The organism is Robbsia sp. KACC 23696 (genome assembly GCF_039852015.1).
Classification (GTDB): domain Bacteria; phylum Pseudomonadota; class Gammaproteobacteria; order Burkholderiales; family Burkholderiaceae; genus Robbsia.
This window is the reverse complement of sequence record NZ_CP156626.1, coordinates 1,498,426-1,959,798: the sequence shown is the minus strand read 5'-3', so window position 1 is coordinate 1,959,798 and position 461,373 is coordinate 1,498,426. Positions and strand designations below refer to the sequence as shown.

Sequence of the window (461,373 nt, the reverse complement as noted above, 5' to 3'; positions counted from 1 at the left end):
TTTGACGAGGTCGTCGGTACGATGACGGCGATCAGCACGTCGTCGGAGCAGATGCGACATTTCGTCGGGATGATCGAAGGGATTTCGTTCCAGACCAATATTCTCGCGCTGAATGCAGCGGTGGAAGCCGCCCGTGCCGGCGACTCCGGCCGCGGCTTTGCCGTGGTTGCTTCGGAAGTGCGCACGTTGGCACAGCGCTCCGCTTCTGCGTCGAAAGAAATTCGCGAGCTGATCGAAACATCGGGCGCACGCGTCGGTGACGCTAACAAGCGCGTTGCCTCGGCGGGAACCACGATGAACCAATTGAGTGCTGCCATTGCGCGCGTCAATCAAATCGTTGCGGACATCAGCTTCGCCTCTGATGAGCAGGCAAAGGGCCTTGCGCAAGTCAACGTCGCCATTGCACAAATGGATGAGGTCACGCAACAGAATGCGGCTTTGGTCGAGCAAGCGGCCGCTGCCGCCGCTTCCCTCTCGGCGCAGACCGACGATCTCCAGGCGGTCACCACCCCCTTCCGATTCTGATGTCACACGGGATGCACGTCATCCAGGGCGGTGCCGGAACGCTCGGGTAACAGCAGCGCCGCGGCGATCGCCGCGGCAAAAGCGACTAAAACCGTCAAGCCCATTGCATGGCCCAACGGCATGACGGTCGATAGCGTGCCGACCGCGGCGGGAAAGATGGCACCGATACCCCGGCCGCCTGTCACGCAGAACCCGGAGCCGTTTGCCCGCACGCGCGTTTCGAACAATTCGGCAAAGGTCGGAGACAGACCGGCGGCGAACCCACTCTGAAGCGTTCCGTGCAGGAAGATCAAAAGCAGTGTCGCCGACGCGTCGAGCCGCGCGAACAACAGCAAGCTGATGACGGCGGCCTCGCACAGGGCTATACCGATAAAAGTTGCCCGACGCCCGATCCGATCACTGGCAAAGCCACTGAGGAAGGGGCCTAACAAGGATCCCACGATCCCTGCCGCAAGATAGCCGGCCATCGACGCCGCGCTCAAATGAAGTTCCAGACGCAGATAGGCCGGCAGCCAGGCACTCATGCCGAAACCGGCGCCAAGCACTCCCGTTGCCAACAGCAGGCCCAGCGCGGTCGAGCGTCGGTAGCCGCTTTGAAAGATGCGCCAGACGGGTAGCGCGGCCGGTGCCGCGTGTTCGCGTTTCGTCGACGTCTCGAAAAGCCCGCTTTCCGGAACGCTCCGACGGATTAGCAAGACCAGGACGGCGGGCACGACCCCGATGACGAACATCACACGCCATCCCGAGGTCTGCGGAAAAAACTGGAAAACGATCGGCATCAGCGCTGTCGACATCGCATAGCCGACCGCAAAGCCGGATTGAACGGAGGCGGCCACGCGGCCGCGTAACGCGGGCCGCACCGCCTCGCTGATCAACACGCCGCCTACGGCGGCCTCGCCGCCATAACCGAGGCCTTGCAGGCCGCGTACCACCAGTAATTCGTGGAATCCGGAGGTCGCCGCAGCCAGAAGGCTGAAAGCCGCGACCCATAGGATCGTGCTTTTCAGCACGGTGATCCGTCCGATTCGGTCGGCCATGATACCGGCCGCCCACCCGCCGATCGCATTACCGATCAGGCCCGACGTTGCCAGGAGGCCGATCTGCGGTTTCGATAGGCCAAGCACTGCGATCAATACCGGCACCAGCAAGGCATACATCGTCGAGTCGAGCGAATCGAGCGTATAGCCGCCGAAGCAGGCCCAATAGGTCCGTCGTTCGATTGGTGTCAGTTCCGAATACCACCCTATCTTCATCAACCGCTCCTTCATTACGCGACTGCCGCTATGATTCAAAAGCTATGGTCGATTCCCACGGTGACGCCGATCTGACGTTGCGCATGATGTGGATTCAATGTCGCGTCCGTCACGTACGAACCGCGGTAGCGGGAGAAATCGGTTTCCGCATACAGCTTGGTCCGCTTGGAAAGCGAATGGATCACGCTGACGATACCCAGGTCGTGCGCGCCCCCGGTATTCGGCAGCCGCGTTTCATACGCCGCGCCGCCGATGCGTGTCGCCGCACTTATCGCGTACGTGATGCCGAACCAATAGTTTTCCGTTCTGACCGCCTGAGTTGTGAGGAGGCCGCTCTGGTTCTGATTCATGAAGCCACCCGCGAATCGCAATCCGCCCAGCACCGCTTGCGCGCCTAAAGCATAGTAGTCGTCGCTGAGATAGTTCGTGCCCACAAGCACGGTTCGGTGCGTGTAGACGGTGCCCAACTCGACGTTCGGCGTCTTGTAGCGGAGACCGACACTGCGCGCCGCGCCGCTATTGAAATCGCCGGCGACATTACCGAAGGCGTTTTCCATGCTGAACAGGAAGGGCCCTACGTCGACTTTATACTTCGCGTCATTGCTGTAATGGATGCCGTCGAGCGCCTGAGTCAGCGGCACGATGGTCGGATATTGCAGGTAGAAAGGATCGAGATCGAAGACGACGTCATGTGCCAGCGCCCATTGCCGGCCCAGTGTCAATGCGCCGTAAGGACCGCTTAATCCGATATAGGCCATCCGATTGAACAAGACCCCAGTGGTATTGTCCAACGCCCCGCTGGCGACACTGAATCCTTCTTCCAATTGGAAATTCGCCTTCCATCCGGCACCAAGATCTTCATGGCCCAAAAAGCCCACACGGCTGGATGATAACCAGCCATTGCTCTCCATGGTCGTCAATGCGCCGTGTCCGTCATTGCTATAGCGAATGCCACTGTCGGCAATCCCGTAAAGTGTCACGGACGACTGCGCCTGCGCGGCGCTGGCGATCAGTACGAGCCCCGCAATGCATGCCGCGCGCATCAATTTTTCGGTTCGAGCGCGTGGAAACTCATCGCCAACGATACCGACGTGAAATAGCCGATAGTGACGAGGAGTTCGGCAATGACGGCGCGACCCAGCGTGGCCTCGTAGCGCGCGAAGCGCGCGTCGTCGACCATTGCGCCGCCGAGGATATCGGCGACCGCATCGCATACGGCACCAAAGCGGTCGGCGCCGGCCGTCGGTCGTCGCTTTTCCAGGATCGCGTCCACCACCGGTTCCGGCACGCCCGCTTTCAAAGCGTGGCGACGGTGATTGGCAATGACGTACGGCGCGTTCCAGAAAACCGCCGTCGAAAGGATGGCCACTTCCGTTTCCGCTTCGCTTAGAACGGGCGAGTGATCGACGTGCGTGCCGATGATCTCCATGCCTGCGGCAAGATTCGGATTGTGTAGCCAGATATTGAATGGCGTCGGGATCCGTCCACGCCCTGCTCCCAAGCGGTCGATAACCGTCTTTTGTGCCGCGTCCGCGGACGCCGGGTCGATACGCGCGAGTCGCTTGTCCATTGTGCTCTCTCCTTTCAATGCCATGGAAGCCATTGGCCAAGGACGCTGCTCGGCCAGGGAATATGAATGATGCGATCGAAGATCCCATAAATGAAGGCGGTCACGCAGAACGCCAGGGTCAAGCTGACGCGCCACTTTTCGCCCCCCTCGATCCGCATATACGCGACGATCAGCAGCGGTATCGTCGGCACCAGACCGATCAATCCCATGCACGCAAGGAAAGCGAGAAACCAGCCGAAGAAACGGGCAGCGCGTGCGACGATGGTTTTGTTCGTCAACGTTTCGTCATGCACGCCGACGTCCATATGCACACCGCCCGCGCCTGCCATGCCCGCACTCCCGGCCGACAGGAAAACCTTGTTCAGCAAGCTGAGCGACGCGGCGAAGACCAGTACCGTTGCCACCACCGTCGGACCGATTCGTGCCATGAACAACCAGTCCTGCGAACTGACGAGCATGTAGGCGCCGATGCAGATGAAGAAGACATACGCCAGATCTTCCCGTTTCACCACGACCTTGCCGCTAGGACGCAGGCGTGCCATGCCGCCGGCACGCATCATCCGGAACAGCGGATTCAAGAAAATGACGGCGGCGAGGACCAGCAGCACGATGACGATCGGGCGCATCAACCAAGCGCTGTCGTAACGCATGAAGGAAATCGTCATATAGCGTTCCATCAGCGTGCCGAGCACCAGTCCCAGAATCAACGGCGGTCGTGCCCACTTCAAGCGCTTCATGCCCCAACCGACCAGGCCCGCGATCAACAGCACGAACAGATCGCCCCAGCTGCGCGATCCTTGGAACGCACCGACATAGATGATCGGCATGATGACGGGAAGGATCAGCGTGTAGCGCAAGGTGGAGACCTTGGCAAACTGACCGCTGAGCAAGAAGCACAGACCTGCACCGAAGATATTGGCGAGCGCGATCGACCAGACCATCGAATAGGTCACGTCGAGATGCTTCGTCAACATATCCGGGCCCGGGATGAAGCCATGCACCATCAGCGCGCCGAGCAGAATCGCCTGCGCCGCGCCGCCGGGCACGCCGAATGCCATCATCGGCACGAGGCTACCGCCCTCCCGTGCATTGTTGGCCGCCTCCGGTGCGATCACGCCGCGGACATCGCCGGTGGTGAAGGTGTCCTTCGCGCCCTTCGACGTCTGCATGGCATGCCCGTAGGCAATCCAGTCCGTCACGGCGCCCGTGATACCCGGGATCGCGCCGAGGAAGGCGCCCAATGCGCCGCAGCGCAATACCAAAAACCAGTTCCGCAATCCATCGATCACGCCTTGACGCATGCCCTGGCGCGAGGTGAACTGCACATTGTCGGCGATCGCGGTACGTTGAATCGACAGCTCGCATAACTCGGGCAAGGCAAAGATGCCGAGGATGATCGGCACGATCGGAATGTGATCTTGCAAGTACAGCAGATTGCCGGTCCAGCGCATCTGCCCGGTTTCGACATTGGTGCCCACCATGCCGATCAGGATGCCGAAGCAGGCGGCGACGATGCCACGCAACGGTGCATTACCGGAAAGCGATGCGACCATCGATATCCCGAAAATCGTCAGGCCGAGCATTTCGGGGGTGCCGATCGACAGCACGAACGGCCGTACCAGCGGCAAGGCGACTGCCAGGATGATCGCGCCGATCAGGCCGCCAAGCAGTGACGACGTATAGCAGGCGCTAAGGGCGCGCGACGCTTCACCCCGCTTCGTCATCGGCAGTCCGTCGAGAACGGTCGCCTGGGACGCCGCGTGACCCGGCACGCCGAATAGCACCGCCGGAATCACATCCGACGTCGTGATGACCGATGCCATCCCGAGCAGCATGGCGAAGGCGGCATAGGGATCCATCGTATAAGTGAACGGCACTAGCAGCGCGAAGCCGGTCAGACCGCCGATCCCCGGCAATAATCCGATCGCCAGCCCGATCACCACGCCGAATATCAGAAATCCCAGGCGATTGAGCGTAAGGATTATCGACAGTGCATGGCCAGCCGCATGCAGCGTCGCGTCGTTGAAGAGATGCATTGAGTCATCCTGATGAGCAAACAGGGGCCGCAGGCAGGCGATGCCCGGCGCCTGCGGTGCCGCGCGCTTAGGCCGGGTCGGCGAGCGCGGGATACAGTTTTTGCGCGGTCCTGCCCCACACCCAGGCGCGTTCTTCGTCGCTCAACCGCGCGAAGCAGGCATGCCCCTGCTCGATCAGCTTTTTCAACGGCCCTGCCGACGCCGGATAGTTCGAGCCGAACGCGAGATGATCGGCGCCGAACACGTTGACGAGGAATGGAAAGAACGCTTCGGCGCCACCCGGCGCGGTTTGCGCCAGATCGAATGTGCGAGGCGTGATTTTCAGATAGATATTCGAGAAGCGCGCGAGGTCGAACAAGGCGGACGACTGCGTGTAAGGCGGGCCGCCGTCGAGCACCGGGCGCGCGCAATGATCCACCGCGATCTTGACCGTTGGGAAGCGCTGCGCAAGCTCGACGACCATCGACAATCCGTCAAGCGTAGTCTGGACGACCATCGTCATGCCGAGTTCGGCGCAGCGCTCCCAGATCGGGAATGTCGCGGGGTCTACCAGCCAACGTCCATCGCTCTGATGCGTGGCGCCGCCGGTAAAGAGCCGGATGCCCCCCATCCCGCGAGCCAGCCAATGATCGAACGTCGATAGCGCGTCCGGCGCAAGCAGATCGAAGGAGTAGACGCCGGTGAAACGCGTTGGCTGTGCGGCGACGCAATCGGCAACGTAAGCGTTATTGTGACCATACGTGGTCGACGAATGGACTATCGCGGCCTTGGAGACGCCCGACTCGTCCATCTCCGCGATCAGTTGCTCGAACGTGACCGGTCGCGTGGCCGACCAATTGGAGCGATGGCCGTGCTGCGGCGCAATCGGATAACGGGTGCTGTCCGTCGAAATGATATGCGGATGGATATCGATGATTTCGGGTTTCATAGCGCAAGGATCTCCTGAAGAGCGTGAATCATGTCGGGTTGTAGATGAGCTTTCGCACGCTATCGAGTTGCGGCTTCGGCGTCGCATACAAGGTGCTGACGATTCCCTGCACCGCAGTTCCGTCGATAGGGTCGATCGGATAACCTTGATCCTTCATCGCCTCCTTGAATTCAGGGTCGGCAATGGTTTTTGCGAACGCCGTGCGAAGCGCGTTCATCCGGTCTTGCGGCACGCCGGCCGGGACGGCGATCGGACGTCCTGCATCGAAGGGAAGCAAAAAGAGATCGAATAGCGCCTTGATTGCAGGGTCTTTCACATAGGTGCCGAGGTTCGGCACGCCAGGGAATCCCGCCATGTCTTTCCATCCCAGATGCAACAGCACCTTCATCTTGCCGTCGGCCAGCATGCGGACCGGCTCGCCTTGCTGGAGGCCATCCGCGGTGGAGGCCCAGCCATCGATCTCGCCGCGCTGCATTGCCAGGTAGACTTCGCCGCGTCCGGTGTAGCCCGGCACCACGCGCATTTTCGTTCCGACGTATTGATTCAGCAGTGCCGGCAGCGTGCGATCTTCATTCGAGAATCCCGTCGCACCGATATACAGACGTTTCTTGAAAAGATCGTCGGCGTTGGTGATGCCCGTTCGCGTCATGGCGACCAGACAATAGTCGACCTTGTTGAGGCTGCCGAGCCATTGCACCTTGCGCGGATCGAATCGGTTCTGCCGCGGATCGATCAGCGGAATGTATAGATTGTTGCGCTGGAGAAAGCCGATCACGCTGCCGTCGTCCGGCTGCGAATTTTCAAGCGATGCCGCGGCGACCATGCCCCCTGCGCCGATGATATTCATCACGATCGCCTGCGGATGGCCCGGCATATACTTGACGAAGAAACGCGCGAACTGACGTGCGACGATATCGGTGGGGGTGCCGGCATCGGCGCTGACGACCACCGTGATCGTTTTACCGTGATAGAACTGTTCGACCGACTGGCTGTGGGCGGGTCTGGCGATGGCTGTCGTCGCGAGCGCGAGCAGCATCGCGCAGGCGCTGAACGCGCTGCGATAAGTCATGTCCTTCCTTGTCTCCACCTTCTTGTTTTTCGTCACCCATTGCACGCCCGAGGTGATGTCTTTGCCTGCGGACTGGGAGCGATGTCGTCGCCCATCGCATCGTCGCGTATCGCGCAACGATAAATGGAACGCAAGGATATTTTGACAGCGAGCAGCGACGGGTCAATTGAGAAAATCGACGCTCGTGTTGAGGGAAAGGTTAAGAAAGGAGGGATAACGGTAAAACGATGGCGACGCACATGCGCCCCACCCCGCATGCTAGCGTGTGGGTAGACGCATGTTCGGCGCTTAGCGTGTCTTGTCGGCCGGCTTGTCGGAACGCCCGAGCGTGACCGCCAATTCTCGCGCGGTTTCCTCGAGGCACGTCATCATCAACTGCGCGCTTGGCGTGAGGCGGCGATTGCGATTCCATAACACGCCTGCGGGACGCAGCAAGCGCGGAAGGCTCAACGGCAAGGTATGCAACGGTTGCATCGTGTCGTTCGCCGGCGTGCCCGCCATGACCGCGATAAAGTCGGAGACCTGCAGTTGGGCGCGGGAGACATGGCTCGACAACGTCTCGATATAGTTGTTCGTCAGCGGGACATCGTGCGCTTGCAGCGCACGTTCCAGTGGATCGCGCAGAATCGAGCCCGGCGGCGGCAGGATCCATGGGTAGGGCCGCAGATCGGACCACTGCAATGTTTTCTTGCGCGCCAACGGGTGATGGCGACCGGTCACGAGAACCAAGGGGTCCTCCAGCAACTCCTTTTCGTCGAAGCTGCCGAGCGTATCGGGTGGTGGCAACCGCCCGACCACGAGGTCGAGGCGACCCTGCCAGAGATCGGGCAGTAGCGTGGCCGTCGTCCCTTCCATCACGGAGACATTGGTGCCGGGCGAGCGTTGTTTCAGCAAGCTTAGCGCTTGGGGTAACAATACCGATGCCGACGCCGGCAACATGCCGATATGCACCTTGCCCTCGGTGCCCGAACTTAGGGCTTTCAGTTCGTCGCGCGCTTGATGCAGGATTGTCAGCATCGAACGTGCATGGCGAATCAGGCAGTCGCCATAGGGCGTGGGCACCAATCCCTGCGCGGTACGGGCAAACAGCGTCAGGCCCAGGCCCTTCTCGAGTTCCGCCAGAGACTTCGATACGGCCGGCACCGTGACATGGGTGACGTCCGCCACTTGGGTCAGATTGCGATATGTATCGATCGTCACCAGAAGTCGCAGATGCCGCGCCTTCAGATTGATTTGCAGGTACCAGTCGAGTTCCGACACAGGGTTTTCCTTTTACGGAGGGCCATTGACCATCTCGTTAAGTCCGAGCCGATTTTACTCCATCGACTGCGGCATGGCGCGCGGGCAACATACCCGCTCTTACACTGAGGGGATCCGTCGATGACACGACAGAACGCCATACCCGTTCACGCTGCCGCGCCTTCGACGGCGCGCCGTCGCTTTATCCGACAAGGCGGCTTGCTCGCCTTCGGGTTGAGCACGGGCACCTTGTCCTTTCCATCGATCATCCGGGCGGACGCGCCGCTACGCGTGGTCAGCAACCCGGGCTTGGAAAACGCCACATTGACGGCCCTGATGCGCGAGCAAGGTTTTCTGCAGCGCTTCGGAGTCGACGCGGTGATGGTCGATGTCGATGGCGTTGCGGGTCCGTTCGACGCCATCGCACAGGGGGCCGCCGATGTCTGCATGGTCTCCGGATACAACATGGTATTGCCGCGAATCGCGCAGGGGGCAAAGGTCAAAGTCATCGGCGCCGGGATGCGAAAGATTGCGCTGACGGTGTTTGCCAATCGCGACACGGTCGGCACGCTCGATGATCTGGAGGGAAAGACGGTGGCTGTCGGGCCGCCGGAGGGACTATTGCACACATTGATGTTGCAGCTGCTGAAAGTAAAAGGTATCGACGCTGGACGGATCCATTTCGTCGACAAGGGGAGCAACGACCATTGCTATGCAGCGGTCGCGCGCGGAGAGGCCGATGCGTGTTGCGCGAGCATTTCGCATCTGAACCGAGCGGACGGTCCGATAGCGATCGACGCGGCGGCGATGTGGCAGGCCCTGCCCGACTGCATCTTCCAAACCGCGTATGCGGCCAATGCCATCATCGAACAGCAGCAGTCACGTCTGATACCGCTCATGGCGGCCTACGGCGCGCTATACGACTATGTGATGCACGACGCTTTCTTTGCCGCGCGAAAGCGGGCGCAGCATCGGTTCGATAGCCGATCCGCGCAGGCGATCTGGCATTTCTATCAAACCGCCCGCCCTTACGACAAGGACCTGACACTCACGCAGGAAAATATCGCCTACCTGCAGCGCATGTTCATCGATCAGAGACATATGGCGACCATGCTGCCCTTCGCCGATACCGCGGATATGTCGGCCGCGCAGGCCGCGGCGCGCCAGCTAGGCTGAGCGACATCTCGAAACGGACGGCGACGCCCGTCTCGAAATTATAGTGGGACGGGCCGTTTCATCTAGTGAGGTTTTCCCTCGAACGCCCCGATGCATCGCGTTGCCGCATCCGCGATGCGCTCGCCGTTAGAAGCGGTGTCGAACGCCGGCGATCACCGACAGTTGCGCGCCTCCCGCCGACGGCGTGACGACGGGCATCAAGGTCGTGGCAGCGAGGGCAAGTTGTCCGGCGTTATTGATATGGTCGGCGGTGATGTACACGATAGTGCGTTTCGAGAACGCATAGGTGCCGCGCAGGACGACGACCGTCGCTTTGTTCGGCGAGTGATCGTAGCGCAGCTGTGCCAGCATGCTGTCGAACGAGACACTTGGCGTGATCGGGACCGTCGCGGTCACCCACATCAAATTGCTCTTGGGCGTCGCGATACCTTGATCGTCGCGGCGAATCCAGCCGACCCCCACTTTCGCTTTCGAGATGCGGACATAGCCGCCGAGAATGATGCGGCTATCGGTCAGGTTCGGGTTCGTCAGGCCGCCCCATGTCGCGGCGGTGCCCCCGTATTGACGTTCGTACGCGGTTGCCAGCCCCCATGACCGACGATCGTACTTCAGCATGCCCGACCACTCGCGGCATTCCTTCGACCATCCGCCGTTGCCCGGACAGTTCGTCGCCGGCGCACTGTTGCCATTGACGGCGTCTCGACCAAAACTCCAATTGACGCCGCCTTCGAGGTCGCCGAGGTTGAAGCGATAGCTGATCGAATTATCGGCCCGTGCATTGGCGATGCCGTTATCGAGTGTGGTCAAACCTTGCGCGCCGGTACCGAAGGGGTTCACCATCTGCGTGGCAAAGAAACGCATCGTATATTGACGACCGATGGTGACGCGGCCGAAGTGGCCTGATAGGCCGACATAGGACTGCCGACCGAACAAGCGTCCGCCTTGGCTGGACGTTCCGGCGTTCGGCGAAAAGCCCCCTTCCAGATTCCATATCGTCGACAATCCGCCGCCAAGATCTTCCACGCCGCGAAAACCGAAATACGAGGTTGCGGTACCGGATCCGATGCGCAAGCCGCTGGTGCTTGTCTTGCCCACCTGTTGCCGGTTCAGAAACTCGATGCCCTGATCGATCGAGCCATATAACGTGACCGAACTGGTGCCGGACTCCTGCCCCCATGCGGGCGCGATACTGATCGTCGACGCTACCACGTAGGTTGCGCACGTCGCGGACAGCGCGCGCATCGCGGACCGGTATTTCACCTTCGTGCTTGTCTCCATATATCCTTCACGATCGACATCATGAAGCGCCAATGCGGCGCGCCATGATGTCGATCGTTTCGTCTCCTGTTTTTGTAATGTTCCGAAATATTGCCAGGGCATGGGTGTACGTTGATTGAGAAAAACAGCGAGCATCTTGACGGAGTGGTTAAATCGGTCTGCGTTTATACGGCTATACGTGAATGGACAGCGACGCGATAATCGTTTCGAATGTGGACGATTTATCGCTGGGTCCGTAAGGCCATGCGCGGACGCTTTACCATTTGGTTAACACGCGTGCGAGATTAGTCAATCGACGCCTGCTGCCCGCGCTGGCAACATCGAAATGCGGCGTTCCGCCCATTTCGATCGACAGCGATTCAAGCAAACAAAAAAAGGAGACGTCCATGGCGCTGACTCTGCGCACCAATCTGGCCGACTATGCGGTGACCAAGGCGATGAAGGATGGACGCGTGACCTCGGACATCGTCACGCTCGATTATTGTGGTCCGGTCCCTGCGCATAATGGTTTCAAGGCCATGGTGCGCGAAAACAAGTTCGATGCCGGCGAACTGGCCATCGTGACCTATTTGCAAGCCAAGGCTTACGGCAAGCCCTATGTGTTGCTCCCGGCGCCAATCTCCGGGCGGTTCCAACACCACTGTGCGGGATTCAATATCGACTTCGGACATTTGGATCCGAAGGATATCGAAGGCAAGAAAGTGGGCGTGCGGACGTATGCGCAAACCACCGGTCTTTGGATTCGTGGCGTACTGCGCCATGAATACGGCGTCGATCTGGATAAGGTCACCTGGATGACGCTGGGCGATGGTCACTTGGCCGAATATGAGGATCCGTCGAACTGCGTGCGCCTGCCGAGCGGATCCAACATTCCGCAGATGCTGCTGGACGGCCAGATCGATGCGGCGCTACTCGGCGAAGATATGCCGAAGGACCCGCGAGTCCACACCTTGGTGCCCGATGCGCAAAACGCGGCAAAGGCGTGGTATGAACGTTCGGGTTTCGTGCCGATCAACCATATGTTCGTCGTCCACCAGGACGTCTCGAAAAACAATCCGGAAGCCGTTCGGGAAATCTATCGGATGATTGCCGAAAGCCGCGCCTTGACCGAGGGCGGCACGCCGAAGGTCTATCCGCCGCTGGGTTTGGAGGCCAATCGCAAGGGGCTGCAAACGGCGATCGATTGGGCGCTCGATCAAAAGATCATTCCGCGGCGCCTGTCGGTGGATGAATTGTTCGACGACGTGACAGCCAACCTCGGCTGACGTCTGTTCTTCGACGCGCCCTCCTCTGGGCGCGTCGTCTCTGCAAGATCGGGCGTCAATCGACGCCGCGAGCGGCTGGCGCTACCGCTTCAGACAAGGCGCCAAGGAAGCCGCCGCTGGCATAGATTGCCAGCCGTCTTACTGCAAGGTTTCACGTCGTGCGAGCGGCTTGAACAGGCGGCTCCACGTCACGGCGATCAGGACGGTGGCGCAGCCGCCGGCGACGACCGATCCCACCACACCGAATGCCGTTGCGGTCAGTCCGGATTCGAATTCGCCGAGCTGGTTGCTCGCCCCGATAAACAGGGTATTCACCGCTGCCACGCGCCCGCGCATCGCATTCGGCGTTTCGAGTTGAATCAAGGTTTGGCGGACGATCACGCTGATGGTGTCCGCGCCGCCGGCGATCGCCAGCAGAATCAAGGAGACCGGGAACCACCGCGAGAGTCCGAACGCGATGATGCACAGTCCATAGACCGCCACCGCGATCAGCAGCTTTTTTCCGACGCCACGACTGATCGCGCGCCGCGAGAGAAGAAAGCCGACGCACAACGCCCCCACGGCCGGCGCGGAGCGTAGCAGGCCAAGTCCTTGCGGACCGACGTGCAGAATTTCTTTCGCGTACACGGGCAGCAGCGCGGTCGCGCCGCCAAACAAAACCGCGAACAAGTCGAGCGATATGCCGCCGAGCAACAGCGGATGCGTCCCGACGAAATGCAGGCCGGCCAGCAAGGTCTTCGCTGTCACCGGCTCGCGTGCGGGCGGCACATAGTCGTAGCGCACCGTCGCGTAAAGGACCGCGCTCACGCTGAACGAAACGATACAGGTCAGGTACACGGCGTTGACGCCGATGGCGAACAACAGGCCGCCCAAGGCAGGGCCGGCGATGACGGAGACCTGCTGCACCATCGTGCTCAATGCCATCGACCGTGCCAGTAAGGCAGGAGGCACCAACATCGGCAGCAAGGACTGCTGTCCCGACATCTGGAAGGGCCGAATCGCACCGAGCATCAGCGAGAGCAATAACAAGCTGTCGCGCGACACCATATGCATGGCCGTTGTCGTCGCCAGCAGCGTCGCGGTCAGTGCCTGCGCCACGAGGCAGATTGCTACCAGGCGGCCGCGATGCATGCGATCGGCGCAGTGACCGGCAAGCAAGGTCGTCGCGAGCCCGGGAAGAAACTGGCAGAGACCGACCAGGCCCAAATCCCAGGTACTCGACGTCAGGTCGTACATATGCCAACTGATGGCGAGCAGCAGCATCTGTTGGGCAACGATCGAGCCGACGCGCCCTATCAGGAAGCGCGTCAACGACGCATGACGCCATAGTGGACGGGTATCCGCGCCGAGGGGCGGCGGCGACGGCGCAGGCGTCGCCGGCGTATCGGTGGGATGCGTCATGAAATAGCCGTTGGCGTGATGATCAGGTCAAACGGCCGGACTCGTGCACCGTTACCGGCGCGTCCAGCGTTTCGGGCAAGGCATCGTTGATCTTCGGCGCCCACTTCCTTTGCAGCAGCACGACGGTGCTGGTGGCGCCCAGAACGAGGAACACGACGATCGCCAGCATCGGCAAGGTGTAGCTATGGCCGATATGGAGCAACCAGCCGGACAAGCTTGCGGAAACACCGCCGGCCAGGCTGGTTGCCACTTGTTGCAGTCCGGTATTCAAACCGACCGCCTGTTTCGGAATCAAGGTCAACTTGACGAGCGCGAGGTTATTGGCCGTGACCAAGCCCAATAACGAGAGGGAAACGACGTTCCACATCAGCGCCATCTGCGCGGTCGGCGCGTAGGCGCCGAGCAGAACGGTCGTGCCGCCGATAAAGCCGGTGGCGATGAAGCATTTGCGCACCTTGACGGCATCGTACCCGCGCGCGATCAAGCGATCGGCCGCCCATCCCGCAAGCGCCGCGACGATCGCGATACCGACAAAACTGAAGAAGGTGTAGAGCCCGGAATCCTTTAACGACAAGCCCCGCTGTTCGACGAGATAAGCCGGCATCCAAGTCATGCAATAGAACGCGAAATAGCTATAGCAGAAATTGGTGATCAGACCGCCCCACACGACGGGGCTTGCAAGCAGGTTACTCAACGGCACGGACGCGGCGCGACGTTTGGCCTGCGCCAGTTCGGTTGCTGTCGGGTAGTCGTTGTTCAGCATGCGCAGCCAGGGCAGCAGCCATACCAGGCCGGCCAGACCGGTCACGATGAACATCCATTTCCAGGAGTACGATCCGATCAACCAGGCAGCGATCGGGGCGCCCAGCGCGGGGCCCATCTTGCCGCCGATCGAATAGATCCCGAGGGCGGTGCCCTTCTGTGTTTCGTCGAAATTATTTGCAAGATAGCGATAGGTCGCGGGAACGACGACCGCTTCGGCGGCGCCGATCATCAATCGCACGAGAATCAGCGAGGACAGCGTATCGACAAGGCCCGTCGATGCCGCCGCGAGGCACCACAACGCGAAGCAGATCGCATAGGGCCATTTCACGCCGTACCGGTCGACGAGCCATCCCATCGGCAATTGCAGCAGACCATATGACCAGAACACCGCGGATCCGAGCCAACCGCGCTCGATATGGCTGAGGCCGAACAGTCCGACGAAATGGTGATCCGCCAAGGCGGCAGACATGCTGGTGCGGTCGACGAACGAGATCATCAGGCCGAGCGCAAGCAATATCAGAATACCCCACCGCATTTCCGGGCGAGGTCGTTTCAGCAACGACGTCTCCATCGTTTTGTCTCCGATCGTTTTTATAACTGCTAGCGGTCGTTTATCGATCCGTCTTATGGACTATCAGATGAATTGTGGGAAGCCTCGCCAAATGGGTCACTTGGGGCAACGCCGATCCCGGTGGCCAGCGTTGCCCGGTGCGCAGCTTACAAACGGACTTCAATCAAGCAAGGGCCAGGCTCGCGAACGGAGTTCACCATTGCTTTATGGAAGTCTTCCGCCGTCTCCACGGCGACCGCCGGCACGCCCATGCTTTTTGCCATGGACAGCCAATCGATGCGTGGCTTGTCGATATCGATCATCGACAAGGCCCGTTCGCCCGGTGTCCCCGCGCCCATGTTCGCGTACTCCGCTTTCAGGATGGCGTAGGTGTTGTTGGCGAAAATGATCGTCGTGATGTTCAAGCCTTCACGTGCCTGCGTCCACAGCGATTGAATCGTGTACATCGCACTGCCGTCGCCGACCATGCAGAAGACGCGGCGATCCGGACAGGCGAGCGCAACGCCGGTGGCAACCGGTGTCGCATAACCGATCGATCCGCCCAGATTGTTGATCAGATCGTGCGGCAAGGCACCCATCGTCAGCCCCATCGATTCGCGACCGGTGGTCAGCGATTCGTCGACGACGATGCAGTTCTCCGGTAACGCGGCGGCCAGCGCATGCGCGACGCTGGTCGGGTTCAATGCGCCTGTGGGTACCGGCGTTTCGATGCGCGACTGGAGCACGGGCGCGGTCTTGGATGCGCCCAGGGCCTGCAGCAGCATTTCGAACGCGACGTCGCTGTCCTCGTCGGCATCGACCAGCGTATGCACGGCCGTGCCTTCCGCTTTCAACAAACTGGGCTTATCGGGATAGGCGAAGAAGGCGACTGGCTCCCGCGTCTCGACCGTGACGATATGCTTGAATTCTTTCAAGAACGCCGTTGCCTGCGGCACCGCGTACGGAATACGCGAGATCGGCACCCGCCCTGCACCGCGCTCGATACGCGCGGTGAAGAATTGCGACCCCAATTTCGCGCCGGTCGCGGCCGCCACCTGGCCGGCCTTCTCAAGTGCCGAACCCCGCGTGGCGCGGTTGGCGAGGATGATGAGCGTCGGTTCCCCGGAGCGTAATACCTTTGCCACCTGCTCGATGCGCTCGGCACTGGGCGCTTTGCGGCGCGCTGCCACTGTGCGCGGGAGTAACGGCGCGCCAGCGACCTGCTGCCACGACGTATCGCCCGGGAGAATCAAGGCGGCAACCTGACCCGGATGCTCGCTCGCTTTCGCGACTGCTTGCGCGGTATCCCAGGCGATCGTGTCGGCCGACTCCGCGCGTCGCACCCAATGACATAGCGGACGCGCCAGCCCTTCGATGTCGGAGGTCAGTGGCGGATCGTATTTGAGATGCGATAAGGAATGCTCGCCGACGATATTCACCATGCCGGACGACGCGCGCTTGGCATTGTGAATATTCGCCAAGCCATTGGCCAGACCCGGTCCGAGATGCAATAGCGTGGACGCGGGCTTTTCGCGCATCCGATACCAGCCGTCGGCCGCACCGGTGGCGACGCCTTCGAAAAGGCATAGCACGCTGCGCATCTTTTCATTGCCGCCCAAGGCCGCCAGAAAGTGCATTTCCGACGTGCCCGGATTGGCGAAGCAGATATCGACGCCCTGATCGACCAGCGTCGAGACGAGACTTTCCGCGCCGTTCATTAGTAACCCGCCATTTCACGCGCTTGGCCCACCACGCCGTAGGTACGCTGCGGCGCCGATACGAGAACGCGATAGCCCTCGTCGACCAGGCGTTGGTGGTTCTTCTGCGTGACGTGCGGATTACCGACGATCACCTTGTGCTTGTGGCAGATATCGGCGATGCGGCGCATCGCGTCCACCACTTCCGGATGTTCGTACTGTCGCGCAAAGCCCAGTTCCTGGCTCAGATCACCCTCGCCGATCAGGATAAAGCCGATACCCGGCACGTTGGCGAGGATGTCATCCAGGTTTTCGATCGCTTGCGTGCTTTCGCACATCAGGCCGACCAGGATCTCGCCCTGCGGTGCCAACGGCCAGACATCGGCCTTTTCGTAGTAATCGGCCATCGACAGGCCCCAGTAGCGCGCCGCGTTCGCCGGCCCATCGCCGCGCACGCCCTTCGGCTCGTACAGCGGCGCATGCTTCGGCCGCGCGTAGCGGCAGGCGCCCACCGCGTTGTAGGCCTGCTCCACCGTGGCGATATGCGGCCAGATCACGCCGTACGCACCGCGATCGAGCACCTGCTTGGCGAAGCTCTGGTTCATCTCGATGCCGTTCGCCGGGATACGCGCGATCGGTGTCACCTTGGGCGCCACCGAGCCGGATTCGGCAATCTGCTTGCGATTCAGCATGTATTGCAAGGCATCGCCGAGGGCCGTTACATCGTACGGGTTGTGCTCCATCTCATAAATGATGCCGTCATACGGCGATTCACTCATTTCGATGGCCGTCTGACGGTCCAGCTTGGAGAAGGCGAGATGCGCGGCCTTGCCCGATTCAAGGGCTCGGATGAGGTTGTTGAGACGTACATTCGACATGGGAATCTCTCGTTCGCGATACGCGTATCAGCGCAAGGCCGGGTAAAGGTGCTGTGCCGTTTTTCCGAAGACCCAGGCGCGGTCTTCTGCGTTCAAACTGGCCAAGCCCTTTTCCGCGGTGGACAGGATCTCTTTCATCGTACCTGGCGACGTCGGAAAATTCGAGCCCCACGCGAGCCGCTGGGCACCGAACGCGTCGACCACGCGCGGGAAGAAGGTCTCGGCACTGGCCTTTTCCTTCTTGACGTCGCCAAAAATGCGCGGCGTCAGCTTCAGATAGATATTCGGCAGGTCGGCCAAGGCGAAGAGGCTTGCGGCATTCGCGTAGGGCGGCCCGTCGAGTACGTCCGGACGGCCCAGATGATCGAGAATGATATTCACGTTCGGATACTTTTCGGCCAGCATCCGGACCTGCGGCAAACCGATAGGACCCGTTTGGATGCACATCGGCAGATGCAGGTCGGCAAGAATGTCCCAGGCCCGGAACGACTTCGGATTTTCGAGATCGCTCGGATCGAAGTCCTTCGTCGAGCCGCCGGTGAAGATGCGCAGACCAGCCAACCCTTGATCGGACCAGCCTTTGATGACCGAGGTAACGTCGTCGGCCAGCATATCGACCGATCCCACCGCGACGAGGCGGTCCGGGTATCGTGCGCAGCTTTCAACAACATAACGGTTGTCGAAACCATAGGTCGTCGACGAATGAACGACCGCGGCTTTCGCCACGCCGGCTTCGTCCATTGCCTGGATCAATGCCTCGACGGTGTTGGGACGCTCCTGCGACCAGTCCGAGCGCTTGCCGAACAGCGGCGCCGGCGGGTATCGCGTCTCGTCGTCCGAGATGATGTGCGGATGAATGTCGATGATAGTCATGATGTCCTTCGCGCGCAGGCGCCGTGGTTCGGCGCCGCGTCCTTACAGGCCCCGGGCCTTCAGCTGTTGATCGAGTCGCGGATAAACGCGCCGTGCGTTGCCTTCGAAGATCGCGTGTCGATCGGCATCGCTCAACGCGGTGCAGGCATCGACGTAGCGCTTGGTATCGTCGAAGTATTCGCCGGTGGACGGGTCGCGTCCCCGTACGGCACCGATCATTTCCGAGCCGAACATCACATTGCGCGTCGGGACGACCTTGGTCAGCAACTCGACGCCCGGGTGGTGATAGACGCAGGTGTCGAAGAAGATATTGTCCAGCAGCCCTTCCAGCGGCCGATTGGCGAGTTCCAGGGACATGCCCCGGTAGCGGCCCCAGTGATACGGCACCGCGCCGCCGCCGTGCGGAATAACGAGACGCAGCGTCGGGAAATCCTTGAAGACATCGCCTTGCAGCAACTGCATGAACACCGACGTATCCGCGTTCAAATAATGCGCGCCGGTGCCATGGAAGTTGGGATTGCAAGATGCCGCGACGTGAATCATCGCCGGTACATCCAGATCGCACAGCGCCTCATAGACCGGATACCACTCGCGGTCCGTCAGCGGTTTGCCGGTCCAATAGCCGCCGGTGGGATCCGGATTCAGGTTACAGCCGACGAAGCCCATTTCCTCGACGCAACGGCGCAGTTCCGGAACGACGTTCTTCGGCGGTGCCAGCGGCGATTGCGGCAGTTGACAGACCGGCACGAAGTTTTCGGGATACAGCTCGCAGGCGCGCTTGACGAGGTTGTTCGACACTTCGGCCCATTCGAGGCTGGTCCGCTCATTGCCGAGGTGGTGGCTCATCAAACCGGCGATCGGCGAGAACAGCGTCACATCGCCACCGCGTTCTTGTTGCAGGCGAAGTTGGCCACCGCCCACGCCTTCGCGAATGGCATCGTCGCTGACATGCGCGCCCGACAGCGGCGGCGCATTGGCCGGGTCGTTGGCCGCGGCGACCTGTTTCATCCGCCAGTCGCGGAAGGATGCGGGAACGGTCGTGAAGTGACCGTGACAGTCGATGATCATAGTGTAGTTCCGGCGGATTTCAGGCGCGAGGATCGACGAACAGCTCGCTCATGGACATGCGGCGCGGCGTCAGTCCTTGCTCGAATGCGGTGTTTTCCAACGCTTCGATCGTCTTGCGATTCTCTTCGATGCCGTAGGGCAGCGGATCATGACCGACGATCTTACGCAATTCGAGATACTTCTTGTCTTTCGGACTGCCCTCGCCCGCATCCAGCCGGGCCAGCCATTGCTGCTTTGCCTTGTCGAAGGCGTCGTAGATCGACTTGGCGATCCACGGATGTTCCGCCAGGACTGAATCCTTCACGACGATCGTGCCGTGCATCGGGTATACGCCGGTACGGGCGTAATACTCGGCTTCGATCTCGGCGGCGTTCGGGAACAGATCCGGGTAATCGGCTTCCACTTCCTTCCAGCCGCCGGTGGGATTGCCCGTCCGACCGATACCCGCGTTGGCGCCGAATCCCGCCGACAGCTCGCCCGATGCCATCATGTCTGCCAGCGACGTGCCCTCGGGGGCATGAATGACGTTCGGCGGCAGTTTCAATTGCGTCACGTGTTCCTCGTCGTCGACGACCCACGTCACCTTCGACGAATCCAAACCGAATTCATCCATCAGCACTTGACGGGTCCAGACGCCGGTCGTCACGGAATACGCACGCACGCCGACCTTCTTGCCCTCCAGGTCCTTCGGCGTCTTGATCCCAGCGTCCGGGCGCACCAGCAAGCCGGCGTGATGGAAGCGACGCACCACGAAGATCGGCAGCGCCACGAAAGGAGCGCCATAGGCGCGGGCAATAATGTAGGTCGTGGGAGCGATTTCGCAGACATCGAATTCGACGTCGCGCACCATCCGGCGGAATGCGCCGATCTGGGGATGAACGGTAATGAATTCGGGGTCGACGCCTTCGATGGGGATCGAGCCATCGCGAATGGCCGAGGTGTGCGGATGCTCAGCGATCGCGATCTTGAGCGGGACTTTCTTGGTCAACGCAGTCTCCTTTTTCGATTGTCGGCGTGATCGACCTGTGTCTTTTTTTGTCGATACGTCGTCTAGACGATCCGCACGACACAGACGTTCAGGTGATCTCGTTGACGCTATGATCGTTCGCGACTCCCAGCCGGTCTATTGAATTTAGAGGCAATAGCCTTAACCGAATGGTTAAGGCAAGGGGCCACTTCGTGCCCTTTTCCATCTCGAAAAGCGGCTGACCGGTCGATCGTGGGGGTTAACGCGGAAGCCTGAACGGTTGCGGGAGCGGTCGCGTCGAGCCAGAAAATCCTGCCGAGTGCGATGCCGCTTACGCGGGATCGCGCCATGCGCTGATCCGTTCCGTATCGATATCGAAGAGGTCGAGCGCGCGGCTGACCGAGTGATCGAGGAGATCGTCGATCGATTCCGGCTTGGCATAAAACGCCGGTACCGGCGGGAACACCACGGCACCGGCCTCCGTCACCGTCGTCATATTGCGAAGGTGAATCAAGCTCAGTGGCGTTTCGCGCGCCATCAACACCAGCCGTTGCCGCTCTTTCAGCACCACATCGGCTGCGCGGGTCAGCAAGGTGCTGCTCGCGCCAGAGGCGATTTCCGCCAAGGTCCGCATCGAGCATGGCACCACCAACATGCCCAGCGTCCGAAACGACCCCGATGCGATGCAGGCGCCAACATCGGCGATCGGATGCACGACGTCGGCGAGCGCATGCAGTTCCTCGCGGCGCAATGACGACTCGTACTCCCGAGTCAACTCGGCAGCTTTCGAGACGATCAGATGCGTCTCGACGTCGCATTCCCGTAGCAGGCGGAGCGCTCTTTCCGCGTAAATGATACCGCTGGCGCCGGTGACGCCGACGATGAGGCGCTTGCGTCCGTTCAGCGCGCGCTTAGGCATGGTCGTGCTCCGTCGAGGAGGACGGCTCCCCGTCTTGCGCGTCGAACAGATGTGGCGCATACGGACGCGGATCGATGTCCTTGAATTGCGCGCGTTCGAATTCCGCCTTCATATGGAATGGCGCGGTGCAATCGAACACGGTCTTGCAGGTCGTGCCTTTTGCCGGAAGCGCCGGGTTGAATTCGGGCGTTTGCGACGGGTCGAGCACATGGCCATTGAGTTTCGGCAAGAAGACCGTGGAGATATCGCCTTGAAAGCGCGTGGTCATCGCCCACATGACGTCGTCGGTGTCGAACGGATCCACGTCGGCATCGACGAGGATGACGTGCTTCAACTCCGAATAGACGCCGAACGCCACCACGGCAGCTTGCCGTGCGCGGCCGTCGTCGGTCGCATTCTTTTTGTTCACCTGTATCACCGCAAGCAACTTCCCGCCACCCGATGTATGGGCGTAGACCTTGCAGACGAAGCCCGGCATGGCGGCATCGAGCGCATTGTAGATACTTGCTTCGGTTGGAATGCCGGCGAGATTGGTGTGCTCCTCGCCTGGCCCCACCAAGGTCTGCATGATCGCCCCGCGCCGCATCGTCACGGCCTTGACCTTGATGACCGGCAAGGCAGGATTGGCCGGGCCGTTGTAGCCGGGAAATTCCGGCATGGCGTGGCCGGTGTCGGTATTCTGATCTTCCCGCGCACGCACATTCGGCAAGATCTCGCCTTCGATGACGATCTCGGCGCGGGCGATGGACTTCTGCTTCACGCTGACGCAATTCACCAGTTCGACCGGCTTGCCGCGCAACCCTCCTGCAATCGATAACTCATCGAATCCGAACGGCGTCGTCGGTGCTTCGAAGCAGGCACCGATATGAATGGCCGGGTCGAGACCCATATTGATCGACACCGGCAGCGCTTCGCCGCGCGCTTCCGCTTTTTGACGGAAAGCGTCGATATGGCGGCCCGGCGCGAAAAAGATCGAGAGTTCGTCGCGGTTCTGTACGCAGAGGCGATGGATGGTCACGTCGGTATGGCCCTCGTCGGGGTCCGTCCCCAGGACGAGGCCGAGGCAGAGAAAGGGGCCGGCATCGCTTTCGGTATTCGTCGGGGCCGGAATCAGCTTGCGCAGATCGAAGTGGGGATCGCTCGCCAGATGCACGACTTCCTGGCAAGGGGCCGTGTCGGCCGCGACGGTCACCGGCGCGATCGCGTCCTTGACGGCTTGCCCCATCCGTTGTGTCAGCTGCTCGGGCGCGCAGTCCAGCAGCAGCCCGACACGTTTGCGACTCGCCATCAGGCCGACAAGCACCCGGCTCTTTGGAAAGCCTTTTATCTTGTTGAAGATCATCGCGGGGCCGAGCCGTGTCGGACGTTGCACCGTTCCGCCGGCGCCGATGCGTTTATACACCCCGGCGAGATCGGCATGGGGGTTCACTTCAACATCGGTTTCGTGCAACTGCCCGGAATGCTGCGCCAAGCGCTGCAAGGCGGAGCGCAAATCGGTGACGGCCTGTGTTTGCGAATCCGCGGAGTGTGTCGACTCCGTGGAATCGTTCGATGTCGTCGAGCGTGATTGCTGCGTGCGGTCCATTCTTTCCTCCGTCATAGACAAATGCGATATCGTCATTTGAAGCCACTTGACGGTGCCGATCAAGACAGGGAAAGGGCGTCTTTTGATAAGATTGTCTTATCGATCGCGGAGCGCTGCATGGACTATCGCCAATTCAAGACCTTTATCATTGCCGCCGAAGAACTGCATTTCGGCCGTGCCGCCGAGCGGCTCGATATCGCGCAGCCGGCAGTCACGCAGCAGATCAAAGCGCTGGAGCAACAGCTGGGGTTTCGTCTGTTCCAGCGGGTCGGCCGTGGGGTTGGGCTTACCGAGGCGGGCCGCACGTTTCTGGAACACGCGAAGCTCTCCCTCGCCACGATGGACGCCGCCGTGCTCGCGGGCAGACGTGCCAGTCGCGGCGAACTCGGACGGCTTTCCATTGCCTACGTGCAGTCGGCCATGTTGGAGCCCGAGCTGCCGGCGCTGTTGCAGCGCTTCTCCCAAGCGAGCCCCGATGTCGAGATCGCGTTGCACGATATCTCGGTGCAACAGCAGGTCGATGCACTGTCCGATGAAAGCATCGATCTGGCGTTCCTGCGTGCGCCGTGCGGCACCTTACCGAATACGATCAATCTGACGCCGTTTTCCAAGACGCCGTTGGATGCCGTATTGCCGGATGGTCATGCGCTGGTGCGCAGACCGCGCTTCACGCTTCGCCATCTGTCCGAGGAGCGATTCATCATCGTCAACGATCCGCCCGGGATCGGACTCGGCCATCGCGCGCTCGCCTTATGCCTGGAGGCCGGCGTGACGCCGAAGCACGTGATGCGGGTGTCCGACGCGCTAACGGTAGTACGCCTGGTTGCCGCCGGATTGGGCGTCGGCATCGCGCCCCGCTCCTTGAAGCAATACGGGACCGAGGGCTGTGTCTTCCGCCCCTTGCCGATGGCAAACCAGTATTCCGAGATCGTCATTGCCACACGGGCCTTCGATCGTTCGGCGATGGTCAAGCAGATGCTGAAGCTGGCGTCGGCCTGAAACCGCGGTGCCGCGCATGCAGCACACGCAGGGACTTACGCATGGCGTGTCGGGGGGCGCGGAAGGCCTAGATGCTCGCGCAAGGTACGGCCTTCATACTCCTTGCGAAACAGGCCCCTGCGCTGCAATTCGGGCACCACCTTGTAAGCAAAGTCCTCCAGGCCGTCGGGCAGATAGGGGAACATCACATTGAAGCCGTCGGCGCCCTCCTCGTGCAACCATTGCGCCATGTGGTCGGCGATATCGGCGGGCGTGCCGACGAATTGCAGGCCGGAGAATCCACCCAGGCGCTGCGCGAGCTGGCGTACGGTCAGCTGCTCTCTTCGAGCCAGGTCGATGACGTTCTGGCGCGATGTCTTGCTCGCATTGCTTTCGGGGACATCGGGCAGCAGACCGTCGGGATCGAAGCCGGAGGCGTCGTGCCCGAGCGCGATCGACAACGACGCGATGCCGCTGTCGTAGTGCACGAAGGTGTCGAGTTTTTCGCGCTTCTCACGCGCTTCCTCCCGAGAATCGCCCACCACGACGAAGGCGCCCGGGAGTATTTTGAGATGATCCGGCGAGCGCCGCAACGGCACGAGCCGCGCCTTGACGTCGGCATAGAAGCGCTTGCCGGCTTCCAGAGTCGGCTGCGAGGTGAAGATGGCTTCCGCCGTCTCGGCGGCCAGTTGCCTGCCGGCTTCGGAAGAGCCCGCCTGTACCACGACGGGCCAGCCTTGTATCGGCCGCGCGATATTCAGCGGCCCCTTGACCGAAAAATGCGGACCTTTGTGGCCCAGGACATGGAGTTTTTCGGGATCGAAATACTCGCCCCGCGCGACGTCGCGGACGAAGGCATCGTCCTCCCAACTATCCCATAAACCCGTGACCACGTCGTAGAACTCGCGTGCGCGTTGATATCGCTGATTATGCGGGAGATGCGTTTCGAGCCCGAAGTTCAAGGCCGAATCGGGATTGGACGTCGTCACCAGATTCCAGCCGGCGCGCCCCTCGCTCAGATGATCGAGCGAGGCGAACCGACGTGCAACATGGAACGGTTCGTCGAACGTCGTGGACGCGGTTGCTACCAGCCCGATTCGCTCGGTCACCATCGCCAACGCCGATAGCAGCGTCAGCGGCTCGAACGACGTGACTGTGTGACTGCGTTTCAGCGATCGAATCGGCATATTCAACACGCCGAGGTGATCGGCCATGAAGAAGGCATCGAATTTCGCCGACTCCAACACCTTGATGCAATGCGTGAGATGGCGCAGGTTGAAATTCGCATCGGGCCAGGCGTCGGGGTAACGCCATGCGCCGGTATGCAAGCTGACCGGGCGCATGAACGCGCCTAAATGCAATTGCTTGTCACGCGACATGGTCGTGCTCCTGAGTTCTTAGCGATGATACAAGAAGCCGATAAATGGCAGGACATCGGTCTGCGTTGCTTTACGACCCACGCCCCACGCCCGACGCCCCCGCCGTCACGCGCGTCCGAACCCGTCCGGTGTCAGGGCCGTTGCAAGCCGAGATGCTCGCGCAGCGTCTTGCCGCGGTATTCCTCGCGCACCAGGCCCCGTCGGCGTAATTCCGGCATCACGAGATCGACGAAGTCGCGCAGTCCCGTCGGCAACAGCGGCGGCATGACGTTGAAGCCATCGGCGCCGTATGCCTCGAAGCGTGCCTGCATTTCGTCCGCGATCTGCGTGGGGGTGCCGACGACTTGCCAATGGCCGCGTGCCCCCGCCACGCGCAGATACAGCTGACGAATCGTCAGGTTCTCGCGTCGCGCCAGATCGAGCGTCAGATTCTGGCGGCTTTTGCTGGTATTCGTTTCGGGCAGCGGCGGAATCGGTCCGTCGAGCGGATATTCGGAAAGGTCGAAGCCACCGGTCAAGCCTTGGATCAGCGTCAGGCCGACCTTGGGATCGATCAATGCCTGCAGCGCGTGGAACTTGTCCTCCGCCTCGGCGGTGGTGCGGCCGACCACGGGGAAGATTCCGGGCATCACCTTCAGCGAATCGGGGGCGCGGCCGAAGCGTGCCAGACGGCCTTTCAGATCGGCATAGAACTGCACCGCATCTTCCAGCGTCTGCTGCGCCGTGAAAACAACCTCCGCCGTCTGCGCGGCCAACGTTTTGCCATCCTCGGACGAACCGGCCTGCACCAGCACCGGGCGACCTTGCGGCGCTCGGGCGACGCTCAGCGGGCCTTTCACCTTGAAGTACGTGCCGTCGTGATTCAAGGCGTGACGCTTGCTCGGATCGAAGAAGCGCCCGCTTTCCTTGTCGCGAATAAACGCGTCGTCTTCCCAACTGTCCCACAGCCGCGTGACCACGTCCGCGTATTCGCGCGCGCGTGCATAGCGCTCCGCGTGCGGCGTCTGCGTCGACTGGTTGAAGTTCAGACCTTCATACGGGTTCGACGACGTGACCAGATTCCATCCGGCACGGCCGCCGCTGATGTGATCGAGCGACGCGAATTTCCGCGCGACGTTGTAAGGCTCGTTGAAACTGGTCGAGACCGTCGCCACGAGCCCGATATGCGTCGTCAACGCGGCCAGCGCGGACAGCAAGGTGATCGGTTCGAACTGGGCGTTGTAACTATGCGCGGTGCGGCTCAAGAAGTCGACATCGTCGCCCCGGGTCCCGGCACCATCGGCAAAAAACAAAAGGTCGAACTTGGCCGCCTCGGCCAGCTTGACCATCTCGACATAGTGATCGAAACGCACGCCGGCGTCGGCCAATGCGTCGGGATGACGCCATGCGGCGATGTGATGCCCTGTCGGGTAGAGAAATGCACCGAGATGAATCTGATCTTTTCGCTTGGTCATGACGTGCCTTATGGACAGCGCGTGAGGTTCATTGCCTGGCCGCACATTCTGAGCAGCAAGCCGCACCGACGTCAAAGTACGATTCGATATATCGACCGAAGAAAAAAAGCTAGCGGCGCGCGCCCGGCGTCATCCCGAAAAGCAGGTCGCATCCGACTTGCGCGCCGGCAGCGGCGGCCAATCGGGCCGCGCGACGCGCATCCCGGTATACTCGCGGCGTCGACTCACGTAGCGCGGATCCGCCGCCCCAAGGAAGGATGACCAAGACCGAGCAGTCATTTGTTAGCCGCATTCGTGCTCATCTGCAGGCGCTACCGAGCGCGGAGCGACGACTCGCCGAGTTTGTGCTGGACTTTCCAGGCGACCTCGCCAGCTATACCGGCGCCGAATTGTCGGCGCTCGCCGACGTCTCGCCCGCCACCGTCAGCCGTTTCGTGCGCCGTCTGGGTTACGAAACCTACGAGGAGGCCCGGCGCCATGTGCGCGACGAGAAGAACAGCGGCTCGCCCCTCTTTCTGACTGCCGGCGACCGGCATGGCGACGATTCCCCGCTGGAAGCGCATGCGCTGCAAGGTGCGCAGAACCTGACATCGACCTTCGCGCGCCTGTCGCCGACGATGATCGACGAGGTAGCGCGGGCGATCGTCGATGCGCGGCGCGTTCTCGTGGTGGGATATCGCAGCAGTCAGGCCTTCGCCAGTTATTTCCGCTGGCAGATTCATCAAGTGGTCGAACAGGCCATCGCGCTGCCGGGACCGGGGGAAACGGTTGGCGAGTATCTGGCCTCGCTCGAGGCGCGCGACATCGTCGTCCTGTTCGGATTACGCCGACGCGTGCCCCAGACCGATAGCCTGCTCGACCACCTCGCCGTGCTCGGCGTCAAAACGCTCTACATCACCGATCAATACGCACCGGCCCATCGCGGCGCGACTTGGACGATTCACTGCGATACCGCCGCGCCCGGCCCACTCGATAACCACGCCGCCGTGATCGGCCTATGCGGCCTGCTGGCGACGCGAATCTTCGCGGAAGCGGGAAATCAGGGGCGCCGCCGGCTGAGCGCGATCGAAAGCGCACACGACGCGATGGGCGAAATGTAAGGTGAAATCCGAATTTCTTTTAAATGAAATTTAGATTTCTTGTTGGGTTATTTTTGAAATCATAGTATCTCCCCATCCCTGTTGCGGCGATCCTCGCTGCGTGGGCATTCGGAGAAACCACATGAGCGGTCCCGTTCAAGGCAATTCGTCCGCCGTACCCGCGCAGCTCGACCGGGCGCTGGACGACATCGGCGTCACGTCGGCGCATAAAACCATTCTCGGCCTGGTCTTGATCGGCTGCCTGTTCGACAGTTTCGAACAAAACGCGATCGGCCTGATCGCGCCGATGCTGCGCCAGCAATGGGGGCTGACGGCGGGCGATATCGGCCTGCTCAACACGGTCACTTTCGGCGCGGCCGCGATCGGTCGCCTGACCTCGGGACTGATTGCCGACCGCTGGGGCCGACGTTTGATGTTGACCGTCGACCTGCTGCTTTTCACGCTGGGAGCGATCCTCTGTGCCTCGGCATCGTCGCTGACGATGTTGTCGATCGGCCGGGCCATCGTGGGCTTCGGGCTCGGTGGCGAACTGGCGGTTGCCGTTACGATGCTGGCCGAATTCTGCTCGCAGCGTTTTCGCGGCACGGCGGTGGGATTGATTAATGTGGGCGCCGGCGGCCTTGGCAACTTCCTCGCACCGGCATTCGGTCTGCTGATTTTCTCGCTATTCCCCGGTGACAATGCCTGGCGCTTCCTGTTTCTCTGCCTCGTCGTTCCGGCGGTCCTCGCGGCCTTCTATCGTCGCTTGATTCCGGAGACGCCGCGTTTTCTGCTTGCGCAGGGCCGCGTGCAGGAAACCAACCGGGTGTTGTCGAAGCTCGCCAGCGGCAAGCTTTCCGGTGAACCGCCGTTGCGTCGATTCATCACCGATGCCGATCTGGCCGGCGACGTGTCCGGCGCCGCGGCGCGCACCCGGCGCGCGACACCGTCGAACCCGCTCGAGATTTTCAAGATGCCTCTGCTGCGTCGAACCGCATCGGTCGGCGTCGCCATCTGGATGACGTACGGCGCCCAGATTTCCGTGCTCACGCTGATGCCGACGATGCTCGTGGCGCAAGGCTATACGATCACGCGCAGCTTGGTATTCACGTTGATCATGCAGGCCGGTAGTCTCTGCGGCGCGGCGGCGGCGTCCCTGCTCGGTTATCACCTGCCGCGAAAACGCGTGTTGACGATTGGCGCGGTGCTAGCCTGCCTCGCGGCCCTCGCTTTTGGATTTCTCGCCAAGAGCATCGTCCTGATTCTTGCCTGTGGTGCCATGTTCCAATTCTTCGTGCTACTGCTTAATACGACGATCTGGATGTATGCACCGGAACTGTTCCCTACCCGTGTCCGCGCTTTCGGTACGTCCTTTATCCTCGCCACCGGTACCGCGGCGGGTGCGGCCATGCCCCTGGTCGCCGGAAAGGTATTCGATGCGCAAGGGTTGGCAGGCGTCTTCGGCATGATCGCTGCGATGTATGCGATCTTCACGGTCAGTATTCAGCTGGCGCCGGAAACGTATGGTCGGCGGCTCGACGACACCGAGAGCACGGCCGAGATCGCCGCGCCCGCCACAGCGCATCATGCGTGATGCCAGGACGCCAGACCATGCACGACATCCTGCTGATCAACCCGAATACCTCGACCGACACCACCGCAATGATGGTCGAGATTGCCCGAGCCGAAGCGCCCACCGGCGTCTGCGTCCGGGGCGCGACGGCCGCGCGTGGCGTCTCGATGATCCTCTCTCCCGCTCAGCTGCATGCGGCGGGATCGGAGGTCATGGCGAGCGCGCAGCGTTTCGGCGCGCATGCAGACGGCATGATCGTCGGCGCCTTCGGCGATCCGGGCATCGCGGCGTTGCGCGCCAGTACGCATAAACCGGTCGTGGGTATCTGTGAAGCGGCCGTGCTCGAAGCCGCACGCGACGGGCGACGTTTCGGCATCGCCACCGTGACCCCCGCGCTCGCCGGATTGATCGAAGCGAAGATCGCCGATGCCGGCGTGGCCGCGTATCACACCGGTATCCGTTTGACGCCTGGCGACCCCCTCGCAATCGCTGCGGATCCCGAAGCACTGCACGATGCCTTGGCACTCGCCGTCGCGGAATGCATCGAGCGCGACGGCGCCGAAGCCGTGGTCATTGGCGGCGGTCCGCTGGGCCAGGCCGCAAGAACGCTGGCACCGTATTTCGGGATACCGATCATCGCGCCGATTCCGGCTGCGATGCGGCTTTTGCTGCAACGACTGGGCGCCGCGATCGATGCGTGACACCGCGCGGCGACGCAAGGCAGACACGAGGCACGATGTCTACAGTGTTGCTGCGTAACGACGCCGCGCGACGATAAATGCAGCGCAGATAGCACTATTCATGATAAAAATCTCGACCCTTCTGTCGCGCCGGGTCGAAGTTCTGCGCTTACAGGAGCGTTACAAGCACTTAATCAGATTATATAAAATGAAGAAGACAACAGCGATCGGCACCTTGGCGATTGCCGCAGCGGCATCGGTATCCACCTCCTCCTTTGCGCAGAGCAGCGTGACGCTATACGGGCTGATCGACGTCGGCCTGAGCTACACCAGCAATACGCAAACCGGCAGCAGCAACGGCAAACTACACGGTGCATCGCAGTATTCTTTTCAAGATGCGGCAACTTCCGGCGTGACCGGTTCGCGTTGGGGCATTCGCGGTAGCGAAGACCTGGGCGGCGGGAATGCGGCGATCTTCACGTTGGAAAACGGCTTTGGCGGCGGCACCGGCGCGATTGCATTGGGCGGCGCGGAATTCGCCCGTCAAGCGTTCGTCGGTTTGAAATCGAATACATACGGTACGATCACCTTGGGTCGTCAATACGATGCCGTCGATATGTTCGTGCAGCCGCTGGACGCGATCGCGACCTGGGGCGGTTACATGATCGCGCACGCCGGCGACGTGGACAATCTGGCCAACACGCGCCGCAGCAATAATTCGATTCGGTATTTGAGCCCTTCCTACAACGGCTTGACGTTCGGCGGCGTGTATAGCGTCGGCGGCGTGTCGGGCAGCGCGACGCAGAAGCAGATCTACTCGCTCGGCGTGGGCTATACGCACGGACCGTTCGCGGTTGCGGCGGCCTACCTGAATGCCCGCGACCCGAATTTCTCCTTCTACGGCAGCCAGGCCAATGCTGGCACGACCGCGGCCAGCAACAACCTGGGTGGCGTAGGCTCCGCCACGACCGCGCAATCGATCCCGACGTTTGCCGGCTATGCGTCCGCCAAGACCTTGCAGATCATTGCAACGGGCGCGTCGTACAAGCTGGGCGCGGCGACCTTCAACGTCGTCTACACCAACACGCAGTTCCAGCATCTGGGCAATCTTTCGGATGGTCCGAATCCGTTCAACTACTCGGGTAGCGCGACGTTCAACAGCGCCGAAGCCAGCGTCTCCTATCGTTTCACGCCCGCCTGGACGGCAGGCGCGTCGTACGATTACACGCATAACTCCGGCGCCAGCAATCGCGGCAGCGCGACCTACCATCTGCTCGCGGCAGGCGCGGACTACACGCTGTCCAAGCGTACCGATATCTACGGCGTGATCGTCTACGAACATGCCGCCGGTACGGACTCGCTGGGCCAGCCCGCCGTGGCGGCACTGACGGGGCAGACGCCGTCGGCCGATAATCATCAGCTCGGCTTACACCTGGCCTTGCGCCACCGCTTCTGATCGGTTCACGCAATCCCACGCAAAACGCCCTCGATCTCACGGTCGAGGGCGTTTTGCCTTGTGCGGCGCGCTGGCAAGAAAGGCCATCGATCACCGTGAACGCTTGCGCGGCACGGTGCGCTGCCTGCGCGAATCAGGCCGGCACGGTCGTGCTGCCGCGTGCCATCAACTGCCAACCGCTCTTTGTCATGGTCCAGCAGAGCAGGACCTTGATATGACTCGTGCTGGTCTTGGCATCGTTGTTCACGACATCATAGGTATGGCGCACGATACCGGTCGGCCCGGAGATATACACCGTTTGCTCCGATGTCGCGATCGATAGATAACGCTTCTTGCCAGCAATATTCTCGAGCAAGACCGGCTTGGTCCAGACGCGGCCATCCGAATGCGAGTACGTCATTTTTTCATTCAGAATCTTTTTCAAGACATCGCCGTCGCCATTCACCAGGGCGCTGCGCAAGGCCTCTGTCGCGGCTTCCAATGACGCGGTGTCGTCACGATGCGATGCGGCAAAGGCTTGCGGCGACAATCCCGCCGCGACGATCCCCGCACCCAGCCCGACCAGTGCACTACGACGCCCTGCTTGCTTCTCTTCACGCATACCGGCTCTCCTCCTGAATCGTTCTTCGTATCGACGCCGCGCGGTGCGCGCTGCGTCGAATATGACTGAATCGATCATTCACGATTGATCGATCCGAGCATTTTATAGAATTACCGCACAAAATGACTGGATGAAAACCCTAGGAAGCGCGCGAAAAGGTCATATTGCGAAGCGCCTGACCCGTGGCTGTCATCCGGCTTTCATACCATCGTCGTTTTATCTCCAGAGAAAACCACGGTCATGAACGATCAGCATGCAGTGTCGGAATGCGATCTCAGTCGTCGTCGGCTCCTGGCGGCAGCCGGCGTCGGCGCGGGGGCCTTGCTGGCATCGACGCAAGGGCGCGCCGCACCCCGACCGAGCGACGCGGCACTGTCGAAAACGTCGGAGATGCAGGCCGGTACGGATCCAGTCAACACGCCGCCCGTGGCAGGCCTGCATTTGCAATTCGGCGCCGATGCGGCATCGGAAGTCGTGGTGTCCTGGCATACCCTGCAAGCGGTGACGCAAGCACGCGTACTGCTTGGTCGCTTGGACGGCGCGCTCGAAAAAACCGCGCTTGCGGTGCCGGTTAGCTATACCGATGGCAAGTCCGGGCAAGTGGTCCATGCCTATCACGCGCGCTTTGACCATCTGGAGCCGGATACGCCTTATCTCTACGCGGCATTGCATGACGGCGCGACGCCGCAATTCGGCACCTTCCGCACGGCACCGCGCGGCCGCTATCCGTTTTCCTTCACCAGCTTCGGTGATCAGGGCACGCCGACACTCGGCCGCCAGATCTCCATCCCCAAGGCGGGCGGCGGCGAGCAGTCCGTCTACGTCAACGACAATCTCGGCGCGCCGGCAGCGGGCGACACGACGCTTGGCGTGGAGCGCCTGCGCCCGCTGTTTCACTTATTCAACGGCGATCTCTGCTACGCGAATCTGTCGCATGATCGCGTGCGCACCTGGTGGGATTTCTGGAACAACAACACGCGCAGCGCACGCAATCGCCCGTGGATGCCCTCGCCCGGCAACCACGAGAACGAGGCCGGCAACGGTCCGATCGGCTATCAGGCCTATCAAACCTATTTCTCGCTGCCGCCTGCGCCCGGCCAGACCGATGTGACACGCGGGCTGTGGTACGCATTCACGGTGGGGTCGATGCGGGTGGTGGCGATCGCCAACGACGACGTCGCCTATCAGGATGCAGGCGATTCCTATGTCCGCGGGTATTCGCAAGGCGCGCAGAAGATCTGGCTGCGCAACACGCTCGCGGCAGCACGGGCGGACACGTCGATCGATTGGCTGGTCGTGTGCATGCATCAAGTGGCGATATCCACCGCCGACCAATTCAACGGCGCCGATCTGGGCGTCCGTCAGGAGTGGCTGCCGCTGTTCGACGAATTCGGCGTCGATCTGGTCCTATGCGGTCACGAGCATCATTACGAACGCTCGCATCCGATCCGCGGTCAACAGAACAATGCCACGCTGACGCCAATTCCGCGCGCGCATGACACCAATGTGATCGACACGACCCAAGGCACCGTGCATATGGTGATCGGCGGAGGCGGCACATCGGCGCCGTCGAATCGCTTGTTTTTCACGCCACCGTGCTGCCGCGTGATCACCGGTGTGGGCGATCGCAATCCCGAGACCGGAAAGCGCACGCCGATCTATGTCAAAGAAGACGCCCCATGGTTCGCGGTGCGCAATGCGGCACACGCCTATGGCTTCGCCGGCTTCGATGTGGATCCCGGAAAGCATCCGGGCGACATGACGACCATCACCGTCAAGTATTACGACGTTGTCGGGCCTGATGGCGAGATCGCGCCTTTCGAGCAGTTCACGCTGCGTCGCCCCCGACGCGACACACGCTAGTATCCGCACCGCGCACGGGATTCTCTTGCGCGGATTATTTAATGACGTCTAGACATCCAGATTTCATGTTCATCGCATAAAGTGGCGCATCCCTGTGTACAAGGAGCCAGAAATGCCTGTTTCAGACCCTGCACGCCCGAAGATTGCGCGAACGGTGATCAGTCCGACCGCCCACCTCCGAGAGGTGGTCATCGGCGAGCATTGCGAGATACTGCACGACACGGCGCTCGAATATGCCAGCTTGGGCGACTATTCCTATATCGGTGAACGCTGCCTCATCGCCGACGTGGACATCGGGCGATTCTGCGCCATCGCCGCGCATGTCCGTATCGGTGCGCCGAATCATCCGATGGATCGTGCTTCGCAGCATCGATTCACCTACTGTCCGGAGTATTACTTCGACACGGCGTCGCGCGACACGGCGTTTTTTGCGGCACGGCGTGCGGCGCGCACGGTGATCGGCAACGATGTCTGGATCGGACATGGGGTCGTCGTGCTGCCGGGCGTACGCGTGGGCGACGGCGCGGTGCTGGCCGCCGGCGCCGTCATCAACCGCGACGTGGCCCCTTATACGATCGTGGGCGGCGTGCCCGCGCGTGTATTGCGCGATCGCTTCGCACCGGATATCGCGCGACGGTTGCAGGACATCGCGTGGTGGAACTGGTCGGAAGAGATGCTTAATGCACGGCTCGATGACTTCCAGCATGGGGACATCGCGGCCTTCTGCGCGAAGTGGGGCTAGCGTGTGGCGCGGCAGGGCCAGCCCTCTCGGGTCAGGCTTTGCGGCACCAGATCACGGTCAAGGAGCGTACGCCCTGTGCGCCACGGATCATCACGCCCTCGATATCGGCGGTGGCGGACGGTCCGGTGACCAAGACGCAGTACTTCGCCGTCTTGAAATCGTCGCGCTGATAGGCGTGCTGTACGCCCTCTTCCAAACTGTCCGGATCCAGCAGCACGACGAGATGCTGCGCTAGGTAGCCGATGGCATTGACGATATATTCCGCCTCGCTCAGCCAGACGGAACCCGTCTCGCATATCCCGAAACGGGCACGCACGACGCCGACGTCCAAGTTTGCAAACTGCGCCGGTGGGATCGTCGCGTCGAGGGCCGCATTGCCTTGTACTTCCGCGGCTGCCGATGCAATCCGCGCATCGGCACCGAAACGTTCCGTCAGCCAGTTCGGCAAGCCGGCCACGCCGCCTATCGCATCGAGCACGACCGCGTTGCCGCCCATCGTATTGAGCGCTTGTTCGAAGCGTTCCTGCCGACTGCGCGTATCGAGGACCGGAAATACCGGGACGGACGGGAGCGGCTTGCCTGCAGGCTGCGCGCGTCGCACTTTTTCCAGCATCCGCGCCCGCGCCGCTGCCCCGCTCGACGCTTGCAACACACCGTCCGCGCCGCGCGCCTCAGTCGTCATCGCCCTTACCTCGCGTTCGTCGATACCAGTCATGAAACGTTTCCTTCGGCACCTCGGGGAGATCGCGCTGACGGCCCCAGATATTGAGCGGGTTGTACAAAACGAAATGCGGTAGACGTCGCATCGTCCCCTGCATTGCCCGCAGCGTGCCGCGATAGACGGTCGGACTCGCCAACAGTCGGCCGGCCATCTTCTGCACTTCGGTCTTCACCAGCGGGACCTCGCCTTCACGCGACAACACCTGACGCCAGCGATAGATCTGCTCGTGAATATTGATCTTCACCGGACACACGGCTGTACAACTGCCGTTCAGCGTCGAGGCAAAAGGCAAGGCGCTGAACTTGCGCAGATCATGCGCCGGATTGATGATCGCGCCGATCGGACCCGAATAGGTACTGCCGTACGACAGGCCGCCGCTGCGACGATACACGGGACAAGTATTCATGCAGGCACCGCAGCGGATGCATTTCAAGGAAGGCCAGAAATCCGGCATCGCCAGGCGTTCGCTGCGGCCGTTATCGACCAGGATATAGTGCATCTCCGTGCCATCGCGCGGCCGCTGGAAATGGGATGTGTATTGCGTGATCGGCGAGCCCAAGGCGCTGCGCGACAGCATACGGATAAAGACGCCGAGGTCCGACATGCGCGGAATCAGCTTCTCGATCCCGATCGAGGCAATATGCAGACCGGGAATATTCGCGGACAGATCGGCATTGCCCTCGTTCGTGCACACCACCACGCTGCCGGTTTCGGCTATCGCAAAATTACAGCCGGTCATCCCCGCCGCATCCTCGCGCAAGAAAGAGGGACGCGTGTTGTTGCGCTGGCTTTCCGCGAGGTAATGGATGTCGTCGTTCTGCGCGTCGGTGCCGATCTCGCGCGCGAATAGCGCCGCGACATCGCCGCGCAATTTATGCACGGCCGGCACCACCATATGGCTGGGATCCTGATGATCGAGCTGCTGAATGCGTTCGCCCAGATCCGTTTCCATCACCTCGATACCGACACCCGCGAGATGGTCGCGCATCGCGCATTCGTCGGTCAGCATCGATTTGCTTTTCACCAGCACCTTCAAGCCGCGCTCCTGCATCAGGCGCGTGACGATCGCATTGTGTTCGTCGGCGTCGGCGGCCCAGTGCACGGTGACGCCGTTCGCCTCGGCGCGATCGGCGAACTGTGCCAGATAATCGGCGAGATGCGATAAGGTGTGTTCCTTGATACCGGAAGCCGTCTCGCGCAAGGTCTCCCACTCGGGCAAGGCATGCGCCTGCGCGTCCCGCTTGCTGCGGAGATCCCAGAGGCGTTTGTCATGAAACGCAAGATGGGCTTCCTTTGCGATGAACTGCTTGGCCGCCGACGCGTGGTCGACGCGCTTTGCGCCGCGGGCACTCATTGGCGCGGACTCCGCAGCACGACGCGCTGCTGTACGGCGCCACCGGTGACGGCCTCCGGCACGTCAGGTGTACGGACCACCGCCCGTTCCGGCGTCGCGTACTGTCCGACGCTTCCCGCATCGCCGTTCAAAATCTGCGCGATATGCATAAAACGCGCCGCGATCTGTTGCCGTTGCGCACAGCCCTGTTGATGCATCAGGCAGGACATGTCGCCGGAGACGATATAGTCCGCGCCCGCTTCGAGATGGCGCGCCACTTTTTCCTGGCCCATCCGCACCGATACCGCTTCTTCGCCGACGGCAAACGTCCCGCCAAAGCCGCAGCACTCGTCGGCGCGTTGCGGTTCGACAAAGCGAATGTCGGCCACGCCTTCCAACAAGGCGCGTGCTTTGGAAAACGTCGGACCACCGATTTCACTGCTGCTCGCACCGCCCAGGTGACGCTGCGCGCTGCAACTGTTATGCAGCCCGACGCGATGCGGGAACCGTGCCCAGGGGAAATCCCTCACCTTCAACACGTCATGCAGAAATTCCGTCAGTTCATACGCGTTACGGCGGACGCGTAGCACATCGTCTTCCTGCGGGATCGCGTCGAGGTGCGCGCGGATGTGATGGATGCAACTGGCGGAAGGCCCGACGATATAGTCATAGCCGCGGAAGTTATCGACAAAGACGCGTTCGGCGCCGGCCGCTTCTTGTTGCGCGCCGCTATTCGCCATCGGTTGGCCGCAACAGGTCTGGCGCGCGGGGTAGTCGACGTCGACGCCAAGCCGCTCGAGCAGCTCCAGCGTCGCGATGCCGACGTCCGGGTAGAACGCATCAATGAAGCAGGGTATGAACAAAGCCACTTTCATCGTAGATTCCGGGAACCCCGTATCAGGTTTGCAGATAAACGACCTGCGTATGCGTGTATTCGAGCACGCCATGCTTGCCGTCCGCCCCGCCGATGCCGCTTTTCCGTACGCCGGCGTGAAAGCCCTGCATCGCCTCGAAGTTTTCGCGATTGATATACGTCTCGCCGAAGTCCAAGCCCTGGACCGCATGCATCGCCTTCGAGATGTTTTCAGTGTACACCGAGGAGGTCAAACCGTAGTCCGAGTCATTCGCCAGCGCAATGGCGTGATCGAGGTCGTCGACGATCTGGATCGGCAGTACCGGACCGAAGATTTCCTCACGCATGATCGCCATATCTTCGCGACAATCGACGATCACCGTCGGCTCGAAGTGGAAACCCTGCCCCAGGTCGGCCACCTTGCCGCCAAGCACGATCTTGCCGCCCTGCTCGCGCGCGCCGCTGACTTTGGCGAGCACCTTATCGAGCCCGGCCTGATTGATCAGCGGACCCATCTCGACGTTGCCGTCGCTGCCCGGATCGCCATAGCGCGTCGCCTTCATCGCCGCGGTGATTTTCGAGATGAAAGCATCGGCCACGCCGCGTTCGACATAGACGCGCTCGGCGCAATTGCAGACCTGTCCCGTATTGATGATGCGCGAGCTGCGAATGGCGTTGACGGCAAGGTCGAGATTGGCGTCGGCGAGGACGATCGCCGGTGCCTTTCCGCCTAATTCGAGATTCAATTTCGTCAGGTTTTTCGCCGATGCGGCCATGATGCGCTGGCCAGTGCCAACGCTGCCGGTAAAGCTGATCATATCGACGCCGGCGTGGGCGCTCAGTTGACCGCCCACCTCGCCTTTGCCGCCCACTACGTTGAAGACGCCCGCCGGGAGATCGGTCCGTGCGACGATCTTCGCGAATTCGAAACAATTGTTGGGCGTTTCCTCACTCGGCTTGATCACGATGGTGTTGCCCATGATCAGGGCCGGCGCCATCTTGCGTGCAATGAGAAAGAACGGGAAGTTCCAGGGCAGGATGCCTGCGACCACGCCCATCGGCTTGCGAAACAGGAACATCGTTTCATTCGCGCGATCGCTGGGGATGATCTCGCCTTCGATACGCCGCGCCCACTCGGCCATGTAATCGATATAGTCGGCCGTGAAATTGACCTCGACCTCGGCCAAGCCGCGTATCTTGCCTTGCTCGCGCACGATCACATCGGCTAGGCGCGCGACGTCTTCCCGCAATGCCGCTGCGATTCGCCGCAGATGCCCGGCGCGCTCGATGGGGGTTTTCTTTGCCCAGCCGCGTTGCGCTTTTCGCGCTGCACCGATCGCCCGATCGACGTGCTCGGCACTGGCGATCGGCGCGCGCGAAAGCAGCGCACCGGTTGCGGGATTCGTCACATCGAAATGCGCCGGCGATTCGACGAATGCGCCATCGATATAGTGTTGATAGGTACTGATGGAATCGGGCATGCCTGTCTCCTGATGAATGTTTTCAATAGGTGCCGCGGGATCGAACGGCCGGCGTTGTCGCATTGCCGCCGGCTTCCGGCGTCTTGTAGCGCGCCAGCGTCTGGGTCAGGCCAAGCCGCAATTGCGGGATATCGATGGCCACGGCGACGAAGCTCGCGCCCCACTCGCGATAGCGAATCGCGTCGTCATAGGCCGGCGCCAGAATGCCGGCGGCCTTCCCCGCCCCACGGGCGGCATCGATGATGCGCTTGATTGCGGTCTGCACTTCCGCATGACTCGCGTCGCCCGGATGACCGAGTGCGGCCGATAGATCGGCGGGCCCGACAAAGAGACCGTGCACGCCTTCGGTTTTCGCGATCGCGTCGACATGATCGAGACCGGCGAGCGATTCGATCTGGACGGTGAGACAAAGCGATGCATCGGCGCGCGCGAGGTAATCGGGGATGCCGTCCCATCGCGTCGCCCGTGTCAGCCCGCCACCGATGCCACGGAAACCATGGGGCGGATAACGCATCGCCCGGACCAGTGCGCTTGCCTGCTCCGCCGTTTCGACCATCGGCACCATCAAACTGGTGGCGCCGATATCGAGCAACTGCTTGATCAACGACGGGTCGTGGTTCACCGTCCGGACGACCGGATGCGTCGCGTAGGGGGCGACCGCTTGCAATTGCGAGAGAATCGTCTGAACCGAATTCGGTGCGTGTTCGCCGTCGATCAACATCCAGTCATAACCGCATTGCGCAATGATTTCGGTTGCGTAATTGCTGGCGAAGCTGTTCCAGGTGCCGTATTGCGGCGTATGGGCTGCGAGCGCCTGCTTGAAAGCATTCAGCAAGGGGTCCATCGCGTTTCTCCTTTCAGGTTTGCGTATGCGGACGGGCGATCGGCCGCGGTGCCGCGTCGGATTCTCGTGGCTGATCGCGTGGCTCGGCCGTCAGGAAGAGATAGGCGAGCGCCCCGCCGATCGCGACCACCGCGCTGATGACCAGCGCCGCCGTAAAGGAGCCGGTCTTCTGCACGACCATGCCGGTGATCAGCGGTGCAAAGGCGCCGCCGAAATAGCCGCCGAAATTCTGCAGGCTTGCAAGCGACGCGACCATCCGCGACGGGACCGCCACGCTGACCATCGACCAGGCGCCGGCAATGCTGACATTCAGCGCGAACATCGCCACGCACAGCATGCCGATCGCGCTGGCCGTACCGCTGACGTAAGCCGTTGCCACGGTGGCCAGCGCGGCGAACAGCAGGCCGCAGGCAATCGGCCAGCGGCGGCTGGCCCACGGATTTCGACTGCGCCGCGCCAAGCCATCGACGATGGCGCCGCCACTCAGTACGCCGAGCGTCCCGAATAAAAAGGGAATGCTGGAGACCCAACCGGCATTGGCCAAGCTGATGCCATGCACGCGTTGGAAATACGCGGGAAGCCAGGTCAGAAACAGCGTGGTCATATAGATCACGCCGACATAGCCGAGGATCAGGCCCCAGGTGACCTGGAGCTTGAACAAGCCGCGCCAGTCCGCCATCGTTACTTGCTGCGGCGTCTCGGTGGGCATCGCCGTGGCATTGCGCGCGGCGTGATGTGCATCGAGGCGGCCGTCAATGCCAGCCGGGTCGACGGTAGGCGCCGGACTGACTTCGGTACCGGCCAAATAGCGATATTCATCGCTGTGCAGCGCTACGGTGCGACGGTCGCGATATACCAGATACCAGACGAACGCCACGCCGACGCCGAGCGCGCCCATCGTCATAAAGGTCGCGCGCCAGCCGATCGCCAATAGAAACGCGGACAGGATCGGCTGACTGATCGCCGGCCCCAGCGACGACGACATATTGAAAATACCGGATGGCACGCCGCGCTCTTTCGGATGAAACCATTCGCTGACCACTTTGGCGCCCGCTGGAAATTGCGGTGCTTCGCCGAGCCCGAGGAGGACGCGTGCGGCAAGCAGATGCGAAAGCTGCGTCATGACGCCGATCGCGGCTTGTGCGATCGACCAGACGCACATGCCGATGGCCAAGGTGACGCGTGCCCCGAAGCGGTCGAGCAAGCCACCGATCGGTAACTGCGCGACCGCGTACGCCCAGGAAAACACCGCGAGCAGCAGCCCCATTTGCGTGGGGCTGAACGACAGTTCGTGCGACATCGTCGAATTCGCCACCGCCAGGGTGCTACGGTCGAGATAATTGACGAAGCCGGCGATGACCAGCAGCGTCAACGCAAGCACCTGCGTGCGCCGCAGGCGCGGCGTTTTTGCGTATTGCATCTCTGTCTCCTCCACTACGGCTGCTGTGCAGCTCTACGGGAATCGGGTGAAGCCCCGAGCATTCGACCGGCACTGCCTGACGGCGATGCACGCCTCACGGCATGCCGACCGAGGGCTGAGACGTCTCGTCGTCAATGATCATAGGGACGGTGTAATTTGCATTCGGGGTTCAAGCGCACGCCGAATCCCGGCTTGTCCAGCGCCGACGCCCGCATCCGTCCGTTTTCCGGCACCGGTTCGTCGAGCAATTGCGGATGGAACATCGGCACCACCTGATCGGCCTTGGGCGCCATCATCAAAAACTCGGCGAAGGGACTGTTGTGTCGCGTAATGACGAAGTGATAGCTATAGACCGACGAACCATGCGGCACGACCATGGCCCCATGCGCATCGGCCAGTGCCGAAATCTTGATCAGCTCGGTCACGCCGCCACACCAGCCGACGTCTGGCTGGATGACGTCGCAGCAGCCCATCTCCAGCAGCATGCGAAAACCCCAGCGCGTGGCTTCATGTTCGCCGGTATTGACCAGCATGCCGGGCGGAACCTGTTTGCGCAATGCGGCATAGCCCCAGTAATCATCGGGCGGCAGCGCTTCTTCGATCCATTTCAGGCCGTAGCGTCGGGCTTCATGCGCAAGGCGGATCGCATAGTTGAGGTCGAGCGACATCCAGCAATCCCACATCAGCCAAAAATCCGGGCCGCACCGCTCACGCATCTCGGCCAGTTCCGCGAGGTTCTTTTGCAAGCCTTCCTCTCCTTCGGCAGGACCGTGATGCAGCGCCATTTTGCCGCCGATGAATCCCATCTTTTTTGCAAGATCGGGCCGCGCACCGGTGGCGTAGAACTGCAGCTCGTCGCGCACGGCGCCGCCGAGCAATTGATGCACCGGCTCGCCGCGAATCTTGCCGAGCAAATCCCATAAAGCCAGATCGATGCCCGAAATCGTGTTGACGACAAGCCCCTTGCGACCGTAATACAGCGAGCCGAAATACATCTGATCCCAGATTTTTTCGATATCGGTGACCTTCGCGCCTTCGACAAAGCGCGACAGATGCTTTTCGACGATGTAGGCGGCCGGCTCGCCACCGGTCGTCACGGCAAAGCCGACAGTGCCGTCGCTGGCCTCCACTTCGACGACCAGGGTACCCAGCACATTGATACCGAAGCTCTTGCGACTCTGGCGATATTCGGGATAGCGACTCATCGGCGTGGCGATATGGTCGTCGATCCAGTGCCCTTCACCCTGGTCATGGTAATCGGCACCGCCGCCCCGTAAGGTATAGGCGCGGATATGCTTGATGGTCGGGGTCGAGGCATTCATGAGGTGCTCCGGAAAACGATAAGGACGAGTGAGATAGGGACGGATCGCAGGCGCGGTTTGCCGAAGGTGCCGATGTCATCGGTAACGCCTTTGCCAGCAAAATCGCACCCTCTCCTGCTGTGCAGTCATGCGCGATAAGGCGGCGCTGACGGGGCGTTTTGTGTCGTACGGCCGCCCATGAAGGCGATCATCACGCCGGCCAGAACGGTCGTGGCGGCTAGCGTGTACAGCCCTGCTGCCGGCGAATGAAAGGCGACCTCGGCAGCATGTTTCAGGTTCGGCGCAATAAAGCCGCCGACGGCGCCGAATGAATTGATCAGACCGAAGCTGGCGGCCGCCGCCGCGCCGCTGACGAAGGCGGCTGGGAAGTGCCAGAAGACGGGTTGTACCGAAATAAACCCGGCCGCGGCGAAACACAGTGCGATCAAGGCGACGATCGGTTGACTAACGGCCACCGAGGCGGCGATGCCCGCCGCGCTGATAAACAGCGTCACGGCAGCCACCATGCGATGCCGGCGATGGCGGTCCGCATAGCCCGGCACGACATAGGCGGCCAAGGCGGAGCAGAGCCAGGGGATCGCCGCCACCAGACCGACCGTGAAGCCGATCTTGCGGCCCATCAAGCCCGCCACCTGCGTGGGAAGATAGAACACCACGCCGTAGACGCTGGCCTGGATCAACAGATAGATCGCGCAAAGATAGAGCACGCGACCATTGAACAGTGCTTGCAGCACCGTGCCGGGGCTGTGCGCACGCTTAGCCTGATCTTCGGCCTCCAGTGCGGCGACCAAGGCGTCCCGTTGCGGCGCCGTCAACCACTTGGCGTCGCGCGGACGGTCGACCAGATAGATCAAGGCGGCGACGCCGACAACGGTGGCGAGCAAGCCCTCGACGAGGAACATCCACTGCCATCCCACCAGACCATTCACGCCATGCAGTTCGAGCAACAGCCCGGATAAAGGACTTCCGACGATAAAGGCGATAGGCGCCCCGAAATAAAACAGCCCAAGGGCCTTGCCGCGCGTTTGCTGGGGAAACCAATAGGTCAGGTAAAGAATGACGCCGGGAAAGAAACCGGCTTCGGCCACGCCGAGCAGGAATCGCAGTGCGTAGAAAGACGTTTCCCCTTTTACAAAGGCCATGGCCGCTGAAATAAGGCCCCACGTCACCATGATCCGGCACATCCAGATACGGGCGCCCACCTTCTGCATGATCAGATTGCTCGGCACTTCGACCAGCGCATAGCCGATGAAGAACACGCCGGCGCCAAACGCATAGGCGGCGTCCGAGATGCCGACGTCCGCCTGGAATTGCGCCTTCGCAAACCCGATATTGGCGCGATCGAGAAAGGCCATGACATACATCAGCAACAAGAAAGGCAATAGCCTTCGGGTCGCCTGCCGGATGGCGGCACGTAAGTCGGGATGGCTTCCCACCGCATGCTGGTTCATGACCTGTCTCCACACGCTTGTTATCGGACTGATTTTTTGTTAGCTGCACTTTACCCAGTACCACCAATAAGCGACTAATCACAAAACCGCTAGAACTGATACGATTCTCTGATCGCCAAGAGGTCCCGACATGAACGCTCCGGTCACGCACGTCCTTCTGAACCGCCTTAGATTCAAGCACTTGCAGATGTTGGTGGCCCTTGGCGTCACGAACAATCTGCACCGCACGGCCGAAGCCTTGCATGTATCGCAGCCAGGGATAACCCGAATGCTGCAGGAGGTCGAGGAGATGCTCGGATGCGCCTTGTTCGAGCGCCGCTCACGCGGCATGCAGCCGAACGAGTTGGGCGAACAAGTATTGCGTTTCGCCCGCAATACCTTGGCGACGCTCGAACGTTTCTCCGCCGACTTCACCGAATTCCGCGAAGGCGGATACGGGCATCTGGCGGTGGGGGCGGTGATGGGCGCGGCGCCGGATCTGGTCGTCAATGCGCTGGTCGAGATCAAAACGTTTCATCCGCGTTTGCGCATCCGCATCATGGGCGATACGACCGATCAGCTGATCGATTTATTGGAGCGTGGCCAGATCGATGTCGCCATCGCGCGGGACGTGACGGCCGACCGACACGATAGTTTCAGCTTCGAGGCGATCGGCAATGAAAGGCTATGCCTCGCGGTGCGGCGCGGTCATCCGCTGTTGCAGCCGGGCAAGCACGATCTCTCGGTGAAAGCCTTGTGTAGAAAATGGCCGTGGTTATTGCAATCGGCGACGACGCCGACGCGCATGGCCTTCGACCTGGCGCTTGCGAACGCACATATCGCGTTTCCGAAAGACATTGTCGAATGCAGTTCCGTCTTCGCGATGTTGCAGATGGTGCAATTGACCGATGCCATCATGCTGCTGTCGGAAACCGTCGTCCGCGACCATGTGAAGTCCGGCGTCCTGGGGCTGCTGCCTGCCGATACCGGCGCGGCCTTGCCGCCCTTCGGCGTGGTGTTGCGGCGCAACGAGACGCCCAGTCCGCAACTGCGAACCTTCCTGCAACTGTTGCGGCAAATGGCCGACGGCGCCGAGTCGACCGGTCCGACAGAGGCGGTGCGCGAGGCAGTCGATCGCATGTGATGCGCTGCCGTATCATTGAACGCAGTCAAAGCGAGGAATGCATGTTGAAGGGATGCTTGCGCCACATCACGGACCCGCGTCGAGGCATGATGCGACGCGGTTTGATTGCGCTATGGGCGGCCTGCTGTTTTCCGCTCGCGGCGCATGCCCAGAGTAGCAATGCCGGACCGAGCGCGACCCCGTCCGGCACATTGCAATTCGAACAGCGCGGTCGCGAGGTCATCGTCACGCTACAAGGCGCGACCTTGGATCACTTTCCGGCGAACAGGTTGCGTCACTTCGATGAAACCGTCGATGCAGGCGACATCGTCCGACGGATGGTCGTCGAAACCGATGCGGGGCTGATGCTGTACGACTTCCGCCGTCATCCGCCGGTGGTTCAGACGATCGGCCTGCGCATGTCGGTGAGACGCGTGTTCTGGCAAGGCGAGGAAGTCGTCATGCAGGGTTCGAAAGGGTGGTTTCGTTTCGAACACGGTGACTTGACGAAGCTGCAATACTCGAAAACGACGTTCCACTGACGCCTGCGTTGGCGTCACGCGAAGCCGAAAAAGCTCGTCGGGTTATCGACGAGCATCTGCGTGCGCCGAGCCGGATCGGGCACGATGCGCGCGATCAGATCGGTCAGATCGCCGTCGTCCGGCATCGCGCTGCTCAAATTGACATGCGGCCAGTCGCTCCCCCACAGCATCCGCTCCGGTGCATGCGCGGCCAATGCGGAAGCGATCGGCACCGTATCGTCGAACGGGGTGCCCTGCTTCGACAGGCGATCGGCGCCCGACAACTTCAGCCAGACCTTCCCCGTATCGAGCAAGCGCCGCAGCGCCCCCATTGCGTCGCCTTCGACGCCGTCGGTAATATCGAGACGCGCGATATGATCGATCACGACCGGTACCCGCAATGTCTCGATAAAAGCCGCCTGCTCGACGATATCGCGGCCGGCCAGATGAATGGCCAGGTGCCAGCCGTGCGGCGCGATACGCGAGCACAAGGTGCGAATGGCCTCCAGATCCGGACGACCGCCAAGATGCGCCAGAAAATGCACGCGCGCGCCACGGACGCCCGCCGCGGCATATTGGGCGATCGTCGCGTCGGTGTCGGACGGGCGAATCAAGGCCACACCGCGGTAGCGCCCCGCGCCGGTCTGCAAGGCGTCGAGCAAGGGACGGTGGTCGTAACCATGCCCCTGACTCTGTACCAACACCGCGCGCGCGAAACCGAGTCGGTCGTGCAAGCGGCGTAACGCGGTTTCCGGCGCGAGCGCCGGGTTGAAACTGCGGTCGTCCGGCAAGGGATAGCGATCGAAGGGGCCGAAGATATGGCAGTGCGCATCGCAGCTGTTCGGCGGCAACACGATCGACGGAACGCGCGATTCTGCCAGCGGCGGTGCCGATGTTTTCAAGGCGCTCATGCGGTAGCGCTCAATTCGTCAGGCGTACCCGCCGGTGGCCGCACGCCGAACACATTGATCGTCATCGAAATCAGCGTGTAATACCCCGCTAGTCCCACCAGATCGACCACCCCTGCCTCGCCGATTCGGCGCACCGTTTCCGCATAGACCGCATCCGATACCTGACGCGTGCGATGGAGTTCGACTAGAAAAGCGTGAATGGCCGAAGCGTCGGCATCCGTCTCCTTAAAGGGAGGTGACTGATGCGTGCGAATGGCTTCCACGATGTCCGGCGCGACCCCGGCTTCCAATGCGATGTGCTTGTGCGCATACCATTCGTATTCGGATGCCCACACGCGTGCCAACGTCAGAATCGCAAGTTCGGACAGGCGCGGCGGCAAGGACGTATCGTAGCGACAATATCGGCCTAGCGCCTGTGCGTGCCGTGCAAGCTCCGGGCGATGCAACCAGACGGCCAGAGGACCTCGCACCCCCTTGCGCGGACCGCTGGCGATCGCGTCATAGACGTCGCGTTGTTCCGGCGACATGTGATCCGGGTCGAGATCTGCTATGCGTTTCATTGAAGCTTTCCTTTATCGCGATGTCATGATGAAGAGGGATGCGAGCGCGACCTCAGCGCGCCGATTCCCGATGCGTCAATCCAACCGGGCCGGCGGCGAGCGGCCGCGGGTGCTCGTTCGTGCGATTGGCTTCCGGCTCGGCCGGCGGGACCGGGGCGTGCTGATAGGCGCGGAACTGCACGACATCGAATCCTTGTTCCCAGCGTGCCAGGGCAATTACGGCGACGACATTGCCGATCATGTTCGTCAAGGCGGTGGCGGTCGCCATCAAACGATCGATCCCGAAAAGCAGTCCCAAGCCGCCCAGCGGCAATGCCTTGACCGACTGCATCGTGGCCGCCAGTTTGATAAAGGCGCCCCCTGCCACCGTGGTGCCGCCACGCGACGTCAACGTCAGCACGGCGAGCAATCCCAACTGCTGCGTCAGCGTGAACGGCGTGTCGGTTGCTTGTGCCAAAAACCCGACCGACATCGCCATATAGATGCTGGTGCCGTCGAGGTTGAAGCTATAGCCGGCGGGAAGCACGAAGCCGACGACCACTTCGTCACAGCCGGCCTTTCCCAATTTTTGCACCAGCCGCGGGAACGCCACTTCCCCGGACGCGGTGCCCAGCACCAGCAGCAGTTCTTCACGGATGAAGCGGAGCACCGAAAAGATCGATATCCCACAGCGCGCCGTCACGATACCCAGCACGGCCAGGATAAACACGAGCGACGTCGCCCAATACAGCAGCACCAGTTTCAACAGATAAAGCAAGGTCACTCCGCCATAGCTGCCGACGGCGGCGGCCATCGCGCCGAACGCGCCCAGCGGCGCCAGACGCATAATGAATCCCAGAATCATGAACAGCACGCGCTGCCCTTCCCCCACGCCGCGCGCGAGGACCGAGTCCGGCCCGACGCTCAGATTCAAGGCGATACCGGCGAGCATCGCGATCAACAGCACCTGCAGGATATTGCCGTCGGCAAAGGCGCCCACCAGCGTGTGCGGCACGAGGCCCATGACGAATCCCATCACCGTCATCTGCGAAGCGGACTGCGCGACGTGGGCCACGGCAACGCTCGTGTCGAGATGCACGGCATGCAGTCCATCGCCTGGACGAAACACATTGATGGCAAGAAAGCCCAGTGCCATACCGATGGTGCTCAGCACTTCGAAATACACCAGCGTCTTGACCCCCAGACGCCCTATCCGGCGCATATCCGCTGTATGCGTCAAGCCGTGCACGACGGTGCAGAAAACGATTGGGGCCAGCAGCATCCGCAGCAGGCCGATGAAGAGATCGCCGAGCGGTTTCATCGCGATGGCGATATTGGGCGCGACAACGCCCAATATCGCCGCGGCGATCAACGCGATGAGAACCTGAACATGCAATTTGCCCAGCAGCTTCATCGTTGTCTCCTATTTTTTATGGTCGCTGTTTCTATATGCCTGCGATGTCACGACGGCGGCTAAGGGCCGCGGTGATAAGCGCTGTACACGTTCAATGTGGTGGCGCCGCGTCCGGCCAGACGGCCCGTCAAGGCGCCAAGGTCGGCACGACTCACCGGTGTGGCGAAGGCTGCGAGCAACCAGGCGGTTCCCTGCGCGGCCTGCGTATCGGATTCGCTGTCGGGCGATATCTCGAAAAATCCGCGCAATTGCAGCAGCGCATCTCGCGCCGTCGAGGACGCCAACGCATCGGTCGCCGCGGCATGGACCCGCGCCGCTTCCTCGCGCGTGTTCACCGGGATACCGGCCAAAACCAGACGCGCCGTTTTCGCGCTCGCGCATTGCACCGCGAGGGGCGCGGCCTGTCCGGGCACGGCCTCGGCGACGACGCGCCGCCGCCCGATCGTCCGCGGCAGCAAGCGGCGGCTCCATGGCGTCGAACGCTCCCCGGCGTTTGCGCGATAGACATCGCTGTCCAATGCCGTCTTGTCTTGTAAATCGTAGAGCGCCATCCATCGCGGCCAGCCATCGAGGCAGATCCAGCGCGAGGCCGATAGAAAACCCGGCATGGCCCGACGCTGCGGAAAATGCTCGGTGTCGTACCAATCGTTGAATTCTTCCTCCAGCGCGGCGGGAGGCTCCATCGAAACCATCAGAATGGCGCGCGCATTAGCGCTTTCCCTTTCCACGGCCTGTCTCCTGCTTTCGTTTTTTTTCAGTTACGACACTGTGCCGTGTCACGCCGGAATTGACAAAAACCTTTTATCGATGGAAAGCTATGTCGGAAATGAATAGCTCTCCGACGCCCGATGAATAAGGGTTTACGTGAGATGCACCCCGGAGACAGTCATCGAAATCAGAGAGCTTCGCTCATTTGTGCATATCGCGCGCGTGGGCAGTTTTAGTCGCGCCTCGGCCGAGTTGTATATCGCACAGCCTGCGCTAAGCCGGCAGATCGCCAAATTGGAAGAGGAACTCGGGACGCCCCTGTTCGTCCGTTATGGACGCGGCGTGCGGCTGACCAGCGCGGGCGCACGTCTGCTGGAGCGCGCCGAGATGATCATCAGCTATGTGGCACAGGCCAGCGAGCATGTGCGTGCATCGCCGGACCGGCTGACCGGGCGCATCGCGATCGGCATGCCGCCCGCCGTCGGCGCGCGCGTTTCCGCGCCGATCGTCGGCACGTTTCGGGAACGCTGGCCCGAAGTGGCCCTGCATGTTCGCGAGGGGCTCAGCAGTTCGCTGCAGGAGTGGCTATTGGATCGTCGCGTCGATCTGGCCATCGTCTACAATCAGCCGCCGTTAGAGGCCTTCGACGTCGTCCCCCTTTGTAGCGAGCCGATGGTGGTCGTCGGGCCGCCTCGTGGCCAGGATCCGGGCCTCTATGCTGAGGTCGACGACGACACGACGCTGCGTATCCGGGATCTGGCCGAGCTGCCCTTGATCGTGCCAGGCTTTCCCCATGCAAACCGTCGGGTGCTCGAACAAGCCGCCGTGCAACACGGCATCCATTTGCGGGTCGAGATGGAAGTCGACAGTGTCGGTCTGACCAAGGCGCTGGTGCGAAGCGGGCTGGGCTATTCGATCCTGACCTTTACGGCCATCGCGGACGAGGTCGCGCGCGGCGAGCTGCGTGCGCTGGCGATCGAACGCCCGGCAATACGCTCGACGATCGCCCTCGCCACGCTGCGGGAACAGCGCGCGTCCAAGCTGGTGCAGACGATGGCCGACGTCGTGACCGAGAATATGCATACGCTGGTCGTGGACGGCGTCTGGCGCGACCGCGCGACCTGGATAGCGCAACGCTGACGGCAATGCCGCCATCCCCTTTTGCGATGCCGGCAGGGCATGGCTTGCTATCGCGCAAAGGTTTTTGCCAAGGTGCGGCGATCCCGTCAGAGTAAGGTTTTCGTCGATGTCGGCCGATTCCCATGCATGATCGCATTCATTACTGGACCACCGCGCCGGCCTCGCCGTCGCTGCACTACACCGTCAGCAGCGTGACATCGATGCTGGAACACGCGCGCCCCACCCTCGTCTTGCTGCATGAGTTGGGCGGCAGCGTCGACAGCTGGAACGCGGTTGTGCAATCCCTGGCGCGCCGCTTTACCGTGCTATGCGCCGACCAGCGCGGGCATGGCCTCTCCGAGAAAACGCGCTCGCCTTATACCATCGAGAATCTTGCCGAGGACCTGCATGCGGTTTTATCGGATGCCGCGGCGCGCGGTGTGATTGGCGATATCGATCGCAACCCGATATGGCTGCTCGGCTTGGCGGCCGGTGCCGCGACGGCGGCGGTGTATGCCGCACACCATCATGGCGTTGCGGGCGTGATTCTGTGTTGCCCGGCATTGGAAGTCGATGCCGAGCGCCGCGATTATCTCGAAACGCGCGCGCAACGGGCCGTCGAGGAAGGCATGTCGGCCATCGTGGAGGCATCGTTGGCGCGATCCTATCCGCCGCTCTTGCGCGAGCGGCTCGGCATGCCGGCGTTCGAGGATTATCGCGCGCGATTCCTGGCGAACGATCCGGTCGCGTATGCGAACGCGAATCGCGCGCTCGGCGGCGGTCAGGCACGCAATGCGCTGGCAGCGTTACGCCTGCCCTGCCTGATGCTGGCCGGTAAGCATGATCTTCTGCGGCCGTCGGCGCAAGTCCGCGCGTTGACGATGGACCATCCCAGGATCGTTTTCTCGGAAATCGATGCGGGACATCTGGCGGCGGTGCAGGCACCGCAGGCGCTGGCGGCATCGGTGGAACGATTTATCGATGCCGATGGCCTATCGACCACCGAACACGGCATGTCGCGCGGCACGGCGGCAGCCGCATCCGCTCCTTTGCCGCACCGCGTAAATGCCTGAAACGATCGGTGCGATCGCCCGCTTAGCGCAAGGCGTTGCAGGCGACGACCAGACGACGACATCCTTCCCGAATCGCCGCATCCGACGTGGCAAACGACAAGCGCAGATACGGACCGACGCCATAAACGCTGCCTTCCAGCGTCGCCACGCCCGCGCATTCGGTGAAGTACTGCACGATGTCGCCATCCGTTTCCAGCAGACGCCCTTCCGGCGTGCGCTTGCCGATCAAGTCGCGCACGCAGGGGAAATGATAGAAAGCGCCCTTCGGCCGTCCAATGGCGATGCCTTGCGCCTCGGCAAGCAGATCCGCCATGAGCCGCGCCCGGCCCTCATATAAGGCGGCAGCCTGCCGCGGCGCCTCCTGACTGCCGCCGAACGCGGCCACCGCCGCGGCCTGGGCCACCGCATTCGGGCAGGTGGTGGTTTGCGAGATGAGCTTGGTGATGGCCTGGATCAAGGCGATCGGACCGGCGCCATAGCCGATACGCCAGCCGGTCATCGCATACCCTTTCGAGGCGCCGTTGATGATCAGGCTACGGCCCTTCAATGACGGCATCGCCGCGATGGGCGAGACATGGCGCTGACCGTCGAAGACGAAATGCTCGTAGATTTCATCGGACATCACCCAGACGTGCGGATGCCGCGCCAGCACGGCACCCAGTGCGCGCAGTTCGTCCTCCGAATACACGGTACCCGTCGGGTTATTCGGGGTGTTCAGGATCAACCATTTGGTACGGGCAGTGATCGCCGCTTCCAACTGCGCGGGAAGCAGCTTGAATGCGTCCTCCTCGCTCCCGGTGACGATGACGGGAACACCTTCGTTGACCTTGACCATATCGGGATAGGACAGCCAGTACGGGGCATGGATGATGACCTCGTCGCCGGGATTCAAGGTCACCGCGAGCGCGTCGAAAATAATATGCTTGCCGCCGTTGCCGACGACGATTTCATTGGCGTCATACGTCAATCCGTTGTCCCGGCGCAATTTCGTGACAATCGCATTGCGCAACGCCGGTGTCCCGCTCGCGCCGGTGTATTTCGTCTCGCCGGCACGCATTGCCGCGATCGCTGCGTCGACGATCGGCTGCGGCGTGGGCAGATCCGGTTCGCCGATCGTGAAGTCGATGATGTCGCGGCCTTCTGCGCGCAATTGGTCGACCAACGCTTTGGCCGCCATGCTCGGCGACGATTTGATCGCGGTGATGCGATGCGAGAGAAACGCCGATGCGGCGGGGATGGATTGCAGGGACATGTCAGATAAGGCCCTTCGCTGTCAGGATCTTGGTGATCCACGCCTGATCGGGCACACCGCTGGCAATCTCCTGCTGAATCGCGTCTTCCTTGCGGCGATGCGCGTCCGCGAGGGTCAACAAGTGCTCGGCGGACGCTTGCGGAAAACAGACGACACCGTCTTCGTCTCCCACCACGATATCGCCCGGCATCACCACCTGTCCGCCAATCGATACCGGCACATTGATTTCACCGGGACCATCCTTGTAAGGACCTTTGTGATTCACCCCTCGCGCGTAGCAGGGAAAATCGGTAAAGCACGCCACATCGCGAATGGCGCCGTCGATCACGAAGCCGACGCAACCGCGCTGCAACGCATATAGCTTGATCAATTCTCCGACCAAAGCATTATCGAGATGCCCGGCGCCATCGACGACGAGCACGTGGCCGGCCGACATCATCGTCAGCGCCTTGTAGATCATCAGATTGTCGCCAGGACGGCATTTGACGGTGAAAGCGGTACCGACCAGCTTGCCTGTCCTGTTATAGCGAGTCAGGCCGCCGATGCCGACGCTGCGGGCCAGATTGTCGCTGAGGTGCGGCACGACGACGTCACGCAAGCCGGTGACGATGGCGTCGGGTGCACACGCCGGTGCGGGATGGATGCGGTTGCCGGGGATAGACATGCAATGCTCCTGAAAGGGATCGAGAACGGGGATTCAGGCAGACAGTAAGCGTTCTTAATTGCATCAAAAAGCGATTTTTTTCTATCTTGTACAATACTTTTATTTCATGTTTTCGAGCGGGCAATGCTGAACTACAAGCAGATGGAAGCGTTGTACTGGATCGTGAAGCTGGGATCCTTCGAAGCGTCGGCGCGCAAGTTGAATACCAGTCAGTCAGCGATTTCGAAACGCATCCGGGAGCTGGAAAGCACCTTCGACGTACGCGTATTCGACCGCAGTCATCGCACGGCGCTGCTAACGGAAAAGGGCGAGGAGCTTTTTACGTATGCAAAGGAAATCCTCGAACACCGCGACCAGATCGTCGAGGCGATCAGTGCAAAGGAAGTACTCGTCAGTCGCCTGCGTATCGGCGTGACCGAATTGACCGCGTTGACCTGGCTACCCGCGTGGGTCGCCGCGATCAAGCGGCATTATCCGAAGGTGATCGTCGAGGCGGAAGTGGAATTGAGCGCGACGCTGCATGATCGACTGGCGGCGGACACGGTCGATATCATCGTCGCGCCCGCAGTCCCGATCGATGACGCGCTGATGTCGACGCCGCTTGCCGAGGTGGAAAACGCCTGGATGTGCGCACCCGACGGCGTGCCGCGCGAGGCTAGCATTCCGCTCGCGGCGATCGATCGTTTTCCGCTGCTGCTGCAGGGCAATCTCTCGGGCACCGGCTCGACCTATGCCCGTTTCCTCCAGCAAAACGGCGTGACGCTGCCCAAAGCCTCGTCGAGCAATAATCTGGTGGCACAGATCGGCCTGACCTTGTCCGGAGTCGGCGTCAGTTATCTGCCGCGCCAATGCTTGCAATATCTGGTCGATGGCGGCGCGCTCGGTATTATCAAGACGGTGCCGCCCTTGCCCGCCATCTCCTATGTGGCGATGTACCGTGCAAGCCATGCACGGGCGCTGACCGTCGAAGTCGCGACGCTGGCACGGGAGTGCTGTGACTTCAACGTGTTGCTGCTGGCGCCGCGCTCGCCGTTGCAGGCGCATCGGACATAGGGGCGGTCCGATCCGGCGATAGCGCCGTCGTCGTTGGCGACGGCTCGCGACGTATCGTCAGGCGCGTCTCGCCAAAGGTCGCATCGAATTCGCCGATGTCGTGCTGCGTCAGCATTTCGACCAAGGACACGATGTCCGCTATTTCCACGTTTGCCTCCAAAGGGCGTTGTCGATGGCCGCCAGATAGTCATCGTGTCGTTGCGTGGCGCGCCCCGCTTCCGCGACGGAAACCGATTCGAATGTGAACCGCGAACCCAGCGATGCTTGCGCCAGCTTGCGCAGATCGGCCGGAATGACCGTCGCAATTTTGGGATAGCCGCCGGACGTCTGACAATCTCGCATCAGCACGATCGGCTTGCCCTGCGGCGGCACTTGCACGACGCCCGGCACGATGCCATGGGAGCGCATCTCCAGCGGTTCACGCAAGACCATCGGCGTGCCGTCCAGGCGCAAGCCGATGCGATTGCTGTCGGCGGTGATGGTCCAGGCTTCCCGCCAAAACGACGCCTGCGACACAGCATCGAAATACCCGTATTCGGGTCCTTCGACGACGCGTATCGTCAGCGGTGCGACGTCTGTCGGCGCGGCACCAAGGGACGTTTCGGGTGGCCGCACCGCGAACGCACGACGCGCGATGCGCGACTTGACCGGCGCGAAGGGGACGACGTCGCCGCGCTTCAGGCAGCGTCCCTTGAAACCGCCGAAGCCGCCTTTGATATCGGTGCTGCGCGAGCCCAATACGAGCGGCACTGCCAAGCCGCCATCGGGGACATTGTCGGCCGCGTCCGCAGCCGCGTCCGTATCGCGCGCGTCCATCACTTCGTCGCCACGAATTGCGAGATACGTGCGCACGCCGGCACGCGGCGCATCGAGCCGCAACGTTTGCCCCGCCGCCGCGTCGAAGGTCGACCAAGGCAATCGGGAGTGTTCGTCGAGGCGGATCCCCGTCAAGGCGCCGGTCAGTGCGACGCGGCAATCCGCGAGAAAGCGCGCGACGAAAGGATAGACGGTCACTTCAATGGCCGCCGCCCCTATTGCCGCGCCGTGCGAATGGGGGGCGGCGACGGTATTGCCGACCAATAGATTAGCAGCGCGATACGCGAGCGCATCCATTGCGCCGGCCGTGCCGACGCCGAATCGGCGAAATCCGTGGCGCCCTTCGTCTTGAATAGAAGACAGTGCACCGCTTGCGAGAATCTCGATCATGCCACTACCCGATTGATGCGAAAGCGCACCGTGTCGCCTGGCGAAAGCAGCGTCGGCGGCGTGCGATGCGGATCGAAGAAATCCAAGGTCGCACGGCCGATCAGTTGCCAGCCACTCGGGCCCTCCGCCGCGATGATGCCCGTTTGCATACCGCCGATGGCGACGCTGCCTGCCGGCACGTTGAATCGCGGCTTGTCGAGCCGCGGTGTATGAATCCGCGCATCGAGTCCGCCGAGATAGCCAAAGCCCGGATGGGCGCCGAGGCAGTACACGGTGTAGTCGCGTGACGCATGAATCTCCGCTACCTCGTGGACGCTCAGCCCGGCATGCCGCGCGACGGCGTGCAGGTCCGGTCCCCCCTCGCCGCCGTAGTCCACCGGCACCTCGACGACCGCGCCACACACGGTGGCCGGCAATACTGCCGGCCACGCCTGCGCAAGCTGTGCCGCGACGCCTTCCGGGCTGCTGCAGGATGGCCGCAGGACGACCATCAGGTTATTCATGCCCGGCACGACCTCGGCAACGTGATCCCACGCGGCGACGGATTCGGCAAACGCCCAGAAACGCGCCTGCAAGGCAAGGTCGAGCGCGCCGATATGCTCGCAAAGCAGCGCCTCGCTGCCAAGGTGTTGGATCAGCAAGGCGTCCGAGCGGATCGTCTTGTCGTGTACGTGAACTGTCATACGCCTGCTTTCTACCGAGTTTTTAAGAAATGTGCCAAGCCGCTATCGCTTATTCGGCGATGGCCTCAAGCGGCTTGGACTTCGTCTCCACCCCGATGGTCAGGACGATCGTGCCGAACACAAAAAGCGATATGCCGACGCAGGCGACAATCGCGTTGACGCCGCCCCATACGAACAATGCCGGAATCACGAATTGAATCGATGCGGCGACGAGTCGCGAAATCGTGCTGCACAAGCCGTTACCGCGCATCCGGATACGGGTGGGGAACAGCTCCGACATATAGACCGCTTGGCCCACGACGATGATGATGTAAAACGACGTCAGCAACAGAAAGCCGAACAACATCAGCAGCCAATCCACGCGCAGTTGCACATAGACGATCGAGATCACGATACCCAGCAAAGCGGCGCCGATGAGAATCGGCTTTCGCCCCAGACGGTCGGCGAGCCACAAGCCCAATAAACCGCCGACCGGGCCGCCGAACGACATGATCGTCGACCATTGCAGCGACTTCACCATATTGAAGCCTTGCTGGACGAAAAAGGTCGGCAACCACGTCACCATGCCGTACACGCAGATCTGAATCACGCACATCGTCGCGATACCGATCACCGTCCGGCGCAGCATGCCGCCCTTGAAAAGTTCGCCGATGCCCACATGCACGGCGACGCCGTCGCCTTGCGGGTTCGCAGCGGAAGCCGTCGCGCGCGCCTTGGCCGCGTCGAATGTCGGCGACGCCACGCCGGACGCCTGTTCCATGACCCGTACGATCGTATCGGCTTCTGCAAATCGCCCCTTGCTTTCAAGCCAACGCGGCGATTCGGGCATGAACTTGCGCATCATCCACACCGCGGCGGCGCAGATGCCGGCGATCAAGAACATATAGCGCCATCCCAAATGCGGGATGACCCACATTGCCACCAGCGACGAGAAGAACACGCCGCATTGCGCAATAAAGGAAAGCGTCGCGACGAGGCGACCGCGCTTGGCCGGCGGCACGAATTCGGCGAGCGTGGCGAAGCCCAGCACCAATTCGGCGCCCAGTCCGATACCCATGACGAAGCGCAAGGCGATCAAAATCTCGATATTCGGCGCGAACACGGCCAGCAGCGACGCGCCGCCGAAGATGGCGAGATTCAACTGATAACTGATCCGGCGCCCATAACGGTCACCGATGACGCCGGCACCCCAACACCCGAGCATGAAGCCGAGAAAGGTCGCAGTAACAAAATAGCCGTTGTATTTGAGATTGCTCCAGCCGTCGTGCACCAGCTGTCCCAGAATACCGCTCGCCATCGCCAGTTCGAAACCGTCGAGAAACAGCCCCGCGCCGATGATCGCGATCATCTTGTAGTGAAACGCGCCCACCGGCAATCGGTCCAATCGCGCGGAAATCGATGTCGCGTTCCCGGAAACATCCACGCCTTCGGCCGCCGAAGCGGCCATCTGTACTGAGCTCATCGCTTACCTTGAACGGTGTGAAGACCAACGAGCCGGCACCGCGGGGGGTCGCGCAGGGCCGCTCCTCTGCCGACCCGGCTTGGGAGGCGCCCTCGTTCCGAGGATCCTGCCCAAGCCGGGGATGTCGGCTCGGGATGATTATTCGCAAAAAATAAATATCTTAAAAAGGAGATTTTTCTATATTGATCGATACTTTTTATTCATGTCTCGCCATTGCAGGCCGTTTTATATTTCGCGTTATGATCACGACCTTTGCCTTCGTGCGCGGCATCGGTCATGAAATCAGTGGAGTGGAAGGTATTTTTGTACACCAGCATCGGCGTCTTGCTGGTGTTCAGCAATATGACGACGATGGATGTGGCGCTTCCCACCATCGTGCGATATTTCAGCGCGTCGCCGTCGCAGGCGAATTGGATCCTGCTCAGCTATATGCTGGTCAACACGGTGATGATTCTGGCCTTCGGTCGTCTGGCGGATATCTTCGGCCGTCGCGCGCTCTATCTGTTCGGCATGGCGATGTTCACGCTGGGATGTCTGGGCTGCGGGCTTGCCTGGTCGGCCAACGCCCTGATCGTCTTTCGCGTCGTGCAGGCGATCGGCGCCGCGTCGATCGCCACCAATACCACCGCCTTGCTGGTCGACGCCTATCCCGCGCACCAGATGTCGCTGATACTCGGGCTGAATGTCTCCGTGGCCGCCGCGTCGTCGATTCTCGGTCCGCTGATCGGCGGCGCCGCGGTGTCCCTGTTAGGCTGGCGCGCCCTCTTCCTCGCCGGCGTGCCGCTGGCATTGGCATCGACCGTCTGCGGCTTTCGCATCCTGAAATTAAAAACGACGCGTTCGCACGAGCGCTTCGACACGCTCGGCGCGGCGCTGTCCTTCGTCACATTGGGGAGCTTGATCGTCGCCTTGTCCGAAGGCGGCGCGCTGGGCTGGCAGAGTCCGCGTATCGCCGGTTGCTTCCTGCTTAGCGCCATTGGCGCCGTCTTGTTCGTGCGCGTGCAGTTGCGCGCCACCCATCCGCTCGTCGACCTGTCCATCTTGAAAAATGGCGATCTGGTGTTGGCCTATTATTCCAACTTGATGATCGCGATCACGCAGATCGCCACGCTGTTGCTGATCTCGCTGTTCCTGCAAGCCTTTATGGGGATGGACGCCCTGGCGGCCGGCGTCCATATCACCCCGCTCGCGGCGGGCCTGATGATCGGCACCCTCCTCTCCGCGCGCTTGATCGGCAAGATCGAACCGCGTCGCGTGGCGGCCTCAGGCATGGGATTGGTAGCCATCGGCGCCGTCTCGATCGCGTGGCAATTCGCCGGCACCCTGGGTACGCATGTGGAAGGCGTATTGATGGCGATGCTCGCCGTGATCGGCTTCGGCACCGGGCTGTTCATGACGCCGAACACGACGTCGATCATGTCGAGCGTGCCGCCTGAGCGCCGTGGCATCGCCAATGGCGTGCGCTCGATGATGCAGAACTTGGGCTTCGTCGTCGGCACGGCGCTAGGCCTGGCGATCATCACGTCGCCATTGAGCGAACTTGCCAGACAGGCCGTCTACGCCGGTCAAAGTCATCTGCTCGCGCCCGATCAGCGCATCTTGCTGCTGACGCGCTATCTGCTGATGTTCGCGATCATGGCGGCGCTTGCCTGCTCCGCCGTGGTGGCGTGCCTGATGCGTCGCTCGCCGCGCAACGCGACGGCCGACGCGCGCATCGGTTAACCTGAATGCAGCGCGGGTGTCGCTCGGCCCGCATCCGCTACATCAGGGCGGCTCCGCTGCTGCCCGTGTCTCTGGAGTGTTGTGCTCATGAATCAAGACGCGCGTCACGTCGCTTTCCGCAACGGCCAGACCGTCGCGGCGGTGGGTATGGGCAGTTGGCATCTGGGGCAAGGTCGGCGGCCGGCCAAAGAGGAGGAATCCGCGTTACGGCTCGGCGTCGACCTCGGCATGCGTCTGATCGACACGGCCGAAATGTATGGCGACGGTCAGGCCGAAAGCCTGATCGGCCGCGCGATCAAAGGCCGCCGCGACGACGTCTTCCTGGTATCCAAGGTCTATCCTTGGAACGCGACGCGGCAGAAAATGCAGGCGGCGTGCAACGCCTCGCTCGACCGGCTCGATACCGAGGCGCTCGATCTCTATCTCTTGCATTGGCAGACAGGCACGCCGCTGGCCGAGGTCGTGGCGTCTTTCGAACATCTGCGGCAACAGGGCAAGATTCGCGCATGGGGCGTCTCGAATCTCGACACCGCCGCGATGCGCGAACTCGCCGCCGTCCCGAACGGCACCGCGTGTCTGACCGATCAAGTCCTGTATCACGCGGCGAGCCGCGGGATCGAATTCGACCTGTTGCCGTGGTGCAAGCAACAGGCGATGCCGGTAATGGCCTATGCCCCACTCGGCAGCGGCGGCGATTTGCTGCATCGGCCCGTCTTGGCCGACATCGCGCGCAAGCACGGCGTGACGCCGGCGACCGTGGCGCTTGCCTGGTCGATTCGCGACGGTCAGATCATCGCCATTCCCGAATCAGGCGATGTCGCGCATATTCGCGAAAATGCCGCCGCACTGACATTGGCATTGGATGAAGACGACTGCGATGCGATCGATGCCGCCTTGCCGGCCCCGACGCGGAAAACCACGTTGGACATTCTCTGAAAGGCACGCTCATGCAAATCAATCTGCCCGATGTGCTCGCTGAAGTGCGCGCGCTATGTACGCAATACGAAACGGCGCTTGTCGAAAACGACGTTGCCGTGCTGGACGCCTTGTTCTGGGATGCGGCGACGACGATCCGCTACGGCGTCTCGGAAAATCTCTACGGCTATGACGCGATCAAGGCATTTCGGGCGGGGCGGCCGAGCGCCGGCTTGGATCGGACCGTGATCCGCCACGAGATCGTGACGTATGGCCGCGATACCGCCACCAGCTGTCTCGAATTCGCGCGCGACGGGGCCACGACGACCGGACGGCAGACGCAGACCTGGGTGCGAACCGATGCCGGCTGGCGTGTGGTCGCGGCACACGTCAGCCAGATGCGTTAGACGCGTCGCGCGTCAGAAAGCGTGCTGCACGGTGCGGGCGGATCCGGTGATATCTTCACCTACGCCGGCAATCGTATTGCAGCCGCTCAGTGAGAGCAATGTGCCGGTCAGTATCAGCAAGGCCATCACACGCTTGGTCATTCCCACCTCTTTTCCTTGAATGGTTAATCGCTCACCGCCGCGGAACACCGCGCGGTCTCGTCACTGTACCGGAAAAAAGGCGAAGCGCTGCAAGGGAAAGCCCCTTCCTTACATTACTGTCGCTTGCTGCCAGCACTATTTCTGCACAGGGGCAGCCAAGGCCGCTCGCAAATCGCGCGGCGAATCGGTCATAACCGCATCCAGGCCGAGCGCCTGCGCCCTTGCATAATCGGCGGGATTTTCGATGCCGAACGCCATCAGATGCACATCGCCGTGCGATTTGAAGCATTGCACCGCGGCCGGCGTCCACCAATGGGCGTCCACCTTCGTCACCCCTTTGCCCAAGGTGTAGCGCTCGATGACCTCGATATTTCGGTGAAATTCGATGCCGGACCACGTACCGTGCGGCGGCGCGTCGCATTCACTGTTGAACGCCATCTGCACGAGCCGGGCACGGGTGGCGTCGCGCGCTTCGAATAATTGCGCCTGCGGGTAACGGGCCATGGCACGTGTCGCATCGGCGTCCGTCGAATACAGGCGCACGCGGCGCCACGCATTCTCCCGCGTCAAGACCGTGCCAACCGCATCGACCAAAGGCTGAACCGGCGTTTGCTTCATATCCAGCATGATCGGCACGTTCGCGGGAACGGCCGCCAACGCTTCGCGCAAGGTCGGAATGCGCACGGGGTGCGCGCGATAGGGGAAATCGCCAGCGCGAAGGCCCTTGAAGGTATAGCCGGCATTCAGCTCGGCGAGCTGCGCGTATGTGGCATTCGCCACGGGGCCCTTGCCGTCGGTCAAGGCCGAGAGATCGGCCGGGCGATACATGATCGGCACCCCATCGCGGGTCACTTGCACCGTCATCCAGACGGCATCGGCGCCGTGCTGCAACGCGCTCTGAAACGCCTCTATCGTATTCTCCGGCATATCCCCGGTGCCGCCGCGGTGTGCGACGATCATCGGCGGTGGCGGGTTTTCACGCCCCAGCGAGGGTGACGAAGGAAGCGTGCCGCAGGCCGTCAGCGTCAGCCATGCCGACGCGAACATCAGGGTGCGGGCGCCGGAGGCGATACGATCGAGGCAAATAGGCGGCATCGGCTGAGAAGTCGGAAGCAATCGGTGGATTCGGCGTAAGCAGCACACTATGGCATGGTTGTTACAGCCGAATTACACACTGAAGGCAAGGATCGCGGGCGAATTCGCTTCAGCGTACTTGCGCGTCCGATCTGTCGTCGATGCGCGACCGCGGCTCCGATTTGACCACGGGTACATCGGTCGAACGGAAAGCGTGCGATAAATGATCGTGCATCCGCTGCGAAGCGGCGGCCATATCGTTGTCGAGTACGGCATCGATGATATCGAGATGCTCGCCGCACCATTCGCGGATGCGTCGACGATTCTCGTAACCGCGAAACTCCAGCAGGCGCCGGAGCCGGTTCTGCTGCTGCATCGCCTGATGCATGAAGACATTGCCGCTGAATTCGGCGAACATCTCGTGAAACGTCGCGTCCGTCTCGAAAAGCTGCTTCGGCGTGGCGCCGCTCAATCCCAGATGCGATGTCAGGAAGATGTGCTCTCGCCGGCAGCGCTCCAGCACGGAGCGGTCGGGCGCGAACGTCGGCAACAGCAGCGCGGCCGGTTCCATCGTCAAACGGAAATCATAGCTGCTGCGCAGCGTGCTTTCTGAATCGAGCGACGGTTGGAAGCGCCATCCGTGTCCGGTATTGCGTGCGATCAAGCCATCTTCGGACAGCCGCGCCAAGGCGCGTGTCATCGTGACGCGATCGACGTTATAGCGCTGCGCGATGTCCGTTTGCGTCAGGGACACCGGAATGACACCCTCCAGACGATCCCGCACCAACTGGTTATACAGCGCTTCATCGCCGGCTTCCGGCAGATCCAGCTCGACCCGATGCAGACCCTCGGCCGGCTGAGCCAAAAAGAAACCCTGGTTCTTGCGCGCCTCGATGACACCGAGCGTTTCAAGCAGATTCATCGCCGCGCGAACCGGCGTGCGCGACACGCTCAGCGTGTCGGCAAGCTGCTGTTCGCGCAGATGATGACCCACTTCGAAGCGCGCCTCCTGAATCAGATCGAGGATCTGTTTCGCCAAGAAATGCGCACCCTTACCCGCCCGTTTCGTCATTGTACTTTTTCCTTTTATGAGCAAGATAAATTATATCAAAAAGTACAATTAAGGCGAAAATCTTCTTTCGTGCCGAGCTAGGAGGCGTTGTTTCCGACGCCGCTCGCGCAGTGTTGCGTTATGCCATTTATGCAGTGTAAAGCATTGATTTCTCGCAATTGGTTTTTTTTCGAGACGTTACCCATGAAGGATCGCCGGCAAATTTTCACTTGACGCGCGTTTTTCGTATTTGTATAAATTGACACATTCAAGACAAACGGATGTGCAATGCATGTCCGGCAATCGGTGGAGCCGCGTATGTCCTTTTCCCTCCTGCTCGAATACATGACCTCGGGCGTATTTGCGCGCGGCGCACTGGTTACGTTGTGGCTGACCGTCGTATCCCTCATTTTTGGGATGGGACTCGGGCTGGTGCTCGCCCTGCTGCAAAACATGCGGAGCCGAATCGCGCGCACGGTCGTGTTCGCTTATCTCTGGCTGTTCCGCGGCACGCCCGTGCTGTTCCAGATCATTTTTATATACAACGTCCTGCCCTCTTTCGGCATTCGTTTCAGTGCCTTCGTCTGCGCGGTGTTGGCGCTGTCGTTGAACGAAGCCGCCTTCATGGCCGAGATCTTCCGTTCGGGCCTGCATGCGGTGAAGCGCGGACAACGTACCGCCGGCTTTGCGCTGGGCATGACGCGCGCCAAGGTGTTCCGGCACATCGTTCTGCCGCAGGCGTTGCGGGTGGTGTTGCCGCCCATTGGCAATCAGATGATCGGCATGTTGAAGCTGAGCGCGTTGGTGTCGGTCATTGCCGTGCAGGAGTTGCTGTTGGTGGCCGACCAGACGGCCAGCGCGAATTTCCGCTACCTGGAAGCGCTGTCCGCCGCCGGCATCTATTACTTGGCGCTGACCACGCTGTTCATGCTCGTGCAGAGCTGGCTGGAACGTGCGCTCGATCCCAAGCGACGCGCGCAGATCAAGCGCCTTTCGATGACCGAGCGTCTGCTCGGCGTGTCCCAACCTGTCGTTCGCTGAGGAGCATACGATGTCAACGATCCCAAGCGACGGTGCGCAACCGTTGTTGCGCATAAAGCAGGTCGACAAATCTTATGGCGACACGCCTGTTCTGAAGCGATGTTCGATCGATGTCAGCAAGGGCGAAACGGTCGTGATCGTCGGGCCGTCCGGCTCCGGCAAATCGACGCTGCTGCGCTGTATCAATCTGCTCGAAACCATCGATGCCGGCCATATCCTTTTTGAAGGAAAAGACCTGACGCGGGAGCGCGCCCGGGAGCATCTGGTACGCCAGCAGATCGGCATGGTGTTTCAGAACTTCGAGCTGTTTTCGCATATGAACGCGGTCGAGAACATCATGCTCGCGCCGATGACCGTCTCCGGTGTGTCGCGCCACGATGCGCACGACATCGCCCTGCAGCTGCTCGACAAGGTTCATCTGCGTGCCCGCGCCGAAGCCTTCCCCGATGAATTGTCCGGCGGTCAGCAGCAGCGCGTCGCCATCGCGCGCGCGCTGGCGATGAAACCGAAGCTGATGCTGTTCGACGAGCCGACATCGGCGCTCGATCCCGAAATGATCAGCGAAGTGCTGGACGTGATGACGGCCTTGAGCGGCGAAGGTCTGACCAGCGTGGTCGTCACGCACGAAATGGGCTTTGCAAAGCGTGCGGCGGACAAGATCGTCTTCATGGAAGCCGGCGAGGTCGTCGTCACCGCTTCCAGCGAACAGTTCTTCAGCGGCACCGCGCATGAGCGCGCGCGGCGCTTCCTCGACCAGATTTTGCATTGAGCCTCGTCTACCGAACCGGAGTCATCCCGCATGTCCTCGTCGTCCCCTTCCGCACACCATCCCGACCTCGCGCGCATGAAGCGCGACCTCGCGGCGCTTGTCGGCATCAATACGGAAAACCCGCCCGGCCGTGAGTTGGAAGCCGCGCAACATGTCGATCGCCTGTTGCGCGCCGAAGGGTTCGACCTGTCGATGTCGGAGTACAAGCCCGGTCGCGCCAATGTGATGGCCCGGCTGGAAAACGGCCCGGGCCCGGTGTTCGCCTTCAATACTCACCTCGACGTCGTGCCTGCCGGCGACGGCTGGACCTCGGATCCCTTTATCCTGCGCGAGGATGCCGGACGTTTGTATGCGCGCGGCGCCTGCGATGCGAAGGGTCCGCTCACCGCCATGATCGAAGCGATGCGCATGCTCGCCGCCGATCGGGCGTCCTGGTCGGGGACATTGTTGGGCGTGTTCACGGCCGACGAGGAAGTGGCCAGCGAAGGCGCCAAATTTTACGCGGCCACCACACCCAAGCCGAAGGTCGATTTCTGCGTCGTCGGCGAACCGACGTCCAACACCACGTTCTCGGCGCACAAGGGCAGCTTGCGTCCGGTCGTGCGTGTACATGGCGTCACCGCCCATTCCGGTACCCCGCATCTGGGCGACAACGCGATCTATCGCGCCGCCAAGTTGCTGAGCCTGGTCGAGACGCATCATGAAAATGTCGTCCGTTGCCGCTGTCACCCGCTGGTCGGCAATGCCAGCCTGACGGTGACGCGCGCCAACGGCGGCCATGCCGACAACGTCGTGCCCGGTGCCTGCGACCTGCTGCTGGATCGCCGCATGGTGCCCGGCGAACGCGAGGAAGACGTCAAGCAGGAGTTCGCCGATCTGCTGGCCTTGGCCTACGAGAAGTTCGGTGTCCGCGCCGAGATTCTCGAATACCGTCCGACCACCGGCGCCGCGACGGAAACGCCGCTCGACGCCCGCATCGTTCAAACCAGTCTGGCCGCGTGCCGCAAGCATGGCGTGGCCAACCCCGGCCCCTTCGGTTTCCAGGGCGGCGCGGATCTGGTGCACTTCAACGGTCTTGGCGCGGCGGGCGTCATCATCGGACCGGGGACGCTGGAAGTAGCGCACAAGCCGGACGAATTCGTGCCGATCGACGAGTTCCTGGCCTCGGCCTCGATCTATCGCGACATCGCGCTGGACATGCTGGGCACCCCGCGATGACCACCGCCGCCCTTTCGTCGCTCGGAAAGCCGCATGACGCGCCTGTCGCGGCAACGCTGCTGCGCGCGGACCTGCATTACGGCGGCGATCTGGTGCTGCATACGGCCTCCTCCGGCAGCATCGACCATCTGGACGCGCTGTATCTGATGTTGCGCGATGGCGCTGGCCGGGTCGGCATCGGCGAGACGCGCTTGAACATCCGCTATCTGAACGGTCTCGATGCCGCCGTCGTACTGGCCGATGCGCAGCGTCTGCTCGCCGAGGCGGTCGATCTCGCCAATGGCGGGCAGCGCGCCGCGGATCTGTTGCGGACCATGCTGGAATGGGCGTCGGGCTATCTCGCGCCGGTGCGCATGATGCTCGATATCGCCCTGCACGACCTGGAGGCGAAACAACGCGGCTTGACCGTCGCGGCCGCGCTGGCGCAACGCATCGGCACAACGGCGGCCAACGCCAACGCCAACGCGACGGCGCCGCGATTCCGTTCGAACCAGACGCTGTTCTGGTCCGACGATGCCGCGATGCTCGCGCGCGCCGAGACCTATGTCGCGCGCGGCTATCTCGATTTGAAATTGCGCATCGGCATCGGTAGTTTCGATGACGACCTGCGGCGTCTGGATGCATTGCGGGCGCGATTCGGCGACACGATCGGGCTATCCGCCGATGTCAACGGTCAGTGGACCGAAGCGGAATGCGCGACGCGTCTTCCGGCCTTGGCTGCACGCGGCCTCGCCTATATCGAGCAACCGATCGCGCCCGGCGATTGGGACGCATTGGCGCGCGTCGCGGGCGCCAGCCCGATCACGGTGATGCTCGACGAAAGCCTGCAGTCGCCGCAGGACATGCAACGTCTGTGCGACCTCGCGCAATCCCTGCGTGACGGCGACACCGCGTCCGTTGCCGACGGCACGCCCGCGATCCAACACGCGAAGCTCGCCGCGCACGTCAAGCTCGTGAAACTGGGCGGTATCGCCCCTGCCGTTGCGGCCGTGCGGCAATTGCAGGCGGCCGGCGTGCCCTTGATGATCGGTCAGATGAACGAAGGCGCGGTGTCCACGGCGGCGGCCTTGCATGCCTGCGTGGCGCTGGCCCCTGAATGGGCGGAGCTGTATGGCGCCGATGGCTTGGCCGACGATCCGGCGCAGGGCTTGCGCTACGAAGACGGCACGGTGTGCAGCCTCTCGCAGCCGGGCCTGGGCATCACGTTCGACGCCACCCGCGCCCACACGATTTTCCCTTTGTGATCCTTAGGAATCTACCATGCTAGCAAGCGAAAGCACTCCCCGCACGGGGCCCGCGCAAGGCAGCGAGTCGGCGTTTACGGCGCCGGAATACGCGCAGCGCGTGGCCCGCACGCGCGCCGCACTGGCCGCCGCGCAGATCGATGCGATGATCGTCACCGGCCCGGAAAACATCTTCTACCTGACGGGTCAGCAAACCCCGGGGTATTACACGTTTCAAGCATTGGTGCTGCCGGTGGACGGCGATCCGGTCTTCGTGATCCGGCAGCTGGAGTATTTCAACTTTATCGCCAACACCTTCATCCCCGATGCGCGCGTCTATAGCGACGGCGAAAACCCGATCGACGTCCTCGTGGGCGTGGTCGAAAAGAGCGGCCTGAACGGCAAGCGCATCGCGATCGACAAGCGCGGCTGGTTCCTGCCGATCGCCGTGTATGAAACGCTGAGCGCGAAACTGGGCACGATCGCCGATGCGGCCGGCATCGTCGAAAAACTGCGCGCCGTCAAATCCGCGGCCGAAGTCGAAAAGATCGCGATCGCGGCAGGCTATGTCGATGCCGGGATGCGCGCGGGCATGAATGCGGTACACGTCGGCGCTACTGAAAACACCTTGGTGGCGGCGATGATGTCGTCGGCGATTGCAGCCGGTTCCGAATACGTCGGCATGGAACCGCTGGTCTCCGCCGGTCCCCGCACCGGCGTGCCGCACGGCACGTGGCGGCGACGCGCGCTGGAAATGAACGCGCCGGCGTTTCTCGAAATGGCTGCCTGCCACGATCGTTATCATGCGGCGCTGATGCGCTCCGCATGGATCGGCGAAGCGCGCCCGGAAGCATTGGATATGGAAAAGGTCTGCCAGGAAGCGTTGCAGGCCTCCCTCGATGCGATCAAGCCCGGCGAACCCTGCGAAGCGCCGCACCTCGCTTGCCAACGCGTGATCGATCGCGCCGGCTATACCGAGAATTTCAAGAAGCGCACCGGCTATTCGATCGGCATCTCGTTTGCACCGGACTGGGGCGAAGGCTCGATTCTGAGTCTCTACACCGGCGTCACCACGCCGTTGGAGCCGGGCATGACCTTCCACATTCCGCCGGCGTTGCGCATCTACGGTGAATTCACCGTCGGCGTCAGCGAGACCGTGGTGGTCACCGAGACCGGTTATCGCGTACTGGGAACGATCGACCGTCCCTTGCTGCGCGTCGCATCGTAATAGAAGAGGCTTTTATGTCACACCCCCTGCTTGCCGCGCGGATGACGCGCGTGCGGCCCTCGCCCACCGCGGTGATCTCGGATAAAGTCCGCGCGCTATTGGCGCAAGGCAAGCCCGTGATCAATCTGGGCGAAGGCGAGTTGAGCTTCGATACGCCGGACCATATCAAGGCAGCGGGTATCGCGGCGATCCAACGCGGCGATACGAAATACACCGCTGTCGCCGGTACCGCGGCGTTACTACACGCCATCGCAGCCAAATTCGAACGCGACAATGGCCTGCGCTATGCGTCGAACGAATTGATCGCCGGCACCGGCGCGAAGCAATTGATCTTCAACGCCTTGATGGCCACCATCGACGCCGGCGATGAAGTGCTTCTTTGCGCGCCGTATTGGGTCTCCTATCCGGATATGGTGGGCCTGGCCGGCGGGACCGCGCGGATCCTGTCGAGTACCGCCGAAGCGGGCTGGAAGCTGCAGCCGGAAACGCTGCGCGCGGCGATCACGCCGAAGACGCGCTGGCTGATCCTGAATTCGCCGAACAATCCGAGCGGCGCGATCTACTCCCGCGCGGAGCTGCAGGCATTGACCGACGTACTGCTCGAGCATGAGCACGTGTTGTTGATGGCCGACGACATCTACGAACTGGTGCGCTATGGCACGCCGTTCTTCACGCCGGCACAAGTCGAGCCGCGATTGAAGGAACGGACGCTGACCGTCAACGGCGTCTCGAAAAGCTATTCGATGACCGGCTGGCGCCTCGGATACGCGGGCGGCCCCGCCTGGCTGATCGGCGCCATGCAGACGTTGCAATCGCAAAGCACGTCCAATGCGAGCACGATTTCGCAGGCGGCGGCGATCGCGGCGCTGGAGGGCGATACGTCGTTCTTCGACGTCTGGCGCGACACGCTGGCCGATAATCGGCAATGCGTGCTCGACACGGTCGCGCGTTGCGCGGGCCTGCATTGCGAGGTGTCCGAAGGCGCCTTCTATGCCTTCGTCAGCTGCGCGGGATTGATCGGTGCGCAGACGCCGGACGGTCAAATCTTGGACAGCGATCTCGCCGTCGCCGATTATCTGTTGGCATCGGCCTATGTCGGCGTCGTGCATGGCGCGGCGTTCGGTACGCCGGGCTATCTGCGCCTCGCTTATGCGGTCGAGCCGGCGCAACTCCAGGACGCCTGCGAACGCATCGCCGATGCCTGCGCCATGCTGACGCTTCCCGTCGCCCACCCTGCCTGAGCCGCATCGATGCCACATACCCTCGCGACGCCCACGCTACATCTGGTCATCGATGACGACGCACGGCCGGCGCGATACGGCGTGATGGCGTCGATACTCGCTGCGGAACGCGCTGCGTGCCTCGACGCTGCGACCGAAATCGGCATCGACGCTCGCAACAAGGCGCCGTTGCGCGACATCGGCTTCGGGCACCTCTCCTACACCTTCGATACCGCGCACTACGCCGACGCCGTGCAGCACGTCGCCCTGACTGGCGATCTGCTGCCAAGCGGCCTTGTCTGGTATGAACGGTTGAATGGCCGGCCGGCGCCGCAACCGCGTGCGCTGACGCAATGGCTTGACGCGTGGTTCGACAACGACGCTGCGCCATCGGAAGAAACGCGCATCGATCGCGTCAATTGCGTCGGCCGTGACAATTGCGTCGACGAAGGCGTGATCCCGATTCATCCGTCGCTGACGGATGCGGCCGACGACCTGCACGGGCTGGTTACCGCCGCACAAGCGGCGATGCGGCGCATCGAGGGCACGTTACGCTGCTATCGGGTTGTCGCGCGCCGCCTGGGTGAAGCGCCCGGCTGGGCGCTGGTCGAGATCGATCTCGCGGACCCGACGCTCACGACGACGGTCGCGGCGTCTGCCTGGGTGGCGCAACAGGATCGCTACGGCCGCTGGCAATGCGTGTATCCGGGCGAGGCGTCGACGCAGGCCAGGTCGGTCGATTCGCGGCCCGCGCTGACCGTCGCCCTCATCGGCACCGAAGTGGAGCAGTTCGACGGTTATCCCGGAACGCTGGCCGCATTGGGCGACGCAGCCGATGCGATCGGCGTGACGCTGGACATGCATTTCGTCTCGCCGCACGACGCGTCCGCGCTGCTTGCCGAGTTGCAGCACTTCACGCACGACAGCGCACCGGGCGCTCCCGTCGCGTTGCCGAGGGACCCGTCGGGCTCGACGACTACCGGCACACATCGTCCTCCGTTGCACGGCATCGTCCTTCCCGGGGGCGCCGACATGGGCCGGGTGGCCGGACAGATTGCCGCCGCGGCACAGGGTTGGCGTCATCGCATCCCCACGCTCGGCTTGTGTCTCGGCATGCAAACGATGACAACCGCCGCGTTGCAACGCGCGACAGGCCGCAGCGATATCACGCTGCTCGAATTGGCCCCCGATACGACCTTGCCCTCTTTCGTGCGCAATGCCGATGGCGGACATCGGCTCGGATTGCAGCCGGTCCTGGCCGCATCGCACGGCCCGATCGGTTCGGCGATCCGGTGCAACCATCGCTTCAGGCTGAACCCCGCGCTCTTTGCCGCCCTGGCGCAGGCCGACATCGATATCGCGGCATGGGATGCCAGCCGGACGATCGTCGATGGCATCGCTGCCGCCCCACGTGCGAGGCATCCTTTCTACGCCGGCGCGCAGGGCCATCCCGAATTGATGTCGACGCCGGCGCGACCGCACCCCTTGATCCTGTCCTGGCTGCGCGCCGTCTGTGCGGCAGCCAGGCCGGCCTGACATCACGCCGAGGCGGACGACGCCTCACCGAGAATGGCCGTGGCGAACAATTGCGGGTCGACATTGCCGCCCGATGCGACGACGAGAATCGTCTTGCCTTTCAGCCTATCGGCATCGGCCGAGCGCGCCTGGGCGATCACGCCGGCCAGCCCGACGGCACCGCCCGGCTCGACGACGACGCGGCATTCGTCGAAAAGGAAACGCATCGTCTCCATCACGGTGGCATCGTCGGCGGTCAACACACCGGACAGGCGCTCCCCATTGATCGAAAACGGCAGTTCCGCCGGCACCGGGGCGAGCAAGGCATCGCAGATCGACACGCGCCCGGCCGGGTTCGTTTCGCGCTGCCCCGACGCGAGCGAGCGACGCGTATCGTCGAAGTCCGCCGGCTCACTGGCCCAGACCTGGGCCTTCGCCCCCGCGGCTTCGACCGCGAGGATCGTGCCGGCGGACAATCCGCCCCCGCCGCATGGCACGACGATCATATCGACCGCATCGCGGCCCAACCGCGCGCTCAGGCTCTGCAACGCTTCATAGGCAACCGTTCCCTGCCCGGCAATCACGTGGTGATGGTCGCCCGGCGGTACGACCGCATACTGGCCTTCTTTCGCCAGCTCGGCGGCAACCGCTTCCCGGCTTTGCCGTTCGCGGTCGTAGAGGACGATACGCGCGCCGTTTTCCCGCGCCTTCTTGATCTTGTTCGCGGGCGCGTTCGACGGCATCACGACAGTCGTCGGAATGCCCAACATGCGGCCGACCGTCGAAATCGCCTGACCGTGGTTGCCGGTCGAATAGGCGACCACGCCGTCCGGACAGGTGGTGCGATCGAGCCGTGATAGACAGTTGTAGGCACCCCGAAACTTGAAGGCGCCGGTGCGTTGCAGATTTTCCAGCTTGATAAAAACCCGCGCGCCCGTCATCGCGTCGAGCCGATCGGACCGCACGATCGGCGTGTCCACGGCCACGTCCTTCAGCCGCGCCATCGCGTCGATGACATCCTGTGCCACCGGTTGAGTGAATCCCGTCATACGCCTGCCTCTTTCCTTCCTTTACGAAACCTGTCTGCGACGGCGATATAAAACCGTCGCATCGCCGATGCTTACTGCTTGAAGATCGAGACCGTTTCCGGCAGCTTCCACTTCGCAATCAGTTTGTCGTACGTGCCGTCGGCGACCACCTGGGTCAATGCGGCGCGCAGTGCATCGGCGAAAGCGGCATTGCCCTTCGGCACGGCAAAGCCGATATTCGTCTTCTGCTCGAATTCGGCACCCACCGCTGCGTACACACCCGGCACGTCGTCGAGCAACTTCACGGTGCCCGGCGTCGAGTTATAGATCGCGTCGGCGCGTCCCTGGCGCAGGCTCAACGCGGCGTCTTGTGCGGTTGGCAGCGTCATGACGTTCGGTGCCGGCTTGTTGGCGGCCTGGCAGCGCGTCACATCGGCGCGTGCATACGTTTCCTCGATACCGCCCAAGGTCACCGCGATATTCTTGCCGCACACCGAATCGTCCCGGCCGGTGATCTTCGCCGGATTGGCCGCTTGCACGATGATGCGATCGCCAACCTTCAGGTAGGGCACGAAATCGACCTGCGCCGAGCGTGCAGGCGTGATGTACATCGCCGAATTGATCATATCGATCCGGCCGCCCTGCAGCGCCGGAATCAGGCCGCTGAACTGCATGCTCTGCGCATTCGCCGCCAACTTCATCTTCGCGGAGATCGCGTTGACGATGTCGATATCGAAGCCGGTCAATGTGCCGTCCTTCGTGAACTCGAACGGTGCGAACGTGGCGGCCACCCCATAGGTCAGCTTGCCGGCTTCAACGGTTTTGACATCGGCCGCACGGGCCAAACCGATAGTCGACAGCATCGAAGCGCCGAGAACCACCGGCAGGGCCAATTTCGCAAAACGGAGAGTGAACGGAGCGCGCATGGTCATTCTTGTCCTGATGAAGGGGATCGTCGAAAAGGAATTTTGCTTCATTTGTACAAATTTATACAAACGCAAAAAACAACCGTCAAGCCAAAATTAAGATAAACCCGTCGATTATCGAAACGAAAACGTTCGCGCGGTACGATGCCGTTTTGCAAAAATTGTATTTATTGCTACGATTGCACCTTGCCTTTCTTCCGAGATTCGATCGATGTCGTCGTCCCTGTCCGCCTCTGCTTCCCGTCCGCCGCTGCCGTTTCTCTGCAGCCCGCATTACGCGTTCGCGCAACAATGGATCGAGACGCTGCAGGCGGCGATGCCGAACGAGCGCGTGGTGCCGTTCTCCGCGCTGAGCGATGCCGAAAAGGCCGCGTGCCCGGTGGCGATCGTCGCCAATCCGAATCCGGACGACGTACGCGCGCTGACGGGGCTGCAGTGGGTGCACAGTGTCTGGGCCGGCGTCGAGCGTCTGGTCGCCGATCTGGATGCCGCTCCGGCTGCCGGGGGCACGTCTTTGCAGATCGTTCGACTGGTCGATCCAGCCTTGGCCGATACGATGGCCGAAGCGGTGCTCGCCTGGACCTTGTATCTGCATCGTGACATGCCGGCCTATGCGAAACAGCAACAAGCCGCGCAATGGCTGCAGCATGACTACACACGACCGGCCGCGAAAACGGTCGGCTTATTGGGTTTGGGCGCCTTGGGCGAAGCGGCCGCGCACCGTCTGCGCGCGGCGGGTTTTCAGGTCAGCGGATGGAGTCGTCGACGCAAGACGATTGCCGGCGTCCAATGCCACGCCGGAGAGGCGGAACTGCATGCGATGTTGGCGCAAAGCGATATCGTCGTCTGCCTGCTGCCGCTGACGGCCGATACCCGGCATCTGGTCGACACCGCCGCGCTCGCGGCGATGAAGCCGTCGGCCGGCTTCATCAATTTCGCACGCGGCCCGATCGTCGACGACGTGGCATTGCGTGCGGCGCTCGATAACGCACAGCTGAAGCATGCGGTACTCGATGTCTTCGATCAGGAGCCGTTGCCCGCCGACAGCTGGCACTGGCGGCACGCCGACGTCACGGTGCTCCCGCACATCTCCGCGCCAACGGATCGCGTCAGCGCCTCGGAGATCGTGGCAAGCAATATTGCCGCTTATCGTGCGAACGGCACGATTCCCGCTGCCGTCGATCGCCAACAGGGTTACTGAAGCGCGCGGCGCCTGCCGTCGATGTCGATGTCGGACCCGACGGCGGCGCCGAGCATTTCCACGGCGAACATGCCCGCCGCGCTGACTGCATCGAAGATCCCGCTCTCTTGCTCCGGAATACAGCGTGTAAAGGAAGCGATGCCATATTGCGCGCGCAACATGCGGCCATGCTCGCCGAGGATGCGGTCGTCTTCCGTGGTCAAGACGCGAATGATGCCAAGCGACATGATGAAGTCCTTCGATCCCTGTCGAAGTCGATGCGTGCGGTCAGTACGCGCTGACGGCGCCCGCGGCGATCGATACCGGGTCCTGGTTCGGCAAAAAGCGGCAGGCATCGAACGGACCGTGCAAGCTCACGTCGGTACCGCGCACGCGCAGCCAATCGCCTTCGGGCAAGCCGAGCACCCAGGTATGCGGATTCGCCACGAGGAATTCGGCAATGCGCTGATTACGCGTCTCGCCGCGATGCCCTTCCGGCAAGGCATTCGTGTAATGCGGGTTGATCTGGAAGTTGATCAGCCCCAATGCGGAGAAGCCTTGCGGATCGACGATCGGCATATCGTTGGTGGTCGAGATCGACGGACAGGCGAGATTCGCGCCGGCGCTCCAACCGAGATAGGGCAGCCCCGCACGCACCGTTTCGGCGATCACGTCCAGCAAGCCGCGCGCGCGACAGGTCCCCAGCAACTGAAAGGTATTGCCACCGCCGACGATAATCACATCGGCGGCGCGTACCGCCGCTTGCTGCGCGGCGATATCCCCTACCGTATCGATATCGATGATATCGAGGCCGGCCGGCGCCAACGCCGCGGCGACCGTTTCCGTGTAGGACGGCCAGGTCATCGTCACGCCGGCAAACGGGATGAAGACGGCGCGTTTGCGCGCCGACTCGGTGCCTGCCGGGACACCGTTCGTGCCGACCAGCTCGCGAACCGCATCCAGTGCATGCGCCAGATACGCGCCATCGGGCCCACGTGAATTACTCAACAACAACAGATTCATTACAACAACTCCGCAGTCAGACGTGCAATCAAGGCATTCGACAAAATCACCGGCAGGCCGGAGGCGGCTTTTGCGACTTCACGATGGCGCTCGACGAATCCCATGCAATCCATGATCAGCAGTTCGGCACCCTGATCGCGCAATTGGCGCGCCGCTGCTTCCAGCTCCCGCGTATCGTTCGGATCCGCATAGGGCGACGCCGTCGCGCAGATCGGCCGCTTGCGCAGGCCTTGCCATTTTTGGTATTCGCTCTCGATCTGGCCGACGAGGGGCACCAGAATGCCGACTTGCCGATCGCCGGCAATCGCCGCAGCGGCCGGCGGCACGATCTGGTCGGGCTCGACCAGCCAGGCGGTGCGCCCGACCAAACCGTGAAACTCACCGGTGCAGAGGATCAGCACGACATCGCAGCCTTGATCGACGAGCGCATCGATCTTGCTTTGCAATACCGCACGCACGGCCAGCTTGTCCAGCACCACCGCCGTGCCGTCGAGCAGTTTGGAGATCAGCGTGCCATTGCCCGGCTGCGGCGTGAACTGCGCTTCGATATCGGCATGCGTCATGCCATCCAGCACGCCCAGATGCACACGGGGCAAGCTGGCCGGCAGATGCTGATCGAGGATCGGCGTGATATCGGCGCGCGGTGCCTGGCCGATCGTCAAGGTCCCTAATTTTCGTGAAGTCATCGCTTGGATCCGCAGAAGCGTTATAGGTTCGGGTGCCGTACTTTCAAATGCGCCAGCGAGCCATACAATTCGAGCAGCCGCGCATAATCCTTGTCATCATAGAACGCGCAACTGCCGCGTCCAAATTCCTTCGCGACTTCGACGGCGAATTTCACCGCCGAGGCGATATCGGTTTCCTGGCTCGCGCCCGTGCCGCAACCCGGCACGACGCTCTGCGTCGTGATCGCGACGCCAACCACCGGCGCGCTGGTCGCGATCGACGGTTGCATGATGCTGTTCAGATGATGCACGCCATTACCGTACGGCGTGATGTCCTGCGTGGTCACCGGGAACGTGACGGCGTGACGGCCGCTCGTCATTTCCATGATGCGAATCAGGTCTTCCGAGACACGCAGGATATACCCGTCTTTCACCGTCGGCGAAATCGCATAACCGCTGTGATTGATGATGCGATTGCCCTTGGTCGTATCGATCGACAATACCGCATCCATCTCATCCCACACCTCGTGCGCATTGACGTCTTCGGTATCGATCGGCGAATCCATGAAGTCCACCGGATCGTGCGGCCGGGTCGGTGCGGTCGGGCAGATATGGGTGGTCAGAAACACATCGCCCGGCAGCGGGTCGCCGTTACGCCGCATCTGCGCCAGCTTCAAGGCGGCCGCCACGGCGGTGATCGCGCCATCGGCATCGGACACGAGACCGATCCGCGACGGCCGTGCGCCGATACCGCCAAGGCGCCCCACGATGCCGAGGCTCTTCGCGGTGCCCCCGCTCCGCTTGCCCGCTTCCCCGGGGATCGCGATCTTGACGAAGTCGGTCGTGCCCTTCGGGCCGCCGATTTCGAGGACTTCCACCGTCACACCGACATCGGCAAACGGCGCCAACAGATCGACGACGGTCTGTCCCGACGCATAACGGCTGTCGAACGCTTCGAAGACCTGGAGAGTTTGTGCAAGGCTCATCGGTTATATCTCAAAAATGTAAAGACAGCCCGCGGTGCAGGTGCGGGCCGCATCGTCCTCAATGGGAGCGTGTCCGGATCAAGGAGCTGAAGAAGCTGAATAAGGCATCACCGGCAATGACCCCGGCGGCGAAGACTTCCATCGCGCTGCGAGCCGATTCCCCGCGTCGCTCGATCACCACGCGCATCACGATACCGACCAGCACGGCCCAGCCCGCCAAGGGGCTGGCGATCAACAGACCGGTGGCGAACAACACGCCGAGCTGACGCTTGGGGCCGCCCAGAAATTGCAGAACGGCGCCCACGACGGCCCAGATCAGCAGGGCTTGCATGATGCCCGGCGCGACGCCGGCCTGAATCGTCGACACATAGACCTTCGCCACCGGCGGAATCATATTGTTCGCGAAGAAGGCGCTGTGGGCGAAATAGACGACCGGGATAGCGAGAAGAAAGGCGATCATCGCGGCGATCAACTGCTGACGGCGCCCTTCCAGCTCGAATGCCGGATCGGCACCCTGTCCGCGCAGAATAAAGCCGGCTTTCAGGTCATAGCCCATATCGGCGAAGGCCGGGCCGGTCGCCGCGGAAAAGCCGCAGAGGATCACCAGCGACACAGTCGGGAAACCGAGCAGCATCCCGATCAGTAACGTGATCAAGGCGACGGCGAAGGCGGGAAACCATCCCGAATGCATGGCGGCGATGCCGACGATCAATTCGTGGACGAAGGCCGCGAAAGCGGCATACAGAATGAAGCCGATCAACATACCGGTCGACATTTGCCCGTACAGCCCGCTCGCGCCCGCGACAATGGCGGCAATAACGATATAGCCCAGACCGCCGAACCGCAGCGACTTCCCGATCCCCGGCGCGCGGATCGCTGCCGCGGCGCGCGGCGTGTCGATCGCCGTTTTCGAGACCGCGCCATGACGGTCGCGCCAGACCATCGTGGCCACTTGCAGCAGCGCGACCAGGCCTGCACCGATCATCATGCCGTGCGGGATATAGGCTTTGTCGATGGCGAAGTGAAACAGCGGGACGGAATAACCGCGAATCAGGAAACCGAGCCCGAGCATGCCGAGCGCCCAGATATTGCCGATGAAGGCCGTGCCGAACGCCGACATCGGAATGCCCAGCCAACTGCCGAGCGCACCGACGCCGAGCCCCAGGCCCAACAAGCGCGCTTGTTTGCCCCCTTCGTCCCCCGCCTTGATCGCCTCGGCGGCCGCAACGCCTTGCGGCCAGGTACCGCTCGCCGGAAACACATTCGTGCCGAACATCCGATACAACATATACGCATCGAGCAGCATGCCCAATGCCACGCCGCAGAACATTGGCATGACCAGATCCGGGCGACCGAACAGGAAGGGAATCGCGATCGGCAACAGCAGGCTGTTGGCGGCGCCGAAGGTTGCCGCCGAGATCGCGCTTTGCGCCAGATTTTGCGTATGCACCGAGCGATATTGGCGGAAGAAGCGCAACGGCACGCGCGCGCAGATCATGGCCGCCAATGCGCCGATGATCGACGTATTCGGCGTCACGCCCAATTTCACTAGTAACTCGATGCCGATGATGGCGCCGACGATGCTCAATACCGCGAGCAGCACCAGATTAGCCGGCGACAGCGCGGAAGGATGACGTTGCCCGGCCTGATCGCCTGGCGGGAGAGGAGCCGGCGCGCCGGAAGACGAGCCTGGAGCGGAAGACGCTTGCATCGTGTCACTCGAAAAAGAGAAAGGACGGAAAAAACTACGATAAAAGCGCGGTCGTCCAGAACGGGTCGCCCAATGCACGCCCGATCTGCGCCGCCTGCGCACGCACGTCACGGCCGAGCGCCGTGATCGAATCTGGTTCTAATGTCCCGGCGGGAAAGCTCAGGCAAAAAGCCAGGCGTTCACCGCTCGCAGCGTCGGCCACGCTGCAACCAATCGAACACACGCCAGACATCGCCTCGTTCTGCGCGAGCGCATAGCCACGCGTGCGCGTCAGCGCCAACTCCGCCAAAAGCGCGTCGACCGATGCGGGCCCGCGATGTTCCGACGCATCCAGCGCCGGCAGCCCCGCGCGAAAGCGCTCTCGGACCGCATCGTCGGTTTCGCGCGCCAATAGCGCGCGGCCCGTCGATGTCGCCCACGACGCCGAACGATGGCCAGGATTCGTCATTGCGCGCAAGGCCTGACTGCCCGGGCGCACCTTCAACACCACGACATCCTGCCCTTCGAGCAAGGAAACATAGCCGGTGTGGCCGTGGCGCCCGCACAAGGTCTCGAGGGCCGCCCCGCACATATCGATCAAGGGCGTCGCGGCACGCACCAAATGCCCTAGTTCCAGCACCAGCATCGATGGGCGATAGGCAAGCGATACCGGATCGCGCGCCAGCAAACCGGTTTCGGTCATCTGCTTGAGCACGCGCGATGCCGTGCTTTTGGGCATACCCAATTGGTCGACGAGGTCCGTCATCGTCAGATCGGTTTGACGGCGCGCCATCAGGCGCAGCACGTCGGAAGCGGTATCGAGAATGCTCATCTAGCCAAAATTCCCGGAAGCTTGGGTTCCATTTTACGGAACCTAGTTCCAATATATGGTGCCATCTTACCTAAATCAGATTCGGCGGAAAACGGTGTCAAAAATACAGTGCGAAAAAAAAGGCGTTTGCGCACGATGTGCTCCGTGCGCAAACGCCCTCGTTCAGCCGTCGTCAGCGGTTAGGGTTGTTTGGCTGCCATGATCGCCTTGTCGTACGTGCCGCCGTCGCTGAAGTGAACGGCCTGCGCCTTGTCCCAACTGCCGAAAACCTGATCGATCGTGAACGTCTTGATCGGATGGAAGGTACTGGCGTATTCCGCCAGCACCTTCGGATCGCGCGGACGGAGGTGTTGCTTCGCGATGATTTCCTGCCCATCACGCGACCAGAGGAAATTCAGGAAAGCGGTGGCTTCGCGCCGCGTCTTATGGCGGTCCACGTTTTTGTCCACCACGGCAACGGGCGGCTCCGCCAGCAAGCTCTCGGACGGATAGACCGCCTCGAACTTGTCGGCACCGAATTCCTGCTGGATCAGTGCCACCTCGTTTTCGAAGGTCACCAGGACATCGCCGAGCCCGCGTTGCGCGAAGCTGGTCGTGGCTCCCCGCCCGCCGGTATCCAGGACCGGAATATTATGCAGAATGGATTGCACGAATTGCTGCGCCTGCGCGTCGGTCGCACCGTGCTGCACCTTCCATCCCCACGCGGCGAGATAGCTGTATCGGCCGTTTCCCGAGGTCTTCGGATTTGGCAGAATCACTTGCACGCCGGGCTTCCCCAAATCGTCCCAGTCCTTGATGTGCTTGGGATTGCCCTTGCGTACGAGGAAGACCATCGTCGTCGTATAAGGGCTGGCATTGTTCGGAAACGCCTTGCGCCAGTCCTTGTCGACGAGGCCGCCCTTCTGCACCAGCACATCGATATCGCTGGATTGGTTCATCGTCACGACATCGGCCTGCAGGCCTTGCAATACCGACATCGCTTGCGGGCTCGAGCCGCCATGCGATTGCTTCACGCTGACCGTCTCGCCGGTCGTGTTTTTCCAATAGGCAATGAAGGCCGGGTCGATTTGCTGATACAGCTCGCGGGTCACGTCGTACGACACGTTCAGCAAAGTGGTGTCCGCATAAGCGGCCGTGCTCATGCCGGTCATGGTGAGCGCGAGCGCGGCGGCCGTCGTGCGCATTGCGCGCTGCATCCGCGTCTTCGTGGCGGTCGGCATCGATGCCTCGTTTGATTGCTTATTGTCCTGCATGAGGTCAGTCTCCTTGGGATAGGTCGCGCGCGGATCGTACGGCATAGCATTACGTCGCAATGGGGGTCTCTGGCAGCGTCAGGGAAAGCGCTGCAATTTTGCGATGACGTACCGGTTCGCGACCGAACTCGATTGTCTGAAGGATTCCGATCCGGGTCAACTGCAATGCTAGGACGCATCTGTTTTCGAGGCGATGCTCTGATCGATTGGCGTGGGTATCGCCGTTTTCCGTGCGGATCGGATGCGAACGGCATATAGACAATGTGAGCGTGTGCATAATCGCCAACGAGAGAGCTGCTGCATTGTTAGCAAAGAAAAGTTGGCGGAACAACAAAAGCCTGTTAGTTGCGTTTTATAGAAAATCTACTCCACTCTGCAGTTGGCGGAAACGCGGATCTGGCGTGCCAGGCGAAACGCCTGAGCAGGCGACGCGATTATTTGGCCGAAAATGAGTCCCGTCGTCCGTGGCGCGCTGCGCTGGCCATGGAATAATCCCTTTCCGCCTAGCCCCGGTCCTAGATGCCAATAGGAAGCACGTCACACAGTCGCTTCCCGGTTTCGTCTTACTGAACAGGATGGGACGATATTTTGGCATCCTATTTATTCCGTCTCATTGTTTGCACGATGGTGCTTGTCGCCATCGGCGGCTACGACATCGGAGTCAATGCTGCCCCGGCATCGGACGCGCATCCGACCACGCACGAAAAAAACAGGCATCGAGGACCCGGTCCACACAGAACGGGCGCTTTCGCCGGCCCGGCATCGCAGCCTGCGGCCCATCCCCCGCACGCCACGCGCCAATGGCTGCGTCTAGGCGCACCGTCCGATGCCGTCATGATGGCGCGCGGTGCCTTGGCGCCGATCAATGTGCAACGCTGCCGTAAAGTCAGCGTCGGCGTATTGCGCGGCAATCAACCGGTGGTCATCGTCGATCCGACCCAGCAGATCCTCACAGGCATCGTCGCCGATCAGTTGCTGGTACTAGGACATCAACTTGGTCTGAACTGGCAGGTCGAGGCGTTCGAGTCGCGACACGCACTGGAAAAGGCCATGGAAGAAGGCCGCATCGAAGTGGCGGCTGGCGTCACCGCGGGCGGCCGGACCGACACCGAGCCGCTCTTGCTGGACCCAACGAAAACGGCCTCTTCGCGTAGCGCCCTGCCCCTCAAGAAAAAAGACGCGGCCACCCATGCGCCGACGCCCCTCGCGATGAGTCTGCCCTATCACGAGTCTCGCGCCGCGTGGATCTCGCGCCGCTTGCTGCCCGGCGCACGACCGATGCCGGCCGCCAGTGCCATGCTGCGTGCCTTCATTCCGAACCAGATTGCCGACGATCTCTACAAGGCGAGACTGCCGGCGGCCGTCACTACCGGACGCTGGCTCGCGGTCGAGACGCAATATGCCGGTCTGCGCGACGTGGCATTGGGCCATGTGGAAGCCTTTCTCGGCGATCCGAATGCGCTGCAGGCCTATGGAAAAGCGCCGTTGTTCAGCGAGTTGCAAGCGCACCCCCTGATGCCGCGTGTGCCGATTCATTACCGCTTTGCCGTGCGCGAATCGGACGCTGGCGCGCGCAACCTGCTCGCTAATATCGACGCCGCATTGCGCGAGCAGACACCCAGGATGCGCAGCGATATCGCGCGCCATTGGAATCATCCGGTGCCCCATGCCGGATCGATGCGAATGCGCCTGGATACGACGGCCCGCGCCTGGATCGCCGGCAATGCCGAGGTCCGCGTCGCCGTGCCGCGCAACAATATCCCGATCGCCTTCCAGAACGAACGCGGGCAACTCAGCGGGCTGACCGCGTCCATCCTCGAAATGATCAGCGCGCGCACCGGCCTGACGTTTTCCCCGGTCTATGCCGACGCCCCGGATACCGCACGTGAAATCGTCGCACGCGGCGATGCCGACCTCTTTCTGACGACGCGCAGCGATGCCCCGGTCGATCTCAGACGCTATCCACACGACATGCCGCCCACCGGCTTTCGTACCTCCGGCACCGAGCGCACCACTCGTCCCTTTCTCTATGTCACCGGCGCCATCGTCTCTGCCTGCGAGACGGTTCCGATGTCGGACTTGAGCGCGCTGCACGGCAAGCGGGTCGCCTTGACACGGGGCCGGGCCATTTCGGACTTCCTCGCCGCGCGGCAATTGCACGGCGAGCGCCTGCTGTTTGCCGACGACGAACGGCAAACGTTGGAACTCGTCAGGCGTGGGGACGTCGATGCCGCTATCGTCTACCTGGACAGCGCCAGCTATCTCCTGTCGTCGCGCGATCGAGCGGGTTTGTGCCTCAGCGGCACCACCGGTCCGAGTACCATTCCCATCCAGTTCGGCACCCGGCAGGCCGACACGCAACTGGCGCGCATCATCGACGAAGCACTCGGCACCATTCCGTCGGACACATTGCATGCGTTTCGTTTCCATTGGTACGACGAAATGGCACCGCTTGGCAGCCGGTGGCTCGACTCGCGCGTGCTGTCCTGGATACTAGGGATTGGCCTGACGCTGGGCAGCGCCAGTCTGATCTGGAACTACAAGCTGCGCCAACGCATTCGTCGGCGGCATCACCATGAGGCGAAGTTGACGCGCCGGATCGCTTTCCTGCGGCGACTGATCGATGCCAATCCGATCCCGAGCTATGTACGCGACGCGGCCGGCGTCATGATCGACTGCAACCGCGCGATGCAGCAGGCCACGGGAAAATCGTTACTGGAAATGCGCGGCAAGCGCGTCCACGAAGCCGATGAGCTCGATCCGGATAGCCGCCTGAAAGTGCAACGCGGCTACGATGCCATTGCCGCGGGAGCCGAAACGTACTCCGAGAACTTGTCGCTATGCATCAATGGCCAGCAGTTCGAGGGATGCCACTGGCTGGTCGCGCTAGGGGAAGTCGGTGGAGAATTCGGGATGGCGGGCGATGCGATCCATGGCGGCGCGATGCTGGGTGGCTGGATCGACATGACCGAGCGCAAACGGATGGAGCGTGCCTTGCGTCTGGCCAAGGACGAGGCCGAAGCGGCAAATCGCGCCAAAGTGATGTTCATGGCGGCCATGAGCCATGAAATCCGCACGCCGATGAATGTCATCGTCGGCGTCCTGGAACTGATGGCGACCGACGCCCGCGCGCCGGTGCCATTGAAACGCCAGGCGGATCTGGCGCAGCGTTGCGCCACGTCGTTGATGACGTTGCTAAACGACCTGCTGGAGTTTGCCCGCACCGAAGTGGACGCGTTGCGGCTCGATTGCCACGCCGCCTCGCTACATGCGCAGATTGATGAGATCGCTGAGTTTTATCGACAGAATGCGCGGCAAAAAGGCTTGGATCTGGTCTTGGAACGCGACCCATCGATCCCGGACCCGCTCGTCTTCGATACCTCGCGACTGCGACAGGTCCTGGCCAATCTGCTGAGCAATGCGATCAAATTTACCGCCGAGGGGCGGATTACGCTATGCGTGCGCCGCGCGGTGCCGCCCCAGGAACTGCTGCATCGGACCCCCAGAATGGTCGTCGGCGACGCGGACAACGACGACGCGGCGCGGCGCACCGTGTGGCTCGCGATCAGCGTTAGCGACACCGGCCCCGGCATTCCGGAAGATCTCCGCCCGCTGCTGTTCCAGCCGTTTCAACAGCTTTCGCACGACACCTTCCGGCGCTATGGGGGCACCGGCATGGGCTTGGCAATCTCCAAAAGGATCATCGATGCGATGCAGGGAACGATCGATGTCGAGAGCCAGGAAGGCAGCGGCAGCACCTTTTCGCTGACCTTGCCGTTCCACGTGGTCGAGGCACGCAGGCCGGGCACCCCGGGCGGTCCACCGGCCGCGGTGCCGAGTGGCGCGAGCCCGCCGTCGTTTCAGGTCCCCCTTGCGGCGGGCGCCCGTGTGCTGATCGTCGACGACCACGAGGCCAACCTGCTGCTGTTGAGCACACAGCTCTCACAGATCGGACTGCGGCCGGTCACGACCGGGACCGTAACGGAAGCGTTGCTGCATCTGGAGGAAAGCCAGGAACCGGGAGGCGATGCCTTCGATGCGGTGGTGACCGATTGCAATATGCCGATCATGGACGGCTATGCCTTGGCGCGGCATTGCGCGCAACGCTGGCCCGCCCTGCCCGTGATCGGCTATAGCGCGGACGGCACCGAAACCTGTCTGGCGCATTGCCTGGAAAGTGGCATGCGCGGGCGGCTCGTCAAACCGGTGACGCTCGGCATGCTGCGCGCCCACCTGCCGATCGACGACGTGGCCGGCGCCCTGCCTGTACCGACGTCATCGCTACCTATCGCGTCGGCGCCAAGCGATGCATCCGAGCAGGACAGCAACCCAAGATCGAAGACCGTGCGGGTGTACCGCGCCGGCGATGCGGCGCAGGCGGAAAAACAGGTCGCCGCCTTGTTGGCACTCTCCCACCAAGACGGCGACTTCGCGCGCAAATTGATCGATCTGTTCGAGGAAGGGCTGAGCACATCGCTGCCGGAATTCGCCGCGGCGATAGCGGATCAGGACGCATCGCGGCTCCGTGACATCGCGCATCACAACAAGGGGCCGGCGGCGATGTTGGGCTTACAGCCTTTTGTCGACGACTGCAGCCTGATCATCCAGCAATCGGGCGACGCCTCAGGCGGCGACTGGCTGCGCCTGCAGATCCGCTACATCGACGCTTGTACCGCGGTGCGCCACGCGCTGCGGGATGTCCGCGCGGCGCTGGCGCGAACCCATCCGCCGTCGGTCAAGCAAGATTGAAGCAGGCCTGCATGGCACTGCGTTCGGACAGGCCGACGGCCAGCGCCAGCATCAGGCGGATCCGCGCCTTGTACGGGTTCAAGGTGCCGCTCGCGACAAAGCCTTCGCCGTCGTCATCCACCGCGGCGTTCGCGCTCACATGCACGTCGGCGGCGCGACTCGACCGGATGACGATGACACCGGCCGCTACCGCACGCTGCATCGCCGCCATCAGCGCCGCATTGACGGTACCGTTTCCGGTGCCGGCCACCACGATCCCTCGCACGCCGTGGGTGAGCAGGGCGTCGATCAAATGCGGCGAGGCCCCGCCATACTGGACGACCACCTCGACGTCGGGCAGATCGGACGGCTGCAATCGCCGGACATGCAAGCGCGCTTCCAGGCGATCGCCGGACGCACCGCTCGGGACTTCACCGAACAGCGTCTGCCGCAGTGGCGACGATGGCGTCGAACCCGTTTCATCGCGCGCGGTAAGCGACGCGAGGTGTCGTCGGCGCAGCCAGCCGACCCGCCCGTCCTGCACCCACCCCAACGGTCCCCCCGCAGGTGACGCGAAGGCATCCAACGCGTGACTGCTGACCTTGACGATATCGCGCGCGGCATGAATGCGGTTCTGCAAGGTCACCAGAACGCCGAGATCGCGCGCCGACGTATCGCCGGCAAGCGTCACCGCATCGAATAAATTGGCCGGCCCGTCCGCCGACAATGCCGTCGCGGGTCGCATTGCCGCCGTCAGCACGACCGGCTTGCCCGCTGCCAACATGAGATCGAGCCAATAGGCGCTCTCTTCCAGCGTATCGGTGCCGTGCGTGATGACGATGCCATCGATATCGTCGCGCGCACGCGTGGCGCGCACCGTTTCCGTCAATGCACACCAGAACGCCGGATCGGCATCCTTGCTGTCGATCGCGGCCACCGCGATGGTCTCGATCTGCGCGATTCGCGCCAGCGCCGGGACGGCTCGCAGCAGCGCGTCGCCGCCGAGCGCGCCCGCTGCGTAGCGCAGCGAGTCGCTTTCCGAGGCAGCGGCGCCGGCGATCGTGCCACCGGTCGTCAGCAAAGCGATCCTCGGCAAGGACCGTACGGCGGCCGGCACGCCGATATCCATCGAAGAAGAAGGGGCGGTCATCTGCGGGGTTCCTTTATTCACGAAACAATCACACCTGAAACGAAAGCGGAAAACAGGCCGGGAGTGTGCCAGACAACGCCGCGGCTGTCGCCTTGTTGCCACCGTCCGGTATGACGCGAAGCCCGATGATGCGCGTGACCCTCCGCCGTTCGGCGGCGGTCGCGCCCCGTCACGTCACCACAACGAAAACAGTTGCACCAAAAAAAATACTGTATAGAATCACAGTATCGCATACAGGAATCGAGACATGCTTAAGCTTACCGCGCGCCAACAGCAGGTATTCGATCTGGTCGTTCAAGCAATCGAACGCAGTGGTTTCCCACCGACGCGCGCTGAAATCGCCGCGGCGCTGGGATTCAGTTCTGCGAACGCCGCCGAGGAACATTTACGGGCACTGGCGCGCAAGGGCGTGATCGTACTGTCACCGGGCGCCTCCCGCGGCATTCGCGTGGTGCATGCAACGGACGACAGTCGTCGCGATGGTGAAGGCGTGGACGGCAGTGGTGCGGGCGGTGCGGGATTGCCAAGTCAAGCGGCGTTCGCCGGCATGCTGTCGCGTGCCGGGTCGCTGTCACTGCCCTTGATCGGACGCGTTGCGGCGGGGAGCCCGATTCTGGCTCAGGAACACGTCTTGCATCAGTACCACTGCGATCCGGCCTTATTCACCAGTCAGCCGGACTATCTATTGCAGGTGCGGGGCTTAAGTATGCGTGACGCTGGCATTCTGGATGGTGACTTACTCGCGGTACAGCGTCAAAACGAAGCGCGTGATGGCCAAGTCGTCGTGGCCCGTTTAGGCGACGAAGTGACTGTCAAACGATTGAAGCGCGTACCGGAAGGTCTCGCGTTGCTTGCTGAAAATCCTGATTACCCAACGATCGTCGTTGACCGGGAACGGTCCGACTTCGCACTCGAAGGGATTGCTGTTGGACTTATCCGTCCGACGCCCCTCTGAAGGAGTTACATCATGTCGAGACTCGTTCGCCTGTTTTCCGCCGAGAGCGCAATCCATCCTTTTGGCCGCCTGCGTGCCGCGCGGGGACGCTTGTCGTGCCGCGATAAAGCCAATCTTGCGGCACGCGCCACCGCCCCCGTCGCCGTGCAACGCGATACGGTGCAGGTCTCGCCGCAACAAGCGCCACTTGTTGCCACCACCGTGCCACGGACCGCGGCCTTGCGGCCCACGGCGCAACCCCTGGTATCCACGAACGCGCGTGGCAGTGTGCGCGTGTATCGTCGAAACAGCGGGATGACCATGGTTGGCAATATTGAAGCGATTTGTAAGATGATCGATCGCTGCATTGCCGACGAACGCGCAGCAGCAATGGCAGGTTCACGTAGCGTGCTTCCCACGGCAACGGCTGCTTAAGCTTGTTTTTTCAAGCAGATACATCAACATCGAGCCATTCGGACTCCTGATCTTTGTGATCTCCGATGTGGTCGCGGTCGGGGCGCAATAGACGCGCGCGGATGTCCGCAGCGACATTAATGGCGGCGCGCTAACGCCGACAATTGCACCCGATGTGTTCGATGCTGAAGGTCATACTTGCCCTCAGGCACGTTGCTTGCGTCCTTGTCTAGATAGTGTGGATAGGAAAAAAACGGCCGCAACCGCCGGCGCCAAGCACCGTCGGACCCCGGCGATTCGCCTCGCGTCCTGCAACGCTGCAACGCCGTCATGGTGACGGTACGCCACCTACTCCGTCCAGAACAAGCGCATCTCCGCGCTTGACTGTCTTGAAACAGGAGGAAAGCATGAGCGACGACAAGAAGTCTCTGCAGAAGCCGGAACCGGCAGCCCATAGTGACCATAAGGAGAGCGCATTGCCGGAGCGAGACGACGACAATCGACAGATGGCGCCGAACGATCCGCCGAGCAAGAAAACGGACGAGGCGCCTGTAGGCTAAGGGGTGGGCGCTGCATATCGGGCGCCCAACGCCCGCTTTCCGACACGGCCCGCGCTGATCGATAACTTTATCGGCGCGGGTCGTTTTCGCTTGTCTGGCCGCCGTCTTTACCGCTGGTAGGCGGCGGTGCAAATCCCTCCTCTAATGCGGCACCTTTGTCGAAGAGCACGCCTCCGACCGCCACCATCATGGTGCGATCGCTCGCGGGAATGCGCTCCCAGTTACCTGCAAGCCAAGCGGCCCATTGTACGGTCAGCGCCTTGGCCGAATCACTGGACAGTGCGCCTGCTCGGTCGAATGCGTCAATCAGTGCTTCTGGCTTCATCCCATCACTCCTTCAAGCGCACGGCGAGCCTATAAGGCGTTTGGACTGTTGGACGGTCGGACGGTTTGCGGCCATCGACAACGCCAATGGATCGCATCGCCGGAATTCCCCTTCTCTCTACCTAGCGCTCGGGAATCCTCTCTTTTTCCTGACACCTGCCCTGATCATGAAAGGGAATGCCCCCTCTCGGACAGCGCATTGCGCGAACACATGTCGTCTTGAATCGATGTTACGGATTTTTACGCGCTTGCCAAGCATTAGTCGAGGGCACGGCCCCTTTTGCACGGCGATCGAAAGGTCATTGAAGGTTAGACCCTCTGCGTATTCATTGTGCATGGAATGACGACACATGGCCCAACGCGCGCTCGCTGGATGCAGGCGTCGGCATCCAGCGATGCGCATCCTGAAAAAGAGTTGGAAGCTAGGCAGCGACAGGTCCAAATGCCCCCCGGGTTATCCCCGACCCCGCGCAGCGGCTCATGTCATAATCGATTGACCTTTTTCCCTTGCAACCACTGAATCGACCATTGTCGATAGGACGTGGCGTGGCCAGCGCAGCGCGGCTGAATATGCCATCCGTTCCCGGATCGGACCTTAAAAAAGACCTATGCTGACAAAAGCGAAATCACGGGTACCCCATCTTCGATCGATCGACAGGCGCGATCGCGGCGCCGCTTCGCGCAACCACGCTGAAGCGAGCGACGGCGTCTCCGTCGTTCGGCGCGGAAAGACGGCCGCGGCCGCCCTCGGTGCGGCGATGCTCATGAGTGCCTGCATCAATGTGCCGGTGGGATCTCAGCAAGCCGCCATGCAAGCACAACCCGGTAACGGGCTGGCCCAAAAGGCCGTGCTAGTGGTGCCGTCCGACCTGCGCCAGTCCCGAACGACGTTTCGGGGCACGGACAGCTGTTCCTATTACTGGTTTTCATCGCGATCGGGCCGATCGATCGTCAACTCGCTGCGTGACACGCTGATGGGTGCCTACCCGGAAGTCGTGGTCGACGACGGTGTCAGCGATGTCAATCCGGCCGGCCCGGCAGACCGCTACGTGCTCACCGGAGCGACGTTCTCCCCGAATCTACGGATCGGAGCGGATTTTCTGGGAACGACGCATGTGGCGCTGAACTTGGAAGTGACACCCGAAGGTCATAGCGCGCCTACTGTACGCGAAACGCTAACCGGCAGTGGGAGTGATTCGGAGAATGGCGCATGCCATGCGGCTGCACTGGCGCTATCGCGCGCGAGCCAGGATGCCTTGCATCAAGCGATGGTGAAGTTTGCGTACAGCGTGATCAACCCGCAGGCCGACGCACGCGTCATTCAGACAGGCCTTCGCTAGGCGCGATGCCTGTGCGCTTGCCTGGCCCCGAGCAAAAGCCGGGGTCCGCCTACCGTGGCAGGCGGTACTTCTCGGACGCGCAAATGCCGCAATCGATGCTCCAGAGCGGCGTTTAGCGGCTTAGCAACTGATCACTGACCGCCGAGGACGCCGTCGGCGACGTCAGCGTAATGGTCGCCGGCTTGGCCGGCGCCTTTTTGGGCTGCTTCGGTGCTTCATCGGCGCCTTCGATCGCGTTTTGCCGCAGCACGAACAAGAAGACGCGCCACACCGCGCCGACCGTGACATTCACCGCACCCATGGCGGCCCAGCTCAGCAATTTACCCACCGTGATTCTTCCCGTAGCACTTGGTAGAAAGGCACAATCTTTCGTATTTGGAATATGTGTGCCCGACTCTTTATGTCCCACCGCTTAATGGAGAAAATCCTACTCTCGCCATCGCCGAACTGCAATCGGCATTAGCGCGAATTCAAGATATTTGAGCAATCGCTCTCTTCGCGCTTTTACGAATACTACTGCGACAAGTGCAATCCGGCTTGTGAAATCTGTTTAATGCCACTACCAGTCGTTGCTTGATCGCCACGCTGTATTTCGCCCGCGTATCGCCCGGCCGGTACGCCTATTAGGGAATGACCTAGGAATGCAGCACCATGTGGCAATAAATGCCGAAATGCATGCTCGTCGCGGGCGCGTCTCGGGTTTCGGTAGACGCCAAGGACCCGCCGTGCATCGAACGCGCGATGGCAGCAAGATAAGTATAAATTACCGTTCCGTCTGCTCGCCAGCGATCTTAAGTGCGTCGACAACAAGCATAGGGCCAGTTATTGATTTCGATCTTGATAAACACGACCCCTCAAACGTTAAAAAAAGGATTCGCGTAAAATAAAATGAAAATTTAAATATGAAACACGTCTCCAAAAATATTGCTGAAAATATTTCCATGAAAAAAGCAAAATATAAATAAACCCTCAAACGCTTACCCAACACCTCATCAAAAAAAATAAAATTCTGCATTATCACGGAGCGATCTTGCAAGAAAATAATAACAGTTGTCGATTTTCACGCATCATTTCACTAGCGATATATATCGGTAATTTTCTGCGTAAATTTCGCCACACTTATTTAACGCATTTTGTCCACGCGACCCCACCAGAAAATCACGTACATGCCTCCTGCAACTGCCCTGCCTCAAGCACCGCAGCGCGCCAAGGTCCGCCGCACGGCACTTTCCACAGAAAATAGCTGGCGAGGGCAAACGTCACTCAGGGAACAATCAAACATGGGACAGGCTTCGATCGAATATTGCTACGATTAATCTGAAGCGGTTCGCCATTACATCGCCCTAGGCATCCCGCCTCACACCATTTAACGCCGCGACGTCCAACCGACGCGCATTTGCCACCGGAGAAAGAAGACAAAAACATAAAAACGATCGTTTGAAAGTGTTTCAAATTGTATAGATTTGTATAGAAATTTCGACGTGTCGTTTTGCGCCAGGCGACGATCGCCGTGCGAGAATTCGGGGTTTCAACACAGCGATCATTTCGAGAAAAGCATGGATAACGAGATTAAGGAACTTCGACTGGCCCAAACCGCGCAGGCATTGGTGTTGCAAATCCTGCTGAACGGTCACATCAATATGCATGAGGACCCCGACACCTATCGCGAACAGTTGTTCGAGGCTGTCACCGGCGTCGGAAAGCAGATGCTGGAGACGGTCGGTCAGGCAAGCGACGTCGAATCGTTCAACCAGACGATCGGGCTGCTGTTCTCCCGCTGAGTGACATCGAAGGGCCAGCGCCCTAGTCGAATCCATTGCACGTGGTACGGCGTCGACGGTTGGAGCGATTCCGAGGCACGCGATCGACGCAATTTGAAAGCCCGCGTCGCCGATCCCGTATACTTCGCTGTTACAGCGCGCGTGGGGACGCCATCGCAGAAGATGCGCTCCGCCCCCGTCTCTCTTGAATGCGCGTCAGCACCTTTGCGCATGCCACCACCCGCCTCCCCTTACTCTTTAGAATTGATGGACACGCTTCCGAACGCCAGCCCCCGCCGCTTTTGCGTGGCGCCGATGATCGATTGGACTGACAGACATTGCCGGACATTCCATCGGATGTTCACCCGGCAGGCCTGGCTGTACACCGAAATGATCACGACTGGCGCGCTATTGCATGGCGACGTGCATCGGCATCTCGATTTCGGTGAAACCGAACATCCCGTTGCATTGCAACTGGGGGGAAGCGAGCCGGACGATCTTGCCCGTGCGGCAAAACTCGGCGAGCAATGGGGGTATGACGAAATCAACCTGAATTGCGGCTGCCCCTCCGAGCGGGTTCAGCGCGGGGCGTTCGGCGCTTGCCTGATGCTCGAACCGACCACCGTCGCCGACTGTGTCAAGGCGATGCGCGATGCCGTCTCGCTGCCAGTGACGGTCAAGCACCGAATCGGCATCGACTACGAGACCTCTTATAGCTTTGTACGCGACTTTATCGGCACGGTGGCCGAAGCGGGCAGCAAGACCTTTATCGTTCATGCGCGCAATGCCGTGCTGAAAGGACTCAGCCCGAAACAGAATCGCGAAGTCCCACCCTTGCGTTACGAGGTCGTTCTGCAACTGAAGAAGGATTTTCCGTCGCTGGAAATCGTCCTGAACGGGGGCGTTCAGACGCTGGAGCAAGCGCAGACGTTATTGCAGGATCTCGACGGCGTGATGATCGGCCGCGAGGCTTATCAAAACCCGGGCATGTTGCGCAGCGTGGATCGCGTCATCTATGGCGCGGACACGATCGACATCGACGATGCCACGGTCGAGGCAGCGCTGTTCGACTACATCGAGAGCTCGCACCGCCAGGGCACCCCGCTAAACGCGATCGTGCGCCATATCCTGGGTTGGCACCGTGGCGTACCCGGCGCCCGTGCCTGGCGACGCGTGTTGTCCGACAGCCCGCGCCTCGCGCGCGGTGATTTCTCTATCTTTGAGGAAGCGAACGCCCATTTGCGGCGCGAAACGGCAGACGCCTGACCCGTCGAATTCCCTGCGATCGGGCGGCCAAATCAGCGTCGATCAACTATTTGAGAAATTACTTGAAGTAGTACTTGCCAAGACCGCGAATGCTTCCTATAATTGCGGTCTTTCAGTGATGCACGAAACGTTGCTGAAACGGACAACGCGGCACTGAATTGTTCGTTAGATAGTGGTGGCTGTAGCTCAGTTGGTAGAGTCCTGGATTGTGATTCCAGTTGCCGTGGGTTCGAGTCCCATCAGCCACCCCACCGTATTTTTCAAAAAGCCCACCGTTCGCGGTGGGCTTTTTGCATTGGCAGTGCGTCTGCGTAACTGGTCGCGCAATGCCGCCACTTCTTGCCGCGTTCCCCGCCCACAATCGGTGGCTAGCCCCATCAAATGCCCCGCTCCCCCAATCGAAGCAGGGAATCGAAACGACTACCCCGGTTTCAGTTATCGCGCTGCCAATGCTGCTGCCCTGCCGCCGGCGGTGTATCGTCGTCGCTCCCCAGCATGGCGAGCGCCATCGAACCGAATGCGACAATGGCGACGAACGCCTTCACCAGAAAGCGGAACGAAACGCGCCGACGCGCTTCCGGCGTCTTAGCCGGGCTCGGCAAGTCATTTGTAATCATGCTGTTCTTTATCGGGTCTTATCGTTATTGAGCGCAGCCGCGCTCTACAATAACAGAGGCCTTTTATTTTGTGTCCAATTTGAAAACGATCTTTTTGCGGCTTGCCACGCTCCGGCACTCGCCGAACGCGCAGACTCACATAGCCGCACCGTGTGAAACCGTTCGACGCGGCGTCGCGATATCGATCACGACGGCTACCATGGCGCTCTGCGCCAACGCAAACGCGGCTAGCGAAAGTATCAGCGTGCCGGCCTCGGCAGCGTCGGTTGCAACAAGCGGCGCAGACGCGACACGGACCACCACCAACGACACGACCCCCGCGCCCGCTTCCAGTCCGTCGCCGCAGCCGTCCGACTCCTGCACAGAGATGGGCGCCGCCGCGCGCGCGGTAGCCGCCTGGCGTGACGAGGGTGGCGCGGCGTGGATGGCGAAAGCCAAACTGGATCAGCAGATCGACGAGCCGACAGTCAGGCAAGCGGCGCAACAGTTGGTCGATACCCTCTATACCGGGACGATGCGCAAGCTCGGCCCCGACGAAACGGCATTGGTCGTCACGCAAAGCTGCATGGATGCGACGCGACAGGACAGCGATAAGGCCGCCGCGCCGCAACCGTGAGGCGGCCCTGAGGCCCACTTGAGGCTCATTTGAGGCTCAGCTTGAGCCTGGCGTACGGCACACACTGTCCTTGTTCGCCCCACCGCTTTCCATTGCAGCGGTGCGGTGCAGCAAAATCTGCCATGCAAGTGGAAAAAAGTACGCTACGAAAGCGTTGTACAGCACTGTATTTTTGACCGAAATGTGACGCTAAGCGCCAGAATTCCCTTACATTTTTATGTTTGACAAGGTAATCAATCTCTCATAAGGTGCAAGAGGGTAAACCACTGATCAAGGAGGCAATATGCGCTCTCGTATGTTACTGGCAGCCAGCGTGTCCGCCTTGCTGCTGGCCCCGCTTGCCGTATCCGCACAAACGGTCGCACCGCAAGGCGGCTTCGGCGGCGGCGCTGGCGCGATGCTGGCCGCGCGCGGTTCGGCTGGTGGCCAAGGCGGCTTTAATGCAGGTGTAGGCGCGGGCGGTTTCGCTGGCGCCACCGCTGCTGCCAATCCGGGACGTGCAGCAGCTGCGGGCGCTCTCGGCGGCGGCGGTACCGGGACGACCGGCACCACCGGCACGACGGGTACCACTGGCACGACCGGCACCACTGGCACGCACTGATCGCACACTGGTGTGTATGAACAATAATATCTGACGTCCGCGCGGGATCACACGCTCCCGCCCGCGCAACGAAACGGCCCCGACCTCCGCTCCGCGGTTCCGGGGCCTTGTTTTTTGTGCAAATGCACAATAACGCTTGCGTTACCTACAGACTCTTGTTATAGTTACTTCTCTGACGCGGGGTGGAGCAGTCTGGCAGCTCGTCGGGCTCATAACCCGAAGGTCGCAGGTTCAAATCCTGCCCCCGCAACCAGATTCCGACAGGGCGCCGTGTGGCAACACATGGCGCCCTGTTTCATTTTGTGCGTCCGATATCGACAGGTCGGCGCCTGCCAGCGATATCGCGACGTTGTGCTCCTCCGCAGTCCTCCTTTCCCACAGTTGCAACAGCCCAAGCCTATCTCACGCGATACGGCGTGACGCACGGGACCGGTCTGGCGCGAATTTTGCATGAATGCTTTCGATTTTCTTCGGAATGAGCACCATGCACTCACTATCCAAAACGCTTAGCATTTCTCGTCTCTTTCATCGCCCGGACCCCGTGCCAGGCCAGCCGGGACACGCCCCTGACAGCGCCCCGCAGCCCGATGACATACCCGGCATTCCCGGCGACGCACCATCGGACGTGCCGCTTCGTGACGACCCAGCCGACGCGCCCTTGGAATAACGATCGCGCCTCTGCGCCACGACAAGGCGCGGCACGAACGCCAACGCAAGCAATCCTGGCCGTCAGCCAGCCCTGCCCTGCCCATCCACCAGCGAGGATCGAGATGATCAAGAACTTTACCTACACGGTCAGCGGCCAAAACCAAGAATTCTGCGCCACCCTCGGCGACGGCGCGGAACACACGCGCGTGATTTTCAGCGCGGCGGAAAATCCGGAGACGTTGGTCATCCTCGAAGCCGAGGGCGCGATTGCCGCACTGAAGGCCCGCTTCGAAAGCCCCGAGGCATTGATCGAGAACGCCATCCGTAAGGTGAGTGAACAAAAACTGCTCGATGCCGCGCTGCAGACGGGTGAAATTCAAACCGGCCAACTATAAAGCGGGAAGCGCGGCTTGTTGGCGCTGCATCGCGCTGCCAGCTGGGCGCCTGCCGCGCAGCGCTGCGTACGCAACCGCTGCCACGCGCCGCCTCTTTCCTCCCTGGCGCTTTCCGTGTAATCTCGTTGCAAGGTTGATGTCCTCTCGTCGCTACCCTGGTACCACGCCTCCTTTTGCGACATGTCCTATCTGCTTCACCCCTCCCCTCGGATCCGAACCGGCGTCGTACTCACCGTACTCGTCGCCCTGCCGCTCGGCATCGCATTCGCGCCATCGGCAGCATGGGCAAACCGCCTGACTTCGCGCGTGGTCGACGCGGATCACTCGCACGGGTCAGGCATCGCTTCTTCGTCGACAAAGGCCGCATCCGCCAGCGGAACGATGCACGGTCGCCCGGCACAGCGCGGCATCGTGCATGCGCCGCAACACGATGCCAGCCAGCGCATGGTGCGCGAGGCACCCCGCTCGCCGACGGAATCCGGCATGGTGCACGATCCATCGGCTCGGGGTCACGACGCGCTCTCAGGCAAACCTGCGACCAATGGCGTCCTGCCACATCGCCGCTCCGAACGCATCGCTCCCGCGACAGACTAACCGTGAAGCGACATCCGTCGATCCGGTGCCGCGTGCGCTTATTTTTCCATCCCTTATACTGACGCTCCCTAGGCTTGGTCCAACCCGCCCGTCGCGCTGGACACCCCTTTATGCAAAATTTCCTCCTGATCGTCGCCGCATTTGCGCTGGTATTGTTGAATGGCTTCTTCGTGGCCGCCGAGTTCGGCCTCGTCAAACTGCGCAGCACGCGGGTCGCCGAACTGGCGGAGTCACTCGGTTGGCGGGGCCGGATTTTGAAGCAGGTACACGGTGAACTCGATACCTACCTGTCCGCATGCCAACTGGGGATCACACTGGCGTCACTCGGCCTGGGGTGGATCGGCGAGCCGGCCTTCGCGCATGTCGTGGAGCCGATGCTCTCGTGGGTCGGCGTCAGCCAGCCGGCGATGATCAAGGGCATCTCTTTCACGATCGCCTTCGTGTCGATTTCTTTCCTGCATATCGTCGTCGGCGAACTAGCCCCGAAATCGCTGGCCTTGCGCTTGCCGGAGAAAGTCGGTGCCTGGACCGCCTGGCCCTTGTACGGCTTTTATTGGATGGCGCTGCCCGCCATCAAACTGCTGAACGCCAGCGCCGGCGCCACCCTGAAGCTGGTCGGCCTGGGCAATACTGGGCATCTCGATGCGAGCTATTCGCCGTCGGAACTGAAGTTGATTTTGCGCTCGAGCCGTACCGGCGGCAATATGACGGCGCGCGAACAAAATATCCTCGCGCACTCGATGGACTTCGGCGAGCTGGAGATCTCGGATTTGATGCGGCCGATCGGCGAAGTCGTGTCGATGTCGCAAGCGCTCAGCGTCGCCGAAAATCTCGACATCGCGCGCACCGCCCGTTTTACCCGTTATCCCTATTTCGCCGCGGACGGCGAAACGGTACTCGGCATCATCAACGCCAAGGACCTGTTTCTGTCCGGTCTCGACAACACGCCGCCGCAGTCGCTCGATAGCCTCGACCGCTTCGTGCGACCGGCGCAACGCGTGCCGCCGAACCTGCCTGCCATCGAGCTGTTCCGCCGTCTGCGTGCCGGCGCGCCGCACTTTGCCATTGTCGGACACGCCGATCCCTTGCAACCGGTGAAGCCGGTGGGTTTCATCACGCTGGACAATCTGCTGGCGGCCATCGTCGGCGAAATCCGCGACGAATTCGGCGCGCATGGTGACGAATGGACCCATCTCTCGGACGGCAGTCTGGTCGGCAAGGGAAGCCTGCCCCTGTTCACGCTGGAGCGCGCGCTGGGGATCGAGCTGGGCGTCGAGGAAGTGGAATCGGTGGGTGGCCTGGTGATGTACAAACTGAAGGAGCTGCCGAGCGAAGGCCAGCGCATCCCCTTCGACGACTTCGATGTCTTGATCGACAAGATGATCGGACCGCGTATCGCCGTGGTGCGGATCGTACCGCGCAGCTATACCACGCCTGCTCTATGAGGACAGCCGATATAATGCGGGACCGTCCACTGATGGACCGTGCCGACCTTCCCCTATGCAACGCTTGATTCTGCCTTACCTGTCCGGCTTCCTGGCCGTGCTTTTCTTTCAACAAGCGATGATCGGCATGCTGCACGCCGCCGGGCTGACGGCACAGATGCCGTTCGACCTGACGCCAGCACCCGCGTTCGGCATCCCTAATTTCCTGGTCTCGGCGATTGCGGCCGGTTGCTATGCCGTCGTGATGGCATGGGTATTCCGTATCGAGCCCTATCGGCCCGCGCCTTGGATTCCCGCCTTTGTATTCGGTGCGATCGTCCCGACAGCCATGTCGATATTTGTCCTCGGACCCGTACAAGGCATCTGGCCGAGTGGCAATATCCTGCCACGCGTCGCCTTTGGCGCCGTGAGCAATGGGTTTTGGGGATGGGGAACGCTGATCATGATCCGCGCATTCAGTGGCAGCGCGGGATTTTCTGATTCGGACGACGGGGACGACTAAGTTTGAGCGGGCGGTTGGATCAGCTGGCTGCTGCGCCCGAATCGTCACGCGGCGACGCCGCAATGCGACCTGGTAGACCGGTATGCCCTGGATGTTTTTCGTCTTCTTCCAGGATCATCGATGATGCCAATACGACCACAGCCGTTAGAAAGCAGATGGCAACCGCCAATACGATCAGCCAATAGCCCGGCTCGAAGTCAAACATGTAACACCCCGTATATATGTATGGTTGGTTGAACCTGTTATAGCAAAGTCCATACCAGCTGCATCCCGTCCTGGCCACACGGGTATTCCACGAGGTTCAAGCGATTCGCGCGGTCGCTAGGCATCTAAAGTGTGACGACCTTTGTTCAAACGTAAGCAATCTTTACAAACTGATTCGACAGGGCGGTCGCGTCGCGCGCCGTGCCCCGCAATCGGCGCGGCACGGCGCGCACATCCTGCGACCTTCGATCTGGCTTACATGCCGGGCCGGACATCCTCGTCCTGCACCGGAATATCGAATAGCGCATCGACGATTTGCCGCGCCTCGGTTTCCAGCCGCTTCAGCGCCGCATCGTTGTCGGGAAACGCGGTGGCATCGCCTAGCGGGACCAGTCTTTCAAGTTTTCTCGGCTCGTCGACGCCATGCTCCGTCAGACTGAGGGCGCCGACATAATGCGGCGGCTGCTGGCCGCTGAGCGTCGCTTCCGCATTGATGAAAAAGCCGCGATACGGTCCTGTGATTCGTCCTGCCATTGCATTCCTCCCTGCATTACCTGTGAGTGGTTCATCTTTATCGTACCGCGCCTGGACGATCGTCCTCGGACGCGCTCCGCGCGCGCTTGATAGAATCGACTGAACATTCCTACAAAACCAGATCAGGCATGACATACGCACTCGCATCCTCTCCCGTCGGCCGCCTCGTCCGCCTGCTCTCAAAAGCGCGCCTCGTTGCGCTGGTATTGCCGGTCGCGTTGGCGGCCTGTGAATCCTCACAAACGACGCAGTTGATCCATCTCCCGGATGGCACGAACGGCTTCACCATCAACTGCAGCGGCAGCGATGCACGGCAGAGCTGGGCGCAATGCTACGAATCGGCCGGCCGCGCGTGCGGCGCCAGCGGCTATGACGTGGTGTCCAAGGAAGGCGACGACACGGCAACGGGCGGCTCCGTCAACGGCCTGTTCTCGGCAAATATCCGCAATCGCGCGCTGGTGGTGCGCTGCCATTAAGCACGACCGAACGCTGCCCCGTGCGGCGTTCGATGACAAATAGATGAAAGTGCTTGCATGGTCTCCTGAAACGCGTTATAGTTTCTTTCTCAGACGCGGGGTGGAGCAGTCTGGCAGCTCGTCGGGCTCATAACCCGAAGGTCGCAGGTTCAAATCCTGCCCCCGCAACCAAATACACGAAAAAGCCGTGATACATTTTTGTATCGCGGCTTTTTCGTTTTCGGCGATCCGACGCGATGCCGTCCCGGCATCATTACCCGCTGGATCCGTCGACCGCCACGGCGCGCAATGGCGCGGCGTGATCGCGCGGCGATGATACACTTCGTCGGCACGCCGCATGTTCCGCAGCCGGCCTCGCCGAGGCGCGAACGCCGCGCTCGAAAAGCCACCACCGCTCCCCTACGCTCTGCCGATGAACTACTGCTCGACTTGCGGACACACTCCGGTTTCCCGGCTCATTCCTCCGGGCGACACACGCGAACGGGACGTATGCTCCGCATGCGGAACGATCCACTACGTCAACCCGCGCAATGTGTGCGGCACCGTTCCAGTCTGGCAAGAGAAAGTGCTGCTGTGCCGTCGCGCGATCGAGCCCCGGCTCGGATACTGGACGCTGCCCGCCGGCTTCATGGAGTTGGCGGAAACCACGTGGCAATGCGCGGTCCGCGAGTCGTTCGAAGAGGCCGGCGCGCATGTCGAAGCCGACACCATGCGCCTTTTCTCGGTGATGAATGTCCCGCACGTGGATCAGGTGCATTTTTTCTATCTCGCGCCACTGCGCGATCCGGAGGTGGCTGCCGGAGAGGAAAGCCTGGAAGTCCGTTTCTTTACCGAAGCGGAGATTCCCTGGGACGAATTGGCCTTTTCCACTGTCGTCCAGACGTTGCGCGCTTTCTTCGACGACCGCCGTCGTGACGCTTTCACACTGCACACCGCCGACATCCTCACCCCGATGCGCACGGAACCGCACGAAATCGCCTCCCGCTCGGCCGATGCCGCGGCACAGCGCGCACCCGCAGGCGGCTCGCACCACGCCGACTGATACTGCGCGATGATTACCTGGCTCACGTCGCGCGATCCGTTTCCGCCCCTCCATTGCGCCCTCGGCGCGGACTCGGATGCGCCCGGTCTGTTGGCCGCCAGCGCCGAACTGACTCCGGAGCGGCTGAAGAGCGCGTACGGGCAGGGTATTTTCCCCTGGTATTCGGACGGACAACCGGTGCTGTGGTGGAGCCCCGATCCCCGCATGGTGTTGGTGCCGGGCCGCCTCGATGTTTCCCGCTCGTTTCGCAAGACATTACGGCTGGTGCAGCGCGATCCGCGCTGGGAAATCCGCATCGATGTCGACTTCTCCGCGGTCATGCGCGCATGCGCCCAGGCATCGCGCGAGGGACAGGACGGCACCTGGATCACCGAGGCCATCGTCGAGGCTTATAGCGCCCTGCATCGTGCCGGCTTCGCGCGTAGCGTCGAGACCTGGTATGACGGCATGCGCGTCGGCGGCTTGTATTGCGTGGCGATCGGCAGAATGTGTTTTGGCGAATCGATGTTCGCCGAGCGCAGCGATGCCTCGAAAATCGCCCTCGCGGCGCTATGCGCCTATGCCGAGGCGCACGCTTTCGAGATGATCGATTGCCAGCAGAATACGCAACACCTGCATCGCATGGGCGCACGCGAGATAAGTCGAGAGGCCTTTGTCGCCCATCTTGCACGGGCGAGTCGCATGGCGCCGCCGAACTGGCGCTTTGACAAACACGTGTTGGCACGCTGGACCGCCGCTTCCCCCTTTCAAGCGGCGGAACCATGATGCTAGACTGACGTCCTAAGCGCCCCGTGGAGTTTCGCGTGACCCACCCGAAGGCATTCCCGCTGTCGCCGCTATCGGCATTGCAGTTTTATGCGACAGCCCCCTATCCTTGCAGCTATCTGCCCAATCGCATTGCGCGCTCGCAAGTGGCGACGCCCGGGCATTTGATCAATTCAGATGTCTATACCGAATTGGTCGGCGCCGGTTTCCGGCGCTCGGGCGTCTTCACCTATCGGCCCTACTGCGAGGGTTGCCGCGCCTGCGTGCCGGTGCGCGTCGTCGTCGACGCCTTCCGTCCCAACCGCACGCAACGGCGGATTTGGAAGCAGCACGGCGGTCTCCACGCGCAGGCGGATCCGCTGCATTTCGACGAACATCACTACGCGCTCTATACCCGCTACCAGTCGCTGCGCCACGCCGGGGGCGGCATGGATCGCGACAGCCGGGAACAATACGACCAGTTTCTGCTGCAGAGCCGCGTCAATTCGCGCTTGGTGACATTCGACGAGCCCCAGGCGCACGGCGCGCCGCTACGCATGGTCAGCATCGTCGACATCCTCGGCGACGGCCTCTCGGCCGTCTACACGTTCTACGATTGCGACGTGCCCGGCAGCAGCTTCGGCACCTATAACGTGATCTGGCAGATCGAGCAGGCGCGCCGCTTGAATCTCCCCTACGTGTATTTGGGATACTGGATCGGCGAAAGCCGAAAAATGGCGTACAAGGCGGCATTCCGCCCGCTGGAAGCGTTTATCGATGGCGCCTGGCGTCCCTTCGATCCCGGCGCGCCGACCGGCACCGCAGACACGGCACCATAGTCGCCGCTCCGCGCATGGCGTGCATTTCGGACACTTTGCGTATTTTGTCTACGCAGCAGCGGACACTCGGCCTAAAATAGCGCGTTTTTGGCCCTTTCCTTCCTACCGTGCTCAGTCCCCTTTATCCGTTTGCCCGTCAGGCCTTGTTCCGTATGGACGCCGAGACGGCCCACCACCTGACCCTGGCTGCCCTGGGCGCCGCTGGCCGCACCGGCATCGCCGGCTGCCTGGCAGGCACGCCCGTGCGCGCACCGGTCAAGGTGATGGGACTGACATTCAGCAATGCGGTGGGCTTGGCGGCCGGCCTGGACAAGGACGGCGCGGCCATCGACGGCTTGTCCGGCCTTGGCTTCGGTTTTATCGAAGTGGGGACCGTGACGCCGCGCGCGCAACCGGGCAATCCCAAGCCCCGGATGTTCCGCATTCCGGAAGCCGAGGCACTGATCAATCGGATGGGATTCAACAACGCCGGCGTCGAGCGCTTCATCGCGAATGTGCAGGCCGCGCGCTGGAAAGGCATCCTGGGGCTCAATATCGGCAAAAATGCGACGACGCCGATCGAGCGCGCCGTCGACGACTATTTGTTCTGCCTGGATCAGGTCTACCCCTTCGCCAGCTATGTGACGATCAATATCTCGTCGCCGAATACGAAGAATCTGCGTCAATTGCAAGATGCCGATGCGCTCGACGCGCTGCTGGGCGCCCTCACGGAACGTCGCAAGGCGCTGTCCGACATGCACGGCAAGCACGTGCCGCTGGCCCTGAAGATCGCGCCGGATCTGGACGAAGAAGGCATCCAGGAAATCGCCGACAAATTGGTACAGCATGGCATCGACGCGGTGATCGCCGGCAATACCACGCTCTCGCGCGAGGCCGTGAAAGGCTTGCCGAATGCCGAAGAAACCGGAGGCCTGTCGGGACGTCCGGTACGCGAGGCATCCACGCGCGTCATCGCCCGTCTGCATGCACGGTTGCAGGGCGCCGTGCCGATCATCGGCGTGGGCGGCATTTTCAGTGCGCAAGACGCATTGGAGAAGCTCGACGCTGGCGCCTCGCTGGTGCAGCTGTACTCCGGCTTGATCTATCGCGGACCCTCGCTGGTGCGCGAATGCGCGGCAGCCATCGCCGCGCGCGGCTGATCGCGACACCGATCCGCTTTCCCGCGCAGGTAAATCGAGATCAATCCCACCCGCTCTCGCGGGTCATCGACGCTGCGGACCCGGTATTTCACGATATGATATGCCTCTGGTCCCGATGCGAGTTTCGATGAGCGATTTGCCCTCCTCCCCCAAAGCGCCGCGCCTTATTGCTTCGTCCGTTCCGGAAGGTCTCGCCGGCGCTGCCGCGCGCACGGTCGGCGATGTGCCCGACCCTGATCCGTCCGCGGGCCAGGAGGGGCATGTCGCAAGTCTGAACGGGGATGGCGGATCGCGCACGACGATCCAGGTCATCGACCGGATGCTGCGACTGCTCGATGCGCTCGCCTCGCAACGCGATTCGGTCAGTCTGAAAGACCTGTCCGCCATGACCGGATTGCACCCCTCCACGACGCACCGCATTCTGAACGATATGCTCGCCGGGCGACTCGTCGATCGTAGCGAGCCGGGCGCCTACCGTCTTGGCATGCGCCTGCTCGAATTGGGAAATCTGGTCAAAGCACGGTTATCGGTGTTGGAAGCGGCGCTGGTGCCGATGCGCGAGCTGCATCGCGCGACCGGCCAGACAGTCAATCTGTCGGTGCGTCAGGGCGATGAAATCGTCTATGTCGAACGTTCCTTCAGCGAACGCTCCGGCATGCAGGTCGTCCGGGCGATCGGCGGCCGCGCGCCGCTGCACCTGACCTCTGTCGGCAAGCTCTTTCTTGCAAACGACGATATCCAGCGGGTGCGCGCCTATGCAACGCGGACCGGCCTGGCCGGACATACCGCGAACAGCATCACCGATCTCGGCAAGCTGGAAACGGAATTGCAATGGGTGCGGGAACACGCCTGCGCGCGCGACAACGAAGAACTGGAACTGGGCGTGCGCTGTATCGCAGCGGGCGTCTTCGATGATGGTTCACGTCTGGTGGCGGGACTGTCCCTCTCCGCACCGGCCGATCGCCTGCAGGAGTCATGGATCACGCAGCTCGGCGAAACCGCAAGCCGCATCTCGCATGCGCTGGGGTATGTCGGCGACCGAAATCAGGGCGCGCATTCCTAAGGCGGCGCCGCGACCGCTTTAATGCGTAGCAGTGGCAAGGCGCTAAAGCGCCACCGCTATCTTTAACGTAATACGCGCGTGATAAGCCCGTGATAAGCGCAGCATGCGCGAAAAGACGGCCCGTTCCCCTGGGCCGATATCGCGAAGCTACTTTCCGATCAGGTGCCGGAGTGGCTCGTATCGGCACTGGTCACGCGCTGGATCGCACCGGTCTGAATCAACCAGTCACGTACCCGTTGCGCATCGGCGACCCGCGAATACTTACCGACGGAGTCCAGCAGCACCATCACGACCGGACGCTGATGAATCGTCGTCTGCATGACGATGCATTCGCCCGCTTCATTGATGAAACCGGTCTTTTGCAAGCCGATCTCCCACGTCGCGTTATGCACCAGCGCATTCGTGTTGGCGTAATGCAGACGCGCGCGGCCGGTATCCACGTCGTACGACGGCCAGGTCGAGAACTGGCGAATCAGCGGATACTTCGACGCCGCCTCGACCATCTTCACCAGATCCTGCGCCGTCGACACATTATGAAAATTCAGGCCCGTCGGGTCTTCGAACTTCGTGCTGACCATGCCGAGCGACTGCGCCTTGCGATTCATTGCCTCGACGAAGGCCGGACGACCGCCCGGGTAGTAACGGCTCAGCGCCGCCGCCGCCCGATTCTCCGACGACATCAAGGCGATATGCAGCATGTCCTCGCGCGACAGGCGCGAACCGACCGACAACCGTGAGCCGGAGCCCTTTTCGTAATCGCGATCCTCGTCGGTCACCATCAAGGTGTCCGTCAAAGGCTCTTTCGCATCCAGGACGACCATCGCCGTCATCAGCTTGCTGATCGAGGCGATCGGCACGATCGACGACGAATTCCGATTCAACAGCGGCGCGGCCGTGCCTTCGTCGACGACATAGGCAATCGACGAGCGCAGCATCGGACCATCTTGCAAGCTGTCATGCAAACGGAACGGCGCCGTGTGCTGCGCGAAGGCCACGCCGTGGACGCGACGATGCGCCGCCCGGGCGACAGTCTTGGTCCGTTCGACGCGATGCGTGCCTCGGTGCAAGCTCGCCGGATGGACCGACGCCTTGACGACCTTGGCACCGCCATTCGTCGTCCGCGAGGCATTGGCAATGTGGTGAACAGGATGGTGAACCTTGGCTTTGTTGGCTTCGGCGGCTTGCACCGACGACGTGGCAAACAGACCGGTCCCGATGACAGCGGCGTAAGTCAGCGATACCGCCAACGACGCAGAGAAGGAAGCGCGAACGGTCGCTGCGAGCTTGCGCGCGAGGCCGGTACGGGCTTCCTGAGTAAAATTGGGGTTCTTCATGCAGTCAGGAAGAAAATTGGACGCTGCGGAAGGGACTTTCCGCTATTGTCAATAAGTGTACGAGCGATAGTAAATTAACGCAATTAGATACTTAGGTCCCTTAGTTAAAGTACCACCTTCGGCGTCCGCGCGTTGTAAGCGCCCCTCGGACGTCCGCGCGTCCCCGAAACCGCTCCGTCGACGCCCCGCCCTACCCTGCCCGGCATACCGCGCATCGTCTCACGAACCGGCGTCTGTTCAAGCGAGGGTTTTAAGCGCCCGCTTTTTTCTTGACCTTTTGCGCATCTCAACTAGACTGCAATTGCTGCGCTGCGACATTTTGTATAGCCGAGTCGGCGGACCGGGCGAATCGCCCCGCGTCATCCGCTTCGGCAAGATGCTCTCCGGGCCATTGGACAAGGCTTCGCGCGGGGCGTCGGCAGACGACGGGCGGCCACCCGGCGCAGCATCAGGCCCGTTTCAATGGGGTGTCGAGGAGTGGAGACAAAACGATGACGATGATTCCGGAACAGCTGGCGAGCGCACACAAACACCAAGTCGATGTCTGGTTTGGCCTTACGGCACAGGCATTCGAAGGGGCGGACAAGCTGTTGCAATTGAACATAGCGGCCGCGCGCGCACTGCTGGCCGACGGCCATAATCAGGCTAAGCAATCGCTCGATGTGCAGGATCCGCGCGAGTGGCTGGCCTTGCAAAGTAGCAATGCGCAACCGCTGACGGAGAAGGCGACGTCGTATGCGCAGCAGGTCTACCAGATCGTTACCGCGACGCAGGCTGAATTCGTTCGCGCGTTCGAAGCCCAGGCACAGGCGCAGCAGGCACGCACCGAGCAGATCCTGGACAGCTTTTCGCGCAACGCGCCGGCTGGCTCGGAAACGGCCGTGGCGGCAGTGAAATCCGCGCTGAACGCGCAGAATGCCGCGTATGAAAGTGCCAGGAAAGCGGCCAAGCAAGTCGTCGAGCTCGCGCAATCGAATATCGACGCCGTCACTGCGGCAGCCGTGCATACGAGCCAGCAGGCCGCCGCCGCGACGAACCGTACCGCAAAGGCATCGAAGGCAGTCTGACCCGTCGTTGCCGCGCGCGTCGAGGCACCGCCTTGATGCACGTGACGCACGGGCGCAGGGCGCGAAAAAAAGCGACCCGCCGTGAACCGCCGATGTCGGCCCCTTCCTGGAAGGACGCATCGGATACGGTTCACGGCGGGTCGCTTTTTCTTTGACCCACGCCTGCATTGCGGGTGCTTTTAGCTCAACGCTTCGGCTTGCTCGGCGGAAGGTCGGTACAGACGCCCTCGAACAACTCGGCAGCCATCCCGACCGATTCACCCAACGTGGGGTGCGGATGGATCGTCTTGCCGATATCGGCCGCATCGGCGCCCATCTCGATCGCAAGACACACTTCGCTGATCAGGTCGCCGGCATTGACGCCGACGATGCCGCCGCCGATGACGCGATGCGTCTCTTCATCGAACAGCAGCTTCGTGAAGCCTTCATCGCGACCATTGGCGATCGCCCGACCGGACGCTGCCCACGGGAACACCGCACGACCATACTTCACGCCTTCGGCTTTCAGCTGGTCCTCGGTCTTGCCGGCCCATGCCACTTCCGGATCCGTGTACGCCACGCCCGGAATCTGCAAGGCATCGAAGTAGGCCTTTTCGCCATGCGCGGCTTCCGCGGCGATATGGCCTTCGTGCACGGCCTTGTGCGCCAGCATCGGCTGACCGACGAGATCGCCGATCGCGAAAATGTGCGGCACATTGGTCCGCAGCTGCTTGTCGACCTCGATGAAACCGCGATCGGTCACGACGACGCCGGCCTTGTCGGCATCGATCCGCTTGCCGTTCGGCGAACGTCCCACCGCCACCAGCACCAGGTCATAGCCTTGTGCCTCGGCCGGTGCGCCTTCGCCTTCGAACGTCACATAGATACCGTCCTCGCGCGCTTCCGCGGACACGGTCTTCGTCTTCAGCATCACATTCGCGAAGCGCTTCGCATTGTGCTTCTGCCAAACCTTGACCAAATCGCGATCGGCGCCGGCCATCAGGCCGTCGAGCATTTCGACGATGTCGATCTGCGCACCCAGCGTCGAATAGACCGTCGCCATTTCCAAGCCGATGATGCCGCCGCCGATGACCAGCATCCGCTTCGGAATCTGACGCAGTTCCAACGCGCCGGTGGAATCCACCACGCGCGGATCTTCCGGCATGAAGGGCAACTTCACCGCCTGCGAACCGGCGGCGATGATCGCCTGCTTGAACTTGACGACCTGCTTGCCGTCCTTGCCCGTCACTTCGACGTGGTTCGGATCGATGAAGCGGCCCACGCCCGTCAGCACCTTGACCTTGCGCGCCTTGGCCATGCCGGCCAGCCCGCCGGTCAACTTCGCGACCACGGAGGACTTGAAGCCGCGCAGCTTGTCCAGATCGATCGTCGGCTCGCCGAAGCTGATACCGTGCGCCGCCAGCGACTTGACCTCTTCGGTCAACTGCGCCGCGTGCAGCAGCGCCTTCGACGGAATGCAACCGACGTTCAGGCAGACGCCGCCGAGCGTTTCATAGCGCTCGATCATGACCGTGGACATGCCGAGGTCGGCGGCGCGGAAGGCGGCCGAATAGCCGCCAGGGCCCGCGCCCAACACCAGCATTTCCGCCTCGACATCGACCTTGCCGCTGTAACTGCCAGCCGTCGGTGCCGGTGCCGACGCAGCCGGCTTGGCCGGCGCCGATTCCGTCTTCGCCGCAGGGGCCGGCGCCGCTTTAGCGGCGGCGGCGTCGCCCTTGCCGCCCGCATCCTTGTCGGCCGACGCTGCAGCCTCCGCCTCGACCACGGCGATCACAGTGCCCTGGGACACGGTATCGCCGGTCTTGACGCGTAATTCCTTGATCACGCCGGCGACATCGGCCGGCACGTCGATCGTGGCCTTATCCGACTCCAGCGTGATCAGCGACTGCTCGAGCGCCACCGTGTCGCCGACCTTGATCGACACTTCGATGATCGGCACATCCTTGAAGTCGCCAATATCCGGGACCTTGATTTCAACCTGGCTCATACTCGTCCCCTGTTTTACAGAATCACGCGGCGGAAGTCGGCCAGCACCTGCGCCAGATAGGCGTTGAAGCGTGCCGCTTCCGCACCGTCGATCACACGGTGGTCATAGGAGAGCGACATCGGCAGCGTCAGGCGCGGCACGAATTGCTTGCCGTCCCACACCGGCTTCATCGCGCCGCGGCTGACGCCGAGAATCGCGACTTCCGGCGCGTTGATGATCGGCGTGAACGAGGTGCCACCAATCCCGCCCAACGACGAAATCGAGAAGCAACCGCCCTGCATCTGATCGCCCTTCAGCTTGCCGTCACGCGCCAGCTTGGCGAGATCCGACGTTTCCTTCGCGATCTCGAGCACGCCCTTCTTGTCCGCATCGCGCACCACCGGCACGACGAGGCCGTTCGGCGTGTCGGCGGCAAAGCCGATGTTGAAATACTGCTTGTAGACCAGATCGTCGCCATCGAGGCTGGCGTTGAAGGTCGGGAACTTCTTCAGTGCCGCGACCACGCCCTTGATCAGGAAGGCCAGCATCGTCACCTTGATGCCCGACTTTTCGTTTTCCTTATTCAATGCGACGCGCAGCGCTTCCAGATCCGTGATGTCCGCATCTTCGTTATTGGTCACATGCGGGATGCGAACCCAATTGCGATGCAGGTTCGCGCCGGAGATCTTCTTGATCCGCGACAACGGCTTCGGATCGATCGGCCCGAATTTCGAGAAATCGACCTTCGGCCAGGCCAGCACGTCGAAGTTGCTCGTGCCGCCTGCCGGTGCCGCCGCCGCGGTCGGCGCTGCCGCCGCACCGGTCATCACACCCTTCACATAGCCGCGCACGTCGTCCTGCGTGATGCGTCCCTTCGGACCGGAACCGCTGACACGGCCGATCTCGACGCCCAGCTCACGCGCGAATTTGCGCACCGACGGGCTGGCGTGGCTCAGACGCGAGGAGCTGCTGCTCGGAATCGCCGGCGCCTGTGCCAGCGCCGACGGCTTCTCGTCCGCGGCCGGCTTTGCCGGAGCCGGAGCCGGAGCCGAGGCTGCTGCCGGCGCCGACGATTCAGCCTTCGCGGCCGGGGCCGGAGCGGCTTCCGCCGCAGCCTCGCCCGCCAGCACGACGATCAACGTGCCTTCTGCCACCTCGTCGCCCACCTTGACGTGGATCGACTTGACGGTGCCGGCCGAGGGGCTCGGCACGTCCATCGTCGCCTTGTCGGACTCCAGCGTCATCAGCGATTGCTCGGCTTCGACGCGATCGCCCACCTTGACGCCGATTTCGATGACCGGCACGCCCTTGTAGTCACCGATATCCGGAACCTTGACTTCGATATCCTTGGCGGCGCCCGCGGCTGGCTTGGCGGCCGGAGCAGGTGCTGCTGCGGCCGGTGCCTTTTCCTCGGCCTTGGCAGCCGACTTCTCGGCCGGCTTTTCAGCTGGTGCAGCGGCCTTGGCCGCGCCGGCATCGGCCCCTTCCAGCGTCACGATCAGCAAGCCTTCGGCCACCGAATCGCCCACCTTGACGTGCACCGACTTCACGGTGCCGCCCGCGGGACTCGGCACGTCCATCGTCGCCTTGTCCGACTCCAACGTCAGCAAAGACTGCTCCGGCTCGACGACATCGCCCGGCTTTACCAATACTTCGATAACCGGCACGTCCTTGTAATCGCCGATATCCGGCACCTTGACTTCGATCGTTTGACTCATTTCTGGCGTTACTCCCAGTACCCGTGTTGCGCAACGGTCTGCGGCATGCGGTAAAAAGGGGCGCTGGCCTGCCTTGCATGCCAGCGCCCCGCTTCGATCATTCCAACAATTCGGCGCGGGGCGCGCCGACGCCTCAGACCGTCATCGGATTCGGCTTTGCCGGATCCAGCTTGTACTTCTTCAACGCCTCGGCGACCTTGCTGCGCTCGATCGTGCCTTCATCGGCCAATGCTTTCAGTGCGGCAACCGTGACCCAGTAGCGGTCCACTTCGAAGAAGTGACGCAGCGCTTCACGGGTATCCGAGCGACCGTAGCCGTCCGTACCCAGCACCGCATAGCGACGCGGCACGAAGGCGCGGATCTGCTCGGCGAAAGCGCGCACGTAGTCGGACGCCGCGATCACCGGACCTTCGGTGGGCGCCAGCAGTTGCTCCACGTACGGCACACGACGCTCGCCGGTGGGGTTCAGCATGTTTTCACGCTCGGCAGCCTGACCTTCGCGCGCCAGCTCCGTGAAGCTCGGTGCGCTCCACAGGTCGGATTCGACACCCCAGTCTTCCTTCAACAGCGCCGCCGCGGCGATCACTTCATTGAAGATCGTGCCGCAACCCAGCAACTGGACGCGCGGACCCTTCGAGGCGCCGCCCTTGCGGAACGCGTACAGCCCCTTGATGATGCCGTCGGCCACGCCTTCCGGAATTTCCGGATGCTCGTAGTTTTCGTTCATCAAGGTCAGGTAGTAATACACATCTTCCTGGTTTTGCACCATCCGGCGCAGCCCGTCCTGGATCACGACGGCCACTTCATAGCCGAAGGTCGGATCGTAGCTGACGCAGTTCGGGATGTGCGCCGAGAACATGTGAGAGTGACCATCCTCGTGCTGCAAGCCTTCGCCGTTCAGCGTCGTCCGGCCGGCCGTGCCGCCCAGCAGGAAGCCGCGCGCCCGCATATCGCCGGCAGCCCAGGCCAGATCGCCGATCCGCTGGAAGCCGAACATCGAGTAGTAGATGTAGAACGGAATCATCTGCTCGCCATGCGTCGAATACGCCGTGGCTGCCGCGATCCAGTCGCTCATCCCGCCCGCTTCGTTGATCCCTTCCTGCAGGATCTGGCCGGTTTCCGATTCCTTGTAGAACATCAGCTGGTCGCTGTCTTCCGGCACGTACTTCTGGCCTTCCTGATTCCAGATACCGATCTGGCGGAACAGGCCTTCCATGCCGAAGGTACGCGATTCGTCCGGCACGATTGGCACGACGCGCTTGCCGAGCGTCTTGTCCTTCAGCAGGATGTTCAACACGCGCACGAAGGCCATCGTTGTCGAGATCTCGCGGCCCGCGCCGGTCCCCTTCAACAACGGCTCGAACACCGTCAACTCCGGCGTCTGCAGCGATTCGGCCTTGCGACGACGCGCCGGCAGGTAACCGCCGAGGTCGGCGCGGCGTTGCTGCATATACGCCAGTTCGCGCGAGCCTTCCTCGAACTTCAGATACGGCACATTGCCGATGTCTTCGTCGCTGATCGGCAGACGGAATTGATCGCGGAAACGCTTCAACGCCTCCACCGGCATCTTCTTCTGCTGGTGGGTGATGTTCATGGCCTGGCCGGATTCGCCCATGCCATAGCCCTTGATCGTCTTGGCGAGGATCACCGTCGGCTGCTTGTTCGACTTCGACGCCGCGTCATAGGCCGCGTAAATCTTGTGCGGATCGTGACCGCCGCGATTCAGATTCCAGATGTCGTCGTCAGACCAGTCCGCCACCAGCGCCTTCAGCTCCGGCGTGTTGAAGAAGTGCTCGCGAACGAAGGCGCCGCTCTCGGACTTGTACGTCTGATATTCGCCGTCGACGACTTCCATCATCCGACGCATCAAGGCACCGGTCTTGTCGCGGGCGAACAGCGCGTCCCAACGGCTACCCCAGACGACCTTGATCACGTTCCAGCCGGCACCGCGGAATTCGCTTTCGAGTTCCTGGATGATCTTGCCGTTACCGCGCACCGGACCATCGAGGCGCTGCAGGTTACAGTTGATGACGAAAACCAGGTTGTCCAGCTTTTCGCGCCCGGCCATGCCGATCGCACCGAGCGATTCCGGCTCATCGGTCTCACCGTCGCCCAGGAAGGCCCAGACCTTACGGCCGGCCGTCTTGACGATCCCACGCGCTTCCATGTACTTCATGAAACGCGCCTGGTAGATCGCCATGATCGGACCGAGACCCATCGACACCGTCGGGAATTGCCAGAAATCCGGCATCAACCACGGATGCGGATAGGACGAGATACCGTTACCGCCCACTTCCTGACGGAAGTTGTTCAGTTGGTCTTCGGTCAAACGTCCCAACAAGAAAGCGCGCGAGTACATACCCGGCGACGAGTGGCCCTGGAAAAATATCAGGTCACCGCCATGCTCGGGCGACGGCGCATGCCAGAAATGGTTGAAGCCGACGTCGTACAGGGTCGCGGCGGACGAGAACGAGGCGATATGCCCGCCCACATTAGTGTCCTTGCCGGCACGCAACACCATCGCCAGCGCATTCCAGCGGGTGTACGAACGGATACGATGTTCCAGGTCCTGGTCGCCCGGGATCGGCGCCTGCTGGCTCACCGGAATCGTATTGATATACGGCGTATTGGCGGAGAACGGGAGGTGTTCACCGTGCACCCGCGCGAATTCGATCTGCTTCTCGATCAGGTAGTGCGCGCGTTCCGGACCGGCGGCCTTGAGCACGCCTTCCAGCGCCTCCAGCCATTCGCCGGTCTCTTGACGATCGTCGTCGTTTTCGGCCGCGACGTATTTAATCACTTCCTCTGGCACTGCGGACATGGCTGTCTCCTCAAGATCGCGTCCCGCCCGAGTGGGCGGAGCACGCTGCCGGCGACGCGGCATGCGCGCTCAACCGCATAGGTCATGCCTATGCGCGTGACGCGCGCGCCCACACGAAATACCGACAAACGGCGCCGATTGTACGAAGCCCCCGCAGTCAGCGCAATGACAATTTTCAAATTGCGAGATTGCGTTTCACAATATGAAAAACTTTTGCAATGCAGCAGATTGTCGCATAGGGCCCGAACCGGCAAAGCTGGCATTTTTCGCTCTTTTCGTTAGAAAGACCCTCGGTTCTGATCCTAATGCGACCCCGCCAAGCGGCCGCCCTGGGCTACAATCCGTACATGTTGACGAAACGATTGTTGGCTCGCCTTCTCTCCCGCTCGCATGGCTCCGCGTTCCCGCGCGGGACGCAGGAACCGCGTGGCGCCCGCACGTCCTGGCGCGCCACCGCCTATCTCTATACACCGCTGCTGTCGATCTTCGTCTTTCTATTCGTCATGGGGGTCATTTTTTGGACCTTGACGCGTCGGGAGGAACAGCAGAAGGAAGACACGCTCTATCGTAACGTCGCGTGGGCCCAGCAGCAGTTTCGCCTGTCGCTGACGAATACACAGGATCAGGTGAGCGCGCTGGCCCGCGATATCGCGATCGGGCACACCGAGCCGGCCGCCCTCGATGCGCCGACGCAGGAAATGCTGTCCAGCCATCCGGAAATCGTCGCCCTACGCTGGCTGACGCCGGCCGGCGACGTACGCTGGGACGCCATGCCGGCGCCAGCGGCTGGCGCTGGCGCATCGGACAATCTCGGCGCGACGTCCACCGCGGCAGGCGCCGCCAAGGTCCCCGCGTTGCAGGGCCCGGCAGCGCCGATTGGGCGCATGCGCGTCGGCGCGGTGCCGGCGTCGAGCAGCGGCGTGGCGCCCTCCGCCGCCCTCGCACGCGTTCAGGCGACGGCACCGGCAAGCGGCGCCGCCCTGGCCGCCTCCGCCGTGTCCGGCGCGACAAACAAAACGCTGCCAAACGGCGCATCGACCGATTGGCAGCGGCCGCGCCTGCTGCCGCTGCTCGACGCTCCGCTCGCCAGCGCGCTCGCCGACGCGCGCGATAGTCGCCGAGTGGGCTATTCGCCGGTGTTTTTCGATGCGGCCGGCCGCGCCTACCTGACGCAGCAAACGCCTATCTTCATCAATCGCAGTTTCGTTGGCGCCATCGTCGTGGTCTTCTCGATCGACGGCATGTTGCACCGCGAATTGCCGACCGAATTGTCCTCGCGCTTCAAGATTTCGATCCTGGACAGCAATGATCGCGAGCTGGCGAGTTCGTCGTCCCGCCCTCGGCTCGCGCGTGATCCTTATCTGGATCTCGCACTCGACCCGCCAGGCAATGGCTTGTCGGTACGCGTTTATGCGTATGGGCAGCACGGCAGCGCCGCGCTGTTGAACAACCGTCTGCTCTGGCTGGTCGCCGGCCTCTCGTGCTTCGTGCTGTGGAGCCTGTGGAATGTCTGGACGCACACGCGGCAACGTTTCGTCGCGCAGCAACAGTTATACGACGAGGCCTCGTTCCGCCGCGCGATGGAAAACTCGGTGCTGGTCGGCATGCGCGTGCTCGATCTGCAAGGTCGGATCCTCTATGTCAATCCGGCCTTTTGCCGGATGACGGGCTGGGATGAGTCGGATCTGGTCGGCACCGCGCCGCCTTACGCCTACTGGCCGCCCGAGTCCTTCACCGAGATGCGTCGTCAGATCGACATGACGCTACGCGGTAAAGCGCCGTCGAGCGGCTTCGAGATGCGCGTGCGGCGCAAGGACGGATCGACCTTCCACGCCCGGATGTACGTCTCGCCGCTGATCGACGGCAGCGGCCGCCAGACCGGCTGGATGTCGTCGATGACCGATATCTCGGAGCCCCGCCGCGTGCGCGAGGAACTGACGGCGGCCCAGCAACGCTTTACGACGGTGCTGGAAGGACTGGACGCGGCGGTCTCCGTGCTGGCGACCGATGCGACGCAACTGCTCTACGCAAACCGCTATTACCGCCACATTTTCGGCTTGCGGCCGCAGGGCCATATGGAATTGGCGAACGCGCTCGAACGCGAGGGCAGCGAGGAAGGCGGCTCGGATTCGATCGACATGATCGATACCTATGCCGGCATGCCGGCCGCCTTCGGTGGTGACAACGACGATCCCGCACGCGAAGCCACCGTGTCCCAAGAAGTCTTCGTCAAGAGCGTCGACCGCTGGTTCGATGTGAGACGACAGTACATTCAATGGGTCGACGGCCATCTGGCGCAGATGCAGATCGCGACCGATATCACCGCACGCAAGCTCGCCGAGGAAAACGCGCGCCAGCAGGACGAAAAGTTGCAATTTGCCAGTCGCCTGTCGACGATGGGAGAAATGGCCTCGTCGCTGGCGCACGAGTTGAATCAGCCGCTGGCCGCGATCAGCAATTACTGCTCGGGGGCGTCGGCCATGGTGCGCAATAACCGCGCATCGCCGGAGATGCTGCTCGGCGCCCTCGAGAAAACCTCCCAGCAGGCGATCCGTGCCGGGATGATCATCAAGCGCATTCGCGAATTCGTCAAACGCAGCGAACCGAAACGCAAGGAAGTGCGCATCGGGGATATCGTGGCGGACGCGATCGGCCTGGCCGAAATCGAGACGCGCCGCCGCGGCATCCGCATCTCGACCGATATGCGCGGCAACCTGCCGGCGATCTCGGTCGATCCGGTGCTGATCGAGCAGGTGCTGGTGAATCTGCTGAAAAATGCCGCCGAGGCGATGTCCGAGATGCGCGACACCGCACCGCGCAGCACCGTCGGCCCCTTGGATAATGTGATTCAGCTGGTGGCCAGCAATGATCCGGATATGGTGCGCGTTTCGGTCATCGATCACGGCCCCGGCGTCGACGAAGCCACCGCGGAGCGTCTGTTCGAACCGTTTTACAGCACCAAATCCGATGGCATGGGGATGGGCTTGAATATTTGCCGCTCGATTATCGAATCCCACCGAGGACGACTTTGGGTGGAGAATAACCTGGCGTCGGATGGCAAGATCACGGGATGTACGTTTCACTGCACGCTGCCGATCGCCTCGGCGCGCGCTCGCGATACCCAACAGGCGGACACGTATCCTTTTTTGAACCCTACAACGCTACGGGAGAATCATGAGTAGCCAGCCGAATGAAGCCGAAACGGTATTTGTCGTCGATGACGACGAAGCAGTCCGCGACTCGTTGCGATGGTTGCTGGAAGCGAACGGCTACGGCGTGCAGTGCTTCGCCAGCGCCGAACGCTTTCTGGAATCCTACGCTCCCGGTCACGTCGCCTGCCTGATCCTCGATGTGCGGATGCAGGGCATGAGCGGCCTCGAACTTCAGGAAAAACTGCTGGACCTGGACCCGCAACTGCCGATCATTTTCGTTACCGGCCACGGCGACGTCAGCATGGCCGTGTCCACGATGAAGAAAGGTGCAAGCGATTTCATCGAGAAGCCGTTCGACGAGACCGAACTGCTGCCGCTCGTCAAGGCGATGCTGGAACGGTCGCGCAGCATGAACATCGATGCGGCGCAGCATCGGGATTCGCTGGAGCGTCTATCGAAGCTGACGGCGCGCGAGCAACAGGTTCTGGAACGGATCACCGCGGGCCGCCTGAACAAGCAGATGGCGGACGATCTCGGCATCAGCATCAAGACCGTGGAAGCGCACCGCGCCAACATCATGGAAAAGCTGAACGTCAACACGGTCGCGGACCTGCTGCGTCTGGCGCTGTCGGCCAAGCCCTGAACGCATCCTCCGCGCGGCGATATATAATGAGGCCCTATCACGCCGTGCGGCTTGCCGCAGGGTGACGCCGTTTTCGCCGCACCTGCGCGGCGGCGCCAACGCCCGTTCGCGTGCGGACGTCCACTCCTGTCGGCGATGACGTCGGCCCACTTCAGCGGATGAAGCCGCGCTGGCAACAGCGCGGCTTCATCCGCTTTGGGCCGTCCGCGCCGTGCCTTTTATTCGACTGACCGTAACGACCCATGACCGCCACCCTGATCGACGGCAACGCCCTGTCCAAGCAACTCCGCGGCGATGTCGCCAAGCGCGCCGCCACCCTGACCGCCGCTGGGCACCAGCCGGGCCTCGCAGTCGTCCTGGTGGGAGAAAACCCGGCCAGCCAGGTCTATGTCCGTAACAAGGTCAAGGCCTGCGAGGAGTATGGCGTCTATTCTCGCAAGATCACGCAGCCGGCCGACCTCTCGGAAACCGCGCTGCTGGCTCTGATCGACGAACTGAATCAGGATCCCGCCATCGACGGCATCCTTGTCCAGTTGCCGCTGCCTGCCCATATCGACAGCCATAAGGTCATCGAGGCGATCGCCCCCGAGAAGGATGTCGACGGTTTCCACGTCGCCAATGCCGGCGCGCTGATGACCGGCATGCCGCTGTTCCGCCCCTGCACGCCTTACGGCGTCATGAAAATGTTCGAGGCCTACGGCATCCCGCTGGCGGGCGCGGAAGCGGTCGTCATCGGCCGCTCGAACATCGTCGGCAAGCCAATGGCGATGATGCTCCTTGAAGCCGGCGCAACCGTCACCATCTGTCATAGCAAGACTCGCGATCTCGCCGCGCACACGAAGCGCGCCGATATCATCGTGGCCGCGACCGGCCGCCGCAACGTACTGACGGCCGATATGATCAAGCCGGGCGCGACCGTCATCGATGTGGGCATGAACCGCGACGACGCCGGCAAATTGTGCGGCGACGTGGATTTCGCCGGGCTCAGCCCGATCGCGGGCCACATCACGCCGGTGCCCGGTGGCGTCGGTCCGATGACGATCACGATGTTGCTGGTGAATACGATCGAAGCGGCGGAACGCACGCACGGCACGTTCTGACGCACCGGTCAGCCGATCACCGTTCGCGGCAGACGATGCGCGCGGACACACAGCGGTACCGCTGAAAGGAGAAGGAAATGGCCTCTACCCCCTCGACCACGCCGACGGCTTCCGCCGACGCGGCACAGCCCGACTCGGGCCAGCAAAACCCGCTGATCGAACTGGGCCGCACCGCCGGCCTCCCCCGCTTCGCCGATATCCGCCCGGAGCATGTCAGCCCGGCGATCGACGTATTGCTGGAGCAAGCCCGTATCGCGGTGGACCAGGCGATCGCGCCGGAAACGGCCGCGACCTGGGCCAATGTCATCGACAGCTTGCAAGCCGGTACCGAGCCCCTCGGTCGCGCCTGGAGCGTCGTCGGGCATCTGAGCTCCGTCGCCGATACCCCGGCATTGCGGGCCGCCCACGCGGAAAACCTGCCGCGCATCACGGAGTTCTATGCGAGCGTCGGACAGAATCTGGCCTTGTTTGAAAAGTACAAGGCCATCGACGCCGCCGAGGGCGCAAGCCTGACGCCGATCCGTCGCAAGGTGCTGGACGACTCGCTGCGCGATTTCCGTCTCTCCGGCGCTGAACTGCCCGAAGACCGGAAGCCCCGCTTTGCCGCGCTGCAGGAACGCCAAGCCAGCCTCTCCAAGCAGTTCTCCGATCACGTCCTCGACGCGACCAACACGTTTGCGCACTGGGTGCATGACGCCGCCGAACTCGCGGGCCTGCCGCAGGACGCCATCGATGCGGCCCGGCAAGCGGCGGCGCGCGATCCCGACGCGGAGAAGCTGTCCAACGGTGCAGACGCGTGGAAATTCACGCTGCACTTCCCGTCGTACTTCCCGGTCATCCAGTACGCCGACAATCGCGCCTTGCGCGAAACCTTGTATCGCGCCTATGTGACGCGTGCGTCGGATCTGGGCCCGGAATTCGGGCAGGGCAAGGACGAATGGGACAACACCGACAATATGCGCGAGCAGTTGGCCTTGCGGGCCGAGGAAGCGCATATGCTCGGCCTGGCGAACTTCGCCGAAGTCTCGCTGACGCCGAAGATGGCGGACACGCCGACGCAAGTCATCGCCTTCCTCGACGATATCGCCAAGCGTGCGCGTCCGTATGCGCAGGCCGATTGGTCGGCGCTGCAGACGTTCGCGCGTGAACACGTCGGCATCGACGATCTGGCCCCGTGGGATGCCACCTATGTTTCGGAAAAACTGCGTCAGCAGCAATACGCTTTCTCCGAAAACGAGGTCAAGCAATACTTCCCGGAGAACACCGTTCTGACCGGCCTGTTCGGTCTGATCGAAAAGCTGTTCAGCGTGCGCATCCGCCCGGATGAGGCGCCGGTATGGCACTCCGATGTCCGTTTCTTCCGTGTGGAGACGCTGGACGAAGGCGCGCCGCGCCTGGTCGCGCAGTTCTATCTCGACCTGTATGCCCGTGAAGGCAAGCGCGGCGGTGCCTGGATGGACGACGCCCGCTCGCGCAAGCGCCGCGCCGATGGGACCACGCAGACGCCGGTCGCTTATCTGGTCTGCAACTTTTCGCCACCGGTGGGCGACAAGCCGGCGCTGCTGACGCACGACGATGTCGTCACCTTGTTCCACGAATGTGGCCATGGTCTGCATCACATGCTGACGCAGATCGAGGAACCTGCGGTGTCCGGCATCAATGGCGTCGAATGGGATGCCGTCGAGTTGCCGTCGCAGTTTATGGAAAACTTCTGCTGGGAATGGGATGTCCTGCAGACGCTGAGCGCGCACGTGGACAGTGGCGAGCACTTGCCGCGCACGCTGTTCGACAAGATGATCGCCGCGAAGAATTTCCAGAGCGGACTCGGCACGCTGCGGCAAGTCGTGTTCTCGATGTTCGACATGCGCATCCACACCGACTTCGATCCGGCGGGCAGCGAAACCGTGAACGACTTGGCGCGCCAGATCAACGCTCACTATCACGTCGTCGAGCAATCGCCGGTATCACGCTGGCCGAACAGCTTCAGCCACGTTTTTGCCGGCGGCTATGCGGCCGGTTACTACAGCTATAAATGGGCGGAGGTGTTGTCCGCCGATGCCTACTCGGCGTTTGAGGAAGCCGCGAGCGCCACCGGCTCGGTGGTCGACCCGGTGACCGGTCGGCGCTACTTGGAAGAAATCCTGTCGGTCGGCGGCAGCCGCGCGGCCATGAGTTCGTTCAAGGCTTTCCGCGGTCGCGAACCGTCGATCGATGCCCTCCTTCGCCATCACGGCATGGACGTGGCACTTCCCGAGACGCAACACGCCTGATCGGATGTAAAAAAAGCGGCGGCCATCAGGACTTTCCTGTTGGCCGCCGCTTTTTTTCGGCGTTCTTATCGTGTGTTATTGGTCCGCCCGCGGTGCGGGCGCCGCCGTGTCTCCGGCCAGGGTGCGTCGTGGGTGCTCTATCGGTTGAAGAGACCCATCACCAACGTCACCAGGAACACGACGACGAAGATGTAGAACAGGATCTTCGCGATCGAAGCGGCCCCTGCGGCGATACCGCCGAAACCGAACACAGCCGCAATGATGGCGATGATAAAGAAAATGACGGCATAACGAAGCATCTTTACTTCTCCTCTTGTTGACGTTTGACTAGGCATGAGCAATTAGCGTGCCGTCTTGATGTCACCGCCCCGAAAATTCTTTCGCACACGCGACGAATCGCGCGTATCGCCGCCGTCTCGGCTGCCTCCGACGCGCGGACTTAACATCCCCTCACCTTGATTTATCAGGGAAAAATCGCCGGCGTCTTCCCCGCCATTGATTCGCCGGTGCTTCGATGTGCTGAAGAGATGCCTGTGCGACGCGGCCGTTCGAGAAGCGGCCGCCGGACGTCTCGGGCACAACCATTGCGAAACGTTGAGCACGCACAATCCGACGCCATTCACGGTCAAACCGGTAAGGAATACCTGCCGCACGACCGTTTGACATGGCGCGGCGCGCATCGCACTCCCCACAGACGACAACAGCGATCGACGAGGAATAGACAATGAGCGAGCAAAAGGATCAACAGGATCAAGGACCGGATTTCAAGAACGGCATTCGACTCTCGGCCCTGGACGACGGCCAGATGTTGCCCGGCCATATCGACGGGACGGCAGCGCTGGCAGTGCGCCGCGGCGACGCGATTCACTTCATTGGCGCGAAATGCAGCCACTACGGTTTGCCGCTGGAAAAAGGGCTGGTCGAGGGCAACGAGGTGCATTGCCCTTTCCACCATGCGCGCTTCTGCGTGAACAACGGTGCCGCCGTCGGTGCGCCGGCGCTGGACGACATCCCGAGTTGGCACGTCACCCGTGACGGCGAGCGCTTTATCGCCGGCGAGCGCCAGCTTCCGCAGGTGCCCATCACCTTGCATGCGCAAGCAACACACGCAGCCGACGCCGCGATGGACGCGGCAGCGGCAACAGGCCTGCAGCCCGATGCGCTGGCGGCGCCGCCAGCATCTGAGGCAACCGAGGAATCGGGCAAGAGCCCGTTCGATCAACGCGTCGTCATCATTGGCGGCGGCGGCGCCGGCCATGCGGCCGCCACGATGCTGCGTGCGGAGGGTCATCGCGGCAGCATCACGCTACTCAGCGCCGATGCCGACCTGCCCTATGACCGCCCCGCCTGTTCCAAAGCCGTTCTGAACGGCGCCTCGCAGGCGGACGATGCGATTTTACACACCCGCGAGGACTTCGCCGCTCAGCGTATCGTCGTCGAAACGCGCGTCAACGTCAGTGCCATCGATCCAACTGCACGGACGGTGACATCGTCGGATCGACGCACCTGGCCTTACGACGCGCTGCTGCTCGCGACCGGTGCCGAACCAAAGCGGCTGACGGTGCCCGGTGCGGACCTGCCGCATGTTCACACGCTGCGTACGCTGGACGATGCACGACGGCTGGCGGAAGCCAGTCAGACCGCGAAGCGCGCGGTGATCGTCGGGGCGAGCTTTATCGGTCTCGAGGCGGCGGCGAGCCTGCGCAAGCGGGGGCTCGAAGTGGATATCGTCTCGCCCGCGCCGCTGCCGATGGAAAAGCTGCTCGGCGAATCCGTCAGCGCACAGCTACGTAAGCTGCATGAATCGCATGGGGTCCGCTTCCATGTCGGCACCACGGCGGCGTCGATCTCGCACGACAGGGTCGGCCTCGATGACGGCAGCCACCTCGATGCGGATTTGGTGCTCGTCGGCATCGGCGTGGCGCCCCGTACGGCACTCGCGGAAGCCACCGGCATCCACGTCGACGACGGCATTCTGGTCGACGCCCAGCTGCGCACCAATATTCCGGGCATCTATGCCGCCGGCGACGTCGCGCGCTGGCCGGATCCCTGGGACGGTGTACCGCACCGCATCGAACACTGGGTGCTTGCGGAACGGCAGGGGCAAGCGGTCGCACGGGCCATTCTCGGCGACGCCCATCCGTTCCGTCAGGTGCCTTTCTTCTGGTCGATGCAATACGACGTCAGCCTGGGGTACGTCGGTCACATCGATGCCTGGGATCACGTCATCGAACAAGGCAGCCTGGCGGATAAGGATTGGTCGATGACCTACTTCAAGGACGGTGAGCCGCGCGCCATGGCGCTGGTCAAGCGCAACCTCGACGGCTTGAAGATGGAAGCCGAAATGGAGCGGCGCCTTTCGGAAACGCCGATCGGCATCTGATCGGCTCGCCTGGCGTCCCGAAAATGGGGACGCCGGCGACCTGCGAAAGCATCGATCCTGATCGCCCGGTTTGCGCGAACGCCTGCCGTAAGCATGCTTAAGCGCAGGCGAAAGGAATTCCTGGCACACTGTTTGCTGATTGACAGCAAGTCGGACCCTATCCAATAAAGAACAAGGAGCCTCACCATGTCGCAATCGCAACGCCGTAACGCCACCAAGTCCGCCACGCTCCGCACGCTGGGCGCCCTCGCCTGCGTCGCTGCGATGTTCGGGACCGCCTCGATCGCTAACGCCGCCGACGCACAAGGCTCGAACACGCCGACGAATACGACGCCGTACACGTCGCCGAGCGCTGGCAATGCGGCTCCGGCAATGCACGCCAGCGGTACGCGCGCGCAACGTCACGCACAGCACAAGGCGGCTCGCAAGGCACACCGCACGGCGAAGAATGCGGAATTGAACACGCTGGAAAAGAACGGCTACAACCCGGCTTCGAACGATCCGAAGTACCCGTCGAACCTGCAAAACGCCGAGCGTAAGTCGCAAGGTCTGCCGACGCAGCCGTCGGGTCAGTAATATCGTAGCAACGGGAATCGCGGCAGAGAGAATCGCGCCATGGCCTGACGCGCTAGCAGCGCAGTGATTTGGCGCGGCGCGCAGCGGCGATTTTCCCTGATCGCACCGATCGAGCGCAGGAGGTCTATCCGGACCGCCTGCGTTTTTTTATGCGGCAACGGTCGAGGTGCGCGGTAAACTATGGCAAACGACGGCACGCGATGCCGCACCTCAGACCCCACAGAGACCCGATGGCCCGCCTCCTTTCGCTGCATGTTTATCCGATCAAATCCTGCCGTGGCATTGCGGTGGACAGCGCCCTGTTGACGCCTTACGGCCTTGCACACGATCGCGAATGGATGGTTGTCCATGCGGAGGGCACGGAAGCTGGCACCTTTATTTCGCAACGTACGCATCCGGCATTGGCCTGGGTCGTGCCGCGATTCGTCGCCGATGGCATCGTGGTGGAATGGGATAAGGCAGCCTACGAAGCGGTCCTCTCGCGGCAGGCAAGCAGTGCGCGCGGTCCAGCGGCCGGAGGACGCGCCGACGCGATCCGCGCTGTCTGCGCGACGCCGCTGCTGCTGCCTTTTACACGCGATACGCAAAAAACACCCAGTGCGTCCGACCTTGATTTGGGAGACGTCGGTCCATCGGCGGGGGCTGATGTCCGGCGCGAGGTCTCGGTCTGGCGTGACACCTTCTCCGCGTGCGATGCGGGGGACGCCGCGGCGCATTGGTTCTCGACCTTGCTCGGCTGTGCCGTCCGCGTGGTGCATTTCGATCCCGCGGTAATGCGTCTGGCCAGCGCCGAATGGACCGATGGCGTCGATGCACCGTTCACATTCGCCGACGGCTTCCCGTTTCTGGTGACGAACCAAGCCTCGCTCGACGATCTGAATGCGCGGCTGCAGGCCAAAGGCGCTCCGCCGATACCGATGGACCGTTTTCGCGCCAATATCGTGTTGGACGATCTGGCGGCGTTCGAAGAAGATTACGTCAGCGCATTGACGCTGAGATGGGACCCGACCGACGCGAACGGTGCCGGCGATACGACCATCACGCTCAAGTTCGTCAAACCCTGCGCGCGTTGTCCGATTCCGACATTCGATCAGCATACCGGCCGCCCGGACGAAGCCTGGCCCCACGAGCCGCTCGATACGCTGACGACCTATCGGATGGATAGCCGGGTAGACGGCGTCACCTTCGGTATCAATGCGATCGCCATCGGCGGGACGGGGCAGCATATGGCCTGCGGCATGCTCGCCGACACGGAAATCGCGTTCGACGACTGACCCACTGAACGACTGAGGTCAGGGGCTCGGCCGCAGTGGCCGAAATGACCACGCCTCGCCTTATCGGGCGCCGCGCGCCAAGACCGGCTTCAATGCCGCACCGGTATGACTGCGACGTTCCCGCGTCAGCGACACCGGGTCCGTCGAGGCGACGATCTGCCCGCCTTGACTTCCCCCTTCCGGACCCAGATCGACGATCCAGTCGCTCTCGGCGATCACATCGAGATCGTGCTCGATGACGACGACGCTATGTCCGCCATCGACGAGCCGATGCAGCACATGAATCAGCCGCGCGACGTCGGCCATATGCAGACCCACCGTCGGCTCGTCCAGCACGTAGAGCGTGTGGGGCGCCTTCTGCCCACGGCGCCCGATATCGTCGCGCACCTTGCTCAGTTCCGTGACGAGCTTGATCCGCTGCGCTTCGCCGCCCGATAGCGTCGGTGACGGCTGGCCCAATGTCAGATAACCGAGTCCGACGTCCTTCATCAACTGCAAGGGATGGGCAATGCTCGGCATCGAGCCGAAGAAGTCGACCGCTTCGTCGATCTCCATCGTCAACACCTCGCCGATATGTTTGCCGCGCCACGTCACCGTCAAGGTTTCCGCATTGAAGCGCTGACCATGACAGACATCGCACGGCACTTTCACATCGGGCAGGAAGCTCATGGCGATCGTACGCACGCCCTGCCCCTCACAGGCCGGGCAACGGCCGTCACCGGTATTGAACGAGAACCGCGAGGGCGTGTAGCCCCGCGCACGCGCTTCCAAGGTATCGGCGAACAGACGGCGAATCGTGTCCCACATGCCGATATACGTCGCCGGGCAAGACCGGGGGGTCTTGCCGATCGGGGTCTGGTCGACCTCCAACACGCGATCGATATTGCCCCATCCGGTGATATTTCGGCATCCGTGCCAGGTATGCGCAACATGCGTGGCAGCCAAGGCGCGTGCATCGGAGGCCGCGGCTTGCGCGGCATCGCGGCCCGTTCCGGCACCGCCCGGCGTAGCCTTCGCCTTTCGTGCCACGCCCTTCGCCCCGCTCGCGCCTTCGGCTTCCGCCTTCTTGCGCGCGCGGCGCTCGGCCGGCGACGACAGCACCGAGCGACCGATCACATCGAGCATATTCGTCATCAGCACGTCTCGCGCCAATGTCGATTTCCCGGAACCGCTGACCCCGGTGATCGCCACCAGACGCGATAAGGGTAAGGACACACTGACATCGCGTAGGTTATGCAGCGACGCGCCCTCGATCGTCAGCCAATCCGCCGGCACGGCCGGCATCTCGCCCTTTGCCGGCACCACCTCACGACGCTCCCGCAGCGGATGCGGAATCGGATGCGCCAGGAACTGGCCGGTTAAGGAGTCGGGCGCGCGTGCCAGATCTTCCACGGTGCCCTGCGCGACCACGGTTCCCCCGCGCTTGCCCGCGCCCGGGCCGATATCGATGATATGGTCGGCACGACGGATCGTATCTTCGTCGTGCTCGACGACGACCAGGGTATTGCCCTTCTCGTTCAGTTGCTTCAGCGCGTTCAGCAGAATCTGGTTGTCGCGCGGATGCAGACCGATCGTCGGTTCATCCAGAACGTAGCAGACGCCCTGCAGATTGCTGCCCAATTGCGCGGCCAGACGAATACGTTGCGCCTCGCCACCGGACAAGGTCGGCGCCGCGCGGTCGAGACTGAGGTAACCGAGCCCGACTTCTTCGAGAAAGCGCAGACGGCTATCGATTTCGCTGATCACATCGCGACCGATATCGGCATCGCGCCCGCGCAACTGCAAGGCGCCAATCCAGGCACGCGTGTCCGCAACGGTCCAACGGCCCACTTCGGTGATGGGTTCGCCACCGAAGACGACGGCGCGGGCCACCGGATTCAGCCGGGTGCCTTCGCAACTCTCGCACGGCTCGTCGACGACATCGTCCGGCTCCGCCTGTGCCTGTGCAATGCCTTGTTCTCGGCCGCGTTGGTCCTCTGCCAGGATCGTGTCGTCATAGACGGCCCGCTGCTCCCGCGTCAACGTCACGCCGGTGCCGACGCAGGTCGCACACCAGCCATGCTTGCTGTTGTACGAGAACATGCGGGGGTCGAGTTCCGGATAACTGGTACCGCACACCGCGCACGCGCGCTTCGTCGAAAATACCCGCGACTCGCCGATCTGGCGCGTGCGCTTGCCCTTTGTCAGCGCATCGCCAAGGCCGTCGAGCGGCGCCAGCAGATGCATGACACCCTTGCCAAGCTCCAGCGCCTGCGCGAGCAGCGTGCGCAATGCCGCTTCGTTTTCCGGCGTCACGACCAGATCGCCTACCGGCAGTTCGATCGTGTGTTCCTTGAAACGGTCCAGCTTCGGCCAGGGATCGACCGGAACGAACTCGCGATCGACGCGCAGATGGGTATAGCCACGCGCTTTCGCCCATTTCGCCAAATCGGTGTAGATCCCTTTGCGATTGACGACCAAGGGTGCGAGCAGTCCGACATGCACGCCCTTGAAGTCGCGCACGATCTGCGCCACGATCGCCTCGGGGCGTTGGGCACTGACCGGCGTGCCGTCGTGAATGCAATGCTGAATCCCCAGCTTCACATAGAGCAGGCGTAGGAAGTGCCAGACCTCCGAGGTCGTCGCGACCGTACTCTTGCGGCCACCTCGCGATAAGCGTTGTTCGATCGCCACCGTCGGCGGAATGCCGTACACGGCATCGACTTCGGGACGTCCGGCCGGCTGCACGATCGATCGTGCATAGGCGTTCAGGGACTCCAGATAGCGCCGCTGCCCTTCGTGGAACAGGATATCGAAGGCCAGCGTCGACTTGCCCGAACCGGACACGCCGGTAATGACATTGAATTTGCCGTGCGGAATATCGACGTCGAGGCCCTTCAGATTGTGTTCGCGCGCATTGACGATGCGCACGACGTTCTCGCCCTGCAACGCCTTTCGTGCCGCGATGACCGCCGCCGCATGTTGCAAAGGCCGTCCCTCGGACTCCCCGCGATCACGTGCCGCCTCGTCTTCCGCATTCGCCGTACGCATCGTCGCCGCGCGCGCGGCCTGCGCCACCGACGATGTCGTCAATGCCAGCGCATACTCGCGCAGCGCGCGGCCTGTATGCGATGCCGACACCTGACTGACCGCATCGGGCGTCCCTTCGCACACCAGCAAGCCGCCAGCGTCCCCACCCTCGGGACCCAGATCGATAATCCAGTCGGCGGACTGGATCACATCGAGATTATGTTCGATGACCAGCAGGGAATGACCACGCTCCAAAAGTCGGCGCATCGCCCGCATCAACTTCGCGATATCGTCGAAATGCAGGCCCGTGGTGGGCTCGTCGAACATGAACAGACGATGCAATTGGTCGGTCGTTTCCGCTTCGGCCAGGAAGCCCGCCAGCTTCAGCCGCTGCGCTTCGCCGCCCGACAGCGTCGGGACCGGCTGACCTAGCTTGACGTAATCGAGCCCGACATCGACGATCGGCTGCAGCACGCGCAACACCGCCTTGTCGTCGGCGAAACACGTCACCGCCTCGTTGACCGTCAGGTCGAGCACGTCGGCGATGCTGAGCGCACGCACTGTCCCGGAGGCGTCGGTCCGCTCGATCTGCACTTCGAGGATTTCGTCGCGGTAGCGGCGACCATCGCAGTCCGGACAACGCAGATAGACGTCGCTGAGGAATTGCATTTCGACGTGCTCGAAGCCCGATCCGCCGCAGGTCGGACACCGCCCGTCCCCGGAGTTAAAGCTGAACATGCCGGGGCCGTAAGCGCGTTGCGCCGCCAGCGGCGCTTTTGCAAACAGCTTACGAATCTCGTCGAAGGCACCGACATAGCTCGCTGGATTCGAGCGCGCGGTGCGCCCGATCGGCGACTGATCGACGAAGGTCACATCGTTGAGCTGATCGGCGCCCAGCAAGGCACGGAAGGCGCCCGGCGTCTCCGTCGCCTTGCCGAAATGCCGGGACAGCGCCGGCGCCAGAACGTCCTGAATCAGCGTCGACTTGCCCGAGCCTGAGACACCGGTCACGCAGACTAGGCGCCGCAGCGGAATCGATACCGTTACATCGCGGAGGTTATGCTCGGTCGCGCCTTCCAAGACCAGACGCGGCGTCTTGTCATCCACCGGACGTCGCACCCATTGCGCCGACGCCGCCACTTGGCGACGCCCGGACAGATAGGCCGACGTCAGCGTTTCATCGCTGTCCGAGACCGCATCGATCGTCGAGGGCGGACCATCGAAGACGATCTGACCACCGCGCTCGCCGGGTCCCGGGCCCATATCGATCAGCCGGTCCGCGGCCAGCATCACGAGCGGATCATGCTCGACGACAACCAGCGTATTGCCGGCGTCGCGCAGGCGATGCATCGCCTCGACGATGCGTCCGAGATCGCGCGGATGCAAACCGATGCTGGGCTCGTCCAGTACGAATAATGTATTCACCAGCGACGTGCCCAAGGCCGTCGTCAGATTGATCCGTTGCACCTCGCCGCCGGACAGCGTCCGGCTCTGACGATCCAGCGTCAGATAGCCGATACCGACATCGCCGAGATAACGCAGACGCGTACGCACTTCATCGTGCAATAGCTTCAGCGCATCGTCGAGCAGCACCGATGGCAGCGTTAGGGTGTCGAAAAAGCGCCGAATCCGATCGATCGGCATCAACATCAAATCATGCAGCGTCAGACCGGGCAAGGCCTCCAGTTGCGTCCGCGACCACGCGACGCCATTCGGCATGAAGCGCTTCTCGGGCGCCAGCACGGCATCGGCCTGTTCCTTGGTCCCGAGACGCCACAGCAGCGACTCGGTCTTGAGCCGGGCTCCGGCGCAGGTCGGACAGGTGGTGTAGCTGCGATATTTCGACAGCAGCACGCGGATATGCATCTTGTACGCCTTCGACTCCAAATAATCGAAGAAACGACGGACGCCATACCACTGCGCATTCCATTTACCCTTCCAGAGCGGCGAACCTTCGACGACCCAATCGCGTTCCTGCTGCGTCAGATCCGTCCAGGGCACGTCGACGCGAATGCCTTCCGCCTTCGCGTACTTGATCAGATCGTCCTGCCCTTCCTTCCATGCCGGCGTCTGCAAGGTCTTCACCGCGCCATCGCGCAGGGACTTGCGGCCGTCGGGAATCACCAGGCCCAGGTCGATACCGATCACGCGCCCGAAACCGCGACACGCTTCGCACGCCCCATACGCGGAATTGAACGAGAACAAAGCGGGCTGCGGTTCCGCATAGCGGATATCGCTTTCCGGACAATGCAGCCCGGTCGAGAAACGCCAATGCGGCGCCGACGGCTCGCTGTCGGCCGCATTTGTGGACACGGCAACGGCGACGTTCGCGCTTGTGCTTGTGCCGCCCACGGGTGCCGCGTCCGCAGTAGCCGGCGCGTCGAGCAGATAGACGTCGAGCCGTCCGCCCCCGCGCGTCAGCCCTGCCTCGATCGCTTCCATCACACGCACCCGCTCGGCCCCCTGCACGCGGAAACGGTCGGCCACGACGTCGAGCAATTGCCGCGGCCCGCTCTCGGTCTGCACGCGTCGGCGCGCCTGGACACGCGTGTGCCCGCTCGCGGACAGCCACTGCGCCACTTCCTCATCGGTCACGCTGTCGGGCAATTGCACCGGAAAGGTAATTGCGACGCGCGGGTCGTCGTCGCGTGTACGCCGCAACAACTCCGCGTAGATCGTCTCGGGTGTGTCATGCGCCACCCCATTGGCGGTCTGCCGATCGAACAGCGTCGCGGCCCGCGCGAAGAACAGCTTCAAGTGATCGTTCAACTCGGTCATCGTACCGACGGTCGAACGCGAGCTGCGCACCGGGTTCGTCTGGTCGATCGCGATCGCCGGCGGCACGCCGTCCACCCGGTCGACTTGCGGCCGATCCATGCGATCGAGGAACTGTCGTGCGTAGGCGCTGAACGTCTCGACGTAACGCCGCTGACCTTCGGCGTAGAGCGTATCGAACACCAGGCTCGATTTACCGGACCCCGACGGCCCCGTCACCACGGTCATCTGCCCCGGATGCAAGTCCACATCGAGATTCTTCAGATTATGTTGGCGCGCACCACGAATCCGGATGAGCTGACGCGCACCGGAGGCTTGGCCGGTCGGTTCAGTCACATCGGTCGCGGGGCGGCGGGCACGGCGGGAAACTTCGTTCGAAGACACGGAAGACGATCCAAAGCAGTGTGAAAGCAAATAACGGAAGACCCGGGGCATACCGACACCCCACGGGTCGGGGGTTCCGCTGACAGCATACACGCGCTGCCATAAGCGCGCCCGCGGTGGGCGCACCGAATACTGTACACCCATACAGTATCGAATGTCGAGTGCGGCATGCGTTGTACGAGCAGATGGCGTGCCAGGCGACGCCACGATGTCCGACGCCAAGTGCTGGCTGATATTTTTCATTGGGTCCGCCACCGTGCGGCGGCAAACGGAACGACGGCGCCGCACCGAGGGGCACCGCCGCCCTGCCAGGGGACATGTGACGTCCGTCCCGGCCTCTGTCGAGATCCGCGCCGATCATCGGCGTGAGCGCTCGACCATCCCATAGGAATACTGAATGTTCTTCTTGCGTTGTTCCGCTTGTTTGTTCCGAAAGGTCTCGCCATCACGCGAGTCGCATGCCGTCGCATTGCATGCGGGGCGGCCACACGACACAGTACATCGCGAGCCGCGTCCGCGCTTCACGAACGCCCGTTCGCGCTGGCCCGTTCTGGTCGCGCCGGCGTTATGTCTTACCTTCCACTCGGTGCAGGCGCAGCAGCCGCCGTCGAACGTATTGCTCTACGGGATCCTCGATCAAAGCGTGGCTTTCACCAACGATCGCGACAGCAACACCCTGACACGCGCGAACACCGGGACGTATGCCGGCAACCGCTGGGGCATGAAAATCACCGAATCGCTCGGCAATGGCCTCCAGGCGGTCGCGTTGATGGAAGCGGGATTCGACGGGAATAGCGGCCGGTCGGTACAAGGCGGCGCCTTATTCGGCCGACAAGCCTATGTCGGCTTGAGCAGCGATCGCAGCGGCACGCTGACATTCGGGCGACAATATGACGCCTTCGTCGATACCGTCTCGCCGTTGACGGCCGCCGGCAGTTGGGCCAGCGGCGTCAATGGGCGCATCTATGGCAATGACAACGCCGGCTTGACCTATCGCGTCAACAACACACTGAAGTACACCAGCGCGAGCACGATGGGCGCGAGGGCCGTCGCGACCTATTCGTTCAGCAACGCCGCCGGCGCGCGCGACAATCGCGCGTTCAGCCTAGGCGCCCACTATGCGAGCGGTCCGCTGGCCTTGGCCGTTGCCTACGCCCAGCTCGATCGTCCCAACAGCACGAATACGGGCGGCGCGGCGGTCGATAAAGGCAGCTTCAGCGGTGACAAACAACAAACGTGGGGTGCAGCACTCACCTATCAGCTCGGTCATGCCAGTCTCGGCGGTAATTACAGTCGCACACGGGTCTTCGCACCGACCGCCTTCCCCGGCGCGATACCGATGCCCCTCGTCGCCGCGAAGCAATTGCGCTTCGACAACATCGAGATCCATCTGAAGTATCCGGTGACGGTCGCACTGACAACCGGCTTGGTCTATATCCATACGCGTGCCCGCGCCGAGAATGCCGCAGGCAAGGTTGGCCGGCCGCATTGGCATCAGATTGGCGGTGTCGCCGATTATCTGCTGTCGAAACGGACCGATGTCTATCTGGCGGCGGCCTATCAACGTGCCTCAGGCGAACGCACCGGCAGCACGGCCTTCGATCGCGCGAACCTGTCGAGCGGCGGCGGCATATCGGGCAGCAGAGGGCAATGGACCGCGCATTTGGGTCTGCGCCATCGTTTCTAACAGGGACGGCGCCTCAATCCCAAGTGACACGCTGAAAGGACGTCACCAGAAAATCGACGAGGCGTCGCACCTTCAGCGGCAATTGCTTACGGGTGGGATAGACGGCATAGATGCCGAACATGCCGGCGTGATGATCGGGCATGATTTCCACGAGCCGCCCGGCACGCAGATCCGCTTCGAGCATGAAGCGCGGCTGCAGCATGATGCCGCCGTCCGCCAGTGCGATCGCGCGACAGGTGTCGCCGTTGTTCGAATGGACGCGCGCATGAATACGGGCGGCGACGGCATGACCGTCCGGGCCGGTAAACGTCCATTCGTCACGGCTTGCGCCATTGGTATAGGCCAACACGCGATGGGCGGCGAGATCACGCGGCAACTGCGGTGTCCCGTGCCGGGCCAAATAGGCCGGTGTTGCGCACAGGATCATCCGTGTGTTGGCGAGATGCCGGCTGACCAGCGTCGAATCCGGCATCGCGCCGATACGCACCGCGAGGTCATAGCCTTCATCGACCAGATCGACGACCCGGTCGTTCAAGGTGATATCGAGATCGACTTTCGGATGCGCTTCGAGGAAGCGCGGCCAAAGCGGCGCCAGATGATCGACGCCGAACGTCAGCGGAACATTGATGCGGATCATGCCGCTCGGCTCGGCCGAGCGCGAGCTCAAGGTCGCTTCCGCGTCGTCGAGCGCCGACAGAACCTCTTTCGCGCGCTGATAGAAAGTCCGGCCATCGTCCGTCAAGGACAGACGACGCGTCGTGCGCTGGAGCAATCGTACACCGAGCCGCTGCTCCAGCGCGTCGACATGCCGCGAGACCGCCGCTTTCGACATTCTGAGTCCATCGACGGCACCGATGAAACTGCCGGCATCCACCACGGCGATGAACACCGACATCTGCAACGTACGATCCACGGCAACGTCCGGTAAGCCTGAACGCGCCTTAGGCGGCCTTCTTCAATTCGGCATCCAAGGCCGCGGCCAATTTCGGATCATCGGCGGTGACATCCGGCGAGAAACGCCCGACCACCTCGCCGTCGGCGGACACGAGGAATTTTTCGAAATTCCACAGCACGCCCGGAACCGGGTTCGTCGTCATGCCCTTGCCTTCCAGACGTTCGCGGAACGGACCTTCGCCGGTCGCGTTCGGCACCGCTGCCGTCAGCGTCTTGTACAGCGGGTGCTGATCGTCGCCCACCACGGAGATCTTCGAGAACAAGGGGAACTGGACGTCGTACGTCAGGCTGCAGAAGGACTTGATTTCCTCGTCGCTGCCGGGTTCCTGTCCCTTGAAATTGTTTGCCGGGAAACCCAGGATTTCGAGACCGTCGGCGCGGCGTGCTTCATAGAGTTTTTCCAGACCTTCGTACTGCGGCGTCAGACCGCACTTCGAGGCGACGTTGACGATCAGCAGGACCTTGCCCTTGTACTGGTCCAGCGTCAGTGCGTTGCCATCGATCGATTGGACCGGGATGCCATAGACGGATGTGCTCATTTCGGGTGGTTCTCCAAGGTGGGAAGGCGTAGCGGACGCGACGACGTCGCGCCGCGGCAGGCGGGACGACTGGCGGCGCAATCACCGCGCGACGCTGCACGGTGCGGCCGCCGCCGCGATGTCAGACATACTACTGCGGATTAGCAAACGTCGCTGTTATCGGGCGGATCAGACGCCCTGCGCGAGCCAGCCTTTTTCGCGTGCAAAATCCACGGTGGCATGCGCCAGCGCCAGTGTGCTGTCGATCAACGGGACGCCGAGTTCCGCGGCAAACGCCGACAAGGGCCGCGCGGCCAGCGGAATTTCGGTACATCCCATGATGACCGCTTCGGCGCCCTGCTCGGCCAGGATGCGGATCGCCGGCGACAAGGCCTCGGCCGACGCCGGGATATTGCCCGCCTTCACTTCCCGGATGCAGTCGGTGACGTGTTGCTGCACGGCATGGTCGGGCTCGATCGGCGTGATCCCGCGATTTCGCAGTAATGTCTGATAGAAACCCGACACCATCGTGCCGCCCGTCGCCAGCACGGCAACGCGCGTCACGCCGGCCGGCAAGGCCGCAACACAGGCTTCGCCGATATGCAGCATCGGCGCGGCGCTGCGCGCGCGCATCGCGTCGATCCAATGATGCGCCGAATTACACGGCACGACGATCAGCGCCGCATCGTTGCGGTTCAACAGATCGATCCCGTCCAGCAGCGCCGGGAGCGGGCTGGGGCCGCCATCGATGATCGCGGTGGAACGATCAGGCGTGCTCGGCAGGTTTGCCACCAACAGCGCCAGATGGTCCTGATCGCGCGACGCCGGCGTCAACTCGATCACGCGCTGCATGAAATCGACAGTCGCCAGCGGGCCCATGCCGCCCAGTACGCCGATCAAGGGTTTTTGCATTGCTGTCATGGCTGCCAGTTGTCGTGTCGAATGTCTTGAAAACCTGAATTCTACGCCGACTTTGGCGGGGAACATCGCGTGTAGACAAATCGGTCAGTTTTCCTGACGATAAAGCGGAAACATCCTCGTGCAGAATATGCGCAGGCGTTCATATCGCAGGATCGCCTGTGCGATAAGGAAGTATTTTGGCGAGCCCGCCTGAATAAAGCGTTCGTAAACGCAAAAAAGGGGCCGAAGCCCCTTTATCTCCAAGCGTTATCCGGTGCAACCCGGACTACTTGAAACCAGCCTGAAACATCAAGCCAGCGAATTCTGGCGGAGACGAAGGGATTCGAACCCTTGATGCAGTTTTTGGCCGCATGCTCCCTTAGCAGGGGAGTGCCTTCGACCTCTCGGCCACGTCTCCGGTACTTCTTTTCGCTTGCCGCTGTTCGTTTCCGATCAACCCTCAAGCGAAGCGAGATAATAGCCTCTGAATCGGAAAACGTCAAACTTTTATTTCATATCGCCGACGCGACAAACGATTTTTCCGACCCGCCGCACGAGGCTAGCGCACTCGCCCGCTGCCCGGTGCCATCCCGCTCAACCGTTGACCGGCAAATCCAGCTCGAATGCCTTATGCAACGCGCGGACCGCGAGCTCCATATACTTCTCGTCGATCAGCACCGAGATCTTGATTTCCGAGGTCGAGATCATCTGGATATTGATGCCCTCTTCCGACAGCGTGCGGAACATCTTGCTCGCCACACCCACGTGCGAGCGCATGCCCACGCCGACGACCGATACCTTCGACACCTTCGGCTCGCCGAGGATCTTGCCGGCCGCGACGTGATCCTTGACCTGCGCGTTCAGGATATCCAGCGCACGCACATAGTCGCCGCGCGGCACCGTGAACGTGAAATCGGTCTTCCCTTCCACGCTCTGGTTCTGGATGATCATGTCGACGTCGATATTCGCGTCGGCCACCGGGCCCAGGATCTGGTAGGCGATGCCTGGCCGATCGGGCACGCCGATCACCGCGATCCGCGCCTCGTCGCGTTGGAAGGCAATGCCCGAGATAACCGCTTTTTCCATGGTCTCGTCTTCTTCAAAGGTAATCAGGGTGCCCGAGTGCATTTCGTTCTCGAGCGCAATCATCGGATCCGTCAGGCTGGACAACACCCGCGTCTTCACACGGTACTTCCCCGCGAATTCGACCGACCGGATCTGCAGTACCTTCGAGCCGAGGCTCGCCATCTCCAGCATTTCCTCGAACGTCACGCGATCCAGACGACGGGCGTCGTCGACCACGCGCGGGTCCGTCGTGTACACGCCATCGACGTCCGTGTAGATCAGGCACTCGGCCGCTTCCAAGGCCGCCGCGATCGCGACCGCGGACGTGTCGGAACCGCCGCGCCCCAGCGTCGCCACATTGCCGTTCGGATCCACGCCCTGGAAACCGGTGATGACCACCACCTTGCCGGCGTCCAGATCGGCGCGCACCTTCGTGCCGTCGATGCTTTCGATGCGCGCTTTCGTGAAGGCGCTATCGGTGCGCACCGGCACCTGCCATCCGGCATAGCTGACCGCTTCCAGCCCTTCGGCCTGCAACGCCAGCGCCAGCAAGCCGACGCTCACCTGCTCGCCGGTCGCCGCGATGGCATCCAGTTCGCGCGGATCCGGTTGCGCGGAAATCTCATGGGCGAGTTTCAGCAGACGGTTCGTTTCGCCGGACATCGCCGACGGCACGACTACCATCTGGTGCCCGGCACGATGCCACTTGGCTACCCGTTTCGCGACGTTCTTGATGCGCTCAACCGAGCCCATCGACGTGCCGCCGTACTTATGAACAATCAGAGACATTGTGTTGTGAAGTCTGAGACCGCCGTTCGCGCCGTCAATACAGGGCTGGAGGATCCTCCATCCTGGTTCGGACAGGTGGCCGCAAGACGCAAAGGTTCTGCGCCGGCGCCGGAGGTTTTGCCTCGCGCGGCGATCACCCGGGATGCCGCGCGCCGGGTTCGTGTGACCGACCACGAAACCCTGCCGAATTATTGACGATACGCGCTAGGCTGAACCGGACGGCAGCAAGGCCGCCGGTAAGAATGACGGAACGGCAATTCCGAAAAAATAAAAAAGTACAGGATGCCCCGCTGAAAAACAAGCGGAATCGATGGGAAACCCGAATCAATCGACCGCGGGGCACCACCGGACCGTCAACATCGGCGTCGACGCATCGCTCGGAGACGCCACGCCGCTTGCGGTAACGTCCTCCTCGCCGGCCGCATCGGCCAGATAGCCGCCGACGTACGGCACATAGCACAGCGCGCCATCGACGTAGAGCAAAGGCACCGCGCGCTGCCACGCGGGCACGCCCGACGACTGGTACAACTGCTTCAGCGTGCGCAGCGGACGCCTCGCGCCGAGCCGCATCTTTTCCCCCCCGGCGCGAGGACGGACTTCGATCTCCCGCCCGAGCAGCGCCGACAACGGCACGCGCCATGCCGCGGCACCGTCGGATAGCGCCGGCGACGCCGCATCGGACAGTCGACACGCGTCGGCCGTCTCAGGTAGCTCCGGCGCGTCGGCGACGAACGCGAAATGCCCCGCCCATCCGGGCGGCGCCCAGCGCGCCTGCCCGTCGAAGCGCCAGCACGCCGTCGCTCCCTCGACATCCATCGCGCGCCCACCGCCGCCCGACGCGACGCGCGGCGCGGGCGACCAATAAACGCGGTCCCGATAAAAATGCAGCGATTCGCCGGCGTGCGCGATACTGGCGCGCTGCCCCGGCACACCGCCCTTGCCGACGATCTGCGACAGCATCTCCGCGAGACGCGCCGCGCTCGGCGCCGCAAGGCCGCGCACCCGCACCCAGTGCCGCAACAGATTCTCGATACGCGCGGGCGACAGCGTCCGCAGTGCGCGCAATGACAAGGAAACGGAGTCGGACGACGCCCCCTCGTTGCCATCGTCACGCTGCAGCGGCGCCTGGCATCGCGCCCAGTCCTCTTCGGCAAGTGTCGTCAGTAATTGCTGCGACGCCGCCGCATGCCGGGCGACGCGCGCAAGCGTCGTCCGATACGCGGGGAAATGCGCGGCGATGGCCGGCATCACGTCGTGTCGCAAGGCATTGCGCACGAAACGGCGGTCGTCGTTGGACGTGTCGTCGATCCAACGCAGACCGCGTCGATGAGCATATCGCTCCAGCGTTTCGCGTGTCAATGGAAGCAAGGGACGACACCACTGCAGACCCGGCGTCCCGGCATCGTTGCGCGCCAGCGGCATCGCTGCCAGGCCCGGCAGTCCGGCGCCACGCAACAGTTGCAGCATGACCGTCTCGGCCTGATCGTCGGCATGGTGCCCCAGCAGGACGATCGGGATGCCCTGCGCCGCCGCCAGATCCCGCAGGGCCTGGTAACGGGCCTGCCGCGCGGCGGCCTCGATGCCGTCGCCGGTGCCCCCTGCAGGCAGGGTCACACGCCGCGCGACGAAGGCCACGCCCAGACGGGCGCACACGGACGCGCAGTGTGTCAGCCAGTCATCGGCGGCCGTTTGCAAGCCATGGTGAATGTGGAAAGCGAAGCAGCGTGCCGCGCCGAATACCGCGACGCAACTGTCGAGCAACACGCTGGAGTCCAGGCCACCGCTGAAGGCGATGCCGATGGACGACGAAGCGACTGACGTCGCCGTCGTGACTTCTCGCACCGCGTCCTGGACGGACGCGATGCAATCATCGTCAGTTGGCGCGGTTTTCCTTGAACTTGCCATAGGCCATCAGCCGCGCCATACGACGCTCCCGCAGTTCCTGCGTGCTCATGCCCTGGAATTGGCGCAACGCATCATTCAAGGCGCGGCGCAACAATACCGCCATGCCCTTCGGATCACGCTGCGCGCCGCCCAGCGGCTCATTGACGATCTTGTCGATCAGATTGAGCGCCTTGAGCCGCGGCGCGGTCAAACCGAGCGCCTCGGCGGCCTCGGGGGCCTTTGCCGCGCTCTTCCACAGAATGGAAGCACAGCCTTCCGGCGAGATCACCGAATACGTCGAGTACTGCAACATCTGCACGACGTCGCCCACAGCGATCGCCAAGGCGCCGCCGGAACCCCCTTCGCCGATGATCGTCGCGATGATCGGCACCTTGAGTTCCGCCATCACGTACAGATTGCGGCCGATCGCTTCGGACTGGCCGCGCTCTTCGGCGCCGATCCCCGGATAGGCACCCGGCGTATCGATGAAAGTGAACAGCGGCAAGCCGAACTTCTCGGCCAGGCGCATCAGACGCTCGGCCTTTCGATAGCCTTCCGGGCGCGACATACCGAAGTTCCGCAGTGCGCGTTCCTTCGTGTCGCGACCCTTCTGCTGCCCGATCACCATGCAGGGCTGACCGTTGAAACGTGCCAGACCGCCCACGATCGACAGGTCGTCCGAAAATGCGCGGTCGCCATGCAGCTCATGGAAATCGGTAAACAGCTCGTTGACGTAGTCCAGCGTGTAAGGACGTTGCGGATGACGCGCAATTTGAGATACTTGCCATGGCGTCAAACCCGCATAGATATCTTTGGTCAACTGCTGGCTCTTGCGCGACAGCCGCTCGATCTCTTCCGAAATATCGACGGCCGAATCGTCCTGGACGAAGCGAAGTTCCTCGATCTTCGCTTCGAGCTCGGCGATCGGCGCCTCGAAATCCAGAAATGTCGTTTTCATGTAATAGGAATCCTCGTATTCCAGCAGACGCGTATTCTACACGCGCGCCCGCTCTACAACCGGTCTCAAGTGTGGTGGCATCAACGCATCAGTACGTCACCGGCACCGGCTCCAGGCTGCGCCACATATACCACGTGGCAACGGTCCGCCACGGCGCCCAGTTGGCCGCCACTTCCCGCGCCTCGCTGCGCGTCACCGGTTCGCCGCTGAAATAGTTGACGCTGATCGCCTTGATCAGGCCCAGGTCATCCAGCGGCAGTACATCGGGACGCAACAAATTAAAAATCAGGAACATTTCGGCGGTCCATCGCCCGATGCCGCGAATCTGCGTCAGCTCGGCGATGACCGCTTCGTCTTCCATATCGTTCCAGCGGTCCGGATGCAGGGAGCCATCCGAGAACCGCAGCGCCAGATCGGTCATGTACTCGACCTTGCGGCGCGACAGGCCGCACTGCGCGAGGCGCGCTGCATCGAGCGCTCCCACCTCGGCCGCCGACATCTCGGGACAGGCGTCCAACAGGCGCTGCCAGATGGCCTGCGCCGCCTTCACCGAAATCTGTTGTCCGACGATCGATCGGGCCAAGGTCGTGAACGCGTCCCCGCGCACGCGCAAGTGGACGGGCGCACTCTGGGGGATCAGTTTCTTCATGATCCGATCGCGTTTGACGAGGTCGGCACACGCCCGCTCCCAATACGCGGGGCTGGCGAATTCCTGCGTCAACTCGCCCGGCAGCGACGGTTCCCTGCGCTGTGTCACACGCGCCGCCAATCGGTCAGGCCGCCGGGTCGATCTTCCAATGCCACACCCGCGTCGAGCAACTGCTGGCGAATGGCGTCGGCCCCGGCGAAGTCCTTCGCCTGCTTTGCCGCCTTGCGCGCTGCAATCTGCGCCTCGATATACGCCGTATCGAGCGCGCCGCCCTCGGCCGCATCAGCGCCCGGTGCGTCGGCCGGTTGCGCGCCCTGCAGGAACGCACGCGGCAAGCGACCGAGCAAACCGAGCACCGCCGCCAGCGCACGCAGATTCTGCGCCAAGGGCGCCGCCTTCGTACGATTTAACTCCGCCGCCATCTCGAACAGAATCGACAAGGCAATCGGCGTATTGAAATCGTCGTTCATTGCCGCGCGGAACCGCACCGCATACGGCGTCGACCAATCGACCGTGAGCGCCGCCGCGCCGCTTGCATCGACCGTGACCGGCGCATCGCCGTCACGGCTGCCGTCCGCGGCGATCTGCGCGTCGTCGGCATCGCGCAAGGCCGTGTAGAGGCGCGTCAGTCCCTGACGCGCATCGTTCAGGTGCGCATCGCTGTAATTCAGCGGGCTGCGATAATGCACGCGGGCGATGAAGAAGCGGACCACTTCCGAATCGAAACGCGACAGGACATCGCGAATCGTGAAGAAGTTGTTCAGCGATTTCGACATCTTCTCGTTGTCGATCTGCACGTGCCCGTTGTGCATCCAGACATTCACGAAGGGCTTGCCGCTCGCCGCCTCGCTCTGGGCAATCTCGTTTTCATGGTGCGGGAACTGCAGGTCCTGACCGCCGCCGTGAATATCGAATTGCTCGCCCAGCAAGGCGCAGCTCATCGCCGAGCACTCGATATGCCAACCCGGCCGACCTTCGCCCCAGCGCGACGGCCAACGCGTATCGGCCGGCTCGCCCTCCTTCGAGCGCTTCCACAGGACGAAATCGAGCGGATCCTGCTTGGCATCGTTCGACGCGACGCGCTCGCCGGCGCGCAGATCCTCAAGGGACTTGCCCGACAAGCGGCCATAGCCGTCGAATTTGCGCACCGCGTAATTGACGTCGCCGTCACTGGCCTGATACGCATAGCCATTGCGCTCGAGCGCCTCGATCATGCCAAGCATGTGCGGCACGAAGGCAGTCGCGCGCGGCTCGACATCGGGACGCGCGACGCCCAGGGCCGCCGCGTCCTCGTGCATATACCGAATGAAGCGCTCGGTCAGTGCGGCGATCGTCTCGCCGTTCTCGACCGCACGTCGAATGATCTTGTCGTCGATGTCGGTGATGTTCTGGACGTACGTGACCTGATAGCCGAGCGCGCGCAGCCAGCGCTGTACCAGATCGAATACCACCATGACGCGTGCATGGCCGACGTGGCAGTAGTCATAGACGGTCATGCCGCATACGTACATCTGCACTTCGCCCGGCTTCATTGGCACGAAAGTTTGTTTGTCGCGCGCGAGCGTGTTGTAGATGCGAAGCGAATCCATAGACGGTGCGGAGCCGGGGGGGTCAATGCCTAAAGCGCAAAACGTCGGGCGGTTCCCCGGAACGGCCCGACGTTTTGCCAGAATGCTGCGAAGTATAGCATCGGGACTCGGCCTTGCCCACCGCCCGGCTGTGATGGGCTGCGATCGCCCCGTACGGCGGCGCCGCGCGGCACGATCGACGCGCGCGGCGTACCGGTCCAACAGGCAACGCCGATCGACGTGCGCGCACCCGAATCGCGTGTTCCCACGGAAATATCCGGGCATTTTGCTAGAATGCACGGCAATCGACACTCCACACCGCATTCGACACCGTGCTCATGAAACAATTCAGGGTCAGCCAGGGCGACCTTTCGCGCCTCGCCGCGCACTTCGGCAGTATCGTACGTCCCGTCCCGGCAGCGTCCCTCGGCCACGGTCAGGATGCGGCGAGCGCCCGTCCGTCTTTCACGCCGGTCGCACGCGCCCGCCGCACATGGGGCAGCCTGCTGCTCAGCGCGGCCTGCGTGCTCGCGCCGGTGCTGACATACGCGCAGACGGTTCGTCCGCCGGACAATGTGTTCCGCGACGACACGCCCAGCGCCGACAACGCCATCGCCAGCGGCAAGTTGCAGCAGGCCGTCGCCGATCTGGACACGCGCATCGCCACCCACCCGCGTGACGTGCAGGCACGCTTCAAGCGCGCGACCTTGCTCGCGCAAATGGGGCGCGACGACGAAGCGATCAAGGCGTTGAACCAAATTACGCAGACCTACCCGGAACTGCCGGAGCCGTATAACAATCTGGCCGCGCTGTACGCCAAGCATGGTCGCTTCCAGGAAGCGCGGGCCACACTGGAGACGGCGCTGGCGGCCAACCCAAGCTTCGCGCTGGCGCGCCGCAACCTCGGCGATATCTATCTGCGCCTCGCGGCCGACACCTACGCCCGCGCCGTGCAGCAGAACCATTCGGATCGGCTCGCCGAAGCGCGTCTGGCGGAAGTACGCGCGATCATCACGCGCACCCCGGCCAATTCTGCGACGCTGGCACAACCGCGTCCTGAGCCGGCTCCGGCCCAGCGTCGTACGTCGGCGGAGCCGCCGAATGCGCGAGGCTTCGTGCCAAGCATGGGCGGCCAGCCACCGATCATCCTGCCGGAGAACCAAAGCAACGGTTCGACGACGAATAGCGGCAATACCGGCAACTGATCGCGGCGGCGCACTTTGCCGCCGCGACCGGTGACATGCGACGGGCGCCAATCGTCCGCCGCGCGGTTGCCAACGTCGGCGACGACGCGGAGAGCGGTTCGCTGCCGCGTGCGCTGCAACCGCAAACACTAGGAGTATCGATGCTTTCTCTCGCCCCCCTGCGTCGCGCTGTCGCGCGCGGTCTGCCACGGATGTCTTCGGCCGCATCGACGTCCGCATTGGCCGCAACGGTCGCCACCGTCGCGCTGTCTGCCCTGACGTTCGCCCCCGCGGCCCAGGCGCAAGCCGCCGGCGGTACGGCGATTGCGCACCCGCACGTGTTGCTGCACACCAGCGATGGCGACATCACGCTCGAGCTTTACCCGGAAAAAGCGCCGAAGACCGTTGCTAACTTCCTCGCCTATGTCAAGGAAGGGCATTACGGCGGCACGATCTTCCATCGCGTCATCCCGGGCTTCATGATCCAGGGCGGCGGGTATGATGCCAATATGAAGGAACGCGCGACGCACGCGCCGATTCCGCTGGAAGCGCAGTCCGGCCTGCACAATCAAGTTGGCACGATCGCGATGGCGCGTACCAGCGATCCGAATTCGGCGACGTCGCAGTTCTTCATCAACACGGTGGACAATCCGAACCTCGACTACCCGCATCCCGATGGCAATGGATATGCGGTGTTCGGCCGCGTGACGGCCGGCATGGACGTGGTGAAGAAGATCGAGGCGACGCCCACCACCTCGACCGGCATGATGCAAGATGTGCCGCGCACGCCGGTCCTGATCGAATCGGCCAAGGTCGAATAAGGCATGTCGCAAACGCGGCGCGCCGCTGATGTCAAGCAGCGCCCCGTTTCCCCTCACGCATCACGTATTACTCACGAAGGAGGCCAACATGGCTGTCGAACTGCATACGAACAAAGGCATTATCAAGATCGCACTCGAAACGGAAAAAGCACCGAAGTCGGCTGCGAACTTCCTCGAATACGTGACGTCCGGCCACTATGACAACACGGTGTTCCACCGCGTGATCAACGGCTTCATGGTGCAAGGCGGCGGTTTCGAGCCGGGCATGACGCAAAAGCCGACGAAGGCGCCGATCGAGAACGAAGCCAACAACGGCCTGAAGAACAACAAGTACACGCTGGCCATGGCGCGCACGAATGATCCGCACTCGGCCACGGCGCAGTTCTTCATCAACGTGACCGACAACGACTTCCTGAACTTCTCGTCGCCGACGCCGCAAGGCTGGGGCTACACGGTGTTCGGCAAGGTCATCGAAGGCACCGACGTCGTCGATGCGATCCGTCAGGTCAAGACCGGCAGCAAGGGCTTCCATCAAGACGTGCCGGTGGACGACGTGATCATCGAGAAAGCCGTCGTCGTCGACTGATGTTACCTAGCATGCGTCTCACGCGGATTCTTTGATGCCCCTCGCTGCTCAGCGCGCGTCGCTGTTTCTCTCCGATTTGCATCTGAGTCCCGCGCTACCGCGTACGACGGAGGCGTTCACGCGCTTTGTCGACGCGGTCGATCCCGCCGAGGTCGCGGAGGTCTATATACTCGGCGACCTCTTCGAATTCTGGATCGGCGACGACATGCTCGAATCCCCATTCGAAGCCGATATCGCGGCACGGCTGGCCACGTTGCACCAGCGCGGCATCGCGCTGCACGTGATGCACGGCAATCGCGATTTCCTGATGGGTCGACGCTTCGCGCGCGCCGCCGGCGCGACCTTGATCGCCGACCCAATCGCCATCGATCGTTTCTCGCATCGCTATGTATTGACCCATGGCGATCTGCTCTGTACCGACGACATCCCCTATCAACGGTTTCGCCGCGTCGTGCGATGGCGCTGGCTGCAATGGTGCTTTCTGCGCTGGCCCTTGCGCTGGCGGATGCGTCTTGCCGCGCGCATTCGCGCGAACAGCGCACGACACGGCGGCGCCCGCATGATCTATTCCGACGTCAATCGCGACGCGGTGCAGGCGCTGTATAAACGCTTCACCGCGGACCGCATGATTCAGGGACATACCCATCGCCCGGCGCGACATGACGACGGCCCCGCGCAGCGCCGCTGGGTACTGACCGACTGGGAACTCGACGGGACGCTCGCCCGCGCGGCCTTTCTGCGCGTGGACGCCAACGGCGAATCGAGCCTCGAGGTCCGCTAGGCGACCTCGGGCGTCGATCCGCGACGCTTAAGGCATACGCGGCTCACCCGGCGCAACCGGTGCACTCGGCGCTGCTGACGTGTCGACGCCACGCGTCCCCGCCTCCTGACTCCGAAGTTGTGCGTGTTGCAAGAGGATATGCTTGGCGATGCCGCGCAGGATGTTGACCTCTTCGCGCTCCAGCCCGCTGCGACCGAACAATTGCCGCACGCGCGCCATCAACTTTTTCGGATTGTTCGGATCGAGGAAGGTCAGCGCGATCAGCGCCTCCTCGAAATGCTGATACATCCCTTCGATATCGTCGGCGCTGGCACGAACCGGCAGGGACACGCTGTCCGGGACGACCGTTTGCTGGCAGGCAAGGCGCATCTCATACGCCAGGACCTGGATCGCCTGCGCCAGATTCAGCGAGCTGTAAACGGGATTGGCCGGAATATGCGCGATGGCGCTGCAGCGCGCCACGTCCTCGTTGGACAAGCCGGTCCGCTCGTTGCCGAAGACCAGGGCCACGTTCGCGCCCTCGCCGATAGCCGCCATCGCCTGCTCGGCGGCCGCCCGGGGTGCCGTCAGCGGCGGCCCGTACTCGCGCGACCGTGCCGACAAGGCGACCGACCAGTGCACGCCGAGCAAGGCGTCGTCCAACGACGCCACCACCCTGGCCTGCGCCAGCACATCGTCGGCGCCGCTGGCCATCGCCTGCGCCTCGGGATCGGTTTTCACATCGGCCAGGCGCGGCGCCACCAGCACCAGTTCGGAAAAGCCCATCGTCTTGATCGCGCGCGCGGCGGCACCGACATTGCCGGGATGACTTGGCGACACCAGCACGAAACGCACGCGGGCAAAAGGATCGGTCGGCACCACTGACGGACCCGACGGGGAGGACGGGTCGGAATCGGAGCGTATCGGGGAGTGGGACGCGGACATGGTCTTATCTGAGGCGATGATTGGTCGAACGATTCGGCAGGATACGGCAGGACGGCGCGACGACCCAAGCCCGCGGCGGCGAAACCGCCACACGCTGCGGCAATTCGCCCCGCCAGCGCCGATATCACGATACGCCGACACCGGGAATGTCGGCGTAATGCACCGGAATGGCAGGATACGCGTCACGCCGTGCATTTTGTCAGGAATGTCAGCCCCGACTCGGATAAAATACCGGTTTAGCGACGGTTTTTCCGCCCCGCGCGCAGGTGTGACGCTTTTTTTGCCGATATGAACGCGGCCGAACACGGCGACTTCACGCTCACGCAGCGACAAACGGCGGCATACAAACCGGTCGGCACGAACAGGATATCCTATGCATCAGCGTTCCCCCATGCTCAATATGGCCGTCAAGGCGGCCCGCGCAGCCGGCAGTATCATCAATCGGGCGTCGCTGAACCTCGACCAGGTCAAGGTCGAGCAGAAGCAAACGAACGATTTCGTCACCGAAGTCGACAAGTCGGCCGAAAAGGCCATTATCGACACCTTGCTTGGCGCCTATCCGTCGCACTCGGTGCTCGCCGAAGAGTCCGGCGCGACCGATAACCGGTCGGAATATCAGTGGGTGATCGATCCGCTGGACGGCACGTCGAATTTCATCCACGGCTTCCCCTACTACTGCGTGTCGATCGCGCTGCTGCATCGCGGCGTGGTCACGGAAGCGGTCGTCTACGACCCGAACCGCAACGACCTGTTCACGGCCACGCGTGGATCGGGCGCCTTCCTGAACGAAAAGCGCATCCGCGTCGGGCGCCGCGATCGTCTGGCCGATGGCCTTATCGCCACCGGCTTCCCGTTCAAGGATCTGGCCGGCCTGAAGAACTACATGCAGTTGTTCATCGAGATGACGAAGTCCTGCGCCGGTCTGCGTCGCCCCGGCGCGGCTGCGCTGGATCTGGCGAACGTCGCCGCCGGTCGCCTCGACGGTTTCTTCGAGCAAGGCCTGTCGCCGTGGGACGTCGCCGCGGGCAGCTTGCTGATCACGGAAGCGGGCGGCATCGTCGGCAACTACATCGGCAACGGCGATTACATCGACAGCGGTGAGGTGATGGCCGCCAATCCGAAGATTTTCGCGAACATGGTCCGCGTGCTGGGTCCGTACTCGAAACTGCGCCAGTCGGCCGGCGCCGCGAGCGACACCGCCTCCGGCAAGACGGGCGCCGCCGATTGAAGAAGGGTTTTTACACGATCATCGCGGCGCAGTTCACGTCCTCGCTGGCGGACAACGCGCTGCTGATCGCGGCCATCGCGCTACTGGCGGATCGCCATTCGGCATCCTGGCTCACGCCGTTGCTTCAGCTGTTCTTCTCGATCTCCTATGTGTTGCTGGCGCCCTTCGTCGGCGCCTTCTCGGATTCGATGCCGAAGGGCCGCGTGATGCTGCTCGCCAACACGTTGAAAGCGGTCGGCTGCCTGCTGATGCTATTCGGCCTGCATCCGATCCTGGCCTATGGCGTGGTCGGTATCGGCGCCGCGGCGTATTCGCCAGCGAAATACGGCATCCTGACCGAATTGCTGCCCGCCCGCGACCTGGTGAAGGCCAATGGCTGGATCGAGGCGGCCACAGTCGGCTCGACGATTCTCGGCACCGTGCTCGGGGGCGCGCTCGTCGCGCCGTCGGTCGGGCATCTGCTGGGCGTTTGGCATCTACCGCTGCTCGATACCGCCGCGCGCGGCGCCATGTTCGCCGTGATGGCCTGCTACGCGGCGGCGGCGGTGATTAATCTCGGCATTCCCGATACTGGCGCGCGCTATCCGGCCCGCGCCTTGTCGCAGCCACGCGTGCTGGCGCGCGATTTCGCGCACGCCTTCAATGTCCTGTGGCACGACCGTCTCGCGCAGATCGTCCTCGCCGTCACCACGATGTTGTGGGGCGCCGCCGTTACATTGCAGTTGCTGGTCTTGAAGTGGGCGCAGGTCTCGCTCGGCACGAGCTTGTCCGGCGCGGCGGTATTGCAGAGCGTGATCGGCATCGGACTCGCGGCGGGCGCCACCCTCGCCGCCACTCGGTTGCCGCTGCGTCGTTCGATGGAGGCGTTGCCGATCGGCATCGTCACCGGTTTCGCGATCGTCGGCATCGCCTTCTACAACCGGCACTCGCTGCCGATCGGCGGCAGTTGGCATATCGGCGACTACAGCGTGCCGCTTTACATGCTGGCGGCCTATCCGATGATGGCGATCATCGGCGCCCTGTCCGGCTTTTTCGTGGTGCCGATGAATGCGGTGCTGCAACATCGCGGCCATGTGCTGCTCAGCGCCGGTCACTCGATCGCGGTGCAGAACTTCAATCAGAATATCGCCGTGCTGCTGATGCTGGGCCTGTACGCGGTCATGCTTCGGCAAGGGATGCCGATCCCCTGGATCATCACCTTCTTCGGCGTGATCATCTGTTTGCTGATGACCTGGATGATGCGCCGTCACGCGCGCAATGTCCGCGATCACAACGTCAACGCGGCGCTGCAGGACGTCCTGCATGACGCCGAAGCGGAAACGCACGACGCTGCGCGCACCGCCGACGCGCAATCGAAAGCCTAGACGCCGAGGTACGCCTGGCGCGTCCCCGGCAAAATGCGCCGACCTCCGGTAGACTGAAAAGAAACGCATCGGTGCCGACCTGCCCGATGCGCACAACGTCATGGGAGGAATGTCATGGGACTGTTCAAAAGCAGAAGCGCCAAAGCGGCTGATGCGGCCTTGGAACAAGCGCGTGAGTTGAGCGCACAAGCTGCGGCGCAAGCCACCCAGGCGGCGGAACGCGGCCAGGCAGCAATCGACAACGGCGGCAACCGCCTGAAGCAATTACTGTCGGAACTGGAAGGGCTCGTCGCACCGAAGGTGGAAGCGGCCCTGCCGGCCGTCCGCCAGCGCACGGACAAAGTGATCTCGCGCTTGAATGCGCGTGGCCAGGACCTGTCGAAAGACTTATATCAGGCTGCGGGCACGGCCGACGCGTACGCAAAGAAGAACCCGTGGCAAATCGCGGGGGCCGCTGCAGGCTTGGCCTTGCTGATCGGTTTCCTCGCCGGTCGCTCCTGAGCCGCATCAAAGGCGCGTGACGGGGCGCGATCCACTACCCCGCGCGGGCGCCTCTGACGTCATCGACGGGAGAAGGCCAGCCGTATCGCCCAACGCTGACGCACAATACAATGTCGGGCGCGATTTGCCCGCATCGGGAGGCGCCGTTCCATCGGCCGGCGCCCGGTGAAATAATCAAATGCGCAGTGCCGAGAATGCCGTTCCGCGCTTCGCTTGGTCGAATCCGTTTTCGGAATGCACTGATTGCTTCGCTGTACTGGACATATATGATGGCGTGGTTCCGACCTGCCGATGATGTCTGCCATGCCGCGTGTAGTCCCGCTCCTCTGCTTTACGCCCTCCGTCGCGCCCTCCCCGGAACCCCTACATCGCAACAATGCACACGATCGATCCACGCGGCAATTGACGCGCTGTATCGGAACGATGCGCCGACACGCGATCCACGCGGGCTTCGTCGCAGCGTGCGGTTTGACATCGGAGTGGGCGCGCGCGGAAAACGAGACCCGCGCGAGCGAACCGCTCGCCACAGTCGGCGACGGCGCTGCGCCACGTCGTCACGCGCCCCCGCGTGACGCAGTCGTCGTCGCGGCGGCCCCATCGTCCCCTGTTGGGGGCGAAATCGTGCTGAATCCGCGCGCGACGCGTCAGGCCGTCCCCGCCAGCGACGGCGCCGACTATCTTTCCGCGATCGCCGGTTTCGCCGCGGTCGGCAACGGCGGCACGCATGGCGACGCCGTTCTGCGCGGGCTCGGCGGCGGACGCCTATCCGTGCTCTCGAACGGCACGACGACGCAAGGTGCCTGCGGTTCGCGGATGGATTCGCCCACGGCCTATCTCTCGCCCGACTCTTTCGAATCGGTCCGCATCGTCAAAGGGCCGGGAACCGTCCGCTGGGGGCCAGTCGCTCTGGCCGGCACGGTACGCTTCGATCGCAGCACCACCCGCTTCGACGCGCCAGGCCTGCGATTTCACGGCGCCGTGCTCGGCGGCATGTACGGGCGTCATGACGCCTTGGTCGACCTGAGCGTCGGCGGCCCGCGCGGCGACGCACGCCTCGTCGCCAACCGCACGTATGCCGACGACTATCGCGACGGCGACAATCGGTCCGTGCCCGCGCGATGGGATAAGTGGCAGCTCGATGCCTTGTTCAATGTCTATGTGACCGACCGGACACGGTTGACGCTCGAAGCCGGAACCGGCGACGGTAAGGTCCGCTATGCGTCACGGGGCATGGACGGCGCCCGGTTCCGACGCGACAGCGTGGCAATCGGTGTCACGACCGATATGCCCGGCGAACGTCTGCGCTCGGCCAGCGCGCAGTGGTACCTGAATCGCGTCGATCACGTGATGGATAATTTCTCCCTGCGCACGGCAAGCCTGGCCGGCGGCGCGGCCCCCGCGGCCCCCGCGGCCCTCGCGTCTCCCGGCCTGCGGAACTATCGGCTGGCCCTGTCGAATCCGGGACGCACCTTGATGGGCGGCCGCGGCGAATTGCACTGGTTCCTGGCGCCGCAGTGGTCCCTGTTCACCGGAATCGACGGTTTAACCGAGCGCCAGACGGGTCGCTTTGCCGAAGGCATCAGACAAGCAGCCGATGCCGATGCGGCCGCGAACGCCCCGCCGAATATCGGCGCCCTTCCCCGTCGAACCAATGCCGTGCAAGCGCGTGTCGGGCTGTTCGCCCAATCCGAATGGCGTATCGGACGGCAGGACGGCGTGACCGCCGGCGTGCGCATCGACCGGAGCGCCCTGTCGGACCGACGCCAACATACGATCGACAATCGATTCTCCGCCCGCAGGCAAGCGTGGACATCCGGCCACTTCGCGCGATGGGAGCATGATGCGCTTACCATGCCGCTGACCTTCTTTGTCGGCATCGGCCAGACGCGACGGATGCCCGATTATTGGGAGCTATTCTCCGGGCCGCGCGGTTCGGCCAATGTCGCCAACGCCTTCAACAGCGTGCGGCCGGAGAAGGCATCACAGATCGACCTCGGCTTCTACTATGACGACGGCGACGATGCCGGGCGGGCGCATCCCGCCGGTGGCGCCCTCGCGGACGGCTTCGGCGATGCACTGGGGCCGGACGCCCTGCGCCAGTCGAACCGATCCGGTCGACAGGCCTGGATCAGCGCCTATGCTGCGAGCGTGCAGGATTTCATCTTGTTCGACTATGCGCCCGGTGCGCCCTTTTTGGTCCGCAATGTCGACGCACGCCTCTATGGCGCGGAGGCCGGTTTCAGCCTGGCCTTGCATCCGCGATGGCGCATCGACGTGTCGAGCGCGCTTTCCATGGGCGACAATGTCAGCGACAAACGCCCCTTGGCACAAATGCCGCCGCTCGATACCCGCATCGGGCTCCACTATCGGCAGGGCCCATGGAAGGGAGGCCTGCTCTGGCGAGTCGTCGCGCCGCAACGCCGTTGGGCCGCGGACCAAGGCACCGTCGCCGGTCGCGATTTTCGGGCAAGCGGCGGATTCGGCGTCCTCTCGCTCAATGCGTCCTACGCGGTCAGCCGCGTCGCGGCCGTGCACGTCGGCATCGACAATCTGCTTAACAAGACTTATGCCGAGCACTTGAACCGACAGGGCGCCGCGGGCTTCGGCTTTGCCGGCAACCGTGCGTTCAACGACCCCGGTCGGATGGCGTGGGCAAAATTGATTGTCGACCTATAGCGGCGCCGTGCAGGTCGCCAGCGTCGTGCGCCACCACGCCGCCGGTGCGCAGATCGATGCCGTGCCCGTGACGGCGCGCGGCACCCCGTCGTGCTCGGGCATCGCCCGCGAACAAGCAGTACGCCAGGCCGAGCGCCGCGGCCATCATGCCGATCATCAGTGTCATCCGAGCCCTCGATAGGTGGTCGTCTGCTGGCGCAGACGGGTCACTCACATCGTAATGCGACTCATTATTATTTGCAATCGACATGATGGCGTCAGGGCATTGTCGGTGCGCGGGGCGTTCGAGCGCCCGCGCATCAGCGTATCGGTGCATCGGGGCGTCAACGCACCAACGCACCAACATGCAATCACGCACCGATCAATCTTGCGCGGCGCGATCGGCGCCCTGTCGTGGCTTGCCCATCAGGATCGGTTGAAAGAACACCGCCCCGACCAGCGTGCATACCAACGACAAGGTCAGCAGGCGCCCCATGCTCGACGTACCGGGATGATGCGATAACCACAGACTGCCGAACGCGACTGCCGTGGTTGCCGCGCTGAGGATCACCGCCTGCGTCAAACCTGCGCTGAGGAGTCGCATCTGCCCTCGACGCCACGCCAGCACATAGTAGATCTTGAACGCGACGCCGATCCCCAGTAGCAAGGGCAAGGCGATGATGTTGGCGAAATTCAGCGGCAAACCGATCAATACGCAGATCTCCAGCGTAACCGTTCCCGAAACGAGCAATGGCACCAAGGTGCGCAGGACATCGCCGAAGCGGCGCAAGGCCAACCAGAGCAACAAGGTGACGGCGACCAAGGCGATGGCCGTGGCCTGGATAAAGGCAGTAATGATCGCATCGGCCGAGGCGATGATCGAGATCGGACCGCCCACCGCCTGCGGCGCGGCTTTCAGCACCGCATCGGTGAAACGCTTCAACATCGCGTCGTTGCCCGGATCGGTATGCGGTGGCACCGCTGGGGAAACCTGTACCAGGGCCTGCCCTTTGTCATTGGTCCAGTTCGCACGCAATGGCGCGGGCAGCGTCTGGGCATCGACCGGCGTCGGCTGCAGCATCGTCGCAAGGCGGGAAAGCGAAATTTGCAGCGGCAAGGCCAGCGCCGTTTCGGCACGGTCGCGCGTTGCCGCATCGGCGGCAGCGAGTTTCCGCAGACTCGACGCCAGGCGTTTCGCCTCTGCGGCGCCTGGGCCCGGGTGATCGAGTACGGCGCTATCGAGCTGCATTGCCGCATTGCGTAAGGCCGAAACCCGGGCGCCATCGGTCGCCGCCGGCAACGGCGTCTGCGACAAAATGGGGGCCAGCGTCGCACGCAGCGCGTCGATGATCGCCATTTTCTGTGGCTGATCGGCAGGGATAAAACTGTCCAACGACAGCGCCTGCGCGACTTCCGGCAAGGCGCCGAGACGTTTGGCCAGCGCCCGCGCGTCGTCAGGAGAATCGGTCAGCACGGAGATATCGTTGACGCCCGCCGTTTGCGCGCCGAGCGCGGCCAGCGTCGTCATCGACTCCGAATGCGGGTTTTTCAGATGAAGCGGATTGAAATCGAAACGCAAAAACGCCAGTAACGGCAGCCCCGCAATGACCAAGGCCAGCGTGACGATCAGAATGGGCTTGCGCTTACGCTCGAACAGGCGATCCACCGGTTCCAGGAAATGGAAACCCGGTGCGGCGCGTTCTCCAGGCGGCTTCAGCAAGGCAATCAGTGCCGGAAGCACCGTGATGCTCGACGGGAAAGCGACGAAGAGAATCCCGACCCCCGCGATCAGGCCAAGCTCGGAGATACCGCGATAGGCCGTGGGCAGGAAGGAAAAGAAACTGACCGCCGTGGCAACCGCCGCCAGCGACAAGGGCAAGGCGATCGCTTTCGCGCAGGCCCGCATCGCCGCCATCAGATCCTGCGCCAGGAAGCGCTCCTCCCGATAGCGGACGCCGAATTGGATACTGAAATCCACGCCGATGCCGATGAACAGCACGGCGAAGGCGACCGAAATCAGATTCAAGGCACCCACCATCAGCAGGCCGAGCGCCGCCGTCACGGCCAGTCCGCCGATCAATACGGTAAACACGGCGATCACCAGGCGGACCGAGCGCAGCGCATACCAAAGAATCGCCAGCACGACGAGCAGCGAGACGATCGCGTTCGGCAAGGCGCCCTCCGCCACCGACGAAAATTCCTCGTCGGACAACGGCCGCGCCCCCGTCAGACGCACCTGCGCATGGAAACGCTCGGCCAGATGCAAGTCCACGGCCGCCTGACGAATCGCGGCCGACGCGGCAGCGCTCGGCTCCAGGGCCGCGTAGTCCAGCACCGGGTGAATGGCGATAAACGCGCGCCCCGGCTGCTGGCCCGTCACGTTGGACGGCACTGCGTAGGTCACGCCATTCGGATTCGCCGCGTCGCCAGCGGGCGATGATGGTGTCGAGGCGGCGGGCGACACTGTCGCGGCCGAAGCGGTCTTCAGCGGCGACGTCGCCGCTGCGCCGGAGGCTGCCCCCGGCGCTTCCGCCTCGTGGGTATCGAGATTCGACGTGCCTTGTGCCAGGTCGCGCCAGGACAGCGCGACAGGCTTGTCGGCCAGCGCGCCGTCCACCGCATCGGCGCTGCGCGAAAGCAGGTTCGCCATTTGCGGCAAGGTCACCTTGCCCGTTTGCACCGGCACCAGCAACGTCACCGACAGCAGATTGGCCAGCCCACGCAGGCTCGGGTCTCGCGCCAGCGAATTCAGCAGGGATTTACCCTGATCAAGCTGCGATGTCAGCGTCTGCAACGCCGTCGGCGACAGATACAGCAGTCCGTTGTGCTCGAAAAACGCGCCGCCATCGGGCCGTGTCACGTCCTTGAACTGTGTCGGATGGGCGGCGAGATGGGCCGCCAGTTCATTTGCCGCCTGATCCGCCAGCTCCGGCGCCGGCGCATCGATGACCGCCAGCGTCGTCTGAGAGCGCCCCGGGAAGGCCTGGTCCAATTGGCGGTCGCGCTGCGCCCACGGCTTCTTGCTGTCGATCAAACCGTTGATATCGGTGTTGATGGCAAAATGGGTGGCCGCATACCAGGCGCTGACCACCACGATCACCAATGCCAGCCCCACCACGGTCCAAGGCCGGCGGGCCGACCCATTGACAACACGCGAAATCCACGACGTCAGCATCTGCCGGCTGGCTCCTGCAAGGTAAGAGTGTTCACGACGCCCCCGGGAACCTGCCAGTGTGGCCTGTCCGGAGAACCGGTCGCGCGAGACCCGGCGCAAGACGCTGCTTCGCGCCCGGCCAGCCTTCGATCCAACCGCTCAGTATACCTGCTCGCTTGCCGTTCGCCTTCTGCGTCGGGGTGTGAATGAAGCGGCAGCGCCCGCGGTATATACTGAACTGGTTGAATCGACGTGATTCGCGAAGTGATTCGTTTAAAGGCCTTTGTACTAATGAGCATTCGATCCACCCAAACGCCCGCTGCCCTGAACGCACGCGCCTTGTCTCGCAACGTCTTGTTGAGCCTCTCCTGCCTGGTCGGCGCCGTGTTTGCAACGCCGTCCTTCGCGGCGGAACCGGCCAGCGCCGCCGTGCATCCCGCGCCGAGTGCCAGCGCGACCGCGACGCTGCAGGCTGCCGTCGAAGGCACGATCAATGCGATTCAGCAGAATCCGGGCGCCCGGGGTGGCGACCCCACCGCGACGGCAGCGGTGGTTCAGTCTCATTTCCTGCCGTACACCGACTTCCGCCGTACGGCGCGCCTGGCCACCGGCGACGCCTGGAACAAGGCCAGCGCCGCGCAACAGGACCAGATCTTTGCAGCATTTCAGACGCTGCTGACCCGCGTCTACGCGGCCCAGCTGACGCAGATTCAGGGACAAAAGGTCAACTTCGCCTTTGCCGCTCCTACCCCGGTACCCAAGTCGACCGACGTCGTGATCGGCAGCACCGTGCACACATCAACCGACGACCTGAGCACGCGCTACCGCTTGGAGAAGACCCAGGACGGATATCGGATCTATGACATCGACCTGATGGGTATCTGGCTGGTTCAAGTATACAAACAGCAATTTGCCGCGCAATTACAGGCCGGGGGCGTCGATGGCTTGATCAAGTATCTGAACGCACACAACGCACAAGACAACGGCGGCTGAGCCGACACGCCTGTCTCGTCTCAAAAATCCGCGGTTGCGCGCAATACACACAGTGCGTCCCCCTACAGGGGGATTGCTGCAACGGGATGAAATCTCGTTTATATTGCGGCTTTCCCAATGCATGTGCAGGTCGTTATGCCGCCGATACCTCGCACCTGGGACGCTCGTCTGGCGCGCCGGATGATCCTGCCCCTGGTCAACACCCCTGTCACCCCCAATCATTTGACCACGGTCCGACTTATCGTCGGCCTGTTTTGTGCGGCGGCGTTCGCACATGGCGGTTATATGTGGGGCAATCTCGGCGCACTGCTGCTGGTCTGCTCGAACGTCATCGACCATGCGGACGGCGAGCTGGCACGCGTCAGCGGCAAGACCAGTCGCATCGGTCACTTCTACGATCTCGCCGCCGATGCCCTGGTGACGGTGCTGCTCTTCGCGGGCATCGGTCTCGGCATCCAATCGGCCAACACCGGCGGCTGGTCCGATTACGGCACGGTCGGCGGCACATTGGCAGGCGTCAGCGTCGCGGTGATCTTTTTCCTGCGAATGCGAATCGAGGAAATGGCCGGCAAGGCCGGTACCGCCCAGCCGGCATGGGGCGGTTTCGAACTCGAGGACATTCTGTATCTGATGCCGATCGTCACGCTGTTCGACGGCCTGCGGGGTTTTCTGATGCTCTCTTCAATCGGCGCCCCGGCATTTGCGATCTGGATAGCCGTGGATTTTGTTAAAGTCACGCGTCGGACCCGTCAGGCCGTCACACCGTAATCCCGTTGAAAGCCAGCCTTTCGGGCACCGTCCTTTCCGGGATGATTGCTCGCATTACGACGCGGCGATAGTCCGACCGGCTTGCGCCGACGCCGCGGTCTTGGCCCGGCGCGCAGTCGATCCTGTCGGTATCGTCGCCTACCCCTCGCAAGCGGGCGGCGCCCCACGGCTGGCATTTCAAGATAATTGCGCATCTCGTTCATCGATCAAGGGCGGCTCCCATGTCCTCTGTTTCCCCCTCTTCCCGCTCCCCGAAAACGCCGCCCGCACGTGGCACGACTTATGTCGCGCCAGGCGTTCAGATCGATGCAACCACGCCGAACGCCTCGGCTGTCGCGCTGCTGCCCGACCGCTTGCGCCTGCTCGACGACCCGTCGCTGCGCGGTGAATTCGTCGAGCAAGGCAAATTTCTGTTTCTCCGCGATTTTCTGCCGCCGACGCTGACCCAGGCGGTCATCGACGGCATGCAGGCAGCGCGCGTCGAGATGAACCGGAATTACCTCCCGGGACACAAGAAAGGCGGCAGCGTCAGCCGCTATACGATCGATCGCCTGGCGCCGGTGATTGCCGAGTTGTATCGCTCGCCCGCGCTGATCGGCTGGCTCGAGACCATGGCCGGCGAACCGCTGATGCCTTCGCCGGAGAGCGATCCGCACGCCTACGCGCTGTATTTCTATACGGAACCGGGCGACCACATCGGCTGGCATTACGACACGTCCTACTACAAAGGCCGGCGATATACCGTACTCTTGGGCGTCTTGGACGAATCGTCCAGCAAGCTCGAATACAAACTGCATACACGCGACGCCTCGCGGCCGCGAACACCTGATTTGGAAGGGTCGATCGGCCTGAACCCCGGCGCCCTGGTGTTCTTCGATGGCGATACGCTGTCTCACCGCATCACGCCCCTGGGCGACGGAGAGGAACGCGTATCGCTGACGTTCGAATATGTGACCGACCCGAGAATGGGACAGTGGCAGCGCTTTATCTCGAACATGAAGGACGCGGTCGCCTACTTCGGTTTCAAACAGGTATTCCGCCGCAAGGGCCCGCGCTGAGCCCAGCCGCCCGTAGATACCACCATGAAACGCTCCGCCTTTGTCGCGCTGACGATCGGGCTGTTACTGTTCGTCGCACTGCTCGCCTGGCGGGGTGTGGGATTGATCGCCCAGACTTTCCTCGCCGCAGGCTGGGGCATCGTCGTCGTCGCGCTGTTCCATCTGCTGCCGCTGCTGCTGGACGGCGCGGCCGCCGCGGTATTGCTGCCGTCGCGCACGCCCTACCGCCCCGCGTCCGGAAACGCGCGCCCTGATGCCGCGCCAGCGCCGCCTTCGTTCTGGCGCGTCGTCGGGGCGCGCTGGGCCTGCGAATCGGTCAACAGCCTGATGCCCGCCGGACAGATGGGCGGCCCCGTCGTCATGGCCCGCCTGCTGTCGCGTCGTACCGGTCCGTCGCCTCAGGGCGCGACGAATGCGACGGCGACGGCGACCGCGCGCGCGAATTCTGCCGATACGCCATCGATCGGCCGCGCCTATGACGTGGCGGATGCCGGCGCCATCGTCACCGTCGCCACCACGCAGCAGATGTTCGCCCAAGGCGCTTTCGCCATTCTCGGCATCATCGTGCTGGCGCTCCACGTCGGCCGCCATGCACTGACCTGGCCGTTGCTCATCGCGATCGCCGTCTTCGCGGCCATCGGCATCGGCTTCTACAAGGCACAGCGGCGCGGCCTGTTCACCTGGCTTGCCTCCGGTCTAGCGCGCACCCGGTATGGTCGCGCGCGCCCCGCCTGGTTGGCCGCCGCGGCGCGCCTCGACCAGCGGATCGGCGCCGTCTATACCCACGCGCCGGCGGTTCGCGCCTGTTTCGCGTTGAACCTCGTCGGCTGGATTGTCGGTACCGGCGAGGTCTGGCTGGCGTTGCGGTTCATTGGACATCCCATCGGCTGGGCCGAAGCCTTCGCACTCGAAAGCCTCGGCCAGGCGGTGCGTGGCGCCGCATTTGCGATTCCCGGTGCACTGGGCGTACAGGAAGGGGGACTGCTACTGCTCGCGCCGCTGCTCGGCGTCGCGCCCGATACGGCCATCGCCCTGTCCCTGTGCAAGCGCGCGCGCGAACTGCTGCTGGGACTGCCGGGCTTACTCTATTGGCACTGGCAGGAACGCGCGTTGCAGCGCGACATGCCGAAGCCGGTCCTGAGCACGTTGCCACCAGTCGACTGACGCCTGGCCGGCAGCGCATCGTATATCGATCCATCGCAGCCTCGCAGTTTCCAGCACGATCCGAGCCCTGGCAGTATCATCCCGGATTACTCGACCCACGCGCCCGTCTCAAAACTGTCTAACACCGTTGCACCATGGGCAGTGAGACAGGAACGCACTGGGTCATTCCTTATCCTAGCTCGTCGTCTTAATAAGCATGCGCGCCATCATTCTCGCCGCCGGAATCGGCCAACGCCTGGGTTTGGCCGGCATCGGTTCGGACAAGCCCGCCACCGCGGTCGCCGGAACGCTCCCGGATCAGTCGGGCACCGCACATAGCGCGCCTGTCGACACGACGCCGCCCCCAAAATGCCTGTTGCGCTTCGCCCCGGTGTCGTCGGACGGTGGTACGCCCGCGCCGTCGATGACGCTCCTCGAACGGCACCTGCATCTGCTCCACGCCGTCGGCATCACCGACATTACCGTCGTCGTCGGACATGAACACCAGCAGATCGCGGCCGAAATCGAGCGTCTGGATTGGCAACCTCGTCCCGCGCTGGTCTTGAATCCACAATACACCTTGGGCAGTGTCGTGAGCCTTGCCGCCGCGGCCGACCAGATGATCGATGCGCCCTACGACGTCCTCGTCATGGATGCCGATGTCCTGTACGACGGCCGGATGCTCGATGCGCTGGTCGGTGACGACGCGCGGCAAGCGGGCGAATCGCCGCGGCATGCAGACCGACTATTGATCGATCGTGGCTTCGAGCCCGGCGACGAGCCGGTCAAACTTTGCCTTCGCGAAGGTCGTCCGGTCGAATTACGCAAGAAAGTCGCCGAAGGACTGGTCTACGACACCGTGGGCGAATCGGTCGGTTTCTTCCGTTTCTCGCCGACGCGCGCCGCGCAGTTGGCCGCCCTATGTCGCGCCTATGTCGCGGACGGTCGTGGCAGTGCACCGCACGAAGAAGCGGTGCGCGACCTGTTGCTCGAACACGGCGAGCACTTTACCGCAGCCGACGCCACCGGCCTGCCCTGGCTTGAAATCGACTTCCCGGTGGATGTGGCGCGTGCGCGCGACATCATCCTGCCGCTCCTTCAACCTGTCATCTGAATGCCGACCATGAACGCACCGACCAACGCTTCTCTCAACGCTTCCGGCAACGCATCGGCGCCGCTATCGCGCGCCGCGCAGTTGCGCCGGATGCTGACTAGCTCGCAACTCGAATTCATCATGGAGGCGCATAACGGCGTCAGCGCGAAGATCGTCGAGGAAGCGGGTTTCAAGGGCATCTGGGCGTCGGGTCTGACGATGTCGGCCCAATTCGGCGTCCGCGATAATAACGAAGCCAGTTGGACGCAGGTTGTCGACATGTTGGAATTCATGTCGGACGCCAGCTCGCTGCCGATCTTGCTGGATGGCGATACGGGCTATGGCAACTTCAACAACTTCCGCCGCCTGATCCATAAGCTGGAACAGCGCAGCATCGCCGGCGTCTGTATCGAGGACAAGCTGTTCCCGAAGACCAACAGCTTTATCGACGGCGATCGCCAGCCGCTTGCCGACGTCGACGAATTCTGCGGCAAGATCAAGGCCGGTAAGGATTCGCAAAGCGATCCGGACTTCAGCATCGTCGCGCGCGTGGAAGCGCTGATCTCGGGTTGGGGCATGGACGAAGCGCTGCGCCGCGCCGAGGCCTATCACCGCGCTGGCGCCGACGCGATCCTGATCCACAGCAAGCGCGCCAAGGCCGACGAGATCGTCACGTTCGCGAAGGAGTGGGCCGACCGCTGCCCGCTCGTCATCGTGCCGACGAAGTACTACAGCACGCCGACCGATGTCTTCCGTCGGGCCAATATCAGCCTGATCATCTGGGCGAACCACTTGCTGCGCGCGTCGATTCCGGCGATGCAGGCAACGGCCAAAGAGATCCACGACAGCGAAACGCTGATCGAAATCGAAGACCGCGTCACGACCGTCGACGAAATTTTCCGTCTGCAGGGCGCGGACGAATACAGCGCGGCCGAGAAGCGCTATTTCGCTCCCAGCCGTCCGGCGCCGCGCGCGGTCGTCCTCGCGGCCAGTCGCGGGGATGGCCTCGAGTCGCTGACGCTCGACAAGCCGAAGGTCATGCTGCCGGTGGGCGGCAAGCCGCTGATGCGCTGGCTCGTCGATGCCTTCAAGAAGGAAGCGATCAACGAAATCACCGTCGTGGCCGGCTATAAAGCCGAAGCGATCGACACGCCGGGCATCAAGAAGGTACTGAACGCGCAATACGCCAACAGCGGCGAACTGGTCTCCCTGGCAGCGGCAGCCGATGCCGGTCCGCTGTTCGAGAGCGATCTGTTCGTCACCTATGGCGACCTGCTGTTCCGCCAGTACATCCTGAAAGACCTGCTGCAACAGGATGCCGAGATCTGCGTCGTGGTGGATTCGTCGCAAGCCGATTCGGGCACCGATCTGGCATGGTGCTCGGCGCCGGACGATCGCGGTCTGTTTGGTCAGAACGTGAGTCTGCGCCATATCGGCAATGTGCCGACTGGCGCCCAGGCCCCGGCTGCCGCTACCGGCGCGCCGTCGGGCCGTTGGATCGGCATGCTCAGCGTGCGTGGCGAGGGCCGTGCGAAGGTGAAGGCGGTATTGGGAACGCTGCGCGAGCGCGCCGATTTCAGCACGCTGGGCATGCCCGCCTTGCTGAACGCGCTGACCGAAACCGGCCACGCGGTGCGGGTGCTGTACGTGCATGGCCACTGGCGCGGCGTCAACGATCTGGAAGATTTCCGCCGTGCCGGCGAATTCGCCCATGGTCAGCAGCCGATCGGATCGGTGTCGGCCTCCGACGCACGGGGAACGGACCATGCCTGATCTGTCGCCCGTGAGCGCAAGCGCGGCATCAGCCAACGGGATGCCCGCCACGACGGCGTCGCGCTCGATCGAGGCGGCGCAATTCGTCGAAGCGGCACGCGCACGTGGTTTCAGCCGGTATGCCGGCGTGCCGTGCTCCTATCTGACACCGTTCATCAACTATGTCATCCAGGACGCCTCGCTCGATTACATCGGTGCGGCGAACGAAGGCGACGCGGTGGCCATCAGCGCCGGCGTGGCGCTGGGCGGCGAGCGGGCCGTCACGATGATGCAGAATTCCGGCTTGGGCAATGCGGTCAGTCCCTTGACCTCGCTGACCTGGACCTTCGGGCTGCCGCAATTGCTGATCATCACCTGGCGCGGTGAGCCGGGCGGTGCATCGGACGAACCGCAGCACGCCTTGATGGGACCGATCACGCCGACGATGCTCGACACGATGGACGTCGCCTGGGAACTGTTCCCCACCGATCCCGCCGAAGTCGACGCCGTGCTCGATCGCGCCTGCGCCCATATGGACGCCACCGGCAAGCCCTACGCCTTGCTGATGAAAAAGGGCAGCGTCGCGCCCTTCCCGCTGCAAGGCAGCGGCGCCCCGACGCCGCGCCCGATGTGTGTTCCAGAGACGGCCTACCGCAGCAACGGCGATGCCGAACCGGATACGCTGCTGCCGATCGCCTCGCGCGGCAGCCGCACCGATGCGCTGCGTCGTGTCGCGGCGGCATCGCCGCTACAGTCCGAATCGCCGGCAGGGACCGTCACGTCCGCGCCGACGAAAACCGTCGTCCTGGCCACCACCGGCTTTACCGGTCGCGAACTGTACGCGCTTGATGATCGCGCCAATCAGTTGTACATGGTCGGCTCGATGGGCTGCATCGCCACGCTCGGCCTCGGCCTGGCCCGCGCGCGACCGGACGTTCGCGTGATCGCCATTGATGGTGACGGTGCGGCACTGATGCGAATGGGCCTGTTTGCGACGGTCGGCACGTACGGCAGCAGCAATCTGCTGCATCTGCTCCTCGATAACGGCGCGCACGATTCGACCGGCGGCCAGGCCACTGTCTCGGCCGGCGTCGGATTCGCGCAGATTGCCGCCGCCTGCGGTTACGCCAGCGCCGCCGACAGCGACGACCTCGACGTCATCGAGCGCTGGATCGCCGGCGATGACGTCGCGGCCGAGACGCCGTCGCGCGATGCCGGCGCGCAACCCGTGGGGGCGCGCTTCCTGCGTATCTTCACGCGCCCGGGCAGCCCCGAAACGCTGCCGCGCCCGTCCGTCACGCCCCGTCAGGTTCGCGCACGTCTGCAGCACTACCTCGGCATCACCACGACGATTGCCGCGGAAGCATCGGGAGCGAACCAATGAATGCACCGACACCTGCCCCCGTCGCCGGCACCACGGCCACCGCCAGCGATCGGCCCGCACCGCTGCTGCTGAATCCCGGCCCGGTCACTTTGTCGGAGCGCGTGCGACGCGCCTTGCTGCAACCGGACCTGTGCCACCGCGAAAGCGAATTCTTCGATCTTCAGGACGAGGCGCGTGCGCGCCTTTTGCGCGTCTATGATCTGCCCGCCACGCAATGGGCACCCGTGCTGCTGACGGGCTCGGGAACGGCGGCGGTGGAAGCGATGATCTCGTCGCTGATCCCCGCCGACGGGCGTTTGCTCGTCATCGAAAACGGCGTATATGGCGAGCGGATCAGCGCCATCGCCACGCGCCACGGGATTGCGTCTGAGGCGCTGCACGGTGAATGGGGTGCGGACATCGATCTCGCCGCCTTGACGGCGCGACTTGATGCCACACCGGCCATCACGCATGTCGCGGTGGTACATCATGAAACGACGACGGGCCGCCTGAACCCGCTGGATAAGATCGGCGGGCTGTGTCGGCAACGCGGCATCGGCATCTTGCTGGATGCCGTCAGCAGTTTCGGCGCCGAAGCGATCGACTTTGAAAACGGCGGCATTGTCGCCGCCGCCGCCGGTGCGAACAAATGCCTTCATGGCGTGCCGGGCGCTTGCTTCGTCCTGGCGCGCCACGAAGCGCTGGCTGCCGGCCATCCTAGAACGATGTATCTCGACCTCGCGGCCTGGGAGCGCGCGCAAGCGCAACGTGGCACGCCTTTCACGCCATCGGTGCACGCCTACTACGCGCTGCTCGAAGCGCTGCGAGAGTTCGAGGATGAAGGCGGATTGGCTGCGCGTCACGCACGATATGCGGCCCTCGCCGAACACGTTCGGGCCGGCCTGGCGACATTGGGCATCGCGGCCTTGCTACCGGCCGAGCAGTCGTCTGTCGTATTGCGCAGTTACCGCCTGCCGGAAGGCATCGACTATCCGACGCTGCATGACGGGCTCAAAGCCGCTGGCTTTGTCATCTATGCCGGTCAGGGCGTCTTGTCCCAGACGATGTTCCGCATCTCGACGATGGGCGCGCTGAGCGATGCGGATATGCAACGATTGATCGACGCCGTGGCGTCGATCGTCTCGACCGCGGCCGCGCCCGCGCCCGCGCGCTGATTCTGGCGGCGGCATCCCGGATCGGTTCGGCGCGTGCGTCCCGCGTCGAACGTCGCACCCTTCCCTCGCCGCGCCATTATCCGCCACCTTTCCCGCGACAAATCGTCGCGCGGTATCCTTTTCAGAGCAATCGATTCACCGCGTTTTTCGCACTCGCGCCACGTTTAATTATTTACCGATACCGCGTTGCGCATTCGATTGCGGGAGTTCGGCAGGTGGCTTCGGCAGCGCGACCCAATGCAACATGATTTTCAGCGCATAGACGACGGCCAAGCTGCCGGCCAAGTCACCGAGAAACATCAGCCCTAGTCTGCTGGGCAGATAATCGAGGTCGCCGGAAAAGATGCAGAGCGTGATGCGCAGTACCGGGCCGAGCGCGGCATTGATCACGATCAAGCCCAGTAGACCAGATGGCGTAAGGCCTTCCAGCGCATTGGCCAATTTCGCGTGCTGACCGGATAGACGCATCGCGAGGGGCGAGGTCACCGCCGCGGCGATGCCGCAGAAGAACACGCGAAACGGATGCGCCGTCCCGTGGATGAGGAAGGCAATGCACCAAGAGCCGATCATGACCCCGATCAATCCCGCTTCGCCGAGCACCAGGGCAATGAGCAGCCGGGTCCCTGCGGGCAGCGAAATCCACTCGCTTCCAGGGACCGCACTGAGGCCTTCAAATGTCAGGACATTTAGCCCGCGCGCGGCGAGTACCAGCGCGGCGCCAGCGAAAATCGACGTCACGAACACGCGACGATTGTTGTTCATCGTTGTAGAATCTCAGGGCTCGACGGAACCGTTTTGCCCGTTACCGTTGGCGACTTAAATTGAATGCACGCCATTCATACGCCACATTCAAAAGTAACACACTGTAACACCTCTTATTCACGTTTCTATAGATCACGACGTTGAGCCGCCCCGCCGACATCTACCTACGCTTTCTTCGCCTTGCGGAAGCCATAAAGGGACTACCGTCCCTGCCTGCCCTCGATCCGCTGGAGGAACGCATTCTGCAGTTGATTGCCCGCCGTCAAGACGCACAAGAACGTCTCTCGGTGCGTGACATGATCGCGCTGAGTGAATTCGGCTCGCCGACGATGTTGCATCGTCGCTTGAAGTCGATGCGGGCCAAAGGCTGGATTATGTTGCTCGACACGGAAGATACGCGCCGCAAGCAGTTGTCGCTTACGCCCGCAGCGATGCAGCACCTCGATTCGCTGTCTCAGTGCCTGGTTCAGGCCGTCGGAAAGCAAGCCTGAAAACCGTTTGATTCACCCCGCCGCCTTCGGCCATCGCATTGCACCCGCCTCACTTGACGCGTCAAAGGTCCGAGCGAAGACGCGCCGCCCCCATCGCGAGTCGGCGAGGACCACGCTTTTAGCCGTCCCACTTCCTCGTATCGCGATTCAGATCGGCAAAGAAACGTGCGATCCACCCGTATTCGTGCGGCGGCGTCGCATACTTGTATTCGGTTTTATTGATGCGCACGGCCATCTCCAGGCTGTCGGCCTGCCCTTCTTCGCCGTAGGCATGCACGTCGAAGCCGTCCGGATGTAGCCCATCGTCGTGGCAATGCGCGTCAAAATGACGCTGCTGATCGATGGGAATCGGAATTTCTCGTACCATTTTTTCTCTCCTGTTCGCACTGCGCTTCCCGCACTGACGTCCACGCCTGCTGCGCGCAGCTCTTCGGACCGATACGCGCCAGCGTGACGGCTTACCCGAGAACCGACGCCGCAGGACGACACCTCGCCCGCAGAAAAACAAGATGCCGTCACATACCGGTCATTTCGGCAATATTGGGTGTTATTTGGGCGCCAATAGCCCGCTTTTTTTAGAAGCGGATCGGCACAACTCCCGTTACAATCTGCCTTGTCGGGCGGGATCGATCGATACGTTCTGCCCTCTGGGCGGTCGTTGCCTCGGACGTCAGCGTCGGACGCTGCCAGACGAATTGCGCGAGTTTCGTGCCCGAGTGACCGAGGGTTTGCCCGCCCGTCCCGCCCGACAGCGAGGGACAATGCGATCGCGGATTGTCCGTACGATGCGATGCAGCCGAAATGTGAGATATCTGCCAGCCTACTGAAAACGCGCTACGCGGAATTCGCCAGAGATGGCGTCCCCGTTTGAGTGCCCCTGTCAAGCGGGCTAGGGCTAAGACCGGTCGGATAAAAATAAGAGAATGGCGTCGCTGAAGACGATCGCGACCTTTCTCATATCCTTGACACGGAACCCTTGGTAGATTTCTTACGAATGGCTGACAGTTTTTTTGAAGCCCGGGTAATATTGAGATTCATTGAGACGACGGCACACCGATGTCGTGACGTATTGGGTCCTTCCGATCCCGGAGGTTGATGCGCTGGCGAAGCCGGGGCGTCCGCGAATGAGTCGGAGCCAATCGGCGACGCGTGGTCTCGATGCGCTGCATCAACTCGCCCCCCTCAATCATTTTGTCGAAGGAGCGATAGTGAAAGCTTTCCAGTTTGGCCGACCCCGATTTTCGGCACTGATGTCCCCTGCCACGGAGCCCACGACCGGTGGCGCGCAAGGCAACGCCGCGGATACCGCCGCGCCGCATAGCACCAGCGGCACCTGTCATTGCGGCAGCGACCACACGATCGAATCATTGCTCGATGGCGTTGCCCGGTTCCAGAACGAAACCTTCCTTACCCAGCGGGAAGAATTCGAAGCGCTGTCCGAAGGACAGGCGCCGCACACCTTGTTCATTACGTGCGCGGACAGTCGCGTCGCGCCGGAGCTGATCACGAATGCGCGTCCGGGCGAAATTTTCGTCTGCCGCAATATCGGCAACATCGTGCCGGCTTATGGCGAGATGTTGGGTGGCGTGTCGGCGGTGATCGAATATGCCGTGCTGGCACTCAAGGTGAACCACATCATCGTCTGCGGTCACACGAACTGCGGCGCGATGAAAGCATTGAGCGCGGGCCCGCAGTTGTTGGCGGAATCGATGCCGACGGTGCGCGCATGGTTGCGTAATGCCGAGTCCGCGCGCTCGGTGCTGATGGCGACGCGCGGCGAGGAAGCGATCCACGACCACGATGCCTTGGCATTCGAAAACGTCTCGACGCAGTTGACGCATCTCCGTACGCACCCGTCGGTTGCCGCACGTCTCGCCGATGGCTCGCTGAAGATCCATGGCTGGGTCTTCAATATCGGCAGCCCACGGATTGCCGTGCGAGACGACGCAGGCCTCTGGTACAGCGACATTCGTGGCACGGCCGACGCTGCCGCTCAAACCGGCGGCGAAGCACCCAGTTGACCTTTCCGCGCCTCGCCCCACCTGCTGGGGCCGGACGGCGCGGCACCGCATACCGCTTACCGCGCAGGAGTCTCGACCATGGTGATTTTGCAAAATTCGCGGCTGCGATCGCTGCTCCACTATGTCGGATGGCATTTGCTGTCGCTATTCGTCTGGGATGTCTTCGTCGTCGTCATGTACACGCTGTACGCCGATATCATCGGCCTGCACCTGCCGCCGCTGCCGGTCACGTTGTTCGGCTCCGCGCTGGTGTTGTTTCTCAGCCTGCGCAATAACGCCGCCTACGCGCGTTGGTGGGAAGCGCGCACGCTGTGGGGCGCCGTGGTGAATTCATCGCGTAGCTTCGCGCGCGAAGCGTTGACGCTGATCGTCGACACGCCGGAGAGCCGGGGCTTGCGTCGTACGCTCGTGATTCGGCAGATCGCCTACGCAAGCGCGCTCCGCCTGCATCTGCTGAAGAAACGGTCGCCCGACATGTTGGCGAATATCGACGGGCTGGATCTCGACGAGCAGCGGCATCTGACCGCCCATACGAACGTCCCGAACGCCATTTTGAATCGGCATGGCCAGGACGTCTCGGAAGCCTGGCGCGCAGGCTGGATGAACCGTTTCGACCGCGTACGCCTGGAAGCCACGATGGTCGATCTGTCCAATGCGCAGGGCGGCCTCGAACGCATTTGCAATACGCCGCTGCCGAAACAGTATGCGCAATACCCCCGACTATTCGTTTCGGCATTCTGCGTGATCCTGCCTTTGGGCCTCGTCGACAGTCTGGGCATCTATACGCCACTCGCCTCCACGCTCGTCGGCTTCATGCTGATGACGATGGAAAAAATGGGCAACGACTTGCAGGATCCGTTCAGCAACAACGTGCACGACGTGCCGATGGCATCGATCTGCCGCACGATCCAGATCGATCTGCTGGAGTCGATCGGCGATCGGGCGCCGTCGCCATCCCGCTCGGTCAAGGGCGTGCTCTGGTAAAACCTGGCTATGTCGGCATGCAGACCCCAACCGCCAGCCGCCACAAACCGCATCGCGGGATGACTTCTGTATCGTATAGTACTAAACTAGCGCTATTACGCATTCTGCTGACGGTTGGAGGACCAATATGGCGCGCACCGGTCGCCCACGCACGTTCGATCGCGACGCCGCGTTGACCCAGGCCATGCATCTTTTCTGGGAGCATGGCTATGAATCGACGTCCCTCACGCAGCTGAAGGCGGCGATCGGCGACGGCATTTCCGCTCCCAGCTTCTACGCTGCCTTCGGCTCGAAGCAAACACTGTTCGAAGAGGCGGTACAGCATTACCTCGCCACCCATGGACAGGTCACGGCCTGCCTGTGGGACGCGTCATTGACACCGCGCGCCGCGGTGGAAACCGCACTGCGTCGCTCGGCCAAGATGCAATGCGAGCGTGGGCATCCGAAGGGCTGCATGGTGGCGCTGGGCACGATGAGCGCCACGTCATGCGAAAACGCCGGCGTCACGTCGGCATTGACTTTGTCGCGTCAACGCACCCGCGCCGGGCTAGCGGCGCGGATCCAAGCGGCGATCGATAACGGCAGCTTGCCCGCAAGCATGAACGCCGCGGCCCTGACCGCTGCGTTTGACGGTTTCCTGCTTGGGCTGTCGCCGATGGCGCGCGATGGCGTGGCGCATGAGGTCCTGGATGCATCGATCACGCAAATGATGGCGCTGTGGGACGCGTCGCCGCGCGGCGACTCTCGATAAGCGGTGTCGGCGCCTGCGCACCCTGGTCATCCGGCCAATCCTCCCGCAACACTGCCGTTACCCGCTGCGCCTGATGTACCATGTCGGAATTCGTCGCGTGCGGCACGCAAGCCGCCCGGACGCAGATGACCGATGTGAAAGGCTTCATGGCAAAAAACGTGACAGATCAAGGCGCTTCCCCGGACAACCTGGCGGGCCACACGCCGATGATGCGTCAATATTGGACGCTGAAACAGGGACATCCGGAGACCTTGCTCTTCTACCGGATGGGCGACTTCTACGAGCTGTTCTATGAGGACGCGGTCAAGGCCGCGCGCCTTCTCGACTTGACGCTGACGCAGCGTGGCAATTCGAACGGCGAGCCCATCAAGATGGCGGGCGTGCCGCATCACGCCGTCGAACAATACTTGGCCAAGCTCGTCAAGCTCGGGGAATCGGTCGCGATCTGCGAACAGATCGGTGACCCGGCGACATCGAAGGGACCGGTCGAACGCAAGGTCGTGCGCGTCGTCACCCCGGGAACACTGACCGATGCGGCGCTGCTCGCCGATAAGCGTGACGCCTATTTGATGGCCTTATCGTTTATCGCGGCGAAGCGCGGCCAGCCGGCCGTCGTCGGCATTGCATGGCTGAACCTCGCCAGCGGCGCCTTGCGCCTGAGCGAGGTTCCCCCCGCTGCCCTAGGCGCGCTACTCGAACGCGTGCGGCCGGCGGAAACACTCGTCGCGGATGCCGACCTGCCGCCGGAATGGGCGGCAACGCTTTCGAGTGCCGGCGCGACGAACGGCAGCGGTGGCGCAAACGGTGCGGCGGGTAAGGTGACGCGCGTGCCGGCGTGGCATTTTGAGCCGCGCAATGGTCAGGAGCGTTTGTGCCAGCAGTTAGGCGTCGTCTCGCTGGATGCCTTCAACGCCGAGAAAATGCACGCCGCGGCTGGCGCCGCCGGTGCGCTGCTGATTTATGCGAACGCGACCCAAGGGCGCGACCTGACGCATATCCAAACGCTGAAGGTCGAGCACGACGCCGAGTTTATCGGCCTCGATCCCGCGACGCGTCGCAATCTCGAATTGACCGAAACCCTGCGCGGTACCGATGCACCGACCTTGATGTCGCTGCTGGATACCTGCGGATCGTCGATGGGAAGCCGACTGCTGCGGCACTGGTTGCATCATGCCCCGCGCGATCAGCGCATTGCCCAATTCCGGCACGACGCCGTCGGTGCGCTGCTCGATCCGCAACGTATCGGCGCGATTCCAGATCCGCATATCGGCGAACAAGCGGCATTCGCCACGATCCGTCAAACCTTGGCGCGCATCGCCGATGTCGAGCGCATCACGGCCCGTATCGCGCTGCAAAGCGCACGGCCGCGCGACCTCTCCAGCCTGCGCGATACACTGGCAGCGCTGCCCGTCCTGCAAGATCTGCTACGCAGCTTTGTCGCGCCGGAGCACTGGCCGCGACGTGCCCCGCCGACGCAAACCGCCGGCGATGCCGCACCGTCCGAACCGCACGTCACCCTGAGCGCGGCCACCGACATCGATGTGGATACGTCCGCCGAGGCCGCGATCGACGCCAACGCGGAGCCGACCCACGCGGATGTATCAGGCCTGCCGCTGCTGGCCGCGCTGCTGCGCGCGCTGGCACCGCCGCTGGAAACGATCGCCCTGCTGCGCGACGCCGTGGCCGACGAACCGGCTGCGATGGTCCGCGATGGCGGCGTCATCGCGCGCGGCTATGACGCGCAGCTGGATGAGCTTCGCGATATCTCGGAAAACTGCTCGCAATTTCTGATCGACTTGGAAGCCCGCGAGCGGACCCGCACCGGCATCGCCAATCTGCGCGTCGAATACAACCGCGTTCATGGCTTCTATATCGAGGTGACCCGCGGTCAGACGGACAAGGTGCCCGACGATTATCGTCGACGCCAGACGATGAAGAACGCCGAGCGCTACATCACGCCGGAACTGAAGGCATTCGAAGACAAGGCCCTTTCGGCGCAGGAACGCGCGCTCTCGCGCGAGAAGCTGCTGTACGAGGCCTTGCTCGCCGCGATGCTGTCGCACATTCCCGCCTGCCAACGCGTTGCCGACGCGCTGGCGCACCTCGATGTGCTGGCCACTTTCGCGGAACGGGCGCGGACCTTGGGCTGGCAGCCGCCGTCGCTCGTACAGACGCCCGGCTTCCAGATCGACGCGGGCCGTCATCCGGTGGTCGAAGCGCAGATCGAGCAGTTCATCGCGAACGACTGCCAGCTGTCCGATCAACGCCGGATGTTGCTGGTGACCGGGCCGAACATGGGCGGTAAGTCGACATTCATGCGCCAGACGGCCTTGATTGTCCTGCTGGCCTATGTCGGCAGTTTCGTTCCGGCGGACCGGGCGATGATCGGTCCCGTCGATCGCATCTTTACCCGCATCGGTGCATCCGACGATCTTGCCGGCGGCCGTTCGACCTTCATGGTCGAGATGACCGAAGCGGCCGCGATCTTGAACAACGCCGGCGATCACAGCCTGGTGCTGATGGACGAAATCGGCCGTGGCACGTCGACGTTCGACGGTCTCGCGCTGGCATGGTCGATTGCCCGCCATCTGCTGTCGCACAATCGCTGCTTCACCTTGTTCGCCACGCATTACTTCGAATTGACGCAGTTGCCGGAGCAGTTCGCACAGGCCGCGAACGTGCATCTGAGCGCCGTCGAGCACGACAAGGGCATCGTTTTCCTGCACACGGTCTCGGAAGGACCGGCAAGTCAAAGCTATGGCTTGCAAGTCGCGCAATTGGCCGGCGTACCGCCCGCCGTGATCCGCTCGGCCCGCAAGCGCTTGACCGAACTCGAACGACAATCGGCCGGGCACACGCGGCAAGTCCTGCCGCAACTCGATCTGTTCGCGCCGCGTGAAACGCACGATGCATACGAGACCGAATGGGATCGCGTCGAATGGGAAACCGCCGAGGACCGCACCCGTTACGCCACCGATGGTGCCGATGGTGGCCGTCCGAAGGACGACACGCCGCAGCCGCACGCGGCGCTGTTGGCCCGTCTTGCCGCCGTCCATCCGGACGACCTGCGCCCGAAGGAAGCCCTCGATCTGCTGTACGAGCTGCGCGCCTTGTATGACGGGACGTCTGCCACTCGCGACGACAGTCCCGTCGCACCGTGACATCCCCGCTCGTGCGCGCAATGGCTTGGCCCGGATCCGTCGAGTCCTCCGCCGCACGGCTGAATGCCCTTTCGTCGCTTGGCGCTACGCTGGCGTTGATGTTGACATTGTCGTTGACGATGCCAGCGCTGGCAGCCGGTACTGGTGCCACGACTATCGCCGCCGACACCGCCACGCCCCGGACCTCGACGACTTCCGAGCGACCGGCGCCCGGCGACACATCGTTCGCAGTCCTGTCGAATATGCCGTCGTCGATGACGAATGAGCGCGACACGCAGGGGATACTGCAATCGATCGCGCAGAAGGGACAGGTCCACTTCATCGTCGATCTCGGCAATGTGCGCGGTGCCGACGAGTCCTGCGGCAACGCCTTGTTTGCGCGACGACGCGCGATGCTCGATGCGACGCCGGCGCCGGTGGTTTTCGTGCCGGGCGTACGCGACTGGGTCGACTGTGCCCGTCCCGGTGCCGGTTCGTTCGATCCGATCGAGCGACTCGACACGGTGCGCGATCTGTTCCTCTCGGGAAACGTCTCGCTGGGCGCGCCGCCGATGCACGTGATCCGGCAATCCGAGCTGCCCGCTTTCACGCCCTATCGAGAAAATATGCGATGGATCGAGGACGGTGTCGTATTCGTCACATTGAACGTTCCAGGCGGCAATAATCATTTCGTCGATGGGGGCGGACGCAATGGCGAATACGAAGATCGCGAAGTGGCCAATCGCAACTGGATCGATCATGCGGTGACGGATGCGCTGCGTCGACATGCACGCGGCCTGGTGTTCCTCTTCGAGGGCGATCCAGGGTTTGCGTCATCGGCGGCACAAGCGGCATCATCGCGGCCTGGACGTTCGCATTGGGCGGCTTCGTTCGACTGGTGGTTCCGTCGACCGCGCGAGCGCGACGGTTACGCGTCGCTTCGCCGCGACCTGCTTCAGGCGTTGGCGCGTTTCAATGGTCCGGTGTTGATCATCCACGGTCGCGATGCGCGGCATGGAAAAAAGCGCGATGCCGCGGCGCCGCCCGCCGTCGCCGTCGAAACACTGACGCGTGCGCCTGATGGCGTGCCGCTTCACGATGTACGCCAAGTGATGGTGGACAATCCGCCCAGATCGCAACAATGGTTGCGTATCACCTTGCCGAACGCGCGCGACGTGCGACCCGTTGCGCCGTTGGCAGCGAGCACGCGCAACCATTCCTCGGGCACGGCCCGGAGCCATGGCGCCAACAAAACGCGCGCGGTCGTCCCGCGCGCAACGGGCTTCGGCATCCGGCTCGAAAGGATCGACGGTATCGAAGGCATAAACGATAGCGCGATGGGAAGCGCAAGCGGATCCGGCGGCGGCCGCCCCACGGCGATGCCGGTCGTCGCATCGTCACCCGCGGTGCAGGCATCGGGCTCGGGCACCGCCGCCGCATCATCGGCGAATGGAAACGATCAGGGACTGCCCCCCTGGCCCGGCAATGCCTATCGCTTTCAGCGTCAGGATGACGAGACCGCCATGGCGACGCATGCCGCGGGCGCCACGGGGCGCACCGCGCCATTCGAGGGTAGCGATGATGGCGGGAACCGTTTCAGCGCGCCCAATGCAAAAAGCACGTCGGAACACGACGTGCTTCATCCTGCCGCTGCGGCATCGGGTGCGTTGCCTGCCTGGAAACCGGCCAATGCGCTCGCGATGCCCCCGAACGCGGCATCGCTGCCCGGGGATCTGCCGGAACCCGCGGATCCGGTGGAAAACGGCGTCGACGACAACAGCGGCACGTCGGCGCTGAATGGGATTACCCGACCGATCATGCTGCCACTACCAAGGTCACCCTAGGCAACGCCGAAGCCGCCCCCCACTGCAAGAACTGCCCGGCCGCGCCCCTAGACGGCGCGGCCGGCCCTTACCTCAGTGCAGTGTCGGCTTCGGCGGCGGCGCGCTTTCGTCCTCGTCGTCCTCATCCTCATCCACGACCTCGAGGCCATCGATGCCATGCGCATGCTCATGCTCGATTTCATCGTCCGTCGCTTCACGCACTTCGGTGACGGTCAGGGCGAAACGCAAGGCCATGCCTGCCAGCGGGTGGTTGCCGTCGAGGACGACCTTGTCTTCGGCGAGGTCCGTGACCGTATAAATCAAGGTCTCGGCGGCTTCATCCGATTCGTCGGGCGCACCCTCGAATTGCATGCCGACCTCGAGTGGCTCGGGGAAGCGCTCGCGCGATTCCACCTTGACCAATTCCGGGTCGTAATCGCCGAACGCGTCGCTGGGCTCGAGCTGGATCTGTGCCTCGAAACCATTCTCTTGCCCGTCCAGCGCTTCCTCGATCTTCGGGAACGTGCCATCATAGCCGCCGTGCAGGTACACGAGGGGCTCGTCGCTCTCTTCGATCAAATTGCCTTGCGCGTCAGACAGTGTGTACTTCAGCGCGACGACGGTGTTCTTCGCGATTTTCATTCGGTTCTCCGATTTTCACTCCCATTATACGATGCCCGACCGGCTTTCTCGTGCCCGCATGCCGCGCACCGCGACAAAACCCTGCTTGCGTGCGTGCGACGTCGTCTTCTCGGCACGAGGGTCCGTCGAATCGGTGGCAAACCAGCACGCGGCGAACGGCCGCGTGGTATGCGACGAAAGTGCCATGCCGAATGCGACATATGCCCATACGCTAGGCGACCTGGCCGCTCCGGCATCGATGTTCCACCCTGCGACTCGCCCCCTCCAATCATGAGCCCGTCCCTTCGCCGTCCCCTTACTCTGCTCGGGGGGATCAGCCCCGCGACCTTCATGCGCGAATACTGGCAGCGCAAGCCGCTGCTGATTCGCCAGGCAGTGCCGGAAATTGCCGGTCGCTTCTGCGCCGACGATCTGTTTCTGCTCGCGCAGGACGATGACATCGAATCCCGACTGGTGGAACGCAGACGCGGGCGTTGGCATCTGACCTCGGGCCCTTTCTATAACGATCCACGCGAGTCCACGCCCGCGTCGCACGATGACGACTGGCACGACGAGGACGCCCCACGGGCGCAGGCCTCGCCATCGCGCGGTCGGGCCCGCGGCGGCAAGCAAGCGGACCAAGGGACGCTCGGCCATAAGGACTGGTCCCTGCTCGTGCAAGGCGTCGATCTATACGACGACGATGCCGCTGCGCTGCTACGCCGTTTCCGCTTCATCCCGGATGCCCGCCTCGACGATCTGATGGTCAGCTATGCGGTAGATGGCGGTGGCGTCGGCCCGCATTTCGACTCCTATGACGTCTTCCTGCTGCAGGCCGAGGGACAACGTCGCTGGCGCATCAGCGAACAGACGGATCTGCGCCTCGATCCGGCCCAGCCTATGAAAATTCTGCAGCACTTCGTTCCCGAGCAGGAATGGGTGCTGAGCCCGGGCGATATGCTGTATCTGCCGCCACACATCGCGCATGACGGCATTGCCATCGGTGAATGCATTACCTGTTCGATCGGATTTCGCGCAGCGGATGAAACCGAACTGACCGTGCAATTTTTTCACACCCTGGCGGAACAAATTGCCGATGCCCGCGCCAGCGACGATGCAGCCGACACGCTGGCCGACGCGCAGGCAGAGACCGTGAAACGAAGCGCTCGATCGAAAGCGGTCCGTCCGCGCAATCGGCTTTATCGCGATCCCGAGCAGCCCGCCGTCTCGCGCCCGGCGGCGCTACCGGCGCAATTGGTCGCGCATACGCAGTCGCTGCTGTCCCGTGTAACGTGGGATCAGGCGAGTGTCAGCGCCTTCTTGGGGACCTATCTCACGGAACCGAAGATGAACGTGTACTTCGATCCGCCGGGACGCCGTTTTTCCCGAGACAGTTTCTTGAAACGGATGCTGGCACAGGGTTTGCATCTGGATAGTCGCTCGCGCATGCTTTATGACGAACGACAGGTCTATTTGAATGGTGAAGCGCTGCCGTTGGACCGTTGGTCGATGATGATGGCAGGCGTGGCGGACGGGAAAGCAACGTCGAAGGCAGCATCGACGCGCACCGGATCGTCACAAGCGATTACGGCACGCGTGTTTGATGCATCGTCGAAAGCGGTACTTTCGACGCAGCGGAAAACGGTTGCGAAGGCCCGTGGTTCGGCGATTTCAGCGGTGCCGCCCACCGTCAAACAAGCGCGCGGAATACTGCGTGACTTGCTGATGAAACTCGCCGATCAACGGTCGTTGCAAGCTGACGATTTTGTAACACTCGCTCACGATTCTCCGATAGTATCGGCGTGGCACGAGTGGTATCTTGCGGGCTGGATTCGGTTGGCCGTTTTAACCGATCGATTGTCGTGACAGCGTGGTATGTCACCGTCGTATCGTAGACACGATATGACAGGCGTCGAACGAAAGAGATGCGCCGAGCCACCCGCTCGGTGTCGACTGCCCTACGTAAAATGCATATAATTTTGCGCTGTGCTGTCGTACAGGATTACGCACTTTTGCCGGACCGTTTCCGATTTCACGGAACGCGCGGCAGCGTGCAGTAGTACACACGAACGGTCGTTTAGCAGTAGCTTACTTTAACCATAAAAGGGACGTGATCATGAACAAGACTCTCATCGTTGCTGGTTCGCTGGCTTTGGCATTGGCACTGGGCGCTTGCGGCAAGAAGGAAGACACGAGCAGCGCGAGCGCGGCTAGCGACGCGGCAGCTTCGGCTTCGGTCGCAGCATCGAGCGCAACCGCCGCTGCATCGAGCGCATCGGCAACGGCGAGCGACGCAGCAGCGTCGGCAGCAGATGCGGCTTCGAGCGCATCGGCTGCTTCGGATACGGCAGCTTCGGCAGCCGTCGCTGCTTCGGGCGCCAGCCAGTAAGTCGGTCGCCACATCGCGAACCGACCGTTCATGGCACGAGCGGTTCGCATGTGACGCACGCAAAGAAAAAACCGGCCTCGGCCGGTTTTTTTGCGTCCTGATTTTGCGGGCCCGTGGTGCAAACGCGCTGCCGGCTAACTCAAAGCGCGAGCCAGTCGAACCCGTCGTCTTGCGTGGCGATCACCACGTCGTCATCGCCACGGCCCCACACCGCATTGACCGCGTCGCGCGCCAAGGCCGCTTGATTGTTTTCCTTGCTGAGATGCGCCGCGACCAGGTGCTGCAAGCGACCATGGTCGAGTGTCGCGAGAATCTCCGCCGCGCTGTCGTTCGCCAAATGGCCCAGCATGCCGCCGATACGTGCCTTCAATGCCGCATGATAGCGACTGTTGGCAAGCATCGACCGATCATGATTGCATTCGAGCACCAAGGCATCGCAGCCTTGCAGGGACTGCGTGATGTGCGAGGTGCCGCAGCCGGCATCGGTCAAGACGCCCAGGGTCCGGGCGCCATCGGAGAACACGAATTGCAACGGCTCGCGCGCGTCATGCGGCACCGTGTATGGACGAATCTGAAGATCGCGCAAGGCCATCGGCACGCCGCATTGCAGAAGGTGCAAGGTAATGCGAGCATCGCCGACGGCGCCAACCGCCTGAGCCGTACCCCAACTGGTGTAGAGCGGAATGCCGAACTTGCGGCACAACGTCAGCGCACTGCCGATGTGATCGGAATGCTCGTGGGTAATCAGAATCGCGTCGATATCCTCGACGCTCAAACCGGCCCGCTCCAATCGACGTGAGGCTTCCTTTGCCGAGAAGCCGCAGTCCAACAAGATACGAGTGGTCGTGGTGCCGCTGGTCTGTTCGACGACAAGCGCGTTGCCGTCGCTGCCGCTCCCCAGGCTAGAGAAACGCATCATTGCCCCGCTTCCCGCGCACGGTGGCCGACGATAAGCGCGGCGATCCGCGCCGAAACAGCCAGGTGCATCAGCTCAATTGCGCCTGCAACAGCGTCACCAGGCGACGCGCTTCACGCGAATCGTCCGGCTGGCCGTTCGTATCGAGCACCATCACTTGCGCACGGCCGGCCGCGTCCGGGCGCACGGCCACGTGCAGCGGCGCGCCCTTGCCCTTGGTGGCCGAGCCCTTGAACAACTTGCCGAAGATACCGGACGTGCGCGCATTGTCGTCGACCGGATTCGAGTAACGGACCACAAAGGTACCCGTTTGCTGGTTGCTTTCGTCGACCAGGAAATCACTGCGGTCCAAGGCCAGGCCGACACGCAGCCAGGTACGATCGACCGGCTCGTTGACGCGCAGTATCGGCGCGCCACTGCTGGTATCCAGGCTGACGACACGGGCATCGGCCGGACGCGCGCTGACGATCAACTGCTTCGCCTGGGCATTGCTCAAACCGAAGCGCTCCATCAGGCGTCCCATGAACGCCAGTTCGAGTTGCGGATTGCGCGGGCTGTCCTGCCAGCGTGTCGATGTCGATGTGTTGCCGGTGCCGACGTCCTTCTCGACCATGCCATGCTGCGTGATATAGATCGCCGTGCCACCGTCCGCCGTATGTTCCAGACGGGTGCGGAACTTGTCGCGCGTGCCCGACGAGTAGATGCCGTCCACCAGCTTGCCGAAGGTACGACGGAACCAGTCTTGCGGAATCTTCGCGCGGTTTTCCGCCCAATCGGTCTCCATCACACCGGTCGTCGGCGAATCGAGCGCGATCACAAAGCCGTTATCGGCCCAGAAAGTCTTCAGTTCCGGCCACAGCTCTTCCGGCGAGCGGCCATCGACGATCAGCCATTGCTGGTCGCTGTCCTTGACCACGTGCATGCCCAGCGGATCCTGCGCCGTCGGCAGACCGACTGTCTTGGCGCCGTCCTGCGTGATGCTCATCTGGGGACCGTGGTTGACGGCCGCCACCGGCGGCGCCACATACTGCGTTTCGATCTTCGGCTGTGCGAGACCGGCGGGAACCTTCAGGTCCGGCACCGATGTCGCATTCGAATAATCGACCTTGTCCCCCGCCAGCTTGTCCTTCAATCCGGCACAGCCCGACAGCGACGCAACCGTCGACAGCGCCAGCACCGCCATGGCGGGACGATAAGCCTTCAGCTTCATACGCGATTCCATACGGTCCTTCTCAAATAGACGACAACAAGCCAGCGTCCCGCATAGCGGAGCGCATATCCTCGTGGAAACGGGCATCGAAAGGCGTCAACGGCAAGCGCAGGCCTCCGGCGATCTTGTCCAACTGTTGCAGCGCCCACTTGACCGGGATCGGGTTCGCCTCGACGAACAGCGTCCGATGCAGCGCCAGCAACTTCATGTGAAGCGCACGCGAAGTCGCAATATCCCCCGCCATCGCGGACGCGCAAAGCGTATGCATCGCGCGCGGTGCGACGTTCGCAGTCACCGAGATATTGCCCTGACCGCCCAGCCACATCAGCGCAACGGCGGTAAGGTCGTCGCCGCTGAATACCGAGAAACCGGCCGGCACGTCGCGCAACAGTCCTGCCGCGCGATCCAGATTACCGGTCGCGTCCTTGATGCCGACGATCCCCGGAACGGCCGCGAGACGGACCACCGTCTCGTTGCTCATGTCGGCAACGGTACGACCCGGCACGTTGTACAGAATCGAAGGCAGATCGACAGCCTCGGCGATCGCCTTGAAATGCCGGTACATGCCTTCCTGCGTCGGCTTGTTGTAGTACGGCACGACCTGCAGCGTCGCATCCGCGCCCAGACGCTGCGCCTCACGGCTCAATTCGATTGCCTCGGCAGTCGAATTGCCGCCGGCGCCGGCGATCACCGGCAAGCGTTTATTCAGATGCGTGACCGCGGTTTCGATCATCAACAGATGTTCGTCGACCGGCAGCGTCGGCGATTCGCCACTGGTGCCCACGACGACGACGGCGTCGGTCCCTTCGGCCACATGCCAGTCGAGCAGGGCTCGGAATGCCGGCAGGTCGAGGGCGCCATCTTCTTGCATCGGCGTGACGATCGCGACGATGCTGCCTTGGATGGAGCGATGCGCGCCGCTGTCTGTGTCAGATCCGCGCGCGGTGGAAGCAAGGGTCATAGCACTCTGGAATTCGAGGAATCGAAACGGTAATGCGCGATTGTAACGGATTCGGCGTCGCAGACCTATCCGCAAAGGTTTCAATACGTTGCATGGCGCGGGATCGGCGCCGAATCGGACAGGTGCGCGCCGGGCTGGCCCGCTTTAGCGCAGCAGCAGCAACAAGGGCATCAGCAGAAAGCGAATCACGCCGAAAAATACGTCCATCAGCGGCGATAGCCAGTACCGCGTCAGCAATTTCGTCAGGACCAGCGCCATCACGATGTAGAAACCGTAGGGCTCGATGCGCGAGAAGGCATAACCCTGTTTGGGCGGCAGCAATGCCACCACGATCCGGCCGCCGTCGAGCGGCGGCAGCGGAAACAGGTTGAATATGCACATCACCAGGTTGACCATGATCCCGGCGTTCGCCATCTGCACGAAGAACGGCTCGGTCACGCCGGACGCCCCCAGCGCGACCGAGACGATCGCCCATATCAGCGCCTGAATGAAATTGCAGCCAGGACCGGCAAGTGTCACCAGCAAGCCGTGCCAGCGCGGATTGCGCAATTGCCCGAAATTAACCGGTACCGGCTTGGCAAACCCGAACAGAAAGGCCCCGCTGGTCAGGAAATACAGGATAAGCGGCATCACGATCGTGCCCATCGGATCGATGTGGCGCGACGGATTCACGCTGACACGACCCAGCATATAGGCGGTGCGATCGCCAAACAGATAGGCGATATAGCCGTGTGCCGCCTCGTGCAAGGTGATTGCAAAGAGGACGGGGAGCGCGTAGACCGCGACGGTTTGAATGAGGGTATCCATATTTGGCCGCTATTGTAACAACAGCAGCCGGTCCCCCGTGCCCTCGACGATTATTTTTTGGGCGCCGCCCCGGTCTGCCCCGACGACATCATTGCTCGGCCGAATCCGCCAAGGCGTCCTCGCTGAGACCGAACGGCGCCAGATCCCCGCGGCCCGCGCGTACTAGTATCGGCGTCGGACCGGTCAGATCGATCACCGTCGACGGCTGAGCCGCGCAGGCACCCCCATCGATCACCACGTCGATCTGCTTCTCCAGGCGAGCGCGGATCTCTTCCGGGTCGTTCAGCGGCTGCGTGTCCGGCGGCAGGATCAGCGTCGAGGCAATCAGCGGTTGCCCCAGCGTTTCCAGCACCGCGAGCGTCAACGCATGGGCGGGCACGCGTAAGCCGATCGTCTTGCGCGACGGATGGGACAGGCGGCGCGGTACTTCCTTGGTCGCCTGCAGGATGAAGGAGTACGGCCCCGGCGTCACCGCTTTCAAAGTGCGATACCGCTGGTTGTCGACGATCGCAAAATTAGCCAGCTCGGAGAGATCGCGCACCAGCAGCGACAGCATCTGCCGCTCGTCCAGCCCCCGAATACGTCGAATCCGGTCCACGGCCGCGCGATCGTCCAGATGACAGGCCAAGGCATAGCTCGAATCGGTCGGCAAGGCGATGACGCCGCCGTCGTTCAGGATTTCCACCGCCTGTCGCACCAGACGTGGCTGCGGGTCCACCGGATGAATTTTGAAGTACTGCGCCATCGATACCGCTCCTTACAGCCAATCGGTCCACACCGGTACAAGGTCAGTCGGCAAGTCCGGCAGCGTGCCGGGCATGTGACGACCATCGTCCAGACCGTGGAAATCCGAACCACGCGATGCCCGGAATCCGTAGTGACGGGCCACATCGGCATATTCGACGAATTGATCCGGCGTGTGGCTGCCCGTGATGACCTCTATGGCCTCCCCGCCGCGGGCGCGGAATTCATCGAACAAGGCAGAAAACTCCAGATCGGTGTATTGGTAACGGCCGGGATGCGCGATGACGGCCGTGCCGCCCGACGCTCGAATCCATTCCATCGCATCGCCCAGCGCGGCCCAGCGATGCGCGACATAGCCGGGCTTGCCTTCCGCCAGAAAACGCTTGAACACGTCTTGTGTCGAGCAGGCCGCGCCGCATTCCACGAGATAACGGGCGAAATGGGTCCGCGAGATCAAGTCCGGATTGGAGACGAAGCGCAAGGCCCCTTCATAGGCGCCCTGGATCCCGAGCGCCGCGAGCTTGTCGCCCATCGTGCGGGCGCGAGCCTGGCGCCCGGTGCGGATCGATGCCAGGCCGTCGACGAGAATCGGATGGCCGGGATCGACTGCCAAGCCCACGACGTGCACGGTCCGGTTGGCCCAAGTCACCGATATTTCGACGCCCGAGACATACCGCATACCCTGCGCCTGCGCCGCCGCGGCGGCCCGCGCCTGTCCCCCCAGCTCGTCATGATCGGTCAGCGCCCACAATCCAACCTTGCCGGCCTTGGCCAAGGCGGCGACCTCCTCCGGGGACAAGGTACCGTCCGAGACGGTGGAGTGGCAGTGAAGATCGGCATTGACGGAGTGAGGATTCATCTCACCATTTTACCGCAGAGTCCGTGCCCGCTCAGGCCGACCCTTCGGTGCGAAGGGGAGCGGGCGCCTGCAATGCCGCCAGTTCGGCTTCGTCGAAGCCGGCGGCGCGGCGTGCCGCCAGATTGAACGGTCCGCGCAGGCGTGGCGCCCGGTAGTCCCGTGCCAGGACGGCATAATGCGCCAACGGATCGCGCCCCTCGCGCGCGCAAAGCCATCGATACCAGCGATTGCCGATGGCGACGTGCCCGATCTCGTCGCGCAGGATGATATCGATAATGCCGGCCGCGATACTGTCCCCCGCCGCCGACAGCTTGGCACGGATCGGCGGCGCCGCATCCAATCCCCGCGCTTCCAAGGTGCGCGGTACGAGGGCCATCCGCGCGAGGACGTCATCCTTGGTCCGCAGCGCCATCTCCCAGAGGCCGTCATGCGCCGGGTAGGCGCCATACGCGCTCCCGAGATCCTCCAAGCGATCGGCCAGCAGGGTGAAGTGATAGCCCTCCTCCGCCGCGACGCGAATCCAGTCCCGGTAGAAGTCGACCGGCATGCCATCGAAACGCGCCACCGCGTCGAGCGCGAGATTGATCGCGTTGAACTCGATATGCGCGATGGCATGCAACATCACGCAGCGACCCTCGATCGTCGTGACGTTGCGGCGCGCCAGCTCGCGGGGATCCACCAGCGGCGGACGCGCGGGACGGCCGGGCGTATCGGGCGGTAGCAACGGCGCGCTCGGCCTGTCGGCGGCCGTGGCCGCGATGTCGCCTTGAAACAGGGCCCGGGCACGGGCGGCTTTTTCTCGCGGCGCGTCGACGCGCAAAGCGTCCAGTGCCGCGGCCCGTAGCCCGGGAAGCGACGCCGATCGCAGCGTCGCCCCGCCTCTGGCGGGCAATGACTTCATCGTGGTACGTCCTTAATCTGACCGGTGGCGGGTCGCCCCGGCGGGGAGGCGCGCCGCCTCGGATACAATAGCGCCGTGGGTCCGAGCCCTGCGCGACGGCTTGATTCTAAGCAATGCGTCCCCATTTTCGACCTTGCCCGTCACTATCGGGGAAATGCGATCCGGCACGCTTTTGGACGAGCCGCCCTTCCCTTGCCGTCTGCGCAGTCCTGCGCGCTGGAGATGACGTGACGATTTACCGCCTCGGCGAATATGTTCCCATTATCGATGAAACGGCCTTCGTCGCCCCCGGTGCGACGGTTATCGGGCGCGTCGTTCTGGGCCCCGGCGTCAGCGTCTGGCCGGGTGCCGTGCTACGCGGCGACAACGATCTGATCGAGATCGGCGAAGGCAGCAATATTCAGGACGGTGCGATTCTGCACGTCGATATCGGTCACCCACTGCGCATCGGACGCGGCGTGACGATCGGGCATCAGGTCATGCTGCACGGCTGCACGATTGCAGACAACGTGCTGGTCGGTATCCAGTCCGTCGTTTTGAACGATGCGGTGATTCACGAGAACAGCCTGATCGGCGCGGCGTCGCTGCTGACCTCGGGCAAGCATTTCCCGCCCGGCGTGATGGTGCGCGGCTCGCCCGCCCAAGTCGTTCGGGAACTGACGCCGGACGAAATCGAAAAACTGCGCGACAGTGCCCAAAGCTATCGCGCGCACTGTGCGTTTTACAAGGAAAACCTCGCCCGAGTGGGCTGAGGTCCGAACACTGCAGGAACATCACCGATGAATGATCAGTTAGAACGCTTCATGTTCGAGGCCGGCCCCGTGCGGGGCGAATACGTCTCGCTGCAACAGACGTGGCAGGACGTGCTCGTCCGTCGCAATTATCCGGCGCCCGTGCGCGCGATGCTCGGCGAAATGCTCGCCGCCTCCGCGCTGCTGTCGGCGAATCTGAAATTCGACGGCGCGCTCGTGATGCAGATCCACGGCGACGGTCCCGTCAAGATGCTGGTTGTCCAGTGCAATTCGGACCTGTCGATGCGCGCAACGGCGAAGTTGTCCGCCGATATCGACAGCATTGCCGACGACGCGACGATGACCTCGCTCGTCAATGCCAACGGTCAGGGACGCTGCGCCATCACCTTGGACCCGCGAGAAAAACTGCCGGGACAACAGCCGTATCAAGGCATCGTGCCACTGTCCGACGAAGACGGTCCCATCGCCACGATCGGCGGCGCGCTCGAGTACTATATGCGGCATTCCGAGCAATTGGACACGCGTCTCTGGCTGGCCGCCGATGACAAGCGTGCCGTCGGCATGCTGCTGCAAAAGATGCCCGGAACCGGCGGCAAGGCGAGCGCCGCCGACGACGGCGACACCTGGGACCGCGTCTGCGCACTGGGGGGAACGCTGCAATCCGAGGAGATGTTGTCGACCGAAGGCGAGACGCTTTTGCATCGGCTCTTCTGGGAAGAGCGACGCACCTCGCCGGACAGTCAACCGACGCGTTTCGCCTGCAGCTGCTCGCGAGAGAAGGTCGGCGGCATGCTGACGATGCTGGGACGCGCCGAAGTGGAAGATATTCTCGAAGAGAAAGGCGAAGTCGAGGTGCATTGCGAATTCTGTAACCAGCGCTATGTCTTCGACCGGGTGGACGCGGCGCAGTTGTTCGATGCGCCGATTCCGGGCGACGTCTCGCCCCCGCCCGAACAACGGCACTGATCCTCGTCGTCGTGCCGGATGGATCCCCATTCGGCACGACGACGTCGGCATCGATCATCGGGGAACAAAGATGGGACTCATCACGACGCGCGCCAACCGCGCTGTGCGCAGCGATTCTATTGCACACCTAATGATTGCCACGACACAGACGGGCCCACTTGCGCGCGCGGCGTCAGCCGCACTCCGCCCCACTTCGATGATAACTCGCGGTGCCGCTTGGGTCGTTTTGCCCGCGGCGCTGTTGCTAGGCGCATGCGCCACCCAAACGGTCGGACCGGCCGCGCCGCCCGGCACTGTCCTGAGTCGTCTGCCAGCGGGCACGCCGGGCGCCGCAACGCCGACGCCGGACACCGAACCCAGCGAGGCGGAAAAGGCGGATCGTTACAACCAGATCGATCGACAGGCGCTTCGCGAGCAGGAACAATCCATCGATATCGAACGCGCCGCCGCAGCGGCTGTCGCGGCGGCGCCCCGTTACTACGGTGCGCCAGATCCTTGGTACCCGTCCTACTATGGCGGCTACGACCGCTACGGTCGTGGCGGGTGGGGCTATCCGCGCTCGGGATGGTCCGTTGGCGTTGGGAATGGATGGGGATGGTGACCTTGGACGGCACCTCCCATTTTTGACGGCACGCCGGCAGAGAACGGCCGGCCTCGGCCCTTCGCGTGCTGCAGCGGTTCAGTCTTGACGGGCGCGGCGTTCGCGGGCTTTTTCCGTCGCGGCCTTGTGTTTGGCCGCTTCTTCGGCCATCCGCTTGGTCTGGGCGCGTCCATGCGCCGGTGGTTCCGGCACGACCGCCAACGGCGTGGCGGACATGACGCCCCGCGTGGAGAGATTTGATTGCCCGTTCGCCGGCAGCTTCATCTGCTCGGCAGGCGACACGAACTGCACGAAGACCTCGTCCTGCTTGATCATGCCCAGCTCATAGCGGGCGCGCTCTTCGACGGCGTCCGTGCCATGCTGAAGATCGTCGACCTCCCCCGCCAGGCGATCGTTTTTATCCTTCGCGTCGGCATTCTTCTGCAACTGATTTGCAAGCTGCTGCTGCAGATCATGCACGCGCAACCACCCGCCGGAACCCCACCACAGCGGATATTGGACCAGCACGAGCAGCGCGATCAAAACGACGGTAACGATCCGCATACTATATTTTCGAAACCCCGGCGAGCGTCACTCCTGCCCGAGTAGCCAATCCCGTTTATGGTTCTAATTCATGGCGACGATGATCGGGGACTCGCGTCAACATCGGTGCCACGCGCTTAAGCAGACGCCGGCGAGCTCCCCTGCCATCGACAGAAGTGCTCGCCGGCGTATTGCGCCGGTCATGCAAAAACAGGATTAACGCTTATCCCAACCGGACAGATTGTAAAACGTCGAGCGCCCCGGATAGCTGGCGATATCGCCCAGATCTTCCTCGATGCGCAGCAACTGGTTGTACTTCGCGATGCGATCGCTGCGCGACAGCGAACCCGTCTTGATCTGACCAGCATTCAGGCCCACGGCGATATCGGCGATCGTCGAATCTTCCGTTTCGCCAGAACGATGCGACACCACGGCCGTATAACCTGCGCGCTTCGCCATTTCGATGGCAGCGAACGTTTCCGTCAGCGTGCCGATCTGATTGATCTTGATCAGGATCGAGTTTGCAATACCGCGCTGGATGCCTTCCTTCAGGATCTTCGTGTTCGTGACGAACAGATCGTCGCCGACCAACTGCACCTTCTTGCCCAATACATCGGTCAGGTATTTCCAGCCGTCCCAATCGTTCTCGGACATCCCGTCCTCGATAGAGACGATCGGGAACTTACCGGCCAGCGTTTCGAGGTAATGCGCGAATTCCTGCGAGGACAGTTCCAGATTCTCGCCAGACAGCTTATACCTGCCGTCCTTGTAAAACTCGGACGACGCGCAGTCCAGCGCCAGCAGAATGTCTTCGCCGACGCGGTAACCAGCCTTCTCGATCGCCTGGCTAATCGTTCCGAGGCATTCTTCGTTCGATGCGAAGTTCGGCGCAAAACCGCCTTCGTCGCCCACCGACGTGCTGTGGCCCTTTTCGGCCAGCAACGACTTCAGCGCGTGAAACACTTCGGTTCCGGCGCGCAGCGCCTCACGGAACGTCGGCTGGCCCACCGGCATGATCATGAATTCCTGGATATCCAGGTTGTTGTTCGCATGCGCGCCACCGTTGACGATATTCATCATCGGCACCGGCAATTGCATCGCCCCCGAACCACCGAAGTAGCGATACAGCGGCAGACCGGCTTCCTCGGCCGCAGCCTTGGCCACCGCCATCGACACCGCCAGCATCGCGTTCGCGCCCAGGCGCGACTTGTTCTCGGTGCCATCCAGCTCGATCAGCGTCTTATCCAGGAAGGCCTGTTCGGCGGCATCCAGACCAAGGATCGCTTCGGAGATTTCGGTGTTGACGTGCTGAACAGCGGTCAGCACGCCCTTGCCGAGATAACGGCTCTTGTCGCCGTCACGAAGCTCGATCGCTTCGCGCGAGCCGGTGGATGCGCCCGACGGCACTGCCGCCCGGCCCATCGTGCCCGATTCCAACAACACATCGCACTCGACGGTCGGATTGCCGCGCGAGTCCAGGATCTCCCGCCCGATGATGTCAACGATTGCACTCATGGTTCTCTCGATAGGTCAAATAGAAACCGCTTGCGATCCCGCCCGCACGTCGCGACGGCCGCTCTGCTCCTCGCATGGCGGACGCTTCCGACAAGGAAGGTCTCCCCCATGCGCCTCGCGCAATGTTTTGTTGCACCTTTCTACTGTCGCATCGTTCCTGGATGATGCGACGCGCCACGGGCGCGTCCGGCGCGCCCGACCCTGCTTACTGGAAGTGATCTTCCAGAAAGGGCTGGCGTTTCACGACATCGTCCAGCGTCTTCAGCGTTTCCAGCAACTGCCGCATATGCCGCAACGGCACGGCGTTCGGACCGTCGGAGAGGGCCTTCGACGGATCCGGATGCGTTTCCATAAACAGCCCGGCCACGCCCGTCGCCACGGCGGCGCGCGACAAGACCGGCACGAATTCACGCTGGCCGCCCGAGCTTGTTCCCTGACCGCCCGGCAACTGCACCGAGTGCGTCGCATCGAACACGACCGGCGCGCCCGTCTCGCGCATGATCGCAAGAGACCGCATATCGGACACGAGATTGTTGTAACCGAACGAAACGCCACGCTCGCAGGCAAAGAAACGGTCTTCGCTGAGACCCGCTTCCTTCGCCGCGGCCCGCGCCTTGTCGATGACATTCTTCATGTCATGCGGCGCCAGGAACTGGCCCTTCTTGATATTCACCGGCTTGCCCGACTGCGCCACCGCCCGAATGAAATCCGTCTGGCGGCACAGGAAAGCAGGCGTCTGCAGAATATCGACCACGGACGCTACCTCCGGCACTTCCGCCTCGGTATGCACATCGGTCAGCACCGGCACCTGCAATTGTCGCCGAACCTCGGACAGGATGCGCAGGCCTTCGTCGACGCCCGGCCCACGGAAGCTCTTTCCAGAACTCCGATTGGCCTTGTCATACGACGATTTATAGACGAAGGGCACTCCCAGACTGCCACAAATTTCCTTCAACTGCCCTGCAACGTCGATCGTCATCTGCTCCGACTCGACGACACAGGTGCCAGCAATCAGGAAAAACGGCTTGTCCAGCCCGACCTCGGTATCGAGGAAATCACAGAGTTTCATTCGCGGTCTCTCGTTTCGCCGGGTTGCCGGATTGACCGGCAGCTTGCTTGTGAGCCAGCGCAGCACGCACATAGGCCGAGAACAACGGGTGACCGTCGCGCGGCGTGGACGTGAATTCAGGGTGGAACTGCACGCCCATGAACCACGGGTGCAAGCCGTCCTGCAACTCCATCATTTCCGGCAGATCTTCGGTCGGCGTACGGGCGCTGATAACCAGGCCCTTCTGCTCGAGCTGCGGCACGTAGTGATTGTTCACTTCGTAGCGGTGACGGTGACGCTCGTTGACGTCGTCGCCATAGATCGTTTGCGCGCGCGTGTCCGGCTTTACCGGGCAACGCTGCGAACCCAGGCGCATCGTGCCGCCCATGTCCGATTGGTCCGTGCGCTTTTCCACACGGCCGTCGCGATTGAACCATTCCGTGATCAATGCCACCACCGGTGCCGGCGTCATCGGATCGAATTCGGTGCTGTTGGCCTTGTCCAGACCCACGACATTGCGTGCGAATTCGATCACGGCGAGCTGCATGCCGAGGCAGATGCCCAGGTACGGGACCTTCGACTCCCGCGCAAAGCGAATAGCCGCGATCTTGCCCTCGGTACCGCGCTGGCCAAAGCCGCCCGGCACCAGGATCGCGTCGAGATGCGACAGCATGGCCACGGCGGCCCCGCTGTCCTTCTCGATTTCTTCCGAGTCGATATATTCGATATTGACGCGCGTCTTCGTGTGAATCGATGCGTGGCGCAATGCCTCGATCAGAGACTTGTAGGACTCCGTCAGATCGACATACTTGCCGACCATGCCGATCGTCACTTCGTTCTCGAACGATTGCAATGCATCGACGAGGCCCGACCACATCGTCAGGTCCGCCGGCTTCGCATCCAGCTTCAGCTCTTCGACGATGATGGAATCGAGGCCCTGATCGTGCAGCATCTGCGGGATCTTATAGATGCTGTCGACGTCCCACACCGAGATGACCGCTTCCTTGTGCACATTCGAGAACAAGGAAATCTTGGCCAACTCGTCGTCCGGAATCGGACGATCGGCGCGGCAGATCAGCGCGATCGGCGAGATGCCGATTTCGCGCAGCTTCTGCACGCTGTGTTGCGTCGGCTTCGTCTTCAACTCACCGGCCGACGGGATGTACGGCACCAGCGTCAGGTGCACGAAGCAAGCCTGATTGCGGCCCAGGCGCAGGCTCATCTGCCGCGCCGCTTCGAGGAAGGGCAAGGACTCGATGTCACCGACGGTGCCGCCCACTTCGACGATCGCGACATCCGGCTCGCCGCAGGTCGCCATCTTGGCGCCACGCTCGACGAAGGCCTGGATCTCGTTCGTGATGTGCGGGATCACCTGGACCGTCTTGCCCAGGTATTCGCCGCGCCGCTCTTTACGCAGCACGGTTTCGTAAATCTGGCCGGTCGTGAAGTTGTTGGCACGGCGCATCTTCGTACTGATGAAGCGCTCGTAATGCCCGAGATCGAGGTCGGTCTCGGCACCGTCCTCGGTGACAAAAACTTCCCCGTGCTGAAACGGACTCATCGTGCCGGGATCGACATTGATGTAGGGGTCCAGCTTCAAGAGGGTGACTTTCAGGCCGCGCGATTCAAGAATCGCGGCAAGGGACGCGGCGGAAATGCCTTTTCCGAGTGAGGAAACGACTCCGCCGGTGACGAACACATATTTGGTCATCGCAGGAATGCTCGCGGGAAAGCGGAATTATACCGTAGAAGCGCCCCGCCTCGCCCCCCGTACCGCGCGAAAATTTTTTCACGATCACAGGACACTGCGGCGATCACGGCCTTGACAGCACCGTGACAGTTGTTCATACACCGCTTCACGCTGCCCGCTAGACGTCGACGGCATCGCGGGAAGCGCGACCCGCTCGCCACCGACCGCATCGGTTTTACCCTCGGCCCGATAAAAATAGTGTGGCCAACAGTGTGGAGACGAAGTCAAAGCCAGCCGATTTGCGCTTTTCGATACCGCCACGCGCAAACCGCGCGTGCTTAACGAAGCAATTGCATGCGACCTCTTTCACGTCGTCCTAGCCTTGAATGGACGCGAGCACGATCGTTTCACGATGCATGCGACGGACCCGCGCCCTTCATGAACGCCGAAATTCGCGAGAGGTTAGGTCATGGTACCGATAAGTCGTCCAATGATGGTCTTTCTGGTCTGCAAGTTTGCACTGGTCGTCGCAGGCATCAGCAGCGTATTGCTTTTCGGACCGCCGGGTATCGGTAACTGATGCCGCCGTCGCACGCGCTCACCCTGCCGCAACCACTGGCTGCGGCACCGGCCGCGGTGGCGCCGAGGTTGCAGTCGATGCCGTCGATGCCGTTGGCGCGATCATCCAATAGCGGCGATGGTCTCGACGCAATGCCTCGACCTTCAGCGTCGCCCCGACGCTGTCGAAACGCACCGCGCCATCGCTATCGCTGCGATACGTGGCAACGCCCCGTTCGTCGTAGCGCGGCACCACGCGCGCGGTGGGATGGCGGTGCCGATTGCGATAACCGACTTGAAACACGACGTGTCGCGGTGCGACCGCATCGATGAAAGCCGGCGTGGACGATGTCGCGCTGCCATGATGCGGCGCTAGAAGCACATCCGCCGACAGCGTCGTCCCAGCGCGTAGCAAGGCCGCCTCCTGCGGCGCCTCGATGTCACCGGCCAGCAACACCGCATGTCGACCGTTTGAAATTCGCAACACGCAGCTGGTGTGATTCGGGGGGGCGCGCAGTGCCGGGTCGATCGGCCACAGTGTCTCGAAACGAACACCGTCCCACTGCCACGCTTCCCCGGCGCGACAACGACGACGCAACACGCCTTGTGCGCCCGCATGACGCCATAGCGGCGGCAATGCCGCGCCCTTTCCCTGCCCCGAGGCGGCCGGAGCGCTGTCCTCGCTTGGCCAGGAAGCCAGCAGATGACGCACTGAAACAGCATCGAGCACGGCAAAGACCCCACCGTAATGATCGTCATGCGGATGGCTAATGATCACGGCATCGAGCGCCTCGATACCCCGACGTCGTAAAGCCGGGACGATCACACGCCGGCCGGCATCGTCGCTGGGACCGTAGGGCGGCCCCGTGTCGTACAGCAACCGCCGCGACCGGGTTTCGATCAGCACGCCATTTCCCTGCCCGATGTCGAACATCGTCACTCGGAAATCGCCGAGCGCAGGGGCGCTCGGCCGGTACAGCACGATCGGCAGACAAAGCGCCACGGCAAGGCCCTGCCTGCCCCAGCGCGATGCCCGGCGCGCATACCCTGTTCGTGGCGCCAGCCCTAATGCCAGGCCGACGCAGCAGCAACTCAGCGCCACCATCCCAGGCAACGGAACGCGGAACATATCCGAGACGCCGACATATCCCAGCACGTGCGCGGCCCCGTCGCTCACATGGCCCAGCGCCTGATGCAGATAGCCGATGGCGCCGTGCGCGAAGCGCCATGCCGGCGCATCGAATGGCGCGGGCAAGATCAGGCCGAGAAACACCGCGGGCACGACCACGACACTGACCCACGGAATGGCGAACAGATTCGCCGCTGGGCCGACGAGCGCGGTCTCGCCGAACCAGACGAGCGATGCGGGCGCAAGCGCCAGCGACAGTGCCCATTGCAGTCTGCACGCGAGCCCGATCCGGCGCATCATTGTCACGGCGCCGGCCCGAGCACGTGCCGTGACCACCTTGTCCCAAAAGGCTTCCCTACCAGCTCCCGCTTTCGCCTTCGCTTTCGCGCTCCGCTCCAGGCCGTCGTGCGACGGCGCCTTGCCGTCGGCCAGCGGGCGCCATTCGCCTGGCCGCACCGGCATCGTGAATCGCGCGGCGAACGCATCGGACGGGTGGCGGTCAGAATTGGCGTCGGCAGCGCCGTGTTCGTTCGACCGAGGCGGCCTGATGCGCTGCGGCATCGTCGACGCAATATAGAGAATCGCCCCGATCGCGGCAAACGACAGCCAGCCTCCCGCCGATTGCACGGCCCAAGGATCCGCCAGTACCACGAGCCAGAGGGCCAGACACCAGATAACCGTCACGCCGACGCGCCGCCCATCGAGCGCGGTCAGGCAGTAGGCGCTCAACATCCAGAATGCGCGTTGCGCCGGAATGCCGAAACCCGACAAGGCGACAAAGGACCCGGCCGCGGCCATCGCCACCACACTGACGATCCGTTGTCGCGGAACGATCAGCAGCAAGGGCGGCGCCCGACACCCCCGCCTCGCGCGGCCGCCAAGCGCCCGATGCGCATATCGGACGCCCGCCCCCGCCCACCGCAACGTCGCTGCGGCGCACCAGGCGGCGACCGCGGCGGCCAAGCCGATATGCAGGCCGGAAACGGCGACCAGATGATTCGTTCCGGTGCGCGTGAAACGCGTCCAATCCTCAGGCGTAATCGCCGACTGCAGTCCGAGCGCCAAGGCAGCGACGACGCCGCGATGCACTTGCCCGTCCAGCACAGCGTCGATACGGCTGGCGATGCGCGATCGGAGTCGTTCGACTGCGGCGCGTAAGCGCCCCAGGGCCCCGCCCGCATCGACGCCAACACGGACCGCCGAACGGGCCGCACCGGTCGCGCGGACGCCACGCTGGAACAGGCTCGCCTCGCGCATCGGCAAGTCGAAATTGGCCAGCCCATGCGGCCGCTGCAACCGCGCCTGCATCCGCCAGACCTCACCGGGCTGCGGCGCAAGCGTCGCGCCGGTACCGCGAAGACGCACTTGAACACGGCCGGTGAACCGCAAGACGCCCGGCTCTCGCGCAAGGCCCGCGGCCGCGCCCGTCTTTGCCGCGACATCGGCGCGCGGGCCGCCGTTCGCCCCCCCTCCGTTGCGCGCCGCCTTGCCAAGGCGCGCCTCCACCGGGCGCACCGCCAGGACCTGCACGGTCAGCAGCCAATCCGCGGATCCCCGGGCACGCGTGCCTCCCCGTCCCGGCGGCGACTCCAAGGCCTTGACGCGGATCGGCATCGATTCGATGCGGCCGGTCAGCGCGACGTCGCGCCCCTCCCATGCAGCGGGCCACACGGCCTGCGCATACTGGTGCGCGCGCCAGCCAGCCCAATCGTAACCGGCCATGGCCGCCGCCAGGCACAACAAGCCGCACCGCAGTGCGGCAAGCGCCGTGCGCCGGTACGTGTCGGTGCTAAAAAACCCCGGAAATGAAAAGCATAGTGACGCCGCAGCGGTGCGCGCGATCAGCAGTGCGACGCACCCGAAGGCGAGCCAAGCCATGACCGCCGTGTCGGGCAAGGTCGCTTGACGCTGCAGCCACCACGCCCCACCGGCAAAACCCAGCGCAATCGATCGCATGCCGTTTCATCGAGCCGCTCGAGGGAGAAGCGATCGATTATCGGGGCAAGTCGGCTAGTCGCGGCAAGGCGGCGATGGCGTTGGCCGTCGTGGCGACGGCCACTTGGTCTAGCGTCAGGCCACGCAAGGTCGCAAGGGTTTCAGCAATACGCGGAATCTGATCGGGCTGATTGCGTCCACGGATGCGACGGCCCGGCAATACCGTTGCCTCGCCGTGGGCGGCGCCCGCCGCCTCGCCCGTCTTTGGATACGCGGTAGGGCTGTCGCCGGAATCGCCAGAAACACCCGACGCGTCGACCGGCCGCACAAGCCATTCGGGCGGAATGTCGGGCGCATCGGTTTCGACGACGATCGACTCCAGCGGCAGGCTGGCCGCCAGGCGTCGGATCTGCAACGCGCGCGGAAACGTCATCGCGCCCCCGAAGCCGAGTTTGAACCCTTGCGCGATGTAATGCTCGGCTTGCTGCCTGCTCCCATTGAACGCGTGGCCGATGCCCTGGCGCACGCCAAAGCGCCGCAGCCCCGCCAGCACCGGATCCTGGGATCGACGCACATGACAGATCACGGGCAGGTCGAGGTCTCGGGCAAGGCGCAATTGCGCGTCGAACACCGCGCGCTGGCGGCTGTCGTCGAGGCCCGGCACGAAGTAATCGAGGCCGATTTCACCGATACCGACAAAGCGCGGATCGTCCCGCGACGCTTCGGCCAGGACGCGCAACGCGGCCAGGTCGTTGTCAGTCGCATTGCCACTGAACAAGGGATGGATCCCGAGCGCATAGGCAACGCCCGGGTGCGCATGCGCCAGCGCCCGCACGGTCTCGAAATTGGCCCGGCAGACCGCAGGGACGACGATCGTCGAGACGCCAGCGGCACGTGCCGACACGGCTTGCTCGGCACGATCGGCATCGAATTCGCCGGCATCCAGATGACAGTGCGTGTCGATCCACCTCATTCACCGCCTCCCGTTTTCCGCATCGATGTCGCACGCGATCCGCCAGGAACGCGCCATCCGACGGCGCAGGCGCGCCGCCGATCGTTCAAGTGCCGTGCAGGCCGGTGACCGCGCCTAGCACGCTGGGATCTTCTTCCAGCTTGCCGCCGCGCAAGCGCAGCACGCGATCGCAACGACCGGCCAGATCGAGATCGTGCGTCACGATAATGAAACTGGTCTCGAGCGTTTGCGACAGCTCCATCATCAGCCCGAACACGCCATCGGCCGTTTCCCCATCGAGGTTACCGGTGGGTTCATCGGCCATCACGCAGGCGGGATCGTTGACCAGCGCCCGCGCGATGGCCACGCGTTGCCGCTCGCCGCCGGACAGTTCACCCGGACGATGATGCGCCCGATGTCCCATGCCGACGCGATCGAGCAGCCGCTTGGCTTTCTCGCGTGCGTCACGCTCCGACACCCGTCGAATACGCAGCGGCATCGCGACATTGTCGAGGGCGCTGAATTCCGCGAGCAGATGGTGGAACTGATAGATAAAGCCGAGCGAGCGATTGCGCACCTGATCGCGCGCCTTCTCGCTGAGCCGCGAATACGGCTGCCCCAGCACGACGATTTCGCCGCTGCTCGGATCGTCCAGTCCGCCGAGCACATGCAGCAGCGTGCTCTTGCCCGAACCGGAGGCGCCGACGATCGCCACCTTCTCGCCCCGCCCCACCGACATCGATGCGCCACGCAGCACGTCAACGCTATCGCGGCCCTGATCGAAGCGCTTCGTCACCTCGGTGGCGCGCAACACCACGGTGTCGCCGGAAACGGGCTGAGTCCTTGCCATATGCAGGTCATTCCGCAGGTCATTCCGCAGGTTATTCATAACGCAGCGCCTCCGCGGGTTTTACGCGCGATGCGCGCCAGCTGGGATACAGGGTTGCCAAGGCCGCCATGACGAAGGCGATGATGCCGATGCGCACGACGTCGCCCGGTTCGAGCTGCGACGGCAATTCGCTGATGAAATAGACCGAGGGCGGCAGGAACTGCACGTTGAATACATGCTCGATCGCCGGCACGATCACCGGAATGTAGTAAGCGACCAGACTGCCGAATCCCACCCCGAGCGCCGTGCCGATAAAGCCGACGGTGACGCCTTGCACGAAGAAAATCGTCATGATCGATCCGCGTCCGGCACCGATGGTCCGCAGAATGGCGATGTCAGGTTGCTTGTTCGTCACCGTCATGACCAGCGACGACACCAGGTTGAACGCCGCCACGGCGATGATCAGCATCAGGATCACGAACATCATCCGCTTTTCGATCTGCACCGCGGAGAACCAGGTCTGATTCTGCTTGGTCCAGTCACGGACATAGAGGTCGCCGGACAGCGTACGGGACAGGTCGTAGGCAACCTGCGGCGCGCGTTGCATATCGGTCAGGCGCAGTCGTACGCCGGTGGGCGCGGACTTGCGGAACAGCGCCTCGGCGTCGCGGATGTCGATCAAGGCAAGACCGCTGTCGTACTCATAGTGCCCGGACGAGAAAATCCCGACGACGGTGAACTGTTTCAAGCGTGGCAACAGTCCCGCCGGTGTCATCGTGCCTTCCGGCGCGACCAGGGTGACTTTATCGCCGCGGGCGACGTCCAGCGCGCCGGCCAGCGCCTGCCCCAGCACGATGCCGAATTCGCCCGGCTTCAGGTCGTCCAGCTTGCCGTCGACCATCTCCTTGGCGATGTCCTCGACCTTGGATTCCTGCTCGGGCAGCACGCCACGGAGCGCCACGCCGGTCACCGTCTCGCCGCGCGTCAGCAGCGCTTGCGCATCGACGTACGGGGCCGCGGCCACGACCTCACGATTCTGCAGCGCCTCGGTGGCGGTGCGCTGCCAATCCGGCATCTGCCCGGTGGGCGAATAGATTTCGACGTGTGCCAGCACCGACAACATCCGGTCGCGCACTTCGCGCTGGAAGCCGTTCATCACCGAGAGCACGATGATCAATGCCGCCACGCCAAGCGCGATCCCCGTCATCGAGATCATCGAGATAAAGGAAATGAAACCGTTGCCGGTAGTGCGTTTGCCGGCCCGCGTATAACGCAAGCCGATCTGCCATTCAAAGGGAAGTTTCAACGGGGCCGTCCTGGAAAAGGCGGTGCGGCCGAGCCGCGGACAGCCGATGTCGGGACCCGGGCCGTCCATCGGCCCGACGCTCGCATCGTTTCGTCCGACCGCATGACCGACCCACGGCCCGCGGTGCACCAACCGGCAAGTTTGCCACAATTTGCCTTCGTCCCGCCTGCTCCCGCGTCATCGCGCCGTCCGCGCACGTATGGCGGGTCGCGGTTCGACGCACGAAGTGGCGGCCGAGGCGAGGTCTCACGCGGGTCTCGACCGATCCCGGAATAGCCTACAATGCGTCCACCATGCCGAAACGTCTTTGCGCCACCGTCCATTTTCTGCTGCCCTTTGCGTTGCCGACTCGGCCGCAACCGTCGTCCGTTCCAGAGAACGACGCGGGTTACGGCGTCCGTCACGCAGACGAGAATCTGCCCGAGGACGGCGATCGCGACACCCCGTCGCTGCCGGCGAGCCGGGGCGGCGATGGGGCCGCCGGGGTAAACGGCGGCGCCGAGGCCGACCGGACGCTGCGCGCGTTGTTGCAAGCGCTGCAAACCCCCGGCCTCGATGCGACGATTCGCCGTGCGCGCCGTGTCGACCGCGATCCCGGCGAGGATTTTCAGCGCAGCCTGCCCGAGTCGCGCTGGCTCGCACGACAATACGGTCTGCCACCCGGGACCGCCTCGCAGGACGCGCCGCTCGCGCCCTATATGCTGCTGGCCGACGGCGGCACGCCCGACCCCGCCGCGGCCGGGGTGGGTGCCGGCACCGCGATCGAATGGGCCTGCCTGGAATTGGCCCATATCGAAGTCACGCATGACCGACTGGTGCTGTCCCATCCGCAATCGCTCGATATCCCCGAGGCAGAGGCCAGCGCGCTGGCGCAGGAGATGGCGGCCTCGGCGACGGCGCGCGGCCTGCACTTCGTCGCCCCCACCTCGGCGCGCTGGTATCTGGGCGACAGTCGCGGCGGTCTGTTGACCGGGCTACAGGGCGCCTCGCCGTTACGCGCAGCGGGTCGGAGTATCGATATCTGGCTGCCGATCGACGAAACGCGCATCGATCCGCACGGCATGCCGGCGCGCTCATCGAAATGGATCGGCTTCCAGACCGAGCTGCAGATGGCCTGGCATGAACATCCGGTCAATGTGGCGCGCGCCGCACGCGGCGCGCGTCCGGTCAACGCCGTCTGGCTCCACGGCCGTGGCGCCTGGCCGCCTGCGGCGGTGACCGACGTCTCGGCGGCGCCGTTTTCAGCCACTTTCGCCGACTCCCCGGCGGCGCGCGGCATGGCGCTTGCGGCAAATACGCCCGCCGCGCCCTTGCCCGCCGATTTCGCGGCATTGATGACGGCGCTGTCGACGCGCGGCGCCGTCGCGGATACCGGCAACGCCGGCGCGACGCCAACACGCGCGCAGGCAAGCGACACCGTCCTGGTGCAATCGGACGCCTTGTCCGTACCGATGGTCCATGAAGCGTGGCACGAGTGGCTGGATCGCTTCGCCGCCTTCGATCGGCAGTGGTTCGCCCCTGCCATCCAGGCGCTCCGGGACAGTACAATCGACGAGATCCGACTCACCCTGTGCGGGGAGCAAGCCAGCACGACGCTGTCGCTGAGGCGCGGCGACCTCTGGGCCTTCTGGCGCCGCCGTGCGTTCGCGGACTTGCTGACATGACGGCCGCTGCCTGACCAGCCTGATCCGCTTCCGCACGGTGGAAGTCGCCTTTCACCGCCCGCCATTCATCCGATGTACTTCGCAGAGCCCGCCCATTCGTATGTCCCAGACGGTCACGATCCAGTCCCGCCCTTGCAATCCCGCCCACGTCGATGCGCTGATTCGCGCCGGTCTGCACCCGGTCCTCGCGCGCCTCTATGCCGCACGGGGCGTGCTGCAGGCCGATGATATCGAGACCGGCATCGAGCGCCTGCTGCCGCCGGCAACGCTGAAGGGCATCGACCAGGCCGCGGAAAGGCTGGCCGACGCGATCACGGCACGTCGGCGTTTATTGGTGATCGCCGACTACGATTGCGACGGCGCGACCGCCTGCGCCGTCGCCGTCCGCGGCCTGCGAATGCTGGGCGCGGATGTCGACTATCTGGTGCCCAACCGCTTCGAATACGGCTATGGCCTGACGCCGGAAATCGTCGCACTGGCGATGTCGAACCCGCATCGGACGCCGGAGTTATTGATCACCGTCGACAACGGCATCGCCAGCGTCGACGGCGTGGCGGCCGCGCGCCTCGCGGGCGTCGATGTCGTCGTCACCGATCACCATCTTCCCGGCGATACGCTGCCGGACGCCTGCGCGATCGTCAATCCGAATCAACCGGGCTGCGCATTCGCGAGCAAGCATATTGCCGGCGTCGGCGTCATGTTCTATGTGCTGCTGGCCACCCGCGCCGTCTTGCGCGCGCGCGGGTGCTTCCAATCGCCCGGCGCGCCGCCCGACTCGCCGCTGCCGCGTCAACCGAACCTGGCGACGCTGCTCGATCTGGTCGCCCTGGGCACCGTCGCCGACGTCGTGCGCCTGGATGCCAACAATCGCATTCTGGTCGATCAGGGTCTGAAGCGCATTCGCGACGGCAAGACGCAGCCGGGCCTGGCCGCGCTATTCCGCGTGGCCGGCCGCGAGGCGCGCCGCGCCGGGGTTCAGGATCTGGGCTTCTCCGTCGGCCCCCGACTCAATGCCGCCGGGCGGCTGGCCGACATGTCGGTCGGTATCGAATGTCTGCTCACCGACGACGCCGGCCGCGCCTGGGAGCTGGCGCAATTGCTGGACGGCATGAACCGCGAGCGCCGCGATATCGAAAGCGGCATGCAAACCGAGGCGCTGGCGACGCTGACCGACGTCGATCCAACGCGTACCACGCTGGCGATCTACGATCCGCAATGGCATCAGGGCGTCATCGGCATTTTGGCGTCGCGGCTCAAGGAAAAGTTCTATCGACCGACCATCACCTTCGCCCCGGCCAGCGACGATCCGGCGATCCAAGCCGGACCGGATGCGCTGATCAAGGGCTCCGGTCGGTCGATCCCGGGCTTCCATCTGCGTGACGCGCTGGACCTGGTCAGCAAACGGCACCCCGGTCTGATCGATAAATTCGGTGGTCACGCGATGGCGGCCGGCCTGACGATGCGCGCCGATGCGTTGCCCACCTTCACCGCGGCATTGGAGCGTGTCGGCGGCGAATGGCTGGCCGCCGATGCGCTACAACGCATCGTCGAGACCGACGGGGAGTTGGAAGACGCGCATTTCACCGCGCCCTTCGTGGAATTGCTCGACGCCGGCATCTGGGGCCAAGGCTTCCCGCCGCCGGTGTTCTCCGGCGTTTTCGACGTTCGCGGCCAATCGCTGGTCAAGGAACGCCATCTGAAACTGCAGTTGTATCGGGGCAACCGCCGCTACGACGCGATCTGGTTCAACCGCACCGATACCCTCCCCGATCTGGCCACCGTTGCCTACCGGCTGTCGCGCGATACCTACAATGGCGTCACCCGCGTGCAAATGATCGTCGAGCACGCGCACGGCGTGCACGGTTCCTGACCGCCAGGCCTTCGGTGGCGCGGGCCGATCGGCTATAATCCGTCGATTCATCAAGCCTTATTGGAAAGAAACATGGAAGCGGAACGTTTGAACGCAATCGACTCGACCATCGCCGATCTGCGGATTCGAGCCTCCGACCTACGGGGGTATCTTTGACTTCGATGTCAAAGAAGCCAAGCTGATCGAGGTCAACAAGGAACTCGAGGACCCGAACGTCTGGAACGACTCCCAGCACGCGCAAGCGCTCGGTCGTGAGAAAAAGCTGCTCGACGGCGTGGTCACCACGCTGATTCAGCTCGACGCGGACCTGGCGGGCGCGGCGGAGCTGTTCGAGCTCGCACGCGATGAAGCCGACGAGGAAACGCTGGAATCGGTCGCGGCCGACGTGGACGAACTGCGTGGGCGCGTCGATGGCATCGAATTCCGTCGGATGTTCAGCAATCCGGCCGATCCGTGCAACGCCTTCATCGACATTCAGTCCGGCGCCGGCGGCACCGAGGCCTGCGACTGGGCGGCGATGCTGCTGCGTCAGTACATGCGCTACGCGGAACGCAAGGGCTTCAAGGTCGAGATACTGGAGCAGTCGGACGGTGACGTCGCCGGCATCAAGAGTGCGACGATCAAGATCGAAGGCGAATACGCCTACGGCTATCTACGCTCCGAAACGGGCGTGCATCGTCTCGTGCGAAAGTCGCCGTTCGACTCTTCCGGTGGCCGTCACACTTCGTTCAGCTCCGTTTTCGTCTATCCGGAAGTGGATGAATCGATCGAAATCGAGATCAATCCGGCCGATCTGCGCATCGATACCTACCGCGCGTCGGGCGCCGGCGGCCAGCACATCAATAAGACCGATTCCGCGGTTCGAATCACTCACGTTCCGACGAATATCGTCGTCCAGTGCCAGAACGACCGTTCGCAGCACCGGAACCGTGCCGAAGCGATGGCGATGTTGCGCTCGAAACTGTTCGAAGCCGAAATGCGCAAACGCCAGGCCGAACAGGACAAGCTCGAAGCCGGCAAGACCGACGTGGGCTGGGGTCATCAGATCCGCTCCTATGTGCTGGACCAGAGCCGCATCAAAGACCTGCGCACGAACGTGGAAATCAGCAACACGCGTTCCGTGCTGGATGGCGACCTGGACGAGTTCATCAGCGCGAGTCTGAAACTCGGCGTCACCTCCACCCGCCCGGACGTTTAACGCCGTGCCGCGATCGCACCGCCCCGGCGCGGGCGGTGCGCGGCGTGCACGCGCGACGTTTTTTTGCAGCACCACCGTAGCCTAGAACCGACACGATGACTGACAAGCCCACCCAGGCAGCGGACACTTCCGCCGCCGCGCCGGCACTCGACGAGAACAAGCTCCTCGAAGAACGCCGCGACAAACTGGCGGCGCTGCGCACGCAGGGCCAGGCCTACCCGAACGACTTCACGCCGACGCACCACGCGGCCGCGCTGCAAGCCGCCTATGAAACACAGGACAAGGAAGCGCTGGAAGCGCAGCCGGTGGCCGTGTCGATTGCCGGCCGCATGATGTTGAAACGCGTGATGGGCAAGGCCAGTTTCGCGACGATTCAGGACGACGGCGCGCAGATCCAGCTCTTCATCACGCGCGACGATCTCGGTGAAGACGTCTACGCGGCGTTCAAGAAATGGGACCTCGGCGATATCGTCGCCGCCACCGGCACCTTGATCCGCACGAAGACGGGCGAGCTGTCGGTGCGCTGCACATCACTGCGTCTGATGAGCAAGTCGCTGCGCCCCCTCCCCGACAAGTTCCATGGTCTGGCCGATCAGGAAACCCGTTACCGTCAGCGCTATGTCGACCTGATCGTGACGCCGGAGGCGCGCCGGACCTTTGTAAATCGTACGAAAATCATCGCCGCGATCCGCTCGCAGATGGGCGATGCCGGCTTCCTCGAAGTCGAAACGCCGATGCTGCACCCGATTCCGGGCGGCGCGAGCGCCAAGCCCTTCATCACGCACCACAATGCGCTCGATATGCAGATGTATATGCGTATCGCGCCCGAGCTGTACCTGAAGCGGCTGATCGTCGGCGGCTTCGACCGCGTGTTCGAGATCAATCGGAATTTCCGCAACGAGGGCGTGTCGCCGCGCCACAATCCGGAATTCACGATGATGGAGTTCTACGCGGCGTACACCGATTATCGCTGGCTGATGGATTACACCGAGGGGTTGATCCGTCACGCCGCGGTCGCCACCTTGGGCGATGCGTCGATTTCGTATCAAGGTCGTGCGCTGGATTTCTCGAAGCCCTTCCATCGTCTGACGATCAAGCAAGCAATTCAGGCCCATACCGACTACACCGACGCGCAGCTCGACGACATCGACGTGCTGCGCACCGAACTGAAAAAGTTCGGCGTCGACGCGCGGTCGGGCCCGATGAAGCTCGCCGGCATTGGCGCGCTGCAGCTGGCGCTGTTCGAGGAAACCGCCGAATCGAAACTGTGGGAGCCGACGTTCATCATCGACTACCCGGTGGAGACGTCGCCGCTGGCGCGCGCCTCGGATGGCGATCCGGGCATCACGGAGCGTTTCGAGCTGTTCATCACCGGTCGCGAAATCGCCAATGGCTTCTCGGAATTGAACGATCCGGAAGACCAGGCCGCGCGATTCCGCAAGCAAGTGGAACAGAAGGATGCCGGCGACGACGAAGCGATGTTCTACGACGCCGACTATATCCGCGCGCTGGAACACGGCATGCCGCCCACCGGCGGCTGCGGCATCGGCATCGACCGCCTGGTCATGCTGCTCACCGACAGCGCGAATATTCGCGACGTCATCCTCTTCCCGCACCTGCGCAAGGAAGACTAATCGGAGCCCGCGTGCCGCCGACCATCACGGCGGCGGCACGCCCCTCCCCGCTTCCGATCATTTCGTAACGAAATGACGTGCCCCTTTACCGTCGTGACGCGTCGCGACCGGCCAATCTGGCGTCAAACTTGCTTACGTTCACGGACGAAGGTCATGCGGGGCGCCTCACCATTCCCGCTGTAGCGCAGTACAAACGCTCGCAACTGCTTACACTCTGAAACGCCCCTCAGGCAGGGGATGACCGACACTGAGCACAGAATAATTCAGCACAAAAAGTGAATCGGAGGGTCGCATCATGGAACCGGTCAACCATCGCGCGGGTATCGCGCATCGCAGCCGCATACATCCCTTGGTCGCCACGGCGGCCGGCGCCGTCATCGTCGCTTGCGGTGTCGGCGTGGCAGCCATGACGGGCGTCTTGCCGCGTGCCGGCGGGCAAACTCCGGCGCCGGGCACACCGACCGCCGCGCAAGTCGCGCAGAGCGGCAGTACCGCCCCCACCGGCCAGGTTCTCCCGAATGCGACCGCACCGGCCGTATCGGCGGCACCACCCGTGCAGCAGGTCGCGCAGAATGCGCCGCCTCCCGCCCCCGTGGCACCGGCGATTTGTCATACTTGCGGTGTCGTGACGTCGGTCAATGCGTACCGCGTCCAGGGGCATGGAACCGGTATCGGCGCCGTCGGCGGCGCAGTAGCCGGGGGGCTTGTCGGTCAAGCCTTCGGCGGCGGACATGGCCGGATCGCCACGACCTTGCTCGGCGCCGCCGGTGGCGGCTACGCCGGCAATGCCATCGAGCGCAATGTACGAAGCACGACGAATTACCGCGTGACCGTCAAGATGCAAGATGGCACCTACCACACGTTCCGCTATGCAAGCACGCCACCGGTGAATCAAGGCGAACGCGTGCGCGTCGAAAATGGCGTACTGCGCGCCGGTTAACGTCCGCGTCGTCAAATGAAAAAAAGCGCAATCTGCGGAACAGATTGCGCTTTTTTCTGGTGCCGATTTTTCAGGCTTTTCAGTAGTCGGCTTCTTCGATCCACGCCGCCTGAATGGCTTCCAGGATCTTCTCGTTCGAACGATCCGGGGCGTCATCGAATCCATCGAGCGCCATCACCCATTTATGCAGATCGGTGAAGCGCACCAGCGTCGGATTCTGGTCCGGCATGGATTCGGACAACGCGATCGCGATGTCATTCGTATCGGTCCACTTCATCGTGTCACTCCTTGTACCCTCAGACTGGTTTACCGCAACGCTGCGGCGGCATGCCGCGCACTGCGCGCCCGTGCAGGCGAGGTATCGAAAGCGATTCCAGGCGCGGAGACGCCCGCCGCCGCGTCGACGTCAATGCCCTTCTTTCGCGTGATTGATTGTATAGCGCGGAATCTCGACGACGACATCGGTATCTGCAGGGACGAAGGCCTGGCACGACAGTCGTGACGTCGGTTCGAGACCCCACGCCTTATCGAGCATATCGTCCTCGTCTTCCTCGGACGGCGTCATATCGTCGAAACCTTCCCGAATCACCACATGACAGGTCGTGCACGCGCACGATTTTTCGCAAGCGTGCTCGATCTCGATGCCATGCGCGAGCAAATTATCGCAAATGGATTTCGACGCGTCCGCATCGATGACGGCGCCATCGGGACAGAGATGCGCGTGGGGCAATACGACAATTTGAGACATTTCAGTTGATTTCCCGGATATCCTTGCCAGCCAATGCCCGTCGGATACTCTGATCCATCCGGCGAGCGGCAAATTCGTCAGTCGCGGCCGACAGTGCCTTCGATGCAACGTCGATCGCGTCGAGATCGTCACCGTCGAGCACCGCGTGCAATGCCGCAAATTTCGCTTCGATCGCGGTTCGCTCGGCCTCGTCCAACAGTGCGCCGTCCTCGATGATCGCCGCGGCGGTCGCATCCAGCAAGCGGCCGGCATCGACCTGCGCCTCGCGCAGTGCGCGCGCTTTCATATCGGACGCGGCGCTGGTATAGCTTTCCTGCAACATCCGCGTGATGTCCTCGTCGCCGAGGCCGTACGACGGTTTGACCGATACCTGCGCTTCCACGCCGGACACGTCCTCGCGCGCCGTTACCGACAGCAGACCGTCCGCATCGACCTGGTACGTCACGCGAATTCGCGCGGCACCAGCCGTCATCGGCGGAATGCCGCGCAAGGTGAAACGCGACAGCGAACGACAATCGTCGACGAGCTCACGTTCGCCCTGCAGGATGTGGATCGCCATCGCGGTCTGCCCATCCTTGAACGTCGTAAATTCCTGCGCGCGCGCAACCGGGATCGTCGAATTGCGCGGAATGATCTTTTCGACCAAGCCGCCCATCGTCTCGACACCGAGCGACAACGGGATGACATCGAGCAATAACCAATCGTCGCCGTCGCTGCGGTTGCCCGCTAGCAGATCGGCCTGGATCGCGGCACCGACGGCCACGACCTGATCCGGATCGATATTGGTCAACGGGATCTGCCCGAAGTAGGCTTCGACGGCGCGGCGCACGCATGCCATCCGCGTCGCGCCACCCACCAGCACCACCCCCTTGACGTCCTGCGGCGTCAACTCGGCATCGCGCAGCGCGCGCCGTGTCGGCGCCAGCGTGCGCTTGACGAGCGCGTCGGTCCACGCACTGAACTGCGCTTCGGTGAAGGTGAAATCGATGCGCTGTCCCGACGACAGCACCGCTTGCACACGTGCCAGAAACGCGGCGTCGGTGGCTTGCGACAGACTTTCCTTCGCCGTCCGCACCCGATCCAACAGCAGACGCATATCTTCGGCGGGCAGGCTGTCGAGCGACAACTGCAGCGATTCCAGCAACGCCGTCAAGACGGCGTGATCGAAATCGTCTCCGCCCAGCGCCGTGTCCCCGCCGGTCGACAATACTTCGAAGACACCCTGCGTCAATCGCAGCACGGACAGGTCGAACGTCCCGCCACCGAGGTCATAGACGGCGTAGACCCCTTCCGCGCCGTTATCGAGACCATAGGCGATAGCGGCCGCGGTCGGCTCGTTCAGCAAACGCAGTACGTCGAGGCCGGCCAACTGTGCCGCATCCTTCGTCGCTTGACGCTGTGCTTCGTCGAAGTACGCCGGAACCGTGATGACGGCGCCGGCGAGGTCGTCGCCCATCGTCGCTTCGGCACGCTGCTTCAGAACCGCGAGAATGTCCGCCGACACGTCCACCGGGCTCTTGACGCCCTGCACCGTCTGCAGTTTCACCATGCCGGGGGCATCGACAAACGTGTAAGGCGCGTGGGTACGCTGTGCATCGGCGAGGCCGCGCCCCATGAAACGCTTAACCGACACGATGGTGTTATGGGGATCCTGCGCCGCTTCGCGTTTCGCCGCGATACCGACGCGCCGGCCACCGTCTGGCAGATACCGTACGACCGACGGCAGCAACGCTTGCCCGGATTCATCGGGCAACACGTCGGGCACGCCATTGCGCATGACCGCGACCAGCGAATTGGTCGTGCCGAGATCGATCCCGACAGCAATGCGTCGCTCGTGCGGCGCCGGTGCCATTCCCGGTTCTGAAATTTGTAGTAATGCCATCTGTGATCTTCCGGTACGGCTGGAGCTTTTTTTCTGGGGACGGGGGATGGTGGAAGCTGCGACGCGCATTCGGACCGCCAAAACGGAATAGCAGGCTCAGAGGCCTGCTATACGTCTTCTAGCCGTTCGATTTGCTTGCGCGCCGCGTCCATGACCTTCTGTATGAACAGCAATTCCCGCGCCGTATCGGCGGCCGGCTGATCCGCGCCACTGTCGAGCCATCCGGCCAGCTTGTCGAAGCGCTGACGACGCTCGTCCTGCAGCTCCGACAGCACGCTGTCCAGCGCATCGACATTATTGGCCGCGGCAGCGTCGTCGATCGTTTCGCGCCATTCCATCTGCTGCATCAGAAAGGCAGGGGCAATCGTCGTATTGCGCTCGGCGCTCGCATCGATGCCACGCAATTTGAGTAGATACAGCGCGCGCGCCAACGGGTCGCGCAAGGTCTGAAACCCTTCATTCGCCCGCGTCGCCCATTGCATCGCAATGCGCTTCTGTGCCTCGCCGGCCGCCGCGAAACGGTCAGGATGCACCTGAGACTGAATCGTTCTATAGCGCTGCGCCAAGACATCGGTGTCGATGCCAAACCGACGATCCAAGTCGAACAAGTCGAAATGATCCGCGTCGGCCCGCGCAAGCGCCGGCATCGACTGCTTGACGGTCTCAAGCGAATCTCCGCCTTCAGACACGGAAAGACTCACCACAGCCGCACTCGTCCTTGACGTTCGGGTTATTGAACTTGAAGCCTTCGTTCAATCCTTCGCGTGCAAAGTCGAGTTCGGTGCCGTCGATATAGGCCAGGCTCTTCGGATCGACCACGACTTTGATGCCGTGACTGTCGAACACCTGGTCTTCCTGCGGCAGCCCGTCCAGCGCGTCCACATACTCGAGCTTATAGGCGAGACCCGAACAACCGGTGGTACGCACGCCCAAGCGCAAGCCAACACCCTTGCCCCGGCGCACCAGGAACTTGGATACGTGCTGCGCCGCCTTTTCCGTCAACGTGATTGCCATGACCGTCCTGTCTCTGTCCTTAGGCTGCTGCAGCCGACGATGTCGTCGACTCGGCGCCAGCCGCACCGTGCCGCGCACGGTAATCGGCGATTGCTGCCTTGATCGCATCTTCCGCCAGGATCGAACAGTGAATCTTGACCGGCGGCAATGCCAACTCTTCCGCGATTTCGGCGTTCTTGATGGCGGCGGCTTGATCCAACGTCTTGCCCTTGACCCATTCGGTGATCAAGGAGCTGGACGCGATGGCGGAGCCGCAACCGTAGGTCTTGAACTTCGCATCTTCGATGATGCCATCCGCGCCAACACGGATTTGCAGCTTCATCACGTCGCCGCATGCGGGCGCACCCACCATGCCGGTGCCGACGCTATCGTCATTCTTGTCGAAAGAACCGACGTTGCGCGGGTTTTCGTAGTGGTCGAGGACCTTTTCGCTATATGCCATTACAACTTCTCCTGAATCAGTGCGCGGCCCACTGGATCGAATTCAGATCAATGCCGTCTTTGTACATTTCCCAAAGCGGCGACAGATCGCGCAGCTTGTTGATCTTGCTCTTCATCAATTCGATGACGAAATCGACTTCCTTCTCCGTCGTGAAACGGCCGAGCGTGAAGCGAATCGAGCTGTGCGCGAGTTCGTCATTGCGACCGAGTGCGCGCAGCACGTAAGACGGCTCCAACGATGCCGACGTACAGGCCGAACCCGACGATACGGCGACATCCTTCACCGCCATGATCATCGATTCACCTTCGACGTAGTTGAAGCTGATATTCAGGTTGTGGGCGACACGATGCGTCAGGTCGCCGTTCACGTAAATCTCTTCCAGCTCCTTCAAGCCGTTCAGCAGTCGGTCGCGCAAGGCGGCCACGCGGATGTTCTCGCTGACCATCTCTTCACGCGCCAGGCGGAATGCCTCGCCCATGCCGACGATCTGATGCGGCGCCAGCGTTCCCGAACGCATACCGCGCTCATGACCGCCGCCATGCATCTGCGCCTCGATCCGCACGCGCGGCTTACGTCGCACGTACAGTGCGCCGATGCCCTTCGGACCGTAGGTCTTGTGCGCCGAGAAGGACATCAGATCGACATCCAACTTCGCCAGATCGATATCGACCTTGCCGGTCGCTTGCGCGGCATCGACGTGGAAGATAATCGGTGTTTTACGTTCTTTCGCCTTAGCCCGCAGCATCGCGCCAATTTCGGCGATCGGCTGAATAACACCGACTTCGTTGTTCACCATCATGATCGACACCAGGATCGTGTCCGGGCGAATAGCCGCTTCCAGCACCGCCATGTCGATCAGGCCGTTGTCGAGCACATCCAGATAGGTCGCCTCGAACCCTTGGCGCTCCAGCTCCCGCACGGTGTCGAGCACGGCTTTGTGCTCGGTCTTCACCGTGATGATGTGCTTGCCATTGCCTTTATAGAAATTCGCCGCGCCCTTGATGGCGAGGTTGTCGGACTCGGTCGCGCCGGACGTCCAGACGATTTCACGCGGGTCCGCGTTCACGAGCGCAGCCACTTGCTCGCGCGCCAGTTCGACCGCCTTTTCCGCATCCCAGCCATATTGGTGGCTGCGCGATGCCGGATTGCCGAAGGAGCCGTACAAAAACGGGAGCATCGCATCGGCGACGCGGGGGTCCGTCGGCGTCGTCGCGCTGTTGTCCATATAGATCGGCATCGTGACGTCCACATTCAGGCGGGACTTCAACGTGGCCAGATCCGTTTGCAAGTGAGGAATGTCGTTATTCATTATCTTGGGTACTCCACCTTCTGAGGAAAGCACCGTCGTACCGGACGGCCATCCTATAAAACCGGTGCGACGCGCCGACCATGCGGTGCTCGCGGAACCAGCTCACTTGCCCAATGGACGAGAAAGCTGGCGTACCTATTGCCGTCGCGTCAGGAACGCGCTAGATTGAAGACCGAATTCGGTCCCCGGGGCACGACGCGTGCCGGCGGCTCGATCGTGCTCTGCGCCGGTTGACGACGCTCGCGCACCACCGTTGCCGGCTGGTCCTGACCCTGCTGATCGACCAGATCCTGCAGCGATACCGAATCCAGATATTCGACCATCTTGCGATTCAGCGTCGACCACAGCTCGTGGGTCATGCAATGGCCGCTGGACTGCTTTGCGCCCTCGCATTCCCCTTTGCCGCCGCATTGCGTCGCATCGATCGGCTCATCGACGGCAATGATGATATCGGCAACCGACACGTCCGCCGCCCGTCGGGCGAGATTGTACCCGCCTCCAGGCCCGCGCACGCTCTCGACAATTTCGTGACGGCGCAATTTACCGAACAATTGTTCCAGATACGACAGCGAAATCTTTTGGCGCTGGCTGATGCCCGCGAGCGTCACCGGACCTTGATCCTGACGCAACGCCAAATCGATCATCGCAGTAACAGCAAAACGGCCTTTAGTCGTGAGTCTCATCGTGGAGCCTCGCATTCAGAGAGTGTTTCGACTGCCAAGGCATGAATTTCTGCGGACTACCCCGTCCAAAACGTGCGTTAGCTGCTCGCCACGGCCATTCGAGGGTCCTGCCTCTTCGTCGGAAAGCCGGGCACTTAATCCCGACAACTTTCGTCAAGTATAAATCTCCTAGCAAAATAGTCAAGTTCTCGCCGACGTCCCCACCCTCAGAATGGGCAGAAAAGCAATAGGCGGAAGCATGGACTTCGCGCGGTGCGACATTTTGCACCTTCTGGAGATTTCTTGCTGCGCGGATGAGTGTGCCGCCCCCGCGTCGGTCCCGCGCAGAACCGAACGATGGGAAGCATGCAGCACGCGACGTGCCCACGCCGGGGGCGCTCGGGCAGGCGGACAACATTGAGGGGGAGAAAACGACGGGAGCGGTGCGACAGCGCGAAGTCGCCGGCGTGGCGTCGCGCGCTATCGTCGGGCCTTACTTGCCCTGCTGGGTCAGATCCTGATTCCGCTGTTTGAGAAAGGCGATCAAGCCGGGCACGCCGGACGCCTGAACCTGCGATGAGAATTGCGGACGGTAGGCGGCGATCAACCAAAGGTTCGCCACGTTCACGTCGTAGATTCGCCAGCCGGCTTCGCTCTTTTCCAAACGGTAGGCCACCGGATAGGGTTGGCCGCCGCTGATCACATTCGTCTGTACAACCACATCGGTCGCGTCTGCGGCGGCGCGCATCGGTTGCACATCGACCGTCTGATCGCCGACCTTCGCTGCCGCACCCGAGTAAAGATGGATCAACAACAGCTCGAATTGCTTGACCAATTCGTCGCGCTGCTCGGGGGTGGCGGTCCGCCAGGCAGGCCCGAGCGCCAGGCGGGTTGTCTTGCGGAAATCGGTGTACGGCAACAGCTGCGTGTTCACGACCTGTTCGATTCGCCGCGTATCGCCGGCCTTGATCTGCGGGTCGGCCTTGACGGTATTCAAAATGGATGCCGACAAGGTTTCGACCAGGGATTGCGGCGAACTATCGTCGATCCCGCCCTTCGGTTGCGTGGCGCCCGTGGCGTGCGTCGCAACCGCGCCTTGCGCAGACGCAGTGCTAGCCATTCCCTGGAGGCCGCATGCCACGCTGAGCGATACGGCAAAGGCCAGAATGGACCGCGCGGAACGCGGGCGGGTGCCGCTCGGGCGCATTACAGTCGTCGTGTCGTACATTGCTGCTCCTTTTCTTCATGGCAGATTCAGAGTAGCACGCGTGGGCACGCTGTCGTCCGGCACGGCGTTTCGCGCCTAGGACGGGGACGCTGCCGAGCGCGTGACGGCGGCGGCGGCGGCCTCGGCCTCGGCGCCGGATTGACCCGCGCGATGCTGCAGCACCTCGGCGCGGCTCGTACGCACGAAGCGTCGGGTCAGCAGCACGGCCGACACCGTTAGACCGACAACCAGTCCGCACCACATTCCTGCCGGGCCCCAATCCAGCCCCAAACATAACCAAATACCCGCGGGCATACCGACGCACCAATACGCGAACAAGGTGATGATCATCGGCATTCGCGTGTCCTTGTAGCCGCGCAGCGCGCCGTTGGCCGTGACCTGCAAGGCATCCGACAACTGGAAAAGGCCGGCCAACCGGAGCAATACGACCGCCCCAGCCGCCACCGTCGCGTCGCCGGTATAGAGGCCGATGATCGGCACCGGCAACAGCAACATCATCAAAATCGGCACGCACTGAACGCGAAGCGCCAGCACGATCCCGACCTGTCCGGCGATCCGCGCGCCTTCGACGTCGTTCCGACCGCGCGCACCGGCGACGCGCACCGAAATCGCCATCGACATTCCCAACGGAATCATGAAAGTGAGCGACGCGACGTTCAACGCAATCTGATGCATCGACACCGCCGTATCGCCGAGTCGTCCTATCACCAATGCCGTCGCGATAAACAGACTGCCCTCCAGCAACCACGTGATGCTGCTTGGAAGACCGTTACGAATGAGATCGCGCCACGTTGTGGGTGCAATGCGGGAATCGCTGTGCGCCAGCACCGCGGCCGCGCGCGGGTCGGCCCTCCCCTTTGCGGCGGCGGACTCCCGGATGCTCGCATATCGCCGATTGACAACGATGTAATAGAAAAAGCCGAGCCCGATAATCCATTCGACGATCGCCGTGGCGAGTCCGCAACCCACAACGCCCATCGCCGGAATCGGCCCGGCACCATACATCAAGGTATAACCGATCGGCACCAGCAAGACCGGGCCCAGCAAGCCGAACGCCAGACTGGGGCGTGGCATCGACAGCCCTTCCGACACACCCCGGCAGGCAAAATAAAGCCCTAACGCGGGAGCGCCTGCCGCGATGGCGTGCAGAAAATGGCCCGCGTCCCGTGCCAGGTCCGGTGTGACACCGAAGGCCACGATCAACGGCGGGCCGCCGAACCACAGGATCAGCGACAGTGCGCCACCAAACACGATCCCCAAGACGCTTGCCTGCCGAAACAGCGGCCAGATCTCCTGCGGCCGCCCGGCACCGACGAGGTGCGCTACTGCCGCCGGCAAGGCCGACATCAGCCCGCTCACCGCAATGATCGCCAGCGCCCATACACCCGAACCGATCGCAACGGGCGCCAACACCGCAGGCCCGAGATGTCCCGCCAAAATCACATCGACCACATTCATTGCCATTGCAGCTAACTGCGTGGCAATCAAGGGCAGCGCCAGAGGCAAGAGCGCACGGACTTCGGTACGTCGCTCCGGCGTATCGAGACGGAGAAAAGACGGGGACAGTCTTGCCAAGGTCGCGAAAGGGAGCGTGAGAAGACGCGTGACAGCGCGGGGGGAACGATTCGGATACGACATGAGACACTCTTGAACGAGGTTGCGCGCCGACGGGAATCGGCCGGCAGGCGCGGGTGCAACAGATAAGCAGGTGCAGCACGGCATTCACGCGGCGACAGCGCAGGCGTGACGCGGGAAATCGGAGGTCGAGGATAGCAGCCCGGCACGCCTCGCGCCAACCCTTGCGGGCCGACAACGCAAAATGACCGGAACGGCGCGGTTTTTATCGGACGAGACTTAGCCATCGGCAAACGTAGCGGAGCGACACGTCGCGATGGGTCTGATAGACGCGCATTGCGTCGAATGACCGGGCGGGGGCGACAGGAAACGGTGCGCGCACACGGGATCGGCGGCGCGCACAATAAAAAAGGGCGACTTCTTGGAAGTCGCCCTTCACCGGTCTGATGCCGGTTACGTCATTCACATCGTCTCCTACTTGCCTTTTGTTCCTAAGGACGATCGTCAGTGCGAATCGGCCTTTTTGATCTTGTCCTTGGCGTCACCGAATGCGGCCTGGGCTTTGCCGCCCAATTCCTGCGCCCGACCCTTCACTTCCGTGCCCGGTCGATTGGTCGCTTGGCCAATCATCGACTTTGCCTTGCCGGCCAGCTCTTTCGCGCGGCCTGCCACTTGGTCCTTGTTCATCTCGCCTCCTTCCGCCCTTGGGCGTCTGATGCGTCAATACCCGTCACCCTGTCTACCTGATCCCACCCCAGCGGTCGGATCGATGACGTGTCGGCAGTATCCCGCTAAAACCCCGTTTTCGACATCAGTACTTTACCTATTCGGATGTAGGAGTTGTCTTACGAGATAGGGACACCTCACACGGGCTCCAGCACAGGAATGCCCGTCGTTCCGGCAATATAGATCGCCGCCTGGTTTAGCAGATTCGCCGACCCTCGCGTATGGTGGCGGACGGTGTCCTCCCAGTCCCCACGCTCTTACGCCACGACAAGTGCACGATGCCAAATGGCGTTCTCGAACATCTGTATCGCCGCCGTGTCGTGTGAGAGGCCGGCCAACGCGCGCAACGGTGCTGATATTCATTGTTTGCCCGCCATTCGTCCTATGTAAGCCGACGGTGCGATCCGTTATTTTCACAAACGACGTTAAGCAAAAGAATCACTCGTTTGAATAAAAATACCAAATATCAATTATCTATCTTATGAAACCCTTTATTTAAACAATCGTTTCATTTAATCGAAAAGCGATTCGAACCGTAATAAGATAAACTGTCGCTATAATGCAAATGGAATAACCGCAATGCGATAATCTGTTTGTCCCGCGAAAGCGCACATCATAAACTGCGTTCACGCCGACGATAAACCGGATCGCTCCCGAATCGAAGCACCGATACGACGGCAAACTCTTAATGTTCCCTGTTAGTTCTGACTGAGATGGCGCGGAGTCGATCGTGAAAAAGTTTTTGCATCCTGCCACGGCGATCGTCGCCGTTGTTGCCGCTTCAACGCTGGCAATCGTGCCGTCGGTATCCCATGCGGCGGTTTATACGAACGGCACGGCAACGGCCACCTTCCTCGTGTCCCTGACGCTGCAGGCAAACTGCACGATCGCCGCCACCGCGTTGAACTTCGGGACCAGCGGCGTGCTGACGACGGCGATCAACCAGCAGTCCGCGTTGACGGTCAATTGCACCAACACGACGCCCTATAACGTCGGCCTCGATGCAGGCACGGTGACAGGCTCGACTGTCACCGCGCGTCTGATGACGGGTACGGCAACCGGCAATACCGCGACGGTCCCTTTCCAGTTGTATTCCGATACGGGCCGCACGACGGTCTGGGGCAATACGCAAGGCACGAATACCGTGGCAGGTACTGGAAGCGGCGCGACGCAATCATTGACGGTCTATGGCCAAGTGCCGACCCAGACAACGACGCCGCGTCCGGACACATATCAAACGACGGTGACGGCGACAGTCTACTTCTGATCGTCAACACCGCTGCATGCGATGGCGTGGAGCGCCCCGCATGCTACCCGAAGCACTCCGGCGGATAAGGGTAGAAACATGAAGACAACAGGTGGCGCGCACAGAGACCGCACCTGGGTGCGGTGGGCCGCGTACTGCATGCTGGCGATTCTCTGGGCCGGCGGTCAGGCCTCGGCGGCCAGTTTGCAGATTTCGCCCGTCACCGTTGAATTCGATACGCAGACGACCGCGGTCGGTCTGACCTTGCGCAATCCCGGCGATCAACCGCTCTATGGTCAGGTCCGTGTCTTTCTCTGGGATCAGGCCGACGGACAGGACCAACTGTCCCCCACCACGGATCTCATCGCCAGCCCCCCGCTGATTCAGATCGCCCCGCATTCCGAGCAGTTGGTTCGCCTCGTGCGACGGACGGCCACGCCCGCGCCGCTCGAACAGAGCTATCGGCTGCTGATCGACGAATTGCCGACGCCAGCGGAAGCGCCGTCCGGTGGTGTCACGATCCGCTTGCGCTATTCGGTCCCCGTATTCATCGCAGGCAGCGCCGGCACGATGGAGCAAGCCGGCCGCGCCGCCAGCGCGGGCGCCACCGCATCGACCGCCACCGTGCCGCCGCTGGACTGGCAGCTTTTCCAACGCAATGGCAAGTGGATCCTGCGGGCTTCGAACAAGGGCGTGCGGCGTGCGCAGATCGCCAATGTGCAAATCGGGGACGCGCGCCGCAGTTATGAAATCAACAAAGGCTTGCTTGGCTATGCCTTGGCCGGACAAACGCGGGAGTGGGCCGTGCCGATTCCCGCCGATGCGACCCTGGATGCGACCGAGTCCTTGCACGCGATGATCAATGCCACCAACAGCGATGCGAAGGTGAACGTGACCCATGGCGCCGTCGGCGCTTCCTTGCCCACTCCGTCCACCGAGACGGTGCCGGCGTCGGCGCATGCGTCGAGGTAAGCGCAGCGTCTTCGGCGAGACCGGCAGCGGTGACGTCACGTGCAGTACACCGGCCTGGTATCCCGGCGCACTGGCCGCCTTGCCGCTGTTGGGCGCGTGCCTGACGTCCCCTAACGTACTGGCGCAAACGGCCATGCCTGCGAATTCGACCGCCTCGTCCAACGCCCCGCAGCCGCAAAGTCCGGCAAACGTGGCCGGTGCGGTCGGGACGACGCCGGCAGGCAACGGCGATACGCCGCCGACGATCGAACGCACACCGCGATCGCCCCCACCTGAATCGCCCGCGCAGGGGAACGGCGCCGGCAACGTCGGCGATGCCCGCGCCGGGGGCCTCGATCTGGGTGGCGGCGCGCCGCCACAAAAGCCGGCTGGCGACGGCTCCGCAGCGCCGCAAGAGCTCTATCTGGACGTGACGATCAATGGCGAGGCGACCGGCTTGATCGCGCGCTTCGTTTCGCGCGCGGGCCGGTTGTCGGCAAGCGGGCGGGATCTGCGCGACCTGGGAATCCTGACCGACCGGCTCGGCCTCACCGCGCAGCCCGACGTCCCGCTCGATAGCTTGACCGGCCTGCGCTATACGTTCGACGCGGCGCGCCAGAGCGTCGCTCTGCAAGTGCCCGACGCGTTGCGGCAGCCCAGCACGCTGAACGCGCGCTCGGTGGCCGCACCGTCGACGGCGACATCGCAGCGTGGTCTGGTCATCAACTATGACCTCTATAGCCAGACCACGCCGCAATGGCGCACGTCGATGCTCGACGAGTTCCGCTACTTCGCGCCGACGGGCGTCTTCAGCCTGACCGGCATCCTCGACGTGGGTCGGAGCCAGACTCGCTTCACGCGCTACGACACATCGTGGACCCGATCGAAACAGGACACGCTCTCGACGTTGCTGGTCGGCGACACCTTGTCATCCTCGCTCGGCTGGTCGCGCTCGTTGCGGATGGGCGGCGTGCAATGGCGCAGCAATTTCGCGCTGCGCCCCGATTTGATCACCTATCCGATTCCAAGCCTGCGCGGGACGACGGCCGTACCGTCATCGGTCGATCTCTATATCAACGATATTCGCCAGTTCAGCTCGCAAGTGCCCACCGGGCCCTTCGTGCTGAATCAGGTGCCGGGCATCTCCGGCGCCGGCGTCGCCACGGTCGTGACGCGCGACGCGCTCGGGCGCACGATCAGTACGTCAGTGCCGCTATACGTCGATACGCGGCTGTTGGCGGCCGGACTCACCAGCTATTCGGTGGAAGCCGGCTTTCTGCGACGCAACTACGGTCTGTCGTCGTTCGACTACGATGCGCGCCCGGTCATCAGTCAGACGACCGCCTACGGCTATACCTCCGAAATCACGCTAAACAGCCATGCAGAGCTGATGCCGGGCCAGGGCGTGCTGGGCGCCGGCGGCCTCGTTCGCCTGGGTCAGGCTGGCGTCTTCAACGGCGCGCTGGCCGTCAGCGCCGGCAAGTATGCCGGGCAGCAGATCGATCTGGGCTATCAATTGATTCGCCAGAATTTCTCGGTCAATGCAGAGACGATTCGCACGCTCGGCAATTACGGCGATACCGCCGCGCGCGAAGGCGACATCGTTCCGACGGCGCAAGATCGTGCGACGGTATCGCTGCCCTTTCTGAAGCGGCAGTCCATGGCGCTCAGCTATATCGGCTTGCGGCAACGCTCTGGGCCAAGTTCACGCATCGGTTCGCTTTCCTATGTGGTCAGTGTCGGCACGGTAGGATCGATCAACTTGTCCTTATTCAAGGATTTTGGCGATCAGCCGAGCAATGGCTTCTTCGTGTCGATGAACTTCGGACTGGGTAGCAGTCGCAGCGGCGGCAGCGGCACGTCGATCAATGCGACGGCGGGACGTCAGAATGGTGTCGATTCCTATAATGTGAGCGCCACGCGTCCGTCCGACTATGCCGGCGGTTTCGGTTGGGCCGTCCAGCACGGTCATGCGGGCACGCTGGGATACGATCAGGGCCAGGTTTCGTATATTGGCAATGCGGGCGAAGTAACGGCGGTCGCACAATCGTTCCAAGGGCATGTCAACACCTCGCTCGATCTGCAGGGCGCCATCGCCTTGATGGACGGCGCGGTCCTGCTCTCACGTCGCATCGACGACGCGTTCGCGCTGGTGTCGACCGACGGCGTCAAAGGCATCCCCGTCCTGCACCAGAACCGCGTGATCGGCGAGACGAATTCGCGCGGCCTGCTGCTGATCCCGGATCTCAACGCCTATCAGCACAACCAGGTCAGCATCGATGCGATGAAGTTGCCCGCCGATGCGCAGGTGTCATCGACCGCGATCGACCTGGTACCGGAATCGCGTGCCGGCGTGCTGGGCCACTTCGGCATCGGGCGCTATGACGCCGCATCGATTACGCTGATCGACGAAAATCGGCTGCCGCTGGCGCCGGGTCTTAGGGTCATCAATCTGAGCACGGGAAAGGAAACGATTGTCGGCTATGACGGGCAGACGTTCGTCGATGGGCTGCAAGCCTCGAACCGGCTACGCATCACCGACGGCCAGCGCAGCTGCGAGGTTCGCTTCGATTACGCGCGCGCGCCGGATGGTGCGCTGCAAACGATCGGGCCGCTGGTCTGTGCCGGAGGGGTCGGTGCAACATCGCGTGCCGGGCTGCCGACCGGTGCGCAGGCGGACAAGCAAGACGACAGTCCCGCGGTGCGCACGATCACGCCACGGCGCGAGGGTGCGAGCGGAGCAAGCGGTGCGCGTGGGGCGATACCATGACCACGACGCGGCGACTACATTCGATCCTGCTCTGCCTCGTGCTGTTGACCTTCCTCTGCGCGTTGCTGCCGAAGGTTGCCCATGCCGAAACCTGTACGGCGACACCGACGAGTCTCTCTTTCGGCAATGTAAGTCCGATCAACCGGGCCTCGGTCGATGGCAGCGGTTCGATACTGGTCAGTTGCACGTGGAATAGCGTCACGCTGACACCGAATGTGCTGGTGTGCCTCGATCTGACTGCGCCGACGCCGCGCGCCTTGAGCGCAAGCGGCAATACACTGGCCTATGGCTTGTACACCGACGCCGGGCGGACGATCACCTGGGGCGCCTCGACATTGAATACGACGCCCTTGAGCGTGACATTGACGAAGCCTGTCACCGGCACGACGGCCAGCGCGACGGTGACCTACTACGGACAGATCACCGCCAATCAGCCGACCGTGCCGACGCAGAATAACGCGACCACGTCCTATACGCAGACGATTGCCGCCGGACAGACCGCCTTGCGTGCGGGCTTCTATTTGCTGGGGGCGCCGGCTTGCAACACGGTGGCGAGCACGGGGACGTTTGGATTTTCCGTGAGCGCCCCCGTCGTCAACAATTGCACGATCGCCACGACGAATGTCGCGTTTGCGGCAGCGACGGGATTAAGCGCGCCGCTGAGCACGGCCGGTTCCTTGAGCGTCACCTGCACCAATAACGATGCTTACCGTATTTCACTTAACGGTGGGACGAGCGCGAACGTGGGTGCGCGGACGATGATTTCCCCGGCGGGTCGCACCGTGTCCTATCAGCTGTATTCGGACAGCGCCCGAACGATCGTCTGGGGCGACGGCACCAACGGCACGGCGACCTACACCGCGATCGGCACCGGCTTGGCGCAGACCGTTCCGGTCTATGGGCTGGTGCCGACACAGACCACGCCGCCGCCCGGCAGCTATACCGACACGATCACGGCGACCATCGCCTTCTAATCGCGGCGATGCGTGCCGCGAACCGACACGTTAGAACAGAACGGTCCAGCTGGCGACTTGGATCGTTCCCTCCCCCGCCACCGCCTCACCAGTGAGGGCCCGGGTCGTTGCATCGAAGGCCGTACTGCTGAGTACCCCATACGGTTCGTCGAACTGGCAACTGACCTTCGGCGCGACGTCCGCGCCTGCGCCGGTTCCGGCACTGGCCAACGTCGCCGTCCCGGTCGCGCCCGTCGCCCCACTCGACGGCGTGGTCGACGACGGTGATGCGCCGGCGAGCGTCGCCTGCGCATCGCTGGTCGCCGCGCCCGCAACCGCGGCGCCCGAAGCATCGGCCGAATCGATCTGACAGCTTTGCTGAATCTTTAACGAAACCTGGACAGCCGTTGTGATGAGACTGCCATCCGCCCTTGCATGGCCGATCGGCAGCAACAATGCGGTCAGCAACACGGCTGCCGCCGATGCACGAAACCACATGGTTCGGGTGAACGGAAGCAGCGTTGCTACGTCTGCGTCGCGGGAAGGCGAGCGCGGGAATGGCGCGTGATTCCGACGCGCAACGGTCCCTACGGGACGAGCGACGGACAGGACAATGGCGCGCTTACGGCGGCTGGCGTGTTGGGTCATCGTTGACAAATCGGCAGAGAAAAGCTTCGTCGCAATCACGCGGGAAGGCGGCCGACCTGCCAGCCATGCGACACCCAGGACGGCGACGAATATCCGTGGGCTTCCCTAGGATAACGGCACAAAATAGTTGTTCTTGATGTTTTGTAAGGTGAGAAGTGCCTAGTGGGGCGTTATTTTTGCTAGATCAAGCTGTTGGGGCGATAACGCGACGCGCGGCGTGCTCCGGCGCGTTCGACAAACGCAATCGACCGAAGCCTGACGACAAGAAGACCGGTGTGAGTAGGAAAAACCCACACCCGGCTTTTGGCATAGCGATGGAGAATATCGCTAAGTTTTTGATTATTCAGTGGTGCCGGGGACGGGACTTGAACCCGTACGCCTTGCGGCGGCGGATTTTAAGTCCGCTATGTATACCAATTTCATCACCCCGGCGGGCAAGAGCGGCATTCTACCATCGGTTTGGCGCGATACCAACAGCATTACCGCGTCCGACGCGCGCCTGTCCGAGGGGCGCGGTCGCCATATTCTTGACACGGCATAGAATACAGGCGTCCAATGCGGCGGTACCGACGCGGCGGCCTTCCAAGCAATGCGCGAATGCGCGCATTCGACCGCGCGTCGCGCGAACGCAGTGCCGTGGAGAAAGCAGAATGGGGTTGTTTTCGGACGAGCCGTCCGACGAAGGGTTGCCGGGGCCTGAACGCCGGCTGGCAATGATCGCGGTGATGACCGCGACCGCAATGGCGGTGCTCGACGGCTCGATCGTCAATGTCGCGCTTCCCTCCATCGGCAAAGCGCTGAATGTCAGTCCCGCCGCGACCGTATGGGTCGCGAACGGTTATCTGCTCAGCGCCGCCATGACCTTGGTCACGTTTGCCGCCCTGGCCTATCGCGTGGGATTCCGGGCGCTGTTCGCCGGCGGCCTGATTGTCTTTACCCTCGCGTCGCTGGGATGCGCTCTGTCGACGTCGCTCGACATGCTGACGGTGATGCGCCTGCTGCAAGGCATCGGGGGCGCCGCCGCGCTGAGCATCGGCCCGGCCATCTATCGCACCGTCTTTCCGACACGTCTGCTCGGCCGCATCCTCGGTCTCAACGCCTTGCTCGTGGCGGCAAGCACCGCCATCGGCCCGACACTCGGCGGCACCTTGCTGACCGTCCTGGGGTGGGAATGGTTGTTCGCCATCAATGTCCCGCTCGGCGCGATTGCGATCGTGCTGTCGCTGAAGGCCGTTCCCGACAACCGCACGCCAACCGACGCGCCGTTCGATATTCCGGGTGCCGTTCTGTCGGCCGCGGCGATGGGCGCGTTGATCATGGCCACCGATGCGTGCTCGCGTCTAGGCGCTCCGGCGACGCATTCGCGCGCGATCGCGGAGGCCACGGGCTATGGCGCATTGGCCATCGTCAGCGGCGTCCTCTTCATCTTCCGACAACGCCGCGCCGCTGAGCCCTTGCTGCCGCTGGCGCTGTTCGGGTCAAGCCGCTTTTCCCTCGCTGCCTTGACCTCGCTAGCCTCGTTCGTCGGACAGGGCATCACCTTTATCGCGCTGCCCTTCCTGTTTCAGAACGCCTACGGCTATAGCGCGTTCGTGTCCGCGCTGCTCTTCACGCCCTGGCCAATCGGGATCGTCCTGGCGGCGCCGCACGCGGGGCGATTGGCCGACCGCTATCCGCCCGCCGTTCTGTCGACGGCCGGCTTGCTCGTATTTACAATTGGGTTGGGCCTGTTGGCCATGCTGCCGATGCACGCGTCACCTTGGGATATCGGGTGGCGTGGACTCGTCTGCGGCATCGGATTCGGCTTTTTTCAAAGTCCGAACAATCGCGAGATGCTCGGCAACGTATCGCGCGCCCTCAGTGGCAATGCGTCCGGTGTGCTGGCAATCATGCGAACCTTCGGCCAATGCTTCGGCGCGGCAGTGGTCGCCATCGTGCTCGCGCTCAGCACCGTGCCCCTTGCCAACAGCGATGCAAGCGACGCAACCCCGCCAAGTGCCCGCGCGCAGGACATGGCATCGAGCGCGGCGACGGCAGACGCGGAGGCGATAAGGCTTTCTTTATTGATCGCAGCGGGTGCGGGCGTGCTCGCGACCGCGATCAGCGTGACCCGCCTGCGCGCGGGTTTGGCGCAGCGCTAGGCACGTCACACCGCTTTCCCTCTACCGTCGATGGGAAATGCGGCTCAATCGATCAGATGATTCTTGATGGCGTAGTAAGTCAGATCCGCGTTCGTCGACATGCCCATCTTTTCGAGCACACGTGAACGGTAGGTACTGACCGTTTTTACGGAGAGATGCAGTTCGTCGGCGATTTCGGTGGGCAGACGCCCCTGGGACAATTTACAAAAAATCTGAAATTCCCGCTCGGACAAGGTCTCGTGCGGCAACGCGTCATTCGGCTGTTCGAGCTTGCGCGCCAAAGCGTCTGCAATCGACTCCGACAAGTATCGGTGGCCTCTTGCGACGGTCCGGATAGCGCGCAGGATTTCCGATGGCGGAACGTCTTTCGCGACATACCCATTGGCACCGGCGCGCAGCAGACTGATCGCGTATTGCTTTTCCGGATAACCCGATAGCATCAGAACCGGCATGTCCGGGCGAATTTGCTTGATGATGCGTAACGTATCGATACCGTTCTTATCCGGCATCGCAATATCCAGCAGGACGACGTCAAACGTGGTCTCACGCACCCGCGCTATCGTGTCGTCGCCACTCGCCGTTTCCGCCTTGACCCGCATGTCCGGTTCGTTGGAAACGATTTGTGCGAGACCGTTGCGTACGATCGCGTGATCATCAGCGATCAGGATCTCAATCATTCGAGGGGGCCATTCCAAGGGAGGGAGACCCATTCTAACGCGTCGCAGCCCGATCTGCCGGGACATACGCAAACGCAAAAGCCGGCCGCGGCAAGCGCCGCGCCGGCTGATCCGGGGCATCGATCACATCGTTTCACGTGCAATCGACCGTCCCTGCTCGATCAACGATGGTTTTCCTTCGCACCGTCGTCCGGGTCGAGGAAGTCGGCCATATCATCCGCATGTTCCTCTTCCACCGCCAGAATCGTCTCAAAGACTCGGCGCGTCGTCGGATCCTTATCGCCCAGGTAGGCGATGATTTCGCGATAGGTGTCGATCGCGATGCGCTCGGCCACGAGGTTTTCCCGGATCATATCGTTCAGGGAATCCCCTTCGACATATTCCGAGTGCGAGCGCGTCAGGAGCCCTTCCGGCGAGAAGTTCGGTTCGCCGCCCAGTTGAACAATGCGCTCGGCGAGCATATCCGCGTGTTCCTGCTCTTCGTTTGCGTGTTCCAGGAATTCCGCTGCCACCGGCTCTGCGTGGATGCCCTTCGCCATGAAATAGTGGCGCTTGTAACGCAATGTGCAGACGATTTCCGTTGCCAGCGATTCATTCAACAGCTTCAACACCGTTTCACGGTTGGCCGCATAGGACTCGGTTACCGCACCGTCCTTGATGTGCTGGCGCGCGCGGCGACGAATGGTGTCGAGGTCGATCGAAAAATCGTCCTTGCCGGCCGGGGTCGGGGTTGCCTGCTTGACTTGCTTCAATGCATTAGCCATGACTGCTCCTCAATTCTGTCGGAAATTCTGTCGGTAGGTCTGTGTCCGTCGTGCCCATGCGGTGAACAATCGGCGCGATCCACGTACGCTCGAGCAAGAGTCGCGCCCGCTCGTCCGTGGATCATCGAGAGACCGCTAATCGACAATCTTTTTAGCCACCGTGAATCCGAGCAGCAGGAAGATGACGAACAGCACCAGGAACAGAATGAACAGGAATTTCGCGATGCTGGCTGCGCCCGCCGCAATGCCCGTGAAGCCGAATACGCCCGCTATCAACGCGATGACGGCGAAAATCAGTGCCCATTTCAACATGGTGTACCCCCTTCTCGTTTTTTGGTCTATTGCCGAAACAATGGACCCCATGGTACGGACTCATACCCCTACCGGTAATCGGCGTATGGCCGGTTTTCATGTGGGAATACACCGACACGGCGGAAGGGATATCGCCGGTCCGCCCGCGCTGGCACGACGGATGGCGCGTCAGAATGGTCTTACACGGATATCGGTGTCGGCTGACAGCCTCCCCGCCGCGGACGGGATAGCATGGCCCCAGGTTTCTCCCTGCGCATGAATTTTGCTTGCACAGGCGAGTGAACGACGACGCGGCCATCGATCAGGCGCATCGGCTCGACGGTCCAGCCGCCATTCAGGCGCGATTCCGATCGAAATGATGAAAGGTGAGGTGGATGGCGTCGACGCTCAATAAACTTTGATTCGTCAACAATAACAGGATGAGGAACACACCATGAAGCGTATCGTCGCCCTTTTGCTGCTCTCCGCCACGGCTTTGTCGGTTTTGGCCGGTTGCAATACGGTGTCCGGCGCCGGTCAGGATATTTCGGCGGGCGGTAACGCGCTGTCGAACTCGGCTGAAAAGCACAAGTAATCAGCAACGTGGCGTGTACTAGCGCCATAACGCCGTCGGCAGGCGCTTTCGGCCTAGCGCAGTGCGTGAGACAGAGGAATCGCCAAGACTTACTTAACGCCGGATAGACTCGCGCGACCGCGAAAAAAAGCACGCTTCGTGATAGAGCGTGCTTTTTTTCTTTTTCGTGCAGGCCGATCGGCCGCCCCGAATACCCGCCCTGCCGCGGAGACGCGGGAAACAATCAGGCTGCGATCGCTTGCTTCCGCGCGTTTCTCCGAATTGCCGTGCGGCGCTCCAATTCCTGCATGCGGGCGGCCAATTCGGTCAAATCGGCAGCCTCGGCCAGATACGCCGCATCACGCGCTTCGCGTCGTGCAGCAGCACGCCGAAATACGAGGGCGACAAACGAATCCAGCAGCTTCATGGCAGGCTCCTAGGGAGAGGCGTGACCTCACGGGTTAACCCTATTATAGGGTAATCCCTAGCACCATCGTCAACCAAACAATAACGGTTTGCCGATTGTTTTGTAACAGCGTTGCTTGCCGTCCCGCGGCGCTTTGTGTATTGTCTGCCTATCAACGCGCAGGGGTCCTGCGGCCAGTCTGACTGGCCGACGGTGAGAAATACCCTTCGAACCTGATCTGGATAATGCCAGCGAAGGAAGCGCCTTGGTCTACGAAGGAGTGATTGTGTCGTGCGGTGCAGTGGGAGGGCCTGGCGGGTTGCCGGCTGTCCGCTGTCATTTCATCCGCGCGGACCGATCCGGACCGGCCCTCGATCCGTGGCGTGCCTCCCTTCCTCGACCTTCCGCGCGACCCTTGTCGGTCATCGTCGCGGATTCACGTTCGATCCCCGCTTTTCTCACTGACCTTTGCGCCGCGCGCAGCGCGGCTGTTACGCCTACTTGCGTCCGGCCGCGCCGCGAAAGACCCTGCCGGCGTTCGCGTGCATTTCACGAGTCCGTTCCCGTCAGAGTCGCCTTGCCGATTCGGCGCCGGTGTTGCCGGCGCCTTCCAAACAGAACGGAGCTCCGCGATGCATGCCAAAACCGATTTCCAATCCGCCGACGCCCACGTCGATGCCGCGGCCGTTACGCCGCTGCCGAATTCCCGCAAGATCTACGTCAGCGGCTCGCAACCGGACATCCGGGTGCCGATGCGCGAAATCAGCCAGTCCGATACCCCCGCCAGCTTCGGCGCGGAGCCGAATCCGCCGATCTACGTCTACGACACGTCGGGCGCCTATACCGACGCCGATATTCCGATCGATGTGCGTCAAGGCCTGCCGGCCGTGCGCGCGCCCTGGATCGATGCACGCGGCGACACCGAAGCACTGACTGGACTGAGCAGTACCTTCAGCCAGGAACGCGCTGCTGACGCGCGCACCGCCGCACTGCGCTTTCCCGGCCTTCAGCGTCAACCGCGACGCGCGCGCGCCGGGGCGAACGTCACCCAGATGCACTATGCGCGGCAGGGCATCGTCACGCCGGAAATGGAGTTCGTCGCGATCCGCGAAAACCAGAATCGACTCGCCTATATAGATAGCTTGCGCGCGGCCGGCCCGACCGGCGAAAAAATGGCCGCCCTGCTCGGTCGCCAGCATCCGGGACAGGCGTTCGGCGCCGCCGCCGTCGGTGGCGTGGCCGCGCAGGCCGGCGCGCTGCGATCGATCACGCCCGAATTCGTCCGAGACGAAATCGCTCGCGGTCGCGCGGTCCTGCCGAACAATATCAATCACCCGGAAAGCGAGCCGATGATCATCGGCCGTAATTTCCTGGTGAAGGTCAACGCCAATATCGGCAATTCGGCCGTGACCTCGTCGATCGGCGAAGAAGTCGACAAGATGACCTGGGCGACCCGCTGGGGTGCCGATACGGTCATGGACCTGTCGACCGGCAAGCATATCCATGAAACGCGCGAATGGATCCTGCGCAACAGTCCGGTCCCAATCGGCACCGTACCGATCTATCAAGCGCTGGAAAAGGTAGACGGCAAGGCCGAGGCGCTGACCTGGGAAATCTTCCGCGACACGCTGATCGAACAGGCCGAGCAAGGCGTGGACTATTTCACCATCCATGCCGGCGTGTTGTTGCGCTATGTGCCGATGACGGCGTCGCGGATGACCGGCATCGTCTCGCGCGGCGGCTCGATCATGGCCAAATGGTGCCTCGCCCATCACCGCGAAAGCTTCCTCTACGAACACTTCGAAGACATCTGCGAGATCATGAAGGCCTACGATGTCAGCTTCTCCTTGGGAGACGGCCTGCGCCCCGGCTCGATCTACGATGCGAACGACGAAGCACAGCTCAGTGAGTTGCATACGCTGGGCGAGCTGACGCAAGTGGCCTGGCGCCATGACGTGCAAACGATCATCGAAGGTCCGGGCCACGTTCCGATGCAGTTGATCAAGGAAAACATGGATCTCCAATTGGAGAAATGCCATGAGGCACCCTTCTACACCTTGGGGCCGCTGACAACCGATATCGCCCCGGGCTATGACCACATCACCTCCGGCATCGGTGCCGCCAACATCGGCTGGTACGGTACGGCCATGCTCTGTTATGTCACGCCGAAGGAACATCTCGGCTTGCCGAACAAGGACGATGTCAAGGAAGGCATGATCACGTACAAGCTGGCCGCCCATGCCGCCGATTTGGCAAAAGGCCATCCCGGCGCACAGATTCGCGATAACGCGCTGTCGAAGGCCCGCTTCGAGTTCCGCTGGGAAGACCAGTTCAACCTCGGCCTCGACCCGGACAAGGCGCGCCTGTTCCACGACGAAACGCTGCCGAAAGATTCGGCCAAAGTTGCGCACTTCTGCTCGATGTGCGGTCCGCACTTCTGCTCGATGAAGATCACGCAGGACGTGCGCGCCTATGCGGCCGAACAAGGGCTGTCCGAGCAAGATGCGCTGAAGCGGGGGATGACGCACAAGGCAATCGAGTTCGTCAAAAAAGGCGCCGAAATCTATCAGCCGAGCTGATTACCTGCCGCGCACCGGGATCGTTTATTGCTACACCCTGTCTGCGTGAGGGGCGGGACGTCGACGACCGCTCACGCGTTTGGCGTCTCCGCGCCGCACGACCGCTGCCTGCACCGCCCTGTATGCGCTACCAGCCGGCAGTCCGCCGCGCGTTCAGACGCCTTCGACATAACGCCAAACAATAATCGTCGGATGGAAGACAGGAGTGGAACATGAGAGCAAATCTGGAAAAAGACGGCCGCTCGGCCATGGCGAATACGATGGCACCGGCCGATGCGCGCGCCGCGCGGGCTAGCCAGCATGCCCGTGCCGTGCGTCGCATCGGCGCGGGACTGGCGACGCTCGCGCTCCTAGGCAGTCTCAGCGCCTGCGGCGGCATGACGCCGCGCCAACGCGACACGGCGGTCGGCGCCGGGCTCGGCGGTGCAGCGGGCGCCGCCTTGGGCGGCGGCGTCCTGGGCACCGCCGGCGGCGCCGCGGCCGGTGGTATCATCGGCAATCAGATGGGCAAGTAAGGCGCGTCGCGCGATATAGCCGACAGGCAGTCTCGTCAGGAGCAGCACCGCTGCTCCTGTTTCTTTTAGTACCGCTTTTTTATCCGATGCCGCCTTCCCCTCCCGGCCGTACCGATGCGCCAACGCGCATCGTCCTGGCACCCGACGATTACCATTTCACCGCGATCCGCGCACAAGGCGCGGGCGGACAGAACGTCAATAAGGTGTCCAGCGCCGTCGTCCTGCATTTCGACATCCCGGGCTCGTCCTTGCCCGAGGGGGTCAAGGCGCGGCTTCTCGATTTGTCGGATCGTCGGATCACACGCGACGGCTTGTTGCTGATCAAGGCCCAGACCCAACGGCACCAGGAAGCGAATCGCATCGATGCGCTGGATCGGCTGCATGCGCTGATCGCCTCGGTGTGGTTCGCGCCGACGGTGCGCCGCCCCACCCGGCCGACGCGCGGCAGCGTCCGGCGGCGGCTGGAGGAAAAAACCCATCGGGCAAAGACGAAAGCCCATCGCGGTCAGGTGTCGCTCGATTGAGCGTCGGTATCGCACTGTCTCGCGCCTGAGAAATGCTTTAGACTTGCCCAGAGAGACAGCCGCGCCATCGCGCATTTGCCCGCGCACTTGCCCGATGACCCACTACGATATGATCCATAGCGGCTCTGCCTGATTTATGCGCTATTCGATCGAAATAAGAAAGTTCCTCTACAGCCAGCACCTTTTCAGCGGCTTGCGGATATCGCTCGGCATCGTCCTGCCGGGCATCGTGATGCTCTTCGTCTTCGACGCACAGGAGCTGGCGTTCACGGTGGCCAGCGGTGCCATCGCCGCGAGCGTCGTCGACCTGCCCGGTCCGTTGAAGTACAAGCATAACGAGATGCTGGCCTGCTCGGTGCTCGGCTTTCTCTCCGCCCTGATCACCGGCATCGCCACTGCAAACCCGCTGACACTGTGGCTGACCGTCGTGCCGCTGACCTTCTGTCTGTCGATGATCGTCATGCTCGGCGCAAAGGGTCCGCAGATCAGTTTCGCGACGCTGTACATGATGATCACGACGCTCGAGCAGCACTTGACGCCGCTCGGCGCGCTGGTCAACGCGTCGTGGATGCTCGGCGGCAGTCTCTGGTACACCTATTGGAGCTATCTGCTCAGCCGCACGCAGATTGACCGCATCGAGCGCCAGGTACTCGGCGAATCGGTCTTCTCGATCGCCGACTACTTGCGCGCGCGGGCACGCTTCTATGACCAGGCGACCCGCCTCGAAGACAATTACTCGGAACTGGTCGACAAACAGATCGCCGCCGTCGAGCAGCAGGACGCCGCGCGCGATATCGTGCTTCGACGCCTACCCCGGCTCAAGCGCAGCGACGGCGACCCCCGTCGCGTCCGGTTGTTCAACCTTTTCATCGACGCCGTCGATCTGCACGAAACCGCGATCAGCTCGCACACCGACTACGCGCTGCTGCGCAATACCTTCGGCAACGACAATCCCGACCTGCTGATTTTCTTCCACGATCTGCTGGAGAAATGCGCGGACGATCTGCAGGAAATCGGCCTGGCGATCCTGCAGGACCGCGCATCGGTACAGCGCGTACGAAACCGCGCCGAGTTGCGCGCGATCGAATACGAAATCGACAAGATGCGGCGCCGCAACTTCCCGGCGCGTGACTCCGAAGCCTATGCGGCCGTCTCCGCCACGTTCCGCCGCGTCTGGACCGTCGCGCGGATGATCGATCGCCTGCATCGCGGCACGCGCGAAGCCGACGGCGGCAACAAGACCGAGACCGTGATGCGGGTGGACCAGACGCTGTCGCGCTTCCTCGATAGCCGCCGCATCACCGCGGCGCAGTTGCTGTCGAATCTGACGATGACGTCGCCGCCCTTTCGCCACGCACTGCGCGTGACGCTCGGCGTCGCGGCCGCTCTGGCCTTGGGCAAGCTGATGCAGGCGCTGCTGCCGCTGACCAATAGCTATTGGATCGTCCTGACCACGGTCATCATCTTGAAACCGGGGTTTTCACTGACGCGGCAACGCAATACGCAGCGTATTTTCGGGACCATCCTGGGTTGCGTCGCCAGCGTCGTGTTCCTGCATTTTTTCCATAACCCCGCACTGATCCTGGCCGTCACCTTCGCCTGCATGCTGATGGCCTATTCGCTGTTGCTGATCAATTACGCGGCGGCGGTGGTGTTCATTTCCTCTTATGTGCTGCTGCTCTACCACCTGCTCGCGCCGGTGGGAATGCGGCTGATCGGCGAACGGGCCGTCGATACCATCGTCGGCTGCATGATCGCCGTGGGCATCAGCTATCTGTTTGCAAACTGGGAATATCGTTTGATGGGGCCGACCGTCAAGGCGGCGCTGAAAGCGATCCGTGATTACCTCGACGCCGTGCGACAGGCCAATGCCAAACTGCGGGCGACCGATCTGACGTCGGCGCAGCGCCAGGCGCAGGCGATGGATCGGGATTACCAGTTTCGCCTTGCACGCAAGGTCGTGCATACGACGCACGCCAATCTGGGACAGGCCTTCCGCCGCATGATGCGCGAACCGAAGTCCAAACGCATTTATGTCGCCGAACTGAACGATCTCATCGTCCAATGTCATGCGCTGGCCTCGCATATCACCGCGGCCGCCCCTTTGATGGCCAGCGCCGGCGTTGCCGCGCTACCGACCACCTCCGGCGCCACCTTGCCCGAACGGGCCGAAGCGCATCGCGCCCCCGGCCCCGATGCGAAGGCAGCCAAGGCGACCGACGGCGCGATGCCGGTGGCACTGGAACCCGCCGCTCTCCGCGCCGCGCTGGACGCCATCAGTCATCATCTGGCCGCCGCCGAGGCCGCCACGCTGGAGCAAGCCGCGCCGACGCTACCGGGCGTGCCGCCGATCGGCGTCGATGCCGAAGCGAATCGCGCGATCAGCCGCGCCTTGGATGAAATGGGCGTGGCGGCCGATAAGGCCGAAGCCAACGGCGACGATCCGGCGATGACCGAGGAGCGCGTCAACGATATCAAGCTGCTCGTCTATCAAACCAAACAGATGTTGCGCGCCGCGCTGCTGCTGCGGCGCGATGCCGCAGCGATCCATCTGCCGCTGACGGCGACGGACACGCTGCCGAGCGTCGTCGCTGACACTGAGGCAGACGACCAGCCCGCAACCGCGACGGCCACCGCCGCCGCCGCCGCAACCTCAGTCACGACGGCCAGGGCATCCGCAACGTCGGCACCGCCCGCGGCAGCCGCGGAGACCGGATCGGCTGGAGCCGATGGATCGGATGGATCGACCGCGTCGTCGAGCGCCGCGCCACGCGCGTAAGGCACTGGCGCGCTGGGGCACAGCCTCTACATTTCGCGAACCGGCAGCGCCGTCGAGTATTTGATCTGTTCGATCGCGAAATGGGTCGTCATGCTGCGCATCGTGATCGCGCCTTCCAGTTTCGACAGAATCTCCTTGAAGTCGTCGATTCCGGCCACCGCCAGTCGCAGTAGATAATCGCTGTCGCCGGTCATCCGATACACCTCGACGACCTCCGGGACGTGTGCGATGACTTCCGTGAAGCGCTCGGCCCACTCGGCGCAGTGCCGATCGCTCGTAACGTTGACGAAGGCGGTGGTGCCGACGCCGAGCGCCGTCGCGTCGCATAACGTCACCTGCCGGCGAATCACGCCGGCCCGCTTCAAGCGCTGTACGCGTTTCCAACACGGTGTCTGCGTCAAACACACATGTTGTGCCAGCTCGGACAAAGGCATCGACGCATCCCGCTGCAGCAATTCCAAAATCCGTTTATCCGTGGTATCGAATCGCATCGCCTTTTCCCCCTGGTTGACGTGAACATTTTTTACCAAAACTTGATATTTGGAGGAAGCCCTTGCTCCGATGCCGACCCGTCTGATTCGCCCCGAATGAAATAGCGGGCATACAAGGAAGGATGGCTACAGCACTGTCGCATACTAAAAATCCACCGATTCGTGCTTCCTTAAGCCGAAAAATCGGAAGCAAATGCTCTTACTCGGGCAAAATCTTAAAAAGCACTAAGGGGAGCTTTATCTGCACGGAATGGGGCATTCGCGGACGCCCCGCGCGCGCTCGCACTGCAGGCAAAACACGCCGTGCCATACCCTTGCCGTGTTTTCACTGTAATTTATTGCAAAGCGGGAATAATAGACGTGCAGGAAGGACTTCCGTACGATTTGCGGTTTGCAAGCGGCTTTCAACCCTTCCCTGCTTCACGAATGGGATATCGGCGCACCCGCTTTATTCGATCGATTGACCCGCGGTAACGCGCCAAAGACAGACAACACGATTTGCGATGGACGAAAAAACGCCTGATTCGAACGCTCAACGCCCCGTCGCTTCGCCGGATTCGCCCCCCCAAACCGCGCCCGACGCGCGACTGTCCCGCGACGCATTCCCGCCGCCTCCACCGGCCTCCCGCCCTCCATCCTCACGGCGACGGATCGGCTGGACGATCGGCGGTGTGGTCCTCGTCCTGGCGATCGCCGTGATCGTCTGGCATCCGTGGGGCACGAGCGCGCACCGCGGCGGCCCCGGCGGGCCGGGTGGCCCTGGCGGCGGACGCCGCGGCGCGGCGATGGCGACGAACCAGACCCAGTCGGTCCGCGTCGCGCAAGCCACGACCGGTGAAATCCCGGTGGTTTTCAGCGCGCTGGGCACCGTGACGCCGCTCGCCACCGTGACCGTGCACTCGCAGATCTCCGGCAATTTGATGAAGATCGGCTTCACCGAGGGCCAGCATGTCAAAAAGGGCGACTTCCTCGCGCAAGTGGATCCGCGCCCGTACGAGATCTCGCTGCGGCAGGCCCAAGGGACCCTGCGCCGCGACCAGGCGCTGCTGAACCAGGCCCGGCTCGACCTGCAACGCTACAAGACATTGGTAGCGCAGGACTCGGTCGCACGCCAGACTTACGATACGCAGGCATCGTTGGTACAGCAGTACGAAGGGACGGTGCAGTCGGATCAAGCCTCGGTCGACACGTATAAGCTCGATCTGATCTACGCGAACGTTACGGCCCCGGTCTCGGGTCGCGTCGGTCTGCGTCAGGTCGATGTCGGCAATTATGTGACGACCAGCGATACGACCGGCCTGGTCGTCATCACGCAGACTCAGCCGATGAGCGTGATCTTCACGTTGCCGGAAGACAGTATTCCGACGGTGATGACGGGCATGGGCCGGGACGGCAAATTGTCGGCCTCGGCCTTCGACCGGACCGACTCGCATCAGATCGCCCTGGGCGCCCTGGAAACGGTGGATAACCAGATCGATACGACCACCGGCACGGTCAAGTTGCGCGCCTTGTTCGCCAACACGGACGAGAAGCTGTTCCCGAACCAGTTCGTCAATATCCGACTGCTGGTCAATGTGATCCGCAATGCGACCATCGTGCCGAGCGCGGCGGTCCAGACGGGCTCGATCGGCTCCTTTGTCTATTTGGTCAAGCCGGACAACACCGTCACCGTGCGCAAGATCACGATCGGTCAGGTCGATGGAGAGCGCACGCAGGTGACGCAGGGCCTGCAGGCCGGCGACACCGTCGTCACGGACGGCGTCGATCGTCTGCGCGAAGGCGCCAAGGTGGCATTCGGCAACGCGACCGCGGGGACGACGGCTGCCGCGGCATCGGGCGCCAGCGCAGCCGCGCCGGCATCCGGCGCGTCGGGGGCCAAACGGGCGTGGGGTGCATCCGGCGCGTCCGGCACGCATGCCGGCGGCCATCGCCATCACCGTGCGGCGAGCGACACTGCCGCCGCCAATACCCTGCCTGCTGTCCCGCCTGCCACGTCGTCGCGCCGTAACGCATGAATCCTTCTCGTATCTTTATCCTGCGCCCGGTCGGCACGGCGCTGCTGATGGCGGCAATCATGCTGGCCGGCTTGCTCGGCCTGCATTTCCTGCCCATCTCCGCGCTGCCGCAGGTCGAATACCCGACCATCCAGGTGCAGACGCTTTACCCCGGCGCTAGCCCGGAGGTGATGACCACGTCGGTGACCGCGCCGCTCGAACGACAGTTCGGGCAAATGGCCAGCCTGAATCAGATGTACTCGCAGAGCTCGGCGGGCGCCTCGGTGATCACGCTGCAGTTCGCGCTGGACATGCCGATCGATATCGCCGAGCAGGAAGTCCAGGCCGCGATCAACGCCGCGGGCAATCTGTTGCCGTCCGATCTGCCGGCGCCGCCGATCTATGCGAAGGTCAACCCCGCCGACGCGCCGATCATGACGCTGGCGCTGACGTCGAAGACCCTGCCGATGTCCAAGGTGGAAGACCTCGCCGATACGCGGATGGCGCAGAAGATTTCGCAGGTCGGCGGCGTCGGTCTGGTCAGCGTCGGCGGTGGGTTGCGGCCGTCCGTCCGGATCCAGGCGAATCCGCGGGCGCTGGCGTCCTATGGCTTGAATCTCGACGATCTGCGCACGACGCTGGCCAATCTGAACGTGAATACGCCGAAGGGCTCGTTCGACGGCCCCACGCGCTCGTACACGATCAACGCCAACGATCAGTTGCAAGATCCGGCCGAGTACGACAAGGCGGTGATCGCCTACCGTAGCGGCCGTCCGGTCATGCTGCGGGACGTGGCCACGGTGACGTCGGGCCCGGAGAACCGCTATCTGGCCTCCTGGATGAATGGCACGCCGGCCATCATCATGAACATCCAGCGTCAGCCCAGTGCCAATGTCATTCAGACCGCCGCCGGCATCCAGGCATTGCTGCCCAAGCTGAAAGCCACGCTGCCGGCCGATATCGATGTGCACGTGCTGAGCGATCAGACCGGTTCGATCAAGGCATCGGTACGCGACGTCCAGTTCGAATTATTGCTGTCGATCGCGCTCGTGGTCGCCGTGATCTACGTTTTCCTCGGTAGCCTGACGGCCACGTTGATTCCGTCGCTGTCGGTGCCGTTGTCCCTGGTCGGTACGCTGGGCGTGATGTATCTGTTCGGCTTCTCGCTCGACAATCTGTCCCTGATGGCCTTGACCATCGCCACCGGCTTCGTCGTCGACGATGCGATCGTGATGATCGAGAACATCGCGCGCTTCGTCGAAGAAGGCGATACCCCCTTGCATGCGGCACTGAAAGGCGCGCGTCAGATCGGCTTCACGATCATCTCCCTGACCGTGTCGCTGCTCGCCGTGCTGATTCCGCTGCTCTTCATGGGCGACGTGGTCGGTCGCCTGTTCTACGAATTCGCGGTGACGCTGGCGGTGACCATCGTCATCTCGGCGGTCGTCTCCCTGACGCTGGTCCCGATGCTGTGCGCGAAGTTGCTGCGCCCGGCGCCGTCGCACGATCGCGATGCCGACGGCGCGCTGCTGCCGCGCAAGCCGTCGCGCTTCGAACGCGCGTCGCACCGTTTCTTCGAGCGAATGATCGGCGGCTATGACCGGATGTTGAAGGTCGTCCTCGATCACCAGCCGCTGACCTTGCTGGTGGCGGTCGTGACGCTCGTGCTGACGGTCATCCTGTATATCGTCGTGCCGAAGGGCTTCTTTCCGGTCCAGGATACTGGGCAGATCCAGGCGACGTCGGTGGCGGGACAGTCGATTTCCTTCAAGGCGATGTCCGAGCGACAAGAAGCCCTCGCTGCGGCGATCCTGCAGGATCCCGACGTAGAGAGCCTGTCCTCCTATGTCGGCGTCGACGGTACCAATGTGACGCTGAACAGCGGACGTTTTCTGATCAATCTGAAACCGCGCGACTCGCGCACCGCGAGCGCCTCGGAGATCATCCGACGCCTCGACAGCAATACGTCGAAAGTGGCCGGCATTTCGCTGTATATGCAGCCGGTGCAGGATCTGTCGATCGAATCCAGCAGCGGGCTGACGCAGTACCAGTTCATCCTGCAAAACACCAATGCCGCGCTGTTCGATACCTGGGTGCCGAAACTGATCGACAAGTTGTCGGCCTCGCCGGCCTTGGCCGATGTCAGCAGCAATCTGCAGCAAAAAGGCAAGGCGGTCTATATCGATATCGATCGCGCGACGGCGGCACGCTTCGGCATCACGCCGGCCACCGTCGACAACGCGCTGTACGATGCCTTCGGTCAGCGTATCGTGTCGACCATCTACACGCAGTCGAACCAGTACCGCGTGATTCTGGAGGCCTTGCCGTCGCTGCAGCAGAGCGTCGAGGCACTCGGCTCCCTGCGCCTGCCCTCCTCTAGCGGTAGCACCGATCAAGTGCCGCTGTCGGCGATCGCCAGCTTCCGCGAACAGGATTCGCCGCTGCTGATCAGCCATCTCGGCCAGTTCCCGGCCGCGACGATCGCGTTCAATCTGGCACCTGGTGCCTCGCTCGGCGAAGCGGTGAAGGCGATCAAGCAAGCGGAACAGGACCTGAACCTGCCGGACTCGTTCACGACCAATTTCCAGGGCGCCGCCCTGGCGTTCCAATCGTCGCTGGGCAACGAGCTGTTCCTGTTGCTGGCGGCGGTGGTCGCGATGTATATCGTCCTCGGCGTGCTCTACGAGAGCTTCATCCATCCGATCACGATCCTGTCGACGCTGCCGTCGGCCGGCCTGGGCGCGCTGCTGGCCTTGATGCTGACCGGCAACGACCTCGACATCATCGCGATCATCGGCATCGTGCTGTTGATCGGGATCGTGAAGAAGAACGCCATCATGATGATCGACTTCGCCTTGGATGCGGAACGCGAGGAAGGCATGTCGCCGCGTGAGGCGATCCATCGCGCCTGCCTGCTGCGGTTCCGGCCGATTCTGATGACGACGATGGCGGCGCTGCTGGCCGGCCTGCCGCTGATGCTCGGCACCGGCGCCGGCTCCGAGTTGCGGCATCCGTTGGGCGTGACGATCGTCGGCGGCCTGATCGTCAGCCAGTTGCTGACGCTGTTCACGACGCCGGTGATCTATCTCTGGTTCGACCGGATGGGCGAGCGCCTGCGCCACCGCTTCGGCCGCGACCGGAAAAACGGCCCGGCGTCGGATTCCGACGATGGCCCGGTAGGAGGCAATGACTTCCCGAGCGGACGGGACGCACGATGAATATGTCGCGGCTTTTCATCATGCGACCGATCGGCACGACCTTGCTGGCGCTGGGCATCGCGCTGTCCGGCATCTTCGCGTTTTTCAAGTTGCCGGTCGCGCCATTGCCCCAGGTGGACCTGCCGACGATCGTCGTGCAGGCGCAGATGGCGGGCGCCAGTCCGGAAACGATGGCGACCAGCGTCGCCAGCCCGCTCGAACGTCGCCTCGGCGCGATTGCCGACGTCACTGAAATGACGTCGATGAGCAATACCAGCCAGTCCCGGGTAATCCTGCAGTTCAATCTGAGCCGCGATATCAACGGCGCCGCGCGCGATGTCCAGTCGGCCATCAATGCCGCGCGCGCCGACCTGCCGACGAGCCTGCGCTCGAATCCGACCTATCGCAAATTCAATCCGGCCTCGTCGCCGATCCTGCTGGTGGGTTTGTCCTCGGACACGCTCTCCGCGGGACAGCTCTATGACCAGGCCGATACCGAGGTGGCGCAGGCGCTGCTGCAGATCGAAGGCGTCGGCAATGTGGACATCGCCGGCAGCGCCCTGCCCGCCGTTCGCGCCGAGATGGACCCGCAGAAACTGTTCCATTACGGCATCGGTTTCGAGGACGTGCGCGCGGCGCTGGCCGCCGCCAATGCGAACAGCCCGAAAGGCGGCTTCGATGCGGGCGACCATCGTTATCAGGTCTATACCAACGACCAGGCGACGAAGGCGGCGCAATATCGCGACATGGTGGTGGCCTATCGCAACAACGCGCCAATCCGCCTGAGCGATCTCGGACAGGTTGTCGACTCGGTCGAGGATGTCAACAATCTCGGTCTGTCGAACGGCAAAAACGCGGTGATCCTGATCGTCTTCCCGCAACCGGGCGCGAACCTGATCGATACGGTCAAGCGCATCCGCGCGCGGATGCCATCGCTCGTCGCCGGATTGCCAAGCGATGTCGACGTGAAGCTGACGCAAGATCGCACGACGACGATCGCCGCCTCGCTGCACGACACGGAGCTGACGCTGCTGATCGCCGTGGTGCTCGTCGTGCTGGTGGTGTTCGCTTTCCTGCAGGACTGGCGCGCGGTGGTGATCCCGGCGGTGGCCGTGCCGATCTCGATCATCGGCACGTTCGGCGCGATGTATCTGCTGGGCTATACGCTCGACATTCTGTCCTTGATGGCGTTGACGATCGCTACCGGCTTCGTCGTCGACGACGCCATCGTCGTGCTGGAAAATATCGCGCGCCATGTCGAACGCGGCATGACGCGTCGCGCCGCCGCCCTGCTGGGCGCGCAGGAAATCGGGCCGACCGTGCTGTCGATCACGCTGTCGCTGATCGCGGTCTTCCTGCCGATCCTGCTGATGTCCGGCATCGTCGGCCGCTTGTTCCGCGAGTTCGCCGTGACGCTGGCGGTCTCGATCGGCATTTCGATGCTCGTCTCGCTGACGGTCACGCCGATGATGTGCGCGCTGCTGCTCTCGCATCGCAAGCCTGGCGAGGAAGGCAAACCCGGCCTGTGGCGCCGTCTCGGCAATACGCTGAACCGCTGGGGCGCGAAGTCGATCGATTGGTATGCGGAAACGCTGCTCTGGGCGCTCGATCATCGCAAGACGATCATGCTGGTGCTGCTCGCCACCATCGGCCTGAACGTCTATATGTACGCGAAGATTCCCAAGGGCTTCTTCCCGGACGAGGATACCGGACGCCTGATCGGCGGCATCCAGGCCGATCAGAACGTGTCGTTCCAGGCCATGCAGGGCAAGTTCCGCGAAGTGATGAAGATCGTGCAGTCGGATCCTGCCGTGGAGAATGTGGTGGGCTCCACCGGCGGTACCGGTTCGCAGACGAACGGCGGGCGGGTCTTCGTCGAATTGAAGCCGCGCCGGCAACGCGATGTCAGCGCCAGCGAAGTCATCGCGCGACTGCGGCCGAAGCTCGATCACGTAGCGGGGATTCGCCTCTTCCTGCAATCGGCACAGGACATTCGCACCGGCGGTCGCCAGAGCAATGCGCTGTATCAATACACCTTGCTCGGCGATTCCACCACCGAACTGTATGCATGGACCAATAAGTTGGTGACGGCGCTGCAGGCGCGACCCGAATTGGCCGATGTGAACTCGGACCTGCAACAGAAGGGCTTGGAGACCGATATCACGATCGACCGTGCGACGGCGGCCCGCTACGGCATCGAGCCAGCGCAGATCGACAACACCTTGTACGACGCATTCGGTCAACGCCAGGTATCGACGATCTATAACGCGATGAATCAGTATCACGTGATTCTGACCGTCGGCAGCAAGTATTGGCAGAGCCCCGACATTCTGAAGCAGATCTATATCAGTACGTCCGGGAACACCAGCGGCACCAGCTCGACGAACTCGACGCTGAACTCGACCGGCACCTCTTCATCGTCTGGTGCTTCGTCGCAGTCGAGCAGCAGTACGACCGGGGCGGATTCGATTACGTCGCAGCAAAGCTCGCTGGCCAGCGCCGTGCAGAACCAGCAGACCAATTCGATTGCCTCCACTGGCAAATCGAGTTCGTCGACCGGGTCCGCGGTCAGTACGACGGCGGAGACGATGGTGCCGTTGTCGGCCATCGCTCACTTCAGTACCGGTAACACGCCGCTGTCGGTCAATCATCAGGGCCAGTTCGTCGCCACCACCATTTCGTTCAACTTGCCGGTAGGCGGCAATCTGGCCGAAGCGATCGTCCTGATCCAGCAGACCATGCAGCAGATCGGCGTGCCGGGAACGATTCAGGGCTCGGCAGCCGGCACGGCGATGACCGCGCAGCAGTCGCAATCGGATATGCCGTTGCTGATCCTGGCCGCGATCGCAGCGGTGTATATCGTGCTCGGCGTCCTCTACGAGAGCTATCTGCATCCGCTGACGATCCTGTCGACGCTGCCCTCGGCAGGGGTTGGCGCCTTGTTGGCACTGCGGCTTTTCAATATCGATTTCGGCATCATCGCGCTGATCGGCGTGATCCTGTTGATCGGTATCGTGAAGAAGAACGCCATCATGATGATCGACTTCGCGCTGAGCGCGGCGCGGATACCCGGGACCGATCCGCGTACCGCGATCTACCAGGCCTGCCGCCTGCGCTTCCGCCCGATCATGATGACGACGCTGGCGGCCATCCTCGGGGCCGTGCCGCTAACGCTGACACTCGGCGAAGGCTCGGAGATGCGCCAGCCTTTGGGGGTATCGATCGTCGGCGGCCTGATCGTCAGCCAGGTGCTGACGCTCTACACCACGCCGGTCGTCTATCTGATGCTGGAACGCGCCAAGTCGCGCACGCAGGCCTGGCGCGATCGTCGCAGGCGGCGCCGTGACCAGCGGCGGCGCGATATGCTTGCGTCCGATTAAGGTCGTACACGGGGCAGCCTGGCGCAAGTCGGCTGCCCCGTTTCTTTTTACGCCCGTCGGACAGGCGTCACGTTGCGGCGTGCCGCTAAAGCCCCGCCTGCGGCAGGGCTAAGGCCGCATCCAACGCGAGCGGCGGCCGTTTCGCGCGACAATGCACACAAGGCGATGCATACGCCGAACCCGCGCAACCGGACCAATCGAATCGATGAGCATAGATCGCAGTGCCGCGGCAGACGCCGCCCACCACGCCGCTTCACCGGCATCCGACGGTTCGCCGACCGCATCGCCCGTGCCGCATACGCACGCCGACGCGGCGCCGTCCGCGACCTATCCGGCAGACGAGACCGACGCGGGCCGCCAGGGTGCGGCGCGAAAGGTCGATGTCCTGATCATCGGGGCCGGTCCGGTCGGCTTGTTTGCCGCCTTCCAGGCCGGCGTGCTCGGCTTGTCCTGCGAGATCGTCGAGGCACTCGACGAACCGGGCGGCCAATGTACGGAACTCTATCCGGACAAGCCGATCTACGACATCCCGGCCCTGCCCGTCTGTACGGCGCGAGAACTGGTGTCACGCCTGCTCGAACAAGCGCGGCCCTTCGGCGCGCCGATCCATCTGGGACAACAGGCGGTCTCGTTGCGCGCCGCGCCGACGCAAGATTCGGCGGCGGAGAAGCCTGCACCCGAGCCGGCAGCGGCAGGCGCGGTGACCGAATCGCATCGCATCGTGGTCGAGACCGATCGCGGGCTGACGTTCGATGCGGCGGCCGTGCTGCTTTGCGCCGGCAATGGCGCGTTCGTCCCGCAGCGGGTGTCCGGCCCCGCCAGCGAGGTGGCGGACCGCCTCGAAGGCCATGCGGTGCACTATGCCGTCCGCGACATCGCGCGCTTTCAGGGGCAACGCGTGGTAATCGCCGGGGGCGGCGATTCGGCTCTGGACTGGGCGCTGGCGCTGCGCGATGTGGCGAAGACGCTGACGCTCGTGCATCGGCGCGATACCTTCCGTGCCGCCGACGCGTCGGTCGCGGCGTTGCGCGAGGCAGTCGCGCGCGAGGAGATCTCGCTACGCATCGGCACGATTGGTGCGTTGCATGCGCAAGAAACGGAGGCATCGCCGCACTCGCTGGCGGCCGTCACCGTGACGCAACGGGACGGAGCGTATATCGTGGACGCCGATCAGCTCGTCGTTCTGTATGGATTGGTCGCCGCACTCGGTCCGATCAGCGGCTGGGGGCTCGAGATCGCGGGCGGTCGCACGACCGTCGATCCCTTGCATTACGAAACGTCGATACCACGCGTCTATGCGGCCGGCGATATCGCCGGGTACGGCAATAAGCAGAAGCTGATCCTGTCGGGTTTTCACGAAGCGGCGCTGGCCTTGCGACACGCCTATCGCCATGCACGCCCGGACAAGTCGCGCACCCATATCCACTCGAGTTATGACGCGCGTCTGGCCGCCTTGATTCAGCCGGAGGAAGCCGCGGCAGATCGATCGGACGGCTGAGCGCGCAGCAATCGGCTGCCCGGGACGGCAATCACCTCGGGTATGGATTTTGCATGTTTCAACGGCATGGCGTGCAGCCGCGCGCCCTCGCCGCTGTCGGCCCGGATCAGGATCCCGGGATCGGCACGGCGCCATACCGGACGCGCTCGATTGCCTGACGACCTCATCATCACCACGCCACGGGGCCTCTACTGCGCCGCTGGCGATTTTTATATCGATCCCTGGCGTCCCGTCGAACGCGCGATCATCACGCACGCCCATTCCGACCATGCCCGCACCGGCCATGGCCATTATCTGGCGAATGGCGACGGCGCCGGCGTCTTGCGAGCCCGCCTCGGTGAAATCGACTTGCAGACCTTGCCATACGGCGAACGCATCCGGATCGGCGACGTCGATCTGTCGTTTCACCCGGCTGGCCATGTCTTGGGCGCGTCGCAGGTCCGGATCGCGCACCGCGGTGAAGTCTGGGTTGCGTCCGGCGACTACAAGGTCGCCCCGGACCCGACATGCGCCCCGTTCGAAGCGGTGCGATGCGACACCTTCATTACCGAGTCCACCTTCGGGCTGCCGATCTATCGCTGGGACGAACCGGACGTGGTCTTCGGGGAATTGAACCGCTGGTGGGCGGAGAATGCCGCCGCCGGCAGACCGTCGGTCGTGTTCTGTTACGCGTTCGGCAAAGCGCAGCGCTTGCTCGCATCGATCGATCCCTCGATTGGCCCGATCGTCTGTCATGGTGCCGTCGAGAACCTGAACGCCGTCTATCGCGAAAGCGGCGTCGCGCTGCCACCCACGCAGCGCGTGATGGCGGAAACCGGCAAGGATCGGAGCGCCGCGGGCAACTTATCACGGGCACTGATCGTCGCGCCGCCCTCAGCGGCCGGCTCGCCCTGGTTACGTCGTTTCAACAAACATGGCGCGTATCGTGACGCCTTCGCTTCCGGATGGATGCGGCTACGTGGGGCGCGGCGCCGACGTGGGGTGGACCGTGGTTTCGTCCTCTCCGATCACGCGGACTGGCCCGGCCTGCTGCAGGCAATCGGTGCGACCGGCGCATCTCGTGTCATCGTGACCCATGGCCACACCGCGCCGCTGGTCCGCTGGCTGTCCGAGCACGGCTATGAAGCGGGGAATTTCGAGACCGCCTACACCGGCGACGAAGGCGCGGAAGAGGAAGCGAAAGACAAGGCGGCGGTGGCCGAGATCGATAACCGGCCCGATGGGGGCGACGTCATCGAACACGACGCATCCACCGGCGCGCGGGAGACGACGCCGAAATGAAAGCCTTCTCGACGCTTTACACGACGCTGGATGCGAGTACGGCAACGCATGACAAGCACGACGCCTTGCGCGCGTATTTCGCCTCGGCCGAACCGGCCGATGCAGCGTGGGCCGCCTATTTTCTCGCCGGCGGCAAACCGCGACAGGTCGTGCCGACGCGCCTGCTCCGTACGCTGGCGCAACAGCGTGCCGGATTGACGGAATGGCTCTTCGACGAGTGTTACGACACCGTGGGCGACCTTGCCGAAACGATCGCGCACGTGCTGCCGCCACCGACATCGGATGAGGACGTCCCCCTCTCCGTCTGGATCACCGACCGCCTGTTGCCACTGCGTGGCGCGGCGCCCGAGATCGTGGCGGAAGCGCTGTTCGGCTATTGGGATCGACTCGATTGGTCAGGTCGATTCTTGTTGACCAAACTGATCGGCGGCGGCTTTCGGGTAGGTGTCTCGCGTCAGTTGGTCATTCGCGCGCTGGCCGATATTGCCGGCATCGACCAGAAACGCATTGCCCATCGCATGGTCGGATGGACCGACAGCAAACGCACGCCCACCGCGGCCCGCTTCCTGGCTCTGATCGCGCGCGAGGGCTCGATCGATCCTGGCGCGCTGACCGAAAGCGCCGATGTCCGCGTCGAGGACGATCACGCGACGTTGCAGCCGGGTCTGCCGTTCGCCGCGTCGCAGGGCGGCGCCCTTTCCGACGCCGGCACGGCATCGCCGCTGAGCGAGGAAGACCTGGGTCTGCCCTATCCATTCTTTCTCGCCCAACCGCTGGCCGGCGATATCGACGATGCCGCCGCGATCGCACACAAACTCGGCGAGCGGGCCGATTGGCAGGCGGAATGGAAATGGGACGGCATCCGCACGCAATTGGTCAAGCGCGGCGGGCAAACCTGGCTCTGGTCGCGGGGGGAGGAGCTGATCACCGATCGTTTCCCCGAGATCACCGCCGCGGCCACGGCACTCCCCGACGGTACCGTACTCGATGGCGAGATCGTTGCCTGGCCGCCGGAAGCGTCGAGCCCGGCACCGTTCGCACAACTGCAACCGCGCATCACGCGCAAGACCGTCAGCAAGAAGATCCTCGCCGAATCGCCGGCCCGCTATCTCGTGTACGACCTGTTGGAAGACGCCGGTCACGATCTGCGAGAGCGTCCGCTCGCCGAACGTCGGACGGCACTGGAGGCCCTGCCGAACGTCTTTCCGGCGGACGCCGCCGCAGTCGGCACGATGCCCCCTACGATCACGCTGCCGGCACTGGTCGGCGCGCCGCAATGGGCGAGCCTTGCCGCCATGCGCGATGAAAGCCGGGCACGCGGCGTCGAGGGCATCATGCTGAAACATCGGCACAGCCGCTATGGCGTAGGCCGCACGCGCGTCGATGGCGAATGGTACAAGTGGAAGGTCGCGCCCTACACGGTCGATGCCGTGCTGTTGTATGCGCAAGCCGGCCACGGTCGGCGCGCGAATCTATACACCGACTACACCTTTGCCGTGTGGGATCGACCGCCAGGCGCGGCAGACCGTGCATTGGTGCCTTTTACAAAGGCTTATTCCGGCTTGACCGACGCGGAAATCAAACGCGTCGATGCCATCGTGCGCAATACGACGATCGAGAAATTCGGTCCGGTGCGCAGCGTGCGGCCCACGCTGCTTTTCGAGATCGCCTTCGAGGGCATCGCGCGCAGTCCGCGGCATAAATCCGGCATTGCGGTCCGCTTTCCACGGATGCTGCGATGGCGCGAAGACAAGCCGATCGAAGAGGCCGACACCTTGCACACGTTGCAAGCCTTGTTGCCGATCGGCGAGCAGCACGGTACGGCGCCTGAAAGCACGCCCGCCTCCGACACCGATATCGACACGGAAACCAACGCCGACGCCGACGTCGCGCGGCCGGATCGGACGGCCGTATGAGCCGGAGCTTGCAGCAATGGTTCCGGCAGAATGGTTGGACGCCCTTCCCGTTTCAGGAAAGCGTATGGGATGCAGTAGGCGCGGGCGATAGCGGTCTTCTGCATGCGACGACCGGTGCCGGCAAGACGCTTGCTGTCTGGGGCGGCATTCTCGATGCCGCCGACGCTGACGATGCCGGTACGCATAAGGTGGCGCCGCTGTCGGTCCTCTGGATCACACCGATGCGCGCGCTCGCCGCGGATACCTTGCGCGCCTTGTCGGCACCGATGGCCGCTCTTCGGCCAGACTGGACCATCGGCCTGCGCACCGGCGATACCCCGAGCGCCGAACGGGCGCGACAGGATCGACGCCTGCCCACCGTGCTCGTGACGACGCCGGAAAGCGTCTCTTTGCTGCTGAGCCGTGCCAATGCGCAATCGCTGCTGCGCCATGTGCATACCGTCGTCGTCGACGAATGGCATGAAATGCTCGGCAACAAGCGCGGCGTTCAGGTGCAACTCGCCCTCGCGCGTCTGGCGCGCTGGCGCACGCCCGGCGGCGGCGACGCGCAAGCCGACAGCGCTGGCGACATTGCTATCGGCGCCACGCCCGCGCTCCGCATCTGGGGACTGTCGGCCACGCTCGGCAATCTCGACGCGGCGCGCGACGTGCTGCTGCATGCGATACCCGCCGCACGGCGCCGGATCGTCCAGGGACACACGCCGAAGGTGATCACGATCGACACCTTGATCCCGCATCCGATCGAACGCTTTCCGTGGGCCGGCCATCTCGGCACGCGGCTGGTCGAGCCGGTCGCTCGGGAAATAGACGGCGCGCGCAGTGCGCTGCTGTTCACGAACACGCGCGCGCAATCCGAGCTATGGTATCAAGCGCTGCTCGCCGCACGCCCGGATTGGGCCGGCGTGATCGCACTCCATCACGGCTCCCTGGACGCGAGCGTGCGGCGCTGGGTCGAGGAAGGACTGCGCGAAGGCACGTTGAAAGCGGTGGTGTGTACGTCCAGCTTGGACCTCGGCGTCGATTTCTCGCCGGTCGAGCGGGTATTTCAGGTGGGCTCCCCGAAAGGCGTCGCGCGGCTGTTGCAACGCGCCGGCCGCTCCGGTCATGCGCCGGGACGCCCGTCGCGGGTGACGCTGGTACCCACGCATGCGCTGGAATTGATCGAAGCGGTGGCTGCCCGCAACGCGGCATTGTCCGGCCATATCGAATCGCGCACGCCGCCGGAGAAGCCGCTCGACGTGCTGGTGCAGCATCTGGTGACCTTGGCGCTCGGTGGCGGCTTCGACGCGGGTGGCCCCTTGCTGCATGAATTACAGCAGGCCTGGTCGTATCGCAATCTGGACCGCGCGACGCTCGACTGGACGATCGCCTTCGTCGAACACGGCGGCGACGCGTTGCGCGGCTACCCGACCTACCACCGTATCGCGCGCGGCGACGATGGCCATTACCACGCGCCGCGGGCGGACCTGGCCCGCCGTCACCGCGCGAATATCGGGACGATCGTCGCCGATGCCGCCATGCGCATCGAATGGGTCAGTGGCGGGCGCATCGGCACCATCGAGGAATCCTTCGTATCGCGGCTACGTCCGGGCGATACCTTCACCTTTGCCGGCCGCACCGTGACGCTGGTCCGCATCAAGGAAATGACGGCCTATGTGCGTCGCGCCGATAGTGCGCGCGGCGCGATTCCGCAATGGCAGGGTGGCCGGATGCCCTTGTCTTCCGAATTGGCCGACGCCATGCTCGATGTGCTCGCGGCGGTTGGCGACCGGCATCCGATTCCAGCAGACGCGAGCGCGGACGCCGGCGATGACGCCGACCGCGATGCCCCTGAACTGAGGGCGGTGATGCCGCTGCTGATGCTGCAACGCGACTGGTCGGCTTTACCGCGTCCGGATGCGCTCCTGGTGGAGACCGTCAAGACGCGCGAGGGATGGCACCACTTCTGTTATCCCTTTGCCGGCCGAACCGCTCATATTGGACTGGCCGCGCTGTGCGCCTGGCGCGCGGCGAAGCGCGGTCCGTTGACGCTGTCCTTGTCCGTCAATGACTATGGCTTCGAGTTACTGGGGCCCACGCGCCTGGATTGGGATGCCTTGATCGCGGAAGGCCTGTTTGCCGAGGCCGGTCTGGAACAGGACATTCTCGACAGCCTGAACGCGTCGGAGCTGGCCGCGCGTCGCTTCCGCGAGATCGCCCGTATTAGTGGGCTCATTTTTCAAAGTCATCCCGGCGAGCAGCGGAGCGCCCGGCAATTGCAGGCATCGGCCGGCCTGTTTTACCAGGTCTTCGCCAAACACGAACCCGACAATCGCCTGCTCACCCAGGCCCGTGACGAAGTCTTGTTGCAAGAGCTGGATGTCGCGCGCCTGCGGCAAGCACTGCAGCGTATCAATGCAGGCCGGATTATCACGACCACGCCGCCGCGCCCCACGCCATTCGCCTTTCCGTTGATGATTGCGCGCCTGCGCGAAAGAATCAGTACCGAACAGTTACACGAGCGGGTACAGCGAATGCTTAAGACCTTGGAACGCGCGGCGGATCTCCGCCGCCCCCATGCTTGAGCGAACCGCCCACCCTTGCCATCTACACCTACTCCGATGCACGCGTCCGAGCCGTTGACGATCGATGTCGCCGGTCATGCGTTGCTGCTTTGTCCCGAACGGGCCGTCTTCGATCCCGACAGCGCGACGCTGTTCGTCGCCGATGCGCATCTGGGCAAGGAGGCGGTGTTTCACGCTCGCGGTGTACCGGTCCCGCGCGGGGTCAGCGCGTCGACGTTGTCCCGGCTCGACAGTCTCTTGCGGCAGCATCCGGCGCGACGGCTGGTCTTCCTCGGCGATCTGCTGCACGCGCGCGAGGCGCATTCTCCGGAGATCCTCGATGCGATGCGCGCCTGGCGCGATGCTCACGCGGCGCTCGAGATCGCCTTGATCAGCGGCAATCACGACCGACACGCGGGGGTACCGCCCGCGTCGCTGGGCATCGCCGTTCATGACGAACCCTGGTTGATCGGCCCCTGGGCCTGCTGTCACTATCCGATGCAGACGCCCGGCTATTATTCGCTGGCCGGCCACGAACACCCGGTGTTCACGGTTCGGGCAGGCGCCGATGCGGTGCGTCTGGCCTGCTTTCACTTCGGTGCCGACGTCGGGGTCTTGCCCGCTTTCGGCGACTTCACCGGCGGCCACCCGGTACGACGCGCCCGGCAGCGGATCTTTGTCATCGCCGAGGATCGCGTGCTGGCCGTCCCCGTCCGCCAAGGCCCCCGCCGCGAAAGACTGTCCGCGGAAATCGCCGATACGCTCGACTTGCCGCGCCGGGATCTCTAGCCGAGCGCCAGACCTCGGCGAACATAGGCAGCGCGACGACATCCCGCTATGCTGTAGACCCGGCGCGCGCGTTGCGCCGTGCCTGTCGTCTACGGAGAGCCTGGTGTCGATACGTCATCTGGATGCATTGTTCCGCCCGCGTTCCATCGTGATCGTGGCGCCCGCGCCTGGGCTGCCCGGTCCCGACGGCGCAATGCGCATCCCGTCGGCGCAACCGTCCACGCTGTCCTATACCGCATCCTTGCTGGAAACGCGATTGGTGCAAGGCGGCTTTGCTACATCCGATGGCCGGCTGCGGCGGCATGCCTTGCCCGGCCACTCTGGCGAAGGCGCTGGCGCTGGCGAAACCGCGGCAGGCGGCATGCTGCTGCGCCAGACCGCCGCCCAATGCGACCTCGCCCTCGTCTGCACGGCCCCCGAGGACTGGCCCGTGGTGGTGGATGCCTTGGTCGATGCCGGCGTGCGCGCGGCCGTCTTGTATGGCGAACCGCACCGACGCATTGGCGATTCCGCCGCCGAGGATGCCGAGCGGGCCGACGCGTTGCTGGCCACGGTGTTGGCGCGCGCGCGGCGCGGCATGTTACGCATCCTGGGACCGGCGAGCAGCGGCATCGTCTCCAGCCGCGCAAAACTGCACGCCGGCACCGGCGATACCCCGGCGCTGGCCGGGCGCGTCGCGTTGATCTCGCAATCACGCTCGTTCGCCAATGCCGCGGTGTCGTGGGCATCAGCGCGCCATATTGGTTTTTCGAAGGTCATCACCAGCGGTCTCGAAGCCGATGTCGATTGCGCCGACCTGCTCGATTACCTCGCCAGCGACGGCGAGACCGGCGCCATCGCCTTGTCGATGGATTTCATCGCGCCATCGGCGATGCGCAAATTCCTCTCGGCCGCACGCGCCGCCTCGCGCAATAAACCGGTTCTCGTCTTGCGCGCGCGCCATGGCCGACACGACGATGCCTTGTTCAGCGCCGCGTTTCGCCGCGCCGGCATGGTGCGCGTGGAATCGATCGAGGATCTGCTGGATGCGATCGAAACGCTGCACGTCGGCCGCTTCGCCGGCAGCGACGCGGTCACGATCCTGTCCAACGGCGGCTTCACCGGCGCCCTCGCCGCCGACGCCTTGCACGCCGCCGGCGGCCGTCTTGCCGTGACGCACGATCTCGCGCGCGACGCCGGCAAATCGGCAAGCGACACGGCCTTGCCGCCGGAACTCGCCTGGCGCATCGGCAGCAATCCGATCAACCTCGGCGAAACGGCCGATCCGTCGGTCTATGACGCGGCGATCCGTTTCCTGTCGGTGCAGTCGTCGACGGGCGCGCTGTTCGTCGTCCACACGCCGAGCGTGCACGCGCCGGCGCTGCCGCTCGCGCAGACGGTGGCCGCCTACGCCAACCGCTGGCCGCGCGCGCTGATGACCTGCTGGCTCGGCGACTTCGACCCGGGCGTGCGCAGCCTGCTACACCAACACAAAATCAGCGTCTTCCCGACGCCGCAGCGTCTCGCCCGGGCATTCGCCGCGATGCGCGAATACCAACGCAACCAGATCCTGCTGGCGGAAACACCCGAGTCGATCGGCTTGTTGCAGACCGACGCGATCGCGGCCGCCCGCTCCCATCTGCAGGCGCGGCTCGCCGATAACGCGGACGGCGCACCGCCGACGCTGGCGCACGAGGAAGCCTTCGCGCTGCTCGAAACGCTGTTGCCGCATGCGCATGCGCGTGCCGCGGCCATCACCGATGGGCAGGCCGGCGACGAAGCGCGCACCGGGCCTTTCATGGCGCTCGGCGTGAGACGCGATCAGCGTTTCGGCATGGTGTTGGGCGTGACACCCCCCGCCGCTTTTCCCGGCGCGCCGGAGCCGAGTACCGAGTGGGCGATTCTGCCAATCAGCACCGTCCTGTCCGGCGACCTGGTCGGCCGTCTGCCGAGCGCCCCGACGCACGGCCATGCCTCGTTTCGCGCTTTCACGCGTTTCCTCGCGCGCTTGTCGGATGTCATCGTCGCGGTGCCGGAAATCGCCTCGTTGACCTTGCACGCCGCCCACAGGCACGACGACGGCATCGTCATGCGCGACTGCCGCATCGTCGCCACCGTCCCGGATCACGATCGCCCGGCAACGTCGCCGCATGGGAGCGCCGGCAGCAACAACGACGGCAGCGCGCCCGATACGACGACGATCGCCGTCGATGCGGTACCGGCGCGCTACCGGTTCGCGGTTCGGCCGTATCCGGCGGAACTCGAATCGACACTGCATTGGCAAGGCCAGACGATCACGGTCCGTCCGATCCGCCCGCAGGACGAGCCGACGCATCGCATCCTCGTGGAGTCGATGAGCGACGATGACCTGCGCATGCGCTTTTTCGGGGCGGTTAAGGCGCCGGAACATGGGCAATTGGCTCGGATGACGCAAATCGACTATGACCGCGAGATGGCCTTCATCGCCACCACGGACATGCCATCGCCGGACGGCGGTGCGCCGACCAGCGTGACGCTCGGCGTCGTTCGCGCGGTGGCGGACGCCGACAATGAAACGGCGGAATTCGCGGTGTTGGTGCGCTCCGATCGCAAGGGCCTGCGACTTGGCGCGTTGCTGATGCAGCGGATCATCGCCTATTGCCGCGCACGCGGCACCGGCTGCATCGTCGGCGAGGTCTTATCGGAAAACACCCGGATGATCAAATTGGCCCGCACGCTGGGATTCAGCGTCGAGCGCAGCGACGAGCCGGAAATCCGCGTGTTGCGACTGCCGCTGCAGCCGGCCACCGCCTCCGACGCGCAACCCGTCGCGCCCCCGCCCTAACCATCAATCTGCTTGGCGCGATGCCAATTTTTGTAGAATGGCGCCGCACTCCTTCCTTACCTATTGCATCCGATGCTCCCATGACGCCCGTAGATCTGAATTTTGACAACCGAAAGGCCCTGCTGTTCGCCTTGACCTCGGAACGACTCGGCGTGTACTACGAGCACGATAGCTGGCCCGACGACCACCGCGCGCTGGAAACGGCCCAAGTCTGGCTCATGCGCCAGAACGTCAGCGCGCCGCCGCGGCTGATCCGCGAACTGGCCGCCCTCAGCGGTCAGTTCGCACGGACGCTGGCGGACAGCCTCTCGCGCGAAGCCGGACTGTATATGGCGCATGAGATGAATCAGTCGCTGGATCCGAACCATCAGTCACCGGTGGCGATGGATCTGCTGGACGAATGCGGGCGCCTCCTACATGAGGCGCAACTGGCCGAATGAACGGGCGGCCGGGGTTCCGCATCCCCTGAAACCGGCCTGTCGGTAGGCGCACACCTTTTGTTACGTAAAATATTACGCTGACGATTTTTGATACTGCACGAATCGCCTATCCGTGTTTATACTAAGTGCATCACACGGAGATTCGTCATGCTAAAAAACCATCCTATCGAGGATTTTTTAGTCAGCGTCACCCCTATTCCGCAAGTATTAGGTGAATCGCGCTCGGGCCTGGACGGTTATGGCTTCGACGCCGTCATCACGCGCGCCGACGGTTTTCCCGTGTTGGGCGACGATGTCTCGTTCGACGTCCGCAATTGCATCAGCCATTACGGGCCCTACCCGAGCGCCGACGTCGCGCTCGAAGGCGGTCTGGAATGGGCGAAGCGATGCATCCCGGTCTTGCTCGGCGCCCGCAGCGCCTAAAGTGTAAATAATGTAAGCGCGTACAGCGGTCGGGTAAATCAGGCCTCGGCTTCACCGATTGGCTCCTCGCCACCGCCGGATCCCTTTCCCGACGCCAGCAAGCGGCACAATTTGTCGCAATCCACCGGTTTGATCAGATGCTGATCCAAACCGGCTTCGGCGGAACGTTGCCGGTCGGACGGCATGCCGAAACCGGTAACGGCCACCAGCAGCGCATGACGCGTCGCGTCGTTCGCGCGCAATTGTGCCGCCACGGCATAGCCATCCATTCCCGGCAAACCGATATCGAGCAGGACGACTTCCGGCAGAAAAACCTGCGCGATCGCCAGGCCCGACGGCCCGTCCGCGGCGGTCTGCACCTCATGCCCCTCGTGCGTCAATAACACCGACAAGGCATCGCCCGCATCCCGATTGTCGTCGATGATCAACACCCGACGGCAGGTCGGCCGTACCGCTTCGGATACGGTTTCCGCCAGCGTGGCCGGATGGGTTTGCACGGCCAGTGGCAGGTCGACGATAAAGGTGCTCCCGGTGCGGCCGTCGCTGATCGCCCGGACGGTGCCGCCGTGCAGCTCGACCAGGCGGCGCACTACCGACAAGCCAACGCCCAAACCGTTGTAGCGCTGCCCCTCGGGCGCCTTACCCTGCACGAACATGTCGAATATCCGGTTGATCCGTTCCGGCGCAATGCCCTTCCCGTTGTCTTCGATATGCAGGACGAGTCGATGCGCTGCATTGGTCCGTGCCCGGAGCTTGATCACCCCGCCGGGAGGCGTGAACTTTGCCGCATTGATCAGCAGATTCTCGATGACTTGCGATAGCCGGGTCGCATCGGCAAAAAGATAGACTGCCTCCTTCGGCAACGACACCGCCAGACGATGCCGCTGTTCATCGATGATCGGCTGACAGACTTCGATCGCGCTTTGCACGATGCCCGATAGCGGCGCGTGTTGACGATGCAGCTCGACGTGCCCCGCCGCGATCCGAGCAATGTCCAACATATCGTTGACCAGGTGCAGCATCGCCCGTCCCTGGCGTACGATGACGCCAGCGGCCCAGGTTTTCTTCGCCTCCGCCACACTCGTCAAGGACAGCAGCGAGCCTGCCGAAAGTAGTGCCGCGAGCGGATTGCGAAGTTCGTGGCCGAGCATCGCCAGGAACTCGTTTTTTCGCCGATCCGCCAAGGCCAATTGCTCGGCACGTTGGCGCAGAAACGCATTGCTGATGCTGCGATCCGTCAAGTCGCGTTCCGTCGACGAAATCGAGACGGCCTTGCCCTCCTCATCGAGCAGGATCGACATCGACAGCCAGACGTCCAACTCTCGGCCATCCTTCGCCACGCGTCGCGTCTCGTAGGAGTGCAGCGCTTCATTGCCGAGCGCCTGGCGGATAAAATCGAGATGATCCTCGCGCGCACCCGCCGGCACCAGATCCGAGACCGACATCGTCAACGCTTCGGTTTCGGTATAGCCATACATTACCGAAGCCGCCTTGTTCCATGCCAGAAACCGACCGCTCATATCGAAAACGGTGATCGCATCGTTCGAGTCCTGAACCACGGCGGCCAGCCGCCACGCACGCTCGTCCATTTTTTTGATATGCGTGATGTCGGTCCATGTCACGACCGCACCCGCGGGGAATTTTCCGAGCGACGTCATATAGGGGGTGATGCGCCGGACATACCATTGTCCGGCGTCGAACTTGACCTCTCGTTCCGCCTGTTCGGACGCACAGGCCAGCACGCGTTCCACATCCTGCAGAATCGTGTCGCCGGGTGCATCGCCGAAGATCTCGGCCATCACGCAGCCCTCGTGCAGAGGCGACAGCGCAAACATCCGCGCGGCACTCGGCGTAAAGCGTTTCAGCAAGCCATAGCGATCGATGAGGATCGTCGCGATCTCGGTGCTGGCCAGCAAGTTCGTGAAGTCGTCCGTCAAGGCCTCGAGTTGCTGGATCTTCTGTTCGAGTCGCGCGTTCACCTGATTCAATTGTTCGTTGACGACCTGCAGCGCTTCCTTCGATGTCTCCAACTCCTCGTTCGCCGAACGAAACTCCTCGTTCATCGAAAGGATTTCTTCGTTCGACACGCGCAATTCGCTATTGCTTTCCTCCAAATCTTCGATCGTGCTGCCGAGCGCCGCCTGTGTCGTGCGCAACTCGCTTTCGAGATGCCAGAGATCCGAGTGCGACCCTGGCGCGATCACCGGCAACACGCTTGATTCGATCGTCGCTAAGCACTCGAACACGATCAACAACACACTCCCGGCGGCTTGCGCACTGTCCTGTACGTTGGAAACCGTGATCCGAACGCCGGGCGCGCCATCGGCCGGAACGACTTCGCTGACCGGCCGCGTCTCGGCATGCTGCACCACCCGCCGCAGCGCGATGCGGAGCTTCAATCGCAACCGCTCACGTGCCATGTCCAAAACGTGATTCGTAGGCTCCCCGTCTGGTTGCCCCAGATAGCGGTCCGCGGCGCCACTGACATACAACACGTGATGCGCGCCATTGACCAGGATCGCCGCACGCTGATCCGCCAGCAAGGTGGTGTTGACGAGTTCCGCATAGCCTTTGTTGCGCACCATGGCACGGCTTGCCTTGCCAAAATGGTCCTGCGAGACCATCGTCGCGGAGAAGCGATGACGCAGCACGCGCGGCTTGACGGTGGGACTGCGTTGATAGATGCGCCAGGGTTTGGACAGTTCCTGAAAGCGCGTGGTGTCGGGGTCCGTGCTTTCCGAGCGACCGAGAAAAAGATAGCCCTGCGGATTCAGGGCGAAATGAAATAACGAGAACGCACGCTGCTGTGCATCCGATTCCAGATAGATCAGCAAATTGCGGCAACTGATCAGATCGATCCGAGAAAACGGCGGATCCGAAATCAGGTTCTGCATATTGAACAGAATCGATGCGCGTAACGTGCGACTGACTTGAAAACCTTCCTCGGATCGAATGAAAAATCGCGCCAGGCGCGCTTCGCCGAGCGACTGCACCGAGGACGCGGGATACAGGCCGATCCGCGCGTGCACCAACGCCGCGCGATTTAGATCGGTGGCGAAAATAATGAATCGACGCGGCGTCGCGCGCTTGCCGATCTCCTCGGTCAAGACCATCGCCATCGAATAGGCCTCTTCGCCGGTCGCGCAACCCGGTACCCATATGCGCAGCGGCGCTTCCTGGTCGGGGGCATCGAGCAAGGGACGCAACACGCTATCGACGATCACGTCCCATGCTTCCGGATCGCGAAAGAACGCGGTCACGCCGATCATCATGTCATTGCCGAGCGCCTCGGCCTCTGCGGTTTGATCGCGCAACATCTGGCAGTAGGCCTTGAAGGTCGCCACCTGATTGACGGACATCCGACGCGCGATGCGCCGCTCCAGCGTGCCGCGTTTATAGCCCCTGAACTCGGAGCCGGCCGCCGCCAAGGCATGGAAAACCGGTTCGAAATCGACTGTCGTTGCCGCCGCGACGGATCGCGTATCGCCTTCCGAAGAGGATGCGGCGTCGTGCGTTAACAAGGCCGGTGCCGGATCCACCACGTGCGTGATGTCCGCGGCATGGTCGGGGAGGTTGCGGAGCAAGATCCTCGCTTCCATGCACGCCAAGTCGCGACGTATGAAGATGCCACCGTCGGATACCACCATCACCGCGTGCCACGTTTCGGCCGCCCCGCTCATGACGGCAATCCGAAACAACGAGGTCGCGGCGCACGCGCCGGCAAACAGATCATTCGACTCGTTCATCAATCACGACACCGTTCAGAGCACAGCGCGGGGACCAAGGTCCAGACGCGCGCAATGCGCGACCAGTGCAAATTGCGTCATGAGAATGCGCTGAAACCGATCGCCTTGCAACGTCGCGATGTTGCTTAATGAACTTTGGCCTTGCATGTGCAAATACGGCATCGGCATGCTTGTGCATGCATCGCAGCAGTGATGTCGTCAGAAGCCGTCGGCGCGTAATGCCAGCTCCTGTCGCACCGGCCTGAAGTCGGCTGCAGGATAATGCAGCGCGCCCCCTCGTCCGTCATCGACGGTGACCGCATCGCCGGCCGCGACGATGGAAAGCAGATAGCGCGCGTCTTGGTCGGATTCGGGACGCTCGACTACGGCCCCATCCACACAATCGTCGACAAAACCGATGGACTTGCCATTGATGGCGAACGGCGTGGCCTGCCCACGCCGTCCGACACGGCCCGATGCACAGAGCGGCCCCTCCAGATCCAGCAGCGAGATCGCGGGGCCTTTCGCACCTGCCGATGCCATCAACAGTATTTTTCGTGATCCGTCAGGCGGCAACACGAAAGCGCGGCCCTGTGCGGAAAAAGCGCGCCAAGCACCCGGCGGATCCCCGGATTCCGCATGCGCGGCGACGCATGCGACGGTCGATACGACGCTTATCCCAATAAGCCAGGCGAGTGGATAGAGTCGTGACCGACGTGGCATTCGCCCTCCGAGATGAGTACCGTGCGATATCAGTGTATCACCGCATCCCGGACATCCACCGTGATAGCAAGCGCCGCCTGGCCACCGATCAGCGACGCATAACGCGACGGCTTCCCGATCTGTGCAAACGCGAGGATGACAGGATGTTCGCGTGACGCATGTCGCATCCCGACATTGACGCTCGCCAGCCGCGTAATGGACCGCGCATCCAAACGATCCCATATTTCGAGACGCACATCGCTTGGCATGGCGTGTAGCGCGCATACGAACGATACGTGGGCAGCGGGTTCCGTGCCGTCTTTTTCGTCCTGCACCAGCGTTTCAAGCAAGCTATGAGAGGGGAGCGCGTTCACTTGAACGCCGCCTCGGGAAGGGCACGCAGCCGCGCCATGATACTTTCGCGATCGCTTTGCAGCAGATCGAGCCGATCCCACAGCCGTTCGAATCGCGCCTCATCCTCGCTACCGCGAAAAAGCGTCCATATCAATTCGGCGTGATCGATCAACGTCGCGACGAACATCGGTGAAGGCGCGAGCATGCATGTCGCGTCGTCTGATAAGAATGCCAACAGCGCGGTTGCAATGCGTGCATCGAATGACCCGTTCCACTCGCCCGTGCGCTTTGTCTCGACGCAAAAAACGCAAAGGCCCTCGATGAGTTCATTCCAACTCCACGGCGGCAGGGTGTCGGTCGCCACCGCCAACGCCCGTTCCAGTATCGCAAGCTGCACTTTGGCCGCCATGACACGCGAAAGAGAGATGGCAACCATCAAGGCTCGCACCGCCAATCGCGGTCGGTCAGACGCGATGCAATTTGCCATGATGTTCTGTTCCCACTGGTGCAGACTGCCGTCCTTCCCCCACCATTGCGCGAGGTTCACACGCGCCAACCCGTTTTGCCCGATCAATCTGGCGAGCAAGGTCGGCTGAACCTGCCAGGGCAGTCGGAGCACCGTATCCCAGGCAGGACGCGAGGATTCCCCCCACGCGCCGCGATCGTTCACCCAATAGAGCGTCCAAAACGTCGCCATAGACGACTGCACTATGGCAAGGTCCGCCTCCCCGGTAGCAGGAATAGCCAATACATGGTCGCTCGGCGCGACATGGCGCGGCAGCGGGCGATCCGTCAAGTCCGGGGCCTCCAGCGTCCCCCATCGCCGCGATAAAATTTTTGCTGCCTTTTGCAGCAATGACGCATGCAAGGCAGGTAGCAAAGCGCTGTAATCCTCATCCCATCGCAGGAGAATTTTTTGCAGTTCGTCGCAGCGCTGCGGAAAGCAACATGCAAACGCGCCGACCACTATCGCGTCGAACGCGCGTCCATGGTCTTGCGCGCACAGCGGGAACCGTGCAATGAAACGCCGACGGACATCCTGGGCTTTATCGTCGAAAAGCTGCAAAGCAGCCATCACACCGATGAAGTGCAGAGGAACACATTTTTCATCGCGCCCTCCGGCATCGATCAACCGCCACACCTGGCCATCGCACCCTCCCGCGACGGCATTCAGCCGCAAAAGTGCATGATACAAGTCAGACCGATAGTGTTTCGGCAGCAGGCTTACCTGCGCTTCCCACGAGTAGACCCGCGTCACCGACCGCATCGGTCCTCTCAGCATGCACATCATCGCCCCGGGTTGCACGATACACAGGTTGCGCAGCAACGCTCCGGATTCGGGTGCCGTGCCATGCGACGTGAGTTGGCTCTCGCAGAGGCGCAGGTAATATAGCCAGGGGATCGCGCCATTGCCATCTTCGAGTGGCACCATGCGCGACGCAAACTCGCACATCAGCGCCGAACGAAACCGCAACGGTGTCGCCTGGATGGCTTCCATGCCGTCGACAAGCGCGGCGTAATGACATGCCGGTTCGAGCCGCGTCAACGCGAGCATGACAGGATGCCGACGTAAGGCATCGTATGTCGATACGCTGACACAGGCCAAATGCGTGATGTCGCGTGCCGTACAGGGAAACAGTATTTCCTGCTGCAACTCATCTGGGAGGGAAAACAGTAGGACTGGGTCCGCCGTCTCGGCCGCGGCATCCTGACGCCCTGGCCATGGGTCCCGCTGCGCGAGATGAGACGACGTAAGAATAGGCAGAGGACCGCAGGATGGGATGGCATTCACTTTCCGACCTCGGTGGACACGTTGCTTGATCGATGCGATGGCGGCGTCGACTGGGCACTGACGGGGGTTTCGTTCATAGCCGCAGCGCGCTTTGTGCCGGTGGCCGCCGGTCCGCCCACGCGCGTTGCAGATGCGTCGCAGGCGACATCACGTTTCAGCGCGTCCCGGAGATCGTTTCGGTCTTTTTGCCGCAGATCGAGTGTCTCGCACAGCCGGTCATAACGACTTTCGTCGCCATCGACGCCATCGGGCAAACAGTGCCAGATCGCGGCCGCGTGATCGATCAGCGTCGCCACGAAGCTCGACGACGGGGAGACCATCACCGTTGCCCTATCGGATAGAAAATCGGTCAACCATTGTGCGATATCGGCATCGCGTGGCCAGTCCGTTGCACCGGCCCAGGCCGACCGGACGTGATGCAAACAGAGCAACTCGATGAGCTCGTTCCAGCTCCACGGCGGCGTTTTCTCTCGCGCGATTGTCAGCGCACGCTGCAGTATCACGGCCCGCTCTCCATGACGGTCGAGACGAGAAAGATGATAGGCAATCGTTAAAGTGCGAATGGCCAGTCGCGGCCGATCCTGCGTCAGCGACGCCGTAACGATTTTTTGCTCCCAGCGCGCCAAATGACCGCCCACACCCCACCACTGTTCGACATCGACACGCGCCAAGCCGATCCGGAATATCAGGGTAGTGAGCAAGATCGGTTGCACTTGCCAGCGCACTCGGAGCGCCGCGCGCCATGCAAAGGAAGCGGTCGCGCCGACGTTCACGCCGAGTAACGAGTGCCACACGTCGGCGACATAGTGCGCGGGTAGAACCTCTAATTGCAACTCGCGTGAAACGGTCATATCGGTTTGTCGCAACGGAAGAGGCAAGATGCGCAGCAGCGCTATCGGCTCCGCGATATCCAGCTCGCGGTAACCGGCACGCATCACCGACGCGTCCGCCGCCAAGGTCAGTTGTGCCTTGCAGAGCCCCAGGTATTTTCGCCAGGGCATGGCGGCGTCGCCGTCGTCGATGGGTTGCATCCTGCAGGCATAATCCCGCATGAGCGACGCGCGGTGCCGCAATGAACTCGCTTGGATGGCGTTCAAACCGTCGACGAGGCCGGCATAACCGCACGGTAGACCGATTTGCACGAAGGCGAGGACGACCGGATGCCGCTGCAACGCGGTCCACATCGACACGCTGACGCAGGCAAGGCGCGTGATGTCCTGTGCAACACACCGGTCGAGGATTTCATCCCGCATCTCGCGTGGGAGGCATTGCAACGCGAACGGGCGTGGATCATCGTCGCCCGCATCGGCATCGATCCCGCGCCCCCACGAGGCGTCGATGCGGACCAAGCCGTCCAAACCGCTATCCGCGGGAATGGCATTCATATTCCAACCTCGTCGGAGGAATGAGTATGCGGTTCAAACGCCGGCGACCGGATTTGGAAAGATCGAGTCGTTCGCACAATCGCGCTACGCGATCCTCCCTCGTACCGTTGCCCTGCGCGCTTTCGGGCAAATGCGGCCAGATCGATTCGGCGAAACGGACAAGCATCGAGACGAACGTCGGCGACGGCGCGATGACATGCGTTGCCTCATCGGATAAAAAGGCCGTCATCCACTCCGCGACGTCTGCGTCGGACGGCCATTGCACGTACATCAATTGCTCCGATTCGGCACGGTGCGCGCAGAGCGCCTCGATCAGTTCGTTCCAACTCCAAGGCGGGGAAGTATCGCGCGCGAGGCGCAGCGCTCGCTGCAACACGATCGACTGATCGTCGTATTCCTGCAGACGCGACAATTGCACGGCGAGGGTCAGCGCACGAACCGCCAGTCGAGGCAGTCCATGCGCAATGCAGGTCGTCACCATTGTTTCCTCCCAGAGCAACAGACTTCGCCCTGTCCCCCACCATTCATCGGCATCGCGGCACGCCAATCGCGACCGGCATGCCAATCGGGAAAGCAGGGTCGGCTGAACTTGCCAGGGCATCTGGAGCACCGTGCGGCACGCACTACGACACGATTGGATCGCCGAGAAATAGAGGTTCCAAAACGTCGACATCACCGATCGAACGACATCGAGATCCTTTGTCGCATCGGACGGCATCCCCAGAACAAACTCGATTGCCTGCCCCTGGCCCGGAGACGTGATCTGCCTCGGCGTCATATCGCAAAAGTGCGCGTTGCGCATGGTTTCCATGACTTTCTGTAACAGCGCGTGGTGGAGTGCCAGCAGCAGCGTGCCGTGGTTCATGCCCCAGCGACGCAGGATCTCTTCCACGTCGCCGCCCCGCTGGAGAAAGCATGTTGCAAGTGCAAGCGCGACTACCGGCTCGAAGCATGTCGTTCGCTGCTCCGCCCCGACTGCGAAACAGGTCGTGAAGTGATGGCACACGTCCCGAGCCTCGACATCGAAGAGCTGCAGCGCGGCCATCACCGCGATAAATTGCACCGATGAACGTTTGTCGCCTTCCGAACCGAAGCCGGCAAGCGCAAAAAGGTTGCGTTCGTAGTGGCTCATCTTGGAACCCAATCCCAATAATGTATCCACCAGGCTCGCCCGGTAAGGTGACGGCAACACGTCCAGATCCGCTTCCCAGGAGTGGATCTGATCCAGGTCCTGACGCGGGCGCCCGAATATCCGCAGCGTCGCGATCTGCTGGACCAGGCATAGATCGCGCAGGCCAAGGAATTTCGTAGACGGGGCTGCATCAGCCCGCAGTTGTCCCTCGCAGAGCCACACGTAATAGCGCCATGGGAGCGTGCCGTCGCCGTCTTCGATGCGAACCATGCGCGACGCATACTCACGCATCAGCGGCGCACGAAACCGCAGCGGCGTCGACTGAATGGCTTCCAGACCCATGATCAGCGCGGCGTAATGTTTCGTGGCGCTCATCCGACTAAACGCGAGCAGCACCGGATGCCGCAACAAGGACACGCGCATCGACACGCTGACACTCGCCAGACACGTAATGTCTTGGGCACCCAGCAACGACAGAATTTCCTGCTGCATATCAGGGGGAATCCGCAGCAAGCCGAACGAGGGTGAAGCGATCAGCGCCGTGGCGTGACTCCCTTCGCTGTCTTCAATGGCCTCGGTGCCGTCGGCCAGGTTCGATACGATATTCGACGCGATCGCATTCACATTCCACCCTCACCGTAGGTTGTCACCGGCATGCGTAATCGAAGCCTCGTCTACCCCAACCGATGCCGACGATGCGGCTGTCCGCAACGGGCGGCGGATGTACCCCGCGCTGCGCTAATGCACCGCTGCCGCATCGTTGGGAAAGTACCGCGTCAGCGACGCCTTCAGGCCCCGACGATCTCTTAGCATCAGATCGAGCCGATCACATAGCCGGTCGAAACGGCCCATATCGCCGCCCTCGCCTTCGGGCAGGTGATGCCAGATCGACTCGGCGTGACGAAACAGCACCGCCACCAGCATCGGCGATGGCGCAACCATGCACGTTGCGGGATCGGAAAGGAAGATCGTCATCCAGGTCGCGATGTCACTTTCACTCGGCCAGTCGAAGCGCTGGCTCCGTATCGCGGATGCGCGGAGTTGACAGAGCGCCTCGATGATCTCGTTCCAGCTCCAAGGCGGCGTGTTCTCGCGCGCCAGCGCCAGCGCCCGATGCAGTATCCGCGAACGTGTGTCGTAATCCTTGAAGCGCGATAGGTGGCAGGCGATCATCAAGGTACGAATCGCCAATCGCGGTCGATCGTACGCAATGCAGGTTGCAAAGATCTTCTGCTCCCACGAAGCAAGACTTCCGTGTCGCCCCCAACTATCCGCCACATCGGCCCCTGCAAATTTAGTGCGAACGACAATCCTGTCAAGCAGCGTAGGCTGCACCTGCCAATCCAACGTCGTCACTTTCTGCCACGCGATACGGCCCGATTGAAGGGATGGAAAACTGTCGTTGGGCCAATAGAGGGTCCAGAACGTCGACATTGCCGACAACACGACTTGCTGATCCGCGATGCCATTCGTCGGAATACCCAAAACATGGTCCGTGACGGACACGTGCACCGACGGCGCCGCCTTTGTCATCGCGCAATCGAAAATGTCGGTCCATGCGCCGCGCAGCGCCTGCAACGCTTTTTGCAAGAACGCGTCGTGCAATGCGGGCAACAGCGCGCGTGTATTCATGCCCCAGCGGTTCAGCGCAGCGCCCACATCCCCACCGTTTCGAGAAAGGCATCGCGCCAACGTATTCACCACGACTGGATTGAACGTCGTCTTCCTTTGCTCCGACGTCAGCGCGAAACATTTGGTGAATCGATGGCAAACGTCGTGTGCGCGATCATCCATCAACTGCAACGCCGCCATCACTGCGATGAAACGCGTGGGCACGCGCGCCGCACTGCGTTGGCCGAGGTCCGTGAGCGTCCATACGTCGCGCGCTTGGGCACTGATGCCGAAGTTCATTTCCAGCAATGCGTCGACGGCTTCCGCTCGATAAGAAGGTGACAGGACATCCCCCTCTTCTTCCCAGGAAAACACTGTATTTAGTGGCCGCGTCGTGCGTTCCCACATATGCAGCATCGCAATCGATTGGACAAGACACAAATCTCGCAGGCTTTCGTTCCGGTTCGGTAAGTGGGCGTCGGCATTTATTTGACTGTGGCAAAGCAACACGTAGTAGCGCCACGGAACCGCCCCGTCGCCATCACCGATTCGGATCATTCGGCACGCATATTCGCGCATCATCAGCGCGCGAAACTGCAACGGCACCAACTGGATGGCTTCCATGCCGCCAACGAGGCACGCGTAATTGCACGGCGTCTTGATCTGGCCGAAGACGCGAATCACCGGATGATCTTGCAGTGACGTGTGCATCGACACGCTGATGCATGCCAGATTCGTGATGTCGCGTGCGGAACAATGATGGAAGATTTCGCTCTGCACGTCCGCTGGTATCACGCATAGCGTGACCGGATGGCAACCGCCTGCGATGGTATCGAAGTCAGCAGAGGGGCCATCCACGCTCCCGGCGGTCGACGGCGCATTGGACACCGTTCGCGACAGGTCGGCATTCACGATCCGATCTCACTGAAGCATGTCAGCGAATCGGAAAGGCATCCGCGATCTCTTTGCGAGAGATCGAGTCGCTCGCACAAGCGATCGAAACGCTCGCCATCGCTTCCCTCACCGTTCGGCGCATGACGCCAGATCGACTCCGCATGACGAATCAGCGCAGCGACGAGCATCGGCGACGGGGCGATGAGGTAGCTAGCCGGATCCGCCAGAAAGGTCGTCAACCAATGCTCGACATCCACGTCTCGCGGCCAGCTGGGACGAGGGATGCGCTGCGCTTCCACCCGATGCAGGCAGAGCGCCTCGATCAGCTCATTCCAACTCCAGGGCGGCATCGTCGCGACCGCCAGCGTCAGCGCGCGCAGCAGTATCACCGAGCGCTTGTCGTGACTCCGAAACCGCGAAAGGTGGCACGCGAGCATCAGCGCGCGAACGGCGAGGCGCGGGCGGTCGTGGGTCATGCACGTCTCCACGATCTGCTGTTCCCAGTGCTCCAGGCTGCGGCTGTCCCCCCAATTACCATCGACATCGGTGAGCGCCAATCCCGCCTGCGACGCCAGTCTCGCGAGCAACGTCGGCTGCACCTGCCATGGCAGGTGCAGCACGGTTTGCCACGGCAGGTTATTCGAATGGGTCATGACGATACGGTCGCTCATCCAGAACAGCGTCCAAAACGTCGGCATCACCGATTGGATTGCCTTGATGTCGCGCGCCGCATTCGCCGGAATACCCAGAACCTGTTCGACCGCTTGCATCTGGACCAGCGGCGTTGCCGGCGTCACGCTAGCGCCATAGAGTTCGGCCCAGGGACCGCGCAGCGCATCCACTGCTTTCGTCAGCAGCGCCGCGTGCAACGCCGGCAGAAACGTCGTGTGATTCATGCTCCAGCGTTGCATGACGGCCGCGAGATCACTGACACTCAGGGAAAAGCATGTCGCCACTGCTTCAACCACCATCGGTTCAAGTTGGGTTGTTCTTTGTTCCGAGGTCAAACCGAAACGTTTGACGAAACGGTGGCAGACATCTCGCGCATGAACGTCGAAAAGTTGTAACGCCGCCATCACGGCGATCCGGCGTAGTGGTGGAGGGTTGGAACCATCGTCGGCGTTGTCGATCAGCCCCCATATCGCGCGATCGTATTTCGTCTCGCCGGAATTCAAACCGATGATCGCCTTGGAAAGGTCTGTCCTGTATTCTTCCGGTAACGCCTGCAACTGCTGTTGCCATGAGTAAGCCAGATAGGACTGTTGCAATGGCCTTTTCAATAAGCGCAGCATGGCGAGTGGCTGAACGATGCACAGATCTCGCATGCCGAGAAAGCGGTCTTCCTCAGGCGGCCCGGCATGCAGTTGACGCTCGCAAAGCCGAAGGTAATAGAGCCAGGGAATCGCGCCGTCGCCGTCGTCGATACGCACCATTCGGGACGCATACTCGCGCATCAGCGATTCGCGGAACGGCAGCGGTGTCGACTGGATAGCTTCCATGCCGCCGATAAGTCCGGCGTAAAAGCGCGGCGCGCCGAGTTGCGCCAAGGCGAGGACCACGGGATGCTGCCGCAGTGACGCGCGCAATGGGCCGCTGACACAAGCGAGATTCGTGATATCCGGTGCGGCAAAGGAATACAGGATTTTGTCGAACAGCTCGATGGGGAGACGAAGTAATACGATCGGTTGCGACGGTTCCGCCATGGCATCGCTGTCGCGCACGCGATCGTCTATCGCTTCAGTGCAGTGGCGCGTCTGAAAAAGCACAAGCGACGGGATTGCATTCACCTTCCGACCTCACCGAGCGTTATATCGATAGATGCAATGTAGGCATAACCGAGGCTATCGGCGCGGGATCGTTCGTGCGGTGCGATTGCTTTGCGGTGATGATCGACGCACGCGGGCTGAAAATTGAGATGGGACTGGAGCGACGCAGGGCAATGCCGATGTTTGGCGGCGAATTCGGTATTGCCGGCGTGCCGATAGGTCGCGACGGCGGGGTTGAGACGGCGCTGGAGATTCGACGTCACACGGGATGCTTGCGGTGCGTCTCGGGGATGCGTCTCGGGATGCGCGACTCGGTCAGGGGCCGTACTGACGACCTATGCGGGGCCGAATGGAGGCGATTGCAAAAAAATTCCCACAATCCGAAAACATGGCTATAATAGCTGGCTCCGGAGAGATGGATGAGCGGTTTAAGTCGCACGCCTGGAAAGCGTGTATAGGGTCAAACCTATCCGGGGTTCGAATCCCCGTCTCTCCGCCAGCATTCCAGATGAAAGCCTGCAGATAACGGCTCTTCTCAAAGAGGGTGGCAACCACCCACGCGGCAACTCACCAATATCAAATCGTGTTCATAGGTGCGCTTTGCGCCTATTTCGGCTTCTAGCGCACTTGCATGAGAGTGCGCCTTTCGTCGTTAATGGCGAATCGCACCTCAGGGCCAAATTGTAAATACAAAATATTGACCCTAACTTATTTCGTATATACAATTTGATTTGTGAACTTTACATACGACCCTGCCAAGAATGAACGAAACATCGCCGAGCGCGGTATGTCGTTCAATCTGGTCGAGCACTTCGATTTCGAGACTGCCCTCACGCAGACCGACGATCGCAAGGCTTACCCGGAGACGCGGTATCAATCGCTGGGCTTTATCGGGGATCGTCTGTGTATGGTCGTGTTCACCCTGGTCGAATCGACGATCCGAGTCATCAGCCTGCGAAAGGCTAACGCCCGCGAGGTCAAACGCTATGAGCAAGAAACCTGATCCAGAGATGATCGACAGCGAGAACCCCGAATGGGGTGATCAGCAATTCAAGACCGCCAAGAAACTCGACGAAATGCCTGCCGAGTTTCAGGCGGCAGTCCGGCGCGCCCGCGGCCCGCAAAAAGCGCCGACGAAGCAACTCGTCAGCATGCGGCTCGACGGCGATATCGTCGAAGCCTTCAAGTCGCGCGGCGACGGCTGGCAGACGCGGATGAACGGCGCGCTGCGGGATTGGTTACAGACGCACAAGGCGTAAAACCTATCCGGGTTTCGAATCCCCGTCTCTCCGCCAAGTTATTGATTTAATTTAGAAATCTAGGCAATTCAGCAGTTTTCGCTGGGTTGTATCAAGTGGGTGACGCACATTGGAGCTTACGATGTGTACTCACCTCTTCAGACGCGGCAGTACCTACTACTTCCGCAGACGTATCCCAAGAGACATTGCCACCTACTACGGTGGCAAGTTAGAAGTCTCTTTCTCCCTTCGTACCACCTCCCGCATTGAAGCTGTCAGGCTTGCTCGTCTGGCTGGCGTTCGCCTTGATGGCGAGTTTTGTCATCATCGCAATGGCGGGCCAACTGCATCGCCTGTTGTGCAGATCCCTGTCGCGGTTGCACGCCCAGTGACCGAGTCCGTGCAGCAAACAGCATCCGGTAGCCTGCTGACGGATGTAATCGACAAGTGGGAACGGGAGAAGCGGCCAGCGCCTAAGACGGCCAGCCGGACTCGTGCAATCGTTGCCGAATTCGTCAAAGTCACGAGCGCGGCGCGCGCCAACGATGTGAAGCGGCAAACAATCCTCGACTACAAAGATCAACTACTGGCTGACGGCCAGAGCCCAGCTAACATCAACGTCAAGTTGGGCATGATCGGCGTAGTCTTCAATTATGCGAAGGATAATGATCTTGGTTTAGAAGCGAATCCGGCCTCCCGTATCAGAGTGGCCGAGAAACGGCGAGCCAAAGAGAAACGGCGCGAGTTTGACGACGCCGCATTGAAGGCGATCTTCACAAGTCCGGTCTATACCAACGGAAGCAGGCCAAGGGGCGGCGGTGGGGACGCCTGCTATTGGCTGCCTCTGCTGGCATTGTTCACAGGCGCAAGAATCGAAGAGTTGGCGCAGCTTCGACCAGAAGACGTTTATGAAGAAGCTTACCGGGACGGAGCGGGCCAACAGCACTCAGCATGGGTCGTAAGGGTCACCCATAGCGCGGAGGACGGGCAAGAACTGAAAACCGCAGCCAGCGAGCGCCGCATCCCCGTACATGCCGACCTAATACGTCTTGGATTCTTAGAGCACGCAAGGGCCGCAGCAGGCAAGCGTCGAATCTTCTTCAGCCTCATACCCGATGTGTATGGCGTTGAAAGTGGGAACTTCTCGAAGTGGTTCGGGCGGTATCTTCGTACGGTCTGCAGGGTGACAGACGAGCGTATGGTGTTCCATTCGTTTCGCCACACATTCAAACACCTTTCCCGTCTTGCTGGAATTCCTGCTGACGTACACAACGCACTCACCGGCCATACAACCGGTGATGTAGCCGACAATTACGGTGGATTATCCTACCCACTAGCGCCATTAGTCGCCGCCATCTCAAAGTACACGGTGCCGGAAGCGACCCTGCCGTTATTGGCCGGATAGCTAGCCGCCTGCGGAGCTGTCGAAATGCTTTCCAGACGGCTGCCGGTTAGCGGGCGAAGACGAGGTACCTCCCAGCATCAGGCCGATTCGACACGCGAATCTAAGTCTCATTGCAGGAACAGTTTGCCGATGACTGCGCCAGCAGAGGTGATCGCCAATCCAACTGCGAGACAGGACGCGATCATGATGACCGGCTCCCAGCGCCTCGACCAGCGATTCGCCGAGATTGTTTCGTCGATAATCCTCGTGGTCTCTGCTTGCAATTTGATCAGATTATTGAAGTTGGTCTTTTGAATTGTTCGGAGCGTCTGCTGAAACTCGGTGTCCATGTCGTCCATTCCGGTTCGGTGTAATCCCCCAATTATGCAGTTTTTCAACTCAATTTGACGGGAGGCACTCATCTGTACGTCAACACGATTAACAGGCTAGCCGTGGGAAGTACTGCAAAGGTTGCTGACAGCGACCGGGCTTGTCCTGCCGCGCCCCACTGAGGCTCTATGGCATACTGTCTCCGCCGAGGAATGGTGGCATGACCGCCTGCACCTGCACATCTCAATTCATTTAGAGGGGCGGGTATGGCAACGATACAAATGCGTGCCAACGGGACTTACACAGTCAAAATACGACGCAAGGGCTTCCCCTTCCTATCCCGGACATTTCGGGTGTTCTCAGATGCAGAGACGTGGGCAGCGGAACAAGAATCGGCAATCGACGAGAGAGTTTCTGCTGCAGTTGATGTTGAGCATCGACAGCGAATAGCGGAAGGCTCGGCACCGAAGTATCGCATCTTCGCTGACTTAATCCGCCGCTATCTCAACGAGGTCACGAGTGGGAAACGCTCCGTCGATACCGAGTCAGATCGGATCAACGGCATACTGAAGCATTCCCTTGCCGCCTGTCCTATAGCAGGGTTGACGAGGCAGCGTGTCGCGCAATGGCGAGATGAGCGGCTATCAAAAGTTTCGGGCTCGACGGTCAATCGAGACATCAACTTGCTGCGCCACGTTATCGCCGTAGCCATGTCCGAATGGGGCGTGCCGTTCGAACACAACCCGTTCGACAACCTGCGCAGCCCAAAGAACTCCCGCCCCCGTGATCGTAGATTGCACTACGGAGAAGAAACCGTGCTCTTGCAGGCCTGCGCGGGGTCGAATTCCAAATTCCTAAGCCCAGTGGTTGAGCTTGCGATAGAGACGGCGATGCGACAAGGCGAACTGGTGTCCCTCCAGTGGTCACTTATCGATTTTACTCAGCCGTACGCGAAGCTGCCCGTAACGAAGAACGGTGACGCCAGAATAGTGCCGCTTTCGTCACGGGCTTTAGCCATTCTAGCTAAGCTGAAGCTTGCAGCAAGCGATTCCCTGGAGAAGTCCGATAATGTGTTCCCTGGGGTTACTGCTGAAGCAGTAAAGCGCGCGTTCATTCGGACACGAAAACGTGCCGGGATTCTCGACTTGCGCTTTCACGACTTGCGGCGCGAAGCCACCTCGCGCCTTTTCGAGAAAGGCATGACGGTGCCCGAAGTGGCAGCAATTACGGGCCACAAGACATGGAGCGTGTTACGGCGCTACACGCATCTGCGAGCGCGTGACTTGGCGCGCAGGTTGGATCAGCCAGCGAAGCTGACCGCCGGAGCCCAAACAATCGAAGAACTGCTGGCGCAAGTTGCAAGAATCGTCAGAAGCGATAAAGTCGATGATTAACGCCGATGGCGCACTACGGGCTCTTTCGGCGGATCACAAATCCCACAATCTAGAAGGCACGCTATCCCGCGAGTTGCGGTCAGAATGCGGATCGCATACTTCCTTGCTTGCTTGCTCGCCCGCACTCGCGCCGTCTAATCCGAAGGCATAAAATCCGAAAAACTGTGCGCGAGTCATGTGGCGCATCCCTGCGGCCTCGTCTATTTGGTCGCGCAAGTTTTCTAATTCTGGATCGAGCATTTAATCTCCTATTTGTTTGTGGCGGCAGCGCGCTCCTTGAAGCCTGCTGCCGGTGCTTTTTTAGTAAGGCCAGCCGTAGGCGTTGCGATTTGCCAAACCTGGTTGGTCATGTCCATGCGTGTTACCGTATGACGTATCGAGAGCGTTCTTCGCCATACGTTTGCCGAACTCATCCGCCTGCATCGTCACGTACAAAGGTGAACCATCTGTTTTCTGCATGGCTAAGTTCATAAGGCCGTTTCCTAGGTATGTACCCCATTGAACGTGATAGTCCGAAGGATCGAAGTTCGCCATGTCCGCCTGTCCACGTTGCTTTACTTGATGAGTAACTAGTTCGCTGATGTAGTCGCGCATCGAGTCCTGGTATAGCGTAGAATTCTGGCTGGCAACTGCGCCGGGAACCTTCGCCACATAATCAGCCCAGCGCTCGCCCTTATTGTATCGCCCGTCTTCTGGCACCAAAGCACCCGGCACCAGCTCGCCGTTCTTTACGACCTCAGAGAACGCGGCACGAGCAGCATCGTCTTTACTAAGCCCGAACGCAGCCATCTTTTGTGCCATTAGGGGTGCGACCTGCGCTGCCAGATTTGCCTTAGCCCCGTCCGTGATGTTCCAGGTCATAAGGTCGCCGCGCCGGAAAGGATTCCACCATGCCGAGTCCTGCCCGTTCACATAGGCCAGCGCAGCTTTCTTGTCCTGCGCCGAGGCACTAGCCAATCTGCCCCTTGTGTACTGCTGGCGTACAGCGGCGAATTGCTTTGGGTCGCTGATGTCGACGCCGTTATCCAAGATTGCTAGGACGCCTTCAGCCTTATCGCCGAAGTACGCTTTCACAGCGTCAACGCCACCCTGTCCCTGCCGGAGTAGCTGTGCGTCCCGAAGCACAACCTGCTGCTGCGGCGTTGCAGGCCCCGCATTATCGAAGAAGGTCGACATCGAACTATTGATCATCCATACCAGCTTTGTCGGTCTGAAATCAGCGTCGCGCGCATTAGCACTGGCGTTCGTCCAGAAATGAGCGTAGTGGCTCGATCCGGGACCGGCTTTTAGAGCATCGTCGTAGAGAAGGTTTAGCTGTGTCACAAATGCACTCTCTGGGATCGGAATACCCTTCAATGCTTCAGGCGCTTTGCTCGCCCAGGCATTATTTACCATGACTGTCGCGCGGTTAAAATTGGTCTGCTCCGTTTGCAGCTTCATTGCCGATTGGAACTGCCGCGCGTTGTTCAGGTCCATACCCCTAATCGTGTCCGCCATCGTTTCGGGAGTAAACGGGACCGTGGCATCGCCGTACTGCAGTGTCCACGCGTCGTTTATGGACTGCATCTGAGCCATCGCGGCGGCATGACCTGCAGGCGTACTCGGGTACGGGCTGTACCCTTGCATCATGTTGAACTTCAGTGTGGCAGCATCGGAAAAATCTTTTGCAACTTCCGGGTTCTTCGCAGCAGCCTGTGCCTCGAAAACAGGGATTTTGTTGTCTAAGTCGGCCTTCATCACCGCATCCATTGACTGATACTCGGGCACTTTCTGCATCGCCCGTACGGCCTGCCAGTTACCATTGATAGCGTTCGATACTGTTACGTCACGAAGCGCGCGCTGGTATGATTTGAGGTCCATGTTGTCTGGTCGCGCGATCTGCTGCATGTAATTCCGATGCGCGGCAGCGATGTCATCCTGAGCCGGGTTATTCGAGGAGGCGAGAGTGGTCTGCATTGACCGGGCGGACGCGGTCGCCATGTTCGTGAAGCCGCTGTAGTTCTGCTCTTGGGTGAACTGAGCGTAGTGTTGCATGTGTTGGTCTAACATTTGTGGCAACTGCTCTGCGAGCTTCTGCTGCATCATCGCGTCTGTGAACTGATCGCCCGTGCTCTGCACCTGGGACATCTTGCCAACGAGGTACTGCCGCACTTGATCCGGCGAGCGCTCGCGAAGCTGCGGCATGGCCTGCGTGAAGCTTGTCTGTGCATCGGACATCGCCGCATTGACGTTGAACATCTGTGCGCCCTGCGTCGTGGCATCCGGTCCGTAAAGCTTCGTGTACCACGGCTGGTTATCTTCGATGCTCTGCAGGCTTTGCCCCTGCGCCGCCATCGCCATGCCCTGGGCGTACTGTTCCTTTTTCGCGCGGTCTACGTATCCTTGAATAGCACCGCCTGTCAGCTTGTTGAAGCTGTCCAAGCTGATGCCGAGCCCGCCGATACCCTGCCGTGCCTCCGCTGCAGCCATTGCGGCAAAGTCGGTTCCGCCTTGCGCGACATTGCCGCTCGACTGGTCGCCGCTTGCACTTGCGCTGAAGCTAGCCGTACTTCCGTTACTGTTAATCACGCTAGGCTGGTGCTCTGGCTGAACGTTGCTATCGAGACTGAAACTGTAATCCATTGAAGCTCCTTATAAATTGAGGTTAGATCGACCAGCCGGCCTGCCGAAGCAGTTGCAGTAGGTCAGAGTGTTGTTCGCATAATTGGAAGATACGGGAGGACTGGACCTTGCCAAAGTCCGGGTTATCGATGCGCAGTGCTGGACACATTATGTGCAGCCGCCCGCCAGGGTATTCGCGTGACCGGAACATCCCGGCAACTCGCTCTATGCAGTCACCGCGTCGCTCCCGTCGCCTCTCATCGTTACGGGAAAGCCAACCATCTCGTGAGAGCTTTGCCGCAGGAAGCGCCGTGCAGCGGCCTTTGGCATCTAAAGAGAAACCGCGCCCTAGCTGTTCGCAGTCATAGCAGCCAACGTTGTATACGCGTCGGCGTGTGCCTTTGCATTTCTTGCATTCGTTCCCGCTGAACCACTTCCGGCCCGCTAAAAGGGCATCAATGCGTTGCGGATAGCGGGTCTGATTCCGTAGTTGCCACGCGTACGCGGGGTCTAGCCGGGCAAAGGCGGCATGCCGTCGCGTTAGCTTGGATGCACGGGGTGGGACTTGATAGTGCGATAGGTTTTTAGGGACCTTATTACTGCTGCCAAAGGGCTTCACAGTGCCTTCAACCAAACACTTTTGGGGTGCCTAATTCGACATCGAAGCGGCGGTTCAGCTTCTGCTTCATGCACAGAATCGCGGTTACGAAAGACACGCAGCGTTTCAATCCACTCGCGATACCGAATGCCGCCCAACACCCAGACTTCACACGAGGGGCACCCGGCAAGTCGTCGGTGCGGGCGTGCCGATGTACTCACGACTTTTCTTGGCCTCCGCCCAGCATCCGCACCACTGCGACCTTTTGTCGTGCGCGCTGCTTCCTCGTCGCATAGGTCGGCAGGCTGCCGGTAAGTTGCTCAACGACTTCCCGCCATACGCACACGCCACCTTTAGAAGCGCGTGCTGCGAGCGATTTGAAATACGCTTTGGCGACATCGTTGTATTCCAGCGGGTGATTCACTATCTTCATAAAATTCTCCAGTTAATCTAACTTCGTGGTTACTGCTGCACAAAAACGAAGTTGGCCTCAGCCTCCCTTGCGTCACGAAGCCGGTCTAGAAAGGCTTGTTGGTCTCCGCGTGCGCCACCTTTCCACAGGCGGTCTAAGTCGGCTTGGTTACGCACCAGCTTGGCTGTAATAGACTCGGGCTCGGGACGAAACTTTCGGCTCATTCGGTGGCCTCGTGGCTTACGGAAAGGATTTGTCATTGATAACTCCTCTAATGGCGGCGTGTGTGTAGCGCCCGGTTCTACAGTTCACGCGATCCAGTAAAACGTCCGAAATCGTCACGCTGGGCTTCGATCGGGCTGTAGTTCGCGTGCGCTGCTTGCGTTTCGGCATTGGCAATCCATCGGGCGATGGTTTCAGGCTTTACATTGAATGGTGCAGCAGAAAGCGTTTTTACGATGCGTATGTCTTTCCGGGCCGTACCGTCTTTAATAGTCAGGCGAATAGACGCGCCTTCCCCGCGATACGCCAATGGCTTGCTGCCAAACCACGCGACACGCTTGCCAGAAAGGAATTCAACGCGCCCATGTTTGCCGAAGTTTTTGCCAGCAGCACCTCTCGCTGGCTTCGCAGCTGGCTTCGCCCGTTCGACGATGCGGTTATGAATCTTCGCAAAAGTGTTCAGGACCTCCCGTGCAGTACCGTCCGGATTGGTCGCAATAAGGGCGCTCGCAATCAAGCTACGGTCGGCTACGGCCTGCTCCCATTCGCGGAAAGGGCGATTCCAAATACTCGCTGGCAGCTCCCCTAAATAGGCCGCCTGTCGTTCGGATTCTCTTAGATACACCACGCGTAACGCCCTGCCGTCCATCGTCCGAGTGCGTCTATCGGCAAACAACTTACTCATCAACGCTTGCTTTGCCGCTCGGTATTCCGGGCCTTTATCGGCTACGACTACAATCTGCTGCTGGATAATTGGGCGGCGAAACCCTCGCACCTCGATGTTGGCAGCGTATTTATCTGCCTCAGCACTTAGGAATGCGCGCATCTCCCTCAGTGCCGCTTCGTATTTCTCCTTTTGCACTAGGTAACCCATACGCTTTGCGTCAAAGGCCGCAGCTTGATCGATTTCCTCAAAATCCAGTACGGCACGCCGATCAGCTGCGTGCTGCTTCCTCAACTGCATCACTGCCTCGTGCATTCGCTTCTCTCCTTGTTCAAACGTTCACCGACGCCAATTCGCGGTAGCTATCGCAAGTTGACAACGGTGTCCAGGGTGCCGCCCCCGAGACAACCCACGATTGGCCTAGGCTATTGATGTAAAAGCTTTTTTGTCAGATAGAACGGCACCTTTCTTCCTACTACTATGCTGTAGAAGGTAGTAGGAGAATTGGCACCACCTAGACCTAGGGAACCAACTCGCAGAAAGGAACTGGCCGATTTGACACAGGCCGCCGAACCAACATCTACCGCTTTAATGACCTGCGGATAAAGCGCGACTGGGCGCACAAGAGCATCGGCCTGCGTATCAGTGCCTAAGCCTGCACGTTGGCGACCACCGACCGCTACGGCGGCGTGGAATCACTCGGGATACCTGCTGAAGGTACGGTAATAGTCGGGGCGGTCTGTGTGTGTCTTGACAGTGTTCCGAAATGAATCACACCGCCAAATCGCTACCCTAAAGCGAATGAAACTGCGCGAGGAATCAGCAGCGACGGCACAAGTGCATCACCCAAAAAAATGTAAAAGGCCCGCACATTGGCGGGCCTCTCGGATGTCATACGGCGGAAGTATCAGTGGACTGTGGCAAGGTTGCCCAGGAAGTCGCGACCACGCAGCGCGCATTTTCCCGCCGCGTCAGCACGCGCCAGCGCTTGCTCGACCTGATGTAGGTCGCAAGGCTGCTTGCTGGCCGCCGCGATCACTTGCCACTGTGCCGCACCGGCCCCTGCCGCCCGTTCGGTGCGGATGGCCTTATCCTTCTTCGTAGCGGTATTGATCCAAGGTCGCGTCTGTAGAATCCATCCGGCGGTAGCGGCGACGCTTCCGGCTTCGGCCATTGCCTTGTATCCGGCTTCTCCTGCGTCCGCTAACTCGGTAGCTCGGTCCTCATACCCGAGATAGAACGCGTTAAGCATGTCTTCGTTCTGCCACGCGGGACAAACGGTTCCCGAGATGAACGCCCAAGCCATAGCCCGGTGTTCGGCCATGTTTGCTGGCCGAGCATGCACCGGTTCCTTCAATGCCCACTGCCAATCTGTCTCTGCGAAGAAAGCGCCTTCCCGATACGCTTCATCAAGGTCAGCCGGATTCTCGACCGCCTCAGCCTCGTAGGGGTAGAACGCCAATTTGCCAGATGCTTCAGTGATGATGTTGTGGTTCGCCATGATCGTTTACGGTATTGTGCGAGCACGCTGGCCCGCGTGGTGGTTGGTCGCCCGGTGTATCCGCCAAGACTGTCCGGGCCTCTACGGTATGCGGTGCCAGCGCCCTAATTTGCAGTCGCTATCCCCTTGGCTTCCGCGATAGCGCGTTTAACCGCCGCCGTGGAAATCCCGAAGTTTGCAGCCGTCTGACTAATGGATGCGCCGTTCTCAGCCCTCCATGCGCGCACCTCTGCGTAATCCGCTTTTCGCTTACGTCCAACCGTGGCGTAGTTGTCCCCGAGCTTGGCGACGGCAATACCGCGCGCCTGCATTTCGCGCCTGTTTAGATAGTCAGCCTCGCCTTGTGCTGCCATGAACGCCAATACCGCGTCTCGCGTAGCCTTGCTGATCGCATCGGTCGCTCCACCATCAAACGACATGCCATTCAGCGTGCATTCAACCCGTACGCCGCGCTTCATAAGGCGTTGCATCGTTTCGTGGAGTTCGTCATAACGACGACTAATCCGGTCCAGCCAGCGCACGACAAGCACGCCGCCTTTCCGCAGGTCGCGCTCAACGTGCGGCCATTGCTCCCTAGCCTGTGGGGCGACGTGGTACCCGCTCACGCCCTCGTCAATGAAAGTGTCCTCGGGATCGATTCCCTCGGCTTGTGCGTCCGCGTATTGGCTCGCGGAGGACTGACCGTCTGTTGTGCTTATTCGCCCGTAATAGATGCGCTTCATTTCGTCCCCGCCGTTGGATCGAATTAGTTAATGGCTCGAATTACAGCATAGCTCGAATTATCGGTCAACTATTTCGATCCAACTTCATCGTGCTCGGGGCTAGGCTCGATACGGTGTACCTTATCGAGCTAAGTGCCGATGGGCTACCGGAGCACCACCCGAATCGGACTTGCAGTGCTATTCGCCCCCGGTGCTGCGCGACGTGTGAAGTCGAGAGTACGCTGTCGTTTGAAATCTGCTGCAATTCCGACCATCGTTCATTCGCCACCCCATTACAAATGCGGGCGTGGGCATACGAGGGGGCGCATAGGCGCGTGTGGGCGGCGTAAGTGCCCGCGAATAAGCAAAGAAAAAATTTCGTCCACCACCTGACAGAATCGGCCGTGCAGAACATCAGCCATGTGCCGAGTGGACACTTATCGGGACCTGTGATTCAAGAATCGGACGTGTTCGCGGTCCAAGCTAACGTAGCGAGTAATTATAAAAAGTACAGGCGTGTTCATTCGGCGCACAAGACACCGAAAAAAGGGTCCTCACGTGGGCTGTAATGTGGTTTTGATCGGAACTTCGACCGGTAAAAGTACGGAGACGCATAGGGCATAACGCATAAGTGGTCGCGAGTAATCAGTAAGAACCATCTTGCCCTATTGTAAAATGGCGGTCTGCTTTTTTGCCACAATTATTGCCGCAACCGAATCGAGTCGGAGTATCATTGATCAATTACTGAACAGACTTAGTGCTGAGACTAGAATGAATCCAAAAATTATCTCTGTCTTTAATAATAAAGGCGGCGTCGGCAAAACCACTTTGACGTTTCACCTTGGGCATGCGCTGGCTGGCCTGGGACACAGAGTGCTCATGGTGGACCTCGATCCACAATGTAACCTTTCGATTTATGGCGTGCCAACGGAGCGAATTCAATCCGTATGGGATGCCGAGAATTCGTACATCGACGAACCAGGTTTCGCCGATACTCGAAAGGTGGCCCCGCCAGATGAATTTAAACGGCTGTTGTCTGATCCGCGCACTATGCACTTTCTCCTGAAACCGACGGAGGAGGGAACGGCCGAGCTAGAGTCGTTGCCGCCACCGATCACGCTCGCTCCGAACCTGGATCTTATTCCGGGGAGGCTTACCCTCCACATGTTCGAGGAGCAAATCTCAAGGCGGTGGAGCGACGCTTACATTGGACAGCCTTTAGCCCTTCGTACACTTGGCGAAATACGACGCCTTATCTTGGCGTACGCGGCCGAGCACAAATACGAGTACTGCATTGTTGATACATCACCCAGCCTCGGACTGCTCAATAAAGTTGCATTAAGTACCGTAGACGCATTCTTAGTTCCCTGTGCGCCGGACTTATTCAGTCTTTATGGAATTCGTAACATCGGAAATTCTCTCCAAAGATGGGCGCACGAATTTAAAACTCTTTACACACTAATCTCTGCGAGTCGACGTGGGGCTTTACCCGAAAAGATGGTTCGATTTATCGGTTACACCATTTATAATGCGAAGCGACGAGCGGGAGCCAGCGAATGGGACATGGCAGGTGCTCACTTTGATTACGCTCGCCAAATTCCGGCAACGATTGCCGGGCATTTGCCGTCAGAATTAAGTGCAGGCATTTCGGAAGCACAGTTGCAGTTACCGATAGGCGGAATGTCAGTGATGCACTCTCACAATACGTTTCCATCACACGCTCAAAAGTATCACAGTCCGATGTGGGAACTGCCCAATTTGCAAAATCTGGACCCATTAGACAATCCGACAATCCAGGCCAGCCGTCAGAAGTATTATGCAACGAAGGGTGCGTACGAGGCCTTCGCCGCTGATGTGATTTCTAGACTTGACACTCTTGCTCCGACACAGGCTGTGCAGTTATGACGAATCCTACGTCCGAGGAATTGGATGCTGCGCTTGATGCTTTCGAGTTGCGTCGTGATCAAGTCGATTGGTTCCGTAAGCAAGTGGCAGATTTTTACCAGACTAGTCGAGCACTCACCGCTGGGTCGTTACCAGCTGTTCATTCGGTGAAGTCTCGAGTGAAAGACTCGTCCCACCTAAAAGAGAAGATAGCTCGGAAGTGGAAAGATGGTCCAATAACGGCCGAAAACTTTTTCGAACGCATCAATGACGCGGCAGGGGTGAGAGTATTGCATCTGCATTCCCGACAACTGGAAAAGATTCATCGGGCTACTATGGCCCAGGTTGAACAGGGTTATTGGTTCTTAGCTGAGCCTCCTGTCGCGTATAGTTGGGACCCTGAGGCAACGGCCTTTTTCCAAGGTCTGGGATTGCGCGCAGAGACGCGCGAAACTTATTACACCAGTATTCACTACATCGTTAAGCCACAAGAACGCGTTGAAATCACTTGTGAAATCCAAGTGCGTACCTTGTTCGAGGAGGTCTGGGGGGAAATCGATCATGTTCTCAACTACCCTGAGCCGACCACAAGCCTACCTTGTAAGGAGCAGCTTAGAGTCCTAGCAAAGTTGGCATCCACTGGGACTAGATTGGCGGACGCTATCTTCGCTATACGGGACAGTGAGTCTTCTGAGGTGGGTCCATAGCACCAATAGCGCTGCGCACGATTCTGGTAGATTTCGCTTTTTCCTACAACCTGCACCCTTGCAGCATGTGGATCACCGCCAAGCCTTTATAGAACGGGCCTCAGCGGAACTAAGATCATCTCGGTCTTTTTGAGCGCACCACAGGCAGCTAGCAATGGAAAGCGTGCAACGTCATAATTGAGCGGGCTGATCTGCATGTGGCCTAGTTGGACGTGCCAACAACACGTAGGCCAGCGGCACGAAGCACTCCATTAACTCGCGGCGACTAACACCTCTTAAAGTTTTGCAGTCGAGAGGTTTTCTGCTACACAATACTGCTACACAAGCGACACCCTCTTGGGTCAGCTTGCCGGATGAGCGGTTACTTGAGCGAAGCGAAAAGCCTTGTGAAACAAGGCGTTAAGTCGCACGCCTGGAAAGCGTGTATAGGGTCAAACCTATCCGGGGTTCGAATCCCCGTCTCTCCGCCAGAACATATGAAGAAAGCCCCGCAAAGTCGATTATTTGCGGGGCTTTCTGCTTTGCGACTCGGATCGTTTGCCTGGCTGTGTTTCTCCAGCCCGCATGTTCACCTCGCGAACCCGCGAGGGAACCATCCCGCTAGGACAAGCGCTCCGGCAGCAGGCCGGCCGCCGTCAGCGCGTTGCGAATATGCGCGACGGACGCCGTGGAGACCGGCAGAATCGGCGGGCGGGACAGATCGCGGTCGATGACGCCCAGCAGCGCCAGCGCCGTCTTGATGCGTGCGTGGATCTGCACCCGAGGCTGCGCATAGATCGCCTGGACCAAGGGCCAGAGACGGTCGTTCATCTCGCGCATCGCGCGCAGATCCGCGCGCTGCGTCGCCTGCCAGAAATCGGCCAGCAAGTCCGGCACGAGACCGGCCAAACCCGACAGCAAGCCATCACTGCCTACCGCCAGCTGCGCCAGGAACCAATCGTAATTGGAAGGGAGAACCTGCAGATCAGGGCGTACCGCCTTCAGCGCACGCCAATTCTGCTCGTAGGCCAGCATGCTGTCGCTGCCCTCCTTCACGGCCACAACCCGCGCGATACCCGCCAGCCGCACCAGCGTCGCCGTGTCATAGCCGCCGCTCTGCAATGGATACTGAAACAACGCGAGCGGCATCTCCACGGCGGCATCGATGGCGCTGACGTAGGCAAAGGCCATATCGCCGCGCAACGCGCCGGCAGCGGCAAACGGTGCTGGCGGAAACAACGTCAGGACGTCCGCGCCGGCGTCACGCGCCTGCTTCGCCAGACGGATCGCCAACAACGTCGAGTCCGCGACGATCCCGGCGATCAAAGGCATATCCGGCCCCATCACCGCCCGAGCAGCGCGAACCACTGCCCCGCGTTCGTCGTCCGACAGGCTGGCCACCTCACCGGCATGACCATTGACAAACAGTGCCGTAACGCCGGGCCGCATGCAGAACCGCAGCAGGGCCGCGAAGCCCGACCAATCGATCTCGCCGTCGGCCAGAAAAGGCAAGGCGACAGCCGCCGTTACCGATAGGTCGAATGATGGCGCTACGTGCGAAGGCATGCCCCTCTCCTTTTATTGCCTGTGCGTCAAACCGATCATGCTACTCGGCGATGACCCGCGTCGCGCCACGCACGGGCGCGCACCTTGTCGTCGTTATTTTCGAGGAGCATAGCCCGCGCTATAGCGCCGCTCCAGCCATTGCTGGAAGAAACCCCACGCGGTCGTCATCAGCAGGTAATAGATGGCGGCCGCGCAAAACACTTCCAAGACCTCGAACTTCGCCTGCATCAACATCTGGCTGCGGCGCATCAGTTCTTCCATCGAGATAACCGAGGTCAACGACGTCGACTTCAGCAAGCCATTCACCGAGTTTCCCAGAGACGGGATCATCAAGCGGAATGCCTGCGGAAACGTGATTTTCCAGAGCTTGACCCAGGCGGGCAAACCCAGTGCATCGGCTGCTTCGCGCTGCCCTTGCGGCACGCTCAGGAAACCGGCGCGGATAATCTCCGCCAGATAGGCGGCTTCATTCAGGATCAACGCGAAAAGCGATGATTCCAAGACATTCATGCGGATGCCGAACTGCGGCAATCCGGTAAAGACGATGACCAGCTGCACCAGCAGCGGCGTGCCGCGCATGACCCAGATGTAAAACGCCGCCGGGCCACTCAACACCGGCTTCGACGACATTCGCAGCAGGGCGACGCCCATCCCCACGATCATCCCGCCAATCGCCGTCGCGATCGTCAGCGCGAGCGTAATCAGCGCGCCTTGTATCAGAAACCCATTGACCAGGTAGCCGAGAAAATCCGGCACATTGAACAGACTCATCTCAGCTCCCGTATGACCTCGGCCTACCTATCCCGTTTCATGATCGACGGCCGCTACCTTCAAGCGACCGTCGATTCGACACGCTAGCGATCAGTTCGGACCCGGGCCGCGAATCGAGAACGTCGCTTCCTTCAACGGCGTCATGCGGAACTTTTGGAACAGCTTGTCGTACGTGCCATCGGCCTTCAGCTTCGTGATCGCATCCGCTGCCGCTTGCGCGACCGCCTTGTCACGGAACGCAAAGGTGATATCGGTACCTTGCTGGCCCGAGACCCAGATCTTGACCAGCTTGCGGTCTTCCAGGGAACGCGCGGTTTCATCGATATTCAGGCCCGCTTCGATCTGTCCGGCCAACAGCGCCTGCGACGTGTCGGTCACCGTCTCGAAGGTCAGGAACTGGATCGGCTTCAAACCGCGCTTGACCATGTCGTCGCTGATACCGCGAGCTTTGCGCTCCTGATACGTGCCGATTTCCACGCCCACCTTCTGGCCGGCCAAGTCATCGAAACCATGGATGACCATCTTGCTCTTCGGCAGCGTATAGATGCTGATAGCCTGCTGTGCGTACGGCACCATGTAGAACATCTTCGAGCGATCTTCGGTCCAGAACAGACCGGTGTCGATCGCGTCGAAGCGGCCGGTCTTCAATGCCGGAATCATCGGCGGCATATCCATCCGCAAGTAAACCGGCTTCAAACACAGTTGCTTCGCGATCGCATTACCGAGTTCGACGTTCAGGCCTTCGAGTTCGCCTTTCTCGTTCACATACTGTTGCGGCGGCAGCGTCGGGTTGATCGACATCTGCAATTCCCCAGCCGTCACCAGATGATCCGCCGTGAATTTCGGCGTACAGCTTTGCGCATGTGCGGCGAGCGGCAGAGCCAGTCCCAGCAGCACGGAACCCAACAACTTGCTGACTTTCATGTTTGCTTCCCTTCTACGTGTGGTGAGAATTGACAACGCCGGCCCGGACATGGCGCCAGGCCCTGGCGCGGATTCATTGCGTGCAAAGCGTCTGATCGACGTGATTACCGGCACAAACTGCAGCACTGCCTGAACCAGCCTGGATACTGCCTGATACAAAAAACGACGGCGTACTACGATGACGAATATCCCTTGTACGTAACGCTTTACGTAAAAACGAGATCAATTGCCGCGGCAGGACAGCAAGGATGTATGCGTCGCCGAGATGACGACCTCACCACGCTGATTGATCAATTCCAAAGACTCGTTGACCACGCCCCGACCGGGCTTCGACGTAGGACGCTTATCGACGAAGGTAAAGCGAACGTGAACGGTATCGCCCGCAATCACAGGCTTGACGAACTTCACGTCCTGCCAGCCAAGCGAGGCGATCGAGCTGTTGTCATACAGCGCCAGCTCCGTCTTCAGCCCTTCCATCAACGCCAAGCCGTACAGACCGTGCGCAATGACGCCGCTGAAACCTTTGCGTTGTGCAAACGCCGCGTCCGTATGCAGCGGATGATGGTCGCGCGTCAGGTTGCAGAACGCCGCGATATCGGTTGTCGTGATCTCGTGCGTCGCGGTCGACACCGTCTGCCCTACCGGCACATCCTCGTAGTACAGATCACTGGCGAGAATCTCGTCTTTGCTCATCGCGTTATCTCATCTCAAATATCAAAACTGGCTCGCATATGCATCGCGCGATGCTTCTCAGCCGGCGTGCGTCGGCACCGGAATCTGGCGACGCGGCAAGGCACGGAACGCCTCGCCGATACCCATCGCGCCCGTCTGAAACAGACGCGCATCCATCTGCTTCAGCGTCGCGCTGACACGCATCGGGAAGCCGATGTGCGCCAGCACGTCCTCTTCCACTCGCACACCCGGTGCGATTTCGGTGAGGACCAGTCCGTCGGCCTCCAGCTCGAACACCGCGCGCTCGGTGATAAAGGTCACGCGCTGTCCGCGACGCCGCGCCAAGGCACCCGAAAAACTGATTTGATCGACGGTCGGCACGAATTTCTTGAAGCGGCCGTCCCGACGGATATCCAGCTTGCCGTCGGCCGCGACGATGTCGAGGCTGCCGCCGGTCAGCGTGCCGCTGAACACCAGACGCTGCGAATTCTGCGTGATATTGATAAAGCCACCGGCACCGTCATACCGTTCACCAAAGCGCGTGACGTTCACGTTGCCGTTCGGATCGACTTGCGCAAAGGAGAGGAAGGCACAGGTCAGACCGCCGCCGTCGTAAAAATCGAACTGATAGCCTTGATCGAGAATGGCGCGCGGATTAACGGCCGTGCCGAACTCCCGACCATGTCCAGGCACGCCGCCGATCACACCCGCCTCGACGGTCAGCGTGATCAATTCGTCGATGCCTTCCTCGGCCGCGACGTTCGGAATCATTGCCGACACGCCGACGCCAAGATTCACCACATCGCGCGGATGCAGTTCGAAGGCGGCGCGACGCGCGATGACGCGCTTGATCGTCAACGGATCGGGCACGATCTGCGAGGCCGGCAGACGCGTCTCGCCGGAGCGCGCCGGATCGTACACCGTCGTGTACGTCTGCATCTGATCCGGCTCGACGACGAAATAGTCGATCAGGAAGCCGGGGATTTTTACCATGTGCGGATTCAGGCTGCCGCGCTTGACTAGTCGCTTCACCTGGCAGATGACGATGCCGCCGGCGTTGTGCACGGCCTGCGCGATCGAGAGATCCTCGCGCGAAGTGGCTTCATGCTCCATGCTGACATAGCCGTCTTCATCGGCGGACGTGCCGCGGATCAACGCCACCGTCGGCACGCCGGGCGCGTGATAGAACAGGTAGTCGCGCCCCTTCAACTGGATGCGCTCCACCATCGGTTCCGTGGTGCGCTTGTTCATTCGACCGCCTTCCTGCAGCGGATCCATATACGTTTCCAGCCCGACGTGCGAGACGATGCCCGGATGCTTGCCCGCCATCGCCCGGCACAGTTGCGTCATCACGCCCTGCGGCAGGTTGTACGCCTCGATGGTTTCGTCGAGGATCAACTTCATGAAGGGCAATTGCAAACCGAAGTTGCCACCGATGACACGCCCCACCATGCCGGGATGCGCCAGACGGCAGATGCCCTTCTCGGTCAAAGCACCCACGCCGGTGATATGAAACAACGTCAGGTTTCGCGGATTCGCATCGGTCAGAAAACGCGACTCGAGCGCGGTCAATACCGCCTCCGGCACGCCGGAGCCGCCGTTGCCGCCCAGCATGAGGAAATCGTCGTCCTTGATCAGTGCCGCCGCGTCGGCTGCCGTGATGCATCGAATCATGATCGCTGTCCCTTCGTATTCGTGTGTCGCCCGCCGATTACGCGAGTTCCTTGTCCACCTGGCGCGAGATGATCATGCGCTGGATCTGGTTCGTGCCTTCATAGATCTGCGCCAGACGCACATCGCGGAAAATGCGCTCGATCCGGTATTCGCAGGAATAGCCGTTGCCGCCGTGAATCTGCAGGGCATTCGATACGTTGCGCATCGCCATATCGGTCGTAAACAGCTTCGCCTGCGCGGCTTCCTTCGCGATCGAGAGGCCGGCGTCGTGCAGGCGCGACGCGTGATGGATCAACAGCCGCGAGGCATCGATCTCGGTCGACATATCGGCGATCATGAATTGCACGGCCTGGAAGGTCAGGATCGGCGAGCCAAACTGCTTACGCTGACGCGCATAGGCCAGCGCATCTTCCATCGCGCCCTGCGCGAGGCCGAGTGCCATCGAGGACATCAGCAGACGGCTGAAATTAAAATTGCCCATGGCCATCTTGAAAGCCTGGTTCTCCGGGCCCACCATCGCGTCCGCCGACAGCTTGACGTTATCGAACACCAGTTGGCAGTCTTCCAGACCGTGCATGCCGAGCAGTTCCTCGTTCTTGCCGCGCGACACGCCTGGCAAGGTCATATCGACGAGGAAGCAACTGATCGACTTGTGGCCAGGCGCGTCACCGGAACGCGCGAAGACCATCGTGTAGTCGCACACGCCACCCAAGGTGACCCAGGCCTTCACGCCATTGAGTACCCAACCGTCATCGGTGCGACGCGCGGTTGTGGTGATGCTCGCGACATCCGAGCCGTGGTCCGGCTCCGATACTGCCGTCGCGAATACCGCGCTGCCGTCCAGGATTTTCGGGATCAGCGCCTTCTGCGTGGCATTGCCATGGTGATGCAGGAACAGCGCCGCTTCGACCGGAATCGCGAAGGTATTGCCGATCGCGCCGGAGCAGCGCGCCAGTTCTTCCATCGCGATGCAGACCGAGATGGTATCCAGTCCGGAGCCGCCGGCCTCTTCCACCAACGACATGCCATACAGGCCCAGATCCGCCATACCTTTGTACAGCTCGCGATCGAAATAATCCTCGCGATCGATCTTTTTCGCGCGCGGCAGCACTTCCTGCTCGGCAAAGCGGCGAACGGTGTCACGGATGGCAGTCTGGTCTTCGGTATAGAGTTGCGTCATGGCGGTCTGTCGTTACAGGATTTTGTACAAGGCGCGCATCTCAGCGATGCGCGTCGGACAAGGGGCGAAACGGAAGCGGCATCCGCACGCTCCGTCGCTGCGCTCAGGCATGCGCGTGGTCGCTTGCCAGCATGCCGTCGTGCGCGACTTCATCGAGGTTGCGATCGAAGAAATACACGGCGGTATCGGTGACCATCGGGGCGCAGGCATCATGAAACGCCGTGGTGATCGCCGCCGCCGCGCGGCGCCGTGCATCGACATCGCGCCGATAGGCATGCACCTTGATCAGAATGCGCACCGGACGACCATCGTCATAACCGGGCAGACCGGCATGCGCATAGTCATGACCTTCGACGGGCAGGAAGAACACGGTGACCGTGGCGGGCTTGACATCGAACGCCGTGACCACGGCATCGGTGACGCCATGTGCGATACGTTGCTTCGTCTCGGCCGGCAGCACCGGCGAAATAATTTCAAGATAGGGCATGATCACTCAGATCCAGCGGAAATATTGGGTTGAAACGCCAGAGGCACGGCGCCGATTTCGCCGGCGTTAGCGCTGTCGCTCGCGAGGGCCGGCACCGAGCCGGAGACGCTGCTGCTGTCGACAGCGGGCGACGCCGGCGCACGGCACGAGCCGCGCAGCATCAACCTCTGCCCCACGCGGTATTCGCGGGCGCCGTTCGTCGACCCGTCGAGGCGTTGCAGCATTCTGTCGGCGGCCAGATTCGCCAGCGCTTCAGGACCGCTATCGACGACGCTCAGCGCAGGACGTTGCCATTCGAACCAAGGCGAGTCTTCGGCGCACAGCAGGGATATATCATCGGGAACCCGGAGGCCTCGCTCCGAGACCACGCGCATGACGCCGAGTGCCGACTCGTGATTGGCAACGAAAATGGCAGTCGGCGGCTTGGGGAGGTCCAGCAAGGCGTTGGCCGCGTTCGTACCGGTTTGCGGCAGATACGGGCCATCGACGATCAACGACGGGTCGAACGGCACGAACGCCTCGTCGAGCGCACGTAGATAACCGGCGCGGCGTTCGTCACCGGACGTCGTGCCGCGCCGCCCTACGACGATGCCGATACGGCGATGCCCTTGTTGCAGAAGATAACGCGTGGCATCGTAGGCACCGTCGACGTCGGCGCTCAACACGGATTCCAGCATCGCCGATGGATCACGGCGCACCACACACAGCACCGGCACGCCGCTTTGCTCGAGTTGCACGAACATCCCGCTGTTCTGCCCCGTCGGTACGACCACGACGCCGCTGACGTTATAGTCCATCAGCGTGGATACGGCATCGCGCTCCTGCTGCGCGTCGTCACCGGTGATGCAGAGCATCACTTGATAGCCTTTTTCCCGCATCCGTCCCTGCACCACTGCGGCGATCCGCCGAAACGATGCATTTTCAAGATTGTGGATCACCACCCCGATCAAGTGCGTATGCCGTGTTTTCAGGCCCTGCGCAAACTTATTGGGACGATAACCCAACCGTTCCGCCGCTTCGCGAATACGTGCCTGCGTGGCGGGTCCGGCCAGACCCTTGCCGGCCAAGACGCGCGACGCCGTGGCCACGGAGACGTGGGCGGCTTCGGCAACATCGCGCAACGTGACGGCTTTCACATCCGCCTCCCGGGCTGGAAAAAACAACATGCGTAAAAAGACGGAAATCGACGTAATCGATTACGTTTCAGTGCATGGTAGAAAGCGAAAAATCGGGCGTCAATAAATGATCAATCAATAAAGCAAAGTCAGGTATTCGCGATCGTTATAGTGTGTTTTTGAGATGACATGGCCGCACAGCGGCGGGCACGCCGCATGCGCTCATTGGCATCGACCGAGTGCTACCACGGCTGCGTAACCGTTTTCGGATCGATCAGGGTTTACACGATGAAAGCTGGATGCCGCTTCTCCTCGGCCCAGTGTGGATGACGGCGAGGCGAAATACAGTCAAACGCTTGCATTCCGTTACTGAAATGGAAAGTGGAACTGTGTGAGAATTGAACTATTGCCCGTGGCGACGCACACAGGCAAAGCATGGCCTGTACCCCGTTCACCAACCCGGCAAAAATACGAGACCGATGAGCATGGATAGCGATACGCAGCAAGCGATCGACGAATTGAGACGCCAGGTCGAAGAGTTGACGAAGGCCCTGTTGCAGATTCAGAAAACCCTGGTCAGCAGCTTCACGTCGCACAATACCTCGATCAATGCGCATACCCAGGCGATCGACACCCATACGGCACAGTTGTCGGCCTTGACGCCCATTGCCCAGGCAACCGTGGCGCGGCTACAGCACGACCCTGAATTCGCCATGATCCTGAAGCGCATATTGGAGGAGATCTCGGCCAATCAGAATGCCTCGACGATCCCCGATAGCGCCTTGGAGCGTAGCGAGCAATTTCTGCGACGCATCGTCCCAGGCCATCTAATGCCTTAATCCGGCGCGGCACGTCTAGCCGCGCCATGGCGGATCCGCGATCGGGCATGCTGCCTGCCCCGCCGGACCGACTCTTCCCCTCAAAAAGCCGTGCGGCTCAGCGCGGCTTTTTGCCATTTCGAGACATTGTTTTCGCGCTGCAGGGCGGCCTCGTCTCGTGGTACAAACCACACCATGCACGACAAATCGCCGTTTCCGCCGATTGCCACGTAATTTGGCATCTGCAAGAATGCGAGCGTCTGCACGTGCCAGGCAACGAAATGTGTGCGACGCTGGCGAACTGTGCAGCGACTACCGGATGTGGGGCGATCACGATGTCGCGCATCCCGGGTCTTGTCAGTCCGACAGCGCCGCGTGCGCGGTGGGCGCCGCAGCGCAAGGTGCGCAGGCGTCCGTTCCCCGACCGTCCGACGCGGTCACCCAGCAAGAGTTCCAAGACCATGAAATACCGCACGATCCTGTCCTCGCTGTGCATCAGCGTCTCGCTCATCGGCGCCACGGCAGCACATGCCGATGCCCTGTCAGACATCAAGCAACGCGGCACGCTGCGCGTGGCGGTGCCGCAGGATTTCGCACCGTTCGGCTCCGTCGGCGGCGACATGAGCCTCCATGGCCTGGACATCGACGCGGCAGGGTTGATCGCCAAGGCGATGCACCTCAAGCTCGAGCTGGTGCCGGTCTCCAGCGCCAATCGTATCGCCTATCTGCAGACGCATAAGGCCGACCTGGTGATCTCGACGCTGGGCAAGAGTGCCGAGCGCGAAAAGGTCATCGACTTCTCGCAAGCGTATTCGCCGTTCGCCAACAGCGTCTTCGGCTGGAAAGAAATCAAAGTCACCGGTCCGGAAGATCTGGCAGGCAAGACGGTCGGCGTGGCCCGCAGTACCTTCGAGGATCTGCAGTTGACCCAGACCGTGCCGTCGACGGCAACGATCAAGCGCTATGACGACAATAACGGCATGATCGCCGCCTATATGTCCGGCCAAGTCCAAGTGGTGGGTACCGGTGATTTCGTGGCGAACGCGATTGCCGCGAAGAACCCGCCGCACCCGCCGGTACTGAAGTACGTGATCCATGAGTCCGCTTGCTACGTCGGCTTGAACAAGGGCGAACCGGCGCTGCTCGCGGCCGTCAACGATGCGCTGACGTCGGCGAAGAAGGACGGTTCGTTGAACAAGGTCGTGGAACAATGGCTGCACACGCCGCTGCCGCAATCGATGGCCACGACGTTCCAGTAAATCCGCCGCGACGTTGTCCCGGCACGGTCCGTGACGACGCCGCTGCGCCATGTTGTTCCGCCATCATCGTCCGGGATGCGGCGCGCCGTCATGGCGTGCCGCATCCCGGACCTCACGCTTTCGCATTTTCGAGATGGCATATCAATTCGATTTCGGCTCGGTCTTCGACTACACCCCGGTGTTGCTCACCGGCATCAAGGTCACGATCGAGCTGACCGTCGCCGGCGGCATTCTCGGCATGCTAGTGGCCATCTTCTGCGCCTGGGTGCGTACCGACGGGCCCACGTGGTTGCGTCCGGTCATCAGCCTCTACGTCGAGGTGATCCGTAACACGCCCTTCCTGATCCAGTTGTTCTTCATCTTCTTCGGTCTGCCGGCACGCGGCATCCGGATCAATGAGATGGAGGCGGCGATCCTGGCCATGGTCATCAATCTGGGTGCCTACAACAGCGAGATCATCCGCGCCGGCATTGCCGCCATCCCGCGCGGTCAGCGCGAAGCGGCAGCCAGCCTGGCGATGTCGCGCGGTCAGGCATTCCGCTACATCATCCTGCGCCCCGCGCTGCAGAAGATGTGGCCGGCCCTGTCGAGTCAGCTGGTCATCGTAATGCTGGGCTCCGCCGTCTGCTCGACGATCGCCGTGACGGAACTGTCGTTTGCCGCGAACTTCATCCAGGGACGGAACTTCCGCTCCTTCGAAGCGTATGCGGTCACCACGGTGATCTATCTGGTTTTGGCGATTGTCCTGCGCCAGATCCTGCGCTTCATCGGCAACCGTTTCGTCATCAATCGACGCACGCCACAGCCTGCAACGGTTGTCGCCGCCCCGGGAGCGCGCGCATGAGCTTTACGTTGTGGGATATCATTCGCGCATTGCTGATGGCGCTGCGTTGGACTGCGCTGCTATCGGTGGTCGCGTTCGTCATGGGTGGTTTGGTCGGCCTGGTGTTGCTATGGCTGCGCATTTCGCGTTCACGGACGGCGAACTGGTTCGCAAGAGGCTATATCGAGCTGTTTCAGGGCACACCGCTGCTGATGCAGCTGTTCATGATCTTCTTCGGCCTGGCGTTGTTCGGTCTCGACGTGCCGGCGTGGCTCGCGGCCGGTATCGGTCTGACCCTGTGGTCCAGCGCCTTTTTGTCGGAGATTTGGCGCGGAACAGTCGAATCGATCGCCAAAGGCCAGTGGGAGGCGTCCGCCAGCCTGGCCATGACGCGCCTGCAGCAGATGCGTCATGTGATCCTGCCGCAGGCGATGCGGATCGCCATCGCCCCTACTGTCGGTTTCTGCGTGCAGATCGTCAAGGGGACCGCGGTGACCTCGATCATCGGATTCGTCGAAGTCACGAAAGCCGGGACGATGATCACGAACGCGACGTTCCAACCTTTTGAAACCTACGGCCTCGTCGCCATCATGTATTTTGCGCTGTGCTGGCCGTTATCGCTTTACAGCCGTTTCCTGGAGAAGAAGTTCCATGCCCCTCATCACCATTGACGACGTCAAGAAGCGCTTCGGCGACAACGAGGTGCTCAAAGGCATCACGATGACCGTCGAAAAAGGCGAGGTCATCGCGATCATCGGCAAGAGCGGTTCGGGAAAAAGCACGCTGCTGCGCTGTATCAACGGACTGGAAACCATCGACGAAGGCAATATCAACGTTGCCGGCGCCTATGTCGGGCAGGGCGAGGCGGAACTGCGACGGCTGCGTCTGAAGATCGGTATGATCTTCCAGCAATTCAATCTGTTCCCGCACCTCAGCGTTGGCCGCAACGTGATGATCTCGCCGATGGTCGTCAAGAAGACCAGCGAGGCCGAGGCACGCAAGACGGCGGTCGCGCAATTGGAGCGTGTCGGTCTGGGCGCGAAGTTCGATGCCTATCCCGACCAGTTGTCCGGCGGTCAGCAGCAGCGCGTGGCGATTGCACGCGCGCTATGCATGGCACCGCAAGCGCTGCTCTGCGACGAAATCACGTCGGCGCTCGATCCGGAACTGGTCCAGGAAGTGCTGGCCGTCGTCCGGCAACTGGCCAACGAAGGCATGACGCTGCTGATGGTCACGCATGAAATGCGTTTCGCCCGCGAGGTCTGTGACCGCGTCGTGTTCATGCACCAAGGCAAAGTGCACGAAATCGGCCCGCCGGAGGAACTGTTCACCAATCCCAAAACGCCAGAGTTGCGGCAGTTTATCGGGATGACGACCGGCGCCGTCGACACGGCCGTCGCGCAGTCGGCCTAGGTTGTCCGGTTTGCGCCTTTCGCTTCGCTACCGGGCCGTGACGGACCCCGCGATCGGCCGCGCGGCACCCGTCCGCGCGACCGCCATGGCCAGCCCGACGCCGCCCCCGAATGGGGCGGCGCTCGACGCTGCGCTGCAGCGCCTGCCCTATCTCAATCATTACCCGCCCGCGTTGCAGCAGCAGGTTCGCACGCTATTGGCCGAGGGCCGCGTCATCCGTTATCTACAGAAGCGCTATCCCGATTATGCATTGCCCGCGGACGCAGAGATAGAAGTTGGTGGACCGCGCCACGCGGTGCAATCCGACAAAGCGCTGTACACCTTCTGCGCCGATGTAAAGCAACAATATCTGCGTTCGGCGCCCGCGATCGACAAGGTGCTCTACGACAACAAGCTTGACGTGGTGCGGCATGCGCTCGGGCTGCATACGGCGATTTCCCGCGTTCAGGGCGGCAAGCTGAAGGCCAAAAAGGAAATCCGCATCGCCGCGCTTTTCCGGAACACACCGCTGGCCTTCCTGCGCATGATCGTCGTCCACGAATTGGCGCATCTCAAGGAGCCCGAGCACGACAAAGCCTTCTATCGGCTTTGCGAATTCATGGAACCCGGCTACCACCAGATCGAACTCGATCTACGCATTCATCTCACGGCAAAACAGCTGCGCGTGCGAACGTGATGGCATCAGGTTAACGGTGCGACCGTCTCGCCCGACACGACATTTCCAAGAAAGAAATCGCGCAGCAATGCGACAAATTCGTCGGGCTTCTCCACGTTCACAACATGCCCCGCGTCAACCTTGACGTAGCTGCCGTGTTGCAACAGCGATGCCGCACGGCTGGCCTGCTCTCGCGTCATTGCACCATCGAGCGTGCCGTCGGCCAGGATCCTGTAGTTCGCGTGAAGAAGCAATGTGCGGCACTGAATCTGGCCGAGCGCATGGCCATGGTCGAATCCGCGATTCCAACTCCCGTCATAAAAGGCCGCCCCGAAGCGCGGATCATATTGATCGAGACCGCGCACGAGGAAACGCACGGTATCGTTGCGGATAAGCCCGATTTCCACCGGCTGGCCTGGGCGCGCCGCGCGATACAACTTGACGGCTGCGCGTAGCAAAGACGGCGTTCCCGGACCCACTCGTCTGCGGAAGAATGGCGCGTTGCTGCGTATCCAATACAGCAGGAAGTCGCTTGGATGATCTTGCGTCGCCTGATAACTCGTGACGAAAGCGCGATTGGCAATCGTGCGCTTGATCTCGGGATACTCGGATGCGTACAACGGCGGGTCCTCCAGCAACGCCGCCTGAACGAGCGCTGGACGGTAGGCCGCCAACCATGTGGCAAGCAGACCGCCCGACGAGTTGCCGCTGACGAAGACAGGACGTCCAATGTGTGTCTCGATAAAGTCCGCAATGTCCGCGCCGATACGATCCGCCGTCATCGGATAGTCGGCCGGCGTCACCGTATGGCCATGTCCCGGATAATCGATGACGTACACATGAAACGACTTCGCTAGCGCGGGCAAAACGCGACTGTAACTGAACCAATCAAGAAACTGCGCATGAAGGAGCACGAGCGGCGGCCCATTCGCGGGACCTTCGACGTAGTGCAACGTGATGCCGTTCACGCAGGCGCTTTTTTCGATATAACCGGCGTCCGAGACTTTCCGATGCCACGGATCGACATAGCGGACCATCTTGAACAAGAGCGCCCCGACCGATGCGACGCCCATGACGGCAAGGGTCCCGAGAACCGACGCGAGCAGCGGCGCTGGCTGATGCGAAAGGGGGTGGCGCACGCTGGACATCGCGCTGTCGCGCCTCGCTATTTTCATGTGATTTTCGCTTGTACTATGCGGACGCTCGGCCGCGCGGGGTCATGCCTCGCCCCACTCCCGGATCAACGTCGCGATCAATTCGGCAGCCGGCATTTCCCGGATCAGCGCCGCGGCCTGCCCGGCCCAATGCGCGGCATAGCTGCTGTCGCCCTGAGCGGCCGCGACTTGATGCAGCGCCTTACCCGCATCATAGGCTATCGGGTAGTCCGGCAATGGTGGCGATCCGTACACACCCAGTGTGTGCAGGCGATTGACGATACCGCGCGCCGGCCGTCCTGAAATAGCCGAGGTGATCGCCGTGTGCCCTGCTTTCTCACTCTTGAGTTCCTCCCGGTATGCCATCGGCGTCGCGGACTCGGGACATAGCAGGAACGCCGTGCCCATCTGCACCCCGGCCGCACCCAATCGCATGGCCGCGGCAATGCCGCTCCCATCCATGATGCCGCCCGCGGCGATCACCGGCAAGCTGCTCGCGCGCGTCACCAGACGCACCAATGCCAAGGTGCCGATCTGGTCGTCATGCGTCGGATCGAACGCGCCACGATGTCCACCGGCTTCGATGCCTTGCGCGACGATTGCATCGAGGCCCGCGCGTTCGATGCGCGTGGCCTCGTCCACATTGGTCGCGCAACCGATCGTCACGATGCCGGCGTCTCTCAGCGCGCCGATCCAATGCGCATCGGGCAGCCCGAAATGAAAGCTGACGACCGAAGGCCGCGTTTCGAGCAACGTTGCCAACAAAGCGTCATTACCGACCGCGGTGGCATAGATGTTTCGTAATGCCGCAGGCGGCTCCGCCCCGAAACGCTTAAACTCGCTCGCCAGATGCGCCAGCCACGCCGCCTCCCTGTCGGTATCGGCCCGCGCCGCGACGTGGCAGAAGAAGTTGACGTTGAACGGTTTGTCGGTCAGCGCCCGCGTCTTCGCGATCTGCTCGCGCGCCTGTTGGTCGCCGCTTGCGCCCAGGCCGAGGGAACCCAAGCCGCCCGCATTGGATACCGCCGCGGCCAGGCCCGGAGTCGAGACGCCCGCCATCGGCGCCTGAATAATGGGATAGCGCACGCCCAGTAAGGCGGTCAGCGCGTCTGGCGTCGTCTGCATCGCATGCTCCTGTCTCGTTGGCATATATTCTTTAAATCAGAATATAATAAGATACGAATTTCTTCCAGGAGAATGTTTTGGATCTGGATGTCTTGACCATTTTTCGCGTCGTCGCTGCCGAGCTGAGCATTACGCGCGCGGCCGCGCGGCTGGGGCGCGTCCCGTCGAATGTGACCACCCGGATCCAGCAGCTCGAAGCGGAACTGGGCGCGCCGCTCTTTATTCGGACGGGAAAACGCCTCAGTCTGTCGCCCGCCGGCCAGTTGTATATCGCTTATGCCGATCGCATGCTGGCGCTTGCCGATGAGGCCGCGCGCGTCGTGTCCGGCGCGCAACGCGGCGACACGCTCAGAATCGGCAGCATGGAAGCCACCGCGGCCAGTCGCCTGCCGCCGATTCTGCGGCATTTCGGAACGGCAAATCCGGAGACGCGCGTCGAGGTCGTTACGGCGCCCTCCCGACAATTACTGCAGAAGATTCAGGCAGAGCAATTGGACTGCGCCTTCCTTGCGCTCCCCTCGTCGGACGAGGAAGGCGCGACAGCGCTCGCGGCGATGGGGTTGACGGCACTGCCGACCTGGAATGAGGAACTGCTGTTGCTGACGCCGCCGCGCGACTGTGCCGCGCGCACGCCGGAGCAGATCGGGACGCGCGCCTTGTCGGCATTCGGCGTCGGATGCGCCTACCGCGCCATCGCCGAACACACCTTGTCGATACCGACATCCAGCGAGTGGCGCGTGCAGGAAACCAACTCGTATCATGCAATGCTGGCGAACGTCGCGGCAGGCGCCGCCGTGGCCTTGGTGCCGCGCAGCGTCACGGCGCTAGGCGCGCTTGCAACCGGACTGGGCGCCATCAGCGTCGGCATGCGCAAAACCTGGCTCGTGCGGCGTGATGGTGACGCCGCGCCGGCGTCGATCCGCTTCCACGATGCGGTGCTGGCGAACACGCAGGCGTGATCCGATCCCCGAATCCGGCTCCCGCAACGCGCCAGGCCCCCGCCCAATCCTCGCCCGCGACTTACATCAAGCTACGCAATGCAATGGCGCTATCCTGCAATGCCGCGGAAGACAGCGTCTTACCGGACACCATCAGTCGACGGCACACCGCCATGTCGCGGCCAGCGTTTACGGTAACGGCTGCGCGCAAACGCTGTGCGTCATCGAGCGCGAACAAGGCGTATGCGCCGCCTTCCGCATCGCCTCGCAGCACCAGATGCGCCGCCGACGGCGTCTGATCCTCAGGCTCGAACACGCCGAGCGTCTGCACATTGCAGTCGTATTGGTCCGACCACAACCACGGTATCTCGGCATACGCTTCGTCGCCGCCGAGCATATTCGCCGCGGCCACCAGCGGCTGATTCTCCGCGACCTGCCAGGACTCGATCCGCAAACGGCGCTGCAGCAAAGGGTTGAAATGCGACGTCACTTCCCCCGCCGCAAAGATGCAGGGATCGTCGGTGCGACATTGCGCATTGACGACGATACCGTTCTCCACCGTCAATCCCGCCGCCTCGGCGAGCGCGACGTTCGGCAGAACACCGATGCCCACGACGACCACATCGGCCGTCACGTTTCCCCTATCCGTCACAACCTCGATGGCCGATGCGCCATGGCGACGCAAGGCGTCGATCCGGGTGGCAAGCCGGATATCCACGCCGTGCGACCGATGCAAGGCGCCCAGGGACGCACCGACCACCGCCGGCATGGAGCGCTGCAGCAAACGCGGCGCCGATTCGAACAGGCTGACCTGACAGCCTAGCGTTCGCGCGGACGCGGCAACCTCCAGGCCCACGAATCCGCCGCCCAAAATGGCCACACGCGTGTCGGGCCGCAAGGCCGCGCGCAGCGCCTGCGCATCGGCGACGGTGCGAACGTAATGGACCCGCACGTCGGGATCCACCGCTCCAGGAAACGGCCTGACACGCGAACCGGTGGCAAGCAGCAAGGCATCGTAGGGCACCGTCTTGCCGGCATCCGTCAGTACCCGACGCTGCGCGCGATCGATGGCGGTCACGCGCGTACCCAGCAGCAGCGTGATGCGCTGCGCGTCGTACCAGGCCGCATCGCGGATGAATGCACGATCGGTGCCGTCCGCCTTCGTCAGCGCCTCTTTCGACAAGACGGGCCGATCATAGGGCAGCGCATTTTCGTCACCGATCAGCGTGATGCCCGCTTCCGCATCGCCTGCACGTAACGATTCGGCGGCGCGCCGTGCCGCATGCCCGGCACCGACGATGACGTAGTGCTTACGCGACATGGACTTCAACCCGCGCATCGACGATCCGTATCGGGAACACGCGTACCGGTTCGGTGATCGGCGCGCACCGCGGTGCGCCAGTACGAATGTCGATCAAGCCTTGATGCAAGGGACATTCGACACAGCCGTCCTCTACGAAACCGTCCGACAGACGGGCATGTCCATGCGAGCACAGATCGTTCAGCGCGAAGACTTCATCGCCGAGGCGAAAGACGGCAATCTGCCGATCGCCGGCGAACACCGCCGCGGGCTCGCCTTCGGTGAAATCATCGAGGGTCCCGATGGTCTGCCAGTTGTGTTGTGTCGTTTCCATACGCCCCCTCAGATCGGCGTCGCCAGCAGCGTTTGCACGCGCGACGTGTCATAGATGACGCGCTTGCGCCGATAGCGAAGACCGGCATCCGTCTTGACGACCGTGTCGTAATACTTCCCTGCCTGATACACGTTCGACTCGCCGTTGGCACGCGTCTGGATCACGACGTAGTTGCTTTCCGTTTCGATCTCCCCGTCACGCTCGGACAAGATGATCATGCCCGATGTCATGTGGCGATAGGTATGCTCCTCGAAGATATTCGCGTTGCGCAGCGAGACCACGCGGTCGCGCAGCATCTTCTGGTTCGTGCAATAGATGATGCCTACCGGCAAGCCCATATCGGCATTTTCCTTCGGCACGATCTCATACAGACAATCCTCGGTAAACATGCCCGGCCAGGCTTCCAACCGGTCGTTGTCGAGGTTGCTGATATATTCGTCTTGCAGCATTTGCAGCGTGAGCCACAACGTCGTTCGGTCCATCGTCTTCCCTCTTGTGCATTGGCGGTCACGTCGACCGTGCCGTCGTTCCGCTGGCGTTGTGCCTCAATACCCCATCAATTTCTGATAGCCGACCCAAAATTTCCGAATCAGACTTTCGGTGATCACCGTGTCTTGCTGATCCGGATTACCCCGCGACATTTCGATCACCGACGTGGCGTCTGCATCGCGAATCGTGCCGCGTTGCACCAGCTCGGTTGCCTCCGTGTCTTCCATCGAGATATAACCGGCGGGGCCGACGAGATTCGCCTGTTTCAAGCGTAATTCCCGCATTTCCGGTGTGTCGTCCACATAGCCGAAGAAATGGAAGATCAGCTCGAAACTGTTCGGCCCCTTCGGCAACAGCTGGCGCGCCACCAGCGTGTTGTGAATCTGCTGGATGACCAGCTGCGGAAAGATCGGCTGAATATGATTGGTCGTGTCTTCCTCGTATTCCGAGATAAGACCGAGGATCGAATCGTCCTCCAGCGTGAAGCCTTCGTCCATCGAGCGAATGTTCTGCTGCTTGTAGGCTGCGGAAGTATCTTCCCCGGTCTTCGTCACGGTGATGATGCTGTGCAGGCCATGCGTGGCATCCGGAATCGAACGCGCCTTCATGCCGACGCGGAAGATGTTGAACGTCGTATGGAACAGGTGCAGCATGCTCGCGTGGTACGGGTCCTTCACGTTCTCGAAATACAGTTTCCAGTTCGATTTCGAGAACTGTCGCGTGCAGCCGAGATATTCGATCGGCTTATGGAAGATCCGATCGATCCAGGGACGCATTTCCGCACCGAGATAGTCCGGCAACGGTCCGACCGTCTCGCTGAACGTGGCGAAAATCAAGCCGCGATAGCTTTCGACTCGCAGTTGTCGCAGGCTATGTTGCTTCGGATCGAAGTCCGCCGGCATACCGGTCATGCCCTTCTGGCCACGACGGAACGGCACGCCCAGCAGATTGCCGCTGTTGTCGAAACTCCACTGATGGTAGACGCAGGTATGCGAGGTCGCATTGCCGCGCGACTTGCGGCACACCGATGCGCCCCGGTGCGCGCACCGGTTCACCCATGCCGCAAGGCCGCCGTCCTCCAGGCGCGTCACAACCACCGGCGTGTCGCCGACGAACGTGCTCTTGTAGTCGCCCGCCTTCGGCACTTCCGCTTCCAGCCCGAGAAAGTTCCAAGTCGGACCACGGAAGATCCGCTCTTGCTCCCGGTCGTAGACCGCCTGCGAGCTGAAAACCTTGTACGGCACGCGCGAGCCGTCGTCGTGCGGGAACGTCACCGCATCGGCGGCGCCGGGCAGACCGCCCGCTTCCGGAGCCGTCTTGCGGCTCACGGGCATTGCGACTGTGTCCATCGTGTTTCTCCGGTCATGGGGCAAAATTCGCGCTTTTCCAGCGCGTGTCAGCGGATTTTTGGACAGTCAAAATGACGGGTCTATCCGGAAAAGACGTTGCGCCGCGCGCACTATCCAAATTCGGCAGCTTTCGCCCAAACGCCCGTTTCCGGGATAGACTGAGCGTGAATTCCCCTCGTCCCCGGGGCAGCCAACCATGTCGCCATCCGTTTTTCATCCTGATGCGCTGCGCAAATATCGCCTGTTCGAATCGTCGGACCTTGACGAAACGCGGGAGTCGATATCGCGCGTGATGCAGCCGCACGCCCTACGCCCGACCGGGCGCGCCGAGGGCACGTCGCACATGGATTTCGTCAAGGTCGGGCGGCTCGGACTGGGCACCATCGCATTCGGCTCCGACATGCACGTGGATGTCGAATCGGTCGACGGCTATTACCTGCTGATGTTCTGCCTCTCAGGAAGGGCCTTGGCGCGTACCCGCGGCACGACCTTGCAGGTGGACCGATACAACGGCATCTTGTGCCGACCCGGGCATTCCTTCGATGCGATGCTGTCCGACCACTGCGAGCAATTCGTGCTTCGGATCGACGCGCATGCCTTTGTTTCGGTGCTCGGCGAGGAACCGAGTCGGATTGCCGCGCATTTGCCGGTGGGCGGCCCGCTGTTGCGCGGCTGGATGGAGCAGCTCCGTACCTTGACCGGATCGACCGATCTTCTCGAAAGCGCACGCGCTCATCCGCGGATTGCCGCGCATATGGAGCATCTGCTTATTGAGTTGCTATCGCAAAGCGGCACGTTGACACCATCGGCGGATGCCGTCGACCTCGTACGCGGCAGCAGTGCACGCCCGGCCGGCATTGCGCCGGCGTTTGTCGTGCGCGCGGAAGAGTTCGTGCGCGCCCACAGCGCGGACGCCTTGCAACTGCAGGATATCGCTGCCGCCGCGGGCGTGCCCGCGAGAACGTTACGCGACGGGTTTCAGCAATTCCGCAACATGACACCGATGCAATTCGTCCGTGATACGCGGATGGCACATGCCCGCCAGACGCTGCTGCGTTCGGACGGCCATGTGCGCATTTCAGATGTCGCGCTCGAATGCGGTTTCTTCCATCTGGGGCGCTTCTCTCTCGCCTACGCCAAAGCGTTCGGCGAGTCGCCGTCGGACACACTGCGGCGCCGATAAGCACGATCACACCGCTGACGCGGGCTGCACTCCCCGCGCGGCACGTCCTTAGGTCGGATGATCGCGTTCAAGCAGCCCTTTGATCAGGAACATCTCTGCCTCGTGAATGCAGCAAAACTGCGTCCAATCGGCATCGGACTGCGTGGCAAGACGCCAACTCATCAAGGTCACGACCGACACATTTTCGCTCAGCTTCAATTGCGGCCCAGGGATCACGCGCGAAATATTGCGCAACTGCATCGTCTCGGGCGAACCGCCCACGTCGTACTCGACTTGCAGGCGCGCGCGATCGACATGCAATCGCACATAGGTCTTTTTTCCTGAAAAAACCGAGGTGCCGACGAAAACGCCCGGCGCCGCTTCGCTGCGATCAAAACTGCCCCACGTCCACTGCCCTTGCTTCAAGCCGTCCGACATGATCTCGAATGCCACGTCGGCGGACTTTTCTATCAAAATACTGCTGGTATGGCAGTACGGATCTTGCATAGCGGCTCCCTCGAAACAGTCGAATGCAAAATCAGCTCAGACAGGCTTGCCTTCGCTCGATGCCCAGTTCGGCATCATCGTATTGGACGGCATCGATTCATTCAGCAGCTTTTTTGCCGCTTGTGCCCCGGCAATCGGCAAGCCTTCCGGATTCAACACGCCGATCTGTACCAGCACCGATGCCTGATCCCAATAGATATGCTCGTTATAGAGCTTGTCGCCGCGGAAACAGACGACTGCCAGCATGGGGACCTCGAAGTACTTCCCGGTAGGCGCCAATCCCGGCAATAACCAATCGATTTCACGGTCATGCGTCGCGCAGAAGACGAACTCGTCGACGATACGATCCGCGCCAATCGTTCGCGACAACGGAATCAAGCGCGTGTCGGCCGGGTTCGCATCGACGAAATGGTATTTATAGAAACGCTTCAGTTGGTCATGGCCAACGCCGCCCGTCATCGTCGGAATATGGTTGACGTAGGGCTCGGCGACCATCGTCGGCATGACCGCATCGACGTCGCGGGTGGCGAACTCGTAGTAGCAGTGCTTTTCCCATAACGCGTTGAAGTCGAAGATCGGTCCGAGCGTCTTGCGCAGCAAGGCCAGCGTGTACGAATAGGCCATCGCCGCAGCGGGTTTATCGAAGGACGGTCGATCGGGCGTGGCAAAGGCGTGATCGCAATCGGGATAGACGTGGTGCGCGATATTCGGCTTACCGGCGAACGTCGTCAGGATGGATTCACGCACCTCGGGCGGGCACAGAGCGTCTTTGCCGGCGAAGTGGAAGAGCATCGGGCAGTGAATCGCATCGACTTCCTCGCGATACGCCTCGAGGCCCACGCCGTAATAGCTCACTGCACAATCGATATCGGTGCGCGCCGCCGTCAGCATCGCCAAACGGCCGCCCAGGCAATATCCCACGGCGCCCACCTTGCCGGCCTGGCCCGGATGCGCGCGCAATGCGGCGATCGTCGCGGCGATATCGGCGACCGCCAGCGACACATCGAGGCGTTCGTTATAATCCAGCGCTTGTGCAAAGTCCTTTTCGTCGTATCCGAGTAAGACGCCGGGTTTCATGCGCCAGAAAAGGTCCGGCACCAAGACGACATACCCTTCCTCGGCATAACGATCCGCCATCGCTTTCATATAGCCGTTGATGCCGAAGATTTCCTGCAACAGCACGAGCCCCGGGCCCGAGCCCTGTGCCGGCGTCGCGAGGTAGGCGGAGAATTGCCGGCCGTCGGCCGAATCGATTTGAATGGTCTGGCCGCTCACTGCGCGCTCCTTACAATATTGAGAAACACCGCGTCCCGATGATGCGAACGCTCGGGGTAATGACAGTCGCTCACGCCATGCTCGCCAACTGCCGCTGTATCGCGATACGGTCCGACGCCAGTTGCGTTGCGATATGCCGCGCCATGTCGCCGATATAGACTTCGTCGGCATCGCCCTGCAATGCCGAGAAAACGGCCTCGACGACGTCGCCGACCGCTAATTTCGGTGGCGGAAAATCACGGCTCATATCGGTATCGATCGCACCGGGCATCACCGCGAGAACGCGCACGCCATGGGGCGCCAGCTCGGCACGCACGCCTTCCGTCATCCGCAAGGCCGCTGCTTTCGACGCGCATAAGGTCGTCATCATCGGCAAGGTGACGCGGGCCAGGATCGACAGCATATTGACGATGGCGGGACGATCCGCTTCCTCAGCGTTTGCCGCGCCGCGTCTCAAAATCGGCGCGAAGCAACGCGTCAACTGTAGCGTCCCAAAATAATTCACGTCCATCTCCGCGCGCGCGGCGGCAAGGTCGTCGTCGATCAATGCCGATTGCAGACGATTCACACCGGCATTATTGATCAGCAAGCGGGTATCGGAAGCGAGCGCCACGGCCGCTCTTTGCTGCGCAAGTTGCGTGATGTCCAGCGGCATCGCGACGATCCGGGCGTCGTCCGCCCACCGTTCCGGCAGCGTCGACACGTCCCGCGCCGCCGCATAGACTTTGCGCGCACCGCCCGCCAATAAGGCATCGACGAAGGCCATGCCCAGCCCCCGATTCGCACCGGTGACGAACGCCACATTCCCTTCAATCTGCATGTCGATCCTTTTTTTCTGTCGGCTGAATGTCGTTTGGATCGCGTGTGCGCGACACACACGCGATAAGTGGGGCCCCTATTCCCCGCGGTCGAGGCGACGTGCGTGAATGCGCTGCGTTTCATCGATCGTCAAGGCCACGCGGGCACCGTCGATTGTCTGTTCGTCCGACCATTGCGCCGCATCGATCCTGGCGATCACGACCGGCCCGGCGTCGGTTTCGACACTGGCCAGATGGACCGGACCGCCATCGTCGGCGCGCGCATCGACACCGATCCGCGCACGCACGAGGGTCCATTCGGTGATGCGCCCCTGTGTGCCTTCCTGCGCTCGCCACGTGGCGCCGCCGCATGCCGGGCAAAGGAAGCGCGCGGGAAAGACACACAGGTCACAGTGCGTGCAGCGTGTCAGTTGCAGGATCATGATGGCGCTCCGTTTGTGCGCGCCAGGACGACGGCATTCGCGCACATCGCGTAGCGATATCCGACCATGCCATAGCCACTGACCACCGCCAACGCCGCGTCGGGCAGTTGACGTTCGCCGGCCGCGCCCTGCAATTGCGTAATCGCTTCGACCAGCCCGTGCATGCCTCCGGCCGCGCCGGCCTGCCCCGCCGACAGTTGGCCGCCGGAGGTATTCACCGGCAGCGCCTGCGACGCGACGCGTGCGATCAATGCACGGAGATCGCCATCGGGGGCAAATCCGAGATCGGCCAGTTGGATCAGGCTCATCGCCGGATAGTCGTCATAGACGCATGCCAGGTCCATCTGCGTCGGCGCGGCACCGGCATCGCGCCACAAGGTATCCGCAAAGCACGCCATTGCCGTGCTCAGGCCATCGCCGTCCTGATGATCGTGATTGAAGCGACTTTGCAGCGCTTGCACCTGCACGGCCGGCCTGCCGCCCACGCGATCCGCTCGCGCGACGACGATGGCATTGGCACCGCTCACGACGGGGACACAATCAAAACGGCACAGCGGATCGGCCACCATCGGGGCACGCAGATAGTCGTCCAACGTCAAAGACGTGCGGTAGACGGCGCCCGGATTGCGCATCGCCCATTCGCGTTGCGCGACGCAAAGCCGGCCATAATCCGCCCGCGTCAGTCCGTGGCGGCGCGCATGGCGCGCCGTCAGCATCGCAAACAGACTGTTCGGGCCGCCATTCTGCAAAGGCCGCAGATAGTCGCGCGTGACGACGTTGTAATGCTCGACAAGCCGCTTGAAGTCGGCAGGCGCGAAGGTATCTCCCGACAACAGGACGATTACATTCGCATCGCCATGCTGGATGGCACGAATGGCATGCTGCAGCATATTGATGCCGCTGGCACCGCCATTGCAATCGTCCATATTCCAACGCGTGCTCAGGCCAAGTCGCCAGGTCATATCGATCGCGTGATCCGGCGCCAGCGTAAAAGACGATACCCCCAGTCCATCGACGTCCTTCGCGGTAAAGCCCGAACGCGCAAGCACGGCGGAGAACGCCTGCGCAAGCAAGCCCGCGGTGCCGGCCTCGTCATGCTTGCGTCGGTACGGCACCTCGACCGCCGCGGCAATCAGTGCGCCGTCGAAATCGCGAGATGGCATCGAATGGCTCCCTGGTCCCCGTCGATCGGGGCGCTTTCAATAAAGTCAAACAACGCGTGCGCGCTCATGGACGCCGAACGCGATAACCGGACGTTTCGAGATCCCAGCTCGCTTCCGTCACGCCCCGCTCGCGCAGTTTGTATTTCTGCACTTTGCCGTTTTCCGTCTTCGGTAAAGTCTGCACGAATTCGAGAAAGCGCGGGACCGCAAAATACGGCAGGCGCGGCTCGCAATACCGGATCAGGTCAAGGGGCGCGAGCGAGGCGTCGGCACGCAACACGATGGCCGCCATGACCTCGTCTTCAGCGAGCTCGGACTGCACGGCAAAGACAGCGGCCAGCTCGACGCTCGGATGACGCGACAGCACTTGCTCGACTTCGAAAGACGAGATGTTCTCGCCCCGTCGACGAATCGCATCCTTCTGTCGATCGACGAAGCGGAAATAGCCGTCGGCTTCGCGCACGACGCGATCGCCGGTATGAAACCAGAGATTGCGCCAGGCCTCTACCGTCTTCTCCGGCATCCCGAAATACCCGCTCGCGAAGGCAAACGGACGTTTCGCACGCAGGACCAATTCGCCGGCCTGGCCGTCCGGAATCGGCTCGTCGAAGGCATCGACGATTTGCGCCTCGAAGGCGTCCGAGAGACGTCCCATATAGCCGGCCCGTTGTGTCGCCAGCGGCCCGCCGATAACGGCATTCGTTTCCGTCGAACCGTAGGCATCGGTCAAGCCGATGCCCGTGCGGCCGATAAAGGCGTCGTGGAATTGTGCCGGCACGCCCGGTGCCAATGCCACGCGCACCTGGTGCGTGCGTTCGGCCGGCGTTTCCGGACGGCTCAGCAGAATCGGCACCATCGCACCGAGGACATAGGTCACCGTGGCGCCGGTTTCGACGAGCGCATCGAAGAAACGACTGGCGGAAAACCGGCGATCCGCGATCAACGTCGCGTCGAACATCAAGGCCTGGAAAAACGCATTCAAGGCATTGGTGTGGAACAGCGGCAAACAGGTGTACAGAATGTCGTTCTCGCGCACTTCCAGATCGCCACCGGTATGCGTGGCCCACCAGAAGAATTGCGCATGAGAACAGATGACTCCCTTTGACAGGCCAGACGTCCCCGAAGTGTAGAGGATGACAAAGGGGTCGCCGTCGGATAACACGGCGGGCGCGATCGGCGTGAGCGCCACCGGCATCGGCACCGTCGCGATAAGCGATGCGACGTCCGTCGTCTCGGCAACGACGTCGCGTTCTGCTAGCGCCTCATTGCTTGCCTCGATCGCATTGAGCAACCAGATACACGTCAACGGGATGGCCGTGCGATCCAACGCGCGCACTACGTCGATCGACGTGGCCTCGGTGACCAGCAGGCACGCGCCCGAATTCGCGAGGATATGCTGCAACTGCAGCCCGCGCGAGGCCGTATTGATCGGTACGGCAACCGCGCCAAGCCAGCCGCAGGCGAGCACGATTTCGAGAAATTCGAAGCGATTCGAACACAACACGGCCACCCGGTCGCCGCGAACGATGCCGTGCGCATGCAAGGCGCCCGCCCGTCGCGCCACCACGTCATGCAAGGCCTGCGCCGACCAGGCATCGCGCCGATCCGAAAACAGCACCCCGTCCGGCTTGCGGGCGACGCGCGCGGTCAGTAGCGCCGGCACGGTTCGCGTGCAAGGCCCGAGCGCCGCCGACGGCATTCCCATTTGCTCCGAAGACGCCATTCGCTTTCACCTTATTGCAGAACTTATTGACCGAGTCTAGAGTGGCATCCAGACATCGGTCAAATTCATCTTAAATATGCCGCCCATGAATGCCACTGATTTGCTGCGTGTCGATCTGAACCTGTTGCGTGTCTTCCATGTGATCCTCGAAGAACGCAGCCTGACGCGTGCCGGGCAGCGGCTGGGCCTGACGCAACCGGCCGTCAGTTATGCGCTGGGACGTCTGCGTGCGCTGTTCGAAGACCCGCTGTTCGTACGGATGCCGAGCGGCATGGCCCCGACACCGGCCGCCGAGCGCCTGGCGCTGCCGCTGCGGCGCGCGATGGCCGCGATTGGCGAAACGCTCCGCGACGCCGAGCCTTTCGACCCGGCCAGCAGCACGCGGGAATTTCGCCTGACGCTGTCGGACGTCGGCGAACAGGTTTTTCTGCCGCCGGTCTGCGAAAAGCTGCAACAGCGCGCCCCGCACGTCCGCGTCGCGGCCGACCCGGTGCCAATCGCCGAGATCGAAACCAAACTGCGTCTGGGTCAGCTCGACTTTGCGATCGGCAATTTGCCCGAGCTGAAGCGCGTGACGCGGCACGCGGTGCTGTTCCATGAGGAGTGGGCCTGCATGACACGCAAACGCCCGGGTTTGCCGAATGGCACGCTGTCGGCCGCGCAGTTTCTCGCGCTGCAGCACATTGCGGTGTCGTCTACGGACAGTAGTCATCTGGCCATCGACCATGCGCTGCGAGACCGCGACCTGCAACGTCGCATCGCGATGCGTGTTCAACACTTCACCGTCATCCCCCAGATCCTGCTGCGCACCGACTGGATGGTCACCGTGCCGCGCGGGGTCGCCGAGGTATTCAATGCGGCCGGGCAGTTCGCGATCTATCCGCTGCCGGTCGCCTTGCCCGCGTTCGCGTCGATGGTGCATTGGCATGAGGTGTACGAGCACGATGCCGGACACCATTGGTTCCGCTCGCTGCTGATCGAAACGCTGAGCGCCATCTCGCCCAAGACGCCGCCCGCGCGCGCGTAAAGGCCGTCGTCATCAGCGCCATTGATGGGGAGCGCGATTTTGATGGATTTGACGCTGACGGCCGCCAACCCTATCGTGGGCGCGTCGAACCCGGCCGTTGCCCGTCCATCACGAGGAAGATCATGTCAGAACCCCAAGCCGGAACGGTGGATTACGCCGCCCTGGTACGCCGTCTGGAAGTGCTGGAGGCCGAATCCGAGATCCGCAAGATCCAGGCACGGTATATGTACCTGTGCGATACGCCGCTTCCCGAATACGCGGTGGCCGATGACGCCGCGCGTATCGAACTGATCCTCGCGCTCTACACGGAAGATGCGATCTGGGAAGGGGTCGGCGAATACTACGATGGCCAATTCGGACAGGCCGTCGGCAAAGCGGCGATACGTCGCCATTTCGAGGCCTTCTGGGGACAAAAGAAGGATCCCGAATTGATCCTGAATTGCCATTACCTGACATCGGAGCAAATCCACGTCCACGCAGACGGTCAGAACGCGGACGGGCAATGGGTGCATATGCAGCCCTGGCTGTTTTCCGACGGTAAGGCCTTGCTCCGATCGTCGCGGTTGAACAACCTCTTCCGCAAAGGTGCCGATGGCCACTGGAAAATCGCCCGCACGCGTACCGAAAATGTATTCATCGCGCCCCTGTCACCCACCTGGGCCTCCGATTACCCATCGAAATCGGTAGTGATGAAACCGTGAAGATCCTGATCATCGGCGCCGGCGCGCTGGGCGGCTATTTCGGCGCACGCCTCGCGCATGCCGGGCAGGACGTGACCTTTCTGCTGCGGCCGCGCCGCGCGCAGCACATCGCGGCGCACGGGCTCGTCGTGGAAAGCCCCGCATTCGGCAATCTGACCATTCCGGCACCGCAGGTCGTCAGCCGCGAATCGCTCGCCGCGGCGCCAACCCATTACGATGCCATCCTTGTCGGCTGCAAGGCCTACGATCTCGACGATACGATGGACGCGTTCGCATCGGCGGTCGGCCCGACGACGATGATCGTACCGCTACTGAACGGCATGGTGCATCTGGATCGCCTGGCATCGCGCTTTGCCCCGGACAATGTGCTGGGCGGCTTCTGTCTGATTTCGGCAGCGCTCGATGATGCCGGTCGCGTCCAGCATTTGAACGACACCCATCAACTCGTTTTCGGCGAGCGCGACGGACGCATGTCGGAACGGGTGCTGGCGTTGCAGGCCTGCTTCGACGACGCGGTATGCGATGCGATCGCCAGTCCGCGCATTCTGTCGCAGATGTGGGAGAAATGGGTGCAGATCGCGACGGCGGCAGGCATGACCTGTTTGATGCGCGCTTCGATCGGCACCATCGTGTCGTCGGGCGGCAGCGCCTTTGCCAATGCGCTATTCGATGAATGCGCCGCGGTGGCGGCCGATGCCGGCGCCGCGCTGAGCGCCGAGTCGGCCGCGCGTATCCGCGCCGTGATTTGCAATCCGGACTCCGCTGTCACCGCCTCGATGATGAAGGATCTCGAACGCGGTGCGCGGGTCGAGGCGGACCATTTGATCGGCGCCTTGATTCGCGCACGGGATGCTGCGCGAGGGTCCGCTACGCAGCGCGACGGCGGCGGCGCCCTTGCCCTGCTCGATCTGGTGCTGCTGCATCTACAAAGCTATGAGCGGCGGTTCTTGCAGTAACCGGTTTGTCAGCGGTTCAGCGTGCGACGCCGCGGCATCAGTTGGCGGCGGGCATCGATGCCGTACCGTCGCCAACGATATCGGCGCGCCGCAGATCGGCGATCAACCATTCGAGACAGGTTGCCGCCAAACCCGTCAACGCGCGTCCCGCAAGCGTCTGCACTTGCAGGCGCCGCTGCTGCAATAAGGGATTGTCGAAAGGGATCGCGATCAAGTCGTCCTGCGCGATACGGTTCGCCACGGCCACATAGCCCGAAGGCATGATCGCGCCATCCATCCACTTGACGAACTGGAACAAGGCCGCCGCATACTGACTGCTCACGGCAGGCACGATATCGACGCCTTCGACGTTACAGGCGATGTCGAACAATTGCTGATTCGTCGTCGCCCGTTGCTGCAACAGCACCGGGTAAGGCTGCAGCTCCGCGAGCCGCAGCGAGGCGCGCGTCGCGAGCGGATGCTGCCGACGCATCAAGGCCATCACCGGCGCCGACATGGTCCAGCGCACCCACACGCCCGACTCCGGTTTCATGCTGAACGTCAGCGCGATCTCCGCTTCGCCGCTCAGCAATTGTTGCGTCGCGACATGCGACGGCACCACATCCAACAGCACCCGACTTTCGGGATAGGCATTGCGAAAGCGGCTCAACGACGTCGGCAGAAAATCGAAGGCGAATCCTTCCGTGCAGGCGATCCGGATTCGACGCGCCTGTTGCACGACATCGCGCCGAATGTCCTGCTCCAGCGCTTCCACGTCGGCGATCGACCGCTGCGCGTGTCGATACAGCATCTCTCCGGCATGGGACAAGGTCATCCCCCGAGCATGACGCTCGAAGAGCGGCACGCCGAGGTCGCCTTCGAGTTTGGCGATGTGCCGGCTCAACGCCGACACAGTCATCCCAAGCTTTTCTGTCGAGGCCGTCAGCGAACCGGACTGTGCAATGACAGAGAAGTAGTACAGCGACGGCTCCAGCAAAGTGCGCATCGACAATCCGCTCCGCGAGGTTTGCGTTTTTTTCAAGGTTACCTTGTTTGATTGCGAATTCAAAAACTATTTCGGCCGTCTACCATCGCTTTCACTGAACGCATCACGAACCGCCGAACTCGCCACCATGTCACGCCAAACCGCCCTCGATCTCGCACGCGACCATTACGACAGCGGTGCCTTCCTGGAAGCATTACAACGCCGCGTCGCGATGCCGACGGAAAGTCAGTCGCCCGATGCGGCACCGCATCTTCATGCCTATCTGCGCGATGAAATGGGCGCCGCGCTGCGCGATCTCGGTTTCGACTTCGACCTGGTGGATAACCCGGTTCCCGGCGCGCCGCCCTTTTTATTGGGACAACGCATCGAAGATCCTGCGCTGACGACGGTCCTGCTCTATGGCCATGGCGATGTCGTCGGCGGCGATGCCGCGCGTTGGCGCGACGGACTGACGCCGTGGTCCATCACCGTCGAGGGAGATCGATGGTATGGCCGCGGCACGGCGGACAATAAGGGCCAGCATTCGATCAACCTCGCCGGCCTCGATGCGGTACTCGCCGCACGCGGTAGCCTGGGCTTCAATGTCAAGATCGTGCTGGAAATGGGCGAGGAAGTCGGTTCGCCCGGCCTCGCCGCCCTCTGCGCGGCATACAAGGAGCGGCTCAGCGCCGATGTCCTGATCGCCTCCGACGGCCCCCGTCAATTGTCCGGCAACCCGACGGTCTTCCTCGGCTCGCGGGGCGCGCTGCATTTCCGCTTGCGCGTCGGCAACGACTTTGGCGCGCGTCACTCGGGAAACTGGGGCGGCGTGCTGGCGAATCCCGCCATCGTGCTCAGCAACGCACTGGCAAGCCTCGTCGACGGTCGCGGGCGCATTCGTATCAATGGGCTGCTGCCGCCGGCAATACCGGCGCGCGTGCGAGAACTGGTGCAAGACCTCGTGGTCGGCGCGGACGAAGGCGATCCGCCGCTGTCCGAGGGCTGGGGCGAGCCGGGCCTGAGTCCGGCTGAACGGATCTTCGCCTGGAACACGCTTGAAATCCTCGCGATGCAATCCGGTAATACCGTGCGTCCGGTCAGCGCCATTCCCGAGCACGCCGAAGCGGTCTGCCAGTTGCGTTTCGTCGTCGGTACCGACTGGCATCGCGCGAAGTCCCTGATCGAAGCGCATCTGGCACGCGAAGGCTTCCCGCAGATCGCCGTGTCCATCGAAGCATCGGGTGGCGCCACGCGACTCGACCCGGACGACCCCTGGGTCCATTTCACGACGCGATCGCTGAGCGCCACAACGGGCAAGGCGACGACGATATTGCCGAATCTCGGCGGCACGATTCCCAACGAATGTTTTGCCGAGACGCTCGACTTACCGACCATCTGGATTCCGCACTCCTATCCGAACTGCCGGCAGCATGCGCCGGACGAACATTTGCTCGGCAGCGTCGCACGCGAAGCGTTGCAGATGATGGCCGGCCTGTTTTGGGATATCGGCGCGGCGGCCCGAGATTAAATCGCTCCTTTTTATGGACAGGATAATGAGACACGATGCCCTCTCCGCCCCGGCCGACGCCGGCGCCGTTTCCGATGTCGCAACGACGGCCGCCGGCGTGCCGGCGAAATCGGCCGCGCAGAATCGCGCCGCGCTGCGACGGCTGATTGTCGCCAGCAGCATCGGCAACGCCTTGGAATGGTTCGACTTCGCGGCATACGGATTTTTCGCCGTGACGATCGCGAAGTTGTTCTTTCCGACATCGGACGCAACCGTCTCGCTGCTGTTGACGTTCGGCACGTTCGGCGCTTCCTATCTGTTCCGGCCCTTCGGGGCCTTGGTATTGGGACATTACGCGGATCGCCATGGCCGAAAATCGGCGCTGCTGCTGGCGCTCTCGTTGACGACGGTCGGCACCTTGATCTGTACCGTCATCCCGACCTATGCCGATATCGGGGTCTGCGCGCCGCTCGGCCTGATGCTCGCGCGTTTCCTGATTGCCTTTTCCACCGGGGGCGAATTCGGCAGCGGCACCGCCTTGATGGTCGAGCAACGCTCGGATCGCAAAGCGTTTCTTGCAAGCTGGCAGTTCTCCAGCCAAGGCATGAGCACGGTGCTGGCCTCCGCGTTCGGACTCTTGCTCAGTACCCAGCTGTCGCACGCGCAGATCGATGCATGGGGTTGGCGGATCCCCTTCGCCTTCGGTCTGCTGATCGCGCCGGTCGGTCTGTATATCCGACGTTTCGTGGACGACACGCTACCCACCGATAACCGCGCGCACGTGCAGGCGCCCGCCCCGATGACGGAACTGTTCGCGCACTACAAAGGACGCCTGTTGCTCGCCGCCGGCATTCTGTCGGTGTCCACGGCGGCGAGTTATCTGATGATTCTGTACATGCCGACCTATGCGGTGAAGCAACTGCATCTCCCGGCGTCCACCGGCTTCGCCGCCACCGTCGTGACCGGCCTGATCCTGATGGTGCTGACGCCGATCATGGGCCACTACGCGGATCGCTTCGGCCGCGCGCGGATCATGCGCCTGGCTGCCTGCGCCACGTTGCTGACGATCTATCCCTGCTTTAAGTGGCTGCTGATGGCGCCGTCGCTTGGCGTGCTGATGACGATCATGGTGATTGCCGGGCTTATAAAAGCCGTCTATTTCGGCCCGCTCGCCGCCGTGCTGTCCTCGCTGTTTCCCACCGCGATCCGAAGCACCGGACTGGGCTTTGGTTATAACGTGGGCGTCATGGTCTTCGGCGGCTTTACGCCCTGGCTCGTGACGATACTGATCGCAAAAACCGGCGATCCCGCGGCCCCGAGCTTCTACCTGATGGGCTGCGCCGTGCTCAGCTTGATCTGCATCGGACTTTACAAACGTTTGCCCCCGCAGATCTGACGCTGCGGCAACGACCCGACACGATCATGAACGAGCGAAACGTCGCCCACACCAGCGCAGAAGAAGACAGCGATAGCGGCTGGTGTCTGTATCATTCCGCCGGCCGCTTTCCCGGCCAGCAAGCGGCGCTCGACGCGGCGATGGCTGCGTTCACGCACGCCTGGTGCGGGCCGCAGGACGACGGCTGGACCTTTGCCTTGCAAGCACGCAGGGCGCTGCTTGCAAACTGGGCGAGCTTGATCCATGCGCCTGAGGCCAGCCTCTTCCCGGCACCGAACGTGACCGAGGCATTCGCGCGCTGCATCGATACCCTCGCCGATGAAACGACGGGATCGTCGGCCGGATCCGCATTACGCGGCCGCGTCGTTCTGATCGCCGCCGATTGCTTTCCGAGTCTGCATTTCCTGCTACAGGGACTTTCCGAGCGCCATGGCTTCACGCTGCGTACCGTGCCGATCGCGGACCGGGGCGATGGCGGCAAGGGCTTCGTCCATGACGACGACTTCATCGCCGCCTGGGATGCGGATGTCGCGCTGGCCATCGTCACCTGGGTCTCCTCGCTGACGTCCAAGCGCGCCGATCTGAAGCGGCTATGCGCCCATGCCAAGCAGCATGACACGATGGTCGCCGTCGATATCACGCAAGGCGCCGGCATTCTGCCCTTCACGCTGGACCGCTACCCTGTCGACATCGTCTGTGGCTCGACGCTGAAATGGCTGTGCGGCGTGCCCGGTGCGGCCTTCGCTTATGCGGGTCCCCGGTTGTTCGCCGACGGTCGCGTACCGGCACTGCGCGGGTGGTTCAGCCAGCCCGACCCTTTCAACTGGGATCTGTCGCAGTTCCGCTTTGCGTCGGACGCGCGCCGTTTCGACACCGGCACGCCGTCGATCCTGCCGTATATCGCTTCGCGCCCGGGCTTCGATTGGGTGCTTTCGCAAACGGTCGACGTACTGCGAGCGCACAATCTGACGCTCGGCGACACGGTCATCGATATCGCCGATACCTGCGGCCTGCCAGTCCTGACGCCGCGCGATCCTGCCCGCCGCGGCGGCAGCATCATGTTGGACCTCGCGTCGCCGACACGCGCGCAGGCCGCCGTGCAGACGCTGACGCAGCATCGCGTCGCGGCCGATGCACGCGGCAGCACGCTGCGCCTGTCGCCCGGCGCGCGGACGAGCGCAGCCGGGATCGACCGGCTCGCCAGCGCCCTGCACACCGTTGTCAAAGGCACGGCCTGACGACGATGCGCGCCGGCCACCATTCCAATAGTCCCAGAAAGATCGGCATCGCCTGCGTGCTGCGCGGTCCGCCGATGCGCGCCGCTCCCTCCGCAGCCATCGCAGCCATCGCAGTCACCTGGGTCACGAAAGGAATCCTACGCTCATGAAATTCGCATCACGTATCACACAAACGTCGAAAAAGAACTACGGCATGTATGACAAGGCCAAACAGCTCGGGGGCGACACCGCCGATGTCATTCATCTCGAATTAGGCAAACCCATTGCCGATACGCCGCAGCCGATCAAACAGGCGACCATCGACGCCTTGCTGCGCGGCGAAGTCCACTACACGGATCTACAAGGTGTACCGGCGCTGCGAGAAGCATTGGCGCATAAGCTGCGCACACGCAACGGCCTGGACGTCGATGCCGATGCGGTCCTGGTGACCAACGGTTTGACGCACGCGTCGTTCGCGGCGTTCTTTGCCTTGCTCGACGCGGGCGACGAAGTCATCTTGCTGGCGCCCTATTATCCGCAGCATATCGGCAAGATCGAAATGGCCGGCGGCGTGCCGGTCATCGTCGACCTGGATCAGGACAACGATTTCGCCTTCGATATCGCGGCGATCGAAGCGGCTATCACGCCGCGCACGCGGATGATCGTCCTTGTAAATCCATCGAATCCAACCGGGCGCGTGCACACCCGGAATGAACTGCAGTCGCTGGCCGACCTTGCGATTCGACACGACCTGGTCATCCTCGCCGACGAGGTCTACGAGGACAACGTCTATGGCGAGGCGGCGCACATCAGCATCGGCGCGCTGCCGGGGATGGCGTCTCGCACGATCTCGATGTTCGCCTTCACCAAGGGTTATGCGATGGATGGCTGGCGTATCGGCTATCTCTGCGCGCCGAAGGAGGCGATCGCCGCCTTGATGAAGATCAGCGCCAGCGACGTGACGCATGTCAACACCTTCATCCAATATGGTGCACTGACGGCGATCACCGGTCCCCGCGCAATGGTCGACGATATGGTCGCGGCGGACCGCCTCAAACGCGACCTCGTCGTGGCCGCGTTGAACGCCATGCCGGGCGTGCGCTGCACGATACCGCACGGCACGCTGTATGCGTTTCCCGATATCCGTGCCACGGGGCTCGACTCGCAAACGCTCGCCGACCGCATCCTGCGCGAAGCGCGCGTCGTCGTGGAGTCCGGCAGCTTCTATGGCCGCGCCGGAGAAGGCTTCCTGCGGATTTGCTTTACCGCCAACACCGAAGCCGTGCTGCGCACCGCGATGGACCGTCTGCACACCTTCTTTTCCGCATTGCAACGCTGATGCGTTGAAGCGCCGCCGCAACGGGCACGTTGCCCGCGCGGCGTGCCGGATCACCCGTCGTTCCTCATAACTTCTACTTCGTTGTCCTTATTTACTCTTACCGAGAGACTGTCGATGCCTTCGCCTTCCGCTTCCCGCTATCACGCCCTGCCCCCCGGCTCCCGTGACGCCACCGCAGCACATGCGTCGACACGCGCGCGTCGTGCAACGCCCTTAAAAATGCGCGCCCTCACCGTGGCGCTCGGTCTCGGACTGGGCATCGTCGGCGGCGCCGCGCACGCGCAAAGCAATGTGCAGATCTACGGCATCCTCGATTACGGCATCCAGTACACGAATAACAATGCCGGCGGCCGGCTGATCGGCGGCACCAGTGGCGTCAAACAGGGCAGCCGCTGGGGTTTTCGCGGCACCGAGGATCTTGGGGGCGGACTGACAGCGGTTTTCCGCCTGGAGAACGGCTTGAACCTCGGCACCGGCGCGGCCGGCCAAAGCGGCTTGGAATTCGGTCGCACCGCCTATGTCGGCCTGTCGTCGGCGCAATATGGTACGGTGACCCTGGGGCGGCAATACGATTCGGTCGTCGATAGCGTCGGCGCCATGATCACCTCGATGAAGACCGGCGGCGGCAATACCGCGCACATGGGCGATCTCGACAACTTCAATAATGTGAAGCGCGTCAACAATGCCATCAAATATCAGTCCCCCACCTACAACGGCCTGAGCGGTAACGCGGTTTATGGGATGGGCGGCCAGACCGGTGATTTCACCCGCAACCAGATCTGGTCCGTCGGCATGAACTACAAGGGCGGCCCGATCGAGTTCGGCGCCGCGTATTTGAACGTGCGCGACCCGAACCAGTCCTTCTTCACGAATACCCCGACCAATGTGAACGGCGCGACGACGAACAATATGACCGCCTATTCGGTGTTCAGCGGCTATGCGTCGGCTCACACGTATCAAGACATCGCCGCCGCATTGAACTATACGATCGGCAATCTGATCATCGGCGTCAATTATTCGAACGTCCAGTTCCAGGGGCTCGGCAACAGCACCGACGGTGCCAATCCGCTGCGCTTGCGCGGCACGGCGTCGTTCAATACCGGCGAAATCAACCTCGACTACCTGTTGCGTCCGGACATCGTCCTGGGCGCCGTCTACAGTCTGACGCATGGCAGCGGCGTGGGCAGCGTCGGCGACGCGAATTACCACACGCTCTCCTTGTCCTATGACTATTTGCTGTCGAAGCGCACCGACGTTTATCTACTGGGCTCCTATCAGATCGCGAGCGGGACCGAATCCACCGGCACATCGGCGAAAGCCAATATCGCCGCGCTGAGCCCGTCGACGTCGAATCGACAGGCTTTCCTGGAGGCGGGTCTTCGCGTCAAATTCTGACATCCGGGCACGCCGCGCGGCCGCGTTACACGCTGTTAGCGGCCTGTAAAACCCGGTTCGTATCAGCGTGATTGATGATGCGACTGTTTTGCGATTGATTTGACGGATTTTATAGCGCATCGGACACTCTGTTCACGTGCTGCTGCACGGCGCTGTCCCCACAGCGGCGCCAAAAAACAGAAGAGTCCAGGACGCCATGAACGCCTTCATTCGCCCCCTTGCGCTAGGAGATTTCGACGGTCCGTCACTGGCGATCGAAGACACGATCGCCATTGCCGGATTGAAGACGGTCCCCGCGACAGACGCGCTTTGTGAGACAGGTCGCGAGGCGCGGTCGCCTCGCCCGCGCCCGCTGCAACGTCGTCAACGTGTTTCGATGCACGCGCCGGCGGTACGGCGCGTTCTGTCCTCCGGCTGGTATATCGATACGCGCGTCGGTCACGGCGATTTCGGCGCCGCGTCGGCCGTCGCCAATGCCTGGGTGCGAGCCGCGCTCGCCGCGGATTTCACCGGCGGCTTGCGCGTGGGCGCCGCCTTGCATGGCATTTGTGGGTTCAAACCGAGTTATCGGGTCGATACCGGCACCGCGCGGAGCAAGGCCGATAGCGGCAGCACCGTCGCACTGCCGATGTATTGCGTCGGCGCACTCGCCCCTGACATGCAGACCTTGATCGATGTGGCGGCCGCATTGGACGACGATTTCGACGAGGCCCTCGCGGCGCATCCGTCGAAGCCGGTTCGCGTTGCCTGGCTCGCGAGCGAGGACTGCAGCGGCAACCTCGATCCGGCCGACAGCAGCTATCTCCGCGCCAAGGACTGGTCGAACGTTCATGCACTCCTTTTCAGCGCTTGCCAGATGCCGGCGCTGCAGGCGGATCACGCCATCGCTATCGCTGCCGCGGCCGGCGCATCGCGCCCGCTGACATCGCCGTTTCCGTCATCGAGCTTCACGGTACGTCTGCCTGGACTGGCAGCGGCGGCCGATGCGGCGGCGTTGATCTCGACCGTCGCCGGCCGCGCGCAGGAGTGTGATGTCGATGCCCCCGCGCCCGACCGGCTTGCAGAGGCGCTGCGCCAGGCGCGCGACTTCCGTGCCGCGGTCGATCGCGCCCTGACGCATGCCGACGTCATCGCCTTGCCCACGGTCCATCCATCCGAAGGCGAACTGGATGCACTGACCCGGGCCTTCAACCTCAGCGGTCACCCGGCGCTGACACTGCCGTTCACGTCCGACGACGGTCATCTGCATGGCCTGCAATTGATTGCACGCCATGGCGACGATGCGCGACTTTGCGCGGCCGGCCGTTGGTTCGAATCGCTGTTCGCCCGTCATCCCACGGCCACGCGCGTCGATGCCGAAACGCGCTATGCCGCGCCCCATCCGCGCTCTCCGGCATTCTCAGGCCGCAGCACGAGCGTGCCGTCCCCCCGCTGGCTGACCGCCAGAGCCAACTGACTTTCCTGCCCACCGATACGCCGAAAGCCGGCAGGGCAGCGGCGCGATCCGACGAAGCCCGGTTCACGCCACCACCACGACAAAAGGCACGGGCACCTTGCGGTGCACCGTGCCTTTTCTTCTGCTGTCACGCCTTGCGCTTGTAATCCACCGGCAGGATATAGCCGCTGTCGAACACGGTCACATCGATGTTCGATCGATAGGCGATCGTGGTGACGGCCTGCAATAACGGCACGACCCACGTCTCCTCGGACGACTGCTTGTTCAGATCCCGATAGCCCTGCATCCGTTTGGCTTCATCGGTTTCGGTCATCAGCGCGTCGACGCGCGGTCCAAGTGCCGGATCCTTCCACGCGGAGAACCGCAGGCGCGGATCAAGTAGACGGCCCGTATAGTTTTCCGGGTCGCCGGTCGAGTTCGCCCAGCTGTAAAGCAGCACGCCGGGCATCTTCGTCGCCTGGATCTGGCCGATCACCTGGGCCATCGTCGTTTGCGTCAGTTCCGCTTCGATGCCGACCTTTTGCCACATGCCGGCGATGGCGCGCGCAACATCGTAGTCGCTCGGGAAGGTACCGTTGGTCGTCAGGAACGGCACTTTCACCGGCTTGTTCGGACCGTACCCGGACTTCGCCAATGCGGCGATGGCTTTCTGCGGATCGTAGGGGAAGGTAAAGCCGGGTACGTCTGCCGGCGAGCCCGGCACCGCGACCACCGACACCGGACGCGCGACGCCGCCGTAGAAGGCCTTCGACAGCGCCTGCGTATCGATGGCGTAGTGCATTGCCTGACGCACATTGATATCGTCGAAGGGCTTCACGTAATTCGGCATCCGCAGCATATAGATTTCGCTGTACGGATAGATCTTCGACGTGATCCCGGGCAATTTGCCCAGACGCAGCGTTTCGCGTAACGGCAGCTGTACGGCCACGCTCGCGCGTCCGGATTCGATCGCCGCCACGCGCGCGGTGGGGTCCGGCGTGATCTGGATCGTGACGTTCTTGATCGGCGGCGCCCCGCCCCAATACTTGTCGAATGCCTCCAGAACGATGCGGGAGCCGCGTTCGTAATCGACGACGCGATACGGGCCCGCCCCGATCGGCTTGGCCTGGAACGCGTCCGGGCCGACCTTCTCCATATAGGCCTTCGGAATGATATAGCCGGCCAGGAAAGCGAAATAGATCGGTGCCGTCGGCGTGGGACGGTTGTAGACCATCACCGCACGCGTCGGCGACAGGATTTCCACATCCTGCAAGGTGTTGAACATCCCGCCAACCGCCAGCTTCTTGTCCTGTGCCGGGCGGTCGCGCAAGCTGTATTTGAGATCGGCGGTGGTTAGCTTCGAGCCGTCATGAAAATAAATATCGTCGCGCAGCTCGACTTCGAGCCGCTGCGCATTCTTGTCCTGCCATTTCCACGTTTTGATCTGGCGCGCCTGCAATTCCAGCTTGGGCGAATAGCGCAGCGGCGAATCGAATACGGTGGTGAAAATGGACTGCGCCTGCGGCACGGTGACCGCGGTCGGATCCCAGCCGGGAACGTCGGAAATATAGGCGATGTTCAGCACATCCCCGGCGGCCTGCTGTTGGGCGCGCGCGAAATCCAAAGGCAACATGCATCCGGTCGCCAAGGTGGCGAGCAGCAGGCGCCGGCGGCGTGCGTCGATATCAAAGCTGTCCATCAATTCTCCCGCTGGTCGAACACGATCAGTGCACTACGTGGTTGAAGAAAACGCGGATGAAACCTGTCCGAATCGCCGATCGCGTCCACGCGAAGCAATCGGCCTCGCATGGACGTCAAGCCCGATCGATCAGAACTTCGTACGCAAACCGACGCGCACGATGACCTGATTGACACTGGTCGATGCCGTCTCGACCGGTGCCAGCGCGGCGACCGTCGCGTCGCCCGCGGCGTGCATCCATGTCGACTGCAGATACACGTCGGTGCGCTTCGAGAAGAAGTAATCGGCAATCGCGCCGGCGATGTGGTACTTCGGCGTCGCGCCCGTTTGCGACACGCTGCCCTGCGTATAGCTATATGCCGCGCCGAGCTGCAGTGCCGGGGTCACGTTGTAGGACGCGACCAGTTCGCCGATATTGAAATTGACCGAACCGCCGATGCGTGCGCCCAGCGTCGGATCCAGCGAGGAGAAGCGGGTATTCGTGTACACCGCGGCGACCTTGGCCTTGCCGAAGACGTATTGCGCCGAGATCCCGGTCGAACGGTAATGCTTGGCGGCGATACCGTAATTGCCATCGACCGGATTCGCCGCAGTCCACACGCCCTCGCTAACGGCAGTCGCCGGATGGTCGATTGCCGTGTATGCCGCCGCGATGCTCAGCGGACCGTTGCCATACTTGATACCGAACGATTCGATGGCGTTGGTACCCATCGCGCCGGCCACATTACCGAAGCTGTACAAACCGCCGAACGTGAAGCCGGCGATGACCGGCGACACGTACCGTACGGCGTTATTCACGCGGAAATCGATACCGGTGTTGTCCAGATCGCCGGCGTGCGGCAACAGAATGCCCCAGTTGCCGTTCGCACCATAGGCGCCGACGTAGTCGCCCATGAATTCGTTCTGACGCCCCAACGTCAAGGTACCGAACGTCTTATTGCTCAAACCGACATAGGCCGCGCGTCCGAACATCCGCGAGCCCTGGCCGAGCGCACCGGTGTCGATGTTGAAGCCGTTTTCCAAACGAAAGATGGCTGCCGTGCCGCCGCCCAGGTCCTCGGACCCCAGCAAGCCCCAACGGCTGCCCTGCGATATGCCACTTTGCATCTGCCATGCGGAATGGCCGCCTTCATTACTCGAATAGGTCAAGCCGTTGTCGATGATCCCGTAAAGCGTGACATTGCTTTGCGCATGCGCGGCGCCAGCGCCCAGCAAGGTGACAGCGGCCAGGGCAAAAGCATGCAGGCGAGGCAGGGTGATCAGGGGCGTCTTCACTGTGGTTCCCGTTATCTTCCGTCGCATCCCGCGACAGTCTTTATTGATGAGAGATGCAGCATCGTTCCGCATGAGCGGCATCGGCGGCACCAGAACATTCATCGCCAGACATCGTCTTTAGAACATTCTGAATTCAGATTATTTGTCGAAAATTCGAACGTCAAGCGTTACATCATATTGTTGATGCTTTCGCGGGTAATCGATAGGGAAACGCTCAGGGCTGCTCAGAAAAGGCGTCGCGCACGACCGACAGTAGATACAAAAATACTGGAAATAGTACTGTATTTAAAGAGCAAAACGATATCAGGGAATCGCACTAGGCGTGCCGTGAAGGCGGCGCGAACCCGAAGGGAACGGCGAGAGATTACCGCCTGACGGGGGTGCCGAAAACAACAGCTTCAAGGGAAACTAAAGAAATTCAGTATTCTCTAATTTTTGTTTATCGTTTCTGAAATCGCACTGCTGGCGCGCTGCGGCGAGGTCGCATCGGCGAGGACATGCGATCGCGCGACGAAGCGAGGGACGCATCGCCGAATGCAGCACGCGCCTCGTTCAGCGGGACAGCGGCGCCAGCGCCTTGCGCGTGCCGCTGTCCTCCTCGATAACGAGGAAATACTGCCGCTCGGCATCGTCGATGAACGTGCGCACGGCCAATTGCAATTTGACGGCGTCCAACTCGTTGAACGCTTTCAGCATCGCTTGCAAGCCATCGGCGATCATCTCCATCGTGCCCGGCTTGTGCATGGTAACCCGCCGCACTTCGCGCGAGTGATCCGACCAACGCAAAATGGTGCTTTTCAAACGGGTATTCGCCACCCCTTCGAGCCAGATGCCGCGGAATTCCACATTCGCCTCGGTCATCAACGCCATGTCGTTTCGCTCGTAGGCCCGTCGCGCATCCCGATACGCAGTGGCCAGCGCGGCGCGCTGCGTATCGTTCAGCACCGAGATGGTCGAGGCGGCGGCGCTCGGCTCCAGCAGGCGACGCACCTCGAAGATCTCGCGCACATCGTCGGCACTGAGCACCGGCGTCATGAAGCCCCGCGTCGAGCCCACCAGATAGCCTTCGTTGACCAGCCGTAACAAGGCCTGCCGGACCGGCATGCGGGTGCAATCGAATTCCTTCGCGATCTCGTAGTCGAGCACCCGGTCGTCCGGGCCGATCTGCCCGCGTTGCAAACGCCGCAGGATCTCCTGGTACACCGACTCCATTAACGTCGTCTGCCGCAGCGCCGAGCGCTTCGGTTGCTTGACGTTCGCCGTGGCGGCGCCTGCCATGTTGCTCTCCTCACTGAACCTAACCGACAATTATAGCCGTGTCTGCGGGCGTACTCACCGGTGCCTGCCGCAATGTCATCGGACACGGGTTTTACATCATGCCTTCACGCCGCCTCGGGCACGACTCCATTTTGCGTGCCGACGCCGAGACCATCCCCCTCTTCCTCGGGCGGCCAGTGCGCGTCGGGGCTGTCGCTCGGCACCGCCGCGATCAGCGCTTTTGTATACGGATGCTGGGGTGCCGCGAAGACGGTCTCGGTCAGCCCCTGCTCCACCACTTCGCCGCGGCGCATCACCAGCACGCGACTGCAGAGATAGCGTACGACCGCCAGATCGTGCGAGATCAACAGCAGCGCGATACCGCGTTCGCGGCCCAGCGCCAGCAAGAGATTCAGAATCTGCGCCTGTACTGATACATCGAGCCCGGAGACGATCTCATCGGCGACGATCAACTGCGGCGTCGCGCAGAGCGCCCGGCCGATATTGACGCGCTGCTTCTGCCCCCCGGACAACTGCGACGGGAAGCGATACAAGGTGTCGCCCGGCAGCCCGACGTCCTGATGCACCTGCATCGCCCGCGCCGTACGGTCGGCGGCCTCCTGCTTCGGCAAGCCTGCTGCCTCCAGTGCCTGGGTCAGCAACTGGTCGACACGCCGGCGCGGATTCAGCGCCGACTGCGGGTCCTGGAAAATGATCTGCACCTGCTCGCGCGCTTTCCGCACGGTCGTCGCGCTGCCATGCGTCATGTCCTGCCCGCCGATCATCACGCGCCCGTCGGTCGGTTGTTCGATACCCATCAGCAGGCGTGCGACCGACGTCTTGCCACTGCCGCTCTCGCCGACGATGCCGACGAACTCGCCGGGATAGATCTTCAGCGACAGCGGTTTGACCGCGTCGAATTGCGTGAACTTACGCCCGAGCAGCCCCACGCGCGTCCGGTAAGTCAGCGTCGCCTCGCGCAGCTCCGCCACCGGCATCGCCTCGGTCTGCGCCGCGGGCACCGCCAACGGTTGCGCCGTCGATGCACCGTCGCTCGCGAACTCGCAGGCCTCGCTGCAGGAGACGCGATGGCCGTTCGGCGCGACGCGCATCACGCGCGTGCCGCTACAGGTCGCGTCGCCCACCGCGCAACGCGAGGCGAAGCGGCAGCCGGTGATGCCCGCGAGCGCCGACAAGCCCGGCATCTGCTTGGGCAGCACCGGCAGACGCCGACGCGGCCCCACCAGATCCGGCGTCGCATACTTCAAGGCGCGGGTATAGGGGTGACGCGGATTGTCTAGCACGTCGCGCGCCGGGCCCACCTCGACCAGATCGCCGGCATACATCACGGCGACCTCGTCGCAGACGTGCGCGGCCAGACGCAGATCATGCGTAATCAGCAGCACGGCCGTGCCGTGTTCCCGTTGCTGTGCCGCCAGCAGACGCATCACGCGCGTCTGCGTGATGACATCGAGCGCGGTTGTGGGCTCGTCGGCGATCAGCAGCGCCGGGTTGCTTGAAAAAGCCATCGCGATCAGCACGCGCTGGCATTGGCCGCCGGAGAGCTGATGCGGATAGCGTTTCAACATCTGATCGGGCACCGGCAACTGCACCGCCGCCAACGCATCGTGTGCGGTCTGGCGACGCTCCGCCGACGGTACGCCGACGCGCGCCAGATGCTCGACGAAGGTGTCGCCGATCGTCAACAACGGATCGAGCGCCGTCAGCGGTTCCTGCGGCACGAAGGCGATCTCGCGCCCCAACAAGGCGCGGCGCTGGCTCGGCGTCATCTTCAACAGATCGCGACCGGCAAAGTGCATCGTGCCCTCGGTGACGTCAAAACGCGGCGGCAAGAGGCCGGAAATCAGCCGCGCGAGCATGCTCTTCCCCGCCCCGGATTCGCCGACGATACCGAGGACCCGCCCCGGCGCGATTTGCAAGCTGAGCTTGCGCAGCGCCGCCACCGGTTCCGCGCCGAGTCGCGCGGTCAGACTGACTTCGTTAAGGTCGAGGACTGGTGCCTGCTTCGTATCGGTCATCATCGGTTAATCTCCCCGTCCACGCATCTGCGGATCCAATGCGACACGCAGTCCATCGCCCAGCAGATTGCATCCGAGTACGGTGATCACGATCGCCAGCACCGGAAAGATCAGGCCGGTCAGCTGTTCATGCATCGAGATACGCGCATCGGCGATCATCACGCCCCATGCGGTGACATTCGCCGGCACGCTCAAGCCGATGAAGCTGAGCAGCGCTTCCACGGTGATGGCGACGCCCATTTCCAAGGACACCAGGGTGATGATCAAAGGCAAGGCCGCCGGCAGGATTTCGCGCAGCATGATGCGCAGATGCGTGAAGTTCAGCAACTGCGCGGCCAACACATAATCGCGCTGCCGAACGACCATGACCTCGGCACGCACGACGCGACAGAAGCGCGTCCAGTCCACCAGGACGATCGACAGGATCACGTTCTGAATCCCGACGCCCAGGCTCACCATCAATACCAAGGACAGCACGACCGGCGGAAAAGACATCCAGAGATCGACGAGATAGCTGATCACCCGATCGACCTTGCCGCCGAAATAACCGGCGAGGATCGCCAACGTGCTGCCGACGAGCGCCGAGCCCAAGGCCGCGATGATGGCCACCGTCAATGCCACGCGTGCACCGTAGAGCAGACGCGAGAGGATGTCGCGTCCGAGGCTGTCGGTACCGAGCGGGAATGCCGCATCGCCGCCGGCCATCCACGCCGGCGGCGTGAGCATATGCAATAAGTCCTGATCCAGCGGATCGTGCGGCGCGAGCATCGGTGCGAAGATCGCGCAGAACACGACGATCAGCACGATCACGCCGCCGATCCATAAATTGAATCCGCGAAAACGCTGCAGCCAGCCGCGCCTACGCTGCGCGACCGGCGCGGCATGCCCTTCAGTGCCGCCTGACGGGGTCGTACCGGAAGACGACGCGGTCGATTGCATCGACGACGTCGCGGGAGAGCCTTCATGCATAGTCGTATCGGAAAGCAAAGGGGAACTGTTCATCGACGCCTCGAACGCGCTCAGGTGCGCTTGCGCAAACGGGGATTCATCATCAGGTACAGCGCATCGACGATGGCATTGATCACGAGCATCAGTACGCAGAAAACCATCGCGATGCCTTGAATCAACGGCAAATCGTTCGCGCGTACCGCCTGGATCATCAGATTGCCGATGCCGGGAAAGCCGAAGATCATTTCCACCAGCAAGGCGCCGCCGAAGAGGAAGCCGAACTGCACGCCGATCATCGTCAACGCCGGCAATGCCGCATTCTTCAACATATGGCCCCACAGGATGCGCGTCTCCGACACGCCGCGCAGCCGCAGCACGCCGACATACGATTCATTGCGCTGGTCGAGCAAGCTCGATCGCAGTACGCGAATCACCAGCGGCGCGAAACCGAACGCCAGCGATAACGATGGCAACACCAGATGCTGGACGGCGCTCCACCACGCGCCGGGCTTGCCTTGCAGAATGAAATCGATCAGCAGAAAGCCGGTCAGATGCGGCATCGGCAAACCGTCACCCAGGCGCCCGGAGAACGGCAGAATCGGCAGATAGACGCCCAGCACCGCGATCAACAACAGCGCCCAGAGAAAGGACGGCACCGACTGCATCACGACCACGCCGACACCGACCGGTGCCTCGCCGCGACCGCCGGTCACCGAATAGGCCAATACGCCGCCCGGGATACTGATGATCAGCGAGACAAGCAAGGCGGTCAGACACAATTCGAGCGTGGCCGGCAGCGTCGACGTGATCAGCGTCACGACCGGCTGCTGAAAGGAGATCGACGCGCCCATATCGCCGTGTATCGCATGCCAGAGCCAAATCCCGAACTGGTTCGGAATCGGCTGATCCAGGCCCAGTTGATGGCGCAGCGCCGCCGCGTCGGCCTGCGTCGCATTCGGCGGTAGCATCATGCCGAGCGGATCGGCGGGAATCAGGCGCAACACGACGAACACGATCAGGGCGAGCGCGATCAGCGTCGGGATGGCCGACATCAGGCGGCGCGATAGCACCGACGTCATCAGCGTCAACATGAAACGGCTCCTCGTGTCGCCGCGGACGGGGCATCCGGCGGCAGGTCGAACACCTTGCCCGGGTTCAGAATATTGTGTGGGTCGAGTGCCCGCTTGATGGCCCGCATCGCGGCCATCGCGCCGGCATCCCGGGTGTGCGTCAAGTAAGCGCGCTTCTTGCCGCCGATGCCATGCTCGGCGGACACGGCACCGCGCCAGCGGCGCGTGACATCGTAGACGGCGGCATCGACCGCCTCTTCCAAGCCTGGCGGCGGTGCCGGATGATGCGCGATCAGGTGCAGATTGCCATCGCCGAGATGGCCGTAGAACAAGGTGGTGATACCGGGCCAACGCGCTTCCAGAACAGCCGCGCATTCGGTCGCGACCGACTCCAGGTCCGCGATCGCGAAGCTGATGTCGAAGCCGATCAGCCCGGGCATCAGCACGGGGAATTCGGCGGTGGCATCGCGCACTTGCCACAGCGCGGCGGCATCCGAGGTGGACGCTGCCAGCACCGCATCGTCGATCACGCCGTCTTCCATCAGCGAGGCCAGCAAGGCCTCGACATCCTCGGCATGGCGGGCCGGATCGCTGCCCTCGCTTTCGAGCAACACATGGAAAGCGTGCGGTCCGGCGAGTGGCGCCTTGATACCGGCGACGTGGCGCGTGACGAAGTCGTAATAGCTCGGCCACATCACTTCGAACGCGGAAACGCCGCCACCCAGCCGTTCCCGTGCCTGCGTGAGCAAGGTCGTCACGCCCGCGAAGGACGAGAGGCCGCACCAGGCGGTGGAAACGGCACGCGGACGCGGGGCGAGCCGCAGCACGGCGCGCGTGATGACGGCCAGCGTGCCCTCGCTACCGACGAGCAATTGCTTCAGGTCATAGCCGCTGTTGTTCTTGATCATCTTGTGCAGGTCCGAGACGATCGTGCCGTCCGCCAGCACCGCCTCGATGCCCAGCACGCTCTCCCGCGCCATGCCGTACTTGATCACGCGATTGCCACCGGCATTCGTCGCCAGATTGCCGCCGATGGTGCAGCTTCCGCGCGCGCCCAGATCGAGCGGCATCATCAGATTCGCTGCTTCGGCGGCTTCCTGGACGCGCTGCAGAATCGCGCCGGCCTGCACGCGGATCGTGCCGGACACTGCATCGATCTCTTCGATCGCCTGCATCCGTTCGAGGCTCAATGCGACTTCGCCGCCCAGCAGGTTCGCGCCACCCGCCAAACCGCTCAGGCCGCCTTGCGTGACGACCGTTTGTCCATGTGCATGACAGAACGCCAGCATGCGCGATACCGTGTCGACGTCGCGCGGCCGCAGCAAGGCAAGCGGTTCGACGCCGCGTGTATCGCTCCAATCGCGAAAACGACGGGTGCCGAGCGCCGCTCCGGCACTGACGTTATCCGCGCCGAACGTATCGATCAGGATCGCGGCGAATGCGGGCGTCCCGGCGATGTCGCCCGACGCCCGTGCGGCAACCTCGCCGTCGGCCGAGGCCCGAAATCCGATATCACTCATTCGCCGTCTCCGCTGACGTCTGCGGCCTTGCGCGCCTCGTCCATCGACGTACAGGCGTGCACGATGCTCTTGCGCGCGGCGTCGATGTCGCTGCAGGCCACCACCCAATCGAAACCGTTGCGCCATTGTGCGACCGCGTCGTCGAGGCGTGTCGTGAAGATGCCGCAAGGCTTGCCGTTGGCATGCGCGGCGCGCAGCACGCGCAGGCAATCGGCGTCGACACGCGCTTTCAATTCGGGACGATCGCCCTGCTCCAGATCGCGATAGTCGCCATGCGACATCGCCAGATCGCCGGTACCGATAAAGAGATAGGCCAGACCGGGCACGGCGGCGATCGCCTCAACGTTTTCGACACCGCGTCGGGTCTCGATCATCGCGCCGACGGACGACCAGGCGCCGTCCTCGCGCATGACCCGCGTGCCGCCCAACAAGGGCCGTACACCGCCGGCCGAGCGCGTGCCCACCGGGGGATAACGCGATGCGCTGACGGCCGCTTCGGCCTGCTCGGCCGTCTCGACCATCGGCACCATCGCCGAGCAGGCGCCCGCATCCAATGCTTCGGCGATCGCCCCTGGCGTATGATCGGCGACACGCACGACCACCGGAACGTGATGACGTGCGATGCCGACCGCCGCTTCCAATGCCACGCGTTCCCACAGACCGTGCTGGCGGTCGAGGACGATGCAATCGGGATTGGCCGTCAAGCCGATCTCGACCATCGCCGCGCTGCCGAGCATGAACCACGCGCACGAGATCGGCGGCATCACCGGCGCGTCGATGTCGCCCACGCTACCCTGAGTATCGACTTCCCGCTCCGCCACGCCGACAGGCGTACGACCGAATAACTGCTGCAGCGACACCGGCGGTCGCACCACATGACTGTGCATCGACGACTTCCTGTATTGACCTGACTGCACACGAGGTAGCCGGAGCGCATGAAGCGATCGCGTCCCCCCGCGTTGCCTACTGAAACGCGATATTCTGAATTCAGAATATGCAAGACAATTTCTAGCGTCAAGCATTTCCCGAAAAACAAACCCGCAGTCCGCGCAACGCTGGAAGACCGTGTGGCATTCCGTCAAATACACGGTAATTACCCTTATTTCGCCGTGCGGATGGGGATCGGAACAGGCGCAGGAAAAACCGAAACCGTCCGCGACGCTACGTCGAAGCACAACGCCCTTATTGGACGATAGATAACATTCTGAATTCCGTTTACGATCAGCGTCTCAACTACATCGTTCACGGAGAATGCGATGGAATGCTGTTTGTTCTTGGAAGCGCGGCCCACCGCTAGCGCCGGTGGCGGCTCGGTGACGATCGACGCAACTGCGTTACATCGGATGATCGCAGCGCTACCCGGTGGCGTGCCCGGCTTGCTGAAGGCAGTCGTCCATACGCCGGTAGATGGCGGTGCGAACGATCCCTATCTGGACAAGGAAACGCCTCCGGTGTGTACGCTGCAGTGCTATTTCGATAGCATCGATCAATTGGAGTCCGCATGCCGCGCCGACGGTCCGATCGCGACGATCCTCGCGCATGTCGATACGCTCGGCGCGCAAAAGTTTGCGTGGGTGCAACAGACGATGGCGGTCCGGTGCTATGGCGTGCCTGAACCGACGCCTGCGAGCAACGCGGACGGCGCACCGGCGCAATGCACCTATATGGTCAGCTATGAAGGGCCGGCGGACGATCTGAATGCCTGGCTGCGTCATTACATCGATAGTCATCCGCCGATCATGGCGCGCTTTCCCGGGATCCGCGAAATCGAAATCTACTCGCGGATGGATTGCAGCAATACCCTCGCGGTGCCCTTCGTCGACGTCATGCAACGCAATAAGGTCGTGTTCGATTCCCCGGCGGGGCTCGATGCCGCCCTGACCTCGCCGGTACGGCACGAGATGCGCGCGGACTTCAAGGCCTTCCCGCCCTATCGCGGCGCGAATTATCACTTCCCGATGCACAGTGTCGGCCGTCTCTACAGCGCCGCACACTAAACGAACGAACGGGCGTATCAGCCGGCAACGCCGGCGATCTCCTTCATCAGTTGCACCGTCCGTTCGAGCAATACCGTCGACGCGCGTTTCGCCGAGACGGCGAGAAACAAGGTGCTGCTCAAGTCCGGATCGACGATGCGGCAGGCGATCAGTTCCTCGGCATCGACGGGCGCCGCCGCGTGGCCGTCCGCCGTCTGTCCTTCGGCGAGCGCATGGGTGGACGGACGCATGATGTGCGCCGTCGAGATCGTCGAGGCGATGCCCTCCTGCACCAGGTGCACGATCGTATCCACGCCTTCGACTTCGTACGGAATATTCAGTGCGACGCCACGACTAGCCGCGGCGTTTTCGATCATCGTGCGTAACGGATGCGGATGCGCCGGCAGGATCAGCGGAATATCGGCCAACGCGGACAGCGGGATATTCGGCGTGTCCCGTTCCGATGGCGATCCCTGCGGACGGAGATCGTCCACGGTTTCACGGCGGGTGATGAGGCAGATCGGCTCGCGTGACAACATCGTCGTCTCGAGCGTGCCGTCGAGCACCGGGTTGAACAGGAAAGCCACGTCGACGCGATTTTCCAGCAATGCCGTTTGCAGCGATCCGGACATCTCCTCGATCAGCCGCAACTTGGCATTCGGGAAGCGCGCCGTAAATGCGCGAATCACCTGCACACTCAAGCGCAAGATCATCGATGGCGGCAAGCCGACGACGATGCGCCCGGTCACATATCGGTCATCGTCGACGAGCGCCTCGGATGCCGCGTCGAGCCGTTGCAGGATATCGACAGCCGCGTCATACCAGCGTTGTCCTGCATCGGTCAGCGTGACGCCCCGGCCATGGCGCAGAAACAGATGGCGTTTCAGCTCCCCTTCGAGCGCGCCGATCCGTTGACTCAGATAGGACTGACTCAATCCCAATTGCGTCGCCGCCTTGCTGACGCTGCCCAGTCGGGCCACCTCGACAAATTGGCGCAGTTGTTGCAATTCCATTTCCGCCGCCCAGTCCATTCACCGTCGCAACCACCCCTAGCCTGGCATCCTAGCCGAACCAAAATGATCCGACCGCCTTCCGGTCCGGATGACGGATGCCGGACGCCTTATGCCACGCAGCAACGTAGCGCGTCATCGCGCATCCGACGCCTGCCTGCGGCGCCGGCCAGTCCGTCAGATGCAGCACATCCGGATCGCCGTAGTGGTCGTAGACGATGGCCTTCATTCGCGTTTCTCCTTTTTTCGGGTCGCGGCAAATTGCGCGAGTCTTGGCAGATAGGCGCGTTGCGCCGCAAAGGCCTGATGTAATTGCGCTGCCCGATCCGGCGTGCTGTCCGCGCCCGTAGGCGTTGTGTCCGTCCCTGCCGCCAACGCGTTCAAGATGTCCTTGTAGGCGAGCGTCGCCGCGCGCGGACTGGCTTCGACGAACGTCCGCATCGCCGCAAGATGGTCTGCTATGGCCGCCGCGTCGCCACTGCGCTGCGCCAGTCCGTGCCGCAGCGCCGATTGCGCATCCCAACGCCGACCGAACAGTAGGAAGTCCTTTGTCGCCGCCGTGCCGCAGCGCGACGCGAGTGCGCGCAACGCCGTCATCGGATAGGCCATGCCGGCCTGCACGGCAGGGATCGCGAACACCGCATCGTCGCGGGCGATAATCGCGTCCGCACATAAGGCGAGTTGCACGCCGCCGCCGATACAGGCGCCCTCGACCAGCGCGACCAACGGCATCGGGATGGCCGATAAGGCGGATACGGCATCGGTCAGGGCGCGGTCCAGATAGCCGACCGTGACGTCGAGCGGTGGCACGCATAACGCATCGAGATCGGCGCCGGCGCAGAAGGCCTTGCCGCGCGCACCGCACAGCACGACCAACGCGATGTCGTCGTCGTGCCGAAGGGTATTTGCCGCATCGGCGAGCGCCAGCAACATCGGTCCATCGACGCTGTTACGCTTATGCGGCGCATCGATGACGATCCTTGCCATTCGGCCATCGCGTTCGACGACGATGCGGCCGGCGCGCGGTCCGGCACTTTCCGGCGTGGCGGGGGCGATATCGCTCATTGCACCACCCCGTCGGCGAACAAGGCCCCGATGTCCGCCGTGTCGAGCCCGCTCTCGGCGAGCAGCGCGCGCGTATGTTCGCCGAAGTGCGGCGCGCTCGGATAAGCGCTACCGGCTGCTTCGTTCGACCGCGCGGACGGTAGCGCTGACCCCACCGGCGCCGTATCGGCGCCGACAGCGGGGCTTGCGCCACCGCTTGCCATCGGCGGCAGGCGTACCCGCTTCCCCGCCACTTCGGTCCAGCACAGCCGTGAAGCCGCTGCCGGATGCGCCATCGCCTGCTCGACCGTATTGATGCGGCTATGGGGCAGGCTCAGACGCTCCAGATGACCGATCAACGCGTCCAAGGTAAATTGCTCGACGATGGCATCGATGCGCGCATACAAAGCCAGGCGGTTTTCCGTTCGCGCATCGAGCGTCGCGAACATCGGACCCTGCAAGGTCTCGAATCCGGGAATCGACAACAGCTTTTCCCATTGCGCGTTGCTGCCGATCGCCAGATACAGATGCCCGTCGCGCGTGCGATAGACATTGGTCGGGACGAATTGACGATGCGCATTGCCGGACCGCGTCAGAACATTTGCCGCGCCGCCGAGATCGACGAGCGGGAGCACCGTCGGCAACAGCGACATCGCCGCCTGAACCATCGAGATGTCGATGCGCTTGCCCGCCCCGCTCTCGGTGCGTTCGAGCAGGCCCAACAGCACCGCCGCATACAATTCGTCGCCCGCCTTCAGGTCCGTCAACGGCACGCCGATCAACGTCGGCTCGCGCGTCGGATCCCCATTCAGCGACATCAGCCCCGATGTCGCCTGAATAATCGGGTCATAGCCGGCCACCGACGGAAACGCGGTCCCCATCGCGGAGATACTGGCCCAGATCAGCGACGGCTTCACCGCGGACAATGTCGCGTAATCGACGCCCAACGCGGCATGATGCTTCGGCAGCACATTGCAACAAAACACATCGACGTCCAACGCGGTAATCAAGCGCTGCAGCGCCTGCTGACCGGCCGCGTCCTTCAAGTTCAATGCAATGGCTTCCTTGCCGACATTCGGCGCGATGAAGCCCGCGCGACGATCCGCGCCGGCGCCGATATCATGACCGATGTAGCGATTCGGGTCGCCGGCACGACCAGGCACGCCGGTGGCCTCGACACGGATCACGCGCCATCCCAATTGCACGAAACGCTGCGTTGCATAAGGCAGCGACGTGGCCTGCTCGAGCGAAAGAATCGTCCCTTTTTTCATTGCCACCAACACGCTTAGAAAGATTGATGAATACCGGCGAGAATCGCGACCTGCTCGCGCCCCGACGACCGGTCGGGCATCGGCTTGACTTCGACGGAACCGAGCATATGTCGCGGAAATCGCGCTGCGGCGGAGAAGCTAGTGCTCTGACCGAATATCAGATATCGGCGGTTTGAAAGCTGAACGGAAGCCTGGCAGCCGAACAGACGGTGTGGTGCGTTGCGCCATGAACGCATTTCATCGACGGTATTTTTGTTCGCCATTTGACCCTGTATTGTGGGCGCTCTATCGTCGAACGACGCCCAATACGATTTCGAAGGTTGGACAGATGGCACAAGCAAGAAAAAGCACGCCAGGGGCGTCCGCGGGTTCCGCAAGCAAATGGAATCTCGTCGTCGCACTGTGTTTCGGCGTCATCGTGACGGAAGGCTATGATTCCGCGGTCATGGGCGCGATCGTCCCGGCCTTGATGCATTACAGCGCCTGGCATCTGGGCCCCGCCGAGATTGGCGCCATGAGCAGTGCCGCCTTGTTCGGAACCCTCGTCGGCTGCTATCTGGTGAGCGTCATTGGCGACTTCATCGGGCGCAAGCCGCTGTTGATCGGCTGCGTCGCCCTCTTCTCCCTGTCGATGGTCGTCTCCGCGCTGGCGCCGAGCCCGCTGCTCTTCACCCTGGCACGCGGCATCGGTGGCCTGGGACTCGGCGGCGTCATCTCGGTCAATGCCGCGCTGACCGTCGAGTTCTCCGCGCCCGAGCGCAAGAACTTCAATTTTGCCTTGATGTACTCGGGGTATTTCGTCGGTGCGCTGGCGTCGGCGCTTGTCGCGCTGTTCTTCATGGAGCATTACACCTGGCGCATGGTGATCGCCGTGGGCGGTTTGCCGCTGCTCTATGTGCCGGTGCTGATGCGCCTTCTGCCCGAGTCGCCGTTGTATCTGGTCTCGCGCGGCCGCGTGGCCGAAGCGCGTCAGATCGCCACGCGCCATGGACTGTCGCTTGCGACGTTGGTCGAATCGAATCATGCCGAGACCAGCAAGCCCTCGATCGCCCGACTGTTTCGCGAGATTTTCCTGTCCGGCAATTTCTTTGCGACGACTTCGTTCTGGATCGCGCAAATCGCTGCCGTGCTGAATCTCTACGGCATCGGCACCTGGCTGCCGCAGATCATGCGTCAGATGGGCTATAACCTGGGTTCCAGCCTCGCCTTCCTGGCGACCTTCATGCTCGGCTCCGGAATCGGCGGCATTCTGATCGGTCGCTACGCAGACCGGTTCGGGCCGCGCAAATCGGTGTTGCTGACCTATACGTTCGGCGCCATCTGCCTGATCGCCCTCTCGGTGAAAAGCAGCCTGGTCGTCACGTACTGCCTGATCGCGCTCGCCGGTCTAGGCACCGGCGGTGTCGCGATGGTGCAGCTCGGCCTGATCGCGAATTACTATGCGCCGCATGCGCGCGGCACGGCCACCGGCTGGGCGGCAGGCGTCGGCCGTTTCGGCGCGATGGCCGGACCGCTGGTCGGCGGCTTCATCCTGCACGAGCAGATCGCCGTCGCGTGGAACTTCTATATCTTCGCCGCCGCCGCGATCTGCGCCGGCATCGCCACCTCGATCGTTCCCCCGCGCAAGGCAAACGCCGAAGAAGCAGCGGCCGTCGCCGAGATGCAACGCGGTTGATGTCGATGGCCCAGACGTAGGACGGGCGTCACGATCGACGTGATGTTCGACGCCGCAGCCCGCATCGGCGCTGCGGCGTGCTGTTCAACGCAAACAAAAAAGGCGGCACACGCGAATCTCGCGGTGCCGCCTTTCTTACGTCTGCTGCCTGCTCGCCTCTCACCGCGGCAGCCACGCTTCGGCGGCCGCGGTATTCGACGCATCACGGATAAGGCATGCTCGGCGTCAAACCGACGAACATCGATCCTGCCCCTTCATACACGGCTTCGTTCAGGAAGGCGTGCTGTGTAACCACCATCGCGTCACGGACCATCTTCTGCAGCGGATGCTTCCGATAGATCGCGGCGATGCCGCCCAGGCGATGCACTTCCTGCACGATATCGGCACACGTACGCGCCGCATGAACCGCGCTCAGACGCAGCAGATTGGCCTGCTCGGGCGAGACCGGGTCACCGGCTTGAATCGTGGTCCATGCCGCTTCCGCCGCGCCGTAGAAGAACGCACGCGCGCTATGCCATTGCGCCTCGGCCTTGGCCAATGCGCTGCGGTAGTAGGTCCGATCCGCCAGGCGCGGTGCGCCGGTCGTAGTCTTCGTCACGCCCGACATCTCGATCAGCTTATCCAACGCTGCCCGCGCGATACCGACGTTACACGCGGCATGCACCTGCGCCTGATACGCCACGGCCGGATAGCGATACAGCGGCTCGTCGATCTGCGCCGCCGTCCCGCGCGTGAACGTCCAAGGATCGGTGACGACCTGCCCCGTCGCCTTCAGATCGTGGCTGCCGGTGCCTTCCATGCCGAAGACGTCCCAGTTGTCGACGATCTCCAGCGTACCGGCACGAAACACCGCCGTCAGCGGCTTGCCCGCCGCCGCGCCGCTGCCAGTGGCCGCCGTCCCGCCGATACCGACGCCGTGCCAGTCCGCGCCCTTGCAGCCGCTGGCGAAATGCCATTGCCCGCTAACCTGCCAGCCCCCCTCGACGCGTTCCGCCGGTTGCAACGGATACAGTCCGCCCGCAAACACCTGATCGGGGCCGCCCTTATAGATCTCCGCCTGCGTTTCCAGTGGCAGGGCCGCGAGGTAGACGTTCGCCGAACCGAATGCCGCGACCCACGCCGTCGAACCGTCGACGATCGCGATCTGCTCCAGCACGCGCAGGAAATCGGCCGGCGCCTTCGCATCGCCGCCGAAGCGCTTCGGCGTGCTCGCGCGATAGATGCCTGCCCGCTTCATCTGCAACACCATATCGCGCGGCACGTACCCTTGCGCGTCAAACGCGTCGCGGCGTGCACGCACCATCTCCAGCAAGTCGGCCAGCGGCAGTGCGCCAAGCGTGGCGATGGCATCGCCGGGATGCGCGGCATCGCCGATGCCTGCCGTCTGCCCATCGCCCGGCGCCGTCACCGTGTTCTCCTGGTATCGCTCGTTTGCGCTCATCGTGATTTACTCGTTCTAGGGGGTCAAAACACGGTGGAGGACGCGCATCGCAGTCGGGTTCCGGCACCGTGGCGGTTACATTGGATTAAAGATAGAATCAGGCGGAGCATGCGTCAAATTCACACCAATAATGAAAACCATGAAGCTGAATCATCCCTCTTTCCACGAGATACCCGACCTGAATCTGCTGCGGGTATTTCTGACGATTTGGGATACCGGCAACCTGACGCTTGCCGGCGAACGGCTCGGTCTGACGCAATCGGCGGTCAGTCACGCGCTGCGCCGACTACGCACCTTGTTCGACGACCCGCTGTTCGTGCGCGCGCCCTCCGGCTCCGCCCATGCGATGGTTCCCACCGCGGCGGCCAAGCGGCTCCACGACCCGGTGGAAGCGGCGTTTTCTTTGATCGATCGTGCATTGCAGGAACACGGCGACTTCGACCCGCAACGCGTGCAGCGCGTGTTCCGGCTGTCGATGTCGGATATGTCTGCCTACTACCTGCTGCCGGCGCTGCTGGCCGTGCTGGAAAAAGAAGCGCCCGGCGTGCGGCTGGATGTGACGCAGTTATCGGTCGAATCGCTCGCGATGGCGATGCGCGGGGGCGAAATCGATATTGCGCTGGGCTATCTGCCCGGCTTGCACGAGGAATGTCTGCGAGATGTGTTGTTTGCCGACGAATTCGTCTGTCTGGTGCGCCGCGACCATCCGGTACAAGCGGAGGATCCCGGCGTCGATGTGTTGAATCGGCTGCACTTTCTGTATGCCAGCAGCAATACGACCGGCCACTATCTGGCCGAGCGCATGCTGACGGAACACGGACTGGACCGTAACTTCGTCGTGCGACTGCCGCACTTCACCGTCGCCCCCGAAGTGATCCGCAATACGAATCTGGCGGTCATCTTTCCGCGTAGCGTCGCGCAGCGTTTCAACCACAACGGCGATTTCCGGCTACTGACCTTGCCCTTCATACTGCCCAGCATCGATGTCCAGTTGTACCGACATGAGCGATTCACCCGGGATACCGGCATTACCTGGCTCTACGACCAGATCAGGACACTGCTGACGCCGCCGCTCGCCGCGTGATCCGACCTGACGCGTGCGATGCAGGAGCCGGTGTATGGCATCCTGCAGGACATGTCATTTACTGGCGATAGCTGGTATCGGTGCGATCCAGACGACGGATCAAGGCATCGAGCACCTGATCGCCGCCGCGGAAGCGCGGATCGTATTGCAACGCGTCCTTCGTCGATTGCGCGCTGATCTCGCGCGCGACCGGCACGATATTGCCGCGCATCGAATGCGTCGCCACTTGAATCTCACACGCCCGGTTCAGCGTCCAGATCAACACGAAAGCATGGCCCAGCGTCGCGCCGTGCGACAGCAACCCATGGTTGCGCAGAATCATCAGATTCTTGTTGCTCAACGATTCGACCATCCGCGTTTTCTCACCGTCGTGCACCGTCGTGCCTTCGAACGTGTGATACGCAATCTTGTCGTGCAGTTGCGACGAGTAGATATTGTGGTCGACCAGCCCCTCTTCCATGCAGGCCACCGCCACGCTTTCCGTCGTGTGGATATGCATGACGCAATGCGCGTCGGGCACCGATTCATGCACCGCGCTGTGAATCGTCAGACCCGCCGGATTCACCGGATAGGCGCTGTCGCTCAGGATATTGCCCTTCAGATCGATCTTGACCAAATTCGATGCGGTGATTTCGTCGTAGGCCAGACCGAAGGGATTGATCAACAACTGGTCACGTTCGCCGGGCACCCGCAGCGTGATGTGATTGAAGATCAGCTCGTGCCAGCCGATCATGAAGAAGACCCGATACGTGGCGGCAAGCCGGAGCCGCGCCTCCCATTCCGCCGGGCTACAGTCGATCGGCGGCGTCATAGCGCTGTCTTGGTCGCGTTGCATGGGGACGACTCCTATAATTAGATTCTGAATTCAGTTTACAAAGACGCAATGGTACGCGCTTTAACCGCAGCGTAGGACGATCCGCGGCCGGCGACAAATCGATCAAATATCGGACAGTGTATAAACGACCTAAATGAATCGCCGTTAGGGCCCCGCCGCGCGGCCCGCCCGCCTCAGACGATCGCCGGCCCGACGACCTCGGTGATCAGTTCGCGCAGCCAGGTATTGCCATCGTCGGAGGCAAAGTGGGCATGCCAATGCAGCGTGACCTGCACGGCCGGCAAGGGTACGGGCAGATCGAATATATCGAATGCGCCGGTGCGCTGGAAAATCTGCGCCAGGCGTCGCGGAATCGTCGCGAGATGATCGGTGACCGCGAGAACCGAGGGCAAGGAGGCAAAATGCGACAGATCGAGCGCGACATTGCGCGTCACGCGCCGTGTCCGTAGCGCATCGTCGATGCCGACGTGACTATGTTCCAGCGAGTTCACGCGGACATGCGTGGCACGCAGATAGTCGGCCAAGGGAATGGTGCCGATACTGCTCGTCGCCGCGGATTCGCCCTCAGCGGCGGCTGACGCAAGGGCACTCGCGCCTTTTCCCGTTTTTGCTGACGCGCTGCCACCGGGGCGCTTCGCGCGGCACATGCAGACATAGTCTTCCTCGAACAGCACCGTGCTTTCCGTCTGCATCAGCAATTCTGGCAGATGGCCGATCGCGCAATCCAGCCGACTGCTGCGCAGCCGCTCGCCAATCAAGGCGATCGGTGTCGGCACCACCTGAATGGCAACGTGCGGCGCCCGCTCCTGCAGTGCCTCGCACAGGCGCGGCAGATAGCCGAGTTCACCGGCATCGGACAGCGACAGGCGAAACGTCCGGTTGCTCGTCATCGGATCGAAGCGTTCCGCGTAGCGAAATGCCTCGCGCACCGTATCCAGCGCCCGCGTCACGATGACCGAGACCTCCAGCGCCGTCGGCGTGGGCTGCATGCTGCTGCGCGTTCGGATAAACAGCGGGTCGTCGAACAACGTGCGCAGGCGACCGAGCGAATAGCTGATTGCCGGCTGCGATAAACCCAGCCGCTGGCCGGCCCGCGTCAGGCTCCCTTCTTCGATGATGGCCTGAAACACACGCAGCAAATTCAAATCGACGTGATCAATGGCATTCATGGCGGAATCGGGTCCTTGCGCTGCGGCGCGTCACGGGCGCCCGTCCCGGCGCGCCATTACGAATCGTGGGGCGGATCATAGGGTCAAATATAAGCCAAATTTATTTACCTATCCATTTTTTATAGATTTGACCGATTTGTCAAACCTTCCTACTCTCTGTTCTCAAGCAGTCTCGCGATACAGCGAAGGAAGCAGATAATGACATCCCCCACCCCGCATTCCACCGATTCGCTGCCCTCGGCGACGACCAAAGTGGCCGCCCGCGTTGCGGTGCGCGTCGATCGCGTCATCGACGAAACCGACGACGTCCGCGTCTTCCATGTGAGTCGCATAGACGGTAGCGCGTTCGACGCCTATGAGCCGGGCGCGCATATCGATGTTGTGCTCCCGGACGCGCCGATACGGCAATACTCGCTGTGCGGGCAGCCGGCAAACCAGCAGGAACTCTGTTTTGCGGTGAAACGCGAAGCGCAATCGCGTGGCGGCTCGCGCGCCATTCATGAACGGATCAGCGTCGGCAGTCAGATCGATATCAGCATTCCGCGCAATCTGTTTCGTCTGAGCGCCGGCACGCGCGAACACGTGCTGATTGCCGCCGGCATCGGCATCACACCCTTGCTCAGCATGGCGCATCATCTGCTGACGCTGCCCGATACGACATTCACGCTGCATTACTTCATCCGCTCGCACAGCGAAGCCGCCTTCCTCGCGCTCCTCGCCACCGAGCCGTTCGCCGCGCATGTCGTGCTCCATCCGGGCGTCACGCGGGACACATTGGATGACGAACTGAGCACGATTTTCGCGGCCGCCGGCCCGAATGCGCATGCCTACACATGCGGCCCCGGCCCCTTCATGGAGCGCGTCGTCGCCGTCGGCGAACGCACGCATCCGGCCGACAACCTGCACTTGGAACGCTTTAGCGCGGAGCCCTTGCCGGCCAACGCCGACGCCCCTGCCGCCGGCGCATTCGACGTCGTATTGGCCGGTAGCGGTCAGCGCGTCACGGTAGGCCCCGACAGCACGATCGTCGAAGCGCTGGCCGGCATCGGCATCGAGATCGACACGTCGTGCGGCGAAGGCATTTGCGGCACGTGCATCGTCGATGTCGTGGATGGCACACCCGATCACCGCGACCACTGCCTCAGTAAAGCGGAACGCGCCGCCAATAAAACCATCTGTTGTTGTGTCTCGCGTGCCACGACGGCCGTGATCACGCTGGATATTTGAGCTTTGCACAGCGAGTAGGACCTCCCCCCACAGCGGTGCTTTTTTTAATCCGAGACTGACATAATGAGCGATTCGTCCCTCCACATCATCGACTGCTCGGCGCTGAAGGATCGCGGCGCCCTGCACGCGCGCGCCGAATCCGACCGCATCGCGCCGTCGATGTACTACGACCCCGCCTTGTTCGAAGCGGAAATCGAAAACATTTTCTACAAGACGTGGATCTGGGTCGCGCATGAAAGCGAGATCCCGAACGTCGGGGATTTCAGGACGACGACGATCGGCCGGCAGCCGGTGATCGTCGTGCGCGACAAAACCGGTCAGGTTCGCGTACTGCAAAACCGCTGCCGCCATCGTGCCGCCACGGTCTGCGAGCAACACAAGGGCAATGCCAAGGGCTTCACCTGCCCGTACCACAGCTGGACCTATGGCCTGGACGGCGCCCTGCGCGCACTGCCCTATGGCGACGGTTATGAAGGCGTGATCGAAAAAGGCGAATTGCCGCTGGTCAGTCTGCGCGTCGGCATCTATGGCGGCCTGATCTTTGCAAGCTTCAATCAAGAGATCGAACCTCTGGAAGACTTCCTCGGCGGCGCCAAGCAATGGATCGACCTGTTCATGAAGCAGGGCGCCGGCTATCCGGTGATGGCCAATGGCGAACACAAGTTCAAGTTCAAGGGCAATTGGAAGATCCAGCTCGAAAACACCACGGACTTGTACCACTTCCCGGTCGTACACAAATCCTGGTTGAAGTCGATCGATGAGGAAACCGAGAAGATCGTCACCAGCTTCATGACCGACGACGGCGCGTTTTGCCGCGGCCTGGGCAATGGTCACAGCCTGGCCGTGTTGATGCCGAACCTCGTCGATCTGGACAAGGACGACGGTGCACCGCTGCCGGAACGCTTCAATCCGCTGATCGAGAAACTGTCGGCCAAGCACGCGCCGGACCAAGTTCGACGCATCGTACGTTCGCTGCTGGGCGTCGGCTTCAATCTGAACCTGTTCCCGAATCTGGCGTTGTCGATGGCCTTTTTCCGGGTGCTGCGTCCCATCTCGGCCGAGGAAACGGAGATCCGTCACGTCGCGCTCGGCATGCAAGGCGGCCCCGACGAAGCGAATCAGGAACGGCTGCGGATTCACGAGCACTTCCAAGGTCCGTTCGGCTTCGGCAGTCCGGACGATGCGGAGGCGTGGGAGCGCGTGCAACGCGGCTCGCACGCGGGCCCGGATGTGCCAATCCTCGTCAATCGCGGTTTGAATCGCGAATCGACCGCCGAAAACGGCGAAACCACGGCGCACTCGACCGATGAAACCGGCATGCGCGAAGCGTACAAGATGTGGCGCAAGATGATGGAAGCCGGCGAGGGACAAGCCTAAAAATGAGCAACGATACGACCATGACTGCTACCTCCCCCGCTTTTGCCGCTGCCATCGAATTGATCTGGCGTGAAGCCGAACTGCTCGATCGGAAGGACTACAGCACCTGGCTCACGCTGTGGACCGACTCCGGTCATTACACGGTACCGATCGATCAGCAAACGACGGACTTCGCCAGCACGCTGAACTATGTCTACGACGATCACGTGATGCGCGGCCTGCGGGTCGAACGGATGACCTGCGGCTTTTCCGCCTCGGCAACCGATGCGGCGCGAACCGTGCGATCGGTATCGCGCTTCACGAAAGCCGGCGAACCCGATGCCGACAACATCATCGAAGTGCGCTCCTCGCAGATCGTCGCCGCCTGCAAGCGCGGGACGACGACGATGTTCGCCGCCGACCTGACGCACCGCATCGCATTGGGCACCACGCCGGGGGCGGAGGCGAAGATCATCGACAAGGTAATTCGCCTGGTCGACTCGGAAGAAGCGCTGAACGCCATCGGTTTCCTGCTTTGATGGCGGCGCGTCTTGACGACTTCGTCATCGGGAGCGATTGATGCCGACATTGCAGATTCATCTTGCCCGCGGCCATCTTCCCGATGAGAAGGCCGCCTTGATCGCGGCACTGACGCGCGCGACCGTCGACGCATTGACGGTCCCCGCGGAATCGGTGCGGATCATGATCGAGGACTATGCCGAAATCGATCACGGCGCGGCGGGAGAAACCGTCGCCGCCGTGCCGGCCTCTCGCGCCGATGCGCCCTCGCCGATCGTCTTCGCCTTGTTGATCGCCGGGCGTACCGAGGCGCAAAAGGCCGCACTGATCTCCCAGGTCGACGATGCGTGCAAGGCCGTGCTGGGCGGGACGCGCGAGCCGAGCCGCATCTTCATCAAAGACATCCCGAATACCGATTTCGGGCTGGCCGGACAGACCGCAAAGTCGCTCGGGCGGTAACGAGCGACAGCCCCCGCGCCTCGGCGCGCTTTTGTGGAGCGATGTTATGAATGAACTGCTTGCAACCTTCTCGATCGCGCCGGACCAGCCGAACGGCCTGACCATCGTTCTGAAGGACACGATCGATATCGAAGGCATGCGTACCGTCGCTGGCAGTCGTGCTCTTGCCGAGATCGCGCCCGCCACGCGTAACGCCGATGTCGTGACACGTCTGCTTGCAAACGGCTGGACCATTACCGGCAAAGCGAATATGCATGAGCTGGCTTTCGGCATGACGGGCATCAATGCCTATACCGGCACGGCGACCAATCCCCAAGATCCGACACGGGTACCCGGCGGGTCGTCCAGCGGCAGCGCCGCCGCCGTGGGTGCCGGCCTGGCCGATGCCTCGCTCGGGACCGATACCGGCGGCTCCGTGCGGGGACCCGCCGCCTGTTGCGGCGTCATCGGCCTGAAGCCGACATTTGGCCGCGTCAGCCGCGTCGGCGTGGCGCCGGACTATACGACGCTCGATTGCGTCGGCCCGTTCGCACGCGATATGGATGTCCTCGATCGCGTCATGCAGGCGCTGGTCGACGACTTCGATCTGGACAGCGTCACCCGCGCGGACGGACGTTATCGGTTGGCGGTCCTGCAGCCGACGTGCGACCCCGTCATCGCGGCAGGGGTGGCCGCGGCAATCGCCGCGAGCGGACTGGACAGTACCGTCGTCGAATTGCCCGATATGCAGGCCGCCTTCGACGCGGGGCTGACGATCATCAATGCCGAAACCGCGCAGGCATTCGGACACCTGACCGATCGCGGCGTGTTGCAGCCGGATCTGGAAGCACGGCTCGCGAACGCCAAGCGCACGACGGAAGAAGCGATCGCACGGGCCGAAGCGGTCCGTAGCCGCTTTACGCAAGCGGTGGATGCCATTCTCGAGCAGGCCGACGTATTGGTGATGCCGACAATGCCGGAATTGCCGATCACGATCGAACAAGCGTTGGCAGGCGTCTCCGTCATCAATGTTTCGGCGCTGATTCGTCCCTTCAATCTCAGCGGCCATCCGGCCCTCAGTCTACCGGTGCCGCTGCCAGGCCTGACGATCAAAGGCGGATTGCAGATCATCGGCCGACATGGCGCGGACGAAATGGTCTGCGCGGTGGCGCGCGTCTTCGAGACCGCATTGAAGGCGTAGTAAAAAAACAAGCCGTTCCACCGGAACGGCTTGTTCGCTTTACGCGCGTACGGCAGCCGCGACGCTGGCCAAGGGATGAAACGCGCGAGCGAAATAGACCAGGCCACCACGATCGGGCCGCAACGTGATCTGTTCCACGCGCACAAAAAAGACCGAGTGCGTCCCGACGCGCTTGCAGTCGTCGACCACGCCTTCGAGCGATGCCAAGGCATTGGACAGCACCGGCACCCCTGTCACCCCCGGCTCCCATGCCGCCTTCGCGAAGCGTTCCTCGATCGTGCCCCCCTCGGCGCCGGCAAATATCATGGCCGTCGGCTGACACGCACTCGACAGCATATTGATGGCGAGGCGCCCGTTGCGCGTCAGCACATCGTGCGCACGCGCCTGCTGGTTGACGCACATCAAGATCGTCGGCGGCGTATCCGTCACCGAACACACCGCGCTCGCGGTGATGCCGCACAGACCCGCCTCGCCATCGCTGGTAATCACGTTGACGCCGGCTGGCAGTGACGCCATGGCGTCTCGAAATTGCAGCCGTAAGGCCTCCGAATCACTCATATATCCTCTTTTCCCTTTCGCGCCTTGCCGAATGTCAGCGAATCGGCCACGTTCCCCTACGATACTTTTCCACCCACGCGCCGTCAAACAAGCGCCATTCATGCGCCTATCTCGCGGCGCTCATCTCGGCAACGCTGCGACAACCCAGCAAGGCCATCGTTCTGACGAACTCCTCGCGCAAGATCGCGAGCGCACGGGAAGCACCCGCCTCGCCACCGGCCCCCAGGCCATACAAGGTCGCGCGTCCGGTCATGACGGCGTCGGCGCCGCGCGCCACCGCTTGCGCGATATCGCTGCCGCGGCGGATGCCGCCATCCACCAACAGCACGACCCGACCGTTGCAGCGTGCCGCCGCCGCGGGCACCTGATCCAGCGGTGCCGGCGCCAGATCCAGCTGCCGGCCGCCATGATTCGACAAGACGATGCCGTCGGCGCCACAGTCGATGGCCCGTTGCACGTCCTCGATCGCCAACACGCCTTTTACGATCAATTTGCGAGGCCAACGCGCACGCAACCAGCGCAGATCGTCCCAACTCAGCGTGGCGTCCATTTGCTCGCGCAGCCAGCCCGCCATCTTCGGCGCACTGAGCGTGCGGCCGAGATAGTGTTCGACGTTGACGAAGCGCGGGCCCTTGCCATTACGGTAGATATCGGCCAGCCATCGCGGGTGACCCAGGATGTCCCATTTGCTGCGCCAGTCCAATTCCGCCGGGCGACGGTAATGTCGCTTCTCCCAAGGACGATTGCCATACACGGCACCGTCGACGGTGACGACGAGTGCCGCGCATTCGGCTTTCAGCGCACGCGCAAGCAGGTCCTCCGTGAACGCACGATCGCGCAGGACATACAGTTGCATCCAGTGCGGCGTGCGCAGATCCGTCGCCACGTCCTCGAGCAAGGACATCGACACCATGCTTTGTGTGAACGGCACCCCAGCGGACGAGGCGGCACGCGCCAGTTGCCGATCGCCCTCGAAGCAGACGTAACCGTTCAAGCCGGTTGGCGCGATGACCAAGGGGAACGGCAACGGGGTATCCCACAAAGCGGTGCCGGGATCCGGCGCCGACACGTCCACCAGCATCCGAGGCAGCAAGGTCGCCGTCGCAAATGCCTCGACATTGCGCCGCAGCGCCGTTTCCGCATCGGCGCCCCCTTCGATGTATTCGGTGACGAAAGCCGGCAGGCGCCGGTGCATCTGCCGACGCAAATCGTCGATCCCGACGGCCGAAGCGGCGCGTCCGGTCGGCGCAAGAAGCCGAGAAGAAGGCCACATACCGTTTCCTCGCGCTGCTTATCAGCGCATGAACAAGCCGCCGTTGATATCCCAGCAGGCGCCGGTCGCGAAAAAAGCATTTTCGGCGGCGAGCATGACCGCCACGTCGGCAATATACGCCGGACCGCCGAGACGGCCGGCCGGGATATTCGCAATCACCTGCTGCAACCGTTCCGCCGGCACGCTTTGATGCACGATCGGCAAATCGAGCGGACCTGGCGAAATCGCGTTGACGGTCACGCCGGACGCAGCCAGATCGCGGGCGAATACTTTCGTCAGCGTCAACACGCCGCCCTTCGCCGCCGCATAATGCGCGCCCGTCGCCGACCCGCCGTTCTGGCCGGCAAGCGACGCGATATTGACGATGCGTCCGGTCTTCCCGGTAGCGAAATGCGCACCGAATACCTGGCAACCGAAGAACACGCTGCGCAGATTCACATTCATCACCAGATCGAACTGATCCGGCGTGATGTCCATGACCGGAACGACCTTGGTGGTACTGGCATTGTTGACGAGCGCATCGATGCGCCCCCAGCGCGCCAGCATCGTATCGCGCGCATCTTCGAACGCTGTCTTCTGGGTGACGTCCAATGCGAACGCCATGGCACTGCTGCCATCGGCACTCAAATCGGCGGCCACGCCGCTCGCTTCGTCGATTGCGATATCGCCGATCGCGACGCGATACCCGGCCCGATGAAACGTCCGCGCGATCACTTCACCGAGCCCGCGCGCGCCACCGGTGACGAGCACCACGCGAGCGGCTTGCCCTTCCATTTTTCCGTCCATTTATTGCGCGTCCTGCGGCACGGCCAGCGCGCGCCCGACACGCGCCTCGATCTTGCCGTAGCGCCACAGATTATGTTCACCCACCGGCGTCGTGCGATACAAATTACATACGGCGGTGACGGTCTCGAAATCCTTCACGTCGGCCATGATGTAGAAGGTCCAGTGATTGCCGTCACCGTTCCCGACGACCAGACGGTCGTCATCCATGATGCCCAGCACGGACACCCCTTCCATCTGCTCGACCGACTTCAGCATCTGCCCATAGGCGCGCCAGACGGTACTGATCTGATCCCGCGGCAAGTCGAAGAAATTCTGCGTCACGCTGCAACAAAACAGCACGCGCAGCGGGGTAGCGGTATCGCTCATGGCGGTTCCTTCCTTTTTTTGAGAATGACTGAAAGTCAGATATAGCCGGGGAATGGCGTCGCGCCCACGTACACCGAGCCGGCGCCATCGTAGATGCCCTCGCCGAGAAAGGCGTGTTGCGTCACGACCATTGCATCGCGCATCAATTGCTGCAGCCGATGCGCGCTGTAGATCGACGCGATGCCGCCCAAGCGATACGCGGCCTGCACCACATCGGCGCCCGCGAAAGCGGCTTCGGCTGCTGTCAGACGCAAGGCACTGACCTGATCCGGCGTCGGTTGATCCCCCCGCATGATAGCGTCCCAGACCGTTTCGGTGGTGTCGTAGAAAAAGGCCTGTACGCCGCGCAAACGCGCTTCGGCCTTGCTCAAGGCGATGCGGAAATACGCCCGATCGGCAAGCTGCGGCGCCCCGGTCGTCGTCTTGCGTCCGCCCGACATCTGATTGACGGTATCGAGCGCGGCGCGGGCAAGCCCCAGATTGACCACGGCCAGCACTTGCGCGGCATAGGCAATCGTCGGATAGCGATACAAGGGCTCGTCCACCTGCGTCTGCCCGCCCCGCGTAAACGTCCATTCCTCGGGCACGAACACATTGTCGACGCGGAGGTCGTGGCTGCCCGTTCCCTGCATGCCGACGACATCCCAATTTTCGACGATCTCCACCTGCGACGGCGGCAGAATCGCCATGCGCGGCTTCGTGCCGGGCGCACCGCCGATACCGACGCCGAGCCAGTCCGCGCCCTTGCACCCGCTGGCGAAACGCCACCGTCCGCTGACGCGATAGCCGCCCGCTTCCACACTGGCCGGCTGCACGGGAAAGAGCCCTCCGGCGAAGGCCTGATCCGGTCCGCTCGCATACAGTATCGCCTGGCTCGCCAGCGGTAACGCCGCCAGATACACGTTGGCCGAGCCGAAGCTGGCGACCCAGGCAGCGGAACCGTCGACTTCGGCGATACGCTCAATCATCCGCAGAAACTGCGCCGGCGGCATCGGCGTCCCGCCAAAACATTTCGGCGTGGCCGCACGGTAGAGATGGGCACGTTTGAACAGCGCGATCACATCGCGCGGCACATGCTTCAATTGCGTGAACGTATCGCGCCGGCGCGCGATCTCTTCGCAGACGCTGTCCAGCGACAGGGGCACATCGGTCGGGAGCACCACTTCGGAAAAATTGGACACATCGCACACATCGGACGCAGCGGGCGCCTCGGCCGACTGAATGACCGCATCGGATGTCATAACTAAGCCTCGCATCGTAATGATGCGTTGCATCATCGTTTTCAATCGAAAAAAAGAAGACGCAACGCGATAACTCCGAGTGTAGAAATGCCATAAATCCGGAACAATTGGGACTGTGCTGCGCGCGGTAAAGAAAGCGTGCAGTGACACTAAAGATTTCCCCAATGCGCCTGCCCGACAGCGTGGCGCATGCGATGAAAGCCACCGCCCACTGCATCGCGCGATGTCGGAATCACCGTTTTTTCGCGCTATCATTCCAGAAAACGCTGCGATGCCCCCCATCGACGCCGCGACACAACGAGACAGGCTGCAGCAGGAAGCCGCACGCGCCGCCCACGACCGTGCCGTATCACGCACCCCGGAAGCCGATGACATTCGCCCTGCAAGACAGCGATCGCCTGGCGATGCTGCAATCCCTGAAAACCTGCATCCTGTTGCACGATGCGGTCAGCAAGGACATCCTTTGGGCCAATGCAGCCGCCTGCACGGCACTCGGCTTTACCGTCGAGGAATTGTTGCCGCTGAAAGCGCCGGACATGACACGCAACGAGGAAAAGTACCGTCGCGAAGTGGGTCGGCGCTGGTTGGACGATGCCGTGGAAAAAGGCGAGAGCATCGTGCAATGGCCGTATCGCGCGAAGGACGGCACGGAGATCTTGTCCGAAGCCGTGGCCACGCGTGTGGCGCTGCACGACCGCGATGTCGTCATGGTGCAATTTCGGGATATTGCAGCCGAACAGCGCATCGAGCAGGATCTGCGACGGCTGGAAAGTCGCCTCAAGGAATTCATGCATGATCTGACCGAAGGCATCGCCTTACTCGATGCCGACGGCACCATCCACTATTTGAGCGAGTCGGCGCGCCCCCTGCTGGGGTTGAAAGCCGACGATCCGGAACCGGAGAACTTCTTCTCGCTAGGCGCCGAATCGGATTCCCTGCTGCTGACACGTCGCCTCGCGCAAGCCGCCGAGGGCGAGACTCCGCCTACTTTCCGCTATCGCGCCGTGATGCGCGACGGCAGCGTCCGTTGGCACGACGCCACCTGCCGACACGTGACGCTGGATGAGGAATGGCGCGGCATCCTGCTGCATTTCCGCGATGTCACGGAACAGGTCGCAGAACAGGAAGCGGCGCGCCTCAACGAACGATCGCTGGAATACATGGCGCGCTATAACGCCATGGGCGAAATGGCGATGACGCTGTCACACGAACTGAGTCAGCCCCTGGCCTCGGCGCGCAACTTCATCGAAGGCGGCATGTTGCGACTGCAGGCTGGCACGACGCCGGCGCCAGACGTGATATGGGGCATGCAGAATGCGATGAAACAAATGGAGCGCGCGACCAGCATCATCAAGAGCGTGCGCGATTATGTCGTCAAACTGGAACAGGTCGTCGAAGTCATCGATCTGAACGCCGTAGTCAACGACGTCTATTACTTCCTGCGTCTGCGCGCGCGCGATGAAGGCGTGCGCATCGAAACGCGACTGGAGGAGCGGGCGTTGCCTGTGCGTTGCGAGAAAGTGTTGATCGGCCAGGTCATCCTGAATTTCTCGTTCAACGCGATGGAAGTGATGCGCGATCTGAAACAGAAGCATCGCGTGCTGACGATTCAGACCGCCCTCCTCGGCGAGCGCGCGCAACTGACGGTATCGGATATGGGCGTGGGGCTTGGCCCGCACGTGCAAAGCCGGATATTCGATGGATTCTTCACGACAAAGCCGACCGGCAACGGTTTAGGCCTGTCTGTATGCCGGAATATCATCGCGCGTCACGAAGGCGATGTCTGGGCCGAACCGCACCAGCCGCACGGCACCACCTTCGGCTTCTCCCTGCCGCTCACGCGCCCCGACTAAGGCGCGCCGCCTGCATCTTGCGCACGGTGGCATCGAACAACTTGATCGCGAAGCGATCGTTCTGGATCAACTGCGCGGCCAGGTCGGCGCAGCGCGTTTTAATCGAATCCTCCAACGCGACATCCGGTCCGGGCAATGCGCCGGCCTGACATTGGATTTCGGCTGCGCGCTGTACCGTCCACAGCAGCATGAAGGTGCCCGGAATGTCTTTCTCGCAGACCGCCACGCCGTGATTGCGCAGCACGAGCACGTGCTTGCCCCCCAGGCTCGCCAGCATCCGATCCTTCTCCTCGACAAACAAGGTGATGCCCTCGAACGCGTGATACGCGACGCGGCCGAACAGCTGTGCGCCGTAGAAATCGTCATGCCGGAAACCGCCCTGCTTCAACGCGATCGCGGAGACCGGCGTCGTATGCGTGTGGACGATGCATTGCACGTCCTCCCGCGCGCCGTGAATGGCGCTGTGCAAGGCGAAGCCCGCCGGATTGGCCGGGTACTCGGATGGCACGACCAACGCCCCGTTCAGATCCACCTTCAGCAGATTATCCGGCGTCACTTCGCTGTAATTCAAACCGAAGGGATTGACGAGGTAATGTCCCTCGGGTCCCGGTACACGCACGGAGATGTGGTTGAAGATCAGCTCGGTCCAGCCGAGGTAATCGACCAGATGATAGAAATGTGTCAGCTGTTCCCGGAGGGCCCATTCGGTCGCATCGATATGCGCCGGCCGTCCGAATCCTTCGGGAGACAGGCCGTGTGTCGCGTCGTTCATAGGGGCTCGCTTATCTAACGTTTATCAAGAGGGTCGTCGGTCATTCAATACGGCGTGGGAGACCCCACGCGATGGCGGACCAGGCCGAGAATCGACGCGGTCACTGGCATCGGGACATCGACGCGTGCAGCCAATTCCAGCACGGCATCGCCGATGGCCGCAAGTTCCAACGGCCGACCGCGCTCGGCGTCCTGCAACATCGACGTCTTGACCGCGCCCATGCCGCGACAGCGGGCCAGAAACGCGGCATCGTCGAACGGCAGTTGTACCGACAGCGCGTTTGCCAGCGTCCGAATTTCCTGCAACATCGGTCGTACCGTCGACAGCAGCGTGGCTTCGCCATAAATCTGCGCCAGCGTGGCGCCGGTCAGCACCGACAACGGGTTCGACGTCAGATTGCCGGCCAGCTTGGCCCACAGCGCCGTGCGGATATCCGGACTACATTCCGTGGCGATGCCGGCATCGCGGAACATCGCGGCCAATGCGGACACACTGGCACCGGGGCCGTCGATCGTGTGCTCACCCGCGCCTTCCACAATGTCGCCAATGATCAGGCGATGCGGATTGTTCGCCACATACGCTCCCGCGGAGGCGACGTAGCCGGTCATATAGACCACGGTGCCGACGATCTGCGCGGCGGGAACCACGCCTTCGAGGAGGCCGCTCGGATCCAGCGCGGTGATCGCCCCCATGGCCGCGGCGCCACCCATACGATCGCCGCCATCGGGCGCCGCGCCCATGCCGTGGAAATACCACCACGGCACGCCATTCACCGCCGGCATCACGCGCGTGTTCGGGCCGACCAGCGATGCCAGCATCGGCACGAGCGCCGTCAGCGACTGAGCCTTCACAGCGAGTATAACGAGATCCTGCGGGCCGATTGCCGCCGCGCCCTCTTCACCGTCGGCATGGTCGGCGTCGGGTGCGACGTCGCTATCGTAGACATCCAGATAGGCGCGATGCGCGCCGTCGAGATCGGTCAGCGATGCCGGCCCTTCGCGCAAGGCCGCCAGCGTCGCGCCGCGTGCCAGCACACTGACCTTATGACCGGCCGCCGCGAGGCGCACCGCCAATGCCCCGCCGATCGCGCCCGCCCCGATCACCGTGATGCGCCACGGCGGCACCGCGCCATCGGCGTGGGACCCGGCCCTTATCGTATCGATGGCAGTCATGGCGCCAATACCGCGGGAGTCGCGCCATCGCTGCCTTTCCCCGCCCCGGATTTTCCGAGATAGATATGCATCACGCGCGGATCGGCCGCGACGTCTTGCGCGGGCCCTTCTACCGTCACGCGGCCCATTTCCAGCACATAGGCATAGTCGGCAACGCGCAAGGCCGCGCGCGCGTTCTGCTCGACCAGCAGGATCGAGACGCCGCGCTCGCGCAACGTCTCGACGATGCGAAAGATCTCCTTGACGATCAACGGCGCGAGACCCAGGCTCGGCTCGTCCAACATCAACAGCGCCGGGCGCCCCATCAAGGCACGACCGATGGCGACCATCTGACGCTCGCCGCCGGAGAGCGTGCCGGTCAATTGCTGGCGCCTCTCGCGCAAACGCGGAAACAAGGTATAGACCTCCTCCAGATCCTGAGCATGGTCGCGATGTCCGCGACGGCGTCGATGAAACGCGCCCAGCACCAGATTGTCCTCGACCGACATCTCGACGAACAGCTCGCGCTTTTCCGGCACGAGGTTCATCCCCGCCTCCACCATGTCCTGCACATCCGGATGCGCATGGTGCTTACCGGACAGCGTGATGCCGCCCTGTGACGGCAGCAGCCCCATCAACGCCGACAACAAGGTGGTCTTGCCCGCCCCGTTCGGCCCGATCACCGTCACGATCTGCCCGCGGCGCACTTGGACCGACACGTCCTCGACCGCGCGAACCTTGCCATAACGGACATTCAAGGCCTCGGTCTGCAACATGACCGGGGCCGCATCCGGCATGGCGGCGACGCGGTGCGGCGGCGATGCCGCTTCCATCGATTTCAACGTGGCATTCATTCGTCGCCGTCTCCCAGATACGCGCGCTGCACGACCGGATCGTCCTGGATCTGCGTCGGCGTGCCTTCGGCGATCTTCTTGCCGAACTCCATGACGATGACGCGGTCCACCAGATTCATCACGAATTCCATATCGTGCTCGACGATCAAAATCGCCAGACCTTCGTCACGCAGCGTCGACAACAACGCCGCGAGCGCCTGCTTTTCGTGATAACGCAGACCGGCAGCCGGTTCGTCGAGCAGCAAGACGCAGGGATCCGACGCCAATGCGCGCGCGATCTCCAGCAAGCGCTGCTGCCCCAACGCGAGCGCGCCCGCTTCCTCGTACAGATAGGCCCCCAAACCCACGCGCGTCAGCTGCCGCGCCGCCTCGGCGAGCAAGCGACGCTCTTCCTCGCGATCCAGCCGGAGCACCGCGCGAACGATGCCGGCGACGCCGCGCGTATGCGCGCCCAGCGCGACGTTTTCCAGCACCGACATCTTCGGCAGCAATCGGACATGCTGGAACGTCCGACTCATGCCCAGACGCGCGATCTGCCGCGCGCCGCGCCCGGCCACCTGCGTGCCGCGAAATAGCACCTGACCGCTGGTCGGCGTATCGACGCCGGAGATCTGATTGAACATCGTACTTTTACCGGCGCCGTTCGGCCCCAGCAAAGCCAGGATCTCGCCCGTAGCGACGCTCAGGTTCATCGCATCGTTTGCAACCAGGCCACCGAAACGGCGTGTCACATCGGCGGCGACCAATACCGTTTCACCGCGTGGCGGCAGCGGTCTGCGCGGCAGCGGCGCGGCCTGCGCCACACCCGCATGGTCGGCCAGGTCCGACTCGACGGCGCGACGGGCTGCGTGCGGCGTCTCGCTCGCAGCATCGGCACCCTGCGCCGACGTGCCTGAGGCCGCACGCCCGATCGCCTCGGCGTTCGCACCGTGGGTGCCTGGCGCCGCGCCGGTACGCGCGCGATGCTGGATCGCGCGCCACAGCCGCGCGCCGGCATGCAAAACGCCATCGCGTGCGTGATGCAGAATCAGCACCATCGCCAACCCGAACACGATCGTCTCGACGTTTTCGTTTTGCCCCAGAAGACGCGGCATCACGTCCTGCAGCACATCCTTCAGCAAGGTGATCACCGCCGCGCCGATCAGCGCCCCCCAGACCTGCCCGGCGCCTCCCACCACTGCCATGAAGACATAATCGATGCTGGCCTGGATATTGAACGGCACCGGATTCACGAACTGCTGCATATGCGCATAAAGCCAGCCCGAGGCGCTCGCCAGCAAGGCCGCGATCAGGAAAGCGGTCATCTTCGCGCGGGGCGTATCGACGCCCATCGCTTCGGCCATCACGACGCCGCCTCGTAGCGCGCGGATCGCACGGCCTTCCCGCGAGTGCAGCAAATTGCGCACGGCCCACATGCCCAGCGCGAGGAAGATCCAGATCAGGTAGTAGAGATGCCGCCCATCGCCCAGGCTCATGCCGGCCAGATGAATCGGCGGAATGTTTGCAATACCGGTATTGCCGCCGAGCATCGGCAAGGCCCCGAAGCAAAAATACAGACTCAATCCCCAGGCAATCGTTCCGAGCGGCAGGAAATGCCCGGACAGGCGCAAGGTCGCGCGCCCCAGGATCCATGCCACCGCCGCCGTGAGGCACCAGCCGGCGCATAGCGTCAACCAGGGCGATGCGCCGATCCAGGCGAGCCACGCCGGCATGGCGGCCGCCTGCGTCGTAAACACCGCGGTCGTGTAGGCGCCGATACCGACGAAGGCCGCCTGTCCGTAACTGGTCAAGCCCGCCACGCCCGTCAACAGGATCACGCCGACGGTGACCAGTGCATAAAGCGCGATGTAGTTCAGCAACGTGATATAGAACGGCGGCATCCACTGCGGCGCCGACAACAGAATCGCACCGGCCAGTACGACGCTCGCGCCACGCACGCGACCGAAGCGATTTTTCTTGCGAGAAGCGGCCGTCGACGCGGCATCCAATACGCGCGCCATCAATGTTCCTCCTCGAGCGGCGCATGTTTCAGCGAACGCCACAGCAATACCGGAATGATCAAGGTAAAGACGATGATCTCTTTGTAGGGGCTAGCCCAGAACGATGCGAACGCCTCGATCAGACCGACGACGATGGCACCGGCCGCCGCCACCGGATAGCTCACCAGACCGCCGATGATCGAGCCGACGAAGCCCTTCAGACTGATCAGGAATCCCGAATCGAAATACAGGGTCGTCAACGGCGCGATGACGACGCCGGAGAGCACGCCGATGACAGCCGCGAGAAAGAACGCGGCCTTGCCGGCGAACACCGGCGAGATCCCCATCAAACGCGCACCGATGCGATTGAACGCCACCGCCCGCAGGGCCTTGCCGTAGAGCGTGCGCTCGAACATCTGGTGAATCGCCACCATCAGCAAGCCCGCCAGCACGATGACCAGCACCGCCTGGCTATCGAGATTGATGCCGTCCAGCGACAGCGGTACATCGACAAAGGTCGTCGTGCGTGACCCGTCCGGTCCGAACAGCAGCAAGGCCAGGCCGACCAGCGCGATATGCAAGGCGATCGAGACGATCATCAAGGTCAGCACCGACGCATCGGCGAGCGGTTGATAAAACACCCGATACATCGGCGGCGCCATCGGTGCGATCACGGAGAGTGCGACGATCGCCTGCGCCCAGGTCGGCAAGGCGGCCAGCGGCAACAGCGCGAGCACGCCCGCGAGCGCGAACGGATACACCAGTTGCGCGACCTCGCCGCGGCGCAGCGACCACGCGCCCTGGTGCCGACGCCGTGCCACGACATCGGCGACGACGGACAGCACGGACAGCACCGCCAGCAGCCAGACCGCGTACAGCGGGCGACCGTTCTGCATCGCCGCCATCGACAAGCCGCCGTAGACGACGAACTCGCCCTGCGGGATGAACAGCACCCGCGTCACACTGAACACGAGCAGGATCGACACGGCCAGCAACGCATAGATCGCGCCGTTGGTCAGGCTGTCCTGGCCGAGAATCATCAAGATTTGTGCGTTCATGAAGCCTTACTCTCGGAACACTACTTCAGCAAGGCCCACTTGCCGTTCTTCACCGTGATCATCACGACGCCGCGATTGTCGAAGCCGCTATGGTCGTCCGGCGTCATGTTGTAGACCCCTTGCGTGGCGACGAGGTCATGCACGTTTTCCAGCGCATCTCGCAAAGCCTTGCGAAACGCCGGCGTACCGGGCGCACCGGCCTTCTCCGCGATCGGCACCGTCCGTTCGAGCAGCAAACCGGCATCGTAGACATTCGCGCCGAAGGTCGCGGGTACCTGGCCGTACAGCTTCTTGTACGCGTCGATATAGCGTTGCGCCACTGCCTTTGACGGATTGCTGTCGGGAATCTCGTCGAGCACCAGCATCGGGCTCGCCGCCAGGATCGTGCCTTCGACCTTGCGGCCACCCAACTTCAGGAAGGCATCCAGCGCGGCGCCGTGCGTCTGGTAAAACTTCCCCTTGTAGCCAAGATCGACCAGCGTCGTTTCGGGCAGAACGCTGGCGCCGCCGGGCGCCGCGATCAGGACGGCGTCGGGTCGTGCGGAAACCAGTTTCAGCGCCTGGCCCGTCACCGAATTGTCGGCACGCTGATAGCGTTCGTTATCGACGATCTGGATGCCATGAGACTGCGCGAGCCCGGAGAAGACCTTGAACCAGTTCTCACCGAACGGATCGTTCAAGCCGATGAAGCCCACCGTCTTCACATGCGTCTGCACCATGTGATCGACCAGCGCTTTTGCGACCAGATCGTCGTTCTGCGTGGTCTTGTAGACCCACTTCTTCTGCGGCGTCATCGGCAGGACGACGGCGGCGGTTCCCACCGGCGCGAACATCGGCGTGCCCGATTCGGCCGCGAATTGAATCACGCCCGTCGCATTCGGCGAACCGGTCGGCCCGATGATCGCGTCCACTTTGTCTTCGGACAGCAGTTTCTTGAAATCCGTCACCGATGCGGTCGGATCGCTGGCATCGTCCAGCGAGATATAGCTGACCGTCAGATTGCCGATCTTCGACGGCAGCAAGGCGACGGTGTTGCGTTGCGGGATGCCGACCAGAGCGGTCGGCCCCGTAGACGACGTGATGACGCCCACCTTCACTTGCGCCGCGGCAGGAAACGACAGGCCGGCCAGCACGGCAGCCGATGAAACGAACGATGCCAACTTTGCAGCGGCGAGCTTGCGAGTCATGGTGAAGACAATCCTTATCGAGATGCCGGAGAGGGAAGACCGCGCAAACGGAAATAGCAGCCTCGGCTCAGTCTAGGGGGGCTTTTTTTTGGCGGTAATTCTTAAAATCCTGCTGATCGATAAAGAAATCTTTAGTACCGCTGTCGTCTTGCGGGCGTCGCGTCGATGGCATATCGGGATCGACCCGGAATCGGGCGCGTTTCAATTTTTTTCGATGCACGACGCGTGATATCGTTCACCGAACATGGCACGCTTGCCCCACGGTCCGAGCGCGTAATGTGATTTCCGATACGCCCCTTTTTTTGCTCATCTCGACGTCCGTCACCATGTTCGACATCCGCTCGGCAAACGGGAGTGCTCCCGGACGTAACTCGCCATCGACTGAAACGGCCGCGCCGATCGTCTACATCGTCGACGACGACGACGATATGCGCGCGTCGCTCGCCTGGCTACTGGCCTCGGTGCATATCGAAGCGGTCGGTTTTTCCGGCGCGCGGGTGTTTTTGGAACAGTTCGATCGCCATCGCCCTGCCTGTCTCGTGCTGGATGTGCGAATGCCGGAGATGAGTGGATTCGATCTGCAGGAAGCGCTGCGCGACGCCGACGTCGCCATGCCGACGCTCTTCGTAACCGGTCATGGCGATATCCCGATGTCGGTTCGCGCGCTGCAGAATGGCGCCATCGATTTCGTCGAGAAGCCGTATAACTCGCAGGAAATGATCGAGCGCGTCCAACGCGCGCTGAAAATGGCGGCGACGTTGCAGCAGCGCAGCCGTCGCCAGGACGCGCTGCGCCGGCGCTATGCGCAACTGACGCCGCGCGAGCAGCAAGTATTGATCGGACTGATCGATGGCAAGGCGAGCAAGCGCATTGCCGCGGAAATGGACATCAGCGCCAAGACCGTCGACGTCTACCGCGCCAATATCAAGACGAAGTTCGGCGCGACCTCGCTGGCCGCCGTGATTCGCGAAGTCGCCAGCATCATCGATCCCCTCGAATTCGACGACGGCGCCCGGCCGCTGGCGCTGGGCGGACGCACGCCGCGGCGCTGAACCGGCGCCCGCATCTTATCTGCCGGAGCAATGAAAAAGCGATCGACGGTCCGCTGCGGTAACAAGCCGTCCGTTTCCGCGCCTTTCCCCCGCTGGATGCGCATTTACCGCAACGCTCGTGTAAGCTGATTGAAGCGAGTGGAACAGGAATTGCGCGGTAGGCGCCTGCCCATCGTCACCCCGCATTGGCAGGCCGTCTAACCCAGCAGGCATTTTTGAATGAACAACCGCCGGATCTACGAAAAGTCGTTTCACATCCTTTTAGCCATCGTGACGCTCGGCCTCGGCTTCGTGCTCTGGCCTTTCTTCAGCGCGGTGTTCTGGGGGGCGATCCTGGCCTTGATGTTTCAGCCGGTACAGCGTTGGCTGCTATTGAAGTTCAACCATCGGCAAAACCTCGCCGCACTGGTGACACTGGCCTTCATTCTGCTACTCGTGATTCTGCCGTTGGCACTGGTCACCGTAACGCTGATCCAGGAAGTCGCCTCGATCTACCAACGGATTCAGCAGGGGCAGTTGAATTTCGGCTCGTATTTTCAGCAGATCATCGCCGCGCTGCCGCAATCCGCACAGCATCTGCTGGCACGCTACGGCCTGACCGATTTCAGTGACCTGCAAACGAAACTGACGGCGGGCGCCGCCCAGATCAGCCAGTTCCTGGCGGCCCAGGCGCTCAGTGTCGGCCAGAATACGTTCCAGTTCGTCGTCAGCTTCGGCGTCATGCTGTATCTCGTATTCTTCCTGCTGCGCGACGGCCGGCAGATCGGACGGATGATTCGGCATGCCTTGCCGTTCGACGAATCGCACAAAACCCATCTGCTGCAGAAATTCACGACGGTCGTGCGCGCCACGGTCAAAGGGAATATCGTCGTCGCACTCGTCCAGGGCGGCCTCGGCGGCATAATCTTCTTGATCTTGGGTATCGAGGGCTCGCTGCTCTGGGGCGTGCTGATGGCGTTCCTTTCCTTGCTGCCCGCCATCGGCGCGGCCTTGGTTTGGGGTCCGGCCGCCATCCTGCTGTTTGCCACCGGGCATGTCTGGAAGGGCATCATTCTGCTGCTCTTTTGCGTATTCGTCATCGGCCTGGCCGACAATCTGCTGCGGCCGTTGCTGGTCGGCAAGGACACCAAACTGCCCGACTGGGTCGTACTGATCTCGACATTGGGCGGCATGGCGCTGTTCGGGATCAATGGCTTCGTCATCGGGCCGCTGATCGCGGCGCTGTTCATCGCCAGCTGGACCCTGTTCGCGCAACAGAACCACGCACAGGATTATTGACTCGGCAAGCACAAAGAGGGTGTGCGGGTCAAGTTATTTACCCGGTAACAAATGCAAAAGATCATTGCGCTGGGTGTGCTGGTAATTCCTTACTGAAAATAGCATTCTTGCGGCGTGGTCCGGACCGAGCTAGGGGGAAACCCGAGGGACATACGCCGCCCTCGGAACGTGTTTCTACCCTCCTCGGCACGTTTGCGACGCAGCACCGCCTGAATCCCTGCCCCGCCCTGTCGTCCTGCCCGATGTCCTTTACCCAGGCCGACAGACCTGACAGCGCCCCCAGACGTTGAAAAGACGCGAACCGGACGAGACTGAAAGGATCGTCAGATGCAGTCTTTTGCCCCGCTTGCCTGCCCCACCCTCGTTTGCTACGACACGCAATCTTTTCCCTACGTCACGCTGGATTGGTCGCATTTGTTCAGTGCCGACCCGCAACGCTGGCATGACGATACGGCCGCGCTGCTCGACATGGACACGCCCTTTGTCCTGTTCGTGACCGATATGCCCGGCGATCGGAAAACCCGTCTCGGCGGTCCCTTGAAGTGGTACAAGGCGTATCACGAGGCATTCGGCGCGTGCTGCCGGGCCGTGATCGTTATCGAGGCGGACCCTTCCCGGCGCGTGATGATGCGGATCGACACGCCGCAATTGGAAAAAGCTTTTGGTACCGACGTCCATATGACGCCTGATCGCGATCAGGCGGAACGCCTGTCGCAGCGGCTGCTCAACACGCCGCCGCTGCCGATGAGCGCGCGTTGATGCGCCGCTAGACGCGCAAAAAAGTGCCGCGTGCCATTTGGCGCGCGGCAATGAACGGCGGACTCCGCTAGACTGGAGGCCCGTGGGGATGCGCGATGCCGTGTCCTCTGCCTCCTCGACGCCCCGGAGCTCCGCGTTCATGATCGTACCGTCGCGTACCCACGTATCCTCGCAGGGCCCCTCGCTGGCAGTAGCGCCTGCAGCCGAGCTATCCCCGGCACCGCAGGCATCGACGCCGTCGGCCGAATCCCTCGCTGCCGATGTGCCGCGCGATCTGCGCCGAGTCGCCATCGATCCGAACCAGTGGTATCCGCTGGCCTGGTCGCGTGAGCTGAAACCGGGCAAGGCCATTGGCGTCCATTTCGGTGGCGTGCCGATCGTCCTGTTCCGTGGTGAAAGCGGCGCCGTCCATGCACTCTTCGACCGCTGCGCCCACCGCCAGGTGCCCTTGCATGCCGGCGTCGTCGAAGGCGACACGTTGAAATGCGGCTATCACGGTTGGACCTATGACCGTGGCGGCCATTGCGTCGATATTCCTTATCTAGGCCGCGAGCGCCGGCCGAATGGCGTGCGCGCCTACCCCTGCCGCGAGCTGGCCGGTTTGATCCTGGTCCACTGCGCCGACACCGTCGGCGCCCAGCAGCCGCAACCCGGTGCCACGGCGCAGGCCTGTCCGGCCGCGACTGGCGTATCCGGCGGCGCCCAGGCCACGGCCGTGACAATTCCCATCCGCGACCTGCGCGACAGCGCCGTGGGCACGGCCGTGTCGTCGCAATCGGCGGACGAGATCGAAGACGGCGCGGTCAATCCGGCAAACCGTGTCACACCGGCAAAGCGCGCCGACGGGCGCAGTGCGGCGGAACCGCCGCCGGTGCCCGTCAGCGCGGAGGCGGAGGCGCAATTCGCCGCACTGACGCAGGCGCTGGCACATGGTTCGGACCCGGCCTACAAGACGCGCCGATTCGGCGAAACGGTGCGCTGCCACTACTCCTTCATGCACGAGAACCTGATGGATATGAACCATCAGTTCCTGCATCGCAAGCAGATGGGGCAGATGCGCGCCCGCGTCGTCGATCGACGCGCCGGCAGCGACTGGGTCGAGGTCGACTACACCTTCGCGCGCATCGGCGGCAAGCAACCGATCGGCGAGGCGCTGGTGTTCGGCGAACGCCGCAAGACCGACCAGGCCAACACCCGGCCGGCGGCCAACGACGAGACGGCGCAGACGTCCGAGGCGAAGACCAAAGGGGCCGCCGATCAGCACAAGGATGTCATGACCATCCGGACGCAGTATCCCTACCAGACGCTGTGCATCCACAAGTCGGACGGCAGCAAGGTGATGGACCTGTGGATCAACTACGTCCCGGTGGACGCGGCGCAGAAGTCCAATCGGACATTCGGTCTGCTGTCGATCAAACGGCCGAAGCCGGGCTTTCTGCTCGACATCGCCTGGCCGCTGCTGGTGTGGTTCACCGATCGCATCTTCAGCGAGGATCGTTGGATCGTCGAGGCGGAGCAAGCGGCGTATGACCGGCAAGGCGGCGATATGAACAACGAATACTTCCCGGTCATCGTTGCGCTGCGCGAGTTGCTGCGTCGCTCCGGCGCGCCGGTACCGCTGCCGGCATCGGTGCCGGAGCGCGGCATGTCGTCGCTCACCGCGGTGCCCACGCCCGTCGCTGGGGCTTGAGGGCGGGGAAAGGGACCGTTTCGAACGTGGGGTTATGTCAATCGTTGCGCAAATTATGGGCACAATGCTCGCAGGATATTGCTATCCTTCGGCAGTTCCTTGTATTGAGTGATCGCTCGTCCTATGTCTGAATCCGCAGCGCCCGGCACGCCTGAAGCGTCGCCGCTCTCCCGCCCCACGCCGCCCGCTCCGGGCCCGCGCGGCCGCGCCCCCGTCGATACCACGCCGCCGTTCTTCCAGGAAGGCGAGGTCAGCGTCAGCACGACGCGCATTGTCGCCTATGGCACACCGGCAAGCCTGGTCGGCGTGAAATCGGTGCGCCTGTTCGTCGATAAGCCGCATTTGCGCTTCGCGATCATCATCCTGCTCGCCGGGATCGGCGTCGGGGCCTATGGCGCAATGATCCGCAACTCTCCGGCCTGCGCGCTGGGCGTGATGCTCGCGGTCGTCAGTTACCTGACCTACCGCTTCCAAAACATGCGGCATAAGCTGTTCGTGACGCGCGAGACCGGCCCGGAAGCGGAAATATTCGTCGCCGGCAATCTCGACTTCACCCACCGCGTGCTGGCCGCGGTCGAACAAGCGCTGGCGCAGCAGGCGCAAACAGCCGGCGCCGCGAGCGCGCCCACAGCGACATACCAGGACGCGAGCGTGCGATGAAGGCGGACCTGCCGGCGTCGCCCGCATCGGATACGGTGCCCACGCCGGCATCGGCGCCTTTTTCCTTGTCGTCGTCCGGCACCCGACCCTCGACCGCCGATGCGCAGGCTCTGCTCGCCTCGATGGCGCGCCCCCTGGTCTTCGTCGATTTGGAAACCACCGGCTCGGATCCGCTGAACGACCGCATCACCGAAATCGGCGTGCTGGAAGTAGGCCCCGACGGCGTCCACGAATGGACCGCGATGGTCGATCCGGAGCAGCCGATTCCGCCCTTCATCCAGCAGTTGACGGGCATCTCCGAGTCCATGGTGCGCGGGCAGCCGGTGTTCGCCTCGCTGGCTCCCGGGCTGTTCGCGCGGCTGGAAGGCAAGCTGTTCGTCGCCCACAACGCCGGATTCGATTTCGGCTTTCTGAAGCAGTCTTTCAAGCGCGCCGGGCTGACATTCCGCGCCGATACGCTGTGCACCGTCCGTCTGTCGCGCACACTCTATCCGGCGCTGCGCAAGCATGGCCTCGACGCATTGATCGAACGGTTTCAGCTGATCCCGAGGGGGCGGCACCGCGCCCTCGCCGATGCCGATCTGCTGTGGCAGTTCTGGCAGCATATTCACCAGCAGATGGCGGCGGACGTCATCGCGCGGGCGATCAAGGCGCTGACGCGTCATGCGAGCTTTCCATCCGGGCTCGATGCCGACGCGCTCGACGCGGTACCGTCGCTTCCCGGCGTGTATCTGCTGCATGGCAAGCCGCCTGCGAGACAGCCGCTCTTTGTCGGCCGCGCGACGGATTTGCGCCAACGCGTGGGCCTCCACTTCTCGGGAACGCCGCGCGCTAAAGGCCGGACTGTCGCGCCCTCCGCGGCGGCCGCCGCGTCGGGCAGCGCGCTGAGTGCGGTGGTGAAGTCCGCGCACGCGGCGCCGGCGGCGGAAAGTCCGGACATTCGACTCGCCCGCGAAGTAGCACGCATCGAACACCGACTGTGCGCCGGCGATATCGGTGCGCAATTGCTCGAAGCGCAACTGCTCAAACGACACACGCCGCCTTACAACCGCGTGTCGCGCCGCGGTGCGCTCTGTGCATGGCATTTCCCGGACGACATGCCGGTGCCGCGCTTGACGACGCTGCAGGAACGCGATTTCGGTCACACTGGCGATCTGTACGGCATGTTCGATTCGCGTGCTCGCGCGGAAAGTCGGCTGCGCAAGATCGCCGATGAGTATGCGTTGTGCGCCGTCACGCTAGGTCTTGAAAACAGCAAGCCGGGTACGCCCTGCAGCGCCTATCCGACGCAGCGCTGTCGTGGCGCCTGCATCGGACAAGAGTCCGCACGCGAACACGCGGCGCGTGTCCGCGAGGCCTTGGCGCCGCTGCTGATCGCGCGCTGGCCCCATGACGGCGCGATCGCATTCGCCGAACGCCATCACAGCGGTTTCACGCAATGGCATGTGGTCGACAACTGGTGTTATCTCGGCAGCACCGACGAGCCGCGCGCCTTGCGTCGTATCGTCGAAGGCGCCCCGCCGCCGATCTTCGATCGCGACGCCTATGCGATCCTGCGTCGCGCGTTCAAACAGCCGGGGCTCGATATCCTGCCGTTGCCGATGGCGGCGCCGCTGACGCTCGAAGGCGAGCGAGGAGCGGAGCATAACCTTAGCATCAACGACAACGCGTCACGCGACGGCAACGTTGCGCAGTCGGCCGCGCAAGCGGTAAAACGCGTCCCGCCTTCGCGCGATCCCCTTAATCGCGCCCGGGCGCGACGGGCGGTTCCCGACACGCAAATGGCGATCGGGTTCGAGACGGACTAATCGTCCCATACCACGCGGCCATTTCAGCCGCTTTTCGAGATGGCCGCCCCATGCGACCATCGACTCAAACGCACAGGCCCTAGCATGCCGCATGCGGACATCGGTAGGCGTGCCACCGTTTCCGCCACCGTAAGGGTCGGCTCTACTTACCCGTCTTCGTCCCCGCTCGCACGTCGCCATCCCTTTCGTTCGACACTGCCTCATCGTCCCCATCGATCAGGTGCATCATGGAATTTCGCACGCAATATAACTTGCTATGCACGCGCTACAACGCCTACCTCCCGGCGTATGACCTGCCGGAAAGCATCGATCAAACCTCGGCGGCTGATTGCATGATTTCACGACAGGCACACGAAAACGATAGCCCAACGGTGTCAACCGTCACATTATCGAATCCGGGGCACGGGCACGATGCGACAACGCCCACGCGTCCACACGGACTGAAAGGTCATCTGGCTGGCCTTCCCGATTACTTGGCAACGCTTATCGATATCAAAACCGCGAAAGAAACGCCGTATTTCTTCTTATACGCGAACCGGCTAGGCGAGCAAGGCACGCCCTCGTTCGAACGTTATTTCGTCGATATCGTCGATAATGAAAATACGAAACATCCCGCATTACATCTGAAGCTTCATCCCAGCATCACCGATTTTGTACGATCGCTCGACAGCCTCGCGCGGGACAGTCTGGTTGGCGACATCCATCGATCCCTGGTCGTCAACAGTGGCGCAACGTCTTGTCACGTTACGCCCATTACTGTCATCGTTGGGCAAAAACGCCTTTTCGCCCAAGCGATCGATTCGGCCCACACCGAATGCTCTCGAATGCGATTCGATTGGTATTGCGATGCGTTGCGCGTCGAAAAGAACCTGAGTGTTCCGCTCGCCTTCGAATATCTATCCACGGGGGTACAAAAGGCGTGGGTAGGCTGCGATCTCTTCGCCTTGCACGCGGCGAAAGCCTCTCCCAAGATCTTGCAGGAATCGTACGCGGAATGGATAACGCGACACGACGACATCACGCAGCCGCATTACGTCTTTGTCGATGACGAACCACGCTAAGCCCGGGCGCGGGCGCAAGCATTAAGCTCGCGTCGACTCAAGCGTTGTTTTTTCCGAAACGCGACGAAGCGGCTACGCCTAAGCTGATGCCAATGCCAATGCCAATGCCAATGCCAAAGCAAATGCCATCAAGGCAGCCGCATCCAACGCACGCGTTCGCGCATGACCTCGCCTGGTGGCGTATCGCACAGGCTTGCCGCGATACCGACGACGAATCCCACCGGCACGCCGAATACGCCGGCGCTGCCCGCCGCAACGCGGAACCACGTCTGAGGTGCGAGGTGCAGCACATGGGCGAAGCTCGGATGGGCGCGGAAAAGATAGTAGACGCAGACCGCGAGTCCCGCGACCATTGCCGCCACCGCGCCGCGCGTCGTCATCCGCTCCCAGAACACACCTAGCACCAAGGCTGGAAACAGGCCGGATGCCGCGAGGGAAAAGGCCGCGCCCACAATGAACAGGATGTCGCCGCCATTCATCGACGCCAACCATGCAGCCGCCAGCGCGACCCCGAGCAATAGAAACTTCGACAACATCACTTGTCGATGCGCACTGCTGCGCGACGCCAGCAGCTTGTAATAGACATCGTGCGACAGGACATTGGCGATAGTAAGCAAGAGCCCGTCGGCCGTCGATAACGCAGCGGCGAGCGCACCGGCCGCAATCAAGCCTGTGATCACATACGGCAGGCCCGCGATCTCCGGGGCCGCCAGCACGACCATATCCGGCTGCATGGCGAGTCCGGCCCAGTGCAATATGCCGTCGTGCAGCAGGTCGTCGACGCGAACCAGCGGTTGCGTCGGCGGTGTGGCCTGCTGCCATTGCACAATCCAGTCAGGCAGATGGGCGAGCGATCGTCCCGGCAGGCTTTCCATCAAGGCCAGCTTCACCAGCAGCGCCAATACCGGCACGCTCAGGTAAAACAGGCTGATAAAAAACAGCGTCCATCCGACGGCGCTGCGCGCGGAACCGACGTTCGGCGCGGTCGCGTACCGGGTCAGGATATGCGGCAGACTCGCGGTGCCCAATGTCAGCGACATCACCAGCGCGATGAAATTGATCGTATCGGCACCGCCACGCGGCCGTTCGCTGTCGCCGCTGGCGTCCGGCCGCCCCACCCGCGTCGAGGCCGGCGCTTGCGCCTGCCGCAGCAAGGCATCACGCTCCCGTGCCCACGTCCGACGTGCCTGCTCCGGACTCGCCGGCAAGGCATCGAGAAACTGTTGCAGGCCGCCGATTTCCCGCAGCGATGCATTGCGCTCGCGAGCCGCCGTCACCGCCTGCATGCGCCGCTGTTTTTGCGCGGTCCAACTTGCCGGCAAACCATCGATTTCCTGCTGCAGGACATCGGCGGCGCGCCGATAGGCGGCCCGGGCCTGCGGCTCTCCGGCACCGCGTCCGCTTCCATTGCGCAGATCCGCTTCCAAGGCGGCCACGCGCTGATAGACCTGACCGTAGTGCAACTGCGGCACCCAGCCCAGCCCGGCGCGGTGCCCGACGAGAGACACCGTCAACAACATCGCGACGATCAGAATCACGTATTGCGCGACTTGCGTCCACGTCACTGCGCGCATGCCACCGAGGAAAGAACAGACGAGGATCCCCGCCAGACCGAAGACGATCCCGACACTGACATCGACGCCGATGAAGTGCGCGGCAATGAGGCCCACGCCCTGAATCTGCGCAACCAGATAGACAAAGGAACAGAGCATCGTCGCCACGACGGCGATGATGCGTACCGCACCGCTGTCGTAGCGGCTCGCCAGGAAATCGGGGATGGTGTAGCGCGACATCTTGCGCACATACGGCGCGAGCAGCACCGCCACGAGGCAAAAGCCGCCGGTCCAACCGACGATATAGGCCAGCCCTTGATAGCCGGTCGCGAACAAGGAACCGGCCAGACCGATAAAGGAGGCGGCGGACAGCCAATCGGCCGCGGTCGCCATGCCATTGAAGACAGCCGGTACGCGCTGGCCCGCGAGATAGTATTCGTGGGGATTCGAGGTTCGGGACAGCATCCCGATCACCGCATAAACGGCCAGTGTCAGAAAAAGAAAGAGATAGGCGATCCATGCGCCGCCGCCATAGCGGCGTTCCAGCAGATACAGCACGCCGGTGAAGCCGAACAAGCCGAGCGTGAAGCAGGCATATCGCAACGCCAGGATCGCGCTGCGGCTCATTGTGTGCCGGACTCGAAGTCGCGATCACCGGTGCGATCGCGATCTTCAACACCGTGCGCCGCTGTCGCGTCAGGCATCTCCGCCGCATCGCGCAACGCATCGCGATAGCGTCGATCGGCTCGCGACATGATGACGATATAGGCGATCACCAGGACCACAAAGGCGAGCACCGCCCCCTGGGCACCGATGAAATAGGGCCAGGGCGTACCCGCCACCGTGACATCGACGGCGAACGACGCGAGCCAATGCACCAACAAGGGCGGCGCGAAGGACACGATCGCACTCAGCGCCAGGACGCCGGATGTCGCCGCCAGCGACACGCGCCAGTGTTGCCGGGCGGCCTGCGCCGCGCGGATGTGCCCCGACGGCGTCACGTCAGACCGACTCGCCGAGTTGCTCCAGGATCGCCGGGTTCTCGAGCGTCGACGTATCCTGCACGGCCGTCTCGCCCTTTGCCAGGCCACGCAGCAGGCGCCGCATGATTTTTCCCGAGCGCGTCTTCGGCAGGTTGTCGCCGAAGCGGATGTCCTTCGGCTTGGCGATCGGTCCGATCTGCTTGCCGACCCAGGCCCGCAATTCGTTGGCGATGGCCTTCGCGTCATCGCCCATTGGCCGGGCGCCCTTCAGCACGACAAAGGAGACGATTGCCTCGCCGGTCGTGTCGTCCGGCCGCCCTACCACGGCGGCCTCTGCCACCAGCGGATGCGACACCAGCGCCGATTCGATTTCCATCGTGCCCATCCGATGTCCCGACACATTCAGCACATCGTCGATCCGGCCCATGATCGTGAAATAGCCGGTCTCCTTATTGCGTACCGCGCCGTCGCCGGCAAGGTACAGCGTGCCGCCCAGCTCTTCCGGGAAATAGCTCTTCTTGAAACGTTCCGGATCACCCCAGACGGTGCGCAACATGGCTGGCCAGGGCCGTTTGATGACGAGAATCCCACCCTGTCCGTCGGCCACGTCCTGACCGGTCTCGTCGACGACGGCCGCGGCGATGCCTGGCAGCGGCAAGGTACAGGAACCGGGCACCAAGGGCGTCGCGCCCGGCATCGGCGCGATCACATGGCCGCCCGTCTCGGTCTGCCAGAACGTATCGATCACCGGACAACGGCTGCCGCCCACCTGTTCGTAGTACCACATCCAGGCTTCCGGATTGATCGGCTCGCCGACGGTACCGAGGATGCGCAGCGACGACAGATCGAACTGCCGCGGATGCACCGCCTTGTCGGCATCGGCGTACTTGATCAGCGAACGGATCGCCGTCGGCGCCGTATAGAACACGCTGACCTTGTGCGCTTCGATCATGCGCCAGAATCGCGCGGCGTCCGGATAAGTCGGCACGCCTTCGAAAATGACCTGCGTGGTCCCGGCCGCGGTCGGGCCATAGCAGATGTAGCTGTGACCGGTGATCCAACCGATATCGGCGGTGCACCAATAGACGTCGGACGGCTTGATGTCGAAGGACCATCGCATCGTCTGCAGCGCCCACAACAGATAACCGGCCGTGCTGTGCTGCACGCCCTTCGGCTTGCCGGTGGACCCCGACGTATAGAGGATGAACAGCGGATGCTCGGCATCGACCCATTCCGGCTCGCACTCGGGCGATTGCGCCGCCATCACCTCATGCAACCACAGGTCACGATTGGCATCCCACGCCACGTCGCCACCGGTGCGGCGATAGACGATCACCGACCGTACTGCGTCGGTGCCGCCCGCGGCCAGCGCCTCGTCGACGATCGCTTTCAAGGGCAAGGTCCGGCCGCCGCGTACCTGCTCGTCCGCGGTAATCACGGCGACGGCTTTGGCATCGACGATCCGCTCGTTGAGCGACTTCGACGAGAAGCCGCCGAACACCACCGAATGCGTCGCACCGATACGCGCGCAGGCTTGCATCGCCACCACGCCCTCGACCGACATCGGCATATAGATCACGACGCGATCGCCCTTGCGGACACCTTGCGCCTTCAAGGCATTCGCCATCCGGCTAACGTCGTCGCGCAGCGCACGATAGCTGACCGAGCGAACCGCGCCGTCGTCGGCCTCGAAAATCACCGCCGTCCGATCGCCATGACCAGCGTCAATATGACGATCCAGGCAGTTGTAGGACGCATTGAGCTTGCCATCGGCGAACCAGCGATAAAACGGCGCCTGCGATTCATCCAGCGTTTGCGTGAACGGGCTTTGCCACGTCAGCCCCTCGCGGGCGAGCCGCGCCCAGAATCCTTCGTAATCACGTTCCGCCTCCGCGACCAATGCGCGGTAGGCCTCCATGCCGGCGATCGCGGCGTGCTGCGACACCTCCGGCGCCGGCGGGAATACACGATGTTCGTGCATGACTGACTCGATCGCCGTCATTGCCTGTCTCCTTTTTTTGTTAGTCCAAATACTATAAGTGCTGCCTCTTACCCCAATCTTACGCCCCGCCGGGCAGCCGCAGAAGTGACAAAGCTGCGCATCGGGGCCGATCGCCGTTCATCGTGCGGCGAGATGCCGCACCGGGGCGCCGCACGCGGTACAATACCGCCCAAAAATGAAACCCCTCTCCCCCTGTCCGTTTTTCCATCCCACGATACGAACATGACCGTCATCAAGCAGGAAGACCTGATCCAGAGCATTGCGGATTCGCTGCAATACATCAGCTATTACCATCCGCTCGACTATATCCAGGCATTGGGCCGCGCCTACGAGCGCGAGGCCAGCCCTGCGGCGAAGGATGCCATCGCACAAATCCTGACCAACAGCCGGATGTGCGCCGAAGGCAAGCGCCCGATCTGCCAGGACACCGGCATCGTCACCGTCTTCGTCAAGGTCGGCATGGACGTTCGCTGGGACGGCGCAACGATGAGCGTCACGGACATGATCAACGAAGGCGTGCGACGCGGCTATACGCACCCAGACAACGTGCTGCGCGCCTCCATCGTCAGCCCGCCCGAAGGCGGCCGCAAGAACACCACCGACAACACGCCGGCCGTGATCCACTATGAGATCGTTCCCGGCGACAAGGTCGACGTTCAAGTAGCGGCAAAGGGCGGCGGCTCGGAGAACAAGAGCAAGCTGGCGATGCTGAATCCGTCCGATTCGATCGTCGATTGGGTGTTGAAGACGGTACCGACGATGGGCGCCGGCTGGTGCCCGCCGGGGATGCTCGGCATCGGTATTGGCGGCACCGCGGAAAAAGCGATGGTGATGGCCAAGGAATCGTTGATGGAATCGATCGACATTCAGGACATCATCGCGCGGGGCCCGCAGGACTGGATCGAGGAACTGCGCGTCGAACTGTACGAAAAGGTCAATGCGCTCGGTATCGGCGCGCAAGGTCTGGGCGGCCTCGCCACGGTCCTCGACATCAAGATCCTCGCCGCGCCGACGCACGCCGCGTCGAAGCCGGTCGCCATCATTCCGAATTGCGCGGCCACGCGTCATGCGCACTTCGTGCTCGACGGCAGTGGCGTGGCGGAACTGACGCCGCCGCCGCTGGATGCCTGGCCGAAGGTGCAATGGGCGCCGGATACGAAGACCAGCCAGCGCGTCGACCTCGACACGCTGACGCCGGAGCAGGTCACGGCGTGGAAGCCGGGCCAGACGCTGCTGCTGTCGGGCAAGATGCTGACGGGCCGCGACGCCGCCCACAAGCGCATTGCCGACATGCTGGCAAAGGGCGAAAAGCTGCCGGTCGACTTCACGAACAAGGTCATCTACTACGTCGGCCCGGTCGATCCGGTGCGCGATGAAGCGGTCGGCCCTGCCGGTCCGACGACGGCCACGCGCATGGATAAGTTCACCGGGATGATGCTGACGCAGACCGGTCTGATTTCGATGATCGGCAAGGCCGAGCGTGGCCCGCTGGCAATCGAGGCGATCCGCGCGAGCAAGGCTGCTTATCTGATGGCCGTCGGGGGCGCCGCTTATCTGGTGTCGAAGGCGATCCGCAAGGCACGCGTCGTCGCGTTCGAGGATCTGGGCATGGAAGCCATCTACGAATTCGAGGTCGAGGACATGCCGGTCACCGTCGCCGTGGATTCGAACGGCACCTCGGTGCACCAGACCGGCCCGAAGGAATGGCAGGCGAAAATCGGCAAAATCCCGGTCGCCACGGCCTGAGGCTGCCGGCCTGACGGGCTTGGCCTCATGCGCCTGACCTGATGGCATCGTCTTGACGCGGTCATGTTCGCGTCAAGACGGATGCCCGTCAGGATCGGGCCCTGGCTCCAGTCATCGCGGAACCGAAAACAAATGCGAATGGATACGATTTGCGCTTCGCCATGCATTTACGGACCTGTTTCACGAAATTAACACGTTGATAACCGGAGTTAGGGCGATATTCTCGCGCTCCCGGGGTAAAAGGCTTGGCTTTTTCGGCCTGAGCGATTAATGTGTGCGCATTCCCTGTAATGCGGAAAGTATCGTCACCCACCGCCCCGGGTAGCGAGCGCACGGCCTGCCGGGTCAACGGACCTGCCTGCCGCCCTTCGGCTTTGCCCGATCGCCACTTCCGGCAGCGTGTTTAACCAGGAATTGTCCCCCTATGAAAAGCGACCCGAAAGTCGTCGAATACCTGAACGCCCAGCTCAAGAACGAACTGACGGCGATCAACCAGTATTTCCTGCATGCCCGCATGTACAAGCACTGGGGTCTGGAAACGCTAGGCAAGAAGGAATACGACGAATCGATCGGCGAAATGAAGCACGCCGACTGGTTGATCCAGCGGATCTTCATGCTGGACGGACTGCCGAATCTGCAAGATCTGCACAAGCTGCTCGTCGGCGAGGACACGCCTGAGATTCTGGCGAACGATCTGAAGCTGGAATACCTGTCGCAAGCCACCTGCAAGGAATCGATCGCCTACTGTGAATCGGTCCGCGACTTCGTCTCCCGCGAAATCTTCCAGCGCATCCTGGACGACACCGAAGAACATATCGACTGGCTGGAAACGCAGATCGAACTGGTCGCCAAGTTGACGCTGCCGAACTATCTGCAAAGCGCCATGGGCGGCATCAACCCGTAAGCGACAATGGCCGGGAACAACGCGCCGGTGGGCGTATTCGATTCCGGCGTGGGCGGTCTGTCCGTCCTGCGCGCCATCCGGCAGACCTTGCCGGACGAATTGCTTCTGTATTGCGCCGACGCCCGCTATAACCCCTATGGGGACCGCAGCGAGGCCTTCATCGTCGATCGCACGCTCGCGATCGGTGCATGGCTCGTGTCGCATGGCGCGAAAGCCGTCGTCGTCGCCTGCAATACGGCGACGACGATCGCCGTCGGTGCCTTGCGCGATGCGCTGCAGGTGCCGGTCATCGGCGTCGAACCCGGGGTCAAACCGGCCGCTGCCGGCTCGCGCACCGGCGTCGCTGGGGTGCTGGCCACGGCGGGCACGCTGCGCAGTAGCAGCTTCCAGCGCCTGGTCACCGAATACGCCGGTACCACGCAACTGATCTGCACGGCAGGCCACGGCCTGGTCGAAGCGATCGAATCCCGCGATCTGGATTCCCCGGCGCTGCGCGCCCGCCTGCTCGACTATCTGCTGCCGATGCTCGATGCCGGCGCCGACACACTGGCGCTCGGTTGCACGCACTACCCCTTCCTCGCGCCGCTGATCGACGAACTCACTGGCGGGAAGCTAACGATCATCGACAACGGCCTCCCGGTCGCCCAGCAACTCGGCCGTCGCCTCGACAAGCACGATCTGAGGGCGCAAGCGACGCCGATGACGATCGCCGCCGGCACGCCCGCGGCCCTCACCCTCTACTGCACCGGCGATACGACGGCCCTCGACTGGCTGGCCCAGCAGGCGTTCTCCGCACCTCTCGCACCGGCCCGCACCGTCGATATTTCGTCACCGCTCACCGCCCAGGATCGCCCGTTTCTCAGCTTGCGCTGAGCCGCCAGGCACTGTGCGTTCTGTGTCACAACACATCCGGTAAGGATATTCTTTGCATCTTGCCAAGCCGCGAACAATGAATGATAATAATTCGCATTAACGGCTTTTAGGGGCGGTGGCCCATTATGATCGTTTGTGTGTGCAAGGCAATTTCGGACCGGCAGCTGCGGGCTTCGATCGAAGCTGGGAACAATACGTTCGACGCGCTGCAATTTGAACATGGTGTCGCCAGCTGCTGTGGCCGTTGCGAAGACGCGGTGCATGATGTGCTGGAAGGCCGGGAAATCGGCTGCACGCGGCGTACCGCCGGCTCACCCGCCGGCGCGAATTCGCCGATGGTGTCGCCGGTCGTGTTTTATACGCCGGTCGCAGCATGACATGACGCGATAGGCGGCCTCGTCGACACGAGGGCGCCTATCGCGTCTGATGTTGGCTCCGCGGAGTCGCACGCGGCGGCCCTTATGGGCCACTCGGATCGGTCGGATCGGGAAACGCGAGTAGGATGTTGAGACGGCAATACGTATGCCCTCAGGACCTCGCCAGGGCGAGGCGCGAAGCGCCAAGACGCACCGGTACGACCGCGATATTGCCTCAGCAAATTCTGATCAAGCGTCTGAACGCTTGCACTATGTCTCCGGCGCTGTTGAAGTTGTTTCGTTGTTGATCCATTCTTTCGAATCATGACCATTCGCTCCGCTTTTTGTCGCGCTCGCCGTCGGGCGCGTTCCTGCCGTGGAGCGCTCGCAGCATGAGCGACGTCCTATCTCCGAATGGTGCTTCGGGCCTCGGCACACCCGGCGTCCCACCACAGCGCCGTTCGATGCTGACGGCCGGGCTGGTGGTCGCCGGCTTGCACGCCGCGGTCATCGCCGCCATCCTGTTGAATCGCGATCCAAAACCCGTCGTTGCCGCGCCGCGCGTCGTTACCGCCGTCTTGATCGCGCCTGAACCGGCGCCGGTGCCGGTTCCCGTCGCCCAGCCGGAGCCGCCCAAGCCGATCCAGAAGCCGGTCGTGAAACCGCCGCCAAAGCCGGTCGTGCACAAACCGACGCCGCACACCACGCCCAAACCGACCACGGTCGCCGCCGCGCCGCCGGAACCGCCGCCGCCCGCGCCGGCCACCCCGGCCCCTCCCGCGCCGACGCCGCCCGCACCGGCCGCCGCCCCGGCCCCGGCGATCGATCCGAATGTGCCGAAGAACGTTCAGCACCTGACTTGCGACAATACCGAACCGGTTTATCCGACGCTGTCGCAACGGCGAGGCGAGACCGGAACGGTCGTGATCCAGTTCATCGTCGATACCGGCGGCCGCGTGGAAAGCGCCAAGGTGAAGAAGAGCAGCGGGGTCGATCGCCTCGACGAAGCAGCGCGACAGGCGGCACTCTCGACCCGATGCCAGCCCTATAGAGAAGGCGGCGTCGCCGAAAAGGTCATCACAGAACGGCCCTACTCCTTCAACCTGACAAATTAATGACCTCCGCCGCCCGTCTCGGGCGGACGCGCCTCGACCAACACGCATACACATCTACGCGAAGGAACAGTAATGCAAGACTATGGCATCGCCCACGTATGGGCCCAAGGTGACTTCGTCACACGCGGTATCGCACTGCTGCTGTTGATCATGTCGGTGCTGTCCTGGACCGTCATCGTCGTCAAATCCTGGCAGGCATGGCGCCTGACCCGTCTGTCGCGGACCGCCGAGCAGGACTTCTGGCACTCCGGCGACCTGGAAGACGGCATCAAGCGGATTGGTGGCAGCGCCGATAATCCGTTCGCGCTGCTCGCGCTGTCCGGCAAGGATGCGGTCGAACACCATCAGCAGAACGACAAGGAACTGCATGGCGGCATGAGCACCAGCGACTGGGTTGCACGTTGCCTGAAGAGCACGATGGACGAAATCGTCGCGCGCATGCAAGCCGGCCTCGCCGTGCTTGCCTCGATCGGCAGCACGGCGCCGTTCGTCGGTCTGTTCGGTACCGTCTGGGGTATCTATCACGCACTGCTCGCCATCGGTGCCAGCGGTCAGACGTCGATCGACCACGTCGCCGGCCCGGTGGGCGAGTCGCTGATCATGACGGCATTCGGTCTGTTCGTCGCCATCCCGGCCGTGCTCGGTTACAACGCGCTGACCCGCTCGAACAAGGCAAGCGTCACGAAGCTGAACCGCTTCGTGCACGGTCTGCATTCCTACTTCGTGACGGGCTCGCGCGTGCGTTCGACGCGCCGTGAAGGTCTGCGTCTGGCAAGCCGGGCGCAGTAAGCGTCCCCTCTTCTTATTTTTGTGCGCGGCCACGATGCCGCGGCACCGTAACGCAATACGCGGAGAACTGCGATGTCGATGGGCCCACTTGAAGGGGACAGCGAAGAAGGGCTGATGAACGAGATCAATATGACGCCGCTCGTCGACGTCATGTTGGTCTTGCTGATCATCTTCCTGGTCACGATCCCCGTGATGAACAATGCGGTCAAGGTCGACCTACCGCAAGCCAGCACGCAACCTCTGGATCAGAAGCCGGCATTCGTCGACGTCTCGATCCAGGCCGATGGCACCATCGTCTGGGACAAAACCCCGGTCGACGATACGGCCTTAGCCACGCAGGTGGAAACCGCGGCGAAGCAGGAGCCTCAGCCGGAAGTCCATTTACGCGCGGACAAGGACGTTCGCTATGAGCGCGTCGCGCAGTTCATGGCGGCGGCTGAAAACGGCGGCTTGACCAAGATCGGCTTCGTCACCGATCCGGCGAAGAAGTAAGCGACCGCACCGCCGCATGCGCAACACCCCGAGGATCGACGCGCCTGTCGATCCTCGGGGTGTTTTGTTTTGTGCGCGCCGGACATCGCGCGCGTGGCAGGCACGGTCGCCGGCGTGCCGCCGACGCCAAGGCGTCACGCTGCATCGCCAACGCCGCCATGCGACAATGCCGGGAACAGCACCGCCGCCGGTGCTTTTTTTTATCAGCACGACCCGGCATCGCGCGCGCCCCGTAAAAGCGCAATCGGCCGATAGGAGGCCAAGTGAACTACGAACATCTGGTGCAGGTCAACGATCCGCTCAACCCTTTATTAGGCACGCTGTCGCTCGGGCAGCTCTGGCATGGTCTGGTCCTGCGCGCGGAACAGCCGCAGCGTTTCGTCATGGGTCTGGAGCAGTGCAGGATCCTGTCCCGCGACGACAATGTACTGCACCGCGAGCTGGTCTATGGGCCGACGGCCACCGTCCGTGACCGCGTCACCTTGCGCCCCTTCGAATCGATCGAATACACGATCGACGCCACCGAGCAGCACGTGGGCGGCAGCCTGACGATGTCGATCGAGGCGCCGGACGAGGCCCAGCTGTTCGTGCGATTCGCGTATCGCACCTCCCTGCCGACAGGGGAGCAGGCGGATCCTGATCGCACGAGCGAATTCGTCAAATCCGCCTATCGGGAAGCCGATATCGATACGATCCGCGTCATCCGGCAAATGGCGGAAAGTGGCGACCTGGACATCACGTCGCCGGGCCTCTCGCACTGACCGACTCGCTGCCGCGTCGCGCACGACATTGCGCGCGACGCCTTATGCGTGTCGACGCGATCGCGCCCGTCGAGGGTGGCGGCGAGCCGGCCGCGCAGGCGACACAGCGCGCCCTCTCGGCGAAACGAAAAAACGCGCAAATAGTCCTTGCGAATGGGAATGGTTCTCATTTAATATAAACACATCGACGCCGCTTACAGAGCCAAGGACATTATGAATTCTCTGCCACGTAGCAGCCGTACGCTTCACCTACGCCACCGCGACCTGTCTTCGGCAGGCGGAAGCCAAAGCATCACCAGCGTCTCGGTCGTCCGACCGATGCAACGCCTGATGCCCCGCGTCGCCGAAAGCGGTGTGGACGCCACGCAAGACGATGTCGCGGTTGCAGCGCCGGTCGTGCAGCGCAGTACGGTAGAGGCACGTGCGCCGATGAGTCGTCCCGCGCGTACCTTGAAGCCGGTCACGATTCCACTGGAAGCGATGTATCCGAGCAAGCCGTCGACCGCCGCGCCGGCCGTGCCGAGCGTGTCGCTGCTGCAGGGTTGCAAGACGGTGCAGATCATGCACAACGGTGAGCCGTACACGTTACGCGCCACCAAGCATGGCAAGTTGATTTTGACGAAGTAAGCCGTAACCCGAATTTGCGTCGGGACACACATGGCGCGACATACATCGCTGCCGGCCATCCCGATTGCTTTACCGTGTATTGTGGGGACCACCTCGAACGAGGTGTTAAAGGTCACCGCCAGCGTCAGAAGCGCACGAAAGAACTAGACCCCTTCCGTGCGAATCGGCAGCCAGCCAGACCTTTTTTTTATTCCAGGGCCACGCCGCGCATTTTGCGGGCGGGGCCCTTTCCTTTTGGAGACGCAGGCGGAGCGCCTGTCTCTCGATCTGAAGGTTGCCTGGCAGTCTCGCCACGGCATCCCGAGACGAAACGCAACGGCGCCGTGCTTACGCCGCGTTCGCCGATTTACCGGTGGCAGCGGATGCGCGGGCAACCGTCGGTTGACGCGATGCCTGCCACGCGCGCCACAGCAGCGCAAAGCCGAACAGCGCGCCCAAGGCTAAGACATCGGTAAGCAGTCCGGCCGGATAATCGAGCATGCCATCGGTGGCTTCGTATAGCACCGAGTCGAGTACCAGCGAGATCACCGCGCCCGCGATAAAACATGGCATCGACTGTCGCCCGACGGCGACGATCCAATTGATCCGCGCGCCGAGGCGCGTCACCCAGCCGGCCTGCGCCGCCATCGCACAGACCCAGGCGATCGCCGCAAAGTTGACGACCCGGAGCCAGGAAAGGTTCTGCTTCAGCGCGCTATCGAGGTAGGCCGGGGTGAATCCCACGCGGTAAATGCCGAAGCCGACCACGGCCGCCATCGCCACGGCGCCGATCGACCAGAAACCGATCCGCGACGTGAAAGCCCGCTGCACCGGCGTCGAATGCGCCAGCACGCCCAACACGAACATCAACTGCCAGGCAAAGGGATTGAACGGCCAGACGCGCGTACTTTCCACCGCGCTGCCCATCGCGCCGAGCACGCCCGGCAGCCAGACCAGCGCCGCCGGCGCCAACCACCACACCAGCAGACTGGCGGCCAACGTCAGCAGCGGGCGCCGCATGGCGCAGGGCAACAGCACCGGCGCGCAGGCGACAAAGATCAGATACATCGGCAAGACCGACGACAGATAGGGCTGCTCACGCAGCGTCGCGACGTCGAACAGATAGCTCAACGGCGCCGACGCCAATCGATCCAGCGCGCTCACCGGGAGATTCGGCGCGGAAACGTCGAGGAGCCGCAACAGCAGCGTCGTCAGCACCATGGCGCCGGCACACAGCAGGAAGCCGCGATAGATCGGCCAGATGCGCCGTAGCAGCTTGCCTTGGGCCGTCGCCGGTGCGCGCTCGCGCCATCCGCGCCACGCCCCGGTCAAGGCAAAGCCGCACAGGAACACGAATGCTTCCGCCGCATCCGGATAGGCAAAACGATGCATCGTGACCCGCGACAGGATGCTGCCGCCGATATGGTCGACGACGATCATCAACATCGCGAGGCCCCGATAGAAATCGACGGGCACGGAACGGGAACGGCTTGAATTCACAGAGGTATCACTCGATGCGCAGCACGCCGGTCTACACCACGTTCCCGGCGTCTCACCATGCCCCGAAAACCATCATGAACCCGCAAAGAAGCCAACGATGATAGGTGTCGGCGCGCCGCGCCGAACGAACAGGGATCCGATGGTCCACTACGGGCGCAATGGTAAACCCTTGTTCGCCAAAAAAACACCATCGATACACTGATTTACGACTAATACCGAATATTTCGAATCGATCGGATTGACGATGATTGAAAGCGGCGCGTAAGAACAACACACGCGCAAAAGGAATGAGATGTGTAGCCGCCGCCTATGTAAAAAGGGCCTCGCCGATCCCACCGGCAAGGCCCCTCTTCCGTCGCTACGGCATCGATCACCAGCGGACGAACATCAACCACCAGGCGCTGTCGGCAATCGCCAGCGTCACCACGAAACACGCCATCGCCCCCGTCAACGCGACGCTCGACGCCGCATAGCGACGCGCCACCCGATAAGCGAGCCAGAGGCTCCACAGATTGGCCAGGCCCAGCAAGACGGCCCGCGCATCACCGGCCCAATGCGTGTTGAAGTGATGATGCTGCAAGATGGTCAGCGTGGTGGCCGTCAGTCCGAGGAAGACGCCCACGCCGGCCTGCGGGATCAGCGCCTGTGCAAAGTGATGCAAGCGACGCGTCGACCAGCCGACGCTGTGCAATGCACCCGCGCCGGCGTCCGAGCGCGCCGTCGGCGCACGGCCGCCGAAGCCCAGGATCCGGTTGCCCAGCGCCATCACCGCCAGCAGCGCCGTGCCATACACCAGCGCCGTCGCCAGCATATAGCCGATCACCAGGGAGCCGTCCAGCCAGGTGAACACGTCGTTCTGATCCGGATAGTGCGTGAAGATGTACCACGGCGCGTTGTCCGCCAACGGCCACATGATGTCGTTGTTGATCAGCCAGCCCGCCACGACGATCTTGATCTGCACGAACAAAGGGCTGACGGTCCAGTGGAAGCCACCGATCGCCACGCCGAGCATCCCGTACAACAACAAGGCCGTATCCCAGCCCGAGGCGCGTTTCGCGCCCTGCTCGACCACTTCGTCCGATGACGACCGGGTCGCCAGGCTGATGGCGTCGCGATGCCCGCTGCAACGCCCGCACATATGGCAATCGGCCGATTGGATCTGGCGCAGCGGCACCAGCGGCGCGCAATTGACCGGGATCACCCGATGCCCGTGCTCGCCGTGCTTATACGAATGCCGCCATGCTTCCTCGCTGACCTGAAAGCGGAAAGGCGCAAGGCGCGCCAGCAAGGTGAAAACCCCGTTGACGGGGCAGAGATATTTGCACCAGACGCGCTTTTCCCGGCCATAGAGCAGCCCGATGATCATCGCGCCCACGGTGGAACCGCCCAACACCACCAATACCGCCTTCGGGTATTGGTAGACGCTGACCATCTGCCCATAAATCGTCGTCATGCCGAACGCGACGAACGGCCAGCCGCCCCACCGCATCCAGCGGGGGATGGACCAGCCCATGCCGAACTTGCTGGCGAATTCGGTGAGTGTGCCTTCCGGACACAGGACACCGCACCAGACACGCCCGAGCATCACCATCGACAGCAGCACGAAGGGCCACCAGATGCCCCAGAACACGAATTCGGAGAACACCGTCAGGTTGTTCCACATCCGCGCGCTGTCGGGCGGCAGCGGCATGATCGCCGGGACGATGATCAAGACCGCGTAGGCCAGCACGACCACCCATTGCACGCCACGGATCGCGCGGCCATGCCGCTGCATCCAGTCGCCGGCCCATTGCAGCCAAGCGGAAAATCCACGCGGACGGGGGCGACCGATAGGCGCAGCCTGACTCATGCCGTCTTCCCTGCCACCGGCTGACGACGCGCGAATCGCATCAACCCCGAGACGACGAGCCAGAAAACCGCATAGGCCAGCAGATTCATCAAGGACGGATGCGCGCGATAGCCGGTCAGCGTCGCCACCAGGGAACCGAACGTCGAGCTGTCGTCGAGAAGCCGGCTGCTATCCCACAGCTGGTCGACGATCGTCGGCAGGAACTCCATATCGATCAGCTTGTCGATGCCGGACTCGAACAGCCCTGCGGCGAGAAACAGCAACATGATTTCGGTGACGCGGAAAAACAGGCGCCACGAAAAGATCTTCCCGCCCAGTTGGAAAATGTAGAACGTCACGAAAGCGAGCGCCAGACCGATCAACACCGCGGCATACATCGACGGCGCGATATGGCCGGACTGCCCGAAGCCAAGCCCGTAGAGGAAGATCGCCGTCTCGCTGCCTTCGCGCGCGATGGCGGCGGCGACCAGAACAGCCACGCCCCACCAGTTCGCCGCATTGGCGCGTTCCTGCAATTGCGCTTCCATGTCCCGCTTCAGCGTGCGCGCGTGATTGCGCATCCACATGACCATCTGCACGATCAGCACGCAGGCAACCAACACCATCACGAGCTGAAATACGTCCTGGGCCGAACCGGACAGGAGATCGGTGAAGCCCACCAACGCTGCGCCCAGGCCGACAGCCGCGACCAGTCCCGCCGCGACACCGGCCCACAGATAAGGCAGGCCCTTACGCGCCGCCGCATCCCCGTTCTTCAACCATGCGTACAGGATGCCGACGACCAGCAATGCCTCGACGCTCTCGCGCCATACAACGAAAATGACCTGCCCCATGTTCTACCCTTTCAATGCCCTGCCGCGGCGTGCTGCCCGACCGGCTTCCGCAGCCAGGTCGGCATGCCTGTCGGCGACCGCCCATTCGTCATTTGGCGACGATGACGCCCTGCCCGGTCGCCTGATGAAAATCGTCGAAAAACTTGTATTCGCCCGGCGACAGCGGCGCAATCACGACAAACGATTCCCCGCCGGGGGCGAGGACTTTTTCCTTGCGCAACTGCACGCTTTCGAACTCGGCCGCACTCGTGCCGGTGTTCTTCAGCGAAATCTTGATGCGCTGCCCGGCCGGTACCTCGATGCGGTTCGGCGTCATCTTGCCGTCCTTCATTTCGAGCGGAAAGGTCGGCAAGTCCACCGCGTGCGCGAGCGACATAACACCCTGCGCGCCGACGAACGTGGCAGCAATGAGCAACGTCCGAACCGACGCCGCCGCGGTCGATCGCGGTGCCGCGTCGATGCCTTCCTTCCTGCGCGCAAGCCTCTTCATACCCAACCCTTTTCGAACAGCAAAAAAGTCCGGTGAGCGCACAACGAGCCTCCGAGTACCGGAATCTCCCGCGCGCCGACCGGACGTCGAATAAGCACCATGATAAATCAGAATGCTTATCGTTTACTTAGATTACCCATTTCAAGGAGGGGGAACGTCGCATTCGCGACGCACGCAATGTCGCGCACCCGAGCCTCGAATACGTATCCAAGACGATCAGTAACCGCCCTTCTTGCCGATGCCGGCGAACGGGAAGTCGTATTCCAGCGTGATCGGCGTGAACCACGGACCCACGCCGGTTTCCTTGTCGATGTGACGGCCGAAACCCATATGCCCCATCTGCATCGGCGGCTTGACGACCATCTTCAGGTGATACTTGCCCGGGCCCATCAGCTTCACGTTGTCGCCGTAGTGCGGACCGTCGTTTGCCACCATCGGCATCATGTCGCCCTTGATCACATCCTTCGAACCGACTTTCGTCAGCTCATAGCTGATCTGCAGATAGGGCATCCAGTCGCCTTCGGCGAAACCGGTCGGATTGTTCTTCACCGCGTGGATATCGGCTTCCAAATGGACGTCCGACTTCGCGGCATCGCGCATCAGGCCCGGCGGGTCCATCGTGATGGGCTGCAGATAGACTGCACCGATCTCCATGCCGCCCTCGATCTTGTGCTGGCCGATCGGGTATTCCGCGGCCGAAGCCGATACGGACCATGCGGCCATCGTCGTCGCCAAAGCCAGAATACATGCCCCTGCCACACTGTCCGTCAAACGTGCTGCCACCATTGCACTCCCTTTCTATTCATTGCTCCGTCGCGTATCCACGCACCGGAGATTACAAAAACCTGTCGACCATGCGAAGCGAATCACAGTAATGTGACATCTCCGTGTTAAAGAATAATAATACGAATTATTCTCAAAAACAAATTATTCGCCGCCAGCGCAGGCGTCAAACAAGGCCGTTCGTATTACCGCGTATTGCCGTCGGCGACGGCAATACGCGTGCGCCCTTACAGGTCGTGCTTGCTGGCGCCGAACGCCTTCTCGCGCAGGCTCGATAAAGCGTCCCGCGTCTGCGCCGCCTTCTCGAATTCCAGATTTTTCGCATAGTCGGCCATTTGCTTCTCCAGCCGCTTGATTTCCTTTGCGAGCTGTTTCTCGCTCATATCCTCGACGCGGGCGCGTTCCTGCGCCTGTCGCATCTCCTGCTTGGCCTCGTCGGCATCGTAGACACCATCGATGATGTCCTTGATGCGCTTCGTCACGCCCACCGGGATGATGCCGTTGGCGGTGTTGTGCGCGATCTGCTTTGTCCGACGGCGCTCGGTCTCATCAATCGCGCGTCGCATCGAATCGGTGATCCGATCCGCATAGAGGATCGCGCGCCCGTTCACATTCCGCGCCGCGCGGCCAATGGTCTGAATCAATGAGCGCTCCGCGCGCAGAAAGCCTTCCTTGTCCGCATCGAGGATCGCGACCAGGGAAACCTCCGGAATATCTAGACCTTCGCGCAACAGATTGATGCCGACCAGCACGTCGAAAGTGCCCAGCCGCAGATCGCGAATGATCTCGACGCGCTCCACCGTTTCGATATCGCTGTGCAGATAGCGCACCTTGACGCCGTGCTCGGCCAAGAAGTCCGTCAGTTGCTCGGCCATCCGCTTCGTCAGCACCGTGACCAGAACGCGTTCGTTGACCTTGGTGCGCAGATGGATCTCGCCCAGAATGTCGTCGACCTGGGTCCGCGCCGGACGCACTTCGATTATCGGATCGACGAGGCCGGTGGGACGCACCACCTGCTCCGCCACCTGCCCGGCCGACTTATTCTCGTAGTCGCCCGGCGTTGCCGAGACATAGATCACCTGACGCATCTTGCGCTCGAACTCGGAGAACTTCAGCGGCCGGTTGTCGAGCGCCGACGGCAGTCGAAAACCGTAGTCGACGAGGTTTTCCTTTCGCGCGCGGTCGCCGTTGTACATGCCGTTCAATTGACCGATCAGCACGTGCGATTCGTCGAGCAGCATCAAGGCGTCGGGCGGCAGATAGTCGACCAGCGTCGGCGGCGGCTCGCCCGGCGCGGCGCCCGAGAAGTGCCGCGAGTAGTTCTCGATGCCCTTCGTGAAGCCCAATTCCTGCAGCATCTCCAGATCGAAGCGGGTCCGCTGCTCCAGACGCTGCGCCTCCACCAGCTTGCCTTCCTGATAGAGCCAGGCCAGACGGTCGCGCAACTCGTTCTTGATTGTCTCGATCGCGCGCATCACCGTATCGCGTGGCGTGACGTAGTGCGACGACGGGTAGACGGTAAAGCGCGGAATCTTCTGGCGAATACGCCCGGTCAGCGGATCGAACAGCTGCAAGGACTCGATTTCGTCATCGAACAGCTCCACGCGCACGGCCAGTTCCGCGTGTTCGGCGGGGAAAATATCGATCGTATCGCCGCGAACCCGGAAGGTGCCGCGTCCGAACTCGGTCTCGTTGCGGTTGTATTGCATCGCAATCAATCGCGCGATCACCTCGCGTTGCCCCAGCTTGTCGCCGGACCGCAGCGTCAGGATCATCTTGTGATACTCGCCGGGATTGCCGATACCGTAGATCGCCGACACCGTCGCGACGATCACGACGTCGCGACGCTCCATCAGGCTCTTGGTCGCCGACAGCCGCATCTGCTCGATATGCTCGTTGATCGACGAGTCCTTCTCGATGAACAGATCGCGTTGCGGCACATACGCTTCCGGCTGGTAGTAGTCGTAGTAGGAAACGAAGTATTCGACCGCGTTATGCGGAAAGAAATCCTTGAATTCCGAATACAACTGCGCGGCCAAGGTTTTATTGGGCGCGAACACGATGGCCGGGCGGCCCATGCGCGCGATCACATTGGCCATCGTAAAGGTCTTCCCCGAACCGGTCACCCCGAGCAAGGTCTGGTATGACAGCCCGTCCTCGATCCCCTCCACCAGCGTTTGAATCGCCGTCGGCTGGTCGCCGGCCGGCGGAAAGGGCTGATACAGCTGGAATGGCGAATCCGGAAATTCGATGAATTTCGTCGGATCCAGCGCATCCGGGGCGTTCGAGACTTCCCGCAGTTCGGTCATTGGCTTAAGATATCGGGTCCGGACGACCTAAGTATCGTCCCGTAAACAGTCTATTTTAGACCTTCCTGCGAGGTCGGGTCCGCAAGCATTTTGCGGCCAGCCGGGCCGACCGCCCCGCGGCCGCTCCCGGGCCCCTATTGCTGTCGCCCTATGTGCCTTTGCCCTTGCCGTCCGCTGTCATCGATCGTCGATCCCGCCGTCGGCAAGAGCATGCAACATCTTTTTCTTTCATTACCCTTTCGCCCGACTCACGAGACCTTGCCATGACGTTGTTTTCCGCTGTCGAACTCGCACCCCGCGACCCGATCTTGGGCCTGAACGAAGCTTTCGCCGCCGACACGCGGACGAACAAAGCCAACTTGGGCATCGGCGTCTATACCAACGATGACGGCAAGGTGCCTTTGCTGCGCGCGGTCGCCGCTGCGGAAAAAGCACGACTCGAAGCGGCGCCGGCGCGCGGCTATCTGCCGATCGAAGGCCTGGCCGCCTACGACAAGGCCGTGCAGACGCTTTTGTTCGGCGCGGACTCGCCGCTGATCGGCGCCAATCGCGTCATCACCGCGCAGGCGCTGGGCGGCACCGGCGCGCTGAAGATCGGCGCGGACTTCTTGAAGCGCCTGAATCCGCAGGCCAAGGTCGCCATCAGCGATCCGAGCTGGGAAAACCACCGCGCGCTGTTCGAGGCGGCCGGTTTCGACGTCGTCAACTACCCGTACTACGACGCCGAAACGCGCGGCGTTGCTTTCGACAAGCTGATCGCCGCTTTCAAGTCGTACGCGGCGGGCACGATCGTCGTGCTGCACGCCTGCTGCCATAACCCGACCGGCGCCGACCTGACGGTCGACCAGTGGAAACAGATCGTCGCCGTGGTCGCCGAGCGCGGCCTGGTACCCTTCCTGGACATGGCCTATCAAGGCTTCGGCGACGGCATCGATGCCGACGCGGTGTCGGTGCGCTTGTTCGCGGACGCGGGCCTGTCGGCCTTCGTCTCCAGCTCGTTCTCGAAGTCGTTCTCGCTGTACGGCGAACGCGTCGGCGCGCTGTCGATCGTCACGCAAGATGCCGATGAAACCAAGCGCGTGTTGTCGCAACTGAAGCGCGTGATCCGGACGAACTACTCGAACCCGCCGACGCACGGCGGCTCGATCGTCGCGGCCGTGCTGAGCGATCCGGCACTGCGCGCCATGTGGGAAACGGAACTCGCCGAAATGCGCGACCGCATCCGCACGATGCGGACTTCGCTGGTGGAGAAGCTCAAGTCCTCGGGCGCCGCCCGCGACTTCTCCTTCATCGCGGCGCAGCGCGGGATGTTCTCGTACTCGGGCCTGAGCAGCGCGCAGGTGGATCGCTTGCGCGAGGAATTCGGCATCTATGCCGTCGGCACCGGTCGCATCTGCGTCGCCGCGCTGAACACGCGCAATATCGACGCCGTCGCGAATGCCGTCGCCAAGGTCGTTGCCTAAGCGTTACGGTCTTACTGCATATACCAGCCGTGGCTGACCATGATCGACTGACCGGTCAGCGCGGCGCTCGGGAAGGCGCACAGAAACTGCACCGTCTGCGCGACGTCCTCGAGCGTCGTGAACGTCCCATCGACGGTGTGCGCCAGCATCACATCCCGCACCACCGCCTCCTCTGAAATGCCCAGCGCTTTTGCCTGCTCGGGAATCTGCTTTTCCACCAGCGGTGTTTTGACGAATCCCGGACAGACGACGTGCGAGCGGACGCCATGCTTCGCGCCTTCTTTCGCCAAGGTGCGCGCCAGACCCAGCAAGCCGTGCTTCGCCGTCACGTAAGGCGCTTTCAATGGCGAGGCCAGATGCGAATGCGCCGACCCCATATAAATGACGGTACCGCCCCGGTTCGCCCGATACATTTGCCGCAAGGCCGCGCGCGTCGTCAAAAACGCCCCGTCCAGATGAATCGCCAGGACCTTCTTCCAATCGGCGTAGGCCAGCGTGTCCAGCCCTTCGACGATCTGAATGCCGGCATTCGATACCAGAATATCCACGGCACCGAACGCGGCCGCCAATTCGTCGAAGCCCTGATCGACCGCGGCTTCGTCCGAGACATCCATCGCGATGCCGACGGCCTTGCCGCCCCGCTCGCAGATCTGTGCCGCGACATCGCTGGCCTTCGTTAAATCGAGATCGGCCACCGCCACCATCGCGCCGGCACGTGACAAGCCTTCCGCGATCGCGCGACCGATGCCGCTCGCGGCGCCCGTCACCACCGCAACCTTGCCCGCCAGGGAACCTTGCTGACTCTCTCGCTCAGGCATCGGCTGCGGCGCCAGCGTGATATCGCGATCATCGCCCAAGGCGCCCGTCGGCTCGGCCGTGCCCGTCGGCGCACCTGGCTCGCCACCGGTCCGATGCGGCGTCTCCGCCTTCACCGGCGCCCGATGCGCCTCGGCGCCGGATGGCAGCGTCGGCGCGGCGTCGGTGGCCGTTACCATGTCGTCAAGCGGATCAGCCGGCCCTTCTTCCACACCCCGCCGTACGTCGAATTCCTTGTTCATCGTCCCCTCCGAATGGCTGTCGCCGCTTCAGTGTGCGGGCATTTAGCCGATTTGGCAATCGCGTGCCCCGCGCCGATTGATCCGTGACAAAGCAAGGCGGAATCGGCCCATCGGGGCTTTCCCGGCCTGTCGTTCGCGCGGCAGCCGCGCGCCGCCGGCAAAGCGAAGTTGTACAATGAAAACGCCCGAAGACGATGAATACAAGGAGGCTCACCATGTACAAGAAGCTCATGGCCGCAATCGACGGCAGCGACACCTCAAAGCGGGCATTCGATGAAGCGATCCGCTTTGCACAGAGCCAGGGCGCCCAACTGCACGTCGTATATGTCGTGGACAGCCCCGCCATGCTGTACGGCGTCGGCTTTTACGATCCCGCGGAATTGAAGAAGGCGTTTGTCGAGGAAGGGTCGCTGCTGGCCAAGGAAGCCGCCGAGTCCTTGCAGGCCGCCGGTGTGCAAGGCGAAACCGCCATCATCGACGCGCAAAGCGCCAATGGCGACGTCGTGCAGGCGCTCGCGCAAGAGGCTCTTCGGTGGGGTGCCGACCTCGTCGTCCTGGGAACGCATGGCCGCCGGGGCATGCAACGCGCCTTGCTCGGCAGCGTTGCCGAAGAGTTCATGCGCGTCACGCCGGTGCCGGTACTGTTGGTCCGATACGCCGCCGACGAGTAAGTACGACACGCCGGCAGGGGCTCGAAATAGCCAGAACGGCTGCGTTCGGATAGTATCGCATCCCTGTTTGCCGCGGCGGCGGCCGGTGCCCTCGGCACCCCGCCGCCGATAAGGCAATGCCTCCCCTTATCCGTTCGACCCGCCCGGCTTCGCCCCATGTTCAGTTACCGCCACGGCTTTCATGCCGGCAATCACGCCGATGTTTTGAAGCACGCCATGCTCGTGGCGCTGCTGCGCTATATGGCGCGCAAGGATAAAGCCTATTGGTATGTCGATACCCACGCCGGCGCCGGTGCCTACGCGCTGACCGAAGGATTTGCGGCAAAGCGTGAAGAGTTCAACAACGGCGTCGGCCGTCTGTGGCCGCAAAGCGCGCACGCGCAGCACAAGGCCATCGTCGCGCCGGCATCGGCCGTGGCCACGCCGGCGCTGATCGTCGACTATCTCGATCAGATCGCGGCAATGAATCCCGACGGCCAGCTCCAGTTCTATCCCGGCTCGCCGTATCTGGCGTGGCAACTGCTGCGGGATCAGGACCGGATGCGACTGTTCGAACTGCATCCGAGCGAAATCGATATTCTCGCCGACAATTTCGCGCGCACGGACAAGCGCACGCTGATCACCAAGGCCAATGGTTTCGACGCCTTGCGCGGCGTGATGCCGCCCGCCTCGCGCCGGGCGCTGACTCTGATCGATCCCTCCTACGAGGACAAGCAGGACTACGCGCGCACGCTCGCCAGCGTCGCCGATGCGATGAAACGCTTTGCCACGGGCGTCTACGCGGTCTGGTATCCGATCGTCTCGCGCGCGGAATCCGCCGCGTTCCCGGCGCAGTTGCGCAACCTCGGCGCCACCTCCTGGCTCCATGCGACCTTGCAGATCGCCACGCCGTCCGCCGACGGTTTCGGACTGCACGGCAGCGGCATGTTCGTCATCAATCCCCCTTTTGTGCTGGAAGGCTTGCTGCAGGAAGCGCTGCCCTGGCTCTGCGATGCACTGGCGGAAGACGACGGCGCCACGTGGTCGCTGGAAGCCTATATCCCCTGACCGAAGGCAAATGCCCCCGCGCCGGCTGCCGGCGCGGGCGAATCGCTGCCGCGGCCGCCGGACGATGGGCAACACGGCGACGTCCCGAGCGTATCAAGAATCGGACAATCCGGGCGATCGTCGCCATGACAGGCTTCCGCCAGTTGCGACAACGTCGCCCGCATCGCCGTCAGATCGGCGATGCGCTGATCCAACTCCCGCACATGGTCGAGCGCGATCGCCTTGACGTCAGCGCTCGTTCGCCCACGATCCTGCCATAACGTCAGCAGACGTTTGATATCGTCGATCTTGAAGCCGAGATCGCGGGACTGCCGTACGAAACGCAACAGGTGCAGATCCCGCTCGCCATAGCGCCGGTACCCGGCCTCGCTGCGCGCCGTTTCCGGCAACAGGCCGATGCCCTCGTAATACCGGATCATCTTCGCGCTGACCCCGGACGCCTTCGATGCCTCACCGATATTCATATGCGATCTCCTCTAAACCTTCCCATAGGGTAAGGGTTATCATGAGCCATGTCCACTCAGGACAAGACTGACTTTCAGGAGACTGACCATGCCCCAATTCCAAGTAAGCGATATGACCTGCCAGCATTGCGTCAAAGCCGTCACGCAGGCGGTGCGGGAGGTCGACCCGGACGCGCGCGTGGACATCGATCTCGCGAGCGGCCGCGTCGACGTGGCGAGCAGCGGATCGCCCGAGACGCTACGCGCGGCGATCGATGCAGCCGGCTATCCGGCGGCCACCGTATAAACGCGGTGCGGCCGTCGCGTCGACAACGCGCGCGCCGTGTTTTCCGCGCGCTATCGGTCGCACCGCGACGGTGTAGCCCTTAACGCACGGCGTCGTTGCGCTCGGCCCGATGCGCCGCGAAGACCGCGCGCAGGACGCCGTCCGCATACACAGCCGCCACCTCGCGCAGGAACATCGGGAAATCGACCGCGGCGCCATCATCGGCGCTGTCGGAAATCGACCGCATCGCCGCGAACGGCACCCCGTGCTCGACGCAGACCTGCGCTACGGCGGCGCTTTCCATATCGACGGCCAGCAGCGCCGGCAGTGCCTCGCGCAGTCGCGCGCGCTCGTTCGCGCCCGACACGAAACGGTCGCCACTGCCGATCAAACCGACGTGCACTTGCGGTCGCGCACTGGCGGACGCATCGGCCATCGCATCGACGGCGTGCTCGCCGTCTACGCGCGAGGCCAGATAGCCCTGCGCCGCGCGATGCAAGCGCGCCGACCATTCGGAATCGGCTGCAAAGCAGCGCGTGCCCAGCAGCGGAATTTCAAAGCGGGGGAATAGCGGCGATGCGTCCATGTCGTGCTGGATGAATTGCGAGCCGATAACGATATCCCCTACTCGTACCGTATCCGCCATGCCGCCAGCGACACCGACGAACAGGATCGCGCGCACGTCGAAGCGATGAATCAGGATACTCGCCGTCGCCGCTGCCGCGACCTTGCCGATCCGGGACAGCACCGCGACACAATCGATATCGTCGATGCAGCCGTGGTGGAAATCGCGACTGCCCAACGTCAACGTCGTCGCGACGGGACGGCCGACGGTATCGCTCGCTGGTGCCGCCGGAGGCAAGGCAAGCTGCGCGATCAAGCCGGCAATCTCCTCCGGCAGCGCGCCGATGATGCCGATCGGGCGGTCGTCCGCTTGCGGCGCTTGCGGTGACGAGGAAGAAATATCGGCGGCGGAAATCGACATGCGGCGGCGTGGGCGTGTGACGTTGGCGGGCCGGCCCACGCCGCCATGCATCGCAGTGTCAGTGCACTGCCATCAGCGTTTCGGCGAAGGGCCAGGTTTCATCGGTCCATTGATCGACGACATCATACCGGGCATCGCGCCCCATCCGCACTACCTCGTCCGGCAGATACTTATGGCTGCTTTCGGTCCAGATGGTCTCGCCCTCGAGAAAGGCCGCCTGCAACGATGCGGCGGCGACATTCACGCGCTGTCGCGTCTTCGCGCGTAAATGCATCTCGACGCTACGGGCCTGCGGATTGAACCGCGCGACATGTTCGAACGACGGCAAGACGAAGTCGCCCTGCAGCTCGCGATTGATCCGGCCCAACACATTGAGGTTGAACGCCGCGGTAACGCCGGTGGGATCGTCGTAGGCGTGCAGCAGCGTATCGATCGGCTTCAGCAGATCCGTCCCCAGCAGCAAGGCATCGCCTGCGCGCATCCCGCTTCGCAGCGCCATCATGAAACGCTGCGCCGCCAGCCGGGGGAAATTGCCGATCGTGCTGCCGAGGAAAAGCACTAGCATCGGTGCGCCGCGCAGGTCACGCGCCAGGCGTGCCGACACGTCGCCCTGCGCTTCGTGCAGTGCCACCGCGGCCTTCTCATGTGACGCATCCTCCGGTTGGCCGTCCTGCCCACTCGTTTGCCGATGCGACGGCTCGCCGCGATCGGCCTGCGCGCGTTCGCGCCCGATCTGCGTCAAGCCGTCGAGATAGTCGCCCTCGAACGGTTGGATCGTCACGCCGGGCAGATCCGACAGCGCCTGCGCGCATTGCGCGAGCGCCGCGCCGGACACATCGATCGGCGTGTAATGCACCGGCCCTTCGCGCGTCAGTGCCTGCAGCAACGTACGGGTCTTGCGTCCCGAACCGCTGCCCAATTCGACGACACGCAAGGCCTTGGTGCGCGGCGTCGATGCGCGCACCTGCGTGGCGATTCGCGCCGCGTGACGGATCAGCACCCGCTCTTCGGCGCGCGTCACGCCGTACTCGGGCAGCAGCGTAATGGCGTCGAACAGCGTCGAGCCCAAGGCATCGTACAGATAGGTCGGCGGAAGCGATTTTTGACCGTCTTGTCCCAAGCCGTCGCGCACTGCTTGAGCGAACATTGCCCGCTCGTGAACATCGCCTGAAGTCATTGCCATGCAGAATCTCCTCGTGTCGATATGGTGCTCGGTTATCGCGCGCAGCGAAAACCGGCATATACATACGGGTAATGCGCCTGGAACCAATTACGGAACGATGGCCTGAGCATCCGGGCAGCGGTTCGCGGCGAGCCGCCTTTCATCACAAAATGCTGGTTGTCGAAAAAGTCGGCCGAATAGCCGCGATAAAACGGAAATGCCTTGAAGCCCTTGAAAGGCGCGAACGGATCGGCCGTCCATTCCCAGCCGTTGCCGAACTGCCCTTCCACGCCAAAGTGGCTATGGTTCTGCGGATGCGCATCCACCGCGTCGGGATCCCAGCGTCGGAAATCGGCATTGCCGTGGAAAGCACGCGACGCCTGTTCGGCGGCGCTTCCCGGTGCCGCGCCGTCGGTGAACGCGGCATCCCGCGTATCGGCCGGCCGCAGCGACATCGATGCGTCCGGCAAGCCCGCGACGCCTTCCGCCGCCCGAAGCCATTCCGCCTCGGTCGGCAAGCGCTTGCCGACAAAACGCGCATACGCGGCCGCTTCCGCACGGCTGACATACACGGGCCAGGACAAGGGAAGCGCCAGCGGCGCGAACATGCCGCGCCACCGCCAGCCGTCAGGCGCCGCGACATCGCGCTCCCAGAACGCCGGGTGCGAGACATCGGCGGCCTGACGCCACGCCCAATCCTCCTCGCGCCACCAGGTGGGATCGTCGTAGCCGCCGGCTTCGACAAAGCGCAGAAACGCGCCGTTCGTCACCATCCATCGGTCGATTTCGAACGCGGGCACCGACACCTGTGCCGCGGCTGGATCCACCCATTCGTTATCCCAGCCGAACTGGCTGGCGTGCGTGCGATCCGCCGCTGCGCTCGCCTGCGCGGACAGGGAGGAAGCGCCCCGCGTGGCGGCGATCGTGAAACTGCCCGGCAAGCCCATCGATACCACGCCGCCAGGGATCCGGCACATCGGCGCCTCCGCGCCCACGTGGGCGCCGGGATCCGTGGCGTCGTCGCGCTGGGCCGCAGGCGTTTGGATGGCAGCGGATGTGCCGGCGCGCGCGCCGCCTGTAGGTTCGGTGTGCCCCTGCGCCGCGGCGGCGTCGGGCGCGCGTTTGTGCGCGTAGGGCATCTGATGAATCAAATAGGCCAGCGTCTCGGCATGCATCTGACGATGTTCCAATGCCACCAGGCACAGCGTGGCGATGGAGACGTCGCCCTCGTCCTGACGCACTTTTGCCGCCGCGTCGGCGCCGGCGGCGGCATGGACGTCATCCCCCTCGATCGGCGCATCGGTCCGGATGTCCTCCGGCAAACGACGCACCGACTGGGAAAAATCGACATGGGCAATGGCGGTTTCTATACGGTCTCTTACCGTATCGCGATACTGTCGGATCGCTTGCATCGACGGCCAGTCTTCCGGTACATCGGTCGGCAAACCACCGCCTACCGGATCGATACCGAATGCGAACAGATGGTCGAATTCCGGATTGAAAGGCGGCTGCGCCAACGCCCGCGACGCGAGCAGGTTCCAATCGAACGCTTCGAGATGACCGATATAGAACAGCAGGCGGTGCCGCTCGGGAACCGGACGACTGCTTAGAAAATCGGGATGTACCGCGGCGAATAACTGGTCGGTCTGGGCGCAGGCGGCGCGGTATTCGGCGAGGAAATCCGCGGCGTTCAGCGCCGGCTGTTGCACAACGCCGCGATCGTTTGCATGGACTGGGGCGCGATCGTTCAGCACGAACGACCGAGCGAAACGCGGGGCTTCGGTCGTGGAGGCCACGGTGCGCGGGTCGGCGCCGTGTAGGTCTTCTGGCATGGGGGACGGGCTCCTCGGAAACGGGCGAACCGCGCGGGTCATCGACACCCCGAGCGGATCCACGTCCAACGCGACTTTCCCTAAACGACAGCGTCGCACGACATGCCGCCACTCGCGATCTCGCTCTCGCCGCATCCGGTTCCACGCCCGGCATGACACGCTCCGGGGGATGCATGGTGCGGCGCAATCTGGCACGCGCGTTGGCAGCCGGTCACGTCGAGGCGAAAAGCGGCGTGGCACGGATGGAACGATTATAAGCAGGCATCATGCCCGGGCCCCATGACAAGAAAGGGCTCGAGCGGATCCGGACGTCTCGCCCCGGCACAGGCATCAGCGCGTCGCCGTCCTCGTCAGGCGCTCAATCGAGCAGCCTTTCGTCCCATGCATGGACGTGTTGGCGCTGTTCGCCCAAGCCGTCGATCCCGAGGTGCATCTCGTCGCCCGGCTTCAGATAAATCGGCGGCTTGAAACCCATGCCGACACCGGGCGGCGTGCCGGTGGAGATCAGATCGCCAGGGTACAAGGTCGTGAACTGGCTGATGTAATGGATCAGATAAGCGACATCGAAGACCATTGCCTGCGTATTGCCGTTCTGCCGACGCTCACCGTTGACATTCAGCCAAAGCGACAGCGCCTGCGGATCGGCAATCTCGTCCGCCGTGACCAGCCACGGCCCCACCGGCCCGAACGTATCGCAGCCCTTGCCCTTGTCCCACGTGCCGCCGCGTTCCATTTGAAACGCCCGCTCCGAGACGTCGTTGACGATCGTATACCCTGCCACATGGGACAAGGCGCTTTCGAGCGACACGTGCCGCGCCTTCGTCCCGATCACGATGCCCAACTCCACTTCCCAGTCGGCCTTGAGCGCACCGCGCGGCAGCACGACCGGATCGTTCGGCCCCGACAAACTGCTGGACCATTTCGTGAACAACACCGGTTCGGTGGGAACGGGCACGCCCGACTCGGCAGCATGATCGCTGTAGTTCAAGCCCACACAGAGGAACTTGCCCATACCGCTGAAGGGCACACCGAGCCGTTCCGGCTCGGCAACCGGCGGCAAGCTGGCCGGATCGATCGCGGCCAATCGCGCCAAGCCCTGCGGCGACAATTCGGCGGGGCCGATATCCGCGACCACCGACGATAAATCCCGCACGATGCCATCGCTGCCCAGCACCGCTGGCCGTTCCTGTCCTTTCGCCCCTACCCGCATCAATTTCAACGTATTTCTCCTTGTTCTCGTCCCGGGCCACCCGTGCGTGCCCGAAGTCGATTATCGCCTGTCGCACGCATTCTGCAGTCTCGGCTCATTCGCCACATCGACGGCGCACTACGCCCCATCGCGACGCCGAGTCGACCGCGTCTTGCACCGTGCCGATCACGATCATGCCGCTGGCATCGCTGAGACATCGCTTCGCATCCTATCCCGTTTGGCCCAGACGGTGCCGACTCTAAATAGTTATACCGCCCAAGGCTGTCCAAAACACCTAGTCGATCTGGTCCGAGGGCCTATCTCTTTCGGCGAGGACGCGCGGAATCGATGAATTTGCAATGATGAGCATGCTTTCAACAGCCTTTCGCATTTCACGTTACAGGTCTCTTGAAAGCGCGTAGACGAATGCGCCGCTAAAGGAATGCATCGATCACAGCGACGTAGGACGGGCGTATCTCGCACACCGGTGCGCGCATCGCCTGCTACCGCCCTCGCCACAAGACGCGAACACTTCCGGCCGCGTAATCGGTCGTACAACGGATCGCGATCCATAGAATGAAAGGGGATCCCATGAAATTTCTCGTAGTCAGTCAAAACGCGCAGGAACGGGAGGAGATGAAAACGCTTTTGCGCCAGTTGGACCGGCGCGCGCAGACCAGTGACGTACGTGACTGGCTGCAGGCAAGGCGTGCCTTGTCGCATGAGCCGCGCGATCTGCTGTTATGCGATCTCGGCAGCACCGCCAGCCAGACCGAGGCATTGCGTTTGATCGATGAACATCGCGGCACGTTGCTGTTGGCGGGGACGTGTCGCGACATGCCCCCGCAGCAGATTCTCGATCTGATGCGCGGCGGCGTCAAAGCCGTCATGCTGCAATCGATGGGCGTGCGTGCCATGTTACGGGCGCTGGAGTTGGTCTTACTGGGCACGCACTACATTCCGCCGAGCGCGATCAGTTTGCAGAGCGCCGATGTCGCCTCTCAGGAGGTCGCGGAACGACGTCTGCCTTATCGCCGCCGCGGCTTTGGCGACACGCCGCTGCTATCGCCGCGTCAACAACAGATCATGCGTCTTGTACACATGGGCAGTACGAACAAGGGCATCGCACGGGCCCTCGGCATCAGCGAGGGAACGGTAAAGATACATTTAGCCACGGTATTTAAAACCCTGGGGGCCAGTAATCGCGCCGCAGCCGTCGCGATCTATAACGGCTGGCTTTTCGAGCAATTGGACGGTTCGCGCAACGGGGCCGCGACACCGCCGCTCGCCCGCGTGATACCGCTCGGCGACGGCCTGTCCGCGACCGACCGTTTGGTCGCGCCGATTCGTCGACCCTTGCTCGCGCCCCCATCGGGTCCGGTCCCGGGGCCAGGACAGGGCGCGCCACCAGGAGTGCCACCAAGACCGCCCCAAGCACCGACGCGCCCTCCCAGTCCCGGGTCGCTGCACGGTCCCGCGACGCACCTTGCTCCGGACGCACCACGGCTGCCCGGGCGAGACGATGGCAGTCCAGCGCGCCGATCGGACGCAGGCGCGACGGAGCCGCCGTGTTCCCCGTTCCCTCCCGCGCTCCCCGATGGAAGTGGCGCCGACAGCGGACCGACGGGCTATCACCGCTTCCAGCCGCCGACATGGTGACGCGGAAAACGCCCGTGCGAACGAAGAGACCGGGAGCAGAGAGGCGCGAAACGTCGGATGCAGGTCGGAACGTTTTTTGCATACGCTCGCGGCAGGCACCGAAACGACACACTGCCCTCGCGCGTACAGCCCATGCACGACGCGGGATTTCTGCAACAGTAGGCGTGGTAACACCGCGCGGCGCTATCACTGTTGCGTCGCAACGAGTAAGATTTAACGCATGGGATTCTTGTACTCACCCTTACCGTTGTGGGCATCGATAGGCGGATGGATCGTCGCCTTGGTGGCGCTCGCTAGCGCGGTGATACGTAAGACGCCTTTTCCCATTCACTCATCTTCCAGCAAGGGATGGGTCGGCCGAATCCGTGCTTCTTACAGCACACCGTTTGCAAAACTGAATACCGACGGACTGCAGCACCTCTGGCTTTCCTGTGTCGTGACCTTGTCCGTACTCTGGACATTCGACATCTGGGTGCAAGATGGCGCGGTGTTTCATTTACTGGGCGCCACCTTGATGGTGACGCTATTCGGTTGGGCGCTCGCCCTGATCGGAACCAGCGTAGTGATCCTATTGGTCGCGTTGATCCTCGGCACGCCGGTCGATGGCATCGGCCTCACCTTGATCGCGCTGAGTGTCGTACCGGTGCTGATCTCGGCCTTGGTCGAGAGCGTGCTTGCCCGGTATTTCCCAAATAAGCGTGCCCCCTTTGTGCTGGGCCATGGCGTGCTGACACCAGTCTTAGCGGTATGGGCTTCCACGTCCACGGTGCTCTTGGGGCATATGGGATTGTTGAGCGTTTCCTGGCATTGGCTCGATCCGTCCTTTGTCATGATGACGTCGATTCAGGCCTGTGGTGAAGCGATGTTTACCGCTGCGATGACCGCGATCATCGCGGTTTACAAACCGGCGTGGATGACGACCTTCGACAAACGTTTGAATCGCATCGATCAGTAACGCAACGTCGTTGTCAGCCCGCTGGCTCCTTGCCACGCTGCCCCTGCCGCGTCGACGCATTCCCTCTTTCCGACGCCACGCGCAGCCCCCGCGCGGGCCCACGCCGTCGCATTGCGGCGGTCCGCTCGCAATTTATCCGTATAATCGCTTGGCATCGCGCGCCGCCAGAGTGATCCCTTTCGGATAGCACCAGGCCAGACGTGAAGAGGTGTCGTCGCCCTACTCCGTCCCGATGGCCGGCACGAAAAATTGAACTCTTCGGCGCGCGTCGACTCTTATTCGTGCCGAAAGACCATGACGTGGTCTCGGACTTCCCGGTTTTATTCCTCGCAAGATGCCGCAATCCGATTCGTATTCCCGTTGGTACGCCCGTGCCATGACTTGGCTGGGTGTGATCCCCGCCATTGCCCGTCGGCCGCTTCCGTCGCTCTCGTCCCTGTCGGTCGCCGTCGCGTCCGTTGTCACGACGCTGCGCCCGGTGCGTCTCCTCACCGGTTCGATAACGGTGCTGTTACCGGCGCTGTTGCCGCTGACCGCCGCCCATGCCGATGCAATCGTCGACCACGACGCGATGGTGCAGCAGCTGATCGACCAGCAACATGCCACCCCCCTCGTCGCCGACTGCGCCGCGCACGCCGCCTTCGTCGTGCCGACGTCGCGCTTGTACGATCACGTGGAATTCCTGCCTGCGGAACTGGACGCGCAGCACGCCAGCACCGAACCATGGAATCAGCCCTTCGATGACCGCAAGCAACGCGTCAATGTCGAAACGATGGTCCAGGTCAGTGGGCTCGGCTATCGGAAAGACGCGAGCGAAGCCAGTCAGCCGGACTTGCTGCACTTTCGTTGCGGCTATGTGCAGGACAAATTGCTGGCGTTCGGCTATAACGAGCCGCCGCAAAGTACGCCGCCCGTGACAGAGACGGTGTCACGCGGTCGGGGTGGCGCACGGCACGCGGCGCATGGCCGAACAACGCGTGGCAATGGCCGACACGTCGTCAAGGGCGCATCGCGCGCCTCGGGCAAAGCTTCGACGACAGGCGGCAATGCGAAGTCGACCGCGCGGTCGAGCACCACCAAGCATGCCGCGAAAGCCCCGGCGGCGAAGGGCAAAAGCAAAGCCCGCACGACGCATCATTGACCTTCTGGCCCGGACTGCCACGTCCGGGCGCGAGCCCACGCGTCACCGTCGGCCGCCGCAACAGGCGGCCGGCGCCGTCACGTCCGTTCAGTCGTCCAGTTGCCGCAGAATCGCCAAGCACATCGCCGCGCCCAGCGCCATGCTCCGGGCCCCATTCCACCCGACGCGCGGGTCCGGCAAATCGGCATTGTCCTTGAACGGCATTTCCAAGGTCAGCGACAAGCAGCCATAGCGATTACCGATATATTTGGACGCGAGTGTCAAGGCATCGGCGCTGTAATGCCCGGCTTCATAACCGTGAACATCCTGAAAATCGGGACTCACGGCCTTGAAACGAGCAATGAAGGCATCCTGCGTCGCGCGTTGCGCATCGCTGAAATCTGGCAACATCTCACTGCCCGCGACGAAGTTGTACGGCAGAGATTCGTCGCCATGAATATCGAAAAACATCGCGATGCCGCTGGCAGCGATGGCTTCGCGCACCATCAGCACTTCGGGACTACGCTCGGCGCTGGGCTGCATCCACTCGCGATTCAGATTCGCGCCGGCCGCGTTCGTCCGCAGATTTCCCAGTGCCGCGCCGTCCGGATTCATATTCGGCACGATATGAAACACGGCCCGCTCACGCAGCGCACGCCCGACCGGATCCCCCGCCCACTCGCCCAAACCAAGCAGGCGTCGCAAGAAGCCTTCGACGAACCACTCCGCCATCGTCTCGCCCGGATGCTGGCGTGCAATCATCCAGATAGGCGCAGGCGATGCACCCGCACCGGCGGCGCCGTCCGTCCCATTCACCACGGCGTCGCCGACGCTCACGCATGTCAGCGGCCGACCTTGTAGCGACAAGCCCAGGTCGGCGCACGTCGCGCGACCGCTCGCCGCCACCTCCCCCAGAAAGGCATGGTGACGGGCTTCGCCGTAGGGCTCGAAATAGGCAAACCAGACGCTATCCGATGGCGACGTGTGCTGCCATCGCAATACCTGGCCGTCGTAATGCGTATCGGCGACGCGGAACCAGTTCACGCTGTCATGACTGGCGACGACGTGATAGTCGCGCCAGCCGTCCGGATAGGCCGCTTCCGACGCATTCTCGAACGTGTAGACGCAGGCGCGGCCCGCCACGCCACTCGCACGAAAATGGAACCATTGCGCAAAGGCGCTGGCGTTATCGGGACGCAGGCGAAGCCGGATATCGTCGGCACGGCTCGCATCCACGACCTCGACCGCACCGCTGTCGAACAGGCTGGTGATCTTCACTGTCATCATCGTTTCCTTTAATCCATCCTGTTGCATCGAACCTCGGCGTCAATCTTCCTGGCGACGACGGAACACCCAGCTGTCCTTGCTGGACACCTCGGGCGCATAGGCATAGCCGTCGAGGTCGAAGCCCTTGAGACCTTCGACGCCATCGATTCGATGCGTGGTGACATAGCGCGTCATCAGGCCGCGCGCGCGCTTTGCATAGAAACTGATGATCTTGTAGCGCCCGCCTTTCCAATCCTCGAACACCGGCGTGATCACCGGCACGCTCAGCTTGCCGCGCTTGACCGATTTGAAATATTCCTCCGACGCCAGGTTCACCAGCACCCGCTCGCCCTTCTTGCTGGCGTCGAACAAGGTGTTCAGCGCGTCCGCGAGTTTGCCATCCCAGAAGGTATAGAGATCGCGCCCGCGCGGATTGCTCAGCTTCGACCCCATCTCGAGCCGGTACGGCAGAATCAGATCGAGCGGGCGCAGCAGGCCATACAGACCGGACAGGATGCGAACGTGGTCCTGGGCGAATGTCAGATCCGCGGCCGATAGCGATTTCGCATCGAACCCTTCGTAGACATCCCCGTTGAACGCCAGCACCGCCTGCTTTGCGGTGGACTCGTCGAAGGTCGGTTGCCAGCTGGCGAACCGTTCGTGATTCAGGTGCGCCAGCGGATCCGAGATACTCATCAGGCTGGCGATCTGCGCGGGCGACAAGGTCCGCAGCGTCTTGATCAATTCCGCCGATTCATCGAGAAACGCCGGTTGCGTGTGGGTGCGCACATGCGCGGGCGTGTCGAAGTCGAGCGACTTCGCGGGGGACAAAACGATTATCATGTAGGGCCGAAAGACGCACGAAAGACTGACAAAGGACCGCCAGACGCGGAGAGCAAACGTGATTGTAACCGGCCCCGCCGTCATCGATAAATCCGGCGCCCGTCCGCCCGACCTCGCAGCCCAGCCCGACGCAGCGCCCCGGCTCGGTCCGGACACCCCGGTGATCCTGGACTCCAACGTCTGGATCGATCTGCTGGTCTTCGCCGACCCGGCCGTGGAACCCATCCGCCGCGCCCTGAATGCCGATACGCTGCATGTCGTGATCGACGAACACTGCTTTCGCGAGCTGTCTTACGTGCTGCTGTATCCGCAGTTCGCCCGCTTCGCGGTGGACGATGCGCAAGCGCTCGCACAGACGCACGCCTGGACGCATGCGGTCGCGTCGATCGCAGCCCATGAGGACGCCAAGCGCGCTGCGGCGCTTGCCCACGCACTCGAAACCGGCACGGCGCCGGACGCGACGCAGGCGGCTTCGGCTTCGGCTTCGGCTTCGGCTTCGGCTTCGGCTTCGGCCATCGTGCCAGGTTTCGCGAAGCCCGCGTCGGCCATTGCAGGCACGCCACCGCCGGTCCTGCCGCGATGCAGCGATCGAGACGATCAAAAGTTTCTCACCTTGGCGGCCGCTACCGGTGCGCGCTGGCTGGTGACGAAAGATAAGGCCTTGTTGAAACTGCACCGTCGCATGGTGCGCGACTTCAATTGCCATGTCGTCCTGCCGACGGTTTTCACGGCCCAGGTCTTCGGCACGAACTGACGTGCGGCGGACGACCTCGCGCACGTTGACGACAATTTCATTAAAATACGCGTGAGATCCCGCTTTTGGCGGCGATCACCCTTTTTCGCCCTCTACCGCGACACCTCATGACTTCGGCCGCACTCGCGTTTCAAACGCCGTCTTTCCCGTCCAAGCTGCCCACTGTCGGCACGACCATCTTCACGACCATGTCGGCGCTCGCCGCGGAAAAGAAGGCGATCAATCTGGGCCAGGGTTTCCCGGACTTCGCCTGCGATCCGGCGCTGATCGACGCGGTGTCGCAGGCCATGCGCGACGGGCACAATCAATACCCGCCGATGGCAGGCTGGGCGCCCTTGCGCGAAGCCATCGCGAACAAGGTCGACGCGCTCTACGGCCGCGCCTATCACACGACCAACGAGATCACCGTCACCTCCGGCGCGACGCAGGCCTTGTTGTCGGCGATTTTGTGTTCGGTCCACCCGGGCGACGAAGTCATCGTCATCGAACCAAGCTATGACAGCTATCTGCCGGCGATCGAACTTGCCGGCGGCATTCCCGTTCTGGTGCCGCTCTCGGCGCCCGACTATGCCTTGGATTTCGACGCGATCCAGGCCGCGCTAAGCAGCCGGACGCGGATGTTGATCATCAACACCCCGCACAATCCGACGGGCCGGACCTGGAAAAACGACGACATCGCCAAGCTCGCCGATATTCTGCGCGGCACCGATGTCCTCGTCCTGTCGGACGAAGTCTATGAACACATGGTGTTCGACGGGCAGGTACACGCCAGCATCGCACGGCATCCGGAACTGGCCATGCGCAGTTTCATCGTGTCGAGTTTCGGCAAGACGTTTCATGTCACCGGCTGGAAACTCGGCTATGTGCTCGCCCCGGCGCCGCTGACGGCCGAATTCCGCAAGGTGCACCAGTTCAACGTCTTCACGGCGAACACGCCGATGCAGGCCGGCATCGCGGCCTATATGCAGGATCCCGCAACCTATGCAGGCCTCGCCGCGTTCTACCAGGCCAAGCGCGATCTTTTCCGCGACGGCCTGGCAAAGACACGCTTCACGCTGCTGCCGTGCGAAGGGACGTTTTTCCAATGCGTCGACTACACGGCGATCAGCGATCTGAACGAAGTGGACTTTTGCCGCTGGCTGATCAACGAAGCCGGCGTCGCGGCCATTCCGATGTCCGCCTTCTATCAAAACGGTCAGGAATCCGGCGTCGTACGGTTCTGCTTTGCAAAAAAGGACGACACGCTGCGCGAAGCGCTGGGCCGCCTCGCCGCGCTGTAAGACAGGCGCTGCCTTCCAAAAAACCCGGCAGCGATCCGACACGCTGAATCGGCTCGATAATCGAGACAATCCGTCCCTCACGCCCCGTTTATCGACGACAGCTTGTCCAATACAGTATCGAAATAGCGGCAGAGAGCGGGATCCTCCCGACGCCGCACGCTGAAGGGAGCGATTTCGATCATGTTTGCCTCGACACCGACGACGCCGCGGATGCCTGTGGTGTTCGTCTCGCATGGCGCCCCGACGTTCGCCCTGGAGCCCGGCCTGGCCGGTCCGCGCCTGGCGGCATTGGGCCAGCAACACTTAAACCGCGAGACCGTTCCCGGTCTGCAAGCCATCCTTGTGGTGTCGGCGCATTGGCTGACACGGGGTGGCATTGCCGTCGCCAGTACGCAGACGCCGGATACGGTCCACGATTTCGGCGGCTTCCCCCGCGCGCTTTATGACATTCGCTATCCGGCGCCCGGCGCGCCGGACGCCGCGCAGCGTGCCGTGGCGGTCTTGGAGCAGGCCGGCTTGCACGCTCGGCTGGATGCAAATCGCGGTCTCGACCACGGCGCCTGGGTGCCGCTATTGCATATGGTGCCGGACGCGGATATCCCGGTCTTTCAGGTGTCGCTACCTTGGCCGGCCACGCCCGCCGACGCGTTCGCCCTGGGTCGCGCATTAGCGCCGTTGCGGGATCAGGGAATCGCCATACTCGCCTCGGGCAGCCTGACGCACAATCTAGGCGATATTCGCTGGCAGGCGGGAGAAGACGCCATCTATGCGACGGCCTTTGCGGAATGGATTGGCGCGGCGGTCGCCCGCGGCGATGTGGCAGGTTTGATCGACTATCGTGCCCGTGCGCCGTACGCCGAGCGGGCGCATCCGAGCGACGACCATCTGTTGCCACTGCATGTCGCACTCGGTGCCGCGTCGCTGACAAGCGCAACGCCCCACGATGCCATTACGGTGATCGATGGCGGAATGACCTACGGCGTGCTGTCGATGGACGCTTACGTGTTCGCGCCGACGCCTACTGCAGCGTCTCTTTCGCCGCATCCGGCATAGGCAGCGGGAGGACGTCGATGCCTTCGTCGGCGAGTTCGGCGACCTGCTCCGCGGTGGCGTGCCCGCGAATGGCCCGGGCCGGTGCTTCGTCGTAATGGATCCGACGCGCCTCGTCGGCGAAGGCATCGCCGACATTCTCGGTCTGACGGATCACCTCGCGTGCCATCTTCAGCCAGGCAGCCTGCAGCGCTTCGGCCATTTTCGCTTCCGGCGTGCCACCGACGCCACTAACGCCGCCGCCTGCGACGATACCGCGCCGCGCGCCGCCGACAGACAACGCCCCGTCGGATCCGCCCCGATGCTCGGCGCCGCGCGCCTGCTGCGCCGCGCGTTGGCGCGCGTCGCTATCGTCGCCGGCGCGCCTTGCCATTGCCTGTTCCATCGCGGCACTGCCGGACGCGGACGCGCCCGTATCGGCGCGCAACGACGACACGTTCAAATGCGGCGCCGACGGCAGGCGTTGCACGCTGCTCGACCCACACATCGGGCATTGCAACAGACCCTTTTCACGCTGCGTATCGTAGGCGTCGGCGGACGCGAACCACCCTTCGAAGCGGTGTTCGCGCGCGCACTGCAAATCGAAAACTTTCATGCTGTCACGAAACTCGTCTGAGCCGGCACACGGCATTGTCCCTGGCGACGCCTCTTGCCCATCGCCAGCGCACAGTGTGCGCCCAGATGCGTTCAAGCAGGCAAAGGCCATGCGCCGGACAGGATCTTTTCGAGCCAGAAGGTGCCGATAATCGTCTTGACGTCGCTGATTTGTCCGCTGCGCACCGCATCGATCATTCGTTGCGGAGACACGATTTCGAGTTCGAGAAACTCCCCTTCGTCCAGCTGCTGCCGGCCCGGCGTCAAGCCACGCGCCAGATAGAGGTCGATAAACTCGGTCGAATACGAGATCACCGGATTGATCCGGGTCAGAAACGTCATCTGGCTCGCACTATAGCCGGTTTCCTCGAGCAACTCACGATGTGCACAAACAACAGGATCCTCGCCCGGATCGAGTTTGCCGGCCGGATACTCGGTCAGCACGCGCCCCAATGGATAGCGAAACTGCTTTTCCACCAGCACGGTGCCGTCGTCGAACAGCGGCAGGATCATCACGGCACCGGCATGCTGGACGTATTCGCGGGTGGCGAGCTTGCCATCGGGCAGGCGCACTTTGTCGCACTTGACGGTGAGAAAAGCGCCCTCGTGGACTAGCGTGCTGGACTCGCAATGTTCGCGCAGACGCTGATCGAGCTGCGCCGAAACGTGGCCGGCGCCGGCATCGGTCGATGCCGCGTGTGTGCCGCTGCGGGAGGATTCGGCCGGCTGGCCGGCCGACGATACGCCCGACGGGTCTTGGGAAGCGGGGGAATCAGTGGTCATCGGGTCGAAAAATAGCGGGAGGAATTTTCAGCCTACACCCGATATTTGACCAGATAACGCGCGGTAAAGCCGGGGAAGGCAAAAACCACGAACAAACTAAAGGTCACCGCATAGAACTGCCAGCTTTGATCGAATGCATTGCCGGCACGCGCTTCGAGCAGATGCCCGAACAGACCGACGACGAAATACGCAACGATCAACTCGGCCAGTCGGATCCACGCGCTTTTGGCCTTTCCCGCGGCGAGCGGGAGGGGAATGACCGCGAACAGGCGCTGGTTGGCGAATGGCAAATTCGCAAAGAAAACGGCAACCAACACGATAAACCACCCTGCTGCGGACATGATTCCCTACGCTCCAAAGATTTGATGCATCGCGTGCAGGCAGACATTCAACAGCGGGCCGGGAATAATCCCCAACACCAGCACGGCCAGACCATTGATGGTCAGCAGTACGCGCGCCACGGTGTGGGTTTCAACCGGCGTGACATCCAGCGGCGCGTCGAAATACATCACCTTGACGATCCGCAGGTAATAGAACGCCCCTACCAGCGATGAGAGCACGCCCAGAACGGACAACCAGATCATGCCCGCATTGACGACCGTGCTCAAAACCGAGAGTTTCGCATAAAAACCCGCGGTAGGCGGAATACCGGCCAGCGAGAACATCAAAACCAACATGACGAAGGCGGTCCACGGACTCCGCTGATTCAGCCCCTTCAGATCGTCGATATTGTCCGCTTCCACGCCCTTGCGGGACAACACCAGCAGCACGCCGAACACGGCAATCGTCGTGATCAGATAGACGACGCTGTAGAACATCGCCGATCCGTAGGCGCTGGCCGCTTCGTCGGCATTCCCGTTTACCACGCCGCCGATCAGACCCAGCAGCACGAAGCCCTGGTTCGAAATCGCCGAATACGCCAGCAGTCGCTTGATATTGGTCTGGACCAGCCCCATCACATTACCGATGATCATCGATAGCGCCGCGACGATCGTCAGCATCTGCTGCCAATCGGTGGCCAGCGGCAGCATGCCGTCGACCAGCAGCCGGAAACCGAAGGCAAACGCCGCCACCTTCGGTCCCGCGGCCACCAACAGCGTCATCGCCGTCGGCGAGCCTTGGTAGACGTCCGGCACCCACATGTGGAACGGCGCGGTGCCCAATTTGAACGTCACGCCGACGACGACAAACACGATACCGAACAGCAGCACCGTGTTCGGCACGCGACCCGACGAAAGCGTGCGGGAAATCTCGCCCAGGTCCAGCGACGACGTGGCGCCGTACATCATCGAGATCCCGTACAGCGTGAAACCCGACGCCAATGCGCCCAGCACGTAGTACTTCATCGACGCCTCGCCGGACGTCATGTCGTCACGCCGCAGCGCAATCAGCGCGTACAGCGACAGCGACATCATTTCCAGGCCGAGATACAGCGTCAGCATATTGTGGCCGCTGATCATCACGATCTGGCCGAGCAGCGAGAACATGCCGAGCATGTAGACGTTGCCGTTGTCCAGATCGCGATCCACCAGATAACGCCGGGAGTACATCAGCGTCAATGCGAAGCCCAGGCAGACGAATGCCTTCAGCACGCTCGCCATCTGGTCGACGACATACATATCGGAGAAGAAGCGTCCTACCTGCGGCTCCGTCGATAAGGCCGCATACCAGACCGTTGCCACCAACGACGAGACCAACGCGATACCGTAGGTGAGGCGGCGGCCGCCGGGGCCAGTGGTGAACGCGTCGTTCAGCACCGTCAGCAGTGCCGCCACCAACAGCAGCGCCTCTGGCAGCAAGACAGTCATGTTCGCATTTTGCATAGCTATTCTTCGCTTCTGTCCTCTTTTGGACCTTCCCTACAACTTCGATTGACTCACGTGCGCGAGCAGATTGCTCACCGACTCGTGCATCGTATCGGTGAACGGCTTCGGGTACAGACCCATCGCCAGCACCAGCACCGCCATCACGGTCATCAACCCCATTTCCCGACCATTCAGGTCCTGCAGCTTCGCCACCTGCTCGTTCGCCACCGGACCGAAGTACACCCGCTTGTACATCCACAACGTGTAGGCCGCCCCGAGAATCAACGTCGTGGCCGCCAAGGCGCCAACCCAGAAGTTGAAGTGGACGGACGACAGAATCACCATGAACTCGCCGACAAAACCCGACGTTCCCGGCAAGCCGGCATTCGCCATCGCAAACAACAGCGCGAACGCCGCAAACCGTGGCATCCGATTGACCACGCCGCCATACGCCGAGATATCCCGCGTATGCATCCGGTCGTACAGCACGCCGATCGCCAGGAACATCGCGCCGGACACGAAGCCGTGCGAGATCATCTGCACGATCGCGCCTTCGGTCCCCAGCGGATCGAAGATGAAGAAACCGAGCGTGACGAAGCCCATATGGGCGATCGACGAATACGCAACCAGCTTCTTCATGTCCGTCTGCACCAAGGCCACCACGCCGACATAGATCACGGCGATCAGCGACAGCGCGATCATCACCGGCGCCAGCGTGTGCGACGCGTCCGGCGTCACCGGCATCGAAAAGCGCAGAAAACCGTAGGCGCCCAGCTTCAACATGATGGCCGCCAGCACCACGGACCCGCCGGTCGGCGCTTCCACGTGTGCATCGGGCAGCCAGGTATGCACCGGCCACATCGGCACCTTCACCGCAAACGCGAAGAAGAAGGCGATGAACAACATGATCTGCTGCTTTAGCCCCAACTGCATACCCTGCCACGCCGCGATCTCGAACGTATGCGATTCGCGATACAGATAGATCAGCGCGATCAGCATCAACAGCGACCCGGCCAGCGTGTACAGGAAGAACTTGAACGCCGCATACACCCGGTTCGGTCCGCCCCATACGCCGATGATCAGATACATCGGAATCAGCGTTGCCTCGAAAAACACGTAAAACAGCAAGCCGTCCGCCGCGGTAAACACCCCGATCATCAAGCCCGACAAGACCAGGAAGGCGCCCAGATACTGCGCCACCCGCGAGGTGATCGACGTCCAGCTCGCGATGATCACCACCACGGTGATAAAAGCGGTCAATACGATAAACCACACCGAAATACCATCGACGCCCAGGTAATACGCCACCTTATAGCGATCGATCCAATCGGCGTGCTCGACGAATTGCAGCGCCGCGCTGCTGGCATCGAAGCCCCAGATAACCGGCAGCGTCACCAGCAGTCCGAGCACCGCGCCGGCCAATGCCAGGCGCCGTGCGATTTGCGGATCCCGGTTCGAACCCCGAACCAGAACGACGATGCCCGATACGATCGGAACCCAGATCGACAAACTCAACCACGGAAGTGTATGCATGACGCGCCCTCCCGTTAGCTATTGCTCATCACCACGAACAACGTGAGCAGCGCGAGCACCCCGAGGATCATCGCGAACGCATAGTGATACACATAACCGGTCTGCATCGGGCGCAGTGCGCGGGCAAGCCAACGCATCGCGTTCGCACTGCCGTCCACGGCGCCGTCGATGACGGCCTGGTCACCCTCTTTGTACAAGGTCCGACCGATCGCCAGGAAACCCTTGGCGAAGACCGCGTCGTTGAACTTGTCGAAGTAATACTTGTTGTCGAGCAAGGTGTAGATCGGCAGGAAGCGCTGCTTGATCGCCGCCGGAATGGCCGGCTGGCGCAAGTAGAACCACCACGCGACGATCACGCCCGCCAGTGCCAGCCAGACCGGCAGACCGCTCACCGAATGCAGCGCCATCCCCAGCCAGCCGTCGAAATGCTGTCCGAGGTCCGCCATCGCTTCGTGATTCGCGCCGATGAAGATGACCTTGTCGAACACGACCCCATGGCCGAAGAAAGAACCGTACAGCAAGGGCGAGATCGCCAATGCCCCGACGATCACCGACGGGATCGCCAGCAGGATCAGCGGCAACGTCACGACCCACGACGACTCGTGCGGCGTAGGCGTGCCGCCATGACCGTGCGCATCGGCGCCATGCGCGTCATGCCCGTGGGCGGACGCCTCGGCGCCATGTTCCGTGTGCGATTTGCGGAAACGCTCTTCGCCGTGGAACACCAGGAAATACATGCGGAAGGCGTACAGCGCCGTGACGAAGACACTGGCCACGACGGCGAAGTAAGCAAAGCCACTGCCCGGCAGCGTCGATTCGCGCACCGCATCGATGATCGAGTCTTTCGAATAGAAGCCCGAGAAGAACGGCGTACCGATCAAGGCCAGCGACCCCACCAGCGACGTGATCCAGGTGATCGGCATGTACTTGCGCAGACCGCCCATATTGCGCATGTCCTGATCATGGTGCATGCCGATGATCACCGAGCCCGCCGCCAGGAACAGCAGCGCCTTGAAGAAAGCGTGCGTCATCAGGTGGAAGATCGCGACCGGATAGGCCGATGCGCCCAGCGCCACCGTCATATAGCCCAGCTGCGACAGCGTCGAGTAGGCGACCACGCGCTTGATGTCGTTCTGCACCAGACCGAGAAAGCCCATGAACAGCGCGGTGATCGCGCCGATCACCAGGATGAAGGACAGCGCCGTATCCGAGAGTTCGAACAGCGGCGACATCCGAGCGACCATGAAGATCCCCGCCGTCACCATCGTTGCCGCGTGAATCAGCGCCGAGATCGGCGTCGGGCCTTCCATCGAGTCCGGCAGCCAGACGTGCAGCGGGAACTGCGCGGACTTCCCCATCGCGCCGATGAACAGGCAGATGCAGGCCACCGTCAGCAGCCCCCAGCTCGTGCCCGGGAAGCTCAGCGCGGCCAACTGCTCGCGATGCGCGAACACATCGTCGTAGTTCAGCGAGCCGGCGTAGGCCAGCAGCAGGCCGATGCCGAGCAGGAAACCGAAGTCGCCTACCCGGTTCACCAGGAAGGCCTTCATATTCGCGTAGATCGCCGTCGGTCGCGTGTACCAGAAGCCGATCAGCAGATAGGACACCAGCCCCACCGCTTCCCAGCCGAAGAACAGCTGCAGGAAGTTGTTGCTCATCACGAGCATCAACATCGCGAAGGTGAACAGCGAGATATAGGAGAAGAAGCGCTGATAGCCATCGTCATCGGCCATATAGCCGATCGTATAGATATGCACCATCAGGGAGACGAAGGTCACCACGCACATCATCAGCGCCGTCAACGAATCGACGAGGAAGCCGACTTCCAGTTTCAGCGAACCGACGCTCATCCATTCGTACATCGTCCCGTTGAAGCTGGCACCGGCCAGCACCTTCGAGAACACCATCGCGGACAGCACGAAGGAAATACCGACACCCAGGATCGTGATCGAGTGCGCGCCCACCCGGCCGATCTGCCGACCGAACAATCCGGCCACGATGGCCGCCAGCAGCGGCGCCAGCACGATCACCGACAAGATGGTTGGGCTTAATGTATTTGCCATGACGACACCTGCCTTTATCCCTGAATTCCGATGACATACGCGGGACCTGCGCCCCTGGCGTACCGTTCGCTACTCACACTCCGCACCGCTTTCATCGTCAGCCCTTCAAGCGGTCGAGGTCTTCGACGTTGATCGTGTCGAGTCGCCGGAACAGCGCAACCAGAATCGCGAGACCGATGGCCGCTTCCGCCGCCGCGACCGTCAGCACGAAGAACACGAAAACCTGCCCGTTCGGATCGCCCAGATAACGGGAAAACGCAACGAAGTTCGTATTGACCGCGAGCAGCATCAACTCGATGGCCATCAAGATAATGATCACATTACGTCGGTTCAGCCATATGCCGACGATGGCGATCGAGAACAGGATCGCGCCTAGGACCAGATAGTGCGCCAGGGTGAGTGTCATCGTTGTCTCCTCCGTGTTATCACTGCTTGTTGTTCGGTGCGCCGCCAGCAGCCTTCTCAGGCGCGGCATTCGGCGGATTCGGTGTCGTGCCACCGGTGTTGTTGCCCGCGGCACTGGCCGCGCCGCCGGTCTGCACGGCGGCGGGCGCCGGGCCGGACGGCGTGGCCGTCGATGCCGGCGCCGTCGAACCGGCCGCGGCGCCCGCGGACTGCGTCACACCGGCGCCGGCATCGCCCGGCGTGGCCGGATCGGTGGAGGCATCGGGCGCGTCGACGACGGCCGCCATCTTGACGATGCGCAGCCGATCCTTGGCGCGCACGCGGACCTGCTGCGACGGGTCGTTGCGCTTGACGCCTTCCCGCTTGCGCATCGTCAGCGCCGCGGCGGCGATGATGGCGACCAGCAAGATCAAGCCGGCGATTTCGAACGCGAAAATGTATTTGGTGTACAGCAGGCGGCCGATGACCACGGTATTCGGCACGCCCACATCGGCCGGATTGCCTTCCAGCGGAGTGTCGGTGCCGCCATAGCCGTGCCAGATGATCAGTGCCAGTTCCGCGACGATGATCACGCCGATAACGGTCGCCCACGGTACGAAGCGTCGCACGTCCTTGCGCAGCCCTTCGATATTGATGTCGAGCATCATGACGACGAACAGGAAGAGCACCATCACCGCGCCGACATAGACCAGCACCAGCACGATCGCCAGGAATTCGGCGTGGAGCAACATCCAGATCCCGGCGGCGTTGAAGAACGCCAGCACCAGGAACAACGCCGACTGCACCGCGTTCGGCGCGGTTACCACGCGGAACGCACTGCCTACGAGCAGGATCGAGAAAAGATAAAACAGTACGGTCGTGAATGCCATGTTGTCTGCTTGCTGGTCTTTCGTGTGCAGTGCCCAGGGAAGGCCTGCGTCGTGCGGTCATATCGCCACCGCGCGCCTCCATCTGGTTCTTTTCAGCGGTACGGTGCGTCCGCCGCTTTCGCCGCGGCGATTTCCTTCTCGTACCGATCCCCCACCGCCAACAACATCGGCTTCGTGAAATACAGGTCGCCGCGTTTCTCGCCGTGATACTCGAGGATTTGCGTCTCGACGATCGAATCCACCGGGCAGCTCTCTTCGCAGAAACCGCAGAAGATGCACTTGGTCAGGTCGATATCGTAGCGGGTCGTGCGTCGTGTGTTGTCGGCGCGCGTCTCGGATTCGATCGTGATGGCCAATGCCGGGCAGACCGCCTCGCACAACTTGCAGGCGATGCACCGCTCTTCGCCGTTCTCGTAACGACGCAGCGCGTGCAGCCCCCGAAAACGCGGCGAGATCGGCGTCTTTTCCTCGGGAAACTGGACCGTGATCTTGCGCCGGAACGCATAGCGTCCGGTCAGCGCCATCCCGCGCAGTAATTCCAGCAGCAGGAAGCTGCGGAAGAAATCTCTTATCGCATTCATCGCATCAATTCCAAATGTTCAGCGGCGACATGATCCAGCAACCGGTCACGATGACCCAGACCAGGCAGACCGGCAGGAACACCTTCCAGCCCAGGCGCATGATCTGGTCATAACGGTAACGCGGGAACGTGCCGCGAACCCACACGAACACGGACAACAGGAAGAAGACTTTCAAAAACAGCCAGACGACGCCCGGGATGAACTCGAGGAAACCGAACGGCGCATTCCAGCCGCCCAGGAACATCGTCGCCGTGAGCGTCGAGATCACAATCATGTTCAGGTATTCGGCCAGGAAGAACAGCGCGAACACGATGCCCGAGTACTCGACCATATGGCCGGCCACGATTTCCGATTCCCCTTCGACGACGTCGAACGGGTGACGATTGGTTTCCGCCAGGCCCGAGATGAAATACACGATGAACATCGGCAGCAAGGGCAGCCAGTTCCACGACAGGAAATTCAGGCCCCAGGAGGCAAAGCGGCCGTGCGTCTGCTGCGTCACGATATCGCTCAGGTTCAGCGAGCCGGTCACCATCAGCACCGTCACCAGCGCCAGACCCATCGACACTTCGTACGAAACCATCTGCGCCGAGGCGCGCATCGCACCGAGGAAGGCATACTTCGAATTCGAGGCCCATCCGGCCAGAATCACGCCGTAGACACCGATCGACGAGATCGCCATCGCGTACAACAGCCCGGCGTTGATATTGCCGAGCACCGCCACCGGTTGAAACGGGATCACGGCCCAGACGGCGAACGCCGGCATCACGACCATGATCGGCGCCAGCAGATACAGCCAGGGCGTGGCCTGGGCCGGCGTGATCACTTCCTTCAGGATCAGCTTCAACACGTCGGCGATCGTCTGGAACATGCCGCCGGGACCGTTACGGTTCGGGCCGAGACGCACGTGGATCCAGCCGATCAGCTTGCGCTCCCACAGCACCAGGTAGGCCACGCACAGCAGCAGCACGACCGACAGCACGACGATGCGTATCAGCAACCAGATCGTCGGCCAGGCAACGCCGAGTATGCCCTGTCCTGCCGTGTTGATCGTATCGAACAAGCTCATTTATGCCTTCTCCACCACCAATTCACCGAACAGGCTGCCGAGCACGGCGGATGCCGGCGTGGCTGCGGATACCCGGACGACCGTCTCGGCCAGCGCCGCGTCGCGGAATGCCGGCAGCGTCACCGACAAGCCATCCTGCGTGACGCGCACCGCATCACCCTGCTTCAAATCGAGCGAATCGAATAACGCCGCCGGCAGTCCGGCACGCAGCGCCTGCTTTGCCGCCACCGTCAGGTGCAACGACGGCGCCCGACGCACCAGCGGGTCGGCGTGATAGATCGGCACATCGGCAAGCCGCTCGAAGCGCCCCGCAACGCGCGCCGCGCGCTGTCCTTCGACGATCGGCGTGGCCGTCGCGTTGTTCAGGCGCGCGGCAATGTCGATCTTGCCCAGCGCGGCTTCGCGCACTTGTTCGACATTGTCGAAGTCGAAACCGCCGACACCGAACAGATTGCCCAGCACACGCAGCACTTTCCAGCCCGGACGCGTCTCGCCCAACGGCGTGGTCACGCCGTTGAATGCCTGAACGCGACCTTCGCAGTTGACGAAGGCACCAGCGGTCTCGGTGAACGGGGCGATCGGCAGCAGCACATCGGCGTAGTCGCCCGCGTGCTTGAATGCGGTCAGGCTGACCACGAGATCCGCGCCCTTCAAGGCGGCCAATGCCTGCGCCGGATTGGCCGTATCGAATTCCGGTTCCGTATTCAGCAGCAGATAGGCTTTGCGCGGCTGGGCGAACTGCTCGGCTGCGCTCAAACCGCCCTCGCCCGGCAAGACATCGACCAGCTGCGCGCCGACGGTATTCGCCGCTTCGGTCAGGAAGCCGAAGGCGGCACCCGACTGTTCGGCGATCCAGGCCGCCAGCGCATGCAACTGCGTGAACGCCGGATGCCGCACTGCGTCGTTCCCTAGCAGAATGACCTTCTGCTCGCCGGCGACGAAGGATTCCGCCGCACGACGCGCTTCATCGCTCGGGCCCTCGGCCGTGTCGGTCGCAAATGCGGCCGGCAGGTCGACACCGCGTACCGCGGCCACCGCGCGCGCCACGGCCGACAGTTCCGCCAACCATTCGCTGGGGGCAGCCACGACCGGATGCGCGTTCTGGATCAACGAGTCATCGCTGCTGGCGCCCAGCAGCGCGATATGCGCACCGTTGCGGGCCGCCTGGCGCAGCCGCGATGCCAATAGCGGCTGATCGCGACGCAGATGCGCGCCGACGACGAAAGCGCGATCCACCAGCGACAAATCGGCGATCGGCAAACCCAGCCAGCGCACATCGCCCCCGTTCGCGCCACCGCCCCGTACCTCGCCCGCGAAGTCGCTTTGGCGCAGACGGTAATCGATGTTCGGCGTCCCGATGCCATTGGCCAGGGACTTCAACAGGAATAATTCCTCGACCGTGCTATGCGGGCTGCCCAGCATGCCGACCGCATCCTTGCCGTGCTGCGAGGCGATCTTGCCGAAGCTCTCGACCACATAGTCGAGCGCCGTCTGCCAGTCCACCTGATGCCATTCGCCGTTCTGCCGAATCATCGGCGAAGTCAGCCGATCCTCGCCATTGAGGCCCTCATAGGAAAAGCGATCCTTGTCCGAGATCCAGCACTCGTTGACGGCTTCGTTTTCCAGCGGCAGCACGCGCTTGACCTTGCCATTCTTCATCTGAACGATCAGGTTCGCGCCGGTGGCGTCATGCGGGCTGACGGACTTGCGACGCGTCAATTCCCAGGTCCGCGCACTAAAGCGGAAAGGCTTGGACGTCAACGCACCCACCGGGCACAGATCGATCATATTGCCCGACATCTCGGAATCGACGGTGGCACCGACAAAGGTCGTGATCTCGGCATGTTCGCCGCGACCCAGCATGCCGAACTCCATCACCCCGGCGATTTCCTGACCGAAGCGGACGCAACGCGTGCAGTGGATGCAGCGTGACATCTCTTCCATCGAGATCAGCGGGCCGACGTTCTTGTGAAACACGACGCGCTTTTCTTCCTGGTATCGCGACGACGACTTGCCATAGCCGACGGCCAGATCTTGCAGCTGACACTCGCCGCCCTGGTCGCAGATCGGGCAATCCAGCGGATGATTGATCAGCAGGAATTCCATCACCGCCTGCTGACTCTTGACCGCCTTATCCGATTTCGTCCGAACGATCATGCCCGACGAGACCGGTGTCGCGCAGGCCGGTACGGCCTTTGGCATCTTCTCGACTTCGACGAGGCACATACGGCAGTTCGCCGCGATCGACAACTTGCGGTGGTAGCAGAAGTGCGGAATATAGGTGTCGGCCCGCTTCGCGGCTTCCATCACCATGCTGCCTTCCGGCACTTCTACTTTCTTTCCGTCGATTTCAACTTCAACCATGGCTCAACTCAGTTAGGCCTGCGCAGCGGCGAGCGCCGGCTGCTGGCTCGCGTCCGATGCAGCCGGCTCCGCGCCGGCCGCTCCCACCAATCCGGTGAAGGCACCCTGGGCACCGGGTCCGCAAAGGCAGCGCTTATGCTCGACGTGGTATTCGAATTCATCCCAATAGTGACGCAGCATCCCCTGCACCGGCATCGCCGCGGCATCGCCGAGCGCGCAGATGGTACGGCCGGAGATGTTGTCGGCCACCGACTTCAACAGGTCCAGATCTTCCTTGCGACCCTTCCCGTGCTCGATCCGATTGACGATGCGATAAAGCCAGCCGGTGCCCTCGCGGCACGGCGTGCACTGACCGCACGATTCCTCGTGATAGAAGTACGACAGACGTAACAGCGCGCGCACCATGCAGCGCGTTTCGTCCATGACGATGACGGCGCCCGAGCCGAGCATCGACTTCTGCTTGGCGATCGCGTCGTAGTCCATGTCGGTTTCCATCATGATGGAGCCCGGCACGACCGGTGCCGACGAGCCCCCCGGAATCACCGACTTCAACTTCTTGCCGTGACGCATGCCACCGGCCAGTTCGAGCAATTTCGCGAACGGCGTACCGAGCGGCACCTCGTAATTGCCCGGCTTCTCGACGTCGCCCGACACCGAAAAAATCTTCGTGCCGCCGTTATTCGGCTTGCCCAATTCCAGATAGGCCTGGGGACCGACGGACAGCACAAAGGGCACGGCCGAGAAGGTTTCCGTGTTGTTGATCGTCGTCGGCTTGCCGAACAAACCGTAGCTGGCCGGGAATGGCGGCTTGAAACGTGGCTGGCCTTTCTTGCCTTCCAGCGATTCGAGCAGCGCCGTCTCCTCACCGCAGATGTAGGCACCGTAACCATGGTGCGCATGCAGCTGGAACGAGAAACCGGTGCCCAGAATATTGTTGCCCAACAGGCCCGCCTCGCGTGCCTGCTCCAACGCTTCTTCAAAGCGGCGGTAGACCTCGAAAATCTCGCCGTGGATATAGTTGTAGCCGACCGTGATCCCCATCGCATAGGCACCGATCGTCATGCCTTCGATCAGCGCGTGCGGGTTGTAGCGGAGGATGTCGCGGTCCTTGAACGTACCCGGCTCGCCCTCGTCCGAATTGCAGACCAGGTATTTCTGTCCCGGGAACTGACGCGGCATGAAGCTCCACTTCAGGCCCGTGGGGAAGCCGGCGCCGCCGCGACCGCGCAGGCTGGACGCCTTCAGGTCGGCGATGATCTGTTCGGGCGCGATTTTCTCTTCGAGAATGCGCCGCAGTTGCTTATAGCCGCCGCGGGCCTCATAGCCCTTCAGATCCCAGTTTTCGCCGTTCAGTCCGGCGAGGATCAGCGGGTTGATATGGCGATCGTGCAGGGAGGTCATCGTGCCGTCTCCTCGCCCGGCATCGGGGCCGGACGCTCGTTCAGCGTTGCGTGTGCACCGTCATGGTCGGCGTGATCCACATGCCGCGCGTCGGCGGCGTGATCGATCGGATGCGCACCACCCGCCGTCGTCTTCAACGGCACGGCCGACAGCTCGGCCAGCAGCGCGTCGATCTTTTCGCGGCTCATGAAACTGCACATTTTCTGGTTGTTCAACAGCAGCACCGGGGCATCGCCGCACGAACCCATGCATTCGCCTTCACGCAAGGTGAAGCGGCCATCGGCCGTGGTTTCGTTGAAATCGATACCCAGCTTCTGTTTCAGGTATTGGGCGGCATCGTCCGCGTCGTGCAACTGGCACGGCAGATTCGTGCACAAGGTGATCTTGTATTGGCCGACCGGGCGCGTGTCGAACATGTTGTAAAACGTCGCGATCTCCTGCACCGCCACCGCCGGCATGCCGAGGTAGTTGGCGACGAATCGCATCACCTCGGGCGAGACCCAACCCAACTCGTCCTGTGCCACCGCAAGCGACGCCATCGCCGCCGAACGTTTCTGTTCAGGCGGATACTTGGCGACCGCACGGTCGATTTCCTTCATCGCTTCAGCAGAAAGCATGATCGTCTTCTTTCGCTATTCAGTCAGGGGCTCGGCCGTTGCCGTGTGCTGCTGTCTCATGGACGTCGACACACCGGACTACAACGCTTCGCTTGCCTGGTTTGCTGCCTTGTTTCGATTCTCTTCGCGCCCGCCCTGCCGATCGCTCTTTTTCGTATCAGCATGGGCGCCTGCCCGCGAAGCCATAAATACCGTTTCCTGCCGTCCTGCCACCGTCAGCGGTCAACTTCCCCGAACACGATGTCCTGCGTCCCGATGATCGTCACCGCATCCGCGATCATATGGCCACGCGCCATCTCGTCGAATGCCGACAAGTGGGCAAACCCGCCGGCGCGAATCTTCAAGCGATACGGCTTGTTCGCGCCATCCGAAATCAGATAGATGCCGAACTCGCCCTTCGGATGTTCGATGGCGGAGTAGGTCTCGCCCGGCGGCACATGGAAACCCTCGGTGAAGAGTTTGAAATGGTGGATCAGCTCCTCCATATTGCTCTTCATATTGACCCGCGACGGCGGCGCCACCTTGTGGTTGTCCGTCATTACCGGACCCGGATTCGCTCGTAGCCAGGTGATGCACTGCTTGATGATGCGATTCGACTGACGCATTTCTTCCATCCGGACCAGATAGCGGTCATAGCAGTCGCCATTGACGCCCACCGGAATGTCGAAATCCATCTTGTCGTAGACCTCGTAGGGCTGCTTCTTGCGCAGATCCCACTCGATGCCGGAACCGCGCAGCATCGCGCCGGTCAGACCCAGTTGCAACGCGCGCTCCGGCGCCACCACGCCGATACCGACCAGACGCTGCTTCCAGATCCGATTGTCGGTCAGCAGCGTCTCGTATTCGTCGACGTAGTGCGGAAAACGGTTCGTGAAGTCCTCGATGAAATCGAGCACCGAGCCGCTGCGTTGATCGTTCAATCGCCGCAGCGCCGCCGCATTGCGCACCTTCGACGGCTTGTATTGCGGCATTGCGTCCGGCAAGTCGCGATAGACACCGCCCGGCCGATAGTAAGCGGCATGCATCCGCGCGCCGGACACGGCTTCGTAGACATCGAGCAGATCTTCGCGCTCGCGGAAGGCATACAACATCAGTGCCATTGCGCCGACGTCCAAGCCGTGCGAACCGATCCACATCAGATGGTTCAGCAGACGGGTCAGCTCGTCGAACATCACGCGGATATATTTGGCGCGAATCGGCACGTCGATGCCGAGCAACTTTTCGATCGCCATGACGTAGGCGTGCTCGTTGCACATCATCGACACATAGTCGAGGCGGTCCATATAGGGCACGGACTGGAGGAAGGTTTTCGACTCCGCCAGTTTCTCGGTCGCGCGGTGCAACAGGCCGATGTGCGGATCGGCGCGCTGAATCACTTCACCGTCCAGCTCCAGCACCAAGCGCAGCACACCGTGCGCTGCCGGGTGCTGGGGTCCGAAGTTCAATGTGTAGTTCTTGATATCTGCCATGCCAGGCCCCGCTTCCATTTCAACCGCATGCTGTCATGCGGCATCGCGCGTCGCTCATACCGCGCGGTTTTGTTCCGTGCTGCCACGCAAACGCGCTGCGCAATCAGTGCTTCAAGCCACCATACGAATCCTCCCGAATCACGCGCGGAATGATTTCGCGCGGCTCGATCGTCACCGGCTGGTAGATCACCCGCTTCTGATCCGGGTCGTAACGCATCTCGACATAGCCGGACACCGGAAAATCCTTACGGAAGGGATGCCCGACAAAGCCGTAGTCGGTCAGGATGCGGCGCAGATCCGGGTGACCGTCGAAAATGATGCCGAACAGGTCGAAGGCCTCGCGCTCGTACCAATCGGCCGAACGCCAGACATCGATCAGCGACGCGACCATCGGCATGTCGTCGTCCGGCGCGAACACGCGAACGCGCAGGCGCCAGTTCTTCTCGAGCGACAACAGATGCACGACGACAGCAAAACGGGGCCCGTCATAAGCCCCGTCGCCGTATGCGGAATAGTCGACGCCACACAGATCCGACAGCTGCGCGAAAGCCAGCGACGAATTGTCGCGTAAAGTCTCGGCAACTTTCAGGTAATCTTCTGCATTCACCGTGAGGGTGACTTGGCCTAACGCTTCGACGAGATGAACGATCTGGTCGCCGAGCGCGCTTTCTAGTGCGGATTGCAGGGTGTCGAGTTTACTTGTCATAGTGAAAACAGGCGCGGGTTCGAACAACAGACTCGACAGCGGCGTTGTCGCGCACGTGCCGCAGGCGGCAGCGGCGCGCCAGACGATGTGCCGGATACGAAGCGGAAATCATGGGCGCGCAATGGTCGCCGTCCGCTTGATCTTTGCCTGAAGCTGGATGATGCCGTAGATCAGCGCCTCGGCCGTCGGCGGGCAGCCCGGAACGTAGACGTCCACCGGCACGATCCGATCACAGCCGCGAACGACAGAATACGAGTAGTGATAGTAGCCGCCGCCGTTCGCGCAGGAGCCCATCGAAAGCACCCAGCGCGGCTCGGCCATCTGGTCGTAGACCTTGCGCAGCGCCGGTGCCATCTTGTTGCATAGCGTGCCGGCGACGATCATCAGATCGGATTGACGTGGACTGGGGCGGAAGACGATGCCGAAACGATCCAAGTCGTAACGCGCGGCACCGGCATGCATCATCTCCACCGCACAGCAGGCAAGCCCGAACGTCATCGGCCACAAGGAACCGGTACGCGTCCAATTGATCAGCTTGTCTGCCGAGGTGGTGACGAACCCCTCTTTCAAGACCCCTTCGATACTCATCTCTGACTCCTGGTATCGCAAGACACATTGAGCATCTCGCGAAACACACGCCGCGGCCCGTCGTCGACTCGTCGTCCACTCACGTCGTATGCAACCGGCCGACTTTGCCGCCGGTTCGTCGAATCGATGCGCGCGTTTCGCCCGCGTCGACTGGCGATACCGTCCCTCGTTCTACCCGCCGCCCGGGACCTGGCGCGGCGCCTATTTACCGCCATCGATGCGTGGCGTCATCCAGGATCGCCGATTCTCGAGGCGAATGTGCTTTCCGCCCTTCCCGCCCGACGCCCTGCACGAACCATTCACCGACGCATTATCGCCCCATCTGGCGTAATGCTCACTCCCAATCCAACGCGCCCTTCTTCCAAAGGAAGACGAAACCAAGGATGAACTCGAGGATGAACACCATCATCGCCGCGAAACCAGGCCAGCCGACGTCGCGCAGGGACACACCCCACGGAAACAGGAAGGCCGTCTCGAGATCGAAAATGATGAAAAGGATAGCGACCAGATAGTAGCGTACGTCGAACTTCATACGCGCGTCTTCGAACGCTTCGAAGCCGCATTCGTACGGCGCGTTCTTTTCGACATCTGGCTTGTGTGGACTGACGAGCTTGCCAACAGTGATGAGACCACCACCCAATGCGACACCCACGATTATGAACAGCAATACGGGGAAATAGGGTGCGAGGTTCACGGCAATCCTCTTTTGATAGTAGTGCGCGCTGACAGCAAAGCGCTTCGGCGCGTTATGACGGTCCCGGCATCTGCCGTACCAGCCTGACATCACCACCCCGCTTCGGGGCGATGATCCTACGCCTCACAAAACAATGCCAGCCGAAGCGTCTCTGCAACAGGCTGGCATTGTCTGAATCATGGTGCCGACGATGAGACTCGAACTCATACGACTTGCGTCACTACCCCCTCAAGATAGCGTGTCTACCAATTTCACCACGTCGGCTAAAACTTGTACTGCTTGCACGCTACATCGGCACGTTTCATCGTGCTTGGCGCTCATACCCATGATCTTGCAAAGCCACGGGTATCTTACTCCGATGTGCGACAATTTGCTGCATCGCAACGCTTAATAAACCATTTTCGATTGCGATACAAACCAAGGCAGTGAAAGCGTTCTACAGCCGGCGACACAACCCGAATCACCGACCATTGCACACCCTGCAGCAGAAAATCGACATCGGGCTTAACCCTGCTGCCAACCCTCGCGCACCCCACCTCGATCCCTCAGAAACGGCACCGCAAAGCGAAACCTTGCTTACACGACGCACCGCATCTTTCCGCATCTACTCACGATCTGTGTCTAACGGACCTTATTCGTTCCGCGACAAGACCGAAATTGTATCCGCTCTTCCGCCAATATTCAATCACATTCGACGAATTTTGTAATAACAGCGCATGCAACGGATGCGGCACCCCTTTTATCACAATCGCCCCGTCCGTCGACAGACGTACGGGGCGTGAAAATCGGGTGCTTAGGCTGCGCTGAACTTACTTCGGCACGTCCTGGCCGGGCACCGTCGACGACGGCGCGGCGTTGGCGGCGCTACCCGACAAGGCCGGCGCAGCCGAGGTAGCGGCAGGCGCCGCGGCCGGCGTCGCGCCCATGACGCCCACCGATGCCACTTCCCGATTGGCGCTGCCAAGATAGGTCAGCGCCAGCGTGCAGACGAAAAACAGTGCCGCCAGGACACCCGTCGTACGCGACAGGAAGTTCGAAGAACCCGAGGCGCCGAACAGACTGCCGGACGAGCCGCTGCCGAACGCCGCCCCCATATCGGCGCCCTTGCCGTGCTGCACCAGCACGAGGCCGATGACGCCAAGGGCGGACAAAACCTGGATGACGATGATCAGGGACTTCAACAACACCATGCGTATGTCATTCGACGTGTCGAATGCCTCAAGTAAAAATCACACTATGCGGCACGGCAAATGGCGACGAAATCCTCCGCCACCAACGCCGCACCACCTATCAAGCCACCGTCGATGTCCGGTTGTCCGAACAACTCCGCGGCATTCCCCGATTTCACGCTGCCACCGTACAACAGCGGAACCTGTTCCAACACATCATTCGTCGCGACCAGACGCGCTCGCAGGAATGCATGCACGTCCTGCGCCTGTTGCGCCGTCGCGCTCTTGCCGGTACCGATCGCCCAGACCGGCTCGTACGCAAAGACCATCCGGCGCACCTGCCCCGCATCGAAGGCCGACAATACCGCATCGAGCTGCGCACCCACCACGGCCTCGGTGCGATCCGCTTCGCGATCCTCCAGCGTCTCACCGACGCAGACCACCGGCGTCATGCCACCATCCAGCACCTGACGCGTCTTCGCGACCACCGCTGCGTCGCTCTCGCCCAGCAGCGCGCGCCGCTCCGAGTGCCCGACGATCACCAGCTGCGCATCGAACTCTCGCACCATCGCCGCGGAAATTTCACCGGTAAAGGCACCCTTGTCGATCGCGTGCCCCGAGATATCCTGGACACCGAGGCGGACCGCGGTACCCGCCAGCGCCTGCTGCGCTTGCGCCAGGTAGCAAAACGGGACACAGACGCCTACTTTCACGCCGCCCGCCACGCCCGCCTCAGCGGCGGGCTGCTTCCCTACCGTCGAGGCCAGCGCCTGCAAAAGGGCCGCATTCGACGCCAGGCTGCCATGCATCTTCCAGTTACCGACGACCCACCGCACACGCCCCGCCCCGGTGTGCGACGCGGGAGAAGCAGCAGTGGTCTGCGGATTCAGGTTTTGTTCGGACATAGCGATTCGCTCTCTCTGATTAAAAATCGGGGAAGCGCGGTTCGCGGCGTCCGGACGGGACTGGAGCTGCGTCTGTCATCGAGACGGTGCGCTACCTCGGCACCGCCCTTAGCAACAGGCTGGCTCATAAATCCGGACCAAAACACGGCATTGTAAGACGCCGGAACCGGGCTGGTCAATTCAACGACACGTTCGCAACGCAATACGGCCTCGCCGATCGACGGATCAGGCCGCGCTCGGGCAGCGGTCACGGGCGCGTAAGCGCTTTCAATACGACAAAGAAAAACGCCGGCGTCCGCTGCTGGCGACGCCGGCGTTTGCCGATCGGGCGGAGGCCGGCACGCTCTGCATGCCGATCCCCTATTTTGCCTGATTGCCACGCGTGTCGCGTGCGACCCGCGCGGGCGGCGCCTTATTCGCCAGCCGCTGCCGGCGTATCCAACAACGCCTTCATCGACAGACGAATCCGGCCCTTTTCCTCGAGCTGGATGACCTTGACCTTGATCTGCTGACCTTCGGTTAGGTAATCGCTGACCTTGTTGACGCGCTCATGGACGATTTCGGAGATGTGCACCAAACCGTCCTTGCCCGGCAAGATGTTCACGATCGCACCGAAATCCAGCAACTTCAGGACCGTGCCTTCATAGACCTTGCCCACTTCCACGTCGACGGTGATGGCTTCGATGCGACGCTTCGCCTCTTCCATCCCTTCGCTGCTGGTGCCGGCGATCGTGACATTGCCTTCGTCGTTGATGTCGATCTTCGTGCCCGTCTCTTCCGACAGGCCGCGAATCACCGAGCCGCCCTTGCCGATCACGTCGCGGATCTTGTCCGGATTGATCTTCATTGTGATCATGCGCGGCGCGAATTCGGACAACTCCGTGTTGACGCCGTCCACTGCCGCCCGCATCTTGCCGAGGATATGCATACGACCTTCGCGCGCTTGCGCCAACGCCACCTGCATGATTTCCTTGGTGATGCCTTGGATCTTGATATCCATCTGCAGCGCCGTGACGCCCGCATCGGTACCGGCCACCTTGAAGTCCATATCGCCGAGGTGATCTTCATCGCCCAGGATATCGGTCAACACGGCGAACTTGCCGCCATCGAGAATCAGGCCCATCGCGATACCGGCAACGTGCGCCTTCAACGGCACGCCGGCATGCATCATGGCCAGGCAGCCACCGCAGACCGATGCCATCGACGACGAACCGTTCGACTCGGTGATTTCCGAGACGACGCGGATCGTGTACGGGAACGCTTCCTTCGTCGGCAGGCAGGCGGCCAGCGCGCGCTTTGCCAGACGACCGTGACCGATTTCACGACGCTTCGGCGAACCGACGCGGCCCGTCTCACCGGTGGCGAACGGCGGCATGTTGTAGTGCAACATGAAGTGATCGCGCTGCTCGCCTTCGAGCGCATCGATGATCTGCTCGTCGCGTTGCGTCCCCAGCGTCGCCACGACCAGCGCCTGCGTCTCGCCGCGTGTGAACAAGGCGGAACCATGGGTGCGCGGCAGCACGCCGGTGCGGATCTCGATCGGACGCACGGTACGCGTGTCGCGACCGTCGATACGCGGCTCGCCGCTCAGGATCTGACCGCGAACGATCTTCGATTCCAGATCGAACAGAATGTTGCCGACCGACGTGCTGTCCGGGGCGCTTTCGCCCGAAGCGGCAGCTTGCGACGCCAACGTCTGCTCGACCAGCGCCGTGGCTTCGCGCAGCTTGGCCGTGCGTTGCTGCTTGTCGCGCAATTGATAAGCGGCGCGCAACGGCGCCTCGGCGACCTCGTTCACGCGCGCGATCAGCCCCTCGTTCTTCGGTGCCGGCTGCCAATCCCACTCGGGCTTGCCGCCTTCCTTGACCAGCTCGTGAATCGCGTCGATCGCGACCTGCATTTGCGCGTGACCATAGACCACGGCGCCCAGCATGATGTCTTCCGGCAGTTGGTCCGCTTCGGACTCCACCATCAGCACGGCCGATTCCGTCGCCGCGACGACCAGATCCAGGCTGGATTCCGGCATTTGCGAGCGATTCGGATTCAGCACGTACTCGCCGCCGATATAGCCGACGCGTGCGGCGCCCACCGGACCGTTGAACGGCAGACCCGAGATCGCCAAGGCAGCCGATGCGCCGACGATTGCCGGGATGTCGGCCGGCACGTCCGGGTTCAGCGACAAAACGTGGATCACGACCTGGACTTCGTTGTAGAAGCCTTCCGGAAACAGCGGACGCAAGGGGCGATCGATCAGGCGCGAAATCAGCGTTTCGCCTTCCGACGGACGGCCCTCACGACGGAAGAAACCGCCAGGAATCCGACCGGCGGCGTAGGTTTTTTCCAGATAATCGACGGTCAGGGGGAAGAAGTCCTGGCCCGGCTTTGCGGTACGCGCACCGACGACGGTGGCCAGTATGACGGTGTCCTCGATGTCGACGAGCACGGCGCCGCTAGCCTGGCGCGCAATTTCCCCGGTTTCCATGCGGACCTTGTGTTGGCCCCATTGGAATTCCTTCACGACTTTATTGAACATGTACCACTCCTTTTTATACGGCTGCGCGGCGCACTGCACCCGGGCGCGGATCCGCTATACCTTGTCCACGCGATCGAACACCGGTGGCGTCCCGCACACCGCGCTCCAGCGACGCCGCACTCCCGGCCGATGCTGGCACGGCGGTGCGGCGAAATCACCAAGGAACGCTGCGGGCGCGCATTTGCGATCGCAAAAAACAAAATGCCTGTATCAGTAGGCTGACACAGGCATTGAGCACATATTTCAGCGCCGGCAACCGCGCTTCATCATTTACTTACGCAGGCCGAGGCTTTCGATCAGGTTGCGGTAACGATCCGCATCACCCTTCTTCAAATAGTCCAGCAGCTTACGACGACGGCTGACCATGGCCAGCAAACCGCGACGGCTGTGGTGATCCTTCTTGTGTGCCTTGAAGTGTTCCGTCAGCTCGGTGATACGAGCCGTCAGCAACGCAACTTGCACTTCCGGCGAACCGGTATCGTTCGCTGCGCGAGCATACTTGGCAACGATTTCAGACTTCTTGATCTCAGCTACAGACATGATATTCCTTCGTTTTCCTATAGGGACATGCGGTCACGGAAGAAAGGGCCGTGCCGTGCTATCAGCTTTCCTCGATCGCCGATCCCCGCGCTTACCGCTGCGCGCCGACGAGATTCGAGCAAAACTGAATCGCCGAGTCTACCACAACTCGCTTTCCCGCTGAAGGCTATTTATCATGCGAAGATAGGTGCATGCTACAGCCGGAAAACACCCGCGAACCGGGGCTCCACAGCGTCATGCGCGGTCCCGTCGCCGCGATGTCGGCGAGGCCGGCACCCTCCTTTCAGCCCGACAAAGAACAAGAAGGCCCGTAATGTCGATTGCCCGCACTCCGATGCCCCCTGTCTCCCCGCCCACCGGAGACGTCTCCGGTGGCAGCACGCCCTTTTCCGGCAGCGCACCCCGTTCCGCCCCAAGCCGGATGCACGGCGCGGGAAAACGCTACGCCGCAGGCGCAACAATTGCCGTGGCAATCGCAACGATGCTGACGGCCTGCGCCCTGCCGGAGAAAAAACTCCCGCCCGGAACGGCGGTGGCGCAGGTGTATTCGACGTTGGGACAGCCGCGCGAACGCTACCCGCTGGACGATGGCATCACGCGCCTGCTATGGCCGACCAAACCGTTCGGGGAAACGACGCTGGCCGTCGATGTCGATGCCTCCGGGAAGGTCGTCAAGACATTCCAGGTGCTCGACAATGCCTACTTCTATCAGGCCGTGCCCGACAAATGGACTAAAAAGGACGTGCTGTCGCATTTCGGCGAGCCGGTTTGCAAGCAGTACTTCTCGCTATCGCACCGTGCGGCCTGGAGTTATCGCTATATGGATGCCGGCGTCTGGTACGGGATGTTCGTCTTCCTGTTCGACGACGACGGCGTGCTGCGTGGCACGCAAAAAGCGCCGGATCCCCTGCGTGATCCGGATCGGCGGGCCTTCGACGGCCTTTGCTAAGCCGCCCGCCCTCCAAACAAGAACGGCGGGCGAAACCGCACGCAACCGGGATAGGTCGGCACGGTCCCTCCCGCCGTTGAGAGCGTTTGGTCAGCAGAAGGCGCTCAGGCCCCCGGGTCAGGCAATCGACGACGCGCCCGCAATGTCGACCAGGCCCAAAATACATAGCCGGACAGGCCGTACAAGACGAACAGGCCGAACAACACGATCGGCGGATCGGACGAGATCGCGATAAACGCGACGACCACCAGCACCATCACACCGAACGGCACGCGATAGCGGACGTCCAAGGCCTTGCCGCTGTAGAACGGCGCATTCGTCACCATCGTGACGCCGGCATAGATCGTCAGCACGAAGGCGATCCAGGCCAACCAGGATTCCTTGACCGGCAAGCGGTTGTCGATCGACAACCAGACGAATCCGGCGATCAACGCGGCGGCCGCGGGGCTCGGCAGGCCTTGGAAGAAACGCTTATCGACGACCGCGATATTCGTATTGAACCGCGCGAGCCGCAATGCCGCTCCTGCGCAATAGACGAAGGCCGCAAGCCATCCCCAGCGCCCCAGATCATGGAGCACCCACTCGTACATCACGAGCGCCGGCGCGAGGCCGAATGACACCATATCGGAGAGACTGTCGTATTGCTCGCCAAACGCACTTTGCGAATGCGTCATCCGAGCAACGCGACCGTCCATCCCGTCCAGCACCATCGCCGCGAAAATCGCCACCGCGGCAATCTCGAAGCGCAGATTCATTGCCTGAACAATGGCATAGAAGCCGCAGAACAGGGCGGCGGTCGTGAATGCATTCGGCAACAGGTAGATACCGCGCTTGCGCAGAAACTGCTGCCGCGCAAGACGACGTTGTTCACGCGGGGTCAGCGGCTCGCCGCGACCGTCTTCCTCAACCCGATAACGGCGACCGAAGCCGCGCGGACGAGGCCGAAACGCGCCGTGCAACTCGGCGCCCGGCTTGGCCTTATTTCGGCGCGGCTTCAGAGCCAATCCCCACCTCCGCTGCAATACCTTCGATACCCGTCGCCGGGGCTGATACCACGCCCGCGCCCACCGGCTCGGCCGACGTAAGCGGACTGGCCGGAGTCACCGGCGACACCGGTGTCGCTGGCGTCACGGGTGTCGCGACGGGGCTGACGATCGGATCGACGGCTGCGCCCGCCGGCGCGGCGGCGAACGGCGTTTCCTGCGTCACGCCAACGGGCTCGACCAACTCGGCAAGAATCGTCGAAGAGGCGAAGACCTTCTCCCCGATCGACACGCGCGGACGCGTCCCGAGCGGCAGATAAACGTCCAGGCGGGAGCCGAAGCGGATAAACCCGTAGCGTTGCCCGCGCTTCAGCGTCTCACCTTCTCGCACATAGCAGAGAATCCGACGGGCCACGAGCCCGGCTACTTGTACGCAGCTGATCACGACGCCGCCCGGCAAGTCGAACACCAGCGCGTTGCGCTCGTTCTGCAACGAAGCCTTGTCCAACTCGGCATTTAGGAAGGCCCCCGGAAAATACTGTAAGCGGCGCACGGTGCCATCGACCGGCGAGCGTTGCGAATGTGCGTTGAAGACGTTCATGAACACGCTGATCTTCATTGCCTCACGCTGCGCGTACGGATCGAGCACCGTCTCAATGGCGACGATACGGCCGTCGGCAGGGCTCAACACGGCATTCGGATCCCCTGGGATCGCGCGCGGCGGATCGCGGAAAAACTGCACGACGAACACGACCAACAGCCAGAATGGCCAAGCCCAGCCAAAGCCGCCCAATGCATGGACCAGTATTGCCAGCAGCAAGGCAATGCCGATGAATGGCCAGCCTTCGCGAGCTATGATCGGATGTGGATAGTTCATATGATTCTTGGTGAGTGTTGATCGGTGCGGCCGGCACGACGGGTCACGGTTGAACCAGACGATGTCGTGCGCAGGCAAGCGACGCCAGACACAAGGATAGCAAAAGGCGGGCCGGGTTGGCGGAATAGGTCGATAATCGACAGAGACGCCGACGTCCGCACAAACACGCGCTCGTGGGCAGGCGAAAAAAAAGCCACTCAGTCGTATTCGGACTGAGTGGCTTTGTACTACCGCTGACACGATCACACCGAAGCCATCTTGCGTCAATCGGACGGCTTCAGCTACGCGCGATCAGTTCTTCGACTGATCCACCAGCTTGTTCTTCGCGATCCACGGCATCATCGCGCGCAGCTTCTCGCCCACTTGCTCGATCTGGTGATCGGCGGTCAGACGACGACGCGATTGCAGCGTCGGTTGGCCGGCACGGTCTTCGAGGATGAACTGCTTTGCGTATTCGCCAGTCTGAATGTCCTTCAGCACCGCGCGCATCGCATCCTTCGTTGCCGACGTCACGATACGCGGACCCGTCACGTACTCACCGAACTCGGCATTGTTCGAGATCGAGTAGTTCATGTTGGCGATGCCGCCTTCGTAGATCAGATCGACGATCAGCTTCAGTTCGTGCAGACACTCGAAGTAAGCCATTTCCGGCGCATAACCTGCTTCGACCAGCGTCTCAAAGCCCGCTTTGATCAAATCGACGGTACCGCCGCACAGCACGGCTTGTTCACCGAACAAGTCCGTTTCGGTTTCTTCGCGGAAATTCGTCTCGATGATGCCGGCGCGACCGCCACCGTTTGCCGTTGCATACGACAACGCGATATCGCGCGCCGCACCAGACTTGTCCTGTGCCACGGCGATCAGGTGCGGCACGCCGCCACCTTGCGAGTACGTCGAACGCACCGTGTGACCCGGCGCCTTCGGCGCGATCATGATCACATCCAGATCCGCGCGCGGCACGACCTGGCCGTAGTGCACGTTGAAGCCGTGCGCGAACGCCAATGCCGCGCCGTCCTTGATGTTCTTGTCGACTTCGGCCTTGTACACGGCGGCAATCTGCTCGTCCGGCAGCAGCATCATGACGACGTCGGCGCCCTTCACCGCTTCCGCCACTTCCTTGACCGTCAAGCCGGCGTTCGCCGCCTTCGACCACGACGCGCCACCCTTGCGCAAGCCGACCGTCACGTTCACGCCGCTTTCCTTCAGGTTCAGCGCGTGCGCATGGCCTTGCGAGCCATAACCGATGATCGTCACTTGCTTGCCCTTGATAAGGGACAGGTCGGCGTCTTTGTCGTAGTAAACCTTCATTGTCGTGCTCCGCTATCTATAAATTGACTGTGTTGTACGATTCTCGGCGGCTGCGGGCGAGAGGGGACGACTGCGTCCCGCGCCCGCATCCCCGCCGTTCAGACCTTCAAAATCCGTTCCCCGCGGCCGATGCCCGAGCATCCAGTACGCGCGGTTTCAAGGATCGATGCCGGATCCAGCGCGTCGATAAACGCGTCGAGCTTTGCACTGTCTCCGGTCAGCTCGATCGTGTAAGTCTTTTCGGTCACGTCGACGACCCGGCCACGGAAAATATCCGCCATCCGGTACACCTCGTCACGCTCCTTCCCCACCGCCCTGACCTTGATCAGCATCAGTTCCCGCTCCACATGGCCGGCCTCGGTAAGGTCGACCACCTTGACCACCTCAATCAGGCGATTCAAGTGTTTCGTGATCTGTTCGATCACGTCATCCGAGCCGATGCTCGTAATCGTCATCCGCGACAGCGACCGGTCCTCGGTCGGCGCCACGGTCAGCGACTCGATGTTGTAGCCGCGCGCAGAGAACAAGCCCACCACGCGCGACAGCGCGCCCGGCTCGTTCTCCAGCAAGATAGAAATAATATGTTTCATCGCAGAACCGTTATTCCGTCAACCGCCGCAAAGGGCGCTCACGGCGCGCAGTACCCCGACCGCACGAATGACGACGCCCCGACACGGGACGTGACATCAAGCGGCGGGCTGGCGCCCGTCTCAACCGCCCTGACCTTAGTTCAGGTCCTCTGACCCTAGCAGCATCTCGGTGATGCCTTTGCCCGCCTGGACCATCGGCCAGACGTTTTCGGTGGGATCGGTCTGAAAATCGAGGAACACGGTGCGATCCTTCAAACGCAACGCTTCCTTCAACGCCGGCTCGACGTCGACGGTCCGCTCGATACGGATGCCCACATGGCCATAGGCTTCAGCCAGCTTGACGAAGTCGGGCAGCGCATCCATATAGGAATGCGAGTAGCGCTTGCGATAGTCGATCTGCTGCCATTGCCGGACCATGCCCAGGTAACGGTTGTTCAGCGAGACGATCTTGATCGGCGTGTTGTGCTGCTTGCACGTCGACAGTTCCTGAATGCACATCTGAATCGAGCCTTCGCCGGTGATGCAGACCACATCGCTGTCCGGATGCGCCATCTTCACGCCCATCGCCGCCGGCAGGCCGAAGCCCATCGTGCCCAGACCACCGGAATTGATCCAGCGACGTGGCTGATCGAACGGGTAGTACTGCGCCGCCCACATCTGGTGTTGCCCGACGTCGGAGCAGACGAAGGCCTCGCCCTTAGTCAGACGATGCAAGGTCTCAACAACGTATTGCGGCTTGATGATTTCGCTGTCGCGATCGAACTTCAGACAGTCGATCGCGCGCCAGTCGGTGATTTGCTGCCACCAGGCATCCAGCGCCGACCCATCGGGGCCGGCCGGCATCGCGCGCATCTGGTCGATCATCTCGCGCAGCACTTCCCGCACGTCGCCGACGATCGGGATATCGACCTTGACCCGCTTCGAGATCGACGACGGATCGATGTCGATATGGATGATCTTGCGCGGCACCGAGGCGAAATGCTCGACGTTGCCGATCACCCGGTCGTCGAAGCGCGCGCCGATGGCGATCAGCACATCGCAGTGCTGCATCGCCATATTCGCTTCATAGGTGCCGTGCATGCCGAGCATGCCGAGGAATTGCTTGCTGCTGGCCCGATAGCCGCCGAGCCCCATCAAGGTATTGGTGACGGGGAAGCCCAGCAGATCGGCGAACTGATTCAGTTCACGCGCCGCATCGGCGAGGATCACGCCGCCGCCGGAATAGATATACGGACGCTTCGCGCCCATCAGCAAGGCGAGGGCCTTGCGGATCTGCCCGGCATGTCCCTTGACCACCGGGTTATACGAACGCAGCGTGACATTCTTCGGCGTTTCGTACTCGTACGGCGTGCGCGAGATGTCCTTCGGAATGTCGATCAGCACCGGGCCGGGACGACCGGTCCGGGCGATATAGAAGGCCTTGCGCACCGTGGCGGCCAGGTCCTTGACATCCTTCACCAGGAAGTTGTGCTTCACGCATGGCCGCGTGATACCCACCGTATCGCATTCCTGGAATGCGTCCTGACCGATGCTGCCCGTCGGCACCTGGCCGCACAGGATCACCAGCGGGATCGAATCCATATACGCGGTCGCAATCCCGGTGACGGCATTCGTCACGCCGGGACCCGAGGTCACCAGACAGACACCGACATTCCCGGTCGAGCGCGCATAGGCATCCGCCGCATGCACGGCGGCCTGCTCATGGCGCACCAGAATGTGGTTGATATGGTCTTGCTTGTACAGCTCGTCGTAGATATACAGAACCGAGCCGCCGGGATAGCCCCAGAGGAATTCGACGTTCTCTTCCTGCAATGCACGCAACAGCACCGTCGCGCCAATGGAGGCATCGGACGGTTCGTCGGAAACAGAAGAGACCGAGAGAGAAGCAGCAGAGTGCGCCGACGAATGATTGGCCGAATCGCTAGAGGCAGCGCTGGCGTTCGTAACGGCTGATTGGGGTGCAGCGGAGGTCGTTTTCCGATTTGTGGAAGCAGACGCTGAGACGCTGTCCCTGTGCGGATCGATTTCCGCGCGTGGCATATTCATGAAGTCGCCTTTGCAATTTTCGGCAAAAAATTGATCGGGGGCTCTCTCCTCGCGCTTGTGGCACGGGTTTGAACGAAGCGTCCAGTGCGCTGACCAGCCGGATAGGCGGATCGACGGTGGAACAGAGATGCGATAGACAGTCCAACACAATAGTCAGATGGTCGCACCCCGTCAAGTTATTTTTGGTTCGGCGGAAATTGGTGTATAAGGCTGCCGTACCAAGCATTTTCGATCGACCGCCGACGGACCGACGCGCGCCACCTGCCGCCCTGCCGGACAATCCGAAGACGTCGCGCCAGAATTTGGTACCATCGCGGGATTTGCTGCCGTAGACAGCCTCGACCAGCCGTCGCGTCGGCAGGCAGCCCCTCCTCCCCCTTTACACGAATCCCCGGCCCGTCGCCCCACGGCACGGCCGGGATTTGCGGACACGTTTCCAATGCCCCCGAAAGTCTTGCTAAGCTCTACGGATGGCCAGTGACAAGGAATTAGGCGATTTCCTGCAAAGCACGGAGCGTCGCGCGTTGAAGCAAACGGTGTTTGCGGTGCGCGACGAGGATGCGGCGCTGGATATCGTCCAGGACGCGATGATCAAACTCGCGGAAAATTACGGTGACAAACCTGCCGCGGAATTGCCGTTTCTGTTCCAGCGCATTTTGCAAACGACGATACTGGACTATTTCCGCCGCAAGAAGGTCCGTGATGCGCGCATCTCGCTGTTCTCCAGCTTTCGATCGGCCGCCGCCCGTGAGGAAGGAGAGGACGATGCCGCCGAACGTATCGATGCCCAGGCAAGTGTCTTTACCGCCAGTAGCGAAGACCAGGTCAGCCGGGATCAGATCGTCGGTGTCATCGAATCCGAGATACAACGTTTGCCGGCACGTCAACGGGAGGCGTTCGTCATGCGTTATTGGGAAGATATGGATGTCGCCGAAACGGCGGCTGCTATGGGATGCTCGGAGGGCAGCGTGAAAACGCATTGTTCGCGCGCGGTGCGCGCGCTGGCCGACGCCCTCCACGCCAAGGGGATCACATTATGAACCACGCCACAGAGCCGTCGGAACGGGAACCGCGCGATGCGTTGAACGAGGCGGTCTTCGCCTATAAGGTGCGCCGCGCGCTCGACGAAAGCGCGCGCGCGCTGCCGGACAGCGCCGCGGCACGCCTTGCCGCGGCGCGCCGGACCGCGCTCGCCCGAAAGAAACCAGAGGCCGCGCCAGTGCACGCCCCGGCTTTCACACCGGCGCTGGCCGGCATGGGCGGGTTTTCCGCGCCCGACCTTGCGCCGCGTCGTCGCCCGGTACGCATCCGCTTGCAGTTGTGGGTGCCGATCGCGATGTTGCTGGCCTCGCTTGCCGGTATCGCGCATTGGGAAGAACAGCGCCAGGTGGCGGAACTCGCAAGCCTCGACGCCGAGGTGCTGAGCGATGCGCTGCCGCTGGACGCCTACCTCGATCACGGGTTCAACGAATACCTGGCCCATAACCGGTGAGCGACCGTTTCGATCCGCCCGCCGGCGCAGACGTAAAACGCGGCCCCATCCGCGCGCCTGCCGACGACTTCAGCGATCCGGTGCCCGTGGGCGCATCGCGCCTGCCGGGCGTGTTGATCAGTTTCGTCTGCGTCGTGGCGGTGTGCGTCCTGGCGACCTGGCCGCGCTGGCATCCGGCCGTCGCCGTCGTGCAACTTGCGCCCGGCGTCGATGCGGCAACGGGCACGGGCACGCCCGAGAGCGCACACCCCGATGCCACGGTGGCCCCGGCCACTGCGCCAGCTGCAGCAACCACGCCAGCCGATGCGCCACCACAGCGCGGCGCGGCGCCGATGGCCGGCAGTGCCGTCGCCAGTGACGGCGCACCGCATCCCGCCGCGATGGCGCCGGCAGCGGCTTCAACGATGTCGACCGCAACTGGCGTTGTACCGCCACCAGGCACGCCGAACGCAAAACACGACACGACACGCCGTCCCACGCTCGTCCGTGTGCCGGTCAGCGACGACGTGCCAGCCACATGGCAGGCGCTGACGCCCGCCCAGCAGGATGCCTTGCAGCCGTTCGCGGAACTGTGGCCGCACTTGCCGGACCTGCAAAAGCGCAAATGGGTCGCCATCGCATCGGTCTATCCGAGAATGTCGCCGGAAGCGCAGCAGCGACTCCACGCGCGGATGCTGCGCTGGACGCAGATGACCGGCGAGCAGCGAAAGCTGGCGCGCGAAAACTATGAAATGTCGCGGGTCTTGCCGCCCAGCGCTCGACAACAAGCCTGGCGCGCCTACGAGGCGCTACCGCCGGCGCAAAGGGCGAAATTCGCCGCGGCCGAGCGGCGTCGCCAACCGCTGGTCGTCAGCGCCCCCCCGTCGGAACCGCATCGGACAACGCGCCATACCGCGCGGCCAGCGTCGCGCGGTGTGACGGTTTCCGGCGCATCCGGAGCCTCGACGAGCGCAACGCCACGGGCATCGGGTCAAGTGTCCGCGACACCGGCAGCCGGCGCGAGCACCAGCGCCGCGCATGCGGCGGCGACACCGGACGGCGCGCAAACGCCGCCCATGCAGGAGCCTTCGGCGGAGCAGCACTGACTCGCGCCATTCGTGGCAAAGTGAAAAGAGGTGCCCCTTTCTTGACGCGCGCCCTATCGGGCGCCGTGTCTGGCGGGGGCAAGCGGTCGACGAAACCCGCGCCCGCCTTTCACCGGTCACTTTGGAGCCTTCATGACTGCTGCCCCCTTTTCCCACGACCCGCAGGATAGATCCCCGCGCGACACCGCCGAAGCCGACGGCGGTCATACGATCGTGCTCGAGACGGATGTGGTGGTCATCGGCGCCGGTTCGGCGGGCATGTCCGCCTATCGCGCCGCCAAAAAACGTGGCGTGCGCGTCATCCTGGTGGAAGCGCACAGCTATGGCACCTTGTGTGCGCAGCACGCCTGCATGCCGTCCAAGTTGCTGATCGCGGCGGCCAACGCCGCCTATGACACGACGTTGCTCGACGGCTTCGGCATCGCCTTGCCGCAGCGCCCGGAGGTGGGAGATGGCGCCCGCGTCCTGGCCCGTGTCCGCGCCGAACGCGATCGCTTCGTTGCCTCCGTCATCGACGATGTCGATGGCTTTCCTGCCAGCGACAAACTGAAGGGACGCGCACGCTTCCTGTCGGATCGCACCTTGCTCGTCACCCCGGAAGCGCCCTTCGCCGATCCCGACGGACCGCGCTATCGGATCGAAACCGGCGCCACCGTCATCGCGACCGGCGCGAAAGCCGTCATTCCGGACGACTATCGCGCGCTCGGCGACATCGTATGCATCAGCGACGATATCTTCGAATGGAAAACGCTGCCGCGCCGCATCGGCGTCGTCGGCACCGGCGTGATCGCGCTGGAACTGGGCCAGGCCTTGTCGCGGCTGGGCGTGGAAGTCACGATGTTCGGCCACAACGACAGCCTGGCCGGCTTGCAGGATCCGGCCGTGCGCGACTATGCGTTCGGCTGGCTGCGCACCCAGATGCCGATCCATTCGCAGACGTCACCCCGCCCGGAACGACTGCCGGACGGCAGCGCGCGGCTTCACTGGCATGCGTCCGAGGCGGGCCAGGACGAGGACGCACCGACCGCCACGCGCACCGCGACGCCGTCCGCGAGCGCGCGCTTCGTCGATGTCGATCGCGTGCTGGTGGCCACCGGTCGCGCGCCGGTCTTCGACGGACTTGGCTTGGACAACACGACGCTACACAGAGATCAACGCGGCATCCCGCGCTTCGATGGCGGCACGATGCAGTGTCTGGCCGGGCGTTCCGAGGGCGCCGAATCCGATGCCGCCCCTGGCCAGGGCCAAGGCGACGGCGCTGCGCCGCCGATTTTCATCGCCGGCGATGTCGACGGCCAGCGCCCCTGGCTGAACGACGCGGCGAACGAGGGACGGATCGCCGGCGATAATGCCGCGCGACTCGCCACGCCAGAAGGACGAACCGTCACGCAAACCCTCCCCACGCCGATGTCGCTGGTGTTCAGCGATCCGGTCATCCTGCAGGTGGGCGCCCGCTTCGCCTCGCTGGATCCGCGGCGTTTTGTCACCGGCGCGATCGATTTCGCGCACCAGGGCCGTAGTCAGGTCGTGCAGCGCGCGCACGGACTGCTGCATGTGTATGTCGATATTCACAGCGGCACGCTGCTGGGCGCGGAAGGCATCGCGCCGGCCGGCGAACATCTGGCCCATCTGCTGGCCTGGTCGATCCAGCAAGGTCTGAGCGTCGACGACACCTTGGGCATGCCGTTCTACCATCCGGTTTTCGAAGAGGGACTCCGCACCGCTCTGCGCGAAGCGATGCGTGCACGCGGCGCGGCAAAACGCGCGACCGCCAACGGCGGCAATGCCGCCACCGAGATCGCGCTCAGCGAGGCGATCGGCACCTGATGCACGCGCGCCGGAAGCGGGCCAAAGTCGGTCCATCGGACGACCGCCGAAAAGACGGCCCCGCTTCTGAAATGACATGTCAAACGGACAGTGGACCGAGTCGCCAAGCGTATAATCGGACGCATCGACTGTATCGAGCTGTATATGGAAGCCAAACCGCCACGACGTACCCGCGAGCGCATCCTCGAGCTGTCGTTGAAGCTGTTCAACGACATCGGCGAGCCGAACGTCACGACGACGACGATCGCCGAGGAAATGGAAATCAGTCCAGGCAATCTGTACTACCATTTCCGCAACAAGGACGACATCATCGAGAGCATTTTTCGGCAATTCGAAAAAGAGCTCGATACCCGGATGCAGTTCCTCGCACCCCGGCAGCCCGGCACGCCGGCAGCGCAGAGCACGTCCGCGTCCGCCTCGCCGGCATCGCATATCGGGGCGCCGGTTGCGGTGCGCGTCGGCGAAGCGCCGCGCGATGAGACGCAGGGGCCGCGCGACCGTCCGACCATCGCCGAGGTATGGCGCTATTTGGAGCAGATGGCCGACTTCCTCTGGACCTACCGGTTTTTCTATCGCGATCTGAACGATCTGCTGGCGCGCAATCGCAAGCTCGAGAAGCATTTCAAGGAAATCGTCGAACGCAAGGTGCGCTTCGCCCAGCAACTCTGCGAGCAGCTTGTCAGCGATGGCGAAATGGAGGCGTCGCCGCCCGAGATCGACCAGATAGCAACGAATATTGGCATCATCGCGACGTATTGGTTGTCCTACCAATTCGTTATGAATCCGCGGCAGTACAATGATCAGCAGGCAATCGGCAAGGATCTCCGGCGCGTAAGCCGACAGATTCTGTCGATTCTGGCGCCCTATCTGCGCGGAAAATCGCGGCAGATGTTCGACGAACTGGTGCGACAGGCGCCCGACGACGCCGCAACGCCGGCGCTGTTTGGCGCCGACGCCCGCGATGCGGCCGGACGCAGCGCCCACGCCGGCGCCTGACCTTTACCGCAGTACGCTTTCTCTCCTCCCTTTTACGTTTCGCGGTTTATTGATAATGCAATCAGTATGTGTTTATTGCGGATCGTCCTACGGCACGCGTCCTGAATACAAAGTCGGCGCTGCGGCGCTGGGCAAGGCGCTGGCCGAGCGCGAGATCACTTTGATTTATGGCGGTGGCCGCGTGGGTCTGATGGGGACCGTCGCCGATGCGGTACTGGCGGCGGGCGGCAAGGCCGTCGGCATCATTCCGCAGTTATTGGTGGACAAGGAAGTCGCGCACACGGCATTGACCGAGCTGCATGTCGTGCCGGACATGCATGTCCGCAAGAAGCAGATGGCCGATATGGCGGAGGGGTTCATCGCGATGCCAGGCGGCGGCGGAACGCTCGAAGAGTTGTTCGAGGTCTTCACCTGGGCCCAGCTCGGTTATCACGACAAGCCGATCGGACTGCTGAACATCGAAGGCTTCTACGATCCCTTGATCGCGATGATGCAACACACCGCCAAGGAAGGCTTTATTCGCTCGGCGTATCTGGACCTGCTGCAATCGGACCGCGATCCGGTTGCACTGCTCGACACCTTGCGCAGCCGGGGCCGGGTCACACTCGACAAATGGGCCAACGGCCGCGAGGCGGTCTGACGGTCTGACGGCCGGATCGTCCCGCCGCCCGATGCCGCGGCTCAGCCGCCCCGCAGCGTGACCAGCACCGGGCGGCGCAGTACCGAGCGCAAGCTCCACCAGCCGCCGGCCACCGCGCACACCAGCCCGGCGACGATTCCCGTCAACAGCAACATCGGATTTAGCGTAAAGGCGAACGAGAACACGCGGACGGCCAGCGTCCAACCCACCGCCTCTGCCCCGATCGCCGCCATCGCGCCGGCCATGACACCGACGACGACGAATTCCGTCCATTGCACCGCTTGCACCTGACGACGCGACGCGCCCAAGGCACGCAGCAAAGCGGACTCGTGCGCGCGTTCGTCGCGTGTCCCGGCAAGCGCGGCATACAAAACGACGGCGCCGGCGGCCAAGGTGAACAAGAACAGGAACTGCACGGCGGCGATCACCTGGTCCAGCATGCGCTGAATCTGCGCCAGTAACGCCGCCGTGTCGATGATCGTCAGACTGGGCATCGCCCGCACCATACCGTCCAGTGCCGACTGCTGATCCGGACGGAGATGAAAGCTGGTGATGAACGTCGCCGGAAAATCGCGGAGCGCGTCGGGTGGCATCAGCACGAAGAAGTTCACCTGCATCGTGCCCCAATCCAGGCGCCGGATGCTCGTGACCGGTGCCGTGATGGATTGACCGGCGACATCGAACGTCAACATATCGTTCAGATGGATGCCCAGATCACGCGCCAACCCGGCTTCGATCGAAATCTGCGGTTTTGGCGAACCGGTCGGGCCGTACCACGCCCCGGCCTCGAGCCGATTATCGTCCGGCAGCGTCATACGATAGGAAAGATTGAACTCCCGATCGACGAGCCGCTTCACGCGTGTGTCCGCGAATTGATCGGGTGACACCGGTTTGCCGTCACGCGCGGTCAGCCGTCCACGAATCATCGGCGCGGGCGGGCTGGCAGCGATGCCTGACGCGGTCAAACGTTGCGCCACCTCGGCGGCCTGATCCGGCTGAATATCGATGACGAATCGGTTCGGCGCATCGGCCGGCGTCGACTGTCGCCAGCCGGCAATCAAGTCGCTCCGCGTCATCGACAGCAGCAACAGACACATCAATGCCACGCCAAGTGCCGTGATTTGCAGCGTGCTCGCCGCGCTGCGCCGCTCCAGCGATGCCACTGCATAACGCCAGCCGAAACCGAGCGCCCCGGGCTTTCTCGCCCAGACAGCCAATAGCCGAAGCAGCCCGCGCCCACAGAGGGCAAAGCCGCCCACACCGATCAGAAAACCGGCCGCGACGATCAAGCCGAGCCGCAGCGCGCCTGCCGCCCAAATCAACAGGCCGCCGTAAAGAAGCAAGCCAATGGCATAGCCGCGCAGCGCATACACGCGATGCCACGCCGCGCGCCAGCCAGACTGACCCGCCGCCCGCTCGGCGTCGGATGCGAATACGCCGGCGAGGCCCGCGCCATCGCGTCGCAGCACGCGCACCGGTGGCACCCGCGTCAGCGGATACAGGGCCGGCAGACCGAAACCCAGCAACAGCACCAGCGCGGCCACCACGCCCTGCAGCAAAGGCCACATCGACGGCCAGGGCAAGGACACGCGGATCAGGCCGCCGAGCCAATGCAGCAACACCGCATGCCCGGCCAGACCAAGCAGGCCGCCGACGACCGACGCGGCCAATCCCAGCCCGGCCAGCTCGATCAGAAAGACGCCGCGCAGCAGACGCTCACTCGCACCCAGACAGCGCAGCACGGCGCAGCCATCGACATGCCGTCGCGCAAACCGCTGCGCCGCCAGCGCGATCGCCACCGCGCACAACAAGGACGTCAGCAGCGCGACCAGGCGCAGGAAGTGATCGGCGCGATCCAGTGTCTGCCGCAGTTGCGGCTGACCGGCCTGCAAGGTTTCCACCGTGGTGCCGCGGATGCCGTCGCGATCGATCGTCTGGCGCGCCCACGCGCCGAACGCATCGGCCTGTGCGAGATCTGGCCCGGCGAGCAGCGCACGATAGGTGACGCGACTGCCCCTGCCGATCAAGCCGGTACTGGCCAGATCCGACGCGGCCATCATCACGCGCGGCGAGAAATTGATAAAGGAAAAGCCGCGGTCCGGCTCCCGAACGATCACGGCGGTGATTCGCAACGTACGCGTTCCCAATTGCACCGCGCCACCGACCTTCGCATTCAACGCGTCGAGCAACGGGGCATCGACCCAGACGGTGCCCGCGGCGGGGCCGCGCTGGGCGTCGTAATCGGCGCTGGCCGGCGCATTCGGCGCGGGAGCCAAGGTGACCGTGCCGCGCAGGGGATAGTTTTCCGAGACCGACTTCACCGCGACCAGTCGCGACGGCGGGGGTTCCGTCGCTGCCGTTGGGTCCATCGGTTCCGTCGCTGCCGACATCGAGGCCGCGCCGATCGCTTCCGACGCGGACCCGGACGCAGACGGGCCGGTCGCCATACTGGGAAATTCCGCGGTGGATGCGATCCGGAGTCCGCGGACGCGGGCCTCGGCCAGCAGCGCGGGATCGATCGGATGATCGGCACGAATGCGCAAATCGCCGCCCAACATCTGCCGTGCCTCCCGATCGAGGCCCGCGTGCATGCGGTCGGCGACAAAAGCCACGCTCGTCAGTGCGGCGACGGCAAGCACCACGGCGACCCAGAGCGTGGTCAACTCCCCTGCCCGCGCATCGCGAAACGACAGCGTCAGCGCAGTTCGGAAAAGCAAACGCCACCCTAAGCGGGGTTTGCGCGCCATGGCGGCAAATGCCCCACCGGAGGGTGGCGAAATCGCGGAATCAGCGGGAGTGTTCGGTCCGGACGATCCGGGAATGGCTGGCGGCGTGGCGGGCGAAGCGCGATCCGGCATCAATCACCGGAGCGGCGACGCACCGCATCGTTGTCACCGCCGGACGGCGCGCGGTAGCCGCGGTCCGTACGGATCCGGGCAGGCACCATCCGCATCGACATCGCGTGATAACCATGGTGCACACCGCGCCACAAACGCGGAAGCACCCATGCGGACAGAATCAGGAAGGCGAACAACAAGGCGAGGAATACCACCGGCGCTAGCAAGGCCACGGTCAGGCCGCCCACCACAATGCATTCTTCAAACCACGAGGCCACGCCGTTCGAAACCGGGACCGGCGACAAATTGATCATCGCGCGGACACCCGCCTTGGTCAGATGCGACGCGCCGGCCAAGGACGCACCCAAGGCGCCGGCGGCGATCAACGTCGACGTCTCGGCATGACCGAACGCCGCGCAGGCCATTGCCGCGCCTGCCGGAATGCGCACGAACGTGTGCACCGCATCCCAAAGCGAATCGAGCGGCGAAATTTTGTCTGCGATGAATTCGGCGGTGGCCAGAATGACCGCCGCCCCGATGATCCAGGGCGAGCTGAGCACGTGCAAGGCACCGGGCAGCACCACCAAACCGCTGCGGCCTGCGAGGCCTGCCAGAAAAACGGCTAAATAAAGCCGTAAGCCGCTGGACCATGCCAGGGCCGCCGCCAGCGCGTAAGCCAAGATCATCGCGTTCTCCGTGTCGAACGCAAACCCGCATCGAAGAAGATGCCAAGGGCGCCGACCTGTCGATTTCATTATAGCCCCGCATCCGAATCGGCGCGGGAGAACCCTGATCGTTTTCGTCCCGCCGAACACATTCGTGTCACGAATCAGACATCGGCCAAGGGTCGCAAATCGTGCACCCGATCAGCACGCACCCCCGACAATCCGCTCGTGCGATCCGCTGCCGGCGCCGCATCGGCCATCACGAATCAAGCATTGAGACACGCCCTTTAATTCTTTGTGCCGAACAGGCGATCTCCCGCGTCGCCCAGGCCCGGGACGATATACGCGTGTTCATCGAGTTTTTCATCGAGCGAGGCGACGTAGAGCTGCACGTCGGGATGTTGTTGTGCAAAAACCGCAACGCCCTCGGGAGCGGCGACGAGTGCAAGAAACAGGATCCGCGAGGCGGGCACGCCGCGTTTTTTCAGGACATCCACGGCGTAGGCGGCCGAATAGCCGGTGGCCACCATCGGATCGCAGAGAATGAAGGTCCGATCCTCGACGTCGGGCAGCTTGACCAGATACTCGACCGGCCGTTGGTTCGCGTCGCGGTAGACGCCGATATGCCCGACCCGCGCCGACGGCACCAGCTCCAGCAGGCCGTCCGACATCCCCACTCCCGCGCGCAGCACCGGCACGATGGCCAGCTTGCGACCGGCGATGACGGGCGCGTCCATGCGCGTCAGCGGCGTTTCGATCTCGCGCGTGGTCAATTCCAGGTTGCGCGTGATTTCATAGCCCATCAACAACGTGATTTCGCGCAACAGTTCGCGAAACGTGCGCGTCGACGTGTTGCGGTCGCGCATATGCGTCAATTTGTGCTGGATCAGCGGGTGATTCAGGATGCGCAGCGCGGGAAAACGCGGATCGGTGGTCATGGCGGGAAAATCTCGGATCGGTCGAACGGACGGGTGCAATCCGCCGCGCGCCCGCCAAACGACGGGGCCGCGCGCGGCGTCGAGTCGCAGTATACGGCAGCCGAGACCGGCACCGCGCGCCCTCTGTCGCGCTAAACCGACCCGCAGGCGCTCAACCACCGGTAAAATGGCGATCTTTGCCGCATACCGTCGAGGGAATGCGGCTGACGAATACGGATACGAGCGAGGAACTTGCGGACATGGCGGGACATTCGAAATGGGCCAATATCAAGCATAAGAAGGCCGCGGCCGATGCGAAGCGAGGCAAGGTCTGGACGCGTCTGATCAAGGAAATCCAGGTTGCCGCGCGCATGGGCGGCGGCGATGCGGACAGTAACCCGCGTCTGCGCCTGGCGATGGACAAGGCGACCGACGCCAATATGCCGAAGGACAACATCAAACGCGCGATCGACCGCGGCGTGGGTGGGGCCGACGGCGCGAATTACGAAGAAATCCGCTACGAAGGCTATGGCATCGGCGGCGCGGCGGTCATCATCGACACGATGACGGACAATCGCACCCGTACGGTGGCCGAAGTGCGCCACGCCTTTTCGAAGTACGGCGGCAATATGGGCGTGGAAGGCTCGGTGGCCTTCCTGTTCACATTGGTCGGCCAATTCCTGTTCGCACCCGGCACGTCCGAGGACGCGCTGATGGAAGCCGCGCTCGAAGCCGGTGCGGACGATGTGACGACGAACGACGACGGCAGTATCGAAGTATTGTGCGATCCGGACGTCTACTCCGACGTCAAGACGGCATTGGAAACGGCGGGTTTCAAGGCGGAATTGGCCGAAATCACGATGAAGGCCGGCAACGACATCGCCCTCTCCGGGGACGAAGGGGTGCGGATGCAGAAGCTGCTCGACGTGATCGAGGACCTGGACGACGTCCAGAATGTTTATACGAATGCGGTGATCGAGGAAGCGTGAAACGCCTTCGACACCGACGGTAATGGTAATTCGGGGAAATAGCATGAATGTATTGGTAGTCGGCTCCGGCGGCCGCGAACACGCGCTGGCATGGCGACTCGCGCAATCGCCGCGCGTCCAGATGGTGCATGTCGCGCCGGGTAACGGCGGCACGGCGCTGGACGACCGGCTGCGCAACGTCGACCTGCCGGAGTTGAAGGACGGCTATACGCCGGCCGCTCTGGAAGCGTTGGCGGACTTCGTCGAGCGCGAGCAGATCGCGTTTACCGTGGTCGGTCCGGAAGCGCCGTTGGCGGCCGGCATCGTCAACGTGTTCCGCGCACGCGGCCTGAAGGTCTTTGGACCGACGAAGGAAGCCGCGCAGTTGGAGAGTTCGAAGGATTTCGCGAAGGCCTTCATGAAGCGCCACGCGATCCCGACCGCCGACTATGAGACGTTCACCGACGCGGCGGCCGCGCACGCCTATCTTGATAGCAAGGGCGCGCCCATCGTCATCAAGGCCGACGGCCTGGCTGCCGGCAAGGGTGTCGTGGTCGCGACGACGCTGCATGAAGCGCACGACGCGGTCGACATGATGCTCGCCGACAACAAGCTGGGCAGTGCCGGCGCGCGCGTCGTGATCGAGGAATTCCTCGCCGGCGAGGAAGCCAGCTTCATCGTCATGGTCGATGGCAAGCACGTACTGGCGATGGCGACGAGCCAGGACCACAAGCGCCTGCTGGACGCGGACCAGGGCCCGAACACGGGCGGCATGGGCGCGTATTCGCCCGCGCCGGTCGTCACGCCGCAACTGCATGCACGCGTGATGCGCGAAATCATCCTGCCGACGGTGCGTGGCATGGAAGCCGACGGCATCCGCTATACGGGCTTTTTGTATGCCGGCCTGATGATCGACGCGCAAGGCAATCCGAAAACGCTCGAATTCAACTGCCGCATGGGCGATCCGGAAACGCAACCGATCATGGCTCGCGTCAAGGGCGACTTCGCCAAGGTCTTCGAGTTGGCGATCGCCGGGCAACTGAACATCGCCGAAATCGAATGGGATCGCCGCACCGCGCTGGGCGTGGTGCTGGCTGCTCGCCACTATCCGGACAGCCCGCAAAAGGGCGATCTGATCGGCGGCATTCCCGACGAAACGGCGGACACCGTCACGTTCCACGCGGCCACCGCGCTGGAAAACGGCAAGTTGCAAACCACCGGCGGGCGCGTCCTCTGCGTGGTCGGTCTGTCCGATTCCGTGCGCGGGGCCCAGTCCGAAGTCTATGACGTGATCAATCAGATCTCGTTCGACGGCATGCAGTATCGCCGCGACATCGGTTATCGTGCCTTGAACCGCAAGCAATCGTCCTAAGCAGGCTGCCTACTTGGTACACGATCACCCCTCCGAGACCTGGCGCACCGATGCGGTGCGCGCCTATCTGCTCGATCTGCAAAACCGGATCGCCGATACGCTCGGCGCCCTGGACGACCGTCCCTTCGCGCGCGACGCCTGGACGCGCGCGCCGGAGGAGCGGCTGCAAGGCGACGGCTGCACGCGCATCGTCGAGGATGGCGCGCTGTTCGAGCGCGGCGGCGTCGGTTTCTCGCATGTGCGTGGGACGTCGCTGCCGCCGAGTGCGACGGCGAACCGTCCGGAATTGACCGGCTGCGGTTTCGAGGCGCTGGGCGTGTCGCTGGTGATGCACCCGCGCAACCCCTACTGCCCGACCGTGCATTTGAATGTGCGGTGCTTTATCGCCCGTCAGCCCGATGCGCCGGCCGACGCGCCGCCGGCCGCCTGTTGGTTCGGAGGTGGCATGGACCTGACGCCGTATTATGGCTTCGAAGACGACGCACGGCATTTTCACCAGACCTGTCACGATGCGGTGGCGCCGTTTGGCGCCGATCTATATCCGCGATTCAAGGCGTGGTGCGACAGCTACTTCTTCCTGAAGCATCGGAACGAACCACGCGGGATCGGCGGCATTTTCTATGACGATCTGACCGAACTCGGGTTTGCGGACGGCTTCGCGCTGATGCGGAGTGTCGGCGACGCGTTTTTACCGGCCTACCAGCCCATTCTCGCGCGCCGCGCCGCGCTCCCTTACGGCGAGCGCGAACGCGACTTTCAGGCGTATCGGCGCGGCCGGTATGTCGAATTCAACCTGGTATTCGACCGCGGCACGCTGTTCGGCTTGCAAAGCGGGGGCCGCACCGAGTCGATCCTGATGTCGATGCCGCCGCGCGTCCAATGGCGTTATAACTGGACGCCGGAGCCGCAATCGCCCGAGGAACGCCTGACACGCGAGTTCCTCGTGGCGCGTGATTGGCTGGGCCTGACGGCCGAGCCGAGGAATGAAGCGATCGATGAACGCGCGTCCTAAGCGCATCGCGATCCTGGGCGGCACGTTCGACCCGATCCATGAAGGCCATATGGCCTTGGGTCAGCGGTTTGCGCACGTGCTGGCCCTGGACGAACTGGTGCTGATGCCGGCCGGACAGCCATGGCAGAAGTCCGGCGTCTCGTCCCCTGCGCATCGGCTCGCCATGACGCGGTTGGCCGCGACGGAATTGGCGCGACGCCTTGCCGCGACCACCAACGAGAACGCGACGCCCGACGCGCCGGTCACGCACGTGAGCGTGGGCACCGACGAAGTGGAGCGGAAAGGCAACACTTATACCGTCGAGACGCTGCAGGCCTGGCGGCCGATGGTAGGCGCCGACGCCTCCCTGTCTCTGGTGATCGGCGCGGATCAACTGGTCGGACTGGACCGCTGGCATGACTGGCTGCACCTGTTCGACTACGCGCATATCTGCGTCGAAGCCCGGCCCGGCTTCGATCTGACGAACGTTTCACCCGCGGTTGCAGCGGCACTCGCCCAGCGGCGCTGTGACGCGGAAGCCATCCGTCGGCGCCCTTGCGGTGGCATTTTTATCGATCAGACGTTGGATCTACCGATATCTGCAACGGAAATTCGCGATCTTGCCCATCGCGGACTGGCCTACGGCGCAAAAGCCTGCGAACATGTGCCCGATACGGTCTGGCACTATGTCCGCGACCACCACTTATACGAAGATTGAGGGGAAGCGCCCGGCTCGGGCCCCCCTTGTGTATCACAGAGAACCTATGGATATCAAAGCACTGCAACTCGCGATCGTCGACGGTCTGGAAGACGTCAAGGGTCAGGACATCAAGGTGTTCGACACCACGCACCTGACTTCGTTGTTCGATCGCGTGATCATCGCCTCCGGGACGTCGAACCGCCAAACGCGGTCCCTGGCCTCCAGCGTCGCCGACAAGGTACGCGAGAACGGCGGCAAGGTCCTCAGCGTCGAAGGCGGTGAAACCGGTGAATGGGTGCTGGTCGACTGCGGCGACGCCATCGTCCACATTCTGCAACCTGCGCTGCGCCAGTACTACAACCTGGAAGAGCTATGGGGCGGCAAGGCCGTTCGCGTGACGACGCCGGCCGCGAAGAAGGCCGCGGGCCGTCGCAAGGGCGCGTCCGAAGAAGCGGACGACGAAGTCGTCGCCGCCACGCCGGCGCTGTCGCGTTCGCGCACGGCGAAGCCGGCCCTGGCACCGGAAACGCCGGCCGGCCTGGCGTCGCAGACCACCGAAGACGAAGGCTTGCCGGTCAGCAAGACGGCGGCTCGAAAGACGGCTGCCAAGAAGACCGCGGCGAAGAAGTCCACGACGACGGCGCGCAAGACCGTTGCGCGCAAGAGCACCGGTACCACGTCGTCGGCCGCCGCGCCGGCCGCCAAGCGCGCCCCGGCTGCAAAGAAGGCACCGGCGGCGAAGAAAGCCGTTGCCCGCAAGCGCGCCACGCCGGCGTCCGGTGCCTAAACCGCGTAAAGGCACGGCGTCATGAAATTGTGGATCCTGGCGGTCGGGCACAAGATGCCCGATTGGATCGCCACCGGCTTCCAGGAATACGCGAAGCGGATGCCTCCCGAGCTGCGTATCGAGCTACGGGAAATCAAGCCGGAACCACGTACCGCCAATCGTCCCGCCGAGCAGGTCATGGCGATCGAGCGGCAGCGGATCGAAGCGGCCTTGCCAAAGCAGGCGCGCATTGTCGCGCTAGACGAGCATGGCGCGGACTGGACCACGATGAAACTGGCGGCCGCCCTGCCGGAGTGGCAACGCGGCGGTCAGGACGTCGCTTTTCTTATCGGCGGTGCCGACGGTCTCGACCCGGCCCTCAAAAGCCGCGCCGATACCTTGCTGCGCGTCTCGAGCATGACCTTGCCCCACGGTGTCGCCCGCCTGCTGTTGGCCGAACAGCTCTATCGCGCGTGGACCATCACGCAGAATCACCCCTATCATCGCGCCTGACGGCAACCTACGGCAGTCGTCGTCGTTGCCGGGCGCCGCCCAGACGATGACTTCGACGCCCTCTTTCTCCGCCGACCCGCCTTTCCTTTACCTCGCATCGCAAAGCCCCCGGCGTGGCCAATTGCTCGAACAACTCGGCTTGTCGTATCGGCTATTGCTTGCCGATGCCGATGAAGACGCCGAGGCGCTAGAGATAGCACAACCGAATGAGCACGCACGCGACTACGTGCTGCGCGTGGTCCGAGCCAAGGCCGTCGCCGCGGCCGCCCGGCTGGCGCATCGCGGCTTGCCCGGCGCGGCCATCCTGTGCGCGGACACGACGATTTCACTCGACGGCGCCATCCTGGGCAAGCCGGCCAACGCCGACGATGCCGCACGGATGCTGTCGCGGCTCTCCGGCCGCCAGCACGCGGTCCTGACGGCTGTCGCCGTCGTGCCGGTCACGGCGCGCGGCGCGGCGTCGACCGCGACGTCGCTAGCTTTTGCGTCCGCGTCTGCATCCGCCACGCCCGCCGTTTCGTCTTCCGCGTCGGCGAATGCGCCTTTGGATATCCGCTGCGTGCTGTCGACATCGGTCGTGACGTTTCGTACGCTCGACGAGGGTGACATCGCGCGCTATATCGCCTCGGGTGAGCCCTTCGGCAAGGCCGGGAGCTATGGGATTCAGGGCCGGGCCGCCGCGTTTATCGCGCATCTCGACGGCAGTTACTCGGGCGTAATGGGGCTGCCGCTTTTCGAAACGGCATCTCTTTTGCGCGATGCCGCGCCGATGGCTTACGATGTGGCATTGTCCCATCGCGATTCGAGCCAATGAACGAAGAAATCCTCATCAATGTGACACCGCAGGAAACGCGGATCGCCCTGGTACAACAAGGCGCGGTTCAGGAACTGCATATCGAACGCAGCGTGTCACGCGGTCGCGTGGGGAATATCTTTCTCGGCAAGGTCGTCCGGGTGCTCCCCGGCATGCAGTCGGCCTTCATCGATATCGGTCTGGAGCGCGCGGCCTTCCTGCACGTCGCCGATATCTGGCAGGCGCGCGTGGACGGTCATCCCGGACACCACAACCAGCAGCCCATCGAGAAGATCGTCTTCGAAGGGCAGACTTTGATGGTGCAGGTCATCAAGGATCCGATCGGCACCAAGGGGGCCCGCCTGTCGACGCAGATCAGCATCGCCGGGCGTAACCTTGTCTATCTGCCTCAGGAACCGCATATCGGCGTGTCGCAGAAAATCGGCAGCGAGGCGGAGCGCGAAGCGGTGCGCAAGCGATTGCTTTCGGTACTGCCGGGCGACGAGAAAGGCGGCTATATCGTCCGCACCATGGCCGAGGATGCCAGCAGCGACGCACTCGCAAGCGATGTGACCTATCTGCGTAAGACCTGGGCCACGATCGCCGAGCAGGCATTGCGCGTGCCGCCCGCATCGGTGCTGTACAGCGACCTCGACCTGTCGCAGCGGGTATTGCGCGACTTCGTCACCGAGCAGACCAGCCGCATCCAGGTCGATAGCGCCGAGTCGCATACGCGACTGATGGGGTTCGCGACGGAATTCACGCCGGCGGTGGCACCGCTGCTGCATCAGTACACGGGCGAGCGGCCGCTGTTCGAGTTGTATAACGTCGAGGCCGAAATCCAGAAAGCCTTGTCACGACGCGTCGATCTCAAATCCGGCGGCTATCTGATGATCGATCAGACCGAAGCGATGACGACGATCGACGTCAACACGGGCGGCTATGTCGGCGCGCGCAACTTCGACGAAACGATCTTCAAGACCAATCTCGAAGCGACGCATATGATTGCGCGCCAGCTCCGGTTGCGCAACCTGGGCGGCATCATCATCATCGACTTCATCGATATGGAAAACGTCGAGCATCGCACCTCCGTGCTCGCGGAATTGAACCGCTCGCTGTCGCGGGATCGTACGCGGGTGACGGTCAGTCAATTCTCGCAACTCGGCCTGGTCGAGATGACGCGCAAGCGCACGCGCGAATCGCTAGCGCACATTCTCTGCGAAACCTGCCCGATCTGTACCGGCAAAGGCCAGATCAAGACGTCTCGCACCCTGTGTTATGAAATCATGCGTGAAGTGATGCGCGAGGCACGTCAGTTCAATCCGAAGGAATTCCGCATCTTCGCCTCGCAAGTGGTCGTCGATATGTTGCTGGACGAGGAAGCGCAACATCTGGCACTGCTCGAAGAAGAAATTCAGAAACCGATCTCGCTGCGGGTGGGAACGCATCTGAATCAGGAGCTGTACGACATCGTGCTGCTGTGAATATTTTTATACTTTATTTCAATAACTGATAAGATAATTGCTCATTTAACGACTGTAGCAACTCATCTCGCTACCCGTTGATCTATTGTCAGCCATGATCTCATTTGCCACCGAAGTTCCGCTTGATCGCTCCGTTACAATCGATCATTTCTTCTCCGCAATAGTCGCTTGGGTAGCCGGCTCGCCGCACACGTCTTTCCAGTCATCCGAACTGGCCTCCTTGGGGAACCTCTCGGAGGGAACTATACAGACGTCAGAACAGCGGATCGATTTTCTACGCCCTTCGACTGGCAACGCGGCGGCAATTAGGCACACAGTAATGGCGAGCGGTCTCGAGTGGGTGTCGACTGTCGTATATTTTGATGATGGATATAGCCCATGGATAAGTATTAGAGTTTCGTGTGAATCGCACGGCGCGGCCACTCGATTGCCAGCGGCCAAGAAACCTTTCCTTGTCCGATTGATTCTCAACAGGCTCAAGCCAGGCAAGGACGGTAGCCTAACGGTTTCCGATAAAGCTACAGCGCTTACGAATTCTGAAGTTCAATTTGCGGCCCAGTGTATTACTGGGAGAGCTCATGCTCACCTTCCGATCGTTTATATAAGTGCGCCATTTGTTGGCGAACAGGCAGTCGATGTTGCACAACTCGCGCAAAAACTGTCGGGAATGGCACATGTAGTCCTAGAGCCAAATCGAGCTTTTTCGTTGAGATTAATGCATGAGGTGAATGAAGAAAATGTTTTTGGCGGAAATATTGGAATATATTGGCCTGGTTCAGATGGGCGCCGAAGCATTTTCTCACACCGTCAGCACCAGACAATCAAGCTCCTAGAAAAAGCTATTTACGAAGAGGTACGCGGGGCATTAGCCAATCGACGACCTAAATTTCGCTCGACATGGCCATCCGTTCAAGAATTAATTTCACGAGAAAAGTTAGAACAATTAAGGGCATCAGGCTCAAGCGTTGTCGCTGAATACATTGAAAACTTTGACCTAGAGATGGAGGCAAAAAACGATCAACTGAATGATGCTGAACGTGAAATTGCGCGACTTCAAAATGAAGTTCGAATTCTAGAAGCCCGCGCCCCCATGCAGTCGGGACTAAATCTAAACACGAATACGGAACAAGATTTTTTTGAAGGGGAAATTCGCGACGTCGTTATTGACGCCCTCGAGTTATCATCGAATTCGGTGGTAGAAGATAGTCGACGAAAACACATACTTAATGCAATAATTAAATCAAATGCAAAACTGAATGTTTCCGAGACATACAAAGAAAAAATAAAGTCGGTATTCCGTAATTATAGAAATATGGATGCAAAAACAAAGGCAGAATTAATTAATATGGGTTTTTCAATATCGGATGAAGGAAAACATATAAAGATCTGCTTCCAAGATGATCACCGATACACCTTTACTCTCCCTAAGACTGGAAGTGATCATCGAGGTGGTATGAATATGGCATCGGATATTAACCGAAAGCTTTTCTAGAGTCGTGTTTAGTTGGACACCAGCATCACTGCGCCATCAGCGTTACTTTACGATTGACCCACCACGCAGATACAGGACCTGATATCTTTGGAGCCGATGCGCATGCGGCGTAGGATCGCCTCGCAATGCGCTTTTAATGGCTCCGCCGAAGTAATACGATTCTCTGGTGATGTCCGATGCTTCCGATATTGGTCCGTGTCTGCCGGCTGATGATTTGAAAGACGCTGGCGGCCGCCATCGTATCGCCCGAGACCATGATCCGTACGCCCTAAGTAGCCAATTTTGCAGCGCCATAGTGGAATGTCAGTGAGGTAACGAACGCGACGCCTAATATGGTTCGGGATAAGCTGCGGCTCTTTGCACCTCGAAGAATCGGTGCGATACGGATGTCGAAGTCGTCAACCGCGTCTTCCTCGCAGTTCCGCTTTCCGTTGAACACAGCGAAGGTCGGGTCATTGTCCCACGCGTTTATCATGATGAATTTCTGGACACTGGGGTTCATTGTGCAAAGCGCCCATACTGCTTCGTGCATCGAGCGCACTGCTGCGGTGAACGTGAACAAAGCGAGCGCCCCGGGCGCTATACAGGCGAATGGTCCGCACAAGTGCTCGTTGCGTTACGCCTCCTTTGACTTTTTCTAAAGCAAGCGGATCGAGATACCGGCCGAGCGTCACCTCCTGTCGGTGCCCGTTGAATCTATAACGAAACACCCATGCTGCTGTGCCGGTGGCAGATATGAAAACGTCAGCCCATCACCGTTCAACTTGGCGACGGAAACCCCAGCCCTTAACCCACTTCTGTAGCTGCAAATCGATCAAAAGCCTAGCTTCTCCCGCCCCATCTGTTTTCAAAATTCCTGGCTCGGACAGATTTCTAGCTACCCGTGTAGCTTCCTAAACAGCATAATTTTGCCTATACGAGGATCACTGAGAATCAACCAAGTTCCTGAGAAATATACCAGCCATTATGCGCTTTTTGCGAAATCGGCGACTGGAGATGAACGTCAATAAAATTCATTTAAAACACTACGACATCGTGCTGCCGTGATCGCCATCGCTGCGCCGGGCTGTCAGCGCGCGGCGCGATACCAGGCCGGCGCCACCAACGTCGTCGTCGAGGGCATCGCATCCTCGACCGCATGCGGCACCACGCCGAACACACGTTCCGTCTGCGCCAGTGTCCGGAAGTCCTCGAACTTGACGACCTCATCGTAGAAGCCCTGCCGATATACCGCGCGCCATTGCATTTCGGGCAGGTATAGCGGACTCTCAAGGCCAGCCCCAAACCGTCTGAACTGGGCCGCCGTGGGATCCAGCACATAGGTTTCGATGCCGCGCCGAACGGTCAGCACGACATGATTCGCCGGCTGAACCACGCCTCTTCGCCAGATCAGTATGCCCCGATACGCGACGGCGTCGACCATCGGCCCCAACAACTCGCGTCCCAACAAGGCGGCGTCATAACACATGCCTTCGGGTGCACGCATCATCGCGCGCATGCCGAGGTCCTGGTCGAACGCCGCGGCAACGCGCGCGAGAAAGGCGCGATCGGAAAGACTCGCCGCCTCGACTTCGACAGCCGGCGCCGCCGCGCGCGCCCGGTCCGCGAGCCGCCACGATGCGGTCCGATTCCAATGGAAGCGACGCATCGAGCGCCAGGCATCCGCGCCGTGCCGCCGCAGCCCCCGTCTCAATCGCACACTCAAGGGCCGCACCGCGCGCGGCGCGCCATGTAGATAAGGCAGCACGCCGCGTAATACCCGAAACGCCCGAGTCAGCGGCAACAGTCGCGACTTCCGCGCGGCGCGAATCGCGGCACGACCCGCCCGCAGCGCTGCCCGCCCGAGCAACTTCACGGGAAGTCCGAACATCGTCAGGACCATCACGATCTCGGCCGTATCAATCGCCATCTGGCCCCAATCCACCCGATAGCCATCCTTCCCGCGCTCCTTCTCGATCGCCCCATAGAAAGGCAGCCAATTCACAAGCCATTCGGCGGTACCGGGCGCATAGTGGCCCTCTTCGAATGCATCGACGTATTGACGCAACGCGTTTGCCGCATCGCCTACCGTCTCATCGTAGATCGTCGAACGAACGGCGACGACTCTCTCGGTCCCATCACGGCGCGGCACTGTCGTGGTGCGCAGCGTGACGACGATGCGATGCTGGTCGAACCATCCGGTTTCGGCCGCGCGGGTGAGCCAACTCGATTCGAATCGCCCATGCTGCGATGCCAATCCCAACCACATCGGTAGCGCAAGCTGCTGCGGATGCGTCAGCGCATCCAGCTGCTGCTGGCATTCCCCGTCCTTCGCCAAATTCGACAACGTCAGCATGTCCGATCGATCGGTCATGGCACAGACGACCATCGGTTCGGACAGCTCCAGGAAAATGACGTGCGCTTGCCATCGCTGCTCCTGGTTGTGGAGGTGATCGAACATCAACGCGAATTTTTTCCGTCGCGTCAGATATGCCACGTCGTAGACCTGACCCCGACTGCGCCAGATCAGCGGATCGATCCCCTGATTGCTCAGCAGCGTCTCGGCGATATAGCGTGCATGGCGATCGGCATAGCGTTCACGATAACGAGCGAACTGTCGGTGATAACGCTCTCGTGACGCGGCATCGGTACTCATGAAGCATTGTCGGTAGGCGTCGCTGCGAATACGAGCGGCCCACGTCGCAGGCAAGGTGACATTGGCGGTCGGCAGCTGCCCCGACCGTTGCTGGAAGCAGGCGTTCCGATAGTATTTCATCGGCATGAAAATCAAGGAGCGCATGGCCTGCTGCTCGTTTTCGTACCGTTCGGTCAAGCGCACCACGTAGCGATAGAGCGCGCCGAGCGTTGGCAAGCGGTCGAAACGCCCCCACCCCGGTTCCGCCTCACCGACCGTCATATCGGTCAATAGTCGGGTCATAAAATCGTCGTCATTGACGCCCAGGCCATGCACCATGTCGAAGCGCATAATCAACAAGGTGGCCGCAAGACGATGTGGCAATTCTCGCCGCCGAGACATTGCGGCGCACCGTTGGCTGTCCCCGTCGTCGGCGGCGTCGGCGCTGAGCCAGGTGAAGGCCGCCTCGGTCCAGCCTGACGCCTCCGGCAATCTCACGTCGGTGTCGCCTCGCGCCCCCACGTTTGCCTGACGGAACGCCGCACGCGACGCCTCGGCCAGGTGGGCAAAAGACAAGCGCGTTGCGCCGGACTCCCCCGGCTGTGTCCGCCACGCCTCGGCGCGGAGATCGGCGAGTGCCTCGTTGAGGAACGCGACCCCGCGCTGTATTTCTGTTCGGATCGCGTCGAGCGTGGCGCGCTGCAGCGCACGATCCAGGCTCACACGCTGGGCGACCCGCTCGCACACGGCGGCCTTGCCCTGCTTCCCACTCGCGCGCCGCGTCGTGTGCGTTTGCGTCTCATCGGGCACGGCCGATACCCCCGCCGCCGCCGCATCGTCCGGCGGCATTGTCGTTGTTCCCACGACAAAAGGCGCTGGCGTACTAGCGTGATTGAGACTTTCCGATACGGCCTCCACGGCACGCTCCAGATCCACCGCGAGGCGCGATGGATGGGGCGGGTCCTGAACCCGATAATGCGCCGCCGCGTAGGCCACGATATCGAAAAGAAGTGCGCGTGTCAGACGATAGCGCGCACGCAAATCACACCGCATCGACGGCATCGCCGCCGTCGCCGCTTCGAATGCGGCAGGCGAGTCGCTTTGGCATACCAGGGAAACGATGCGCCGCGTATCCAGGAGCGGATCGGCGACGGCGGCCACGTCGCAGTACGGCGCATTGCTCCCGCCGTCATAGTGAAAGTCGATACCCGCGTCATTTGCGCTAGCGAACCGACGGTGATCCCATGCGTCGTCGTCCAGCGTCGGCCCCGACGCATCGGTGTCTCCATCGGCGGGGTCCGCCCATGGCGCGGCCGATGCGGTCAGCGCCTCCCATGACAGTCCATCGACGAGATCAGGGAAGACCGCGTTCTCTGCTAGCGCATCCGTCTCGTTATGCGCCTCCCCCTCCTCCCGATCCGGCGACATCGTCGATGCTGAATATCCACCAGCCCCGGTTACCGCGTCTGCGGCGCCCGTCGTGAAAAAAGACTGCGCCATATCGGCCGAGGGCAGCGTGCCGGTTTCGTGTGTCAACGCCGCGTCACCCGCTTCTCGCAGATCGTCCATCGAGACAGTAACGGCCTGCGTGCCGGCCCCGGTCTCGTGCGCGACATCGTCGTCATCGGACGCGTTTGCCGCCCCCAATGGGTCCGCCCCTTGCGCGCCTATCTCGTCGTCGCTCACCGTCATGTTGCGCAGGTAAGCAAACGCGTCACGCATTCCCGTCGCCGCACCGGGCATGCAGCCGGCAGCGCCGCTTTGAAACTGCAGCGCTTCCAGCGGGACCGATGCTTCACAATCGAAAGTCGTATTTAGCGTCGACATCATTTCTTCGACGAAGCCGCGCGACAAGGTTCCTTGAGCGGCCAGAAGAAAGCCCGGACCGAACATCCCGTAGTGTCGTTTCCGACGACGGTAAGCACCGCGCCGCTGCAGCCCATGCAACTCGACCAGCGTCATCAGATCGCGACCCTGCCGCCACGCCGCGCTAGCATCGCCGTCGTCGCCCTCATCACCCTCCCCGCCATCGCGCAGACCCGATGCCTCGGTGCCGATCGGCGCCGTCATCGCCGACGGCGCAACGGGCAGAGCCGATACAGGCGGGCGCTCGGACACCGAACCCTTGGGCGGTATCCGATCACCACACTGCCGCGACTGATACGAACAAATCAAACCCATTCATTGCCCTTCCCATGTGGTCGATATTCCCAGTCGATCTGGCATCCCGTGACGGCACGCGCTCATTGAGGAAACAATAAAACAAAGGCAAGGCGCGTCCAAGTCGGCTATTCGGCCTAGTATCTTTTTTATATGCATTCCTTATTATTAATGCAATGGACAGCTGCAAAAAGATACTGTGCGGACTAAGCGCACCAAGGGGAAACACGATGGGGAAGCGATGCATCCGCGCTCGCCATCCGGCAGGCAGATCGCGTAGGAACGATCCGCCGACGTCGCGTCGGCGGATCAACCGGGTATTACGCCGGCGCAGCGTCGCCGGCGCGCTCGTACTGGATACGATGCAGCGTGGCGTAGAGACCGTCTTTGCGCAACAGCGCCTCGTGCGTGCCTTCTTCGATCAGGCGCCCGGCTTCCATCACCAGGATCCGATCGGCGCGTTCGATCGTCGAGAGCCGGTGCGCGATGACCAGGGTCGTACGACCCTGCATCAACTTCTCGAGCGCGATCTGCACATACCGTTCGGACTCGGAGTCGAGCGCCGAAGTCGCCTCGTCGAGAATCAGGATCGGCGCATCCTTGTAGATGGCGCGCGCGATCGCCAGACGTTGGCGTTGGCCGCCCGACAGGCGCATGCCGTTGTCGCCGACCCGTGTCTGCAAGCCTTCCGGGAGAATCGCCACCGCATCGGTCAGATTCGCCGCCGCCAATGCCGCCTCGACACGCGGCAAGTCGATGGCCTGGCCATAGGCCACATTCGCGGCGATCGTGTCGTTGAACAGCACCACATCCTGGCTGACGAAGGCGATCTGCTTACGCAGATCGGCCAGACGGTATTGCGACGTCGGCTCGCCATCGATCAGGATCGTGCCTTCGGTCACATCGAAGAAACGCGGCAGCAGATTCACCAGCGTCGTCTTGCCACTACCGGACGGGCCGACCAGTGCGATCATCTCGCCCGGCCGCGCCTCGAACGTGATGTCCGTCAGTACCGGACGCCCCGTCTCGCCGTAGCGAAAGCCGACATGGTCGAAGCGCACCGCGCCGCGCGACCGATCCAACGGCTTGTCGCCACCGGACGTTTCCGGCGGCTCGTCGATCAGACCGAAAATCAGCTCGGCCGCGGTCATCCCCTTTTGCAGCGGTTGATTGACGTCGGTCAGATGCTTCAACGGCGAAATGATCAACAGCATCGCGGTAACGAAGGAAATGAAGCCGCCCACCGTCGTCTGGTCGTGCGCCGACTGAATCATCGCAATCGCCAGGACGACCGCCAGCGCAATCGAGGCGATGAACTGCGTGATGGGCTGTGCCAGACCACCGGTCACCGCCATCCGCATCGCATAGCCGCGCAGGATCTTGCTCATGTCGCGAAAGCGGTTCATCTCGTACGCTTCGCCGTTATGCACCTTCACGACCTTATAGCCACCCACCGTTTCCTCGACGACGTAGGACAACTCGTTCGTC

General features: G+C 62.4%; 390 protein-coding genes, 7 tRNA genes, 9 pseudogenes and 1 riboswitch (2 of these 407 cut by a window edge). Of the genes and pseudogenes, 185 read left to right on the top strand and 221 right to left on the bottom strand.

The genetic code is table 11. The features are described from left to right. On the top strand, window positions 1-525 hold the 3' end of the coding sequence (locus tag ABEG21_RS08230; RefSeq protein ID WP_347554181.1) for a methyl-accepting chemotaxis protein. The gene continues 1,020 nt to the left of window position 1, outside the view; 525 of the gene's 1,545 nt are visible here — the last part of the coding sequence; its start codon lies beyond the left edge, outside the window; its stop codon occupies window positions 523-525. Between the two features lie 2 nt (window positions 526-527). Here ABEG21_RS08230 and ABEG21_RS08225 read toward each other — a convergent pair whose 3' ends face one another. The 7 genes from ABEG21_RS08225 to ABEG21_RS08195 all read right to left on the bottom strand — a co-directional run bounded on the left by ABEG21_RS08225 (window position 528) and on the right by ABEG21_RS08195 (window position 8,641). Beyond that, on the bottom strand, window positions 528-1,778 hold the full coding sequence (locus ABEG21_RS08225; protein WP_347554180.1) for an MFS transporter: 1,251 nt from the start codon (window positions 1,776-1,778) through the stop codon (window positions 528-530). Window positions 1,779-1,813: 35 nt separating this feature from the next. Further along, window positions 1,814-2,821 (bottom strand): porin, encoded by a 1,008-nt coding sequence (locus ABEG21_RS08220; protein WP_347554179.1) that lies wholly within the window; start codon window positions 2,819-2,821, stop codon window positions 1,814-1,816. Further along, window positions 2,821-3,348, bottom strand: coding sequence for a carboxymuconolactone decarboxylase family protein (locus ABEG21_RS08215; RefSeq protein ID WP_347554178.1), 528 nt, complete (start codon window positions 3,346-3,348; stop codon window positions 2,821-2,823). Before ABEG21_RS08215 ends, ABEG21_RS08220 begins: the two co-directional genes overlap by 1 nt. A gap of 14 nt (window positions 3,349-3,362) precedes the next feature. Then, window positions 3,363-5,384, bottom strand: coding sequence for a tripartite tricarboxylate transporter permease (locus ABEG21_RS08210; protein ID WP_347554177.1), 2,022 nt, complete (start codon window positions 5,382-5,384; stop codon window positions 3,363-3,365). A 67-nt stretch (window positions 5,385-5,451) separates the two neighbouring features. Beyond that, window positions 5,452-6,312: an amidohydrolase family protein gene (locus ABEG21_RS08205; RefSeq protein ID WP_347554176.1), complete on the bottom strand. Its 861-nt coding sequence runs from the start codon at window positions 6,310-6,312 to the stop codon at window positions 5,452-5,454. Window positions 6,313-6,340: 28 nt separating this feature from the next. Beyond that, the gene (locus tag ABEG21_RS08200; protein WP_347554175.1) at window positions 6,341-7,381 is read right to left on the bottom strand and encodes a tripartite tricarboxylate transporter substrate-binding protein; all 1,041 of its coding nucleotides are present in this window, start codon (window positions 7,379-7,381) and stop codon (window positions 6,341-6,343) included. Window positions 7,382-7,669: 288 nt separating this feature from the next. Next, on the bottom strand, window positions 7,670-8,641 hold the full coding sequence (locus ABEG21_RS08195; protein WP_347554174.1) for a LysR substrate-binding domain-containing protein: 972 nt from the start codon (window positions 8,639-8,641) through the stop codon (window positions 7,670-7,672). 120 nt (window positions 8,642-8,761) lie between these two features. Here ABEG21_RS08195 and ABEG21_RS08190 point away from each other — a divergent pair, with 120 nt between their 5' ends. Beyond that, window positions 8,762-9,796: an ABC transporter substrate-binding protein gene (locus ABEG21_RS08190; RefSeq protein WP_347554173.1), complete on the top strand. Its 1,035-nt coding sequence runs from the start codon at window positions 8,762-8,764 to the stop codon at window positions 9,794-9,796. Window positions 9,797-9,922: 126 nt separating this feature from the next. Here the strand turns inward: ABEG21_RS08190 and ABEG21_RS08185 are convergent, their stop codons facing one another. After that, complete coding sequence (locus ABEG21_RS08185) at window positions 9,923-11,074, bottom strand: porin (RefSeq protein ID WP_347554172.1); 1,152 nt, start codon at window positions 11,072-11,074, stop codon at window positions 9,923-9,925. Window positions 11,075-11,460: 386 nt separating this feature from the next. On the opposite strand from ABEG21_RS08185, the gene ABEG21_RS08180 reads away from it, so the two are divergent. Then, window positions 11,461-12,339: a phosphate ABC transporter substrate-binding protein gene (locus ABEG21_RS08180; RefSeq protein WP_347554171.1), complete on the top strand. Its 879-nt coding sequence runs from the start codon at window positions 11,461-11,463 to the stop codon at window positions 12,337-12,339. A 138-nt stretch (window positions 12,340-12,477) separates the two neighbouring features. Here ABEG21_RS08180 and ABEG21_RS08175 read toward each other — a convergent pair whose 3' ends face one another. From ABEG21_RS08175 to ABEG21_RS08135, 9 genes are all read right to left on the bottom strand, one after another. Next, window positions 12,478-13,740, bottom strand: a complete 1,263-nt coding sequence (locus ABEG21_RS08175; RefSeq protein WP_347554170.1) for an MFS transporter — start codon at window positions 13,738-13,740, stop codon at window positions 12,478-12,480. A gap of 22 nt (window positions 13,741-13,762) precedes the next feature. Continuing rightward, on the bottom strand, window positions 13,763-15,076 hold the full coding sequence (locus ABEG21_RS08170; protein WP_347554169.1) for an MFS transporter: 1,314 nt from the start codon (window positions 15,074-15,076) through the stop codon (window positions 13,763-13,765). 146 nt (window positions 15,077-15,222) lie between these two features. Further along, a complete protein-coding gene (locus ABEG21_RS08165) occupies window positions 15,223-16,773 on the bottom strand; it encodes an acetolactate synthase large subunit (protein WP_347554168.1) in 1,551 nt (516 codons plus the stop codon). After that, window positions 16,773-17,630, bottom strand: a complete 858-nt coding sequence (locus tag ABEG21_RS08160; protein WP_347554167.1) for an aldolase/citrate lyase family protein — start codon at window positions 17,628-17,630, stop codon at window positions 16,773-16,775. Before ABEG21_RS08160 ends, ABEG21_RS08165 begins: the two co-directional genes overlap by 1 nt. A gap of 27 nt (window positions 17,631-17,657) precedes the next feature. Then, window positions 17,658-18,503 (bottom strand): amidohydrolase family protein, encoded by an 846-nt coding sequence (locus tag ABEG21_RS08155; RefSeq protein WP_347554166.1) that lies wholly within the window; start codon window positions 18,501-18,503, stop codon window positions 17,658-17,660. A 42-nt stretch (window positions 18,504-18,545) separates the two neighbouring features. Next, a complete protein-coding gene (locus ABEG21_RS08150) occupies window positions 18,546-19,571 on the bottom strand; it encodes an amidohydrolase family protein (protein WP_347554165.1) in 1,026 nt (341 codons plus the stop codon). Between the two features lie 19 nt (window positions 19,572-19,590). Then, complete coding sequence (locus ABEG21_RS08145) at window positions 19,591-20,559, bottom strand: ABC transporter substrate-binding protein (RefSeq protein WP_347554164.1); 969 nt, start codon at window positions 20,557-20,559, stop codon at window positions 19,591-19,593. A gap of 310 nt (window positions 20,560-20,869) precedes the next feature. Further along, a complete protein-coding gene (locus ABEG21_RS08140; protein ID WP_347554163.1) occupies window positions 20,870-21,457 on the bottom strand; it encodes a UbiX family flavin prenyltransferase in 588 nt (195 codons plus the stop codon). After that, on the bottom strand, window positions 21,450-23,042 hold the full coding sequence (locus ABEG21_RS08135) for a UbiD family decarboxylase (protein ID WP_347554162.1): 1,593 nt from the start codon (window positions 23,040-23,042) through the stop codon (window positions 21,450-21,452). The genes ABEG21_RS08140 and ABEG21_RS08135 overlap by 8 nt, the downstream gene beginning before the upstream one ends. Before the next feature lie 117 nt (window positions 23,043-23,159). Between ABEG21_RS08135 and ABEG21_RS08130 the strand changes: the two genes are divergently transcribed. Further along, window positions 23,160-24,041: a LysR substrate-binding domain-containing protein gene (locus tag ABEG21_RS08130; protein ID WP_347554161.1), complete on the top strand. Its 882-nt coding sequence runs from the start codon at window positions 23,160-23,162 to the stop codon at window positions 24,039-24,041. A gap of 35 nt (window positions 24,042-24,076) precedes the next feature. Here the strand turns inward: ABEG21_RS08130 and ABEG21_RS08125 are convergent, their stop codons facing one another. Together ABEG21_RS08125 and ABEG21_RS08120 are read right to left on the bottom strand one after the other, a co-directional pair. Continuing rightward, complete coding sequence (locus tag ABEG21_RS08125; RefSeq protein WP_347554160.1) at window positions 24,077-25,399, bottom strand: LLM class flavin-dependent oxidoreductase; 1,323 nt, start codon at window positions 25,397-25,399, stop codon at window positions 24,077-24,079. A gap of 131 nt (window positions 25,400-25,530) precedes the next feature. Continuing rightward, the gene (locus ABEG21_RS08120; protein ID WP_347554159.1) at window positions 25,531-26,853 is read right to left on the bottom strand and encodes an LLM class flavin-dependent oxidoreductase; all 1,323 of its coding nucleotides are present in this window, start codon (window positions 26,851-26,853) and stop codon (window positions 25,531-25,533) included. Window positions 26,854-27,110: 257 nt separating this feature from the next. On the opposite strand from ABEG21_RS08120, the gene ABEG21_RS08115 reads away from it, so the two are divergent. The 4 genes from ABEG21_RS08115 to ABEG21_RS08100 all read left to right on the top strand — a co-directional run bounded on the left by ABEG21_RS08115 (window position 27,111) and on the right by ABEG21_RS08100 (window position 31,641). Next, window positions 27,111-27,953: a MurR/RpiR family transcriptional regulator gene (locus tag ABEG21_RS08115; protein ID WP_347554158.1), complete on the top strand. Its 843-nt coding sequence runs from the start codon at window positions 27,111-27,113 to the stop codon at window positions 27,951-27,953. Window positions 27,954-28,074: 121 nt separating this feature from the next. Next, window positions 28,075-29,526, top strand: coding sequence for an MFS transporter (locus ABEG21_RS08110; protein ID WP_347554157.1), 1,452 nt, complete (start codon window positions 28,075-28,077; stop codon window positions 29,524-29,526). Window positions 29,527-29,543: 17 nt separating this feature from the next. After that, on the top strand, window positions 29,544-30,206 hold the full coding sequence (locus tag ABEG21_RS08105; RefSeq protein WP_347554156.1) for an aspartate/glutamate racemase family protein: 663 nt from the start codon (window positions 29,544-29,546) through the stop codon (window positions 30,204-30,206). Between the two features lie 187 nt (window positions 30,207-30,393). After that, on the top strand, window positions 30,394-31,641 hold the full coding sequence (locus ABEG21_RS08100; protein ID WP_347554155.1) for a porin: 1,248 nt from the start codon (window positions 30,394-30,396) through the stop codon (window positions 31,639-31,641). A 133-nt stretch (window positions 31,642-31,774) separates the two neighbouring features. On the opposite strand, the gene ABEG21_RS08095 is transcribed toward ABEG21_RS08100, so the two are convergent. Then, window positions 31,775-32,242: a nuclear transport factor 2 family protein gene (locus ABEG21_RS08095; RefSeq protein ID WP_347554154.1), complete on the bottom strand. Its 468-nt coding sequence runs from the start codon at window positions 32,240-32,242 to the stop codon at window positions 31,775-31,777. A gap of 240 nt (window positions 32,243-32,482) precedes the next feature. Here ABEG21_RS08095 and ABEG21_RS08090 point away from each other — a divergent pair, with 240 nt between their 5' ends. Both ABEG21_RS08090 and ABEG21_RS08085 read left to right on the top strand, forming a co-directional pair. Beyond that, window positions 32,483-34,105 (top strand): metallophosphoesterase family protein, encoded by a 1,623-nt coding sequence (locus ABEG21_RS08090; protein ID WP_347554153.1) that lies wholly within the window; start codon window positions 32,483-32,485, stop codon window positions 34,103-34,105. A gap of 112 nt (window positions 34,106-34,217) precedes the next feature. Continuing rightward, entirely contained in the window at window positions 34,218-34,847 is a 630-nt protein-coding gene (locus tag ABEG21_RS08085) for a DapH/DapD/GlmU-related protein (protein WP_347554152.1), read from the top strand. Between the two features lie 31 nt (window positions 34,848-34,878). On the opposite strand, the gene ABEG21_RS08080 is transcribed toward ABEG21_RS08085, so the two are convergent. The 8 genes from ABEG21_RS08080 to ABEG21_RS08045 all read right to left on the bottom strand — a co-directional run bounded on the left by ABEG21_RS08080 (window position 34,879) and on the right by ABEG21_RS08045 (window position 44,272). Further along, window positions 34,879-35,460: an LUD domain-containing protein gene (locus tag ABEG21_RS08080; RefSeq protein ID WP_347556677.1), complete on the bottom strand. Its 582-nt coding sequence runs from the start codon at window positions 35,458-35,460 to the stop codon at window positions 34,879-34,881. Between the two features lie 58 nt (window positions 35,461-35,518). Then, window positions 35,519-36,922 (bottom strand): LUD domain-containing protein, encoded by a 1,404-nt coding sequence (locus ABEG21_RS08075; protein ID WP_347554151.1) that lies wholly within the window; start codon window positions 36,920-36,922, stop codon window positions 35,519-35,521. Beyond that, a complete protein-coding gene (locus ABEG21_RS08070) occupies window positions 36,919-37,776 on the bottom strand; it encodes a (Fe-S)-binding protein (protein WP_347554150.1) in 858 nt (285 codons plus the stop codon). The genes ABEG21_RS08075 and ABEG21_RS08070 overlap by 4 nt, the downstream gene beginning before the upstream one ends. 22 nt (window positions 37,777-37,798) lie before the next feature. Further along, window positions 37,799-39,235 carry an aldehyde dehydrogenase gene (gene aldA, locus ABEG21_RS08065; RefSeq protein WP_347554149.1) on the bottom strand — a complete coding sequence of 479 codons (1,437 nt, stop codon included), beginning with the start codon at window positions 39,233-39,235 and terminating at the stop codon, window positions 37,799-37,801. Window positions 39,236-39,257: 22 nt separating this feature from the next. Then, on the bottom strand, window positions 39,258-40,079 hold the full coding sequence (locus ABEG21_RS08060; protein WP_347554148.1) for an HpcH/HpaI aldolase/citrate lyase family protein: 822 nt from the start codon (window positions 40,077-40,079) through the stop codon (window positions 39,258-39,260). A gap of 13 nt (window positions 40,080-40,092) precedes the next feature. After that, a complete protein-coding gene (locus ABEG21_RS08055; RefSeq protein ID WP_347554147.1) occupies window positions 40,093-41,499 on the bottom strand; it encodes an MFS transporter in 1,407 nt (468 codons plus the stop codon). A gap of 131 nt (window positions 41,500-41,630) precedes the next feature. Continuing rightward, window positions 41,631-42,821: an L-rhamnonate dehydratase gene (gene rhmD / locus ABEG21_RS08050; protein ID WP_347554146.1), complete on the bottom strand. Its 1,191-nt coding sequence runs from the start codon at window positions 42,819-42,821 to the stop codon at window positions 41,631-41,633. A 125-nt stretch (window positions 42,822-42,946) separates the two neighbouring features. Further along, window positions 42,947-44,272 (bottom strand): MFS transporter, encoded by a 1,326-nt coding sequence (locus ABEG21_RS08045; RefSeq protein ID WP_347554145.1) that lies wholly within the window; start codon window positions 44,270-44,272, stop codon window positions 42,947-42,949. A gap of 130 nt (window positions 44,273-44,402) precedes the next feature. On the opposite strand from ABEG21_RS08045, the gene ABEG21_RS08040 reads away from it, so the two are divergent. Both ABEG21_RS08040 and ABEG21_RS08035 read left to right on the top strand, forming a co-directional pair. Continuing rightward, entirely contained in the window at window positions 44,403-45,395 is a 993-nt protein-coding gene (locus tag ABEG21_RS08040) for a LysR substrate-binding domain-containing protein (RefSeq protein ID WP_347554144.1), read from the top strand. Window positions 45,396-45,436: 41 nt separating this feature from the next. Further along, window positions 45,437-45,916, top strand: a complete 480-nt coding sequence (locus ABEG21_RS08035; protein WP_347554143.1) for a hypothetical protein — start codon at window positions 45,437-45,439, stop codon at window positions 45,914-45,916. Between the two features lie 14 nt (window positions 45,917-45,930). Here the strand turns inward: ABEG21_RS08035 and ABEG21_RS08030 are convergent, their stop codons facing one another. From ABEG21_RS08030 to ABEG21_RS08015, 4 genes are read right to left on the bottom strand one after another with little or no spacing between them, the layout of a single operon-like run. Beyond that, entirely contained in the window at window positions 45,931-46,806 is an 876-nt protein-coding gene (locus tag ABEG21_RS08030; protein WP_347554142.1) for an amidohydrolase family protein, read from the bottom strand. Then, the gene (locus tag ABEG21_RS08025; protein WP_347554141.1) at window positions 46,803-47,366 is read right to left on the bottom strand and encodes a carboxymuconolactone decarboxylase family protein; all 564 of its coding nucleotides are present in this window, start codon (window positions 47,364-47,366) and stop codon (window positions 46,803-46,805) included. Before ABEG21_RS08025 ends, ABEG21_RS08030 begins: the two co-directional genes overlap by 4 nt. A gap of 52 nt (window positions 47,367-47,418) precedes the next feature. Next, window positions 47,419-48,759, bottom strand: coding sequence for a cation:dicarboxylase symporter family transporter (locus tag ABEG21_RS08020; RefSeq protein WP_347554140.1), 1,341 nt, complete (start codon window positions 48,757-48,759; stop codon window positions 47,419-47,421). A gap of 59 nt (window positions 48,760-48,818) precedes the next feature. After that, window positions 48,819-49,487 (bottom strand): hypothetical protein, encoded by a 669-nt coding sequence (locus ABEG21_RS08015; RefSeq protein WP_347554139.1) that lies wholly within the window; start codon window positions 49,485-49,487, stop codon window positions 48,819-48,821. Window positions 49,488-49,623: 136 nt separating this feature from the next. Here ABEG21_RS08015 and ABEG21_RS08010 point away from each other — a divergent pair, with 136 nt between their 5' ends. Together ABEG21_RS08010 and ABEG21_RS08005 are read left to right on the top strand one after the other, a co-directional pair. Further along, a complete protein-coding gene (locus ABEG21_RS08010; protein WP_347554138.1) occupies window positions 49,624-50,607 on the top strand; it encodes a LysR substrate-binding domain-containing protein in 984 nt (327 codons plus the stop codon). A 122-nt stretch (window positions 50,608-50,729) separates the two neighbouring features. Continuing rightward, window positions 50,730-51,659: an alpha/beta fold hydrolase gene (locus tag ABEG21_RS08005; protein WP_347554137.1), complete on the top strand. Its 930-nt coding sequence runs from the start codon at window positions 50,730-50,732 to the stop codon at window positions 51,657-51,659. A gap of 22 nt (window positions 51,660-51,681) precedes the next feature. Here the strand turns inward: ABEG21_RS08005 and ABEG21_RS08000 are convergent, their stop codons facing one another. Together ABEG21_RS08000 and ABEG21_RS07995 are read right to left on the bottom strand one after the other, a co-directional pair. Further along, window positions 51,682-52,911, bottom strand: a complete 1,230-nt coding sequence (locus ABEG21_RS08000) for an aminotransferase class I/II-fold pyridoxal phosphate-dependent enzyme (RefSeq protein WP_347554136.1) — start codon at window positions 52,909-52,911, stop codon at window positions 51,682-51,684. Between the two features lies 1 nt (window position 52,912). Further along, a complete protein-coding gene (locus ABEG21_RS07995; RefSeq protein ID WP_347554135.1) occupies window positions 52,913-53,575 on the bottom strand; it encodes an RraA family protein in 663 nt (220 codons plus the stop codon). 123 nt (window positions 53,576-53,698) lie between these two features. Between ABEG21_RS07995 and ABEG21_RS07990 the strand changes: the two genes are divergently transcribed. Then, complete coding sequence (locus ABEG21_RS07990; RefSeq protein ID WP_347554134.1) at window positions 53,699-54,628, top strand: LysR family transcriptional regulator; 930 nt, start codon at window positions 53,699-53,701, stop codon at window positions 54,626-54,628. 138 nt (window positions 54,629-54,766) lie between these two features. Here the strand turns inward: ABEG21_RS07990 and ABEG21_RS07985 are convergent, their stop codons facing one another. The 3 genes from ABEG21_RS07985 to ABEG21_RS07975 are packed head-to-tail and all read right to left on the bottom strand — an operon-like array spanning window position 54,767 to window position 57,979. Beyond that, window positions 54,767-55,834: a biotin-dependent carboxyltransferase family protein gene (locus ABEG21_RS07985; RefSeq protein ID WP_347554133.1), complete on the bottom strand. Its 1,068-nt coding sequence runs from the start codon at window positions 55,832-55,834 to the stop codon at window positions 54,767-54,769. Next, on the bottom strand, window positions 55,831-56,517 hold the full coding sequence (pxpB, locus tag ABEG21_RS07980) for a 5-oxoprolinase subunit PxpB (protein ID WP_347554132.1): 687 nt from the start codon (window positions 56,515-56,517) through the stop codon (window positions 55,831-55,833). Before pxpB ends, ABEG21_RS07985 begins: the two co-directional genes overlap by 4 nt. 49 nt (window positions 56,518-56,566) lie before the next feature. Beyond that, window positions 56,567-57,979, bottom strand: coding sequence for an MFS transporter (locus ABEG21_RS07975; protein ID WP_347554131.1), 1,413 nt, complete (start codon window positions 57,977-57,979; stop codon window positions 56,567-56,569). A gap of 276 nt (window positions 57,980-58,255) precedes the next feature. Here ABEG21_RS07975 and ABEG21_RS07970 point away from each other — a divergent pair, with 276 nt between their 5' ends. The 3 genes from ABEG21_RS07970 to hpxZ all read left to right on the top strand — a co-directional run bounded on the left by ABEG21_RS07970 (window position 58,256) and on the right by hpxZ (window position 61,023). Then, window positions 58,256-59,701: a DHA2 family efflux MFS transporter permease subunit gene (locus tag ABEG21_RS07970; RefSeq protein WP_347554130.1), complete on the top strand. Its 1,446-nt coding sequence runs from the start codon at window positions 58,256-58,258 to the stop codon at window positions 59,699-59,701. An 87-nt stretch (window positions 59,702-59,788) separates the two neighbouring features. After that, entirely contained in the window at window positions 59,789-60,637 is an 849-nt protein-coding gene (locus ABEG21_RS07965) for an aldo/keto reductase (RefSeq protein ID WP_347554129.1), read from the top strand. An 11-nt stretch (window positions 60,638-60,648) separates the two neighbouring features. Beyond that, entirely contained in the window at window positions 60,649-61,023 is a 375-nt protein-coding gene (gene hpxZ, locus ABEG21_RS07960; protein WP_347554128.1) for an oxalurate catabolism protein HpxZ, read from the top strand. A 12-nt stretch (window positions 61,024-61,035) separates the two neighbouring features. Here the strand turns inward: hpxZ and ABEG21_RS07955 are convergent, their stop codons facing one another. From ABEG21_RS07955 to ABEG21_RS07945, 3 genes are all read right to left on the bottom strand, one after another. Next, window positions 61,036-61,164, bottom strand: a complete 129-nt coding sequence (locus tag ABEG21_RS07955) for a hypothetical protein (RefSeq protein WP_347554127.1) — start codon at window positions 61,162-61,164, stop codon at window positions 61,036-61,038. A gap of 135 nt (window positions 61,165-61,299) precedes the next feature. After that, window positions 61,300-62,280, bottom strand: coding sequence for a glycerophosphodiester phosphodiesterase family protein (locus ABEG21_RS07950; RefSeq protein WP_347554126.1), 981 nt, complete (start codon window positions 62,278-62,280; stop codon window positions 61,300-61,302). Between the two features lie 88 nt (window positions 62,281-62,368). Then, window positions 62,369-63,310: a GntR family transcriptional regulator gene (locus tag ABEG21_RS07945; RefSeq protein ID WP_347554125.1), complete on the bottom strand. Its 942-nt coding sequence runs from the start codon at window positions 63,308-63,310 to the stop codon at window positions 62,369-62,371. A 297-nt stretch (window positions 63,311-63,607) separates the two neighbouring features. Here ABEG21_RS07945 and ABEG21_RS07940 point away from each other — a divergent pair, with 297 nt between their 5' ends. From ABEG21_RS07940 to ABEG21_RS07910, 7 genes are read left to right on the top strand one after another with little or no spacing between them, the layout of a single operon-like run. Next, window positions 63,608-64,330, top strand: a complete 723-nt coding sequence (locus tag ABEG21_RS07940; RefSeq protein WP_347554124.1) for an amino acid ABC transporter permease — start codon at window positions 63,608-63,610, stop codon at window positions 64,328-64,330. Between the two features lie 10 nt (window positions 64,331-64,340). Further along, entirely contained in the window at window positions 64,341-65,099 is a 759-nt protein-coding gene (locus ABEG21_RS07935; RefSeq protein ID WP_347554123.1) for an amino acid ABC transporter ATP-binding protein, read from the top strand. Window positions 65,100-65,129: 30 nt separating this feature from the next. After that, complete coding sequence (locus ABEG21_RS07930; RefSeq protein WP_347554122.1) at window positions 65,130-66,317, top strand: M20 family metallopeptidase; 1,188 nt, start codon at window positions 65,130-65,132, stop codon at window positions 66,315-66,317. Then, window positions 66,314-67,561, top strand: coding sequence for a mandelate racemase/muconate lactonizing enzyme family protein (locus ABEG21_RS07925; RefSeq protein WP_347554121.1), 1,248 nt, complete (start codon window positions 66,314-66,316; stop codon window positions 67,559-67,561). Before ABEG21_RS07930 ends, ABEG21_RS07925 begins: the two co-directional genes overlap by 4 nt. A 16-nt stretch (window positions 67,562-67,577) precedes the next feature. Beyond that, the gene (locus ABEG21_RS07920) at window positions 67,578-68,768 is read left to right on the top strand and encodes a Xaa-Pro peptidase family protein (protein WP_347554120.1); all 1,191 of its coding nucleotides are present in this window, start codon (window positions 67,578-67,580) and stop codon (window positions 68,766-68,768) included. Between the two features lie 14 nt (window positions 68,769-68,782). Then, a complete protein-coding gene (locus tag ABEG21_RS07915) occupies window positions 68,783-70,009 on the top strand; it encodes a pyridoxal phosphate-dependent aminotransferase (RefSeq protein WP_347554119.1) in 1,227 nt (408 codons plus the stop codon). Window positions 70,010-70,018: 9 nt separating this feature from the next. Continuing rightward, the gene (locus ABEG21_RS07910; RefSeq protein WP_347554118.1) at window positions 70,019-71,524 is read left to right on the top strand and encodes a hypothetical protein; all 1,506 of its coding nucleotides are present in this window, start codon (window positions 70,019-70,021) and stop codon (window positions 71,522-71,524) included. A gap of 2 nt (window positions 71,525-71,526) precedes the next feature. On the opposite strand, the gene ABEG21_RS07905 is transcribed toward ABEG21_RS07910, so the two are convergent. Both ABEG21_RS07905 and ABEG21_RS07900 read right to left on the bottom strand, forming a co-directional pair. Beyond that, window positions 71,527-72,552: a threonine/serine dehydratase gene (locus ABEG21_RS07905; protein ID WP_347554117.1), complete on the bottom strand. Its 1,026-nt coding sequence runs from the start codon at window positions 72,550-72,552 to the stop codon at window positions 71,527-71,529. A 71-nt stretch (window positions 72,553-72,623) separates the two neighbouring features. Beyond that, on the bottom strand, window positions 72,624-73,457 hold the full coding sequence (locus ABEG21_RS07900; protein ID WP_347554116.1) for an ABC transporter substrate-binding protein: 834 nt from the start codon (window positions 73,455-73,457) through the stop codon (window positions 72,624-72,626). Between the two features lie 211 nt (window positions 73,458-73,668). On the opposite strand from ABEG21_RS07900, the gene ABEG21_RS07895 reads away from it, so the two are divergent. After that, entirely contained in the window at window positions 73,669-74,658 is a 990-nt protein-coding gene (locus ABEG21_RS07895) for a glyoxylate/hydroxypyruvate reductase A (protein ID WP_347554115.1), read from the top strand. Here the strand turns inward: ABEG21_RS07895 and ABEG21_RS07890 are convergent. The 7 genes from ABEG21_RS07890 to ABEG21_RS07860 all read right to left on the bottom strand — a co-directional run bounded on the left by ABEG21_RS07890 (window position 74,652) and on the right by ABEG21_RS07860 (window position 81,029). Continuing rightward, window positions 74,652-74,885 carry a hypothetical protein gene (locus tag ABEG21_RS07890; RefSeq protein WP_347554114.1) on the bottom strand — a complete coding sequence of 78 codons (234 nt, stop codon included), beginning with the start codon at window positions 74,883-74,885 and terminating at the stop codon, window positions 74,652-74,654. The two genes, ABEG21_RS07895 and ABEG21_RS07890, sit on opposite strands and share 7 nt — an antisense overlap. A 40-nt stretch (window positions 74,886-74,925) precedes the next feature. Beyond that, window positions 74,926-75,660 carry a dipeptidase PepE gene (pepE, locus tag ABEG21_RS07885; protein WP_347554113.1) on the bottom strand — a complete coding sequence of 245 codons (735 nt, stop codon included), beginning with the start codon at window positions 75,658-75,660 and terminating at the stop codon, window positions 74,926-74,928. Beyond that, entirely contained in the window at window positions 75,660-76,346 is a 687-nt protein-coding gene (locus ABEG21_RS07880) for an AroM family protein (RefSeq protein WP_347554112.1), read from the bottom strand. The genes pepE and ABEG21_RS07880 overlap by 1 nt, the downstream gene beginning before the upstream one ends. 20 nt (window positions 76,347-76,366) lie before the next feature. After that, on the bottom strand, window positions 76,367-77,311 hold the full coding sequence (locus ABEG21_RS07875; RefSeq protein WP_347554111.1) for a DUF1177 domain-containing protein: 945 nt from the start codon (window positions 77,309-77,311) through the stop codon (window positions 76,367-76,369). 58 nt (window positions 77,312-77,369) lie between these two features. Further along, complete coding sequence (locus tag ABEG21_RS07870; RefSeq protein WP_347554110.1) at window positions 77,370-79,022, bottom strand: OPT/YSL family transporter; 1,653 nt, start codon at window positions 79,020-79,022, stop codon at window positions 77,370-77,372. A gap of 34 nt (window positions 79,023-79,056) precedes the next feature. Then, window positions 79,057-79,833, bottom strand: a complete 777-nt coding sequence (locus tag ABEG21_RS07865) for an IclR family transcriptional regulator (RefSeq protein ID WP_347554109.1) — start codon at window positions 79,831-79,833, stop codon at window positions 79,057-79,059. 179 nt (window positions 79,834-80,012) lie between these two features. Further along, a complete protein-coding gene (locus ABEG21_RS07860) occupies window positions 80,013-81,029 on the bottom strand; it encodes a sulfate ABC transporter substrate-binding protein (RefSeq protein WP_347556676.1) in 1,017 nt (338 codons plus the stop codon). Between the two features lie 891 nt (window positions 81,030-81,920). Between ABEG21_RS07860 and ABEG21_RS07855 the strand changes: the two genes are divergently transcribed. Further along, on the top strand, window positions 81,921-85,835 hold the full coding sequence (locus ABEG21_RS07855; RefSeq protein ID WP_347554108.1) for an ATP-binding protein: 3,915 nt from the start codon (window positions 81,921-81,923) through the stop codon (window positions 85,833-85,835). Here ABEG21_RS07855 and ABEG21_RS07850 read toward each other — a convergent pair. Next, window positions 85,822-86,964, bottom strand: a complete 1,143-nt coding sequence (locus tag ABEG21_RS07850; protein ID WP_347554107.1) for an asparaginase — start codon at window positions 86,962-86,964, stop codon at window positions 85,822-85,824. The genes ABEG21_RS07855 and ABEG21_RS07850 overlap by 14 nt on opposite strands. A gap of 247 nt (window positions 86,965-87,211) precedes the next feature. Here ABEG21_RS07850 and lexA point away from each other — a divergent pair, with 247 nt between their 5' ends. The 3 genes from lexA to ABEG21_RS07835 all read left to right on the top strand — a co-directional run bounded on the left by lexA (window position 87,212) and on the right by ABEG21_RS07835 (window position 88,872). Then, the gene (gene lexA, locus ABEG21_RS07845; protein WP_347554106.1) at window positions 87,212-87,919 is read left to right on the top strand and encodes a transcriptional repressor LexA; all 708 of its coding nucleotides are present in this window, start codon (window positions 87,212-87,214) and stop codon (window positions 87,917-87,919) included. A gap of 12 nt (window positions 87,920-87,931) precedes the next feature. Continuing rightward, window positions 87,932-88,333 carry a hypothetical protein gene (locus tag ABEG21_RS07840; protein WP_347554105.1) on the top strand — a complete coding sequence of 134 codons (402 nt, stop codon included), beginning with the start codon at window positions 87,932-87,934 and terminating at the stop codon, window positions 88,331-88,333. A gap of 386 nt (window positions 88,334-88,719) precedes the next feature. Further along, on the top strand, window positions 88,720-88,872 hold the full coding sequence (locus ABEG21_RS07835; RefSeq protein ID WP_347554104.1) for a hypothetical protein: 153 nt from the start codon (window positions 88,720-88,722) through the stop codon (window positions 88,870-88,872). Window positions 88,873-88,939: 67 nt separating this feature from the next. Here ABEG21_RS07835 and ABEG21_RS07830 read toward each other — a convergent pair whose 3' ends face one another. After that, a complete protein-coding gene (locus tag ABEG21_RS07830) occupies window positions 88,940-89,197 on the bottom strand; it encodes a hypothetical protein (protein WP_347554103.1) in 258 nt (85 codons plus the stop codon). A gap of 763 nt (window positions 89,198-89,960) precedes the next feature. Between ABEG21_RS07830 and ABEG21_RS07825 the strand changes: the two genes are divergently transcribed. Next, a complete protein-coding gene (locus tag ABEG21_RS07825; RefSeq protein WP_347554102.1) occupies window positions 89,961-90,536 on the top strand; it encodes a hypothetical protein in 576 nt (191 codons plus the stop codon). A gap of 112 nt (window positions 90,537-90,648) precedes the next feature. On the opposite strand, the gene ABEG21_RS07820 is transcribed toward ABEG21_RS07825, so the two are convergent. Further along, complete coding sequence (locus tag ABEG21_RS07820; protein ID WP_347554101.1) at window positions 90,649-90,864, bottom strand: hypothetical protein; 216 nt, start codon at window positions 90,862-90,864, stop codon at window positions 90,649-90,651. Window positions 90,865-92,092: 1,228 nt separating this feature from the next. Between ABEG21_RS07820 and ABEG21_RS07815 the strand changes: the two genes are divergently transcribed. From ABEG21_RS07815 to ABEG21_RS07805, 3 genes are all read left to right on the top strand, one after another. After that, window positions 92,093-92,317 (top strand): hypothetical protein, encoded by a 225-nt coding sequence (locus ABEG21_RS07815; RefSeq protein ID WP_347554100.1) that lies wholly within the window; start codon window positions 92,093-92,095, stop codon window positions 92,315-92,317. A gap of 210 nt (window positions 92,318-92,527) precedes the next feature. After that, on the top strand, window positions 92,528-93,562 hold the full coding sequence (gene dusA / locus ABEG21_RS07810) for a tRNA dihydrouridine(20/20a) synthase DusA (RefSeq protein ID WP_347554099.1): 1,035 nt from the start codon (window positions 92,528-92,530) through the stop codon (window positions 93,560-93,562). Between the two features lie 175 nt (window positions 93,563-93,737). Beyond that, a tRNA-His gene (locus ABEG21_RS07805) sits at window positions 93,738-93,813 on the top strand. A gap of 180 nt (window positions 93,814-93,993) precedes the next feature. Here ABEG21_RS07805 and ABEG21_RS07800 read toward each other — a convergent pair. Then, complete coding sequence (locus ABEG21_RS07800; RefSeq protein WP_347554098.1) at window positions 93,994-94,179, bottom strand: hypothetical protein; 186 nt, start codon at window positions 94,177-94,179, stop codon at window positions 93,994-93,996. A 199-nt stretch (window positions 94,180-94,378) separates the two neighbouring features. Between ABEG21_RS07800 and ABEG21_RS07795 the strand changes: the two genes are divergently transcribed. The 7 genes from ABEG21_RS07795 to ABEG21_RS07765 all read left to right on the top strand — a co-directional run bounded on the left by ABEG21_RS07795 (window position 94,379) and on the right by ABEG21_RS07765 (window position 98,980). Then, window positions 94,379-94,795: a hypothetical protein gene (locus tag ABEG21_RS07795; RefSeq protein ID WP_347554097.1), complete on the top strand. Its 417-nt coding sequence runs from the start codon at window positions 94,379-94,381 to the stop codon at window positions 94,793-94,795. Window positions 94,796-95,078: 283 nt separating this feature from the next. Then, a complete protein-coding gene (locus tag ABEG21_RS07790) occupies window positions 95,079-95,396 on the top strand; it encodes a hypothetical protein (protein ID WP_347554096.1) in 318 nt (105 codons plus the stop codon). A 176-nt stretch (window positions 95,397-95,572) separates the two neighbouring features. Further along, window positions 95,573-95,649 (top strand) — tRNA-Met (locus ABEG21_RS07785). A gap of 382 nt (window positions 95,650-96,031) precedes the next feature. Next, window positions 96,032-96,439, top strand: a complete 408-nt coding sequence (locus ABEG21_RS07780; protein ID WP_347554095.1) for a hypothetical protein — start codon at window positions 96,032-96,034, stop codon at window positions 96,437-96,439. Between the two features lie 180 nt (window positions 96,440-96,619). Continuing rightward, entirely contained in the window at window positions 96,620-97,033 is a 414-nt protein-coding gene (locus tag ABEG21_RS07775) for a hypothetical protein (RefSeq protein ID WP_347554094.1), read from the top strand. Window positions 97,034-97,143: 110 nt separating this feature from the next. Continuing rightward, window positions 97,144-98,478: a hemolysin family protein gene (locus tag ABEG21_RS07770; RefSeq protein WP_347554093.1), complete on the top strand. Its 1,335-nt coding sequence runs from the start codon at window positions 97,144-97,146 to the stop codon at window positions 98,476-98,478. A gap of 55 nt (window positions 98,479-98,533) precedes the next feature. Continuing rightward, entirely contained in the window at window positions 98,534-98,980 is a 447-nt protein-coding gene (locus ABEG21_RS07765) for a hypothetical protein (protein WP_347554092.1), read from the top strand. 19 nt (window positions 98,981-98,999) lie between these two features. Here ABEG21_RS07765 and ABEG21_RS07760 read toward each other — a convergent pair whose 3' ends face one another. Both ABEG21_RS07760 and ABEG21_RS07755 read right to left on the bottom strand, forming a co-directional pair. After that, window positions 99,000-99,185 (bottom strand): hypothetical protein, encoded by a 186-nt coding sequence (locus ABEG21_RS07760; RefSeq protein WP_347554091.1) that lies wholly within the window; start codon window positions 99,183-99,185, stop codon window positions 99,000-99,002. Window positions 99,186-99,439: 254 nt separating this feature from the next. Then, window positions 99,440-99,718 carry a hypothetical protein gene (locus ABEG21_RS07755; protein WP_347554090.1) on the bottom strand — a complete coding sequence of 93 codons (279 nt, stop codon included), beginning with the start codon at window positions 99,716-99,718 and terminating at the stop codon, window positions 99,440-99,442. 128 nt (window positions 99,719-99,846) lie between these two features. Here ABEG21_RS07755 and ABEG21_RS07750 point away from each other — a divergent pair, with 128 nt between their 5' ends. The 7 genes from ABEG21_RS07750 (at window position 99,847) to ABEG21_RS07720 (ending at window position 105,021) form a co-directional block, all read left to right on the top strand. Then, window positions 99,847-100,194, top strand: coding sequence for a hypothetical protein (locus ABEG21_RS07750; RefSeq protein WP_347554089.1), 348 nt, complete (start codon window positions 99,847-99,849; stop codon window positions 100,192-100,194). A gap of 94 nt (window positions 100,195-100,288) precedes the next feature. Next, window positions 100,289-100,365 (top strand) — tRNA-Met (locus ABEG21_RS07745). Window positions 100,366-100,606: 241 nt separating this feature from the next. Then, on the top strand, window positions 100,607-101,236 hold the full coding sequence (locus ABEG21_RS07740; RefSeq protein ID WP_347554088.1) for an NUDIX hydrolase: 630 nt from the start codon (window positions 100,607-100,609) through the stop codon (window positions 101,234-101,236). Between the two features lie 9 nt (window positions 101,237-101,245). Then, a complete protein-coding gene (gene aat, locus ABEG21_RS07735; RefSeq protein WP_347554087.1) occupies window positions 101,246-102,001 on the top strand; it encodes a leucyl/phenylalanyl-tRNA--protein transferase in 756 nt (251 codons plus the stop codon). Between the two features lie 38 nt (window positions 102,002-102,039). Next, entirely contained in the window at window positions 102,040-102,819 is a 780-nt protein-coding gene (locus ABEG21_RS07730; RefSeq protein WP_347554085.1) for an arginyltransferase, read from the top strand. 107 nt (window positions 102,820-102,926) lie between these two features. Continuing rightward, on the top strand, window positions 102,927-103,958 hold the full coding sequence (locus ABEG21_RS07725) for a quinone-dependent dihydroorotate dehydrogenase (RefSeq protein ID WP_347554084.1): 1,032 nt from the start codon (window positions 102,927-102,929) through the stop codon (window positions 103,956-103,958). A gap of 319 nt (window positions 103,959-104,277) precedes the next feature. After that, a complete protein-coding gene (locus tag ABEG21_RS07720; protein WP_347556675.1) occupies window positions 104,278-105,021 on the top strand; it encodes an IclR family transcriptional regulator in 744 nt (247 codons plus the stop codon). A gap of 158 nt (window positions 105,022-105,179) precedes the next feature. On the opposite strand, the gene pbpG is transcribed toward ABEG21_RS07720, so the two are convergent. Further along, window positions 105,180-106,355 (bottom strand): D-alanyl-D-alanine endopeptidase, encoded by a 1,176-nt coding sequence (pbpG, locus tag ABEG21_RS07715; protein WP_347554083.1) that lies wholly within the window; start codon window positions 106,353-106,355, stop codon window positions 105,180-105,182. A 491-nt stretch (window positions 106,356-106,846) separates the two neighbouring features. Between pbpG and ABEG21_RS07710 the strand changes: the two genes are divergently transcribed. Then, on the top strand, window positions 106,847-107,422 hold the full coding sequence (locus tag ABEG21_RS07710; protein WP_347554082.1) for a phasin family protein: 576 nt from the start codon (window positions 106,847-106,849) through the stop codon (window positions 107,420-107,422). 184 nt (window positions 107,423-107,606) lie between these two features. On the opposite strand, the gene lpdA is transcribed toward ABEG21_RS07710, so the two are convergent. The 3 genes from lpdA to aceE all read right to left on the bottom strand — a co-directional run bounded on the left by lpdA (window position 107,607) and on the right by aceE (window position 113,927). After that, the gene (lpdA, locus tag ABEG21_RS07705) at window positions 107,607-109,409 is read right to left on the bottom strand and encodes a dihydrolipoyl dehydrogenase (RefSeq protein ID WP_347554081.1); all 1,803 of its coding nucleotides are present in this window, start codon (window positions 109,407-109,409) and stop codon (window positions 107,607-107,609) included. 14 nt (window positions 109,410-109,423) lie between these two features. Beyond that, entirely contained in the window at window positions 109,424-111,106 is a 1,683-nt protein-coding gene (gene aceF / locus ABEG21_RS07700; protein ID WP_347554080.1) for a dihydrolipoyllysine-residue acetyltransferase, read from the bottom strand. A gap of 133 nt (window positions 111,107-111,239) precedes the next feature. Continuing rightward, window positions 111,240-113,927 carry a pyruvate dehydrogenase (acetyl-transferring), homodimeric type gene (aceE, locus tag ABEG21_RS07695; RefSeq protein ID WP_347554079.1) on the bottom strand — a complete coding sequence of 896 codons (2,688 nt, stop codon included), beginning with the start codon at window positions 113,925-113,927 and terminating at the stop codon, window positions 111,240-111,242. A 347-nt stretch (window positions 113,928-114,274) separates the two neighbouring features. Between aceE and ABEG21_RS07690 the strand changes: the two genes are divergently transcribed. From ABEG21_RS07690 to ABEG21_RS07675, 4 genes are all read left to right on the top strand, one after another. After that, complete coding sequence (locus ABEG21_RS07690) at window positions 114,275-117,109, top strand: PAS domain S-box protein (RefSeq protein ID WP_347554078.1); 2,835 nt, start codon at window positions 114,275-114,277, stop codon at window positions 117,107-117,109. After that, window positions 117,102-117,722, top strand: coding sequence for a response regulator transcription factor (locus ABEG21_RS07685; protein WP_347554077.1), 621 nt, complete (start codon window positions 117,102-117,104; stop codon window positions 117,720-117,722). Before ABEG21_RS07690 ends, ABEG21_RS07685 begins: the two co-directional genes overlap by 8 nt. 242 nt (window positions 117,723-117,964) lie before the next feature. After that, a complete protein-coding gene (folD, locus tag ABEG21_RS07680) occupies window positions 117,965-118,822 on the top strand; it encodes a bifunctional methylenetetrahydrofolate dehydrogenase/methenyltetrahydrofolate cyclohydrolase FolD (protein WP_347554076.1) in 858 nt (285 codons plus the stop codon). 77 nt (window positions 118,823-118,899) lie between these two features. After that, the gene (locus tag ABEG21_RS07675; protein ID WP_347554075.1) at window positions 118,900-121,092 is read left to right on the top strand and encodes a M3 family metallopeptidase; all 2,193 of its coding nucleotides are present in this window, start codon (window positions 118,900-118,902) and stop codon (window positions 121,090-121,092) included. 137 nt (window positions 121,093-121,229) lie between these two features. On the opposite strand, the gene ABEG21_RS07670 is transcribed toward ABEG21_RS07675, so the two are convergent. Then, complete coding sequence (locus ABEG21_RS07670) at window positions 121,230-121,391, bottom strand: DUF1328 family protein (RefSeq protein WP_347554074.1); 162 nt, start codon at window positions 121,389-121,391, stop codon at window positions 121,230-121,232. A gap of 425 nt (window positions 121,392-121,816) precedes the next feature. Here ABEG21_RS07670 and ABEG21_RS07665 point away from each other — a divergent pair, with 425 nt between their 5' ends. The 3 genes from ABEG21_RS07665 to ABEG21_RS07655 all read left to right on the top strand — a co-directional run bounded on the left by ABEG21_RS07665 (window position 121,817) and on the right by ABEG21_RS07655 (window position 125,325). Next, the gene (locus ABEG21_RS07665; protein WP_347554073.1) at window positions 121,817-123,475 is read left to right on the top strand and encodes an FAD-dependent oxidoreductase; all 1,659 of its coding nucleotides are present in this window, start codon (window positions 121,817-121,819) and stop codon (window positions 123,473-123,475) included. 186 nt (window positions 123,476-123,661) lie between these two features. Further along, window positions 123,662-124,051, top strand: a complete 390-nt coding sequence (locus ABEG21_RS07660; protein ID WP_347554072.1) for a DUF4148 domain-containing protein — start codon at window positions 123,662-123,664, stop codon at window positions 124,049-124,051. A 230-nt stretch (window positions 124,052-124,281) separates the two neighbouring features. Beyond that, the gene (locus tag ABEG21_RS07655) at window positions 124,282-125,325 is read left to right on the top strand and encodes an MOSC N-terminal beta barrel domain-containing protein (protein ID WP_347554071.1); all 1,044 of its coding nucleotides are present in this window, start codon (window positions 124,282-124,284) and stop codon (window positions 125,323-125,325) included. Window positions 125,326-125,385: 60 nt separating this feature from the next. Here ABEG21_RS07655 and uvrA read toward each other — a convergent pair whose 3' ends face one another. Next, entirely contained in the window at window positions 125,386-131,445 is a 6,060-nt protein-coding gene (gene uvrA / locus ABEG21_RS07650) for an excinuclease ABC subunit UvrA (RefSeq protein WP_347556674.1), read from the bottom strand. 445 nt (window positions 131,446-131,890) lie between these two features. Here uvrA and ABEG21_RS07645 point away from each other — a divergent pair, with 445 nt between their 5' ends. After that, a complete protein-coding gene (locus tag ABEG21_RS07645; protein ID WP_347554070.1) occupies window positions 131,891-133,180 on the top strand; it encodes a porin in 1,290 nt (429 codons plus the stop codon). A gap of 13 nt (window positions 133,181-133,193) precedes the next feature. On the opposite strand, the gene ABEG21_RS07640 is transcribed toward ABEG21_RS07645, so the two are convergent. The 9 genes and pseudogenes from ABEG21_RS07640 to cysS form a co-directional block, all read right to left on the bottom strand. Beyond that, window positions 133,194-134,093: a LysR family transcriptional regulator gene (locus ABEG21_RS07640; protein ID WP_347554069.1), complete on the bottom strand. Its 900-nt coding sequence runs from the start codon at window positions 134,091-134,093 to the stop codon at window positions 133,194-133,196. Window positions 134,094-134,121: 28 nt separating this feature from the next. Next, the gene (locus tag ABEG21_RS07635; RefSeq protein WP_347554068.1) at window positions 134,122-134,673 is read right to left on the bottom strand and encodes a glutathione peroxidase; all 552 of its coding nucleotides are present in this window, start codon (window positions 134,671-134,673) and stop codon (window positions 134,122-134,124) included. A gap of 168 nt (window positions 134,674-134,841) precedes the next feature. Next, window positions 134,842-135,573 (bottom strand): amino acid racemase, encoded by a 732-nt coding sequence (locus tag ABEG21_RS07630; RefSeq protein ID WP_347554067.1) that lies wholly within the window; start codon window positions 135,571-135,573, stop codon window positions 134,842-134,844. A 304-nt stretch (window positions 135,574-135,877) separates the two neighbouring features. Continuing rightward, a tRNA-Ser gene (locus tag ABEG21_RS07625) sits at window positions 135,878-135,970 on the bottom strand. A gap of 176 nt (window positions 135,971-136,146) precedes the next feature. Beyond that, the gene (locus ABEG21_RS07620) at window positions 136,147-137,406 is read right to left on the bottom strand and encodes an aspartate kinase (protein ID WP_347554066.1); all 1,260 of its coding nucleotides are present in this window, start codon (window positions 137,404-137,406) and stop codon (window positions 136,147-136,149) included. Between the two features lie 324 nt (window positions 137,407-137,730). After that, window positions 137,731-139,311, bottom strand: a complete 1,581-nt coding sequence (tilS, locus tag ABEG21_RS07615) for a tRNA lysidine(34) synthetase TilS (protein WP_347554065.1) — start codon at window positions 139,309-139,311, stop codon at window positions 137,731-137,733. After that, window positions 139,280-140,248: an acetyl-CoA carboxylase carboxyltransferase subunit alpha gene (locus ABEG21_RS07610; protein ID WP_347554064.1), complete on the bottom strand. Its 969-nt coding sequence runs from the start codon at window positions 140,246-140,248 to the stop codon at window positions 139,280-139,282. The genes tilS and ABEG21_RS07610 overlap by 32 nt, the downstream gene beginning before the upstream one ends. Before the next feature lie 88 nt (window positions 140,249-140,336). Next, window positions 140,337-141,014, bottom strand: a pseudogene (locus tag ABEG21_RS07605) (hypothetical protein); the annotation flags it as partial. Beyond that, a complete protein-coding gene (cysS, locus tag ABEG21_RS07600; RefSeq protein ID WP_347554063.1) occupies window positions 141,002-142,486 on the bottom strand; it encodes a cysteine--tRNA ligase in 1,485 nt (494 codons plus the stop codon). The pseudogene ABEG21_RS07605 and the gene cysS, both read right to left, overlap by 13 nt. Before the next feature lie 317 nt (window positions 142,487-142,803). Between cysS and ABEG21_RS07595 the strand changes: the two genes are divergently transcribed. The 4 genes from ABEG21_RS07595 to ABEG21_RS07580 all read left to right on the top strand — a co-directional run bounded on the left by ABEG21_RS07595 (window position 142,804) and on the right by ABEG21_RS07580 (window position 145,837). Next, window positions 142,804-143,670 (top strand): tetratricopeptide repeat protein, encoded by an 867-nt coding sequence (locus ABEG21_RS07595; RefSeq protein WP_347554062.1) that lies wholly within the window; start codon window positions 142,804-142,806, stop codon window positions 143,668-143,670. Window positions 143,671-143,810: 140 nt separating this feature from the next. Then, on the top strand, window positions 143,811-144,470 hold the full coding sequence (locus tag ABEG21_RS07590; protein WP_347554061.1) for a peptidylprolyl isomerase: 660 nt from the start codon (window positions 143,811-143,813) through the stop codon (window positions 144,468-144,470). Window positions 144,471-144,558: 88 nt separating this feature from the next. Continuing rightward, window positions 144,559-145,056 carry a peptidylprolyl isomerase gene (locus ABEG21_RS07585; protein ID WP_347554060.1) on the top strand — a complete coding sequence of 166 codons (498 nt, stop codon included), beginning with the start codon at window positions 144,559-144,561 and terminating at the stop codon, window positions 145,054-145,056. Between the two features lie 34 nt (window positions 145,057-145,090). Beyond that, window positions 145,091-145,837 carry a UDP-2,3-diacylglucosamine diphosphatase gene (locus tag ABEG21_RS07580; protein WP_347554059.1) on the top strand — a complete coding sequence of 249 codons (747 nt, stop codon included), beginning with the start codon at window positions 145,091-145,093 and terminating at the stop codon, window positions 145,835-145,837. A gap of 27 nt (window positions 145,838-145,864) precedes the next feature. Here the strand turns inward: ABEG21_RS07580 and ABEG21_RS07575 are convergent, their stop codons facing one another. Next, the gene (locus ABEG21_RS07575; protein ID WP_347554058.1) at window positions 145,865-146,761 is read right to left on the bottom strand and encodes an RNA methyltransferase; all 897 of its coding nucleotides are present in this window, start codon (window positions 146,759-146,761) and stop codon (window positions 145,865-145,867) included. 373 nt (window positions 146,762-147,134) lie between these two features. Between ABEG21_RS07575 and ABEG21_RS07570 the strand changes: the two genes are divergently transcribed. The 5 genes from ABEG21_RS07570 to ABEG21_RS07550 all read left to right on the top strand — a co-directional run bounded on the left by ABEG21_RS07570 (window position 147,135) and on the right by ABEG21_RS07550 (window position 152,711). Further along, complete coding sequence (locus ABEG21_RS07570; protein WP_347554057.1) at window positions 147,135-147,989, top strand: inositol monophosphatase family protein; 855 nt, start codon at window positions 147,135-147,137, stop codon at window positions 147,987-147,989. Then, window positions 147,986-149,353 carry a lysophospholipid transporter LplT gene (lplT, locus tag ABEG21_RS07565; protein WP_347554056.1) on the top strand — a complete coding sequence of 456 codons (1,368 nt, stop codon included), beginning with the start codon at window positions 147,986-147,988 and terminating at the stop codon, window positions 149,351-149,353. The genes ABEG21_RS07570 and lplT overlap by 4 nt, the downstream gene beginning before the upstream one ends. Before the next feature lie 114 nt (window positions 149,354-149,467). Beyond that, entirely contained in the window at window positions 149,468-149,854 is a 387-nt protein-coding gene (locus ABEG21_RS07560) for a hypothetical protein (protein WP_347554055.1), read from the top strand. 423 nt (window positions 149,855-150,277) lie between these two features. After that, window positions 150,278-152,530 carry a TonB-dependent receptor gene (locus ABEG21_RS07555; protein ID WP_347554054.1) on the top strand — a complete coding sequence of 751 codons (2,253 nt, stop codon included), beginning with the start codon at window positions 150,278-150,280 and terminating at the stop codon, window positions 152,528-152,530. Beyond that, a complete protein-coding gene (locus ABEG21_RS07550; protein ID WP_347554053.1) occupies window positions 152,517-152,711 on the top strand; it encodes a hypothetical protein in 195 nt (64 codons plus the stop codon). The genes ABEG21_RS07555 and ABEG21_RS07550 overlap by 14 nt, the downstream gene beginning before the upstream one ends. A gap of 180 nt (window positions 152,712-152,891) precedes the next feature. Here ABEG21_RS07550 and ABEG21_RS07545 read toward each other — a convergent pair whose 3' ends face one another. Next, a complete protein-coding gene (locus tag ABEG21_RS07545) occupies window positions 152,892-155,684 on the bottom strand; it encodes an MMPL family transporter (RefSeq protein ID WP_347554052.1) in 2,793 nt (930 codons plus the stop codon). A 270-nt stretch (window positions 155,685-155,954) separates the two neighbouring features. Here ABEG21_RS07545 and ABEG21_RS07540 point away from each other — a divergent pair, with 270 nt between their 5' ends. The 8 genes from ABEG21_RS07540 (at window position 155,955) to ABEG21_RS07505 (ending at window position 165,008) form a co-directional block, all read left to right on the top strand. Beyond that, window positions 155,955-156,656 (top strand): ABC transporter substrate-binding protein, encoded by a 702-nt coding sequence (locus ABEG21_RS07540; protein ID WP_347554051.1) that lies wholly within the window; start codon window positions 155,955-155,957, stop codon window positions 156,654-156,656. 135 nt (window positions 156,657-156,791) lie between these two features. Further along, complete coding sequence (locus tag ABEG21_RS07535) at window positions 156,792-157,424, top strand: CDP-alcohol phosphatidyltransferase family protein (RefSeq protein ID WP_347554050.1); 633 nt, start codon at window positions 156,792-156,794, stop codon at window positions 157,422-157,424. A 221-nt stretch (window positions 157,425-157,645) separates the two neighbouring features. Beyond that, the gene (locus tag ABEG21_RS07530; RefSeq protein ID WP_347554049.1) at window positions 157,646-158,482 is read left to right on the top strand and encodes a 2OG-Fe(II) oxygenase; all 837 of its coding nucleotides are present in this window, start codon (window positions 157,646-157,648) and stop codon (window positions 158,480-158,482) included. Window positions 158,483-158,506: 24 nt separating this feature from the next. Then, window positions 158,507-159,646 (top strand): lysylphosphatidylglycerol synthase domain-containing protein, encoded by a 1,140-nt coding sequence (locus tag ABEG21_RS07525; protein WP_347554048.1) that lies wholly within the window; start codon window positions 158,507-158,509, stop codon window positions 159,644-159,646. A 196-nt stretch (window positions 159,647-159,842) separates the two neighbouring features. After that, a complete protein-coding gene (locus ABEG21_RS07520) occupies window positions 159,843-160,739 on the top strand; it encodes an NTP transferase domain-containing protein (RefSeq protein ID WP_347554047.1) in 897 nt (298 codons plus the stop codon). Between the two features lie 9 nt (window positions 160,740-160,748). Beyond that, entirely contained in the window at window positions 160,749-162,491 is a 1,743-nt protein-coding gene (gene aepX / locus ABEG21_RS07515) for a phosphoenolpyruvate mutase (RefSeq protein WP_347554046.1), read from the top strand. Window positions 162,492-162,531: 40 nt separating this feature from the next. After that, window positions 162,532-163,854, top strand: coding sequence for a phosphonopyruvate decarboxylase (aepY, locus tag ABEG21_RS07510; protein ID WP_347556673.1), 1,323 nt, complete (start codon window positions 162,532-162,534; stop codon window positions 163,852-163,854). Continuing rightward, complete coding sequence (locus ABEG21_RS07505; protein WP_347554045.1) at window positions 163,851-165,008, top strand: 2-aminoethylphosphonate aminotransferase; 1,158 nt, start codon at window positions 163,851-163,853, stop codon at window positions 165,006-165,008. The genes aepY and ABEG21_RS07505 overlap by 4 nt, the downstream gene beginning before the upstream one ends. Before the next feature lie 168 nt (window positions 165,009-165,176). Here the strand turns inward: ABEG21_RS07505 and ABEG21_RS07500 are convergent, their stop codons facing one another. Continuing rightward, window positions 165,177-165,770, bottom strand: coding sequence for a hypothetical protein (locus tag ABEG21_RS07500; protein ID WP_347554044.1), 594 nt, complete (start codon window positions 165,768-165,770; stop codon window positions 165,177-165,179). A gap of 140 nt (window positions 165,771-165,910) precedes the next feature. On the opposite strand from ABEG21_RS07500, the gene ABEG21_RS07495 reads away from it, so the two are divergent. Continuing rightward, complete coding sequence (locus ABEG21_RS07495; protein WP_347554043.1) at window positions 165,911-166,261, top strand: winged helix-turn-helix domain-containing protein; 351 nt, start codon at window positions 165,911-165,913, stop codon at window positions 166,259-166,261. A 118-nt stretch (window positions 166,262-166,379) separates the two neighbouring features. Here ABEG21_RS07495 and ABEG21_RS07490 read toward each other — a convergent pair whose 3' ends face one another. Then, window positions 166,380-166,628 (bottom strand): hypothetical protein, encoded by a 249-nt coding sequence (locus ABEG21_RS07490; protein WP_347554042.1) that lies wholly within the window; start codon window positions 166,626-166,628, stop codon window positions 166,380-166,382. Window positions 166,629-167,511: 883 nt separating this feature from the next. Here ABEG21_RS07490 and ABEG21_RS07485 point away from each other — a divergent pair. The 5 genes from ABEG21_RS07485 to ABEG21_RS07465 all read left to right on the top strand — a co-directional run bounded on the left by ABEG21_RS07485 (window position 167,512) and on the right by ABEG21_RS07465 (window position 175,001). After that, complete coding sequence (locus ABEG21_RS07485) at window positions 167,512-168,282, top strand: carbonic anhydrase (protein WP_347554041.1); 771 nt, start codon at window positions 167,512-167,514, stop codon at window positions 168,280-168,282. A 78-nt stretch (window positions 168,283-168,360) separates the two neighbouring features. Next, the gene (locus ABEG21_RS07480) at window positions 168,361-169,266 is read left to right on the top strand and encodes a bestrophin family ion channel (RefSeq protein ID WP_347554040.1); all 906 of its coding nucleotides are present in this window, start codon (window positions 168,361-168,363) and stop codon (window positions 169,264-169,266) included. Window positions 169,267-169,393: 127 nt separating this feature from the next. Beyond that, window positions 169,394-170,017 (top strand): TetR/AcrR family transcriptional regulator, encoded by a 624-nt coding sequence (locus tag ABEG21_RS07475; protein ID WP_347554039.1) that lies wholly within the window; start codon window positions 169,394-169,396, stop codon window positions 170,015-170,017. A 146-nt stretch (window positions 170,018-170,163) separates the two neighbouring features. Further along, window positions 170,164-173,178 carry a DNA mismatch repair protein MutS gene (mutS, locus tag ABEG21_RS07470; RefSeq protein ID WP_347556672.1) on the top strand — a complete coding sequence of 1,005 codons (3,015 nt, stop codon included), beginning with the start codon at window positions 170,164-170,166 and terminating at the stop codon, window positions 173,176-173,178. A gap of 20 nt (window positions 173,179-173,198) precedes the next feature. Continuing rightward, entirely contained in the window at window positions 173,199-175,001 is a 1,803-nt protein-coding gene (locus tag ABEG21_RS07465; RefSeq protein WP_347554038.1) for a hypothetical protein, read from the top strand. A 72-nt stretch (window positions 175,002-175,073) separates the two neighbouring features. On the opposite strand, the gene ABEG21_RS07460 is transcribed toward ABEG21_RS07465, so the two are convergent. Next, the gene (locus ABEG21_RS07460; protein WP_347554037.1) at window positions 175,074-175,622 is read right to left on the bottom strand and encodes a peptidylprolyl isomerase; all 549 of its coding nucleotides are present in this window, start codon (window positions 175,620-175,622) and stop codon (window positions 175,074-175,076) included. Between the two features lie 330 nt (window positions 175,623-175,952). Here ABEG21_RS07460 and ABEG21_RS07455 point away from each other — a divergent pair, with 330 nt between their 5' ends. Next, window positions 175,953-177,467, top strand: coding sequence for a cupin domain-containing protein (locus ABEG21_RS07455; RefSeq protein ID WP_347554036.1), 1,515 nt, complete (start codon window positions 175,953-175,955; stop codon window positions 177,465-177,467). Window positions 177,468-177,689: 222 nt separating this feature from the next. On the opposite strand, the gene ABEG21_RS07450 is transcribed toward ABEG21_RS07455, so the two are convergent. The 8 genes from ABEG21_RS07450 to ABEG21_RS07415 all read right to left on the bottom strand — a co-directional run bounded on the left by ABEG21_RS07450 (window position 177,690) and on the right by ABEG21_RS07415 (window position 184,388). After that, entirely contained in the window at window positions 177,690-178,022 is a 333-nt protein-coding gene (locus ABEG21_RS07450; protein ID WP_347554035.1) for a hypothetical protein, read from the bottom strand. A 107-nt stretch (window positions 178,023-178,129) separates the two neighbouring features. After that, on the bottom strand, window positions 178,130-178,906 hold the full coding sequence (locus tag ABEG21_RS07445; RefSeq protein ID WP_347556671.1) for an MBL fold metallo-hydrolase: 777 nt from the start codon (window positions 178,904-178,906) through the stop codon (window positions 178,130-178,132). A gap of 70 nt (window positions 178,907-178,976) precedes the next feature. After that, entirely contained in the window at window positions 178,977-180,116 is a 1,140-nt protein-coding gene (bamC, locus tag ABEG21_RS07440) for an outer membrane protein assembly factor BamC (protein WP_347554034.1), read from the bottom strand. A gap of 22 nt (window positions 180,117-180,138) precedes the next feature. After that, window positions 180,139-181,077, bottom strand: coding sequence for a 4-hydroxy-tetrahydrodipicolinate synthase (gene dapA / locus ABEG21_RS07435; protein WP_347554033.1), 939 nt, complete (start codon window positions 181,075-181,077; stop codon window positions 180,139-180,141). A 144-nt stretch (window positions 181,078-181,221) separates the two neighbouring features. Further along, complete coding sequence (locus ABEG21_RS07430) at window positions 181,222-181,884, bottom strand: site-2 protease family protein (RefSeq protein WP_347554032.1); 663 nt, start codon at window positions 181,882-181,884, stop codon at window positions 181,222-181,224. Between the two features lie 88 nt (window positions 181,885-181,972). Next, window positions 181,973-182,629, bottom strand: coding sequence for an L-threonylcarbamoyladenylate synthase (locus ABEG21_RS07425; RefSeq protein WP_347554031.1), 657 nt, complete (start codon window positions 182,627-182,629; stop codon window positions 181,973-181,975). A 12-nt stretch (window positions 182,630-182,641) separates the two neighbouring features. Next, the gene (locus ABEG21_RS07420; protein ID WP_347554030.1) at window positions 182,642-183,487 is read right to left on the bottom strand and encodes a 3',5'-nucleoside bisphosphate phosphatase; all 846 of its coding nucleotides are present in this window, start codon (window positions 183,485-183,487) and stop codon (window positions 182,642-182,644) included. Window positions 183,488-183,518: 31 nt separating this feature from the next. Beyond that, window positions 183,519-184,388 (bottom strand): ferritin-like domain-containing protein, encoded by an 870-nt coding sequence (locus ABEG21_RS07415; protein ID WP_347554029.1) that lies wholly within the window; start codon window positions 184,386-184,388, stop codon window positions 183,519-183,521. 227 nt (window positions 184,389-184,615) lie between these two features. Here ABEG21_RS07415 and ABEG21_RS07410 point away from each other — a divergent pair, with 227 nt between their 5' ends. From ABEG21_RS07410 to ABEG21_RS07400, 3 genes are all read left to right on the top strand, one after another. Beyond that, on the top strand, window positions 184,616-185,140 hold the full coding sequence (locus tag ABEG21_RS07410) for a gamma carbonic anhydrase family protein (protein ID WP_347554028.1): 525 nt from the start codon (window positions 184,616-184,618) through the stop codon (window positions 185,138-185,140). Between the two features lie 27 nt (window positions 185,141-185,167). Beyond that, complete coding sequence (gene hslO, locus ABEG21_RS07405) at window positions 185,168-186,106, top strand: Hsp33 family molecular chaperone HslO (RefSeq protein WP_347554027.1); 939 nt, start codon at window positions 185,168-185,170, stop codon at window positions 186,104-186,106. A 196-nt stretch (window positions 186,107-186,302) separates the two neighbouring features. Continuing rightward, a complete protein-coding gene (locus ABEG21_RS07400; RefSeq protein ID WP_347554026.1) occupies window positions 186,303-186,707 on the top strand; it encodes a hypothetical protein in 405 nt (134 codons plus the stop codon). Between the two features lie 78 nt (window positions 186,708-186,785). Here ABEG21_RS07400 and ftsB read toward each other — a convergent pair whose 3' ends face one another. The 8 genes from ftsB to ABEG21_RS07360 all read right to left on the bottom strand — a co-directional run bounded on the left by ftsB (window position 186,786) and on the right by ABEG21_RS07360 (window position 198,191). Continuing rightward, a complete protein-coding gene (gene ftsB / locus ABEG21_RS07395; protein ID WP_347554025.1) occupies window positions 186,786-187,250 on the bottom strand; it encodes a cell division protein FtsB in 465 nt (154 codons plus the stop codon). 195 nt (window positions 187,251-187,445) lie between these two features. Next, the gene (eno, locus tag ABEG21_RS07390; protein ID WP_347554024.1) at window positions 187,446-188,744 is read right to left on the bottom strand and encodes a phosphopyruvate hydratase; all 1,299 of its coding nucleotides are present in this window, start codon (window positions 188,742-188,744) and stop codon (window positions 187,446-187,448) included. A gap of 205 nt (window positions 188,745-188,949) precedes the next feature. Further along, window positions 188,950-189,813, bottom strand: a complete 864-nt coding sequence (gene kdsA, locus ABEG21_RS07385; protein ID WP_347554023.1) for a 3-deoxy-8-phosphooctulonate synthase — start codon at window positions 189,811-189,813, stop codon at window positions 188,950-188,952. Continuing rightward, a complete protein-coding gene (locus ABEG21_RS07380; protein ID WP_347554022.1) occupies window positions 189,800-191,503 on the bottom strand; it encodes a CTP synthase in 1,704 nt (567 codons plus the stop codon). Before ABEG21_RS07380 ends, kdsA begins: the two co-directional genes overlap by 14 nt. Before the next feature lie 577 nt (window positions 191,504-192,080). Continuing rightward, the gene (locus tag ABEG21_RS07375) at window positions 192,081-195,125 is read right to left on the bottom strand and encodes a DNA internalization-related competence protein ComEC/Rec2 (RefSeq protein ID WP_347554020.1); all 3,045 of its coding nucleotides are present in this window, start codon (window positions 195,123-195,125) and stop codon (window positions 192,081-192,083) included. 37 nt (window positions 195,126-195,162) lie between these two features. Continuing rightward, window positions 195,163-196,077 carry a TatD family hydrolase gene (locus ABEG21_RS07370; protein WP_347554019.1) on the bottom strand — a complete coding sequence of 305 codons (915 nt, stop codon included), beginning with the start codon at window positions 196,075-196,077 and terminating at the stop codon, window positions 195,163-195,165. Window positions 196,078-196,162: 85 nt separating this feature from the next. Then, a complete protein-coding gene (gene lolD, locus ABEG21_RS07365) occupies window positions 196,163-196,906 on the bottom strand; it encodes a lipoprotein-releasing ABC transporter ATP-binding protein LolD (RefSeq protein ID WP_347554018.1) in 744 nt (247 codons plus the stop codon). 31 nt (window positions 196,907-196,937) lie between these two features. Then, window positions 196,938-198,191, bottom strand: coding sequence for a lipoprotein-releasing ABC transporter permease subunit (locus ABEG21_RS07360; RefSeq protein ID WP_347554017.1), 1,254 nt, complete (start codon window positions 198,189-198,191; stop codon window positions 196,938-196,940). A gap of 293 nt (window positions 198,192-198,484) precedes the next feature. Here ABEG21_RS07360 and ABEG21_RS07355 point away from each other — a divergent pair, with 293 nt between their 5' ends. The 5 genes from ABEG21_RS07355 to ABEG21_RS07335 all read left to right on the top strand — a co-directional run bounded on the left by ABEG21_RS07355 (window position 198,485) and on the right by ABEG21_RS07335 (window position 205,497). Beyond that, window positions 198,485-199,855, top strand: coding sequence for a regulator (locus tag ABEG21_RS07355; RefSeq protein ID WP_347554016.1), 1,371 nt, complete (start codon window positions 198,485-198,487; stop codon window positions 199,853-199,855). A 100-nt stretch (window positions 199,856-199,955) separates the two neighbouring features. Beyond that, complete coding sequence (gene recJ, locus ABEG21_RS07350; protein ID WP_347556556.1) at window positions 199,956-201,725, top strand: single-stranded-DNA-specific exonuclease RecJ; 1,770 nt, start codon at window positions 199,956-199,958, stop codon at window positions 201,723-201,725. A gap of 72 nt (window positions 201,726-201,797) precedes the next feature. Continuing rightward, a protein-coding gene (prfB, locus tag ABEG21_RS07345; protein WP_347556555.1) for a peptide chain release factor 2 occupies window positions 201,798-202,923 on the top strand; the annotation gives its coding sequence in 2 pieces (ribosomal slippage) (window positions 201,798-201,878 and window positions 201,880-202,923; 1,125 coding nt in all). 95 nt (window positions 202,924-203,018) lie between these two features. Next, window positions 203,019-204,557: a lysine--tRNA ligase gene (gene lysS / locus ABEG21_RS07340; RefSeq protein WP_347556554.1), complete on the top strand. Its 1,539-nt coding sequence runs from the start codon at window positions 203,019-203,021 to the stop codon at window positions 204,555-204,557. Window positions 204,558-204,852: 295 nt separating this feature from the next. Next, a complete protein-coding gene (locus ABEG21_RS07335) occupies window positions 204,853-205,497 on the top strand; it encodes a glycine zipper 2TM domain-containing protein (protein ID WP_347556553.1) in 645 nt (214 codons plus the stop codon). Between the two features lie 79 nt (window positions 205,498-205,576). On the opposite strand, the gene iscX is transcribed toward ABEG21_RS07335, so the two are convergent. From iscX to ABEG21_RS07280, 11 genes are all read right to left on the bottom strand, one after another. Then, window positions 205,577-205,774 (bottom strand): Fe-S cluster assembly protein IscX, encoded by a 198-nt coding sequence (gene iscX, locus ABEG21_RS07330; protein ID WP_347556552.1) that lies wholly within the window; start codon window positions 205,772-205,774, stop codon window positions 205,577-205,579. A gap of 129 nt (window positions 205,775-205,903) precedes the next feature. Further along, a complete protein-coding gene (gene fdx, locus ABEG21_RS07325; protein ID WP_347556551.1) occupies window positions 205,904-206,245 on the bottom strand; it encodes an ISC system 2Fe-2S type ferredoxin in 342 nt (113 codons plus the stop codon). A 1-nt stretch (window position 206,246) separates the two neighbouring features. Beyond that, window positions 206,247-208,127, bottom strand: coding sequence for a Fe-S protein assembly chaperone HscA (hscA, locus tag ABEG21_RS07320; RefSeq protein ID WP_347556550.1), 1,881 nt, complete (start codon window positions 208,125-208,127; stop codon window positions 206,247-206,249). A gap of 107 nt (window positions 208,128-208,234) precedes the next feature. Continuing rightward, complete coding sequence (hscB, locus tag ABEG21_RS07315; RefSeq protein WP_347556670.1) at window positions 208,235-208,774, bottom strand: Fe-S protein assembly co-chaperone HscB; 540 nt, start codon at window positions 208,772-208,774, stop codon at window positions 208,235-208,237. 34 nt (window positions 208,775-208,808) lie between these two features. Continuing rightward, window positions 208,809-209,141 (bottom strand): iron-sulfur cluster assembly protein IscA, encoded by a 333-nt coding sequence (iscA, locus tag ABEG21_RS07310; protein ID WP_347556549.1) that lies wholly within the window; start codon window positions 209,139-209,141, stop codon window positions 208,809-208,811. A 19-nt stretch (window positions 209,142-209,160) separates the two neighbouring features. Next, window positions 209,161-209,583, bottom strand: a complete 423-nt coding sequence (iscU, locus tag ABEG21_RS07305; RefSeq protein ID WP_347556548.1) for a Fe-S cluster assembly scaffold IscU — start codon at window positions 209,581-209,583, stop codon at window positions 209,161-209,163. A 16-nt stretch (window positions 209,584-209,599) separates the two neighbouring features. Next, window positions 209,600-210,820, bottom strand: a complete 1,221-nt coding sequence (locus ABEG21_RS07300) for an IscS subfamily cysteine desulfurase (protein ID WP_347556669.1) — start codon at window positions 210,818-210,820, stop codon at window positions 209,600-209,602. A 221-nt stretch (window positions 210,821-211,041) separates the two neighbouring features. Then, complete coding sequence (gene iscR, locus ABEG21_RS07295; RefSeq protein WP_347556547.1) at window positions 211,042-211,575, bottom strand: Fe-S cluster assembly transcriptional regulator IscR; 534 nt, start codon at window positions 211,573-211,575, stop codon at window positions 211,042-211,044. A 472-nt stretch (window positions 211,576-212,047) separates the two neighbouring features. After that, window positions 212,048-212,782 carry an ABC transporter substrate-binding protein gene (locus ABEG21_RS07290; protein ID WP_347556546.1) on the bottom strand — a complete coding sequence of 245 codons (735 nt, stop codon included), beginning with the start codon at window positions 212,780-212,782 and terminating at the stop codon, window positions 212,048-212,050. A gap of 75 nt (window positions 212,783-212,857) precedes the next feature. Further along, on the bottom strand, window positions 212,858-214,420 hold the full coding sequence (locus tag ABEG21_RS07285) for an MATE family efflux transporter (RefSeq protein WP_347556545.1): 1,563 nt from the start codon (window positions 214,418-214,420) through the stop codon (window positions 212,858-212,860). A 441-nt stretch (window positions 214,421-214,861) separates the two neighbouring features. Continuing rightward, entirely contained in the window at window positions 214,862-215,044 is a 183-nt protein-coding gene (locus ABEG21_RS07280; protein ID WP_347556544.1) for a CsbD family protein, read from the bottom strand. An 826-nt stretch (window positions 215,045-215,870) separates the two neighbouring features. On the opposite strand from ABEG21_RS07280, the gene ABEG21_RS07275 reads away from it, so the two are divergent. From ABEG21_RS07275 to ABEG21_RS07260, 4 genes are all read left to right on the top strand, one after another. After that, a complete protein-coding gene (locus ABEG21_RS07275; RefSeq protein WP_347556668.1) occupies window positions 215,871-216,350 on the top strand; it encodes a spore coat U domain-containing protein in 480 nt (159 codons plus the stop codon). A 78-nt stretch (window positions 216,351-216,428) separates the two neighbouring features. Next, window positions 216,429-217,301: a fimbria/pilus periplasmic chaperone gene (locus ABEG21_RS07270; protein WP_347556543.1), complete on the top strand. Its 873-nt coding sequence runs from the start codon at window positions 216,429-216,431 to the stop codon at window positions 217,299-217,301. Continuing rightward, a complete protein-coding gene (locus ABEG21_RS07265) occupies window positions 217,288-220,050 on the top strand; it encodes a fimbria/pilus outer membrane usher protein (RefSeq protein WP_347556542.1) in 2,763 nt (920 codons plus the stop codon). The genes ABEG21_RS07270 and ABEG21_RS07265 overlap by 14 nt, the downstream gene beginning before the upstream one ends. Beyond that, window positions 220,047-221,024 (top strand): spore coat U domain-containing protein, encoded by a 978-nt coding sequence (locus ABEG21_RS07260; RefSeq protein ID WP_347556541.1) that lies wholly within the window; start codon window positions 220,047-220,049, stop codon window positions 221,022-221,024. The genes ABEG21_RS07265 and ABEG21_RS07260 overlap by 4 nt, the downstream gene beginning before the upstream one ends. Before the next feature lie 30 nt (window positions 221,025-221,054). Here the strand turns inward: ABEG21_RS07260 and ABEG21_RS07255 are convergent, their stop codons facing one another. Further along, window positions 221,055-221,501, bottom strand: coding sequence for a hypothetical protein (locus ABEG21_RS07255; protein WP_347556540.1), 447 nt, complete (start codon window positions 221,499-221,501; stop codon window positions 221,055-221,057). A gap of 497 nt (window positions 221,502-221,998) precedes the next feature. After that, a tRNA-Leu gene (locus tag ABEG21_RS07250) sits at window positions 221,999-222,083 on the bottom strand. Between the two features lie 218 nt (window positions 222,084-222,301). On the opposite strand from ABEG21_RS07250, the gene ABEG21_RS07245 reads away from it, so the two are divergent. Next, window positions 222,302-223,792: an MFS transporter gene (locus ABEG21_RS07245; protein ID WP_347556539.1), complete on the top strand. Its 1,491-nt coding sequence runs from the start codon at window positions 222,302-222,304 to the stop codon at window positions 223,790-223,792. 44 nt (window positions 223,793-223,836) lie between these two features. On the opposite strand, the gene ABEG21_RS07240 is transcribed toward ABEG21_RS07245, so the two are convergent. The 3 genes from ABEG21_RS07240 to ABEG21_RS07230 all read right to left on the bottom strand — a co-directional run bounded on the left by ABEG21_RS07240 (window position 223,837) and on the right by ABEG21_RS07230 (window position 225,545). Next, window positions 223,837-224,469 carry a response regulator transcription factor gene (locus tag ABEG21_RS07240; RefSeq protein ID WP_347556538.1) on the bottom strand — a complete coding sequence of 211 codons (633 nt, stop codon included), beginning with the start codon at window positions 224,467-224,469 and terminating at the stop codon, window positions 223,837-223,839. Window positions 224,470-224,630: 161 nt separating this feature from the next. Further along, the gene (locus tag ABEG21_RS07235) at window positions 224,631-225,233 is read right to left on the bottom strand and encodes a ferritin-like domain-containing protein (RefSeq protein ID WP_347556537.1); all 603 of its coding nucleotides are present in this window, start codon (window positions 225,231-225,233) and stop codon (window positions 224,631-224,633) included. A gap of 135 nt (window positions 225,234-225,368) precedes the next feature. After that, window positions 225,369-225,545: a DUF1328 family protein gene (locus ABEG21_RS07230; protein WP_347556536.1), complete on the bottom strand. Its 177-nt coding sequence runs from the start codon at window positions 225,543-225,545 to the stop codon at window positions 225,369-225,371. A gap of 433 nt (window positions 225,546-225,978) precedes the next feature. Between ABEG21_RS07230 and ABEG21_RS07225 the strand changes: the two genes are divergently transcribed. Beyond that, window positions 225,979-226,119, top strand: coding sequence for an entericidin A/B family lipoprotein (locus tag ABEG21_RS07225; protein WP_347556535.1), 141 nt, complete (start codon window positions 225,979-225,981; stop codon window positions 226,117-226,119). Between the two features lie 223 nt (window positions 226,120-226,342). Here the strand turns inward: ABEG21_RS07225 and ABEG21_RS07220 are convergent, their stop codons facing one another. Next, window positions 226,343-226,525: a DUF3563 domain-containing protein gene (locus tag ABEG21_RS07220; protein ID WP_347556534.1), complete on the bottom strand. Its 183-nt coding sequence runs from the start codon at window positions 226,523-226,525 to the stop codon at window positions 226,343-226,345. Window positions 226,526-226,675: 150 nt separating this feature from the next. Next, a riboswitch (TPP riboswitch) is annotated at window positions 226,676-226,781 on the top strand. 355 nt (window positions 226,782-227,136) lie between these two features. Between ABEG21_RS07220 and thiC the strand changes: the two genes are divergently transcribed. The 4 genes from thiC (at window position 227,137) to ABEG21_RS07200 (ending at window position 232,901) form a co-directional block, all read left to right on the top strand. Continuing rightward, window positions 227,137-229,083 carry a phosphomethylpyrimidine synthase ThiC gene (gene thiC, locus ABEG21_RS07215; RefSeq protein ID WP_347556533.1) on the top strand — a complete coding sequence of 649 codons (1,947 nt, stop codon included), beginning with the start codon at window positions 227,137-227,139 and terminating at the stop codon, window positions 229,081-229,083. A gap of 260 nt (window positions 229,084-229,343) precedes the next feature. Next, window positions 229,344-229,598, top strand: coding sequence for a glycine zipper 2TM domain-containing protein (locus ABEG21_RS07210; RefSeq protein ID WP_347556667.1), 255 nt, complete (start codon window positions 229,344-229,346; stop codon window positions 229,596-229,598). An 86-nt stretch (window positions 229,599-229,684) separates the two neighbouring features. Further along, a complete protein-coding gene (gene arfB, locus ABEG21_RS07205) occupies window positions 229,685-230,122 on the top strand; it encodes an alternative ribosome rescue aminoacyl-tRNA hydrolase ArfB (RefSeq protein ID WP_347556532.1) in 438 nt (145 codons plus the stop codon). 136 nt (window positions 230,123-230,258) lie between these two features. Then, window positions 230,259-232,901 (top strand): FUSC family membrane protein, encoded by a 2,643-nt coding sequence (locus ABEG21_RS07200; protein WP_347556531.1) that lies wholly within the window; start codon window positions 230,259-230,261, stop codon window positions 232,899-232,901. A gap of 26 nt (window positions 232,902-232,927) precedes the next feature. Here ABEG21_RS07200 and ABEG21_RS07195 read toward each other — a convergent pair whose 3' ends face one another. Next, entirely contained in the window at window positions 232,928-233,392 is a 465-nt protein-coding gene (locus ABEG21_RS07195) for an Lrp/AsnC family transcriptional regulator (RefSeq protein ID WP_347556530.1), read from the bottom strand. A 671-nt stretch (window positions 233,393-234,063) separates the two neighbouring features. Between ABEG21_RS07195 and ABEG21_RS07190 the strand changes: the two genes are divergently transcribed. The 11 genes from ABEG21_RS07190 (at window position 234,064) to ABEG21_RS07140 (ending at window position 253,656) form a co-directional block, all read left to right on the top strand. After that, a complete protein-coding gene (locus ABEG21_RS07190) occupies window positions 234,064-235,407 on the top strand; it encodes an MdtA/MuxA family multidrug efflux RND transporter periplasmic adaptor subunit (RefSeq protein WP_347556529.1) in 1,344 nt (447 codons plus the stop codon). Further along, on the top strand, window positions 235,404-238,604 hold the full coding sequence (locus ABEG21_RS07185) for an MdtB/MuxB family multidrug efflux RND transporter permease subunit (protein ID WP_347556528.1): 3,201 nt from the start codon (window positions 235,404-235,406) through the stop codon (window positions 238,602-238,604). The genes ABEG21_RS07190 and ABEG21_RS07185 overlap by 4 nt, the downstream gene beginning before the upstream one ends. Next, window positions 238,601-241,963 carry an efflux RND transporter permease subunit gene (locus ABEG21_RS07180; protein ID WP_347556527.1) on the top strand — a complete coding sequence of 1,121 codons (3,363 nt, stop codon included), beginning with the start codon at window positions 238,601-238,603 and terminating at the stop codon, window positions 241,961-241,963. The genes ABEG21_RS07185 and ABEG21_RS07180 overlap by 4 nt, the downstream gene beginning before the upstream one ends. Before the next feature lie 205 nt (window positions 241,964-242,168). Beyond that, window positions 242,169-243,461 (top strand): NAD(P)/FAD-dependent oxidoreductase, encoded by a 1,293-nt coding sequence (locus ABEG21_RS07175; protein ID WP_347556526.1) that lies wholly within the window; start codon window positions 242,169-242,171, stop codon window positions 243,459-243,461. 150 nt (window positions 243,462-243,611) lie between these two features. Next, the gene (locus tag ABEG21_RS07170) at window positions 243,612-244,742 is read left to right on the top strand and encodes a ligase-associated DNA damage response exonuclease (RefSeq protein WP_347556525.1); all 1,131 of its coding nucleotides are present in this window, start codon (window positions 243,612-243,614) and stop codon (window positions 244,740-244,742) included. Beyond that, the gene (locus tag ABEG21_RS07165; protein ID WP_347556524.1) at window positions 244,739-246,658 is read left to right on the top strand and encodes a cisplatin damage response ATP-dependent DNA ligase; all 1,920 of its coding nucleotides are present in this window, start codon (window positions 244,739-244,741) and stop codon (window positions 246,656-246,658) included. The genes ABEG21_RS07170 and ABEG21_RS07165 overlap by 4 nt, the downstream gene beginning before the upstream one ends. Continuing rightward, the gene (locus ABEG21_RS07160) at window positions 246,655-249,222 is read left to right on the top strand and encodes a ligase-associated DNA damage response DEXH box helicase (RefSeq protein ID WP_347556523.1); all 2,568 of its coding nucleotides are present in this window, start codon (window positions 246,655-246,657) and stop codon (window positions 249,220-249,222) included. Before ABEG21_RS07165 ends, ABEG21_RS07160 begins: the two co-directional genes overlap by 4 nt. A 36-nt stretch (window positions 249,223-249,258) precedes the next feature. Continuing rightward, a complete protein-coding gene (gene pdeM, locus ABEG21_RS07155; RefSeq protein ID WP_347556666.1) occupies window positions 249,259-249,990 on the top strand; it encodes a ligase-associated DNA damage response endonuclease PdeM in 732 nt (243 codons plus the stop codon). A 103-nt stretch (window positions 249,991-250,093) separates the two neighbouring features. Beyond that, a complete protein-coding gene (locus ABEG21_RS07150) occupies window positions 250,094-252,793 on the top strand; it encodes a GNAT family N-acetyltransferase (protein ID WP_347556522.1) in 2,700 nt (899 codons plus the stop codon). Window positions 252,794-252,873: 80 nt separating this feature from the next. Continuing rightward, the gene (locus tag ABEG21_RS07145) at window positions 252,874-253,233 is read left to right on the top strand and encodes a hypothetical protein (RefSeq protein WP_347556521.1); all 360 of its coding nucleotides are present in this window, start codon (window positions 252,874-252,876) and stop codon (window positions 253,231-253,233) included. Between the two features lie 147 nt (window positions 253,234-253,380). Then, window positions 253,381-253,656 (top strand): hypothetical protein, encoded by a 276-nt coding sequence (locus ABEG21_RS07140; RefSeq protein ID WP_347556520.1) that lies wholly within the window; start codon window positions 253,381-253,383, stop codon window positions 253,654-253,656. Between the two features lie 38 nt (window positions 253,657-253,694). Here the strand turns inward: ABEG21_RS07140 and ABEG21_RS07135 are convergent, their stop codons facing one another. The 8 genes from ABEG21_RS07135 to ABEG21_RS07100 form a co-directional block, all read right to left on the bottom strand. Then, complete coding sequence (locus ABEG21_RS07135) at window positions 253,695-257,402, bottom strand: CheR family methyltransferase (protein ID WP_347556519.1); 3,708 nt, start codon at window positions 257,400-257,402, stop codon at window positions 253,695-253,697. Between the two features lie 198 nt (window positions 257,403-257,600). Further along, a complete protein-coding gene (locus ABEG21_RS07130; RefSeq protein ID WP_347556518.1) occupies window positions 257,601-258,104 on the bottom strand; it encodes a hypothetical protein in 504 nt (167 codons plus the stop codon). Window positions 258,105-258,133: 29 nt separating this feature from the next. Further along, entirely contained in the window at window positions 258,134-258,457 is a 324-nt protein-coding gene (locus ABEG21_RS07125; protein WP_347556517.1) for a hypothetical protein, read from the bottom strand. Then, window positions 258,454-259,992: a hypothetical protein gene (locus tag ABEG21_RS07120; RefSeq protein WP_347556516.1), complete on the bottom strand. Its 1,539-nt coding sequence runs from the start codon at window positions 259,990-259,992 to the stop codon at window positions 258,454-258,456. The genes ABEG21_RS07125 and ABEG21_RS07120 overlap by 4 nt, the downstream gene beginning before the upstream one ends. Window positions 259,993-260,225: 233 nt before the next feature. Beyond that, window positions 260,226-261,614: a hypothetical protein gene (locus tag ABEG21_RS07115; RefSeq protein WP_347556515.1), complete on the bottom strand. Its 1,389-nt coding sequence runs from the start codon at window positions 261,612-261,614 to the stop codon at window positions 260,226-260,228. Beyond that, a complete protein-coding gene (locus ABEG21_RS07110; RefSeq protein WP_347556514.1) occupies window positions 261,592-263,370 on the bottom strand; it encodes a hypothetical protein in 1,779 nt (592 codons plus the stop codon). The genes ABEG21_RS07115 and ABEG21_RS07110 overlap by 23 nt, the downstream gene beginning before the upstream one ends. A 114-nt stretch (window positions 263,371-263,484) precedes the next feature. After that, a complete protein-coding gene (locus ABEG21_RS07105) occupies window positions 263,485-265,269 on the bottom strand; it encodes a hypothetical protein (protein ID WP_347556513.1) in 1,785 nt (594 codons plus the stop codon). Continuing rightward, complete coding sequence (locus tag ABEG21_RS07100; protein WP_347556512.1) at window positions 265,266-266,972, bottom strand: hypothetical protein; 1,707 nt, start codon at window positions 266,970-266,972, stop codon at window positions 265,266-265,268. The genes ABEG21_RS07105 and ABEG21_RS07100 overlap by 4 nt, the downstream gene beginning before the upstream one ends. A 454-nt stretch (window positions 266,973-267,426) precedes the next feature. On the opposite strand from ABEG21_RS07100, the gene ABEG21_RS07095 reads away from it, so the two are divergent. The 4 genes from ABEG21_RS07095 (at window position 267,427) to ABEG21_RS07080 (ending at window position 269,660) form a co-directional block, all read left to right on the top strand. After that, window positions 267,427-267,516 (top strand) — tRNA-Ser (locus ABEG21_RS07095). A gap of 288 nt (window positions 267,517-267,804) precedes the next feature. Next, a complete protein-coding gene (locus ABEG21_RS07090) occupies window positions 267,805-268,020 on the top strand; it encodes a BrnT family toxin (RefSeq protein ID WP_347556511.1) in 216 nt (71 codons plus the stop codon). Further along, entirely contained in the window at window positions 268,004-268,276 is a 273-nt protein-coding gene (locus ABEG21_RS07085; protein ID WP_347556510.1) for a BrnA antitoxin family protein, read from the top strand. Before ABEG21_RS07090 ends, ABEG21_RS07085 begins: the two co-directional genes overlap by 17 nt. 121 nt (window positions 268,277-268,397) lie before the next feature. Further along, complete coding sequence (locus ABEG21_RS07080) at window positions 268,398-269,660, top strand: site-specific integrase (RefSeq protein WP_347556509.1); 1,263 nt, start codon at window positions 268,398-268,400, stop codon at window positions 269,658-269,660. Between the two features lie 107 nt (window positions 269,661-269,767). Here the strand turns inward: ABEG21_RS07080 and ABEG21_RS07075 are convergent, their stop codons facing one another. Next, on the bottom strand, window positions 269,768-269,998 hold the full coding sequence (locus tag ABEG21_RS07075; RefSeq protein ID WP_347556508.1) for a hypothetical protein: 231 nt from the start codon (window positions 269,996-269,998) through the stop codon (window positions 269,768-269,770). Between the two features lie 237 nt (window positions 269,999-270,235). Here ABEG21_RS07075 and ABEG21_RS07070 point away from each other — a divergent pair, with 237 nt between their 5' ends. Further along, entirely contained in the window at window positions 270,236-271,363 is a 1,128-nt protein-coding gene (locus ABEG21_RS07070; RefSeq protein WP_347556507.1) for a site-specific integrase, read from the top strand. A 33-nt stretch (window positions 271,364-271,396) separates the two neighbouring features. Here the strand turns inward: ABEG21_RS07070 and ABEG21_RS07065 are convergent, their stop codons facing one another. The 6 genes from ABEG21_RS07065 to ABEG21_RS07040 form a co-directional block, all read right to left on the bottom strand. Then, window positions 271,397-271,603 carry a hypothetical protein gene (locus ABEG21_RS07065; RefSeq protein ID WP_347556506.1) on the bottom strand — a complete coding sequence of 69 codons (207 nt, stop codon included), beginning with the start codon at window positions 271,601-271,603 and terminating at the stop codon, window positions 271,397-271,399. Between the two features lie 60 nt (window positions 271,604-271,663). Then, the gene (locus tag ABEG21_RS07060; RefSeq protein WP_347556505.1) at window positions 271,664-273,985 is read right to left on the bottom strand and encodes a hypothetical protein; all 2,322 of its coding nucleotides are present in this window, start codon (window positions 273,983-273,985) and stop codon (window positions 271,664-271,666) included. 794 nt (window positions 273,986-274,779) lie between these two features. Then, window positions 274,780-274,995 (bottom strand): hypothetical protein, encoded by a 216-nt coding sequence (locus ABEG21_RS07055; RefSeq protein WP_347556504.1) that lies wholly within the window; start codon window positions 274,993-274,995, stop codon window positions 274,780-274,782. 280 nt (window positions 274,996-275,275) lie between these two features. Further along, window positions 275,276-276,175: a hypothetical protein gene (locus ABEG21_RS07050; protein ID WP_347556503.1), complete on the bottom strand. Its 900-nt coding sequence runs from the start codon at window positions 276,173-276,175 to the stop codon at window positions 275,276-275,278. Between the two features lie 592 nt (window positions 276,176-276,767). Further along, window positions 276,768-277,361, bottom strand: coding sequence for a hypothetical protein (locus tag ABEG21_RS07045; protein ID WP_347556502.1), 594 nt, complete (start codon window positions 277,359-277,361; stop codon window positions 276,768-276,770). A gap of 104 nt (window positions 277,362-277,465) precedes the next feature. Further along, window positions 277,466-278,083 (bottom strand): recombinase family protein, encoded by a 618-nt coding sequence (locus tag ABEG21_RS07040; RefSeq protein ID WP_347556501.1) that lies wholly within the window; start codon window positions 278,081-278,083, stop codon window positions 277,466-277,468. A gap of 750 nt (window positions 278,084-278,833) precedes the next feature. Here ABEG21_RS07040 and ABEG21_RS07035 point away from each other — a divergent pair. After that, the gene (locus tag ABEG21_RS07035; protein WP_347556500.1) at window positions 278,834-279,967 is read left to right on the top strand and encodes a ParA family protein; all 1,134 of its coding nucleotides are present in this window, start codon (window positions 278,834-278,836) and stop codon (window positions 279,965-279,967) included. Then, entirely contained in the window at window positions 279,964-280,653 is a 690-nt protein-coding gene (locus ABEG21_RS07030) for a RelA/SpoT domain-containing protein (RefSeq protein WP_347556499.1), read from the top strand. Before ABEG21_RS07035 ends, ABEG21_RS07030 begins: the two co-directional genes overlap by 4 nt. A gap of 600 nt (window positions 280,654-281,253) precedes the next feature. Here the strand turns inward: ABEG21_RS07030 and ABEG21_RS07025 are convergent. From ABEG21_RS07025 to ABEG21_RS06990, 8 genes are all read right to left on the bottom strand, one after another. Continuing rightward, on the bottom strand, window positions 281,254-282,198 hold the full coding sequence (locus tag ABEG21_RS07025; protein WP_347556498.1) for a dihydrodipicolinate synthase family protein: 945 nt from the start codon (window positions 282,196-282,198) through the stop codon (window positions 281,254-281,256). A gap of 93 nt (window positions 282,199-282,291) precedes the next feature. Next, window positions 282,292-282,969, bottom strand: a complete 678-nt coding sequence (locus tag ABEG21_RS07020; protein ID WP_347556497.1) for an amino acid ABC transporter permease — start codon at window positions 282,967-282,969, stop codon at window positions 282,292-282,294. A gap of 90 nt (window positions 282,970-283,059) precedes the next feature. After that, a complete protein-coding gene (locus ABEG21_RS07015) occupies window positions 283,060-283,893 on the bottom strand; it encodes an ABC transporter substrate-binding protein (RefSeq protein ID WP_347556496.1) in 834 nt (277 codons plus the stop codon). A gap of 222 nt (window positions 283,894-284,115) precedes the next feature. Then, window positions 284,116-284,586, bottom strand: a complete 471-nt coding sequence (locus ABEG21_RS07010; protein WP_347556495.1) for a MaoC/PaaZ C-terminal domain-containing protein — start codon at window positions 284,584-284,586, stop codon at window positions 284,116-284,118. A 57-nt stretch (window positions 284,587-284,643) separates the two neighbouring features. Continuing rightward, entirely contained in the window at window positions 284,644-286,239 is a 1,596-nt protein-coding gene (locus ABEG21_RS07005; protein WP_347556494.1) for a CoA-transferase, read from the bottom strand. Window positions 286,240-286,276: 37 nt separating this feature from the next. Further along, a complete protein-coding gene (locus ABEG21_RS07000) occupies window positions 286,277-287,419 on the bottom strand; it encodes an acyl-CoA dehydrogenase family protein (protein WP_347556493.1) in 1,143 nt (380 codons plus the stop codon). Window positions 287,420-287,522: 103 nt separating this feature from the next. Continuing rightward, on the bottom strand, window positions 287,523-287,906 hold the full coding sequence (locus ABEG21_RS06995; protein ID WP_347556492.1) for a tautomerase family protein: 384 nt from the start codon (window positions 287,904-287,906) through the stop codon (window positions 287,523-287,525). Window positions 287,907-287,908: 2 nt separating this feature from the next. Then, the gene (locus ABEG21_RS06990) at window positions 287,909-289,042 is read right to left on the bottom strand and encodes a LacI family DNA-binding transcriptional regulator (RefSeq protein ID WP_347556491.1); all 1,134 of its coding nucleotides are present in this window, start codon (window positions 289,040-289,042) and stop codon (window positions 287,909-287,911) included. Window positions 289,043-289,500: 458 nt separating this feature from the next. On the opposite strand from ABEG21_RS06990, the gene ABEG21_RS06985 reads away from it, so the two are divergent. The 6 genes from ABEG21_RS06985 to ABEG21_RS06960 all read left to right on the top strand — a co-directional run bounded on the left by ABEG21_RS06985 (window position 289,501) and on the right by ABEG21_RS06960 (window position 294,010). Next, window positions 289,501-289,860 (top strand): hypothetical protein, encoded by a 360-nt coding sequence (locus ABEG21_RS06985; protein ID WP_347556490.1) that lies wholly within the window; start codon window positions 289,501-289,503, stop codon window positions 289,858-289,860. Between the two features lie 440 nt (window positions 289,861-290,300). After that, entirely contained in the window at window positions 290,301-291,098 is a 798-nt protein-coding gene (locus tag ABEG21_RS06980; protein ID WP_347556489.1) for a transporter substrate-binding domain-containing protein, read from the top strand. Between the two features lie 133 nt (window positions 291,099-291,231). After that, window positions 291,232-291,942: an amino acid ABC transporter permease gene (locus ABEG21_RS06975; RefSeq protein WP_347556488.1), complete on the top strand. Its 711-nt coding sequence runs from the start codon at window positions 291,232-291,234 to the stop codon at window positions 291,940-291,942. Then, on the top strand, window positions 291,939-292,592 hold the full coding sequence (locus tag ABEG21_RS06970) for an amino acid ABC transporter permease (protein ID WP_347556487.1): 654 nt from the start codon (window positions 291,939-291,941) through the stop codon (window positions 292,590-292,592). Before ABEG21_RS06975 ends, ABEG21_RS06970 begins: the two co-directional genes overlap by 4 nt. Continuing rightward, window positions 292,573-293,334, top strand: a complete 762-nt coding sequence (locus ABEG21_RS06965) for an amino acid ABC transporter ATP-binding protein (protein ID WP_347556486.1) — start codon at window positions 292,573-292,575, stop codon at window positions 293,332-293,334. Before ABEG21_RS06970 ends, ABEG21_RS06965 begins: the two co-directional genes overlap by 20 nt. Before the next feature lie 133 nt (window positions 293,335-293,467). Next, complete coding sequence (locus ABEG21_RS06960; protein ID WP_347556665.1) at window positions 293,468-294,010, top strand: M48 family metallopeptidase; 543 nt, start codon at window positions 293,468-293,470, stop codon at window positions 294,008-294,010. A 5-nt stretch (window positions 294,011-294,015) separates the two neighbouring features. Here ABEG21_RS06960 and ABEG21_RS06955 read toward each other — a convergent pair whose 3' ends face one another. Next, the gene (locus ABEG21_RS06955; RefSeq protein ID WP_347556485.1) at window positions 294,016-295,164 is read right to left on the bottom strand and encodes an alpha/beta hydrolase; all 1,149 of its coding nucleotides are present in this window, start codon (window positions 295,162-295,164) and stop codon (window positions 294,016-294,018) included. Between the two features lie 42 nt (window positions 295,165-295,206). Continuing rightward, window positions 295,207-296,268 (bottom strand): nitronate monooxygenase, encoded by a 1,062-nt coding sequence (locus ABEG21_RS06950; protein ID WP_347556484.1) that lies wholly within the window; start codon window positions 296,266-296,268, stop codon window positions 295,207-295,209. Between the two features lie 92 nt (window positions 296,269-296,360). On the opposite strand from ABEG21_RS06950, the gene ABEG21_RS06945 reads away from it, so the two are divergent. Continuing rightward, window positions 296,361-297,227: a LysR family transcriptional regulator gene (locus tag ABEG21_RS06945; protein ID WP_347556483.1), complete on the top strand. Its 867-nt coding sequence runs from the start codon at window positions 296,361-296,363 to the stop codon at window positions 297,225-297,227. Between the two features lie 61 nt (window positions 297,228-297,288). On the opposite strand, the gene ABEG21_RS06940 is transcribed toward ABEG21_RS06945, so the two are convergent. The 4 genes from ABEG21_RS06940 to andAc all read right to left on the bottom strand — a co-directional run bounded on the left by ABEG21_RS06940 (window position 297,289) and on the right by andAc (window position 300,663). Further along, window positions 297,289-298,527, bottom strand: a complete 1,239-nt coding sequence (locus ABEG21_RS06940; RefSeq protein WP_347556664.1) for an FAD-dependent oxidoreductase — start codon at window positions 298,525-298,527, stop codon at window positions 297,289-297,291. Next, entirely contained in the window at window positions 298,517-298,840 is a 324-nt protein-coding gene (gene andAb, locus ABEG21_RS06935; RefSeq protein WP_347556482.1) for an anthranilate 1,2-dioxygenase ferredoxin subunit AndAb, read from the bottom strand. The genes ABEG21_RS06940 and andAb overlap by 11 nt, the downstream gene beginning before the upstream one ends. Window positions 298,841-298,848: 8 nt before the next feature. Beyond that, window positions 298,849-299,322: an anthranilate 1,2-dioxygenase small subunit AndAd gene (gene andAd, locus ABEG21_RS06930; protein WP_347556481.1), complete on the bottom strand. Its 474-nt coding sequence runs from the start codon at window positions 299,320-299,322 to the stop codon at window positions 298,849-298,851. 63 nt (window positions 299,323-299,385) lie between these two features. After that, a complete protein-coding gene (gene andAc, locus ABEG21_RS06925; RefSeq protein ID WP_347556663.1) occupies window positions 299,386-300,663 on the bottom strand; it encodes an anthranilate 1,2-dioxygenase large subunit AndAc in 1,278 nt (425 codons plus the stop codon). A gap of 211 nt (window positions 300,664-300,874) precedes the next feature. Between andAc and andR the strand changes: the two genes are divergently transcribed. Then, window positions 300,875-301,861 carry an anthranilate 1,2-dioxygenase regulatory protein AndR gene (gene andR / locus ABEG21_RS06920; RefSeq protein WP_347556480.1) on the top strand — a complete coding sequence of 329 codons (987 nt, stop codon included), beginning with the start codon at window positions 300,875-300,877 and terminating at the stop codon, window positions 301,859-301,861. 48 nt (window positions 301,862-301,909) lie between these two features. Here the strand turns inward: andR and ABEG21_RS06915 are convergent, their stop codons facing one another. The 6 genes from ABEG21_RS06915 to ABEG21_RS06890 form a co-directional block, all read right to left on the bottom strand. Further along, window positions 301,910-302,347 carry a hypothetical protein gene (locus tag ABEG21_RS06915; RefSeq protein ID WP_347556479.1) on the bottom strand — a complete coding sequence of 146 codons (438 nt, stop codon included), beginning with the start codon at window positions 302,345-302,347 and terminating at the stop codon, window positions 301,910-301,912. Window positions 302,348-302,383: 36 nt separating this feature from the next. After that, on the bottom strand, window positions 302,384-303,622 hold the full coding sequence (locus ABEG21_RS06910; RefSeq protein WP_347556478.1) for a dienelactone hydrolase family protein: 1,239 nt from the start codon (window positions 303,620-303,622) through the stop codon (window positions 302,384-302,386). Between the two features lie 70 nt (window positions 303,623-303,692). Then, window positions 303,693-304,442 carry an SDR family NAD(P)-dependent oxidoreductase gene (locus ABEG21_RS06905; protein ID WP_347556477.1) on the bottom strand — a complete coding sequence of 250 codons (750 nt, stop codon included), beginning with the start codon at window positions 304,440-304,442 and terminating at the stop codon, window positions 303,693-303,695. Window positions 304,443-304,517: 75 nt separating this feature from the next. Then, on the bottom strand, window positions 304,518-304,862 hold the full coding sequence (locus ABEG21_RS06900; RefSeq protein ID WP_347556476.1) for a hypothetical protein: 345 nt from the start codon (window positions 304,860-304,862) through the stop codon (window positions 304,518-304,520). Continuing rightward, window positions 304,859-306,025: a thiolase family protein gene (locus ABEG21_RS06895; RefSeq protein WP_347556475.1), complete on the bottom strand. Its 1,167-nt coding sequence runs from the start codon at window positions 306,023-306,025 to the stop codon at window positions 304,859-304,861. The genes ABEG21_RS06900 and ABEG21_RS06895 overlap by 4 nt, the downstream gene beginning before the upstream one ends. 64 nt (window positions 306,026-306,089) lie before the next feature. Then, a complete protein-coding gene (locus ABEG21_RS06890; RefSeq protein WP_347556474.1) occupies window positions 306,090-307,748 on the bottom strand; it encodes an ATP-dependent acyl-CoA ligase in 1,659 nt (552 codons plus the stop codon). 85 nt (window positions 307,749-307,833) lie between these two features. Between ABEG21_RS06890 and ABEG21_RS06885 the strand changes: the two genes are divergently transcribed. The 3 genes from ABEG21_RS06885 (at window position 307,834) to ABEG21_RS06875 (ending at window position 310,432) form a co-directional block, all read left to right on the top strand. Beyond that, window positions 307,834-308,775, top strand: coding sequence for a LysR family transcriptional regulator (locus ABEG21_RS06885; RefSeq protein ID WP_347556473.1), 942 nt, complete (start codon window positions 307,834-307,836; stop codon window positions 308,773-308,775). Window positions 308,776-308,897: 122 nt separating this feature from the next. Next, window positions 308,898-309,476, top strand: a complete 579-nt coding sequence (locus ABEG21_RS06880) for a nuclear transport factor 2 family protein (protein ID WP_347556472.1) — start codon at window positions 308,898-308,900, stop codon at window positions 309,474-309,476. Then, entirely contained in the window at window positions 309,473-310,432 is a 960-nt protein-coding gene (locus ABEG21_RS06875) for a ketopantoate reductase family protein (RefSeq protein WP_347556471.1), read from the top strand. The genes ABEG21_RS06880 and ABEG21_RS06875 overlap by 4 nt, the downstream gene beginning before the upstream one ends. Before the next feature lie 37 nt (window positions 310,433-310,469). Here the strand turns inward: ABEG21_RS06875 and ABEG21_RS06870 are convergent, their stop codons facing one another. Continuing rightward, window positions 310,470-311,417 carry a LysR substrate-binding domain-containing protein gene (locus ABEG21_RS06870; protein WP_347556470.1) on the bottom strand — a complete coding sequence of 316 codons (948 nt, stop codon included), beginning with the start codon at window positions 311,415-311,417 and terminating at the stop codon, window positions 310,470-310,472. Window positions 311,418-311,544: 127 nt separating this feature from the next. On the opposite strand from ABEG21_RS06870, the gene ABEG21_RS06865 reads away from it, so the two are divergent. From ABEG21_RS06865 to ABEG21_RS06855, 3 genes are read left to right on the top strand one after another with little or no spacing between them, the layout of a single operon-like run. Then, window positions 311,545-312,924: a M20 family metallopeptidase gene (locus ABEG21_RS06865; protein WP_347556469.1), complete on the top strand. Its 1,380-nt coding sequence runs from the start codon at window positions 311,545-311,547 to the stop codon at window positions 312,922-312,924. Between the two features lie 25 nt (window positions 312,925-312,949). Then, window positions 312,950-314,299, top strand: coding sequence for an MFS transporter (locus tag ABEG21_RS06860; protein WP_347556468.1), 1,350 nt, complete (start codon window positions 312,950-312,952; stop codon window positions 314,297-314,299). 26 nt (window positions 314,300-314,325) lie between these two features. Beyond that, the gene (locus tag ABEG21_RS06855; RefSeq protein ID WP_347556467.1) at window positions 314,326-315,537 is read left to right on the top strand and encodes an aminotransferase class V-fold PLP-dependent enzyme; all 1,212 of its coding nucleotides are present in this window, start codon (window positions 314,326-314,328) and stop codon (window positions 315,535-315,537) included. Here ABEG21_RS06855 and ABEG21_RS06850 read toward each other — a convergent pair. Beyond that, window positions 315,521-315,664: a hypothetical protein gene (locus ABEG21_RS06850; RefSeq protein WP_347556466.1), complete on the bottom strand. Its 144-nt coding sequence runs from the start codon at window positions 315,662-315,664 to the stop codon at window positions 315,521-315,523. The two genes, ABEG21_RS06855 and ABEG21_RS06850, sit on opposite strands and share 17 nt — an antisense overlap. Window positions 315,665-315,682: 18 nt before the next feature. Between ABEG21_RS06850 and ABEG21_RS06845 the strand changes: the two genes are divergently transcribed. From ABEG21_RS06845 to ABEG21_RS06835, 3 genes are all read left to right on the top strand, one after another. Then, a complete protein-coding gene (locus tag ABEG21_RS06845) occupies window positions 315,683-316,855 on the top strand; it encodes a pyridoxal phosphate-dependent aminotransferase (protein ID WP_347556465.1) in 1,173 nt (390 codons plus the stop codon). Between the two features lie 219 nt (window positions 316,856-317,074). Beyond that, entirely contained in the window at window positions 317,075-318,250 is a 1,176-nt protein-coding gene (locus ABEG21_RS06840) for a porin (RefSeq protein ID WP_347556464.1), read from the top strand. Window positions 318,251-318,446: 196 nt separating this feature from the next. Then, entirely contained in the window at window positions 318,447-319,706 is a 1,260-nt protein-coding gene (locus ABEG21_RS06835) for a hypothetical protein (RefSeq protein ID WP_347556463.1), read from the top strand. A gap of 127 nt (window positions 319,707-319,833) precedes the next feature. Here ABEG21_RS06835 and ABEG21_RS06830 read toward each other — a convergent pair whose 3' ends face one another. The 8 genes from ABEG21_RS06830 to ABEG21_RS06795 all read right to left on the bottom strand — a co-directional run bounded on the left by ABEG21_RS06830 (window position 319,834) and on the right by ABEG21_RS06795 (window position 330,380). Next, a complete protein-coding gene (locus tag ABEG21_RS06830; protein WP_347556462.1) occupies window positions 319,834-321,384 on the bottom strand; it encodes an ABC transporter substrate-binding protein in 1,551 nt (516 codons plus the stop codon). A gap of 129 nt (window positions 321,385-321,513) precedes the next feature. Next, window positions 321,514-322,659, bottom strand: a complete 1,146-nt coding sequence (locus ABEG21_RS06825; protein ID WP_347556461.1) for a porin — start codon at window positions 322,657-322,659, stop codon at window positions 321,514-321,516. 552 nt (window positions 322,660-323,211) lie between these two features. Then, window positions 323,212-323,937: a GntR family transcriptional regulator gene (locus ABEG21_RS06820; RefSeq protein WP_347556460.1), complete on the bottom strand. Its 726-nt coding sequence runs from the start codon at window positions 323,935-323,937 to the stop codon at window positions 323,212-323,214. A 104-nt stretch (window positions 323,938-324,041) separates the two neighbouring features. Further along, window positions 324,042-325,958: an ABC transporter ATP-binding protein gene (locus tag ABEG21_RS06815; protein ID WP_347556459.1), complete on the bottom strand. Its 1,917-nt coding sequence runs from the start codon at window positions 325,956-325,958 to the stop codon at window positions 324,042-324,044. A 3-nt stretch (window positions 325,959-325,961) separates the two neighbouring features. Continuing rightward, on the bottom strand, window positions 325,962-326,957 hold the full coding sequence (locus tag ABEG21_RS06810; RefSeq protein ID WP_347556458.1) for an ABC transporter permease: 996 nt from the start codon (window positions 326,955-326,957) through the stop codon (window positions 325,962-325,964). Between the two features lie 17 nt (window positions 326,958-326,974). Continuing rightward, window positions 326,975-327,994, bottom strand: coding sequence for an ABC transporter permease (locus ABEG21_RS06805; RefSeq protein WP_347556457.1), 1,020 nt, complete (start codon window positions 327,992-327,994; stop codon window positions 326,975-326,977). Then, window positions 327,988-329,493 carry an FAD-binding oxidoreductase gene (locus ABEG21_RS06800; RefSeq protein WP_347556456.1) on the bottom strand — a complete coding sequence of 502 codons (1,506 nt, stop codon included), beginning with the start codon at window positions 329,491-329,493 and terminating at the stop codon, window positions 327,988-327,990. The genes ABEG21_RS06805 and ABEG21_RS06800 overlap by 7 nt, the downstream gene beginning before the upstream one ends. Next, complete coding sequence (locus ABEG21_RS06795) at window positions 329,490-330,380, bottom strand: aldolase/citrate lyase family protein (protein WP_347556455.1); 891 nt, start codon at window positions 330,378-330,380, stop codon at window positions 329,490-329,492. The genes ABEG21_RS06800 and ABEG21_RS06795 overlap by 4 nt, the downstream gene beginning before the upstream one ends. A gap of 369 nt (window positions 330,381-330,749) precedes the next feature. Here ABEG21_RS06795 and ABEG21_RS06790 point away from each other — a divergent pair, with 369 nt between their 5' ends. Next, entirely contained in the window at window positions 330,750-331,490 is a 741-nt protein-coding gene (locus tag ABEG21_RS06790) for an ethyl tert-butyl ether degradation protein EthD (RefSeq protein ID WP_347556454.1), read from the top strand. Between the two features lie 17 nt (window positions 331,491-331,507). Here ABEG21_RS06790 and ABEG21_RS06785 read toward each other — a convergent pair whose 3' ends face one another. Genes ABEG21_RS06785 through ABEG21_RS06770 form a run of 4 tightly spaced genes read right to left on the bottom strand, consistent with a single transcriptional unit; the run spans window position 331,508 to window position 334,794 of the window. Then, window positions 331,508-332,482: a LysR substrate-binding domain-containing protein gene (locus tag ABEG21_RS06785; RefSeq protein ID WP_347556453.1), complete on the bottom strand. Its 975-nt coding sequence runs from the start codon at window positions 332,480-332,482 to the stop codon at window positions 331,508-331,510. A gap of 49 nt (window positions 332,483-332,531) precedes the next feature. After that, window positions 332,532-332,708: a hypothetical protein gene (locus ABEG21_RS06780; protein WP_347556452.1), complete on the bottom strand. Its 177-nt coding sequence runs from the start codon at window positions 332,706-332,708 to the stop codon at window positions 332,532-332,534. Next, window positions 332,705-333,544: an enoyl-CoA hydratase/isomerase family protein gene (locus ABEG21_RS06775; RefSeq protein ID WP_347556451.1), complete on the bottom strand. Its 840-nt coding sequence runs from the start codon at window positions 333,542-333,544 to the stop codon at window positions 332,705-332,707. The genes ABEG21_RS06780 and ABEG21_RS06775 overlap by 4 nt, the downstream gene beginning before the upstream one ends. Then, the gene (locus ABEG21_RS06770) at window positions 333,541-334,794 is read right to left on the bottom strand and encodes a CaiB/BaiF CoA-transferase family protein (RefSeq protein WP_347556450.1); all 1,254 of its coding nucleotides are present in this window, start codon (window positions 334,792-334,794) and stop codon (window positions 333,541-333,543) included. Before ABEG21_RS06770 ends, ABEG21_RS06775 begins: the two co-directional genes overlap by 4 nt. Window positions 334,795-335,122: 328 nt before the next feature. Between ABEG21_RS06770 and ABEG21_RS06765 the strand changes: the two genes are divergently transcribed. After that, a complete protein-coding gene (locus ABEG21_RS06765) occupies window positions 335,123-336,469 on the top strand; it encodes an MFS transporter (RefSeq protein WP_347556449.1) in 1,347 nt (448 codons plus the stop codon). A 202-nt stretch (window positions 336,470-336,671) separates the two neighbouring features. Here ABEG21_RS06765 and ABEG21_RS06760 read toward each other — a convergent pair whose 3' ends face one another. Then, the gene (locus ABEG21_RS06760) at window positions 336,672-337,910 is read right to left on the bottom strand and encodes an acyl-CoA dehydrogenase family protein (RefSeq protein ID WP_347556448.1); all 1,239 of its coding nucleotides are present in this window, start codon (window positions 337,908-337,910) and stop codon (window positions 336,672-336,674) included. Between the two features lie 139 nt (window positions 337,911-338,049). Between ABEG21_RS06760 and ABEG21_RS06755 the strand changes: the two genes are divergently transcribed. After that, the gene (locus ABEG21_RS06755) at window positions 338,050-338,994 is read left to right on the top strand and encodes a LysR family transcriptional regulator (RefSeq protein WP_347556447.1); all 945 of its coding nucleotides are present in this window, start codon (window positions 338,050-338,052) and stop codon (window positions 338,992-338,994) included. Between the two features lie 58 nt (window positions 338,995-339,052). On the opposite strand, the gene ABEG21_RS06750 is transcribed toward ABEG21_RS06755, so the two are convergent. Together ABEG21_RS06750 and ABEG21_RS06745 are read right to left on the bottom strand one after the other, a co-directional pair. Continuing rightward, entirely contained in the window at window positions 339,053-339,829 is a 777-nt protein-coding gene (locus ABEG21_RS06750) for a class II aldolase/adducin family protein (protein ID WP_347556446.1), read from the bottom strand. A gap of 173 nt (window positions 339,830-340,002) precedes the next feature. Next, window positions 340,003-340,998: a LysR family transcriptional regulator gene (locus ABEG21_RS06745; protein ID WP_347556445.1), complete on the bottom strand. Its 996-nt coding sequence runs from the start codon at window positions 340,996-340,998 to the stop codon at window positions 340,003-340,005. A 198-nt stretch (window positions 340,999-341,196) separates the two neighbouring features. On the opposite strand from ABEG21_RS06745, the gene ABEG21_RS06740 reads away from it, so the two are divergent. The 5 genes from ABEG21_RS06740 (at window position 341,197) to ABEG21_RS06720 (ending at window position 345,739) form a co-directional block, all read left to right on the top strand. After that, on the top strand, window positions 341,197-342,225 hold the full coding sequence (locus tag ABEG21_RS06740) for a PDR/VanB family oxidoreductase (RefSeq protein WP_347556444.1): 1,029 nt from the start codon (window positions 341,197-341,199) through the stop codon (window positions 342,223-342,225). A 63-nt stretch (window positions 342,226-342,288) separates the two neighbouring features. After that, window positions 342,289-343,602, top strand: coding sequence for an aromatic ring-hydroxylating dioxygenase subunit alpha (locus tag ABEG21_RS06735; protein WP_347556443.1), 1,314 nt, complete (start codon window positions 342,289-342,291; stop codon window positions 343,600-343,602). A gap of 20 nt (window positions 343,603-343,622) precedes the next feature. Beyond that, entirely contained in the window at window positions 343,623-344,120 is a 498-nt protein-coding gene (locus tag ABEG21_RS06730; protein WP_347556442.1) for an aromatic-ring-hydroxylating dioxygenase subunit beta, read from the top strand. Between the two features lie 40 nt (window positions 344,121-344,160). Continuing rightward, window positions 344,161-344,559, top strand: coding sequence for a tautomerase family protein (locus ABEG21_RS06725; RefSeq protein ID WP_347556441.1), 399 nt, complete (start codon window positions 344,161-344,163; stop codon window positions 344,557-344,559). A 46-nt stretch (window positions 344,560-344,605) separates the two neighbouring features. After that, window positions 344,606-345,739: an amidase gene (locus tag ABEG21_RS06720; RefSeq protein WP_347556440.1), complete on the top strand. Its 1,134-nt coding sequence runs from the start codon at window positions 344,606-344,608 to the stop codon at window positions 345,737-345,739. 39 nt (window positions 345,740-345,778) lie between these two features. Here the strand turns inward: ABEG21_RS06720 and ABEG21_RS06715 are convergent, their stop codons facing one another. The 5 genes from ABEG21_RS06715 to ABEG21_RS06695 all read right to left on the bottom strand — a co-directional run bounded on the left by ABEG21_RS06715 (window position 345,779) and on the right by ABEG21_RS06695 (window position 349,963). Further along, window positions 345,779-346,297 carry a flavin reductase gene (locus ABEG21_RS06715; protein WP_347556439.1) on the bottom strand — a complete coding sequence of 173 codons (519 nt, stop codon included), beginning with the start codon at window positions 346,295-346,297 and terminating at the stop codon, window positions 345,779-345,781. A 106-nt stretch (window positions 346,298-346,403) separates the two neighbouring features. Continuing rightward, a complete protein-coding gene (locus ABEG21_RS06710) occupies window positions 346,404-347,570 on the bottom strand; it encodes an alpha-hydroxy acid oxidase (protein ID WP_347556438.1) in 1,167 nt (388 codons plus the stop codon). Between the two features lie 21 nt (window positions 347,571-347,591). Continuing rightward, the gene (locus tag ABEG21_RS06705; protein WP_347556437.1) at window positions 347,592-348,356 is read right to left on the bottom strand and encodes an SDR family oxidoreductase; all 765 of its coding nucleotides are present in this window, start codon (window positions 348,354-348,356) and stop codon (window positions 347,592-347,594) included. After that, window positions 348,357-348,722, bottom strand: coding sequence for a hypothetical protein (locus tag ABEG21_RS06700; protein WP_347556436.1), 366 nt, complete (start codon window positions 348,720-348,722; stop codon window positions 348,357-348,359). 35 nt (window positions 348,723-348,757) lie between these two features. Continuing rightward, complete coding sequence (locus ABEG21_RS06695; RefSeq protein ID WP_347556435.1) at window positions 348,758-349,963, bottom strand: acyl-CoA dehydrogenase family protein; 1,206 nt, start codon at window positions 349,961-349,963, stop codon at window positions 348,758-348,760. A 368-nt stretch (window positions 349,964-350,331) separates the two neighbouring features. On the opposite strand from ABEG21_RS06695, the gene ABEG21_RS06690 reads away from it, so the two are divergent. Then, entirely contained in the window at window positions 350,332-351,816 is a 1,485-nt protein-coding gene (locus ABEG21_RS06690) for a PAS domain S-box protein (RefSeq protein WP_347556434.1), read from the top strand. Here the strand turns inward: ABEG21_RS06690 and ABEG21_RS06685 are convergent. The 6 genes from ABEG21_RS06685 to ABEG21_RS06660 form a co-directional block, all read right to left on the bottom strand. Then, complete coding sequence (locus ABEG21_RS06685) at window positions 351,800-352,588, bottom strand: class II aldolase/adducin family protein (RefSeq protein WP_347556433.1); 789 nt, start codon at window positions 352,586-352,588, stop codon at window positions 351,800-351,802. The genes ABEG21_RS06690 and ABEG21_RS06685 overlap by 17 nt on opposite strands. Before the next feature lie 44 nt (window positions 352,589-352,632). Further along, the gene (locus ABEG21_RS06680; RefSeq protein ID WP_347556432.1) at window positions 352,633-353,760 is read right to left on the bottom strand and encodes a 2-dehydropantoate 2-reductase; all 1,128 of its coding nucleotides are present in this window, start codon (window positions 353,758-353,760) and stop codon (window positions 352,633-352,635) included. Continuing rightward, entirely contained in the window at window positions 353,757-354,515 is a 759-nt protein-coding gene (locus tag ABEG21_RS06675) for an ABC transporter ATP-binding protein (RefSeq protein ID WP_347556662.1), read from the bottom strand. The genes ABEG21_RS06680 and ABEG21_RS06675 overlap by 4 nt, the downstream gene beginning before the upstream one ends. A gap of 74 nt (window positions 354,516-354,589) precedes the next feature. Then, window positions 354,590-356,593 (bottom strand): branched-chain amino acid ABC transporter ATP-binding protein/permease, encoded by a 2,004-nt coding sequence (locus ABEG21_RS06670; protein WP_347556431.1) that lies wholly within the window; start codon window positions 356,591-356,593, stop codon window positions 354,590-354,592. Next, window positions 356,593-357,630, bottom strand: coding sequence for a branched-chain amino acid ABC transporter permease (locus ABEG21_RS06665; protein ID WP_347556430.1), 1,038 nt, complete (start codon window positions 357,628-357,630; stop codon window positions 356,593-356,595). The genes ABEG21_RS06670 and ABEG21_RS06665 overlap by 1 nt, the downstream gene beginning before the upstream one ends. Window positions 357,631-357,650: 20 nt before the next feature. Then, window positions 357,651-358,817: an ABC transporter substrate-binding protein gene (locus ABEG21_RS06660; protein WP_347556429.1), complete on the bottom strand. Its 1,167-nt coding sequence runs from the start codon at window positions 358,815-358,817 to the stop codon at window positions 357,651-357,653. A 326-nt stretch (window positions 358,818-359,143) separates the two neighbouring features. Between ABEG21_RS06660 and ABEG21_RS06655 the strand changes: the two genes are divergently transcribed. The 7 genes from ABEG21_RS06655 to ABEG21_RS06625 all read left to right on the top strand — a co-directional run bounded on the left by ABEG21_RS06655 (window position 359,144) and on the right by ABEG21_RS06625 (window position 367,125). Further along, window positions 359,144-359,869, top strand: a complete 726-nt coding sequence (locus ABEG21_RS06655; protein ID WP_347556428.1) for a response regulator — start codon at window positions 359,144-359,146, stop codon at window positions 359,867-359,869. A gap of 219 nt (window positions 359,870-360,088) precedes the next feature. Beyond that, window positions 360,089-361,147: an AI-2E family transporter gene (locus tag ABEG21_RS06650; RefSeq protein WP_347556427.1), complete on the top strand. Its 1,059-nt coding sequence runs from the start codon at window positions 360,089-360,091 to the stop codon at window positions 361,145-361,147. Window positions 361,148-361,474: 327 nt separating this feature from the next. After that, window positions 361,475-361,906 (top strand): hypothetical protein, encoded by a 432-nt coding sequence (locus tag ABEG21_RS06645; protein WP_347556426.1) that lies wholly within the window; start codon window positions 361,475-361,477, stop codon window positions 361,904-361,906. 139 nt (window positions 361,907-362,045) lie between these two features. Beyond that, window positions 362,046-363,596 (top strand): Rieske 2Fe-2S domain-containing protein, encoded by a 1,551-nt coding sequence (locus ABEG21_RS06640; RefSeq protein WP_347556425.1) that lies wholly within the window; start codon window positions 362,046-362,048, stop codon window positions 363,594-363,596. A gap of 123 nt (window positions 363,597-363,719) precedes the next feature. Further along, entirely contained in the window at window positions 363,720-364,256 is a 537-nt protein-coding gene (locus ABEG21_RS06635; protein WP_347556424.1) for a DUF6232 family protein, read from the top strand. A gap of 122 nt (window positions 364,257-364,378) precedes the next feature. Continuing rightward, complete coding sequence (locus ABEG21_RS06630) at window positions 364,379-366,064, top strand: exonuclease domain-containing protein (RefSeq protein WP_347556661.1); 1,686 nt, start codon at window positions 364,379-364,381, stop codon at window positions 366,062-366,064. Window positions 366,065-366,291: 227 nt separating this feature from the next. Next, a complete protein-coding gene (locus tag ABEG21_RS06625; RefSeq protein WP_347556423.1) occupies window positions 366,292-367,125 on the top strand; it encodes a YopJ family acetyltransferase in 834 nt (277 codons plus the stop codon). A gap of 128 nt (window positions 367,126-367,253) precedes the next feature. On the opposite strand, the gene ABEG21_RS06620 is transcribed toward ABEG21_RS06625, so the two are convergent. Genes ABEG21_RS06620 through acs form a run of 3 tightly spaced genes read right to left on the bottom strand, consistent with a single transcriptional unit; the run spans window position 367,254 to window position 371,663 of the window. After that, on the bottom strand, window positions 367,254-369,305 hold the full coding sequence (locus tag ABEG21_RS06620; RefSeq protein ID WP_347556422.1) for a VC_2705 family sodium/solute symporter: 2,052 nt from the start codon (window positions 369,303-369,305) through the stop codon (window positions 367,254-367,256). Further along, the gene (locus ABEG21_RS06615) at window positions 369,302-369,679 is read right to left on the bottom strand and encodes a DUF4212 domain-containing protein (protein WP_347556421.1); all 378 of its coding nucleotides are present in this window, start codon (window positions 369,677-369,679) and stop codon (window positions 369,302-369,304) included. Before ABEG21_RS06615 ends, ABEG21_RS06620 begins: the two co-directional genes overlap by 4 nt. 1 nt (window position 369,680) lies before the next feature. Continuing rightward, window positions 369,681-371,663: an acetate--CoA ligase gene (gene acs, locus ABEG21_RS06610; protein WP_347556420.1), complete on the bottom strand. Its 1,983-nt coding sequence runs from the start codon at window positions 371,661-371,663 to the stop codon at window positions 369,681-369,683. Window positions 371,664-371,885: 222 nt separating this feature from the next. Here acs and ABEG21_RS06605 point away from each other — a divergent pair, with 222 nt between their 5' ends. The 9 genes and pseudogenes from ABEG21_RS06605 to ABEG21_RS06565 all read left to right on the top strand — a co-directional run. Beyond that, window positions 371,886-373,409, top strand: a complete 1,524-nt coding sequence (locus ABEG21_RS06605; RefSeq protein WP_347556419.1) for a fumarate hydratase — start codon at window positions 371,886-371,888, stop codon at window positions 373,407-373,409. A 424-nt stretch (window positions 373,410-373,833) separates the two neighbouring features. Continuing rightward, entirely contained in the window at window positions 373,834-374,313 is a 480-nt protein-coding gene (bfr, locus tag ABEG21_RS06600) for a bacterioferritin (RefSeq protein WP_347556418.1), read from the top strand. 6 nt (window positions 374,314-374,319) lie between these two features. Further along, window positions 374,320-375,186 (top strand): glutamate racemase, encoded by an 867-nt coding sequence (gene murI / locus ABEG21_RS06595; RefSeq protein ID WP_347556417.1) that lies wholly within the window; start codon window positions 374,320-374,322, stop codon window positions 375,184-375,186. A 125-nt stretch (window positions 375,187-375,311) separates the two neighbouring features. Beyond that, window positions 375,312-375,458: pseudogene (locus ABEG21_RS06590) on the top strand ((2Fe-2S)-binding protein); the annotation flags it as partial. Between the two features lie 476 nt (window positions 375,459-375,934). Further along, on the top strand, window positions 375,935-376,657 hold the full coding sequence (locus tag ABEG21_RS06585; RefSeq protein ID WP_347556416.1) for an energy transducer TonB: 723 nt from the start codon (window positions 375,935-375,937) through the stop codon (window positions 376,655-376,657). 72 nt (window positions 376,658-376,729) lie between these two features. Further along, on the top strand, window positions 376,730-377,446 hold the full coding sequence (locus ABEG21_RS06580) for a MotA/TolQ/ExbB proton channel family protein (protein ID WP_347556415.1): 717 nt from the start codon (window positions 376,730-376,732) through the stop codon (window positions 377,444-377,446). A gap of 72 nt (window positions 377,447-377,518) precedes the next feature. Continuing rightward, on the top strand, window positions 377,519-377,938 hold the full coding sequence (locus ABEG21_RS06575) for a biopolymer transporter ExbD (protein WP_347556414.1): 420 nt from the start codon (window positions 377,519-377,521) through the stop codon (window positions 377,936-377,938). A gap of 263 nt (window positions 377,939-378,201) precedes the next feature. Further along, complete coding sequence (locus ABEG21_RS06570; RefSeq protein WP_347556413.1) at window positions 378,202-378,699, top strand: SRPBCC family protein; 498 nt, start codon at window positions 378,202-378,204, stop codon at window positions 378,697-378,699. A 516-nt stretch (window positions 378,700-379,215) separates the two neighbouring features. Next, a pseudogene (locus ABEG21_RS06565) lies at window positions 379,216-379,326 on the top strand (hemin uptake protein HemP); the annotation flags it as partial. Window positions 379,327-379,653: 327 nt separating this feature from the next. Here the strand turns inward: ABEG21_RS06565 and opgC are convergent. From opgC to uvrB, 6 genes are all read right to left on the bottom strand, one after another. After that, window positions 379,654-380,805 carry an OpgC domain-containing protein gene (gene opgC, locus ABEG21_RS06560; protein ID WP_347556412.1) on the bottom strand — a complete coding sequence of 384 codons (1,152 nt, stop codon included), beginning with the start codon at window positions 380,803-380,805 and terminating at the stop codon, window positions 379,654-379,656. 370 nt (window positions 380,806-381,175) lie between these two features. Then, window positions 381,176-382,579, bottom strand: a complete 1,404-nt coding sequence (locus tag ABEG21_RS06555) for a 4Fe-4S binding protein (protein ID WP_347556660.1) — start codon at window positions 382,577-382,579, stop codon at window positions 381,176-381,178. Between the two features lie 71 nt (window positions 382,580-382,650). Beyond that, window positions 382,651-383,487 carry an FTR1 family protein gene (locus ABEG21_RS06550; protein WP_347556411.1) on the bottom strand — a complete coding sequence of 279 codons (837 nt, stop codon included), beginning with the start codon at window positions 383,485-383,487 and terminating at the stop codon, window positions 382,651-382,653. Between the two features lie 88 nt (window positions 383,488-383,575). Then, on the bottom strand, window positions 383,576-383,863 hold the full coding sequence (locus tag ABEG21_RS06545) for a cupredoxin domain-containing protein (protein ID WP_347556659.1): 288 nt from the start codon (window positions 383,861-383,863) through the stop codon (window positions 383,576-383,578). Window positions 383,864-384,193: 330 nt separating this feature from the next. Next, window positions 384,194-384,700, bottom strand: coding sequence for an iron transporter (locus tag ABEG21_RS06540; RefSeq protein WP_347556658.1), 507 nt, complete (start codon window positions 384,698-384,700; stop codon window positions 384,194-384,196). Between the two features lie 287 nt (window positions 384,701-384,987). Beyond that, on the bottom strand, window positions 384,988-387,069 hold the full coding sequence (uvrB, locus tag ABEG21_RS06535; RefSeq protein ID WP_347556410.1) for an excinuclease ABC subunit UvrB: 2,082 nt from the start codon (window positions 387,067-387,069) through the stop codon (window positions 384,988-384,990). A gap of 263 nt (window positions 387,070-387,332) precedes the next feature. Between uvrB and ABEG21_RS06530 the strand changes: the two genes are divergently transcribed. Continuing rightward, the gene (locus ABEG21_RS06530) at window positions 387,333-388,532 is read left to right on the top strand and encodes an amino acid aminotransferase (RefSeq protein ID WP_347556409.1); all 1,200 of its coding nucleotides are present in this window, start codon (window positions 387,333-387,335) and stop codon (window positions 388,530-388,532) included. Between the two features lie 11 nt (window positions 388,533-388,543). On the opposite strand, the gene ABEG21_RS06525 is transcribed toward ABEG21_RS06530, so the two are convergent. After that, window positions 388,544-389,350 carry a 3-hydroxybutyrate dehydrogenase gene (locus ABEG21_RS06525; RefSeq protein WP_347556657.1) on the bottom strand — a complete coding sequence of 269 codons (807 nt, stop codon included), beginning with the start codon at window positions 389,348-389,350 and terminating at the stop codon, window positions 388,544-388,546. A 455-nt stretch (window positions 389,351-389,805) separates the two neighbouring features. On the opposite strand from ABEG21_RS06525, the gene ABEG21_RS06520 reads away from it, so the two are divergent. Further along, window positions 389,806-390,261, top strand: coding sequence for a universal stress protein (locus ABEG21_RS06520; protein ID WP_347556408.1), 456 nt, complete (start codon window positions 389,806-389,808; stop codon window positions 390,259-390,261). A gap of 156 nt (window positions 390,262-390,417) precedes the next feature. Continuing rightward, window positions 390,418-391,308 carry a 23S rRNA (adenine(2030)-N(6))-methyltransferase RlmJ gene (gene rlmJ, locus ABEG21_RS06515; RefSeq protein WP_347556407.1) on the top strand — a complete coding sequence of 297 codons (891 nt, stop codon included), beginning with the start codon at window positions 390,418-390,420 and terminating at the stop codon, window positions 391,306-391,308. Here the strand turns inward: rlmJ and cueR are convergent. Further along, on the bottom strand, window positions 391,296-391,772 hold the full coding sequence (cueR, locus tag ABEG21_RS06510) for a Cu(I)-responsive transcriptional regulator (protein WP_347556406.1): 477 nt from the start codon (window positions 391,770-391,772) through the stop codon (window positions 391,296-391,298). The genes rlmJ and cueR overlap by 13 nt on opposite strands. 88 nt (window positions 391,773-391,860) lie before the next feature. Between cueR and ABEG21_RS06505 the strand changes: the two genes are divergently transcribed. Further along, a complete protein-coding gene (locus tag ABEG21_RS06505) occupies window positions 391,861-392,058 on the top strand; it encodes a heavy-metal-associated domain-containing protein (protein ID WP_347556405.1) in 198 nt (65 codons plus the stop codon). A 79-nt stretch (window positions 392,059-392,137) separates the two neighbouring features. On the opposite strand, the gene ABEG21_RS06500 is transcribed toward ABEG21_RS06505, so the two are convergent. From ABEG21_RS06500 to ABEG21_RS06485, 4 genes are all read right to left on the bottom strand, one after another. Further along, the gene (locus ABEG21_RS06500; protein WP_347556404.1) at window positions 392,138-393,022 is read right to left on the bottom strand and encodes a 5'-methylthioadenosine/adenosylhomocysteine nucleosidase; all 885 of its coding nucleotides are present in this window, start codon (window positions 393,020-393,022) and stop codon (window positions 392,138-392,140) included. A gap of 58 nt (window positions 393,023-393,080) precedes the next feature. Further along, window positions 393,081-394,169 carry an L-histidine N(alpha)-methyltransferase gene (locus ABEG21_RS06495; protein WP_347556403.1) on the bottom strand — a complete coding sequence of 363 codons (1,089 nt, stop codon included), beginning with the start codon at window positions 394,167-394,169 and terminating at the stop codon, window positions 393,081-393,083. A gap of 68 nt (window positions 394,170-394,237) precedes the next feature. Beyond that, a complete protein-coding gene (locus tag ABEG21_RS06490; protein WP_347556402.1) occupies window positions 394,238-396,016 on the bottom strand; it encodes an SUMF1/EgtB/PvdO family nonheme iron enzyme in 1,779 nt (592 codons plus the stop codon). 358 nt (window positions 396,017-396,374) lie between these two features. After that, entirely contained in the window at window positions 396,375-397,235 is an 861-nt protein-coding gene (locus ABEG21_RS06485) for a fumarylacetoacetate hydrolase family protein (protein WP_347556401.1), read from the bottom strand. Window positions 397,236-397,796: 561 nt separating this feature from the next. Here ABEG21_RS06485 and ABEG21_RS06480 point away from each other — a divergent pair. The 3 genes from ABEG21_RS06480 (at window position 397,797) to ABEG21_RS06470 (ending at window position 400,960) form a co-directional block, all read left to right on the top strand. Beyond that, window positions 397,797-398,864 carry a response regulator transcription factor gene (locus ABEG21_RS06480; protein ID WP_347556400.1) on the top strand — a complete coding sequence of 356 codons (1,068 nt, stop codon included), beginning with the start codon at window positions 397,797-397,799 and terminating at the stop codon, window positions 398,862-398,864. A 220-nt stretch (window positions 398,865-399,084) separates the two neighbouring features. Then, entirely contained in the window at window positions 399,085-399,819 is a 735-nt protein-coding gene (locus ABEG21_RS06475) for an energy-coupling factor ABC transporter permease (protein WP_347556399.1), read from the top strand. A 376-nt stretch (window positions 399,820-400,195) separates the two neighbouring features. Beyond that, the gene (locus ABEG21_RS06470) at window positions 400,196-400,960 is read left to right on the top strand and encodes a hypothetical protein (RefSeq protein ID WP_347556398.1); all 765 of its coding nucleotides are present in this window, start codon (window positions 400,196-400,198) and stop codon (window positions 400,958-400,960) included. A gap of 87 nt (window positions 400,961-401,047) precedes the next feature. On the opposite strand, the gene ABEG21_RS06465 is transcribed toward ABEG21_RS06470, so the two are convergent. Continuing rightward, window positions 401,048-402,223 (bottom strand): M14-type cytosolic carboxypeptidase, encoded by a 1,176-nt coding sequence (locus tag ABEG21_RS06465; RefSeq protein WP_347556656.1) that lies wholly within the window; start codon window positions 402,221-402,223, stop codon window positions 401,048-401,050. Between the two features lie 42 nt (window positions 402,224-402,265). Then, window positions 402,266-403,048, bottom strand: a complete 783-nt coding sequence (gene yaaA / locus ABEG21_RS06460) for a peroxide stress protein YaaA (protein WP_347556397.1) — start codon at window positions 403,046-403,048, stop codon at window positions 402,266-402,268. Window positions 403,049-403,106: 58 nt separating this feature from the next. On the opposite strand from yaaA, the gene ABEG21_RS06455 reads away from it, so the two are divergent. The 3 genes from ABEG21_RS06455 (at window position 403,107) to ABEG21_RS06445 (ending at window position 406,135) form a co-directional block, all read left to right on the top strand. Further along, the gene (locus ABEG21_RS06455; RefSeq protein WP_347556396.1) at window positions 403,107-403,802 is read left to right on the top strand and encodes a PIN domain-containing protein; all 696 of its coding nucleotides are present in this window, start codon (window positions 403,107-403,109) and stop codon (window positions 403,800-403,802) included. 107 nt (window positions 403,803-403,909) lie between these two features. Beyond that, window positions 403,910-405,082 carry a pyridoxal phosphate-dependent aminotransferase gene (locus ABEG21_RS06450; protein ID WP_347556395.1) on the top strand — a complete coding sequence of 391 codons (1,173 nt, stop codon included), beginning with the start codon at window positions 403,910-403,912 and terminating at the stop codon, window positions 405,080-405,082. A 180-nt stretch (window positions 405,083-405,262) separates the two neighbouring features. Further along, window positions 405,263-406,135 (top strand): class III extradiol ring-cleavage dioxygenase, encoded by an 873-nt coding sequence (locus tag ABEG21_RS06445; protein WP_347556394.1) that lies wholly within the window; start codon window positions 405,263-405,265, stop codon window positions 406,133-406,135. Here ABEG21_RS06445 and ABEG21_RS06440 read toward each other — a convergent pair. The 22 genes and pseudogenes from ABEG21_RS06440 to rpsO form a co-directional block, all read right to left on the bottom strand. Further along, window positions 406,101-406,727, bottom strand: coding sequence for a DUF1178 family protein (locus ABEG21_RS06440; protein ID WP_347556393.1), 627 nt, complete (start codon window positions 406,725-406,727; stop codon window positions 406,101-406,103). The genes ABEG21_RS06445 and ABEG21_RS06440 overlap by 35 nt on opposite strands. 92 nt (window positions 406,728-406,819) lie before the next feature. After that, window positions 406,820-407,509: an NUDIX hydrolase gene (locus ABEG21_RS06435; protein WP_347556392.1), complete on the bottom strand. Its 690-nt coding sequence runs from the start codon at window positions 407,507-407,509 to the stop codon at window positions 406,820-406,822. A 32-nt stretch (window positions 407,510-407,541) separates the two neighbouring features. Further along, window positions 407,542-407,850: a DUF2818 family protein gene (locus tag ABEG21_RS06430; RefSeq protein WP_347556391.1), complete on the bottom strand. Its 309-nt coding sequence runs from the start codon at window positions 407,848-407,850 to the stop codon at window positions 407,542-407,544. 6 nt (window positions 407,851-407,856) lie between these two features. Beyond that, window positions 407,857-409,332 (bottom strand): NADH-quinone oxidoreductase subunit NuoN, encoded by a 1,476-nt coding sequence (gene nuoN / locus ABEG21_RS06425; protein WP_347556390.1) that lies wholly within the window; start codon window positions 409,330-409,332, stop codon window positions 407,857-407,859. A 36-nt stretch (window positions 409,333-409,368) separates the two neighbouring features. After that, window positions 409,369-410,847, bottom strand: coding sequence for an NADH-quinone oxidoreductase subunit M (locus ABEG21_RS06420; RefSeq protein ID WP_347556389.1), 1,479 nt, complete (start codon window positions 410,845-410,847; stop codon window positions 409,369-409,371). A 14-nt stretch (window positions 410,848-410,861) separates the two neighbouring features. Beyond that, a complete protein-coding gene (nuoL, locus tag ABEG21_RS06415; protein ID WP_347556388.1) occupies window positions 410,862-412,910 on the bottom strand; it encodes an NADH-quinone oxidoreductase subunit L in 2,049 nt (682 codons plus the stop codon). 97 nt (window positions 412,911-413,007) lie between these two features. Beyond that, a complete protein-coding gene (gene nuoK, locus ABEG21_RS06410) occupies window positions 413,008-413,316 on the bottom strand; it encodes an NADH-quinone oxidoreductase subunit NuoK (protein ID WP_024902206.1) in 309 nt (102 codons plus the stop codon). Between the two features lie 253 nt (window positions 413,317-413,569). Further along, window positions 413,570-414,184: pseudogene (locus tag ABEG21_RS06405) on the bottom strand (NADH-quinone oxidoreductase subunit J); the annotation flags it as partial. A gap of 92 nt (window positions 414,185-414,276) precedes the next feature. Beyond that, the gene (nuoI, locus tag ABEG21_RS06400) at window positions 414,277-414,765 is read right to left on the bottom strand and encodes an NADH-quinone oxidoreductase subunit NuoI (RefSeq protein WP_347556387.1); all 489 of its coding nucleotides are present in this window, start codon (window positions 414,763-414,765) and stop codon (window positions 414,277-414,279) included. Between the two features lie 4 nt (window positions 414,766-414,769). Next, window positions 414,770-415,834 carry an NADH-quinone oxidoreductase subunit NuoH gene (nuoH, locus tag ABEG21_RS06395; protein ID WP_347556386.1) on the bottom strand — a complete coding sequence of 355 codons (1,065 nt, stop codon included), beginning with the start codon at window positions 415,832-415,834 and terminating at the stop codon, window positions 414,770-414,772. After that, complete coding sequence (gene nuoG, locus ABEG21_RS06390) at window positions 415,835-418,198, bottom strand: NADH-quinone oxidoreductase subunit NuoG (RefSeq protein WP_347556385.1); 2,364 nt, start codon at window positions 418,196-418,198, stop codon at window positions 415,835-415,837. 123 nt (window positions 418,199-418,321) lie between these two features. Next, a pseudogene (gene nuoF, locus ABEG21_RS06385) lies at window positions 418,322-419,599 on the bottom strand (NADH-quinone oxidoreductase subunit NuoF); the annotation flags it as partial. A gap of 146 nt (window positions 419,600-419,745) precedes the next feature. Then, window positions 419,746-420,216 (bottom strand): annotated as a pseudogene (gene nuoE, locus ABEG21_RS06380) (NADH-quinone oxidoreductase subunit NuoE); the annotation flags it as partial. 215 nt (window positions 420,217-420,431) lie between these two features. After that, window positions 420,432-421,685, bottom strand: coding sequence for an NADH-quinone oxidoreductase subunit D (locus ABEG21_RS06375; RefSeq protein WP_347556384.1), 1,254 nt, complete (start codon window positions 421,683-421,685; stop codon window positions 420,432-420,434). A 103-nt stretch (window positions 421,686-421,788) separates the two neighbouring features. Beyond that, window positions 421,789-422,391, bottom strand: coding sequence for an NADH-quinone oxidoreductase subunit C (locus ABEG21_RS06370; RefSeq protein ID WP_347556383.1), 603 nt, complete (start codon window positions 422,389-422,391; stop codon window positions 421,789-421,791). Window positions 422,392-422,499: 108 nt separating this feature from the next. Continuing rightward, window positions 422,500-422,979: an NADH-quinone oxidoreductase subunit B gene (locus ABEG21_RS06365; protein ID WP_024902196.1), complete on the bottom strand. Its 480-nt coding sequence runs from the start codon at window positions 422,977-422,979 to the stop codon at window positions 422,500-422,502. 334 nt (window positions 422,980-423,313) lie between these two features. Continuing rightward, window positions 423,314-423,673 carry an NADH-quinone oxidoreductase subunit A gene (locus ABEG21_RS06360; RefSeq protein WP_024902195.1) on the bottom strand — a complete coding sequence of 120 codons (360 nt, stop codon included), beginning with the start codon at window positions 423,671-423,673 and terminating at the stop codon, window positions 423,314-423,316. 179 nt (window positions 423,674-423,852) lie between these two features. Beyond that, window positions 423,853-423,937: transfer RNA gene (locus tag ABEG21_RS06355), tRNA-Leu, on the bottom strand. Window positions 423,938-424,482: 545 nt separating this feature from the next. Further along, on the bottom strand, window positions 424,483-424,863 hold the full coding sequence (gene secG, locus ABEG21_RS06350) for a preprotein translocase subunit SecG (RefSeq protein ID WP_347556382.1): 381 nt from the start codon (window positions 424,861-424,863) through the stop codon (window positions 424,483-424,485). Window positions 424,864-424,907: 44 nt separating this feature from the next. After that, on the bottom strand, window positions 424,908-425,747 hold the full coding sequence (gene tpiA / locus ABEG21_RS06345) for a triose-phosphate isomerase (protein WP_347556381.1): 840 nt from the start codon (window positions 425,745-425,747) through the stop codon (window positions 424,908-424,910). Window positions 425,748-426,159: 412 nt separating this feature from the next. Next, on the bottom strand, window positions 426,160-428,280 hold the full coding sequence (pnp, locus tag ABEG21_RS06340; protein WP_347556380.1) for a polyribonucleotide nucleotidyltransferase: 2,121 nt from the start codon (window positions 428,278-428,280) through the stop codon (window positions 426,160-426,162). Between the two features lie 270 nt (window positions 428,281-428,550). Next, window positions 428,551-428,820, bottom strand: a complete 270-nt coding sequence (gene rpsO, locus ABEG21_RS06335; protein WP_347556379.1) for a 30S ribosomal protein S15 — start codon at window positions 428,818-428,820, stop codon at window positions 428,551-428,553. 313 nt (window positions 428,821-429,133) lie between these two features. On the opposite strand from rpsO, the gene ABEG21_RS06330 reads away from it, so the two are divergent. After that, complete coding sequence (locus ABEG21_RS06330) at window positions 429,134-429,769, top strand: hypothetical protein (protein ID WP_347556378.1); 636 nt, start codon at window positions 429,134-429,136, stop codon at window positions 429,767-429,769. Between the two features lie 104 nt (window positions 429,770-429,873). Here the strand turns inward: ABEG21_RS06330 and pssA are convergent. The 5 genes and pseudogenes from pssA to ABEG21_RS06305 form a co-directional block, all read right to left on the bottom strand. Beyond that, a pseudogene (gene pssA / locus ABEG21_RS06325) lies at window positions 429,874-430,632 on the bottom strand (CDP-diacylglycerol--serine O-phosphatidyltransferase); the annotation flags it as partial. Between the two features lie 355 nt (window positions 430,633-430,987). Continuing rightward, window positions 430,988-431,629: pseudogene (locus ABEG21_RS06320) on the bottom strand (phosphatidylserine decarboxylase); the annotation flags it as partial. A gap of 291 nt (window positions 431,630-431,920) precedes the next feature. After that, the gene (ilvC, locus tag ABEG21_RS06315; RefSeq protein ID WP_347556377.1) at window positions 431,921-432,937 is read right to left on the bottom strand and encodes a ketol-acid reductoisomerase; all 1,017 of its coding nucleotides are present in this window, start codon (window positions 432,935-432,937) and stop codon (window positions 431,921-431,923) included. A gap of 98 nt (window positions 432,938-433,035) precedes the next feature. After that, window positions 433,036-433,527, bottom strand: a complete 492-nt coding sequence (ilvN, locus tag ABEG21_RS06310) for an acetolactate synthase small subunit (protein ID WP_347556376.1) — start codon at window positions 433,525-433,527, stop codon at window positions 433,036-433,038. A gap of 135 nt (window positions 433,528-433,662) precedes the next feature. Next, a pseudogene (locus ABEG21_RS06305) lies at window positions 433,663-435,429 on the bottom strand (acetolactate synthase 3 catalytic subunit); the annotation flags it as partial. Between the two features lie 614 nt (window positions 435,430-436,043). Here ABEG21_RS06305 and ABEG21_RS06300 point away from each other — a divergent pair. From ABEG21_RS06300 to ABEG21_RS06275, 6 genes are all read left to right on the top strand, one after another. Further along, window positions 436,044-436,613, top strand: coding sequence for an RNA polymerase sigma factor (locus ABEG21_RS06300; RefSeq protein WP_347556375.1), 570 nt, complete (start codon window positions 436,044-436,046; stop codon window positions 436,611-436,613). Continuing rightward, on the top strand, window positions 436,610-437,065 hold the full coding sequence (locus ABEG21_RS06295) for a DUF3619 family protein (protein ID WP_347556374.1): 456 nt from the start codon (window positions 436,610-436,612) through the stop codon (window positions 437,063-437,065). The genes ABEG21_RS06300 and ABEG21_RS06295 overlap by 4 nt, the downstream gene beginning before the upstream one ends. Next, window positions 437,062-438,150, top strand: coding sequence for a DUF3106 domain-containing protein (locus ABEG21_RS06290; RefSeq protein WP_347556373.1), 1,089 nt, complete (start codon window positions 437,062-437,064; stop codon window positions 438,148-438,150). Before ABEG21_RS06295 ends, ABEG21_RS06290 begins: the two co-directional genes overlap by 4 nt. Window positions 438,151-438,282: 132 nt before the next feature. Next, the gene (locus ABEG21_RS06285; RefSeq protein ID WP_347556372.1) at window positions 438,283-439,977 is read left to right on the top strand and encodes a dihydrolipoyl dehydrogenase; all 1,695 of its coding nucleotides are present in this window, start codon (window positions 438,283-438,285) and stop codon (window positions 439,975-439,977) included. 144 nt (window positions 439,978-440,121) lie between these two features. Next, window positions 440,122-440,973: a TetR/AcrR family transcriptional regulator gene (locus tag ABEG21_RS06280; RefSeq protein ID WP_347556371.1), complete on the top strand. Its 852-nt coding sequence runs from the start codon at window positions 440,122-440,124 to the stop codon at window positions 440,971-440,973. Window positions 440,974-441,028: 55 nt separating this feature from the next. Continuing rightward, entirely contained in the window at window positions 441,029-441,613 is a 585-nt protein-coding gene (locus ABEG21_RS06275) for a TIGR00730 family Rossman fold protein (RefSeq protein WP_347556370.1), read from the top strand. 41 nt (window positions 441,614-441,654) lie between these two features. On the opposite strand, the gene ABEG21_RS06270 is transcribed toward ABEG21_RS06275, so the two are convergent. The 3 genes from ABEG21_RS06270 to upp all read right to left on the bottom strand — a co-directional run bounded on the left by ABEG21_RS06270 (window position 441,655) and on the right by upp (window position 446,053). Next, window positions 441,655-444,360, bottom strand: coding sequence for an FtsX-like permease family protein (locus ABEG21_RS06270; RefSeq protein ID WP_347556369.1), 2,706 nt, complete (start codon window positions 444,358-444,360; stop codon window positions 441,655-441,657). A gap of 110 nt (window positions 444,361-444,470) precedes the next feature. Next, window positions 444,471-445,136 carry a DUF4126 domain-containing protein gene (locus tag ABEG21_RS06265; protein ID WP_347556368.1) on the bottom strand — a complete coding sequence of 222 codons (666 nt, stop codon included), beginning with the start codon at window positions 445,134-445,136 and terminating at the stop codon, window positions 444,471-444,473. A 266-nt stretch (window positions 445,137-445,402) separates the two neighbouring features. Beyond that, the gene (gene upp, locus ABEG21_RS06260; RefSeq protein ID WP_347556367.1) at window positions 445,403-446,053 is read right to left on the bottom strand and encodes a uracil phosphoribosyltransferase; all 651 of its coding nucleotides are present in this window, start codon (window positions 446,051-446,053) and stop codon (window positions 445,403-445,405) included. Window positions 446,054-446,292: 239 nt separating this feature from the next. Here upp and ABEG21_RS06255 point away from each other — a divergent pair, with 239 nt between their 5' ends. From ABEG21_RS06255 to ABEG21_RS06215, 9 genes are all read left to right on the top strand, one after another. Beyond that, window positions 446,293-447,021 (top strand): YebC/PmpR family DNA-binding transcriptional regulator, encoded by a 729-nt coding sequence (locus ABEG21_RS06255; protein ID WP_347556366.1) that lies wholly within the window; start codon window positions 446,293-446,295, stop codon window positions 447,019-447,021. A 43-nt stretch (window positions 447,022-447,064) separates the two neighbouring features. Next, window positions 447,065-448,372: a phosphoribosylamine--glycine ligase gene (purD, locus tag ABEG21_RS06250; protein ID WP_347556365.1), complete on the top strand. Its 1,308-nt coding sequence runs from the start codon at window positions 447,065-447,067 to the stop codon at window positions 448,370-448,372. 13 nt (window positions 448,373-448,385) lie between these two features. Beyond that, window positions 448,386-449,384, top strand: a complete 999-nt coding sequence (hemF, locus tag ABEG21_RS06245; protein WP_347556364.1) for an oxygen-dependent coproporphyrinogen oxidase — start codon at window positions 448,386-448,388, stop codon at window positions 449,382-449,384. Then, window positions 449,368-450,081 (top strand): nicotinate-nucleotide adenylyltransferase, encoded by a 714-nt coding sequence (locus ABEG21_RS06240; RefSeq protein WP_347556363.1) that lies wholly within the window; start codon window positions 449,368-449,370, stop codon window positions 450,079-450,081. The genes hemF and ABEG21_RS06240 overlap by 17 nt, the downstream gene beginning before the upstream one ends. A 46-nt stretch (window positions 450,082-450,127) precedes the next feature. Beyond that, complete coding sequence (gene rsfS, locus ABEG21_RS06235; protein WP_347556362.1) at window positions 450,128-450,850, top strand: ribosome silencing factor; 723 nt, start codon at window positions 450,128-450,130, stop codon at window positions 450,848-450,850. Between the two features lie 21 nt (window positions 450,851-450,871). Next, entirely contained in the window at window positions 450,872-451,342 is a 471-nt protein-coding gene (gene rlmH / locus ABEG21_RS06230) for a 23S rRNA (pseudouridine(1915)-N(3))-methyltransferase RlmH (RefSeq protein WP_347556361.1), read from the top strand. Between the two features lie 46 nt (window positions 451,343-451,388). Further along, entirely contained in the window at window positions 451,389-452,156 is a 768-nt protein-coding gene (locus tag ABEG21_RS06225) for a Maf family protein (RefSeq protein ID WP_347556360.1), read from the top strand. After that, the gene (rng, locus tag ABEG21_RS06220; protein ID WP_347556359.1) at window positions 452,153-453,619 is read left to right on the top strand and encodes a ribonuclease G; all 1,467 of its coding nucleotides are present in this window, start codon (window positions 452,153-452,155) and stop codon (window positions 453,617-453,619) included. Before ABEG21_RS06225 ends, rng begins: the two co-directional genes overlap by 4 nt. A 319-nt stretch (window positions 453,620-453,938) precedes the next feature. After that, window positions 453,939-455,111 (top strand): hypothetical protein, encoded by a 1,173-nt coding sequence (locus ABEG21_RS06215; protein WP_347556358.1) that lies wholly within the window; start codon window positions 453,939-453,941, stop codon window positions 455,109-455,111. A gap of 1,069 nt (window positions 455,112-456,180) precedes the next feature. Here the strand turns inward: ABEG21_RS06215 and ABEG21_RS06210 are convergent. Next, on the bottom strand, window positions 456,181-459,843 hold the full coding sequence (locus ABEG21_RS06210) for a hypothetical protein (RefSeq protein WP_347556357.1): 3,663 nt from the start codon (window positions 459,841-459,843) through the stop codon (window positions 456,181-456,183). A gap of 362 nt (window positions 459,844-460,205) precedes the next feature. Beyond that, window positions 460,206-461,373: the 3' portion of a lipid A export permease/ATP-binding protein MsbA gene (msbA, locus tag ABEG21_RS06205; RefSeq protein ID WP_347556356.1), read on the bottom strand. Its footprint extends 629 nt past the window's final position; only the last 1,168 of its 1,797 coding nucleotides appear in the window; its start codon lies off the right edge, out of view; its stop codon occupies window positions 460,206-460,208.

Excerpts from the sequence above, each read along its gene's own strand:
- ABEG21_RS08020 (WP_347554140.1), bottom strand. The coding sequence starts at position 48,759 with ATGAAGCTGCTGGGCAAATTGCATGTTCAGGTTCTCATCGCGTTGATC.
- ABEG21_RS06740 (WP_347556444.1), top strand. The coding sequence starts at position 341,197 with ATGACATCCCCCACCCCGCATTCCACCGATTCGCTGCCCTCGGCGACG.
- ABEG21_RS07270 (WP_347556543.1), top strand. The coding sequence starts at position 216,429 with ATGAAGACAACAGGTGGCGCGCACAGAGACCGCACCTGGGTGCGGTGG.
- ABEG21_RS07865 (WP_347554109.1), bottom strand. The coding sequence starts at position 79,833 with ATGAGCATTCTCGATACCGCTTCCGACGTGCTGCGCCTGATGGCGCGC.
- ABEG21_RS06815 (WP_347556459.1), bottom strand. The coding sequence starts at position 325,958 with ATGATGACCGATACGAAGCAGGCACCAGTCCTCGACCTTAACGAAGTC.
- mutS (WP_347556672.1), top strand. The coding sequence starts at position 170,164 with ATGGCAAAAAACGTGACAGATCAAGGCGCTTCCCCGGACAACCTGGCG.
- ABEG21_RS06765 (WP_347556449.1), top strand. The coding sequence starts at position 335,123 with ATGGCACAAGCAAGAAAAAGCACGCCAGGGGCGTCCGCGGGTTCCGCA.
- ABEG21_RS08200 (WP_347554175.1), bottom strand. The coding sequence starts at position 7,381 with ATGACTTATCGCAGCGCGTTCAGCGCCTGCGCGATGCTGCTCGCGCTC.
- ABEG21_RS07465 (WP_347554038.1), top strand. The coding sequence starts at position 173,199 with ATGGCTTGGCCCGGATCCGTCGAGTCCTCCGCCGCACGGCTGAATGCC.
- ABEG21_RS06720 (WP_347556440.1), top strand. The coding sequence starts at position 344,606 with ATGAATGAACTGCTTGCAACCTTCTCGATCGCGCCGGACCAGCCGAAC.
- ABEG21_RS06705 (WP_347556437.1), bottom strand. The coding sequence starts at position 348,356 with ATGGACGGAAAAATGGAAGGGCAAGCCGCTCGCGTGGTGCTCGTCACC.
- ABEG21_RS07870 (WP_347554110.1), bottom strand. The coding sequence starts at position 79,022 with ATGCAAGCGTCTTCCGCTCCAGGCTCGTCTTCCGGCGCGCCGGCTCCT.
- ABEG21_RS06430 (WP_347556391.1), bottom strand. The coding sequence starts at position 407,850 with ATGTCCGCAGCAGGGTGGTTTATCGTGTTGGTTGCCGTTTTCTTTGCG.
- pdeM (WP_347556666.1), top strand. The coding sequence starts at position 249,259 with ATGCACGCGTCCGAGCCGTTGACGATCGATGTCGCCGGTCATGCGTTG.
- ABEG21_RS06495 (WP_347556403.1), bottom strand. The coding sequence starts at position 394,169 with ATGTTCGCTCAAGCAGTGCGCGACGGCTTGGGACAAGACGGTCAAAAA.
- ABEG21_RS06835 (WP_347556463.1), top strand. The coding sequence starts at position 318,447 with ATGAACGCCTTCATTCGCCCCCTTGCGCTAGGAGATTTCGACGGTCCG.
- ABEG21_RS06645 (WP_347556426.1), top strand. The coding sequence starts at position 361,475 with ATGCAGTCTTTTGCCCCGCTTGCCTGCCCCACCCTCGTTTGCTACGAC.
- ABEG21_RS07755 (WP_347554090.1), bottom strand. The coding sequence starts at position 99,718 with ATGGCAGGACGAATCACAGGACCGTATCGCGGCTTTTTCATCAATGCG.
- ABEG21_RS06725 (WP_347556441.1), top strand. The coding sequence starts at position 344,161 with ATGCCGACATTGCAGATTCATCTTGCCCGCGGCCATCTTCCCGATGAG.
- ABEG21_RS06755 (WP_347556447.1), top strand. The coding sequence starts at position 338,050 with ATGAAGCTGAATCATCCCTCTTTCCACGAGATACCCGACCTGAATCTG.
- acs (WP_347556420.1), bottom strand. The coding sequence starts at position 371,663 with ATGACGGCGATCGAGTCAGTCATGCACGAACATCGTGTATTCCCGCCG.
- ABEG21_RS08170 (WP_347554169.1), bottom strand. The coding sequence starts at position 15,076 with ATGGAGACGTCGTTGCTGAAACGACCTCGCCCGGAAATGCGGTGGGGT.
- ABEG21_RS06670 (WP_347556431.1), bottom strand. The coding sequence starts at position 356,593 with ATGGCGCGCGTATTGGATGCCGCGTCGACGGCCGCTTCTCGCAAGAAA.
- ABEG21_RS08165 (WP_347554168.1), bottom strand. The coding sequence starts at position 16,773 with ATGAACGGCGCGGAAAGTCTCGTCTCGACGCTGGTCGATCAGGGCGTC.
- ABEG21_RS08040 (WP_347554144.1), top strand. The coding sequence starts at position 44,403 with ATGAACGCTCCGGTCACGCACGTCCTTCTGAACCGCCTTAGATTCAAG.
- ABEG21_RS07260 (WP_347556541.1), top strand. The coding sequence starts at position 220,047 with ATGACCACGACGCGGCGACTACATTCGATCCTGCTCTGCCTCGTGCTG.
- ABEG21_RS07595 (WP_347554062.1), top strand. The coding sequence starts at position 142,804 with ATGAAACAATTCAGGGTCAGCCAGGGCGACCTTTCGCGCCTCGCCGCG.
- ABEG21_RS07685 (WP_347554077.1), top strand. The coding sequence starts at position 117,102 with ATGAGTAGCCAGCCGAATGAAGCCGAAACGGTATTTGTCGTCGATGAC.
- ABEG21_RS07005 (WP_347556494.1), bottom strand. The coding sequence starts at position 286,239 with ATGATTCGATGCATCACGGCAGCCGACGCGGCGGCACTGATCAAGGAC.
- ABEG21_RS07965 (WP_347554129.1), top strand. The coding sequence starts at position 59,789 with ATGAATCAAGACGCGCGTCACGTCGCTTTCCGCAACGGCCAGACCGTC.
- ABEG21_RS07915 (WP_347554119.1), top strand. The coding sequence starts at position 68,783 with ATGTCACACCCCCTGCTTGCCGCGCGGATGACGCGCGTGCGGCCCTCG.
- pxpB (WP_347554132.1), bottom strand. The coding sequence starts at position 56,517 with ATGACAGTTCACGTACACGACAAGACGATCCGCTCGGACGCCTTGCTG.
- ABEG21_RS07050 (WP_347556503.1), bottom strand. The coding sequence starts at position 276,175 with ATGCACGAGGCAGTGATGCAGTTGAGGAAGCAGCACGCAGCTGATCGG.
- andAd (WP_347556481.1), bottom strand. The coding sequence starts at position 299,322 with ATGGACCGAACGACGTTGTGGCTCACGCTGCAAATGCTGCAAGACGAA.
- arfB (WP_347556532.1), top strand. The coding sequence starts at position 229,685 with ATGCCGCCTTCCCCTCCCGGCCGTACCGATGCGCCAACGCGCATCGTC.
- rng (WP_347556359.1), top strand. The coding sequence starts at position 452,153 with ATGAACGAAGAAATCCTCATCAATGTGACACCGCAGGAAACGCGGATC.
- ABEG21_RS08060 (WP_347554148.1), bottom strand. The coding sequence starts at position 40,079 with ATGGACCCCTTGCTGAATGCTTTCAAGCAGGCGCTCGCAGCCCATACG.
- aat (WP_347554087.1), top strand. The coding sequence starts at position 101,246 with ATGATTACCTGGCTCACGTCGCGCGATCCGTTTCCGCCCCTCCATTGC.
- ABEG21_RS07505 (WP_347554045.1), top strand. The coding sequence starts at position 163,851 with ATGAATGCACCGACACCTGCCCCCGTCGCCGGCACCACGGCCACCGCC.
- ABEG21_RS07760 (WP_347554091.1), bottom strand. The coding sequence starts at position 99,185 with ATGTTTGACTTCGAGCCGGGCTATTGGCTGATCGTATTGGCGGTTGCC.
- ABEG21_RS07580 (WP_347554059.1), top strand. The coding sequence starts at position 145,091 with ATGCCCCTCGCTGCTCAGCGCGCGTCGCTGTTTCTCTCCGATTTGCAT.
- ABEG21_RS07875 (WP_347554111.1), bottom strand. The coding sequence starts at position 77,311 with ATGAGCCTTGCACAAACTCTCCAGGTCTTCGAAGCGTTCGACAGCCGT.
- ABEG21_RS06630 (WP_347556661.1), top strand. The coding sequence starts at position 364,379 with ATGGCGCGCCCCCTGGTCTTCGTCGATTTGGAAACCACCGGCTCGGAT.
- dusA (WP_347554099.1), top strand. The coding sequence starts at position 92,528 with ATGCCACCACCCGCCTCCCCTTACTCTTTAGAATTGATGGACACGCTT.
- ABEG21_RS07355 (WP_347554016.1), top strand. The coding sequence starts at position 198,485 with ATGCCGAAACGTCTTTGCGCCACCGTCCATTTTCTGCTGCCCTTTGCG.
- ABEG21_RS07890 (WP_347554114.1), bottom strand. The coding sequence starts at position 74,885 with ATGTCGCTTGGCATCATTCGCGTCTTGACCACGGAAGACGACCGCATC.
- ABEG21_RS07610 (WP_347554064.1), bottom strand. The coding sequence starts at position 140,248 with ATGAAAACGACATTTCTGGATTTCGAGGCGCCGATCGCCGAGCTCGAA.
- ABEG21_RS07485 (WP_347554041.1), top strand. The coding sequence starts at position 167,512 with ATGTCCCCTGCCACGGAGCCCACGACCGGTGGCGCGCAAGGCAACGCC.
- ABEG21_RS07935 (WP_347554123.1), top strand. The coding sequence starts at position 64,341 with ATGTCAACGATCCCAAGCGACGGTGCGCAACCGTTGTTGCGCATAAAG.
- ABEG21_RS06715 (WP_347556439.1), bottom strand. The coding sequence starts at position 346,297 with ATGAGTGATTCGGAGGCCTTACGGCTGCAATTTCGAGACGCCATGGCG.
- ABEG21_RS06810 (WP_347556458.1), bottom strand. The coding sequence starts at position 326,957 with ATGAACAGTTCCCCTTTGCTTTCCGATACGACTATGCATGAAGGCTCT.
- hscB (WP_347556670.1), bottom strand. The coding sequence starts at position 208,774 with ATGCCGGCGCTTGCGCGGGCCGACGCGGATCATTTCGACTTGTTCGAC.
- ABEG21_RS06465 (WP_347556656.1), bottom strand. The coding sequence starts at position 402,223 with ATGACAGTGAAGATCACCAGCCTGTTCGACAGCGGTGCGGTCGAGGTC.
- ABEG21_RS06530 (WP_347556409.1), top strand. The coding sequence starts at position 387,333 with ATGACGTTGTTTTCCGCTGTCGAACTCGCACCCCGCGACCCGATCTTG.
- rlmJ (WP_347556407.1), top strand. The coding sequence starts at position 390,418 with ATGTTCAGTTACCGCCACGGCTTTCATGCCGGCAATCACGCCGATGTT.
- ABEG21_RS06635 (WP_347556424.1), top strand. The coding sequence starts at position 363,720 with ATGTCTGAATCCGCAGCGCCCGGCACGCCTGAAGCGTCGCCGCTCTCC.
- ABEG21_RS06285 (WP_347556372.1), top strand. The coding sequence starts at position 438,283 with ATGACTGCTGCCCCCTTTTCCCACGACCCGCAGGATAGATCCCCGCGC.
- ABEG21_RS07940 (WP_347554124.1), top strand. The coding sequence starts at position 63,608 with ATGTCCTTTTCCCTCCTGCTCGAATACATGACCTCGGGCGTATTTGCG.
- ABEG21_RS08080 (WP_347556677.1), bottom strand. The coding sequence starts at position 35,460 with ATGCTGGAAAAAGTGCGACGCGCGCAGCCTGCAGGCAAGCCGCTCCCG.
- ABEG21_RS06785 (WP_347556453.1), bottom strand. The coding sequence starts at position 332,482 with ATGGAATTGCAACAACTGCGCCAATTTGTCGAGGTGGCCCGACTGGGC.
- upp (WP_347556367.1), bottom strand. The coding sequence starts at position 446,053 with ATGACCACCGATCCGCGTTTTCCCGCGCTGCGCATCCTGAATCACCCG.
- ABEG21_RS06620 (WP_347556422.1), bottom strand. The coding sequence starts at position 369,305 with ATGAGCCGCAGCGCGATCCTGGCGTTGCGATATGCCTGCTTCACGCTC.
- ABEG21_RS06240 (WP_347556363.1), top strand. The coding sequence starts at position 449,368 with ATGAACGCGCGTCCTAAGCGCATCGCGATCCTGGGCGGCACGTTCGAC.
- ABEG21_RS07570 (WP_347554057.1), top strand. The coding sequence starts at position 147,135 with ATGCATCAGCGTTCCCCCATGCTCAATATGGCCGTCAAGGCGGCCCGC.
- ftsB (WP_347554025.1), bottom strand. The coding sequence starts at position 187,250 with ATGCGGATCGTTACCGTCGTTTTGATCGCGCTGCTCGTGCTGGTCCAA.
- ABEG21_RS08140 (WP_347554163.1), bottom strand. The coding sequence starts at position 21,457 with ATGCCTAAGCGCGCGCTGAACGGACGCAAGCGCCTCATCGTCGGCGTC.
- ABEG21_RS07895 (WP_347554115.1), top strand. The coding sequence starts at position 73,669 with ATGTCGTCGTCCCTGTCCGCCTCTGCTTCCCGTCCGCCGCTGCCGTTT.
- rhmD (WP_347554146.1), bottom strand. The coding sequence starts at position 42,821 with ATGAATGCCTCGACCCCGACCATCAAGCATATCCGCGCCTATACCTTA.
- ABEG21_RS07645 (WP_347554070.1), top strand. The coding sequence starts at position 131,891 with ATGTTCTTCTTGCGTTGTTCCGCTTGTTTGTTCCGAAAGGTCTCGCCA.
- kdsA (WP_347554023.1), bottom strand. The coding sequence starts at position 189,813 with ATGAAACTCTGTGATTTCCTCGATACCGAGGTCGGGCTGGACAAGCCG.
- fdx (WP_347556551.1), bottom strand. The coding sequence starts at position 206,245 with ATGTCTCAAATTGTCGTATTGCCCCACGCGCATCTCTGTCCCGATGGC.
- iscA (WP_347556549.1), bottom strand. The coding sequence starts at position 209,141 with ATGGCAATCACGTTGACGGAAAAGGCGGCGCAGCACGTATCCAAGTTC.
- ABEG21_RS06575 (WP_347556414.1), top strand. The coding sequence starts at position 377,519 with ATGTCGATGGGCCCACTTGAAGGGGACAGCGAAGAAGGGCTGATGAAC.
- ABEG21_RS07850 (WP_347554107.1), bottom strand. The coding sequence starts at position 86,964 with ATGACCGCCCCTTCTTCTTCGATGGATATCGGCGTGCCGGCCGCCGTA.
- ABEG21_RS06375 (WP_347556384.1), bottom strand. The coding sequence starts at position 421,685 with ATGGCAGATATCAAGAACTACACATTGAACTTCGGACCCCAGCACCCG.
- ABEG21_RS08000 (WP_347554136.1), bottom strand. The coding sequence starts at position 52,911 with ATGTCCCTGCAATCCATCCCCGCCGCATCGGCGTTTCTCTCGCATCGC.
- ABEG21_RS06955 (WP_347556485.1), bottom strand. The coding sequence starts at position 295,164 with ATGAAAATAGCGAGGCGCGACAGCGCGATGTCCAGCGTGCGCCACCCC.
- uvrB (WP_347556410.1), bottom strand. The coding sequence starts at position 387,069 with ATGACCGAACTGCGGGAAGTCTCGAACGCCCCGGATGCGCTGGATCCG.
- ABEG21_RS07855 (WP_347554108.1), top strand. The coding sequence starts at position 81,921 with ATGATGGCGCGCGGTGCCTTGGCGCCGATCAATGTGCAACGCTGCCGT.
- ABEG21_RS08120 (WP_347554159.1), bottom strand. The coding sequence starts at position 26,853 with ATGACCAAGCGAAAAGATCAGATTCATCTCGGTGCATTTCTCTACCCG.
- ABEG21_RS08085 (WP_347554152.1), top strand. The coding sequence starts at position 34,218 with ATGCCTGTTTCAGACCCTGCACGCCCGAAGATTGCGCGAACGGTGATC.
- ABEG21_RS06370 (WP_347556383.1), bottom strand. The coding sequence starts at position 422,391 with ATGACAAGTAAACTCGACACCCTGCAATCCGCACTAGAAAGCGCGCTC.
- ABEG21_RS06525 (WP_347556657.1), bottom strand. The coding sequence starts at position 389,350 with ATGCCTGAGCGAGAGAGTCAGCAAGGTTCCCTGGCGGGCAAGGTTGCG.
- ABEG21_RS06420 (WP_347556389.1), bottom strand. The coding sequence starts at position 410,847 with ATGCATACACTTCCGTGGTTGAGTTTGTCGATCTGGGTTCCGATCGTA.
- ABEG21_RS07545 (WP_347554052.1), bottom strand. The coding sequence starts at position 155,684 with ATGCTGACGTCGTGGATTTCGCGTGTTGTCAATGGGTCGGCCCGCCGG.
- pepE (WP_347554113.1), bottom strand. The coding sequence starts at position 75,660 with ATGAATCTGTTGTTGTTGAGTAATTCACGTGGGCCCGATGGCGCGTAT.
- ABEG21_RS06940 (WP_347556664.1), bottom strand. The coding sequence starts at position 298,527 with ATGTCGCGTAAGCACTACGTCATCGTCGGTGCCGGGCATGCGGCACGG.
- ABEG21_RS07375 (WP_347554020.1), bottom strand. The coding sequence starts at position 195,125 with ATGCGATCGATTGCGCTGGGTTTTGCCGGTGGGGCGTGGTGGCTGCAG.
- ABEG21_RS07555 (WP_347554054.1), top strand. The coding sequence starts at position 150,278 with ATGCGCCGACACGCGATCCACGCGGGCTTCGTCGCAGCGTGCGGTTTG.
- ABEG21_RS07075 (WP_347556508.1), bottom strand. The coding sequence starts at position 269,998 with ATGGACGACATGGACACCGAGTTTCAGCAGACGCTCCGAACAATTCAA.
- bfr (WP_347556418.1), top strand. The coding sequence starts at position 373,834 with ATGAAAAGCGACCCGAAAGTCGTCGAATACCTGAACGCCCAGCTCAAG.
- ABEG21_RS07035 (WP_347556500.1), top strand. The coding sequence starts at position 278,834 with ATGAATCCAAAAATTATCTCTGTCTTTAATAATAAAGGCGGCGTCGGC.
- ABEG21_RS07750 (WP_347554089.1), top strand. The coding sequence starts at position 99,847 with ATGACATACGCACTCGCATCCTCTCCCGTCGGCCGCCTCGTCCGCCTG.
- ABEG21_RS06735 (WP_347556443.1), top strand. The coding sequence starts at position 342,289 with ATGAGCGATTCGTCCCTCCACATCATCGACTGCTCGGCGCTGAAGGAT.
- ABEG21_RS06680 (WP_347556432.1), bottom strand. The coding sequence starts at position 353,760 with ATGACTGCCATCGATACGATAAGGGCCGGGTCCCACGCCGATGGCGCG.
- ABEG21_RS07620 (WP_347554066.1), bottom strand. The coding sequence starts at position 137,406 with ATGTCTCTGATTGTTCATAAGTACGGCGGCACGTCGATGGGCTCGGTT.
- ABEG21_RS08045 (WP_347554145.1), bottom strand. The coding sequence starts at position 44,272 with ATGAACCAGCATGCGGTGGGAAGCCATCCCGACTTACGTGCCGCCATC.
- pnp (WP_347556380.1), bottom strand. The coding sequence starts at position 428,280 with ATGTTCAATAAAGTCGTGAAGGAATTCCAATGGGGCCAACACAAGGTC.
- ABEG21_RS08175 (WP_347554170.1), bottom strand. The coding sequence starts at position 13,740 with ATGACGCATCCCACCGATACGCCGGCGACGCCTGCGCCGTCGCCGCCG.
- ABEG21_RS07165 (WP_347556524.1), top strand. The coding sequence starts at position 244,739 with ATGAAAGCCTTCTCGACGCTTTACACGACGCTGGATGCGAGTACGGCA.
- ABEG21_RS07060 (WP_347556505.1), bottom strand. The coding sequence starts at position 273,985 with ATGGATTACAGTTTCAGTCTCGATAGCAACGTTCAGCCAGAGCACCAG.
- ABEG21_RS07235 (WP_347556537.1), bottom strand. The coding sequence starts at position 225,233 with ATGGCTAATGCATTGAAGCAAGTCAAGCAGGCAACCCCGACCCCGGCC.
- ABEG21_RS06820 (WP_347556460.1), bottom strand. The coding sequence starts at position 323,937 with ATGGCAGGCGCCGCCACGGCGAACGTCAAGCAACCGAAGCGCTCGGCG.
- ABEG21_RS07010 (WP_347556495.1), bottom strand. The coding sequence starts at position 284,586 with ATGAGCAAAGACGAGATTCTCGCCAGTGATCTGTACTACGAGGATGTG.
- ABEG21_RS08025 (WP_347554141.1), bottom strand. The coding sequence starts at position 47,366 with ATGAAACGCATAGCAGATCTCGACCCGGATCACATGTCGCCGGAACAA.
- ABEG21_RS06890 (WP_347556474.1), bottom strand. The coding sequence starts at position 307,748 with ATGGCGTCTTCGGAGCAAATGGGAATGCCGTCGGCGGCGCTCGGGCCT.
- ABEG21_RS07920 (WP_347554120.1), top strand. The coding sequence starts at position 67,578 with ATGCTAGCAAGCGAAAGCACTCCCCGCACGGGGCCCGCGCAAGGCAGC.
- rlmH (WP_347556361.1), top strand. The coding sequence starts at position 450,872 with ATGAAATTGTGGATCCTGGCGGTCGGGCACAAGATGCCCGATTGGATC.
- ABEG21_RS07030 (WP_347556499.1), top strand. The coding sequence starts at position 279,964 with ATGACGAATCCTACGTCCGAGGAATTGGATGCTGCGCTTGATGCTTTC.
- ABEG21_RS07910 (WP_347554118.1), top strand. The coding sequence starts at position 70,019 with ATGCCACATACCCTCGCGACGCCCACGCTACATCTGGTCATCGATGAC.
- murI (WP_347556417.1), top strand. The coding sequence starts at position 374,320 with ATGGCCGGGAACAACGCGCCGGTGGGCGTATTCGATTCCGGCGTGGGC.
- ABEG21_RS07690 (WP_347554078.1), top strand. The coding sequence starts at position 114,275 with ATGTTGACGAAACGATTGTTGGCTCGCCTTCTCTCCCGCTCGCATGGC.
- ABEG21_RS06450 (WP_347556395.1), top strand. The coding sequence starts at position 403,910 with ATGACTTCGGCCGCACTCGCGTTTCAAACGCCGTCTTTCCCGTCCAAG.
- ABEG21_RS07460 (WP_347554037.1), bottom strand. The coding sequence starts at position 175,622 with ATGAAAATCGCGAAGAACACCGTCGTCGCGCTGAAGTACACACTGTCT.
- ABEG21_RS06215 (WP_347556358.1), top strand. The coding sequence starts at position 453,939 with ATGGCGAGCGGTCTCGAGTGGGTGTCGACTGTCGTATATTTTGATGAT.
- ABEG21_RS06905 (WP_347556477.1), bottom strand. The coding sequence starts at position 304,442 with ATGCAGATTGAAGGGAATGTGGCGTTCGTCACCGGTGCGAATCGGGGG.
- ABEG21_RS07425 (WP_347554031.1), bottom strand. The coding sequence starts at position 182,629 with ATGGCGCAGTACTTCAAAATTCATCCGGTGGACCCGCAGCCACGTCTG.
- ABEG21_RS08180 (WP_347554171.1), top strand. The coding sequence starts at position 11,461 with ATGGCGCTGACTCTGCGCACCAATCTGGCCGACTATGCGGTGACCAAG.
- ABEG21_RS06685 (WP_347556433.1), bottom strand. The coding sequence starts at position 352,588 with ATGAACGACGCGACACACGGCCTGTCTCCCGAAGGATTCGGACGGCCG.
- ABEG21_RS07585 (WP_347554060.1), top strand. The coding sequence starts at position 144,559 with ATGGCTGTCGAACTGCATACGAACAAAGGCATTATCAAGATCGCACTC.
- ABEG21_RS08215 (WP_347554178.1), bottom strand. The coding sequence starts at position 3,348 with ATGGACAAGCGACTCGCGCGTATCGACCCGGCGTCCGCGGACGCGGCA.
- ABEG21_RS07450 (WP_347554035.1), bottom strand. The coding sequence starts at position 178,022 with ATGAACGGTCGGTTCGCGATGTGGCGACCGACTTACTGGCTGGCGCCC.
- folD (WP_347554076.1), top strand. The coding sequence starts at position 117,965 with ATGACCGCCACCCTGATCGACGGCAACGCCCTGTCCAAGCAACTCCGC.
- ABEG21_RS06730 (WP_347556442.1), top strand. The coding sequence starts at position 343,623 with ATGACTGCTACCTCCCCCGCTTTTGCCGCTGCCATCGAATTGATCTGG.
- ABEG21_RS06300 (WP_347556375.1), top strand. The coding sequence starts at position 436,044 with ATGGCCAGTGACAAGGAATTAGGCGATTTCCTGCAAAGCACGGAGCGT.
- ABEG21_RS06985 (WP_347556490.1), top strand. The coding sequence starts at position 289,501 with ATGAGCATGGATAGCGATACGCAGCAAGCGATCGACGAATTGAGACGC.
- ABEG21_RS06700 (WP_347556436.1), bottom strand. The coding sequence starts at position 348,722 with ATGAGCGATACCGCTACCCCGCTGCGCGTGCTGTTTTGTTGCAGCGTG.
- ABEG21_RS06895 (WP_347556475.1), bottom strand. The coding sequence starts at position 306,025 with ATGCCATCTCGCGATTTCGACGGCGCACTGATTGCCGCGGCGGTCGAG.
- ABEG21_RS07455 (WP_347554036.1), top strand. The coding sequence starts at position 175,953 with ATGCGCGAATACTGGCAGCGCAAGCCGCTGCTGATTCGCCAGGCAGTG.
- ABEG21_RS06745 (WP_347556445.1), bottom strand. The coding sequence starts at position 340,998 with ATGAATGCCATTGATCACGTCGATTTGAATTTGCTGCGTGTGTTTCAG.
- ABEG21_RS06580 (WP_347556415.1), top strand. The coding sequence starts at position 376,730 with ATGCAAGACTATGGCATCGCCCACGTATGGGCCCAAGGTGACTTCGTC.
- ABEG21_RS06540 (WP_347556658.1), bottom strand. The coding sequence starts at position 384,700 with ATGGCCGCATGGTCCGTATCGGCTTCGGCCGCGGAATACCCGATCGGC.
- ABEG21_RS07045 (WP_347556502.1), bottom strand. The coding sequence starts at position 277,361 with ATGGCGAACCACAACATCATCACTGAAGCATCTGGCAAATTGGCGTTC.
- ABEG21_RS06805 (WP_347556457.1), bottom strand. The coding sequence starts at position 327,994 with ATGTTGACGCTGATGACGTCGGTGCTATCGCGCCGCCTGATGTCGGCC.
- lpdA (WP_347554081.1), bottom strand. The coding sequence starts at position 109,409 with ATGAGCCAGGTTGAAATCAAGGTCCCGGATATTGGCGACTTCAAGGAT.
- ABEG21_RS07995 (WP_347554135.1), bottom strand. The coding sequence starts at position 53,575 with ATGTCTATCCCCGGCAACCGCATCCATCCCGCACCGGCGTGTGCACCC.
- aldA (WP_347554149.1), bottom strand. The coding sequence starts at position 39,235 with ATGCCCGATTCCATCAGTACCTATCAACACTATATCGATGGCGCATTC.
- ABEG21_RS07300 (WP_347556669.1), bottom strand. The coding sequence starts at position 210,820 with ATGCCGATCTATATGGACAACAGCGCGACGACGCCGACGGACCCCCGC.
- ABEG21_RS06775 (WP_347556451.1), bottom strand. The coding sequence starts at position 333,544 with ATGAGCGATATCGCCCCCGCCACGCCGGAAAGTGCCGGACCGCGCGCC.
- iscU (WP_347556548.1), bottom strand. The coding sequence starts at position 209,583 with ATGGCATATAGCGAAAAGGTCCTCGACCACTACGAAAACCCGCGCAAC.
- andAc (WP_347556663.1), bottom strand. The coding sequence starts at position 300,663 with ATGCCCGTGAGCCGCAAGACGGCTCCGGAAGCGGGCGGTCTGCCCGGC.
- ABEG21_RS06995 (WP_347556492.1), bottom strand. The coding sequence starts at position 287,906 with ATGCCCTATCTTGAAATTATTTCGCCGGTGCTGCCGGCCGAGACGAAG.
- ABEG21_RS06490 (WP_347556402.1), bottom strand. The coding sequence starts at position 396,016 with ATGCCAGAAGACCTACACGGCGCCGACCCGCGCACCGTGGCCTCCACG.
- ABEG21_RS06760 (WP_347556448.1), bottom strand. The coding sequence starts at position 337,910 with ATGAGCGCAAACGAGCGATACCAGGAGAACACGGTGACGGCGCCGGGC.
- ABEG21_RS07775 (WP_347554094.1), top strand. The coding sequence starts at position 96,620 with ATGTCCTATCTGCTTCACCCCTCCCCTCGGATCCGAACCGGCGTCGTA.
- ABEG21_RS08055 (WP_347554147.1), bottom strand. The coding sequence starts at position 41,499 with ATGCAATACGCAAAAACGCCGCGCCTGCGGCGCACGCAGGTGCTTGCG.
- ABEG21_RS07200 (WP_347556531.1), top strand. The coding sequence starts at position 230,259 with ATGCGCTATTCGATCGAAATAAGAAAGTTCCTCTACAGCCAGCACCTT.
- ABEG21_RS06855 (WP_347556467.1), top strand. The coding sequence starts at position 314,326 with ATGAACGAGCGAAACGTCGCCCACACCAGCGCAGAAGAAGACAGCGAT.
- ABEG21_RS06860 (WP_347556468.1), top strand. The coding sequence starts at position 312,950 with ATGAGACACGATGCCCTCTCCGCCCCGGCCGACGCCGGCGCCGTTTCC.
- ABEG21_RS07255 (WP_347556540.1), bottom strand. The coding sequence starts at position 221,501 with ATGTGGTTTCGTGCATCGGCGGCAGCCGTGTTGCTGACCGCATTGTTG.
- nuoI (WP_347556387.1), bottom strand. The coding sequence starts at position 414,765 with ATGAATGCGATAAGAGATTTCTTCCGCAGCTTCCTGCTGCTGGAATTA.
- ABEG21_RS07225 (WP_347556535.1), top strand. The coding sequence starts at position 225,979 with ATGAAGCGTATCGTCGCCCTTTTGCTGCTCTCCGCCACGGCTTTGTCG.
- ABEG21_RS06885 (WP_347556473.1), top strand. The coding sequence starts at position 307,834 with ATGAATGCCACTGATTTGCTGCGTGTCGATCTGAACCTGTTGCGTGTC.
- ABEG21_RS07180 (WP_347556527.1), top strand. The coding sequence starts at position 238,601 with ATGAATATGTCGCGGCTTTTCATCATGCGACCGATCGGCACGACCTTG.
- ABEG21_RS07500 (WP_347554044.1), bottom strand. The coding sequence starts at position 165,770 with ATGAACAACAATCGTCGCGTGTTCGTGACGTCGATTTTCGCTGGCGCC.
- ABEG21_RS06865 (WP_347556469.1), top strand. The coding sequence starts at position 311,545 with ATGTCACGCCAAACCGCCCTCGATCTCGCACGCGACCATTACGACAGC.
- ABEG21_RS06550 (WP_347556411.1), bottom strand. The coding sequence starts at position 383,487 with ATGGGGCAGGTCATTTTCGTTGTATGGCGCGAGAGCGTCGAGGCATTG.
- ABEG21_RS07415 (WP_347554029.1), bottom strand. The coding sequence starts at position 184,388 with ATGAAGTCATTGCCCGCCAGAGGCGGGGCGACGCTGCGATCGGCGTCG.
- ABEG21_RS07530 (WP_347554049.1), top strand. The coding sequence starts at position 157,646 with ATGTCCTCTGTTTCCCCCTCTTCCCGCTCCCCGAAAACGCCGCCCGCA.
- ABEG21_RS07090 (WP_347556511.1), top strand. The coding sequence starts at position 267,805 with ATGTCGTTCAATCTGGTCGAGCACTTCGATTTCGAGACTGCCCTCACG.
- andAb (WP_347556482.1), bottom strand. The coding sequence starts at position 298,840 with ATGGAAACGACACAACACAACTGGCAGACCATCGGGACCCTCGATGAT.
- ABEG21_RS07400 (WP_347554026.1), top strand. The coding sequence starts at position 186,303 with ATGATAACTCGCGGTGCCGCTTGGGTCGTTTTGCCCGCGGCGCTGTTG.
- ABEG21_RS06225 (WP_347556360.1), top strand. The coding sequence starts at position 451,389 with ATGACTTCGACGCCCTCTTTCTCCGCCGACCCGCCTTTCCTTTACCTC.
- ABEG21_RS06605 (WP_347556419.1), top strand. The coding sequence starts at position 371,886 with ATGACCGTCATCAAGCAGGAAGACCTGATCCAGAGCATTGCGGATTCG.
- ABEG21_RS07370 (WP_347554019.1), bottom strand. The coding sequence starts at position 196,077 with ATGAGGTGGATCGACACGCACTGTCATCTGGATGCCGGCGAATTCGAT.
- ABEG21_RS07120 (WP_347556516.1), bottom strand. The coding sequence starts at position 259,992 with ATGCTCGCGTTGACGCGGCTCGAACCGGCATGTCATTACGCCGCGCTT.
- ABEG21_RS07540 (WP_347554051.1), top strand. The coding sequence starts at position 155,955 with ATGAGCATTCGATCCACCCAAACGCCCGCTGCCCTGAACGCACGCGCC.
- ABEG21_RS07710 (WP_347554082.1), top strand. The coding sequence starts at position 106,847 with ATGACGATGATTCCGGAACAGCTGGCGAGCGCACACAAACACCAAGTC.
- ABEG21_RS06965 (WP_347556486.1), top strand. The coding sequence starts at position 292,573 with ATGCCCCTCATCACCATTGACGACGTCAAGAAGCGCTTCGGCGACAAC.
- tpiA (WP_347556381.1), bottom strand. The coding sequence starts at position 425,747 with ATGTCCGAACAAAACCTGAATCCGCAGACCACTGCTGCTTCTCCCGCG.
- ABEG21_RS08150 (WP_347554165.1), bottom strand. The coding sequence starts at position 19,571 with ATGATCATCGACTGTCACGGTCACTTCACGACCGTTCCCGCATCCTTC.
- ABEG21_RS07970 (WP_347554130.1), top strand. The coding sequence starts at position 58,256 with ATGAAATCAGTGGAGTGGAAGGTATTTTTGTACACCAGCATCGGCGTC.
- ABEG21_RS07145 (WP_347556521.1), top strand. The coding sequence starts at position 252,874 with ATGACGCCCGTAGATCTGAATTTTGACAACCGAAAGGCCCTGCTGTTC.
- ABEG21_RS07840 (WP_347554105.1), top strand. The coding sequence starts at position 87,932 with ATGTCGAGACTCGTTCGCCTGTTTTCCGCCGAGAGCGCAATCCATCCT.
- ABEG21_RS07815 (WP_347554100.1), top strand. The coding sequence starts at position 92,093 with ATGGATAACGAGATTAAGGAACTTCGACTGGCCCAAACCGCGCAGGCA.
- ABEG21_RS08210 (WP_347554177.1), bottom strand. The coding sequence starts at position 5,384 with ATGCATCTCTTCAACGACGCGACGCTGCATGCGGCTGGCCATGCACTG.
- ABEG21_RS06480 (WP_347556400.1), top strand. The coding sequence starts at position 397,797 with ATGAAATTTCTCGTAGTCAGTCAAAACGCGCAGGAACGGGAGGAGATG.
- ilvN (WP_347556376.1), bottom strand. The coding sequence starts at position 433,527 with ATGAAACATATTATTTCTATCTTGCTGGAGAACGAGCCGGGCGCGCTG.
- ABEG21_RS07630 (WP_347554067.1), bottom strand. The coding sequence starts at position 135,573 with ATGACAGCAATGCAAAAACCCTTGATCGGCGTACTGGGCGGCATGGGC.
- ABEG21_RS07835 (WP_347554104.1), top strand. The coding sequence starts at position 88,720 with ATGAGCGACGACAAGAAGTCTCTGCAGAAGCCGGAACCGGCAGCCCAT.
- ABEG21_RS06475 (WP_347556399.1), top strand. The coding sequence starts at position 399,085 with ATGGGATTCTTGTACTCACCCTTACCGTTGTGGGCATCGATAGGCGGA.
- hslO (WP_347554027.1), top strand. The coding sequence starts at position 185,168 with ATGAATGATCAGTTAGAACGCTTCATGTTCGAGGCCGGCCCCGTGCGG.
- ABEG21_RS06840 (WP_347556464.1), top strand. The coding sequence starts at position 317,075 with ATGCGCGCCCTCACCGTGGCGCTCGGTCTCGGACTGGGCATCGTCGGC.
- ABEG21_RS07830 (WP_347554103.1), bottom strand. The coding sequence starts at position 89,197 with ATGAAGCCAGAAGCACTGATTGACGCATTCGACCGAGCAGGCGCACTG.
- purD (WP_347556365.1), top strand. The coding sequence starts at position 447,065 with ATGAATGTATTGGTAGTCGGCTCCGGCGGCCGCGAACACGCGCTGGCA.
- ABEG21_RS07590 (WP_347554061.1), top strand. The coding sequence starts at position 143,811 with ATGCTTTCTCTCGCCCCCCTGCGTCGCGCTGTCGCGCGCGGTCTGCCA.
- hscA (WP_347556550.1), bottom strand. The coding sequence starts at position 208,127 with ATGGCATTACTACAAATTTCAGAACCGGGAATGGCACCGGCGCCGCAC.
- ABEG21_RS08105 (WP_347554156.1), top strand. The coding sequence starts at position 29,544 with ATGCACGACATCCTGCTGATCAACCCGAATACCTCGACCGACACCACC.
- thiC (WP_347556533.1), top strand. The coding sequence starts at position 227,137 with ATGCATGCCAAAACCGATTTCCAATCCGCCGACGCCCACGTCGATGCC.
- ABEG21_RS06655 (WP_347556428.1), top strand. The coding sequence starts at position 359,144 with ATGTTCGACATCCGCTCGGCAAACGGGAGTGCTCCCGGACGTAACTCG.
- ABEG21_RS06800 (WP_347556456.1), bottom strand. The coding sequence starts at position 329,493 with ATGAGTGATATCGGATTTCGGGCCTCGGCCGACGGCGAGGTTGCCGCA.
- ABEG21_RS07195 (WP_347556530.1), bottom strand. The coding sequence starts at position 233,392 with ATGCGATTCGATACCACGGATAAACGGATTTTGGAATTGCTGCAGCGG.
- ABEG21_RS07655 (WP_347554071.1), top strand. The coding sequence starts at position 124,282 with ATGGCCCGCCTCCTTTCGCTGCATGTTTATCCGATCAAATCCTGCCGT.
- ABEG21_RS07520 (WP_347554047.1), top strand. The coding sequence starts at position 159,843 with ATGCGCGCCATCATTCTCGCCGCCGGAATCGGCCAACGCCTGGGTTTG.
- ABEG21_RS07115 (WP_347556515.1), bottom strand. The coding sequence starts at position 261,614 with ATGAATGCCATTCCCGCGGATAGCGGTTTGGACGGCTTGGTCCGCATC.
- ABEG21_RS07475 (WP_347554039.1), top strand. The coding sequence starts at position 169,394 with ATGGCGCGCACCGGTCGCCCACGCACGTTCGATCGCGACGCCGCGTTG.
- lolD (WP_347554018.1), bottom strand. The coding sequence starts at position 196,906 with ATGGCAAGGACTCAGCCCGTTTCCGGCGACACCGTGGTGTTGCGCGCC.
- cueR (WP_347556406.1), bottom strand. The coding sequence starts at position 391,772 with ATGAATATCGGTGAGGCATCGAAGGCGTCCGGGGTCAGCGCGAAGATG.
- ABEG21_RS07490 (WP_347554042.1), bottom strand. The coding sequence starts at position 166,628 with ATGGTACGAGAAATTCCGATTCCCATCGATCAGCAGCGTCATTTTGAC.
- ABEG21_RS07900 (WP_347554116.1), bottom strand. The coding sequence starts at position 73,457 with ATGCGCGCTCCGTTCACTCTCCGTTTTGCGAAATTGGCCCTGCCGGTG.
- nuoK (WP_024902206.1), bottom strand. The coding sequence starts at position 413,316 with ATGACACTCACCCTGGCGCACTATCTGGTCCTAGGCGCGATCCTGTTC.
- ABEG21_RS07720 (WP_347556675.1), top strand. The coding sequence starts at position 104,278 with ATGCTGCGACTGCTCGATGCGCTCGCCTCGCAACGCGATTCGGTCAGT.
- ABEG21_RS07070 (WP_347556507.1), top strand. The coding sequence starts at position 270,236 with ATGGCAACGATACAAATGCGTGCCAACGGGACTTACACAGTCAAAATA.
- ABEG21_RS07335 (WP_347556553.1), top strand. The coding sequence starts at position 204,853 with ATGGAACCGGTCAACCATCGCGCGGGTATCGCGCATCGCAGCCGCATA.
- ABEG21_RS06270 (WP_347556369.1), bottom strand. The coding sequence starts at position 444,360 with ATGGCGCGCAAACCCCGCTTAGGGTGGCGTTTGCTTTTCCGAACTGCG.
- ABEG21_RS06660 (WP_347556429.1), bottom strand. The coding sequence starts at position 358,817 with ATGACTCGCAAGCTCGCCGCTGCAAAGTTGGCATCGTTCGTTTCATCG.
- ABEG21_RS08075 (WP_347554151.1), bottom strand. The coding sequence starts at position 36,922 with ATGAGTGCCCGCGGCGCAAAGCGCGTCGACCACGCGTCGGCGGCCAAG.
- ABEG21_RS08095 (WP_347554154.1), bottom strand. The coding sequence starts at position 32,242 with ATGCGTGAAGAGAAGCAAGCAGGGCGTCGTAGTGCACTGGTCGGGCTG.
- aepX (WP_347554046.1), top strand. The coding sequence starts at position 160,749 with ATGAACGCACCGACCAACGCTTCTCTCAACGCTTCCGGCAACGCATCG.
- ABEG21_RS06330 (WP_347556378.1), top strand. The coding sequence starts at position 429,134 with ATGTCGATTGCCCGCACTCCGATGCCCCCTGTCTCCCCGCCCACCGGA.
- eno (WP_347554024.1), bottom strand. The coding sequence starts at position 188,744 with ATGAGTGCAATCGTTGACATCATCGGGCGGGAGATCCTGGACTCGCGC.
- ABEG21_RS07975 (WP_347554131.1), bottom strand. The coding sequence starts at position 57,979 with ATGAGCTCAGTACAGATGGCCGCTTCGGCGGCCGAAGGCGTGGATGTT.
- ABEG21_RS07140 (WP_347556520.1), top strand. The coding sequence starts at position 253,381 with ATGCTAAAAAACCATCCTATCGAGGATTTTTTAGTCAGCGTCACCCCT.
- ABEG21_RS06900 (WP_347556476.1), bottom strand. The coding sequence starts at position 304,862 with ATGATCCTGCAACTGACACGCTGCACGCACTGTGACCTGTGTGTCTTT.
- ABEG21_RS06440 (WP_347556393.1), bottom strand. The coding sequence starts at position 406,727 with ATGAAAGTTTTCGATTTGCAGTGCGCGCGCGAACACCGCTTCGAAGGG.
- nuoH (WP_347556386.1), bottom strand. The coding sequence starts at position 415,834 with ATGAGCTTGTTCGATACGATCAACACGGCAGGACAGGGCATACTCGGC.
- ABEG21_RS06625 (WP_347556423.1), top strand. The coding sequence starts at position 366,292 with ATGGAATTTCGCACGCAATATAACTTGCTATGCACGCGCTACAACGCC.
- ABEG21_RS06975 (WP_347556488.1), top strand. The coding sequence starts at position 291,232 with ATGGCATATCAATTCGATTTCGGCTCGGTCTTCGACTACACCCCGGTG.
- ABEG21_RS07770 (WP_347554093.1), top strand. The coding sequence starts at position 97,144 with ATGCAAAATTTCCTCCTGATCGTCGCCGCATTTGCGCTGGTATTGTTG.
- ABEG21_RS06265 (WP_347556368.1), bottom strand. The coding sequence starts at position 445,136 with ATGATCTTGGCTTACGCGCTGGCGGCGGCCCTGGCATGGTCCAGCGGC.
- ABEG21_RS07210 (WP_347556667.1), top strand. The coding sequence starts at position 229,344 with ATGGCACCGGCCGATGCGCGCGCCGCGCGGGCTAGCCAGCATGCCCGT.
- ABEG21_RS07560 (WP_347554055.1), top strand. The coding sequence starts at position 149,468 with ATGGGACTGTTCAAAAGCAGAAGCGCCAAAGCGGCTGATGCGGCCTTG.
- ABEG21_RS06275 (WP_347556370.1), top strand. The coding sequence starts at position 441,029 with ATGCAATCAGTATGTGTTTATTGCGGATCGTCCTACGGCACGCGTCCT.
- ABEG21_RS07740 (WP_347554088.1), top strand. The coding sequence starts at position 100,607 with ATGAACTACTGCTCGACTTGCGGACACACTCCGGTTTCCCGGCTCATT.
- ABEG21_RS08125 (WP_347554160.1), bottom strand. The coding sequence starts at position 25,399 with ATGTCGCGTGACAAGCAATTGCATTTAGGCGCGTTCATGCGCCCGGTC.
- lysS (WP_347556554.1), top strand. The coding sequence starts at position 203,019 with ATGACTGACAAGCCCACCCAGGCAGCGGACACTTCCGCCGCCGCGCCG.
- ABEG21_RS07025 (WP_347556498.1), bottom strand. The coding sequence starts at position 282,198 with ATGCCTTCGCACGTAGCGCCATCATTCGACCTATCGGTAACGGCGGCT.
- ABEG21_RS07665 (WP_347554073.1), top strand. The coding sequence starts at position 121,817 with ATGAGCGAGCAAAAGGATCAACAGGATCAAGGACCGGATTTCAAGAAC.
- ABEG21_RS08155 (WP_347554166.1), bottom strand. The coding sequence starts at position 18,503 with ATGACTATCATCGACATTCATCCGCACATCATCTCGGACGACGAGACG.
- ABEG21_RS07220 (WP_347556534.1), bottom strand. The coding sequence starts at position 226,525 with ATGAAGCTGCTGGATTCGTTTGTCGCCCTCGTATTTCGGCGTGCTGCT.
- ABEG21_RS06770 (WP_347556450.1), bottom strand. The coding sequence starts at position 334,794 with ATGAAAAAAGGGACGATTCTTTCGCTCGAGCAGGCCACGTCGCTGCCT.
- aceF (WP_347554080.1), bottom strand. The coding sequence starts at position 111,106 with ATGAGTCAAACGATCGAAGTCAAGGTGCCGGATATCGGCGATTACAAG.
- nuoL (WP_347556388.1), bottom strand. The coding sequence starts at position 412,910 with ATGGCAAATACATTAAGCCCAACCATCTTGTCGGTGATCGTGCTGGCG.
- ABEG21_RS06280 (WP_347556371.1), top strand. The coding sequence starts at position 440,122 with ATGGAAGCCAAACCGCCACGACGTACCCGCGAGCGCATCCTCGAGCTG.
- ABEG21_RS08205 (WP_347554176.1), bottom strand. The coding sequence starts at position 6,312 with ATGAAACCCGAAATCATCGATATCCATCCGCATATCATTTCGACGGAC.
- bamC (WP_347554034.1), bottom strand. The coding sequence starts at position 180,116 with ATGAAGCTGAAGGCTTATCGTCCCGCCATGGCGGTGCTGGCGCTGTCG.
- ABEG21_RS07040 (WP_347556501.1), bottom strand. The coding sequence starts at position 278,083 with ATGAAGCGCATCTATTACGGGCGAATAAGCACAACAGACGGTCAGTCC.
- ABEG21_RS07880 (WP_347554112.1), bottom strand. The coding sequence starts at position 76,346 with ATGACTTCACGAAAATTAGGGACCTTGACGATCGGCCAGGCACCGCGC.
- ABEG21_RS07265 (WP_347556542.1), top strand. The coding sequence starts at position 217,288 with ATGCGTCGAGGTAAGCGCAGCGTCTTCGGCGAGACCGGCAGCGGTGAC.
- tilS (WP_347554065.1), bottom strand. The coding sequence starts at position 139,311 with ATGGCAAGTTCAAGGAAAACCGCGCCAACTGACGATGATTGCATCGCG.
- ABEG21_RS08005 (WP_347554137.1), top strand. The coding sequence starts at position 50,730 with ATGCATGATCGCATTCATTACTGGACCACCGCGCCGGCCTCGCCGTCG.
- ABEG21_RS06640 (WP_347556425.1), top strand. The coding sequence starts at position 362,046 with ATGATCGTACCGTCGCGTACCCACGTATCCTCGCAGGGCCCCTCGCTG.
- ABEG21_RS07290 (WP_347556546.1), bottom strand. The coding sequence starts at position 212,782 with ATGTACGACACGACGACTGTAATGCGCCCGAGCGGCACCCGCCCGCGT.
- lexA (WP_347554106.1), top strand. The coding sequence starts at position 87,212 with ATGCTTAAGCTTACCGCGCGCCAACAGCAGGTATTCGATCTGGTCGTT.
- iscR (WP_347556547.1), bottom strand. The coding sequence starts at position 211,575 with ATGAGACTCACGACTAAAGGCCGTTTTGCTGTTACTGCGATGATCGAT.
- ABEG21_RS06950 (WP_347556484.1), bottom strand. The coding sequence starts at position 296,268 with ATGCAGACGACGCCAGACGCGCTGACCGCCTTACTGGGCGTGCGCTAT.
- ABEG21_RS06845 (WP_347556465.1), top strand. The coding sequence starts at position 315,683 with ATGAAATTCGCATCACGTATCACACAAACGTCGAAAAAGAACTACGGC.
- ABEG21_RS06790 (WP_347556454.1), top strand. The coding sequence starts at position 330,750 with ATGGAATGCTGTTTGTTCTTGGAAGCGCGGCCCACCGCTAGCGCCGGT.
- ABEG21_RS07185 (WP_347556528.1), top strand. The coding sequence starts at position 235,404 with ATGAATCCTTCTCGTATCTTTATCCTGCGCCCGGTCGGCACGGCGCTG.
- ABEG21_RS07445 (WP_347556671.1), bottom strand. The coding sequence starts at position 178,906 with ATGCGTTTCTCTAGCCTGGGGAGCGGCAGCGACGGCAACGCGCTTGTC.
- ABEG21_RS06520 (WP_347556408.1), top strand. The coding sequence starts at position 389,806 with ATGTACAAGAAGCTCATGGCCGCAATCGACGGCAGCGACACCTCAAAG.
- ABEG21_RS06500 (WP_347556404.1), bottom strand. The coding sequence starts at position 393,022 with ATGTCGATTTCCGCCGCCGATATTTCTTCCTCGTCACCGCAAGCGCCG.
- ABEG21_RS06870 (WP_347556470.1), bottom strand. The coding sequence starts at position 311,417 with ATGCGCACTTTGCTGGAGCCGTCGCTGTACTACTTCTCTGTCATTGCA.
- ABEG21_RS07020 (WP_347556497.1), bottom strand. The coding sequence starts at position 282,969 with ATGAGTCTGTTCAATGTGCCGGATTTTCTCGGCTACCTGGTCAATGGG.
- ABEG21_RS07055 (WP_347556504.1), bottom strand. The coding sequence starts at position 274,995 with ATGAAGATAGTGAATCACCCGCTGGAATACAACGATGTCGCCAAAGCG.
- ABEG21_RS06710 (WP_347556438.1), bottom strand. The coding sequence starts at position 347,570 with ATGTGGCCTTCTTCTCGGCTTCTTGCGCCGACCGGACGCGCCGCTTCG.
- ABEG21_RS07905 (WP_347554117.1), bottom strand. The coding sequence starts at position 72,552 with ATGACGGGATTCACTCAACCGGTGGCACAGGATGTCATCGACGCGATG.
- dapA (WP_347554033.1), bottom strand. The coding sequence starts at position 181,077 with ATGACCCTTGCTTCCACCGCGCGCGGATCTGACACAGACAGCGGCGCG.
- ABEG21_RS07080 (WP_347556509.1), top strand. The coding sequence starts at position 268,398 with ATGTGTACTCACCTCTTCAGACGCGGCAGTACCTACTACTTCCGCAGA.
- ABEG21_RS07015 (WP_347556496.1), bottom strand. The coding sequence starts at position 283,893 with ATGAAAGTCAGCAAGTTGTTGGGTTCCGTGCTGCTGGGACTGGCTCTG.
- ABEG21_RS06750 (WP_347556446.1), bottom strand. The coding sequence starts at position 339,829 with ATGCAACGCGACCAAGACAGCGCTATGACGCCGCCGATCGACTGTAGC.
- ABEG21_RS07765 (WP_347554092.1), top strand. The coding sequence starts at position 98,534 with ATGCAACGCTTGATTCTGCCTTACCTGTCCGGCTTCCTGGCCGTGCTT.
- ABEG21_RS07430 (WP_347554032.1), bottom strand. The coding sequence starts at position 181,884 with ATGGATACCCTCATTCAAACCGTCGCGGTCTACGCGCTCCCCGTCCTC.
- ABEG21_RS07635 (WP_347554068.1), bottom strand. The coding sequence starts at position 134,673 with ATGAGCACATCCGTCTATGGCATCCCGGTCCAATCGATCGATGGCAAC.
- ABEG21_RS08160 (WP_347554167.1), bottom strand. The coding sequence starts at position 17,630 with ATGTCGAATGTACGTCTCAACAACCTCATCCGAGCCCTTGAATCGGGC.
- ABEG21_RS06695 (WP_347556435.1), bottom strand. The coding sequence starts at position 349,963 with ATGACATCCGATGCGGTCATTCAGTCGGCCGAGGCGCCCGCTGCGTCC.
- iscX (WP_347556552.1), bottom strand. The coding sequence starts at position 205,774 with ATGAAGTGGACCGATACGAATGACATCGCGATCGCGTTGTCCGAATCC.
- ABEG21_RS06830 (WP_347556462.1), bottom strand. The coding sequence starts at position 321,384 with ATGGACAGCTTTGATATCGACGCACGCCGCCGGCGCCTGCTGCTCGCC.
- ABEG21_RS08030 (WP_347554142.1), bottom strand. The coding sequence starts at position 46,806 with ATGAGCGCCTTGAAAACATCGGCACCGCCGCTGGCAGAATCGCGCGTT.
- ABEG21_RS06435 (WP_347556392.1), bottom strand. The coding sequence starts at position 407,509 with ATGACCACTGATTCCCCCGCTTCCCAAGACCCGTCGGGCGTATCGTCG.
- ABEG21_RS07675 (WP_347554075.1), top strand. The coding sequence starts at position 118,900 with ATGGCCTCTACCCCCTCGACCACGCCGACGGCTTCCGCCGACGCGGCA.
- ABEG21_RS06585 (WP_347556416.1), top strand. The coding sequence starts at position 375,935 with ATGAGCGACGTCCTATCTCCGAATGGTGCTTCGGGCCTCGGCACACCC.
- ABEG21_RS07065 (WP_347556506.1), bottom strand. The coding sequence starts at position 271,603 with ATGCTCGATCCAGAATTAGAAAACTTGCGCGACCAAATAGACGAGGCC.
- ABEG21_RS06505 (WP_347556405.1), top strand. The coding sequence starts at position 391,861 with ATGCCCCAATTCCAAGTAAGCGATATGACCTGCCAGCATTGCGTCAAA.
- ABEG21_RS06295 (WP_347556374.1), top strand. The coding sequence starts at position 436,610 with ATGAACCACGCCACAGAGCCGTCGGAACGGGAACCGCGCGATGCGTTG.
- nuoG (WP_347556385.1), bottom strand. The coding sequence starts at position 418,198 with ATGGTTGAAGTTGAAATCGACGGAAAGAAAGTAGAAGTGCCGGAAGGC.
- ABEG21_RS08115 (WP_347554158.1), top strand. The coding sequence starts at position 27,111 with ATGACCAAGACCGAGCAGTCATTTGTTAGCCGCATTCGTGCTCATCTG.
- ABEG21_RS06445 (WP_347556394.1), top strand. The coding sequence starts at position 405,263 with ATGTTTGCCTCGACACCGACGACGCCGCGGATGCCTGTGGTGTTCGTC.
- ABEG21_RS06555 (WP_347556660.1), bottom strand. The coding sequence starts at position 382,579 with ATGCAGCGGCATGGCCGCGCGATCCGTGGCGTGCAATGGGTGGTCGTG.
- ABEG21_RS07985 (WP_347554133.1), bottom strand. The coding sequence starts at position 55,834 with ATGATCGAGATTCTCGCAAGCGGTGCACTGTCTTCTATTCAAGACGAA.
- ABEG21_RS07420 (WP_347554030.1), bottom strand. The coding sequence starts at position 183,487 with ATGAATCCTCACTCCGTCAATGCCGATCTTCACTGCCACTCCACCGTC.
- ABEG21_RS07575 (WP_347554058.1), bottom strand. The coding sequence starts at position 146,761 with ATGTCCGCGTCCCACTCCCCGATACGCTCCGATTCCGACCCGTCCTCC.
- ABEG21_RS08090 (WP_347554153.1), top strand. The coding sequence starts at position 32,483 with ATGAACGATCAGCATGCAGTGTCGGAATGCGATCTCAGTCGTCGTCGG.
- ABEG21_RS07990 (WP_347554134.1), top strand. The coding sequence starts at position 53,699 with ATGCTGAACTACAAGCAGATGGAAGCGTTGTACTGGATCGTGAAGCTG.
- ABEG21_RS07670 (WP_347554074.1), bottom strand. The coding sequence starts at position 121,391 with ATGCTTCGTTATGCCGTCATTTTCTTTATCATCGCCATCATTGCGGCT.
- ABEG21_RS06675 (WP_347556662.1), bottom strand. The coding sequence starts at position 354,515 with ATGTTGCAGACCGAGGCCTTGAATGTCCGTTATGGCAAGGTTCGCGCG.
- ilvC (WP_347556377.1), bottom strand. The coding sequence starts at position 432,937 with ATGAAGGTTTACTACGACAAAGACGCCGACCTGTCCCTTATCAAGGGC.
- aceE (WP_347554079.1), bottom strand. The coding sequence starts at position 113,927 with ATGTCCGCAGTGCCAGAGGAAGTGATTAAATACGTCGCGGCCGAAAAC.
- ABEG21_RS07955 (WP_347554127.1), bottom strand. The coding sequence starts at position 61,164 with ATGACCAAGCGTGTGATGGCCTTGCTGATACTGACCGGCACATTGCTC.
- ABEG21_RS07240 (WP_347556538.1), bottom strand. The coding sequence starts at position 224,469 with ATGATTGAGATCCTGATCGCTGATGATCACGCGATCGTACGCAACGGT.
- ABEG21_RS08130 (WP_347554161.1), top strand. The coding sequence starts at position 23,160 with ATGGACTATCGCCAATTCAAGACCTTTATCATTGCCGCCGAAGAACTG.
- ABEG21_RS06470 (WP_347556398.1), top strand. The coding sequence starts at position 400,196 with ATGACTTGGCTGGGTGTGATCCCCGCCATTGCCCGTCGGCCGCTTCCG.
- cysS (WP_347554063.1), bottom strand. The coding sequence starts at position 142,486 with ATGGATTCGCTTCGCATCTACAACACGCTCGCGCGCGACAAACAAACT.
- ABEG21_RS07285 (WP_347556545.1), bottom strand. The coding sequence starts at position 214,420 with ATGTCGTATCCGAATCGTTCCCCCCGCGCTGTCACGCGTCTTCTCACG.
- secG (WP_347556382.1), bottom strand. The coding sequence starts at position 424,863 with ATGGTGTTGTTGAAGTCCCTGATCATCGTCATCCAGGTTTTGTCCGCC.
- ABEG21_RS07800 (WP_347554098.1), bottom strand. The coding sequence starts at position 94,179 with ATGATTACAAATGACTTGCCGAGCCCGGCTAAGACGCCGGAAGCGCGT.
- ABEG21_RS07825 (WP_347554102.1), top strand. The coding sequence starts at position 89,961 with ATGAGTGCCTGCATCAATGTGCCGGTGGGATCTCAGCAAGCCGCCATG.
- ABEG21_RS07160 (WP_347556523.1), top strand. The coding sequence starts at position 246,655 with ATGAGCCGGAGCTTGCAGCAATGGTTCCGGCAGAATGGTTGGACGCCC.
- ABEG21_RS06880 (WP_347556472.1), top strand. The coding sequence starts at position 308,898 with ATGTCAGAACCCCAAGCCGGAACGGTGGATTACGCCGCCCTGGTACGC.
- ABEG21_RS07135 (WP_347556519.1), bottom strand. The coding sequence starts at position 257,402 with ATGAACGAGTCGAATGATCTGTTTGCCGGCGCGTGCGCCGCGACCTCG.
- ABEG21_RS06545 (WP_347556659.1), bottom strand. The coding sequence starts at position 383,863 with ATGTCGCTCGCGCACGCGGTGGACTTGCCGACCTTTCCGCTCGAAATG.
- ABEG21_RS06650 (WP_347556427.1), top strand. The coding sequence starts at position 360,089 with ATGAACAACCGCCGGATCTACGAAAAGTCGTTTCACATCCTTTTAGCC.
- ABEG21_RS07480 (WP_347554040.1), top strand. The coding sequence starts at position 168,361 with ATGGTGATTTTGCAAAATTCGCGGCTGCGATCGCTGCTCCACTATGTC.
- ABEG21_RS07790 (WP_347554096.1), top strand. The coding sequence starts at position 95,079 with ATGCGCTCTCGTATGTTACTGGCAGCCAGCGTGTCCGCCTTGCTGCTG.
- ABEG21_RS08135 (WP_347554162.1), bottom strand. The coding sequence starts at position 23,042 with ATGGACCGCACGCAGCAATCACGCTCGACGACATCGAACGATTCCACG.
- ABEG21_RS06255 (WP_347556366.1), top strand. The coding sequence starts at position 446,293 with ATGGCGGGACATTCGAAATGGGCCAATATCAAGCATAAGAAGGCCGCG.
- ABEG21_RS07660 (WP_347554072.1), top strand. The coding sequence starts at position 123,662 with ATGTCGCAATCGCAACGCCGTAACGCCACCAAGTCCGCCACGCTCCGC.
- ABEG21_RS06970 (WP_347556487.1), top strand. The coding sequence starts at position 291,939 with ATGAGCTTTACGTTGTGGGATATCATTCGCGCATTGCTGATGGCGCTG.
- ABEG21_RS07280 (WP_347556544.1), bottom strand. The coding sequence starts at position 215,044 with ATGAACAAGGACCAAGTGGCAGGCCGCGCGAAAGAGCTGGCCGGCAAG.
- ABEG21_RS07130 (WP_347556518.1), bottom strand. The coding sequence starts at position 258,104 with ATGCCACGTCGGTCACGACTCTATCCACTCGCCTGGCTTATTGGGATA.
- andR (WP_347556480.1), top strand. The coding sequence starts at position 300,875 with ATGTCGCCATCCGTTTTTCATCCTGATGCGCTGCGCAAATATCGCCTG.
- ABEG21_RS07380 (WP_347554022.1), bottom strand. The coding sequence starts at position 191,503 with ATGACCAAATATGTGTTCGTCACCGGCGGAGTCGTTTCCTCACTCGGA.
- yaaA (WP_347556397.1), bottom strand. The coding sequence starts at position 403,048 with ATGATAATCGTTTTGTCCCCCGCGAAGTCGCTCGACTTCGACACGCCC.
- ABEG21_RS07930 (WP_347554122.1), top strand. The coding sequence starts at position 65,130 with ATGTCCTCGTCGTCCCCTTCCGCACACCATCCCGACCTCGCGCGCATG.
- ABEG21_RS06915 (WP_347556479.1), bottom strand. The coding sequence starts at position 302,347 with ATGCAAGATCCGTACTGCCATACCAGCAGTATTTTGATAGAAAAGTCC.
- ABEG21_RS07925 (WP_347554121.1), top strand. The coding sequence starts at position 66,314 with ATGACCACCGCCGCCCTTTCGTCGCTCGGAAAGCCGCATGACGCGCCT.
- ABEG21_RS08185 (WP_347554172.1), bottom strand. The coding sequence starts at position 11,074 with ATGGAGACAAGCACGAAGGTGAAATACCGGTCCGCGATGCGCGCGCTG.
- ABEG21_RS07245 (WP_347556539.1), top strand. The coding sequence starts at position 222,302 with ATGGGGTTGTTTTCGGACGAGCCGTCCGACGAAGGGTTGCCGGGGCCT.
- ABEG21_RS07000 (WP_347556493.1), bottom strand. The coding sequence starts at position 287,419 with ATGACGCAACTCTATACCGAAGACCAGACTGCCATCCGTGACACCGTT.
- ABEG21_RS07860 (WP_347556676.1), bottom strand. The coding sequence starts at position 81,029 with ATGCAGCGCGCAATGCGCACGACGGCCGCCGCGCTCGCGCTCACCATG.
- ABEG21_RS06795 (WP_347556455.1), bottom strand. The coding sequence starts at position 330,380 with ATGCACAGTCATGTGGTGCGACCGCCGGTGTCGCTGCAGCAGTTATTC.
- ABEG21_RS06365 (WP_024902196.1), bottom strand. The coding sequence starts at position 422,979 with ATGAGTATCGAAGGGGTCTTGAAAGAGGGGTTCGTCACCACCTCGGCA.
- aepY (WP_347556673.1), top strand. The coding sequence starts at position 162,532 with ATGCCCGCCACGACGGCGTCGCGCTCGATCGAGGCGGCGCAATTCGTC.
- ABEG21_RS07535 (WP_347554050.1), top strand. The coding sequence starts at position 156,792 with ATGCCGCCGATACCTCGCACCTGGGACGCTCGTCTGGCGCGCCGGATG.
- ABEG21_RS07525 (WP_347554048.1), top strand. The coding sequence starts at position 158,507 with ATGAAACGCTCCGCCTTTGTCGCGCTGACGATCGGGCTGTTACTGTTC.
- recJ (WP_347556556.1), top strand. The coding sequence starts at position 199,956 with ATGTCCCAGACGGTCACGATCCAGTCCCGCCCTTGCAATCCCGCCCAC.
- rsfS (WP_347556362.1), top strand. The coding sequence starts at position 450,128 with ATGGATATCAAAGCACTGCAACTCGCGATCGTCGACGGTCTGGAAGAC.
- ABEG21_RS08100 (WP_347554155.1), top strand. The coding sequence starts at position 30,394 with ATGAAGAAGACAACAGCGATCGGCACCTTGGCGATTGCCGCAGCGGCA.
- ABEG21_RS07230 (WP_347556536.1), bottom strand. The coding sequence starts at position 225,545 with ATGTTGAAATGGGCACTGATTTTCGCCGTCATCGCGTTGATAGCGGGC.
- rpsO (WP_347556379.1), bottom strand. The coding sequence starts at position 428,820 with ATGTCTGTAGCTGAGATCAAGAAGTCTGAAATCGTTGCCAAGTATGCT.
- ABEG21_RS06980 (WP_347556489.1), top strand. The coding sequence starts at position 290,301 with ATGAAATACCGCACGATCCTGTCCTCGCTGTGCATCAGCGTCTCGCTC.
- ABEG21_RS08220 (WP_347554179.1), bottom strand. The coding sequence starts at position 2,821 with ATGCGCGCGGCATGCATTGCGGGGCTCGTACTGATCGCCAGCGCCGCG.
- ABEG21_RS08190 (WP_347554173.1), top strand. The coding sequence starts at position 8,762 with ATGACACGACAGAACGCCATACCCGTTCACGCTGCCGCGCCTTCGACG.
- ABEG21_RS06780 (WP_347556452.1), bottom strand. The coding sequence starts at position 332,708 with ATGAAGGCCATCGTCTACGACCACTACGGCGATCCGGATGTGCTGCAT.
- hpxZ (WP_347554128.1), top strand. The coding sequence starts at position 60,649 with ATGCAAATCAATCTGCCCGATGTGCTCGCTGAAGTGCGCGCGCTATGT.
- pbpG (WP_347554083.1), bottom strand. The coding sequence starts at position 106,355 with ATGAAGAACCCCAATTTTACTCAGGAAGCCCGTACCGGCCTCGCGCGC.
- ABEG21_RS08070 (WP_347554150.1), bottom strand. The coding sequence starts at position 37,776 with ATGAAAGTGGCTTTGTTCATACCCTGCTTCATTGATGCGTTCTACCCG.
- ABEG21_RS06690 (WP_347556434.1), top strand. The coding sequence starts at position 350,332 with ATGACATTCGCCCTGCAAGACAGCGATCGCCTGGCGATGCTGCAATCC.
- ABEG21_RS06665 (WP_347556430.1), bottom strand. The coding sequence starts at position 357,630 with ATGAACGCACAAATCTTGATGATTCTCGGCCAGGACAGCCTGACCAAC.
- ABEG21_RS07795 (WP_347554097.1), top strand. The coding sequence starts at position 94,379 with ATGGCGCTCTGCGCCAACGCAAACGCGGCTAGCGAAAGTATCAGCGTG.
- ABEG21_RS08035 (WP_347554143.1), top strand. The coding sequence starts at position 45,437 with ATGTTGAAGGGATGCTTGCGCCACATCACGGACCCGCGTCGAGGCATG.
- ABEG21_RS07945 (WP_347554125.1), bottom strand. The coding sequence starts at position 63,310 with ATGACGAAACGGGCGGGTAAGGGTGCGCATTTCTTGGCGAAACAGATC.
- ABEG21_RS07085 (WP_347556510.1), top strand. The coding sequence starts at position 268,004 with ATGAGCAAGAAACCTGATCCAGAGATGATCGACAGCGAGAACCCCGAA.
- ABEG21_RS07175 (WP_347556526.1), top strand. The coding sequence starts at position 242,169 with ATGAGCATAGATCGCAGTGCCGCGGCAGACGCCGCCCACCACGCCGCT.
- ABEG21_RS08225 (WP_347554180.1), bottom strand. The coding sequence starts at position 1,778 with ATGAAGATAGGGTGGTATTCGGAACTGACACCAATCGAACGACGGACC.
- ABEG21_RS08110 (WP_347554157.1), top strand. The coding sequence starts at position 28,075 with ATGAGCGGTCCCGTTCAAGGCAATTCGTCCGCCGTACCCGCGCAGCTC.
- nuoN (WP_347556390.1), bottom strand. The coding sequence starts at position 409,332 with ATGCAAAATGCGAACATGACTGTCTTGCTGCCAGAGGCGCTGCTGTTG.